This is a genomic window from Rothia sp. QJM3NY_36 (genome assembly GCF_056173115.1).
Window position 1 is genome coordinate 1313368 of the sequence record NZ_CM149658.1, and the last position, 451585, is coordinate 1764952.

At 72.2% G+C, this 451585-nt stretch carries 398 protein-coding genes, 15 tRNA genes, 2 other RNA genes and 5 pseudogenes (2 of these 420 running past the window's edge); 125 read left to right on the forward strand and 295 right to left on the reverse strand.

What is annotated here, in order from left to right; translation table 11 throughout:
* Window positions 1–262 carry the final stretch of a tripartite tricarboxylate transporter TctB family protein gene (locus AC0VXQ_RS05745; RefSeq protein ID WP_058743674.1) on the forward strand. The gene continues 587 nt to the left of window position 1, outside the view, so the window shows 262 of its 849 coding nt (coding positions 588–849); the start codon falls outside the window, past its left edge; the stop codon is at window positions 260–262.
* Between the two features lie 698 nt (window positions 263–960).
* On the opposite strand, the gene AC0VXQ_RS05750 is transcribed toward AC0VXQ_RS05745, so the two are convergent.
* Window positions 961–1662: a lipoate--protein ligase family protein gene (locus tag AC0VXQ_RS05750; protein WP_058730944.1), complete on the reverse strand. Its 702-nt coding sequence runs from the start codon at window positions 1660–1662 to the stop codon at window positions 961–963.
* 164 nt (window positions 1663–1826) lie between these two features.
* On the opposite strand from AC0VXQ_RS05750, the gene AC0VXQ_RS05755 reads away from it, so the two are divergent.
* The gene (locus tag AC0VXQ_RS05755) at window positions 1827–3053 is read left to right on the forward strand and encodes a SulP family inorganic anion transporter (protein ID WP_061225649.1); all 1227 of its coding nucleotides are present in this window, start codon (window positions 1827–1829) and stop codon (window positions 3051–3053) included.
* A gap of 40 nt (window positions 3054–3093) precedes the next feature.
* On the opposite strand, the gene AC0VXQ_RS05760 is transcribed toward AC0VXQ_RS05755, so the two are convergent.
* The 6 genes from AC0VXQ_RS05760 to AC0VXQ_RS05785 all read right to left on the reverse strand — a co-directional run bounded on the left by AC0VXQ_RS05760 (window position 3094) and on the right by AC0VXQ_RS05785 (window position 9304).
* Window positions 3094–3708: an SRPBCC domain-containing protein gene (locus AC0VXQ_RS05760; protein ID WP_165869961.1), complete on the reverse strand. Its 615-nt coding sequence runs from the start codon at window positions 3706–3708 to the stop codon at window positions 3094–3096.
* Between the two features lie 128 nt (window positions 3709–3836).
* Window positions 3837–4811 (reverse strand): class 1b ribonucleoside-diphosphate reductase subunit beta, encoded by a 975-nt coding sequence (nrdF, locus tag AC0VXQ_RS05765; protein ID WP_058730954.1) that lies wholly within the window; start codon window positions 4809–4811, stop codon window positions 3837–3839.
* A gap of 64 nt (window positions 4812–4875) precedes the next feature.
* Window positions 4876–7029: a class 1b ribonucleoside-diphosphate reductase subunit alpha gene (gene nrdE / locus AC0VXQ_RS05770; RefSeq protein ID WP_058730955.1), complete on the reverse strand. Its 2154-nt coding sequence runs from the start codon at window positions 7027–7029 to the stop codon at window positions 4876–4878.
* Window positions 7026–7520 (reverse strand): class Ib ribonucleoside-diphosphate reductase assembly flavoprotein NrdI, encoded by a 495-nt coding sequence (gene nrdI / locus AC0VXQ_RS05775; RefSeq protein ID WP_328798541.1) that lies wholly within the window; start codon window positions 7518–7520, stop codon window positions 7026–7028. Before nrdI ends, nrdE begins: the two co-directional genes overlap by 4 nt.
* A 133-nt stretch (window positions 7521–7653) precedes the next feature.
* Window positions 7654–7890 (reverse strand): glutaredoxin-like protein NrdH, encoded by a 237-nt coding sequence (gene nrdH / locus AC0VXQ_RS05780; protein ID WP_058730947.1) that lies wholly within the window; start codon window positions 7888–7890, stop codon window positions 7654–7656.
* 328 nt (window positions 7891–8218) lie between these two features.
* Window positions 8219–9304 (reverse strand): App1 family protein, encoded by a 1086-nt coding sequence (locus AC0VXQ_RS05785; RefSeq protein ID WP_196826316.1) that lies wholly within the window; start codon window positions 9302–9304, stop codon window positions 8219–8221.
* 194 nt (window positions 9305–9498) lie between these two features.
* Here AC0VXQ_RS05785 and AC0VXQ_RS05790 point away from each other — a divergent pair, with 194 nt between their 5' ends.
* On the forward strand, window positions 9499–10962 hold the full coding sequence (locus AC0VXQ_RS05790) for an anion permease (protein WP_196826317.1): 1464 nt from the start codon (window positions 9499–9501) through the stop codon (window positions 10960–10962).
* 96 nt (window positions 10963–11058) lie between these two features.
* On the opposite strand, the gene AC0VXQ_RS05795 is transcribed toward AC0VXQ_RS05790, so the two are convergent.
* Complete coding sequence (locus AC0VXQ_RS05795) at window positions 11059–11820, reverse strand: GNAT family N-acetyltransferase (protein ID WP_475527949.1); 762 nt, start codon at window positions 11818–11820, stop codon at window positions 11059–11061.
* A gap of 134 nt (window positions 11821–11954) precedes the next feature.
* Here AC0VXQ_RS05795 and AC0VXQ_RS05800 point away from each other — a divergent pair, with 134 nt between their 5' ends.
* Complete coding sequence (locus AC0VXQ_RS05800) at window positions 11955–12632, forward strand: LppP/LprE family lipoprotein (RefSeq protein ID WP_475527950.1); 678 nt, start codon at window positions 11955–11957, stop codon at window positions 12630–12632.
* Window positions 12633–12813: 181 nt separating this feature from the next.
* On the opposite strand, the gene AC0VXQ_RS05805 is transcribed toward AC0VXQ_RS05800, so the two are convergent.
* Entirely contained in the window at window positions 12814–13254 is a 441-nt protein-coding gene (locus AC0VXQ_RS05805) for an OsmC family protein (RefSeq protein WP_475527951.1), read from the reverse strand.
* A 73-nt stretch (window positions 13255–13327) separates the two neighbouring features.
* Window positions 13328–13400 (reverse strand) — tRNA-Ala (locus tag AC0VXQ_RS05810).
* 189 nt (window positions 13401–13589) lie between these two features.
* On the opposite strand from AC0VXQ_RS05810, the gene AC0VXQ_RS05815 reads away from it, so the two are divergent.
* From AC0VXQ_RS05815 to panD, 4 genes are all read left to right on the forward strand, one after another.
* Window positions 13590–14054, forward strand: coding sequence for a TspO/MBR family protein (locus AC0VXQ_RS05815; RefSeq protein WP_475527952.1), 465 nt, complete (start codon window positions 13590–13592; stop codon window positions 14052–14054).
* Between the two features lie 78 nt (window positions 14055–14132).
* Window positions 14133–14537, forward strand: a complete 405-nt coding sequence (locus AC0VXQ_RS05820; RefSeq protein ID WP_475527953.1) for a DMT family transporter — start codon at window positions 14133–14135, stop codon at window positions 14535–14537.
* Window positions 14538–14852 (forward strand): DMT family transporter, encoded by a 315-nt coding sequence (locus tag AC0VXQ_RS05825; protein ID WP_061225657.1) that lies wholly within the window; start codon window positions 14538–14540, stop codon window positions 14850–14852. It abuts the gene before it with no gap.
* Window positions 14853–14991: 139 nt separating this feature from the next.
* Complete coding sequence (gene panD / locus AC0VXQ_RS05830; protein ID WP_058730703.1) at window positions 14992–15417, forward strand: aspartate 1-decarboxylase; 426 nt, start codon at window positions 14992–14994, stop codon at window positions 15415–15417.
* A 211-nt stretch (window positions 15418–15628) separates the two neighbouring features.
* On the opposite strand, the gene AC0VXQ_RS05835 is transcribed toward panD, so the two are convergent.
* The 11 genes from AC0VXQ_RS05835 to AC0VXQ_RS05885 form a co-directional block, all read right to left on the reverse strand.
* Window positions 15629–15704: transfer RNA gene (locus AC0VXQ_RS05835), tRNA-Ala, on the reverse strand.
* 149 nt (window positions 15705–15853) lie between these two features.
* Window positions 15854–16279 (reverse strand): ribosome silencing factor, encoded by a 426-nt coding sequence (gene rsfS, locus AC0VXQ_RS05840; RefSeq protein WP_058730704.1) that lies wholly within the window; start codon window positions 16277–16279, stop codon window positions 15854–15856.
* Between the two features lie 90 nt (window positions 16280–16369).
* Window positions 16370–17212, reverse strand: coding sequence for a hypothetical protein (locus tag AC0VXQ_RS05845; protein ID WP_196826321.1), 843 nt, complete (start codon window positions 17210–17212; stop codon window positions 16370–16372).
* Window positions 17213–17262: 50 nt separating this feature from the next.
* Window positions 17263–18081 carry a nicotinate-nucleotide adenylyltransferase gene (gene nadD, locus AC0VXQ_RS05850; protein ID WP_081046251.1) on the reverse strand — a complete coding sequence of 273 codons (819 nt, stop codon included), beginning with the start codon at window positions 18079–18081 and terminating at the stop codon, window positions 17263–17265.
* A gap of 53 nt (window positions 18082–18134) precedes the next feature.
* Window positions 18135–18368, reverse strand: coding sequence for a hypothetical protein (locus AC0VXQ_RS05855; protein ID WP_058730706.1), 234 nt, complete (start codon window positions 18366–18368; stop codon window positions 18135–18137).
* A gap of 70 nt (window positions 18369–18438) precedes the next feature.
* On the reverse strand, window positions 18439–19746 hold the full coding sequence (locus AC0VXQ_RS05860; RefSeq protein WP_064725473.1) for a glutamate-5-semialdehyde dehydrogenase: 1308 nt from the start codon (window positions 19744–19746) through the stop codon (window positions 18439–18441).
* Between the two features lie 32 nt (window positions 19747–19778).
* Complete coding sequence (gene proB / locus AC0VXQ_RS05865) at window positions 19779–20981, reverse strand: glutamate 5-kinase (protein WP_058730708.1); 1203 nt, start codon at window positions 20979–20981, stop codon at window positions 19779–19781.
* Between the two features lie 88 nt (window positions 20982–21069).
* Complete coding sequence (gene obgE, locus AC0VXQ_RS05870) at window positions 21070–22656, reverse strand: GTPase ObgE (RefSeq protein WP_064725472.1); 1587 nt, start codon at window positions 22654–22656, stop codon at window positions 21070–21072.
* Between the two features lie 203 nt (window positions 22657–22859).
* On the reverse strand, window positions 22860–23117 hold the full coding sequence (gene rpmA / locus AC0VXQ_RS05875) for a 50S ribosomal protein L27 (RefSeq protein WP_058730710.1): 258 nt from the start codon (window positions 23115–23117) through the stop codon (window positions 22860–22862).
* Window positions 23118–23162: 45 nt separating this feature from the next.
* On the reverse strand, window positions 23163–23474 hold the full coding sequence (gene rplU / locus AC0VXQ_RS05880; protein ID WP_058730711.1) for a 50S ribosomal protein L21: 312 nt from the start codon (window positions 23472–23474) through the stop codon (window positions 23163–23165).
* Between the two features lie 215 nt (window positions 23475–23689).
* A complete protein-coding gene (locus AC0VXQ_RS05885) occupies window positions 23690–26827 on the reverse strand; it encodes an Rne/Rng family ribonuclease (RefSeq protein WP_328798533.1) in 3138 nt (1045 codons plus the stop codon).
* A 526-nt stretch (window positions 26828–27353) separates the two neighbouring features.
* On the opposite strand from AC0VXQ_RS05885, the gene AC0VXQ_RS05890 reads away from it, so the two are divergent.
* On the forward strand, window positions 27354–27989 hold the full coding sequence (locus tag AC0VXQ_RS05890; RefSeq protein ID WP_328798532.1) for a vitamin K epoxide reductase family protein: 636 nt from the start codon (window positions 27354–27356) through the stop codon (window positions 27987–27989).
* A 165-nt stretch (window positions 27990–28154) separates the two neighbouring features.
* Here the strand turns inward: AC0VXQ_RS05890 and ndk are convergent, their stop codons facing one another.
* From ndk to ileS, 5 genes are all read right to left on the reverse strand, one after another.
* Window positions 28155–28568 carry a nucleoside-diphosphate kinase gene (gene ndk / locus AC0VXQ_RS05895; RefSeq protein ID WP_058730713.1) on the reverse strand — a complete coding sequence of 138 codons (414 nt, stop codon included), beginning with the start codon at window positions 28566–28568 and terminating at the stop codon, window positions 28155–28157.
* An 83-nt stretch (window positions 28569–28651) separates the two neighbouring features.
* Window positions 28652–29911: a folylpolyglutamate synthase/dihydrofolate synthase family protein gene (locus tag AC0VXQ_RS05900; RefSeq protein WP_058730714.1), complete on the reverse strand. Its 1260-nt coding sequence runs from the start codon at window positions 29909–29911 to the stop codon at window positions 28652–28654.
* On the reverse strand, window positions 29908–30351 hold the full coding sequence (locus AC0VXQ_RS05905; RefSeq protein WP_058730715.1) for a DUF4233 domain-containing protein: 444 nt from the start codon (window positions 30349–30351) through the stop codon (window positions 29908–29910). The genes AC0VXQ_RS05900 and AC0VXQ_RS05905 overlap by 4 nt, the downstream gene beginning before the upstream one ends.
* On the reverse strand, window positions 30339–32024 hold the full coding sequence (locus tag AC0VXQ_RS05910; protein ID WP_475527954.1) for a bifunctional folylpolyglutamate synthase/dihydrofolate synthase: 1686 nt from the start codon (window positions 32022–32024) through the stop codon (window positions 30339–30341). Before AC0VXQ_RS05910 ends, AC0VXQ_RS05905 begins: the two co-directional genes overlap by 13 nt.
* Before the next feature lie 8 nt (window positions 32025–32032).
* Window positions 32033–35332 (reverse strand): isoleucine--tRNA ligase, encoded by a 3300-nt coding sequence (gene ileS / locus AC0VXQ_RS05915; RefSeq protein WP_475527955.1) that lies wholly within the window; start codon window positions 35330–35332, stop codon window positions 32033–32035.
* A gap of 392 nt (window positions 35333–35724) precedes the next feature.
* Here ileS and AC0VXQ_RS05920 point away from each other — a divergent pair, with 392 nt between their 5' ends.
* Window positions 35725–36129, forward strand: coding sequence for a DoxX family protein (locus AC0VXQ_RS05920; RefSeq protein ID WP_196826167.1), 405 nt, complete (start codon window positions 35725–35727; stop codon window positions 36127–36129).
* Window positions 36130–36193: 64 nt separating this feature from the next.
* Here AC0VXQ_RS05920 and cobA read toward each other — a convergent pair whose 3' ends face one another.
* The 4 genes from cobA to AC0VXQ_RS05940 all read right to left on the reverse strand — a co-directional run bounded on the left by cobA (window position 36194) and on the right by AC0VXQ_RS05940 (window position 40885).
* The gene (cobA, locus tag AC0VXQ_RS05925; protein WP_358292364.1) at window positions 36194–37411 is read right to left on the reverse strand and encodes a uroporphyrinogen-III C-methyltransferase; all 1218 of its coding nucleotides are present in this window, start codon (window positions 37409–37411) and stop codon (window positions 36194–36196) included.
* On the reverse strand, window positions 37408–39123 hold the full coding sequence (locus tag AC0VXQ_RS05930; protein WP_358292367.1) for a nitrite/sulfite reductase: 1716 nt from the start codon (window positions 39121–39123) through the stop codon (window positions 37408–37410). Before AC0VXQ_RS05930 ends, cobA begins: the two co-directional genes overlap by 4 nt.
* Before the next feature lie 173 nt (window positions 39124–39296).
* Window positions 39297–40112 carry a sirohydrochlorin chelatase gene (locus tag AC0VXQ_RS05935; protein WP_058730258.1) on the reverse strand — a complete coding sequence of 272 codons (816 nt, stop codon included), beginning with the start codon at window positions 40110–40112 and terminating at the stop codon, window positions 39297–39299.
* On the reverse strand, window positions 40109–40885 hold the full coding sequence (locus AC0VXQ_RS05940) for an SDR family oxidoreductase (protein WP_058730257.1): 777 nt from the start codon (window positions 40883–40885) through the stop codon (window positions 40109–40111). Before AC0VXQ_RS05940 ends, AC0VXQ_RS05935 begins: the two co-directional genes overlap by 4 nt.
* A gap of 81 nt (window positions 40886–40966) precedes the next feature.
* On the opposite strand from AC0VXQ_RS05940, the gene AC0VXQ_RS05945 reads away from it, so the two are divergent.
* The 3 genes from AC0VXQ_RS05945 to AC0VXQ_RS05955 all read left to right on the forward strand — a co-directional run bounded on the left by AC0VXQ_RS05945 (window position 40967) and on the right by AC0VXQ_RS05955 (window position 47204).
* Window positions 40967–42892, forward strand: coding sequence for a solute carrier family 23 protein (locus AC0VXQ_RS05945; protein ID WP_058730256.1), 1926 nt, complete (start codon window positions 40967–40969; stop codon window positions 42890–42892).
* An 84-nt stretch (window positions 42893–42976) separates the two neighbouring features.
* Window positions 42977–45622, forward strand: a complete 2646-nt coding sequence (gene valS, locus AC0VXQ_RS05950) for a valine--tRNA ligase (RefSeq protein WP_475527956.1) — start codon at window positions 42977–42979, stop codon at window positions 45620–45622.
* Window positions 45612–47204, forward strand: coding sequence for an LssY C-terminal domain-containing protein (locus tag AC0VXQ_RS05955; RefSeq protein WP_475527957.1), 1593 nt, complete (start codon window positions 45612–45614; stop codon window positions 47202–47204). The genes valS and AC0VXQ_RS05955 overlap by 11 nt, the downstream gene beginning before the upstream one ends.
* A gap of 114 nt (window positions 47205–47318) precedes the next feature.
* On the opposite strand, the gene AC0VXQ_RS05960 is transcribed toward AC0VXQ_RS05955, so the two are convergent.
* From AC0VXQ_RS05960 to AC0VXQ_RS06000, 9 genes are all read right to left on the reverse strand, one after another.
* Complete coding sequence (locus tag AC0VXQ_RS05960; RefSeq protein ID WP_058730255.1) at window positions 47319–47939, reverse strand: mycothiol-dependent nitroreductase Rv2466c family protein; 621 nt, start codon at window positions 47937–47939, stop codon at window positions 47319–47321.
* A 78-nt stretch (window positions 47940–48017) separates the two neighbouring features.
* A complete protein-coding gene (locus AC0VXQ_RS05965) occupies window positions 48018–48155 on the reverse strand; it encodes a hypothetical protein (RefSeq protein WP_165590099.1) in 138 nt (45 codons plus the stop codon).
* Between the two features lie 129 nt (window positions 48156–48284).
* A complete protein-coding gene (locus AC0VXQ_RS05970; protein ID WP_058730254.1) occupies window positions 48285–48476 on the reverse strand; it encodes a hypothetical protein in 192 nt (63 codons plus the stop codon).
* Between the two features lie 88 nt (window positions 48477–48564).
* A complete protein-coding gene (locus AC0VXQ_RS05975; protein ID WP_058730253.1) occupies window positions 48565–49023 on the reverse strand; it encodes a hypothetical protein in 459 nt (152 codons plus the stop codon).
* An 86-nt stretch (window positions 49024–49109) separates the two neighbouring features.
* Window positions 49110–50405 carry an ATP-dependent Clp protease ATP-binding subunit ClpX gene (clpX, locus tag AC0VXQ_RS05980; protein ID WP_196826173.1) on the reverse strand — a complete coding sequence of 432 codons (1296 nt, stop codon included), beginning with the start codon at window positions 50403–50405 and terminating at the stop codon, window positions 49110–49112.
* A gap of 190 nt (window positions 50406–50595) precedes the next feature.
* Window positions 50596–51270, reverse strand: a complete 675-nt coding sequence (locus tag AC0VXQ_RS05985; RefSeq protein ID WP_058730251.1) for an ATP-dependent Clp protease proteolytic subunit — start codon at window positions 51268–51270, stop codon at window positions 50596–50598.
* A gap of 55 nt (window positions 51271–51325) precedes the next feature.
* Window positions 51326–51961 (reverse strand): ATP-dependent Clp protease proteolytic subunit, encoded by a 636-nt coding sequence (locus AC0VXQ_RS05990; RefSeq protein WP_311197657.1) that lies wholly within the window; start codon window positions 51959–51961, stop codon window positions 51326–51328.
* A 258-nt stretch (window positions 51962–52219) separates the two neighbouring features.
* Window positions 52220–53545 (reverse strand): trigger factor, encoded by a 1326-nt coding sequence (gene tig / locus AC0VXQ_RS05995; protein ID WP_224799685.1) that lies wholly within the window; start codon window positions 53543–53545, stop codon window positions 52220–52222.
* Between the two features lie 163 nt (window positions 53546–53708).
* Window positions 53709–53781 (reverse strand) — tRNA-Pro (locus AC0VXQ_RS06000).
* 231 nt (window positions 53782–54012) lie between these two features.
* Here AC0VXQ_RS06000 and AC0VXQ_RS06005 point away from each other — a divergent pair.
* Window positions 54013–54083: transfer RNA gene (locus AC0VXQ_RS06005), tRNA-Gly, on the forward strand.
* Between the two features lie 190 nt (window positions 54084–54273).
* Here AC0VXQ_RS06005 and AC0VXQ_RS06010 read toward each other — a convergent pair.
* Both AC0VXQ_RS06010 and AC0VXQ_RS06015 read right to left on the reverse strand, forming a co-directional pair.
* Window positions 54274–55179 carry an Fpg/Nei family DNA glycosylase gene (locus AC0VXQ_RS06010; protein ID WP_061225668.1) on the reverse strand — a complete coding sequence of 302 codons (906 nt, stop codon included), beginning with the start codon at window positions 55177–55179 and terminating at the stop codon, window positions 54274–54276.
* On the reverse strand, window positions 55172–55666 hold the full coding sequence (locus tag AC0VXQ_RS06015) for a ribose-5-phosphate isomerase (RefSeq protein WP_061225669.1): 495 nt from the start codon (window positions 55664–55666) through the stop codon (window positions 55172–55174). The genes AC0VXQ_RS06010 and AC0VXQ_RS06015 overlap by 8 nt, the downstream gene beginning before the upstream one ends.
* A 166-nt stretch (window positions 55667–55832) precedes the next feature.
* Here AC0VXQ_RS06015 and pepN point away from each other — a divergent pair, with 166 nt between their 5' ends.
* Entirely contained in the window at window positions 55833–58379 is a 2547-nt protein-coding gene (gene pepN / locus AC0VXQ_RS06020; protein ID WP_279752519.1) for an aminopeptidase N, read from the forward strand.
* A gap of 6 nt (window positions 58380–58385) precedes the next feature.
* Window positions 58386–58766, forward strand: a complete 381-nt coding sequence (locus tag AC0VXQ_RS06025) for a globin (protein ID WP_129357474.1) — start codon at window positions 58386–58388, stop codon at window positions 58764–58766.
* A 4-nt stretch (window positions 58767–58770) separates the two neighbouring features.
* Here the strand turns inward: AC0VXQ_RS06025 and AC0VXQ_RS06030 are convergent, their stop codons facing one another.
* Window positions 58771–59466, reverse strand: a complete 696-nt coding sequence (locus AC0VXQ_RS06030; protein ID WP_328798525.1) for a DUF8185 domain-containing protein — start codon at window positions 59464–59466, stop codon at window positions 58771–58773.
* Between the two features lie 85 nt (window positions 59467–59551).
* On the opposite strand from AC0VXQ_RS06030, the gene AC0VXQ_RS06035 reads away from it, so the two are divergent.
* Window positions 59552–60457, forward strand: a complete 906-nt coding sequence (locus AC0VXQ_RS06035; RefSeq protein WP_475527959.1) for an acyl-CoA thioesterase — start codon at window positions 59552–59554, stop codon at window positions 60455–60457.
* 89 nt (window positions 60458–60546) lie between these two features.
* Here AC0VXQ_RS06035 and ettA read toward each other — a convergent pair whose 3' ends face one another.
* The 6 genes from ettA to mptB form a co-directional block, all read right to left on the reverse strand.
* A complete protein-coding gene (ettA, locus tag AC0VXQ_RS06040) occupies window positions 60547–62229 on the reverse strand; it encodes an energy-dependent translational throttle protein EttA (protein ID WP_058730319.1) in 1683 nt (560 codons plus the stop codon).
* Between the two features lie 44 nt (window positions 62230–62273).
* Window positions 62274–62714: a DUF6993 domain-containing protein gene (locus AC0VXQ_RS06045; RefSeq protein WP_058730320.1), complete on the reverse strand. Its 441-nt coding sequence runs from the start codon at window positions 62712–62714 to the stop codon at window positions 62274–62276.
* Window positions 62715–62831: 117 nt separating this feature from the next.
* Entirely contained in the window at window positions 62832–63491 is a 660-nt protein-coding gene (locus tag AC0VXQ_RS06050; RefSeq protein WP_475527962.1) for a single-stranded DNA-binding protein, read from the reverse strand.
* A 263-nt stretch (window positions 63492–63754) separates the two neighbouring features.
* Window positions 63755–64291 carry a hypothetical protein gene (locus AC0VXQ_RS06055; RefSeq protein ID WP_058730322.1) on the reverse strand — a complete coding sequence of 179 codons (537 nt, stop codon included), beginning with the start codon at window positions 64289–64291 and terminating at the stop codon, window positions 63755–63757.
* 49 nt (window positions 64292–64340) lie between these two features.
* Window positions 64341–64413, reverse strand: a tRNA-Arg gene (locus tag AC0VXQ_RS06060).
* 93 nt (window positions 64414–64506) lie between these two features.
* Window positions 64507–66036: a polyprenol phosphomannose-dependent alpha 1,6 mannosyltransferase MptB gene (gene mptB / locus AC0VXQ_RS06065; protein WP_058730323.1), complete on the reverse strand. Its 1530-nt coding sequence runs from the start codon at window positions 66034–66036 to the stop codon at window positions 64507–64509.
* A gap of 132 nt (window positions 66037–66168) precedes the next feature.
* On the opposite strand from mptB, the gene orn reads away from it, so the two are divergent.
* Together orn and AC0VXQ_RS06075 are read left to right on the forward strand one after the other, a co-directional pair.
* Window positions 66169–66777: an oligoribonuclease gene (gene orn, locus AC0VXQ_RS06070; RefSeq protein WP_328798522.1), complete on the forward strand. Its 609-nt coding sequence runs from the start codon at window positions 66169–66171 to the stop codon at window positions 66775–66777.
* A gap of 203 nt (window positions 66778–66980) precedes the next feature.
* Window positions 66981–67053, forward strand: a tRNA-His gene (locus AC0VXQ_RS06075).
* An 86-nt stretch (window positions 67054–67139) separates the two neighbouring features.
* On the opposite strand, the gene AC0VXQ_RS06080 is transcribed toward AC0VXQ_RS06075, so the two are convergent.
* The 5 genes from AC0VXQ_RS06080 to AC0VXQ_RS06100 form a co-directional block, all read right to left on the reverse strand.
* Window positions 67140–67739, reverse strand: a complete 600-nt coding sequence (locus AC0VXQ_RS06080) for an energy-coupling factor transporter transmembrane component T family protein (protein ID WP_328798521.1) — start codon at window positions 67737–67739, stop codon at window positions 67140–67142.
* Entirely contained in the window at window positions 67736–68437 is a 702-nt protein-coding gene (locus tag AC0VXQ_RS06085; protein ID WP_358292390.1) for an energy-coupling factor ABC transporter ATP-binding protein, read from the reverse strand. The genes AC0VXQ_RS06080 and AC0VXQ_RS06085 overlap by 4 nt, the downstream gene beginning before the upstream one ends.
* A 220-nt stretch (window positions 68438–68657) precedes the next feature.
* A complete protein-coding gene (locus AC0VXQ_RS06090) occupies window positions 68658–69884 on the reverse strand; it encodes a thiolase family protein (RefSeq protein WP_064725401.1) in 1227 nt (408 codons plus the stop codon).
* On the reverse strand, window positions 69877–71220 hold the full coding sequence (locus AC0VXQ_RS06095; protein WP_475527971.1) for an ANL family adenylate-forming protein: 1344 nt from the start codon (window positions 71218–71220) through the stop codon (window positions 69877–69879). The genes AC0VXQ_RS06090 and AC0VXQ_RS06095 overlap by 8 nt, the downstream gene beginning before the upstream one ends.
* Window positions 71217–71801, reverse strand: a complete 585-nt coding sequence (locus AC0VXQ_RS06100) for a biotin transporter BioY (RefSeq protein WP_058730328.1) — start codon at window positions 71799–71801, stop codon at window positions 71217–71219. The genes AC0VXQ_RS06095 and AC0VXQ_RS06100 overlap by 4 nt, the downstream gene beginning before the upstream one ends.
* 207 nt (window positions 71802–72008) lie before the next feature.
* Here AC0VXQ_RS06100 and def point away from each other — a divergent pair, with 207 nt between their 5' ends.
* The gene (def, locus tag AC0VXQ_RS06105; RefSeq protein WP_058730329.1) at window positions 72009–72578 is read left to right on the forward strand and encodes a peptide deformylase; all 570 of its coding nucleotides are present in this window, start codon (window positions 72009–72011) and stop codon (window positions 72576–72578) included.
* 18 nt (window positions 72579–72596) lie between these two features.
* Here def and AC0VXQ_RS06110 read toward each other — a convergent pair whose 3' ends face one another.
* Window positions 72597–73364, reverse strand: a complete 768-nt coding sequence (locus AC0VXQ_RS06110; RefSeq protein WP_475527973.1) for a YaaA family protein — start codon at window positions 73362–73364, stop codon at window positions 72597–72599.
* Between the two features lie 27 nt (window positions 73365–73391).
* On the opposite strand from AC0VXQ_RS06110, the gene rnpB reads away from it, so the two are divergent.
* Window positions 73392–73782, forward strand: an RNA gene (gene rnpB, locus AC0VXQ_RS06115) — RNase P RNA component class A.
* Between the two features lie 65 nt (window positions 73783–73847).
* Window positions 73848–74075: a hypothetical protein gene (locus tag AC0VXQ_RS06120; protein WP_475527975.1), complete on the forward strand. Its 228-nt coding sequence runs from the start codon at window positions 73848–73850 to the stop codon at window positions 74073–74075.
* Window positions 74076–74109: 34 nt separating this feature from the next.
* On the opposite strand, the gene AC0VXQ_RS06125 is transcribed toward AC0VXQ_RS06120, so the two are convergent.
* On the reverse strand, window positions 74110–75012 hold the full coding sequence (locus AC0VXQ_RS06125; protein ID WP_475527977.1) for a Nif3-like dinuclear metal center hexameric protein: 903 nt from the start codon (window positions 75010–75012) through the stop codon (window positions 74110–74112).
* 113 nt (window positions 75013–75125) lie between these two features.
* Between AC0VXQ_RS06125 and msrA the strand changes: the two genes are divergently transcribed.
* From msrA to epsC, 3 genes are all read left to right on the forward strand, one after another.
* Window positions 75126–75650, forward strand: a complete 525-nt coding sequence (gene msrA, locus AC0VXQ_RS06130) for a peptide-methionine (S)-S-oxide reductase MsrA (RefSeq protein WP_058730333.1) — start codon at window positions 75126–75128, stop codon at window positions 75648–75650.
* A 115-nt stretch (window positions 75651–75765) separates the two neighbouring features.
* Window positions 75766–76701, forward strand: coding sequence for a cysteine synthase A (gene cysK, locus AC0VXQ_RS06135; RefSeq protein ID WP_058730334.1), 936 nt, complete (start codon window positions 75766–75768; stop codon window positions 76699–76701).
* A 2-nt stretch (window positions 76702–76703) separates the two neighbouring features.
* Window positions 76704–77288, forward strand: a complete 585-nt coding sequence (epsC, locus tag AC0VXQ_RS06140; RefSeq protein WP_058730335.1) for a serine O-acetyltransferase EpsC — start codon at window positions 76704–76706, stop codon at window positions 77286–77288.
* A 113-nt stretch (window positions 77289–77401) separates the two neighbouring features.
* Here epsC and gndA read toward each other — a convergent pair whose 3' ends face one another.
* The 3 genes from gndA to AC0VXQ_RS06155 form a co-directional block, all read right to left on the reverse strand.
* Window positions 77402–78928 (reverse strand): NADP-dependent phosphogluconate dehydrogenase, encoded by a 1527-nt coding sequence (gene gndA, locus AC0VXQ_RS06145; protein WP_061224966.1) that lies wholly within the window; start codon window positions 78926–78928, stop codon window positions 77402–77404.
* A gap of 71 nt (window positions 78929–78999) precedes the next feature.
* Window positions 79000–79072, reverse strand: a tRNA-Val gene (locus tag AC0VXQ_RS06150).
* Between the two features lie 105 nt (window positions 79073–79177).
* Window positions 79178–79591 carry a DUF3052 domain-containing protein gene (locus tag AC0VXQ_RS06155; RefSeq protein ID WP_058731595.1) on the reverse strand — a complete coding sequence of 138 codons (414 nt, stop codon included), beginning with the start codon at window positions 79589–79591 and terminating at the stop codon, window positions 79178–79180.
* A gap of 364 nt (window positions 79592–79955) precedes the next feature.
* On the opposite strand from AC0VXQ_RS06155, the gene aceE reads away from it, so the two are divergent.
* The 4 genes from aceE to AC0VXQ_RS06175 all read left to right on the forward strand — a co-directional run bounded on the left by aceE (window position 79956) and on the right by AC0VXQ_RS06175 (window position 85522).
* A complete protein-coding gene (aceE, locus tag AC0VXQ_RS06160; protein WP_058731603.1) occupies window positions 79956–82649 on the forward strand; it encodes a pyruvate dehydrogenase (acetyl-transferring), homodimeric type in 2694 nt (897 codons plus the stop codon).
* A gap of 188 nt (window positions 82650–82837) precedes the next feature.
* The gene (locus tag AC0VXQ_RS06165; protein ID WP_058731596.1) at window positions 82838–83731 is read left to right on the forward strand and encodes an ACP S-malonyltransferase; all 894 of its coding nucleotides are present in this window, start codon (window positions 82838–82840) and stop codon (window positions 83729–83731) included.
* A 144-nt stretch (window positions 83732–83875) separates the two neighbouring features.
* The gene (locus tag AC0VXQ_RS06170) at window positions 83876–84121 is read left to right on the forward strand and encodes an acyl carrier protein (protein WP_058731597.1); all 246 of its coding nucleotides are present in this window, start codon (window positions 83876–83878) and stop codon (window positions 84119–84121) included.
* A gap of 132 nt (window positions 84122–84253) precedes the next feature.
* On the forward strand, window positions 84254–85522 hold the full coding sequence (locus AC0VXQ_RS06175; protein ID WP_475527983.1) for a beta-ketoacyl-[acyl-carrier-protein] synthase family protein: 1269 nt from the start codon (window positions 84254–84256) through the stop codon (window positions 85520–85522).
* Window positions 85523–85811: 289 nt separating this feature from the next.
* Here the strand turns inward: AC0VXQ_RS06175 and AC0VXQ_RS06180 are convergent, their stop codons facing one another.
* The 25 genes and pseudogenes from AC0VXQ_RS06180 to ftsY form a co-directional block, all read right to left on the reverse strand.
* A complete protein-coding gene (locus AC0VXQ_RS06180; RefSeq protein WP_058731599.1) occupies window positions 85812–86318 on the reverse strand; it encodes a DUF3145 family protein in 507 nt (168 codons plus the stop codon).
* Window positions 86319–86451: 133 nt separating this feature from the next.
* Window positions 86452–87504 carry a tyrosine-type recombinase/integrase gene (locus AC0VXQ_RS06185; protein ID WP_404434574.1) on the reverse strand — a complete coding sequence of 351 codons (1053 nt, stop codon included), beginning with the start codon at window positions 87502–87504 and terminating at the stop codon, window positions 86452–86454.
* A complete protein-coding gene (locus AC0VXQ_RS06190; RefSeq protein ID WP_058731601.1) occupies window positions 87501–88337 on the reverse strand; it encodes a uroporphyrinogen-III synthase in 837 nt (278 codons plus the stop codon). The genes AC0VXQ_RS06185 and AC0VXQ_RS06190 overlap by 4 nt, the downstream gene beginning before the upstream one ends.
* A 71-nt stretch (window positions 88338–88408) precedes the next feature.
* Window positions 88409–89767, reverse strand: a complete 1359-nt coding sequence (locus tag AC0VXQ_RS06195; protein WP_064725409.1) for a DNA-processing protein DprA — start codon at window positions 89765–89767, stop codon at window positions 88409–88411.
* A 55-nt stretch (window positions 89768–89822) separates the two neighbouring features.
* Complete coding sequence (locus tag AC0VXQ_RS06200) at window positions 89823–91364, reverse strand: YifB family Mg chelatase-like AAA ATPase (RefSeq protein WP_058731762.1); 1542 nt, start codon at window positions 91362–91364, stop codon at window positions 89823–89825.
* Window position 91365: 1 nt separating this feature from the next.
* Window positions 91366–91752, reverse strand: coding sequence for a YraN family protein (locus AC0VXQ_RS06205; RefSeq protein ID WP_058731763.1), 387 nt, complete (start codon window positions 91750–91752; stop codon window positions 91366–91368).
* A 306-nt stretch (window positions 91753–92058) separates the two neighbouring features.
* On the reverse strand, window positions 92059–92778 hold the full coding sequence (locus tag AC0VXQ_RS06210; protein WP_224799694.1) for a ribonuclease HII: 720 nt from the start codon (window positions 92776–92778) through the stop codon (window positions 92059–92061).
* Between the two features lie 56 nt (window positions 92779–92834).
* Window positions 92835–93614, reverse strand: a complete 780-nt coding sequence (gene lepB, locus AC0VXQ_RS06215; RefSeq protein ID WP_064725410.1) for a signal peptidase I — start codon at window positions 93612–93614, stop codon at window positions 92835–92837.
* Between the two features lie 62 nt (window positions 93615–93676).
* Window positions 93677–94270: a signal peptidase I gene (lepB, locus tag AC0VXQ_RS06220; protein WP_231377192.1), complete on the reverse strand. Its 594-nt coding sequence runs from the start codon at window positions 94268–94270 to the stop codon at window positions 93677–93679.
* A 74-nt stretch (window positions 94271–94344) separates the two neighbouring features.
* The gene (gene rplS / locus AC0VXQ_RS06225; protein ID WP_058731467.1) at window positions 94345–94695 is read right to left on the reverse strand and encodes a 50S ribosomal protein L19; all 351 of its coding nucleotides are present in this window, start codon (window positions 94693–94695) and stop codon (window positions 94345–94347) included.
* A gap of 187 nt (window positions 94696–94882) precedes the next feature.
* Window positions 94883–95695, reverse strand: a complete 813-nt coding sequence (gene trmD / locus AC0VXQ_RS06230) for a tRNA (guanosine(37)-N1)-methyltransferase TrmD (protein ID WP_196826189.1) — start codon at window positions 95693–95695, stop codon at window positions 94883–94885.
* Window positions 95692–96366, reverse strand: coding sequence for a ribosome maturation factor RimM (gene rimM, locus AC0VXQ_RS06235; protein WP_196826190.1), 675 nt, complete (start codon window positions 96364–96366; stop codon window positions 95692–95694). Before rimM ends, trmD begins: the two co-directional genes overlap by 4 nt.
* A gap of 140 nt (window positions 96367–96506) precedes the next feature.
* Window positions 96507–96746: an RNA-binding protein gene (locus AC0VXQ_RS06240; RefSeq protein ID WP_058731470.1), complete on the reverse strand. Its 240-nt coding sequence runs from the start codon at window positions 96744–96746 to the stop codon at window positions 96507–96509.
* A 2-nt stretch (window positions 96747–96748) separates the two neighbouring features.
* Window positions 96749–97159, reverse strand: coding sequence for a 30S ribosomal protein S16 (gene rpsP, locus AC0VXQ_RS06245; protein ID WP_058731471.1), 411 nt, complete (start codon window positions 97157–97159; stop codon window positions 96749–96751).
* A 205-nt stretch (window positions 97160–97364) separates the two neighbouring features.
* Entirely contained in the window at window positions 97365–98528 is a 1164-nt protein-coding gene (locus AC0VXQ_RS06250; protein WP_064725413.1) for an ABC transporter permease, read from the reverse strand.
* Window positions 98525–99442, reverse strand: a complete 918-nt coding sequence (locus tag AC0VXQ_RS06255) for an ABC transporter ATP-binding protein (protein WP_129357462.1) — start codon at window positions 99440–99442, stop codon at window positions 98525–98527. The genes AC0VXQ_RS06250 and AC0VXQ_RS06255 overlap by 4 nt, the downstream gene beginning before the upstream one ends.
* A 156-nt stretch (window positions 99443–99598) precedes the next feature.
* Window positions 99599–100399, reverse strand: a complete 801-nt coding sequence (locus AC0VXQ_RS06260) for a response regulator transcription factor (protein WP_232238448.1) — start codon at window positions 100397–100399, stop codon at window positions 99599–99601.
* On the reverse strand, window positions 100392–100826 hold the full coding sequence (locus AC0VXQ_RS06265; protein WP_475527995.1) for an ATP-binding protein: 435 nt from the start codon (window positions 100824–100826) through the stop codon (window positions 100392–100394). The genes AC0VXQ_RS06260 and AC0VXQ_RS06265 overlap by 8 nt, the downstream gene beginning before the upstream one ends.
* A gap of 79 nt (window positions 100827–100905) precedes the next feature.
* Window positions 100906–101703: pseudogene (locus tag AC0VXQ_RS06270) on the reverse strand (histidine kinase); the annotation flags it as partial.
* A gap of 125 nt (window positions 101704–101828) precedes the next feature.
* Window positions 101829–103124, reverse strand: a complete 1296-nt coding sequence (locus AC0VXQ_RS06275) for a hypothetical protein (RefSeq protein WP_475527997.1) — start codon at window positions 103122–103124, stop codon at window positions 101829–101831.
* 62 nt (window positions 103125–103186) lie between these two features.
* Window positions 103187–103678, reverse strand: a complete 492-nt coding sequence (locus AC0VXQ_RS06280; protein WP_058731511.1) for an NUDIX domain-containing protein — start codon at window positions 103676–103678, stop codon at window positions 103187–103189.
* 9 nt (window positions 103679–103687) lie between these two features.
* A complete protein-coding gene (ffh, locus tag AC0VXQ_RS06285; RefSeq protein ID WP_475527999.1) occupies window positions 103688–105271 on the reverse strand; it encodes a signal recognition particle protein in 1584 nt (527 codons plus the stop codon).
* A 167-nt stretch (window positions 105272–105438) separates the two neighbouring features.
* Window positions 105439–105789 carry a P-II family nitrogen regulator gene (locus tag AC0VXQ_RS06290; RefSeq protein ID WP_058731509.1) on the reverse strand — a complete coding sequence of 117 codons (351 nt, stop codon included), beginning with the start codon at window positions 105787–105789 and terminating at the stop codon, window positions 105439–105441.
* A 43-nt stretch (window positions 105790–105832) separates the two neighbouring features.
* Window positions 105833–107089, reverse strand: coding sequence for an ammonium transporter (locus AC0VXQ_RS06295; protein WP_475528004.1), 1257 nt, complete (start codon window positions 107087–107089; stop codon window positions 105833–105835).
* A 139-nt stretch (window positions 107090–107228) separates the two neighbouring features.
* Entirely contained in the window at window positions 107229–108332 is a 1104-nt protein-coding gene (gene ftsY / locus AC0VXQ_RS06300) for a signal recognition particle-docking protein FtsY (protein WP_196826194.1), read from the reverse strand.
* 53 nt (window positions 108333–108385) lie between these two features.
* On the opposite strand from ftsY, the gene AC0VXQ_RS06305 reads away from it, so the two are divergent.
* On the forward strand, window positions 108386–109615 hold the full coding sequence (locus tag AC0VXQ_RS06305) for an MFS transporter (RefSeq protein WP_279752503.1): 1230 nt from the start codon (window positions 108386–108388) through the stop codon (window positions 109613–109615).
* A gap of 125 nt (window positions 109616–109740) precedes the next feature.
* On the opposite strand, the gene smc is transcribed toward AC0VXQ_RS06305, so the two are convergent.
* Complete coding sequence (smc, locus tag AC0VXQ_RS06310) at window positions 109741–113349, reverse strand: chromosome segregation protein SMC (RefSeq protein ID WP_475528009.1); 3609 nt, start codon at window positions 113347–113349, stop codon at window positions 109741–109743.
* A gap of 272 nt (window positions 113350–113621) precedes the next feature.
* On the opposite strand from smc, the gene AC0VXQ_RS06315 reads away from it, so the two are divergent.
* From AC0VXQ_RS06315 to AC0VXQ_RS06325, 3 genes are read left to right on the forward strand one after another with little or no spacing between them, the layout of a single operon-like run.
* Entirely contained in the window at window positions 113622–114653 is a 1032-nt protein-coding gene (locus tag AC0VXQ_RS06315; RefSeq protein WP_475528011.1) for a 3-oxoacyl-ACP synthase III, read from the forward strand.
* 44 nt (window positions 114654–114697) lie between these two features.
* Window positions 114698–117457 carry an alpha/beta fold hydrolase gene (locus tag AC0VXQ_RS06320; RefSeq protein ID WP_475528013.1) on the forward strand — a complete coding sequence of 920 codons (2760 nt, stop codon included), beginning with the start codon at window positions 114698–114700 and terminating at the stop codon, window positions 117455–117457.
* A complete protein-coding gene (locus tag AC0VXQ_RS06325; protein WP_475528015.1) occupies window positions 117454–118593 on the forward strand; it encodes an NAD-dependent epimerase/dehydratase family protein in 1140 nt (379 codons plus the stop codon). Before AC0VXQ_RS06320 ends, AC0VXQ_RS06325 begins: the two co-directional genes overlap by 4 nt.
* 119 nt (window positions 118594–118712) lie before the next feature.
* On the opposite strand, the gene AC0VXQ_RS06330 is transcribed toward AC0VXQ_RS06325, so the two are convergent.
* The 6 genes from AC0VXQ_RS06330 to coaD form a co-directional block, all read right to left on the reverse strand.
* A complete protein-coding gene (locus AC0VXQ_RS06330; RefSeq protein ID WP_475528017.1) occupies window positions 118713–119645 on the reverse strand; it encodes a GIY-YIG nuclease family protein in 933 nt (310 codons plus the stop codon).
* A 165-nt stretch (window positions 119646–119810) separates the two neighbouring features.
* The gene (gene mutM / locus AC0VXQ_RS06335; RefSeq protein WP_058730893.1) at window positions 119811–120758 is read right to left on the reverse strand and encodes a bifunctional DNA-formamidopyrimidine glycosylase/DNA-(apurinic or apyrimidinic site) lyase; all 948 of its coding nucleotides are present in this window, start codon (window positions 120756–120758) and stop codon (window positions 119811–119813) included.
* A 1-nt stretch (window position 120759) separates the two neighbouring features.
* A complete protein-coding gene (gene rnc / locus AC0VXQ_RS06340; RefSeq protein ID WP_475528021.1) occupies window positions 120760–121458 on the reverse strand; it encodes a ribonuclease III in 699 nt (232 codons plus the stop codon).
* Between the two features lie 14 nt (window positions 121459–121472).
* On the reverse strand, window positions 121473–121676 hold the full coding sequence (rpmF, locus tag AC0VXQ_RS06345) for a 50S ribosomal protein L32 (RefSeq protein WP_058730891.1): 204 nt from the start codon (window positions 121674–121676) through the stop codon (window positions 121473–121475).
* A gap of 2 nt (window positions 121677–121678) precedes the next feature.
* Window positions 121679–122290, reverse strand: a complete 612-nt coding sequence (locus AC0VXQ_RS06350; protein ID WP_064725610.1) for a YceD family protein — start codon at window positions 122288–122290, stop codon at window positions 121679–121681.
* Window positions 122291–122356: 66 nt separating this feature from the next.
* Window positions 122357–122848 carry a pantetheine-phosphate adenylyltransferase gene (gene coaD / locus AC0VXQ_RS06355; RefSeq protein WP_058730889.1) on the reverse strand — a complete coding sequence of 164 codons (492 nt, stop codon included), beginning with the start codon at window positions 122846–122848 and terminating at the stop codon, window positions 122357–122359.
* Between the two features lie 41 nt (window positions 122849–122889).
* Here coaD and AC0VXQ_RS06360 point away from each other — a divergent pair, with 41 nt between their 5' ends.
* Window positions 122890–124152 (forward strand): aminotransferase class I/II-fold pyridoxal phosphate-dependent enzyme, encoded by a 1263-nt coding sequence (locus AC0VXQ_RS06360; protein ID WP_100462994.1) that lies wholly within the window; start codon window positions 122890–122892, stop codon window positions 124150–124152.
* A 64-nt stretch (window positions 124153–124216) separates the two neighbouring features.
* Here the strand turns inward: AC0VXQ_RS06360 and rsmD are convergent, their stop codons facing one another.
* The 5 genes from rsmD to AC0VXQ_RS06385 all read right to left on the reverse strand — a co-directional run bounded on the left by rsmD (window position 124217) and on the right by AC0VXQ_RS06385 (window position 130246).
* A complete protein-coding gene (gene rsmD / locus AC0VXQ_RS06365; protein ID WP_058730888.1) occupies window positions 124217–124789 on the reverse strand; it encodes a 16S rRNA (guanine(966)-N(2))-methyltransferase RsmD in 573 nt (190 codons plus the stop codon).
* 79 nt (window positions 124790–124868) lie between these two features.
* The gene (locus AC0VXQ_RS06370) at window positions 124869–127109 is read right to left on the reverse strand and encodes an ATP-dependent DNA helicase RecG (protein ID WP_133566080.1); all 2241 of its coding nucleotides are present in this window, start codon (window positions 127107–127109) and stop codon (window positions 124869–124871) included.
* Entirely contained in the window at window positions 127106–128098 is a 993-nt protein-coding gene (locus AC0VXQ_RS06375; RefSeq protein WP_404434632.1) for a DAK2 domain-containing protein, read from the reverse strand. The genes AC0VXQ_RS06370 and AC0VXQ_RS06375 overlap by 4 nt, the downstream gene beginning before the upstream one ends.
* Window positions 128088–129221: a thiamine-phosphate kinase gene (gene thiL, locus AC0VXQ_RS06380; protein ID WP_129357457.1), complete on the reverse strand. Its 1134-nt coding sequence runs from the start codon at window positions 129219–129221 to the stop codon at window positions 128088–128090. Before thiL ends, AC0VXQ_RS06375 begins: the two co-directional genes overlap by 11 nt.
* Window positions 129218–130246: a hypothetical protein gene (locus AC0VXQ_RS06385; protein ID WP_404434634.1), complete on the reverse strand. Its 1029-nt coding sequence runs from the start codon at window positions 130244–130246 to the stop codon at window positions 129218–129220. Before AC0VXQ_RS06385 ends, thiL begins: the two co-directional genes overlap by 4 nt.
* A 233-nt stretch (window positions 130247–130479) precedes the next feature.
* Between AC0VXQ_RS06385 and AC0VXQ_RS06390 the strand changes: the two genes are divergently transcribed.
* The gene (locus AC0VXQ_RS06390; protein ID WP_231377303.1) at window positions 130480–131019 is read left to right on the forward strand and encodes a DUF3515 family protein; all 540 of its coding nucleotides are present in this window, start codon (window positions 130480–130482) and stop codon (window positions 131017–131019) included.
* A gap of 18 nt (window positions 131020–131037) precedes the next feature.
* Here the strand turns inward: AC0VXQ_RS06390 and AC0VXQ_RS06395 are convergent, their stop codons facing one another.
* The 9 genes from AC0VXQ_RS06395 to leuC form a co-directional block, all read right to left on the reverse strand.
* Window positions 131038–132180, reverse strand: coding sequence for a D-alanine--D-alanine ligase family protein (locus AC0VXQ_RS06395; RefSeq protein WP_475528030.1), 1143 nt, complete (start codon window positions 132178–132180; stop codon window positions 131038–131040).
* 95 nt (window positions 132181–132275) lie between these two features.
* A complete protein-coding gene (locus AC0VXQ_RS06400) occupies window positions 132276–133028 on the reverse strand; it encodes a succinate dehydrogenase/fumarate reductase iron-sulfur subunit (protein ID WP_475528031.1) in 753 nt (250 codons plus the stop codon).
* Window positions 133025–134989: a fumarate reductase/succinate dehydrogenase flavoprotein subunit gene (locus AC0VXQ_RS06405; protein ID WP_196826298.1), complete on the reverse strand. Its 1965-nt coding sequence runs from the start codon at window positions 134987–134989 to the stop codon at window positions 133025–133027. Before AC0VXQ_RS06405 ends, AC0VXQ_RS06400 begins: the two co-directional genes overlap by 4 nt.
* The gene (locus AC0VXQ_RS06410; protein WP_475528034.1) at window positions 134986–135756 is read right to left on the reverse strand and encodes a succinate dehydrogenase cytochrome b subunit; all 771 of its coding nucleotides are present in this window, start codon (window positions 135754–135756) and stop codon (window positions 134986–134988) included. Before AC0VXQ_RS06410 ends, AC0VXQ_RS06405 begins: the two co-directional genes overlap by 4 nt.
* Window positions 135757–136006: 250 nt before the next feature.
* Window positions 136007–137134 (reverse strand): NAD(P)H-dependent glycerol-3-phosphate dehydrogenase, encoded by a 1128-nt coding sequence (locus tag AC0VXQ_RS06415; RefSeq protein ID WP_081046039.1) that lies wholly within the window; start codon window positions 137132–137134, stop codon window positions 136007–136009.
* 74 nt (window positions 137135–137208) lie between these two features.
* Window positions 137209–138015 carry a lysophospholipid acyltransferase family protein gene (locus AC0VXQ_RS06420; RefSeq protein WP_475528037.1) on the reverse strand — a complete coding sequence of 269 codons (807 nt, stop codon included), beginning with the start codon at window positions 138013–138015 and terminating at the stop codon, window positions 137209–137211.
* 5 nt (window positions 138016–138020) lie between these two features.
* A complete protein-coding gene (gene murA, locus AC0VXQ_RS06425) occupies window positions 138021–139352 on the reverse strand; it encodes a UDP-N-acetylglucosamine 1-carboxyvinyltransferase (RefSeq protein ID WP_058731252.1) in 1332 nt (443 codons plus the stop codon).
* A gap of 185 nt (window positions 139353–139537) precedes the next feature.
* Complete coding sequence (gene leuD, locus AC0VXQ_RS06430; protein WP_058731253.1) at window positions 139538–140137, reverse strand: 3-isopropylmalate dehydratase small subunit; 600 nt, start codon at window positions 140135–140137, stop codon at window positions 139538–139540.
* Window positions 140138–140199: 62 nt separating this feature from the next.
* Window positions 140200–141639 carry a 3-isopropylmalate dehydratase large subunit gene (gene leuC / locus AC0VXQ_RS06435; RefSeq protein ID WP_058731254.1) on the reverse strand — a complete coding sequence of 480 codons (1440 nt, stop codon included), beginning with the start codon at window positions 141637–141639 and terminating at the stop codon, window positions 140200–140202.
* A 236-nt stretch (window positions 141640–141875) separates the two neighbouring features.
* Here leuC and AC0VXQ_RS06440 point away from each other — a divergent pair, with 236 nt between their 5' ends.
* The gene (locus AC0VXQ_RS06440) at window positions 141876–142601 is read left to right on the forward strand and encodes an IclR family transcriptional regulator (protein ID WP_058731260.1); all 726 of its coding nucleotides are present in this window, start codon (window positions 141876–141878) and stop codon (window positions 142599–142601) included.
* Window positions 142602–142783: 182 nt separating this feature from the next.
* Here AC0VXQ_RS06440 and AC0VXQ_RS06445 read toward each other — a convergent pair.
* The 13 genes from AC0VXQ_RS06445 to AC0VXQ_RS06505 form a co-directional block, all read right to left on the reverse strand.
* Window positions 142784–142856: transfer RNA gene (locus AC0VXQ_RS06445), tRNA-Glu, on the reverse strand.
* A gap of 130 nt (window positions 142857–142986) precedes the next feature.
* Window positions 142987–143058 (reverse strand) — tRNA-Gln (locus tag AC0VXQ_RS06450).
* A 165-nt stretch (window positions 143059–143223) separates the two neighbouring features.
* Window positions 143224–144741 (reverse strand): glutamate--tRNA ligase, encoded by a 1518-nt coding sequence (gene gltX / locus AC0VXQ_RS06455; protein ID WP_058731255.1) that lies wholly within the window; start codon window positions 144739–144741, stop codon window positions 143224–143226.
* 94 nt (window positions 144742–144835) lie between these two features.
* Window positions 144836–145615: a fumarylacetoacetate hydrolase family protein gene (locus AC0VXQ_RS06460; protein ID WP_061224992.1), complete on the reverse strand. Its 780-nt coding sequence runs from the start codon at window positions 145613–145615 to the stop codon at window positions 144836–144838.
* Between the two features lie 78 nt (window positions 145616–145693).
* Window positions 145694–146803 carry a branched-chain amino acid aminotransferase gene (locus AC0VXQ_RS06465; protein ID WP_064725615.1) on the reverse strand — a complete coding sequence of 370 codons (1110 nt, stop codon included), beginning with the start codon at window positions 146801–146803 and terminating at the stop codon, window positions 145694–145696.
* Window positions 146804–146868: 65 nt separating this feature from the next.
* Window positions 146869–147945, reverse strand: coding sequence for a 3-isopropylmalate dehydrogenase (locus AC0VXQ_RS06470; protein WP_058730607.1), 1077 nt, complete (start codon window positions 147943–147945; stop codon window positions 146869–146871).
* 54 nt (window positions 147946–147999) lie between these two features.
* Window positions 148000–148542, reverse strand: coding sequence for a hypothetical protein (locus tag AC0VXQ_RS06475; protein ID WP_165590133.1), 543 nt, complete (start codon window positions 148540–148542; stop codon window positions 148000–148002).
* A gap of 62 nt (window positions 148543–148604) precedes the next feature.
* Window positions 148605–149327 carry a helix-turn-helix domain-containing protein gene (locus AC0VXQ_RS06480; protein ID WP_058730605.1) on the reverse strand — a complete coding sequence of 241 codons (723 nt, stop codon included), beginning with the start codon at window positions 149325–149327 and terminating at the stop codon, window positions 148605–148607.
* A gap of 62 nt (window positions 149328–149389) precedes the next feature.
* A complete protein-coding gene (metG, locus tag AC0VXQ_RS06485; protein ID WP_058730604.1) occupies window positions 149390–150940 on the reverse strand; it encodes a methionine--tRNA ligase in 1551 nt (516 codons plus the stop codon).
* Window positions 150941–150976: 36 nt separating this feature from the next.
* A complete protein-coding gene (gene serA / locus AC0VXQ_RS06490) occupies window positions 150977–152572 on the reverse strand; it encodes a phosphoglycerate dehydrogenase (protein WP_058730603.1) in 1596 nt (531 codons plus the stop codon).
* A 140-nt stretch (window positions 152573–152712) separates the two neighbouring features.
* The gene (ilvC, locus tag AC0VXQ_RS06495) at window positions 152713–153738 is read right to left on the reverse strand and encodes a ketol-acid reductoisomerase (protein ID WP_058730602.1); all 1026 of its coding nucleotides are present in this window, start codon (window positions 153736–153738) and stop codon (window positions 152713–152715) included.
* 84 nt (window positions 153739–153822) lie between these two features.
* Complete coding sequence (gene ilvN / locus AC0VXQ_RS06500) at window positions 153823–154332, reverse strand: acetolactate synthase small subunit (RefSeq protein WP_058730601.1); 510 nt, start codon at window positions 154330–154332, stop codon at window positions 153823–153825.
* Window positions 154333–154338: 6 nt separating this feature from the next.
* The gene (locus tag AC0VXQ_RS06505; protein WP_081101422.1) at window positions 154339–156153 is read right to left on the reverse strand and encodes an acetolactate synthase large subunit; all 1815 of its coding nucleotides are present in this window, start codon (window positions 156151–156153) and stop codon (window positions 154339–154341) included.
* Between the two features lie 424 nt (window positions 156154–156577).
* Here AC0VXQ_RS06505 and AC0VXQ_RS06510 point away from each other — a divergent pair, with 424 nt between their 5' ends.
* The 3 genes from AC0VXQ_RS06510 to AC0VXQ_RS06520 all read left to right on the forward strand — a co-directional run bounded on the left by AC0VXQ_RS06510 (window position 156578) and on the right by AC0VXQ_RS06520 (window position 157370).
* On the forward strand, window positions 156578–157039 hold the full coding sequence (locus tag AC0VXQ_RS06510; RefSeq protein WP_475528046.1) for a hypothetical protein: 462 nt from the start codon (window positions 156578–156580) through the stop codon (window positions 157037–157039).
* 138 nt (window positions 157040–157177) lie between these two features.
* A tRNA-Lys gene (locus AC0VXQ_RS06515) sits at window positions 157178–157253 on the forward strand.
* A 44-nt stretch (window positions 157254–157297) separates the two neighbouring features.
* Window positions 157298–157370, forward strand: a tRNA-Lys gene (locus AC0VXQ_RS06520).
* Between the two features lie 91 nt (window positions 157371–157461).
* Here the strand turns inward: AC0VXQ_RS06520 and AC0VXQ_RS06525 are convergent.
* On the reverse strand, window positions 157462–157962 hold the full coding sequence (locus AC0VXQ_RS06525) for a MarR family winged helix-turn-helix transcriptional regulator (protein ID WP_064725622.1): 501 nt from the start codon (window positions 157960–157962) through the stop codon (window positions 157462–157464).
* 60 nt (window positions 157963–158022) lie between these two features.
* Between AC0VXQ_RS06525 and bcp the strand changes: the two genes are divergently transcribed.
* The 8 genes from bcp to AC0VXQ_RS06565 all read left to right on the forward strand — a co-directional run bounded on the left by bcp (window position 158023) and on the right by AC0VXQ_RS06565 (window position 165941).
* Window positions 158023–158502 carry a thioredoxin-dependent thiol peroxidase gene (gene bcp / locus AC0VXQ_RS06530; protein WP_058730598.1) on the forward strand — a complete coding sequence of 160 codons (480 nt, stop codon included), beginning with the start codon at window positions 158023–158025 and terminating at the stop codon, window positions 158500–158502.
* 112 nt (window positions 158503–158614) lie between these two features.
* A tRNA-Leu gene (locus tag AC0VXQ_RS06535) sits at window positions 158615–158696 on the forward strand.
* A 34-nt stretch (window positions 158697–158730) separates the two neighbouring features.
* The gene (locus tag AC0VXQ_RS06540; RefSeq protein WP_058730597.1) at window positions 158731–160329 is read left to right on the forward strand and encodes an ABC transporter substrate-binding protein; all 1599 of its coding nucleotides are present in this window, start codon (window positions 158731–158733) and stop codon (window positions 160327–160329) included.
* 161 nt (window positions 160330–160490) lie between these two features.
* Entirely contained in the window at window positions 160491–162014 is a 1524-nt protein-coding gene (locus tag AC0VXQ_RS06545; RefSeq protein ID WP_260008890.1) for a malate:quinone oxidoreductase, read from the forward strand.
* Window positions 162015–162122: 108 nt separating this feature from the next.
* Window positions 162123–163205: a YihY/virulence factor BrkB family protein gene (locus AC0VXQ_RS06550; protein WP_058730596.1), complete on the forward strand. Its 1083-nt coding sequence runs from the start codon at window positions 162123–162125 to the stop codon at window positions 163203–163205.
* A gap of 1 nt (window position 163206) precedes the next feature.
* A complete protein-coding gene (locus tag AC0VXQ_RS06555; RefSeq protein ID WP_129357455.1) occupies window positions 163207–164097 on the forward strand; it encodes an alpha/beta hydrolase family protein in 891 nt (296 codons plus the stop codon).
* A gap of 90 nt (window positions 164098–164187) precedes the next feature.
* Window positions 164188–165294: an S-(hydroxymethyl)mycothiol dehydrogenase gene (locus AC0VXQ_RS06560; protein WP_061224998.1), complete on the forward strand. Its 1107-nt coding sequence runs from the start codon at window positions 164188–164190 to the stop codon at window positions 165292–165294.
* Window positions 165291–165941, forward strand: a complete 651-nt coding sequence (locus AC0VXQ_RS06565; RefSeq protein ID WP_061224999.1) for an MBL fold metallo-hydrolase — start codon at window positions 165291–165293, stop codon at window positions 165939–165941. The genes AC0VXQ_RS06560 and AC0VXQ_RS06565 overlap by 4 nt, the downstream gene beginning before the upstream one ends.
* Window positions 165942–166072: 131 nt before the next feature.
* Here the strand turns inward: AC0VXQ_RS06565 and AC0VXQ_RS06570 are convergent, their stop codons facing one another.
* Genes AC0VXQ_RS06570 through AC0VXQ_RS06580 form a run of 3 tightly spaced genes read right to left on the reverse strand, consistent with a single transcriptional unit; the run spans window position 166073 to window position 172031 of the window.
* Window positions 166073–167422 (reverse strand): MFS transporter, encoded by a 1350-nt coding sequence (locus AC0VXQ_RS06570; RefSeq protein ID WP_475528050.1) that lies wholly within the window; start codon window positions 167420–167422, stop codon window positions 166073–166075.
* Window positions 167419–170868, reverse strand: a complete 3450-nt coding sequence (locus AC0VXQ_RS06575) for an AAA family ATPase (RefSeq protein WP_061225001.1) — start codon at window positions 170866–170868, stop codon at window positions 167419–167421. The genes AC0VXQ_RS06570 and AC0VXQ_RS06575 overlap by 4 nt, the downstream gene beginning before the upstream one ends.
* Window positions 170865–172031 (reverse strand): metallophosphoesterase family protein, encoded by a 1167-nt coding sequence (locus tag AC0VXQ_RS06580; protein WP_358294224.1) that lies wholly within the window; start codon window positions 172029–172031, stop codon window positions 170865–170867. Before AC0VXQ_RS06580 ends, AC0VXQ_RS06575 begins: the two co-directional genes overlap by 4 nt.
* A gap of 39 nt (window positions 172032–172070) precedes the next feature.
* On the opposite strand from AC0VXQ_RS06580, the gene AC0VXQ_RS06585 reads away from it, so the two are divergent.
* On the forward strand, window positions 172071–173177 hold the full coding sequence (locus AC0VXQ_RS06585; protein ID WP_061225003.1) for an ADP-ribosylglycohydrolase family protein: 1107 nt from the start codon (window positions 172071–172073) through the stop codon (window positions 173175–173177).
* 16 nt (window positions 173178–173193) lie between these two features.
* Here the strand turns inward: AC0VXQ_RS06585 and AC0VXQ_RS06590 are convergent, their stop codons facing one another.
* From AC0VXQ_RS06590 to clpS, 7 genes are all read right to left on the reverse strand, one after another.
* On the reverse strand, window positions 173194–174042 hold the full coding sequence (locus AC0VXQ_RS06590; protein ID WP_061225004.1) for a phosphotransferase: 849 nt from the start codon (window positions 174040–174042) through the stop codon (window positions 173194–173196).
* Between the two features lie 15 nt (window positions 174043–174057).
* A complete protein-coding gene (gene rdgB / locus AC0VXQ_RS06595; RefSeq protein WP_064725648.1) occupies window positions 174058–174708 on the reverse strand; it encodes an RdgB/HAM1 family non-canonical purine NTP pyrophosphatase in 651 nt (216 codons plus the stop codon).
* On the reverse strand, window positions 174701–175462 hold the full coding sequence (rph, locus tag AC0VXQ_RS06600) for a ribonuclease PH (protein ID WP_075514412.1): 762 nt from the start codon (window positions 175460–175462) through the stop codon (window positions 174701–174703). The genes rdgB and rph overlap by 8 nt, the downstream gene beginning before the upstream one ends.
* Before the next feature lie 58 nt (window positions 175463–175520).
* Window positions 175521–176315 carry an MBL fold metallo-hydrolase gene (locus AC0VXQ_RS06605; RefSeq protein WP_358293153.1) on the reverse strand — a complete coding sequence of 265 codons (795 nt, stop codon included), beginning with the start codon at window positions 176313–176315 and terminating at the stop codon, window positions 175521–175523.
* The gene (murI, locus tag AC0VXQ_RS06610) at window positions 176306–177388 is read right to left on the reverse strand and encodes a glutamate racemase (RefSeq protein ID WP_475528054.1); all 1083 of its coding nucleotides are present in this window, start codon (window positions 177386–177388) and stop codon (window positions 176306–176308) included. The genes AC0VXQ_RS06605 and murI overlap by 10 nt, the downstream gene beginning before the upstream one ends.
* A 100-nt stretch (window positions 177389–177488) precedes the next feature.
* Window positions 177489–178040 carry a DUF2017 domain-containing protein gene (locus AC0VXQ_RS06615; RefSeq protein WP_058730925.1) on the reverse strand — a complete coding sequence of 184 codons (552 nt, stop codon included), beginning with the start codon at window positions 178038–178040 and terminating at the stop codon, window positions 177489–177491.
* 1 nt (window position 178041) lies between these two features.
* Window positions 178042–178383: an ATP-dependent Clp protease adapter ClpS gene (gene clpS / locus AC0VXQ_RS06620; protein WP_064725644.1), complete on the reverse strand. Its 342-nt coding sequence runs from the start codon at window positions 178381–178383 to the stop codon at window positions 178042–178044.
* Window positions 178384–178595: 212 nt separating this feature from the next.
* Here clpS and AC0VXQ_RS06625 point away from each other — a divergent pair, with 212 nt between their 5' ends.
* From AC0VXQ_RS06625 to AC0VXQ_RS06640, 4 genes are all read left to right on the forward strand, one after another.
* Entirely contained in the window at window positions 178596–179879 is a 1284-nt protein-coding gene (locus AC0VXQ_RS06625; protein ID WP_475529401.1) for a nicotinate phosphoribosyltransferase, read from the forward strand.
* Window positions 179880–179976: 97 nt separating this feature from the next.
* Window positions 179977–180612: an isochorismatase family protein gene (locus tag AC0VXQ_RS06630; protein ID WP_058730922.1), complete on the forward strand. Its 636-nt coding sequence runs from the start codon at window positions 179977–179979 to the stop codon at window positions 180610–180612.
* Window positions 180613–180691: 79 nt separating this feature from the next.
* Complete coding sequence (locus AC0VXQ_RS06635; protein WP_058730921.1) at window positions 180692–181093, forward strand: TetR/AcrR family transcriptional regulator; 402 nt, start codon at window positions 180692–180694, stop codon at window positions 181091–181093.
* Window positions 181090–181446 (forward strand): hypothetical protein, encoded by a 357-nt coding sequence (locus AC0VXQ_RS06640; protein ID WP_058730920.1) that lies wholly within the window; start codon window positions 181090–181092, stop codon window positions 181444–181446. The genes AC0VXQ_RS06635 and AC0VXQ_RS06640 overlap by 4 nt, the downstream gene beginning before the upstream one ends.
* A 72-nt stretch (window positions 181447–181518) precedes the next feature.
* Here the strand turns inward: AC0VXQ_RS06640 and AC0VXQ_RS06645 are convergent, their stop codons facing one another.
* From AC0VXQ_RS06645 to AC0VXQ_RS06665, 5 genes are all read right to left on the reverse strand, one after another.
* Window positions 181519–183312, reverse strand: a complete 1794-nt coding sequence (locus AC0VXQ_RS06645) for a DEAD/DEAH box helicase (protein ID WP_058730919.1) — start codon at window positions 183310–183312, stop codon at window positions 181519–181521.
* A gap of 68 nt (window positions 183313–183380) precedes the next feature.
* Complete coding sequence (locus AC0VXQ_RS06650) at window positions 183381–183707, reverse strand: DUF3039 domain-containing protein (RefSeq protein WP_081046080.1); 327 nt, start codon at window positions 183705–183707, stop codon at window positions 183381–183383.
* A gap of 46 nt (window positions 183708–183753) precedes the next feature.
* A complete protein-coding gene (locus AC0VXQ_RS06655) occupies window positions 183754–185340 on the reverse strand; it encodes a hypothetical protein (RefSeq protein ID WP_100463028.1) in 1587 nt (528 codons plus the stop codon).
* Complete coding sequence (locus AC0VXQ_RS06660; RefSeq protein ID WP_081046081.1) at window positions 185322–186137, reverse strand: ABC transporter ATP-binding protein; 816 nt, start codon at window positions 186135–186137, stop codon at window positions 185322–185324. Before AC0VXQ_RS06660 ends, AC0VXQ_RS06655 begins: the two co-directional genes overlap by 19 nt.
* A gap of 32 nt (window positions 186138–186169) precedes the next feature.
* Entirely contained in the window at window positions 186170–187141 is a 972-nt protein-coding gene (locus AC0VXQ_RS06665) for a co-chaperone YbbN (protein ID WP_100463030.1), read from the reverse strand.
* A 229-nt stretch (window positions 187142–187370) separates the two neighbouring features.
* Between AC0VXQ_RS06665 and AC0VXQ_RS06670 the strand changes: the two genes are divergently transcribed.
* Entirely contained in the window at window positions 187371–188720 is a 1350-nt protein-coding gene (locus AC0VXQ_RS06670) for an AI-2E family transporter (protein ID WP_475528060.1), read from the forward strand.
* Window positions 188721–188735: 15 nt separating this feature from the next.
* Here the strand turns inward: AC0VXQ_RS06670 and AC0VXQ_RS06675 are convergent, their stop codons facing one another.
* Entirely contained in the window at window positions 188736–189068 is a 333-nt protein-coding gene (locus AC0VXQ_RS06675) for a hypothetical protein (RefSeq protein ID WP_058730929.1), read from the reverse strand.
* Window positions 189069–189122: 54 nt separating this feature from the next.
* On the opposite strand from AC0VXQ_RS06675, the gene nucS reads away from it, so the two are divergent.
* Entirely contained in the window at window positions 189123–189818 is a 696-nt protein-coding gene (gene nucS / locus AC0VXQ_RS06680) for an endonuclease NucS (protein ID WP_061225011.1), read from the forward strand.
* Between the two features lie 177 nt (window positions 189819–189995).
* Here the strand turns inward: nucS and AC0VXQ_RS06685 are convergent, their stop codons facing one another.
* The 13 genes from AC0VXQ_RS06685 to AC0VXQ_RS06745 form a co-directional block, all read right to left on the reverse strand.
* Complete coding sequence (locus tag AC0VXQ_RS06685) at window positions 189996–190280, reverse strand: ATP synthase F0F1 subunit epsilon (RefSeq protein ID WP_058730914.1); 285 nt, start codon at window positions 190278–190280, stop codon at window positions 189996–189998.
* 2 nt (window positions 190281–190282) lie between these two features.
* Window positions 190283–191746, reverse strand: a complete 1464-nt coding sequence (atpD, locus tag AC0VXQ_RS06690) for a F0F1 ATP synthase subunit beta (RefSeq protein ID WP_058730913.1) — start codon at window positions 191744–191746, stop codon at window positions 190283–190285.
* Between the two features lie 45 nt (window positions 191747–191791).
* Window positions 191792–192718, reverse strand: coding sequence for a F0F1 ATP synthase subunit gamma (locus AC0VXQ_RS06695; RefSeq protein ID WP_058730912.1), 927 nt, complete (start codon window positions 192716–192718; stop codon window positions 191792–191794).
* A gap of 61 nt (window positions 192719–192779) precedes the next feature.
* Entirely contained in the window at window positions 192780–194414 is a 1635-nt protein-coding gene (gene atpA / locus AC0VXQ_RS06700; RefSeq protein WP_058730911.1) for a F0F1 ATP synthase subunit alpha, read from the reverse strand.
* 137 nt (window positions 194415–194551) lie between these two features.
* A complete protein-coding gene (locus AC0VXQ_RS06705; RefSeq protein ID WP_475528065.1) occupies window positions 194552–195370 on the reverse strand; it encodes a F0F1 ATP synthase subunit delta in 819 nt (272 codons plus the stop codon).
* A complete protein-coding gene (locus tag AC0VXQ_RS06710; protein WP_058730909.1) occupies window positions 195370–195921 on the reverse strand; it encodes a F0F1 ATP synthase subunit B in 552 nt (183 codons plus the stop codon). Before AC0VXQ_RS06710 ends, AC0VXQ_RS06705 begins: the two co-directional genes overlap by 1 nt.
* 51 nt (window positions 195922–195972) lie before the next feature.
* On the reverse strand, window positions 195973–196176 hold the full coding sequence (gene atpE / locus AC0VXQ_RS06715; RefSeq protein WP_058730908.1) for an ATP synthase F0 subunit C: 204 nt from the start codon (window positions 196174–196176) through the stop codon (window positions 195973–195975).
* Window positions 196177–196309: 133 nt separating this feature from the next.
* The gene (atpB, locus tag AC0VXQ_RS06720; protein WP_165590083.1) at window positions 196310–197044 is read right to left on the reverse strand and encodes a F0F1 ATP synthase subunit A; all 735 of its coding nucleotides are present in this window, start codon (window positions 197042–197044) and stop codon (window positions 196310–196312) included.
* Between the two features lie 139 nt (window positions 197045–197183).
* The gene (locus tag AC0VXQ_RS06725; protein WP_129357445.1) at window positions 197184–197483 is read right to left on the reverse strand and encodes an AtpZ/AtpI family protein; all 300 of its coding nucleotides are present in this window, start codon (window positions 197481–197483) and stop codon (window positions 197184–197186) included.
* Window positions 197480–197956: a hypothetical protein gene (locus tag AC0VXQ_RS06730; protein WP_129357444.1), complete on the reverse strand. Its 477-nt coding sequence runs from the start codon at window positions 197954–197956 to the stop codon at window positions 197480–197482. The genes AC0VXQ_RS06725 and AC0VXQ_RS06730 overlap by 4 nt, the downstream gene beginning before the upstream one ends.
* Window positions 197953–198978: an MraY family glycosyltransferase gene (locus AC0VXQ_RS06735; protein ID WP_058730928.1), complete on the reverse strand. Its 1026-nt coding sequence runs from the start codon at window positions 198976–198978 to the stop codon at window positions 197953–197955. The genes AC0VXQ_RS06730 and AC0VXQ_RS06735 overlap by 4 nt, the downstream gene beginning before the upstream one ends.
* A 5-nt stretch (window positions 198979–198983) precedes the next feature.
* Window positions 198984–200903 (reverse strand): nucleoside-diphosphate sugar epimerase/dehydratase, encoded by a 1920-nt coding sequence (locus AC0VXQ_RS06740; protein WP_129357443.1) that lies wholly within the window; start codon window positions 200901–200903, stop codon window positions 198984–198986.
* Entirely contained in the window at window positions 200900–202825 is a 1926-nt protein-coding gene (locus AC0VXQ_RS06745) for a glycosyltransferase (protein WP_058730904.1), read from the reverse strand. Before AC0VXQ_RS06745 ends, AC0VXQ_RS06740 begins: the two co-directional genes overlap by 4 nt.
* Before the next feature lie 247 nt (window positions 202826–203072).
* Between AC0VXQ_RS06745 and AC0VXQ_RS06750 the strand changes: the two genes are divergently transcribed.
* Entirely contained in the window at window positions 203073–204137 is a 1065-nt protein-coding gene (locus tag AC0VXQ_RS06750; RefSeq protein ID WP_058730903.1) for an NAD-dependent epimerase/dehydratase family protein, read from the forward strand.
* 7 nt (window positions 204138–204144) lie between these two features.
* Here AC0VXQ_RS06750 and AC0VXQ_RS06755 read toward each other — a convergent pair whose 3' ends face one another.
* The 8 genes from AC0VXQ_RS06755 to argS form a co-directional block, all read right to left on the reverse strand.
* Window positions 204145–205203, reverse strand: a complete 1059-nt coding sequence (locus AC0VXQ_RS06755) for an L-threonylcarbamoyladenylate synthase (protein WP_475528071.1) — start codon at window positions 205201–205203, stop codon at window positions 204145–204147.
* Window positions 205200–206273, reverse strand: coding sequence for a peptide chain release factor N(5)-glutamine methyltransferase (gene prmC, locus AC0VXQ_RS06760; protein ID WP_475528072.1), 1074 nt, complete (start codon window positions 206271–206273; stop codon window positions 205200–205202). The genes AC0VXQ_RS06755 and prmC overlap by 4 nt, the downstream gene beginning before the upstream one ends.
* 4 nt (window positions 206274–206277) lie before the next feature.
* Window positions 206278–207357: a peptide chain release factor 1 gene (gene prfA / locus AC0VXQ_RS06765; RefSeq protein ID WP_058730902.1), complete on the reverse strand. Its 1080-nt coding sequence runs from the start codon at window positions 207355–207357 to the stop codon at window positions 206278–206280.
* Window positions 207358–207541: 184 nt separating this feature from the next.
* Window positions 207542–209608 (reverse strand): transcription termination factor Rho, encoded by a 2067-nt coding sequence (gene rho, locus AC0VXQ_RS06770; protein WP_193553994.1) that lies wholly within the window; start codon window positions 209606–209608, stop codon window positions 207542–207544.
* A 398-nt stretch (window positions 209609–210006) separates the two neighbouring features.
* Window positions 210007–211068: a homoserine kinase gene (gene thrB / locus AC0VXQ_RS06775; protein ID WP_081046360.1), complete on the reverse strand. Its 1062-nt coding sequence runs from the start codon at window positions 211066–211068 to the stop codon at window positions 210007–210009.
* An 8-nt stretch (window positions 211069–211076) separates the two neighbouring features.
* Window positions 211077–212375 carry a homoserine dehydrogenase gene (locus AC0VXQ_RS06780; protein WP_058748449.1) on the reverse strand — a complete coding sequence of 433 codons (1299 nt, stop codon included), beginning with the start codon at window positions 212373–212375 and terminating at the stop codon, window positions 211077–211079.
* 66 nt (window positions 212376–212441) lie between these two features.
* On the reverse strand, window positions 212442–214010 hold the full coding sequence (locus tag AC0VXQ_RS06785; RefSeq protein WP_475528076.1) for a diaminopimelate decarboxylase family protein: 1569 nt from the start codon (window positions 214008–214010) through the stop codon (window positions 212442–212444).
* A complete protein-coding gene (gene argS, locus AC0VXQ_RS06790; protein WP_058730959.1) occupies window positions 214010–215668 on the reverse strand; it encodes an arginine--tRNA ligase in 1659 nt (552 codons plus the stop codon). The genes AC0VXQ_RS06785 and argS overlap by 1 nt, the downstream gene beginning before the upstream one ends.
* Before the next feature lie 77 nt (window positions 215669–215745).
* Here argS and AC0VXQ_RS06795 point away from each other — a divergent pair.
* Window positions 215746–215818 (forward strand) — tRNA-Arg (locus AC0VXQ_RS06795).
* Window positions 215819–215949: 131 nt separating this feature from the next.
* Here AC0VXQ_RS06795 and AC0VXQ_RS06800 read toward each other — a convergent pair.
* Window positions 215950–216423 carry a hypothetical protein gene (locus AC0VXQ_RS06800; RefSeq protein WP_058730958.1) on the reverse strand — a complete coding sequence of 158 codons (474 nt, stop codon included), beginning with the start codon at window positions 216421–216423 and terminating at the stop codon, window positions 215950–215952.
* A gap of 115 nt (window positions 216424–216538) precedes the next feature.
* Between AC0VXQ_RS06800 and AC0VXQ_RS06805 the strand changes: the two genes are divergently transcribed.
* On the forward strand, window positions 216539–220747 hold the full coding sequence (locus tag AC0VXQ_RS06805; RefSeq protein WP_375542922.1) for a DUF3418 domain-containing protein: 4209 nt from the start codon (window positions 216539–216541) through the stop codon (window positions 220745–220747).
* Between the two features lie 111 nt (window positions 220748–220858).
* Here AC0VXQ_RS06805 and AC0VXQ_RS06810 read toward each other — a convergent pair whose 3' ends face one another.
* Both AC0VXQ_RS06810 and AC0VXQ_RS06815 read right to left on the reverse strand, forming a co-directional pair.
* Complete coding sequence (locus AC0VXQ_RS06810; protein WP_061225019.1) at window positions 220859–221263, reverse strand: HIT family protein; 405 nt, start codon at window positions 221261–221263, stop codon at window positions 220859–220861.
* A 38-nt stretch (window positions 221264–221301) separates the two neighbouring features.
* Complete coding sequence (locus AC0VXQ_RS06815) at window positions 221302–221955, reverse strand: MBL fold metallo-hydrolase (protein WP_058731605.1); 654 nt, start codon at window positions 221953–221955, stop codon at window positions 221302–221304.
* Between the two features lie 240 nt (window positions 221956–222195).
* Here AC0VXQ_RS06815 and AC0VXQ_RS06820 point away from each other — a divergent pair, with 240 nt between their 5' ends.
* Entirely contained in the window at window positions 222196–222651 is a 456-nt protein-coding gene (locus AC0VXQ_RS06820; RefSeq protein WP_165590118.1) for a Fur family transcriptional regulator, read from the forward strand.
* A gap of 32 nt (window positions 222652–222683) precedes the next feature.
* Here the strand turns inward: AC0VXQ_RS06820 and AC0VXQ_RS06825 are convergent, their stop codons facing one another.
* From AC0VXQ_RS06825 to AC0VXQ_RS06850, 6 genes are all read right to left on the reverse strand, one after another.
* Complete coding sequence (locus tag AC0VXQ_RS06825) at window positions 222684–223658, reverse strand: metal ABC transporter permease (protein WP_081046324.1); 975 nt, start codon at window positions 223656–223658, stop codon at window positions 222684–222686.
* Window positions 223658–224527, reverse strand: a complete 870-nt coding sequence (locus AC0VXQ_RS06830; RefSeq protein WP_260007706.1) for a metal ABC transporter ATP-binding protein — start codon at window positions 224525–224527, stop codon at window positions 223658–223660. Before AC0VXQ_RS06830 ends, AC0VXQ_RS06825 begins: the two co-directional genes overlap by 1 nt.
* Before the next feature lie 82 nt (window positions 224528–224609).
* Window positions 224610–225557 (reverse strand): metal ABC transporter solute-binding protein, Zn/Mn family, encoded by a 948-nt coding sequence (locus AC0VXQ_RS06835; protein WP_061225021.1) that lies wholly within the window; start codon window positions 225555–225557, stop codon window positions 224610–224612.
* A 106-nt stretch (window positions 225558–225663) separates the two neighbouring features.
* Window positions 225664–226737, reverse strand: coding sequence for a hemolysin family protein (locus AC0VXQ_RS06840; protein WP_100463038.1), 1074 nt, complete (start codon window positions 226735–226737; stop codon window positions 225664–225666).
* Complete coding sequence (locus tag AC0VXQ_RS06845) at window positions 226734–228137, reverse strand: hemolysin family protein (RefSeq protein WP_064725206.1); 1404 nt, start codon at window positions 228135–228137, stop codon at window positions 226734–226736. The genes AC0VXQ_RS06840 and AC0VXQ_RS06845 overlap by 4 nt, the downstream gene beginning before the upstream one ends.
* A gap of 149 nt (window positions 228138–228286) precedes the next feature.
* Window positions 228287–229765: a GuaB1 family IMP dehydrogenase-related protein gene (locus AC0VXQ_RS06850; RefSeq protein ID WP_061225023.1), complete on the reverse strand. Its 1479-nt coding sequence runs from the start codon at window positions 229763–229765 to the stop codon at window positions 228287–228289.
* Window positions 229766–230069: 304 nt separating this feature from the next.
* On the opposite strand from AC0VXQ_RS06850, the gene AC0VXQ_RS06855 reads away from it, so the two are divergent.
* The 3 genes from AC0VXQ_RS06855 to AC0VXQ_RS06865 all read left to right on the forward strand — a co-directional run bounded on the left by AC0VXQ_RS06855 (window position 230070) and on the right by AC0VXQ_RS06865 (window position 234901).
* The gene (locus tag AC0VXQ_RS06855) at window positions 230070–233882 is read left to right on the forward strand and encodes a multifunctional oxoglutarate decarboxylase/oxoglutarate dehydrogenase thiamine pyrophosphate-binding subunit/dihydrolipoyllysine-residue succinyltransferase subunit (protein ID WP_061225024.1); all 3813 of its coding nucleotides are present in this window, start codon (window positions 230070–230072) and stop codon (window positions 233880–233882) included.
* A gap of 183 nt (window positions 233883–234065) precedes the next feature.
* Window positions 234066–234665 (forward strand): GDSL-type esterase/lipase family protein, encoded by a 600-nt coding sequence (locus AC0VXQ_RS06860; protein WP_058731525.1) that lies wholly within the window; start codon window positions 234066–234068, stop codon window positions 234663–234665.
* A 161-nt stretch (window positions 234666–234826) separates the two neighbouring features.
* Window positions 234827–234901 carry a 50S ribosomal protein bL37 gene (locus AC0VXQ_RS06865; protein ID WP_099049695.1) on the forward strand — a complete coding sequence of 25 codons (75 nt, stop codon included), beginning with the start codon at window positions 234827–234829 and terminating at the stop codon, window positions 234899–234901.
* A gap of 176 nt (window positions 234902–235077) precedes the next feature.
* On the opposite strand, the gene rsrA is transcribed toward AC0VXQ_RS06865, so the two are convergent.
* Complete coding sequence (gene rsrA, locus AC0VXQ_RS06870) at window positions 235078–235353, reverse strand: mycothiol system anti-sigma-R factor (RefSeq protein WP_100463040.1); 276 nt, start codon at window positions 235351–235353, stop codon at window positions 235078–235080.
* 22 nt (window positions 235354–235375) lie between these two features.
* Entirely contained in the window at window positions 235376–236062 is a 687-nt protein-coding gene (locus AC0VXQ_RS06875; RefSeq protein ID WP_058731284.1) for a sigma-70 family RNA polymerase sigma factor, read from the reverse strand.
* A gap of 341 nt (window positions 236063–236403) precedes the next feature.
* Between AC0VXQ_RS06875 and AC0VXQ_RS06880 the strand changes: the two genes are divergently transcribed.
* The 4 genes from AC0VXQ_RS06880 to hisN all read left to right on the forward strand — a co-directional run bounded on the left by AC0VXQ_RS06880 (window position 236404) and on the right by hisN (window position 240429).
* Window positions 236404–236904: a DoxX family protein gene (locus tag AC0VXQ_RS06880; protein ID WP_475528087.1), complete on the forward strand. Its 501-nt coding sequence runs from the start codon at window positions 236404–236406 to the stop codon at window positions 236902–236904.
* 129 nt (window positions 236905–237033) lie between these two features.
* A complete protein-coding gene (gene aroA / locus AC0VXQ_RS06885; protein ID WP_081046093.1) occupies window positions 237034–238440 on the forward strand; it encodes a 3-phosphoshikimate 1-carboxyvinyltransferase in 1407 nt (468 codons plus the stop codon).
* Window positions 238437–239609 carry a ribosome small subunit-dependent GTPase A gene (rsgA, locus tag AC0VXQ_RS06890; RefSeq protein WP_404435714.1) on the forward strand — a complete coding sequence of 391 codons (1173 nt, stop codon included), beginning with the start codon at window positions 238437–238439 and terminating at the stop codon, window positions 239607–239609. Before aroA ends, rsgA begins: the two co-directional genes overlap by 4 nt.
* A 10-nt stretch (window positions 239610–239619) precedes the next feature.
* Window positions 239620–240429 carry a histidinol-phosphatase gene (gene hisN / locus AC0VXQ_RS06895; RefSeq protein ID WP_058731281.1) on the forward strand — a complete coding sequence of 270 codons (810 nt, stop codon included), beginning with the start codon at window positions 239620–239622 and terminating at the stop codon, window positions 240427–240429.
* 178 nt (window positions 240430–240607) lie between these two features.
* Here the strand turns inward: hisN and AC0VXQ_RS06900 are convergent, their stop codons facing one another.
* The 15 genes from AC0VXQ_RS06900 to glf form a co-directional block, all read right to left on the reverse strand.
* Entirely contained in the window at window positions 240608–241408 is an 801-nt protein-coding gene (locus AC0VXQ_RS06900) for a DUF4190 domain-containing protein (protein WP_100463041.1), read from the reverse strand.
* A 117-nt stretch (window positions 241409–241525) separates the two neighbouring features.
* Window positions 241526–241898, reverse strand: a transfer-messenger RNA (tmRNA) gene (ssrA, locus tag AC0VXQ_RS06905).
* Window positions 241899–242002: 104 nt separating this feature from the next.
* A complete protein-coding gene (gene smpB / locus AC0VXQ_RS06910) occupies window positions 242003–242503 on the reverse strand; it encodes an SsrA-binding protein SmpB (RefSeq protein ID WP_061225028.1) in 501 nt (166 codons plus the stop codon).
* A 9-nt stretch (window positions 242504–242512) separates the two neighbouring features.
* Window positions 242513–243631, reverse strand: coding sequence for a peptide chain release factor 2 (gene prfB / locus AC0VXQ_RS06915; RefSeq protein ID WP_058731278.1), 1119 nt, complete (start codon window positions 243629–243631; stop codon window positions 242513–242515).
* Window positions 243632–243855: 224 nt separating this feature from the next.
* Entirely contained in the window at window positions 243856–244377 is a 522-nt protein-coding gene (locus AC0VXQ_RS06920) for a pilus assembly protein TadG-related protein (protein WP_058743449.1), read from the reverse strand.
* Window positions 244374–244808 carry a hypothetical protein gene (locus AC0VXQ_RS06925; RefSeq protein WP_058731276.1) on the reverse strand — a complete coding sequence of 145 codons (435 nt, stop codon included), beginning with the start codon at window positions 244806–244808 and terminating at the stop codon, window positions 244374–244376. The genes AC0VXQ_RS06920 and AC0VXQ_RS06925 overlap by 4 nt, the downstream gene beginning before the upstream one ends.
* On the reverse strand, window positions 244792–245262 hold the full coding sequence (locus AC0VXQ_RS06930; protein WP_081101431.1) for a TadE family protein: 471 nt from the start codon (window positions 245260–245262) through the stop codon (window positions 244792–244794). The genes AC0VXQ_RS06925 and AC0VXQ_RS06930 overlap by 17 nt, the downstream gene beginning before the upstream one ends.
* A 2-nt stretch (window positions 245263–245264) precedes the next feature.
* The gene (locus AC0VXQ_RS06935; protein WP_231377069.1) at window positions 245265–245483 is read right to left on the reverse strand and encodes a hypothetical protein; all 219 of its coding nucleotides are present in this window, start codon (window positions 245481–245483) and stop codon (window positions 245265–245267) included.
* Window positions 245484–245538: 55 nt separating this feature from the next.
* Window positions 245539–246489, reverse strand: a complete 951-nt coding sequence (locus tag AC0VXQ_RS06940; protein WP_174520359.1) for a type II secretion system F family protein — start codon at window positions 246487–246489, stop codon at window positions 245539–245541.
* Window positions 246486–247343, reverse strand: coding sequence for a type II secretion system F family protein (locus AC0VXQ_RS06945; RefSeq protein ID WP_058731274.1), 858 nt, complete (start codon window positions 247341–247343; stop codon window positions 246486–246488). The genes AC0VXQ_RS06940 and AC0VXQ_RS06945 overlap by 4 nt, the downstream gene beginning before the upstream one ends.
* A complete protein-coding gene (locus AC0VXQ_RS06950; RefSeq protein ID WP_058731273.1) occupies window positions 247340–248635 on the reverse strand; it encodes a TadA family conjugal transfer-associated ATPase in 1296 nt (431 codons plus the stop codon). Before AC0VXQ_RS06950 ends, AC0VXQ_RS06945 begins: the two co-directional genes overlap by 4 nt.
* A gap of 197 nt (window positions 248636–248832) precedes the next feature.
* On the reverse strand, window positions 248833–249612 hold the full coding sequence (locus tag AC0VXQ_RS06955) for an ABC transporter ATP-binding protein (protein WP_375542932.1): 780 nt from the start codon (window positions 249610–249612) through the stop codon (window positions 248833–248835).
* Between the two features lie 15 nt (window positions 249613–249627).
* Window positions 249628–250503, reverse strand: coding sequence for an ABC transporter permease (locus AC0VXQ_RS06960; protein ID WP_061225029.1), 876 nt, complete (start codon window positions 250501–250503; stop codon window positions 249628–249630).
* Window positions 250500–252545, reverse strand: a complete 2046-nt coding sequence (locus AC0VXQ_RS06965; protein ID WP_061225030.1) for a glycosyltransferase — start codon at window positions 252543–252545, stop codon at window positions 250500–250502. Before AC0VXQ_RS06965 ends, AC0VXQ_RS06960 begins: the two co-directional genes overlap by 4 nt.
* Window positions 252542–253729: a UDP-galactopyranose mutase gene (gene glf / locus AC0VXQ_RS06970; RefSeq protein ID WP_058731270.1), complete on the reverse strand. Its 1188-nt coding sequence runs from the start codon at window positions 253727–253729 to the stop codon at window positions 252542–252544. Before glf ends, AC0VXQ_RS06965 begins: the two co-directional genes overlap by 4 nt.
* Before the next feature lie 328 nt (window positions 253730–254057).
* On the opposite strand from glf, the gene AC0VXQ_RS06975 reads away from it, so the two are divergent.
* Complete coding sequence (locus tag AC0VXQ_RS06975) at window positions 254058–258008, forward strand: FtsK/SpoIIIE domain-containing protein (protein ID WP_061225031.1); 3951 nt, start codon at window positions 254058–254060, stop codon at window positions 258006–258008.
* Here the strand turns inward: AC0VXQ_RS06975 and AC0VXQ_RS06980 are convergent.
* On the reverse strand, window positions 257946–258398 hold the full coding sequence (locus AC0VXQ_RS06980) for a hypothetical protein (RefSeq protein ID WP_058731268.1): 453 nt from the start codon (window positions 258396–258398) through the stop codon (window positions 257946–257948). The two genes, AC0VXQ_RS06975 and AC0VXQ_RS06980, sit on opposite strands and share 63 nt — an antisense overlap.
* A gap of 280 nt (window positions 258399–258678) precedes the next feature.
* On the opposite strand from AC0VXQ_RS06980, the gene AC0VXQ_RS06985 reads away from it, so the two are divergent.
* Window positions 258679–258927: a WhiB family transcriptional regulator gene (locus AC0VXQ_RS06985; RefSeq protein ID WP_058731267.1), complete on the forward strand. Its 249-nt coding sequence runs from the start codon at window positions 258679–258681 to the stop codon at window positions 258925–258927.
* Between the two features lie 95 nt (window positions 258928–259022).
* On the opposite strand, the gene AC0VXQ_RS06990 is transcribed toward AC0VXQ_RS06985, so the two are convergent.
* The 3 genes from AC0VXQ_RS06990 to AC0VXQ_RS07000 form a co-directional block, all read right to left on the reverse strand.
* On the reverse strand, window positions 259023–260597 hold the full coding sequence (locus tag AC0VXQ_RS06990; RefSeq protein ID WP_058731266.1) for a sensor histidine kinase: 1575 nt from the start codon (window positions 260595–260597) through the stop codon (window positions 259023–259025).
* Between the two features lie 69 nt (window positions 260598–260666).
* Complete coding sequence (locus tag AC0VXQ_RS06995; RefSeq protein WP_061225032.1) at window positions 260667–262061, reverse strand: CpaE/TadZ family protein; 1395 nt, start codon at window positions 262059–262061, stop codon at window positions 260667–260669.
* Window positions 262058–262711, reverse strand: a complete 654-nt coding sequence (locus AC0VXQ_RS07000; protein WP_058731264.1) for an SAF domain-containing protein — start codon at window positions 262709–262711, stop codon at window positions 262058–262060. Before AC0VXQ_RS07000 ends, AC0VXQ_RS06995 begins: the two co-directional genes overlap by 4 nt.
* Before the next feature lie 279 nt (window positions 262712–262990).
* Here AC0VXQ_RS07000 and AC0VXQ_RS07005 point away from each other — a divergent pair, with 279 nt between their 5' ends.
* Window positions 262991–263212 (forward strand): helix-turn-helix domain-containing protein, encoded by a 222-nt coding sequence (locus AC0VXQ_RS07005; RefSeq protein WP_058731263.1) that lies wholly within the window; start codon window positions 262991–262993, stop codon window positions 263210–263212.
* Between the two features lie 43 nt (window positions 263213–263255).
* Here AC0VXQ_RS07005 and AC0VXQ_RS07010 read toward each other — a convergent pair whose 3' ends face one another.
* Complete coding sequence (locus AC0VXQ_RS07010) at window positions 263256–263825, reverse strand: hypothetical protein (protein WP_064725199.1); 570 nt, start codon at window positions 263823–263825, stop codon at window positions 263256–263258.
* Window positions 263826–263965: 140 nt separating this feature from the next.
* On the opposite strand from AC0VXQ_RS07010, the gene AC0VXQ_RS07015 reads away from it, so the two are divergent.
* Window positions 263966–265012, forward strand: a complete 1047-nt coding sequence (locus tag AC0VXQ_RS07015; RefSeq protein WP_064725198.1) for a hypothetical protein — start codon at window positions 263966–263968, stop codon at window positions 265010–265012.
* Between the two features lie 122 nt (window positions 265013–265134).
* Window positions 265135–265689 carry an Rv3235 family protein gene (locus tag AC0VXQ_RS07020; RefSeq protein ID WP_058743630.1) on the forward strand — a complete coding sequence of 185 codons (555 nt, stop codon included), beginning with the start codon at window positions 265135–265137 and terminating at the stop codon, window positions 265687–265689.
* A gap of 19 nt (window positions 265690–265708) precedes the next feature.
* Here the strand turns inward: AC0VXQ_RS07020 and secA are convergent, their stop codons facing one another.
* From secA to AC0VXQ_RS07070, 10 genes are all read right to left on the reverse strand, one after another.
* On the reverse strand, window positions 265709–268507 hold the full coding sequence (gene secA, locus AC0VXQ_RS07025; RefSeq protein WP_475528103.1) for a preprotein translocase subunit SecA: 2799 nt from the start codon (window positions 268505–268507) through the stop codon (window positions 265709–265711).
* A 259-nt stretch (window positions 268508–268766) separates the two neighbouring features.
* Window positions 268767–269462, reverse strand: a complete 696-nt coding sequence (gene hpf, locus AC0VXQ_RS07030) for a ribosome hibernation-promoting factor, HPF/YfiA family (RefSeq protein ID WP_475528105.1) — start codon at window positions 269460–269462, stop codon at window positions 268767–268769.
* Window positions 269463–269649: 187 nt separating this feature from the next.
* The gene (locus AC0VXQ_RS07035; RefSeq protein WP_058731374.1) at window positions 269650–270474 is read right to left on the reverse strand and encodes a ComF family protein; all 825 of its coding nucleotides are present in this window, start codon (window positions 270472–270474) and stop codon (window positions 269650–269652) included.
* Window positions 270475–270562: 88 nt separating this feature from the next.
* A complete protein-coding gene (locus AC0VXQ_RS07040) occupies window positions 270563–272269 on the reverse strand; it encodes an LpqB family beta-propeller domain-containing protein (RefSeq protein WP_100463053.1) in 1707 nt (568 codons plus the stop codon).
* Window positions 272266–274014 carry an MtrAB system histidine kinase MtrB gene (gene mtrB, locus AC0VXQ_RS07045; protein WP_358294174.1) on the reverse strand — a complete coding sequence of 583 codons (1749 nt, stop codon included), beginning with the start codon at window positions 274012–274014 and terminating at the stop codon, window positions 272266–272268. The genes AC0VXQ_RS07040 and mtrB overlap by 4 nt, the downstream gene beginning before the upstream one ends.
* 14 nt (window positions 274015–274028) lie before the next feature.
* The gene (gene mtrA / locus AC0VXQ_RS07050; RefSeq protein ID WP_100463056.1) at window positions 274029–274718 is read right to left on the reverse strand and encodes an MtrAB system response regulator MtrA; all 690 of its coding nucleotides are present in this window, start codon (window positions 274716–274718) and stop codon (window positions 274029–274031) included.
* Window positions 274719–274914: 196 nt separating this feature from the next.
* Window positions 274915–275985, reverse strand: coding sequence for a hypothetical protein (locus AC0VXQ_RS07055; RefSeq protein WP_133566068.1), 1071 nt, complete (start codon window positions 275983–275985; stop codon window positions 274915–274917).
* Complete coding sequence (locus AC0VXQ_RS07060; RefSeq protein WP_058731379.1) at window positions 275978–276370, reverse strand: chorismate mutase; 393 nt, start codon at window positions 276368–276370, stop codon at window positions 275978–275980. The genes AC0VXQ_RS07055 and AC0VXQ_RS07060 overlap by 8 nt, the downstream gene beginning before the upstream one ends.
* Before the next feature lie 10 nt (window positions 276371–276380).
* Window positions 276381–277568, reverse strand: a complete 1188-nt coding sequence (gene mnmA, locus AC0VXQ_RS07065; protein WP_100463059.1) for a tRNA 2-thiouridine(34) synthase MnmA — start codon at window positions 277566–277568, stop codon at window positions 276381–276383.
* Window positions 277569–277626: 58 nt separating this feature from the next.
* Window positions 277627–278832, reverse strand: a complete 1206-nt coding sequence (locus AC0VXQ_RS07070) for a cysteine desulfurase family protein (RefSeq protein WP_100463061.1) — start codon at window positions 278830–278832, stop codon at window positions 277627–277629.
* Window positions 278833–279016: 184 nt separating this feature from the next.
* On the opposite strand from AC0VXQ_RS07070, the gene AC0VXQ_RS07075 reads away from it, so the two are divergent.
* On the forward strand, window positions 279017–279481 hold the full coding sequence (locus tag AC0VXQ_RS07075) for a tRNA (cytidine(34)-2'-O)-methyltransferase (RefSeq protein WP_058731382.1): 465 nt from the start codon (window positions 279017–279019) through the stop codon (window positions 279479–279481).
* Between the two features lie 144 nt (window positions 279482–279625).
* Here AC0VXQ_RS07075 and AC0VXQ_RS07080 read toward each other — a convergent pair whose 3' ends face one another.
* The gene (locus tag AC0VXQ_RS07080) at window positions 279626–281272 is read right to left on the reverse strand and encodes a S1C family serine protease (protein ID WP_100463064.1); all 1647 of its coding nucleotides are present in this window, start codon (window positions 281270–281272) and stop codon (window positions 279626–279628) included.
* Window positions 281273–281490: 218 nt separating this feature from the next.
* Here AC0VXQ_RS07080 and AC0VXQ_RS07085 point away from each other — a divergent pair, with 218 nt between their 5' ends.
* From AC0VXQ_RS07085 to AC0VXQ_RS07105, 5 genes are all read left to right on the forward strand, one after another.
* The gene (locus tag AC0VXQ_RS07085) at window positions 281491–283578 is read left to right on the forward strand and encodes a TPM domain-containing protein (RefSeq protein ID WP_475528115.1); all 2088 of its coding nucleotides are present in this window, start codon (window positions 281491–281493) and stop codon (window positions 283576–283578) included.
* Between the two features lie 133 nt (window positions 283579–283711).
* Window positions 283712–284428, forward strand: coding sequence for a PspA/IM30 family protein (locus AC0VXQ_RS07090; protein ID WP_058731570.1), 717 nt, complete (start codon window positions 283712–283714; stop codon window positions 284426–284428).
* Window positions 284429–284507: 79 nt separating this feature from the next.
* Window positions 284508–285455 (forward strand): ABC transporter ATP-binding protein, encoded by a 948-nt coding sequence (locus AC0VXQ_RS07095; RefSeq protein ID WP_131797951.1) that lies wholly within the window; start codon window positions 284508–284510, stop codon window positions 285453–285455.
* Window positions 285452–286339 carry an ABC transporter permease gene (locus AC0VXQ_RS07100; RefSeq protein WP_058731569.1) on the forward strand — a complete coding sequence of 296 codons (888 nt, stop codon included), beginning with the start codon at window positions 285452–285454 and terminating at the stop codon, window positions 286337–286339. The genes AC0VXQ_RS07095 and AC0VXQ_RS07100 overlap by 4 nt, the downstream gene beginning before the upstream one ends.
* A complete protein-coding gene (locus AC0VXQ_RS07105; RefSeq protein ID WP_081046320.1) occupies window positions 286336–287247 on the forward strand; it encodes an ABC transporter permease in 912 nt (303 codons plus the stop codon). Before AC0VXQ_RS07100 ends, AC0VXQ_RS07105 begins: the two co-directional genes overlap by 4 nt.
* Window positions 287248–287435: 188 nt before the next feature.
* On the opposite strand, the gene AC0VXQ_RS07110 is transcribed toward AC0VXQ_RS07105, so the two are convergent.
* From AC0VXQ_RS07110 to AC0VXQ_RS07120, 3 genes are all read right to left on the reverse strand, one after another.
* Window positions 287436–287509: transfer RNA gene (locus tag AC0VXQ_RS07110), tRNA-Met, on the reverse strand.
* A gap of 162 nt (window positions 287510–287671) precedes the next feature.
* A complete protein-coding gene (locus AC0VXQ_RS07115) occupies window positions 287672–290653 on the reverse strand; it encodes a UPF0182 family membrane protein (RefSeq protein ID WP_475529405.1) in 2982 nt (993 codons plus the stop codon).
* Window positions 290654–290987: 334 nt separating this feature from the next.
* Window positions 290988–292130 (reverse strand): YlbL family protein, encoded by a 1143-nt coding sequence (locus tag AC0VXQ_RS07120; RefSeq protein WP_058731684.1) that lies wholly within the window; start codon window positions 292128–292130, stop codon window positions 290988–290990.
* 282 nt (window positions 292131–292412) lie between these two features.
* Between AC0VXQ_RS07120 and AC0VXQ_RS07125 the strand changes: the two genes are divergently transcribed.
* Window positions 292413–293834: a zinc-dependent metalloprotease gene (locus tag AC0VXQ_RS07125; RefSeq protein WP_058731685.1), complete on the forward strand. Its 1422-nt coding sequence runs from the start codon at window positions 292413–292415 to the stop codon at window positions 293832–293834.
* Here AC0VXQ_RS07125 and AC0VXQ_RS07130 read toward each other — a convergent pair.
* Window positions 293741–294412 (reverse strand): M48 metallopeptidase family protein, encoded by a 672-nt coding sequence (locus AC0VXQ_RS07130; RefSeq protein ID WP_081046319.1) that lies wholly within the window; start codon window positions 294410–294412, stop codon window positions 293741–293743. The genes AC0VXQ_RS07125 and AC0VXQ_RS07130 overlap by 94 nt on opposite strands.
* A 174-nt stretch (window positions 294413–294586) precedes the next feature.
* Between AC0VXQ_RS07130 and AC0VXQ_RS07135 the strand changes: the two genes are divergently transcribed.
* Entirely contained in the window at window positions 294587–295348 is a 762-nt protein-coding gene (locus AC0VXQ_RS07135; protein WP_475528119.1) for a hypothetical protein, read from the forward strand.
* A 117-nt stretch (window positions 295349–295465) separates the two neighbouring features.
* Here the strand turns inward: AC0VXQ_RS07135 and AC0VXQ_RS07140 are convergent, their stop codons facing one another.
* Window positions 295466–297274 (reverse strand): ATP-dependent helicase, encoded by a 1809-nt coding sequence (locus AC0VXQ_RS07140; RefSeq protein WP_279752465.1) that lies wholly within the window; start codon window positions 297272–297274, stop codon window positions 295466–295468.
* Complete coding sequence (gene nudC, locus AC0VXQ_RS07145) at window positions 297271–298350, reverse strand: NAD(+) diphosphatase (protein WP_279752464.1); 1080 nt, start codon at window positions 298348–298350, stop codon at window positions 297271–297273. Before nudC ends, AC0VXQ_RS07140 begins: the two co-directional genes overlap by 4 nt.
* Window positions 298351–298421: 71 nt before the next feature.
* Here nudC and AC0VXQ_RS07150 point away from each other — a divergent pair, with 71 nt between their 5' ends.
* Window positions 298422–299369: a phosphotransferase gene (locus AC0VXQ_RS07150; protein ID WP_058731687.1), complete on the forward strand. Its 948-nt coding sequence runs from the start codon at window positions 298422–298424 to the stop codon at window positions 299367–299369.
* Window positions 299370–299483: 114 nt separating this feature from the next.
* Here AC0VXQ_RS07150 and AC0VXQ_RS07155 read toward each other — a convergent pair whose 3' ends face one another.
* Together AC0VXQ_RS07155 and AC0VXQ_RS07160 are read right to left on the reverse strand one after the other, a co-directional pair.
* Entirely contained in the window at window positions 299484–303125 is a 3642-nt protein-coding gene (locus AC0VXQ_RS07155; protein ID WP_475528123.1) for an ATP-dependent helicase, read from the reverse strand.
* Window positions 303122–306592: an ATP-dependent helicase gene (locus AC0VXQ_RS07160; protein WP_475528126.1), complete on the reverse strand. Its 3471-nt coding sequence runs from the start codon at window positions 306590–306592 to the stop codon at window positions 303122–303124. Before AC0VXQ_RS07160 ends, AC0VXQ_RS07155 begins: the two co-directional genes overlap by 4 nt.
* A gap of 142 nt (window positions 306593–306734) precedes the next feature.
* On the opposite strand from AC0VXQ_RS07160, the gene AC0VXQ_RS07165 reads away from it, so the two are divergent.
* Window positions 306735–307457, forward strand: coding sequence for a 3'-5' exonuclease (locus AC0VXQ_RS07165; protein WP_196826290.1), 723 nt, complete (start codon window positions 306735–306737; stop codon window positions 307455–307457).
* A 110-nt stretch (window positions 307458–307567) separates the two neighbouring features.
* Here the strand turns inward: AC0VXQ_RS07165 and hemL are convergent, their stop codons facing one another.
* From hemL to hemE, 8 genes are all read right to left on the reverse strand, one after another.
* On the reverse strand, window positions 307568–308908 hold the full coding sequence (gene hemL / locus AC0VXQ_RS07170) for a glutamate-1-semialdehyde 2,1-aminomutase (RefSeq protein ID WP_061225052.1): 1341 nt from the start codon (window positions 308906–308908) through the stop codon (window positions 307568–307570).
* Between the two features lie 73 nt (window positions 308909–308981).
* A complete protein-coding gene (gene hemB, locus AC0VXQ_RS07175; protein WP_174544409.1) occupies window positions 308982–310022 on the reverse strand; it encodes a porphobilinogen synthase in 1041 nt (346 codons plus the stop codon).
* A 70-nt stretch (window positions 310023–310092) separates the two neighbouring features.
* Window positions 310093–310977 carry a uroporphyrinogen-III synthase gene (locus AC0VXQ_RS07180; protein WP_058731135.1) on the reverse strand — a complete coding sequence of 295 codons (885 nt, stop codon included), beginning with the start codon at window positions 310975–310977 and terminating at the stop codon, window positions 310093–310095.
* Window positions 310974–312131 carry a hydroxymethylbilane synthase gene (hemC, locus tag AC0VXQ_RS07185; RefSeq protein WP_475528132.1) on the reverse strand — a complete coding sequence of 386 codons (1158 nt, stop codon included), beginning with the start codon at window positions 312129–312131 and terminating at the stop codon, window positions 310974–310976. Before hemC ends, AC0VXQ_RS07180 begins: the two co-directional genes overlap by 4 nt.
* Complete coding sequence (locus tag AC0VXQ_RS07190; RefSeq protein ID WP_061225055.1) at window positions 312128–313459, reverse strand: ferrochelatase; 1332 nt, start codon at window positions 313457–313459, stop codon at window positions 312128–312130. The genes hemC and AC0VXQ_RS07190 overlap by 4 nt, the downstream gene beginning before the upstream one ends.
* Window positions 313456–314229: a hydrogen peroxide-dependent heme synthase gene (gene hemQ, locus AC0VXQ_RS07195; protein WP_061225056.1), complete on the reverse strand. Its 774-nt coding sequence runs from the start codon at window positions 314227–314229 to the stop codon at window positions 313456–313458. The genes AC0VXQ_RS07190 and hemQ overlap by 4 nt, the downstream gene beginning before the upstream one ends.
* Before the next feature lie 96 nt (window positions 314230–314325).
* On the reverse strand, window positions 314326–315777 hold the full coding sequence (locus tag AC0VXQ_RS07200; RefSeq protein WP_475528136.1) for a protoporphyrinogen/coproporphyrinogen oxidase: 1452 nt from the start codon (window positions 315775–315777) through the stop codon (window positions 314326–314328).
* The gene (gene hemE / locus AC0VXQ_RS07205; RefSeq protein ID WP_475528138.1) at window positions 315764–316936 is read right to left on the reverse strand and encodes a uroporphyrinogen decarboxylase; all 1173 of its coding nucleotides are present in this window, start codon (window positions 316934–316936) and stop codon (window positions 315764–315766) included. The genes AC0VXQ_RS07200 and hemE overlap by 14 nt, the downstream gene beginning before the upstream one ends.
* A 151-nt stretch (window positions 316937–317087) precedes the next feature.
* Here hemE and AC0VXQ_RS07210 point away from each other — a divergent pair, with 151 nt between their 5' ends.
* The 4 genes from AC0VXQ_RS07210 to AC0VXQ_RS07225 all read left to right on the forward strand — a co-directional run bounded on the left by AC0VXQ_RS07210 (window position 317088) and on the right by AC0VXQ_RS07225 (window position 321508).
* Window positions 317088–318395 carry a glutamyl-tRNA reductase gene (locus AC0VXQ_RS07210; RefSeq protein ID WP_196826286.1) on the forward strand — a complete coding sequence of 436 codons (1308 nt, stop codon included), beginning with the start codon at window positions 317088–317090 and terminating at the stop codon, window positions 318393–318395.
* A 171-nt stretch (window positions 318396–318566) separates the two neighbouring features.
* On the forward strand, window positions 318567–318800 hold the full coding sequence (locus tag AC0VXQ_RS07215; protein WP_055684453.1) for a DUF3107 domain-containing protein: 234 nt from the start codon (window positions 318567–318569) through the stop codon (window positions 318798–318800).
* A 177-nt stretch (window positions 318801–318977) separates the two neighbouring features.
* Window positions 318978–320618 carry a DEAD/DEAH box helicase gene (locus AC0VXQ_RS07220; RefSeq protein WP_129357413.1) on the forward strand — a complete coding sequence of 547 codons (1641 nt, stop codon included), beginning with the start codon at window positions 318978–318980 and terminating at the stop codon, window positions 320616–320618.
* A gap of 59 nt (window positions 320619–320677) precedes the next feature.
* The gene (locus AC0VXQ_RS07225) at window positions 320678–321508 is read left to right on the forward strand and encodes a DNA-methyltransferase (protein ID WP_055684639.1); all 831 of its coding nucleotides are present in this window, start codon (window positions 320678–320680) and stop codon (window positions 321506–321508) included.
* A 7-nt stretch (window positions 321509–321515) separates the two neighbouring features.
* Here the strand turns inward: AC0VXQ_RS07225 and AC0VXQ_RS07230 are convergent, their stop codons facing one another.
* Window positions 321516–322370 (reverse strand): PHP domain-containing protein, encoded by an 855-nt coding sequence (locus AC0VXQ_RS07230; protein ID WP_055684455.1) that lies wholly within the window; start codon window positions 322368–322370, stop codon window positions 321516–321518.
* 62 nt (window positions 322371–322432) lie between these two features.
* Between AC0VXQ_RS07230 and AC0VXQ_RS07235 the strand changes: the two genes are divergently transcribed.
* Window positions 322433–323995, forward strand: a complete 1563-nt coding sequence (locus AC0VXQ_RS07235) for an aminopeptidase P family protein (protein ID WP_475528145.1) — start codon at window positions 322433–322435, stop codon at window positions 323993–323995.
* 76 nt (window positions 323996–324071) lie between these two features.
* Here the strand turns inward: AC0VXQ_RS07235 and AC0VXQ_RS07240 are convergent, their stop codons facing one another.
* On the reverse strand, window positions 324072–324959 hold the full coding sequence (locus AC0VXQ_RS07240; protein WP_131800564.1) for a YflT domain-containing protein: 888 nt from the start codon (window positions 324957–324959) through the stop codon (window positions 324072–324074).
* Between the two features lie 125 nt (window positions 324960–325084).
* Here AC0VXQ_RS07240 and AC0VXQ_RS07245 point away from each other — a divergent pair, with 125 nt between their 5' ends.
* The 3 genes from AC0VXQ_RS07245 to AC0VXQ_RS07255 are packed head-to-tail and all read left to right on the forward strand — an operon-like array spanning window position 325085 to window position 328207.
* Window positions 325085–326377, forward strand: coding sequence for a magnesium transporter MgtE N-terminal domain-containing protein (locus AC0VXQ_RS07245; RefSeq protein WP_055684457.1), 1293 nt, complete (start codon window positions 325085–325087; stop codon window positions 326375–326377).
* Window positions 326370–327053: a DUF1003 domain-containing protein gene (locus tag AC0VXQ_RS07250; RefSeq protein ID WP_224799738.1), complete on the forward strand. Its 684-nt coding sequence runs from the start codon at window positions 326370–326372 to the stop codon at window positions 327051–327053. The genes AC0VXQ_RS07245 and AC0VXQ_RS07250 overlap by 8 nt, the downstream gene beginning before the upstream one ends.
* Window positions 327050–328207 (forward strand): Mrp/NBP35 family ATP-binding protein, encoded by a 1158-nt coding sequence (locus AC0VXQ_RS07255; protein WP_055684458.1) that lies wholly within the window; start codon window positions 327050–327052, stop codon window positions 328205–328207. The genes AC0VXQ_RS07250 and AC0VXQ_RS07255 overlap by 4 nt, the downstream gene beginning before the upstream one ends.
* Before the next feature lie 46 nt (window positions 328208–328253).
* Here AC0VXQ_RS07255 and AC0VXQ_RS07260 read toward each other — a convergent pair whose 3' ends face one another.
* The 4 genes from AC0VXQ_RS07260 to AC0VXQ_RS07275 all read right to left on the reverse strand — a co-directional run bounded on the left by AC0VXQ_RS07260 (window position 328254) and on the right by AC0VXQ_RS07275 (window position 330516).
* Window positions 328254–328613: a twin-arginine translocase TatA/TatE family subunit gene (locus AC0VXQ_RS07260; protein WP_055684459.1), complete on the reverse strand. Its 360-nt coding sequence runs from the start codon at window positions 328611–328613 to the stop codon at window positions 328254–328256.
* Window positions 328614–328709: 96 nt separating this feature from the next.
* Window positions 328710–328877 (reverse strand): DUF3117 domain-containing protein, encoded by a 168-nt coding sequence (locus AC0VXQ_RS07265; protein WP_064724935.1) that lies wholly within the window; start codon window positions 328875–328877, stop codon window positions 328710–328712.
* A 119-nt stretch (window positions 328878–328996) separates the two neighbouring features.
* Window positions 328997–330355, reverse strand: coding sequence for a hypothetical protein (locus AC0VXQ_RS07270; RefSeq protein WP_475528151.1), 1359 nt, complete (start codon window positions 330353–330355; stop codon window positions 328997–328999).
* On the reverse strand, window positions 330352–330516 hold the full coding sequence (locus AC0VXQ_RS07275) for a hypothetical protein (RefSeq protein WP_165590111.1): 165 nt from the start codon (window positions 330514–330516) through the stop codon (window positions 330352–330354). The genes AC0VXQ_RS07270 and AC0VXQ_RS07275 overlap by 4 nt, the downstream gene beginning before the upstream one ends.
* A gap of 104 nt (window positions 330517–330620) precedes the next feature.
* Between AC0VXQ_RS07275 and AC0VXQ_RS07280 the strand changes: the two genes are divergently transcribed.
* From AC0VXQ_RS07280 to AC0VXQ_RS07295, 4 genes are read left to right on the forward strand one after another with little or no spacing between them, the layout of a single operon-like run.
* The gene (locus AC0VXQ_RS07280; RefSeq protein ID WP_061225065.1) at window positions 330621–331403 is read left to right on the forward strand and encodes an amino acid ABC transporter ATP-binding protein; all 783 of its coding nucleotides are present in this window, start codon (window positions 330621–330623) and stop codon (window positions 331401–331403) included.
* Window positions 331404–331437: 34 nt separating this feature from the next.
* A complete protein-coding gene (locus AC0VXQ_RS07285; RefSeq protein ID WP_475528154.1) occupies window positions 331438–332274 on the forward strand; it encodes a glutamate ABC transporter substrate-binding protein in 837 nt (278 codons plus the stop codon).
* A gap of 13 nt (window positions 332275–332287) precedes the next feature.
* Entirely contained in the window at window positions 332288–332962 is a 675-nt protein-coding gene (locus tag AC0VXQ_RS07290; RefSeq protein WP_055684463.1) for an amino acid ABC transporter permease, read from the forward strand.
* Complete coding sequence (locus AC0VXQ_RS07295; RefSeq protein WP_055684464.1) at window positions 332959–333819, forward strand: amino acid ABC transporter permease; 861 nt, start codon at window positions 332959–332961, stop codon at window positions 333817–333819. The genes AC0VXQ_RS07290 and AC0VXQ_RS07295 overlap by 4 nt, the downstream gene beginning before the upstream one ends.
* 69 nt (window positions 333820–333888) lie before the next feature.
* Here AC0VXQ_RS07295 and dapE read toward each other — a convergent pair whose 3' ends face one another.
* Window positions 333889–335004 carry a succinyl-diaminopimelate desuccinylase gene (gene dapE / locus AC0VXQ_RS07300; RefSeq protein ID WP_061225067.1) on the reverse strand — a complete coding sequence of 372 codons (1116 nt, stop codon included), beginning with the start codon at window positions 335002–335004 and terminating at the stop codon, window positions 333889–333891.
* Window positions 335005–335083: 79 nt separating this feature from the next.
* Between dapE and dapD the strand changes: the two genes are divergently transcribed.
* A complete protein-coding gene (gene dapD, locus AC0VXQ_RS07305) occupies window positions 335084–336055 on the forward strand; it encodes a 2,3,4,5-tetrahydropyridine-2,6-dicarboxylate N-succinyltransferase (protein ID WP_061225068.1) in 972 nt (323 codons plus the stop codon).
* Window positions 336056–336100: 45 nt separating this feature from the next.
* The gene (galE, locus tag AC0VXQ_RS07310) at window positions 336101–337120 is read left to right on the forward strand and encodes a UDP-glucose 4-epimerase GalE (RefSeq protein WP_055684467.1); all 1020 of its coding nucleotides are present in this window, start codon (window positions 336101–336103) and stop codon (window positions 337118–337120) included.
* 149 nt (window positions 337121–337269) lie between these two features.
* On the opposite strand, the gene AC0VXQ_RS07315 is transcribed toward galE, so the two are convergent.
* The 5 genes from AC0VXQ_RS07315 to typA all read right to left on the reverse strand — a co-directional run bounded on the left by AC0VXQ_RS07315 (window position 337270) and on the right by typA (window position 343798).
* Window positions 337270–338550 (reverse strand): citrate synthase, encoded by a 1281-nt coding sequence (locus AC0VXQ_RS07315; RefSeq protein WP_058731120.1) that lies wholly within the window; start codon window positions 338548–338550, stop codon window positions 337270–337272.
* A 289-nt stretch (window positions 338551–338839) separates the two neighbouring features.
* A complete protein-coding gene (gene dapC / locus AC0VXQ_RS07320) occupies window positions 338840–339967 on the reverse strand; it encodes a succinyldiaminopimelate transaminase (RefSeq protein WP_055684469.1) in 1128 nt (375 codons plus the stop codon).
* Window positions 339968–339975: 8 nt separating this feature from the next.
* On the reverse strand, window positions 339976–340299 hold the full coding sequence (gene fdxA / locus AC0VXQ_RS07325) for a ferredoxin (protein ID WP_055684470.1): 324 nt from the start codon (window positions 340297–340299) through the stop codon (window positions 339976–339978).
* Between the two features lie 208 nt (window positions 340300–340507).
* Window positions 340508–341860 carry a PIG-L family deacetylase gene (locus tag AC0VXQ_RS07330; RefSeq protein WP_475528162.1) on the reverse strand — a complete coding sequence of 451 codons (1353 nt, stop codon included), beginning with the start codon at window positions 341858–341860 and terminating at the stop codon, window positions 340508–340510.
* Between the two features lie 21 nt (window positions 341861–341881).
* Entirely contained in the window at window positions 341882–343798 is a 1917-nt protein-coding gene (gene typA / locus AC0VXQ_RS07335) for a translational GTPase TypA (protein WP_055684472.1), read from the reverse strand.
* A gap of 288 nt (window positions 343799–344086) precedes the next feature.
* Here typA and AC0VXQ_RS07340 point away from each other — a divergent pair, with 288 nt between their 5' ends.
* Window positions 344087–345106: a hypothetical protein gene (locus tag AC0VXQ_RS07340; protein WP_129357411.1), complete on the forward strand. Its 1020-nt coding sequence runs from the start codon at window positions 344087–344089 to the stop codon at window positions 345104–345106.
* 33 nt (window positions 345107–345139) lie between these two features.
* On the opposite strand, the gene AC0VXQ_RS07345 is transcribed toward AC0VXQ_RS07340, so the two are convergent.
* Window positions 345140–347047 (reverse strand): ABC transporter ATP-binding protein, encoded by a 1908-nt coding sequence (locus tag AC0VXQ_RS07345; protein ID WP_224799742.1) that lies wholly within the window; start codon window positions 347045–347047, stop codon window positions 345140–345142.
* A gap of 75 nt (window positions 347048–347122) precedes the next feature.
* Here AC0VXQ_RS07345 and AC0VXQ_RS07350 point away from each other — a divergent pair, with 75 nt between their 5' ends.
* The gene (locus AC0VXQ_RS07350; protein ID WP_129357409.1) at window positions 347123–347746 is read left to right on the forward strand and encodes a PH domain-containing protein; all 624 of its coding nucleotides are present in this window, start codon (window positions 347123–347125) and stop codon (window positions 347744–347746) included.
* A 22-nt stretch (window positions 347747–347768) separates the two neighbouring features.
* Here AC0VXQ_RS07350 and AC0VXQ_RS07355 read toward each other — a convergent pair whose 3' ends face one another.
* The 4 genes from AC0VXQ_RS07355 to AC0VXQ_RS07370 form a co-directional block, all read right to left on the reverse strand.
* Window positions 347769–348899 carry an ABC transporter permease gene (locus tag AC0VXQ_RS07355; protein WP_404817463.1) on the reverse strand — a complete coding sequence of 377 codons (1131 nt, stop codon included), beginning with the start codon at window positions 348897–348899 and terminating at the stop codon, window positions 347769–347771.
* Entirely contained in the window at window positions 348896–350449 is a 1554-nt protein-coding gene (locus tag AC0VXQ_RS07360) for an ABC transporter permease (protein ID WP_224799743.1), read from the reverse strand. The genes AC0VXQ_RS07355 and AC0VXQ_RS07360 overlap by 4 nt, the downstream gene beginning before the upstream one ends.
* Window positions 350450–350612: 163 nt before the next feature.
* Window positions 350613–352346 carry an ABC transporter family substrate-binding protein gene (locus AC0VXQ_RS07365; protein WP_224799744.1) on the reverse strand — a complete coding sequence of 578 codons (1734 nt, stop codon included), beginning with the start codon at window positions 352344–352346 and terminating at the stop codon, window positions 350613–350615.
* A gap of 291 nt (window positions 352347–352637) precedes the next feature.
* Entirely contained in the window at window positions 352638–354464 is a 1827-nt protein-coding gene (locus tag AC0VXQ_RS07370) for a BCCT family transporter (RefSeq protein ID WP_224799745.1), read from the reverse strand.
* A 302-nt stretch (window positions 354465–354766) separates the two neighbouring features.
* Between AC0VXQ_RS07370 and pgi the strand changes: the two genes are divergently transcribed.
* Window positions 354767–356443, forward strand: a complete 1677-nt coding sequence (gene pgi, locus AC0VXQ_RS07375) for a glucose-6-phosphate isomerase (protein ID WP_061225076.1) — start codon at window positions 354767–354769, stop codon at window positions 356441–356443.
* 119 nt (window positions 356444–356562) lie between these two features.
* Window positions 356563–357177: a DUF805 domain-containing protein gene (locus AC0VXQ_RS07380; protein ID WP_058743725.1), complete on the forward strand. Its 615-nt coding sequence runs from the start codon at window positions 356563–356565 to the stop codon at window positions 357175–357177.
* Window positions 357178–357277: 100 nt separating this feature from the next.
* Here the strand turns inward: AC0VXQ_RS07380 and AC0VXQ_RS07385 are convergent, their stop codons facing one another.
* From AC0VXQ_RS07385 to AC0VXQ_RS07405, 5 genes are all read right to left on the reverse strand, one after another.
* Window positions 357278–357988, reverse strand: a complete 711-nt coding sequence (locus tag AC0VXQ_RS07385) for a pyroglutamyl-peptidase I (protein WP_061225759.1) — start codon at window positions 357986–357988, stop codon at window positions 357278–357280.
* Window positions 357985–359994: a S9 family peptidase gene (locus AC0VXQ_RS07390; protein ID WP_133566056.1), complete on the reverse strand. Its 2010-nt coding sequence runs from the start codon at window positions 359992–359994 to the stop codon at window positions 357985–357987. Before AC0VXQ_RS07390 ends, AC0VXQ_RS07385 begins: the two co-directional genes overlap by 4 nt.
* A 3-nt stretch (window positions 359995–359997) precedes the next feature.
* A complete protein-coding gene (locus AC0VXQ_RS07395; protein ID WP_064724936.1) occupies window positions 359998–360423 on the reverse strand; it encodes an NUDIX hydrolase in 426 nt (141 codons plus the stop codon).
* 47 nt (window positions 360424–360470) lie between these two features.
* A complete protein-coding gene (locus tag AC0VXQ_RS07400) occupies window positions 360471–360755 on the reverse strand; it encodes a hypothetical protein (RefSeq protein WP_129357405.1) in 285 nt (94 codons plus the stop codon).
* A 101-nt stretch (window positions 360756–360856) separates the two neighbouring features.
* Window positions 360857–361207: a DUF488 domain-containing protein gene (locus tag AC0VXQ_RS07405; RefSeq protein ID WP_061225762.1), complete on the reverse strand. Its 351-nt coding sequence runs from the start codon at window positions 361205–361207 to the stop codon at window positions 360857–360859.
* A gap of 171 nt (window positions 361208–361378) precedes the next feature.
* Between AC0VXQ_RS07405 and AC0VXQ_RS07410 the strand changes: the two genes are divergently transcribed.
* Window positions 361379–363604, forward strand: coding sequence for an NADP-dependent isocitrate dehydrogenase (locus AC0VXQ_RS07410; RefSeq protein ID WP_058731334.1), 2226 nt, complete (start codon window positions 361379–361381; stop codon window positions 363602–363604).
* Window positions 363605–363699: 95 nt separating this feature from the next.
* Entirely contained in the window at window positions 363700–363969 is a 270-nt protein-coding gene (locus AC0VXQ_RS07415) for a DUF3072 domain-containing protein (protein WP_061225763.1), read from the forward strand.
* Between the two features lie 43 nt (window positions 363970–364012).
* Here the strand turns inward: AC0VXQ_RS07415 and AC0VXQ_RS07420 are convergent, their stop codons facing one another.
* The 6 genes from AC0VXQ_RS07420 to AC0VXQ_RS07445 form a co-directional block, all read right to left on the reverse strand.
* Window positions 364013–365452: an MFS transporter gene (locus tag AC0VXQ_RS07420; RefSeq protein WP_224799859.1), complete on the reverse strand. Its 1440-nt coding sequence runs from the start codon at window positions 365450–365452 to the stop codon at window positions 364013–364015.
* Between the two features lie 137 nt (window positions 365453–365589).
* On the reverse strand, window positions 365590–366507 hold the full coding sequence (locus AC0VXQ_RS07425) for a DUF2382 domain-containing protein (protein WP_061225764.1): 918 nt from the start codon (window positions 366505–366507) through the stop codon (window positions 365590–365592).
* Window positions 366508–366736: 229 nt separating this feature from the next.
* Complete coding sequence (locus tag AC0VXQ_RS07430) at window positions 366737–368143, reverse strand: amino acid permease (protein ID WP_081101663.1); 1407 nt, start codon at window positions 368141–368143, stop codon at window positions 366737–366739.
* A gap of 220 nt (window positions 368144–368363) precedes the next feature.
* Window positions 368364–368810, reverse strand: a complete 447-nt coding sequence (locus tag AC0VXQ_RS07435; protein WP_058731359.1) for a SufE family protein — start codon at window positions 368808–368810, stop codon at window positions 368364–368366.
* An 8-nt stretch (window positions 368811–368818) separates the two neighbouring features.
* Window positions 368819–369715, reverse strand: coding sequence for a sulfurtransferase (locus tag AC0VXQ_RS07440; RefSeq protein WP_055684489.1), 897 nt, complete (start codon window positions 369713–369715; stop codon window positions 368819–368821).
* A gap of 195 nt (window positions 369716–369910) precedes the next feature.
* The gene (locus AC0VXQ_RS07445; RefSeq protein ID WP_058731336.1) at window positions 369911–370288 is read right to left on the reverse strand and encodes a hypothetical protein; all 378 of its coding nucleotides are present in this window, start codon (window positions 370286–370288) and stop codon (window positions 369911–369913) included.
* A gap of 221 nt (window positions 370289–370509) precedes the next feature.
* Between AC0VXQ_RS07445 and AC0VXQ_RS07450 the strand changes: the two genes are divergently transcribed.
* Window positions 370510–370998, forward strand: coding sequence for a MarR family winged helix-turn-helix transcriptional regulator (locus AC0VXQ_RS07450; RefSeq protein ID WP_058731337.1), 489 nt, complete (start codon window positions 370510–370512; stop codon window positions 370996–370998).
* Between the two features lie 22 nt (window positions 370999–371020).
* Here the strand turns inward: AC0VXQ_RS07450 and AC0VXQ_RS07455 are convergent, their stop codons facing one another.
* Complete coding sequence (locus AC0VXQ_RS07455; protein ID WP_058731338.1) at window positions 371021–371473, reverse strand: hypothetical protein; 453 nt, start codon at window positions 371471–371473, stop codon at window positions 371021–371023.
* Window positions 371474–371518: 45 nt separating this feature from the next.
* On the reverse strand, window positions 371519–372331 hold the full coding sequence (locus AC0VXQ_RS07460; protein ID WP_058731339.1) for an alpha/beta fold hydrolase: 813 nt from the start codon (window positions 372329–372331) through the stop codon (window positions 371519–371521).
* Window positions 372332–372368: 37 nt separating this feature from the next.
* Between AC0VXQ_RS07460 and AC0VXQ_RS07465 the strand changes: the two genes are divergently transcribed.
* On the forward strand, window positions 372369–372872 hold the full coding sequence (locus tag AC0VXQ_RS07465) for a phosphoribosyltransferase (RefSeq protein WP_058731340.1): 504 nt from the start codon (window positions 372369–372371) through the stop codon (window positions 372870–372872).
* A 33-nt stretch (window positions 372873–372905) separates the two neighbouring features.
* Here the strand turns inward: AC0VXQ_RS07465 and AC0VXQ_RS07470 are convergent, their stop codons facing one another.
* From AC0VXQ_RS07470 to AC0VXQ_RS07480, 3 genes are read right to left on the reverse strand one after another with little or no spacing between them, the layout of a single operon-like run.
* Window positions 372906–374300 carry an MFS transporter gene (locus AC0VXQ_RS07470; protein ID WP_100463115.1) on the reverse strand — a complete coding sequence of 465 codons (1395 nt, stop codon included), beginning with the start codon at window positions 374298–374300 and terminating at the stop codon, window positions 372906–372908.
* A 10-nt stretch (window positions 374301–374310) separates the two neighbouring features.
* On the reverse strand, window positions 374311–375711 hold the full coding sequence (locus AC0VXQ_RS07475; RefSeq protein WP_081046257.1) for an MFS transporter: 1401 nt from the start codon (window positions 375709–375711) through the stop codon (window positions 374311–374313).
* Window positions 375712–375742: 31 nt separating this feature from the next.
* Entirely contained in the window at window positions 375743–377050 is a 1308-nt protein-coding gene (locus tag AC0VXQ_RS07480) for a condensation domain-containing protein (protein WP_196825846.1), read from the reverse strand.
* Between the two features lie 92 nt (window positions 377051–377142).
* Between AC0VXQ_RS07480 and AC0VXQ_RS07485 the strand changes: the two genes are divergently transcribed.
* Together AC0VXQ_RS07485 and AC0VXQ_RS07490 are read left to right on the forward strand one after the other, a co-directional pair.
* Complete coding sequence (locus tag AC0VXQ_RS07485) at window positions 377143–377976, forward strand: alpha/beta fold hydrolase (RefSeq protein ID WP_058731342.1); 834 nt, start codon at window positions 377143–377145, stop codon at window positions 377974–377976.
* A 64-nt stretch (window positions 377977–378040) separates the two neighbouring features.
* On the forward strand, window positions 378041–378691 hold the full coding sequence (locus tag AC0VXQ_RS07490) for a mismatch-specific DNA-glycosylase (protein WP_058731343.1): 651 nt from the start codon (window positions 378041–378043) through the stop codon (window positions 378689–378691).
* Window positions 378692–378733: 42 nt separating this feature from the next.
* Here the strand turns inward: AC0VXQ_RS07490 and AC0VXQ_RS07495 are convergent, their stop codons facing one another.
* From AC0VXQ_RS07495 to AC0VXQ_RS07575, 17 genes and pseudogenes are all read right to left on the reverse strand, one after another.
* Window positions 378734–379720 carry a GIY-YIG nuclease family protein gene (locus AC0VXQ_RS07495; protein WP_133143338.1) on the reverse strand — a complete coding sequence of 329 codons (987 nt, stop codon included), beginning with the start codon at window positions 379718–379720 and terminating at the stop codon, window positions 378734–378736.
* Between the two features lie 20 nt (window positions 379721–379740).
* A complete protein-coding gene (locus AC0VXQ_RS07500; RefSeq protein ID WP_058731345.1) occupies window positions 379741–380739 on the reverse strand; it encodes a bile acid:sodium symporter in 999 nt (332 codons plus the stop codon).
* 156 nt (window positions 380740–380895) lie between these two features.
* A complete protein-coding gene (locus tag AC0VXQ_RS07505; RefSeq protein WP_058731360.1) occupies window positions 380896–381561 on the reverse strand; it encodes an alpha-ketoglutarate-dependent dioxygenase AlkB family protein in 666 nt (221 codons plus the stop codon).
* Between the two features lie 17 nt (window positions 381562–381578).
* A complete protein-coding gene (locus AC0VXQ_RS07510; protein ID WP_166637381.1) occupies window positions 381579–382130 on the reverse strand; it encodes a methylated-DNA--[protein]-cysteine S-methyltransferase in 552 nt (183 codons plus the stop codon).
* Between the two features lie 150 nt (window positions 382131–382280).
* A pseudogene (locus AC0VXQ_RS07515) lies at window positions 382281–382637 on the reverse strand (GNAT family N-acetyltransferase); the annotation flags it as partial.
* Between the two features lie 160 nt (window positions 382638–382797).
* A complete protein-coding gene (locus AC0VXQ_RS07520) occupies window positions 382798–383055 on the reverse strand; it encodes a type II toxin-antitoxin system RelE family toxin (RefSeq protein WP_058731347.1) in 258 nt (85 codons plus the stop codon).
* Between the two features lie 9 nt (window positions 383056–383064).
* Window positions 383065–383310 carry a type II toxin-antitoxin system Phd/YefM family antitoxin gene (locus AC0VXQ_RS07525; protein WP_061225772.1) on the reverse strand — a complete coding sequence of 82 codons (246 nt, stop codon included), beginning with the start codon at window positions 383308–383310 and terminating at the stop codon, window positions 383065–383067.
* A gap of 76 nt (window positions 383311–383386) precedes the next feature.
* Entirely contained in the window at window positions 383387–384394 is a 1008-nt protein-coding gene (locus AC0VXQ_RS07530; RefSeq protein WP_061225773.1) for an NAD-dependent epimerase/dehydratase family protein, read from the reverse strand.
* Window positions 384395–384423: 29 nt separating this feature from the next.
* Window positions 384424–384948 (reverse strand): annotated as a pseudogene (locus tag AC0VXQ_RS07535) (alpha/beta hydrolase fold domain-containing protein); the annotation flags it as partial.
* Between the two features lie 17 nt (window positions 384949–384965).
* A pseudogene (locus AC0VXQ_RS07540) lies at window positions 384966–385145 on the reverse strand (recombinase family protein); the annotation flags it as partial.
* A 50-nt stretch (window positions 385146–385195) separates the two neighbouring features.
* On the reverse strand, window positions 385196–386338 hold the full coding sequence (locus AC0VXQ_RS07545) for a hypothetical protein (RefSeq protein ID WP_081101665.1): 1143 nt from the start codon (window positions 386336–386338) through the stop codon (window positions 385196–385198).
* Window positions 386335–386994, reverse strand: a complete 660-nt coding sequence (locus AC0VXQ_RS07550; protein ID WP_475528193.1) for a TIGR02391 family protein — start codon at window positions 386992–386994, stop codon at window positions 386335–386337. Before AC0VXQ_RS07550 ends, AC0VXQ_RS07545 begins: the two co-directional genes overlap by 4 nt.
* Window positions 386995–387172: 178 nt before the next feature.
* A complete protein-coding gene (locus tag AC0VXQ_RS07555; RefSeq protein WP_099049761.1) occupies window positions 387173–388159 on the reverse strand; it encodes a restriction endonuclease subunit S in 987 nt (328 codons plus the stop codon).
* Window positions 388156–390012 (reverse strand): HsdM family class I SAM-dependent methyltransferase, encoded by a 1857-nt coding sequence (locus AC0VXQ_RS07560; RefSeq protein ID WP_061225776.1) that lies wholly within the window; start codon window positions 390010–390012, stop codon window positions 388156–388158. Before AC0VXQ_RS07560 ends, AC0VXQ_RS07555 begins: the two co-directional genes overlap by 4 nt.
* Window positions 390013–390018: 6 nt before the next feature.
* Window positions 390019–391125: a redox-regulated ATPase YchF gene (gene ychF / locus AC0VXQ_RS07565; protein ID WP_475528196.1), complete on the reverse strand. Its 1107-nt coding sequence runs from the start codon at window positions 391123–391125 to the stop codon at window positions 390019–390021.
* A gap of 87 nt (window positions 391126–391212) precedes the next feature.
* Window positions 391213–392274, reverse strand: coding sequence for a hypothetical protein (locus AC0VXQ_RS07570; protein ID WP_100463127.1), 1062 nt, complete (start codon window positions 392272–392274; stop codon window positions 391213–391215).
* A gap of 112 nt (window positions 392275–392386) precedes the next feature.
* On the reverse strand, window positions 392387–392911 hold the full coding sequence (locus AC0VXQ_RS07575; protein WP_224799853.1) for an OsmC family protein: 525 nt from the start codon (window positions 392909–392911) through the stop codon (window positions 392387–392389).
* Window positions 392912–393020: 109 nt separating this feature from the next.
* Here AC0VXQ_RS07575 and AC0VXQ_RS07580 point away from each other — a divergent pair, with 109 nt between their 5' ends.
* From AC0VXQ_RS07580 to AC0VXQ_RS07600, 5 genes are all read left to right on the forward strand, one after another.
* Window positions 393021–393959, forward strand: coding sequence for an ABC transporter ATP-binding protein (locus AC0VXQ_RS07580; protein ID WP_224799852.1), 939 nt, complete (start codon window positions 393021–393023; stop codon window positions 393957–393959).
* A gap of 3 nt (window positions 393960–393962) precedes the next feature.
* Window positions 393963–394727 carry an ABC transporter permease gene (locus AC0VXQ_RS07585; protein WP_224799851.1) on the forward strand — a complete coding sequence of 255 codons (765 nt, stop codon included), beginning with the start codon at window positions 393963–393965 and terminating at the stop codon, window positions 394725–394727.
* Window positions 394724–395965, forward strand: coding sequence for a sensor histidine kinase (locus tag AC0VXQ_RS07590; RefSeq protein WP_224799850.1), 1242 nt, complete (start codon window positions 394724–394726; stop codon window positions 395963–395965). The genes AC0VXQ_RS07585 and AC0VXQ_RS07590 overlap by 4 nt, the downstream gene beginning before the upstream one ends.
* Entirely contained in the window at window positions 395962–396570 is a 609-nt protein-coding gene (locus AC0VXQ_RS07595) for a response regulator transcription factor (RefSeq protein ID WP_224799849.1), read from the forward strand. Before AC0VXQ_RS07590 ends, AC0VXQ_RS07595 begins: the two co-directional genes overlap by 4 nt.
* 178 nt (window positions 396571–396748) lie before the next feature.
* Window positions 396749–397948 (forward strand): DNA recombination protein RmuC, encoded by a 1200-nt coding sequence (locus AC0VXQ_RS07600; protein WP_224799848.1) that lies wholly within the window; start codon window positions 396749–396751, stop codon window positions 397946–397948.
* Between the two features lie 39 nt (window positions 397949–397987).
* On the opposite strand, the gene AC0VXQ_RS07605 is transcribed toward AC0VXQ_RS07600, so the two are convergent.
* Complete coding sequence (locus AC0VXQ_RS07605) at window positions 397988–398920, reverse strand: hypothetical protein (protein WP_058730843.1); 933 nt, start codon at window positions 398918–398920, stop codon at window positions 397988–397990.
* Window positions 398921–399068: 148 nt separating this feature from the next.
* Here AC0VXQ_RS07605 and xseA point away from each other — a divergent pair, with 148 nt between their 5' ends.
* Window positions 399069–400577 (forward strand): exodeoxyribonuclease VII large subunit, encoded by a 1509-nt coding sequence (xseA, locus tag AC0VXQ_RS07610; protein WP_224799847.1) that lies wholly within the window; start codon window positions 399069–399071, stop codon window positions 400575–400577.
* Window positions 400574–400825: an exodeoxyribonuclease VII small subunit gene (locus AC0VXQ_RS07615; RefSeq protein WP_055684515.1), complete on the forward strand. Its 252-nt coding sequence runs from the start codon at window positions 400574–400576 to the stop codon at window positions 400823–400825. The genes xseA and AC0VXQ_RS07615 overlap by 4 nt, the downstream gene beginning before the upstream one ends.
* 20 nt (window positions 400826–400845) lie before the next feature.
* Here AC0VXQ_RS07615 and AC0VXQ_RS07620 read toward each other — a convergent pair whose 3' ends face one another.
* From AC0VXQ_RS07620 to AC0VXQ_RS07630, 3 genes are read right to left on the reverse strand one after another with little or no spacing between them, the layout of a single operon-like run.
* The gene (locus AC0VXQ_RS07620; RefSeq protein WP_058730844.1) at window positions 400846–402069 is read right to left on the reverse strand and encodes a pyridoxal phosphate-dependent aminotransferase; all 1224 of its coding nucleotides are present in this window, start codon (window positions 402067–402069) and stop codon (window positions 400846–400848) included.
* Window positions 402070–402112: 43 nt separating this feature from the next.
* Window positions 402113–403147 carry an ABC transporter substrate-binding protein gene (locus AC0VXQ_RS07625; RefSeq protein WP_224799846.1) on the reverse strand — a complete coding sequence of 345 codons (1035 nt, stop codon included), beginning with the start codon at window positions 403145–403147 and terminating at the stop codon, window positions 402113–402115.
* Window positions 403148–403164: 17 nt separating this feature from the next.
* Window positions 403165–403596: an NUDIX hydrolase gene (locus AC0VXQ_RS07630; protein ID WP_224799845.1), complete on the reverse strand. Its 432-nt coding sequence runs from the start codon at window positions 403594–403596 to the stop codon at window positions 403165–403167.
* A gap of 201 nt (window positions 403597–403797) precedes the next feature.
* On the opposite strand from AC0VXQ_RS07630, the gene AC0VXQ_RS07635 reads away from it, so the two are divergent.
* The gene (locus AC0VXQ_RS07635; RefSeq protein WP_061225783.1) at window positions 403798–404922 is read left to right on the forward strand and encodes a mechanosensitive ion channel family protein; all 1125 of its coding nucleotides are present in this window, start codon (window positions 403798–403800) and stop codon (window positions 404920–404922) included.
* Here AC0VXQ_RS07635 and AC0VXQ_RS07640 read toward each other — a convergent pair.
* Window positions 404816–405796 carry a LysR substrate-binding domain-containing protein gene (locus AC0VXQ_RS07640; protein WP_100463138.1) on the reverse strand — a complete coding sequence of 327 codons (981 nt, stop codon included), beginning with the start codon at window positions 405794–405796 and terminating at the stop codon, window positions 404816–404818. The genes AC0VXQ_RS07635 and AC0VXQ_RS07640 overlap by 107 nt on opposite strands.
* Window positions 405797–405885: 89 nt before the next feature.
* Between AC0VXQ_RS07640 and AC0VXQ_RS07645 the strand changes: the two genes are divergently transcribed.
* Window positions 405886–405958, forward strand: a tRNA-Ala gene (locus tag AC0VXQ_RS07645).
* A gap of 76 nt (window positions 405959–406034) precedes the next feature.
* Here AC0VXQ_RS07645 and AC0VXQ_RS07650 read toward each other — a convergent pair.
* The 4 genes from AC0VXQ_RS07650 to galU all read right to left on the reverse strand — a co-directional run bounded on the left by AC0VXQ_RS07650 (window position 406035) and on the right by galU (window position 410471).
* Window positions 406035–406493 carry an SNARE-associated domain-containing protein gene (locus AC0VXQ_RS07650; protein ID WP_058730848.1) on the reverse strand — a complete coding sequence of 153 codons (459 nt, stop codon included), beginning with the start codon at window positions 406491–406493 and terminating at the stop codon, window positions 406035–406037.
* Between the two features lie 381 nt (window positions 406494–406874).
* Complete coding sequence (locus AC0VXQ_RS07655) at window positions 406875–408425, reverse strand: CYTH and CHAD domain-containing protein (RefSeq protein ID WP_100463140.1); 1551 nt, start codon at window positions 408423–408425, stop codon at window positions 406875–406877.
* A 25-nt stretch (window positions 408426–408450) separates the two neighbouring features.
* Window positions 408451–409449, reverse strand: a complete 999-nt coding sequence (locus AC0VXQ_RS07660; RefSeq protein ID WP_058743679.1) for a hypothetical protein — start codon at window positions 409447–409449, stop codon at window positions 408451–408453.
* A gap of 107 nt (window positions 409450–409556) precedes the next feature.
* Window positions 409557–410471: a UTP--glucose-1-phosphate uridylyltransferase GalU gene (galU, locus tag AC0VXQ_RS07665; protein WP_058730850.1), complete on the reverse strand. Its 915-nt coding sequence runs from the start codon at window positions 410469–410471 to the stop codon at window positions 409557–409559.
* Window positions 410472–410604: 133 nt separating this feature from the next.
* On the opposite strand from galU, the gene AC0VXQ_RS07670 reads away from it, so the two are divergent.
* From AC0VXQ_RS07670 to AC0VXQ_RS07680, 3 genes are all read left to right on the forward strand, one after another.
* Window positions 410605–411282, forward strand: a complete 678-nt coding sequence (locus AC0VXQ_RS07670) for a 5-formyltetrahydrofolate cyclo-ligase (protein WP_058730851.1) — start codon at window positions 410605–410607, stop codon at window positions 411280–411282.
* A gap of 60 nt (window positions 411283–411342) precedes the next feature.
* Window positions 411343–411555: an FmdB family zinc ribbon protein gene (locus AC0VXQ_RS07675; RefSeq protein WP_058730852.1), complete on the forward strand. Its 213-nt coding sequence runs from the start codon at window positions 411343–411345 to the stop codon at window positions 411553–411555.
* 115 nt (window positions 411556–411670) lie between these two features.
* Window positions 411671–412402, forward strand: a complete 732-nt coding sequence (locus tag AC0VXQ_RS07680; RefSeq protein WP_055684527.1) for a CpaB family protein — start codon at window positions 411671–411673, stop codon at window positions 412400–412402.
* A gap of 119 nt (window positions 412403–412521) precedes the next feature.
* Here AC0VXQ_RS07680 and AC0VXQ_RS07685 read toward each other — a convergent pair whose 3' ends face one another.
* The 5 genes from AC0VXQ_RS07685 to AC0VXQ_RS07705 all read right to left on the reverse strand — a co-directional run bounded on the left by AC0VXQ_RS07685 (window position 412522) and on the right by AC0VXQ_RS07705 (window position 420345).
* A complete protein-coding gene (locus tag AC0VXQ_RS07685; protein ID WP_055684528.1) occupies window positions 412522–412749 on the reverse strand; it encodes a hypothetical protein in 228 nt (75 codons plus the stop codon).
* Window positions 412742–416860, reverse strand: a complete 4119-nt coding sequence (locus tag AC0VXQ_RS07690) for a DUF4011 domain-containing protein (RefSeq protein ID WP_224799844.1) — start codon at window positions 416858–416860, stop codon at window positions 412742–412744. The genes AC0VXQ_RS07685 and AC0VXQ_RS07690 overlap by 8 nt, the downstream gene beginning before the upstream one ends.
* A gap of 187 nt (window positions 416861–417047) precedes the next feature.
* Window positions 417048–418643, reverse strand: coding sequence for a glutamine-hydrolyzing GMP synthase (gene guaA / locus AC0VXQ_RS07695; protein WP_224799843.1), 1596 nt, complete (start codon window positions 418641–418643; stop codon window positions 417048–417050).
* A 171-nt stretch (window positions 418644–418814) separates the two neighbouring features.
* Complete coding sequence (locus tag AC0VXQ_RS07700) at window positions 418815–419390, reverse strand: DUF3817 domain-containing protein (RefSeq protein ID WP_055684530.1); 576 nt, start codon at window positions 419388–419390, stop codon at window positions 418815–418817.
* Window positions 419391–419394: 4 nt separating this feature from the next.
* Window positions 419395–420345 (reverse strand): SURF1 family cytochrome oxidase biogenesis protein, encoded by a 951-nt coding sequence (locus AC0VXQ_RS07705; RefSeq protein ID WP_224799842.1) that lies wholly within the window; start codon window positions 420343–420345, stop codon window positions 419395–419397.
* A gap of 120 nt (window positions 420346–420465) precedes the next feature.
* Between AC0VXQ_RS07705 and AC0VXQ_RS07710 the strand changes: the two genes are divergently transcribed.
* On the forward strand, window positions 420466–422445 hold the full coding sequence (locus AC0VXQ_RS07710) for a potassium transporter Kup (RefSeq protein ID WP_224799841.1): 1980 nt from the start codon (window positions 420466–420468) through the stop codon (window positions 422443–422445).
* Window positions 422446–422556: 111 nt separating this feature from the next.
* Here the strand turns inward: AC0VXQ_RS07710 and AC0VXQ_RS07715 are convergent, their stop codons facing one another.
* The 5 genes from AC0VXQ_RS07715 to groES form a co-directional block, all read right to left on the reverse strand.
* Window positions 422557–423687, reverse strand: coding sequence for a GuaB3 family IMP dehydrogenase-related protein (locus AC0VXQ_RS07715; RefSeq protein ID WP_055684532.1), 1131 nt, complete (start codon window positions 423685–423687; stop codon window positions 422557–422559).
* Between the two features lie 85 nt (window positions 423688–423772).
* Window positions 423773–425290, reverse strand: a complete 1518-nt coding sequence (gene guaB / locus AC0VXQ_RS07720) for an IMP dehydrogenase (protein WP_055684533.1) — start codon at window positions 425288–425290, stop codon at window positions 423773–423775.
* A gap of 173 nt (window positions 425291–425463) precedes the next feature.
* Complete coding sequence (locus AC0VXQ_RS07725; RefSeq protein WP_058730500.1) at window positions 425464–427593, reverse strand: acyltransferase family protein; 2130 nt, start codon at window positions 427591–427593, stop codon at window positions 425464–425466.
* A 294-nt stretch (window positions 427594–427887) separates the two neighbouring features.
* Window positions 427888–429477, reverse strand: coding sequence for a chaperonin GroEL (groL, locus tag AC0VXQ_RS07730; protein ID WP_058730501.1), 1590 nt, complete (start codon window positions 429475–429477; stop codon window positions 427888–427890).
* Between the two features lie 62 nt (window positions 429478–429539).
* On the reverse strand, window positions 429540–429836 hold the full coding sequence (groES, locus tag AC0VXQ_RS07735; protein WP_055684536.1) for a co-chaperone GroES: 297 nt from the start codon (window positions 429834–429836) through the stop codon (window positions 429540–429542).
* 226 nt (window positions 429837–430062) lie between these two features.
* Between groES and AC0VXQ_RS07740 the strand changes: the two genes are divergently transcribed.
* Window positions 430063–431343 carry a class I SAM-dependent methyltransferase gene (locus AC0VXQ_RS07740; protein WP_224799840.1) on the forward strand — a complete coding sequence of 427 codons (1281 nt, stop codon included), beginning with the start codon at window positions 430063–430065 and terminating at the stop codon, window positions 431341–431343.
* 79 nt (window positions 431344–431422) lie between these two features.
* Window positions 431423–432568 (forward strand): glutamate--cysteine ligase, encoded by a 1146-nt coding sequence (locus tag AC0VXQ_RS07745; protein ID WP_224799839.1) that lies wholly within the window; start codon window positions 431423–431425, stop codon window positions 432566–432568.
* Between the two features lie 51 nt (window positions 432569–432619).
* Here AC0VXQ_RS07745 and tsaD read toward each other — a convergent pair whose 3' ends face one another.
* The 5 genes from tsaD to alr are packed head-to-tail and all read right to left on the reverse strand — an operon-like array spanning window position 432620 to window position 437019.
* Window positions 432620–433714: a tRNA (adenosine(37)-N6)-threonylcarbamoyltransferase complex transferase subunit TsaD gene (tsaD, locus tag AC0VXQ_RS07750; RefSeq protein ID WP_058730503.1), complete on the reverse strand. Its 1095-nt coding sequence runs from the start codon at window positions 433712–433714 to the stop codon at window positions 432620–432622.
* Complete coding sequence (gene rimI / locus AC0VXQ_RS07755) at window positions 433711–434310, reverse strand: ribosomal protein S18-alanine N-acetyltransferase (RefSeq protein ID WP_081046246.1); 600 nt, start codon at window positions 434308–434310, stop codon at window positions 433711–433713. The genes tsaD and rimI overlap by 4 nt, the downstream gene beginning before the upstream one ends.
* Window positions 434307–435059: a tRNA (adenosine(37)-N6)-threonylcarbamoyltransferase complex dimerization subunit type 1 TsaB gene (gene tsaB / locus AC0VXQ_RS07760; protein ID WP_058730504.1), complete on the reverse strand. Its 753-nt coding sequence runs from the start codon at window positions 435057–435059 to the stop codon at window positions 434307–434309. The genes rimI and tsaB overlap by 4 nt, the downstream gene beginning before the upstream one ends.
* Window positions 435060–435103: 44 nt before the next feature.
* Window positions 435104–435700 (reverse strand): tRNA (adenosine(37)-N6)-threonylcarbamoyltransferase complex ATPase subunit type 1 TsaE, encoded by a 597-nt coding sequence (gene tsaE, locus AC0VXQ_RS07765; protein ID WP_081046245.1) that lies wholly within the window; start codon window positions 435698–435700, stop codon window positions 435104–435106.
* Window positions 435697–437019, reverse strand: coding sequence for an alanine racemase (alr, locus tag AC0VXQ_RS07770; RefSeq protein ID WP_058730505.1), 1323 nt, complete (start codon window positions 437017–437019; stop codon window positions 435697–435699). Before alr ends, tsaE begins: the two co-directional genes overlap by 4 nt.
* A 136-nt stretch (window positions 437020–437155) precedes the next feature.
* Between alr and AC0VXQ_RS07775 the strand changes: the two genes are divergently transcribed.
* The 3 genes and pseudogenes from AC0VXQ_RS07775 (at window position 437156) to AC0VXQ_RS07785 (ending at window position 441098) form a co-directional block, all read left to right on the forward strand.
* Window positions 437156–438553: a glycosyltransferase gene (locus AC0VXQ_RS07775; protein ID WP_058730506.1), complete on the forward strand. Its 1398-nt coding sequence runs from the start codon at window positions 437156–437158 to the stop codon at window positions 438551–438553.
* An 83-nt stretch (window positions 438554–438636) separates the two neighbouring features.
* Entirely contained in the window at window positions 438637–439425 is a 789-nt protein-coding gene (locus tag AC0VXQ_RS07780) for a phosphatase (RefSeq protein WP_224799838.1), read from the forward strand.
* Between the two features lie 1062 nt (window positions 439426–440487).
* Window positions 440488–441098 (forward strand): annotated as a pseudogene (locus AC0VXQ_RS07785) (sugar transferase).
* Here the strand turns inward: AC0VXQ_RS07785 and AC0VXQ_RS07790 are convergent.
* The 3 genes from AC0VXQ_RS07790 to glmS form a co-directional block, all read right to left on the reverse strand.
* Window positions 441092–442744 (reverse strand): NAD(P)H-hydrate epimerase, encoded by a 1653-nt coding sequence (locus AC0VXQ_RS07790; protein ID WP_475528223.1) that lies wholly within the window; start codon window positions 442742–442744, stop codon window positions 441092–441094. The pseudogene AC0VXQ_RS07785 and the gene AC0VXQ_RS07790 overlap by 7 nt on opposite strands.
* Window positions 442735–443139, reverse strand: a complete 405-nt coding sequence (locus AC0VXQ_RS07795; RefSeq protein ID WP_058730621.1) for a holo-ACP synthase — start codon at window positions 443137–443139, stop codon at window positions 442735–442737. Before AC0VXQ_RS07795 ends, AC0VXQ_RS07790 begins: the two co-directional genes overlap by 10 nt.
* 128 nt (window positions 443140–443267) lie before the next feature.
* A complete protein-coding gene (gene glmS / locus AC0VXQ_RS07800) occupies window positions 443268–445142 on the reverse strand; it encodes a glutamine--fructose-6-phosphate transaminase (isomerizing) (RefSeq protein ID WP_058730622.1) in 1875 nt (624 codons plus the stop codon).
* 81 nt (window positions 445143–445223) lie between these two features.
* Here glmS and coaA point away from each other — a divergent pair, with 81 nt between their 5' ends.
* The 3 genes from coaA to mscL all read left to right on the forward strand — a co-directional run bounded on the left by coaA (window position 445224) and on the right by mscL (window position 447488).
* On the forward strand, window positions 445224–446180 hold the full coding sequence (gene coaA, locus AC0VXQ_RS07805) for a type I pantothenate kinase (RefSeq protein ID WP_174520385.1): 957 nt from the start codon (window positions 445224–445226) through the stop codon (window positions 446178–446180).
* Window positions 446180–446959 (forward strand): M15 family metallopeptidase, encoded by a 780-nt coding sequence (locus tag AC0VXQ_RS07810; RefSeq protein ID WP_058730623.1) that lies wholly within the window; start codon window positions 446180–446182, stop codon window positions 446957–446959. Before coaA ends, AC0VXQ_RS07810 begins: the two co-directional genes overlap by 1 nt.
* Before the next feature lie 121 nt (window positions 446960–447080).
* On the forward strand, window positions 447081–447488 hold the full coding sequence (mscL, locus tag AC0VXQ_RS07815; protein ID WP_055684656.1) for a large conductance mechanosensitive channel protein MscL: 408 nt from the start codon (window positions 447081–447083) through the stop codon (window positions 447486–447488).
* A 184-nt stretch (window positions 447489–447672) separates the two neighbouring features.
* Here the strand turns inward: mscL and glmM are convergent, their stop codons facing one another.
* From glmM to AC0VXQ_RS07840, 5 genes are all read right to left on the reverse strand, one after another.
* The gene (gene glmM, locus AC0VXQ_RS07820; RefSeq protein WP_058730624.1) at window positions 447673–449031 is read right to left on the reverse strand and encodes a phosphoglucosamine mutase; all 1359 of its coding nucleotides are present in this window, start codon (window positions 449029–449031) and stop codon (window positions 447673–447675) included.
* Window positions 449032–449083: 52 nt separating this feature from the next.
* Window positions 449084–450154: a polyphosphate kinase 2 gene (ppk2, locus tag AC0VXQ_RS07825; protein WP_081046201.1), complete on the reverse strand. Its 1071-nt coding sequence runs from the start codon at window positions 450152–450154 to the stop codon at window positions 449084–449086.
* A 106-nt stretch (window positions 450155–450260) separates the two neighbouring features.
* On the reverse strand, window positions 450261–450761 hold the full coding sequence (rpsI, locus tag AC0VXQ_RS07830; protein WP_055684548.1) for a 30S ribosomal protein S9: 501 nt from the start codon (window positions 450759–450761) through the stop codon (window positions 450261–450263).
* A 35-nt stretch (window positions 450762–450796) separates the two neighbouring features.
* Complete coding sequence (rplM, locus tag AC0VXQ_RS07835) at window positions 450797–451240, reverse strand: 50S ribosomal protein L13 (RefSeq protein WP_055684549.1); 444 nt, start codon at window positions 451238–451240, stop codon at window positions 450797–450799.
* Between the two features lie 291 nt (window positions 451241–451531).
* Window positions 451532–451585, reverse strand: partial view of a tRNA pseudouridine synthase A gene (locus tag AC0VXQ_RS07840; protein ID WP_318247404.1) — the 3' portion only. Its footprint extends 960 nt past the window's final position; the window shows 54 of its 1014 coding nt (coding positions 961–1014); its start codon lies beyond the right edge, outside the window; the stop codon is at window positions 451532–451534.

Here is a 451585-nt window from a genome sequence, read left to right on the forward strand (position 1 = left end):
CACCATCACCGTGCACAACGGCACCGACAAGGCCATCGATGCCATGGGCATCAGCTCCACGGTCCAGTCGGGTGGAAAGCAGGCTGACTCCGTCTTCGATTCCGCGCAGAACATCGAGATTCCTTCTGGGAAGATCCAGCCCGGCAAGGATCTGACCTTCGACGTCGTCTACCAGGTGGCCGATCCGTCGGACATCAGCTTCGACCTGTCGATCATCGATCCGGACAGCTTGGACACCCATGAGGTGACCTTCGTTTCCTGATCGCCCTCGCGATCCGCCTCGGGCCCCGACATCCCAGCGATGCCGGGGCTCTTTGCGTCCATCCGGATTTTCCCTGCCGCGCAACATGGTCCTTCTTCCGCTCCCACGCGACGAAGACCCCTCCACGCCGTGTTCCGCGGGCTCGCGATGCCACGCCGACGTCGCCTCTCCCATACCGTGGGAGAACCCGGTAATGTCCTGTGCACCCTCATCCCGTCTCGCCCCGCGGGAGATGCCCCGTCTCCGAGACACCCCACGGTCCCCACCCGAGCTGGCAATCCGGTCCCGCGGGCCTACCCCTCCCGGGCGGCCACCCGCAGGTCCCCGACGGGACTCCCCCGTTCCCGCCGGGAAGGACCGGATCCAACGTCGTCGGCATCATCGCGCTGGTCTGCTCGATCCTCGGCACCGAGCTGATCTTCCTCCGTGTCCCCCTGCTGGGGCTGTTCGGCGTGATCCTGCTGCCGATCGCCTACTCCTGGGCATCATCGGCGTGTGTCAGAGACGGAAGGCCAAGTGGCAGGGCGCCACCGCGATCGTCGTGTCGGCGGCCGGCACGGTGGCCGGCTTCATCACGCTCACCCTGCTCATCGCGATCCCGATCTTCGGCCTCCACCTTAGACCTCCGACCCGATGCCATCCGCCGTGTGCACTTCGAGCTCACACGCCATCCGGGCGATGAGGCCGACCGCGCCCGCTCACCCGAGCCCGCCCCGGGCAGCCCGCTCCCACGCGGCGTAGCGTTCCAGCACGGCATCCTCGACGTCTTCGATCCTCGCCTCGGGGATCAGCTGCCGGACCGCTCCCACGGTGCCGGGATCCAGCTCGAGACCCAGGGCCGCATAGACCTCGGTGAGCACGGCGGCCAGCGGCTCCCGCCGGTCCACGACGACGGCGGCGGAGAACCACCAGGCGCCGGCCACCACCCGCTGCGCGGTGCCCACCAGCTTCGTCAGTCCGATGCCACCGGCCGCGCCGTGGACGCTGAACTCCCCGGGACAGTATTCGCCCGGCAGCTCCCCCACCCCGGCGTCGACCCCCAGGTCGGCCAGGGCCCGCGCCCACAGCGCCCCGAACTCGCGGTAGCGGCGCTGGTTGCCGCCGGTGGCATCGGCGTCAGGGCACAGGTGGTCCACGATCAGGCAGTCCCGGTGATAGGCCGCAGCCCGCCCGCCGACCTTGCGCACCCACGGTTCGAAGCCGTGAGCCGCGGCGGACGATGCCGCCCGGGCGAAGCCGGGGTTCAGCTCATCCCGACGCCCGAAGGCCACCACCGGCGCCGGACGGGACAGGCGCAGCACCTCCGGGTGCTCCCCGCGCCCGACGGCGCGCAGCAGCTCCAGGGTCCGCGCGTAGTCCGCGGCACCCGGGGCCGCGGCCTCGACCCGCTCGATGCGCACCGGCGCCTCCTTCTCCCGATTCCCGGCCAGCCTAGTCCAGCGCGGACGCTCGCTGTGGCCCCTATTCCGGTTCGGGGCACCGGGCAGGTGCCCGTCCCGGGCGCGGGGGTATCCTCGAACAGCGCCGCCCCCCTCATTCCCGTCTCGAACCGAGGTCTCCGCCCGTGCCCACCGCCACCCCGTCTTCCGGGCGCGATCAGACCGACCCGTCCGAAGGCGGCGCCGTCCTCAACGCGCTGCGTCACCCCCGGGTGCTGGGACGGGAGGTGACCGCCGGGTTCATGACCTCCCTGGCGCTGATCCCGGAGTCCACGGCCTTCGCGGTGGTGGCCGGGCTGGATCCGCGGATGGGGCTGTACGGCGCCGTCATCGTCGCGGTGGTGACCTCGGTGCTCGGCGGGCGCCCCGGCATGGTCTCGGCCGCGGCCGGCTCGGTCGCGCTGGTCGCCGCTCCCCTGGTCCGCTCCCACGGGGTGCAGGCCTACCTGCTGGCCGTCATCCTCTCCGGGGCGCTGCAGGTGGTGCTCGCGGTGTGCGGGGCGGCGAAGCTGATGCGGCTGATCCCGCCGGCGGTGATGCGCGGGTTCGTGGATGCCCTGGCCATCCTGATCTTCACCTCGCAGCTGCCGGAGCTGATCGGCGTCCCCTGGGCGGTGTACCCGCTGGTGGCCCTCGGGCTGCTCGTGGTCTTCCTGCTCCCCCGCCTGAGCACGGCCGTGCCGGGGCCGCTGGCCGCCGTCGTCGTGGTGACGGCCGCGGCGTGGCTGCTGGGGTGGACGGTGCCGACCGTCGGGGACCGCGGCGCGCTGCCCCACGGCCTGCCCAGCCTCGGGCTGCCGAGCCTGCCCACGGATGCGGGCGCGTGGACGGCGATCGTGCCGATCGCGGCCGCGATGGCCGTGGTCGGGCTGGTGGAGTCCCTGCTGACCGCCCGTCTGGTCGATGACATCACCGGCACGGGCTCGGATAAGACCCGGGAGGCCTGGGCGCTGGGCGCGGCGAACATCGCGGCGGGATGCTTCGGTGCGATGGGCGGGTGCGCGATGATCGGGCAGACCATGATCAACGTCCGGCACGGCCGGGCCCGGACCCGCCTGTCCACGCTGGCCGCGGCCGGCTCGGTGCTGCTGCTCGCCCTGGTGCTCGCGGACCTGCTGGCGGCGATGCCGATGGCGGCGCTGACCGCGGTGATGGTGTTCATCGCCGTGACCACCTTCGACTGGCGCTCGGTGGCCCCGCGGACCCTCAAGCGCTCCCCCTGGCCGGTCACCGTGGTGCTGGTGGCCACCGTCGGACTGACGGTGGCCACCCATGACCTAGCGATCGGCGTCATCGTCGGCACGGTGCTGGCCCGGCTGCTGCCGCGTGGGACCCGCCCGCAGGTCATCTGACCTCAGCGGGCGGGCCTCGACGGAGGGATGAGCGGGCGGCTCAGCCGAGCAGCCGCGCCGCGGCCTCGGAACGCTGCCGCGCGTCATCCTCCTCGGCGCCGGCGGCCACGTGCTCCTGACGCCAGGCCTCCACGAGCCGGCCGCGCAGGGCATCCTTGCCCTGTTCGGCGTGGATCTGCTCGAGGACTTCGCGGGTGTGCCCGATATTGCCGGACAGGTGCACGTCCAGGGCGGCCAGGGCCTCGTCCCACGCGACGCCGAGCTCGGCGGGACCGTACTGGCCCCACCGCTGGTCATCGGCCACGGTGTGCCGCACGGTCACTGAGGTCCCGGTGACCCCGGTGGTCACGGCGACGGCGACCTTGCCGGTGCGCTCGGCCTCGGTCCACTCCAGCTGCAGGGCGCGGTGGCGGTCGCAGTACTGGATGGTGCCGGTGACGCCGCGGTCCTCGACGGCGAAGCTCCCGCCGGTGCGCAGCTCCCCGGTGACGGTTCCGAACCAGTCGGCCAGGCGCTGCGGCTCGGTGAGGGAGTCCCAGACCTCGGCGATGGGGTTGGTGTAGTGGGTGGCCAGCATGACCACGTGGGTCTTCTCGTTGTCCTTGACGTGGCGGTCCACGCGCTCGAACTGCTCGGTGGGATCGGGAATGCTCATGATCTCCGTCATACAGGACCGCGGGCCCCGGCGCCACTCGTAAAGACCGGAGACGCCGAGGAGCCCGGTCTGCGCCCCCGGGTGGGGGCGGGCCGGGCTCCTCGGCGCCGGAGGATCCGCTCAGCGGATCAGAAGTCCCAGTCCTCGTCCTCGGTGTTCACGGCCTTGCCGATCACGTAGGAGGAGCCCGAGCCGGAGAAGAAGTCGTGGTTCTCGTCGGCGTTCGGGGACAGGGCGGAGAGGATCGCCGGGGAGACGTCGGTGACCGACGCCGGGAACATCGCCTCGTAGCCCAGGTTCATCAGGGCCTTGTTGGCGTTGTAGTGCAGGAACTTCTTCACGTCCTCGGACAGCCCGACGCCGTCGTAGAGGCTGTGGGTGTAGGCCACCTCGTTCTCGTACAGCTCGAACAGCAGCTCGAAGGTGTAGTCCTTGATCTCCTGCTGGCGCTCCGGGGACTCCTTCTCCAGGCCCCGCTGGAACTTGTACCCGATGTAGTAGCCGTGCACGGCCTCGTCGCGGATGATCAGGCGGATCAGGTCCGCGGTGTTGGTCAGCTTCGCGTGGGAGGACCAGTACATCGGCAGGTAGAACCCGGAGTAGAACAGGAAGGACTCCAGCAGGGTGGAGGCCACCTTCTTCTTCAGCGGGTCCTCGCCCTGGTAGTAGTCCATGACGATGTTGGCCTTCTTCTGCAGGTGCGGGTTCTCCCGGGACCAGCGGAACACCTCGTCGATCTCCTTCGTGGAGGCCAGGGTGGAGAAGATCGAGGAGTAGGACTTCGCGTGCACCGACTCCATGAACGCGATGTTCGTGTACACGGCCTCCTCGTGCGGGGTGAGCGCATCCGGCAGGAGGGAGACGGCCCCGACGGTGCCCTGGATGGTGTCCAGCAGCGTCAGGCCCGTGAAGACCCGCATGGTCAGCTGCTTCTCCTCCTCGTTCAGGGTGTTCCAGGACTGGACGTCGTTGGACAGCGGGACCTTCTCCGGCAGCCAGAAGTTCCCGACCAGCCGGTCCCAGACCTCCTGGTCCTTCTCATCCTGGAGGCGGTTCCAGTTGATCGCCTCGACCTGGTGGACCAGTTCGACCTTCTCGCTCATCATGGCGTTCTCGGTGCTCCTTGTGCGTGGTGGCGGATTCGACGACGGCGGCGGGCGGGGCCGCTCACAGCATGCAGGACACGCAGCCCTCGACCTCGGTGCCCTCCAGGGCCAGCTGGCGCAGCCGCGAGTAGTAGATCGTCTTGATCCCCTTGCGCCACGCGTAGATCTGGGCCTTGTTGATGTCCCGGGTGTTCGCGGTGTCCCGGAAGAACAGGGTCAGGGACAGGCCCTGGTCCACGTGCTGGGTGGCCGCGGCGTAGGTGTCGATGACCTTCTCGTACCCGATCTCGTAGGCGTCCTGGTAGTACTCCAGGTTGTCGTTGGTCAGGTACGGGGCGGGGTAGTAGACCCGGCCCAGCTTGCCCTCCTTGCGGATCTCGATCTTCGAGGCGATCGGGTGGATCGAGGAGGTGGAGCCGTTGATGTAGGAGATGGACCCGGTCGGCGGCACGGCCTGCAGGTTCTGGTTGTACATCCCATGGGCCTGCACCTGCTCGCGCAGCCGCTCCCAATCCTGCTGGGTGGGGATGTGCACGCCGTCGAACATCTCGCGCACCTTCTGCGTGGCCGGGGCCCACTCCCGCTGGATGTACTTGTCGAAGAACTCCCCGGAGGCGTACGCGGAGTCCTCGAAGCCCACGAAGGACTCCCCCCGCTCCTTGGCGATCAGGTTGGAGGCGCGGATCGCGTGGTAGAGCACCGTGTAGAAGTAGATGTTCGTGAAGTCGATGCCCTCCTCGGACCCGTAGTACACCTCCTCGCGGGCCAGGTAGCCGTGCAGGTTCATCTGCCCCAGCCCGATGGCGTGGCTCATCCGGTTGCCCCGCTCGATCGAGGGCACGGAGTCGATGTCGGACATGTCCGACACGGCGGTGAGCCCGCGGATCGCGGTCTCGATGGTCTTGCCGAAGTCCGGGGAGTCCATGGTGTGGGCGATGTTCAGGGAGCCCAGGTTGCAGGAGATGTCCTTGCCCACCTCGGCGTAGCCGAGGTCCGCGTCGTAGGCGGAGGGCTCGGAGACCTGCAGGATCTCGGAGCACAGGTTGGACATGATGACCTTGCCCTGGATGGGGTTGGCCCGGTTCACCGTGTCCTCGAACATCACGTACGGGTAGCCGGACTCGAACTGGATCTCCGCCAGCGTCTGGAAGAACTCCCGCGCGTTGATCTTCTTCTTCTGGATCCGGGAGTCATCGACCATCTCGTAGTACTTCTCCGTGACGGAGATGTCCGAGAACGGCATCCCGTAGACGCGCTCGACGTCGTACGGGGAGAACAGGTACATGTCCTCGTTGCGCTTGGCCAGCTGGAAGGTGATGTCCGGGATGACCACGCCCAGGGAGAGGGTCTTGATGCGGATCTTCTCGTCCGCGTTCTCCCGCTTGGTGTCCAGGAACTTGTAGATGTCCGGGTGGTGGGCGTGCAGGTACACCGCCCCGGCGCCCTGGCGGGCCCCGAGCTGGTTGGCGTAGGAGAAGGAGTCCTCCAGCAGCTTCATCACGGGGATGACCCCGGAGGACTGGTTCTGGATCTTCTTGATCGGGGCGCCGGACTCGCGCAGGTTGGTCAGGGCGAAGGCCACCCCGCCGCCGCGCTTGGACAGCTGCAGGGCGGAGTTGATGGAGCGCCCGATGGACTCCATGTTGTCCTCCACGCGCAGCAGGAAGCAGGAGACCAGCTCACCGCGCTGCTTCTTCCCGGCGTTGAGGAACGTGGGGGTGGCCGGCTGGAAGCGCCCGGAGATGATCTCCTCCACCAGCTCGGTGGCCAGCTGCTCGTCGCCGCGGGCCAGGGTCAGGGCGACCATGACCACCCGGTCCTCGAAGCGCTCCAGGTACCGCTGCCCGTCGAAGGTCTTCAGCGTGTAGGAGGTGTAGAACTTGAACGCGCCGAGGAAGGTCGGGAAGCGGAACTTCTTGGAGTAGGCCAGCTTGGACAGGCCCTTGATGAACTCGAAGCTGTACTGCTCCAGGACCTCCGGCTCGTAGTACTGGTTCTCCACCAGGTACTCCAGCTTCTCCTCCAGGTCGTGGAAGAACACGGTGTTGGTGTTCACGTGCTGGAGGAAGTACTGGCGGGCGGCCTGCCGGTCGGCGTCGAACTGGATCATGCCGTTCGCGTCGTAGAGGTTCAGCATGGCGTTGAGCTCGTGGTAGCCCAGGCCCTTGTACTTCTCGGGGATGGTCTTGTCGGCGGCGGGGGCCTCGTCGGTCATGCCGGCAGCGGCGGGCAGTTTCGTGTCCAAAACGCGGTGAGTCCTTCGTGTGCGCGGGTCACGTCCTCGGACGTGCCCATGAGTTCGAATTTGTAGAGTACGGGGACCTGGCACTTGGCGGCGATCTTGTCCGCGGCGATGCCGAAGTCCTCCCCGAAGTTGGTGTTGCCCGCGCCCATCACGCCGAGCATCAGCTCGCGGTTGCGGGGCTCGCGCAGGAACTTCATGACCTGCGGCGGGATGGTCTCCCCGGAGCGGGGACGCCCGTAGGTGGGCACGCACAGGACGAACGGCCGGTCCATGATCGGGGTGTCCTCCCCCGTGCGCAGCGGGATGCGCACGGTGGGGAAGCCCAGCTTCGCCACGAACTTGGCGGTGTTGCCGGAGATCGAGGAGAAGTAGACGACGAGGGGGTCCTGCGGTGCCGCAGCCCGGGGGTGCGGCGGGGTGTTCGGATCGATGGTGTGCGATGAGTCCGCGGCGGTGGACACTTCGACCTCATTCCTCACAGGGGTGGTGCGGTGGACGACGTCGGGCGGGCGCGTCCTGGGGTGCGTGCGCGGTCCGCGGGCGGCTCGTGGAGGAAGGCGACCGGCCCGGTGCCCGCGCGTGCAGGCGGGGGCTTCAGGAGACGAACGTGGCCTCCAGGGCGGCGATCTTGTCCGGGCGGAAGCCGGACCAGTGGTCGTCCTCGGTGATCACGACGGGGGCCTGCAGGTAGCCCAGTTCCTTGATCCGCTCGAGGGCGGCGGCGTCCTCGGTGACGTCGACGACGTCGTAGGAGATGCCCCGCTTGTCCAGGGCGCGGTAGGTCGCGTTGCACTGGACGCAGGCGGGCTTGGTGTACACGGTCACAGACATGGTGCTCCTCCGAAGACTGCTGGGATGGATCCGCTCGGAACGGGTGCGCGCGGGCCTGATGCGGCGGGTCGCGCTCGTGGGCGGCGGAACGGCTCCAATACTACATCTAGTGGCGACCCCCGCAAGGACCCCCAGATAGTGTGCTCAACACCCCTGTCCGGGGTTATCCCCAGGCGCGGCCGCGGGTTTCCGCGGGGCGGTCTCGGTTGTCCACAGCGGCGCCCCCGATGCCGCGCCGTCGGGAGGCCCGGCATGGAACATCTCACAGCCGGATCTGCCCGTCTGGACCCCCTCACGGGGGTAGTGGGAGCGTTCGGCGCGGGCCGGGTCAGAGCAGCCCGGCCGAGCCCAGCTTGTCCGACAGGCTCGCCCCGTCGTTGGCCTCCATCCACAGGGAGCCGGCGGCGATCTGCTTGGCCCGGTCATCGCTCCACACCCGCCCGGAGGCCAGCACGGACTCCCCCACCGTGAGGTTGCGGATCAGGATGGCGGCCACCCGGTCCGGGTAGCGCAGCGCGAAGCCGTTGTACACGTCCGGGTCCCGCTGCCCGTCGTCGCCGATGAGGATCCAGCGCACGTCCGGGAACTCCTCGGCCAGCCGGCGCAGGGAGCCGACCTTGTGCTCGGCCCCGGAGCGGAACCAGCGGGTGCGAGTAGGACCCCACTCGGTGAGCAGCAGGGTGCCCTCGGGGTAGGCGTTGCGGGACAGGAAGCGGCGCAGCGCCGGGGCCACGTTCCACGCCCCGGTGGACAGGTACATGATCGGCGCCTCGGGGTGGGCCCGGTGGATCCGCTCCAGCAGCACGGGCATGCCCGGGGTGGGCATGCGCGCGTGCTCGCTGAGCACGAAGGAGTTCCACGCCGCCAGCAGCGGGCGCGGCAGAGCGGTGACCATCACGGTGTCATCCACATCGCAGACCACCCCGATGCGCTGCCCGTCCGGGACCACGTACACCGTGGTCTCGGTGGGCTCGGCACCGGGCATGGTCAGGGTGACCCGGTGCTGGCCGGGGGCCAGCACGAGGGGCAGGCGCACGTCCAGCACCCCGCCCTCGTCGGCCCGCACTGGGAACTCCCGGCCCTCGATGCGCACCGTGATCGGCGCTTCGGAGATGGGCACGGAGGTGAAGGAGCGCCAGCCGCGGGCCGCGCTGGTGCGGCGGGGATTGCCGGTGAGCATCTCCGTGAGCTCGGTGAACAGCTGGGTCTTGTACAGCGTCCGGCACAGCACCCGCACCCAGGAGGTGGTGCCGTAGCCGACGAAGGGCACGATGACGGGTTCGTTGCCGGCCTCGCGGGCGGCCCTCTCCCGGTGCTCGTGCACCCGGTCCATGATGCGGTAGCCGAGGTTCAGGGCCTCGGCGCCGACGACGGAGGTCGAGGAGCCGCGGACGCGGCGGCGGGGCAGGCGCATGGGTTCCAGTCTGGCACAGGCGACCCGGTCGCGAATCCTTCGCCGCCCCCTCCACAGACGCACACGAACCCACGGAAACACAACAGAAAGCGGGTGCCGGCGGAGTAGCATCGGGGACGGGCTCGGTCCGCCGTCGGCCGAAGGCGCCGGGCCCGCGCACCGACGCCGAGATCGCCACGGGAGGGCCGCAACAGATGAGCGCCGAGAAGACCAGCACCACCGCCGCTTCGGAAGCCAGGCGACCGCCCACGGGAATGATCATCAAGATCGCGGCGATCCTCCTGGTCACCGTCGTCGTGTACTTCCTGCCCGTACCCGACGGCGTGGATCCGCGGGGCATGCACATGGCCGGGATCTTCGCCGGGACCATCCTCGGGCTCATCCTGCAGCCGCTGCCCACCGCCTCCGTGGCGCTGATCGGTCTGGCCGCGGCCATGATCACCGGCACCATGGACGCCTCCAAGGAGGCCCTGCAGGGCTTCGGCAACGCCTCGATCTGGCTGATCGTCGCGGCGTTCTTCATCGCCGACGGCTTCCTGATCACCGGGCTGGGCCGTCGCATCGCGCTGATGTTCGTCTCCGTGCTGGGCAGGTCCTCCCTGGGCCTGTCCTACGGGATGGCCCTGACCGACCTGATCCTCGCGCCCGCCACCCCGTCGAACACGGCGCGCGCCGGCGGCGTCGTCTACCCGATCATCAAGTCCCTGGCGGAGGTCAACGGCTCCCGCCCGGACGACGCCGAGTCGCGCCGTCGGCTGGGCTCCTACCTCTCCCTGACCTCCGTCCAGGTCAACACCATCACCTCGGCGATGTTCGTCACCGCCATGGCCGGCAACCCGCTGGCCGTGGGCTTCGCCGCGAAGCAGGGCGTGGAGATCTCCTGGGGCACCTGGGCCCTGGCCGCGATCGTACCGGGGCTGGTGGCGCTGGCGGTCATGCCCTGGCTGATGTCCAAGATCTACGCCCCGACCCTGAAGCAGACCCCCGAGGCCCCGTCCCGGGCGAAGCAGGAGCTGGCCGAGCTCGGGCCGATGTCCCGGGGCGAGTGGATCATGCTGGCCACCTTCATCCTCCTGCTGGTGCTGTGGGTCCTGGGAACCACCCTGCACGTCAACGCGACCGCGGCGGCCTTCCTGGGCATCGCGATCCTGCTGGTCACCAAGGTGCTGACCTGGAAGGACATGGCGAAGAACTCCGGGGCCTGGTCCACGCTGATCTTCTTCTCCGTGCTGGTGGGCATGGCGACCCAGCTGAACGACCTGGGCGTGATCGACTGGATCGGGCACGGCGTGGCCTCCCTGGTCGGCGGGCTGCCGTGGATCGCGGCCTTCGCGGTGCTGAGCCTGGTGTACTTCTACGTGCACTACCTGTTCGCCTCCAACACCGCCCAGATCGTCGCGATGTACTCGGTGTTCCTCGGGGCGGCGATCGCCACCGGCACCCCGCCGATGCTCGCGGCCCTGGCGCTGGGCTTCATCGGCAACCTCTTCGGCGGCATCAGCCACTACGCCTCCGGGCCGGCCGGGGTGATCTTCGGTTCCGGGTACGTGCCGACCAGCGAGTGGTTCCGGGTCTCGTTCATCGCCTCGGTGGCCAACATCCTCATCTGGTCCCTGGTCGGCGGCGGATGGATGTTCGTCCTGGGCATGTGGCACTGACCCTCCGTCCCCGCTCGAACTGACACCAGGGCCCCCGGCGCACCGCCGGGGGCCCTGGCCGTTTCCGTCCGGCCTGGCGTCAGTCGATCGATGGCGTCAGCCGATCCCGGCGTAGGCGGCGAACTCCCGGTGCCCGGTGACCCGCAGGTCCCAGGAAGGGCGCACGAACTCCTCGGCCGCCACCCGGTAGCGCACCTCCTCCTCGGCCTGCCGCCCGTGGGCGTCGGGCACCAGGTGGGTGCCGTTGGGTCGGTACCCCAGCTTCTCGGAGACCGCCCGGGAGGCGTCGTTCCAGGCGTAGGCGCCGCTGGATGCGGCCCGGGCGCCGAGGTGGTCGAAGGCCCACAGCAGCACGGCCTCGCGCATCTCCCGTCCCAGGCCCCTGCCCTGGTGGGCCCGGACCAGCCAGCTCGCCGTGCTCACCTGGTGCAGGAGGGTGAAGTCCCGGGCTCCCACGTCCTGCATCCCGATCAGCACCTCACCGGTGTCGGTCTTCAGGAACACGCCGAACAGCAGCATCAGGTCGGCCTGGTCCATCCGGGATCGGCATTCCCAGAGCCACGCGAAGCTGGCGTGCGCCTTCTGCTCCGGGGTCCCTTCGTTCCACGGGCTGCTGAAGGGATTGCTGCGGGTGTGGGCGATGGGCTCGGTGGTCGCGGCGAGGTAGGCCGGCAGGTCCGCGTCGCGCAGCAGCCGCAGCACCAGCCGCGGGGATTCCAGGCGCAGCCCGAACGGGGGCCACACCCGCTCCAGCGGCAGCGACGGGTCCCCGGCGGGGACGCGGAAGCCCGCGGGCTCCCCCTGCTCCTTCCCAGGCTGCGGTGACCGGTCACGGGGATCGGGTGTGGTGGTGCTCATCACCCTATTCCATCACAGGAGCCGAAGCTCGGATGCGGTGGGATGGCATTCTCGGCAGGTCACCTATGGTGTGATGTCATTCACCTCTGCTAACTTCAGGGGTGAAGAACCCCTCCTCCAGGAAGGTGCCGCAGATGCGCCCCTCGAGACTCTCGCCCCTGGCCCTGGCCGGACTGCTGCTGCTCAGCGGCTGCGGCACCTCCCCCGGGAGCGACGCCGATCCTTCGACGAGGAGCCCCGTGACGTCGTCGACGGCGTCGTCGTCGGTCGCCGCCCCCTCTCCCCCGGTGGCATCCCCTTCCGAGCCTGCGCCGGCGCCGAGCACCCTGGCCACCCTGGCCCCGGGACCGGGCCACACCGGGGACACCCTGCCCACGGATGATCCGACCGCGGCCGAGGCCTCCTGCGCCTCGGTGACCGCGCAGCAGGCGCTGGAGTCGGCCCTGCCCCAGGTCCCGCAGTTCGACGATGGCGAGCGGTGGGCGTGGGATGCGTCCACGGCGGACACCGGCGGCTTCAGCGACTGCGCGCAGCTGTCCTGGATCACGGTGGGCATCCAGGGTGCCACGGGGTCCTCCCCGTATCAGATCCTGCTGTTCCACCAGGGCGAGTTCATCGGGCCGGCCACCGAGCGGGCCTACGGCTTCGCCCCGCGGGTCCAGCGCATCGACGACGCCGCGATCCAGGTGACCTACCGCTGGGCCGGGCGCGGGGAGACCACCGCGGGGGCCTCCCGGACCGCGGTGTCGGTCTTCCGGTGGAATGAGCTGCGCGGCGCGGCGGACCGAGCCGGGGAGCTGCCACCGACCTGATCCTGACGCCCCGCGAGACCGTACATCGCCGCCCAGACCGTACGAACGTGCCGAGACCGCACCCGTCGGGTCCGGTCTCGGCACGTCTGTACGGTCTCGGCCGATCTGTACGGTATCAGCAGGGGTGCGCGCGGAGGAGAGGCTGCCCACGCGCCGTCGATCCCCTGGCGATCGGAGCCCCTCAGGTACCCGACTCCACCGCGGGTACCCGCACCGCGTCCTGGGCGGTGAGCAGCCGGGAGACCGGGCATCGCTGGTGGGCCCGCGCGGTCAACTCCCGCACCTCCTGATTGGGCAGCCCGGGAATGGCCACGACGGCGGTGGGTTCGAAGCGGTAGGAGCCGTCGGGATTCCGGTGCAGCTCGACCTCGACGCAGACCTCGGGCCGATGCTGCGCGGGATCGAGTCCCTGATCAGAGAGGACGGCTTCAAGGGTCGCGGCGAGACAGGTGGACCAGGCCATGCCCAGCAGCTGCTCGGGATTGGCGCCGGACGAGGTCCGCTCAGGCGGCCCGGTGCGCAGGCTGAGGCCGTCGTCCGCGGTGACGGTGTCCTGGATGCCGCCCCGGTTGGTCACGCGGGTGCGGTACAGGACAGGATCGGAGGATTGCGGCTGGCTCATGCCCCCACGGTAGACCCCGTACAACGCAGAAGATCCCGGGCCATCCGTGCGGATGATCCGGGATCTTCGATCGTGGAGCTGAGGGGACTCGAACCCCTGACCCTCTGCATGCCATGCAGATGCGCTACCAGCTGCGCCACAGCCCCAACGGATGAAGACTATACCAGCTGCGGGCCGCCTGTCCAACTCGGCGGATCCAGGGTGGTGCGCGCCGGCCGAGCCTCCGGGAGATCCGCACCGCGTCTACCCTCCGCGTCCGCCCTCCGGGACCGGGCGACGTCGACGGGCCGCCTGCGCGTCCTGCGGTGCGACCCGCGTCTGACATGCTGGAAGACATGAACCACGAGACCCCCGCACAGCAGCCCGCGAAGGCCACGTCCGTCATCGTGCTGGCGCTGATGATCATCATCCCGCTGGCCGTCGGCATGGTCGGCTCCCTGGCCAGCGCCTCCGCCGTGGACGGCTGGTACGCCGACGCCGACAAAGCCCCCTGGACTCCCCCGAACTCCGAGTTCGGCCCGGTGTGGACCGTGCTGTACGTGATCATCGGGGTGGCCGCATGGCTGGTGTGGCGCGAGCACGGGCGCCCCGGACGACGCCGTGCCCTGACCCTGTACGTCGTCCAGCTGGTGCTCAACAGCCTCTGGACCCCGCTGTTCTTCAACGGCTACACCCACTGGGGCACCACCGGGCTGATCCTGGCCGCCCTGGACATCCTCCTGCTGCTGGCCTGCGCCCTGGGCACCTTCGCCGCGTTCCGGCCAGTCCAGAGGCTTGCGGCCTGGCTGCTGGTGCCGTAGCTGCTGTGGATCGCGTACGCGACCACCCTGAACCTGTACATGGTCTTCACCAACTGACCCACGAGAGGAGGGCCCCGGATGAAGCGCGCGCTGCTGCTGGTCGCCGCGATCCTCGCGGAGGTCTCGGCCTCGCTGAGCCTGAAGGCCGCGATGAGCGCTCCGTGGCTGTACGCCTGGACGGTCGCGGGATACATGCTGGCCTTCGTGCTGCTGGGGCTGCTGCTGTGGGCCGGCATGGCGCTGGGCGTGGCCTACGGATTGTGGGGCGCCGGCGGCGTCGCGCTCACGGCCCTGGCGTCCGCGGCGATCTTCGGCGAGGCCCTCTCCCCCCGGATGGGTCTGGGACTCGTGCTGGTGATCGCCGGTGTGCTGTGCGTGGAGCTGGGCTCCCAGCGGGTGCGCCGCCGGGCCCTGCGCTCGGTCGACGTCGGGCGGGCCGACGTCGGCCCGGCCGGGGACGCTCGGTACGGGAGGGTGAGGTAGGTGGCGTGGACCGTGCTCATCCTGGCGGTGGTGTGCGAGGTCGCGGGCACCTCGAGCCTGCGCCTGGCCGTGGATCGGGGCCGGGCCTGGTACGCGCTCACCGCCCTGCTCTACATCGCGGCGTTCACCGCACTGAGCGCGACCCTGCACCTGGGTATGCCCCTGGGCATGGCCTACGGGATCTGGGCGGCCCTCGGCGTGGCCCTGACCGCGGTGGTCAGCCGCGTGGCGTTCAAGGAGCCGCTGGACGCAGTGATGGCCGCGGGCATCGCCCTGATCGTGGGTGGGGTGCTGCTGCTGGAGACCGGCTCCTGAGCCTGGGCCGCGGGGAGTAGAGTATTCGGGCGCGCCCCGCCCCGGCTTCTTCGGGAGGGCGCCATCGCCGGAGGCGACGTCGTGCCGAACGCCGACCGTCTCCTGCCCCCCGTACCCACACACTTCTCCAGGAGGAACCATGCTGCGCACCGTGCTGGGCGCGAAGATCCACCGCGCCACCGTCACGCAGGCGGATCTGCACTACGTCGGATCCATCACCATCGACGCCGACCTGCTGCAGGCCTCCGGGATCGTGGAGGGTGAGCAGGTGCAGGTGGTGGACGTGACCAACGGCTCCCGCCTGCAGACCTACGCGATCGCGGGACCCGCCGGCTCCGGGGTGATCGGCATCAACGGGGCGGCCGCCCACCTGGTGCATCCCGGGGATCTGGTCATCATCATGTCCTACGTGATGGTCGATGCCCGGGAGCTGACCGAGCACGAGCCGCAGGTGGTGCACGTGGACGGGGAGAACCGGGTGGTCGCCCTCGGTGCGGACCCGGCGCAGCCGGTGCCCGGGGCCGAGGACCAGATCGACCCGCGACGCGCCGCCGTCGACGCCTGACGCGGGTCGGGGCGCCGCCATCGTCCGGCGCCGAGACCGCACGCGGTCGCCGAAACCGCACAAAACTGCCGAGACCGCACCCGACGGGTGCGGTCTCGGCGCGTCTGTGCGGTCTCGGCACATCGGTGCGGTTTCGGCGGTGAACGCCGAGGACGCCCGGACACACGACGAGGGCCCCACCGGATTCCTCTGGCAGGGCCCTCGTCCTCACTGGTGGAGCTGAGGGGACTCGAACCCCTGACCCTCTGCATGCCATGCAGATGCGCTACCAGCTGCGCCACAGCCCCAAGATCACTCTCGCGATCCCGTGTCACCTCGCGGCGACTCATCTACTGTACTCAGACCGTCTCCCCCGCGCCAAATCCGCGAAGGGTGATCTGTCACACCCGCGCCGCCCCATGCCGCGGACCCCGCACCGCGGGCCCGGCGTCGCGGCTCAGGAAGCCGGATCCTGGGCCAGTTCGGGGCTGTCGGGCATCTGCTCGGGATCGGCCAGCTCCTCCTCCACGCCCAGGGGGATCCGCGGGGCGTCGCTCCACAGCCGGTCGAGGGCGTAGAAGACCCGTTCCTGCTCGTGCTGCACGTGCACCACGATGTCCCCGAAGTCCAGGAGCACCCAGCGGCCCTCGGCCTTGCCCTCCCGGCGCACCGGCTTGATCCCGGCCTGCTCGCGCAGCTGATCCTCCACCTCGTCCACGATCGCGTCCACCAGCCGCTCGTTGGCAGCCGAGGCGAGCAGGAAGCCGTCGATCAGGCCCATCGCCTCGGAGACGTCGTAGGCGTTGAGCTGGGTGGCGTGCTTGTCGGCGGCGGCCCGCGCGGCGATGCGCAGGGCCTGCACGGACTCGGGTGCTGCGGTCATGGGAGGTCCTTTCGGTGGGGACGGCGGCGGGTGGCCGTCCGCTGACGGTTCAGTGGGTGCGGGCCGGGTCGGTCGCGGTGAGCACCGGGGTTACGGGATCAGGAAGATTACGCCGAGCACGACGGCGGCCACCAGCACCAGCAGGATCAGGGTGATCAGCCAGGCCCGGCCGGTGCCGCCCGGGGCCTTCGCATCCAGCCCGGACAGGTCCAGTCCGTGGGCATCCACCGCCCGGACGGGGCGGGCATCCTCGGGCTGCGCGGCGCCCTCCGCGGTCTCATCCTGGGCGGCCTCCGCCGGGGAGGTCTCCCCCGGCGAGATCTCCTCCGGGGCGCCCGCCTCCTCCGGATTCAGGCCGACCGGTTCGGACGGGTCGGTCTGCGGTTCCGGGGCGGCCACGGCGTCGTCGGCATCCGCCGACGCCGGCGCCCCGGCCCCCGCATGGGAACCCTGCACTCTCGGGGTGCTCCCGGTGATCACCGGGATCCCCATGGTCTGCGGGCCCAGCAGGCGCTCGTCGTAGAGGGTGCCGGCGAAGTCGGTGTTGCCCAGCCCCGACAGGTGCGCCGGATTCACCGAGACGATCCCGCCGGAGACCGTCCCCGGGCCGGCCCCGAGGATCTGGCGCTGCACGTCCTCCAGCAGGGCCCGGTCCCGGTAGGTGGTGGCGGTGCGGTCCCCGACGATCGCCGCGAACTCCTCATCCGCGCTGAGCCGGACGAACTCGCCCTGCTCGCTGATCGCCTGGAACCGCCGCTGGAACTCCAGCAGCCGATCATCCGGCTCCATGACCGGCACCACCGGAACCCCCTGGGTCGCGGGGTCCGGGGCGTTGCCGCGCAGGCGGTCCAGGTACTGCTCGCGGTAGCGTCGCAGCCTCCGGGGTCCCAGATCCTCCGGGGCGGGCGGGACCTGCAGGCCGTCCTCGGCCACGAACGTCTTCTGCGGGTCCGCGGTGATGTCCGTGGTGGTGCGCTGCGCGTTCAGTGCTGACTCCTTGACGAGATGCTGCCCTCCGGGGCCTCGGGGGCTCCGGTTCTCCCCGCCCGTGCGGGGACGGCGTCGTTCGGCTGCGATTCTACCGGCCGGGCCGCCGGATCCGCCCGGCATCCCGGCAGCTCATCGGGGCCCTGCCCGGCCCGCTCGGGCACCGTGACGTCCTCGCGGTGGTAGAGCTCGTACTTGTTGATGTACTGCACCACGCCGTCCGGGACCAGGTACCATACGGGCTTGCCGTCCGCGGAGCGGCGCCGGACGTCGGTCGAGGAGATCGCCATCGCCGGCACCTCCAGCAGACCCACCCCGGCCGCACGCTCCGGGGCGGCCAGCTCGTGGCCGGGTCGGGTGACCCCGACGAAGTACGCCAGGTCCCACATCTGGGCGGCGTCCTTCCAGGACAGGATCTGCGCCATCGCATCCGCCCCGGTGATGAAGAACAGGTCCGCGTTCGGGCGCAGCTGGTGCAGGTCCCGCAGCGTGTCCACGGTGTAGGTGGGGCCGGGCCGGTCGATGTCCACCCGGGAGACCGTGAACCGGGGGTTCGACGCCGTGGCGATCACGGTCATCAGGTACCGGTGCTCCGCCTCGGTCACCCGCTGGTCGGCCTTCTGCCACGGCGTGCCGGTGGGCACGAAGACCACCTCGTCGAGGTCGAAGACCGCCGCGACCTCGCTGGCCGCGACCAGGTGCCCGTGGTGGATCGGGTCGAAGGTCCCGCCCATCACGCCCAGCCGGGTCCGCCGGGGGCGGCGCGGCGGGACGGTCAGGGTGGTGTGCCCGGAGGTCTCCAGCTGGGGGTTCATGCGCTCCTGCCCGCGACGGCGCCCCGCGCGGGCGGGACGCCGTCGATCATGACTCAGTGCCGGTGGTACTCGGCGTCGTACTTCTCGACGGACTCCCGCTCAACCTCGCTGAGCTCGGACGGCGCGGAATCCGGGCGCACGACGCCGCGGCCGCTGTAGGAGTGGCAGATCAGGGCCAGCGCGATGAAGCCGACCATGAACAGGATGGCGAACCAGTGCGGCGCCAAGGGCAGCTCGTTGACCACGTGCTCCTCGGCCACGGTGGAGGCCAGGACTGCGATGCTCATGGGCGCTTGCTCCTCTCCGGCGGCCGGCGCGGCCGCGGCGTTCGGTGTGCGATGGATGCTGAAGGCCAGTCTAGCCCCTGGTCTGCCCCTGACCCCGCACGACCCACTTGCTCGTGGTCAGCTCCGTCATGCCCATGGGCCCGCGGGCGTGCAGCTTCTGCGTGGAGATCCCCACCTCGGCGCCCAGCCCCAGCTGGCCGCCGTCGGTGAAGCGGGTGGAGGAGTTGACCATGACCGTGGCGGCATCCACCCGGGAGACGAACTCGTCGGCCTCAGCGAGGTCATTGGTGATGATCAGCTCGGTGTGCCCGGTGGAGTGCCGCTGGATGTGGCGCAGCGCCTCCTCCATGTCCAGGACCACCCGCACGGACATCTCCAGGGCCAGGGACTCATCCGCCCAGTCCCCGTCCTGCGCTGCCAGCACCTGCTCCGAGAGCCCGCCGGCCAGCCGGGCCGCGGCCTCGTCGGCGTGCAGGCGCACCCCGGCCTCCAGCAGCCCGCGCAGCACGGCCTCGGCGGCCGGGGCGCCCTCCTGGATCAGCAGGGTCTCCGCGGAGTTGCAGGCCGAGGGCTTGTCGGTCTTGGAGTCCACCACCAGGTCCACGGCCATCTGCTCCGGGGCCGAGGCGCCCAGGTAGATGTGCACGTTGCCCTCCCCGGTCTCGATCACCGGCACCCGGGCGTTCGCCACGACGGACTGGATCAGCCCGCGCCCGCCGCGCGGGACCAGCACGTCCACGCGGCCGCGGGCCAGCATCAGGGCGGTGGCCCCGTCTCGGCCGTACTCGTCCACGGACTGCACGGCATCCATCGGGAACCCGGCGGCATCCAGGGCGTCGCGCAGGATCCCGACCAGGGCGGTGTTGGTCTCCTGGGCGGCCGAGCCGCCGCGCAGCATCGCGGCGTTGCCGGATTTCACGGCCAGCCCCGCGATGTCCACGGTGACGTTGGGGCGGGCCTCGTAGATCGCGCCGACCACGCCCATCGGCACCCGGATCCGGGAGACCCGCAGCCCGTTGGGCAGGGTCTGCCCGTCGATGATCTGCCCGACCGGGTCGGTCTGCCCGGCCAGCTCGTGCAGAGCCCCGATCAGCGCGTCGATGCGCGCATCATCCAGGGCGAGCCGGTCCAGCAGGTTCTCCGCCATGCCCTTCTCGCGTCCGCGGGCCAGGTCCCGGGCGTTGGCCTCCAGGATCACGGATCGTCCGGCGTCGATCCCCTCGGCCATCCGGCGCAGGGCGGTGTCCTTGTGGGAGCGGTGCGCGGTGGCCAGCACCCGGGAGGCGGCGCGGGCGTCATCGGCCATGGCCTCGACGGCCTCCTGCACCTCACGGGGCACGGTCGGAACGGACGGAGTGCTGCGATCGGTGTCGGTCATGGACCCGATGATAACGAAGGTGCCCGGCGGATTCAGCGGCGGCGCAGCACGGCCAGGTTGTCCACGTGCACGACGACGCCGTCGAACCCGTCGCCCAGCTCCTCCTCCGCGGCCGCGCTGGCCAGCCCCGCGATCCGCTCGATGTCCTGGCTGGAGTAGGCGGCCAGCCCGTGGGCGAAGGTGCGCCCCTGCGGGTCCTTGATCGCGATGGGCTCGCCCGGGCGGAAGATGCCCTCCACCCCGGTGATCCCGGCGGCCAGCAGGGAGGTGCGCCGGCGCACGGCCCGCTCCGCCCCGGCGTCGACGGTCACCGCGCCCTTGGTCTTGGCCAGCTGGGACAGCCACACCAGCCGGATCGAGCGGCGCCCACCCGTGGGCTGGAACCACGTGCCCACATCCGCCCCGTCCAGGGCCGCGGCGGCGTTGGCGGCGGAGGTGACCAGCGCGGGGATGCCGGAGGAGGAGGCGATCTTCGCGGCCTCCACCTTGGTGACCATGCCCCCGGAGCCGACCCCCGCGCGTCCGATCGTGCCGATCTCCACGCCCTCCAGGTCCCGCTCCGGGTCCGTCACGGTGCTGATCCGCTCCCCGCCCTCGGCCGGGTGCTTGGTGTACAGCGCATCCACGTCGGACAGCAGCAGCAGCGCGTCCGCCTTGATCGTGTGTGCGACGAGTGCGGCGATCCGGTCGTTGTCCCCGAACTTGATCTCGTGGGTGGCCACGGCGTCGTTCTCGTTGACGATGGGCAGCACGTTCAGGTCCAGCAGCCTCTCCAGCTGACGGTGGACGTTGTGGTAGCGGCTGCGGTGCATCAGGTCCTCCGCGGTGACCAGCACCTGGGAGATCGTGACGTCGTAGCGGGAGAAGATCTCGGTGTAGCGGGTCATGATCAGGGACTGCCCGACGGCGGCCGCCGCCTGCTGGGTGGCCAGGTCCTTGGGCCGCTTGGTCAGCCCCAGCGGGGCCAGCCCGGCCGCGATCGCCCCGGAGGAGACGAACACGACCTCCACCCCGCGCCCGTGGGTCTTCGCCAGCACGTCCGCGATCGTCGCGACGGCCAGCTCGTCCAGGGAGTGGGCGATCGAGGTCAGGGAGGAGGAGCCGACCTTCACGACGATGCGCTTGGCCTTGGGCAGATCCTCCCGCCGCTCGATGGGGCTGATCCTGTTCTTCCCCCGGGACTCGGCCGAACGCTGGATCTCGGCGCGGGACAGGGACGCGGACGGGGTGAGCATGGGTTCTCCTCTTCTGCGTGGGCGGCGATCGCGGGTCGGTATCAGACGGACGGTGTCGAAGCGGCCCCGGTGGGGTCGTCGCCGGGGGTCAGTCGGTGCCCTCGGCGCGACGGCGGGCGCGCCGGTCGCGGGCGGCGTCCACGGACTCCGTCCACTTGCCGGCCAGGCGCTCGGCCTCCAGCTCCTCGCGCGCGGCGGCCTTCGCGTCCTTGCGCTGCTGGTAGTCCTCCCGCTTCTCGGCGCGGGTGGGGCGGATGATCTCCTCGAGCCTGGAGTCGGTGCCGCGCGGGCTGGACAGCAGCTCCGCGCCGCCGACCATCGTCGGCTCCCAGTCGAAGACCACGGCGTCGGCCTCCTCCCCGATCACCACGGCGTCCCCGGGGGTCGCGCCCTGGGCGAACAGCTCGTCCTCGACGCCGAGCTTGGCCAGGCGGTCCGCGAGGAAGCCCACGGCCTCGTCGTTGGCGAAGTCGGTCTGCTTGATCCACCGCTCGGGCTTCTCCCCGAGCACCCGGAACAGCGGCTCCAGGTTGCGCTCCTCCCGGCGGATGCTGAACTCCCCGCGCCCGCCGCGGCGGCGGGACACGGCCCGCGGGCGCAGCACGGCCGGGGCCTCCTGCGTCTCCTGCTCCTGATCCTCCTGCGCGGCCCGGGCCTCGGCCACCAGCTCGGCCATCGCGAAGCCCAGGGCGCGCAACCCCTCGTGGGAGGCGGTGGAAACCTCGAAGACCCGCAGCCCGCGGGCCTCCAGCTCGGGGCGCACGAGCTCCGCCAGCTCTCTGGCCTCCGGGACGTCCACCTTGTTCAGGACCACCAGGTGCGGGCGCTGCACCAGGGGCGTGGCGGTGCCGGCCGTGGGATCCACGGAATAGCCGGCCAGCTCCTTCTCGATGACCTCGAAGTCCGAGATCGGGTCCCGGCGCGGCTCCAGGGTCGCGCAGTCGATGACGTGCACGATCGCCGCACAGCGCTCCACGTGGCGCAGGAACTGGTGGCCCAGCCCCCGACCCTCGGAGGCGCCCTCGATCAGCCCGGGCACATCGGCCACGGTGAAGCGGGTGTCCCCGGCCTGCACGACCCCGAGGTTGGGCACCAGGGTCGTGAACGGGTAGTCCGCGATCTTCGGGCGCGCCGCGGACATCGCCGCGATCAGCGAGGACTTGCCGGCCGAGGGGTACCCGACCAGGGCGACATCGGCGATGGACTTCAGCTCCAGGACGAGGTCCCGCTCCTCGCCGTCGATGCCCAGCAGGGCGAAGCCGGGGGCCTTGCGCTTCGGGGAGGCCAGGGCCGCGTTGCCGGCCCCGCCCTGCCCGCCGTGGGCGGCGACGAACTCATCGCCCATCCGCACCAGGTCCGCCAGCACCTTCCCGTCCCGGGTCTTCACGACCGTTCCCTGCGGCACGGACAGGACCAGGTCCGCCCCGTGGGTGCCGTGGGAGAGCCCGCCGCGGCCGATGTCGCCCTTGGGCGCGGTCTGGTGCGGCGAGTGGTGGTATTCCAGCAGCGTGGTGGACTGCCCGTCCACCCGCAGGATCACGTCTCCCCCGTTGCCGCCGTTGCCGCCGTCGGGGCCGCCCAGGGGCTTGAACTTCTCGCGGCGCACGGACACGCAGCCGTTGCCGCCGGCGCCTCCGCGGGCGTGCAGGACCACCCGGTCCACGAAATCGGCCACGTGCAAAACCCCTTCGGTCAGCGGATGGGAGGGGCGCCGCGGGGTGCGGCGCCGGACTCCGGCGGGCCCTTCGATCCTATCGGCCGCGGAGGTGATGGACGAGAAGAGGGCCCGCTCTCCCGTCAGGGGAAGGCAGGCCCTCTTCTGCATGGTCACCGGCTGGTTGCGGCCCCCGGTGCGAGCCGTGCTCCTCGCGGGGAGAACTACTCCGCGGCGGCGAGGATGTTGACGACCTTGCGGCCGCGGCGACGACCGAACTCGACCTGGCCGGCGGCCAGGGCGAACAGGGTGTCGTCCCCGCCGCGCCCGACGTTCTCACCGGGGTGGAAGTGGGTGCCGCGCTGGCGGACGATGATCTCGCCGGCGTTGACGGACTGGCCGCCGAAGCGCTTCACGCCCAGGTACTGGGGGTTGGAGTCGCGGCCGTTGCGGGTGGAGCTTGCACCTTTTTTGTGTGCCATTACTGCCTGCCTTCGTAGGGGTGACGGGTGGGTGAGCGGAGCCGATCAGGCGTCGATCGCGGTGACCTTGACCTGGGTCAGCTCGGCGCGGAAGCCCTGGCGCTTCTTGTAGCCCGTCTTGTTCTTGTACTTCTGGATGACGATCTTCGGGCCGCGCAGGTCCTCGACCTTCTCGGCGGTGACCTTCGCGGAGGCGAGGGCCTTCGGGTCCGCCTGGACCTTCTCGCCGTCCACCAGCATCAGGACGGGCAGCTCGATGGTGCTGCCGGCCTCACCGGCGACGCGGTCGAGGGTAACGAGGTCTCCCACGGAGACCTTTTCCTGGCGGCCGCCAGCGCGGACAATCGCGTACACCACTTGGGAACTCACTTCTCTCGACATTCAACGTACTGGGGTTCTGCTCAGAGCACCGCAACCACCGGGGACGTGGCCGCCGGACGTGGGACGCACCCGGAGGACGGGTCCGTCGAGGAAGGTCGCAATGAGCACCGACAGTCAAGGATACGGCACAGCCCCGCGCCCGGGCAAGTGTTCGCCCGGGCACGGCGGCCGCGACGCCGCTCGGCCGCGGGTCACTCGGGCCGGCGGATGTCCTCGGCCTTCACGCCGACGCCGAGCATCATGACCTCCTCGGCCTGTGCGGCCGCGGCGGTGGTGCCGTCGGTGCTGGGGGCGGCCGCGGCCGTGGCGACCCGGACCCCCGAGGCCTCGCCCTGCTGACCGGCGACGATGCTCCCGCCCTGCCCGCCGTCGGAGCTGGCCCGACGAGAACGGCGCTTGGGGCGGGAGGCGGAGGCCGGCCGGGCCCGCTCCTCCTGCGCCGGGGCAGCTAGTGCGGCCTGGGCGGACTCCTGGGCCTGATCCGGCTGCTCGGAGCGGCGCGAGGCGCCCGGTGTGGCGACTCCGGTGACCGTGGGCCGCTGCTCGGCCGGGTCCTGCGCGGTCCGCGCCGGGGACTGGGCCCGCCGGGGGGTGCGGGAGGTCCCGGACCGGCGGCCCTGCTCCTGCCGGTCCTCGCCCCGGGTGCGCCCACCCCGCTCCTGAGCGGAACCGGACTGCCCGGCGTCGGACTTCCCGGTGCCGGACGTCGCGGAGCCGGAGTTCTCTGCGCCGGACTGTCCGCCGCGCTCGGTCTGCTCCGAGCGGCGCGAGCGCCGGCCGGGCTTCATGTCCTCGAGGGCCTCGAGTGCGGCCTGGCGCGCGGCGTCGGCGGCCTCGCGTCCGGCCCGGCGGCTGTCCTCCCGGCGCGTGCGCCCGGCGCGTGCGGAGCGGGTGGTCCCGGCCCGGCGCGGCGCCGGCAGCCCGGTCTCATCCTCGACCGACGACGCCGAGTCCTCCCGGGTCCGGCCCCGGCGGGACTCGCCGCGGGGCGCATCCTCGCGCGGGGAATCCTCGGCGGCGGAGGACTCGGTCCCGGCCCCCTCACGGGGCGCCTTGCGGTCGAAGGCCTCGCTCAGCGAATCCAGGTCCAGAGACGGCTCGGAGCCCTCCTGCTCCTGGGCGGGCTGCTTCTGCTCGCCGTGGGGCAGGGTGACGACCTCGCCGTGGATGGTCACGACCATATCCGGGTCCTCCGGCAGGCCGCGATCCCGGCCGTGATCGGCGCCGTGCTCGGCGTCGTCCTGGGCCGCCGCACCCTGCGCGGACTCGGTCTGCTGGTTCTCGGTCTGCTCCGCCCGGGCGCGCCCGCCGCGCCGGCGGCGCTTGCGCTTCTTGGCGGCCTTGGACTCCTCGCCCTCGCCGTGGTGCTCGGCGTGGTCCTGGGCCTCGGGACGATGCTGCGACTGTTCGGTGCCGTCGGCCTCCTCGTGCTTGGAGGAGGCCGCCGCGATGGTCGCGAAGGCCGTGCGGGCGGCCTCGGCGCGCGCGTCGTCCTGCGGGTTGCGGGGGGTCTCCTCGCGCTGCTGGCGGTTGCGGGACCGCTTGCGGTCGTGCCGGTCATGGCGGTGGTGGGTCTCGGAGCCGTGACCGCCCGAGCGGCCCTTCAGCGGCTCGTCGTGCACGACGACGCCGCGGCCGTCGCAGGCCTCGCAGGGCTCGGAGAAGACCTCCAGCAGACCCGTGCCCATGCGCTTGCGGGTCATCTGCACCAGACCCAGCGAGGTCACCTCGGCCACCTGGTGCTTGGTGCGGTCCCGCCCGAGGCACTCCACCAGACGCCGCAGCACCAGGTCCCGGTTGGACTCCAGGACCATGTCGATGAAGTCGACGACGATGATCCCGCCGATGTCGCGCAGGCGCAGCTGGCGCACGATCTCCTCGGCGGCCTCCAGGTTGTTCTTGGTGACGGTCTCCTCCAGGTTGCCCCCGGAGCCGGTGAACTTGCCGGTGTTCACGTCGATCACGGTCATCGCCTCGGTGCGGTCGATGACCAGGGAGCCGCCGGAGGGCAGGAACACCTTGCGATCCAGGGCCTTGGCCAGGCCCTCCTCGATCCGGTAGTGGTCGAAGACGTCCTCCTCCTCGGTCCACTGCCGCAGCCGCCCCACCAGATCCGGGGCCATGTAGGTCACGTACGCCTCGATGGAGTCCCAGGCCTCCTGACCCTGCACGACCATCGCGGAGAAGTCCTCGTTGAACACGTCGCGCACGGTCTTGATGGACAGGTCCGGCTCCTGGGACAGCAGCTCCGGGGCGGTGGTCTTGCGGGAGTTCGCCTTCTTCTGGATCTCCTCCCACTGCACCCGCAGTCGGTTGATGTCGTGGGCGAGGTCCTCCTCGCTGGCGCCCTCCGCGGCGGTGCGCACGATGACGCCGGCGCCGTCGGGCAGGTGGTCCTTGAGGATCTTCTTCAGCCGGGCCCGCTCCGTGTCCGGCAGCTTCCGGGAGATCCCGGTCATGGACCCGCCGGGGACGTAGACGAGGAAGCGCCCGGGCAGGGAGATCTGCGAGGTCAGCCGGGGGCCCTTGTGCCCGATCGGATCCTTGGTGACCTGCACCAGCACGGAGTCCCCGGACTTCAGGGCCCGCTCGATGCGCCGGGGCGCGCCGTCCAGGCCCGCGGCGTCCCAGTTGACCTCACCGGCGTAGAGCACCGCGTTGCGCCCGCGGCCGATGTCGATGAACGCCGCCTCCATGGAGGGCAGCACGTTCTGCACCTTCCCGAGGTAGACGTTGCCGATCAGGGAGTCCTGCTGGGTCTGGGACACGAAGTGCTCGGCCAGCACCCCGTCCTCCAGGACGCCGATCTGGATGCGCTCGTCCTTCTGGCGCACGATCATCTGCCGGTCCACGGACTCCCGACGAGCCAGGAACTCGGCCTCGGTGATTCCGTGCCGACGGCGCCCGGAGGCGCGGGATTCCCGACGGCGCTGGCGCTTGGCCTCCAGGCGCGTGGAGCCCTTCACGGAGGTCACGGCGTCGGCCGAGGTGGACTCGACGATGCGCGGGGTGCGGACCTTGGTGACGGTGTTGGGGTCCTCCTCCTCGTCCACCAGCTCCAGGTCCGTGTCTCCGCGGCGCCGCCGACGGCGCTTGCGGGCCACGACCTCGCCGTCGTCCTGCGGCTCGTCCTCGGCGGCCTCGAGCTCGGCCTTCTCCTGCTGCTTCTTCGCCAGGGCCGCGGCCTTCAGCTCCTCGATGTCCGGGGCCTTGAACAGCACGGAGGTCGCGCCGAACGGGTCGGCGGCGACCTCCGGGACGGAGGAGGCGGCGGGTGCGGTCTCGGCGTCCTCGCCCCGGGGGGCGGCGCCGTCGTTCTGGGTGCTCATCGTCTGCGGATGCTCCTGTGGTGCGGCCGCGGAGCCGTGCCGCACCCGGTCCGCCGCCGCGGATGGTGGCCGGTCGGCGCCCCGCCCTGAGGCGGGCGGGACGAGCCGGAAGTCGTCTGGCTGCCCAGCACCGTCTCTCCAGCCGTGGCATCGCCCGGCGATCAGGCCCCGCCGGGGATCATCTCCCCGCGGGCCGCGGTGGGTGGGCCGATGGTCGCGCCGAGCTCCGCAGTCTCACGGGAGTCTTGCCCGGGTGGTCTTTGCCCGGGCGCTCGCTGGAAGCGCTGCCAGGCGGTGCACGACACCCGTCGGCGGCACATCGGACCGGAGGAGACCGCGTGCGGCGCGGCCCTCGGCCTCCCCCAGTATCGCACACCCCCGCCGCGGGAGGGAGGGGCGGGGCCCCGGTGCGTGCAGGACACATCCAGGAGACGCACGGTCGACGCCGCTAAGATGACCGACGCACGCCCACCGGCGGCGCCCCGGCGCCACCGGATCATCCCCGACCCATGAAGAAGGTGCCCGCGTGAGCGCAGCAGTGACCGAACTCCCCGAGGATTCCGCGTCGGAGGGGACCGAGACGCTCCCCCAGCGTCGGCGCCTGGCCTGGCTGATGGTCGTGACCGGCGCCGTCGGCTTCTTCGCCGCGGCGATGCTGGTGTGGGAGCGGCTGCAGATCTACGTGGATGCCGGCCACGTCTCCAGCTGCGACCTGAACTCCCTGGTCAACTGCGGCACCGTCATGCGCACCAGCCAGGCCGCGGCCTTCGGCTTCCCGAATCCGCTGATCGGCATCGTCGCCTACGCGATCATCCTGACCATCGCGACGGCGATGCTCGCCGGGGCGCGCCTGGCCCGCTGGTACTGGTGGTGCGTGCAGATCGGGGTGACCCTGGGCTTCGTGTTCATCTGCTGGCTGTGGTACCAGACCACCTTCCGCATCGACGCGCTGTGCCTGTACTGCATGATCGTGTGGATCATGCAGACCACGCTGTTCGTGCATGTCACGGTGCACAACATGCGCACCGGGGTGATCCCCGTGCCGCGGCGGGTCGCCTCGGCGATGACCGGCTGGGCCTGGTTCCTCACCGTGATGATCCTGCTGGTGCTGTTCGGGATCATCTTCATCCGGTTCTTCTCGGTCATCATGGGCATGTTCTAGGCGCCGGGTGCGACCCGCGCGGGTCGCCCGCAGGCACGGACGGGGCCCGTCCCGACGCACCGCTTCACGCGGTGGTCGGGGCGGGCCCCGTCGTAGTTCACGACACCGAGCCAGCCGCGGGGTGCTGCCCCGGGCGGGGCGCAGCGGCGGCGCACAGGCGGCGGTTCAGCCGAACCAGATGCCGATCTCGCGCTGGGCGGATTCCGGGGAGTCCGAGCCGTGCACGAGGTTCTTCTGCACGTCCTCGCCCCAGTCGCGGCCGAGGTCCCCGCGGATCGTGCCGGCCGGGGCGGTGGTCGGCTCGGAGGGGCCCATGATGGTGCGCAGGCCCTCGATGCAGCGGTCCCCCTCGATCACCGCGGCCACGACGGGCCCGGAGCCCATGAAGCGCACCAGCGGCTCGAAGAACGGCTTGCCGGCGTGCTCGGCGTAGTGCTGCTCCAGGATCTCCCGGGAGGGGGTGAGCATCCGCAGCTCGGCGATGCGGTAGCCCTTGGTCTCGATGCGCGAGAGCACCGCGCCGATGAGGTTGCGTTCCACGCCGTCGGGCTTGACGAGGACGAGGGAGCGTTCGGTCATGGGATCCTCCTGATCCGGAAGACGTGCGGACGGTATGACCCCATCCTAGCCAGCCGCACCCGCGCCACGGCGGAGGCGGAGGGTCAGCCGCGCGGGGTCTCGAGGCTCCACAGCCGCCGCACCTGCACCCCCAGCTGCCGCAGCACGGCCGTGCCGAAGGAGATCGTGCCCAGCGCGAGCTCGACCCGCGTCGGATCGGAGGCGGCGTCTCGGCCCGGCCGAATCCGCTCCAGCAGCTGCGCCAGCCCGATCACCGGGACCCTCTCCGTCAGCTCACCGGGCAGCCGGTAGTCCAGGTGCCCGTCCCGCCCCAGGTCCACGAAGGCGTGCTCGACGCCGCGGTCATCCAGCAGATCGGCGATGGCCCGCCAGTCCTTGGTCATCGGCACGGACCACCACACCCGCTGCACCCGCCCCGCATCGGAGACGGCCCGCGCGGCCTCCAGCGCGTGGGCCGCCCCTGCCGCGTCGATTCCCGCGTCCACGACCAGCAGGCAGCCGTCCGGAAGGCGGTGGGCGCTGCCGCGCCCGGGCCGACGCACCGGGCTGGACCCGAAGCCTTCCGGCGGTTCGTCCACGCCCAGGGCGCGGGCCGCCGCGCGCGCCGCGGCCAGCGCGACCCGTTCGTTCTCCACGAGGAAGTCACCCGCGGGCACCACCACCAGGGGTGCTGCGTGGCGGGCGCAGGTCCGGCGCAGGAGCCGGTCCGGGCCGGGCGCCTGCGGGACGCTGGCCACGGGGGCTGGCCCGTGCACCAGGCCGATCTTCTCCTGGGCCACGTGCATCAGGCTCGGTCCGAACACGTCCAGGTGCTCCGGGAGAATCCGGGTCAGGGCCACGGCCACCGGGTCGAACAGGCTCACGGCGTCGTGGGCCCCGCCCATCCCGGCCTCGTGGACCACGACCTGCGCCCCGGCCGCGCGCAGCATCGCATGCCCCAGCACCGTGAACAGATCCGTGGGCGCCAGATACGCGCCGGGGGCCGGGGCCGCCTCGGGCAGGACGGCGGCCAGGCGGTGCAGGCCCGCGCGGTAGGCCGCGGCCGGCAGCACCTGCCCGTCCAGGACGAAGCGGTCCCGGTTGGAGATGATCCCCGGGGAGCTGACCAGCCCGACCCGCAGCCCGCAGGCCTGCAGCCGCCAGGCGATCTCCGCGGCCGTCTGCCCCTTGCCCTTGGAGCCGGTCACCACCACGCTCGGCGCGGGGTCCCCGCCGCGCAGCAGGCCTTCCAGGACCCGGCCGGCCCCGGCGACGTCGCGCACGGCGTCGGCGGGCCGAGCCGCCCAGCCGGCGAAGACCGTCCGGGATTCCAGGGCCCGCAGGCCCTCATCCGTCGCGCTCACGCGCGCCCGTGGGTGCGCTCCCACTCCTGCTCGGCCTCGAAGCGCTCGGCCTTCTCCCGGTCCAGGCGCGCGCCCACGACCATCGAATACCACCAGCAGGCCAGGAAGCACGCGCCGATGAAGAACATCGCCGGCACCAGGAACCCCGTGGCCACCAGCAGCACCTGCAGCACCCAGCCGGCGGTGTACCCCCAGGGCCTGCGCAGCAGGGCGCACAGGGCGACGAAGGCCGCCGCGAAGATCAGGCCCCCGATCATCACCGCCGTCTTCAGGCCCGCCCCCGCGTGGAAGACCGAGAGGCCGAAGAACGCCAGGGTCGCGAAGAACACCACGAGGGCCTCGAGGACCAGCACGGTGGAGGCGAACATCATCCGCACGGAGCTGGGCTTCTTGACCTGCCCGGGCCGCCATTCCCGCTGCGCGCGCGTCAGCCGAGCCACGGGCCCTCCTCCCCTCCGGTCGGCTCCCCGTCGGCTCCCGTCAGACCGGATTCCGGCAGCGGGCCCAGCAGCATCCGGGCCTCCCCGGCCACGGTCACCGACCCGGTGATCAGCACGGCGGCGTCCAGCTCCTCGCGCACGGCGGCATCGGAGACGGCCGCGGTGATCGCCTCGTCCAGGCCGGCGAAGGCCTGCACGGCGTCCTCGTCGAAGCCCTCCGCCACGGCCAGGCGCGCCAGCTCCTCCGGGTCGATGGCCCGCGGGGAGTGGGAGGCGCTGACGTACAGGCGGGCGTCGAAGCGCTCGGACTCGGCGTAGGACTCGCGCAGGATGCGCAGCATCTGCGCCGCATCCTTATCCGCCAGGATCCCCAGGACGATCTCCAGCTCCCGTGCGGGCACGGTCTCCTCGACGGCGCGCACCTGCGCACGCAGCCCGTGCGGGTTGTGCGCGGCGTCGATGATGACGGTCGGGGCGGTGCGCACCGTCTCCATGCGGCCCGGGGAGCGCACGGCCGCCAGGCCCGCCCGCACCAGCTCGACGTTCAGCTCGCGTTCTCCCCCGCCCAGGAAGGCCTCGACGGCGGCGATGGCCAGTGCGGCGTTGTCCGCCTGGTGCTCCCCCGCCAGGGGCAGCGCCAGGTCCTCGTAGACCCCGGCCAGCCCCTGCACCGCGAGCACCTGACCGCCGGTTCCCGGGACCCGGGAGCGCACCCCGAACTCCACGCCGCCGAAGCGGAACGGAACCCCGGCCTCGCGGGCGGCCTCCAGCAGGATCTCGGCGACGGCCGGAGACTGGGCGGAGGAGACCAGGAATCCCTCGGGCTTGATGATCCCGGCCTTCTCCCGGGCGATCTCCTCCACGGTGTCCCCGAGCATGCGGGTGTGGTCCAGGTCGATCGGGGTGAGCACGGAGACCGCGGCGTCGGCGACGTTGGTCGCATCCCAGCGCCCGCCCAGGCCCACCTCCAGGACCATCACGTCCACGGGTGCCTCGGCGAACACGGCGAAGGCCAGCACGGTCATCGCCTCGAACTCGGTCAGCGGGACCTCACCGCGCTCGGCCAGCCGCTGGTCGGCCAGGAGCACGAAGGGCCGGATCTCGTCCCAGGTGCGCACGAAGGTCGCGTCGTCGATCGGGGCGCCGTCCACGGCGATGCGTTCGGTGACGCGTTCCAGGTGCGGGGAGGTGTAGCGCCCGACCCGCAGATCGTGGGCCATCAGCAGGGCCTCGACCATCCGGGCCGTGGAGGTCTTGCCGTTGGTGCCGGTCAGGTGGATCACCGGGGCGGCGTGGGCCGGATCCCCCAGCAGGTCCATGGCCAGGCGCATCGCGTCCAGGCGAGGCGCCATCTGGGTCTCCGGGGCACGCCCGCGCAGCTCCGCGGCCACCGACTCCGCGGAGAACGCGTCCTCGCGCGGGTCCGGGGCCAGGTGCGGCAGATCCACCTCGAGGTCCTCCCCGATGCCGTGGGGCACCGGGGAGGCGGAGCCGGTGCGCTCCATCTCGGTCAGCTCGCGGGCGATCGCCTCGTCCTCATCCTCCACCTCCTCCTCCCCGCCGAAGTGCGGATCCAGCGGATCCAGCTCCGGGGGGAAAGGCGCGGGCTGCCGCCCGGCGCCGTCGTGGTCCTCGCGGGGATCCTGCTCCTCGCGGAAGGGCTGCTCGGTCATGCTCTGGCTCAGTCCTCGGTCGTCACGGTCACGTGCAGGCCCTCGCCCGGCTCCAGCACGAGGTCATCGGTGAGGGTCTCGGCGGCCACCAGCTCGGCGTGGGACTCCACGGCGGCGCGGGTCGCGGCGTCGGCGATCACCACGGTGCGGATCCGGTCCGAGACCATGAGGTCCTCGTCCTTGCGAGCCTGCTGGATCGCGCGGATGACGTCCCGGGCGGTGCCCTCGGCCTCCAGCTCCGGGGTCAGGTGCGTGTCCAGGACGAGGAAGCCGCCGTCGATCACCGCGACGACCCGCTCGGCCCCGGCGGACTCGTCCACCACGGTCTCCAGCTCGAACTCACCGGGCTGCAGGCCCAGGGGCTCCTCGAGGGTCTCGGAGCCCACCACGACCCCGTCGCCATCGGTCCGCCAGTCCCCCGCCTTCGCAGCGCGGATGGCCTGCTGCACGAGCCGACCCAGCCGGGGTCCGGCGGCCCGGGCGTTGACCTTCAGGCTGCGGGAGATGCCGTAGTCCTCGGCTGAGGTCTGCTCGGCGTCCAGCACGGTCACCGTCTTGATGTTCAGCTCTGAGGCGATGATGTCCGCGTAGGTCCCCGCCAGATCGGCCCCCCGCGGGGCGGCGACGGTGAGGGAGGCCAGGGGCTGGCGCACGCGCAGCCGGTGGGCCTTGCGCAGCGCCGAACCGGCCGAGCACACGGCCCGGGTGGTGTCCATGAGCTCGGACAGATCCGCCTCCTCGGCGAAGGCCCCGGCGTCCGGCCAGTCGGCCAGGTGCACCGAGCGGCGCCCGGTCAGCCCGCGCCACATCTCCTCGGCGGTCAGCGGCAGCAGGGGCGCTGCCACCCGGCACGCCGTCTCCAGGCAGGTCCACAGCACGTCGAAGGCGACGATGTCCTCGTCGAAGAAGCGCTGGCGGGAACGGCGCACGTACCAGTTGGTCAGGGCGTCGGCGTAGTGACGCAGGTGCTCGCAGGCGCTCCACACGTCGTAGGCGTCCATCGCCGCGGTGACGTCCGTGATCAGCTGGCGGGTGCGGGCCAGGATGAACCGGTCCATCACGTGGTCCGAGGTGTAGCGGGGCCGGGCCTCGTAGCCCTCCCCGTCGAAGGCCGCGTTCGTGTACAGGGTGAAGAAGTGGTACACGTTCCACAGCGGCAGCATCACCTGGCGCACGCCCTCGCGGATGCCGCGCTCGGTGACGATGAGGTTGCCCCCGCGCAGGATGGGGCTGGACATCAGGAACCAGCGCATCGCATCGGAGCCGTCCCGGTCCAGGACCTCGGAGACGTCCGGGTAGTTGCGCAGGGACTTGGACATCTTCTGCCCGTCCGAGCCCAGCACGATGCCGTGGGAGACCACGTTCTTGTACGCGGGCCGGTCGAACAGGGCCGTGGCCAGGATGTGCAGGGTGTAGAACCAGCCGCGGGTCTGCCCGATGTACTCCACGATGAAGTCCGCCGGGTAGTGGTGCTCGAACCACTCCTTGTTCTCGAAGGGGTAGTGCACCTGGGCGTAGGGCATGGACCCGGAGTCGAACCACACGTCCAGCACGTCCGGGACGCGGCGCATCGTGGACTTCCCCGTCGGGTCATCCGGGTTGGGCCGGGTCAGCTCGTCGATGAACGGCCGGTGCAGATCCGGCTCTCCGTCGTGGTTGAGCGGCAGGCGCCCGAAGGCCTCTTCCAGCTCCGCGAGCGAACCGTAGACCTCGGTTCGCGGGTAGTTCGGGTCATCCGAGACCCACACGGGGATCGGCGAGCCCCAGTAGCGGTTGCGGGAGATGGACCAGTCCCGGGCGTTCTCCAGCCACTTGCCGAACTGGCCGTGCTTGACGTTGCCGGGGATCCAGTTGATCTGCTCGTTGAGCTCGACCATGCGGTCCTTGAACTCGGTCACCGACACGTACCAGGAGGTGATGGCCCGGTAGATCAGGGGGTTGCGGCAGCGCCAGCAGTGCGGATACGAGTGCACGTAGGACTTCTCCCGGATCAGCGCGCCCTTGGCCTTCAGCGCGTTGATAACGGTGCGGTTGGCCTCGAAGACCTGCACCCCGGCGATCCCGGTCAGGGTGTCGTCCCCGGAGGCGGTGGGCTCGGCGAACAGCGGCAGGAACTTCGCGCCCTCGTCCACGGAGAGCACCACGGGGATGTCGTGGGCCTCGCAGACCTTCTGGTCGTCCTCACCGTAGGCGGGGGCCTGATGGACCAGCCCGGTGCCGTCGGTGGTGGTCACGTAGTCCGCGACCAGCACCTGCCAGGCGTTGCCAGTGCCGTAGGTCTCGGCGTCGACGAAGTGATCCCACAGCGGCGCGTAGCGCACCCCGGCCAGCTGGGCGCCGTCGTAGGTCCGCACGACGCCGGCCCGGGCCGCGGCGGCCGGATCCTCGGCGTCGGCGTACCCGAGGTCCTTCGCGTACTCGGCCAGCAGGTCCTCGGCGACCACGTAGCGGGCCCCGGCCCGCTCACCGGCACCCTCCACCAGCACGTAGCGGATGTCCGGGCCGACGGCGATCGCCTCGTTGGTCGGCAGGGTCCAGGGCGTGGTGGTCCAGGCCAGCAGGTGGGCACCGGCCAGCTGGCGGGCAACGTCGGGCTCGGCGGCCAGGGAGGTGTCCTCGGTGACCTCGAAGGCCACGGTCACCGTGGGGTCCTGCCGGTCCTGGTAGACGTCGTCGTCCATGCGCAGCTCGTGGTTGGACAGCGGGGTCTCGTCCTTCCAGCAGTACGGCAGCACGCGGAAGCCCTGGTAGGTCAGGCCCTTCTCGTGCAGCCGCTTGAAGGCCCAGATGACCGATTCCATGTACTCGACGTTGAGCGTCTTGTAGTCGTTCTCGAAGTCCACCCAGCGGGCCTGGCGGGTGACGTACTTCTGCCACTCGTCGGTGTACCTGAGCACGGAGGAGCGGCAGGCGTCGTTGAAGCGGTCGATGCCCATCTGTTCGATCTGCTTCTTGTCCGTCATGCCCAGCTGTTTCATGGCCTCCAGCTCGGCCGGCAGCCCGTGGGTGTCCCAGCCGAAGCGGCGGTCCACCTTGTGCCCGCGCATGGTCTGATAGCGAGCCACGAGGTCCTTGACGTAGCCGGTGAGCAGGTGGCCGTAGTGGGGCAGGCCGTTGGCGAAGGGCGGCCCGTCGTAGAACACGAACTCGTCGGTGGGTCCGTCCGGGTTCTCGCGCTGGTCGATGCTGGCCTGGAAGGTGCCGTCCTGCTCCCAGTGGGAGAGCACGGCCTCCTCGATCGCGGGGAAGGAGGGGGAGGCGGGGACGGCGTCGCCTGCGGCGGAGGACTTGGGGTAGTGGCTGCTCACGCGGACATCCTGAGGCTGGTCGGGTCTCTTGCTCGTCAGGACGCCCGCCGCCGCGGGACCGTTCGGGTCCCGGACCGCGCACGCGGTACCACCTCACTTGCCGGGGCCGAGGAGCCCGCGGCGGCGCACAGGGGCCGCCGCGGGAGGTTCTCGACGGTCCTCGACCGCTTCATTCGTCGGCTGTGACGGGCCTGCCCGTCCGGGTCTAATGAGGCTGTATCTGTTCCGCCTTCCCCCGCGCCGCAGCGCTTCGGTGGGGGTCGGCAGGTACCGCCCGTTCTTCCGGATTGCTCGCCGGTGATGGCCGGGTCATCGCACTGGCCCCAGTGTAGGCCCGCCCGCTCCGGGGTGTCTAACGCCGACCGCGCCCCCGCCGCGACTACGGTGGATGCATGGCCGATTCCCGCAAGACCCCGACCCCATCCGCCCACCCCCGCGCCGCACGGTCGGCCCGCCTCCAGGCCGGGGCGCTGACCGGGATGGGCCTGCTGCACTTCCTCCGCCCGGGTGCCTTCGACCCCCTGATTCCCCCGGCCCTTCCCGGCTCGGCCCGCGCCTGGACCTACGGCTCGGGGGCTGCGGAGCTCACCGTGGCCGCCCTGCTGGCCAGGCACCGCACGCGCCGGATCGGCGGGCGGGCGGCCGTCGGGCTCTACCTGGCGGTGTGGCCCGGCAACGTCCAGATGGCCTGGGATGCCCGGCACGACTCCCCCGCGCGCCGGATCATCACCCTGGCCCGCCTGCCGCTGCAGATCCCGATGATCCGCGCCGGCCTGCGGGTCGCGCGCGAGGCCTGAGGCACCCGCCCGCTGCCGCCCGGCTCGTCCCGCCCCGCCCGGCCCCTTCTGGTGTGGGCCGAGTTCAGTCGGTCGAGGCGCCCATCGCGGCCACGTCCCCGACGACGATCACCGCGGGGGCGCGCACCCCGCGCCGCCGAGCCAGCTGCGCGATGGTCTCCAGGGTGCCCACCGTGGTGCGCTGCTCGGGGGTCCAGCCGCGTTCGACGATCGCGACCGGGGTGAGCGGGTCGTGGCCCAGCTCGATCAGGTGCCGGGAGGTGTCGGCCAGTCGGCGCACGCCCATGAGCAGGATGAGAGTATGCGCCCTGTCGTGCGGGACCACCGGGAGCTCGGTGTGCGCGGTGACCACGCTGAAGCCGTGGGAGAGGTTCCGGTGGGTCACCGGGATGCCGGCCGCCGCCGGCACGGAGATGGCCGAGGTGATCCCGGGCACGACCTCCACGGGCACCCCGTGGGCCGCGCAGTATTCCTCCTCCTCGCCGCCGCGGCCGAAGACGAACGGGTCCCCGCCCTTCAGGCGGACGACCCGCAGGCCCTTCCGGGCCTCCTCCACGAGGGTCGCATTGATCCGGTCCTGGGTGACCTTGTGGTACCCGGCGCGTTTGCCGACGTCGATGATCCGGGCGTGCTCGGCCAGGCGCGGCAGCAGATCCACCGGACCGAGCCGATCGGCCACGACGACGTCGGCCTCGGCCAGCAGGTGCCGCCCGCGCACGGTGAGCAGCCCGGGGTCCCCCGGCCCGCCGCCGACCAGCGCCACGGTGCCGGGCGGCTGCCGCGCCTCATCCGGGGCTTCCCGCACCTGCGCCCGCCGGGCCCGGACCGGGGCCTCCCCCGTCTCCAGGCGCGCCTGGATCCAGGCGGCCACGGCCTTCGCACGGGCGGGGTCCGCGGCGGCGTTGACGCCCACGCTGACCCCGTGCGCCCGCGCCGCGGCCGCGGACCACGCGGTCGAGGCCTGGGGATCGCCGCCGATCACGGCGAAGATCCGACGGCTCTCGGCGGCCTCGGCCAGCTCCCGCTGGACCCGCGGGCTGCCCGTGTGGGCGAACAGGAGCCACACCCCGTCCAGATCCGCGGCCGCGGCCCGGCGCCGGTGCCACACCAGGTGGGGGTCCTGATCGGCCAGACGCGCCAGCTCCTCGGTGACCTCCGGGGCCACCAGCAGCACCCGGGCCCGCTCGATCAGCAGGGCCCGGACCCGCCGCTCGGCCACCGGGCCGCCGCCGGCAACGAGCACCGTCCGACCCGCCAGCCGCAGGCCGACGGGCAGGCTCACGCCACCAGCTCCTCGTCCGCGGTGCGCGCCCAGTCCGCGAAGCCCTGCTCGGGGTCCTCCCGGTGCTTCAGGTAGGAGCGCACGAGGCGCTCCACGTACTCGGCGATGCCCGTGGCCGGGACCTTCAGCCCGCGCACGGTGCGCCCGGTGACCCCGCCGTCGTTGGTGTGCCCGGACAGCTCCCCGCCGAGGTGCACCTGGAAGCCGGGCACCTGCTCCCCGGCGTCGTCGGTGATGATCTGGCCCTTCAGCCCGATGTCGGCGGTCTGGATCCGGGCGCAGGAGTTGGGGCAGCCGTTGATGTGCAGGGTCAGCTGCTCGGGCAGCCGATCGGCGACGTCGGTCAGGCGCTCATCCAGGTCCCGGATGACCCCCTCGGCGGTGTCCTTGGTGTCCACGATCGCCAGCTTGCAGAACTGGATGCCGGTGCAGGCCATCGTGGTGCGGCGGAACAGCGACGGCCGGGCCTCCAGGCCGATCTCCCGGGCCGCCGCGACGAAGGGCTCGACGTCCTCCTCTGGCAGGTCCAGGACCACGATCTTCTGGTAGGGGGTCAGCCGCAGCCGCCGCGAGCCGTGGGCCTGCATGAGCTCGGCCAGGCGGTTCAGCATCGTCCCGCCCACGCGCCCGACCATCGGGGACAGCCCGACGTAGTATCGGCCGTCCTTCTGCCGATGCACCCCGACGTGATCGCCGGTGCGGGTCGGGCGCTGGGGGGCGGGCCCGTCCGGCAGACGCCAGCCGAGGTACTCCTGCTCCAGGACCTCGCGGAAGCGCTCCGGACCCCAGTCGGCCATGAGGAACTTCAGCCGGGCCCGGTTGCGCAGGCGGCGGTAGCCGTAGTCCCGGAAGATGCTGGTCACCCCGTGCCAGACCTCGGCCGCGTGCTCCGGGGCGACGAAGGCGCCCAGGCGCTGGGCGAGATGGGCGTTGGTGGACAGCCCGCCGCCGACCCACAGGTCATAGCCGGCCCCCAGCTCGGGGTGGACCACCCCGACCAGCGAGATGTCGTTGATCTCGTGCACCACGTCCTGGCTGGGGTGACCGGTCACGGCGGTCTTGAACTTGCGCGGCAGGTTGGACAGCTCGGGGTCCCCGATGAAGCGCTCCTTGATCTCCCGGATGGTCGGGGTGGGATCCAGGATCTCCTCGGCGGCCACTCCGGCCACGGGCGAGCCGAGGATCACGCGGGAGACGTCCCCGCAGGCCTCCGTCGTGGACAGGCCCACGGACTCCAGACGCCGCCAGATCTCCGGGGCGTCCTCGATCTGCACCCAGTGCAGCTGGATGTTCTGCCGATCCGTGACGTCCGCGGTGCCGCGGCCGAACTCCTCGGAGATCCCCGCGATCACGCGCAGCTGCTCCAGGGTCAGCGCACCGCCGTCGATGCGCACCCGCATCATGAAGTACCGGTCCTCCAGCTCGGAGGTCTCCAGCTTGGCGGTGCGCCCGCCGTCGATGCCGGGGCGGCGCTGGGTGTACAGCCCCCACCACCGGAACCGGCCGTGCAGGTCGTCATCGGCGATCGCGTTGAATCCCTCGCGGGCGTAGACGGACTCGATGCGCTCCCGCACGTTGAGTCCGTCGTCCTCGAGCTTGAACTCCTCGTTGTGGTTCAGCGGGGCGCGTCCGTCGATCTTCCACTGGCCGTTCGGTTTGGCGGCGCGCTTGCGCTTCGGGGTGGGCTGCGCAGCCGGTGCGGTACCTGACATGGTTCGACCCTAGGGAACCCCCGCGGTGAGCGGAAAAATCGGCTCAACACGGAACAACGCGGGGACGCGCGGCGTCATCTGAGGTGATCCGAGCGAAACATGATGCCGCGCGAGCACCCCGGGGCGCGCGTCCGGCGAGGCGGGGGCCGCCCGGGGCGCCGTCGGTGCCGGGATCAGGTGGATTGGGTCTCGACCTCGACCTCGCCGCCCCCGGCGGCGGCCGCGGCCCGGCGCAGGGCCAGCAGGGCGACGGCGCGCAGCCCCGCCTCGTCCTCGGCCTCCACCAGGGGTCCGGCCAGGCGCTGCGGACCGGCGGCGGCCAGCCGGTCCTGGAAGGTCCCCGGGGTGAGCAGATAGGAGGAGCAGGCCACCGCATCCGCCTCGCTGCCGGCGGCGCGCACGACCTCGGCGATGCTGGGCCGGCCGGCGCCGTAGCCCAGGTGCACCGGCAGGCCCAGGGCATCGGCGAGCAGGTCCCGCTGCCGGGCGGCGGCCCGCCGGCCGGCGGTCACCGAGGAGCCGGCCGCCCCCATGACGACGGCGCCCGGCTCCACCTCGGGGCTCCACCCGGCCTCTCGCAGCCGCCGCACCTGCAGGGCCGCCAAAACCGGGTCCGGGCCCAGGGCCCGGGCCACGACCATGCCGTGTCCGCGGCGCAGTCCGGGATGCCGCCGGGCAGCGTTCTGCAGATCCACCCGCGTGTGGTAGCCGGTGGACAGCAGCAGCGGCTGGATGACCCCCGGGCGATCAGGGGGCAGGGCGCCGACCACCGCGTCGGCGGAGGGCTCCTGCACGTCCACCGAGGCGGCGTGCACCGGTCCGGGGGCGAGGGAGCGGATCGCATCCACCAGGGCGGCCATGGTCCGCTGGCCCAGCGCGCTGCGGGTGCCATGCCCGCACACCACCAGGTGCACCCCGGACAGGGCCCGCCGCTCGTCCGGGTCCAGCGGGTCCTGGGTGTCCGGCCGGGCCGGCCGGTGCCCGCTCACGAGGGGTCCCGGCGGATGACCTTGTGCTGGGCGGCCTGGGCCACCGGGCGCAGGGTCACGGTGTCCAGGGCGATGTGGTGCGGCAGGGTCACGGCCAGGACGTTGACGCGGGCGACGTCCTCGGCGGTCAGCGGCTGCTCGACCCCGCGGTACACGGCATCGGCGGCTTCCCGGGAGCCCAGCCGGTTCAGGGAGAACTCCTCGGTGCGCACCATCCCCGGGCGGATCTCGATCACGCGCACGTTGTGCTCGGCCTCCTCCAGGCGCAGCGCCTCGGTCAGGCCGCGCTCGGCGAACTTCGCGGCGTTGTAGCCGCCGCCGCCCTCGTAGCCGGCCTCCGCGGCGGTGGAGGTCAGATTCAGCACGGTGCCGCGCCCGTTGGCGCGCAGGTCCGGCAGGAAGGCGCGGACGGTGTTCAGGGTGCCCAGGACGTTGACCTCGTACATGGCCCGCCAGTCCTCGGGATCGCCGTCGGCCACGGCGTCCATGCCGATCGCGCCGCCGGAGATGTTCAGCAGCGCGTCCAGCGGTCCGTGCTCCCGCCGCACCCGCTCGGCCAGGGCCGCCACCGCCTCGGGATCGGTGACGTCCAGGGGGTGCGGGATCACCCCGGTCTGCTCGGCCAGCTCCTCCAGGCGCTCGGCGCGGCGGGCCGCGGCGTACACGGTCCAGCCCTCGGCGCGCAGCTGACGGGCTGTCTCCCGCCCGATCCCGGAAGACGCTCCGGTGACGACGGCGGTGCGGGTGGTGCTCGATGCGGTGGTCTCGCTCATGTCCCCCACCCTAGCGACGCCCGGATGACGATCGTGTGACCCGGACGATGGGAGGCTTTCTGCGGCGGTACCCTCGATGGGGTGAGCCTCCCTGCATCCGCGCCCGTGCGCCACCCGGTCGACCGCGTCCCTCCGTTCCCCCGCCTGGCGGCGCTGGGCGTCCAGCACGTCCTGGCATTCTACGCCGGCGCGGTGATCGTGCCGCTGCTGATCGCCCAGTCCCTGCACCTGGATGCGGCCACGACGATCCACCTGATCAACGCGGATCTGCTGACCTGCGGTCTGGCCACCCTGATCCAGTCGGTGGGTCTGGGTCGCCGGGTCGGGGTGCGCCTGCCCATCATCCAGGGCGTCACCACCACCGCCGTCGCCCCGATCATCGCGATCGGGCTGGGGGCCACGGACGGGCGCGGCGGCGTCGAGGGCCTGCCGATGATCTACGGGGCCGTGATCGTCTCCGGACTGTTCACGTTCTTCGCCGCCCCGGTCTTCTCCCGGCTGCTGCGCTTCTTCCCGCCGGTGGTCACCGGCTCGGTGCTGCTGTGCATGGGCACCTCGCTGCTGGCGGTCTCCGCGAACGACGTCGTGGACCACGCCCAGGACGCCCCGGACGCCAGGGCCATCGCCTACGCCGCGGGCACCCTGCTGGTGATCGTGCTGGTCCAGCGCTTCTTCCACGGGTTCCTGGGCACCCTCGCGGTGCTGATCGGGCTGGTGGCCGGCACCGCGGTCGCCCTGCTGCTGGGCGATGCCCACCTGGACGAGGTGGGTCGGGCCGATGCCCTGGGCATCACGACCCCCTTCTACTTCGGCATCCCGCAGTTCAGCGTCTCGGCGATCCTCATGATGGTCATCGTCATGATGATCACCATGGTGGAGACCACCGGGGACGTGTTCGCCACCGGGGAGATCGTGAAGAAGCGGATCCGGGCGAAGGACGTGACCGCGGCGATCCGGGCCGACGGCGTCTCCACGACCCTGGGCGGGGTGCTGAACTCCTTCCCGTACACCTGCTTCGCCCAGAACGTGGGCCTGGTGCGCATCACCGGGGTGAAATCCCGGTGGGTGGCCGCGGCCGCGGCGGTCCTGATGATCGTGCTCGGGCTGCTGCCCAAGGCCGGGGCCGTCGTCGCCTCGATCCCCTCGCCGGTGCTGGGTGCTGCCTCCCTGGCGCTGTTCGCCAACGTCGCGTGGGTGGGGATGCAGACCATCGGGCGGGCGGACATGTCCGACAACCGCAACGCGGTGATCGTCACGACCGCCCTGTCGCTGGCGATGCTGGTGACCTTCAAGCCGGAGATCGCCCAGGTGCTGCCCTCCTGGGCGCAGATCCTGCTCTCCTCCGGGATGATCGCCGGGTCCATCACGGCCATCGTGCTGAACCTGCTGTTCTTCCACGTGGGTCGCCAGAGCGGCGGGCTCATCGCTCGCTCCCCGGAGGGCGAGGGTCTGACCCTGGAGCAGATCAACGCCCTGGACCGGGAGGGCTTCGTGCGCGCCCTGGGTGAGCTGTTCAACCGCGAGACCTGGCCGCTGGAGCAGGCCTGGGAGTCCCGACCCTTCGCCGACGTCGCCGCGCTGCGCGAGGCGATTCAGGTGGCCGTGCTCACCGCGCCCCGCCAGCGGCGCGAGGCCCTGATCCACGACTACCCGGACATGGCCCAGCTGATCACCGCCCCCGAGGAGGAGCACGCCCGGATCTCCCGGGACCGCGGCTCCCTGGGGCTGGAGGACCTGGACGATGCGCAGCTGGCGGCCCTGCAGGAGCTGGCCGCCCAGTACCGCGAGCGCTTCGGGATGCCGTGGGTGGCGTACCTGTCCACCACGGATTCGGTGGATCGGGTGCTGCGCTCGGGGGTGCGGCGCCTGGCCAACTCGGCCGCGCAGGAGCACCGGGTGGCGCTGACACAGATCGTGGAGATCGCCAACGACCGCTTCGACGCGCTGCTGGCCGGGGCGAATCCGGTGCGGGCCTCCTGGGATCGGAAGTTCACCGAGCTGGACTGACCGGGCCGGAGCCGATCCGGACCGGGTGGAGCCGGGCCCGGTGGGCCGACGGCTCACGGTGGCGTGCGTGAGACAATGGGCGGCATGGCTGAGATCAACCAGGGCACAGACGCGCCCGCACGCACCACCGTCCCCGACAAGCCCGGACTGGAGGGCCTGGAGGAGAAGTACTCGCAGGCCTGGCGGAAGGCCGGGACCTATGCCTTCGACGCGCAGACCAGCCGCGAGCAGGTCTACTCCATCGACACTCCCCCGCCCACGGCGTCGGGCTCCCTGCACGTGGGACACATGTTCTCCTACACGCAGACGGATGTGATCGCCCGCTACCAGCGGATGCACGGGAAGAACGTGTTCTACCCGCTGGGCTGGGACGATAACGGCCTGCCGACCGAGCGGCGGGTGCAGAACTACTACGGGGTGCGCTGCGACCCGTCGAAGCCGTACGTGGAGGGGTATCGCCCGCCGGAGAAGCCGGCGCGCAACCAGCGGGACTGGGATGTGATCTCCCGGCAGAACTTCATCGAGCTGTGCGAGGAGCTGGCGGTCGAAGACGAGAAGGTCTTCGAGCACCTGTTCATGACCCTGGGCCTGTCCGTGGACTGGGATCGCACGTATCGGACCATCGACGCCCATTCCCGCCGGGTTTCCCAGCGGGCGTTCCTGCGGGATCTGGCGGCCGGCAACGCCTACATGGCCGAGGCCCCGACCATGTGGGACGTCACCTTCCGCACCGCGGTGGCCCAGGCGGAGCTGGAGGACAAGGAGCGCGAGGGCGCCTACCACCGGATCTCCTTCCACCGGCCCGACGGGCAGAAGGTGTGGATCGAGACCACCCGCCCGGAGCTGCTGCCCTCCTGTGTGGCCCTGGTGGCGCACCCGGAGGATGAGCGGTACCGAGAGCTGTTCGGCACCACCGTGACCTCGCCGCTGTTCGGCGTCGAGGTTCCGGTGAAGGCCCACGAGCTGGCGCAGCCGGACAAGGGCGCGGGGATCGCGATGATCTGCACCTTCGGCGACACCACGGACGTGACCTGGTGGCGGGAGCTGGATCTGCCGACCCGCGCGCTGATCGGCCGGGACGGGCGCTTCGCCCGGGAGGTCCCGGAATGGATCACCGACAAGGACGCCCGGGCCCGCTACGAGCGGATCGCCGGGGCCACCGTGTTCACCGCGCAGAAGACCGTGGTGGAGATGCTCGGGGAGAACGGGGAGATGGAGGGTGAGCCGCGGCGGATCACCCACCCGGTGAAGTTCTACGAGAAGGGGGACAAGCCCCTGGAGATCGTGACCTCCCGGCAGTGGTACCTGCGCAACGGCGGTCGCGACGAGGACCGGCGGAGGACGATGATCGAGCGGGGCCGGGAGATCTCCTGGCACCCCGCGTTCATGCGCAGCCGGTACGAGAACTGGGTGGAGGGCCTGAACGGGGACTGGCTGGTCTCCCGCCAGCGGTTCTTCGGCGTGCCCTTCCCCGTGTGGTACCCGGTGGATGAGCACGGGGAGCCGGACTACTCCTCCCCCGTCCTGCCCGCCGAAGAGCAGCTGCCGGTGGATCCGGCCGCGCAGGCTCCGGCCGGCTACGCCGAGGATCAGCGGGATCAGCCCGGCGGGTTCACCGCGGACCCGGATGTGCTGGACACCTGGGCCACCTCCTCCCTGACCCCGCAGATCGCGACCGGGTGGGGCGAGGACGACGGGCTGCACGCCAGCACGTTCCCGATGGATCTGCGTCCGCAGGGCCACGACATCATCCGCACCTGGCTGTTCTCCACCGCGGTGCGCGCGGATTCCCTGGAGGATTCCGTGCCGTGGCGGCACACGGCCCTGTCCGGGTGGATCCTGGATCCGGACCGGAAGAAGATGTCCAAGTCCAAGGGCAACGTGGTGGTGCCCCACGAGGTGCTGGACAAGTACGGGGCCGACGCCGTGCGCTACTGGGCCGCCTCGGCCCGCCTCGGGGCGGACACCGCCTACGACGAGGGGCAGATGAAGATCGGCCGGCGTCTGGCGATCAAGCTGCTCAACGCCTCCAAGTTCGTGCTCATGCAGGGGGTCACCGCGGATTCGGTGATCGGCCGCGGCGCGGACGCGACGGTGGTGGTCAACGGGCTGGATCGGGCCCTGCTGGCCCGGCTGGAGCAGGTGGTGCGGGAGGCCACGCAGGCCTTCGAGGACTACGAGTACGCCAAGGCCCTGCAGCTGACCGAGACCTTCTTCTGGACCTTCACGGATGACTACGTGGAGCTGGTCAAGGACCGGGCCTACGGCGGGCGCGGTGAGGCCGAGCAGGCCTCGGTGCACGCGGCGCTGGCCACGACCCTGGACGCGCTGCTGCGGCTGTTCGCCCCGTTCCTGCCCTTCGCCACGGAGGAGGTGTGGTCCTGGTGGCGCGGCGGCGTCGAGCAGGGCGCCTCGGTGCACCGGGCCGAGTGGCCGAGCACGCAGGCTTACGCGGGCGTGACCGGGCAGGCGGAGGTCCTCGACGTCGTCGGCCGCGCCCTGTCCGGGGTGCGCAAGGCCAAGTCCGAGGCGAAGGTCAAGCAGCGCACCGAGGTCCTCGAGGCCACCGTGCGCGCCGAGCAGGCCGTGCTGGACCTGCTGGCCGAGGGCGCGGAGGACCTGAAGGCCGCGGGCAACGTCCGCGAGCTGCGGCTGCTCGCGCAGACCGGAGCGGAGCTGGCCGTGGCCTCGGTGCACCTGGCCGCCGAGGACGCCGCCGATGCCCGCTGAGCGCTCCGAGACCGAGCAGCCGCGCCCGGCGGTCGAGGCGGAAGCCTCGCCCGCCGGGCGCGGCCCGTCCCGCTACGCCACCTCCGAGGGCCGCGGGCGGGACCCGCACTACCCCGAGTACCAGGGGGATACGGATCAGACTCAGCAGACCCGCTTGCAGCAGCAGCTGCAGGACGAGCGGCGCCTGATCGACGACTGGCCGGACAAGGTCTACTTCATCCTGGCCGGGCTCGCCTCGATCTGGCTGGCCGTGGTGGCCCTGACCCAGGCCGTGCACATGAGCTGGTGGTCGGTGCTGTTCATCCTGATCTTCTGGGGGCTGGCGGCGTACCTGGCCCTGCCGCGTTTCCACCGGATCATGACGACCATCTACGTCCCGGACTACTTCTTCGGCCGCACCCAGACCGGTGACGGCCTGCTCGGGGATCCGGTGAACCTGGCGTTCCTGGCGGAGGAGGACGACATCCACGAGGCGATGCGCCGGGCCGGGTGGACGATGGCGGAGCCGGTGACGCTGAAGAGCTCGTGGCAGATCATCATCTCCTCGCTGACCAAGCGCTCCTACCCGTCCGCGCCGGTCTCCCCGCTGCTGCTGTTCGGGCGCCGCCAGGATTTCGCGTACCAGCAGGAGGTGGACGGCAACCCGTCCAAGCGCCATCACGTGCGCTTCTGGAAGACCCCGGAGGACTGGATGCTGCCGGGCGGGCAGCGGGCGGACTGGGTCGCGGCCGCGACCTACGACAACGCCGTCGGGCTGTCCCTGTTCACCCTGCAGGTCACCCACAAGGTGGATGCGGCCACGGACCTGGAGCGGGATTACGTGGTCCAGACGCTTGGCTACACCAGCCCCGAGGCTTCGGTCCGGGTGCTGGAGGGGTTCATGAGCGGGTACAACTCCCGCAACGGCGGCGGGGACCAGATCCGCACGGACGGGAACCTGCCCATCGTGGACCTGGACGAGGTGGTGCCCGGGGACCACGAGGAGGATTCCGGGGAGCAGGCCCGCGGGCCGCGCGGACACCGGAACCTCTCCCAGCTGGCCGAGAAGGCGCCGCCGCAGGTCTGGCTGGCCGGGGCGCTGGTCTCGCTGGTGGCCCTGCTGCAGATGGGACGCAGCCTGTACCGGCTGTTCACCCCGGAGTTCACCCGGTCGGTGCGCGAGCAGCGGCTGATCGACGCGGCGGAGGCCTTCGCCGCGGACACGGGCAGCGACCTGTGGGATGTGACCCTTGCGCTGGTGACGGCGGCGATCGCCGTGATCGCGCTGGTGCAGGTGCTGCTGGCGATCAACGTGGTGCGCGGGCGGTACCGGGCCCGGCAGATCAGCCTGGCCCTGCTGCTGGTCAGCTTCGTGGCCACCGCGGTGGAGGTGTTCAACGGGACGGCGGACTCCTCGATCACCTACGCGGTGTTCGTGGTGATGGCCAGCCAGGTGTTCGCGATGATCGAGTACACCTCGGATGACGCGATCAACTACACGTGGGCGGCCCGCCAGACGCTGCGCCGGCGCAAGGCGCAGAAGCGGAAGGATCGGCGCGAGACCCGGAGCGCGGCGCGCGGCGGATCCTCCGACCGGGGGTGAGCCCCGGCGGGCACGAGGGCGCGGGAGCCGCCCCGATGCGCGCAGGCCCCGGCCGCCCTTCCCGGGATCGGGAATCGGCGGCCGGGGCCTTCGCTCGCGGCGGGGTCGGGCGGCTCAGTCGAACTGCGGTCCGCGGGTGCGGGAGCGCTTCAGCTCGAAGAACCCCTCGTAGGAGGCCAGGGCGAGCGCCCCGTCCCAGACCTTTCCGGCCTCCTCGCCCGTCGGCGCCGGGGACATGACGGGGCCGAAGAACGCCGCACCTTCCAACGCGATGATGGGCACGCCGACGTCGTCTCCGACCAGCTTCAGCGCGCGGGCGTTGGAGGCGCGCAGGGCGTCGTCGTAGGTGTCCTTCTCGGCCTCCTCGGCCAGCTCCGCCGGCAGCCCGGTCTGCTCCAGGGCCCGCTCGATGGCCTCGCGGAGGCGCTTGGTCTCGTCCTGCTCCCCGGTGTTCTCCGGGTGGATCGCGGTGCCGACGGCGTCGTAGAAGGCCTTGACCTTCTCCTGCCCCTGGGTCTCGCGCACGGCCATGGCCACGCGGGCCGGTCCCCGGGAGCGGTCCAGGTGGGCGCGGTAGTCGGCGGGGATGTCCTTGTCCTCGTTGAGGAGGCTCAGGCTGAAGGGATTCCAGGTGACCTCGACGTCGCGGATGCCCCCCACCTCGGTCATCCAGCGGGAGGTCATCCAGGCCCACGGGCAGATGGGATCGAACCAGTACTCGACCTTCTCGGTCATGGCGTGTGCTCCTTCTCGGGTCGCGTCGGGCCCCTTCCGGGGCCGCTGCCGTCCAGCACAGCCGCGCAGGAACCCCGATTATTCCCCGGCGGCGCTCCGACTGCGCAGCTGGCGCAGCTCCCAGCGGAAGCAGAGCGCCGCCGCGATCACCCCGACGGCCAGCTCCGCCCCGAGGATGATCCCGTCCACCGCGGTCACCGCCCCGCCGAGAAGCACGATGAGGCCGAACAGCGCCAGGCAGGCCAGCCAGGCGCCCAGCCCGCAGCCGATCCGCCAGCCGATCGCTTGCGGGCTGGTGCGGCGGTAGCGGGTTTAGGTGACCTCGGGGATCCATCGATTCATGGCTCACTCGATGAGGACGCCCACGACCACGGCCACGGCGAGGCCCAGCAGGGAGGACGGCGCGATCCACGGGTCATCCCCGCGGAACGCGGTCCACACCAGCACGGCCGCGACCACGCCGAGCGGCTGGGCGAGCCCGCGCAGCCCCAGCTTCCAGGGGGCCGGCGCCTCAGGTGCGGAGGGCGGGCTCATCATCAGGCCGTCTCCTCTCGGCGTGCTGTGATCTCCAGAACAACAGAGGTGGAACCGGAGAGTCAAGGCCGGTCCCGCCCCGGGCACGCGGCTAGAGGGAGGGCGACGCGTCGTCCCGCTCCCTCGCGATCTCCTCCATCCGGCGCACCCCGGCGAGGTAGGACACAGCGGAGAACACCGCCATGGCCGCGAGGACGATGATCATCAGGGTCGCGTTGCCGAAGATGCTGAAGCGGTAGGTCGCCGCGGTGCGGCTGACGATGAAGGCCGCTGCGATCCACGCGGTGACGAACAGGAACGGGACGAGGGCCCGCCAGAGGATCATCCGGCGGGAGGAGTACTTGGCCCGCTCCAGCTCGGGGTCCTTCGCATCGGCCAGCGTCCGCGGCAGCAGCGCCAGACCCGCCACGAAGCCGATCACGATCGGCACCAGCGCCCAGTTCTGGGAGCGCTCCTGCGGGATGCCCAGGACGACGCCGAGAAAGATCGCCGACGTCGTGAGAAACGGGGACCCGTATTCGCGGATCAGGACCTTGGGGATGCTGTGCACGATGCTGCGGACTCCTTGCGTTCATGGATGAGGTCTGACGACGGGATCGGCCGGAACAGTGTCCCGGTACCCTCGGACCGGGAAACTCAGGAGGCGCTCTTGCGCTGCGCCTCGAGCTCCTCCCGAGTGATGATCTCCGGCTCGCTCTGCCCGCGCACGGCCTCGGCGGTGACCACCACCTCGGCGACGTCCTCGCGGGAGGGGATCTCGAACATCACCGGCTGCAGCAGCTCCTCCATGATGGCGCGCAGACCGCGCGCCCCGGTGCCGCGGGAGATGGCCAGGCGGGCGATCTCCCGCACGGCGTCGTCCGTGAAGTGCAGGCGGACGTCGTCGAAGGAGAACATCCGCTGGTACTGCTTGGCCAGGGCGTTGCGCGGCTCGGTAAGCACCCGAGCCAGGTCCTCCTCCCCCAGCTCGGACAGGCTGGCCAGCACCGGCAGGCGCCCGATGAACTCCGGGATCAGCCCGAACTTCAGCAGATCCTCCGGCAGCAGCTTCTGCAGGATGTCCGTCTCCTGGGCTGCCTGCTCGATGGGAGCGCCGAAGCCGATGCCCTTCTTCCCGACGCGCGCCCCCACGATCTCCTCCAGGCCCGCGAAGGCACCGGCGACGATGAACAGGACGTTGGTGGTGTCGATCTGCACGAAGTCCTGCTGCGGGTGCTTGCGCCCGCCCTGGGGCGGCACGGCGGCGACGGTGCCCTCGAGGATCTTCAGCAGCGCCTGCTGCACCCCCTCCCCGGAGACGTCGCGGGTGATCGAGGGGTTCTCGGACTTGCGGGAGATCTTGTCGATCTCATCGATGTAGATGATCCCGGTCTCGGCCTTCTTCACGTCCCCGTCCGCGGCCTGGATCAGCTTGAGCAGGATGTTCTCCACGTCCTCGCCGACGTAGCCGGCCTCCGTCAGGCTCGTGGCATCGGCGACGGCGAAGGGCACGTTCAGCTTCTGCGCCAGCGTCTGGGCGAGGTAGGTCTTCCCGGAGCCGGTGGGCCCGACCAGCAGGATGTTGGACTTGGCGATGTCCACGTCCTCACCGCCGGAGGCCAGCAGCTGCTGACCGCTCACGGGGGTCGCGGAGTCCTTGGCCCGGATCCGCTTGTAGTGGTTGTACACCGCCACCGCGAGGGCCCGCTTGGCCGGGTCCTGGCCGATCACGTACTCCTGCAGGAACTCGTAGATCTCCCGCGGCTTGGGCAGCTCCGCGGAGGCCAGCTCCGTGACCTCGCTGAGCTCCTCCTCGATGATCTCGTTGCACAGCTCGATGCACTCATCGCAGATGTACACCCCGGGGCCGGCGATGAGCTTGCGGACCTGCTTCTGGGATTTGCCGCAGAAGTTGCACTTGAGCAGGTCGGCGGTCTCACCGAGACGGGACATGGTTCCTCACTTCACGCGGCGACGAGGGCGGGATGCGCGGGCGGTGGGCCCGCTCGCGCGCAGGGTCCGGGCCGCCGTCGGGCGGGCGCATCGGATACCAGGCTACCGGCTACGACGCCCCCGCGTCTGCCCTGTTGCGCAGGGTGTGGATATGACGCGGGGGCGCTGCGAGATGACGGATCCGAACGGATCAGTCCTGGGTGTTGATCTGCGGCTTGTTGATCTTGCGCGACTCCAGGACCTGGTCGATCAGGCCGTACTCCTGGGCGTCCTTGGCGGTGAGGATCTTGTCCCGCTCGATGTCCTTGTTGACCTGCTGGCTGGTCTTGTTCGAATGCAGGGCCAGGGTGTCCTCCAGCCAGGTGCGCATGCGCATGACCTCGTTGGCGTGGATCTCGATGTCCGAGGCCTGCCCGCCCTGCTGCCCGGCCAGGGCCGGCTGGTGGATGAGCACGCGGGCGTTGGGCAGGGCCAGGCGCTTGCCGGGGGTGCCGGCGGCCAGCAGGACCGACGCCGCGGAGGCCGCCTGCCCCAGGCACACGGTCTGGATCTCCGGGCGGATGTACTGCATCGTGTCGTAGATCGCGGTCATCGCGGTGAAGGAGCCACCCGGGGAGTTGATGTACATGACGATGTCCCGGTCCGGGTCCTGGGCCTCCAGGACCAGCAGCTGGGCCATGATGTCATCGGCCGAGGCGTCGTCGACCTGCACGCCGAGGAAGATGATGCGGTCCTCGAACAGCTTGGCGTAGGGGTCCTGGCGCTTGTAGCCGTACGGGGTGCGCTCCTCGAAGGAGGGCAGCACGTACCGGTCGGTGGGCATGGTCAGGCCGGAAGCCTGGGCCTGCGGGGAGGTGAAGTTCATGGAAGTCTCGTGTCTCCTGGGAAGAAGTGGGGTGTGCGTGGCGGACCGGGGAGGTTCAGGAGTCCTTCAGGGTCCCGCCGCCGCCGGAGACGGAGCCGGCGGACTGGGCGATGTGGTCGAAGAAGCCGTAGACCAGGGCCTCCTGGGCGGTGAACCAGTTGTCCCGGTCGTTGTCCTCGAGGATCTGCTCCACGGACTTGCCGGTCTGCTGCGCGGTCAGCTCGGCCATGCGCTTCTTCATGTCCAGGATCAGCTCGGCCTGGGTGCGAATGTCCGAGGCGGTGCCGCCGATGCCGCCGGAGGGCTGGTGCATCAGGATCCGGGCGTTGGGGGTCGCGTAACGCTTGCCCGGGGTCCCGGAGGAGAGCAGGAACTGCCCCATCGAGGCGGCCATGCCGGTGGCGATGGTCACGACGTCGTTGGGGATCAGCTGCATCGTGTCGTAGATGGCCATCCCGGCGGTGATGGATCCGCCCGGGGAGTTGATGTACAGGTAGATGTCCGCCTGCGGGTCCTCCGCGGAGAGCAGGAGCATCTGGGAGCAGATCAGGTTGGCGTTGTCATCGCGCACATCCGAGCCGAGCCAGATGATGCGCTCCTTGAGCAGGCGGTTGTAGACGTGGTCGTCCTGACCGCGGGGCTCGCGGCTCATCTGCGGGGCCGAACCGTGGGCGGAAAGCTGCTGTGCCATCGGTGGTGTGTCCTCTTCTCGTCGCTGAGCGGCAGGCCCCCGTCCACCCGGGACGGGGCGTCGGCGGGGGCCTTCTCCGCTGGTGTCTGTCTACGACAGTAGTAGGCCGACGCCCGCGCGCCCACGGGTGCCCGAGCCAGTTCGCTGTTGGCTTGCCGGGGGCTGGACGGCAGAACGACGCCGCCCCGAGCCCCTCCTCAAGGCGGGAGGGGGTCGGGGCAGCGTCGTCGCTCAGCGAGCGCGAAGGGGCGGAGGGGATCAGTCCTGCTGGGCGGTCTCCTCGGCGGTCTCCTGCTCGCCCTGCGGGTTGAGGTAGGAGCTCAGGTCCACGGCGTTGCCTGAGGCGTCCACGACCTCGGCCTGCTCCAGCACCTTGGCCAGAGCCTTGGAGCGGCGGACCTCGCCGACCATCATCCCGGCCTGCCCGGAGGAGTCCAGCATCTGGGCGAACTGGTTGGGGTCCATGCCGTACTGGGAGGACATCGTGATGATGTAGTCGATCAGCTCGGCCTGCTCGACGCCGATCTCCTCCTTCTCGGCGATCGCGTCGAGGATGACCTCGTTGCGGAAGGCCCGCTCGGTGTTCTCCCGGACCTCGGCGCGGTGCTCCTCGGAGTCGTGGTCGGCCTCGGCGTTGGGGTTGGAGAAGTGCTGCTCGACCTGCTCGTCGATGACCTTCTCCGGCACCGGGACCTCGACCAGCTCGACCAGGCGGTCCAGGGCCTTGTCCCGGGCCTCGGCGCCCTGCTCGGCGACCTTGGCCTGGGCGGCCTGCTTCTTCAGGTCCTCCTTCAGCTCGTCGATCGTGTCGAACTCGGAGGCCATCTGGGCGAAGTCGTCGTCGGCCTCGGGCAGCTCGCGCTCCTTGACGGCGCTCAGCTTGACCTTCACGGTGGCGTCCTCGCCGGAGTGCTCACCGCCGGCCAGCTGGGTCTCGAAGGTCGCATCCTCCCCGGCGGACAGGCCGGTGAGGGCCTCATCCAGGCCCTCGAGCATGGTGCCGGCACCCACCTGGTAGGACAGGTCGTTGGCCGCGTCGACCTCCTCGCCGTCGATCGTTGCCTGCAGGTCCAGGGTCACGAAGTCGTCCTCGGCGGCCGGGCGGTCCACGGCCTTCAGGGTGCCGAAGCGGGAGCGCAGCTCGTCCAGGGCCTTCTGCTCGTCCTCGGCGGTGACTTCGGCGTCGGCGACCTCGACCTTCAGCCCGGTGTACTCGGGAAGTTCGATCTCGGGGCGCACGGTGACCTCCAGGGAGACCTGGATGTCCTTCTCGCGCGCGTCAGACTCGGGCTTGGCTACGACGTCGACCTCGGGCTGGGCCAGCGGGGTCAGCTCGTTCTCGGCCAGGGCCTGCTGGTAGAAGCCGTTGAGGGCGTCGTTCAGGGCGTTCTCCACGACGAAGTCGTAGCCGACGCGCTGGTCGATCAGCGCCGCGGGGACCTTGCCCTTGCGGAAGCCGGGCAGCTGGATCTGGTTGGCCAGGTCCTTGTAGGTCTTGGTGAGAAACGGCTTGAACTCCTCGAAGGGCACATCGACCTGGATCTTGGCCAGGGTGGGGTTCTGCTTCTCGACGGTGGTCTTCACGTCCGTTGGTCTCCTACGGGTCGTCTTGGATGGAGCCCGCGCGGATGCCCGAGCGGGCGGGTTGCGGCGTGCTCGCCTACACGGCGGGATGCGCCGCGCACGTGTGATCGGAGAAGGGCCGCGCGAACGCCGCGTCGACGTCGCAGATCCGGCCCCTCCACCGTCGGGGTGACAGGACTCGAACCTGCGATCTCCTGCTCCCAAAGCAGGCGCGCTAGCCACTGCGCTACACCCCGTCAGCCTCAGGTCAGTTTAGCGTCTCGCCCTCGCATTGCGAATCATGCTCGCTCGGCCTCCTCACCGCATCCACCCGGAACGGCCACCGCAGGGCCCGCGCCCCGTCTCCTGTGGGTGGTGCTGGTGCCGCCCGGAGCGCGCCAGCGGATTTGACGCCCGGCGAGCCGGTGGTGTTCGATGAGGTGGTCCGCCGAGGCCCCCCGTTCCGGGGTCGGTTCCTCGCGCAGCGCGGGGATGTAGCTTAATGGTAAAGCCTCAGTCTTCCAAACTGATGACGCGGGTTCGATTCCCGTCATCCCCTCTCACGGCCCCGTCACCCTCCGGTGGCGGGGCTTCGTCGTCTCCTGACGCCGGTCGCGACGCCGCCGAGACCGTACGGTGCGGCCCAGACCGTACGACCGTGCCGAGACCGCACCCGTCGGGTCCGGTCTCGGCACCCTCGTACGGTCTCGGCGTGTGTGCGGTCTCGGGGTCCTCGCCTCCGGGGCCGCTCAGCGCGGGGCCTGGCAGACGGTGCACCAGTAGAGCTTGCGCCCACCCAGGTCCTCCACGACGATCGCGTCCTGTCCGCAGACCCGGCAGGGGCGTCCGTGGCGCAGGTAGACGTAGTTGGCGTGCTCGCGCCAGGCTCGCTCGGCCGGCACCCCGGGCCGGTGCTCCGGGGCGGTGGTCACGATCCGGCCCAGCCGCACGGCGGCCTCCATGAGGGTGACGTTGTCCCGCCACAGCAGCTCCAGCCGCTCCCGCGGGACCCGGGCTGCCGGGGTGTGCGGGTGCTGACCGGCCCGGAACAGGCTCTCCGCGCGGAAGATGTTCCCGATGCCGGCCACCGCCTTCTGATCCATCAGCACCGCGCCGATGGGTCGGGAGGTCGCAGCCGCCGCGGCGTAGAACGGCTCGGGGTCGGCCTGCGGGTCCAGGGGGTCCGGGCCCAGCTGGGCGTCCAGGGCCGCCACCCCGGCGGGTTCCAGGACCCGGCAGATCGTGGCCCCCACCAGGTCCGCGTAGCCGTGCTCCCCCACCAGGCGCACCCGGGTGGTGGGTCGCGGGGCCGGCGGCCCGGCGTAGGCGGCCGGGGCGTCGTCTGCCTCGGTGCCGGCGGTCTCCCGCTCGGCCATCCGTCGGGGCGCCCCGATCGAGGAGGCGGCGGCGAAGGTCTCATCCCCGCCGAAGGTCCACGCCCCGTACATCCCCAGGTGCACGTTGAGGGTGAGGTCGTTGTCGAAGCCGAGGAAGAAGTGCTTGCCGTGGGCCCGGGAGGTGATCGCCCGCGCCCCGTCCAGCAGGGCGGCTCCCTGGGCGAAGCGCCCCTGGGGGCTGGAGACCCGCAGGGTCTGGCCGAGGAAGCCCTCCGCGAAGCGGCGGGCGACCCGGTGGATCGAGTGGCCCTCAGGCATCCGCGTCCAGAACGCTGCCGGCGATCCCCCCGGTGCGCTCGTACTCGCCGATCTGGCCGATGCGGCGCACGTGCCGCTCGTCGCCGCTGAACGGGGTGGACAGGAAGACGCGGATGATCTGCAGGGCCTCCTCCTTCTGGTGCTGGCGTCCACCCACCGCGGCGATCTGCGCGTCGTTGTGCTCCCGGGCCAGTGCCGCGGTCGTCTCGCTCCAGATCAGGGCCGCGCGGATGCCGGGCACCTTGTTCGCGGCCATCTGCTCGCCGTTGCCGGAGCCCCCGAGCACGATCCCGAGGGCCTCGCGCCCGGCGTCGAGGTCCCGGCGCACGGCGATGGCGGCGTCGATGCAGAACGCCGGGTAGTCATCCTGCGGGTCATAGGTCTGCGGCCCGTGGTCGACCAGCTCGTGGCCGTCGGAGGTGAGGCTGTCCACCAGGTAGCGGCTGAGCTCCAGCCCGGCGTGGTCGGTGGCGATGTGGATGCGCAACGTCGCTGCTCGCTTCCTCGGTCGCGGCCTCCGCGAAGCGGCGGGGCCTGTGCGGTGCTAGGGGTGTGGGCCGCATGGGGCCCGGCCCCGCCCACACTACCCGGTGGGGTGTAATACCCTGAGAGTCAGGTTGAAACCGCTGTCCCCGATGAAAGGCCACGCGCCCATGCCCGGAATGAATCTGACGCGCCAGGAGGCGGCCGAGCGCGCCGACGTCGTCACCCGCGTGCACTCCTATGACATCCGCCTGGACCTGACCGGGTCCGCCCGGACCTTCGCCTCGACCACCACCGTCGTGTTCGACGCCGTGCCGGGTTCCTCCACGTTCATCGACGCGGTCACCGACTCGGTGCAGCGGGTGCGCCTGAACGGGCGGGACCTGGATCCCGCGGAGGTCTCCGACGGGGTGCGCATCCAGCTGCCGGAGCTGGCCGAGAGCAACGAGCTGACCGTCGAGGCCCAAGCCCTGTACACCAACACCGGCGAGGGCCTGCACCGCTTCGTGGACCCGGTGGACGACGAGGTCTACCTCTACACCCAGTTCGAGGTGCCCGATTCCCGGCGCATGTACGCCGTCTTCGAGCAGCCGGACCTGAAGGCCGAGTTCACCTTCACCGTCACCGCTCCGGCCGCCTGGACGGTGATCTCCAACCAGCCGGTGGACTCCCGCGAGGAGCAGGGCGAGCAGGCGGTGTGGCGCTTCCGCCCCACCCCCCGGATCTCCTCCTACATCACCGCCCTGGTGGCCGGGCCCTACGCCAAGGTCTCGGATTCCCTGACCAACGCCGAGGGCCGGGAGATCCCCCTGGACCTCTACGCCCGGCGCTCCCTGATCGAGCACCTGGACGCGGAGGACATCTTCACCCTGACCAAGCAGGGCTTCGCGTTCTACGAGGAGCAGTTCGGGGTCCCCTACCCCTTCGAGAAGTACGACCAGCTGTTCGTCCCCGAGTTCAACGCCGGGGCGATGGAGAACGCCGGGTGCGTGACCATGCTGGAGGACTACATCTTCCGCTCCAAGCCCACCGAGGCCATGGTGGAGCGCCGGGCCATCACCGTCCTGCACGAGCTGGCGCACATGTGGTTCGGGGACCTGGTGACCATGAAGTGGTGGAACGACCTGTGGCTCAACGAGTCCTTCGCCGAGTTCATGTCCCACCTGGCGGCCGTGTCCAACACCCGGTTCACCCACGCCTGGACCACCTTCGGCGCCTCGGAGAAGACCTGGGCCTACCGCCAGGACCAGCTGCCCTCGACCCACCCGATCGTCGCCCCGATCAACGACCTGCAGGATGTGCAGGTCAACTTCGACGGCATCACCTACGCCAAGGGCGCCTCCGTGCTGCGCCAGCTGGTGGCCTGGGTGGGCCAGGAGGAGTTCATGCGGGCGCTGCGCTCCTACTTCGAGAAGCACTCCTGGTCCAACGCGACCCTGGCGGATCTGCTCGCGGAGCTGGAGTCCACCAGCGGGCGCGAGCTGGATTCCTGGTCCAAGGTCTGGCTGGAGACGGCCGGGGTCAACACCCTGACCCCCTCCATCACCGCCGCCGAGGACGGCACCCTGGAGTCCGTGGAGGTCATCCAGACCGCCCCGAACGACTACCCGACCCTGCGTCCGCACCGGATGACCGCCGGGTTCTACGACCTGCGGGACGGGAAGCTGGTGCGCACCCACCGGGTGGAGTTCGACGTCGAGGGCGAGCGCACCGCGATCCCCGGCGTCGCCGGGCGGGCCCGCCCGGATCTGATCCTGCTCAACGACGAGGACCTCGCCTACGCCAAGGTCCGGCTGGATGAGCGCTCCTTCGATACGGCCGTGGCGCACCTGCGCGACTTCGAGGAGTCCCTGCCGCGCGCCGTCGTGTGGGGGGCGGCCTGGGACGGCACCCGGGACGGGCAGATCCCGGCCCGGCAGTTCGTGGACCTGGTGCTGAACAACATCGACGCGGAGACGGACTCCACCTCGATCATGACGCAGCTGCGCAACCTGGCTACGACCCTGAAGATGTACGTGCGCTCGGATGCCCAGGAGGCCACCCGGGAGAAGGCCGCACAGCGGCTGTGGGAGATCGCCCAGTCCGCCCCGGCCGGGTCGGACCGCCAGCTGCAGTTCGTGCAGGCCTTCGCCGCCCACGCCACCACGGAGGAGCAGAAGGACACCGTGCGCGCGCTGCTGGAGGGTCAGCAGCGGCTGGAGGGCCTGGAGATCGACCGAGACCTGGCCTGGCGTCTGCTGATCGCGCTGGCCGCGGCCGGGCGGGCCGACGAGGCGGAGATCGACGCCGCCGCGGCCGAGGACAACACCTCCACCGGCGCCCAGAAGGCCGCCCAGGCGAAGGCCGCGATCCCCACCGCGGAGGCCAAGAACCGGGTGTGGGAGCAGGTGGTGGAGCACCACGACCTGCCCAACGTCATCCAGCGCTCCGCGATCATGGGGTTCAACGCGACCACCAAGAGCTCCCTGCTGCGCCCGTTCATCCCCCGCTACTTCGCCGCGATCGAGCGGGTCTGGCAGGAGCTGTCCCACGAGATCTCCCAGCAGATCATCACCGGGCTGTTCCCCCAGGTGGTGGACCGGGACGTGCTGGAGGCCTCGGAGCAGTTCCTCAGCCAGCTCGGCGAGGGCCGGGACTCCCTGCGCCGCCAGGTGATCGAGGGGCGCGACGGCATCGAGCGGGCCCTGCGGGTGCAGGCCGCGGACGTCATCGGCTGACGAATCGTGAGCGCCCCGAGCCTATATGAGCAGATCGGCGGGCACGCGGCCTTCCAGCGGCTCACCCGGGAGTTCTACTCCCGGGTGGCCGCGGACCCGGAGTTCGCCGCGATGTACCCGGAGGAGGACCTGGAGCCGGCCCGGGTGCGCCTGGAGATGTTCCTGGAGCAGTACTTCGGCGGGCCCACCACCTACGGGCAGCTGCGCGGACACCCGCGGCTGCGGATGCGCCACGCCCCCTTCCGCATCGACTCCGCGGCCCGGCAGACCTGGCTGCGATTCATGCGCGAATCCCTGGACACCCTCGAGCTGCCGCAGATGCTGGACGGGCTGATGTGGGACTACTTCCAGCGGGCCGCCGTCGCGATGACGAACACCCCCGGATAGCCGGTCACAGGGAGGCGGCGGGGCGGGCCAGCAGGTGCCCAGCCCGGTTGGACAGGCGCCGCCACGGGCCCTGGGCGTGCACGACGACGTCGCCGCCGCCGAGGAAGCCCAGCGCCTTGGCCCCGAAGGCCGCACCGGCCACGAAGCCGCCGGGCTGCTCCACGGTGCCCCAGATCCGCGAGCGCACGGTGCTCAGCACCGCCGCCCCCGCCTGGGCCGGCAGGGCCTGCTCCACGGCCCGGCTGCCCTGCCGGGCGAGCTCCTCGAGCCGCTGAGCAGAGACCGTGCCGCACTCCTTCCAACCCGAGGTGCCGGGGATCGCCCCGGACCAGGCGGCCCGCACGGTGATCGGGGGCAGGGCCAGCGCCGTCCCGGCCCGGTCCACGCGGGCCATCCGATCCAGCACGGCCGCCGCCTGCACCGTGGCATCGGCTCGGGAGGGTTCGGACAGGTGCACGGCCCGCATGCCCAGGACCGTGGGCACCTGCTCCAAGAGGGTCTCCCCGCTCATCACGGGCACCCACACGGCCAGGACCGAGCCCACGGCCTGCAGGCGCACCGCGGCACCCTCGTCCAGGGCGCGGGCCCGGGAGATCAGAGTGGCCAGGTCCCTGGCCTGCCGGGGATCGGCCAGCCGCAGGACGGGGGCCGTGGACTGCTCGGGGGTGGGCCGGTCAGCGGCGGGGGCGTCGTCGTTCATCCTCCCCACCCTAGTCCGGACCCGCCGCGCGGGTGGAGCTGGGCGGTGGGGCTGGGTGACGAGGCGTCGCGGCTACGATGGGCGGATGAGCGAAGTCGATGACTCGGGTGCCCCCGCCGATCCCTCGGAGGCCACCGCGAAGCTGCTGAGCATGTTCCGCCTGGCTCCGGAGGAGCCGCTGCGCACCACGGAGGACGTCTTCGTTGGACGCACCGTGGGACCGGAGACCCCGCGGGTCTACGGCGGGCAGGTGCTGGCCCAGTCCGCGATCGCGGCCAGCCGCACCGTGGCCGAGGACCGGCCGATCCACTCCCTGCACGGGTACTTCCTGCGTCCCGGGGATGTCACCCAGCCCATCACCTTCGGCGTGGAGCGGATGCGCGATGGCCGCTCCTTCTCCGCCCGCCGGATCCACGCCTACCAGGAGGGGCGGGTGATCCTGTCCTGCCTGGCCTCCTTCCAGGTCCCCCAGCCGGGGCTGGAGCATCAGGAGCGGATGCCCGAGGGCGTGCCGGCCCCGGAACAGCTGCCCAGTCCGCGGCAGCTGCTGGCCGACGTCGACGATCCGCGGGCCCGGCGCATCGCCTTCGGGCGTCCCTTCGACCTGCGCTACGTCTCCGAGCCGATCTTCCTGGCCCCCGCCGGGGCCCGGGAGGCCTCCACCGCGGTGTGGTTCCGGACCTTCGGGCGGCTGCCGGATGATCCGGTGATCCACCGGGCCGCGATCGCCTACGCCTCGGACTACACGCCGATCGAGCCGATCCTGCGCCGGCACGGGAAGTCCTGGACCGAACCGGGCCTGGCCGCGGCCACCCTGGATCACGCGATCTGGTGGCATCGGGAGGCCAGGGCCGATGAGTGGCTGCTGTACACCCAGCATTCCACAAATGCCTCGGGTTCCCGGGGGCTGGCCTGCGGGAGGATCTTCGACTGCACCGGGCGCCTGATCGCCACGACGACGCAGGAGGCGATGATCCGACTGCCGGAGTGAGCCCCCGCCTGGCCTTATCCACCGAAGACGCCGATGGCGCCTGCCCCCGCGTGCTCGGGGACGGGCGCCATCGGCGTCTTCAGGTGCCGCTAGTCGCGGGTCAGGCGGCGGTGGGTGACCCGGTGCGGGCGGGCGGCGTCGGCGCCGAGGCGCTCGACCTTGTTCTCCTCGTAGGACTCGAAGTTGCCCTCGAACCAGTACCACCGGTCCGGGTGCTCCTCGGTGCCCTCCCAGGCGAGGATGTGGGTGGCGACCCGGTCCAGGAACCAGCGGTCGTGGGAGACGACCACGGCGCAGCCCGGGAACTTCAGCAGCGCATCCTCCAGGGAGGAGAGGGTCTCCACGTCCAGATCGTTGGTGGGCTCATCCAGCAGCAGCAGGTTCCCCCCCTGCTTCAGGGTCAGGGCCAGGTTCAGGCGGTTGCGCTCACCGCCGGAGAGCACCCCGGCCTTCTTCTGCTGGTCCGGGCCCTTGAAGCCGAATGCGGAGACGTAGGCGCGCGAGGGCATCTCCACCTGGCCGACCTTGATGAAGTCCAGCCCGTCGGAGACCACCTCCCACAGGGTCTTCTCCGGGTCGATGTTCTCCCGGTTCTGATCCACGTAGGAGATCTTCACGGACTCCCCGACCTTCAGCTCGCCGCCGTCCAGCGGCTCCAGGCCCACGATGGTCTTGAACAGGGTGGACTTGCCGACGCCGTTGGGGCCGATGACCCCGACGATGCCGTTGCGCGGCAGGGAGAAGGACAGGCCGCTGATCAGGCTGCGCTCGCCGAAGCCCTTCTGCAGGTTCTCCGCTTCGATGACCTGCGAGCCCAGGCGCGGTCCCGGCGGGATCTGGATCTCCTCGAAGTCCAGCTTGCGGGTCTTCTCCGCCTCGGCGGCCATCTCCTCGTAGCGGTTCAGGCGGGCCTTGGACTTGGTCTGGCGCCCCTTGGAGTTGGAGCGGACCCAGTCCAGCTCGTCCTTCAGGCGCTTGGCCATCTTGGCGTCCTTCTTGCCCTGCACCTCCAGGCGCTTCTGCTTGGTGTCCAGGTAGGTGGAGTAGTTGCCCTCGTAGCCGTGCAGGCGGCCGCGCTCCACCTCGCAGATCCACTCGGCCACGTGGTCCAGGAAGTAGCGGTCGTGGGTCACGGCCAGCACCGCACCGGGGTAGGACTGCAGGTGCTGCTCCAGCCACAGCACGGATTCGGCGTCCAGGTGGTTGGTGGGCTCATCCAGCAGCAGCAGGTCCGGCTTCTGCAGCAGCAGCTTGCACAGGGCGACCCGGCGTCGCTCGCCCCCGGAGAGGACCTTCACATCCGCGTCCCCGGGCGGGCAGCGCAGGGCGTCCATCGCCTGCTCCAGCTGGCTGTCCAGGTCCCAGGCGTTCGCGGCGTCGATCTCCTCCTGGAGCTTGCCCATCTCCTCCATCAGGGCGTCGAAGTCTGCGTCTGGGTTCGCCATCTCCTCGGAGATCTCGTTGTACCGGTCCAGCTTGGCCTTGATCTCGCCCACGCCCTCCTGGACGTTGCCCAGGACGGTTTTCTCCTCGTTCAGCGGGGGCTCCTGCAGGAGGATGCCGACGCTGTAGCCGGGGCTCAGCCGGGCCTCGCCGTTGGAGGGGGTGTCCAGCCCGGCCATGATCTTCAGGATCGTGGACTTGCCGGCGCCGTTGGGGCCGACGACGCCGATCTTCGCCCCGGGGTAGAAGGACATCGTGACATCGTCCAGGATGACCTTGTCGCCCACCTTCTTGCGGGCCTTGGACATCGTGTAGATAAATTCAGCCATGCCGTCCAGGCTACTATGCGCGCCAGCGGGCCGAATCGGGTGCCCTAGCCGGCGCGATGACCGGCGAAGCACCGGCCGTCGGACAGCGCGGGCCCGGTGCTCACGCTCACGGCACCGTCCGGTCGCACGTCGGCCAAGAGGCACTGATCCCGGGTCTTCACGGCCGCGTCCACGCTGTCCACGTCCAGCCCGGTGGGGGTGGTGTCCTGTCCGACCTCGACGTCCTGCCCGGACCAGCCGGCCTGCGCGATGCCGGAGCGCACCCGCTCGGCCGTGACCTCCTGGCCCTGCAGCGAACCGGTGAGCACCTCCTGCAGATGCCGGGCATCCTGCTGGAGCGGGTCATCCGAGGACGCCGCTGGAGCGGGGGTCTGCGCAGTCTGCGAGGACCCGGTGTCGGCGTCGGAGCATCCGGTCAGCGCCGTCGTCAGGGCCGTCACGGTGAGGACGGTCAGCACGGCGGCGCTGCGGCGGGTGACGGGCATCGGGGCTCCTGGGCGGGCGGCGTCGGGGACACGGACATTGTGCCACGCCCCGAGGCCTCCCGCCCCGCCCGGTCCTCTCGGACCGCATGGGCCGCATGATCCGCTCGGGTCGGAGCCTCAGCTCATGGCCGCCAGGGCCTCGTCCTCCTCGTCGGCCTCGGACATCCCGGTCGGCTCGGGGCCCGCCGCGCTGTCCGCGCCGGGGTCCTCGTCGGCGTCTCCGGTGGCGGTGCGGCCGGTCTCGGGGGTCGGGTCCGCGGGATCCGCCGGGTCCTCGAGGATCTGCCCGGTCCGGGCATCCACCCACTCCCCGGTCCCCGTCTCCACCTCGGAGGGCAGAGACCCGGCGGAGGCGGGACCGGTGTCCCAGCCGCTGCCGGACTCCCGGGGATCCTGGCGCCGCTCCCCGGGCTGGGGGCCGCTGCTGCGGGCGAAGCTGGCGGTGCCGAAGGCGAGGTCGTGGCCCACGCTGAGGGCCTCGATCTCCACCGTGGAGCGCTTGATGCCGCCGGATTCCCAGGTCTTCACGCGCAGCTTGCCCTGCACGATCACCGGCTGGCCCACCTTCACGGAGGCGGTCACGGTGCCGGCCAGGGCGCGGAAGGCGGTGACGGTGTACCAGTTGGTGTGGCCGTCCTTCCACTCCTTGGCTTGGGCGTCGTACCACCGCGGGGTGGAGGCCAGGCGGAAGGAGGCGACGGCGGTGCCGTTGCCGGGCATGGTCCGGGGGTCGGGCTTGGTGGCGACGAAGCCGCGGACGGTGATCAGGTCGGTCATGGCCGTGTCCTTTCGGGAGGGGCTGGTGCCGGCTCCCGCGGTGCTCGCGGGCGGTCCGGTACCGCTCATCCTGGACCCCTCGGGGTGCGTCCCATCCCCCGCTCCCCCGGATTCGCGGGGCTGCTGTGGATGCCGCCGGGAATCCCGCGGGAGATCCACCGATTCCGGAGCCGAAGGGATCCGGCCGGACGCGCCAGGCGCCGGCGATGACCGAGGGGGATGACCGGCCTCAAGGACGCCGCGCCGCGAAGAAACCGGATGATCTATCGCGTGCTCAGCTCCCGCGCCCAGTCGATGGCCTCCTGCACCAGCTCGTCTGTGAGCCCGGTGACCCGCCGCGGGTCGCGGTGATCCACCCAGGGTGCAGGCACCTCGATGACCCGGTGCGGCTGCGGGACCCGGGTGAGGTGCTCGCGGTCGGCCGGGGAGACGTCGTCGTCGAGCCAGACGAAGGGCCGTCCCGCGGCGACCTCCAGGATCCCGGGGACCTTGGCGGCGTCCACCCGGTCGATGTGGGCGACCGGCCAGGTGGTGGGCAGCCCGAGCTGCGGGGCGATCAGCCGGGGCGCGTCCTCTTCCCAGGTGGTGCCCCAGGCCATCTCGAAGTGGCGCGCCAAGCGCAGCACCCGGTCGCGATCGGCCGGGTCCAGGATCACGGTGAATTCCACGGGCAGGGACTGCGGCACGACGGTGATGCGGCGCAGCCCGCGGCGTTCGGCGAGGTCCGCGGAGACGAAGTGGTTCAGGACCCCGTCCACGTCGAGGAAGGCGAGGGGCCGGGCTGCCGCGGAAGCGCTCATGGCTGGAACCTCCTGCCCCGTCATGCGAACGGCCCGACCGCTGATCCGGTGCCCCAGGAGGGAGTCGAACCCCCGACCAAGAGATTAGAAGGCTCCTGCTCTATCCACTGAGCTACTGAGGCGCGTCCGCCGCGACGGCGGACTCCCCCACCATACCGCGGGTCCCGCCGCCCCGCATGCCGCCCGACCTCGGCCCTGTCCGGTGCCGGCCGGTGTCAGACGACGGCCGCGCCGCGGTGTCGGCGTCGGAAGACTCGCCGGGTGGAGGGGTCCAGGAACATCAGGTACACCGCGTAGACCAGGGCGACGACGATCGCCACGAGCCGCCCCATGTTCAGGTCCAGATCCAGGTAGGGGAACACGTCCAGCTGATCGGAGACGGCCCAGAGCATGAAGAACAGGGTGGTCAGGAAGTAGAAGTCCACGTGCCAGTCCGCCCGGATCCCGGTGGCCGCGAAGAAGGGGATCAGCCAGACCACGTACCAGGCCTGGATCATCGGGTTGAACATCACCACGAAGGCCAGGGCCAGGGTGAGGCGGCGGATGATCGTCTGATCCCGCCCGATCAGCGCCATGATGCCCGCCCCGAGCATGCCGAGCAGCTGCCCGATCTTCTGGATCGCGGACTGCACGTCCCCGCCGGGCCCACCCCACGAGTCCACGAGCACCTTGCCGAGGAAGCTCAGCGCCCCGATGGGCGCGTACCAGATCCACACCCCGCCGGTGGTCTTCAGGCCGTTGATCCAGTCGAAGCCGAACCCGTTCATCCGGCCCATGATCCACAGCTGCGCCAGGCACACCGCGAGGGTGAGAACCCAGAACAGGATCCGCCGCGGCCAGGAGGCGCCGCGCCCGGCCCACAGCAGGCCGATGAACGGCAGGGTGATGATCGCGATCGGCTTCACGGCGATGGCCAGGGTCACCAGGGTGATCCCCCCGATCCCGCCCGCCGTGGTGCGCCATCGGGCGCTGACCCACACCCCGGCCATCATCAGCCCGATCATCAGGGCGTCGTTGTGCGCGGAGATCACGAAGTGCACCAGGAACATGGGATTGGCCAGGCACAGCCAGCAGGCGCGCACCGGGTTGATCCCGTGCATCCGGGCCAGCTTGGGCAGGAAGATCGCGATCAGGGCGACCCCGATCAGGGCCACCAGCCTGAAGAGGTAGAAGGCGACGTCGGGCGAGGTTCCGGCCACCCGCACGACGAGGCCCTCGATCCACAGGAAGACCGCGCCGTAGGGCGGCGGGGACTGGCTCCACAGCGGGTCCGCCCCGGACTGGAAGAAGTTGTTGACCGAGGAGACCCCGGATTCGTACGGGTTCAGCCCGGACTCGTAGACCCGGCCCTGGGCGTAGTAGGAGTACACGTCCCGGCTGAACAGCGGGAAGGAGAACAGCATCGGGGTGACCCAGCACAGGATCGCCAGGGTCACCCACTTCTTCGCCGGGCGCCCCCAGTGGTCGATCTTCTGGCTCAGCCGCAGCCACTCGCGGGTCAGGGCCATCGCCCCGAGGGCGGTCATCACGATGCAGGCGACCACCGCGCCGTCGGTGTAGCGCAGCGCGATGATCACGGGGTCCTGGCGCAGCCGGGAGATGGGGGCCAGCCAGCCGATGCCGAAGGAGCCGACCATCATCAGCAGGGAGCCGATCGTGCCGATGACGATGGTGCGCATCGGGCTGCGCTGCACGAAGCGCGGCTCGGTTCTGGTCCGGGCTGCGGACGCGACGCTCTGGCTCACGTGCTCCCCTGGGTCGGTCTTGCTGGTGCGGTCGGTGCTGGTGCGGGAAAGATGCTCCCGCCCACTGTACCGATCCCCCGGCCTGCTCCGGTGTGTGGCGCCGTCGGGGTGGCGGGGCGATAGATTGGAGGGGTGTCTAAGAATCATGAGCGCATTGTGTGGATCGACTGCGAGATGACCGGCCTGGACCTGGAGAGGGACGCGCTGATCGAGGTCGCAGTGCTGATCACCGACGCGGAGCTGAACATCCTGGATGAGGGTCTGGACGTGCTGATCGCCCCGCCGGAGGGCGCCCTGGAGCAGATGGGCGACTTCGTGCGGCAGATGCACACCACCTCCGGGCTGCTGGAGGAGCTGCCCGGCGGGCTGAGCATGGCCGAGGCCACCCGGCAGGTGATGGAGCACGTCCGCCGCTACGTCCCGGAGCCCGGCAAGGCGCAACTGGGCGGGAACTCGGTGGGCACGGACAAGACCTTCCTGGCCCGGGACATGCCGGAGCTGATCGAGCACCTGCACTACCGGATCATCGACGTCTCCACGATCAAGGAGCTGGCCCGCCGGTGGTACCCGCGGGCCTACTACCAGGCGCCGGCCAAGACCGGGAACCACCGGGCCCTGGGCGACATCCGGGATTCGATCCAGGAGCTGCGCTACTACCGCGAGGCCGTGTTCGTCCCCCAGCCGGGCCCGGACTCCGAGACCGCGAAGGCGATCTCCACCAGAGTGTCCGAGGCGGACTGAATCCCGGCGTCTGCTGAGCACGACGCCGTCCGGGTACGGTGCCGTTCGAGCGCGCCTCCGACTGAGCCGCGTGCCGCTGTGCGCGGTCTCACGCCCGCCGCGGGCCGTGCTGATTCGCCGACGACGGGCGGGCTCGTGTAGTCTCTTGGATGTTGCCCAGCGGGCCGGAGCGATCCGGAACCCTCCGGGTAGCGATCTTGATGGTGGTCGTAGCTCAGTTGGCAGAGCGCCTGGTTGTGGTCCAGGAGGTCGCGGGTTCAACCCCCGTCGATCACCCCGAAGACAAGGCCCGGATCCTCACGGATCCGGGCCTTCGTCGTCCCCTGCCGCAGGTCTGCTCTCCGTGCCTGCTCGGCACCGACTCAGTCGGCGGCGCCGCGGGCCTGCAGAGCGTCCCCGACGTCGTCGGCGTGGCGCAGGGTCAGCACCAGCACCGGCATGACCCACGCCCACGGGGCCAGCCGAACACCCCGGCTGCGCTGGGCCTGGCGCACCTGAGTGACGATCCCGGCGACCTGCCCGATGGAGGTGATCGCCAGCGCCATCGCCAGGCCGACCGCCGTCGGGCTCACGCCCACCCGGCGCAGCGGACGCAGGCAGGTCTGGGCCACCTCCACCATCTCCTGCACCCGGGTGGTGCGGGTGAGCACCTGCGCCAGCAGCACCACCGCCAGCACCCGGGCCGTATTGCACACCGCGGCCAGGGGCGGGGAGAAGATCAGCTGGGTCCCCACCAGGAAGACCACCAGCACCAGCATCGCCCGCAGATCCCGCGCCATGATCCGTGCGCTCAGGCCCGCCGCGGCGTAGCCGAGGGCGGGCAGCAGGAAGGCCGCGGCGGCCAGCCCCCAGGAATTGGGCAGCAGGGAGAGCACGATGGCGCCGAGAGCCAGGACCAGCAGCTTCAGCCAGGCCGGGGCGCGGTGGATCGGGCTGGTGCCGGGCAGGTAGAGGCTGATCATCGGCCCGGTTCCTCGAGGCTGCGGTGGTAGCGGGCGATGACCTCATCCGGCGGCCCCTGGGCCTGAAGCTTCCCGTCGCGGATCAGCACGGCCTCATCGCAGCGGGCGGCCAGCTCCATGTCGTGGGTGACCAGCAGGACCTGGCGGGCGGCCGGGGCCAGCAGCCGGTCGGCGATGATCCTGCGGTGCCGGGCGTCCAGCATGCTGGTGGGCTCGTCCGCGATCACCAGGTCCGGGCCGCCCACCAGCACCGAGCACAGGGCCAGCCGCTGCATCTGCCCGCTGGAGAGGGACTGGCAGGCCCGATCGGCCAGATCACTCAGCCCGTGCTCGGCCAGCGCCGCATCCACGGTCCGCCGGATCTGCTCGGTGGTGAGATCCCGGCCGCGCAGGGTCAGGGCCACGTCCTCGCGCACCACGGGCATGATGGCCTGCGCGCCGGGATTGGCGAAGACGAAGCCGACGCACCGACGCAGCCGGCGGCGTTCGGCGACGGCGTCGATGCCGTGCACGGTGACGCTGCCCGCGGCAGGATCCATCAGCCCCGCGATGACGCGCACCAGGGTGGACTTGCCCGATCCGTTCTCCCCGATGACCGCGGTGCGCGCGGCCCCGAGCGTGCAGGTGAGCCCCTGCAGCAGCACCGACTCCCCCTCGGGTCCGTCCGCGGTGACGGTGAGGTCTTGCACCCGGATCACCGGGGGCTGGCCCTCCTCGGGGCGCGCCTGCCCGGATCGCGGGGCGGTGGCCTCCGGTGCCTCCGGATTCGGTCCGAGCGGTGCGCCGGTTTCCGGGGCGGGGGCAGTCCCACGGGTTGGGTGCCGGTCGGCCCGGCGGCGGCGCAGGAACCTGCTCATCAGGGCTCTCCTCTTCGGGTCATCAGGGGTCTTCTGCCGGGTAGTGCGGGACCGGTGCCGCTCAGTCGCCGCGCTGCAGCAGGACCGCGGCGGCCATCCCGCCGCCGATGGCGCAGGCCGCCGCTCCGAGCGTACCGGGAGGGCAGGCCAGCAGCCGGTGATGCAGCCGCACGAGCACGGCCGCCCCGGAGGCTCCCCACGGGTGCCCGAGGGCCAGCGCTCCCCCGGCGGCGTTGACCCGAGGATCGATCCGCTCCCCGTCGGCCAGGTCGAGATCGTCCAGGGTGGCCAGGACCTGGGCGGAGAAGGCCTCGACGATCTCCAGGGCGCCGAGCCGATCCAGCCCGATCCCTGCCCGGCGCAGCAGCCGCCGCAGGGCGCCGGTGGGTGCCGCCCCCGGCAGGGCCGGGTCCCCTCCGGCCAGGATGCCGGCCCGCACCAGGGTGTGCGGGCGCGCGGGCTGCCCGTCGACGCCGCGCGGGGCGGGGCCCAGCAGTAGCGCGGCCGCGCCGTCGGCGATGCGGGCGGTGTTCCCCGGGGTCACCGAGCCGAACCCGGGCCGAGACTGCGCCGGAGCACTCCTTCTTTCGACGGCGGCGGGACGCCCCGCGAGAGCATGCTCAGTCTGCGACCCGTCTCCCATCGGCTCCTCCGGGACGAGCGGGGCGAAGCGGGCCAGCAACCGGGCGGTCACCGCGCGGGGGCCGTCATCGGCGATGCCGCTGCCGTCGAGACGCTCGGCGGCCAGCAGGTCCGCGTGCTCCAGGGCCAGGCGGTGGCTGCGCTCGGCCAGGGCGTCCTGCCGCTGGCGGGTGATGCCCCGGACACGGGCCAGGTCCTCGGCGGCGTGCACCAGGTCAGGGTCCGGGAAGCCGCGCGGAACCATGGGCGCCTGGCGGTAGGCCACGCCGTCGATCCGGCGCTCCGGGGCGGTGGAGGGGCTCTCCACCCCGCCGGCGGCGATCAGTCCGCCGTCCAGACGGATGCGGTCCGCGGCCTGCTGCACCGCGAGCATCCCGGAGCCGCACTGGGCGTCCACGGACCAGCCGGGGCAGTCCAGACCGAATCCGGCGGCCAGGGCGGCCCGCCGCCCGACGTTCCCACCGGGACCGGTGCAGCTGCCGAGGATCACACCGTCCACCGCCCTCTCCGGCGAGGAGATGCCGGCCGCCGCGGTGAGGCCGGCGAGCAACGGGCCGGCCAGCTGGTCATCGGTGCGTCCGGCTTGGGCGCGGGAGCGCCCGGTGAAGGCGCTGCGGCCCGCAGCGAGCACGGCGACCTCAGGCATGGCCGGCCTCCTCTGCCCGTGATACTTCAACCTCTGGTTGAAGTGAAAGCGAATCATCTGAACCTTCACCTCCGCTTGAACCCTGCGACGGCGTCCAGGGCGGCAGGTCCGCCACCTCGGCCGGGCGCAGCCGCCGGGGTTTGCCACTGGGTGTGCGCGGCAGGGCTGCCGTGAACAGCCACCGGCGGGGGCGCTGGGCGGGATCCAGCCTGCGAGCGCACCACGCGCGCAGCTTCCGCCGGAGTCGCCGTTCGCTCAGCTCCGAAGCTGCCGAGCTCGGCTGGATGCAGGCGGCCACCAGCTGACCCAGCCGCGGGTGCGGCGCTCCGTAGACGAGAGCCCGGTCCACCAGGGGCGAGGCGAGCAGGACGGCCTCCACGGCCTCCGGGGTGACGGTGGCCCCGGCGGTGAGGATGGCCTGATCCTCCCGGCCGCACAGAGCCAGCACGCCGTCCTCGGACAGCCTCGCCCGGTCCCCGACGCTCAGCCAGACACCGTCCTCGGATTCCTCCCGGCGCAGGGTCGAGACGCCGCCGATCAGCTGGCGGGCCGCCTGCTCCGTGCGCACCCACAGCACCCCGCGGCGCACGCGCAGCCGGACGCCGGGGAAGGCCCGCAGACCCGAGCCGTCGTCCACGGCCACCAGGGAGAGCTCGGCCGCACCGTAGTAGCCGAGCACGGCGATGCCCCGCCGCTCGGCTTCCGCCCGCAGCGCGGGGTCCACCCGATCCCCGCCGATCACCGCGACCCGCAGCCGGTGGGAGAACGCACCCTGGGCGTCGAGCAGATCCAGGACCTCGCGCAGGTGCCACGGGGTGCCGTGCAGCAGATCCGCACCCGCGAGATCCTCGGCGGTGATGCGGACTCCGCGCGGCACGCGCAGGCGCATCCCGGAGTGGGCCGCGTGCACCGCGGCGAAGGGACCCATGGAGGAGACGGGATGCACGGGCAGCAGCAGGGTGCGACCGGCGGTCGTGGACCATCCGGCCACCCGGGCGATCAGCCGATCCAGCCCCGGGTAGGCGATCTCCCAGGAGGCCGGGGTGCGCAGCAGGATCTTCGGCGTCCCGGTGGAGCCGGAGGTGCACGCGGCCCAGCCGATGCCCTCCTTCGGGGATGCGGCGGCCGCGCGCTCCAGGATCTGCGCCCGCCGCTGTGGTGACCACCGCTCGTCGCCGATCAGCGGGATGCCGCCGTCGGCCCGCAGGCGCAGGGCCCGCTCGAGCACCTCGGCGTGATCCGCGCCGGTGATCAGGGTGATGCCGGAGGCGGTGGATTCCAGGTGCAGGCTCCCCCGCTCTCCCTCCCGCTGCGGCGCAGGATGGGTGGGCGTCATCGCAGGAACGCGCGCGGGTAGGCCTTCCACAGGCCCGTGGTGATCAGGGTGGTCAGCACCGCCTTGATGATGTCCCCGGGGAGGAAGGCGAAGGAGGCGTAGAGGGATTCGCGCAGGCCGATGCCCAGCCGCCAGGCCTGCACGGGCACCCCGAAGAGGTAGATCACCGCGATGCCGCCGATGAGGCTGGCCAGCAGCACCCGGATCCAGCTGGGCCTGCCGGCGCGGGGCAGGGCGATCAGCCCGACGACGAAGGCCCCCGCGATGTAGCCGATGAGGTACCCGCCGGAGACCCCGGCGAAGACGCCGATACCCCCGCGCCCGCCGGACAGCAGCGGCAGCCCGACGATCACGAGCAGCTCGAACAGCGTCACCGAAGCCGCGCCCCACACCGGTCCGAGCACCGCCCCGGCGAGCATCACGCCGAGGGTCTGGGCGGTGATGGGCACGGGGATGCCGGGCACCGGGATCGGGGCCATCAGACCGAGCACGGCGATGAGGGCGGCGAAGACGGCCACGCGGGCGATGATGTGCGCCGGAGAGAGGGTGCTGCGGCGCCGGGGCGCTGCGGGCTGGCTCATGGGGAGTCCTCCTGGAGTCCTGGCCGGGGGAAGCAACGATTGAACACCGTTCAACATAGCCCCTCCCCTGGTTGGAAGCACCTCCGGAAGGATCGGTGTGACGCAGCCGATACCCCGGGGCGGCCCGGCGGGTGGCAGCCCGCGCTGGGTTAGCCTGGTGGGATCGCACGCCCGTGCATCCGCCGTCGTCCCCTCAGGAGCGCCATCGTGACCATCCTGCCCATCGTCATCACCGGGGAGCCGGTGCTGCACCGACCCACCCGGCCCGTCACCGACTTCGGCCCGGACTTCCAGCGGCTGATCGAGGACATGTACGAGACGATGGACGCCGCCCACGGCGTCGGGCTGGCCGCGACCCAGGTGGGGTCGGGTCTGCGCGTGTTCGTCTACGAGTACGCCAACGACGACGCCGCGGACCGCGGCGTGATCGTGAACCCGCGGCTGAGCCTGGGGAAGATCTCCCAGGAGGACCCGGACCCCGAGGAGGAGTCCGAGGGGTGCCTGTCCGTGCCGGGACTGTCCTTCCCGCTGAAGCGGGCCGAGTGGGTGCGCGTGTCGGGTCAGGACGCCCAGGGCGCCCCGCTGGAGTTCGAGGCCCACGGCTGGTTCGCCCGGGTCATGCAGCACGAGACCCAGCACCTGGACGGGCAGCTGTACGTGGACCATCTGAACCGCCGCTGGTCCGCGAAGGCGCGCAAGGCCATCAAGCGCGAGGGCTGGGGCGTGCCCGGCAACACCTGGATGCCCGGCGTCGACGAGGATCCGTTCGGGCACTGACCATCCCCGGCGGACCCGCTAGCCGGCGGCGGGCACGATGACGCTCAGCTGCGCGGTGCCCCGGGTGTCCCGGGACAGCTCCACCCGGTGCTCCCGAGCGAGCAGGTCCGCCAGGGCCTCGGCGTCGGTGGGGTCCTGCCCGGAGAGCAGCAGGCTGCGGGTGATCAGGCCCCGGTAGTGCTTGGCCATGTGGGAGACGACCTTCCGGGTGCCGTCGGGACTCTCACGCTCAGCACGGATCAGCACGGTCTGCTCCGCCGGGGCGGGCCAGGCCGCCTGGTACCCGCCGGAGCGGCAGTCGATGATCAGCTCATCCGCCGCCCGCGACTCCAGGACCGGGCTCAGCTCCCCCTTCCACCAGGCGGCCAGGCTCCCCTTCGGGGCGATCTTCGCGCCCATGGACAGCCGGTAGGCGGGGATCCGGTCGGTCGCGGCGATCGCGCCCCACAGGGCCGAGGCGATGACGACGTCGCGCCCCGCCCGCTCCCGGGCGGCCGGGGTCAGGCTCGCGGCGTCCAGGGCGTCGTAGAGCACCCCGGTGTAGACCTGCAGGGCGGGCCCGGCCGGCAGCTCGCGCAGGTGCCGGTTGCGTTCGACCTCGGCGGCCAGGGAGGGCCCGACCTTCAGCAGCTGCCCGGCATCCTCCCGGGCGCTGACCTCCTCGAGTTGGGCCAGGAGGGTCTCGCGGGCCTCGGTGAGCTCGGGGAAGCTCAGGGCCCCGAGGTCCACGGGATCGCCGTCGGCGGGCTGGGTCTTGGTCTCGGAGGGCGGCAGCAGGATGAGCATGGGCCCCAGTGTAGAGTGGCCCCCGGACGGGTCGGCCAGACGATCGCGCGGCCCACGCTTCGTGGGTCTCGAGGAAAGTCCGGGCTCCGCAGGGCAGGATGGTGGATAACGTCCACTCGGGGCAACCCGCAGGCCAGTGCCACAGAGAACAGACCACCCGCCGTGCCGCGTGCAGCGGTCACGGCGGGCCAGGGTGAAAAGGCGGTGTAAGAGACCACCGGGCGCCTGGTGACAGGTGCCGCAGGGTAAACCCCATCCGGAGCAAGGCCAGACAGGATGCGTTCGAGGGCTGCCCGCCCGAGCATCCGGGTAGGCCGCTCGAGCCGCGGAGCGATCCGCGGCCTAGATGGATGATCGTCGCCGTGCGGCGGGTGACCGCCGCGCGGAACAGAACCCGGCTCATCGGCCGACCCGTCCACCGCTCCCTTCTCCTGCCGTGTACGCTCACAGGTGAGACACGACACAGCCAGACGAGGAGACCCCATGCACCACCACCGCGACGCCGAGAACCGATCCCCGGAGGACGACGCCGAGCAGCCGATCACCAGCCCCGGACCGGACACGGACCCGGAGGGCACCGAGCACGAGGTGAGCCCGGGGCCCGACAGCGACCCCGAGGGCACCGAGCACGAGCCCGGCATGGGCGCGGACAGCAACCGGGAGGCCACCGACTCCGAGCCCAGCCCCGGGCCGGATCTCGGCCAGCGCTGACCGATCCCCCGCCCCAGACCGCCCCGGAGCAGCCTCAGTACCGGGCAGCCTCGGCGTTCGTGGAGGCCGAGCCCGGGTGCCGCTCGGGGCGCACCGCGAAATCCCACGGATCGGTGTTCAGCTCGCTGAGCAGCATCTGCACCGCGAAGCCCTCCCGCGCCAGCTCCGCCTCCAGGGCCCGGGCGCCCTCGGTGAGCCACAGCTGCTCGGAGGCGAAGTGCGAGCAGTCGATCAGGTAGGGTCGGCCCCCGCTCAGCAGGGCCCGCTCGCGCGCCTCCGAGGCCGGGTGGTGGCGCAGGTCTGCGGTCACGTACACGTCCGCGTCCACGGCGCGCACGGCGTCGAACAGGGAATCCCCGGCCCCTCCGCACACGGCGACCCGCCGCACCAGCCCCTCCCGGGGCCCGGCCACCCGCACCCCGCCGGCCGTCGGGCGCATCGCCGAGGCCAGCCGCTGGGCCAGCGCCTCCAGGGTCACCGGCTCCGCCAGCTCCCCCACGCGCCCGATGCCGGTGCTGCCCCGCTCGGCGTCGGTCGGGTCCAGGGGCCGGGCGGCCTTCACCCCGCAGGCGCGGATCAGCGCATCCGAGACCCCGCCGTCGTAGGAGTCCGCGTTGGTGTGCGAAGCCAGCAGCCCGATGCCGTGCTCCACCAGCTCGTGCACCACCGCGCCCTTGTCCGTGTCCGCGGGCAGGAAGTGCGCCCCGCGCAGCAGCAGCGGGTGGTGGGTCAGCAGCAGCTGCGCGTCCCGGCGCACGGCCTCGGCGGCCACGGCCTGGACCGGGTCCACCGCCCAGAGGATGCGCCGCACCGGCGCGTCCGGGCGCCCGCACACCAGGCCGCTGGCGTCCCAGGACTCGGCCAGCTCCCGTGGCCACAGCCGGTGGGCGGCGGCGACGACGTCGGACAGGTGCGCGGTGGTGCCGGTGGTGCTCATGCCCGCCAGTCTAGGAGACCCGGTCGAGGAACCCGCGGCCCGGGCGGCGCCGCCTTCCCCCGCCAGCGAACCCCGCTGTCCTCCGACTGCCGGCCGGGTCCAGGATGGAGGACATGCGCGAACTGACTCTCGCGGCGGGGTGCTTCTGGTGCCTGGACGCCGTCTACCAGCGGACCCGCGGCGTGGAATCCTCCATCGCCGGATACACCGGGGGCGCCACCGAGCACCCCACCTACCGCGAGGTGTGCACCGGGCGGACCGGGCACGCCGAGGCCATCCGGGTGCGCTTCGACGAGGACGAGGTGCCCGCCGACGTCATCATGGACATGTTCTTCACGACCCACGACCCCACCAGCCTGAACCGGCAGGGCTACGACGTCGGCACCCAGTACCGCTCCGCGGTGTTCTACCGGGACGAGGAGGAGAAGCGGTTCTTCCAGGAGCAGATCGCCCGCGCCCAGCGGCTCTACGACCGCCCGATCGTCACCACCGTCGAACCACTGGGGACCTTCTGGGAGGCCGAGGCCGTGCACCAGGACTTCCAGCGCACCAACCCCGCCAACGGCTACTGCCAGGCGATCATCGACCCCAAGCTGGCGAAGGCCCGGGAATATTACCGCCCGTGGCTCGTTTCTTAAGCCAGGAAACGCCGCGTGGCTACGGTGGTCACGCATCCCACCCGGCCCGCTGCCCGAATCGTCCCCGCCGGGGACGACCAGCGGCCCCGGGCGCCACGACCCCAGGAAGGCTGACATGGCTAAGATCCTCGACAACGTCACCGAAGCGATCGGCGACACCCCGCTCGTGCGGCTGAACCAGCTGGACAAGGACCTGCCCGGCAACGTCGCCGTCAAGCTCGAGTTCTACAACCCCGCCAACTCCGTGAAGGACCGCATCGGCAAGGCGATCATCGACGCCGCGGAGGCCTCCGGGCAGCTCAAGCCCGGCGGCACCATCGTGGAGGGCACCTCCGGGAACACCGGCATCGCCCTGGCCATGGTCGGCGCGGCCCGCGGGTACCACGTCATCCTCACCATGCCGGAGACCATGTCCACCGAGCGCCGCGTGATGCTGCGGGCCTACGGCGCGAAGATCGTGCTGACCCCCGGTGCGGAGGGCATGCGCGGGGCCGTGGACAAGGCCGCCGAGATCGTGGAGAACACCGAGAACGCCGTGCTGGCCCGCCAGTTCGAGAACGAGGCCAACCCCAAGATCCACTACGAGACCACCGGCCGGGAGATCTGGGAGGCCACCGACGGCGCCGTGGACGTGTTCGTGGCCGGCGTCGGCACCGGCGGCACCGTCTCCGGCGTCGGCAAGTACCTCAAGGAGCGCAAGCCCGAGGTCAAGGTCATCGCGGTGGAGCCCTCCGACTCCCCGCTGCTCACCGAGGGCAAGGCCGGCCCCCACAAGATCCAGGGCCTGGGCGCCAACTTCGTCCCGGACACCCTGGACCGGGAGATCTACGACGCCGTCGCCGACGTCACCCTCGAGGACTCCGTGCGCGTCGCCCGCGAGCTGGGCGCCAAGGAGGGCATCCTCGGCGGGATCTCCTCCGGGTCCATCGTGTGGGCCGCACTGGAGGAGGCCAAGAAGTCCGAGAACGAGGGCAAGCTGATCGTCGCCGTCGTCACCGACTTCGGCGAGCGCTACGTCTCCACCGTCCTGTACGAAGACATCCGCGCCTGATCGTGGGCTTCCTCTCCCGCCTGCGCGAGGACCTGGACACGGCCCGGTCCCACGATCCGGCCGCGCGCGGCAGCCTCGAGATCATGATCAACTACTCGGGGCTGCACGCGATCTGGATGCACCGAGTCGCCCACCGCCTCTGGCAGCGGGACGCGACCAAGGCCACGGCGCGCACCCTCTCGCAGGTCTCCCGCTTCCTCACCGGGATCGAGATCCACCCGGGGGCGCAGATCGGCCGCCGGTTCTTCATCGACCACGGCATGGGCGTGGTCATCGGGGAGACCACGGAGATCGGCGATGACGTGATGCTCTACCACGGGGTGACCCTGGGTGGGCGCTCACTGGAGAAGGTCAAGCGGCACCCGACCATCGGGGACGGCACGACCGTGGGGGCCGGGGCCAAGGTGCTCGGGCCGATCACGATCGGCGCCGGCTCCGCGGTCGGGGCGAACGCCGTGGTGGTCCACGACGCCCCCGCGGATTCGATCGTCACCGGGATCCCGGCGGAGCACCGTCCGCGCACCCCGGAGAAGAAGCAGCCGCTGGTGGATCCGGCCACCTACATCGATCCCGCCATGTGGATCTGAGGTCCCCGCACGGGTGAGCCCGGCCCGAGGCCGTACGGTGCCCGCCCGCAGAAGACGACGCCCCGCCCTTCGCAGTGCGAAGGGCGGGGCGTCGTCGTGTTCCACGCTGGGACTTACTTGGAGGGCTCCTTGTTGACCCGCTCCGGGGTCGAGGGGGCGGTCTGCTCCTCGTCGGTGCGGATCTCGGTGCGGTCCCCGGACCACAGGGTGTGGAACGTGCCGGGGCGATCCACGCGCTGGTAGGTGTGCGCGCCGAAGAAGTCCCGCTGCCCCTGGATCAGGGCGGCGGGCAGGCGCTTGCGCCGCAGCGCGTCGTAATAGGACAGCGAGGAGGCGAACACCGGCACCGGCACGCCCAGCGCGGTGGCCTTGGCCACGACGCGGCGCCAGGAGGGAACCAGCTGCTCCATGACCTTCCGGAAGCCCGGGGCCAGCAGCATGTTCACGGGGGCGTCCTCCCCGCGGTAGGCCTGCATGATCTCCCCGAGCAGCTCGGCGCGGATGATGCACCCGGCCCGCCACAGGGAGGCGATGACGTCCAGCTTCAGGTCCCACCCGAACTCCGCGCCGGCCTTGGACAGCTCGTCCAGGCCCTGGGCATAGGAGACCAGCTTGGAGGCGTACAGCGCCCGGCGCACGTCCTCGATGAACTCCGGGTCCCCCTGGGCGACACCCGTGGTGGAGATCAGCCCGGCGGACAGATGCTCCTGGGCCTGGCGGCGGGCTTCCACATCCGAGGAGGACAGGGCGCGGGCGAACACCGACTCGGCGATACCGGAGACCGGGGCGCCCAGGTCCAGGGCGGACTGCACCGTCCAGCGTCCGGTGCCCTTCTGCCCCGCCTCGTCCTTGATGACGTCGATCAGGGCCTCACCGGTCTCGGCGTCCCGCTGGGAGAGGACCTCCGCGGTGATCTCGATAAGGTAGGAGTTCAGGTCCGTGGTGTTCCACTGCCGGAAGACCTCGGCCTGGGCCGCAGGCTCCAGGCCGACGACGGAGCGCAGCAGGTCGTGGGCCTCCCCGATGACCTGCATGTCGGCGTACTCGATGCCGTTGTGCACCATCTTGACGAAGTGCCCGGCCCCGTCGGTGTCGATCCAGGCGCAGCAGGGGGTGCCGTCGTCGGCCTTGGCGGCGATGGTCTCCAGCAGGGGTCCCACGGACTCGTAGGACTGCCGGGAGCCGCCGGGCATGATGGAGGGCCCGTTCAGGGCGCCCTCCTCACCGCCGGAGACTCCGACGCCGACGAAGTGCAGCCCGTTCGCGGCGCACTCCTGCTCGCGGCGGATGGTGTCCTTGAAGTAGGAGTTGCCGCCGTCGATGATGATGTCGTCCTCATCCAGCAGCGGGGTCAGCTGCTCGATGACGGCGTCCACGGGGGCGCCGGCCTTGACCATGACGAGGATGCGGCGGGGCTTCTCGAGGGAGTCCACCAGCTCCTGCAGGGTCTCGGTGCGCACGAAGTCGCCCTCGTCTCCGTGCTCGGCCAGCAGCTCGTCGGTCTTGGCGGTGGTGCGGTTGTGCAGGGCCACGGTGTACCCGTGCCGGGCGAGGTTCCTGGCCAGGTTGGCGCCCATCACGGCGAGTCCGGTGACGCCGATCTGCGCCCGTGCGGTGTTCTGGGAGTTCTCTTCTGCCATGCACCCCAGCCTACGCGGTGTGCGGCGGGTGCGGACAGTCCGGGCGGGCGCGCCCGCGGCGCGATCGTGGGTGGGTCCTACCGGGATCGAACCGATGACCTACTGGGTGTAAACCAGTCGCTCTGCCAGCTGAGCTAAAGACCCTGGCGAACGGGTGGGAGGCTTGCGCAGCCGCCGGCACCCGATCCGAGGGAACACCGTACCGGATGCACAGCCCGCAGGGGGAATCCGCCGCGGCCGCGAGGGCCTTCAGAACCGGGTGCCCACCAGTCGGGTCGCGGCCCACTCGGGGCAGGCGGCCTCGGTGGTGGTCACCCGCAGCCCGGCGGTGGGGGCGGCCTCCTGCAGGTCGGCCGGGGAGACGTAGCCGTCGCGCCCCGCCTTCGGGGTGAGCACCCAGACGACGCCGCCGTCGTCGAGGGTGGTCAGGGAGTCCACCAGCGCATCCACGAGGTCCCCGTCCCCGGCGCGCCACCAGAACAGCACCGCGTCAGCGACCTCCTGGGCGTCCTCGTCCAGCAGCTCCTCGCCCGTGAGGTCCTCGATGTCCTCGCGCAGGGCGAAGTCCACGTCCTCGTCGTAGCCGAACTCCTGGATGAGGTCGCCCTCCTTGAAACCGAGCAGGACTGCCGAGCGGTCCTCGGCGGTCGTGGTCTCGCTCACTGGTTCTTCCTCCTGAGGGGTCTGGGGATCGCCGCGGGGCCGATGCTCGCCGCGGGCGACGGCCGACGTCGCGGGGATGGCGCGCGCCGGCGTCGTCACACGTACCACCCAACACCGTCGACGCCGTCGGATCAAGTGTCGGCACCCGCCCGACGTGGCGCACGCCATGGGTCGGCGGGCTCGCCACGGAAGGGCCCGCACACCCCGGATATGACACCATGGAAGGTGACGCGGCGCGCCGACGAGGGCGCGCCGGGAGCGGCCTCTGACGGGGCGCATGCTCCCCACTGACACCGAGTGAAAGAGGTTCACCGTGGCTCCCTCAGCGACGAACGACCACATCCTCAGCCAGCTCACCGCCGGCATGGCCGACCAGGACCACGAGGAGACATCCGAGTGGATGGAGGCCTTCGACCAGCTCGTCGAGACCCAGGGCACCGAGCGGGCCCAGTTCATCGTCCGCCGCCTGCTGCAGCGGGCCGGGGCCAAGTCCGTTCAGGTCCCCACCGTGACCACCACCGACTACGTCAACACCATCCCCGTGGACCAGGAGCCGGAGTTCCCGGGCGATGAGGAGATCGAGCGCCGGTACCGCGCGCTGCTGCGCTGGAACGCCGCCGTCATGGTCCACCGCGCCCAGCGCCCCGAGATCGGGGTGGGCGGTCACATCTCCAGCTACGCCGGCGTGGCAACCCTCTACGAGGTGGGCCTGAACCACTTCTTCCGCGGCCAGGACCACCCCGGCGGCGGGGACCAGGTCTACTTCCAGGGCCACTCCTCCCCCGGCAACTACGCCCGCGCCTACCTCGAGGGCCGACTGACCGAGGAGGACCTGGACGCCTTCCGGCAGGAGAAGACCAAGCCCGGCCACGAGATGCCCTCCTACCCGCACCCCCGGTGCAAGCAGGACTTCTGGCAGTTCCCCACCGTGTCCATGGGTCTGGGCCCGCTCAACGCGATCCACCAGGCGCAGTTCAACAAGTACCTGCACAACCGCGGGATCAAGGACACCTCCGAGCAGCACGTCTGGGCCTTCCTCGGCGACGGCGAAATGGACGAGCCCGAGTCGCGCGGCGCCCTGCAGCTGGCGGCCAACGACAAGCTGGACAACCTCACCTTCGTCGTCAACTGCAACCTCCAGCGCCTGGACGGGCCGGTGCGCGGCAACGGCAAGATCATCCAGGAGCTGGAGGCGTTCTTCCGCGGCGCCGGCTGGCACGTCATCAAGGTCATCTGGGGCCGCGAGTGGGACGCGCTGCTGGAGAAGGACGAGGACGGCGAGCTCGTGAAGATCATGAACGAGACGCTGGACGGGGACTACCAGACCTACAAGGCGGAGAACGGCGGCTTCATCCGCGAGCACTTCTTCGGGCGCTCCCCCAAGACCAAGGAGATGGTCGCGGACATGTCCGACGACGAGATCTGGTCCCTCAAGCGCGGCGCCCACGACTACCGCAAGGTCTATGCGGCCTACAAGCAGGCCCTGGAGACCAAGGGCCGGCCCACCGTCATCCTGGCCCAGGGCATCAAGGGCTACGGGCTGGGCACCCACTTCGAGGGCCGCAACGCGACCCACCAGATGAAGAAGCTGACCCTGGAGGACCTCAAGGTCTTCCGGGATCGCCTGCGCATCCCCGTCTCCGACGAGGAGCTGGAGAAGGACCTCTACGGCGCCCCGTACTACCACCCGGGTCCGGACGCCCCGGAGATCAAGTACATGCTGGAACGGCGCAGGGAGCTCGGCGGGTTCATCCCGATCCGGGACGGACACCAGCGGCCCATCTCCCTGCCCCCGGAGAAGGCCTACGCCGGGGCCAAGAAGGGCTCGGGCAAGCAGATGGCGGCCACCACCATGGCCTTCGTGCGCCTGCTCAAGGACCTGATGCGGGACAAGGAGTTCGGCAAGCGGATCGTCCCGATCATCCCGGATGAGGCCCGCACCTTCGGCATGGACTCCTTCTTCCCCACGCAGAAGATCTACAACCCCAACGGCCAGAACTACCTGTCCGTGGATCGCGAGCTGATGCTGGCCTACAAGGAGGCCACGGACGGTCAGCTGCTGCACGTGGGCATCAACGAGGCCGGGGCCACCGCGGCGTTCACCGCCGTCGGCTCCTCCTACTCCACCCACGGCGTCCCGATGATCCCGGTGTACATCTTCTACTCGATGTTCGGCTTCCAGCGCACCGGCGACGGCTTCTGGGCCGCCGCGGACCAGCTCTCCCGCGGGTTCATCATCGGCGCGACGGCCGGGCGCACGACCCTGGCCGGCGAGGGCCTGCAGCACATGGACGGGCACTCCCCGATCCTGGCCTCGACCAACCCGGCGGTGCGCCACTACGACCCCGCCTACGGCTACGAGATCGCCCACATCGTCCAGCGCGGCCTGGAGCACATGTACGGCGAGGGCGACGAAGACCACGACGTCATGTACTACCTCACGGTGTACAACGAGCCGATCGTGCAGCCGGCCGAGCCGGAGGACGTGGACGTGGAGGGGATCCTCAAGGGCATCTACCTGCTCAAGCCCGCCGAGATCGACGGGCCGCGGGCCCAGCTGCTCGCCTCCGGCGTGGCGGTGCCGTGGGCCCTGGAGGCGCAGCGGATCCTGGCCGAGGACTGGAAGGTCTCCGCTGACGTGTGGTCCGTGACCTCCTGGAACGAGCTGCGCCGGGACGCCCGCAAGGCCGAGGAGCAGGCGATGCTGCACCCGGAGCAGGAGCAGCGGGTGCCGTTCGTGACCAGCCAGCTGGAAGGCGCCACCGGCCCGATCGTGGCCTCCTCGGACTTCACCTCCGACGTGCCCGATCAGATCCGCCAGTACGTGCCCAACGAGTTCGCGACCCTGGGTGCGGACGGCTTCGGCTTCTCCGACACCCGGGCCGGGGCCCGCCGGTTCTTCCACATCGACGCCCACTCGATGGTGGTGCGCGCCCTGGAGATGCTGGCGGCCCGCGGCGAGGTCGACGCCGACGCCCCGCGTCAGGCCATCGACCGGTACCACCTGCTGGATCCGGCCGCCGGGGTCTCCGGCAACTCCGGCGGGGAAGCCGCCTGAGCCCGACCCTGCTACCCGCGGGCCGGGACCGACGGGACCGTCAGTGCGACGGCCCCCGTCCGGACCCGGCCCGCGGGCGTCTGTGCGGGGGGTCTCCGCACGGGTCGCAGGGCGGGGCCGGGAAAACCGGAGCGCCCCACGGCCCGTACGGACATGATCTGCGCGCCGATTCGTGGAAAGCTGAGACCGTGATTGCCATACTCTGCCCTGGACAGGGCTCCCAGAAACCCGGATTCCTCTCGCCGTGGCTCGACGACGAAGCGCTGCGCACCCGCCTGGCGGGGCTGGGCGACGTCGTCGGACTGGACCTGGTGCGCTTGGGCACCGAGGCCGATGAGGAGACCATCAAGGACACCGCGATCGCCCAGCCGCTGATCGTGGCCGCGGGCATCGTGGCCGGCGAGCGGCTGAAGGAGGCCCTGACCGGCGAGGACCTGGTCTGGGCCGGGCACTCGGTCGGGGAGATCACCGCGGCCGCGCTGTCCGGCGTGCTCAGCGCGGAGGACGCGCTGCGCTTCATCAAGGTCCGCGCCGAGGGCATGGCCCGGGCCGCCGCGGCCGAACCCACCGGGATGGCCGCGGTGCTCGGCGGGGACGAGGAGCAGGTGCGCGCGGCCATCGAGGAGGCCGGACTGACGGCGGCCAACGCCAACGGCGGCGGTCAGATCGTCGCCGCGGGCACCGCCGCCCAGCTGGAGGCCTTCGCGGCCGCTCCCCCGGCCCGCACCCGCGTGATCCCGCTGAAGGTCGCCGGGGCCTTCCACACCCACCACATGCGCCCGGCCGTGGGACCTCTGCAGGAGCTGGCCCGCGGCCTGGAGCCCGCCGAGCCGGTCTCGACCCTGCTGTCCAACCGCGACGGCAAGCCCGTGACCTCCGGGGCCGCGGCCCTGCAGTCCCTGGTGGACCAGGTGACCCGCCCGGTGCGCTGGGACCTGTGCCAGCAGAAGCTGCTGGAGCTGGGCGTCGACTCCGCGTGGGAGCTGCCCCCGGCCGGCACCCTGACCGGGCTGGCCCGGCGCGCCATGAAGGGCGTGCCGGTCACGGCCCTGAGCTCCCCGGAGCAGCTGCCGCAGCCCTGATCCCCGACCCCCGCGGGGTGGCCGCTGACCGCGGGGAAGAAGCGGAGCGGCGCCGGGGCCGGTAGACTGGCCCCCGGCAGAGCGAAACCCATTCGGCCCGCGCGGCCCAAGCGCCGCCGGGAGACTGCAAGACAAGGAGAACCGATGGCTGACAAGAACGAGATCCTCGCCGGACTGGCCGAGATCGTCAACGAGGAGACCGGTGTGGAGACCGAGGAGGTCCAGCTGGAGAAGTCCTTCACCGAGGACCTGGACATCGACTCCATCTCCATGATGACCATCGTCGTCAACGCGGAGGAGAAGTTCGGGGTGACCATCCCGGACGAGGAGGTCAAGAACCTCAAGACCGTCGGCGACGCCGTCGACTTCATCGCCAACGCCTCCAACTGACGGCGGGCGGCGAAGCCGCCGCGTGGGGTGCGGCGCCCAGTCGGCGCCGTGCCCCGCGCGCTCTCGCCGCGAACCCCGGCCAGCACCATCCGCCCGCCCCGCGGGCTCCCCGCAACAGAAAGTTCTCGGCAGATGAGTCGCAAAGCAGTCGTGACCGGTCTCGGAGCCATCTCACCGATCGGCGCCAGCGCCCACCAGATGTGGGCCAACGCCCTGAAGGGAGTCTCCGGCGTCGTCCGTCTGGAGGACGAGTGGGTGCAGCAGCACCAGCTGCCCGTCTACATCGCCGGGCGGGTCAGCTCCCCCATCAGCGAGTCCGAGTACGTCTCCCGGGTGGAGACCAAGCGCCTGGACCCCTCGGGGCAGTTCGCCGTGCACTCGGCCCGTCAGGCCTGGGCCGACGCCGGGTTCACCGGTGAGGACGCCGAGGCCAGCGAGGAGCTGGATCCGGAGCGGGTGGCCGTGTCCTTCGGGACCGGGATCGGCGGGGTGTGGACCCTGCTGGACAGCTGGGACACGCTGCGCGAGCGCGGCCCCCGCCGGGTGCTGCCGATGACGGTGCCGATGCTGATGCCCAACGGGGCCGCGGCCGCCGTCTCCCTGAACCACAAGGCCCGCGCTGCGGCGCAGACCGTCGTCTCCGCGTGCGCCTCCGGCACGGAGGCCCTGCACGTGGCCCTGGACCTGATCCGCACCGGCAAGGCCGACGTCGTGGTCGCCGGCGGCACCGAGTCCGCGATCCACCCCCTGCCGCTGGCGGCCTTCGCGAAGATGCAGGCGCTGTCCACGCGCAACGACGAGCCGGAGCGGGCCTCCCGCCCCTACGACGTCGATCGGGACGGCTTCGTGATGGGCGAGGGCGCCGCAGCGCTGATCATCGAGTCGGAGGAGCACGCCAAGGCCCGCGGGGCGCGCATCTACGCGGAGCTGGCCGGCACCGGGGTCTCCTCGGACGCCTTCCACATCACCGCCCCCGACGCCGAGGGCCTCGGTGCCGCGCGCAGCCTGCGCGAGGCGATGGCCTCCGGGGACTTCACCGCCGCCGACGTCAAGCACGTCAACGCGCACGCGACCTCCACCCCCGTGGGGGACATCCCGGAGGCCACGGCCCTGCGGGCGGCCTTCGGCTCCGCGACCGATGACATGGCGGTCTCGGCCACGAAGTCCATGACCGGGCACCTGCTCGGCGCCGCCGGGGCGATCGAGGCCGTGATGACCGTGCTGGCGGTGCACGAGCACAAGGCCCCGGCGACCATCAACCTGGAGCACCAGGACCCGCAGATCGACCTGGATGTGGTCACCCAGGCCCGGGATCTGCCGGCCGGGGAGATCATCGCGGTCTCCAACTCCTTCGGCTTCGGCGGGCACAACTCGGTGGCCGCCTTCCGCTGGGTGAACTGACCCCCGCATCCCCCACGCGCACGACGGCGCCCCGGCTGGACAGATCCTGCCGGGGCGCCGTCGTCTCCCGTGGGTGCTTCTCTGGCTTTCCTCACGCCGCGGGTGCCATGCCGGGGGCCGCGGCGGGTTCCCGGCAGGCGGGTTTCGTGCTGAGATGCGCTGTTCGTGCTGAGATGCGTCCCGCCGTGCGGTATCTCAGCACGATCCCCGCATCTCAGCACGAACTCAGCATCTCAGCAGGGGGCGTTCCTGGGTGGTGCGGTGCCGCTGAGGCCGAGCAGGCTCGGGGTCAGCTCACCCGGTGCAGCACGCGCACGTTCTCCGGGGCGCTGACGCACTCGCGCAGGGGCTCCAGCTCCTCGTCCCACGCCTCCCCCAGCGCGAGGGAGAACTGGCGCAGCAGGGCCTGGGGATCACCCTGGGCGCTCTCGTATGCGCAGCGCACGCGGTCCTCGGTGATGACGGTGTTCCCGGCGGCATCCGTCATGGCCCAGAAGATGCCGAGGCCGGGGGTGTAGGCCCAGCGACCGGCGTCGGATCCGGGGCGGGCCTCCTCGTGGATCTCGAAGCGCAGATTCCCCAGCTGACGCAGGGCGGAGGCCAGCAGGGCACCGGTGCCGCAGGGGCCCTCCCATTCCAGGGTGGTGCGCACCTGTCCGGGCAGGGCGAACTGCGGGGACCACTGGGGCTCCGGGGTGCGTCCGACCACGGATTCCAGGGCCCACCGGATGTGCGGGCACAGCGAGGCGGGGGCTGCGTGGATGTGCAGCACCCCGTGGGTGCGGGGGGTGTTCACGTCGTCTCCTCGGGACACGGGACAGATGCGTCTTCCCCTACGATCTGTCGCCCCGACGGCGGACGTTGCGGGCCCTCGCCCGGGCACCATTGTGCCCCACCCGCAGCGATGGGCCAACCGCGACCCGGCGCGCTCAGGCCCGTGGGTGGGCCCCGCGGTAGGTGTCGGCCAGGCGCTGCACCGAGACGTGGGTGTAGATCTGGGTGGTCGCCAGGCTGGCGTGTCCCAGCAGCTCCTGGACCGCGCGGATGTCGGCCCCGCCGTCCACCAGGTGTGTGGCCGCGCTGTGGCGGAAGACGTGGGCGCCGGTCACCCCGGTGTCCGTGGCTCGGGTGAGGGCCGCGTTGATATCCTCCCGCAGCTGCCTCGGGTCCGCCCGTCCGCCGCGGGGCCCGAGGAACACCGCCGACGCGGCCGACCCCTCGGGGTGGGCACCGGCCCAGCGGGGGCGGCCCTGCTCCAGCCAGGCACGCAGGGCGGCGACGGCCGGGGCCCCCAGGGGGACGGTGCGCTGCCGGTTGCCCTTGCCGGTCAGGGTCAGGGTGCGCCGCTCCCAGGAGATGTCCCCCAGATCCAGGCCGGCCAGCTCCGCGATGCGCGCGCCGGTCGAATACAGCACCTCCACGACCGCCAGCGTCCGCAGCCGGCGGGTGCGGGCCGCGGGAGGCTCTGATCCTTCGCTGCCGGGGCCCGCGGACGCCCCGGACTCGGCCGCCGCAGCTTCGGCCGCGTCGGAACGGGCGCGCTCGGGCTCGCGCAGGTGGGCGATGACGGCCTCGACCTGCGCGGCGGAGAGCACCGGCGGCAGGCTGCGGGGGCGCTTGGGCGACTGCAGGCGCACGGAAGGGTCGACGGGAACCAGCCCCTCCCGCTGCGCCCAGCGGAAGAAGCCGCGCGCCGCGGAGGCCCGACGGGCGGAGCTGGTCCGGGCGGCACCGTCGTGCCCGGCCAGCCAGTCCCGCAGGTCCTCCAGGGTGATCTGCTCCGGGCTCTCGCGTCCGCGGCGCTGGGCGTGGCGCATCAGGTCCGCCAGATCCCCCAGATACGCGGCGATGGTGCGCGGGCTGCGATGCCGCTCCCACCGCAGGTGCTCCTCGTACTCGCCCAGGGCGCGGGCGTGGGCCTCCCCCAGCTCCGGCTCTCCCGACCGGTCCTCCCCGGGCCGGTCGGCCGTCGGGGCGCTCACGGCCGCTCCCGAGGTGATCGACTCTGCGCCCATGTACCGACCTGCCGCAGCATCGCCCCCAGCCGGAAGCGCTCGGGGTGCTGCACGGTGAAGCCGTGCTCCCGCAGGGGTGCGGCGGTGACCGCCCCGACGGCGAACAGGCCGAGGTCCCCCGAGGCGCTGCGCTCGGCCAGGCGGCACCGCTGCTCGGCGTCGGCCGCCTTCAGCCACGCCGCGGCGGCCCCCGCGGAGGTGAACAGCACGGCATCGGCCGATCCGTCGGCGGCTTCGCGCACGCTGCGCAGCACCGGCTCCGGATCCGCGGGCTGGGCATAGCGGTACAGGACCACCCCGTGCACCTGCGCACCCCGTTCGCGCAGGTCCCGGGCGTCGCGGCCGTCGTCCATCCCGTGGTGCTGGATCGCGACGGTGCGTCCGCTCAGCCCCTCGACGGTGAGGTGTTCGATCAGCTCGCTCGTGCTCTCCCCGGGTGCGACCCAGTCGGCCGTGAGCCCGGCTGCCCTGATGGCCCCGTGGGCCTTGGCCCCGCGGGCGAGCAGGCGGGTCTGACCGAGCAGGCGGCGCAGCGGCTCTCCGAGCTCGAGCGCATCGGCGGCCGCCAGCCACGCGCGCAGCCCCACCCCCGTGGTGATCAGCACCGCCTCGGGACGCGCGGCGAGGATCGCGCGGGTGTCCCGGGCGATCTGCTCGTCCCGCTCGGCCGGCACCACCACCAGGGCGGGGCAGTGGAAGACCTCCGCGCCGAGGCGGGTCAGGGCCTCGTCGATCTCCCGGGAGCGTCGCTGGGCCGTCAGGTGCACGCGCAGCGGCGCTCGGGCATCGGTGTCGCTCACGTCAGAGACCTCCTGGGTCGATGGGTGCGCCGTCGCCCCGGGTCGAGGGAACCGGGGCGACCTCCTGCCCTTCACACTGTATCCACCGGGGTGCCCGATCCCGCACGCTGCGCCGGACGGGAGTCCGGGTGCAGCCGCCAGGTGCCGTCCTCGCGCCGCTGGGCCAGCCCCCGGCCCTCCAGCACAGACAGGCTCGGCAGCACCTGGCGGATCGCCAGCCCGGCGACGGCGCACAGCCGATCCGCGGGCACGGCGCGGGCCACGGGCAGGGCATCCAGCACCAGCCGCTGCACCTCGTCCAACCCCTCCCGCGGATCCGGCTCCCCGGGACCGGCACCGGTTCCCGCGACGCCGCCGAGCCCGGAGCCTTCAGGCCCCGACGCCTCGGGTCCGGCCGCGCCGGCCCCCGACCCGGGCATCGGCAGGAGTCCCTGCCCCGCGCCGCTCAGGCCCGGCAGCTGCGGGGAGCCGATGAGCTCCCGCAGGTCCCGGGTGCTGGTGACCATGCTCACCGGCTCCTCCTGCAGCAGCCGGTGGCAGCCCGCCGACTGGGCGCTGAACACGCTGCCGGGGACCGCGGCCACCGTGCGCCCCCATTCCAGGCCGTGGTGGGCGGTGTTCAGCGCCCCGGAGCGCCACCCGGCCTCCACCACCACGATCACCTCCGCCAGCCCCGCGATCAGCCGGTTGCGCTGCAGGAAGCGGTGGCGCATCGGGGAGCACCCGGGAGGGACCTCGGTGAGCACCAGCCCGCGGTCGGCGATCTCGCGCAGCAGGTCCTCGTGCCGGCGGGGGTAGAAGCGGTCGATGCCGCAGGCCAGGAAGCACACCGTCGCCGGGTCCCGGACGGAGGTGGCCAGGGCGGCCCGGTGCGCGGCGGCGTCGATCCCGAAGGCCCCGCCGGACAGGATCCCGTAGCCTTCGGCCGCCAGATCGCCGGCCAGGTGGGAGGTGACGGCGGTGCCGTAGCCGGTCGCGTCCCGGGAGCCGACGAAGGCGATCTCCCCGACCCCGCACCGGGCCAGCCGCTCCCGCTGCCCCCGCCCCCACAGCCCCCACGGCTGGGCCGGGCCGAGGTCCAGGAAGGGCTCGGGCCAGTCCGGATCCTCCGGGCAGGCGAACCAGGCGCCGTGGTGGCGGGCGAGGGTCTCCTCGAGGGCCTCGACACGGCGCAGCCCGACCCGTGGCTGCCACCGTCGCACGGCCTGCTCCAGCGCCTCCTCGGTGAGGCTGCGGGCGTATTCGGGCCAGGCTTCGGCCGCTTCGCGCCGCTCGGCCGGGCTCGGTCGGTCGCGGCCCTCGGCGATGGCCAGGGCACGCTCCGGCCCGAAGGCCGCGACCAGGACGATGGCCACCGCGTCCTGGGGTTCGGCGATCTGCATCAGGCGCTGCCGGGCGGTGCGCACGGCGGCGGGGGCGAGGGAGGTCATGGCGGTCTCCTGGGGCTGGGGATTCGGTGTGCGGGACGTGAGGGTGGGGGTGGATTCAGGCGGGGGCCAGCTGGGAGGTCAGGCGCAGGCTGATGGCGGTGTCGATGTCCTGGCGCGCCGGGGAGGTGCGTCCCTCCAGGTCCGCGATGGTCCAGGCCAGGCGCTGCACGCGGTCGCAGCCGCGCAGGGTCAGCTCGCCGCGGTCCAACAGGCCCTGCAGCGGGGTGAGCACGCTGGGCTCCAGGCGCAGCGCCCCACGCAGGTGGGTGCCGCCGAGCTGGCCGTTGGTGGACAGGCCGAGTCCGGCCAGCCGCTCGGCGGCGATCGCGCGGGCCTGCCGGACCCGGGCGGCCACGGCGGCGCTGGTCTCGGCCTCGCCGCGGGTGCGCATCTGGGCGTAGGAGAGCTTGGGCACCGTGATGTGCAGGTCCACCCGGTCCAGCAGGGGCCCGGAGAGCTTGGCGAGGTAGCGACGCCGCTCCACCGGGCCGCAGGAGCAGCGTCCCCCGCCCATCTCCTGGGAGCGTCCGCAGGGACACGGGTTGGCGGCCAGCACGAGCTGGAAGCGAGCCGGGTACTGGGCGCTGGCCCGGGCCCGGTCGATGGTGATCAGCCCGGATTCCAGGGGCTGGCGCAGGGCATCCAGGACCCCGCGGCGGAATTCCGGGGCCTCGTCGAGGAAGAGCACGCCGCGGTGAGCCCGGGAGGCGGCACCGGGTCGCGGCAGCCCGCTGCCCCCGCCGACGATCGCCGCGGCCGAGGCCGTGTGGTGCGGTGCCTCCCACGGGGGATCCTCGATCAGCCGGGTCAGCGGGGCGGTGCGCTGGCCGATCGAATGCACCGCGGTCACCTCGTGGGCTTCGGCAGCACCCAGCCGCGGGAGGATGCCCGGCAGCCGTTCGGCGAGCATCGTCTTCCCGGAGCCGGGCGGCCCGACCATGGACAGGTGGTGGCCTCCGGCGGCGGCGATCTCCAGGGCCCAGCGGCCCTCCTCCTGCCCGACGACGTCGGCCAGGTCCTTGGGCGCCGCGGGGGCAGGTTCCGCTGCGACGGCGCGCGGGCGCTGCGGCGGGCGGATCAGCGTCTCGGTGCGGGCGCCGGCCCAGGCCAGGACATCGGCCAGGCAGGAGAATCCGTGCACGACGGCCCCCTGGACCAGCTGCGCCTCCGGCAGGTCCTCCTCCGCCACCACGACGTGCTCGTGTCCGGCGGCCACCGCCGCGGCGACGCTGGGGAAGACCCCGGGCACGGGACGCAGGCAGCCGTCCAGACCCAGCTCGGCCAGGTAGACGCACCCGCCGGTGGGCTCGGTGGCGCCGTCGGCCTGCACCGCGGCCATGACGATCGCGAGGTCGTAACCCGAGCCGGTCTTCGGCAGGGTCGCCGGGGTGAGGTTCACGGTGATGCGGCGCGGGGCCAGGGCGCGACCGCTGTTCTTGGCCGCCGAACGGATCCGCTCCCGGGACTCCATGAGCGTGGCGTCCGGCAGCCCCAGGAGCACGAAGGACGGCAGCGAGGCGCCGATGTCGGCTTCCACATCCACCAGGTGGCCCTCCAGGCCCAGCAGGGCGACGGTGTGCGTACGGGCGAAACCCATCTCAGCCCACCCCTTCCAGCTGCTCGTAGGTGAAGCCCGTCGGGGTGCCGGTGATGGCCACCGCGTCGATGCGCACCCGCCCCGGGCGCAGCCCGCAGCCGCGGGTCCACTCCCCCGTGAGCCGGCGCAGGCTGCGGATCTTCTGCTCGTCGATGGCTTCGAAGGGATGCCCGCAGTCTGCCGTGGTGCGGGTCTTGACCTCGCAGATCACGTATCCTTCCGGGGCACGGCAGATCAGGTCCAGCTCCCCGCGCGCGGGCTCGCCGCGCTCGGCCTGCGCGCCGGCGGGCGGCCGCCAGTTGCGCTCCAGCACCTCCCATCCGCGTCCGATCATCACGGCGGCGGCGATCTGCTCGCCCCACCGCCCGGTCTGTGCTCGCTCGTCCATGTCGGCACCTGCCTTTCCGTCGGCACCCATCGTGGGCGCAGCGCGGCAGGCGCGGACCGGAAACCGCGGATTCGAGGCGGCGAAAGTGGATGGGAAGCCCGGATCACGGCCGCGTCCACCGGTTCGGGAGACCGGTCCCCCATCGTCCCCGGGCACGGGCGCACGGACCGGACGGCCGGTCGAGGGGTTCGGCGGCGCAGGCGCGACGCGGGGAGGGGCGAGGAAGGGGCGGCGCAGGTGCGAAGCCGAGAGGCGTGTTGCGAGCGCGCGGACCTGGAAGGGAGGGCCCGACGTCGGCAGTGGGGGTCAGCCGCGGGCGGCCCGGGCCGCCTCGAGAGCCTCGGAGGCGGCACCGAGCTTCCAGCTGAGCCGATGCTGCGGCGTCGGGCCCAGGGCGGCGATGGCCCGCCGGTGGGCCGCGGCGCCGTAGCCCTTGTTCCCGGCCCACCCGTAGCCGGGGTGGGCTGCGTCCAGCTCGAGCATCAGGGCGTCCCGATGCACCTTCGCCCAGACGGAGGCCGCGGCCACGCTCGCGCAGGCCACGTCCGCCTTCACCCGGGTGCTCACCCTCCCGGTCCACGCGGGCAGGTCTTCGCCCTCCAGAGCCTGCGCCACGGGATCCGGCTCCGCGAACAGGTCCGGGGCAGGCGCGGTGAGCCAGTCATGGCTGCCGTCCAGCAGGACGGCGTCGGGCCGGTGCCCTGCCGCGCCCAGCTGGGCCAGCGCACGCTGCCCGGCCAGGCGCAGGGCCCCGGTGATGCCCAGCAGGTCGATCTCCCGGGGCGAGGCGCAGCCCACGGCCGCGGGGATCCAGGCCGCGATCTGCTCGGCCATCGACGTGCGTCGGGCCGGGGAGAGCAGCTTGGAATCCGTCAGGTCCGGGATGGTCAGCCGCGTGTGCGCGTCCACGACGGCGGCTCCGACCGCCACCGGCCCGGCCAGGGCGCCTCGGCCCACCTCGTCCATGCCGGCCACGGATCGGCACCGCGGGCCCAGCAGGCTGCGCTCCAGGTCCAGGTCCGCCATGGGGCGCACCGTGTGGGGCCTTCCGGTCGCGGGCCGGACGTGCTCGGCGTCGGGCATCAGGACTTCGAAGGGGCCGGCACGTCGGCGAAGACCTCGTGGTGGTCGTCCAGCAGGTGGAAGCGGTTCAGCGGCCACGCGGTGACGAAGGCCCGGCCGACGACGTCGTCCGCCTTCACGAACTCCGTCTTCTGCTCGATGTGGTACCGGGAATCCGCGGAGGCGTCCCGGTGGTCGCCCATCACGAAGAACTCGCCGTCGGGCACCGTCACGTCGAAAGGCATCCCGCAGGGGTGGGAGCCGGGGTACAGGTAGGAGGATTCGTCCAGGGTCCTGCCGTTGACGGTGACCTCGGAATCGGCGTCCTTGCACACCACGTGGTCCCCGCCGGTGCCGATGACGCGCTTGATGAGGTAGTTCTCCGAGGCATCCGGCATGACCCCGACGAAGGACAGCGCCTGGCGCACCGGGGAGACCTGGCCCTGCTCGGAGGCGGGGATCCATCCCTGGGTGTCCTCGAAGACGATGATGTCCCCGCGGGAGGGGTCGTGGAACCAGCTGCCGGCGACGTTCACGAAGATGCGGTCGTTCAGCTCGAGGGTGTTCTCCATCGAGCCGGAGGGGATGTAGAAGCCGCGCAGCAGGAAGGTCTTGACCAGGAAGGCGATGAGCACCGCGTAGAGGATGACCAGCAGGGTCTCCCGGATCTTCCCCCAGGCCCCCTGCGGCCGCTCCTCTCGCTTCCGACGCCGCAGAGCTCTCCGGGAGCGGTCCCCGGCCGCGGGGGTCGGGGCGGCGTCGTCGGGGTGGGAGGCCGCGGGCGTGGCCGGATCTGCCATGGGATTCCTTCATGGGCCGGGTCGGCGGGGTCCCGCCGGGTGGTGGATGGGGCTACCGCAGTCTAACGGTCCAGGCTGTGAATGCGGTGCAGCGGCCAGACGACGGCCACGGGGGTGCCGATGATCCGGTCCTCCCGGATCATCCCCCCGCCGGGGGCCCCGAGCAGCGCCCGGGAGTCCCGGGAACCGGAGCGGTGGTCCCCCATGACCCAGAGCCGCCCCGCGGGGACCCGCACGGAGAACTCCTGCTCGGAGGGCTTCTCCCCGGGAGGCAGGTACGGCTCGGTCAGGGGCTGGCCGTTGACCTCCAGGCGCCCGTCCGCGGAACAACAGCGCACCGTGTCCCCGCCGACGCCGATCACGCGCTTGACGAACACATCCTCGCGGGTGCGCAGGCCCGTCCAGGCGCCGGCGACTTCCAGGGTGTGGCCCAGCCACCCGCCCTCGGAGCGGTAGGGGGCCAGCGAGCCGGTGCCGTCGAAGACGATGATCTGCCCGCGCTCCGGGTGGTCCTGACCTACCCGCCAGACCGCGATCCGATCCCCGGGCATCAGGGTGTCCTCCATGGACCCGGAGGGCACGGTGAAGATCTCCAGCAGCAGGCAGCGCACGAGGATCATCAGCGTCAGGGCCAGGGCCGGGACCGCAACGACCAAGCGCCGACCCCCGAGCGGGAGTCGGCGCTTGGCCTCAGGGGCGGAAGCCTCCGCCCGAGATGAGGGTGACAACCCTACGCGTTGTCGCGCTTCTCGCGGATGCGCGCGGCCTTGCCGTGGCGCTCGCGCATGTAGTACAGCTTCGCGCGGCGCACGTCACCGCGGGTCAGCACCTCGATCTTGTCGATGATCGGGGAGTGCACCGGGAAGGTGCGCTCCACGCCGACGCCGAAGGAGACCTTGCGGACGGTGAAGGTTTCGCGCACCCCGGCACCCTGGCGCCCGACGACGTAGCCGCGGAACACCTGGACGCGGGAGCGGTTGCCCTCCACGATGTTGACGTGCACGTCCAGGGTGTCGCCGGGACCGAAGTCCGGGATGTCCTGGCGCAGGGACTTGCTGTCGATGAAATCGAGAGTCTGCATGACTGTTCGCTTCTCCTCGGCCGCCGCCGCAGGTCGCCGACCGATGCTCACGCCGCCCGTCTGCCCCGAAGATCCGGGGGTGGGCGGTGCTGCTGGGTATCCGAGGCAGGATCGGTGCCTCGGTGCCGTGTCCGTCAGGTCGCTCTTCCCCCTGCGGCAGGGGCGTGCCCGAACACGGCGCAATCGCCTATCCTAGCGGGTCGGCGTCCTCGCCGCCAGTGTCGCGGGCGGCTTCCTCGAGCACCGTGCGGTCGCGTGCGTCCAGGCGCTGCGGGGGCAGCGCCTGGATCAGGTCCGGGCGGCGCTCCAGCGTGCGGCGCAGCTGCCAGTCCCGGCGGGTCCGGGCGATCAGCGCGTGGTTGCCGGTCAGCAGCACCTGCGGCACCTCCCGGCCGCGCCAGTCGGCCGGCTTGGTGTACACGGGGTACTCCAGCAGTCCCTCCGCGTGGGATTCCTCGACCAGCGAGGCGGGGTTGCCGATGACCCCGGGCAGCAGCCGGGCCACGGCCTCGATCATCGCCATCACGGCGACCTCTCCCCCGTTGAGCACGTAGTCCCCGATGCTCACGGGGCGCACGCGGAAGCGCTCGGCGGCCCACTCCAGCACGCGCTCGTCGATGCCCTCGTAGCGCCCGCAGGCGAAGACCAGGTGCTCCTCCTGCGCCCAGGCCTCGGCGGTGCGCTGGGTGAAGACCTCCCCGGCCGGGGAGGGCACGATCAGCAGCGGGCGAGGATCCGGCTGCGCGGGATCGGTCGAATCGGCGGGTTCGTCGAGGATGGCCTCCAGGGCCTCGGCCCACGGCTCGGGCTTCATGACCATCCCGGCCCCGCCGCCGTAGGGGGTGTCGTCCACGGTGCGGTGGCGGTCGTGGGTGTGCTCGCGCAGGTCGTGCACGCGCAGATCCAGCAGACCGGCGCGGCGGGCCTTGCCGATCAGGGACAGCTCCAGGGGCGCGAGGTACTCCGTGAAGATGGAGACGACGTCGTAGCGGTGCCTCACGGCCGCGGCTCCCCGTCCTGAGCGCCGCCGGCCGGCGCGCCGCCGGCCTGAGCGTCCCCGTCCTGAGCGCCGTCCTCGGCCGCTAGTCGCGACGCGTCAGCGTCCTCCCGGTTCAGCTCCAGCAGCCCCGGCGGGGGCGTGATGACGATCCGCCCGGCCTCCAGGTCCACCTCCGGGACGATCTCGGCCACGAAGGGCACCAGGGACTCGGAGCCGTCCGCGAGGGTCACGGCCAGCAGGTCCTGGGTCGGCAGGGTCTGCAACCCGGTGACCGTCCCGACCGGCTCCCCCAGCCGGGCGCGCGCGGGGTCCTCACCGGCGCGGGCCCGCTCCTCGGGGTCCACGGCGTACACGGCCAGGCCCGTGAGCTCGTGTTCGTAGTACCCCTCGGTCTCCTCCGCCTCCTCGGTGTCGATGAGCAGGTGGTGGTTGCGCAGGGTCTCGGCGCCGTTGCGGTCGGAGACCTCCTCGAAACGCAGCACGAGGATGGACTTGTTCCACCGGGCGCCGGCCACCGTGAGGGTGCCTTCGGGGGCCAGCGGGCTGGCCGGGTCCAGAATCAGAACCTCCCCCCGGGCGAAGCGGGTCTCGGGGTCGTCGGTGAGCAGCTGGACGGTCACCTCCCCGCGGATGCCGTGGGGCTTGCCGATGCGGGCGGCCTGGACGCGCACTGGTCCTCCTGGGGATCGGGATGGGTGGGTGGGGACGGCAGAAGGCCCGCGGCCGCCGGAGTGCGGCGGCCGCGGGCCTTGGTTGCGTCGGCTCCCGCGGCGGTCGATGACGCGCGGGTGCGGTCCGACGACGGCGGGGATCAGCGGCGGTCGGTGTCGACGATGTCGACCTTGACCTGCTCATCCTCCGCCAGCGCGCCGATCACGGTGCGCACGGATTTCGCGGTGCGCCCGTTGCGCCCGATGACGCGGCCGAGGTCCTCGGGGTCCACTCGGACCTCGAGGGTCTGGCCGCGGCGGCCGCTGTGGGAGCGGACCTCGACCTCCTCGGGGTCATCCACGATGCCCTTGATGAGGTGCTCCAGCGCGTCGGCGAGCATGATTACTCCGCGGACTCCTCGGCCGGGGTCTCGGTCTCCTCGGCCTTCTGCTCACCCTTGGGGGTGACGGCCTCGGTGATGATCACGGAGCCCTTCTCCGGGACGGTGAACTCGGGCTTGGGCTCGACCGGCTTGACGGAGGACTCGGTGGAGCCCTCGCCGGTGAACTTGGCCCAGTCGCCGGTCAGCTTGAGAAGCTTCAGCACCTGCTCGGTCGGCTGGGCGCCGACAGACAGCCAGTGCTGGGCGCGCTCCGAGTCGATGCGCACGAGCGAGGGGTTCTCGGTCGGCTGGTAGATGCCGATCTCCTCGATCGCGCGGCCATCGCGCTTGGTGCGGGAATCCATGACCACCACGCGGTAGCGGGGGTCACGGATCTTGCCCATACGCTTCAGACGGATCTTCGTAGCCACTGTTGTGGACTCTCCTGTTTCTGTACATGGTGAGCCGGTCGCAGGCGGTACGCGCCGTGGGGTGGGCGGTGGTGCCTGGCGGCTCGATGCGGACACAATGAACACGCGGTGAGAGGGGCCGCGCGCATCGAGTACCCGTCAAGTATGCCAGATGGGTCAAGTCCTGGCCAGCACCGCGCGCAGCCGCCCTCTCCCCGCCCCGGTGTCAGGACCGGCCGGTGAGCACCTGCCCCCAGCGCAGCCGGGTCCCGGTGCGCAGCACCGCCCGCCGGTACACGCGCCCGGCCCACGCGGTGATCAGCACCAGGGCCAGCAGACCCAGGCCCAGGGAGGCCGCACCCTCGACGGGCCCGGCGGTGCCCTGCACCAGGCGCAGCGGCATCACCACCGAGGAGGCCAGCGGCACCCAGGACAGCACGGTCTGCACGGTGCCGGAGGCGAACAGCCCGGCGAAGTACAGGACCATGAGGATCGTGGTCAGCGGGGTGGAGGTCGCGGAGAGGTCCTCGGGGCGATCCGCCATCGCCCCGGCCACCGCCCACAGCGCCGCGAGGATCGAGAAGCCCACGAGGAAGAAGGCCAGGAACCACCCCGAGCCGCGCAGCACCCAGCCCATCTCCAGGCCGACGTCGAAGAGGTTCATCGCCAGCAGTCCGGCGGCCAGGTAGAGGACCAGCTGGCCCAGGGCCAGCCCGATGTTGGCCGCGAGCTTGCCGATGAGCACCTGGCGCACGGGTACGGCGGCCGCGATGATCTCCACGACGCGGTGGGACTTCTCCTCGAGGATGGACTGGGCGATGCCCATGCCGAAGACGATCGCGGCCAGGTAGAACAGGATCGCGAAGACGAAGCTGAGCACCCGACCGGCGGCCACCTGCTGGGAGGACTCCGTGCCCTCCAGGGACACCCGGGCCTCGGCGCGCAGGGCCGTGAGGTCCACTCCCTGTTCCGCGGCCGCCCGGGCCTCCAGATCCTCGGTGACGACCTCCGTCAGGATGCGGGAGTGCTGCGTGGCGGACCCGTCCGGGGTGATGATGCTCCAGCGATCCCCGCGCTGGATGAGGGCCAGGTCCGCCTCGTCCCGTTCGACGCGGTCGATGGCCTCCTGATCGCTCCCGACCCGCTCGGGGGTCAGGGAGTCCTGCGCCGAGCTCTCGTGCAGCGTCGTCTCGGCCTGCTCCACGTACTGCTGGGCCTGGGAGGAGGAGACCGCCACGGTGGTCTCGGTGCCGCGGTCGGAGAACCAGGAGTAGGCGGCGATGCCGCCGATGATGAGGACCAGCGTGACGACGAGGCTGGTCAGGAAGGATTTCGCGGTGGCGCGCACGGCGATCTCGCGCAGCGCCACGGTCTGCCAGGCGGTGGTCATCGGGTGGCCTTCCGGTAGATCTCGCTGAGGGTCGGGTAGATGCGGGTGAAGCCGGTGAGCCCGCGGGGCACGAGGTCGGCCAGCAGGCGCGAGCGCGTCCGATCGCTCTCCCCCGGGTCCTCCGGGAGCTCCACGAGCGCCTCTCGCCCGGCGACGTCGAGCACGTCCAGTTCGGGGACGTCCCGCAGCCAGCCCAGGTCCGCCTCGGCGGTGATCCGGTAGCGGGCCGGGCCGGTGCTGCGCAGGGTCTCGGCGCTCCCGGCGACGGCCACCGTCCCCTCGTGGAGGATGACGACGTCTTCGCACAGCCGCTCCACCAGGTCCAGCTGGTGGCTGGAGAACAGCACGGGCACCCCGCGGCGCAGCAGGCGACGCAGCATCTCGACCATGGAGTCCACGGCCGCGGGGTCCAGCCCGGAGAACGGCTCGTCCAGGATCAGGGCCTCCGGCTCGTGGATCAGGGCCGCCGCGATCTGCACGCGCTGCTGGTTGCCCAGGGAGAGGGATTCCAGCAGGTCGCGGCCCCGATCCGCGAGGCCGAACTCCTCCAGGAGCCGCCCGGCCCGGTCGCGGGCCTCGGCTCGGGCCACACCCTGCAGCTGGGCGAGGTAGACCAGCTGGTCGATGATCCGCTGCTTGGGCCACAGCCCGCGCTCCTCCGGCATGTACCCGAAGCGGCCGATCTGCTCCGCGCCCAGGGGCTCACCGCGCCACAGGACCTCCCCCGCCGTGGGTTCCAGGATCCCCATGATCATGCGCAGGGTGGTGGTCTTCCCGGCGCCGTTGGCGCCGAGGAACCCGGTCATCGTGCCGGGGCGCAGGGCGAAGTCCAGCCCGTCCACCACGGTCCGCTCGCCGAAGCGGCGAGTCAGGCCGTGCACGCGCAGCACGGGGTCATCGGGCATCGGGGGCATGGGGGTCTCCTCAGGGCTTCGGATGCGGCGGATGCGGACGCGCACGGCGGTGCGGGCCGCGTCATCCACGCTAGGCCGAGCGATTCCGGCCTCGCCTCCCCCCGGAGGATGAATCCGCCTCCGGCGCCCCTCCCCCGGCGGGGGGATCCACGCGGATCAGTCCCGGGCGCCGAGCCCGGCCCGGTGCGCGAGCACGACCGCCTGCACCCGGTCCCGGGAGCCCGTCTTGGCGAAGACGGCGGAGACGTGGGTCTTCACGGTGGCCTGCCCGAGCCACAGCTTCTCGGCGATCTCGCCGTTGGACAGGCCCTGGGCCATCAGCCCGAGGATCTGCGTCTCGCGCGGGGTCAGCGTGGCCAGGCGACGGCGGGCCTCCTCCCGTTCGGCCTCGCGCGCGGGGTCCGGTTCCGCCCCCGCCCCCGGCTCGACGGCGTCGGGCGAGGAAGCGCACCCACCGGCAGCCTTGCCGGTGCGGCCCTCCCCGGCCAGGCCGTGTTCGGGCGCCCCCTCCCTGGATTCCCCGGGCATCCCGGCCACCCGCCGGATCAGCGGGAGGGTGACCTCGGGGCTGAGCAGGGCCTGCCCGGATCCCACGGCGCGCACGGCCGCGACGAGCTCCTCCGGGGTGGCCGTCTTCAGCAGGAAGCCGCTGGCCCCGGCCCGCAGGGCGGCCATCAGGTGCTGGTCCTCACCGAAGGTGGTCAGCATCAGGACCCGGCCGAGCTGGCGTCGAGTCACCTCCCGGGTCGCCTCGATGCCGTTGACCCCGGGCATCTGGATGTCCATCAGCACGACGTCGGCGGGCCGCTCGGCCAGCAGCCGCAGAGCCTGACCGCCGTCGGCCGCCTCCCCGATGACCTCGATGTCCTCCTCCAGCTCCAGGACCAGGCGGAATCCGGCCCGGACCAGCGCCTGATCGTCCACCAGAAGCACCCGCAGAGTCTGCGCCTCAGCCACGGGAGACCCCCTGCGCCGCTTCGAGCTGCCCGTGCGCCTCCTCGGGCGGCAGGGGCAGGGCGAAGCGCACGAACCATCCGCGCCCGCCGACGCGCGGACCCCAGCAGGCGTGACCGCCGTGGGCCTCGGCCCGCTCCCGCAGACCGCGCAGCCCCCGGCCGCCGGTCCCGCCGATCACACCTCCCACGGGTGCGGGCCCGCCGCCGTCGTCGGTGACCTCGCCCTCCAGCAGACCTGCCTCGGCGCGCAGGCGCACGACGAAGGCCGCGGTCCCGGAACCGGCGTGCTTGGCGGCGTTGGTCAGGGACTCCTGGGCCATCCTCAGGAAGGCCAGCTGGGCGGGCAGGCCCATCGTGCGCAGAAGGGTCTCCCACGTCGCCTCGGGCACGGCCAGCTCCCAGCGCACCGTGAGCCCGGCCCGCTCCATCTCCCGGGGCAGGCGCAGGGTCCGGGCGAGTCCCGGTTCCTCCTCCGCGGACTCCGGGCCCTCGTGGGGGGTCGCGCAGGACGGCGAGGATCGTGCGCAGCTCCGCGACGCCCTCCCGGGTGGAGCCCTCCACGCGCAGGAGGGCCTCGCGCAGGGCGGAGGCCGTCGGGCCCGTCAGGTGAGCCTCGTCGGGGGCGCCGGCCTTCTCCAGGCGCCGGCGGGCACCGCCGGCGAGCATCCCGACCCCGGTGAAGTGGTGGCCGATCGCGTCGTGCAGCTCTCGGGCCAGGCGCACCCGCTCCTGCAGGACCGCCTGCTCGCTCAGCCGCTGGGACTGCGCCCGGATGGTCTCGGCCTGCTCGGCCAGCAGGGTCGTGCGCAGGGCGGCGCGCCAGGAGGCCCGCCCGAAGGCCGCGGCGCCGCCGAAGTAGGCCAGGTTCATCGCGGCGAAGACGAGGACGTAGGAGACCACCGGATCGAAGGGTCCGGCGCCGTCACGGGGCACGCGGTCCATGAGGATGGCCACGGACTGCCGCATGGACAGGTCCAGCAGGACCCACAGGATCATCACGAGGATCACCGCGAGCATCGCCGTCCACACCGCGGCCCGGTGCCGGGCCCAGGCCACCGCAGAGTAGATGGTCGTGAAGTAGGCGATCTGGAAGGTGACGGTCATGCTGCCGGCCGGACCCAGGTACGCCCCGCCGATGAACAGGGCTGTAGCCGCCAGCATCGTCGCGACCGGGTGGGAGCGACGCAGCGCCAGCAGTGCCGCCATGAGGAGCACGACGGCGTAGTCCCGCGGCCGCACCGCGTGATCGCCGTATTGGCCGACGGACTGCGAGGTCGCGATGTTCAACGCGCTCAGCGCGGCCATCCCCGCGGCGATCAGCGCATCCGCGCGCCGCTGCCGGGCCGTGGGGGCCGGTCTCACCCAGTCCGGGTGCTGGGGGTCATCCAGTCGGGCGCGGATCCGCTCGGTCCAGGGCGATGCCGCCGGGCTCACCGGTTCCGACGCCCCAGCCAGGTGCCCACGCCCCAGCCGAGGGCCGCGGCGGCGCTGACCGCGGCCCCGCGCACCAGGCGGGCGGGCAGGTGGTGCTCGGGCAGGGCGGGCCCGTGCGGGCCGATGCCCCCGGCCCGGGATCCGGCGCCGACGCCCGGGCTCATCGAATCCGGGTTCTGGTCCGTCCGGACACCGCGCACCCCGTCCAGCAGGGTCTGCGCGCCATCGCGCACGCGCTGGGCCACCGCGCCGACCGGGCCCTGCTCGGGGGCGATCACCTCGTGCTCCGGCAGGTCCTCCGGGGTGCGCCGCCCGTCCAGGATCTTCGCTGCGTCCTCCGGCAGGCCCAGCAGCTGGAGCACGGATTCGGGGGCGTAGCGCCCGGTGGCGTCCTCGGCGTATCCGGCCAGGCGCCGGGCGGAGGGAGCGTCCAGGCGGAAGCGCTCGGCCAGGGCGGCGACGGCGCCGCGGCGGGCGGCGTCGCGACGGGGCTGGGAGGCCAGCCCGGAGACCTGGGCCTGCAGCCGCCCCGCGGGGGAATCCTCGGGGTAGGTCGCCACGGAGGTGCGCACCGGGCCCCATTCCAGGGTCACCGGGTCCGCGTCCTGACCGAGCACGGTCAGGGCCCGGTGCTCCCCGTCCGTGTCCAGCAGAACCGCCGGGGCGTCGACCGCGTCCAGCAGCTCCACGAGGTCCTCGTAGTCGGTGCCGGCGGCCAGGGACCAGCCCGCGGCGGGGGCGGCGAGCTGGACGGGTCCGCGGCGTCGGGTGCGCAGCAGGCGTCGGCGCAGGGCGGGCACCGGGAGGCGGACCTCGGCGACGGCGGTGGGGGCGGCCTGCGGGGACGGGCCGGTCTGCCAGGAGGCGTATTCCAGCCCGGGGAAGGCCAGCAGCTCCTCCATGAAGTCCTCCAGGCCCGCACCCAGGGTGAGCCGCCCTTCCGCGTCGGCCCGGGCCACGCGCGGATCAGCACCGGGGCCGGTGACCGGCAGCATCAGGTCGATCGTGCGCTCGGCGGCGCTGTACACGGCCGGCACGGACTGCTCACGCAGCACCCGCAGGATGCTCTCCTGCTCGGCGGGACCGCCGCTGGGGTCCACGGACACGGCGCCGTCGGCCTGCTCGGTGAGGGGCCGGTGCAGGTCCAGGCGCACAGGCACCCACTGCCAGCCCGCCGCCGCGGGGTGCGGGGTCTGGGCCTGGGGCCGGTGCGGCGGCCGGGCGGATGCGGGATCCTGCGGGTCCACGACGACCTCCTCCTTCTCAGCGGTGGGCGGGCAGCCGGAGAGCATCGGCTCCGCTTCCTCGAGCGCCTCGGCGGCGTTCGGATCCTCGATCGGATCCTCCTGCGGGCTCAGCCCCAGCTGGTGGAGCTCAATTCTACGACCTCACCGGTCTTCCGGGCTTCCAGGGCACGACGCAGGCGCCCGGCGAATCCCGGACCCACGTACGCGTCCAGCTCAGCCGCGGGGACGAAGCGGTATTCCAGCAGCTCCTCGGCCTGCAGCCGGATCGGCGCGTCGGCAGGGATGGTGCCGCCGTCGTAGAGGAAATAGGCCGAATCCCCCCACTCGCCCATCGACAGGCCGTGGAAGATCAGCAGCAGCCGGCCGGGCTCCAGGCGCAGCCCGGTCTCCTCCACGACCTCCCGGAAGCAGCCCTCCTGCGGGGCCTCGCCGGCCTCCACCGTCCCACCGGGCAGGGTCCAACCGTCCTTGTAGTTGGGCTTGGCCACCAGCACCGACCCATTCGGATCGGTGATCAGGGCGCCTGCGGCCAGGCGACGGCGCGGCAGGGAGGCGACGAAGGCCCGGAAGTCCTCCGGGGAGAGGTAGGTATCAGCCATGCTTCCGGTCTACTGGTCCCCGAGGAACTTCTCAAACCCCTTGGGCAGGTTGGACAGGTCCAGGTCCTGCTTCTGCTGCTGACCGAAGGAGGACCCGCGGGCCGCGGCCGGCTGCTGCAGGCCCTTGCGCTGGGCCTCGCGCTTGGCCGGGTTGCCGGAGCCTTTGCGCTTGGCGTTCTTGCCCTTGGCCTTCTTCTTGGACCCGCCGCCGGGCCCGCCCATCCCGGGCATGCCCGGCATCCCCTGCATACCCGGCATTCCAGGCATGCCCTTGCCGCCGGCCATGCGCTTCATCAGCTTCTGCGCCTGGCCGAAGCGCTCCATGAGCTGGTTGACCTCGGAGACGGTGACGCCGGAACCGCGGGCGATGCGCGCGCGGCGGGAGCCGTTGATGATCTTCGGAGCCACCCGCTCGTGCGGGGTCATGGATCGGACGATGGCTTCGACGCGGTCGATCTCCTTCTCGTCGAAGTTCTCCAGCTGCTGGCGCATCTGGGCCGCACCCGGCATCATCATCAGCAGCTTCTTCATGGATCCCATCTTGCGGATCTGCTGCATCTGGGCCAGGAAGTCCTCGAAGGTGAAGTCCTCGCGATCCTGGAACTTCTTGGCCATCCGGTCGGCTTCGGCCTTGTCCCAGGAGGCCTCGGCCTGCTCGATGAGGGTCAGGACGTCGCCCATGTCCAGGATGCGGTCGGCCATCCGGTCCGGATGGAACTGCTCGAAGTCCTTCACGCCCTCGCCGGTGGAGGCGAACATGATGGGCTTGCCGGTCACGCTGGCCACGGACAGGGCCGCACCACCGCGGGCGTCGCCGTCGAGCTTGGACAGCACCACGCCCGTGAAGTCCACGCCCTCGTCGAAGGCCAGGGCGGTGTTCACGGCGTCCTGGCCGATCATCGCGTCGATGACGAACAGGACCTCGTTGGGCACGATCGCATCGCGGATGCCCCGGGCCTGCTTCATCAGCTCCTGGTCCACACCGAGCCGTCCGGCGGTGTCCACGATGACGACGTCGTGCAGCTTGGCGCGGGCCTCGGCCACTCCGTCCCGGGCCACCTGCACCGGGTCCCCCGTGGGGTCGTCGAACTCGCTGGTGGTGCCCGGGTGCGGGGCGAAGACGGGGACGCCGGCGCGCTGGCCGACCACCTGCAGCTGGGTCACGGCGTTGGGCCGCTGCAGATCCGAGGCGACCAGGATGGGCTTGTGCCCCTGAGTGGACAGCCAATGCGCGAGCTTCCCGGCCAGGGTGGTCTTGCCGGCACCCTGCAGACCGGCGAGCATGATGATGGTCGGACCGGTCTTGGCCATGCGGATGCGCCGGGTCTGCCCGCCGAGGATCTGCTTGAGCTCGTCGTTGACGATCTTCACGACCTGCTGGCCGGGGTTCAGGGCCTCGGAGACCTCAGCGCCCAGGGCGCGCTGCTTGACGGCGCCGGTGAACTCGCGGACCACGGGCACCGCGACGTCGGCGTCGAGCAGGGCGCGACGGATCTCGCGCACGGTGGCGTCGACGTCGGCTTCGCTCAGGCGGCCCTTGCCGCGCAGGTTCTTGAAGGTGGCCGCAAGACGGTCGGACAGGGAGTTGAACACGAGGCGTGGTCTGCTTTCGTCGGGTCCGGGCGGACGCCACCGGGATCGGGGCGGCGGAATCTACCGCAGCCGCCGGCGACGTCGTGGCAGTCAGCTTCCCAGAATAGCATCGGATCCCCCGGGCAGCCCGGGGGATCCGATGGGAGTGCGATCGTGTGTGGGTCCCGCTACTTCGAGTCGTACAGGGCCTTCTCGTCGGCCTCGCCGGTGCGCACGCGCTTGACCTCGTCCACCGGCTGCACCCAGACCTTGCCGTCGCCCTGGCTGCCGGTGTGGGCGGCCTTGACGATCACGTCCACGATCTCCCGGGCCCGCTCGTCGGTGGTGAGGATCTCCACGCGGATCTTCTGCAGCAGATCCACGGTGTACTTGGCGCCGCGGTACACCTCCCGGTGTCCGTGCTGGATGCCGTAACCGGCGGCGTCGGAGATGGTCATGCCGTGGATGCCGTACTCCTCCAGGGCCTCCTTGACGTCCGTGAACATCTCCGGTCGGACCACTGCGGTGATGAGCTTCATCTGTTCTCTCCTGAGGATCGAATGGGTCTGGAGGTGGGCGGGCTCAGCCCCGCACCGAGAACTGGCCGGAGGTGCCGGAGGCGAAGGAGTAGGCGGTCTCCGCGTGGGCGGCCAGGTCGATGCCCTGGATCTCCGAGCGCTCGGGGACCCGGAACCCGATGGTCTTGTGGATGGCCAGGCCGATCACGGCGGTGACGATCCCGCAGTACACGATGGTCACCAGAGCCGCGACCACCTGGGTCAGCAGCAGCTCGAAGCCGCCGCCGTAGAACAGCCCGGCGGTGCCGGTCTCCGGGGTGGCGATGAACCCCAGAGCCACGGTGCCGATGATCCCCGAGACCAGGTGCACCCCCACCACATCCAGGGAGTCGTCATAGCCCAGCCGGTACTTCAGGCCCACCGCGAAGGCGGAGCCGACGCCGGAGACCACGCCGAGCACCACGGCCCAGCCGGGATCCACGTTCGCACAGGCCGGGGTGATGGCCACCAGGCCGGCGACGACGCCGGAGGCCGCGCCGAGGCTCGTGGCGTGCTTGTCCCGGATGCGCTCCACCGCGATCCAGCCGAGCATCGCCGCGGCCGGGCACACCAGGGTGTTGATCCAGGTCAGCCCCGCCTGAGCGGGAGTCGCGGCGGCGCCGACGTTGAAGCCGAACCAGCCGAACCACAGCAGCGCGGCACCCAGCATCACGAAGGGCAGGTTGTGCGGACGCTGGTTGGCGTCCCGGCCGAAGCCGCGGCGGGCGCCGATGATCAGGCACAGCACCAGACCGGCCATACCGGCGTTGATGTGCACCACCGTGCCGCCGGCGAAGTCGATGGCCTCCCCCAGGGCCGAGCCGATCGCGCCGTCCTTGAGCAGGCCGCCGTCGGCCCACACCATGTACGCCACGGGGGCGTAGACCAGGGTGACCCACAGGGGCACGAAGATGCACCAGGCGCCGAACTTCGCGCGGTCCGCGATGGCTCCGGAGATCAGGGCCACGGCGATGATCGCGAAGGTCGAGGAGAAGGCGATGCCCAGCAGGGAGCCGTCGTGGGTGGCCGGCTCGGATCCGAAGTCCGTGAAGGGGTTGCCGAGGATCCCGGGGATCAGCTCATCCCCGCCGGCCACCGACGAGCCCCACAGCACCCAGACGACGCCGATGATGCCGATGGACACGAAGCTCATCATCATCATGTTCAGGGCGGCCTTGACGCGGGTCATGCCGCCGTAGAAGAAGGCGAGTCCGGGGGTCATCAGCAGCACGAGAGCGGCGGCAACGATCGTCCAGACGTCCTGGGCAGTCAGTTCTTGCATAGCCGGGGGTCCTTACGAGTGACGGATGCGGGGCAGGTGCCCCCACGATGCCGTCATCGTGTTTCGCTCTCCCGACCGCGCCGGTAACGGCCGTGTTTCGCAGACCACCCCGATGTTCCGGGGAGGTAAAACCGCCGGCTCAGTCCAGCAGTGCGTCCACGAAGCCCTCCGGATCGAAGGGCGCCAGATCATCCGGGCCCTCACCCAGGCCCACCAGCTTGACCGGCACGCCGAGCTCGTTCTGGATGGCCACCACGATGCCGCCCTTGGCCGTCCCGTCCAGCTTGGTCAGCACGATCCCCGTGATGTCCACGACCTCGGAGAACACCTTCGCCTGGACCATGCCGTTCTGCCCGGTGGTCGCATCGATCACCAGCAGCACCTCGGTCACCGGGGCCACCTTCTCCGTGACCCGCTTGACCTTGCCCAGCTGATCCATCAGCCCGGCCTTGTTCTGCAGGCGCCCCGCGGTATCGATCATGACGGTGTCCGCCCCGCGCCGCTTGGCCTCGGTGACGGCCTCGAAGGCCACCGAGGCCGGATCCGCGCCCTCCTTCTCCGAGCGCACCGTGTCCACCCCGACCCGGTTGCCCCAGGTCTGCAGCTGATCGGCCGCCGCGGCCCGGAAGGTGTCCGCGGCCCCCAGCACCAGGGACTTCTCCTCGGCGACCATGACCCGGGCGAGCTTGCCGACCGTCGTCGTCTTCCCGACGCCGTTGACCCCCACCACCAGCACGACGCCGGGATCCTCCCCCGCCCCGTCCAGGGCGAGGCTGCGGTCCATGGTGGGATCCACCAGCTTCAGCAGCTCCTCGCGCAGCATCGCCTTCACGTGCGCCGGATCCTCGGTGCCTTCGACCCGGACCCGGGTCTGCAGGGCCTCCACCAGCCGCTGGGAGGGCTCCGAGCCGAGGTCCGCCAGCAGCAGCGTCTCCTCGATCTCGTCCCAGACGTCCTGGTCGATCCTCTCTCGGGAGAGCAGGGTCAGCAGGCCCTTGCCCAGCATCGAGTTGGAGCGGGCCAGGCGCTCGCGCAGCCGCACCAGGCGCCCGGCCACCGGCGCCGGCTTCTCGTAGCGGGGACCGGCCGGGGCCTGCTCCTCGGCGGCGACGTCGTCCGGCTCCCGGGTCTCCGGATAGCCGCCCTTCGGGGCCTTGGGGCCCTTGAGCAGCACGAAGGCCAGGCCCCCCAGGACGATCACACCGAGAGCGATGAACAGGATGAGGATCAGGGAATCATTCACGTCCCCCAGCTTGCCACAGGGCGCCCCGCCCGGCGCGGGTACAGTGGGCGGCTGTGCCCCGACACCTCCCCTTCCGACGTCGACCTCCCGCCGAGGACCCGCAGACCGACCGCACCCCGGTGCCCCAGGACCTGAAGGTCATGATCGTCGCGGCGTTCGTGATCGCCGTCGGCTACGGACTCGTCGCGCCCGTGCTGCCGCAGTTCGCGGCCTCCTTCGGCGTGGGGGCGGCCGCCTCGGGTGCGGTGATCAGCGCCTTCGCCCTCATGCGGGTGGCCGGCGCTCCGGCGGCCGGGCCCCTGGTGAGCCGCTTCGGCGAGCGCGCCGTGTACCTGTGGGGCCTGGGGATCGTGGCCGGCTCCTCCCTGGCCACGGCCTTCGCCCCGAGCTACCCGCTGCTGCTGGTGCTGCGCGGGATCGGCGGGGTGGGCTCGGTGATGTTCACGGTGTCCGCGATGGGTCTGATCGCCCGATTGTCCCCGCCGGGCATCCGCGGGCGGGTCTCCGGGTACTACGCGACGGCCTTCCTGACCGGGAACATCATGGGGCCGGTGATCGGGGCGGCCGCGGCCGCGCTCGGCCTGCGGGCCCCGTTCGCGATCTACGCCGCGGCCCTGGCGGTGGCGATCGCGGTGGCCGCGTGGAAGCTGCGGCCCACGGCCCCGACCACGGACACCGGCTCGATCCCCCTACCGATGCGCATCCGGGAGGCCTGGGCGCGTCCGACCTACCGGGCCCTGCTGGTGTCCTCCTTCGCCAACGGCTGGACCAACCTCGGCGCACGCGTGGCGATCATCCCGCTGCTGGGCGCGGCGGTGGCCGGGGCCTACGGGGCATCGGTGGCCGGCATCGCCCTGGCGGTGCTGGCCGCGGGCGCTGCGATCTCCCAGATCTTCCTGGCCGGCACCTCGGATCGGATCGGCCGGCGACCGGTGATGCTCACCGGGCTGCTGGCCGCGGCCGGGCTGACGGCGCTGACCGGCGTCGTGCCCGGGCCGTGGGCGCTGTGGGGCGTGTGCCTGCTGACCGGGATCTGCACGGGCTTCTACGCCCCGGCGCAGCAGGCCGCGCTGGCCGACGTCGTGGGGACCCGACGCTCCGGAGGTGCGGTGATGGCGCTGTTCCAGGCCTCCAGCGACGTCGGGCAGATCCTCGCCCCGGTGCTGCTGGGTGCTGTGGTCGACGCCGCCGGGTTCGGCCCGGCCTTCCTGATCAGCGCGGCCCTGCTGGTGCTCGCCCTGCTGGCGTGGCTGCCGCGCACCGCGGAGCCCGCCCGCCCCTGACCGGGCCCCACCCTCCGCGCCCTCTACGGCTGTTTGGGAGGGATTTCGGTGTCTGGGAGCGTCCTCGTGGCTCCCAAACACCGAAACCCCTCCCGAACGCGGCGGATCGGGACCGGGGGCCCGCCTCAGCGGAGGTCGGCCAGGCGCTGGGAGATGACCTGGGTGATGCCGTCCCCGCGCATCGAGACCCCGTAGAGAGCGTCGGCGATCTCCATGGTGCGCTTCTGGTGGGTGATGATGATCAGCTGCGAGGACTCCTGCAGCTCCCGCAGGATGGTCAGCAGGCGCCCCAGGTTCCGGTCATCCAGGGCGGCCTCCACCTCGTCCATCACGTAGAACGGGGAGGGCCGGGCCTTGAAGATCGCCACGAGCATCGCGATCGCGGTCAGCGAGCGCTCCCCGCCGGAGAGCAGGGACAGCCGCTTGACCTTCTTGCCCGCGGGCTTGGCGTGCACCTCGATCCCCGTGGTGAGCAGGTCCTGCGGGTCGGTGAGCACCAGCTTCCCCTCCCCGCCGGGGAACAGGGTCCCGAACACGCGCACGAACTGCTCCTGGGTGTCCGCGAAGGCCTGGGCGAACACGGTGCGCACGTGCTCGTCCACATCCCGGATGATCTCCTCCAGGTCCGCCCGGGACCTCTTGAGGTCCTCCAGCTGCTGGGCCAGGTACGTGTGCCGCTCCTCCAGGGCGGCGAACTCCTCCAGAGCCAGCGGGTTGACCTTGCCCAGGGCCCTCAGCTCCCGGCGGGCCCGCTCCAGGCGCTTCTCCTGGGCCGCGCGCTCGAAGGGCTCCTGCCCCGCGGCTTCCCCGTCCTCATCCAGCACGGGGATGGGCAGGTGCGGCCCGTAGTCCGCCACGAGGGTCTCCACGGTCAGGGACAGCTCCTCGTGCACGGCCTCGCGCAGGGATTCCAGGCGGGCCTCGCGGGTGGCTCGCTCCAGCTCCCCGGAGTGGGTGGTGCGCCGCAGCTCGTCCAGCTGAGCGCGGTGCTCGCGTTCGGCGGAGCGGGCCTCGTGCAGGCGGGTCTCGACGGCGGCTCGGCGGGTCTGGGTCTGCTCCCGGATCCGGGAAGCCTCGGTGAGGGAGACCTCGATGCGCTCGGCGACCCGCGCGATCATCTCCCGCACGCCGCGTCGGGCGCGCAGCCGGGCGGCCTGCCGGGCCTCCTGACGCTGGACCTCGGCGCGGGCGGTGCGCTCGGCGGCCACGGCCCGGCGGGCGGCCTCCAAGCGCCGTTCGGCCGCGCGCAGCCCGGATTCGGCAGCGCGCACGCCCAGCAGGGCCTCGGTCTCGGCGGTGCGGGCCGCGGCCGCGGCGTCGGCGGTGCGGGTGCGCTCGGCCTCGGCGGCGTCCACGGCCTCGGTGCCCTCCTGGCGCTGCAGCTCCAGGGCGGCGGAAACCGCGCCCACCGCCTTCTTCAGGGTCGCGGCCAGCCCCGGCTCCCGGGCATCCAGCTCCTGCAGGTGCTCCCGGGCCGCGGCGAGCTCCTCCTCGGTGGTGCCCACCAGGGTGCGGGCCCGGGACAGGGCCGCCGCACTGGCAGTGGACTCCCGGCTGATGCGGGCGAACTCGGCGCGGGCGGTCTTGGCCTGCTCGCGGGCGCGGCGGTGCGCCGCGGAGGTCTCCTCGTGCCCGGCCCTGACCTGTTCGTGGGCCTGCTCCAGGTCGACGACGGCGGCGCGGGCCGCCTCCAGGCGGCTGCGGATCTCCAGCCCGGTGACGGCGTCGGCGGACCCGCCGCGGGCGGTGTGCGCCTCCAGCACGGTGCCGTCCGCGGCGGCGATCCGCCAGACCGGCCCGGCACCGGCGGGCAGGTGCCGGCGCAGGGCCTCGGCGGCGGCGGCGTCGGGCACCAGCGCCGTGCGGGCCAGGAGGCGCCGGATCCGCGGGGCGAGGTCCCCGCCGACGACGGCCCGCGGGGCCCAGTGCGCCGGTATCCCGGCGGCCGCGGCGGCGCGGGCGAGCGGGGCGGGCATCTCGCCGCCGTCGATGTCCCCGTCCTCGGCGGCATCCCCCAGGGCGTCATCGGTGAGCACGCTGACCACGCCGAGATCCCGCTGCCGAGCGGTCTGAAGGATCGGGGCGATCCCCTCCCGATCGGCGGATGAGCTCAGGGCCAGGCCCTCGGCCAGCGGCCCGAGGGCGGCGGCCACGGCCGCGGCGTGCTCGGGGGCGGTCTGCAGGTGCTCGGCCACGGCCACCAGCCGGTCGGGGAACGCGGCGAGCACGGCATCGGTGCCGTCGGCGGCCGGCATCGCGTCGGTCAATGCCGCGACGCGGGCCCGGGCGGCATCCAGCTCCCGGCGGGCGCTCGCGGCCTCGGCGGCGGCCTCGTCCAGCCGGCGCTGGGTGGTCTCGGTGCGGGCCTCGGCCTGCTCGGAGGCCTCCGCGGCCGCCCGATGGTCCTCCTCCGAGGGTCCCGCGGCGGCCGTGAGCTGCTCGAGCTGTTCCTGCTGCTCGGCCAGGCGCCGCTCCAGCTGGGCGATCCGCTCGCGCTGGTCCTCCCGGCGGGAGAGCAGCGCCTCATGTTCGGAGCGGGCGGTGGCCATCCGCCCGCGCAGGGCCGCGATGTCCTCGCGGCGGGAGGCGGCCTGAGCCACCAGGGCCGCGTGGTGCTCCTGGGCCTCGGCGGCGGCGGCCTCCGCCTCGGCGCGGGTGCGCCCGGCCCGCTCGTGGTCGGCTCGGGCCTGCTCCTGCCGTTCGGTCAGTCCCGTGAGCTCCTCCTCCAGCCGCCGCACGGCGGCCTCCAGCTGCTCCGGATCCCGCAGGTGCGCCCGGGCCACCGGCGCGGAGGCGGCGCGCACCCGCTCCTCGGCCAGCTGCGCCAGGGAGGCGAAGCGCTCCGTGGTCTGGGTCAGGGCGTAATAGGCATCCCGGCTCGCGGCGACCTCGGGGCCCAGCCGGGCGGCCTCGGCCTCCAGCTCGGTGATCCGCCCGGTGAGCTCCTCGTGCACGGCCTCGGCCCGGCGCAGCTTCTCCTGGGCTTCGGCCAGGGCCTCGGCGTCGGCCTCCAGGGCGGTGGAGGCCTGCACCCAGTCGTCGGCGAACAGCCGGGCCCGGGCGTCGCGCACCTCGTGCTGGATGCGCTGGGCGCGCCGGGCCACCTTCGCCTGGCGTCCCAGCGGGGTCAGCTGTCGGCCGATTTCCCCGGTCAGATCCTCCAGCCGGGAGACGTTGGCCTCCATCGAGGCCAGCTTGCGCAGGGTCTTCTCCTTGCGCCGCCGGTGCTTGAGCACCCCCGCGGCCTCTTCGATGAACCCGCGCCGCTCCTCCGGGGTCGCGTGCAGGATCCGGTCCAGCTGCCCCTGGCCCACGATCACGTGCATCTCCCGGCCCAGTCCGGAGTCGGAGAGCAGCTCCTGGATGTCCAGCAGCCGGCAGGAGGAGCCGTTGATCGCGTACTCGGAGCCGCCGCTGCGGAACAGGGTCCGGGAGATCGTCACCTCGGAGTACTCGATGGGCAGGGCGCCGTCGGCGTTGTCGATGGTCAGGGACACGTGCGCCCGGCCCAGCGCCTGGCGGGCGGAGGTCCCGGCGAAGATGACGTCCTCCATCTTCCCGCCGCGCAGGGACTTGGCCCCCTGCTCGCCCATGACCCACGCGAGGGCGTCCACCACGTTGGACTTGCCCGAGCCGTTGGGGCCGACGACGGCGGTGACCCCAGGTTCGAACTCGAAGGTCGTCGCGGAGGCGAAGGACTTGAAGCCGCGCACGGTCAGGGTCTTCAGATGCACGGTGCTCCTTCCACGGCTCACGGTTGCCTGCCCGACGCCGGGCGGCGGCCGAGCCTGCACCACTCTATCGACCCGCCCCCACCCCGCCGGCGACGGGTGGCCGCCCGCGGGAAATGACGGGAGCCCACTCCGGGGGCTGTAGAGTTGATCAGCGGACTGCCGCGCGTCCGTCTCGTCCCACCCCGAGGGGTGCGGCGGCAGGGTCGGGGCCGGTCCCCACGATCTTCGGCTCGCACCCGCATCACACCACTTCGTCGCGAAGGCACGATTCATTGACCTCTAACTCCTCGATCCGCCATCGGAACTCATCGCTGCTCTCGGTGACCAGAGTGGAAGCCGAGGAGGCCGTGCCGTCCTCCTGGTTCGATGACCAGCTGGCGGACACCTACCGCCGCCTGCGCATGCCCCGGGGCCTGCTGGAGCGCCTGGCCGGGATCCGGGAGCGGCGCGGATGGGCCGAGGGCTCCAGCTTCGACGACGGCGCGGCCCGCGCCGGACGCGCCGCCCTCGAGCAGGCCGGGGTGGCCCCGGAGCAGATCGGGCTGCTGATCAACGGCTCCGTGACCCGCGACAACTTCGAACCGGCCGTGGCCGTGGGCGTGCACCACGCCCTCGGGCTGCCGCGCCACGCGCTGAACTTCGACATGACCAACGCCTGCCTGGGCTTCGTCAACGGCATCACCGTGGCCTCCTCCATGATCGACGCCGGGGCCATCGACTACGCGCTGATCGTGTGCGGGGAGGACCCCTCCCCCTGGCACGAGACCGCGTTGCGCATGCTCAACCGCCCGGACTCCACCCGGGACGAGGTGCTCGCCCAGTTCGCGACCCTGACCCTGGGCTCCGGGGCGGCCGCGGCCGTCATCGGGCGCGCCGACCGCCACCCGGAGGGCCACCGCATCCTCGGCTCCGTCTCCCGCGCCGGCACCGAGCACAAGGACCTGTGCATCGGCGGGGACGCCGGGCAGGGCATGGCCACGGACGCCACCGGCCTGCTGACCCACGGGCTGAAGCTGGTCACCGACGCCTGGGAGGAGGCGCACCGGGAGGGCTGGGACTGGACGGACATGGACGCCTACGTCACCCACCAGATCTCCACCTCCCACACCAACGCCATCGTGGACGCCGTGGGCATCGACAGGGACCGGATCCCGCTGACCTTCCCGTACTGGGGCAACGTCGCCGCGGCGGCCCTGCCGATGACCCTGGCCCTGCAGGCCGAGACCCTGGAGCCCGGGCAGCGGGTGCTGTGCATGGGCGTGGGCTCCGGGCTGAACACGGGGCTGATGGAGATCGCCTGGTAGGGCCCGCAGACCCCACCACCCGAGCAGCGAAAGGCCAGGAGACGATGAGCACGCAGACCCCCGCCCGCCGGACCGCGCCCCAGCCGGGGCCCGTGCCGCTGAAGCCGTGGCCGGGGGTGCGCCGCGCGGACAGCCGCACCCTGCGCGTGGTCTCCTCGGCCGCCGTCGACGCCGGGACCGAGCGGACCTGGCACTACCTGGACAACGCCGCCGAGCTCGCCGAGCGCGGCCTCACCCCCGTGGGAACGCTGCTGTGCGTGCACGGCAACCCCACCTGGTCCTACCTGTGGCGGCGCCTGGTGCGCGCCGGGGCGGACTTCGCCCAGCCGTGGCGCGTGGTGGCCGTGGACCAGCTGGAGATGGGCTTCTCCGAGCGCACCGGACTGAGCCGCACCCTGGCCGATCGGGTCGCGGACCTCGGGGACTTCACCGCCGCCCTCGGACTGGAGGAGCAGGCCGGGGAGCACGGAGTGGTCACCGTGGCCCACGACTGGGGCGGGCTGATCTCCCAGGGCTGGGCGGCCGCCCACCCGCGGCTGCACGCCGGGCGGATCCTGACGAACACGGCCCTGTCCCAGCCGGACGATGCCGCGGTGCCCAGTGCCCTGCGCCTGGCCCTGCACCCGGCGGTGCACGGGTGGGGCACCCGCTCCACCACCGCCTTCCTGGACGTGACCCTCGCCCTGCACCGCGGGGACTGGGATCCGGCCGTGAAGGCCGCCTACCGCGCCCCCTACGGCGACGCCGAGAAGCGCGACGGGATCCGCGGCTTCGTCGAGGACATCCCGGCGGATCCCGGGCACCGCTCCCACGCGGCCATGCGCGGCATCGCCGAGGCCGTGGCGGGCGATGAGCTGCCGGGGCTGATCCTGTGGGGTCCGCACGATCCGGTCTTCCAGCAACGCTACTTCGACGACCTGCTGCACCGGATGCCCCACGCCCAGGTGCACCGCTTCGAGAAGGCCGGGCACCTGGTGGCCGAGGACGAGGACATCGTCCCCCTGGTGCGGACGTGGCTGGCCGAGACGTACGGTGAGGCGGAACCGGTCATCGCCCGGCACCGCCGGGTGCGCGCCGAGCGGGAGGCCCGCTCCCCGCTGGCCGCGGACTTCCGCCCCATGACCGCCGAGCTGGAGGCCCGCCGGGAGGACGACGCACCGGCCGTCGTGGACATGGGCCGGGTCCGACGCCGCGCGGGATCCGGGCGCCACGGGGCCGCCCCGGTCAAGCGGCGGCTGAGCTGGCGGGAGCTGAACGCCGAGGTGGATCGCACCGCCGCGGTGCTGCGCGGACTGGGCGTGCGCCGCGGGGCGCGGGTGAGCCTCATGGTCCCGCCCGGGGCGCGCCTGACCGTGCTGATCTACGCCTGCCTGCGCGTGGGCGCGGTGATCGTCGTCGCGGACACCGGGCTGGGGCTGAAGGGCCTGACCCGGGCGCTGCGCGGGGCCTCCCCCGAGTTCCTCATCGGCATCCCGCAGGCCCTGGCCGCCGCGCGCGCCGCAGGCTGGCCCGGGCGGCGGATCCTCGCCGGCTCCGCGGACTCGGTGAGCACCCGTGCGTTCGGGCTGATCGGAGCCACCGACGACGCCGCCCCGGCCGCCCCGGCCGGCACCCCCTGGGACGCGCCGCGCCCGGAGGATGAGGCCGCGATCCTCTACACCTCCGGGTCCACGGGGCCCGCCAAGGGGGTCTCCTACACCCAGCGGCAGCTCAGCGCGATGCGCGACGCGATCCAGCGGACCTACCGGCTTCAGCCGGGTTCGGGGCTGGTGGCCGGCTTCGCGCCCTTCGCCCTGCTGGGCCCGGCCTTGGGCGCCACCTCGGTGACCCCGGACATGGATGTCACCCGGCCCAAGACCCTCTCCGCCCGGGCCCTGGCCCAGGCTGCGCAGGCGATCGAGGCGACCATCGTCTTCGCCTCCCCCGCGGCCCTGATGAACGTCGTGGCCACGGCCGAGGACCTCGCCCCGGCCGAGGCCGAGGCCCTGGGCCGGGTGCGGCTGCTGCTCTCGGCCGGAGCGCCGCTGACCCTGCCGCTGCTGCGCCGGGTCTCCGCCCTGGTGCCACGCGCCCAGGTGCACACCCCCTACGGGATGACCGAGGCCCTGCCCGTGGCGGACATCTCCCTGACCCAGATCGAGCAGGCCGAGCGCGACGCCGCCTCGGGGATGCGCGGCGCGGGCGGCGGGGTGTGCGTGGGGGTTCCCGTGCACGGGGCCGAGCTGGCCCTGGGGCTGCTGGACGAGAAGGGGGTCCCGTCCCGGGAGCCCTCCCACGCGGAACGGCGCACCGGGGAGATCCTGGTCAGCGCCCGGCACATGAAGGACCACTACGACCGGCTGTGGTGGACGGAGCGGGACTCCTCGGCCATCCCCGGCTGGCACCGCACGGGTGACATCGGGCATTTCGACGCCGCGGGCCGGCTGTGGGTGGAGGGCCGCCTGGCCCACCTGCTGCGCATCCCCGAGGCTGTGGTGACCCCCGTGGCTGCGGAGGCCGCGGCCGAGACGCTGCCGGCGGTGCGCCGGGCCGCGCTGGTGGGGGTGGGCCCGGCCGGCACGCAGGCGCCCGTCGTCGTCGTGGAGCCCCAGCAGCCGCGCGGGGTCCGCCCGGGGCCGGCGCCGCTGGAGCTGGCCGACGCCGTGCGGGCCGTGGTGCGCGGACGCACCGGGGTGGTCCCGGTGGCCGTGCTGCAGGTGCCGGAGCAGCCCACGGACATCCGGCACAACTCGAAGATCGACCGCCCGCGCCTGGCCGCGTGGGCCGAGAGCACCCTGTCCGGGGGGAAGGTGGCCAAGCCGTGAACCAGCACCAGCACCGCCGCAACGGCCATGCCGGAGGTCCGGGTCGGGAGCAGAACCCCGGGTGGCGGGCCCCGGATCCGGATGAGCGCCGGGAGATCCTGCCCGATGCCCGGCTTCCCGAGCCGAATGGGCGCACGGTGCTGGTCACCGGGGCCTCCGGGATGCTCGGGGCCCGGACCGCGCTGGAGCTGATCCGCCGCGGCTGGAACGTGATCGCCCTGCAGCGCTCGGATGCGACCGGGGTGCGCAAGTCCCTGCAGGCCAAGGGCGCCGAGCGCTTCGAGCAGCGCCGCGGCTCGATCACCGACGCCGAGGCCGTGGCCCGGGCGATGGACGGGGCCGATGCGGTGGTGCACCTGGCCGCCAAGGTCAGCGTCTCCGGGCCGTGGGCCGAGTACGAGGAGGTCAACGTCCGGGGCACCCGGGTGATGGTGGAGATGGCCAAGCGGGCCGGGATCCGCGACTACGTGCAGATCTCCTCCCCGTCCGTCTCCCACGCGGGCTCCGCCTTTATGGGCCAGCCGAATCTGACCGCCGACCCCGACCACGCGCGCGGGAACTACGCCCGCTCCAAGGCCTACGGGGAGCTGCTGGCCCTGGAGGCCGACGGCGAGGACTTCCGGGTCGGGGTGATCCGCCCGCACCTGGTGTGGGGTCCCGGGGACACCCAGCTGGTGGAGCGGATCATGGAGCGGGCCTCCCGCGGCGGGATCCCCCTCCTGGATGCCGGAGCCGCGCTGATCGACACCACCTACGTGGACAACGCCGCCACCGCGATCGTCCGGTGCCTGGAGCGCCTGGAGACGGTGCACGGGCGTCCCCTGGTGGTGACCAACGGGGAGCCGCGCACGGTGGGCGAGCTGATGGCGGCGATGTGCCGGGCCGGCGGGGTGCCCGCCCCCACCCGGCGGGTCCCGGCGTCGCTGGCGAAGCTGGCCGGCCGGGTCATCGAGAAGGTCTGGGAGAAGCGCCCCGGCGAGGATGAGCCGCCGATGACGGAGTTCCTGGCCGAGCAGCTGTCCACCTCCCATTGGTTCGACCAGCGCCGGACGCGCGAGCTGCTGGACTGGGAGCCCGCGGTCTCCATCGACGAGGGGATGCGCCGCCTCCGCGAGTACTACGCCCCGCAGGCCTGACCCCCGCCGCCCCTTCTGCCGGTTTGGGAGGGGTTTCGGCGTTTGGGAGCGTCCTCGTGGCTCCCAAACACCGAAACCCCTCCCAGATTGCCCCTCCGGAGGCCCCGGCGCAGTGGTGGTCAGGCGAAGGCGCCGCTGTCCTTGAGGTCGCCCAGGCTGGTGCCTTCGGCATCCGCCCAGGAGCGGTTGCCGTTGCGGGGATTGCCGGATACGAAACTCGCGGCCGCGCTGGCCGAGGTGAAGGAGATCGCCGCGGTGGTCCTCTCCCCATCGACGGCGGCGGCATGGACCGATCGGATCCGGCCGATGCGCCGGTCGGTGCACTCGCCCTTGATCGTGCTGCCCGCCTTGAGCACCCAGCTTCCAGCCGAGTGCACCAGCACCGCCGGCTCGGTGCTGCCGCGCAGGCGCATGAACAGCTCCGTGCTGCTGGCCGCACGGGCGGGTTCGGTCGCTGCGCTCAAGGGGTCTATATCACTGCCGCTTTCGCTGCCAGCCAGCGGTGGTTCGAGGAAGAGCATGCGCATGGAGGCGATCATCAGACGGGCATCGGCGAGAACCGCCCTGAGGTCGTTGTAGACGTCGTCCTCCACGTCGCCCGCCGAGGGAGTATCGATGTTCTCCGGTGAATTGCGGCCCGCCTCGCGTGCCATGCGGATGAGATGAGACTCCAGGAACTTCAGCTCGGTGGCGGTGAAGTTCCTGGGCTCATCCACCAGAAGGACGGCGGTGTGGCACCACCGGTGGCGTCCTTGATCCCGGTGCTCGATCACGCGGCTCAGAGCGCCCTTGCCGTTGGCACGCAGATCCGCTTTGCCGATGTACAGACGCGGATTGTCCGCGCTCGGATCCTCCAGAAGCATGTACACACCCGGCTGATTCATCTTCTTGTCGCAACGCCAGGCGTCGAAGGAGCTGGCGGGGACCAGATACACGCTGTAGGTGCGACGAGGAAGCCGCACTCGCTGAGGACCATCGAAGCGACCTTCGAGCAGCGTCAGCTCGAGGCGGCGAGCATCGTGTTTTGCCATCGACAAGATCACCTCGGTCATCGGGATATTCAGCTGTGCCTCTCATCTTCGCGCGCATCGCGGCCGGCGACAGACCCTGAGCGCGGGGTTTGGGAGCGGTTTCGGTGTTTGGGAGCGTCCTCGTGGCTCCCACACGCTGAAACCCCTCCCAAGCGCGCTGCCGGGGCCGCGTGGGGGGGGGCGGAGTCAGAGCGCGCGGGGGGCGCGCTGGCAGCGCGGGCAGCGGTAGGAGGAGCGGTTCATGAACGGCTCCCGGCGGATCGGGCGCCCGCACCGGCGGCAGGCCAGACCCTCCCGGCCGTAGACGTTCAGCCCCCGCGCGAAGTAGCCGGACTCCCCGTTGACGTTCACGTACAGGGCGTCGAAGCTCGTCCCGCCCTCGGCCAGGGCCTCGGTCATCACCTCGGTCACCGCGCCCAGCAGGTCCCGGGTCTGCGCGGCCGTGAGGCTGCGGGCCGGTTTGGCGTAGTGCAGCCGGGCCCGCCACAGGGCCTCGTCGGCGTAGATGTTGCCGACCCCGGAGATCGCGGTCTGATCCAGCAGCACCCGCTTGATCCCGGAGTCCGTGCGCAGCAGCCGACGCCGGAAAGCGCGGGCGTCGAAGTGCGGGTCCAGCGGGTCCCGGGCGATGTGCGCCACCGACGCCGGGATGCTCGCCTCCCCGAGCTCGGAGGCGCCGGCCCCGGGCACCGGGGAACCGGCGGCGTCGTGCACCGGCAGCAGCCGGTCCAGGAACATGCCGCCGAAGATCCGCTGGTCGACGAAGCGCAGCTGGCCGCGCCCGCCCGGGAAGGACTCCCCCGCCTCCGCAAGATCGCAGCGCAGCCGCAGGTGCCGGGGATCCGGGGCGTCGGGCCGAGCCAGCAGGGCCTGCCCGCTCATGCCCAGGTGCACCACCAGGGCATCGTCCAGACGGTGCCCCTGCGGATCCGCGAGCAGCAGCCACAGGTACTTCCCGCGCCGGGCGACGTCGTCGATCCGCGCGCCACTGAGCCGGGCGCGGAAATCCCCCGGTCCGGCGTCGTGGCGGCGCAGGGATCGGGGATCCAGGACCTCGACGTCGGTGACGCGGGCGCCGAGCACGTGCGCGGCCAGTCCGGCGCGCACCACCTCGACCTCGGGCAGCTCCGGCACCTCAGGCGCCGGTGACCACGCCGTGCAGGGCGCGGAAGGCGACCTCCGCGGCCGCCCGCTCCGCCTGCTTCTTGGCCGGACCGGAGCCCTCCCCGTGGGCGGTCCCGCCCAGCAGGACGGTGGCCCGGTAGATCCGGGCGTGCTCGGGGCCCTCGCCCTGGACCTCGTAGCTGACCTCGCCCAGGCCGCGGGCGGCGGCCAGCTCCTGGATCTCGGTCTTCCAGTCTCGCCCGGCGCCGAGCACGAACTCGTCGTCCAGCAGGGGCGAGGTGAAGCGCAGCACCAGGTCTCGGGCGATCTCCGGACCGCAGGTGAGGAAGGCGGCGCCGAACAGGGCCTCCATCGTGTCGGCGAGGATCGAATCCTTGTCCCCGCCGTGGGAGATGGCCTCCCCCCGCCCCAGGCGGATGTGCTGCCCCAGGCCGATGCCGCGAGCCAGCACCGCCAGGGACCGCTCGGAGACGACGGCGGCGCGGCGCTTGGCCAGCTGCCCCTCGGGCAGGTGCGGGAAGCGGTGGTACAGCTCGGTGGTCACGGCCAGGCCGAGCACGGAGTCCCCGAGGAACTCGAGGCGCTCGTTGTCCGGGGTGCCGGGGTGCTCGTGGGCGTAGGAGCGGTGGGTCAGCGCAAGCAGCAGCGTCTCGGCGTCGATGTCGACGCCGAGACGCTGCAGAAGCTCTCCGTGGGACGCGGTGTCCATGGTGGGAACCTGGATCAGGCGTCGGCCACCTTGCGGCCCTTGTACTCGAAGTACAGCGGGGTGCCGGCGGAGTCGGTGACGACCTTGGCCTGGTGCGGGAGGCTGTAGGTCACCTTCCCGTTCTCCACGGTCTTGACCAGCTGAGGCGCGGTCGCCTTCCACTGGGAACGGCGTGCGCGGGTGTTGGCACGGGACATCTTCCTCTTGGGAACAGCCACTGCTATCTCTCTTCTCTCGTCGTTGTCGTCTCGTTCGCGGCATCCTCGGTGCCGAGCAGCCCCGACAGGGCGGACCAGCGCGGATCCACCACGTCGTGGTGATGCTCCGGATCCTCCTCCAGGCGCGCCCCGCAGACGGAGCACAGGCCCGGGCAGTCCTCCCGGCACACGGGCTGGAACGGAAGCTGCGTGATCACCGCGTCCCGCAGCACGGGCTCGAGGTCGATCGCATCGTCCTCGACGGCGTGCTGCTCGTCCTCCTCGTCCGCTGCGGGCTCGGGGTCCAGGACGTACAGCTCCTGGATGTCGGCCGTGACCGGAACCTCGAGAGGATCCAGGCAGCGGCTGCATTCACCGTGGGCCGTCACGGACGCGGTGCCAGAGACCAAGATACCATCATGCACGGATTCCAGGCGCAGATCCACGGTGATGTCGGAGCCGGCCGGCGCCCCGATCAGGGCGTTGCCGAAGTCCTCGGGGGCCGGCAGGGCCCGCCGAAGCGTCTCCATCGTCCCCGGCCGGGCGGCCAGGGCCTTCACGTCGACCACGAGGGCCGATGCCTTCTCACGCGTGATGATGCACTCCTGTTCGAGGTTGGACCGACGTCCCAGCATACTCGAGACGCCGAACCGGGACAACCCCCGCCGCGGCAGCCGTCGATCCCACCGGCCGGCGGAGCCTCAGCCGTGCCCCAGCAGCCCCTGCTCCAGCAGGTGCCGGTGCACGCTGCGCGGCAGGTAGTCGGAGACGTCCCCGCCCAGGGAGGCGACCTCCATGATCAGAGAGGAGGAGAGGTGCCCGTGCTTGGGGTCCCCGGCCAGGAAGACCGTCTCGACGCCGGCAAGGTTGCGGTTCATGGTCGCCATCGGGGCCTCGTACAGGTAGTCCCGGTCATCGCGCAGCCCCTTGACGACGGCCCCGGCCCCGCGGGAGCGGGCGAACTCGGCCAGCAGGCCGGCGCCCATCGGCTCCACCGTGATCCCGTCCAGCCAGGAGAAGACCTCCTGGACCATGGCCACCCGCTCCTCCAGGGGCAGGCGGAAGGTCTTCTGGGGGTTGTGCGCGACGGCGACGATGACCCCCTCGGAGAAGATCTTGGCGGCGCGGGCGATGATCTCGATATGGCCGTTGTGGATGGGGTCGAAGGATCCGGGGCACACAGCGAGGGTCATGTCTGCCAAGGTACCAGGGCCGGGCCCGTAGCATGGCAGGCATGTCTGCGAACACCGGCGCCTCGCGCCTGCCCGAGCCCGTGGATCCCGCCAGCCCATCCCCCGCACCCTGGCGGCGCCTGGCCGATGCGGCGGGTCTGACCGATGAGCGGGGACGACTGTCCTCCACGATCTTCGAGGAGATGAGCTTCCTGGCGGCCCGGCACGGGGCGATCAACCTCGGCCAGGGCTTCCCGGACACGGACGGCCCCGAGATCCTGCGCGAGGCCCTGGCCGAGGCGGTGGCCGGCGGCGGCAACCAGTACGCGACCATCGCGGGCGACCCGGACCTGCGCCGGGGCGTGGCCGAGGCCGAGGAGCGGGCCGGGCGGCGCCGTCCGGACCCGGAGACCGAGGTCACCGTGACCGCCGGGGCCACCGAGGCCCTGGCCGCGGCGATGCTGGCGCACCTGCGCCCGGGCGATGAGGTCGTGGTCTTCGAACCCTTCTACGACCTGTACCCGGCCGTGGCCGCGCTGGCCGGGGCCGCCGTGCGCACCGTGCCCCTGCGCCCGCCGCACTTCCGCCCGGACCCCGAGGACCTGGCGGCGGCCTTCACCGAGCGGACCCGCATGGTCGTGGTCAACGACCCGCACAACCCCACGGGCACGGTGCTGGGCGAGGAGACGGCGCGGCGCGTCGTGCAGCTCGCGGCGGCCCACGACGCGCTGATCCTCACGGACTCGGTGTACGAGCACCTGCACTACGACGCCGACCCCGTGGATTTGGCCGGGCTGCCCGGTGCCGCCGAGCGCACCATCCGGGTCTCGGCCGCCTCGAAGACCTTCTCCGTGACCGGCTGGCGGGTGGGCTGGGCCATCGCCCCGCAGCCCCTGACCCGCGCCCTGCGGGTGACCAAGGGCTACCTGTCGCATTCGGCGGCGGCCCCGCTGCAGGCGGCGGTGGCCCGGGCGCTGGCCTGGGCCGAGCAGGGCTCCTTCTACCCCGAGCTGCACGAGCGCTACCGTCGCCAGCGCGACGTGCTGCTGGAGGGCCTGTCCGCGACCCGCCTGGAGGTCTGCGCGCCGGAGGGCACGTTCTTCGCCGTGGCCCGGGTCGGCCGGGACGCCCCGGAATGGGCCGGCACCGGGGCGCAGCTGGCCCAGGCCCTGCCCGAGCGGGCCGGGGTCGCGGTGGTGCCGCTGAGCGCCTTCGCCACGCAGGCCAATGCCCACCTCTACGCGGACTGGGTGCGCTTCGCCTTCTGCAAGCGCCCCGAGGTGCTGCGCGAAGCCACGCGACGGATCGCCGCCGCCGGGCTGTGAGCCGGTCCCCGGGGAGTCTGGTGCGCGGGGATCCGGGCCCGAGGCACCCCGAGGCTGGGCCCGCTCAGGCCTCGGCCGGCTCCGCGAACCACAGGGCCGTCTCCCCGTAGGTCCGGTGGGAGAAGCGCTCCAGACCCGCCGGCCACACGGGCTCCTCGTCCCGGGCGGAGCGCTCCACGACGACGACGCCGCCGGCGTCCAGGCGGGGGGCCACCCGCATCAGCAGGTCCGCCAGCTCCTCCCGGCCCATCGCGTACGGCGGGTCCAGGAAGACCAGATCCCATCGGGGCTGCTCGGGGAGCCGCTCCAGCCAGGGGCGGGCCGCGGCGTCGTGCACCGTCACCCGCGCGGGGGCGCCGGCCCGGGTCAGGACCGCCAGGTTGGCCCGGCAGGCGCTCAGGGCCGCGCGGTCCCGGTCCACCAGGTCCACGCTGGAGGCGCCCCGGCTGGCCGCCTCCAGGCCCAGGGCCCCGGAGCCGGCGAACAGGTCCAGCACCCGGGCGCCGGCCAGCACGTCGTAGCCCTCCAGCCGGGAGAACAGGGATTCCTTGACCCGGTCCGTGGTGGGGCGGGTGTTCTGGCCTCGCACCGGCTGCAGCCGGGCGCCCCCGGCGATCCCGGCGATGATCCTGCTCATTCTGCGCTCCCTCCGCCGCCTCGCATCTTCTCCTTCCAGGCCCGCTGCGCCGTCACCGCTGCCCGACCCGCCGCGCGGCTCATCCGCGCTCCAGGTAGCGGCTGGCCTCATCCGAGTCCGCCCGCTCCACGGCGGCGGCCAGATCCGGCCACCGGGACAGCTCGGGGTCCTCGGCCACCAGCTCCCGGGCATCGGCGCGGGCCTGGGCGATGATCTGGGGGTGGCGCAGCACGGAGAGGGTCTTCAGGGTCGAGTGCGTGCCGGACTGGCTGGCGCCCAGGATGTCGCCTTCGCGGCGCTGCTCCAGATCGGCCAGGGACAGCGCGAAGCCGTCCCGCGTCGAGGCCACCGCGTGCAGGCGCTGCATCGAGGGCCCGTCCTCCTCCTGCTCCGTGACCAGCAGGCACGTGCCGGGCAGGCTCCCGCGCCCGATGCGCCCGCGCAGCTGGTGCAGGGTCGAGATGCCCAGCCGGTCCGCGTCCATGATGACCATCAGCGTGGCGTTGGGGACGTCCACCCCCACCTCGATCACCGTCGTCGCGACCAGCAGGTCGATCCGCCCGGCCGCCATCTCCTGCATGATGCGGGTCTTCTCCTCCCCCGGGACCCGGCCGTGCAGGATGCCGATGCGCACCCCGGCCAGCTCCGGCATCCCGGCCAGGCGGGCGGAGAGACCCTCCACGGACTGCAGGGGCGCGCCGGTGCCGGGGCGGGCGGGGCCGCCGTCCTCGATGGTCGGCACGACCACGAACACCTGGTGCCCGGCCTGGGCCTCCTCCCGAGCGCGCTGCCAGATCCGCTGCTCCCAGCCGGGGTGCGCGGCGAGGGAGACCACGTGGGTGGCGACCTCCCGGCGCCCGGCCGGCAGCTCGTCCAGCACGGAGGTCTCCAGGTCCCCGAACACCGTCATCGCGACCGAGCGCGGGATGGGGGTGGCCGTCATGACCAGCCGATGGGCCGGGGCCTGGTCGGAGCCGCTCAGGGCGTGGCGCTGGGCCACCCCGAAGCGGTGCTGCTCATCGACGACCACGAGCCCGAGGTTCTCGAAGATCACCTGCTCGCCGAGCAGCGCGTGGGTGCCGACGACGATCTGCGCGGCGCCGGTGGCGATGTCCAGCAGGGTCTGGCGCTTGGCGGCGGCCGGCTGGGAGGCGCTGAGCAGCGCCACGTGAACGGGCCCGGTCGGGGCGGCCAGGTCCCCGAGGGCGGCGGTGAGCGAGCGCAGGTGCTGCCCGGCCAGCACCTCGGTGGGCGCCAGCAGCGCCGCCTGCGCCCCGGCGTCGGCGACCTGCAGCATCGCCCGCAGGGCCACGAGGGTCTTCCCGGAGCCGACGTCGCCCTGCAGCAGCCGGTTCATGGGCCGGGTGCCGGCCAGGTCCGCGGCGATCTCCTCCCCGACCCGCACCTGCCCGTCGGTGCGGCGAAAGGGCAGGGCGGCGTCGAAGGCGGCGAGCAGCCCGTCCTCCCGGGCCGGGTGGGCGCTGGTGCGCCGGGACTCCCACCGGTGGGCGCGCCGGGCCAGCACGGTCTGCAGGATCAGCGCCTCCCGGTAGCGGAAGGTGCGCAGACCCCGGTGCGGCTGCTCCTCATCGTCGGGGCGGTGCGCCGCCTCGTAGGCCGCGGCGATCGGCATCAGCCGGTGACGGCGGCGCAGGGCCTCCGGGACGGGGTCCTCCAGCTGGGTCAGATCCGTGCCGTCCAGCACCGCGGCGACGGCGGCGGCGATCCGGTCCGTGGTGTATTTCGCGGTCGCGGGGTACACGGGGATCGGCGCCTGGGCGGCCTGCGGGTCCGCGGCGGCCGCGAGGTCCGTGAGCACCGCGTAGTGCGGGTTGGTCAGGGTGAGTCGGCCCCGGTACTCGGAGACCTTCCCGGAGAACATCACGTGATCCCCGGGGTGCAGGTCCTTGGCCGCGGTCCAGGCGTTGAAGAAGGACAGGGTCATGGTCTGTCCCGGGTCCGCCGGGGCCACGCCGATGTCGGTGCCCGCCAGGCCGTCCAGGCGCGCCGCCGCCGTGTCCGGGGCGGGTGCGGGGCCGGTGCCTGCGGGGTCCAGCTGGTCCGTGACGGTGACCTCGGCGATCGAGCCGCGGCGGGTGTGCAGGGAGCGGGTGTGCACGGAGAGCACCCGGGAGATCAGGGAGACCTCCTGGCCCTCCTGCAGCTCGGCGAAGCTGGTCAGCTCCCCGCGGGGCAGGTAGCGCCGCGGCAGGTGCTCCAGCAGGTCCCCGACGGTCTCCAGGCCCAGGTGCCGGCTCAGGGCCTTCGCGGTCTGCGGGTGCAGGACCTCGGTGAGGGGCCGGTCCTCCAGGCGGGTCACGAGCGCTCTCCCGGGGCGAGGGTCTCGGTGGTGATGCCGGTGGGTCGGCCGTGCCGGGTGAGCACGGCCATCGCCTCGGCGGCCGTGCCCACGTGCACGTGCACCTTCCAGCGCATCCTCGGCCCGGTGGGGTCGATGGCGGTCATGATCACGGAGTCGCCGATGCCGGTCAGCTCGTGGCGCACGGTCGCCGCGGCCAGCGGGTCCAGCGCGATCGTGCACATGAACTCGACGGCGTCGGGATCGGTCGCGGGCCCGCGCGAGGGATGGGCCGACGGGTTCCGGTCGGCGGGCTCGGGGGTGGTGAGCCACCTCCCGTAGGGGCGCTCGGGGGCCCCGGGGTAGGCCTTCCCGGCCACAGTGTGGCTCAGGCAGTCCAGGACGATGAGCACGCCGAGGGCCCCGGCGTCCACCCGTCCGGTGCCGCGCAGCACCTCCAGCTGCTCCCCGGAGGCGGCCACGGCCCGGCAGCCCTCCTCCACGAGGTGCTCGAGCAGGGCGACCAACCCCCGGTGGGAATCCGGTTCCTCGGTGGATCGGGCCACCCACTCCTCGGAGGCCTCGGCCACGGTGCGCACGAGGGTCCAGATGGTGCCCTCCACGGGGTCGTTCAGGGCGGAGGTGACGCGCACCCGCGCGTGGTCCAGGGCCGCGGCCAGCTCCGGTGCGCTCAGGCGCTTGGCGTCGGTCAGGGGCTCGGCCATCCCGGCGAGCATGACCGCCAGGAGGGTCCCGGAGTTGCCGCGGGCCTCCTCCAGGCAGTGCTGGGCGCAGATGCCCAGCAGCTCCCCGAGCAGGCTCGTGCCGACCAGCCGGGCGGCGTCGGCCCCGGCGCGCACGGTGGCGGCGAGGTTTCCGCCGGTGTCGGCGTCGGCCACGGGGAAGACGTTGAGGGCGTCCAGGGGTTCGCGGACCTCCTCCAGGGCCGCGGCGGCGGTGCTCAGCCAGTCGCGCAGCGCCTCCGCGCCGGTCGCCGTCCTACCCGCCAAAGTGATCCCATCCCAGGTGCTCGGGGACGCCTCCGTCCAGGGTCACGGGCGGGTCGTCCCTGTGCTCGTCGTCGCTGTGGTTCTTGCGGCACGAGCCTATCGCACGCACCCCGGGGGGCAGGGGCGCCTGTGGAGGCAGGCAGGCCAGCAGCCCGTGGTCCTCTCCCCCGGTCAGCACCCAGTCCATCGGGTCCCGTCCGAGGAGGCGCCCGGCCGGCTCCAGGTCCGCGCGCAGCCCGCTCAGGGCCGGGGAGTCCAGCCGCACCTGCACCCCGGAGGCCCGGGCCAGCCGCCCGGCGTCGCGCACCAGGCCGTCGGAGACGTCGATCATGGCCCGGGCCCCGGCACCCGCCAGGGCCGGGCCCGCGCCCAGGGGCGGGCAGGGGCGCAGCTGGGTGGCGGCCAGGTCCGCCAGGGCCCGCCGATCCGCATCCCGCGCACCCGGCCGGGCGTGCGCGGTGTCCTCCTCGGTGGGGATGTCCCCGGGGTCGAAGTCCTCGTGCAGCAGCAGGTCCAGCCCCGCCGCGGCGCGTCCGAGCGTCCCGGCCAGCACGACGACGTCCCCGGGCCGGGCCCCGTCCCGGCGCACCGGCATCCCGCGGCAGGCGCCCAGGGCGGCGACGGTCGCGGACAGCTCCCCGGCCCCGCCCAGGTCCCCTCCGTCCACCGAGCAGGCGTCGGCCCCCAGCGCGCGGATCGCGGCCACGTAGCCGCGGGCCATGTCCTCGAGGAAGTCCACCGCGGTGGTCCCGGGGAAGCTCAGGGAGATCACCAGGCTCAGCGGGTCCGCGCCCATCGCGGCGAGGTCGGCGAGGTTCTGCGCGGCGGACTTCCAGCCCAGCTCCGCACCGCGGGTGCGGTGCCCGCACGGCCACCGGAGCAGGTGGTCCTCCCCCTGGGTCTGGGTGTCGGTGCTGAGCACCGCGAGGCGTCCGGCCAGGTCGTAGACGGCCGCATCGTCCCCGGGGCCCTCCACGACGCGCGGGCCCTCCGGGGAGCGGCCCGCCGGCTGCGCGGCGAAGATCGGCAGGATCCGCCGCAGGATCCCCTCCTCCCCGGTCGCCGCGGCCGTGCCGGGGGCGGGCTCCCGCCCCTGCTGGGCCGCGTGGTGGGCCGGGGTCATCGGCGTCCGGCCCGACGGGGCCCGCCCAGCGTCCGGGAGGAGCGGTGGATGACCAGCACGATCCCCCCGAGGGCCAGGGCGGAGAACACGATGATCGGGATCGGTCCGCGCAGCGCGGAGAGGTCCGGGGTCCCCGCGCCGGCCTCGGTGCTCAGGCCCGCGTCCCCGGATTCCCCGCGCACGGCCTGCACGCCGGCGTTGTCATTGGAATCCACGGGGGCCCCGCCCGAGGTCCGGTCCGAGCGGGCGGAGCCGTCGTCGCGATCCAGGTAGTAGCTGACCCAGCCGGAGACTCCGGCCAAGGTCGGCTCTCCGCCGTGCTCGCGCAGCGGGGAGAACCCGCCGTGCTCATCGGCGCGTCCCCGCGCCTGGGGCCGAGTCGAGGAGCCGCCCGTACCCTCGACCCGCGCCTGCGACTCCCGGGTGCCGGGAGTGTAGGGGACGGCCGCCTCCTGACGTCCGGGCGCGACGTCGGAGGCCGCCGAGCCGCCGTCCGACCCGCCGGAGGACGGCGCGCCGCCCGCACCACCGGAACCGCCGGTGGCGCTGGGCTGGGGCGCCGGGGCGCGGGTGGGCTCCTGCGTGGGCTCGCGGGTCGGCTCACGGGTGGGCGTGGGCTGCGCGGAGCGGGTGGGCGAGGCCGACGGGGATCGGCTCGGCGCGGGGCTGGACGTGGGGGATGCGCTGGGCGCGGGGGTCGCGCTCGGAGCGGTGGGGGCCGGCGTCGGCTGCCCCGCCGGGGTGGCGCTGGGCGCGGTGGTGGGGACCGCAGGGGCCGTGGGCTCGACGCTCGCGCTGGGCGCGGGAGCGGTAGTGGGCTGCGCGGTGGGGGCAGGGGCGCCCGTGGGATCGGGGGCCGCGGAGGCGGATGCGCTCGAGGTGGCCTGCGGGGCGGGGGTGGGCTGTCCAGGCGCTTCCTGGGCCAGGGCGGCGCCTCCCACGCAGGTGCCCACGAGGCAGGTCAGCGCGCCGACGCCGAGGGCCCGCGCGCGGGCTGCCCGCCGGGGGTGGGCTCTGCGGTCCATGGAAGCTCCTTCCTGCGCACGGCACGGCGGTTCTCTCGGCGGCGACGGGCTCGGGCGCCGTCTCCCGGGGCCTGGTGCCGCCCCGGCGTCGGCCGCTGCGGTGGACTACCCTGGGGACCGTGTCATCCCCAGCCGCCGCCCTGCCCTCGCCGTCTGACAGTGTACGGACCGCCCCTCGGAAAAGACAGACCCGCCGGGTCCTGATCCTCACGGGCACCCTGGCGGGGGCGCTGCTGCTCAGCGGCTGCGCGGGGGCGGCCGTGACGCTGGATCCGGCCCCCGATGCCGCGGATCCCGCATGCGCGCCCGCGATGGTGGCCATGCCCACCCAGCTGACCGGTCTGGACCAGCGCGAGACCACCGCCCAGGCCACCACGGCCTGGGGGGATCCGGCGGCGATCGTGCTCAAGTGCGGGGTGCATGTGCAGGAGCCGGTCGCGGATCCGTGCGTGAGCGTCAACGGGGTGGATTGGATCCTGGCCCGGGAGGACGATCAGGCGGACCCGGCGTCGGCGGCCTCGGATTCCCCCACCCGCGCCACCTCCGGCAGTCCGAGCCCCGCGGCCTCCTCCGCGTCGGCAGGCGAACGGTCCGAGGACCCGACGGGCACGTGGACCGCGACCACCTTCGGGCGCACCCCTGCGATCCGGGTGACCTTCGACGCCTCGAAGGTGCCCTCCTCCTCCCTGCTCACCGAGCTGGACTCCGCGGTCTCCCAGATCCCGCAGACCAAGAGGTGCCAGTCCGTGCAGGATCTGCAGTACCACCGCTGAGCCCGCAGCGCGCCGGGCTCAGCGCAGTCCGACGGGGCGCTCCAGGGCCAGGCGCAGCAGCTCGTCGACCAGCTGGGCGTAGCCGATGCCGGTCTCCTCCCACATCAGCCGGTACATCGAGATCGGGGTGAACCCGGGCAGGGTGTTGATCTCGTTGATCACGACGCGCTCATCCGTGGTCCAGAAGAAGTCCGCCCGCGCCAGACCCTCGGCGTCCACGGCGAGGAACGCCCGCACGGCCTGCGCGCGGATGTCATCGCGCACGGGCTGCGGCAGGTCCGCGGGGCAGCGCAGCACGGAGTCCTCGGTCTGGACGTACTTGGTCTCGAAGTCGTACCAGGCGTCCTCCTGCCCGACGACGACCACCTCCCCCGGGTGCGAGGCCCGCGGGGTGTCGTGGTGGTGCCCGTCGAGCACGGCGCACTCGATCTCCCGGCCCTCGATCCCGGCCTCGACCACGACCTTGGGGTCGAACTCCTGGGCCTCGGCGACCGCTGCCTCCAGGTGGGCCCAGTCCTCGACCCGGGTGATCCCGCAGGAGGATCCGGCCCGGGCGGGCTTGACGAACACCGGCAGCCCCAGCTCCCGGACCCGCTCGATGCTCTCCTGCCGGGACCGCTCCCACTGCCGGGCGGTGATGACCCGGTAGGGGCCCACCTGCAGCCCGGCGGCCTCGAAGGCCATCTTCATGAAGTGCTTGTCCATCCCGACGGCCGAGGCCGTGACCCCGGAGCCGACGTAGGACAGCCCGGCCATCTCCAGCAGGCCCTGGAGGGTGCCGTCCTCTCCGAAGGGACCGTGCAGCAGGGGGAGGACCACGTCCAGGCGGGGGCCCTCGCGGAAGGATCCGTCGGCCTCGCGCAGCACCAGGTGCTCCCGGTGGGCGGTGGGCCCGCCCAGCGGCAGGTGCACCTCGGGGCCCTGCCCGGTGAACTCCGGGAGAGTGTCGGCCTCGCGGGTCGCGGTCAGCTCCCGCTCATCGGACAGGTGCCAGACCCCGTCGCGTGTGATCCCGATCAGCACGGGCTCGTAGGTGCCGCGATCCAGGGCCTGCAGCACCCCCGCGGCGGTGATCACCGAGATGGCGTGCTCGGAGGAGCGTCCGCCGAACAGGATCCCCACGGTCGTGCGGTCGGTGGCCTGGCTGGTCGCGATGGTCATGGATGCCCTTCGGGTTCACGGGTGCGGCGGACGTCCCCGATCCTACCGCGGGTGGCCCGCTCCGGACCCAGTCCCGGCCGCGACCGGGCCGCCGCTCAGCCGCGGGAGCGGCGATGCAGCGCCGCCCGGGCCCGCTCCCGGTTGACCGCGCTGATCGCGGACAGCGGGATCCCCGCCGGGCAGACCACCGCGCACTCCCCGTACACGGAGCACGGGCCGAACTCCTCCTCGATCTGCCCGACGACGCCGCGAGCGCGCTCGGTGCGCTCCGGGGCGCCCTGGGGCAGGGTGGCCAGGTGCTCGAGGATGGACCCGGCGTAGAGGTTCGCCGCCCCGTTGGGGCAGGCGGCGATGCAGGCCCCGCAGCCGATGCATGCGGCGAAGTCCAGGGCCCGCTCGGCCTGGTCGTGGCCGATCCGGTCGTCGTCGGCGTCGTGGGCGGTGCCGGCGTCCACGGCGACGAAGCCTCCGGCCTGCACGACCCGGTCCAGGGCCGAGCGGTCCACCACGAGGTCGCGCACGACGGGGAAGGCCCCGGAGCGGAACGGCTCCAGGCGCACCGTGTCCCCGTCGGAGAAGGAGCGCAGGTGCTGGCGGCAGGAGGGGGTGTTGGCCTCGGGGCCGTGCGGCTGGTCGTTGACCGTGATCCCGCAGGTCCCGCACACCCCTTCGCGGCAGTCGGAGTCGAAGGCCACCGGCTCCCGGCCCTCGGCCACCAGCTGGGCGTTGAGGTGGTCCAGCAGCTCCAGGAGGGACATCTCCTCGGCGGCGTCCTCGATGCTGTGGGTCTCGAAGCGCCCGGGTTCCTCGGGTCCGTCCTGGCGCCAGACTTCGATGGTCAGTCTCATGAGTAGTTCCTCGTCTGCAGGGGTACGGCGGTGAAGGTCAGCGGCTCGGCGCGGCGGATGTGCTGCCCGTCGGCTCCGCGCTGCCAGGCGGAGACGAAGCACCAGTGCTCGTCGTCGCGCAGGGCCTCGCCCTGCTCGGTGCGGTGCTCCTCGCGGAAGTGGGCCCCGGCGGATTCGTCCCGGTCCAGGGCGTCCACGCACATCAGCTCGGCCAGCTCCAGGTAGTCCTGCACGCGCCCGGCGTGTTCCAGCTCCTGGTTCAGCCGCTCGCCGGTGCCGACCACGCGCAGGTCCCGGTGGAAGCGCTCGGACAGCTCCCGGATCTCGGCGATGCCGCGGCGCAGCCCCTCGGCGGTGCGCGAGACCCCGCAGCGCCGGTAGAGGATCTCCCCCAGCTGCGCGTGGAAGCTCTCCGGGCTGGTGCTCCCGCCGATGCCCAGCAGGTGCTCGATGCGCTGACGCACGTCGTCGACGGCGGCGCGCACCGCGGGGTGGTCCCCGTCCAGCGGCTGCTCGCCGAGGTGCCCGGCGAGGTAGTTCGGCACGGAGTACGGGAGGGTGAACCAGCCGTCCACGCAGGCCGAGAGCAGGGAGTTGGCCCCGAGCCGGTTGGCCCCGTGGTAGGCCCAGCCGGCTTCCCCGGCCACGAACAGCCCCGGGATGCTGGACATCTGGTCGTAGTCGGTCCACAGCCCGCCCATCGAGAAGTGCGCGCCGGGGGCGATGCGCATGGGCACCTCGTGGGGGTCCTCCCCGGTGGCGTCGCGGTACATCGCGAAGAGGTTGCCGTAGCGCTCGTCGATGACCCTGGTGCCCAGGCGCTGCAGGGCGTCGCGGAAGTCCAGGTACACGGAGTTGCGCAGGGGCCCGACGCCGTGGCCGGCCTCGATCTGCTCCCGGGCGGCCCGGGAGGCGATGTCCCGCGGGGTGAGGTTGCCGTAGGCGGGGTACTTGCGCTCCAGATAGTAGTCCCGCTCCTGCTCGGGGATGTCCCCCGGGGCGCGCTCGTCCCCGGCCTCCTTCGGCACCCAGATCCGGCCGTCGTTGCGCAGGGATTCGGACATCAGCGTGGTCTTGGACTGCCACGAGGCGCTGACCGGCAGGGCGGTGGGGTGGAACTGGATGTAGCAGGGCGAGGCGAACAGGGCCCCGCGCCGGTGGGCCCGCCAGGCGGCGGTGGCGTTGGAGTTGCGGGCCAGGGTGGACTTGTGGAACACGTTGCCGTACCCGCCGGTGGCCAGGACCACGGCGTGGGCGGTGTGGGAGAAGACCTCCCCGGTGATCAGGTCCCGCAGCACGACGCCGCGGGCGACGCCGTCGTGGACGATCACGTCCAGCATCTCGCAGTGGGTGTGCAGGTCCACGGAGCCGGCGGCCACCTGGCGCTGCAGGGCGCGGGCCGCGGAGACCTGCAGCTGCTGCCCGGTCTGCCCGCGGGTGTAGTACGTGCGCGAGACCTGCACGCCGCCGAAGGATCGGGTGGCCAGCTGCCCGCCGTACTCCCGGGCGAAGGGCGCGCCGATGGCGTTCATGTGGTCGATCACGCGCACGGACTCCTCGGCCAGGCGGAAGGCGTCGGCCTCCCGGCCGCGGTAGTCCCCGCCCTTGACGGTGTCCTTGACGAAGCGGCGCAGGGAGTCGTTATCCACCTTGCGGGCCCGGGCGGCGTTGATCCCGCCCTGGGCGGCCACCGAGTGGGCGCGGCGGGCGGCGTCGTGGAAGGTGTAGGCCGTGACCCGGTAGCCCAGCTCCCCCAGGGCCGCGGCGCACCCGGCCCCGGCCAGGCCGGTGCCGATCACCACGACCTCGAACTTCCGGCGGTTCAGCGGGGAGACGAGCCGGTACTCGTCGCGCCGGCGGGCCCAGGCGGTGGCCGGGTCTCCCTCCGGGACCTTCCCGTCCACGGGCTCACCGTGCACGATCCGGGGGTCCACGGCGTCCACGTCGATCCTCTGGCTCATCGCACGACTCCTGTCAGTACGGCTAGGGGGATGGAGATGTTGCCGATCATCACGGCCAGCCCGTACGCCCCGCACAGCAGCATCACGGTGCCGCGCACGCGCTCGGCGACGGTGATCCCGACGTCGCACAGCGCGGACCACAGCCCGTGGGCCAGGTGCAGGAAGAGCATCACCATGGCCACGATGTACACCGCGGCGGCCCAGGGCCGGGAGAAGCTGGCGACGAGGTTGGCGTAGGCGTGGCTGGCCTCGGGGGTGGTGTGCTGGAAGCCCTCCGGGGCCACCCCGACCCCGGCGGTCAGATCCAGCAGGTGGAAGACGATGAACAGCAGCAGCACGATGCCGGTGACCGGCATGGTGCGCGCGGCGAAGGAGTCCATCCCGCGCAGGCCGCGCCGGCGGTGGGGGCCGCGGGCGATCCTGGCCCGCCGGGAGATCACCACCGCGCACCACACGTGCAGCACCAGGCAGATCAGCAGCACGGTGCGGAAGATCCACAGGAAGCCCTCATAGGGCAGCAGCGGCTCCAGGAGCGTGCGCAGCCACAGGGCATAGGCGTCGAAGTGCTCGGGCCCGGTGTAGACCTTCAGATTCCCGATCATATGGACCAGGACGAACAGCGCGAAGATCACCCCGGTGACGGCCATGATCCATTTCGCCAGGACCGTGGAGGGCCAGCCCGCGCGCAGCCGGCGGGAGCGCTCGGCGGCGGGCGTCGGTCTCGTGGCGCGGTCGGGCGGTGCGACGGTGCGGGTGCTGGGGCTCATCGCGGGCTCCTGGGCGAGGGCGGTCAGGGTGGGCGGCAGCGCGGGTCTCCGCGATCGCGGAAGCCCGGTCTCACCTGCTGTCGCAACCATTATCTGCATCATCGGCGCAATATTCGGGGATATCGGCGAAGATGACGGCGATGTGACGTCGCGGATATGCTCGGGAGAATTAGCGAAGAATGTTCTGACGCAATTCCCGCGCGGTGCGGATATCCGCCGTCGCCGGGCTCAGCGGCCCGGAGTGCGGGGATCAGTCCCGGTGCGGGGTCTCGGCCTTCAGGCGCCGGCCCAGCAGCATCGGCTGCAGCTGCTCCACCGCGACCCGCCCCTCCAGCACCGCCACGACCGCCTCGACGATCGGCATCTCCACCCCGTGGCGCCGGGCCAGCTCCAGGACCACCCGGGCGGACTTCATGCCCTCCGCGGTCTGGGTCATGCGCGCGGCGACCTCCGCTTCGCTCAGCCCCGCCCCGAGCAGGCGGCCCGCGGTGTGGTTGCGGGACAGCGGGGAGGAGCAGGTGGCTACCAGGTCCCCCATCCCGGCCAGTCCCGCCATGGTCTCCGGGCGCCCGCCCAGGGCCAGGGCCAGGCGCGTGGTCTCGGCCAGGCCGCGGGTCATCACGGAGGCCTTCGAGTTGTCTCCGTAGTCCCGGCCCTCGCAGATCCCCACGCACAGGGCGATGACGTTCTTGACCAGTCCGCCGATCTCCGCCCCCACCACATCCGCGGAGGTGTACGGGCGGAAGTACGGGGCGTTGCACGCGGCCGCGGCCCGCGCGGCTACGTCGGCGTGTCGGGCGGCCACCACGGAGGCGGTGGGCTGCTCCTGGATGATCTCCCGGGCGAGGTTCGGCCCGGAGAGCACGGCGACCCGCTCGATCGCCCCGGGCAGCACCTGGTCGACCACCTCGGACATCCGCAGGCCGGTGCCCCGCTCCAGGCCCTTGGCCAGGGAGATCAGCACGGCCTCGGGGGCCACCGCCTCGCGCACGGCCTCCAGCTGCGCGCGCAGGGCCTGGGCGGGCAGCCCCAGCACGACGACGTCGGCCCCGTCCAGCACGGCCGCGGCGTCGGAGGAGAACTCCAGCGCCTCGGGCAGGCGGGTGTGCGGGAAGTAGCGGTCGTTGGTGCGCAGGCGCTGGGCCTGTTCCATGGCCTGGGCGTCCCGGCCCCACACGGCCACCGGCCAGGGGCTTCGGGTCTGGGCTCCGGCGTCGGCGGTGATCTTGGCGAAGGCCGTGCCCCAGCTGCCCGCCCCCAGCACCGCCACCTTCCCCGGGAGCCCGCCCTGCGGGGCCGGGTCCGGGGCGAGGTCGGGGTGCGGTGCTGCGTCGACGTGGCGTGCGGCGTCGGGGTGCGGTGCGGGCTGTGCGGTCATCGTCGTCCTCCTCCATCCCGGACCGTGGGCCCGAGGATCAGCCGGGGCCCGGTCTGGCACCGGACTCCCGGGATTCAGCGCTCGGGGTGGCTCACGCGCCGGCCCTGTCGGGGATCCCAGCGCCCGGGCGGGGCGCTCTCCCCGCGCAGCTGCTCCAGCAGCTGCGTGATCGCGGACATCATCCGCTCGGTGGTCTCGGTCAGCACCGCGCGGTCCACGTGCTGGGTGCGATCCTCGCCCACCAGATCGGACAGCTCCAGCGGCGCCCCGATGAGGGTGCGCACGCTCTTGCGCGGCAACAGGCGGGGCCAACTCGCGTGCGGGGGCAGCAGCTCCTGGTCGCCCCAGTGGGCCACCGGGATCACCGGCGCCCCGGTGGCCAGGGCGAGCCGGGCCGCCCCGGTGCGCCCGGCCATGGGCCACAGGTCCGGGTCCCGGGTGAGGGTGCCCTCCGGGTAGATGATCACCGCTCCCCCGGCGTCCACCACGGCGCGGGCCGCCTTCAGGGACCTGCTGGCGTCCATGGACCCGCGGAAGACGGGGATCTGGGCGGTGGCCCGTAGCAGCGCGCCCAGCACCGGGACCCGGAACAGGGACTCCTTAGCCAGGAAGCGCGGGATCGTGCCGGAGCGGTAGACGGGGTAGGCCACGGTCAGCGGATCCACCTCGGTCACGTGGTTGGCCACGACGATGTAGCCGCCGTCGCGGCGCAGGTGCTCTTCACCCGACCAGGATTTGCGCAGCGCCAGGGAGTACACCGCGCGCACCACCGTGGCCGCCACGTGGAACAGGGCATCCCCGGCCCTAGTGGGGCCGTTGCCGGTGGCGCGGGCCGCCGCCGCGGTGCCGTGACCGCTCGGGCCGGGCTGCTGGGAGGCCATCCGGATCAGCGTCCCGCGGCGTCGTCGACGTCGAAGCGCGCGCCCAGGGCCTGCAGCTTGTCCACGAAGCGCTCGTAGCCGCGGTTGATCAGCTCCACCCCGGTGACCTTCGAGTCGCCCTCGGCCGCCAGGGCCGCGATGAGGTGGCTGAAGCCGCCGCGCAGGTCCGGGATGTTGATGTCCGCCCCGTGCAGCGGGGTCGGTCCGGAGATGACGGCCGAGTGCAGGAAGTTGCGCTGCCCGAAGCGGCAGGGCACCGAGCCCAGGCACTCGCGGTGCAGCTGGATGGAGGCGCCCATCCGGTTCAGGGCGGTGGTGAAGCCGAAGCGGTTCTCGTACACGGTCTCGTGCACGATGGACACGCCGTCGGCCTGGGTCAGGGCCACCACGAGCGGCTGCTGCCAGTCCGTCATGAACCCGGGGTGCACGTTGGTCTCCACGATCAGCGGGTTCAGCTTGCCCCCGGGGTGGAAGAACCGGATGCCCTCGTCGGTGATGTCCAGGCCGCCGCCGAGCTTCCGGAAGGTGTTCAGGTAGGCCATCATGTCCCCCTGGCGGGCCCCGCGCACGAAGATGTCCCCGCCGGTGGCCAGGGCCGCGGAGCCCCAGGAGGCCGCCTCGATGCGGTCCGGCAGCGCCTTGTGGTTGTACCCGGACAGCTCGGGCACGCCCTCGATGTGGATGACCCGGTCCGTCTGCACGGTGATGATCGCGCCCATCTTCTGCAGGATCGCGATCAGGTCCATGATCTCCGGCTCGGTCGCGGCGTTGCGCAGCTCGGTGTTGCCCTCCGCGCGGGTCGCGGTCAGCAGCACCTGCTCGGTCGCCCCCACGGAGGGGTAGGGCAGCTCGATCTTGGCGCCCTTCAGACCCTTGGGGGCGATCATGCGGATGCCGGAGGGCAGCTTGTCCACCTCGGCGCCGAAGTTGCGCAGCACCTGCAGGTGGTAGTCGATGGGCCGGTCCCCGATCTTGCATCCGCCCAGATCCGGGATGAAGGCCTCGCCGATGGCGTGCAGCAGCGGGCCGCACAGCAGGATCGGGATGCGGGAGTCCCCGGCGTGGGCGTCGATGTCCGCGTGCTGGGCCACGGAGACGTTGGTCGGGTCCAGGGTCAGGTCCCCGTTGTCCGGGTCCTTGGTGACGGTGACCCCGTGCAGGGACAGCAGGTCGGTGACGACCGTGACGTCCTTGATCTCCGGGACGCTGCGCAGGACCGAGGGGCTGGCGCCCAGCAGCGCCGCGACCATGGCCTTGGGGACGAGGTTCTTGGCCCCGCGCACGGCCACCTCACCGCGGAGGGGCTCACCGCCCTTGATGTTCAAAGCGCCGATCATAGCTGTCCAATCGTGAGGGGAACGCCGCGCGGTCTGGCCGCGGCCCGAGCAGCCCTCACCAGCGCCGATGGTCGCGGAAAGGACGTCCCCAGATTATTTCAGTTTCACGTCCAGGCCAATTCCCCGGACCGGCGACCGGGGTGGATTCGCCCCGCGCGCACCGGCTGCGGGGCCGGCGCGACCCCTCAGGTGCGCACCGGCAGGGTGCGGGGCTTGAAGCTGGCCCGCCGGGCTTCGAAGTCCTCGATCTCCTGCTCGTGGGAGAGGGTCAGGGAGACGTCGTCCAGCCCCTCCATCAGCCGCCAGCGCGTGTACTCGTCGATCCGGAAGGGCACCTGCAGCCCGCCGCAGACCACGGTGCGCTCGGTGAGGTCCACCGTGATCTGCCGGCCCGGCTCCTCCTCGATGGCCTTCCACAGCAGCTCGACGTCGGGCTGCTCGACCTGGGCGGCCACCAGTCCCTGCTTGCCGGCGTTGCCGCGGAAGATGTCGGCGAACCGGGCGGAGATGACCACGCGGAAGCCGTAGTCCTTCAGCGCCCAGACGGCGTGCTCCCGGGAGGAGCCGGTGCCGAAGTCCGGTCCGGCCACCAGCACGGAGGCGGCCCGGAAGGCCGGCTGGTTGAGCACGAAGTCGGGGTCCTTGCGCCAGCCGGCGAACAGGGCGTCGTCGAATCCGGTCTTGGTGATCCGCTTCAGGTAGACGGCGGGGATGATCTGATCGGTGTCCACGTTGCCCGCGCGCAGCGGGGCGGCGATGCCGGTGTGGCGGGTGATGGGTTCCATGACGGGGCCTTCTTCGACGAAAGGGGCGGGGATCGAGGATCCGCTCGGGAGCGCGGCGGGGCTCAGGCGGGCACCGGCTGTGCGGCGGGCAGGTCGGCCGGGGAGCTCAGGGTCCCGCGCACCGCGGTCGCCGCGGCGACCAGCGGGGAGACCAGGTGGGTGCGTCCGCCCTTGCCCTGGCGTCCCTCGAAGTTGCGGTTGGAGGTCGAGGCGCAGCGCTCCCCCGGGGCCAGCTGGTCCGGGTTCATGCCCAGGCACATCGAGCAGCCGGCGAAGCGCCATTCCGCGCCGAACTCGGTGAAGATCCGATCCAGGCCCTCCTCCTCGGCCTGCAGGCGCACCCGGGCGGAGCCGGGCACGACCATCATCCGCACCCCCTCGGCCTTGGTGCGCCCGCGCAGGATCTCGGAGGCCGCGCGCAGGTCCTCGATCCGGGAGTTGGTGCACGAGCCGAGGAACACGGTGTCCACCGGGATCTCCTTCATGGGGGTCCCGGGCCGCAGGTCCATGTACTGCAGGGCCTTGGCCGCGGAGGCCTGGGCGCTCTCCTCCGCGAAGCTGCCCGGATCCGGCACGGCCTCGGACAGCGGCACCCCCTGGCCGGGGTTGGTGCCCCAGGTGACGAAGGGCTCCAGGGCGTCGCCGTCGATGACGACCTCGGCGTCGAAGCCCGCGCCCTCGTCCGTGCGCAGGGAGCGCCAGTACTGCACCGCCCGCTCCCATTCCTGCCCCTGCGGGGCGTGCGGGCGGTCCTTGAGGTAGGCGAAGGTGGTCTCATCCGGGGCGACCATCCCGGCCCGGGCTCCGGCCTCGATCGACATGTTGCAGATGGTCATCCTGCCCTCCATGGACAGCTCCTCGATCGCGGATCCCCGGTACTCCAGGACGTATCCCTGCCCGCCGCCGGTGCCGATCTTCGCGATGACCGCCAGGATGATGTCCTTGGCGGTGACCCCGGGCTTCAGGTGCCCGTCCACGGTGATCGCCATGGTCTTGAACGGGGCCAGGGACAGCGTCTGGGTGGCCATCACGTGCTCGACCTCGCTGGTGCCGATGCCGAAGGCCAGGGCCCCGAAGGCCCCGTGGGTGGAGGTGTGCGAGTCCCCGCACACCACGGTCATGCCGGGCTGGGTCAGCCCCAGCTGGGGGCCGACGACGTGCACGATGCCCTGCTCGGCATCGCCCAGGGAGTGGATGCGCACCCCGAACTCGGCGGCGTTGGCCCGCAGCGTCTCGATCTGCTGGCGGGAGGTCTGGTCCGCGATGCGCCGGAAGATGTCCTGGGTGGGGGTGTTGTGGTCCTCGGTGGCGATGGTCAGGTCCGGGCGGCGCAGGCGCCGCCCGGCCAGGCGCAGCCCCTCGAAGGCCTGCGGGGAGGTGACCTCGTGGAGCAGGTGCAGGTCGATGTAGATGAGGTCCGGCGCGCCGTCCTGCCCGGTGACGACGCGGTGGTCCTCCCAGACCTTCTCGGCCAGGGTGCGGGGGCGGGATGCCTCGGCCATGTCCTTGCTCCTTCTCGATGCCGCGCCGCGAGGGGCGGCGCGAAGTGTGCTCGGTGACTCATTGTGCCGAGGGATCGGGTAGGCTTCCAGGAAATGGACCAGCCTTCCACCATTTGAGATCGGAGACGTCGACCATGAGCACCAGCACCACGCCGAGCGACCCCGAGGGGCCCACCGGGATCCACCCGGAGGAATCCGGGGAGCGCATCCTCGGAGGCCTGGGCACCGCGGATCCCATGAGCGTGGCCGTGCGGCCCAGCGGCGTCGGGGTTCTGGACAAGGCCACCCACATCCTGGACTGCCTGGAGGCCGGCCCGGCCTCCCTGGCGCAGCTGGTGGAGGCCACCGGGCTGGCCCGGCCCACCGCGCACCGCCTGGCCGTGGCCCTGACCCATCACCGCCTGGTGGCCCGGGACGTGCAGGGCCGCTTCGTGCTGGGCCCGCGCCTGGGAGAGCTGGCCGCCGCCTCCGGGGAGGATCGGCTCTTCGCCGCGGCCGGGCCGGTGCTGAACCAGCTGCGCAACGCCACGGGGGAATCCGCGCAGGTCTACCGCCGTCAGGGCGAATGGCGGATCTGCGTGGCCAGCGCAGAGCGCCCCATCGGGCTGCGGGACACGATCCCGGTGGGCACGCAGCTGTCCATGAAGGCCGGATCGGCCGCGCAGGTGCTCATCGCCTGGGAGGATCATCACCGGCTGCTGGAGGGGCTGCGCCAGGCGCGCTTCTCGGCCACGGTGCTGGCGGCGGTGCGCCGTCGGGGCTGGGCGCAGTCGGTGGGCGAGCGGGAGCGGGGCATCGCCTCGGTCTCGGCCCCGGTGCGCAACCCGGCCGGCAAGGTGATCGCCGCGGTGTCGATCTCCGGTCCCATCGAGCGGCTGTCCCGTCAGCCGGGGCGCCTGCACGCCGACGTCGTCTGCCAGGCCGCCCGCCAGCTCAGCGACGCCCTGCGCGCCCAAGCCTGAGCGGGGCGGGTGGGCGGCGGGCAGGCCCGGGCCGTCCGTTCGCAACCGGCGGCCCGGGCGCCCGCCCCCGAGACCACCGAGTCCATACCGGCGGCATGACGGAGGACGGACGGAAGAATCTGGGCGGAGACGAGAGAAGCCCGGCAGAACATCTGTTCTGCCGGGCTTCTCATCTTAGGCCGTGACCCCAACCGGATTCGAACCGGTGTTGCCGCCGTGAGAGGGCGGAGTACTAGGCCGCTATACGATGGGGCCGGAAGCATTTCCCCGGGGAATCCCCCGGCGTTCTGCGCCTCGAAGAACTCTACCGAATCCGTGAGATCCTGCAAAATCCATTCTCGGTGAAGCTTCTCACATCCGAGCTTTCAGATGCCTGAGCGCTTCGCTGGGATACCAGGACTCGAACCTAGAATGACGGTACCAGAAACCGTTGTGTTGCCAATTACACCATATCCCATCGCTGCCGGATGGCCGGCCTTTCGGCCCGCTTCCATCGCTGCAACGGACATTCACTCTACCGACACCCCGCGGGGCGCGCAACTCGAGGCCGCGTGTCCTCCCCCACAGAGCAGCGCCGCCGCGCCCTCCCCGCTGCGGGACGGGCGCGGCGGCGTCGGCCGGGTCAGTCCGCGGTCCCGCCGAGCTCGACGCGCAGCGCGTCGATGCGCGCCAGGGAGGAGTCCCGGCCCAGGATCTCCAGAGACTCGAACAGCGGCGGGGAGATCCGGGCCCCGGAGACCGCGATGCGCACGGGCCCGAAGGCCAGGCGCGGCTTGATCCCCAGACCCTCCACGATGGCGTCTCGCAGGGCCTGCTCGATCGGGGCGGCCTCCCAGGTCTGCAGGTCCCCCAGCGCGGCCCGTGCGGCGTCGAGCACCTGGGGGGCGGACTCCTTCAGCTGCTTGCGGGCGTCCTCGGCGATCTCGATCTGGTCGTCTGCGCGGAACAGGAACCCCAGCAGCCCCGGGGCCTCCCCCAGCAGCTGCATCCGCTCCTGCACCAGCGGCGCCGCCGCGTGCAGGATCTCCCGCTCCCGGTCGCTGAGGCTCTCGTGCACGATGCCGGCCTCGCGCAGATACGGGATCAGCCGCTCCTCGAACTCATCCCGGCCCAGCAGGCGGATGTGGGAGCCGTTGATCGCCTCGGCCTTCTTCACGTCGAAGCGCGCCGGGTTGGCCAGCACGTCGCGGACGTCGAAGTGCTCGACCATCTCCTGCAGGGAGAACACGTCCTGATCCGAGGACAGGGACCAGCCCAGCAGCGCCAGGTAGTTGACCAGGCCCTCCTTGATGAACCCTGCCTCGCGCAGCAGGAAGAGGTTGGACTCCGGGTCCCGCTTCGACAGCTTCTTGTTGCCCTGGCCCATCACGTAGGGCAGGTGGCCGAACTCCGGGATGAACTCGGCGACGCCGATCTGCACCAGCGCCCGGTACAGCGCGATCTGCCGCGGCGTCGAGGAGAGCAGGTCCTCTCCGCGCAGCACGTGGGTGATGCCCATCAGCGCGTCGTCCACGGGGTTGACCAGAGGGTACAGGGGCTTGCCGTTGGCCCGGACCACCACGTAGTCGGGCACGGAGCCGGCCTTGAAGGTGATCTCCCCGCGGACCAGGTCGTGGAAGGTGATGTCCTCATCCGGCATCCGCAGGCGCAGCACCGGCTGGCGGCCCTCGGCGCGGAACGCGGCCTTCTCCTCCTCGGTGAGGTTCCGGTCGTGGTTGTCGTAGCCGAGCTTGGGGTCCTCGCCGCGCTCGCGGTGGCGCTGCTCGACCTCCTCGGGGGTGGAGAAGTCCTCGTAGACCAGGCCCGCGGCCACGAGCTTGTCGATGACCTCGGCGTAGATCTCCCCGCGCTGGGACTGGCGGTACGGCTCGTGCGGCCCGCCGACGCCGACGCCCTCGTCCCAGTCGATGCCGAGCCAGTGCAGGGCCTCGATGACCTGCTGGAAGGACTCCTCGGAGTCCCGGGCGGCGTCGGTGTCCTCGATGCGGAACACCAGCGTGCCGCCGGTGTGCCGGGCGTAGGCCCAGTTGAACAGGGCCGTGCGGACCATGCCCACGTGCGGGGTGCCGGTGGGCGAAGGGCAGAAGCGCACGCGCACGGGGCGGTTTCCGCTCACGGTGGGGGTGATGGCGTCGGACATATCGGTGTTCAGCTCAGCTCTCTCGTGCGATGTTTCGGTGCGATGGTTCGTGTGATGGCGGGAGGGGGGCGCCCGGGAGGGGGTGCTCGGCGGCTCAGGCGTCCCGGAAGGTGTTCACCAGCGGCCCGCCGATCCCCTCGATCTCGATCTCGACCTCCTGCCCGTCCCGGACCAGGCCCACCCCGTCCGGGGTGCCGGTGAGGATCACGTCCCCGGGCAGCAGGGTGAAGGCCTCGGAGACGGCGGCCACCAGCTCAGGCACGGAGAAGACCATGTCCGCGGTGGTCCCGTCCTGCACGAGGTCCCCGTCCAGCCAGGTGCGGATGGACAGCTCCTCGGTGTTCAGCTCGGTCTGGATCCACGGGCCCAGCGGGCAGGCACCGTCGAAGCCCTTGGCGCGCGCCCACTGCAGGTCCGTGCGCTGCAGGTCCCGGGCGGTGAGGTCGTTGGCCGCGGTGTAGCCGAAGACCACCTCCGGCACCCGCTCGACCGGCACGGACTTGGCCATGCGCCCGATCACCACGGCAAGCTCGGCCTCGTAGGAGACCTCCTCGCTGGCTTCGGGCAGGGTAATGGGGTCCCCGGGCCCGGCCACCGCGGTATTGGGCTTAAGGAACAGCTGCGGGGTGCTCGGGGTCGCGTTTCCCAGCTCCTCGGCGTGCCCGCTCCAGTTGCGCGCGACCCCGACGATCTTGGAGCGCGGGATGATCGGGGAGACGAGGCGGACGTCGTCGATCGCGTAGGTCTGCCGGGTGGGCTGGATGCCGGTGTAGAAGGGATCGCCGGCCAGGACGGTCAGGATCTCCTCCCCCGGCCCACCGTCCACGCGGCCGAAGTGCAGTTCGTTCTCGGCGGTGAATCTCGCGATGCGCATGGCTCCCAGCCTAGCGCGTGGCCGCCCGGCCGACGCCGCGAGGGTGCGGCGCCGGCCGGGCGGGAGGCGGCCGTCAGGTCACAGGACCCGGTGCATCCACCCGTAGGGGTCCTCGACGGTGCCGTGCTGGATGCCCACCAGCTGATCGCGCAGCCAGGTGGTGATCTCCCCGTTGGTCTGCGCCGGGGCGGGGATCTCCCCGCGCTCGGAGAGCAGCCGGCCCATGGGGGCGATCACCGCGGCGGTGCCGCAGGCGAAGATCTCGGCGATCTGCCCGGAGGCGACGCCCTCACGCCACTCCCCCAGGGTCACGGTGCGCTCCTCGACCTCGATCCCGTGGTCCTGGGCCAGGTGGATCACGGAGTCGCGGGTGATGCCGGGCAGGATGGTGCCGGTCAGCTCCGGGGTCACCAGCTTCCCATCGCGGGTGACGAAGAACACGTTCATTCCGCCGAGCTCCTCAACGGCGTCCTCGCGGTTCCGGTCGGTGAAGATCACCTGCTTGCAGCCCTGCGCCTCGCCCTCCAGCTGGGGCAGCAGGCTGGCAGCGTAGTTGCCGCCGCACTTGGCGAATCCGGTGCCGCCGGCGTGGGTGCGCGCCCAGGTGGTGGACAGCCAGATGTCCACCGGCTCGGGGGTGCCGAAGTAGTTGCCCGCCGGGGAGGCGATGACCTCGTAGAGCACCTCCCGGGAGGGACGCACCCCGAGGAAGGGCTCGGTGGCGATCATGAAAGGCCGCAGGTACAGGGAGGTGCCCTCCCCGTCGGGGATCCAGCGGTGATCGCGGCGCACGAGCTCGTCCAGGGAGGCCAGGAACAGCTCCGGGGGCAGGGCGGGCAGGGCCAGGCGCTCGGCCGAGCGGTTCAGCCGAGCCGCGTTGGCCTCGGGGCGGAACAGCCACACGGAGCCGTCGGCGTGCCGGTAGGCCTTCAGGCCCTCGAAGACCTCCTGGCCGTAGTGGAACACGGCGCTGGCCGGGTCCAGCGGCAGCGGCGCGCGGGGTTCGATCCGCGGGTCGGTCCAGGTGCCCTCCTCCGGGCTGCGCCCGCTCCACCGGATCGCGGCGACGTAGTCCGTGGCGTGGTCCCCGAAGCCCGGATCGGCGAGGATCTCCCGACGCCGGGCATCGCTGACCGGATCGGTGTTCTCGACGAAGCGGAAGGAGGGCTGGGGCTGCTCGGTGGTCATGGGAGGGGTTCCTCGTTTCGGTGCTGGGATGGCGGGTTTCTCGGGGGCGGCGGGCGGTCGGGCGGTCACAGGCGGGTCAGGATGGCCTCCCCGATCTCGGCGGTGGAGCGTTCGGCTCCGGAGCGCTCCCGCAGGTCGGCTTCCACGGCCCGCTCGATGCCGGCGGCCGCCGCCTCCATCCCGCGGTGGCGCAGCAGGAGCGCGCCGGCCAGGATCGCCGCGGTGGGATCGGCGATCCCCCGTCCCGCGATGTCCGGGGCCGAGCCGTGCACGGGCTCGAACATCGAGGGGTGGGCCCCGGAGGCGTCGATGTTCCCGCACGCGGCGTATCCGATGCCTCCGGTGATCGCCCCGGCCTGGTCGGTGAGGATGTCCCCGAAGAGGTTGTCCGTGACGATCACGTCGAAGCGGGAGGGGTCCGTGGTCAGGAAGATCGTCGCCGCATCCACGTGCAGGTAGTCCACGGCGACGTCGGGATGCTCGGCGGCCAGCTCGTCGAGGATCCGGGAGTACAGCCGCCCCGCGTGCACGAGGACGTTGGTCTTGTGCACCAGGGTCAGGCGCCGGCGCCGGGTCTCGGCCAGCTCGAAGGCGTAGCGCACGAGGCGGCGGATCCCGTGGGCCGTGTTCACGGAGACCTCGGTGGCGATCTCGTGATCGGTGCCGGTGCGCAGGGAGCCGCCGCTGCCGGTGTAGGGCCCCTCGGTGCCCTCGCGCACGACGACGAAGTCGATCTCCCCCGGATCGCGCAGCGGCGAGACGGCCCCGGGCAGCAGCCGGGAGGGGCGCAGGTTGACGTAGTGGTCGAAGGCGAAGCGCAGGCGCAGGAGGATCTCCCGCTCCACGAGCCCGGAGGGCACCTCGGCCGAGCGCGGATCCGCCCCGACGGCGCCGAACAGGATCGCGTCGTGTTCGGCCAGCCGAGCGAGGGTGCCCTCGGTGAGGGTCTCCCCGGTGCGCAGCCAGTGCTCGGCGCCCAGGGCGTACTTGGTGGAGCGCACGGCGACGCCCTCGGTCTCGGCCGCGCGCACCAGCACGCGGTGGGCCTGCTCGGTCACCTCGGGGCCGATCCCGTCCCCGGGGATGACGGCCAGGTCCAGCGCGGCGGAGGAGGGGGCGGGGGGCTCAGACGTGGTGGGCATGACACCACGGTAGTCCTCGGGTCCTCGCGGAAACCGCATCCTGGACACCCCGTCTCACGATGTGAACCCCAGTGCCCCGTGGGCGGCCCCGCGCACGGCGAGCCAGGCCAGCCCGGCCCAGGCGGCCGCCCACAGCACCGAGGCGAAGGTGCCGACGATGAAGCGCTCGGCTCCCGCCCCGCCGCGCAGCTGCCCGAGGCGTCCCAGTCCCTTGATCGCCGCGATCACGCCGAGCCCGGCCGGCCAGCCCAGCAGCAGCGCGGCGAAGACCGCGGCCCGCTCCAGCAGCCCGATCCACTGTCCGCCGCGCAGCACGGGATCCCGCTCCGGATCCTGCGGCTCAGACGGGCCGGCCGAGCCGTCGGGAATCGTCGTGCGGTGGGCCAGCCCGAGCACGGCGGCGCTGACGACCGATCCGCCCGGGACCGCCGCTCCCGCGCACCCGAGCACGAGCAGCAGGACCTCGACGGCGCCGAGGCTGGGCGCCTGGCCTGCGAGCGTGCCGGGATCGGCGAGCAGCAGCACCGCGCATACCACCAGCAGGGCCAGCAGCACGGCGGCCCAGGCCATCCGCCACCGCGTGGAGGCCAGCGGCACGCGCAGGCAGGTGACGGCCCCGATGAAGGCGGCGGTCAGGGACAGGACGAGGGCGATGAAGGTTATGGTCTGCTCCCATCGGTCGGTGTGCCGGAGGTCCGAGGATTCGAGGCCCGGGCCTCGGAGCCCTCGCGCGCTTCGAGGGCCGCGGCCAGCGCGACGGCGTGGCCCATGACCTCCTCGAGTGGGCGGTACAGGGCGGTGTCCAGCCGCTCGGAGACGGCCTGCTGGGTGATGCCCAGCCGGGCCGCGGCCTCGGCCTGGGTCAGGCCGGTCAGCGCCAGGTCGTAGGCCTGCCGCGTGGTCTCGCGCTGCCGAGCGCGCACCCGCAGGATCAGGCGCAGCTGGGCCTGCACGGCGGCGGCCAGATCCGGTGCACCCGGCCGGGGTGCATCCGGGTCTGGTTCCGCGGAAGATGGCCCGGCAGGGTCGGCGTCGGCGGGGCCACCCTGGAAGCCCAGGTGCGAGGGGTCGGCCTTGGCCTGCTCGACGGCGGTGCGCGCCCGGAGGAAGGCGGGGCCGCGCCCGGCCCGGGAATCCGGCTGCCCCGCCGGGAGGCGGGCCGGGCCCTGCCCGATCCCGCAGTGCCACCGGCCGGTCAGGGCCAGCTCCACCGCGCAGCGCAGCGCGTCCCGGGCCTCATCGAACACCGCCTGGGCCTCATCCCCGGCGGTCCGGGCGAAGGGCAGGCGGGCGCGATCCGCCCAGGGGGCGCCGTCCAGCTCCGGGATGCGATCCGGGTGGTGGCGGGAGTCGATCTGATCGACCGTGAGAACGAACACCATGGAACGATCCTACAAGGCCATAGCCTTGTGTGCACCCCTCACAAGGCAGGAGCCTTGTCTGCTCAGGACTCGGGCAGCTCCACGCGGGGGAAGATCCCCTGCGGACTGGGCAGCTCGGTGCCGGGGCGGATGCGCTGCTCGACGGCGGAGAACATCCGCGCCGAGCCCTCCTCTTGGCCCAGCTGATCCAGGAGCCGGGCCATCGACGTCGGCATCACCGGCTGCACCAGCAGCGCCACGATCCGCAGGACCTCCAGCGTCGTGGCCAGCACGGCCGCCATCCGCTCCGGGTCCGCCTTGCGCAGCTTCCACGGCTCCTGGGCGGTGAAGTAGCGGTTGGCCTCGGCGATCACCCGCCAGATCCGATCCAGCGCGCGGTGGAAGTCCAGGACCTCCAGGTCCCGGCGCACCGCCGGCAGCAGCGCGTCGGCGGCCTGAAGCAGGGCGGCGTCCTCCGGGGTCGGCTCCCCGGCCTCCGGGACCTTTCCCCCGCAGTTCTTCGCGACCATGGACAGCGAGCGCTGGGCGAGGTTGCCCAGGTCGTTGGCCAGGTCCGAGTTGATCCGCGAGACGATCGCCGGGGCGCTGTAGGAGCCGTCCTGGCCGAAGGTGACCTCGCGCAGCAGGAAGAACCGCAGCGGGTCCACCCCGAAGGAGTCCACCAGCTGCGCCGGATCCAGCACGTTGCCCACGGACTTGGACATCTTGGCCCCGTCCACGAGCAGGAAGCCGTGGGCGAAGACGTTGCGGGGCAGCTCGATGCCGGCCGACCAGAGGAAGGCCGGCCAGTAGACCGTGTGGAAGCGGATGATGTCCTTGCCGATCACGTGGAAGTCCGCCGGCCAGTAGCGGCGGAACATCTCGCCGTCGACGTCCGGGAAGCCCAGGCCGGTGAGGTAGTTGGTGAGGGCGTCCACCCACACATACATGATGTGCTTCGGATCCCCCGGCACGGGGATGCCCCAGTCGAAGGTGGTCCGGGAGATGGACAGATCCCGCAGCCCCGAGGCCACGAAGGAGGCGACCTCGTTGCGCCGGTGCTCCGGCATGGCCAGGCCCTCGGTGCGGTACAGCTCCAGCAGGCGGTCCTGGTACTTGGAGAGGCGGAAGAAGTAGGACTCCTCCTCCGTCCACTCCACCTCGGTGTCGGTGGGGATCGCGTAGCGCACCCCGTCCGAGCGCAGCTCCGTCTCCTCCTCGGCGTAGAAGGCCTCATCGCGCACCGAATACCACCCGGCGTAGGTGTCCAGGTAGATGTCCCCGTTGGCCTCCATGCGCCGCCACATCTCCTGGCAAGCGGCCGCGTGGTCGGGATCCGTGGTGCGGATGAACCGGTCGTAGCTGATCCCCAGCAGATCGTCCATGGCCCGGATCTTCGCGGAGTTGGCGTCGGCCAGCTCCTTGGCGGTGATGCCCTGCTTGGCCGCGGAGGTCTGCATCTTCTGTCCGTGCTCATCCGTGCCGGTCTGGAATCGCACGTCGTAGCCGTCCAGGCGCTTGAACCGGGCCAACACGTCGCAGGCGATGTGCTCGTAGGCGTGGCCGATGTGCGGATCCCCGTTGGGGTAGACGATCGCGGTGGTGAGGTAGTACGGATCGGCGGGTGAAGTCATGGCTCCCACTGTATCGAGGTGGCGGATCCTGCGGGCTCAGTCCGTCAGGGACACGGCCGCGGCCAGGCCGGCGCGGATGGTGTCCCGGATGGAGGCGACCATCGCGGGGGCGGCCGGGGAGTCCAGGGCGAGCACGGAGAAGGCCCGCTCCTCGTTCTCGGCCCGCGAGACCTGCATGCCGGCGATGTTGACCCCGGCGGTGCCCAGCAGGGTCCCCATCGCGGCGATGATCCCCGGGCGATCCCGATAGTCCAGCAGGAGCATGTGGTCGGTGAGGTTGACCTCGAAGTCGAAGCCGTTGATCCCGGTGAGCTTCTCCACCAGCTTGGGGCCGGTGACCGTGCCGGAGACGGACAGCCGGGTGCCGTCGGCCAGGATCGCGCTGATCGTGGTCTCGTTGCGGAAGCCCTCGACCTCGGGGGTGGTCACCAGGGAGGTCTCCACCTGCCGCTGCTCGGCGATCATGGGGGCGTTGACGTAGGAGACCTTCTCCGAGACCACGTCGGTGAACACGCCTTTGAGGGCCGCCAGGCGCAGGGAGGAGACGTCCTTCTGCGCGATCTCCCCCGCGATGCGCACCTCGATGCTGGTCAGCGGCGAGTCCGTGCTCAGGGCGGTGAGCACCCGCCCGAGCTTCTCGGCCAGCGCGATGCCGGGGCGCACGTCGGCGTCGATGGGTCCGCCGGCGATGTTGACCGCGTCCGGGACGAGCTCGCCCTCCAGGGCCAGCTTCACGGAGCGGGCCACGGACACCCCGGCCTTCTCCTGGGCCTCGCGGGTGGAGGCGCCCAGGTGCGGGGTGGTCACCACCTGCGGCAGGTCCACCAGGTCCAGCCCGGTGTCCGGCTCCGTCTCGAAGACATCCAGCGCGGCCCCGGCGATCTGCCCCTCCTTCAGGGCCTGGGCCAGGGCACGCTCATCCACCAGTCCGCCGCGGGCGACGTTGACGACGACGGCCGTGTCCTTCATCGCGGCGAAGGCCTCGGCCCCGAGCATCCCGATGGTCTCGGGGGTCTTGGGCATGTGGATGGTGATCACGTCGGCCTCGGCCAGCAGGGTCTCCAGGTCCGTCAGGCGCACGCCCAGGGAGGCCGCGCGCGGGGCGGTGACGAAGGGGTCGTAGGCCAGCAGCTCGGTGCCGAAGGGCGCCAGGCGCTCGGCCACCAGCCCGCCGATGCGCCCGAGGCCGATGATGCCGACCTTCTTCTCGTACAGCTCGGTGCCGGTGTAGGCCGAGCGCTTCCACTCCCCGGCCCGCAGCGAGGCGTTGGCCTGGGAGATGTTGCGCAGCAGACCCAGGATGTGCCCGACGGTCAGCTCGGCGGCGGAGATGATGTTGGAGGTGGGGGCGTTGACCACCATGATCCCCGCGGCCGTGGCGGCGGGGATGTCCACGTTGTCCAGGCCGACCCCGGCGCGGGCGATGACCTTCAGGCGGTGGGCGGCGGCGATGGCCTCGGCGTCCAGGGTCGTGGCCGAGCGGATCAGGATCGCGTCGACCTCGGCGATGTCGGCCAGCAGCCGGGTGCGGTCCGCGCCGTCGGTGCGGCGGATCTCGAAGGCCGGGCCCAGGGCCTCGACGGTCGCGGGAGAGAGCTCTTCGGCGAGCAGGACGACGGGCTTGTCGCTCACGGGGGTTCCTTCGCTTGGGGTGCGGCGGGGTGTGGGTATCCGCGGATGCGGGGTGGAGTGGTGCGGCGCTGGGGGTGCCCCGCGAGGGCGGGGCGGCCGGGGCGGAGGAAGCTTCCTCCGCCCCGGCGCACCGGAGGGGATCAGCGGGCGGCGGAGCCGTCCGTGTAGTCCTCATCGGCGGACTTCCAGGAGAACAGCTTGCGCAGCTCCTGGCCGGTCTTCTCGATGGGGTGGGCGGCACCGCGCTCGCGCAGCCGGGTGAACTCGGGGGCGCCGGCCGCCTGGTCGTCCATGAACCGCTGGGCGAAGGAGCCGTTCTGGATGTCCGCCAGGACCTCCTTCATGTGCTCCTTGACGTCCGGGGTGATGACCCGCGGCCCGGAGACGTAGTCACCGAACTCGGCGGTGTCCGAGCAGGACCAGCGCTGCTTGGTGATCCCGCCCTCGTTCATCAGGTCCACGATGAGCTTCAGCTCGTGCAGCACCTCGAAGTAGGCGATCTGCGGCTGGTAGCCGGCCTCGGTCAGGGTCTCGAAGCCGTACTGGACCAGCTGGGACACGCCGCCGCACAGCACGGCCTGCTCGCCGAACAGGTCCGACTCGGTCTCCTCGGTGAAGGTGGTCTTGATGACCCCGGCGCGGGTGGCCCCCAGGGCCTTGGCGTAGGACAGGGCCAGGTCCATGGCCTTCCCGGAGGCGTCGACCTCCACGGCCACCAGCGCCGGCACGGCCCGGCCGGCCTCGAACTCGCGGCGCACCGTGTGCCCGGGGCCCTTGGGGGCGACCATCGCGACGTCGATGCCCTCGGGCACCTCGATGTAGCCGAAGCGGATGTTGAACCCGTGGGCGAAGAACAGGGCGTCCCCGGGCTGCAGGTGCGGCTGGATGGACTCGCGGTAGATCTGGGCCTGGACCTGATCCGGGGTGAGGATCATGATGACGTCGGCCTCGGCGGCCGCCTCGGCCACGCTGAGCACGCGCAGCCCCTCGGCCTCGGCCTTGGCCTTGGAGCGGGAGCCCTCGGCCAGTCCGATGCGCACGTCCACGCCGGAGTCGCGCAGGTTCAGGGCGTGGGCGTGGCCCTGGGAGCCGTAGCCGATGATGGCGACCTGGCGGTCCTGGATGATCGACAGGTCGGCGTCGTCGTCGTAGAAGATCTCGGTCATGGGGTCAGCTTCTCCTTGCTGGTCGGTGGGTGGGTCTGCGGACCCGGTATGCGCCCTGGCGGGCGGGCCGGGTGGTTCGGTGGGTCAGCGGCGCAGGGCCTTCTCGGACAGGGAGCGGGGACCGCGGGAGACGCCGAGGGTCCCGGCGCGCACGATCTCGCGGATGCCGAAGGGCTCCAGGACCTCCAGCAGGGCCTCGAGCTTGCCGGCCGGTCCGGTGGCCTCGATGACCACGGATTCGGTGGAGACGTCCACCACGCGGGCGCGGAACAGCTCGGCGGCCTGGGTGACCTGGGTGCGGGTCGCGGCGTCGGCGCGGACCTTGACCATCACGTGGTCCCGCTGCACCGAGGTCTCCGGGGGCAGCCGCACGACCTTCAGGACGTGGATGAGCTTGTTCAGCTGCTTGGTGACCTGCTCCAGGAGGACCTCGTCGGCCTCGACGACCACGGTGATCCGGGAGATCCCGGGCACCTCGGTGCCCCCGACGGCCAGCGAGTCGATGTTGAACTGTCGGCGGGCGAACAGCCCGGAGACCCGGGTCAGGACGCCGGGGGTGTCCTCCACGAGCACGGACAGGGTGTGGGCGGCCATGGGCGCTCAGTCCTCTCGGTTCCAGTCGGGTGAGGTGTCCTTGGCGATCTGGATCGCGTCGTTGGACACCCCGGCGGGCACCATCGGCCAGACCATCGCGTCCGGGCTGACGGTGAAGTCCACGACGACGGGGCGGTCGTTGATCTCCAGGGCCCGGGCGATCGCCTCGTCCACCTGGTCGTCGCCTTCGCATCGGAAGCTGGCGCAGCCGTAGGCCTCGGCGAGCTTGACGAAGTCCGGGATGCGCCGGGAGGCGTGGCCGGTGTTCAGGTGGGTGTTGGAGTAGCGGCCGTCGTAGAACAGCGTCTGCCACTGCCGGACCATCCCCAGCGAGGAGTTGTTGATCACCGCGACCTTGATGGGGATGTCGTTCAGGGCGCAGGTGGCCAGCTCCTGGTTGGTCATCTGGAAGCAGCCGTCGCCGTCGATGGCCCACACCACCCGGTCCGGGCAGCCGACCTTGGCGCCCATCGCCGAGGGCACGGCGTAGCCCATCGTGCCCAGGCCCGCGGAGTTGATCCACTGGTGCGGGCGCTGGTAGCCGATGAACTGCGCGGCCCACATCTGGTGCTGGCCCACCCCGGAGCAGTAGATGGCCTCGGGTCCGGTGAGCTCGCCGATGCGGCGGATGACGTGCTGGGGCGAGCCCAGCCCGTCCTCGGTGGGCACCCACCCCAGGGGGTACTCCTCCTTGAGCCGGTTCAGCACGGCCCACCAGTCCCCCAGGTCCGGGGTGCGCCCGGAGGTCTGCGCGCGGTAGGCCTCGATGAGGTCCGGCAGCACGGCCTTGAGGTCCCCCACGATGGGCACGTCCGCCCAGCGGATCTTGGAGATCTCCGCCGGGTCGATGTCCACGTGGATGACCTTGGCGTGCGGAGCGAAGGAGTCCAGCACGCCGGTGACCCGATCGTCGAAGCGCGCGCCGAGGGCCACCAGCAGATCGGCCTGCTGCATCGCGGTAACGGCGGGCACCGAGCCGTGCATCCCGGGCATGCCCAGATGGTGCGGGTCCGCGTCCGGGAAGGCCCCGCGGGCGGTGAGGGTGGTGACGACGGCGGCATCGGTGGCCGCAACGAGCTCGGCCAGCTCGGCCCCCGCATGCGAGCGCAGCATGCCTCCCCCGACGTACAGGACGGGGCGGCGGGCCTCGGCCAGCAGCTGCGCGGCCTCGCGGATCTGCTTGGCGTGGCCCTTGAGCACGGGGTGGTAGCCGCGCAGCTGCAGGGGCACGGGCCATTCGAAGTCCATCTGGCCCTGCTGGGCGTCCTTGGTGATGTCCACCAGCACCGGGCCCGGGCGCCCGGAGGCGGCAAGGTGGAACGCCTCGGCCAGCACCCGCGGGATGTCCTGGGCGCGGGTGGCCATGAAGGAGTGCTTGGTGATGGGCATGGTCATCCCGACGATGTCCGCCTCCTGGAAGGCGTCCGTGCCGAGCACCGCGGAGGAGACCTGCCCCGTGATCGCGACCATCGGCACGGAGTCCATGTGGGCGTCGGCCAGCGGGGTGATGAGGTTGGTGGCCCCCGGCCCGCTGGTGGCGATGCACACCCCGACCCGGCCGGTGGCCAGGGCGTAGCCCTGCGCGGCGTGTCCGGCCGCCTGCTCGTGGCGGACCAGGATGTGATTGATGGACTCGGAGTCCAGCAGCGGGTCGTAGGTCGGCAGGATGGCCCCGCCGGGCAGGCCGAAGACGTCGGTGACCCCGAGCTCCTCGAGGGTGCGGATCACGGCCTGGGAGCCGGTCATGCGCTCGGGCGGGCGGGTCCCGGTCGGAGCGGTCGGGGTGGGTGAGGAGGCGGTGCTCATTGCGTTCGTCCTCATTCTGTGGGTGGTCTTACCGGATGGTGCGTTCGGCCTTCGACCGCTGCTGTTCCTCGGCGGATGGGCCGGTGCGACGGGCGGATCGCGAAAGACCCCTCGGCCCGGGTGCGGGGCGAGGGGTCCGTGTCAGCTGTTCGGCCGCCGCCCGACTCGGTGCGGCGGTGGCGGCCGGCAGGCTGCCGTCCTCTAGCGGACGCCACGGACCCCGCGCTCCGCCGGAATGAGCGGAATGCGTGCGTCCGTGAGGGCTGAGGATGCGCGGCGTGCCATGTGCTCCATACAACGCCGGGGCATCCAGGAGATCAAAAACGTTTCATAATGTGAAACAGCCCTCCCGAGGCCCGCGCCGGGGGGGGGTGACTCCGGGCGTCACCGGGGCACGGACCCCTCCCCTGCAGGGGCCGGCCCGTCTAGACTCGCAGACATGTCTCTCAGCGGACCCTCGGTCGCCCTGCAGGATCGCCTGCGCAGCATCTTCGATGCCCAGGTGATGAACTACGGCGCTTACAACCTGGTATGCACCCCGGGAGACGCCGCCTCCGCGACGGGGGGATCCCCCGCCGAGGAGCACGCCGCCGCCGGGCACTTCCTGGTGGGCTATCGGCGCGGACCCGCGGAGCTGATCATCGCCCCCTTCGACCCGAAGACCCTCGAACCGCTCGCCCCACCGATCGCCGTGGACAACACCAACATGCTGCGCGGCGAAGCGCTCACCGACCGCTCCATCCTGCTGGAGACCACCTCCGGGGCTCGATTCCGACTGGAGATCTCGTCGCTGATCGAGGTTCCCACCGCCGCCGGGAACGAGGTGCTGGAGCAGGAGGCCGACGTCGCGGACCTGCTGGAGTTCCTCGCCCAGCTGTTCGGCCCGGCCCAGCGACCCTGAGGTCGGGCCCTCCAGAGCCCTTGATACGCCCGCGTCGGGACGGATTTGCCCGATGGCCGATCCCGGCGTAGAGTATCCATTCGTTGCCGCGCGGTGCGGATGCCGACCGACCGGGTCGGAGCCGTCGCGCAGCGGTGAGCGCCTCTAGCTCAATTGGCAGAGCAATTGACTCTTAATCAATGGGTTCCGGGTTCGAGTCCCGGGGGGCGCACCAGGCGGTGTCCGCGCGGACGCCGTCGACGATCGCCCTCAGGGCGAGCGCCTCTAGCTCAATTGGCAGAGCAATTGACTCTTAATCAATGGGTTCCGGGTTCGAGTCCCGGGGGGCGCACCGAGAAACGCGAGCAGGGGCCCGATCCGCCGAGGATCGGGCCCCTGCTCGTCGGGTGTCACCCCTGACGGCCGTGCCATCCGGCCGTCGGCTAGCCCCGCGGCTCCGACGATGCCGGGGAGATCCCGGACACCAGCCCGGAGCCCTCGGCGCGCACGACGTCCAGCGGCATGGTGTCGGTCTCGGACAGGTCGCGGATCACCTGCTCCAGCGCCTGGCGCAGCTCCTCGTGATCCAGCACGCCGGTGCCGGCCAGGTCGTGCTCGATCTCGGCGGCCTCCGCCAGCGCACGGCGACCTTTGTCCGTGAGAACCATCACGTAGCTGCGACGGTCCACCGCATTGCGCTCCCGAGCGATGTGCCCGTGCGCCTCCAGGCGCGTGAGGGTCTTGCCCATGGTCTGGGCCTGAACGCCGACCTTGTGCGCCACCTGCGCCTGGGTCAGCCCGCCCTCGCGGCTGATCACGTCCAGGGCCATGACCCCCGCGTGGGTCAGTCCCAGCGCCTGCAGCTTGCGGTTCCAGTTGTACTCGAACATGCGCGCGGCCGTGGACATCAGGCGCGAGATCGACCATTCCCGGATTTGTGGCATGCCCAGCAGTATAGACTGTCGCTTTCACGCCATCCGAGCCCCCAGGAGGACCCCGCCGTCATGACCGAGAGCCGTCGCCTGAGTCCCGGAGACCGGGCCCCCGAGTTCACCCTCCCCGACGCCGACGGGCACCCCGTGAGCCTGAGCGCACTGCGCGGGCAGCCCGTCGTCGTCTACTTCTACCCCCGCGCGGAGACCCCGGGGTGCACGACCCAGGCCTGCGATTTCCGCGACAGCCTCGCGGCACTGGGCGCGGCCGGCTACCGCGTCGTGGGCATCTCCCCCGATTCCCCGGCCAAGCTGCGCTCCTTCGCCGAGCACCACGACCTGGGATTCACCCTGCTCAGCGATGCCGACCACGCCGTGGCCGAGGCCTACGGCGCCTGGGGGGAGAAGACCAACTACGGACGCACCAGCGTGGGCCTGATCCGCTCCACCGTCGTCGTCGATGCCGAGGGCGCCGTGCGCCTGGCCCAGTACAACGTGCGGGCGAAAGGACACGTGGCCAGGCTGCGCCGCGAGCTCGGCCTGTCCGACTGAATACCCCGGGCGGGGGCCCTGCCGGACCGCGGCGAGGCCGAGCCGGTAGACTGCGAGGGCCGACCCCGGCCCCGCACCTCCCTCAACCGGGAGGACGCGCCGGGGCCAGCGAGCGCGAGTGGTGGAACTGGCAGACACGCAGGATTTAGGTTCCTGTGCCCTGCGGCGTGCGGGTTCGAGTCCCGTCTCGCGCACCGGCACCCCGGTACCCCTGAGGAAGGAGCCCCCGTGAGCACGAGCCGTCGAGGATTCCTGGGCGGCTGCCTCGCCGCCGGGCTGGCGCTGAGCGGGTGCTCCGGGGAGGAGCCCTCCCCGGCGGCCAGCGCCTCGGCGGATCCGACGCGGCTGACCTTCGCCGACGCCGCCCCGGCCCCCAGCCTGGACCCCTCCACCGACGGCCGGCTGGAGACGGCGCGGATCAGCGCGCAGGTGCTGGAGCCGCTGGTGCGGGCCAACCCGGACACCGGGGAGGCCATGGCCCATCTGGCCGAGTCGTGGAAGATCTCCGGGGACGGGCTGACCTACACCTTCCGCCTGCGCTCCTCCCCCCGATTCCACGACGGGCGGACCTTCGATGCCCAGGCCGTGCGGGCCAACGTCCTGCGCTGGGCGGAGGCGGCCCGCACCCAGCACCACCCGCCCACGGCCTTCCAGACCGTGTTCCGGATGCCCGGCACCGCCGAGGCACCGGCCCTGTTCGCCGAGTGCACCGCCCCCGACGCCCGCACCGTCGTCCTGCGGCTGAACCGCCGGCACCCGGCGCTGATCCGCGCCCTGACCCAGCCGGCCTTCGGCATCGCCTCCCCCGCCTCCTTCGCGGACGGGAAGGACCCCGGTGGGCACCCGGTGGGCACCGGGCCCTTCGTCTTCCAGCAGCGCGAGGACCAGACCGTGCGGCTGCGCCGCAACGAGGACTACTGGGGGGACGCCCCACAGGTGCAGGAGCTGGTGTTCCCCACGGTCATCGGGGCCCAGACCCGCTACTACCGGCTGCTCACCGGCGAAGCCGATGCGATCGACCTGGTGGGCACGTCGGATTTCGTCAGTCTCGCCCGACGCGGCTACCAGATCCAGCAGCGGGACCCGTACAACCTGGCGTTCCTGGCGATCAACCAGCGACACCCGGTCTTCGCCAGCGTCCAGCTGCGCCGGGCCGCCGCCCACGCGATCAACCGGTCGGACATCGTGCGCTCCTACTACCCCGAGGGCACCGAGACCGCCAACGACTTCACCCCCAAGCTCTTCGACGTCAGCGGCAGCGGCACCGGATCCGCCTACCGCTACGACCTCGGGCTGGCCCAGCGCCTCGTGCAGGCCTCGGACTATGACGGCCGATCCCTGCGCTTCTGCTATCCCACCGACGTGTCCCTGCCGTACCTGCAGAAGCCGGAGGCGATCTACGCGCGGATCGCCGAGGGGCTGACCAAGGCGGGCTTCACGATCGAACCGGTGCCGATCCCCTGGTCCGAGGACTATCCGGCGCGCATCCACGCCGAGGACCCGGATCGGGCCCTGGCCCTGACCGGGATCATGGGCACCTACCGGGATCCGGACGCCTTTCTGGCCCCGCTGTTCTCCCGTCGCACCGATCTGCTCGGCGCGCAGGAGTCCGAGCTGTTCGAGGCCGTCGAGGACGCGGCCGGCCAGCAGGACGGGGACACCCGCAAGGACGCCTACCGGCGGATCAACGAGATGGTCTCCGAGACCGTGCCGGCGGTGCCGCTGGCCTATCCGATCTCCGCGGTCGCGCTGAGCTCGCGGGTCACCGGGTACCCGCTGGCCGCCACCGGCGTCGCCGAATTCGACCGGGTCACCCTCAGCGATTGAGCCCGCGCACCCGGCCCAGGGCCGGGCGCGTTCGATTTCCGCCCGCGCGGAGGGCTACGCTGAGGGGAGCCGAGGCCGTCCCGGAGGCTTGAGCGGTGCGCCCCGCGCATCGCGCGTCCGCCCCGCGGACGGCCCGCAGGCGCGGTCGCCGTCGGCCCCGCCTGCCGCACCGTCGAGCACAGGAGAACAGGACTGCCGTGACCAAGACCCTGAAGACCGACGTCGCCCTGGTGGGCGGCGGAATCATGAGCGCGACCCTCGGGGTCCTGCTCCAGGAGCTCGAGCCGGACTGGGACATCACCCTGTTCGAGCGGCTGGACAAGGTCGGTGCGGAGAGCTCCAACCCGTGGAACAACGCCGGCACCGGGCACTCGGCCCTGTGCGAGCTGAACTACGCCCCGCTCGGGGCCGACGGCACGGTGGACCCGGCCAAGGCCCTGAACATCAACGAGCAGTTCCAGCTCAGCCGCCAGTTCTGGGCCACCCTGGTGGAGGAGGGCAAGCTCGCCGACGCCGGCTTCATCAACCCGGTGCCGCACATGTCCCTGGTCTTCGGGGACGCCCACAGCGACTACCTGAAGAAGCGCTGGGAGGCCCTGCACCCGCAGACCCTGTTCTCCTCGATGCGCTTCACCGAGGACCGCGACCAGATCCAGCAGTGGGCGCCGCTGACGGTGCGCGGACGCGACGCCTCCCAGCGCATCGCCGCCAACTGGTCCCCCGAGGGCACGGACGTGGACTTCGGCAACCTGACCCGCCAGCTCACCGAGCGCCTGACCGGGCAGGGCGCCTCCGTGCGCTACGGCCACCAGGTGCAGGACCTGCGCCAGGAGTCCGACGGCTCCTGGTCCCTGCGGGTGCGCAACCTGCTGGACTCCGATGACGACCTGCTGGTGCGGGCGAAGTTCGTCTTCCTCGGCGCCGGCGGCTACGCGCTGCCGCTGCTGCAGAAGTCCGGGATCCCCGAGGGCCGCGGCTTCGGCGGCTTCCCGGTCTCCGGGCTGTTCCTGCGCAACACCAACGAGGACACCGCCTCCCAGCACGACGCGAAGGTCTACGGCCAGGCCTCCGTCGGGGCCCCGCCCATGTCCGTGCCGCACCTGGACACCCGGTGGGTCGACGGCAAGCGGTCGCTGCTGTTCGGGCCCTATGCCGGATTCAAGACCAACTTCCTCAAGCACGGCTCCCTGCTGGACCTGTTCCGCTCGGTGCGCGCGGACAACGTCTACCCGATGGCCCGCGCCGGGCTGGACAACCTGGATCTCGTCAAGTACCTGCTCAGCGAGCTGGTCAAGACCCGCTCCTCCAAGATCGCCTCCCTGCGGGAGTACTACCCGGAGGCAGACGCGGATGAGTGGGAGCTGATCGAGGCCGGCCAGCGCGTGCAGGTCATGCGCAAGGACGCGAAGAAGGGCGGGGTGCTGCAGTTCGGCACCGAGCTGATTACCCATGGGGACGGCTCGATCGCGGCCCTGCTGGGCGCCTCCCCCGGCGCCTCCACGGCCGTGCCGATCATGCTCAACCTCATCAAGAAGTGCTTCCCGCAGCGCATCGACGCCTGGTCCTCGCGGCTGAGCGAGCTGGTGCCCACCTACGGTCACCGTCTCAACGACGACGCCCGACTGGCCGAGGAGACGATGTCGCGCACCGCGAAGGTCCTCGGCATCCACCACGAGACCCGCTGACAGAGCCCCGCTGCCCCGCGAGCCGATGCCGCCCGAGTCGTTCGGGCGGCATCGGCCCCGGCGACCACCCTGCGCGGTCCCCGCGCCGACCCCCGACTGGAGCCACCGGTGAACCTGCCCGAACAGACCATCGCCAAAGCCGAGATCGACGAGGAGCAGTCCTCCTCGCCGCATCGGCACAAGACCCGCAAGGTCACCAGCATCTCCAAGCCCGGCTGGGGCTACATCCTCAAGCGGACGCTGAACTCCTTCACCTCCAAGGGCTGCACGGACCTCGCGGCGACCCTGACCTACTTCACGGTGCTCTCGGTGTTCCCGGGGCTGCTGGCCGTCGTGTCCCTGCTGGGCGTGTTCGGCCAGGGTGAGCAGACCACCGAGACGATCCTGGACCTGATCCAGCCGTACGCCCCCAGTCAGCTGATGGACCTCATCGAGCAGCCCATCCGCCAGCTCACGGAGGGCAACGGCGCCGGCCTGGCCCTGATCACCGGTATCGTCGGCGCCCTGTGGACCGCCTCAGGGTACACCGGCGCTTTCGGTCGTGCCCTGAACCGGATCTACGGCGTCGTGGAGGGCCGGCCGATCTGGAAGCTGCGCCCCTGGAACCTGCTGGTGACCTTCACGATGGTCATCCTCGTGGTGCTGACCATGCTCACCGTGCTGCTCTCCGGCGGGGTCATCGAATTCTTCTCCGACCACCTGGGCATCGGCGACCAGATCACCCAGATCTGGAACTGGGTGCGCTGGCTGATCACCCTCGTGCTGGTCGTGGCCCTGATCGCGCTGCTGTACTACGCGACCCCCAACATCAAGCAGCCCAAGCTGCGCTGGATCAGTCCCGGCGCCGCCATCGCGCTGGTCATGATGGGGGTGGCCGGGGCGGCCTTCGGGTTCTACGTCTCCAACTTCTCCAACTACAACGCCACCTACGGCACCCTCGGTGGCGTGATCGTCATGCTGCTGCTGATCTGGATCATGAACAACGTCCTGCTGCTCGGGGCGGTGCTGGACTCCGAGCTGGAGCGGGCCCGCCAGCTGGAATCCGGCATCCGGGCCGAGGAGGACATCCAGCTGCCCCCGCGCGGCATCCGCCAGGCGGAGAAGATGCGCGACGCCCACGCCGATCTGGTCAAGCAGGGCCGGCAGCTGCGCCTGGACAACGACCACCTGGACTACTCCGAACAGGACTGAGGTGACCGGCCTGCGCTGGAGCCTGCACCGGGCCCGCCCCGCAGCCCCTTCCGGGGCGGCGGGGCGGGCCCTCTCGCCTGCCCAGCCGCCGGTGCTGCTGGTGCACGGGCTGGCGGTGACTGCCGCGCAGTGCTGGGTGCGCACGGGGTGGACCCGTATCCTGGCCCACCGGGACCTGGTGCTCATCCAGCTGCCCGGACACGGGGATCCCGCCCCCGCGGCCGGGGCCAGCGCTTCCGGTGAGATCCCCCTGGAGGAGGCCGACGGGGTGCCGGGGCTGCTGGCGGCCCTCCTGGAGGCCGGAGCCGAGGCCTGCGAGAGCCTCGGGGCGCCGGTGCTGCTGGACGGGCTGGGCTACTCCCTCGGTGCCCGGCTGCTGTGGCAGCTGGCCCGGGAGGAGCCGGAAGCCCTCCGCCGCCTGGTCCTGGGCGGGCTGCCCGCCCGCGATCTGCTGGCCGAGCTTCCCCCGGCGCGGACAGGCGGCCCCTCCCCCGCACCCGACCCCGGCACCGGTCCACGAGAGTCTGCGGGCCTCCTCGGGCCCACCGAATCGGGAGTCCTTCCGGGCCCGCGGGACCCGGATCCCGCACTGGCCGAGCTGGGCGGGGTCCTGGCCCGCTCCACGATCCCCCGCGATCGCATCGCCGCGCTGCTGCCGCTGGTCACCCACCCGCGGTTCGTCCCCGCCCCGGGACCAGGCCAGCCGCTCCTGCTGGCGGCCGGCGCGAATGACGCCATCGCCGGGCCCGACCTGGCGCGGCTGGCGGCGCTGGCACCGCGCTGCACCGCCCTGCCCCTGCCGCAGCGCACCCACGCCGACGCCCTGACCAGCGGAATCTTCCGCCGGGTCGGCGCGGCCCATCTGGGCGCGGCAGCGGCTTCTCGTGATTGACTGGTCATGGACCGCCGCCGTGCGCGCCCGCCGAGAGGCCGGGTCGATCGGGTGCGCGCACGAGGCCACCCCAACCGTTGAGGAGGAACCATGCAGCAGGTCAAGGCCGTCATCGTGCGGGAGAAGGACGCTCCCGCCGAGCTGACCACCATCACCGTCCCGGATCCGGGCCCGGGTGAGGCCCTCGTCAAGGTCCTCACCTGCGGGGTCTGCCAGACCGACATGCACTACCAGAAGGGCGGGGTCGGGGACGACTTCCCCTACCTGCTGGGCCACGAGGCCTCCGGGATCGTCGAGGCCGTGGGCGAGGACGTCACCGGCGTCGCCGTCGGCGACCACGTGATCCTCAACTGGCGGGCCGTGTGCGGCCAGTGCCGCGCCTGCCGCCGCGGGGAGCCCTGGTACTGCTTCGACACGCACAACGCGCACCAGAAGATGACCCTGCAGGACGGCACCGAGCTGGAGCCGGCCCTGGGGATCGGCGCCTTCGCGGAGAAGACCCTCGTGGCCGCCGGCCAGTGCACCAAGATCGAAGGGGACATGGACCGGGACCAGTACGCCGCCGTCGGGCTGCTGGGCTGCGGCATCACCGCCGGGATCGGGGCGGCGCTGAACACCGGGGCCGTGCGCCGCGGCGAATCCGTGGCCGTGATCGGCTGCGGCGGGGTCGGGGTGGCGGCCGTGGCGGGTGCCGCCCTGGCCGGGGCCACCACGATCATCGCGGTCGACGTGGACGGACAGAAGCTGGCCGCCGCCGAGCGCCTGGGCGCCACCCACACCGTGGACTCCTCCGAGCGCGACGCCGTGGAGGCGATCCGCGAGCTGACCGGCGGGCACGGCGCCGACGTCGTCATCGACGCCGTCGGGGTGGCCGAGACCTTCCGCCAGGCCTTCGAGGCCCGGGACCTGGCCGGTCGCCTGGTCCTGGTCGGCGTGCCGAACCCGGGCACCGAGCTCACCCTGGACCTGGCCGACGTCTTCTCCCACGGCGGTTCCGTGCGCCCCGCCTGGTACGGGGACTGCCTGCCCACCCGGGACTTCCCGATGCTCGTGGACCAGTACCGCCTGGGCCGGCTGGACCTGGATGCGTTCGTCACCGAGCGCACGGACCTGGAGCACATCAACGAGGCCTTCCAGAAGATGGCCGACGGGGCCGTGCTGCGCTCCGTGGTGGACCTGCCGGGAGGTGGCGCGTGAGCACCCGCATCGAGAACACCGTCACCGCGGGCACCTTCTCCCTGGACGGGGGGACCTGGGAGGTGGAGAACAACGTCTGGGTGATCGGCGATGACGAGCGCTGCGTGGTCATCGACCCGGCGCACGACCTGGAGGCCGTCGCCGGGCTGGTCGGGGATCGGGAGGTCACCGCGATCCTGCTGACCCACGCCCACGACGACCACGCCGGACTGGCTCCGGAGGCCTCCCTGCGCTTCGGCGCGCCGGTGCTGCTGCACCCGGAGGACCGCCCGCTGTGGCTGCTGGCCAACCCGGACACGGACGTGCAGCCGCAGCCGCTGTCCGAGGGGCAGCGGATCCCCGCCGGCGGGGCCACCCTGACCGTGCTGCACACCCCGGGCCACTCCCCCGGCTCCGTGTGCTTCCTGAGCGAGGACCTGTCCTGGGAGGGCTCCTCCCCGGTGGTGTTCTCCGGGGACACCCTGTTCCAGGGCGGACCCGGGGCCACGGGCCGCTCCTTCAGCGACTTCCCGACGATCATCGACTCGATCACGGAGAAGCTGCTGAGCCTGGACCCGGGCACCGCGGTGCTCACCGGTCACGGGGAGACGACGACGATCGGGGCGGAGGCCCCGCACCGACAGGAGTGGATCGACCGCGGCCACTGAGCCGGTCCTGCACCGCACGGGGCCGCCCCGCGGCGAGATCGGGCCGGAGCATCCCTCCCAGCTGAGGGGGGGCGCTCCGGCCCGCTCCGCGTCCTGGGCCAGCGTGCTCGGCCTGTCTCGACCCGCTGGGGTCACCGTCCGTCGCGGCGGGCGAGGTGCCGGGCCAGGCGCGCGTCGGTCTCCCGGCGCTCGAAGCGCTGGCGCCACAGGTACCCGTACAGGTGGGCCAGCAGCAGGTAGGCCCCGGCGGAGAGCACCGGGAGCATCAGCGCGGAGTTGTAGCCCAGGGAGTCCCCCAGCACCGCGCCCCAGGCCAGCCCCAGGGCGTTGCCGGCCAGCAGCGAGGCCAGCGCCGAAGTGAGCACGAGGTCCAGGCAGCGCACCGGGGTGATGGACATCACCACGGAGTCGGTGACGATCAGGGCGACCCCGACCACCGCCCCCTCCACGACCAGGCTCAGCGCCAGCGTGGCGTCCCCGGTGGGCATGGACACCGGCATCCCCACGAGGGTCAGCAGACACGCCCACAGCAGCCACGCCCCCCAGGTGTTGGTCCGGGCCCGCAGCCCGACGACGATGACCGCCGAGACCAGGCTGGATCCGCCGAGCACGGCGTAGAGCAGCCCCACGTACTGCACGGCGTCGAAGTTCATGGTGTAGCTGACCAGCGAGGACTGCATGGATCCGAGCAGCAGCCCCAGGGCGCCCATGCCCACCACCGGCAGCCACATCAGCGAGCGCCTGGCGGCGTCCTCGGCGGCCGCCTCCGGCTCCGGCGGCGGGCTGGTGGGGCCGAGGGCGTGGCGCAGCCGGAAGAACGCGAAGGCCAGCACTCCGACGACGTTGACCGGCACGACCATGAGCAGCCCCGTGTGCGGGCCGCCGATGACGCAGCTGAGCCCGGTCACCGCGGCCCCGAGCAGCAGGGCCAGCACGTCCGCGACGGATTCGAAGGCGAGGGAGGAGTTCAGCAGGCTGCGATCGGCCAGGCGCTGGGATTCCCCCGCCCAGCGGATCCGGGCCAGGGCCGCCACGGGAGCGCAGGTGGCCCCGGTGACCGCGCACGCGGCCAGCAGCAGCCCGATGCCGATCTCCGGGTGACGCTGGACCCGGTCGGCCTCGTGGATCAGCCACAGCAGCGCGGCCGTGTTGGCCACCGAGCAGAACAGCAGCACCACCCGCTGACCCACGCGCCGGGCGAGCATCCCGTACAGCGGGACCGAGACGGCCAGCGCCAGGGCCACCGCCCCGGCGGCGTATCCGGCCAGCAGCACCTGCCGGGTCCAGGAGGCGATCATCACCAGCGTGCCCAGCGGCAGCATCGCCACCGGCAGGCGAGCGAAGACGGTCACCCCCAGGTAGCCCAGCCCGACCAGGCGCGCCAGGACGCGCAGCCGGGCCCAGGCCGTACCGGCCCGGGCGGCCGGGGGGATGCGGAAGGACCCGGTGGACCCGGGTGCCGTGGCGGGTGGGGTTCTCATCCTGCGTCGCTTTCGATCAGGGATCCGGCCGGGGTGCGCCGGACGCGCAGGTGCTGCGGGATCCGGGCGCGCAGGTCCGCGACGTGGCTGATCAGCCCGATGACCCGCCCGTTCTCGCGCAGTCCGTCGATCGCGTCCATGACGTCCTCCAGCGTATCCTCGTCCAGGCTGCCGAAGCCCTCGTCGACGAACAGGGTGTCGATCTGCACCCCGCCGGCCCGGGCCTGCACGACGTCGGCCAGGCCCAGGGCCAGGCACAGCGAGGCCATGAAGGACTCCCCTCCGGACAGGGAGCTGGTCGGGCGGGCCACGGAGGACCAGGCGTCGAAGACCTCCAGGCCCAGCCCGGAGCGGCGCCCGTGCCCGGCCGCGGCGTCGGAGTGGCGCAGGGTGTAGCGCCCCGAGCTCATCTGCTGCAGCCGCAGGCTCGCGGCCTCGGCGATCTCCTCGAGCTGGGCGGCCAGCACGTAGGTGGTCAGGGACATCCGCTGCAGGTTCTCGGCCCCGTTGCCGGCGGCCACCTCCGCGAGGTCCCCGATGCGCCGGGCCCGCTCGGCCCGCCGCCCGGAGCGTCGGGCCCAGTCCCCCCAGCGGACGGCCAGCTCCCGCAGATCGGCCAGCAGCTGCTGGGCCCGCTCCCGGGTGAGCAGGACCCGCTCGTGCTCCTCCTGGGCGGCGGCCTCGCGCCGGGCGGCCTGCTCGACCAGCTCGCCGCGCCGCTGCGGATCGGTGATCGACGCCGCATCCAGCCCCTCGGCCTCGGCCCGCTGCGCCTCCTCCAGCAGCCTGCGATGGGCCGGGGCCTGCCAGGCCTCCTCCAGCCGGGCCCGCTCCTGCTCCTCGGCGGCCACGGTCCGGCGCAGCTGTCCGCGCCGCTGCGGATCCAGGGACCGCGCCAGCGCCTCGGGGACATCGGCGAAGCCGGCCTCCCGCGCGGCCTGCGCGCCCGCGCGGGCAGACCGGGTTCGACGCCGTGCGGTGCGGGAGCGGGCTTCCAGACCGCCGAGCACCCGCTCGAGCAGCCGCTCCAAGTCCTCCGCGGCGGCCAGTCGGGTGCGCAGCGTCGAGGAGTCGAGCAGGTCCCGGGGGTCGCCGCCGCGCCGGGCCCGAGCGGAGCGGGCCCGCTCCCGAGCCTGGGCGCCGCGGGTCTGCAGGTCGCGGTGCTCCAGCTCCTGTCCCCGCAGGCGCTCGCGCAGCCGGTCCAGCTCCTGCGCCAGGCGCTGGGCCCGGCCCCGGTGCTGCTCGGCCCGCCGCTCGGCCTGCTCGGCCGCGCGCACCCGCGCTGCCGCCGCGTCGAGGCCCTCCTGCGCCTGCTCGGGGGTGGGCGGGGTGCCCTCGGCGTCCAGGGCCTCGAGGGCGGCGTCGACCCGGGCCAGCGCCTCGAGGATCCGCTGGGCCTCGGCCAGGGCGGCGTCGCGGCGCCGCCGGGCCTCCTGCAGAGCCCTGGGACTCAGATCCGGGGGCGCGGCCTGCCCGCTGCCGTCCCACGCTCCCCGGTCGAGGCCCGCCTCGGTCTGCCCCGGCGCGGAATCGGCGCCGCCGGGGACAGACCCGGGCATGGCTCCGGCATGCGGGTCGGGATGCTCCCGGCTGCCGCAGACGGGGCACGGACGCCCCGGGACGAGGTCCTCGGCCAAGGTCGCCGCGGCATCGCGCAGGCGCGCGCTCTGCAGGCGCTCGTAGCGCTCCAGGGTCTCGGTGCGCTCGTGTTCGGCCCGTTCGTGGCGTTCGGCCAGCTCCCGCCGCTGCTCCAGGTGACGGATCCGCTCGGTGCTGCGCCGTCGAGCCCGGGTGGCCTCCTGCTCCTCCTGCCGGGCCGGCGCAGCATCTGCGGCGAGGTGCTCCTGGGCGGCGACGGCCTCGGCCTCCCGCTGCGCGGCGGCCTGGGTCCGGTCGATCTCCTCCCGGGTGGCCCCGACAGCCTCCTGCGCACGGCGGATCCGCTCCACCAGCCCGCGGGCCTGCTCCTCGGCCGCGGCCTGCTCCTCGGCGGCGCGCAGCTCGGCCTCCAGGGCTCGACGCCGCTCCCGCAGCCGCACCCGGTAGGGATGCTCCCCCTGAGCGGAGGCCTCCTGCCCCTCGGCTGTAACCGCATCCGAACCGGCCTGCGCGCCCTCGGGCGCGTTCTCGACCTCGGCCGCGTGCTCGCCGTCGGAGGCGAGACCGGAGGCGGCATCGTCCTCAGCATCCGGGTCGGCGTCGGGCTCGGCCCCGACCTGCTCCCAGAACCGCTCGTCCAGGGCCTGCTCCCGCGCATCCGGCGCGACGGCGTGCGGTCCGGACTGGCGCAGCCTGCGGGCCCGGCGGGTCAGGTCGGTGAGCTCCTGCTGGATCTGGTGCAGTTCCTCCTCTGCGGCGCGGCGCTGATCCTCGGCCGCGCGCACGGGCTCGGCCCGCTCGGCCGCGGCCAGGCGCTCGGTGCGCTGGCGGTGCTCGGCCTCCCGGGCGCGCAGGTCCTCGGCCCGCCGCTGCAGGACGGCGTGCTCCCGGGCGGCCTCCAGCGCGTCGCGCTGCCGGGCCGTCTCCTCCCGATGCCGGGTCCAGGCCGCGCGCGCGGAGCCGAGGGCCTCCTCCAGACCGGCTGCGGCCTCGGCCAGACGCCGCTGGGCCCGGTGGATCCGGCGGGCCGGCTCCTGCTCCCCCGAGTCCTCCTGTTCCCCCGGTTCTTCTCGTTCCTCCGGCGCCTCAGGCTCGGTTGTCTGCCGTCCGGGCGCGCCGAGCGCACCGGGGTGATCGCCGTGCTCCGGGGTCAGGAGGCCGCGCTCCCGCTCCTGCAGCCGAGCGAACTCGGCCAGCAGGTGCTCACGCTGCCGGGCGGCATCGGCCAGCTCCTCCCGGGCGGCCCGCGCCTGCTCCTGCAGCACCCGCTGCGTTTCCGCGTACAGGTCCGTTGGGAACAGCCGCCGCAGCAGCTCCTCGCGGTCCGAGGAGGAGGCCTGCAGGAACTGGGCGAAGCGACCCTGCGGGAGCATGACCACCTGGGCGAACTGCTGACGGGTCAGGCCGATGGCCTGGGCCAGGTGCTCACCGGCCTCATCCATCCGGGTGGAGACCACCTCCCACTCGGCCTCCGGATCCGCCTCGGGACGCCGGCGCACCAGCACCGTGGCGTGCTGCTCGACGTAGCCGGCCTTCGCCCGGGTCGAGGGCCGGTTCCAGGCGGGGCTGCGCTGCACGAGGTAGCGGTGCTCTCCGATGCTCACCTCCACCTCCACCGAGGGCTTGGCCGCGGCCTCGGCGAAATGCGATTTCAGGCCCTTGGCGTTCTCCGGGACGGTGGTCGTGCCGTACAGGGCGAAGGTGAGCGCCTCGAACACCGTGGATTTGCCGGCGCCCGTGGGCCCGGTGAGCAGGAAGAGCCCGGCCTCGTTCAGCGGCTCGAAGTCGATCTCCTGGGCCTGCCGGTACGGGCCGAAGGCCTCCAGTCGCAGCCGGTGGATCCTCATGCCCGCTTCCCTTCCGTCGCGTCCGTCGCCTCCGCCTCGTGCGCCTGCTCGTCCCGGGCCCGGTCCAGGGCCCCCTCCACCAGCCGCCGCTCCGGCTCATCCAGGGGGCGGCGGCGGACCTGCTCGTAGAACTCCGCGCACACCTGCTCCGGGGTGCGGGCCCGGGCCAGGCGCTGGGCGTAGAAGCCGGCCGGGCGGGTGCGCAGACCGTCGAAGAGCAGCTCCACGGTGTGCGGGAAGCGGGTGCGCAGCCGCTCCATCGGATGCGCCGGCCGCTCGGCGTCGGTCAGGGTGATCTGGCACATCCGCTCCCGGGCCCAGTCCAGCTCCGGGTCCTCCAGCAGCTCCTCCAGGCGCCCCCGCAGCCGGGCCAGCGGCACCTGGTGCTCCCAGGCCCCCGGGGTCGCCTCGATCCCGCCCTCCGTGCGCTCCAGCATCCAGTAGCCCTTGACCTGGTCCGTCTCGGAGAAGGAGAAGCGCAGGGGCGAGCCGCTGTAGCGCACCGTCGGCGTGATCTGCTGGCGCCCGTGCAGATGCCCCAGGGCGGCGTAGTCCAGGCCCCGGAACACCGACGCCGGCACGGCCCCGAGGCTGCCCGATTCGATGGCCCGCTCCGAATCCGTCGGCTCGGCCCCCACCGCGAAGCAGTGCGCCATGACGATGCCGCGCACCCCCGGGCGCCGGGCCAGATCCGCCCGGATGCGCTCGGCCACCGCCTCCAGCACCGCCGCGTGCGTGGGCTGCACCCCCAGGCTGGGGCCCGCGGCCCGCGGGTCCAGGTAGGGGATGCCGTACACCGCGGTGGACTCGTCCAGCAGCACCGGCCGCGCGGCGTCGGCCAGGCGGGTGCGCAGGTGCACCCCCGCCCCTTCCAGGATGGTGTCCCCGAAGCCCAGGCGGGCCGCGGAGTCGTGGTTGCCGGAGGTCAGCACCACCGTGGTGCCCTGGGCGTTGAGCTCGCCCAGCAGCCGGGAGAGCAGCTGGATGACCTCGATGCGCGGGGAGGCCTGATCGTAGACGTCCCCCGCGATCAGCACCGCATCCACCTGCTGCCGGGCGCAGACCCGCACCAGCTCGGCGCAGATGGCCTCCTGATCCGCCTGGAGGGAGCGGCCGTGGAAGCTGCGCCCCAGGTGCAGGTCCGAGGTGTGCAGGATCTTCATGGCTCCAACGTAACCCGGGCGACTGACAGAATGAGCACCATGGATTCCCTGCCCATCCCCTTCCCCGACGCCGCCGAGTACCCCGCACTGGTGCGCGCGGCGCTGCGCGCGCAGGCCCGGGCCCGCCCCGAGCTGCTGGGCGCGCTGGCCGCCGGCATCGAGGGGCTGCGCGAAGCCCTGGACTGGTCCGCGCAGGGGGTCGGCGCGGACGAGACGGCGTGCGTGTGGCTGGGCGATCTGCGGTGGGCCCGGGCGCTGGGTCTGAACCCCGAGGAGGCCGCCCCGATGCCGCCGAGGGCGTGGTGGGAGCCCGAGGCCGCCCGCCTGGCCCCCGCGGACTTCGCCGAGCGGCACCCGCTGCTGGCCCGGGCCCTGTGCGCCGGTAACATGCCGTATCCGGCGCGCACCCCCTTCACCGAGCTGGCCGATGACGCCTTCCTCCCCCGCCTGGCAGTGCTCCCCCTGCACCCGCGCGAGGGCCTGGAGCAGCTGGGCCAGCTGGCCGTGAACCTCACCGCCCTGACCCACGGTCACCCGGAGGCCCTGGCCGCAGGCCTGGTGATCGTGCTGCATCGGCGGGCCCTGCTCGGGCTGGACGCCGAGGCCGTCGGGGATGCCGGGAACGGCGCGGACCCGCGGCGTCGTGCTCCGGCGCAGCTGCGGGAGCGGGCCCGGCGCCGCGTGCTCGAGCTGCTCAGCCCTCGGGATCCGGGCGGATCCGCGCCGTCCGCCGGGCTGCTCGCCTCCTACGGGGCCACCGGCGCCACCCGCTCCGGTCTGGCCCGCGTCCTGGCGGCGGCACCGCTGAGCGCGGCCGTCCTGGCCGATCCCGACGCCGCGGGGACCGCGCAGGGGCGGGGCGGGGATCAGGTGCCCGGGTGCGTGCGGGCCCTGGCCCGCGAGCTCACCGGAGCGGGCATCGCGCGACCGGAAGCGGACGCGGCGGACGGCGGGGCCGCGGCCGACTCCGAGGCCCGGTCCGAGGCGGATTCCGACGAGGCCTCCGAGACGTCACAGTCGCCGATGGCGCGGGCCGGGCTGGCGCCGACATATCCCTCGGCCGAGCAGCTGGCCGATCGGCTGGCCGAACGCTGGGTCGAGACCGCGCGGCGGTGGTGGGGGGTCTGGGGCGCCTCGGGAGGGTGACCGGCCGCCCTGCCCCTCAGGCCTCCGCTTCGATCCAGCGGTCGGCCCGCTCCACGGCCTGACGCAGGGTCGCGCCACCGTAGCCGTGGATCATCGCATACCCCACGGCCTGCAGGGGCATCAGCCGCTGCAGCACGCGGCCGCGCTCGGCCCAGTCGCGTCCCACCACACGGGTCACCGCCTCCCAGCCGAACCAGTTCCCGGCCGCGGCGATGTCCCAGCCGGGATCCCCGACGCTGGCATGATCCCAGTCGATGACCCCCGAGATGCGCTCCCGGTTCCACAGGATGTTGTGCCCGGCGAAGTCGGAGTGGATGAACCGGGGGGTCACCGGGTCCAGGGCCAGGGCATCGTCCAGCAGGCGCTCGGCGCGCTCCCGGTTGCCGTGCAGTAGCTGGGGGATGATCCGCTCTCGGACGGTGCGCGGCCAGTGCGAGCCGCCCCAGTGGGACTGGGAGGGTTCGAGCATCGCGGACAGGGGCGCGGGGTCGATCGCGTCGATCGCGCGCAGCGCCCGGCCCAGGGCCCGCGCCGGGGCGGGGCCCACCTCGCGGGGCCGCCCGGGCACCCAGGTCAGCCCGACGGCGACGTGCCCGCCGCGTTCCAGCACCCGGGTCAGGGGGCGGGGCACCTCGAAGGGCAGGTCCGCAGGCAGGGCGCGCAGCAGGTCGGTGCGGCGCTGGACCTGCCGGCCCACCAGGTGGTTCTTCGCCACCCGCACGCTGACCCGCTGACCCGCGTTGACCACCAGGTGCGCGGACCCGTTGGAGTGCACGTCCCATTCGGTGGGCGCGCACCGTACCCCGGCCTGGTCGAGGACCGCCTGGATGAGGGGTCGGAAGCGCATCAGCGCGAACGGGGACATGCGGGCCACGGCGGGCTAGACCTTCTCTCCGCCGGCCCCGTCCAGCAGGGCGGCGATGTGCGGGATCAGCGCGGTGAAGGCCCGGGCGCGGTGGCTGATCGCGTTCTTCAGCTCCGGCGGGATCTCGGCGCAGCTGGCCCCCTCCCACGCGGCGGGAAGCTCCTCGGGCACGAGGATCGGGTCGTAGCCGAAGCCGTGCTCCCCGCGTGGCTCGGTGAGCAGCCGCCCGGTAAGGCGCCCGGTCTGCACGACCTCGGTGTCCGGGCCGACCAGGCTCGCGGCGCACTCGAAGGCGGCACCCCGATGCGGATCGGGGATGTCGGACAGCTGAGCCAGCAGCAGGCGCAGGTTGGCCGCATCGTCGCCGTGGCGCCCGGACCAGCGGGCGGAGAAGATCCCCGGCGCCCCGTGCAGCACGGCCACGGACAGCCCCGAGTCATCCGCGATGGCCGGCAGGCCGGTGGCCTCATAGACGGCGCGGGCCTTGAGCAGGGAGTTCTCGGCGAAGGTCGTGCCGGTCTCGGGCACGTCCGGGACGCCGAGGGAGCCGGCGTCGACCACCTCCGCGTCCACCTCCAGGCCCGGCACGGCATCGCGCAGGATCTCGCGCAGCTCCCGCAGCTTGCCGGAGTTGTGGGTGGCCAGGATCAGCCGCGGCTCACTCATGGGCACCGGCCAGCGTCTGCGACTGGATCCTGGACAGCTCGGCCGTGCCGATCAGGGCCAGGTCCAGCAGGCTGTCCAGCTCAGCCCGGTCGAAGGGCGCGCCCTCGGCGGTGCCCTGAACCTCCACGAAGCTGCCGGAGCCGGTGACCACCACGTTCATGTCCGTCTCGGCCCGCACGTCCTCGGTGTAGGGCAGATCCAGCATGGGCACCCCGTCGATGATGCCCACAGACACCGCGGCCACGGAGTCGGTCAGGGGCTGGGCGCCCCGGGGCAGGATCTTCTCCCGGCGCGCCCAGTCCAGGGCGTCGGCCAGGGCGACGTAGGCCCCGGTGATCGCGGCGGTGCGGGTGCCGCCGTCGGCCTGCAGGACGTCGCAGTCCAGGACCACGGTGTTCTCCCCGAGGGCCTTCAGGTCGATGATCGCGCGCAGGGAGCGCCCGATCAGCCGGGAGATCTCGTGCGTGCGTCCGCCGATCTTGCCTTTCACGGATTCGCGGGCGGAGCGGGTCGAGGTGGCCCGCGGCAGCATCGCGTACTCGGCGGTGACCCAGCCGCGGCCCTCGCCCTTGAGCCACCGGGGCACGCCCTCGGTCAGGGAGGCGGTGCACAGCACCCGGGTGTCCCCGCACTCGATGAGGGCCGAGCCCTCGGCGTTGCGGGACCACCCGCGGGTGATGGAGATCGGACGCAGCTGGTCGACGGCGCGCCCGTCCGCGCGCGTGAGGGTCTGGGGGGACTCGGTGCTCGTCATGTCCCTCACTGTACCCGGGCCGCCCCCGGCCGCGCCCCGCAGGAGCCCGGGGCGCGGCTCAGCGGGGCGGGATCGCGTAGGTGCGGGAATCCTCGGCCACGCAGATCGGCCCGGCGTAGGTGCGGGAGGCCTCGGCGCGGGCCACCTCCGGGTCGTTCCACACCGGCAGGTGGGTGAGCATCAGGTGTCCGACATCGGCCTCGGCCGCCACCCGCCCGGCCCGCACCCCGGTCAGGTGCACCCCGCGGATCGCGTCGTCGCGCCCCTCCTGGAAGGCGGCCTCGCACAGGAAGAAATCCGCCTCTCGGGCGGCCTCGACCAGCCCGGGGCACGCGTCCGAGTCCCCCGAGTAGGCCAGGACGCTGCGGCGCCCGGCCAGCTCGTGGGTCACCCGGATCGCGTAGGGCTCGGGGGCCGGATGCAGCACGGGGAAGGCCTGCACCGTGAACGGCCCCAGGCGCACCGGCTCCCCGGGGGCCCAGGGGTGGAAGCCGAAGGAGCCGGTGAGCCCGGGCTCCAGGCCGATCCCGTGGGTGCGGGCCAGGTACGGGTGGGTGTCCGCCGGTCCCCACAGCGGAATCGACGGCCCGGGCCAGCCGCGCGGATCCCAGCGCACCGCGATGTGCAGGCCGGCCAGGTCGATGCAGTGATCGGGGTGCAGGTGGGAGATGAAGATCCCGTCGATCTGCGGCAGGCTCAGGTGCCGCTGGATCGCCCCGAGCCCCCCGCTGCCCAGGTCCAGCAGGATGCGCCAGGTGCGCCCGGCCTCATCCTCGCCGCTGACCAGATAGCACGAGGCCGCGGAGTCGGGTCCGGCGAAGGAGCCGCTGCACCCGATGATGGTCAGCTCCATGCCCGTCCCTCCTGCGCCCCAGACTCGGCGTCCGGTTCCGGGGCCCCCGCGGAGCGGGGCCCGGGACCCGTCCCCGCGGCTCCGGCGACCTCGGCCGCTGCACCCGATGTCGCGGCCACGGCGCTCAGGTCCACGCTGGCGGTGCGGATCATCTCCGGGGTGACCACCGCCAGGGAGCCGGTGGGGTAGGACTCGGCGATGCTCGCGGAGTGGCGCACCCCGAGGACCTCCGGGCCCAGGAAGCGCCGGGCCAGGGCCTGGAAGCGCCCGGGGTCCCCGGTGGCCACGAATTCGTGGCGCGGGGCGGGGGCGTCGGCCGGGCGCTGCAGGTCCTGGGCCATCAGCGCCCGGAACAGGTCCTTGGCGGTCTCCTCGGAGGAGGTCACCAGCGTGACCTCCTCCCCCAGGACGTAGGAGATGACGCCCGTGAGCAGGGGGTAGTGGGTGCAGCCCAGCACGACGGTGTCCACCCCGGCCTCCTGCAGCGGGGCCAGGTGGGTGCGCACGGCCTCCAGGAGCTCGGGCCCTGAGGTGATGCCGCGCTCCACGAACTCCACGAACTCCGGGCAGGCCTCGGAGACGATCCGCAGCTGCGGGGCCGCGGCGAAGGTGTCCTCGTAGGCGCGGGAGGAGACCGTGGCCACCGTGCCCAGCACGCCGACGACGTCGTTGCGGGTCGCGGCCACGGCCCGGCGCACGGCCGGCTGGATCACCTCGACCACGGGGATCCCGTAGTGGCGGGTGTAGCGCTCGCGGGCGTCGCGCAGCACCGCGGAGGAGGCGGTGTTGCAGGCGATGACCAGGGCCTTGACCCCGGAGTCCACGAGGTCGTCCATGATGCGCAGGGCGTTGGCGCGCACCTGGGCGATGCTCAGCGGTCCGTAGGGGCCGTGGGCCGTGTCCCCGACGTAGAGGATCTGCTCGTGGGGCAGCTGGTCCATGATGGCCCGGGCCACGGTCAGTCCGCCGACGCCGGAGTCGAAGACCCCGATCGGGGCCCCGGGGGTGGGACGGGCGGGGGCGGCGCTGCCCCAGGCGGTCACGGCATCGGTCTGGTCGGGAAGCGAGTTCATGATGCCTTCGAGGATAGCCGCTGCGCGAGCGGGCCCCGGCACGAGCTCGACCACGTGGCCGGGGCGACGAGAGACCGACCACAGGGGGAAGGTCCGGGGATCACAGTCGCTGGAGCATGGCCTCCATCAGGGAGTCCTGCAGCCAGGAGACGAACTGGTACACCAGGGACATGTAGGACTCCACGTCCGTGGCCTGGTTCCAGTCGGTGTAGCCGGCCACGCGCTCGGCGTCCTGCTCGTCGCGGATCCCCAGGCGCGCAGCCAGGACCAGGCGCACGTCGTTCAGGGCCGCGGCGAAGGCCCGGGCGTGCTCGTCGTCCAGCTGCAGCTTCGGGGCCTCGCAGTCCATCGCGGCCATCCGCAGGCGCCCGATCTTCTCCTCGCGGATGCCGAGCTCGGTGAAGCGGCGGAATTCCGCGGCCTCGCCCTCATCGGCCGCGGCCTGCGGCAGCAGGCGGGCCAGGGCCGGATCCTCCGGCGCCTCGGCGTCCTCGGTGATCCCGAGCATCGCGGCCAGCGGGTCCTGATCCGGATCCTGCCGCGGCTCCAGGGTGGTCACGACGTCGCCGAACAGCTTGATCAGCAGCTCCCGCTCGGGCTGCTCCAGGTGCCCGGTGATGCCGCGCCGCCCGGCGCGGAAGGGACGAGCCATCTCACTCACCGTCCTTCTCGAAGGTGGCCCACAGCCCGTAGCCGTGCATCGCGGCGGTGTGCCGCTCGGCCTCCTCGCGGCTGCCGGTGAACACGACGGCGCGCCCGTCCTCGTGCACCTGGAGCATCAGCCGGTGGGCCTGCGCCTGGGAATGCCCGAAGTGGGTGCGGAACACCCAGGTCACGTAGCTCATGAGGTTCACGGGGTCGTTCCATACGAGCACCCGCCACGGGGTCTGCTCCTGGGGGCGCTCGAGCAGCCCGAGCCCGCCCTCCGGGGTGGTCTCGGGGGCCGTGGGGCCGGTGACGGCGGTGCGGGTCGGTTGGGTGCGCTGCTGGGCCATGACCCGCCCGAGTCTACCCGGCACGCGGGTCCCGGGGCGGGGCGGGTTCGCCGTCGGCGTCGCACCGGGTGGCGGCGCAGCGCTGGCCAGCCCGGGTGCGGGGAGCCCAGCGGAGGGCGCCGCAGTCCTTGGCCGGGCCAGGCGCGGTGGCTACAGTGGGAGGCGTGATCGAGACTACTCCCGCCCTGCTCACGGATCACTATGAGCTGACGATGATCGAAGCGGCCCTGCGGGCCGGAACCCACGAGCGCCGCAGCGTGTTCGAGACCTTCACCCGCCGCCTGCCGGCCGGACGCCGCTACGGGGTGCTGGCCGGGACCGGTCGGTTCCTGGAGGAGCTGGCGGACTTCCGCTTCACCCCGGAGCAGCTGGATTTCCTGGGCCGCACCCGGGTGGTCGGGGATGCGACCCTCGAGTACCTGGCGGACTTCCGCTTCACCGGCTCGGTGCGCGGCTACGCCGAGGGCGAGGCGTTCTTCCCCCACTCCCCCGTGCTGCAGGTGGAGGGCACCTTCGCGGAGGCCTGCGTCCTGGAGACCCTGATCCTCTCGATCCTCAACTACGACTCGGCCGTCGCCTCCGCGGCCTCGCGCATGGTCGGGGCGGCCGCGGGTCGGCCCTGCCTGGAGATGGGCTCGCGCCGGGCCCACGAGGCCGCCGCCGTCTCGGCGGCCCGCGCCGCGGTGGTGGCGGGATTCGCCGGGACCTCCAACCTGGAGGCGGGGATGCGCTACGGGATCCACACCATCGGCACCTCCGCGCACGCCTTCACCCTGCTGCACGACGACGAGCGCGCGGCCTTCGCGGCCCAGCTGGCGGCCCAGGGCGCGGGCACCACGCTGCTGGTGGACACCTACGACGTCGAGGCCGCGGTGCGCACCGCGGTGGAGCTGGCCGGTCCGCAGCTGGGCGCGGTGCGCCTGGACTCCGGGGACCTGGGCGCCCAGGCGGTGTGGGTGCGCGCCCTGCTGGATGAGCTCGGCGCGAAGGACACGAAGATCACCGTGACCTCGGATCTGGACGAGTACGCGATCGCCGGGCTGCGCTCCGCGCCCGTGGATTCCTACGGGGTGGGCACCCGGCTGGTCACCGGCTCCGGGGCGCCGACCACCTCCATGGTCTACAAGCTCGTGGCCCGGGAGGGCGCTTCCGGGCAGCTGGAGCCAGTGGCCAAGCGCTCGGCCGGCAAGGGCTCCACCGGCGGTCGCAAGCACGCCGTGCGCCAGCTGGGCGCGGACGGCCGGGCCGTCGCGGAGGTGGTGGCCTCCAGCGAGCAGGCCCTGGATCGGGCCAGCGGAGACCTCCCCGAGGGTGTGCGGACGCGGGAGCTGATGACGGACCTGGTGCGCGAGGGTGAGATCCTGCCCGGGGCGACCGGGGCCGAGGGGCTGAAGGCCGCCGCCGCGCGCCACGCCGCATCCTGGGCCGAGCTGCCCGCGGCCTCCCGGCGGCTGTCCGAGGGGGAGCCGGCCATCCCCACGCAGCTGCTGTCCTGACCTCCCGGGGACGCACCGCCTATCCTGGTGCCGAACCGGATACCGCAGGTGCGCGGCGCCGCGCCGCGCACCTGGACCATCGCTCCTGGAGGATTCCATGACCCGTGCCCTGATCATCGTGGACGTGCAGAACGACTTCTGCCCCGGCGGCAGTCTCGCCACCGAGCGGGGCGCGGAGGTTGCCGGCGGCATCTCCGAGTACCTGCTGACCCACGGTCCCCTCTACGACGCCGTCGTCGGCACCCAAGACTGGCACGTGGATCCGGGCGAGCACTTCTCCGAGACCCCGGATTTCCGCACCTCCTGGCCGGTGCACTGCGTGGCCCACTCCCGCGGCGCGGCGGTGCATGAGGACCTGGACGCCGACGCCGTGGATGCCTGGTTCCGCAAGGGCGCCTACGAGGCCGCATACTCGGGCTTCGAGGGCCTGCTGGTCCCGGAGGAGGCGGTGGCCACCGGCGAGCGGGAGCCCGGCGCGCAGACCGAGGATACGGTCAACGTGTCCCTGGACGACTGGCTGCAGGAGCAGGAGATCGACGCGGTGGACGTGGTCGGCATCGCCACGGACCACTGCGTGAGGGCCACCGCCCTGGACGCGGTGGACGCCGGATACGAGACCCGAGTGCTGCTGGACCTGACGGCCCCGGTGGCCCAGGAGACCGCCGAGGAGGCGGTCGCGGCCCTCCAGGAGGCCGGGGCCGAGGTCATCGACTCCTCGGAGATCCGCCGGTAACGGACCCTTCTCTGCCCCTCTCGGATCCGGGGTCGCCCCGATTATAGACGGATCGTTCTAGAACGTTTAGTATGGAACCATGGCGAGGCCCCGGGGATTCGACGAGCAGGAGGTGCTGCGGCAGGCGACGGCGCTGTTCGGGCACGAGGGATTCGACGCCGTCTCCGTGGACCGGCTGACCTCGGTCCTCGGACTCAGCCGCGCGAGCTTCTACAAGATCCACGGCTCGAAGCACGGACTGATGCGCGCCGCGCTCGAGCAGGTCTGCGACCGAGCCCGGGCGGGTGAGGTCACCCACGACGCCCAGGATCTCGTCCTGGTGGCCCTGTTGGAGCTGGCTCCGCACCACGACGGCCTGCGCGCCCTGACCGAACGCGCCGTCGGACTGTGCTTCGACGACGATCCCCGCCGCCTCGGCGAGCGCCTGCTGATCCGCGCCCGCCGCACCCCACCGCACCGAGAGGAAGGCGACCGAGCATGAGCAACGCCATCGAGCTGACCGAACGCGAGCTGATCATCACCCCGCGGGGCCTGGACAAACTCTGGTCCTTCACCCGGCGGGTGGCCGTGCCCTGGGCCCACGTGCGCGGGGCCACCCACGACCCCGGGATGCGCGATGAGCCGAAGGGGTGGCGCGGGCCCGGGCTGCGCGTAGGCGGCAAGCTCAGCGGCACCTTCCACCGCGACGGCCAGCGGCACTTCCTGAACGTGCGCGGCTACGAAGACGCCGTGGTCATCGAGCTGACCGACGAGCCGATCCAGCGGATCATCGTCTCCCTCGCCGATCCCGCCGCGCAGGTCGCCCGGATCAACGCCCGCGCCGCGGCCGCTTGATCCGCCGCCGACGGGCGCCGGATCCATCGGCTCCCACCCGTCTCGAGCGCCGCCGGGGCTGCGGGCCGGGGCCTACCGGCGCCCCACGAACCAGTTCTGCAGCTTGTCGATCCGGGCCTGGATCTGCTCGGCGGTGGCCTGGGCCACCGGCGGGCCGCCGCACTCCCGGCGCAGCGCGTTGTGCACCGAGCCGTGCGGCTGCCCGGTGCGCGCGGCCCAGGCGGAGACGTTCTTCGCCAGCTTGTTCCGCAGCTCCTTGAGCCGCCGGTGATCCGGCACCGCCGGGGACTGCCGCGGCGGCTGAGCCGGTGCCCCCGCCCGGGAGCCGCGCTGGCGCTCCTGCAGCAGCGTGCCCACCTGCTCGGCGTCCAGCAGCCCCGGGATCCCCAGGAAGTCCTGGTCCTCCGCGCCGATCTCGAAGCCCTGGTAGTCCTGCCCGTCGTAGAGCACCCCGTGGAAGGCCGCCTGGGAGCCGATCGCCTCGAACCTGCCCGCGGCCAGAGCCGAGCTGGCCTTCTCCTCGCGGTTGGCCTCCTCCAGGGCCTCATCGTCCAGACCCTCGTCGGCGGCGATGATCGCCTCCTCGTCGGGCCGGGTGCCCAGGTCCAGGGCGTGGTCCCGCTCGGCCTCCATCTCCTGGGCCAGGGCCATCAGCAGCGGCACCGAGGGCAGGAACACCGAGGCCGTCTCCCCGCGACGCCGGGCCCGCACGAAGCGCCCGATGGCCTGGGCGAAGAACAGCGGGGTCGAGGTGGAGGTCGCGTACACGCCCACGGCCAGGCGCGGGACGTCCACCCCCTCGGAGACCATGCGCACCGCGACCATCCAGCGCTCCTGCTCGGAGGCGGAGAAGCGGTCGATCCGCCCGGAGGCGGTCTTGTCATCGGAGAGGATCAGGGCCGGCTTCTGCCCGGTGATCCTCTCCAGCCGCGCGGCGTAGGCGCGGGCGTCCTCGTGGTTGGAGGCGATCACCAGCCCGCCGGCATCGGGCACGGTGCGGCGCACCTCCGAGAGCCGCTGGTCCGCGGCCTGCAGGACCGCCGGGATCCACTGGCCCCGCGGGTCCAGGGCGGTGCGCCAGGCCTGGGCGGTGATGTCCTTGGTGAACCCCTCCCCCAGCTCGGCGGCCATCTCCTCGCCCTCGGCGGTGCGCCAGCGCATCTGCCCGGAGTAGGCCATGAAGATCACGGGGCGCACCACGTGGTCCTTCAGGGCGGGCCCGTACCCGTAGGAGTAGTCCGCCTGCGAGCGCAGCAGCCCCTCCTGGTCCTGCTCGTAGCGCACGAAGGGGATCTGGGAGGAGTCCGAGCGGAAGGGGGTGCCGGTCAGGGCCAGGCGCCGCTGCGCGGGCTCGAAGGCCTCGCGCAGCCCGTCCCCCCAGGACAGGGCGTCCCCGGCGTGGTGGATCTCGTCGAGGATCACCAGGGTGCGGGCGTTCTCGGTGCGGGCCCGGTGCAGCAGGGGCTTGTTGGCCACCTGCGCGTAGGTCAGGGCCACCCCGGAGAAGCCGCGGGCGTGGTGCCCGTCGGCGTTCTTGAAGTTCGGGTCGATCGCGATGCCCACGCGCGCGGCGGCGTCGGCCCACTGGGACTTCAGGTGATCCGTGGGGGCGACGACGGTCAGCCGGGACACGGTGCCCCGGTCCATCAGCTCCTTGGCCACCCGCAGGGCGAAGGTGGTCTTGCCGGCCCCCGGGGTGGCCACGGCCATGAAGTCCCGGGGCTGCTCGGCGAAGTACTTCTCCAGGGCCTCCTGCTGCCAGGCGCGCAGCTTGGGGGCGGTGCCCCACGCGGCCCGGTCCGGGTAGGCCGGCGGCAGGTCCGCTCCGGCGGCGAACAGGGACGGCTGCTCCGGATCGTCGGTCACTGCGGGGTCATCACTCCTGGTCGGGCCTCGGTCGGTCGGTGCGCGGAAGGAAGGTCAAAGAGTGCGGGTCAGTCCTGGCCGCCGTCATCATCCTTGCCGCCGCGCATGGACTCGTAGATCTCCTTGCACAGCGGGCACACGGGGAAGCGCTGCGGGTCCCGGCCCGGCGTCCACACCTTACCGCACAGGGCGATCACGGGTTCGCCGGTCATCGCCGACTCCATGATCTTCTCCTTGCGCACGTAGTGGGCGAAGCGCTCGTGGTCCCCGGGCTCGATGAGCTGGCGCTGCTCCTCCCGCTCGATGGTCGCGGCCCCGCCGGTGCGGGTGCCCTCCAGGGGCTCGGCGGTGTCCAGGATCTCCGGGGCGGTGCGCAGGGTGCTGGTGCTGATCATGCCCAGCATTCTACGCGCCCCGCCTCGCTCGACGGCAGCCGCCCGGTCAGCGGAACACGGAGACCTGCGCCAGCAGCTCCGGGGCCCGGGCGTCGTAGCGGCGCGCCCCCAGGCGCACCCCCAGGCCGAGCACCGCCAGGCCCAGTCCGATCCCGACCGCCAGGGCCACCCAGCCCAGCCATCCCAGCCCCGGGACCAGGCTGACCAGGTACAGGATGATCGCGGGCAGGTTCAGCGCGAGGCAGACCAGGGCCGCCAGGAGCATCCCCATCTTGGCCCCGGAGCCGGCCCCGCCGCCGGCCCGCTTGAACGGGGAAGCCCCCGGCGGCGGCACCGGAGCGGCCCACAGCGCCGAGGCCACCGCCCCGACGCCGGTGCCGATCAGGCAGAACCCGAGGCTGACCCCGAGGTTGGCCGGCACCTGCTCGGGGAAGCCCGCCAGCACGGTGCACGCCGCGGAGACCACCAGCGTCGCCGGCAGGTACACCCCGAGAACCCCCAGGGCCCGGCCCCAGCGATCCTGGCGCCCGGTCAGCGGGGCGAGCAGGTGCAGACTGAACGCGGAGTTGTCGTAGGCGGTCAGATAGCAGGCGATCGTGCAGGCCGTGAGCCCAGCGAAGGGTCCGGCCATCAGGGCCTGGGCGCCGTCCTGCAGCGCGGACAGCCCGGTGAACAGCACCGCGATGCCCAGCACCCCCAGGAGGCTGAAGGACATGCGGGGATCGCGCAGCAGATCCAGGCCCGTGCGCACGGCCACCGCGCTCACCGGGCCGCGGGCAAGGGCCAGGCCCGTGCCCGGCGCGGCGTCGTCCGCCCGGCGGGTGCGCCCCCGCTGCGCACGACCCGACGAGCCCGCACTCACGGTGAGCAGCTCCCCGCGCAGCAGCGCGCTCAGCAGCCACAGGCCGATCCCGATGCCCAGCACCGGCAGGCCCAGGCGCACCGGGAGCAGCGTCGGGGTGCCCGCGGCGTCGGCGACGGCGAGGTACCCCGCGGACCAGGGGATCCAGCCGGCGATGCCGGCCGCGGCCTGCCGGGCACTCGGCCGCAGCAGGATCAGGCTCAGCAGACCGAACAGCAGACCGGAGAACATCAGCAGCACGTAGCCCAGGGCGGACAGCACCGTGGTCAGCCCCCGACGCCGGCGCAGTCGGCGCCCGCAGGCCGCCGCGATGCGCGCCCACACCACGAAGCAGACGAAGCCGAGGACCCCGGCCACCAGGGACAGCAGCGCCTGCCCGGGCCCGTGGGCGGACAGCACCGGGGTGAGCATGCCCAGCAGGCTCAGCGGACCCAGCACCCCCACGAGGCTCGAGGCCACCTGCGCCAGCACGATGTCGCGCAGCCGCAGCGGATAGGGGCTGAGCAACTCGGGGTCCAGGGTCTGGTCCTCGCTGGCCACCACCACCGGCACCAGGACCCAGACCAGGCCCAGCAGGGCACCCAGGCACGCGGCGATCTGCGCGGCGACCAGCGGACCCGCCTCCCGCAGGGCCAGGAACCCCGCGGCCGCGGCGAGCACCGCGCACCCGGCGATCACGAGGGAGACCACGGTTCCGGCCACGACCCAGCCGCTGCGGCGGAAGGAGGCGCGGAACAGGGCCCCCTTCAGGCTCAGGAGCCGCCCAACCATGAGATCCCCTCCGTCTGCGCGCGCCCGCCGACCAGCTCCACGAAGGTCTCCTCCAGGGAGCGCTCCCCGCGCACCTGATCCACGGTTCCGGCCGCCAGGATCCGCCCCTCGCCCATGATCGCGACGTGGTCGCATAGTCGCTGCACCAGGTCCATCACGTGGCTGGAGATCACCACGGTGCCGCCGCGCCGGACGAAGCCGGTGAGGATGTCCCGGATGTTGGCCGCCGAGACCGGGTCCACGGCCTCGAAGGGCTCATCCAGGACCAGCACCGAGGGGGCGTGCACCAGCGCCGAGGCCAGCGCGACCTTCTTGCGCATCCCCGCGGAGTAGTCCGCGACGGTGCGATCGGCGGCGTCGTGCAGGTCCAGGGCCACCAGCAGCTCCTGGGCCCGCTCGGCCACCAGGTCCCGGTCCAGGCCGTGCAGCAGCCCCGAGTAGGAGATCAGCTGGCGACCGCTGAGCCGGTCGAACAGGTGCACCCCGTCGGGCAGCACCCCCAGGGTGGCCTTGGCCCGCAGGGGCTCGGCCCACACGTCGGTGCCGCGCACCAGGGCGGTGCCGCCGTCCGGGCGTAGCAGGCCGGTGGCCATGGACAGGGTCGTGGTCTTCCCGGCGCCGTTGCGTCCGACGAGGCCGTACATGGATCCGGCCGGGATCTGCAGATCCACGCCGTGCACCACCTCGACGCCGTCGTAGACCTTGCGCAGGCCCCGCAGGGACAGGGCCGGGGCCGACGCCGCAGCGGCGGGGTCGGGGATGCCGGCGGCGGGCCCTGGAACCTCGGGTCCGGGAATGGGGGCTCGGGGTTCATCGGTCGGGACCTCCTCTAGAACAGCGCCCGCATCAGGGCGGCCCGGGCGGAGACCACGCGCGGGTCCTCCGCTCCGACGACGTCGAACAGCTCCAGCATCCGCTCGCGCACGCGGGACTTCTCCTCGGGGGACGCGGCGGTGAACAGCTTCAGCAGCCGGGCGAAGGCATCCTCGACGTGCCCGCCGGCCACGTCCAGGTCCGCCACGGCCAGCTGCGCGTCCACCTCCTGCGGAGCTTCGGCGGCCCGCTGACGCACGGCCTGGGCATCGGCGACGGCCACACGGGCCAGCAGCCCCACCCGGGCCAGGCCGAGCTTGGCCTCCCGATCCCCCGGCTGCTCGCTCAGCGCCTGCTCGTAGGCGGCCCGGGCTCCGTCGTAGTCCTGCTCGGCCAGGGCATCCTGGGCCTTCTGGTGCAGCGGCGGCAGCGGCTTCTCGGCCGGGGCGCCCTTGGTGCCCACCGGTTCGAAGGAGCCGGTCAGCTGCGCCTGCTGGGCCAGCTGCAGGACCTGGCCCAGCACGGACTGCATCTGCTCCGGGGAGACGGGCTGGTCGAACAGCGGCGCCGGGCGTCCGCCGAGCATCGCGATCGCGGTCAGGGAGGTGGCCGCCTGCAGCGCCTGGGCGATCTCCGGGGACTGCTCGATGTCCGCGGCGGCCAGCAGCAGCCGTCCCTGCGCGGAATCGATGAGCTGCTCCAGCTGCTCCACGTTGCGCACCGCCGCGGCGTCCGAGCCGCGGTACAGGGCGAAGATCACGGGGCCCTGCCCGGACAGCTGGGCGTACTGCTGGAACTGCTCGCCCGTGGTGATCTCCGCGCGGTAGCTCGGCTGGCCCTGCCCCTGCTCGGGGGCGGTGGCGCCGCCCTGGGTCCGCTGGGCCAGGTCCGGGGCGCGGCGGGCCGAGGCCGGGATCTGCGGTTCCTCGGCAGGGGCCGGTGTCCCGGGGCCGGAGGCCGCGGGGTGCGGCTCGGGGATGGTGGTCATCGAGGTGTCCTCTCTGCAGCGGGGGTGTCCCGCGGGGCACCGCGCTCGAACGGCCACGGCGCGCCCCGATCGGGATCCGGTGATCGGCGTTGCCGCCTCCAGTATGCCCACACCGGCGTCGGGCCGCTCCTCTCCCGGCCCCGCCCGTTCTCGGATCGCGCAATCGGCCGGGGTCGGCGCGGGTAGTCTCGAAGGATCACCGCCGTGCCGTCCGAAGAGGAGACGATCCGTGCCCGGTACCCCGCGTCCCGAGTCCCCGCGCCTGCGCCGCATCCTGGACCGGCTCCGCCTGGCCCACCGCTTCCAGGAGCCCGGGCACGCCGAGTTCCCCGCCATCCCCGGGGCCAAGCCCCGCCCGCGCTTCGACATCCCGGAGGATCCCCGACCGGAAGCCCAGGTCCGCACCGACGCCGCAACCCACCTGGACGAGGGGGTCCTGGGTGCCGCCGCGGCCCGCGACCGGCCCGCGGCCGACCCGGGCGCCGCTCCCTGGGCCACCGCGGGATCGACCCCGGAGCCTTCCGAGCCCGGCCTGTTCGCCCGCCCCGTGTACGCCGGATTCATGGCCACCGTGGGCGTCGGGATCGCCCTGCTGTGCTGGTACGTCGCGGTCAACGTCGGGGCGTTAGGCGGCTGGATCACCGGGGCCATGTTCATCGCCCTGGGCCTGGATCCGGCCGTGCGGGCCCTGGAGAAGCGGGGCCTGCCCCGCGGCGTCGGGGTCGCCGGGGTCCTCGTCGTGCTGGCGGGGCTGGTGGCCCTGCTGGCCACCGTCATCATCCCCGCGATCGCCGGGCAGGCGGTCTCCTTCGTCCAGTCCTTCCCGCAGAGCTTCCAGCGCTTCCTGGACTCGGACTTCGTGACCACCGTGGACCGGCAGTGGGGGGTGCGCGGGCGCGTGGAGGCCGAGGCGGAGCACATCGTGGACTCCGTGCTCAACGACCGCAACATCATCGGCGGGTTCCTCAACAGCCTGGTCAACGCCGGCTCCACGATCGCCCAGGTGATCACCGGGACGCTGGTCGTGCTCTTCCTGGCCCTGTACTTCCTCGCCTCCCTGCCGGTGATCAAGGCGTGGTTCGTGCGCCTGGCCCCGGCCTCCAAACGCGAGCGGGTGGGCGACCTGACCGAGCGGATCACCATCTCGGTGGGCAACTACGTGCTGGGGCAGGCCTGCGTGGCGATCCTCAACGCGAGCTTCGCCCTGGTGCTCATGCTGATCCTGGGCCTGCCCTTCCCGATGCTCAACGCCTTCGTGGTCCTGCTGCTGGCCTTCGTGCCCCTGGTCGGCGGGGTGAGCGCCGGGATCCTGATGAGCGTCATCGCGCTGATGCAGGGCTGGCAGACGGCCCTGGTCTACGCCATCTGCTACTTCGCCTACCTGCAGGTGGAGGCGTACTTCATCTCCCCGCGCATCATGAAGCGGGCCGTGGCCGTGCCCGCGGCGGTCGCGGTGATCGCCGTCGCCGGGGGCGGGGTCCTGTGGGGAGTGCTCGGGGCGATCATCGCGATCCCCGTGGCCGCCTCGGGCCTGCTGCTGGTCCGGGAGGTCTTCGTCCCGCGCCAGGACGCCCGGTAGCCGCCGACGACCGCCTCAGCGGGTCTCCCAGCAGCGCAGGTGCCAGTGCCGGCGCTCCTCGATGCCCCGCTCGTCGCCGAAAAGGTGGTCCGTGCGCCACACCACGCAGTGCGCCGTGCCCGGCGCGATGGGCCGGGTGCAGCCCGGGCAGGTGTAGGTCTTGCGCGCATTGACCGCCGGGATGAAGCGCACCGCCCAGGAGCCGAACCGATCCCGCTCCACCCGCGGGGCCGGCTCCAGGACCCGGGCGATGTCCCCGCCGCCCGGGGCGCTGCGCTGCCACTTGCTGGGTCCGGCCTTGCCGTGGCCCAGCTGGCGACGGGGGCGGGAGGAACGCGAGCGGGACATGGCCTCCATGGTGGCACATCCCCGAAGCCCCGCGCGCTTGTACAGTGGGAGACCGTGCGACTCGTCATTGCTGAATGCTCCGTGGACTACATCGGCCGGCTCAGGGCCCACCTGCCGCTGGCCCGGCGCCTGATCATGGTCAAGGCCGACGGCTCGGTGCTCATCCACTCCGACGGCGGCTCCTACAAACCCCTGAACTGGATGTCCCCGCCGGCCGCGGTGCACGTGCAGCACGCGGACGAGCACGAGTTCGACGACGATGCCGCGGAGGTCTGGACGGTCCAGGCCGCCAAGTCCGATGATCGCCTCATCATCCGGATCTACGCCAAGGAGCACGAGTCCTCCCACGAGCTCGGGGTGGACCCGGGACTGGTCAAAGACGGCGTGGAGGCGGACCTGCAGCGGCTGCTGGCCGAGCAGATCGACGTCTTGGGCCCCGGCTACGCGCTGATCCGCCGGGAGTACCCCACGGCGATCGGGCCCGTGGACATCCTCGCCCGGGACGGCGCCGGGCACACCGTGGCCGTGGAGCTCAAGCGGCGCGGGGACATCGACGGCGTCGAGCAGCTGAGCCGCTACCTCGAGCTGCTCAACCGCGATCCCCTGCTGGCCCCGGTGCGCGGGATCTACGCCGCCCAGCTGATCAAACCGCAAGCACGCACCCTGGCCGAGGACCGCGGCATCGGCTGCGTGACCCTGGACTACGACGCCCTGCGCGGGGTGGACGACGCCGAATCCCGGCTGTTCTGACCCGGCCCGTCCGCGCACCACACCGGCCGCCCGACCTCGTCCGCGCTGTCCCGGCCGGCCCATCCTCGAAGCGCTTCACCCCTCCCCGCGGCACGCATGAGGGCCCGGCGCCACTCCCCTTCCGGGGGTGGCGCCTGGCCCTCTGAACAGGGTCGGAACCGGGGCGGTGGCCCGGGCTCAGGCCGCGGAGCGCTCCTTCTCGGCGTCGGAGGAGGACTTCGCGGCGATGACCACGCGGTTCTGCGCGACCGTCAGGAAGCCCTCCTGCAGCCGGGAGGTGTGCCGCTGCCCGTCGACCGGGTCGATGACCAGCTCGCCGTCCTCGGCCAGCAGCGCCATCGTGGCCACGTGCCCGGGCAGGATGCCCAGCTGGCCCTCGGCGGTGCGGGCCCGCACGTACTTCGCCTCCCCGCGCCACACGACGGTCTCGCGGGTGACGACCTCGACGTTGAGCACTGCCATGGCTACTTGCTCCCGCCCTCGGCCTTGAGCTCGGCCCACTTCTTCTCGACGTCGTCCAGGCCGCCGACGTTGTAGAAGGCCTGCTCCGGCACGTGGTCCAGGTCGCCGTCGCAGATCGCGGTGAAACCCTCGATGGTGTCCTTGATGGACACGGTCGAGCCCTCCACGCCGGTGAACTGCTTGGCGGTGTAGGTGTTCTGGGACAGGAACTGCTCGATGCGCCGGGCCCGGGAGACCGTGACCTTCTGCTCCTCGGACAGCTCGTCCACGCCGAGGATCGCGATGATGTCCTGCAGGTCCTTGTTCTCCTGCAGGATCGACTTCACGCGCACCGCGGTGTCGTAGTGCTCCTGGCCGATGTACTGCGGGTCCAGGATGCGCGAGGTCGAGGACAGCGGATCCACGGCCGGGTACAGACCGCGCGAGGCGATGTCACGGGACAGCTCGGTGGTGGCGTCCAGGTGCGCGAAGGTCGTGGCCGGGGCCGGGTCGGTGTAGTCATCCGCCGGCACGTAGATCGCCTGCATCGAGGTGATGGAGTGCCCGCGGGTGGAGGTGATGCGCTCCTGCAGCAGACCCATCTCATCGGCCAGGTTCGGCTGGTAGCCCACCGCGGAGGGCATCCGGCCCAGCAGGGTGGAGACCTCGGAGCCGGCCTGGGTGAACCGGAAGATGTTGTCGATGAACAGCAGCACGTCCTGGTTCTGCACATCGCGGAAGTACTCCGCCATGGTCAGACCGGTCAGGGCCACGCGCAGACGGGTTCCCGGGGGCTCGTCCATCTGGCCGAACACCAGGGCGGTGTCCTTGAGCACCCCCGCCTCGGCCATCTCGACCCAGAGGTCGTTGCCCTCGCGGGTGCGCTCCCCGACGCCGGCGAACACCGAGGTGCCGCCGAAGTTGCGGGCCACGCGGGTGATCATCTCCTGGATGAGCACGGTCTTGCCCACGCCCGCGCCGCCGAACAGGCCGATCTTGCCGCCGGAGATGTACGGGGTCAGCAGGTCCAGGACCTTGATGCCGGTCTCCAGCATCTGGGTGGAGCCCTCGAGCTGGGCGAAGTTGGGGGCCTTGCGGTGGATCGGCCAGTGGTCCTCGGCCTTGATCTCGTCGTTGTCCACATCCAGGGCGTCGCCCAGGACGTTGAAGATGTGGCCCTTGACCGCATCGCCCACGGGCACGGAGATCGCGGCCCCGGTGTCCTGGACCGGGGTGCCGCGGACCAGGCCGTCGGTCTGCTGCAGGGAGATGGCCCGGACGAGGTTGTCGCCCAGGTGCAGGGCGACCTCGAAGGTCACCGTGCGGGTCTTCCCGCCGATGGTCAGCTCGGCGGTCAGGGCGTTGTAGATGTCCGGGATCTGGTTGGCGGGGAACTCGACGTCGACGACGGGCCCGATGACTCGGGCGACGCGACCGACGCCGCCCTGGGTCGATCCGCTGACCGACTCGGTGATGGTGGCAGTCATGTGATCACTTACCTCTTGGAACGTGCTGGGACGAAAAAACGGTGGTTAGGACGCGAGGGAATCCGCGCCGGCGACGATCTCGGACAGCTCCTGGGTGATCTCCGCCTGGCGGGCGTTGTTCATCAGGCGCGTGTACTTCTTGACCAGCTCGTCGGCGTTGTCCCCGGCGGACTTCATGGCCCGCTGGCGCGAGGCCAGCTCGGAGGCGGCGGCCTCCAGGAGGCAGGAGAAGATCCGGGTGGCGATGTAGCGGGGCAGCAGGGCGTCCAGGACCTCCTGGGCGCTGGGCTCGAAGTCGAAGCTGGGGGTCTGGGAGAAGTCCGCGTCGGCGGCGTCGGCGCCGGGCAGGATCTCCTCGCCCAGCTCCTGGGCGTCGACGACCTTCAGCGGAAGCAGCCGCAGGATGCGGGCCTGCTGGGAGACCATGGACTCGAACTCGGTGTAGACGATGTGCAGGTCGTCCACCCCGCCCTCGGCCGAGTCGGCGTCGAAGCGCTCCAGGAGCGCGTCGCGGATCTGCACGGCGGTCTCCACGTCCGGGTTGTCGGTGTTGCCCGACCACACCTTCTCGTAGGGCCGCTCGCGGAAGTCGAAGTACTGCTTGGCCTTGCGACCCACGAGGTACAGCTCCACCTCGCGCCCATCCCGACGCAGCCGCTCGATCAGGCCCTCCGCCTTCTTCAGCACGTTGACGGAGTAGGACCCGGCCAGGCCGCGGTCGCTGGTCATGATGACCACGGCCGAGCGGCGCGAGGGCTTGTCGTCGTTGATCAGCGGGTGGCTGATCGAGGTCTGCGAGGCCACCGCGGCGACCGCGCGGGTCAGGGCGTCGGCGTAGGGGCCGGCCTTGTCCGAGCGGGTGCGGGCGCGGTTGATCCGCGAAGTCGCGATCATCTCCATCGCCTTGAAGATCTTCTTCATCGACGACGTCGAGGAGATCTTCTGGCGGTAGACCCTGATCTGGGCTCCCATAGAGCTTCCTTTCAGCCCCGAGGCGGGGCGGGCCGTCCAGCGGCCCGCTCCGCGTCAGGTCTCATCGCTTGACGATCTCTTCCTGGTCCACCTCGGAGCGCTCCACCGGGGCGTGCTCCTCGTGGCCGGGCTGGATCCCGCCCCCGTGGGGGCCCTCGGCTGCGAAGTCGCGCTTGACCTCGGCCACCGCGGACTTCAGCGCCTCCACCGTGGCGTCCTCGAGCTTGCCGCTGGAGGCGATGTCGGTGAGCACGGAGGTGTTCCGACGCAGGTGCTCCAGGAACCGCTGCTCGAACTCCAGGACGTCGGAGACCTCCAGGTCATCCAGGTGGCCGTTGGTGCCAGCCCAGATGGCGGCGACCTGGTCCTCGACGTTGTACGGGGTGTACTGCGGCTGGCGCAGCAGCTCCGTCAGGCGGGCGCCGCGGGTCAGCTGGCGGCGGGAGGCCTCATCCAGGTCCGAGGCGAACATCGCGAAGGCCTGCATGGACCGGTACTGGGCCAGGTCCAGCTTCAGCGTTCCGGAGACCTTCTTCATCGCCTTGATCTGCGCCGCACCGCCCACGCGGGACACGGACACGCCCACGTCCACGGCGGGACGCTGGTTGGCGTTGAACAGGTCCGACTGCAGGAAGATCTGCCCGTCGGTGATGGAGATGACGTTGGTCGGGATGAACGCGGAGACGTCGTTGGCCTTGGTCTCGATGATCGGCAGGCCGGTCATCGAGCCCGCGCCGAGCTCGTCGGAGAGCTTGGCGCAGCGCTCCAGCAGGCGGGAGTGCAGGTAGAACACATCGCCCGGGTACGCCTCGCGTCCCGGCGGACGGCGCAGCAGCAGGGACACGGCGCGGTAGGCCTCGGCCTGCTTGGACAGGTCGTCGAAGATGATCAGGACGTGCTTGCCGCCGTACATCCAGTGCTGCCCGATCGCGGACCCGGCGTAGGGGGCCAGGTACTTGAAGCCCGCGGCGTCGGAGGCCGGGGAGGCCACGATCGTGGTGTACTCCAGGGCGCCGTTGTCCTCCAGGGTCTGGCGCACCGAGGCGATCGTGGAGGCCTTCTGACCCACGGCCACGTAGATGCAGCGCACCTGCTTCTCCGGGTCCCCGGTCTCCCAGTTCTCCTTCTGGTTCAGGATCGTGTCGATCCCGATGGCGGTCTTGCCGGTCTGGCGGTCGCCGATGATCAGCTGGCGCTGGCCGCGCCCGATCGGGATCATCGCGTCGATGGCCTTCAGCCCGGTCTGCAGCGGCTCATGCACCGACTTGCGCTGGGTCACGCCCGGGGCCTGCAGCTCCAGGGCGCGGCGGCCCTCGGACTCGATGGGCCCGAGGTCGTCGATCGGGTGGCCCAGGGGGTCCACCACGCGGCCGAGGAAGGCGTCGCCGACCGGCACGGAGAGGACTTCCCCGGTGCGGTGCACCTCCTGGCCCTCCTCGACGCCGGTGAAGTCGCCCAGCACGATCGCGCCGATGTCGCGGGTGTCCAGGTTCTGCGCCAGGCCGAGGGTGCCGTCCTCGAAGCGCAGCAGCTCGTTGGCCATGACGGAGGGAAGCCCCTCCACTCGGGCGATGCCGTCGCCCGCGCTGGTCACGCGCCCGACCTCGACCCGGTCGGTCTCACCGGGCTCGTAGGACGCCGCGAATTCGTTCAGCGCGCTGCGGACATCATCGGCATTGATGGTCAGATCCGCCATCTCGTGTCCCTGCTCTCCTGTAGTCGTGGATCGATCCGCCGCGGCGGAGGATCCGTGTGGTCTGTCGGGTGGGGGCCGGTGCGGCCCGCCTCAGCGGCGGGTCCGCGGGCCTCCCGTGTCGGAAGGTGGTCGATGCGTCAGGACGCGGTCACGGTGCGATCCAGGTCCGCCAGCCGAGCCGTCATCGACCCGTCGATGACCTCGTCCCCGACCTGGACCTTGAGTCCGCCCAGGATCTGCGGGTCCACGACGACGTCGAGGGTCAGCTCCCGGCCGTAGACCCGAGACAGGGCCCGGGCCAGGCGCTGGCGCCGCGACTCATCCAGGGGGTGGCTGACGGTGACCTTGGCGATGGAGCGGCGCATCAGATGCACGAGGGCATCGGCGAAGCGCTGGGCCACCGCGTCCGGGGCCTGCCCGCGCGGGTGAGCCACGGCCTGGTCGATCAGCAGCCGCGCCTCCTCCGAGCGCACCGGGCAGATCCGCTCGGCCAGGCGGCGTCGAGCCTCCTCGCCCGCGCGGGCATCCGTCAGCGCGGACTGGATCCGCGGATCCTCCTGCGCGACGGCGACGAAGCGCAGCAGATCCTCGACGACCTCGGTGACGGCCTCCTGACCACCGCGGCGCGCGGCCACGGCGGCCGCGGCGACGGCCCCTAGGTGCTCGAGCGCATCGGCGAGATCGCGTTCGGCGCTCCAGCGCAGCCGGGCGGCGTAGGCCACCAGCTCGCGCACCACCGGGTAGACCCTGCCCTCCAGGACGGTCGCGGCGATGCTGCGGCGCTGCTCGGGCTGACGCGAGGGATCCGTCAGACCCCGGCGCAGGGCTCCGTCGGCGTCCAGGACGCCGACCACGGAGAACAGCTCCTCCGCCGTCGTGGTGCTAGCATCCGCGGCCCAGCGCTGGTCGAAGGCCTCGACCAGATCCCGCAGGGACTGCCCCGATGCGCCGGCCATCAGCGGCTCACTCCCGCGTTGCGCTGCTGAGAGGCCTCCAGATCAGCCAGGAAGCGGTCGACCACCCGGTTGGAGCGGGCGTCGTCCTCGAGGGACTCCCCGACGATCTTGCCCGCAAGATCCGTGGCCAGGCTGCCGACCTCGGTGCGCAGGGAGACCATGGCGGCCGAGCGCTCGGCCTCGATGGTCCGCTGCGCGCTCTCGGTGATGCGCGCGGCCTCGGCGTTGGCGCGCTCCTTGAACTCGGCGAGGATCTTCTCGCCCTCCTCGCGGGCGTCCTCGCGGATCTTCTGGGCCTCCAGGCGCGCGGACTCCAGCTGCTGGCTGTACTCCTCGCGGGCGGCGGCCGCCTCGGCCTGGGCCTTCTCGGCCTTCTTCAGACCGCCCTCGATGGCCTCGGTGCGGTCCTGGTAGATCTTCTCGAAGGCCGGGACGATGTACTTCCAGACGATGTACAGCAGGATGAAGAACCCGAGCAGCGCGACGACGATCTCCCAGACGTCCGGGAGGAGGATGTTGTTGCCCTCCTCCGCGGCCATGAGATCAGACATGTGGGTGTCTCCTGTTCTTAGACGGTTCGGCTCTGAAGCGCAGCCGGAGGGCTACTTGATCAGGGCCAGAACGAAGCCCAGGATGGCCAGGGCCTCGACCACGGCGAAGCCGAGGAACAGCATGGGCTGCAGCACGCGCTGGGACTCCGGCTGGCGAGCCACGGAGGTCATGTACGCGGCGAAGATCAGGCCGACGCCGATGCCGCCGCCGATCGCTGCCAGACCGAAGCCGATGACGCTGAGCGAACCTACCATGGGATGTTTCCTTTCATCGTGCCCGGGAACGGGTGCCGGGCGCTGGTGCCGCAAGCGGCGGGTACGTAGGGGCGGGAAGACCGGATCCGCTCCGGCGGATTCCCGCAGACCGGCGCGCGAAGCGCCGGAAGTCTTAGTGGGCCTCGGCCACGGAGCCCTGGATGTACACGGCGAACAGCAGGGTGAAGACGTAGGCCTGGATCACCTGGATCATCAGCTCCAGGAAGTACAGGAACAGCCCGAACACCGCCGCGAAGGGGGCCGTCAGCCAGCCGCCGACCCCGCCCTCGGTGAGCAGGAAGCCCAGCATGTACGCGGCGATCATCAGCGCCAGGTGCCCGGCGAACATCGTTGCGAACAGACGCAGGGAGTGGGTCATCGGCCGGATGATCAGGTTGGAGAGGAACTCCAGCGGGATCAGGATGATGTAGAAGGGCCACGGCACGCCGGAGGGCATGGTCATGGACTTGAAGAACCCGCCCAGGCCCTTGTTCCTGATGCCCACGGCCACCCAGAAGATGTAGGCGAAGCCGGCCATCGCGTAGGCCGCGCCGATGTGGGAGAAGGCCGGCAGCTGGATGAAGGGGATCGAGCCCCAGAGGTTGTTCACCAGGATGAAGAAGAAGGAGGTGAACAGCACCGGCACGAAGGGCTTGAACTGGTGGGCCCCGATCAGGTCCCGGCCGAGGGAGTTGCGCACGAAGCCATAGCCGGCCTCCCCCACGAACTGCATCCGCCCCGGGACCATCGCGTGCTTGCGGGCCGCGGCCAGGAAGAACGCGGCGACGACGACGACCGAGAGGAGCACCAGCAGGGTCTGCTTGCCGAAGTCGAAGCTGCCGACGTGGAAGAACGGGGCGAGATGCATGTCCTCGACCGTGGGCGGTTCGAAGGCCGCGAGAACGAGCCCGGTATCCAGCACTGCGGATCCTTTCAGCAGGTACGGCGTGGTGTCAGGGCACGCGACGGCGAGGACCTCGACACTTGATTGATGTTCACCACTGCGGTCACGGCTGGCGCCCGGGGGCGTCGTCGTCCGTGGGCCGCATGTGCAGGTAGACCAGGTAGATGCCGGCGCAGGCTCCCACGCCGACGCCGAGCCACACGATCCAACGCGTGCCCAGCAGGTGGTCCGCTCCCCAGCCTACCAAACTCCAGAACCCGGTGCCGATCACCAGGTAGATCAGCGTCATGAAGGCCCCGGCGATCCCGCCCTGGCGCACCAGGTCCCCGGCGCTGCGCAGATCCTCCGAGCTGCGCGGCACCAGCGGCGGCTCCTGCGGCTCCGACTGCGATGCGTTCCTCATGCTCGACCCTCCCGTTCCGGATCACCACGATATCCCCGAGGGGTGCCCGCCGGTGCGAAGTACGGGATCCGCAGCCGCCGCACAGCAATCACCTCGGCCGCCAGCATCAGCACCACCCCGAGCACCGCACCGGCCAGGAACCAGCCGCGGGATCCCTCCTGCGGCCACGGGACGACCAGCAGCAGCGCCCCGGCCAGCAGGACCTTGACGGGGTAGGCGATCAGCAGGGCGGCCGCGGCCCGACTGCGCTGCTCGCCCACCAGCCGCACCAGCGCCCAGCTCGCGGCGACGGCCAGCAGCACGATTCCCCCGCCCGCGAGGGCGGAGACCGCGGCCTCGCTGCCGCCGAGCAGCAGCCCCGCCGCGGCCAGGACCAGGCTGCCCGCGGCGACGTCGCCCAGGGCCGCCAGGGCGGCGTCGGCCAGCGGGGTGCGGCTCTGGCGGGGTGTGCGGTGCCAGATCGGCGCCCTCACGCGGATTCCCCGCGGGCGCGCGCCGGGCGCAGCCTGGTCAGCAGCGTCGGCAGGCTCAGGTACAGCCCCAGGATGGCCACGGCCCCCGCTCCGGTTGCGGCGGCCGCGGGCCGGCTCAGATCCAGGGACCAGATGCTCAGCGCGGACACGGCCGCGGTCGCGGCGGTCACAACCGCCGCCGAGCCCAGGTGGGACAGCCCCAGATCCGTCAGCCGCTGGTAGACGTGCTGCCGGTGGGGGCGATACCACGGCTCCCCGCGGCGGATCCGCCGCAGCAGCGTGGTGCCGGTGTCGGCGAGATAGACCAGCAGCGGGCCCAGCAGGTACTCCACGTAGACCCCAGACAGGAAGGCCCCGACGGCGCAGCAGGCCAGGGAGCCGCCGAGGAAGTAGGAGCCGGTGTCCCCCAGGAAGACCCGCGAGCCCCAGAGGTTCCAGGGCAGGAAGGCCAGGTAGGCCCCGGCGATCGCGCTGGCCGCGACCACCAGCCAGGGGTGGTCCGTGACCCACCCGGCGTAGGCGTAGAAGACCCCCGCGGTCAGCCCGTGCAGACCGGAGATCCCGTTGATCCCATCCATGAAGTTCGCGACGTTGATGTAGCCGGCCACCGCGAGCACCCCCACCGGGATCCACCAGTAGCCGGTGCCCAGCACGAGGGTCAGGCCCAGCGTGACCGCCAGGCCGATCAGCAGCTGGGCGGCCGCCCGGACCCGCACCGAGACCCCGGCGGAGTCCTCCCGCCAGCCCAGCACTCCGCACGCGACCATCCCGGTCAGCACCACGAGCATCACCGAGCGGTCCACCGGCACCAGGCCCAGGACCAGGCCGGCCAGCGCCCCCAGCAGGGCGGCCGCGGCGGTGGCAAGACCCATCCCGCGCAGGGTCGGCACCGCGTGGGAGGAGCGCTCCCCCGGCATGTCCAGCACGCCCAGGCGGCGCAGCAGCGGCAGGACGGCCAGGGGCAGCACGGCCCCCAGCACCAGCCCGAGGCCGCCGGGCAGCAGGATCAGCGATGGCTGCATCGGGATCACCGCCGCGGCGCGTCCGCGGCCGGAGCCCCCGGGCCCGGAGGCTCCGTGTCCGGCCCGGAGGCGGCGTCGTCGACCTCGGTGCGCGGGGCGGGCGGATCCAGCACGGGCAGCTCCTGGGTCACGGGCATGTTGCCGCGCAGCTTCCACTCGTGGCGATCCAGGCGCCGCGGGTCCAGCTGCGGGGAGTCCGTGTGGGAGATCTGCGGGTGGCCGCGGTGCACGCCGCGCTCCCCGTCCCCGATCAGCTCCTCGTGCAGCTTCTCCCCCGGACGCAGGCCGGTGATCTCGATGCTCACATCGTGGCGCCCGCTCATCTCGATCAGGTGCCGGGCGATGTCGTAGATGCGCACCGGCTGGCCCATGTCCAGGATCAGCACCTCCCCGGGCTGACCGATCGCCCCGGCCTGGATGACCAGCTGGCAGGCCTCCGGGATGGTCATGAAGTAGCGGGTGGCCTCCCGGTCCGTGACGGTCACCGGGCCCCCGCGGCGGATCTGCTCGGTGAACAGCGGGAGCATGGACCCGCGGGAGCCGAAGACGTTGCCGAAGCGCACCGAGGTGTAGCGTCCGTCGGCGTGCCGGGACATCCAGGCGGTCATCTTCTCGGCCATCCGCTTGGAGTGGCCCAGCACCGTGGTGGGGTTGGCCGCCTTGTCCGTGGAGACGTTCACGAAGACCTCCACGCCCACCTCCGCGGCGGCCTGCAGGACGTTGCGCGAGCCCAGGACGTTGGTCTTCCACGCCTCGTCCGGGTACTGCTCCAGCAGCGAGACGTGCTTCAGGGCCGCGGCGTGGAAGACCACCTGGGGGCGGCGCTGGCGGAAGATCCGGCGCAGCGCCTCCTCGTCGCGGATGTCGGCCAGCACCGTGTCCGGCCCGTCCAGCAGGCCCCGGCCGGTGATGGAGATCTGGGTGGCCTGCACGTTGGACTCGTCGCGGTCGAGCATGATCAGCTCCCGCGGGGCGAAGTGGGTGATCTGCCGACACAGCTCCGAGCCGATCGACCCGCCCGCGCCGGTGACCAGCACGCGCTTGTCCGTGAGGTAGCGGGCGATGCCCTCCACGTTGATGTCCACGGGTCGGTGCCCGACGATGTCCTCCAGGCGGATGTCGCGCAGATCCAGCGCCCGCCGCGCGGAGGCGCCGAACATGTCCTTCAGCGGCGGGGCGGTGAGGATGCGCACCTGGGCATCACCGAGCTCCTCGCGGATCCGGTGCATCAGCTCGGGGTCCGGGTCGGCCATCGCGATGATGAGCACCTGGGCCCGCTCCCGGCGCAGCACCGCCGGCAGATCGGTGAGGTTCCCGGCCACCGGCACGGAGCTGATGCGCAGGTGCTTCTTGGCCGGGTCGTCGTCGATGATCGCGACCGGCAGGTACGGGGAGTCCTTGTCCTGCAGCATCTGGGTGACCAGGGTGTTGCCGAGGAAGCCGGCCCCGTACACGACGGCGTGCGGAGCGTGCTCGCTGGGCTTGGACTTGGATTCGACGTACATGCGCTTGAGGTAGCGCACCGCCGCCATGAACAGCCAGGCGAAGGGGAAGGCGATCAGGCCGATGGAGCGGGGCATGTGCAGCCACACCCCGAGGATCAGCAGGAAGGCCTGCACCACGATCGTGACCACGAGGGTGACCAGGATGAGGGCCTTGGCCTCGTCGAAGCTGCCGAAGCTGTAGCGCCCCCGATACAGGCCGAACAGGGCGCCGGCGATCATCTGCGCGACCACCGCGAGCACCACCACGGCGATCAGACCGGGCACGTGCACGAGACCGTAATCCATCTCGTAGCGCAGGAACAGCCCCAGCAGCACCGCCACGATCCACGCGGCGGAGTCCAGGAGCATCTGCGTCCACAGCCACGCCCGGGGCCGCTCGTAGGCGACCGTCGCCTCCGATGACGTTCCCGTCCCGGTCATGCCGGCTGCTCCCTTCCCTCGGTGGCCGGCCCCTGACCGCCGCGCAGTCCGCGCCGCGTGCGACCGGAGCCGATGAGGGCGCGGAAGGCGCGGATGCGCCATGCCCTCGGAATGACACGGTACCCGCCGCGCACGACGACGTTGCGCAGCGCGGTCGCCGGGCCGATGTGCCCGGCCTCGCGCAGATGCCGCTGCAGCAGCAGCTCCCGGCGCAGCGCCCCCATTCCCCCGCGGCGATCCCAGGCCGCGGCCCCGGCGCGGTAGACCACGAGCGGCTCGGGCAGGTTGCCCAGCCGGTCTCCGCGGGCCAGCAGACGCATCCACAGGGCGTAGTCCTCGGCCCCCGGGACCTCCTCGTAGCCGCCGACCTCGCGCACCGCCTCGGCGTCGAAGACCACGGTCGGGTGCGCGAGGGGGTTGCGCAGCCGCGCAGCGCGCCGGATCCGCCGGGGATCGGTCTCCATGCGCCGCTCGGCCTCGATCCGGGTCAGGCTCGCATCGGCCTCGCGCAGGCCGGCCCCGAGCACCGTGTACCGCCCCTCGACCACCGGCGGCACCTGACGGGCGAAGCGCTCGGGCAGCGAGACGTCATCGGCATCGGCCCGGGCGACCACCCGATGGGTGCACGCTGACAGCCCCTCGTTGAGCGTGCTCGGCAGACCGCGGTGCTCGGTCCGCTGCAGGACGACGACGTCGATCCCCGCCTCCCGCGCCCGGGCCGTGACCTCGCGGATGACCGCATGCAGGTCCTCGGGCAGCGCGCCGTCCTCGGCCAGGACCAGCTGGGAGGGGCGCAGGCGCTGCTCGAAGAGGTTGGACTCCAGGGCCCGGCGCAGACCCTCCGCGGTGTCTCCGCGGTAGACCGGCATCAGCACCGAGAAAACCTCATCCTCCACCTGAGCTTGTGGGTCAACCTCGGGTTCACGTTCGCCGGGCACCGCGTGTCGGCGCAGGTCGTAGCAGCCGCGCAGGACCTCGTCGGTCGGGCGCGGGGCCCGCAGCGCGTCGCGCACGCCCCGCAGCAGGCGCCCCGCCACGACGCGCCGATCCGAGGCCCCGCGGAAGGTGCGCAGCCACAGCCGCAGCGTCGCCCCGAAGTACAGGACCTTCTCCCACGGCGCCAGCGAGGCGCTGCGGGTGAACACCCACAGCTTGTTGCGCACGTCGAAGTAGAACCGCGGGCCCGGATCCGCATCCGTGGTCCCGAAGGTCTTGGTCCGGTGCACGGCCACGGAGGCGGGGGCCTGCACCGCGTCGCGGAAGCGGGCCAGGCGCGTGGAGTACTCGAAGTCGTCGTTCCAGATGAAGTACTCGGCCAGGGGCAGCCCGGTGCGGCGCATCGGCGTCGCGTCCATGAGCAGGGAGACGAAGGAGCCCGAGCGGATCGTGCGCGCCCCCACCCGCGCGGCCCGGCGGCGCCGGGCCGCGCCGGGCAGGATCCGCTCCCGCATGGAGTTCATCGGGTGCTCGCGCCCATCCGTCCAGACCACGCGGCTGGCCACGAAGGCCGGGCGGCGGGTCGGGTCCTCGGCGTAGTCCCGCCAGGTGCGCACCAGCTCGGCCAGCGTGTCCGGCTGGGGCTCGGTGTCATCGTCCATGACCCACACCAGCTCGGCGTCGTGCCGGTGCAGGGCCCGATCGATGCCCGCGGCGAAGCCTCCCGCTCCGCCGAGGTTCCGCTCCAGGCGCACCACGTCCAGGGGGACGCTCCCCCGGTGCTCGGCCAGCACGCGGGCGGTCTGCGGACCGGAGGCGTTGTCCACCACCACGACGGCCGCCGGCCTCATCCGCGCCCCGTCGATGCCCGCCAGCGTCAGGCGCAGCAGATCGGGGCGGTCGTAGGTGACCACCACCGCCACCACCCGGGGCTCCTGGCCCTCGGGGCGGGGTCGCGCGGGATGCTCTTGCGCGGCAGCTGGCACGTCGGATTCCTCTCCCCTCGGCCCGCCCGTGCGCGGGCTCGGACTGCCCCTGCTGGGCCGGCGCGCGAACCCCGGACCAAGGGCGCCCGAAGAGGCGTGTACGTCAGTAAGGTGGTCACAGGGCGTTCCGGCCGCGCCGGCTGAGCCGCCGGCACAGCGCGGACCCCCGCTGCAGATCACCAGTTTAGCGTGACCTCACCCGGCAGCCCCCCGGGTCGAGGCCCGCATATGAGGAGAGCGAGACCACATGAACCAGAGCACCTGGCGCGTCCTGGGGGCCACGGGCTTCGTCGGATCGGCCACCATGACCCGCCTGCAGCAGCTGGGCATCGGGGCCGCCCCGGTCGCAGCACCCCGCCTGGCGACCTCGGCCACCGGGGCCGGGCAGGTCATCGCCGAAGCCCGTCGCCTGGAGTCGGTGATCGACTACCTCGCGGATTCCTTCGCCGGCGCCGAGGTCGTGGTCAACGCCGCCGGCTTGGCGGCGCCGGGACAGCAGGAGCTGCCGCCCTTGGTCGGGGCGAACGCCTTGCTGCCTGCCGTCGTCGCCGTGGCCGCTCAGCGCACCGGGGTCACTCGGGTGCTGCACCTGAGCTCGGCCGCGGTGCAGGGCGCCCGGCCGCGCCTGGACGCCTCCCCCGACACCTCACCCTTCTCCGCCTACTCCTTCTCCAAGGCCCTGGGAGAGGACTGCCTGTTGCGGCTGCGCGAGTTCATCACGGCCACCGCCAAGGTGGGGGCCGCTCCGGGCTCGGCCGGCTCGGACTACCCGGCCGCCCCGAGCTCGCGTCCGGCCCAGGTGGCCGGGGACCACGCCGCGCAGCTGTGCATCATCCGCGCCACCTCCGTACAGGGATCCGGGCGGGACACCACGACGGCGCTGGCCCGCTTCGCCGGGTCCTTCCTGGCCTCGGTGGCGGGCTCCGGCACCCAGCACACCCCGGTCACCTCGGTGCAGGCGCTGGCCGAGTTCATCGTGGCCGCGGGACTGCGGGAGGAGCCGCTGCCGGAGATCCTGCTGCAGCCGTGGGAGGGTGCCACCACCGCCTCGGTGATCCGGGACGCCGGACGGCGCGAACCGCATCGCATCCCCGCTCCCCTGGCCCGGCTGCTGGTGCGCGCCGGTTACGCAGCCTCGGGGCTGTCCGGGGACCGCCTGCGCGCGGCGGTGCGCCGCGTCGAGCTGGCCTGGTTCGGCCAGGACCAGGACGACACCTGGGCCGAACGGCACGGTCTGCTGCCCGAGCGGCACGTGGGGTCCGTGCTGCGCCAGGCCCACCAGGCCGCGGGCGTCAGCCGACGCGGCCGGTGAGGCCGCGTCAGTCCCGGGCGGGCGGATCGAAGAACAGCGCGCGGGCCCGCTGCACCGAGACGGGGTCCACGCGCTGCCCGGCCGGGGCGGACCCGGCTCCCGGCCCCGCCGCGGCGGCCTCCCGGGTGCGCAGCTGATCCACCGCGGCACCCGAGCTCGGGCCTCCCGTGCCGAGCAGGCTCTGGGTGAGGCTGCCCGGCTCCGGGGCTTCCGCCCGCGGACCGTCGCCGGGCCCGCGGGTGCTCGTCGCGGCGTCGGCCCCGCCGCTCTCGGGGTCATCCGGGCCCTGCTCGTCGCTCGCGGCCCCGGAAGGGGTACCCTCGGCCGGATCCGGTGAGCCGCTCGCACACTGCGCCGGGTCCTCCGCCCGCAGGATCCTCTCGTGCTCCTCGCGGGTCAGCAGATCCGGGGCGGTCTCCCGCAGCAGGGCGAGGTCCAGGGCCCCGGTGCGCACCACCACGGGCCGATCGCCCGTGACGTCGATGATCGTGGAGGGGGCGACCTCCGTGCTGGGCGTCTGCTCGTCGCGGCCCAGCGGGCGTCGGCCGCCGTCCAGGATGGCCTCGACCCGCTCGCCCAGCTGGGCCATGGCCTCGACGGTGTCGGTCGCGGCCGTCTGCCCGGTCCGGTTCGCGCTGGAGACGGCCAGCGGCCCGGTAGCGCGCAGCAGCTCGCGGGTCAGCTCATCCGCGGGCACGCGCAGAGCCACGGTGCCCCGGGTCTCCCCCAGGTCCCAGTTCAGCGAGGGCTGGGCGCGCACGATCAGGGTCAGCGCGCCCGGCCAGAAGCGCTCGGCCAGGGCCCGGCCGGTGGCCGGGACGGTCTCGGCCAGGGCGTCGAGCACCCCGGGGTCCGCGATGAGCACCGGCGGGGGCATGGTGCGTGAACGGCCCTTGGCGGCCAGCAGCTGGGAGACGGCCCCCGGGGAGAACGCGTCCGCGGCGATCCCGTAGACGGTGTCGGTGGGGATCACCACGGTGCGGCCCCCGGCCAGCAGGTCCCTGATCCTCTCCAGGGCGCGGGTGCGGTCCTCGGCGGTGTCGGTGGTGTACACGGTGGCGCTCACGGTGCAGATGCTCTTTCGTCTCGGGGGTGCGCGGACTCCGCGCGCTCTCCAGGGTATCCCGGGGCCAGCCCGGCGGTGGCCCGGTCCCGTCCGGTCAGGTCCCGCACGGTGCGCACCCGGGAGAATCCGCGGTCGCGGAACAGGGCGGCCACGGCCGCGGCCTGGACCTCCGCGTGCTCCATGACCAGCAGCCCGCCGGGACGCAGCAGCCGCGCGGCGCGCTCCAGGAACGCCGTCGGGATCGCCAGGCCGTCCGGGGAGCCGCCGTAGAGGGCTTCGGGGGGATCGTAGCGGGCGACCTCGGGGTCCCGCGGCACGGCGTCCTCGGGGATGTAGGGCGGGTTGGTCACGATCGCCTCCACCGTGCCCTCCGCCTCCGGCAGGGCATCACGCGCATCCTCCCGACGCAGTTCGATGCGCACCCCGTGCTCCCGGGCGACGCGCCGGGCGTTGCGCTCGGCCCAGGCCAGGGCGGCCTCGGAGCGCTCGACGCCGATCACGCGGGCCCCGGGGCTCTCCTGGGCCACGGCCAGGGCCAGCGCCCCTGAGCCGGTGGCCAGGTCCACCACCAGCGGGGCGGGCTCGGATGCGGGCTCGGAGCCGGGGGTCTCAGAGCCCGGGGCCTCGGCGCGGCGGGCGGCCAGGTGCGCGCTGACCTCATCGACCAGCACCTCGGTCTCCGGCCGCGGCACGAACACACCGGGCCCGACGAGCAGCTCGAGCCGGCGGAACGGGGCGCGCCCGGTCAGGTGCTGCAGGGGCTCCCGGGCAGCACGTCGGCGGATCAGCTCGGCGTAGCCCGCGGGCACCGCCAGCCGCCCGGTGATCGCCCCGGCGGCCACCTCCCCGCGCCCCGGCGCGCGGCCCTCGGCATCGGCGAGCAGGTGCGCGGCCAGCAGCTCGGCGTCGGCCCGGGCCGAGGCGATCCCGGCCTCGGCCAGCAGCCGCTGCGCACACCGCAGCCCCGCGGACAGCGGGGCCCCGGGGGCCAGGGCCGGCTCCGGGTCCGGGCTCGCCGGTGCGGCGTCGAGCCCGGGGGCGGCCTCGGGGTGCGGGTGCTCGGGGCCCACGGGATCAGTCCTCGTGGCCCAGGGCCGCCAGCCGGTGCTCCTCGTCCATCTGGATCGCGGACTGGATGACCGGCTCCAGCTCCCCGTTCATCACCGTGTCCAGGTTGTAGGCCTTGTAGCCGGTGCGGTGGTCCGCGATCCGGTTCTCCGGGAAGTTGTAGGTGCGGATCCGCTCGGAGCGGTCCATGGTCTTGACCTGGGAGCGGCGGTGCTCGGAGGCTTCGGCGTCCAGCTGCTCCTGCTGCCAGGCCAGCAGCCGCGCGCGCAGCACGCGCATGGCCGCCTCCCGGTTCTGCAGCTGGGACTTCTCGTTCTGCATCGCCACGACGATCCCGGTGGGCAGGTGGGTGATGCGCACGGCGGAGTCCGTGGTGTTCACGGACTGCCCGCCGGGCCCGGAGGAGCGGTAGACGTCGATCTTCAGGTCGTTCTGGTGGATCTCGATCTCCTCGGGCTCATCCACCTCGGGGAACACCAGGACCCCGGCGGCCGAGGTGTGGATGCGGCCCTGGGACTCGGTGACGGGCACCCGCTGCACGCGGTGAACCCCGCCCTCGTACTTCAGGTGCGCCCACACGCCCTCGGCCGGATCGCTGGAGCGGCCCTTGACGGCCATCTGCACGTCCTTGTACCCGCCCAGGTCGGACTCGTTGGCGGAGATGATCTCCGTCTTCCACCCCTTCGACTCGGCGTAGCGGGCGTACATGCGCAGCAGGTCGGCGGCGAACAGCGCGGCCTCGGCCCCGCCCTCCCCGCCCTTGACCTCGAGGATGACGTCGCGCCCGTCGTCGGGGTCCCGGGGGATCAGCAGGCGGCGCAGGCGCTCCTGGGCCTCGGGCAGCCGCGCCTCCAGCTCCTTGAGCTCCGCGGCCATCTCCGCGTCCTCCTGGGCCATCTCCCGGGCGGCCTCGATGTCCTCCTCCAGGCCCTGCACCCGGCGGTGGGCCTCGACGATCCCGTTCAGCTCGGCGTAGCGCCGTCCCAGCTTGCGCGCCTTGGCCTGATCCGCGTGCACGGCCGGATCGGCCAGCTGGCGCTGCAGCTGCTGGTGCTCATCGAGCAGGGTCTGGATGGATTCGAACATGGCTTCCTCGGACGGATCGGGGGGTGGGTCGTCGGGCGGGTCCAGTATCGCACCGGATGAACCCGGCAGGGGCTCGGTCGGCTCCGCGCCCGAAGGCTGCGCTCTGCGGACGCGAGGACGCCGACGCCGCGATCTCGTCCGCGCGGAAGGGGACGGGATGCGGCGCCGGCGTCATCGGGTGGTGCTAGTCGTCGGACTTGGAGCCCAGCGTGGTCTTCTGCACCTGCATGAGGAACTGCACGTTGGTGGGCGTGTCGCGCAGCTTGGAGGTGAGCACCTCCAGGGCCTGCTGCTGATCCAGCCCGGCCAGCACGCGGCGCAGGCGCCACATGATCTTGACCTCGTCCGGGGAGAGCAGGTTCTCCTCCCGGCGGGTACCGGACTCGTTGACGTCCACGGCCGGGAAGATCCGCTTGTCCGCCAGGTGGCGGGACAGGCGCAGCTCCATGTTGCCGGTGCCCTTGAACTCCTCGAAGATCACCTCGTCCATGCGCGATCCGGTCTCCACCAGGGCGGTGGCCAGGATGGTCAGCGAGCCGCCGTTCTCGATGTTGCGGGCCGCGCCGAAGAACCGCTTGGGCGGGTACAGCGCCGCGGAGTCCACACCACCGGAGAGGATCCGGCCGGAAGCAGGGGCGGCGAGGTTGTAGGCCCGGCCCAGGCGGGTCATCGAGTCCAGCAGCACGACGACGTCGTGGCCCAGCTCCACCAGGCGCTTGGCGCGCTCGATGGCCAGCTCCGCGACGGTCGTGTGGTCATCGGCGGGGCGGTCGAAGGTCGAGGCGATGACCTCGCCGTTGACCGTGCGCTGCATGTCCGTGACCTCTTCGGGACGCTCGTCCACGAGGACCATCATCAGGTGCACCTCGGGGTTGTTCTCCTTGATCGCGTTGGCGATCGACTGGAGCATCAGCGTCTTGCCGGCCTTCGGCGGGGAGACGATCAGGCCGCGCTGGCCCTTCCCGATCGGGGAGACCAGGTCCACCACGCGGGGGCCGATCTTCTTCGGGTCGGTCTCCAGGCGCAGCCGCTCGTTCGGGTACAGCGGCGTGAGCTTGGTGAACTCGACGCGCTCGGTGAGCTCCTCGGGCTTCTTGCCGTTGACGCTGGTCAGCTGCACCAGCGCGTTGAACTTCTGCCGGGAGCTGTTCTGCTGCTCGCCGTCGCGGGGGGCGCGGATCGCGCCGACGACGGCGTCGCCCTTGCGCAGGTGGTGCTTCTTGACCTGGGCGAGGGAGACGTAGACGTCGTTGGGTCCGGGCAGGTACCCGGAGGTGCGCACGAAGGCGTAGTTGTCCAGGACGTCGAGGATGCCGGCCACGGGCAGCAGCACGTCGTCCTCGGTCAGCTCGGTGTCATCCACCTCGGGCCCGCTGTTGCGGCCCCGACGCCGGTCCCGACGGTCGTTGCGGTTGCGGTTGCGGCGGTTGCGCCCGCCCCGGCGGTTGTCATCATCCTCGGGGCCGTTGTTGCCGTTGTTGCCGCGGCGGTTGCCGCGCGAGCCCTTGGACTCGCCGTTCCGGCCGCCGCCGTGCTGGCCCTCGCCCTTGTCCCCGTGGTTCTTCTCGGAGCCGGACTTCTCGGAGTGCTTCTCCCCGCCCTTGTCCCCGGAGCCGCGCTCGGCGCTGCGCTCCTGGCGGGAGCGGCGGTTCTGCCCGCGCTCGCCCTTGGACTCGCGCTGGTCCTGCCCGCCGTCGTGGTCCTCGCCGCGGGAGCCGCGGCCGTTCTGGCCCTTGGCCTTCTCCTGCTTGTCCTGGGAGCCGTCCTGCTCCCCGGAGCGCTCATCTCCCCCGCGTCCGCGGCGGGAGGAGCCCTTCTGCTCGGCGTTCTTCTGCTCGGGGCTCTTCTGCTCGCCGCCCTGCTCGGCGCCGGATCCGGACTGCTCGGTCTCCGGGGCGGAGTCGGCCCGGCGGGAGCGGGTGCGCCGCGCCGGCTTCTGCTCGGCCGGGGCGTCCTGGCCGGTGACCTCGGCGGCCGCGGCGGCGGCCTGCTCGGCCTTCTTCTCCCGGTCGGCGACCGCGGAGCCGCGCTGGTGCGCGGAGATGGCGTCCACCAGCGCGGACTTGCGCATGCGGCGCGCGCCGGTGATCCCCAGCTGGGAGGCCAGGGACTGCAGCTGAGCCAGCTTCAGGGCGGACAGTCCGCCCTGGCCCTTCTGGCTCTGCTCGGCTCCCGCGGCGGCGCGGGAGTCCTGGGCCGGGGTCTCGCCCGGCTGGTCCGTACCCGTGGACAGGTCGGTCGTTTCGGTCACGAAGGATCCTTCCCCCTCGACATGGCCGGGGCTGTTTCGATGATGGCGCCCCAAGCCGAAGTTCATGGTGGCGTGCCCGCGGCGCAGGCGGCGTCGGGGCATCGGTCCCGCACGGCTCCCGCGGGCTGCGGGACGGTCGGTGCGGGTGGGTGGGCCTGGCGTCGGGCCGGGATGGACCTCAGCAGCGGCGACGATGGGAGCGCGTGCTCGTGGGGAGGACGCGGTGTCCGCGGAGATGACGCGAGGGGTCTCGCGACACGGTCGACGACCGGATGGGTGAGGGTCCGACAGCTCGACGTGCGACTCTCCCAGACGGGGAGAGGAGCCAGCCTCGGCAGGCCACGGGGTCAGGGGCTGACCGGGCCGTGCCGTCGAGGAGCGGGGCTGATCTCGAGCCTCTACCGGCGCCGGATCGGGCGCTCCTCGTCCACCAGTGTAACACCGGAGGCGTCGATGGCCAGCCCCTCGATCCGCCAGTGCGGCGCGGCCGGGTCCTGCCCGGCGGCCTCGGCACCCAGGTGCCGCATCTCGCGGGCGGCCTGCTCGGCCCGATCGGCGGACTCGGCCAGCACCAGCACGCTCGGCCCGGCCCCGGAGACCACGGCCGCGAAGCCCCGATCGCGCAGGGCCCGAACCATCCGCGCCGTCGGGACCATGGCCTCGCAGCGGTGCTCCTGGTGCAGGTAGTCCCGGGTCGCGGCCGGCAGCAGCTCGGGGGCCCCGCTCAGGGCCCGCACCAGCAGCGCGGCCCGGCCGGCGTCGGCCGCGGCCAGCGCGTGGGGCACCTGCGCGGGGATCAGCTCCCGGGCCAGCCGGGTGGAGACCTCGTAGTCCGGCACCGCGACCACGGGATGCACGCGCGGATCCACGGGCACCCGGGCGCTGCGCCAGCGCGGCCCCTCGGGGTGCTCCTCGCCCCAGGAGATCGCCAGTCCCCCGAACAGGGACGGGGCCACGTTGTCCGGGTGGCCCTCCAGGTCGGAGCAGACCTGCAGCAGAGCCTGCTCGCTCAGCCGCAGATCCTCCGGCAGCAGGGCGCTGCCGGCCACGACCCCGGCGACGATCGCGGAGGCGGAGGAGCCCAGCCCCCGCGAGTGCGGGATGCGCCCGCGAGCGCGGATGCCCAGCCCCGGCAGCTCACCCGTCAGCCCCGCCGCGGCCCAGGCGGCCCGGATCGCGCGCACGATGAGGTGCTCGGGGGTGCGGGGCACGGTCTGAGCGCCCTCGCCCTCCAGCTCGAAGGCGAGGCCCTCGGCGGTGCGGGTCACCGTGAGCTCGTCGTACAGGCCCAGGGCCAGGCCCATCGTGTCGTAGCCGGGGCCCAGATTCGCCGAGGAGGCCGGGACCCGGAGACTGACCCGCGCGCCGACGGGCACCGCCTCACCGGGGCTGGTCCCGGTGACGGGCCGGCCCGCGAAGGCAGCCGGAGAGGGAGACGGGGTCTGGTCCGAGCGGTGCATGGCCGGCCTCAGTCCTCCACCCGGATCACCGAGGTGATCGCATCCACGGCGTCCAGCCCGCGCAGCTTCTCGATGGTGGCCCGCACCCGCCGGTCCGCGGCCCGGTGGGTGACCACCCGGATCGTGGTCTCCGGCTGCCCGGCCCCGCGGTGGGGGCCGTGCTTGGTCTGATGCATGGTCCGGATGGAGACCCCCTCCTCGGCGAAGACCTGGGCCATCCCGGCCAGCACCCCGAGGCGGTCCTTCACCTGCAGCCCCATCGTGTAGCTGGAGACCACATCCTCCGGCCCGACGGCCGGCAGCTGGGCGTAGGAGAAATCCGGGACGGCCGGGCCGCCCAGCACCACCCGTCGGGCCAGGGAGACCAGGTCCCCCATGACCGCCGAGGCCGTGGGTGCCCCGCCCGCGCCGGGCCCGTAGAACATCAGCTGGCCGGCGTCGCGGGAGTGGACGAACACGGCGTTGAAGGCCCCGCGCACGCTGGCCAGGGGGTGCTCGTTCGGCACCAGGGTGGGGTGCACGCGGATGCTCACGCCCTCCTCCAGCCGCTCGCACACCGCCAGCAGCTTGATCACGCAGCCTTCGGCCTGCGCGGCGGCGACGTCGGCGGCGGTGATCCCGGTGATGCCCTCGCAGTGCACGTCCTCGAGGGTGAACTCGGCGTGGAAGGCCAGGGAGGCGACGATCGCGGCCTTCGCGGCGGCGTCGTGACCCTCGACGTCGGCGGTCGGATCCGCCTCCGCGTAGCCCAGGCGCTGGGCCTCGGCCAGGGCGTCGTCGAAGTCCGCCCCGGTGGTGTGCATCGCGTCGAGGATGAAGTTGGTGGTGCCGTTCATGATCCCGAGCACCCGCTCGACCTGATCCCCGGCCAGGGAGTCGCGCAGGGGCCGCAGGATCGGGATGGCCCCGGCCACCGCGGCGTCGTAGGACAGCTGCGCCCCGGAGGCGTCCGCCGCGCGCTGCAGCGCGGCACCCTCGCGGGCGAGCAGGGCCTTGTTCCCGGAGACCACGTGCTTGCCGGCGCGCAGGGCCCGCAGGATGCGGGTGCGGGCCGGTTCGATGCCGCCGGTCAGCTCCACGACGACGTCCGCGGCGTCGATCAGCGCGTCCGCGTCGGTCGTGTACAGCCCGGCCGGGGCGGCGTAGTCCCGGGGCGCCTGCGGATCCCGCACCGCGATGCCGATCAGGCGCAGGGGCGCACCGACGCGCTGGGTCAGCTCCTCGGCGTCCTCCAGGAGGATCCGGGCGACCTGGGAGCCGACGGTGCCGGATCCCAGCAGGGCGACGGACAGGGGCGTGTCGTTCATGGGCTCTCCTCGGGAGGGGTGCGGGGCGGGGGCTCGGTCGGGATTGGGGACGTCGGGCGGGGCGGCTTACAGCTCGGCGTCGCGGTCCAGCAGGTCCTGGATGCTCTGTCCGTGCACGATGACCCGGGGTTCGCGCCCGGCAGCGACGGCCACCACCGGGGGGCGAGTCAGGAAGTTGTAGTTGGAGGACAGGGACCAGCAGTAGGCGCCGGTGGCGGGCACGGCCAGCAGGTCCCCGGGGGCGAGGTCCGCCGGGAGCAGGCAGTCGCGCACCAGGATGTCCCCGGATTCGCAGTGCTTGCCGACCACCCGGGAGAGCACCTGCTCCCCCGCCGGGGGGCGATCCGCGCGGGTCACGGTGTACTCGGAGCCGTAGAGGATCGGGCGGGCGTTGTCCGACATGCCGCCGTCCACCGCGACGTAGCGGCGCACCGCCGGCTGACCGGCGTCGGCGGCGACGTCGGAGTCGGCCGCGGCCTCCAGAGCGACGTCCTTGATCGTGCCCACGGTGTAGAGGGTGACCCCGGCGGGCCCGGTGATCGCCCGGCCGGGTTCGAAGGACAGGTGCGGCAGGGGCAGCTCCAGCCGCGCGCAGGCCTCGGCCACCGAGGTCGCGATGGCCCGAGCCAGGTCCTCGATGGGCCTCGGGGAGTCCCCGGCGACGTAGCCGATGCCGTATCCCCCGCCCAGATCAGCTTCAGGCAGGACCCGGCCCAAGCGATCCCGCAGCCGCGCCATCGTCGCGAGCACGCGGCGGGCGGCCAGATCGAAGCCCTCCGGGGCGAAGACCTGGGAGCCGATGTGGCAGTGCAGCCCCCGCAGGTCCAGGTGCGGCAGGTGCTCGGCCAGCTCCGCGGCCAGCTCGGCCACGGAATCCTGGGGAGCCTCCTGCCGGCCCGGCCAGGCCTCGGCGCGCACCGCGGCCGGGATCTGCGCCCAGGCCAGGCGGGCCGTGTCCGGGGCGAGGGAGAGGCCGAACTTCTGGTCCTCGTGGGCGGTGGCGATGAACTCGTGGGTCTCGGCGTGCACCCCGGGAGTCACCCGGATCATCACCGGCGCGGTGACTCCCAGCTGCCCGGCGATCCGCTCGATCAGCAGCAGCTCCGGCACGGAGTCGGCGACGATGCGGCCCACCCCGGCCTCCAGGGCCTGCCGGATCTCCCGGGTGGACTTGTTGTTCCCGTGCAGGGCGATGCGGGCGGGCTCCATCCCGGCGGCCAGCCCCAGGGCCAGCTCGCCCCCGGAGGCGGTGTCCAGGTTCAGCCCCTCCTCGCGGGCCCAGCGCACGATGGCGGCGCACAGGAAGGCCTTGCCGGCGTAGTAGACGCTCACCTGCGCCCCGTGCTCGGCGAAGGCTCGCTCGAAGGCCGTGCGGAAGGCCGCGGCGCGGGCGCGGAAGACCTCCTCGGACTCCACGTACAGCGGGGTGCCGAAGCGCTCGGCGAGCGCACGGGCGCCGTGCCCGTCCAGAGTCAGCTCACCGTCGGCGGCGCGCCGGAAGGAGTCCGGCCAGATCACGGGGTCCAGGGCCGCCGGGTCCGGGGTCACTGCATCCGGGGTCAGTGCATCCGGGCTCGGCGGGTCCGTCCGCGCGGCGGGCGCGGAGGGGACGCTCGGGTCGGGCTGCCCGGGCATCACATGCGCTCCGGGGCGGACACGCCGAGCAGACCCAGCCCGTTGGCCAGGACCTGGGCGGTGGCGTCGTTCAGGGCCAGGCGGGTGCGGTGCACCTCGGAGACCTCGTCATCGCCCTGGGGCACGACGCGGCAGGAGTCGTACCAGCGGTGGTAGGCCCCGGCCAGGGCCTCCAGGTAGCGGGCCACCCGGTGGGGTTCGCGGAAGTGCTGGGCCTCGGCCACCGCGCCGGGGAACTGCCCGAGGGCGGCCAGCAGCTCCTCGTCCGCCGGACCGGAGAGCAGGGCGGCGTCGAAGGTGCCGGCATCGCGCATCACCCCGGCGTCGGCGGCGTTGCGGGCCACGGCCCGGGTGCGGGCGTGGGCGTACTGGACGTAGAAGACCGGGTTCTCGTTGGAGCGCTTGGTCAGCACGTCCAGGTCCACGTCGATGTTGGAGTCCACGGAGTAGCGGGTCAGCTCGTAGCGGGCGGCGTCCACCCCCACGGCTTCCACGAGGTCCTCCAGGGTCACCACGGTCCCGGCCCGCTTGGACATGCGCACGGCCTGACCATCCTTCACGAGGTTGACCATCTGCCCGATCATGACCTCCACGGCGTCCGGGTCGTCCCCGATGGCCGCGGCGGCGGCCTTCAGCCGGGCGATGTACCCGTGGTGATCCGCGCCGAGCATGTACACGGCCAGGTCCGCCCCGCGGGCGCGCTTATCCGCGATGTAGGCGATGTCCCCGGCGATGTAGGCGGCGTTGCCGTCGGACTTGATGACCACCCGGTCCTTGTCGTCGCCGTAGTCGGTGGAGCGCAGCCACCAGGCGCCGTCGGCGAAGTAGAGCTTGTCGCTGGTCTTCAGCTGTTCCAGGGTGCGTTCCACGGCCCCGGAGTCGAACAGGGAGTTCTCGTGGAAGAAGACGTCGAAGTCCACGCCGAACTCGTGCAGGGAGGCCTTGATCTGGGCGAACATCAGCTCGACGCCGTGGGAGCGGAAGACCTCCTGCGGGTCGGCGGCCTCCAGGGCGTCGGGGGCCTCGCGCAGCACGTCGGCGGCGATGTCGTGGATGTACTGCCCGCCGTATCCGTCCTCGGGGGTGGCCTCCCCGCGGGCGGCGGCCAGCAGGGACTTGGCGAAGCGGTCGATCTGGGTGCCGTGGTCGTTGAAGTAGTACTCACGGGTCACGGTGGCCCCGGAGGCCTCGAGGATCCGGGCCAGGGAGTCCCCGACGGCGGCCCAGCGGGTCCCGCCCAGGTGGATGGGTCCGGTGGGGTTGGCGGAGACGAACTCCAGGTTGATGTGGGTGCCGGACAGGTCCCGGCTGCGCCCGTAGGCCTCCCCCTGCTCGAGGATCGTCGCGGCCAGCGCGCCGGCGGCGGCGGCGTCGAGCCGGATGTTGAGGAAGCCGGGACCGGCGATGTCCACGGCGGCCACGCCGTCGATCGCCTCGAGGCGGGTAGCGAGGATCTGGGCGACCTCCCGGGGGTTGCGGCCCACCCGCTTGCCCAGCTGCAGGGCGATGTTGGTGGCCCAGTCCCCGTGCTCGCGGCTCTTGGGCCGCTCGATGCGCACCTCGGGGCGGGCGGCGCCCTCGGAAAGCGTCAGCTCCTGGGCCTGCAGGGCCTCGTCGAGGGCGGCGGATACGGCGCGGGTCAGTTCTTCGGGAGTCACGGTGTGCCAGTCTACCGAAGGCCGCGCCCGCCCCGTGGTGCGCGGCGCCCGGTTTTCCTGGTACGCTGTTCTGCGTTGCCCTCGTAGCTCAGTGGATAGAGCGCCTGCCTCCGGAGCAGGAAGTCGTAGGTTCGAATCCTATCGAGGGCACTTTCCATGCCCGGATGCGGCCGCGGCGACGCCGTCTCGCGGACCGGATCGTGCTTCGCGCGCCGGATCATCCGGTCCACGTCGCACGATCCGGCTCGCGAGTCGCTCGATGCCGCATCGGCGTCCGCGCCTCACTCCACCGTCCAGAGGCCGACGCTGGCCAGCACCGCGAACAGCGTGCCCCACAGGATGATGGACACGCACTGCCAGGCGATGATCTTCGTGCGGTTCGCACCCATGCCGGCCATCATCGCGGAGGTGATCTGGCTGGGCAGCACCGTCTGCCCCAGCAGGGACACCCCGGCCACGCCGTACTTGTCGAAGAGCCGGTCGAAGCGCTGCCGCCGTCGGCTCGGCGTGCGAGGCTCGCGCCGGGCGGTCACCGCGCCGCGCACCCGCCCGGCGCCCAGCACCAGCACGATCATGCAGATCATGTTGCCCAGCGAGGCCGCGGCGACCGCCAGCACCGGGTTGACCCCGGCGAGCACACCGACCGCGGAGCCGAAATAGGACTCCACGAAGGGGATGGCCCCGAGGCCCGCGAGCGCGAGGATCCTGAGGATCGCAGGGATGGTCTCGACGACGTGCTGGAGGTTCTCGATCATGGTCTCGAGGCTAGGAAGAACCCCGCGCCGCCCACATCCGCCCGAGGGATGAACTCTCCCTCCGCCTCCGGGAGGAGGCCGCCCCGCGGGCGGGATCAGTAGGATGGCAGGAAGTATGTCGAACAGCTCCCCCTCCCCCGCCGCGGGCGCGCCCGCGCCCTCCGATTCCGCGCCCTCCCGCCCCGAGATCGCCTATCCGGAGGCCCTGCCGGTCTCCGCGCGCCGCGAGGAGATCATGAACGCGGTCCGGGAGCACCAGGTCGTGATCATCGCCGGGGAGACCGGCTCCGGGAAGACCACCCAGATCCCCAAGATGCTGCTGGAGCTGGGCCTGGGCGAACGCGGGAGCATCGGGCACACCCAGCCGCGGCGCCTGGCCGCCCGCTCCGTGGCCGAGCGGATCGCCGAGGAGCTGGGCGAGCCGATCGGGCAGACCGTGGGCTACCAGGTGCGCTTCACCGCGCAGACCTCCCAGGCCACCCGGATCAAGCTGATGACCGACGGCATCCTGCTCGCGGAGATCCCGCACGATCCGCTGCTCAAGCGCTACTCGGCGATCATCATCGACGAGGCGCACGAGCGCTCCCTGAACATCGACTTCATCCTGGGCTACCTCAAGCGCATCCTCCCTCAGCGCCCGGATCTGAAGGTCGTCATCACCTCGGCGACCATCGACCCGCAGCGCTTCGCCCGGCACTTCGCGCCCAGCTTCGACCCGGTGGCCGAGCACCCCGAGGACGAGCCGATGCCGGCCGACGCCGCCCCGATCATCGAGGTCTCCGGGCGCACCTACCCCGTGGAGATACGGTACCGTCCGCTGACCGAGGACCCCGCGCTGCCGGATGAGGAGGACGACGTCGCCGGGGAGGACCGAGACCCGCTGGAGGCGGTGTGCGACGCCGTGCTGGAGCTGGCCGACGAGGCCCCCGGGGACCTCCTGATCTTCTTCGCCGGGGAGCGGGAGATCCGCGACGCCGAGGACGCCCTGACGGATCTGGTAGCCAAGGACCGCAGGCTCACCGGCACGGAGATCCTGCCGCTGTTCGCCCGGCTGTCCATGGCCGAGCAGCACCGGGTCTTCCGCCCCACCGGGGCTCGGCGGCGGATCGTGCTGGCCACCAACGTCGCCGAGACCTCGCTGACCGTTCCCGGGATCAAGTACGTGATCGACCCGGGGACCGCCCGGATCTCCCGGTACTCCACGCGCACCAAGGTCCAGCGCCTGCCCATCGAGCGGATCTCCCAGGCCAGCGCGGCCCAGCGCTCCGGGCGCTGCGGGCGCGTCTCGGACGGCATCGCGATCCGGCTGTACTCGCAGGAGGACTTCGACTCCCGGCCGGCCTTCACGGACCCGGAGATCCTGCGCACCAACCTGGCCGCGGTGATCCTGCACACCATGAGCATCGGGGTGGTGCGCTCCCCGCGGGATATGGAGCGCTTCCCCTTCGTCCAGCCCCCGGCCCGCCGGGCCATCGGCGACGGCGTCGCGGTGCTGCGCGAGCTCGGGGCGCTGAAGGAGAGGATCGAGGACACCCCCGGGGACGACGCCGCCCAGGCCCCCCGGCGCGGCGCCGGGAAGGGCAGGCGAGGCGGCCGGGGCCGGACCCGCGGCGGGCGCGGCGCGGGGGCCTCGCCCCTGACCGCGATCGGCCGGCGCCTGGCGGCCTTCCCCGTGGACCCGCGCCTGGGCCGGATGATCGTGGCCGCCCAGGAGCTGGGCGTGGCCAAGGAGGTCATGGTGCTGGCCGCGGCCCTCACCATCCAGGATCCCCGCGAGCGCCCCGCGGACAAGCGCCAGCAGGCCGATGAGCTGCATGCCCGGTTCCGGGATGACCGCTCGGACTTCTCCAGCTTCCTGCTGCTGTGGCAGCACCTGCAGGAGAAGCAGCGGGAGCTGTCCTCCAGCCAATTCCGGAAGCTGTGCCGCCGCGAGTTCATCAACTACGTGCGGGTCCGAGAGTGGCAGGACCTCTATGAGCAGCTGCGCCAGCTGGGCCAGCAGGCCGAGGTGCGCGTCGGGAAGGGCCGGGACATCGACCCCGGCGTCAACGAGGAGGCCGTGCACCGGGCCCTGCTGACCGGGCTGCTCAGCCACGTCGGGCTGCGCGATGAGCGCAAGCGCGACTACCAGGGGGCCCGCGGCACCCGCTTCGCGATCTTCCCCGGCTCGGGTCTGTTCAAGAGGAACCCGGACTGGGTGGTGGCCGCGGAGCTGGTGGAGACCTCCCGGCTGTGGGCCCGCACGGTCGCGGCCGTGCGCCCGGAGTGGATCGAGCAGGCGGCCGGGAACCTGCTCAAGCGCACCCACTCGGAGCCGCACTGGTCCGCCCAGCGCGGCTCGGTCATGGCCTACGAGAAGGCGACCCTGTACGGCGTGCCGGTCTACGCCGAACGTCCCGTGGACTACTGGCGGATCGACCCGGAGCTGTCCCGGGAGCTGTTCATCCGCAAGGCCCTGGTGGAGGGCGATTGGCGCACCCGGCACCGCTTCTTCCGGCGCAACCAGCAGCGCCTGGCCGAGGTCGAGGCGCTGGAGGCCCGGCTGCGGCGTCGGGACCTGCGGGTCGACGACGACGCCCTGTACGCGTTCTACGACGCCCGGATCCCGGCCGAGGTGGTCTCCGAGCGGCACTTCGACCGCTGGTGGAAGCGGGCCCGGCAGGAGGATGAGCACCTGCTGGATCTGGATCCGGAGCGGCTGGTGGACGCCGAGGCCGCCGAGTACGACGAGTCCGCCTTCCCCCGGGTGTGGGAGGTGGACACGGAAGACTCCACGCTGCGCCTGGACCTGCGCTACGAGTTCGCCCCCTCCGCCCCCGGCTCGGCGCAGACCAGCGCGGACGGGGTGTTCGTGCAGGTGCCCGTGGTGTTCCTGAACCAGCTGCGCCAGCGGCCCTTCGAGTGGATGATCCCGGGGCTGCGCACCGAGCTGGTCACGGCCCTGATCCGCTCCCTGCCCAAGGCCGTGCGCAAGTCCTTCGTGCCCGCCCCGGACGTCGCGGCCGCCGCCGTGCAGCGCCTGACGGAGGAGTTCGACCCCCAGACCGATGATCTGCTGAGCTCCCTGGAGCTGGCCCTGCGCCGGATCCGGGGCGTGGTGATCCCGCCGGGGTCCTGGGACTGGTCCAAGGTCCCCGAGCACCTGCGAGTCACCTTCCAGGTCCGGGATCCGCGCAACCGGGTGCTCGGCGAGGGCCGGGACCTGGAGGCCCTGCAGGAGCGGCTGGCCCCGCAGGTGCGCGAGGCCCTGGCGGCCTCGCTGGGCGCCTCGGCGGACGCGCTGCAGCGCATCGCCGCCGCGTCGGGCCCCGGTGGTCGAAACGGTGCCGGGCAGAAAGGCGCGGGTCGGTCCGCGGGCGCCGGTCACGACGGCGCGCCCGGCACGCGCGCTGACCGGAGGCCGCAGCCGGGTTCGGGGGCGGACCGGGCGTCGTCGGCCGGGGGGCCTGCGGTGCGGGAGGTCGGCGGTCTGCGCGACTGGCCCGAGCAGGAGGTGCCCACCCGCATCACCCGGGAGGTGGCCGGCCAGGTCATCGAGGGCTTCCCCGCCCTGGTGGATGAGGGGCAGACGGTGGCCGTGCGCGTGCTGGCCACCGAGGCTCAGCGGGCCCGGGCCCAGCGGGCCGGGGTGATCCGGCTGCTGGCCCTGAAGGTGCCGAGCCCGCAGAAGTACGTCTCGGATCATCTGCGCAACGACGAGAAGATCGTGTTCACCCAGAATCCGCACGGCTCGGTGGAGGCGCTGATCGCGGACTGCACGGTCGCGGCCCTGGACAAGCTGACCCCGGATCCGGCGCCGGTGCGCCGCGAGCAGTTCCAGCGGCTGTTCGAGCACGTCCGGGCGGAGCTGATCGACACGGTCTTCGAGCTGACCTCCCTGGTGGCCTCGATCCTGAAGGAGGCCACCGCGGTGCGCCGAATGCTCAAGTCCGGGGCCTCGCTGGCGGTGGTGACCGCGTACAACGACGTCAAGGCGCAGCTGGAGCACCTGATCTACCCCGGGTTCGTGGCGGCCACCGGGTATGCGCACCTGGTGCACCTGCCGCGGTATCTGCGGGCCATGCGGGTGCGCCTGGAGAAGATCGGCGAGCGGGTGAACCGCGACAACCAGCTGATGCTGCAGGTGCAGGAGCTGGAGGACGCCTACGACGCCGCGGCCCAGCGGCACGCCGTCGACGGCGCGGTGCCCCCGGAGCTGGCGGAGGTGGGCTGGATGCTGGAGGAGCTGCGGGTCAGCTTCTTCGCCCAGGAGCTGGGCACGGCACGGCCCGTCTCGGTCCAGCGGATCCAGAAGGCGCAGAAGGCGGCCCTGGCCGGGCTGTGAGCGCCTTCGGGCCCGGCAGCGGCCCGGCGGTGAGCGCTCCTCAGGCCGATGCCCGCCCGACCGTGCGGCGGGGCGGGCATCGTCAGAGGGGGTGGGTCGAGCCCGGGGCGCTCAGTCCTGCTCGGCCAGCGCCCGGCGGATGCGGACCTGGGCGCGGTCCATGGACTCCTCGGCGGGGTCCTGGTCCACGTTGGCGAAGTCGAACTCCTCGATGGAGTCCGTGGGCCACACGTGCAGGTGGGTGTGCGGGACCTCGAAGCCCTGGATCATCAGGCCCACCCGGCGCGGGGAGTACGCGGTGCGGATCGCCCGGCCGATGCGCCGGGCCACGTCCATCAGGTGCTCGGCCAGCTCCTCGGGCAGGTCGATCCAGTGGTCCACCTCCTCGCGCGGGACCACCAGCACGTGCCCCTCGGACAGGGGCTGGATGGACAGGAAGGCCACGCAGCGCTCGTCCTCGTAGACGAAGCGCCCGGGCAGCTCGCCCTGGATGATCTTGGTGAACACGGTGCTCATGGACGGCTCCTCGAAGGGGTCGGAACAGCGGGTGGGGGTCAGGCCTCGACGCTTTCGCGCGGGTCCAGGTGCCGGTAGGCGGTGCCGTAGCGGCCGCCGAAGTTCTGCACGTGCCCCTCGATCATGCTCCGGCCGTTCTCGGCCAGCAGGGCGTCGTGGATCGGGTAGGCGTGCTCGGCGCCGACGGCGATGACGAAGTCGATGACCTCCTGGATCTTGTTCCAGGGCGCGTGGATCGGCACCAGCAGGGTGCGCACCTCGGCGTCGTCGGGCACCACGAAGCTGTCGCCGGGGTGGTAGAGGGTCCCGTCGATGAGGTAGCCGACGTTGGCCACCACGGGGACCAGCGGGTGGATCAGCGCGTGCTGTCCGCCCACCCCGCGGATCTGGAAGGGCCCGGCCTCGAAGCTCTCCCCCGCCACGGCCTCATGGATGCGCGCCGGATCCGCCACGGCCTCGCGCAGCTCCTCGACCACGGCGCCCGGGGCCCAGACCTGCACCTCGGGGTGCTCGGCCAGGAAGGCGTGCACGGGCTCGCGGTCGTAGTGATCCGGGTGCTCGTGGGTGATCAGCAGGAACGAGGCGCCGTTCAGGGCCTCGGGCAGCTCGGAGAAGGTGCCGGGATCCAGCACGAGCACGGTCCCGTCCTTCTCCAGCCGGATGCACGCGTGGGAGTACTTGGTCAGCTTCATGCCTCCCACCCTAGCCCCGATCAGCACAGCCCCGAACAGCTCAGCACCGACCGAACCGACCCCGACGCCGATCCCCGCCCAGGCTGCTCGCGGATCCGGGACCGCGGGCACGCCGAGGACGAACGCCGATGGCGTCGCGGTGCTCTCACGCGGCACAATGGCGGGAAGCGCCCGGAACCGGCCGAGAGCGGTCGGGCCGACGGACGCGCAGCTCAAGGCACGAAGGTACAGGGGGAGCACGTGAGCACGGCGCAGCGAGGCGGGACGGCGACGGACCGGGAGCACCGGGGCCAGGGGCAGCCGGTGCGGGCCACACCCCAGCGCCGGGCCGTCACGAGCAGTCTCGCCGAGCTGGACGGCTTCCACTCCGCCCAGGACCTGCACCGGCTGATCACCGAATCCGGGAAGAAGGTCTCCCTGGCCACGGTCTACCGGATCCTGCAGTCCCTCGAGGAGGCCGGCGAGGTGGACGTGCTGCCCGGGGAGGGTGGGCAGGCCCTGTACCGCCAGTGCGCGGCCGAGGAGCACCACCACCACCTGCGCTGCCGCTCCTGCGGCCGGGCCGAGGACATCGGCGCCGACGTCGTGGAGGCCTGGGCCGAGCAGATCGCCGGGCGCTACGGCTACACCGACATCCGCCACGTCGTGGAGGTCTCCGGGATCTGCGCCCAGTGCGCCGCCGCCCAGCGGCACTGAGACGAACCCGATCCGAGCGAGGCCGGTGGGGCTCAGGAGGCCCGGTGCCCGCGGTCGGCCACCGCCTTCTCCGCGGTCGTCTCCTCCGCCGGGGTGCGGCGTCCCGAGGCGCTGTGCCGACGCCGGATCGCCTGGATCCCCGTGCAGACCAGGAAGATCGCGAAGGAGATCGTCGTGACGTAGGGGCTGATCGGCAGGGAGCCTGCCAGGGCCAGCAGGATCCCGCCCACCATGGCCACCTCAGCGAACAGCACCGAGAGCAGCACCGAGCGCACCGGGGAGGCCGTGAGCCGGTTGGCCGCCGCCGCCGGGGTGATCAGCAGGGCCAGCACCAGCAGCGCCCCCACCACCTGCACGGACAGTGCCACCGCGACCCCCAGCAGCAGCATGTACACCAGGGACAGCGCCCGCAGCGGCACGCCCTTGGCCGCGGCCACCTGCGGGTCCACGCTGGCGAAGGTCAGCGGCCGCCACAGCAGCAGCAGTCCCCCCACCACGACGACGGCGCCCAGAGCCATCTCCCCGATCTGGGCGGCGTCCACGGAGACGATCTGGCCGGTCAGCAGCGAGAAGCGGTTGGCCGAGCGCCCCTGGTACAGGGACAGGAACAGGATGCCCAGGCCCAGCCCGAAGGGCATCAGCGTGCCGATCACCGACTGCTGGCGGCTGGTGCGCGAGCCCAGCAGCCCGATCAGCAGGGCCGCGGCCACCGAGCCGACCAGGGATCCGGTGACCACATCCGCGCCGATCAGCAGGGCCAGGGCCGCCCCGGCGAAGGAGAGCTCGGCGATCCCGTGCACCGCGAAGGCGGAGTCCCGCAGGGTCACGAACACCCCGGTGACCCCGCCGATCACCGCGAGGATGGCCCCGGCGATGATCGAGGGGTACAGCAGCTGCAGCAGCTCGCCGTAGTCCTCGAAGACGAAGACCCGCTGCCAGAAGCCGGTCTCCTGGCCCAGCAGGACGGACCCCGGGTGCGCCAGCGCGGCGAGGATGGCCGGTGACATCAGCGCATCCCCTCCGCATCGAGCTCCCGGGGTGCTGAGCCTGCGCAGTGCGGGGTGGCGGCGTCGTGCTCGGGCCCGCCGACCACGATGTAGCGCCCGCCGGAGCGCAGCACCTGCACGGGCGTGTCGTACAGGGCGGAGAGCACCTGCCCGCGCATCACCTCCGGCACGGTCCCCACGGTGAACCGGCCGTTGGCCAGGTACAGCACCCGGTCGACGTCGTCGATGATCGGGTTGATCTCGTGCGTCACGAAGACCACGGTGGCACCCTCGCTCCTGCGGTAGTCCTCGATCAGTCCGCTGACGGCCTCCTGGTGGCGCAGGTCCAGGGAGAGCAGGGCCTCATCGCACAGCAGCAGCCGCGGCCGGGCGGCCAGCGCCTGGGCGACGCGCAGCCGCTGCTGCTCCCCGCCGGAGAGCAGCCCCACGGGCACGTCCGCGTAGTCGGCGGCCCCCACCTGCTCCAGCAGCTCCTGCACCCGGGCGCGGCGGGCCCGCGAGGGCCACCCGGTGCCCCAGCGGTGCCCGTCCAGGCCGAGGCGGACCATGTCCTGGGCGCGCAGCGGGGTGTCCTGCGGCAGGATCCGCTGCTGCGGGATGTAGCCGATGCCGGGATCCCCGCGGTGCGGGGCGTGCCCGAGGACCCGGACCCGCCCCTCGGACAGGCGCAGCAGGCCCAGGATGGTCTGCAGCAGGGTGGACTTGCCGGAGCCGTTGGGCCCGAGCACTGCGAAGTACTCCCCCGGCGCGATCTCCAGGTTCAGGCCGCTCCACAGGGTGCGCTGGCCGAAGGAGAGCCGGGCGTCCCGGAAGGAGACGGCGGCCGGCTGGGTTCCGGGGGCTGGGGCGGGACGGGCGACGGCGTTCACGACGGGGGTCGGTGCTCCTCACGGGGGTCGGGGCTGGGGTGTCGGGCAGGGATGGACGCCTGGACTGCGGGGCGCGCTCCGCTCAGGCGAGGGCCTTGCGCAGGTTCTCGATGTTGCCGCGCATCCAGCTCAGGTAGTCCCTGCCCTCGGGAAGGGTCTCCGTGAAGTCTACGACCGGCACGCGCGCGGACTCGGCGGCGGAGCGCAGCTGCCGGGTCTGGGCCGTCTCGGTCTGCGGGTTGAAGGCCAGCAGGTCCAGCGATCCGCCGTCGATGATCCGGTGGACCTCGTTCAGCGTCGCCGCCGGCACATCCGACTCGGCCTCGACCGCCGAGGAGAAGGCCTCCGGGGTCTCGTTCTTCATCCCCGCGGCATCCAGCAGCCGGTCCGGGACGGGTTCGGTGGCCAGGTAGGTGCGTCCGGAGGCGCCGATGCCCTTGAGGTCGGAGCTCAGCTCATCGAGCTTCTGCTCGTAGGCCTGGGCGCGGTCGTGGTAGTCCTGCCGGTGCTGCTCGTCGATGCTCCCGAGGTCCTCGGAGATGGCGTGGGTGAGGTTCTTCATCGCGGAGACGTCGTACCAGACGTGCTCGTTGAAGTCCCCGTGATCGTGGTCGTCGTGCTCGTGGTCGTGATCGTGCTCCTGGGTCTCGGCGGCCTCCTCGGCCCCGGGCAGCCCGGAGACGGCCACGGCGTCGATGACCTTACCGTCGGCGCCCTCGGCGGCCTCGGACATGAAGGGGTCGTAGCCGCCGCCGTTGAGCACCACGAGGTCCGCCCGGCTGATCTTCAGCTTGTCCTGGGCGGTGGCCTCATAGGAGTGGGGGTCCTGGCTGGTGGAGTCCACGATCGCGGTGACCTGCGCGTCGTCGCCGGCCACCTGGCGGGCGATGTCGGCGTAGACGGAGGTGGTGGCCACGATGGTGGGCTTGCCCGTGTCCTGCCCCGCGTCCTCCTGCTGCGACGAGCAGCCGGACAGCGCGAGCACCGCGCAGCCCAGCCCCGCGACGATCCCCGCGGCGATCTTCCTCATGGCCTCCCCCTCGACGACGGACCGGACGGTCGGCGCCCGGCTTTGTTGTGAACGATTCGCAGCAAGCATCGCACTTGCTGCGAACCGTTCGCAAATCAGGAGGGGCTCACGAGCCCTCGGGGGCCCGCACGCTGCGGCGGCGGCCCATCGTCTGCGTCGAGTCCCGCACCTCTCCGATCAGCTCCTCCAGGACGTCCTCCAGGAACAGCACCCCGATGGTCTCCCCGCCCCGGGCCACCACGCGCGCCACGTGCCCGTGCGTGCGCTGCATCGTGGCCAGGGCGTCCTCCACGGTGGTCTCCGGGCGCAGGTTGATCAGCGAGCGCACCCGGGTCAGCGGGGTGGGGTCACGGTAGCGCTCATCCGGGATGGACAGCACGTCCTTGACGTGCAGGTAGCCCAGATAGGTTCCGTCCTCGGATTCCAGCACGAAGCGGGAGAAGCCGGTGCGGCCCACGGCCCGCTCCAGATCGTGCGGGGAGCTGTCCGAGGGCAGGCACAGCACCTGGTCCACCGGAACCATGACGTCGCTGACGGTCTTCTCGGAGAACTCCAGGGCGCCCGAGAGCATCCCGTCCGCGTCCGTGACCAGGCCCTCCGCGGTGGACTCCTCGAGGATCGTCTGCAGCTCGTCGGCGGTGAAGGTCGAGGAGACCTCGTCCTTCGGCTCGATGCGCATCAGGCGCAGCGCCGCGTTCGCGATCCAGTTCATGAACCAGATGATCGGGCGCACCAGCCGGGAGATGACCACCAGCACCGGGGCCAGCCACAGGGCGGCGCGGTCCGCGGTGGACACGGAGATGTTCTTGGGCACCATCTCCCCGAAGATCACGTGGGCGAAGGTGACCACCAGCAGCGCGATGAGGAAGCCCGTGAGGTCCGCGGCGGATTCGGCCAGCCCGAGGTGCATCAGCGGCTCGGCCACGAGGTGGTGCACGGCGGGTTCGGCGACGTTGAGGATCACCAGCGAGCACACGGTGATGCCCAGCTGGGAGCAGGCGAGCATGAGGGAGACGTGCTCCATGGCGCGCAGCGCGGTCTGGGCGCGCTTGTTCCCGGCTTCGGCCAGGGGCTCGATCTGCGAGCGCCGGGCGGACATGATCGCGAACTCGCTGGCCACGAAGAAGGCGTTGCCGATCAGCAGCACCACGAACCAGATCAGGGCGGTCCACTCGCTCATGCCGCACCTCCTTCGCGTCGGGGCTCGGGGGCGGCCGGCAGGCCCCCGGGGGTCGTGATGGCCCGCTCGGGCCCGAGGTCATCGCCCACGGTCTCCTCCGGCTCCTGCCGGGCCGGGGTGAACAGGATGCGGTCCACCCGGCGGTGGTCCATCCGCTCGACCTCCAGGATCCCGGTGTCGATGGCGACTTGGTCCCCGACCTGCGGGATCCGGCCCAGCCGGTCCATCATGAACCCGCCCATCGTCTCGTAAGCGGGGTCCTCGTCGATGTCCAGCGGGGTGACCCGCTCGGTCACCTCGTCCGGGCGCAGCAGGCCCGGGAAGTGCCAGCGCCCGTCGGCGGTCTCCAGCACCCCGGGCACGACGCGGTCGTGCTCGTCGGCGACCTCCCCGACGATCTCCTCCACGAGGTCCTCCAGGGTCGCGATGCCCGCGGTGCCGCCGTACTCGTCCAGCACGACGGCGACCTGCAGGTTCCCGGCGCGCAGCTCGCGCAGCAGGGCGTCCAGGTGCATGGTCTCGGGAACCCGCAGCACCTCGTCCATCAGGGCCCCGGCCTCGACCTCCTCGCGCTTGGCCGGGGGCACGCCGACGGCGCGCTTGATGTGCACGACCCCGCGCACGTCGTCCTGGTTCTCCTCGAACAGGGGAAAGCGGGAGTGCCCGGTGGCGCGGGCCTCGTCGATGATCTCCTGCACGCTGGCGGTGGTGGGCAGCATGTCCACCTGGCGCCGGGCGGTCATCACGTCCGAGGCCGTGCGCTCGGAGAACAGCAGGGTGCGGGCCACGAAGTTGGCGGTCCCGGCGTCCAGGGTCCCGAGGTCCGCGGAGCGGCGGACCATCGAGGACAGCTCCTCCGGCGAGCGGGCCCCGGACAGCTCCTCCTTCGGCTCGATGCCCAGCCCGTGCAGCACCGCGTTGGCGGTGCCGTTCATCAGCACCACCAGCGGCTTCATCACGGCGGTGAACATCAGCTGGGGGCGGGCGATGGCCCGGCCGACGGGGTAGCCCACGGAGATCGCGAGGTTCTTGGGGATCAGCTCGCCCATGGCCATGGAGAGCATGGTCGCCACGGTCATGGACAGCACGAAGGTCAGCGGGCGGGTCAGGGAGGGCTCCAGGCCGAGCGCCGCGATCGGCTCGGCCAGCAGCCCCTGGATGCCGGCGTCGAGGGTGTAGCCGGTGAGCAGGGTCGTGATGGTGATGCCCAGCTGGCAGCTGGACAGCTGGGTGGACAGGGACTTCAGGCACCGCAGCAGCGGCTCCGCCTTGGCGTCCCCCTCCTCGATCTTCCGGACCACCGTGGACTGGTCCAGGGCCACCAGGGAGAACTCGACGCAGACGAAGAAGCCGTTGCCGAGGATGAGGATCAGTCCGGCGAGGACGAGCAGCCATTCCACGGGCTCAGCGTCCTCCCTCGGCGGGGCCCCGTCCCGAGGGACTCGGGTGCAGGAGGGGCGCGGGCGGGTGGGAGACGGGACTCAGCGGGTCATCCATAGTGCGCCCAGTCTAACCGCACGCGGCCGGCTTCGGGCTCGGTCTCGGGCGCTCAGACCGTCCAGGAGCGCTCCCGGGGCCGGCCCTCGTCGTAGCCGGCGGCGGACTGGATGCCGAACACGGCCCGCTCCCGGAACTGCGCGAGGTCCGCGGCCCCGGCGTAGGTCATCGACGAGCGCACCCCGGCGGTGATCGCATCCAGCACGTCCTCCGCGCCGGGCCGCTCGGGGTCCAGGTACATCACGGAGGAGGAGATGCCCTCCTCGAACATCGCCTTGCGCGCCCGCTGGAAGGCCTCCTCCGCGCGGGTGCGGTGGGAGACGGCGCGGGTCGAGGCCATCCCGAAGCTCTCCTTGTACCGACGTCCTTGCTCATCCGTGAGCAGGTCCCCGGGGGACTCGTAGGTCCCGGCCAGCCACGATCCGACCATGACCTGGCTGGCCCCGGCGGCCAGGGCCAGGGCCGCATCGCGCGGGTGCTTGATCCCGCCGTCGGCCCACACGCGGGCCCCCAGCCGCCGGGCCTCGGCGGCGCATTCCAGCACGGCCGACAGCTGCGGGCGGCCCACGCCGGTCATCATGCGGGTCGTGCACATCGCCCCGGGGCCCACCCCGACCTTGACGATGTCCGCCCCGGCCTCCACGAGGTCGCGGGTGCCGGCCGCGGAGACCACGTTCCCGGCGGCGATCGGCACCTGCGGATCCAGGGCCCGCACGGCGCGCAGGGCACGCAACATCTTCTCCTGGTGCCCGTGGGCGGTGTCCACGACGAGCACGTCGGCCCCGGCCGCCAGCAGCCCCTGCGCCCGCTCGGCGACGTCGCCGTTGATGCCCACCGCGGCCCCGACCAGCAGTCGGCCGCGGGCATCCAGGGCGGGTTCGTAGATGCTCGCGCGCACTGCCCCGGCCCCGGAGAGCACGCCCCGGTAGACGCCGTCGGCGACCACGACCAGCGGCTGGTCCCCGGTCTCCTGGCTCAGCGCGTGCAGGCGCTGCAGCAGCCCGGTGCGTCGGGCCGGATCCTGTTCGCGCAGCGCGTCCAGCTCGCGGTGCTCGATCGTGTGGGCGACCGGGCGCATCACGGTCTGGACGTAGCCGAACCGGTCCTGGGCGCGGCAGTCCGCGGGCGCCAGCAGCCCCATCGGGCGCCGCTGGGCATCCAGCACGACGGCGGCGGCCTGGTTGCGCTTGCCGAACAGGTGCTGGGCCTCGTTGATGGTCGTCTCGGGGCTCAGGGTCACGGCCGACTCCACGAAGGGGTCCCGCCCCTTGACCCAGCGCAGCACGTCCGCGGCGACGTCGGCGGGGACGTCTTGGGGCAGGATGCCGATCGCACCGCGTCGGGCCAGGGTCTCCAGCATCCGCCGGCCGGTCACGGCGGTCATGTTCGCCGCGATGACCGGCACCGTGGTGCCCACGGCATCATCCGGTCGCAGGTCCACGGCGAAGCGGGAGGGCACCTCCGAGCGGGAGGGCACCAGGAAGACGTCGTTGTAGGTCAGATCGGAGGTGGGCTGGTTCAGGAATCGCACCCCCGCAGTCTACGGGACCCCGCTATGCCTGCCGTCACACCGGGCCCGGGGCTCGCATCCTGAGGCCCCGGGGCCCGGGAGTGGCCGGGAACGCGTCGGGCTCATAGACTGGAACGGTGATTCCGGCCGCACCGGGGCAGTGTCGCCCGATGCCGGCCGCTGCAGGAACCGCGTCCGATGTCGCCCCCGCGCGCGGCACACGCGGGCATCCCTGCTGCGGGATCCGCCCCGCGGTGCGCGACACCGGCTGCCCGAGAGCCGGCGCGCCGCAGAAGCATCCAGCCAACGGAAGAGGCGTGACCAAGTGCCAGATCAGCCACAGCACCAGATCCCCGAGGAGTTCGCCGGCAACGAATGGCTCGTGGACGAGCTGTTCGAGAAGTACCAGCAGGACCGGAACGCCGTGGACGAGAAGTGGTGGCCCATCTTCGAGCAGATGCAGGCCGCGGAGTCCGGCAAGCGCGGTGTCGACGCCGCAGCCCCCGCCGCGAAGACCTCCTCCGCGAAGGCCCCCGCTGAGAAGGCCTCCCCCGATCGCGCCCCGCAGCGCTCGTCGGGTGCGGCGGCGAAGGCGTCGGCCCCCGCCGAGCAGCCGGAGGCCCGCACCGGGGCGGGCAAGAAGGAGACCGAGGCGCCGAAGCAGGCCGGGACCCGGGAGAAGCGCTCCGGGCAGAAGCCGATCCCGGCCCAGCTGCCGCACAGCGAGCGCGAGGAGCAGGAGGAGTCCCAGGACCGGGTCACCGCCCTGCGCGGACCGGCCAAGGCGATCGCGTCGAACATGGAGGAGTCCCTCCAGGTGCCCACCGCGACCACGGTGCGCGCCGTGCCGGCGAAGGTGCTCATCGACAACCGCACCATGATCAACGACTACCTGCGCCGCTCCCGGGGCGGGAAGATCTCCTTCACCCACCTCATCGGCTACGCCGTGATCAAGGCGCTGAAGGAGTTCCCCTCCCAGAACGTCACCTACGGCCAGGACGAGAAGGGCCGCCCCGCCGTCGTGCAGCACGCGCACGTGAACTTCGGGCTGGCCATCGACATGCCCCGCCCGGACGGCTCCCGCAACCTCGTGGTGCCGAACATCAAGGCCGCCGAGACCCTGAACTTCGCCGAGTTCTGGGCCGCCTACGACGAGATGGTCGCCAAGGCCCGGGAGAACAAGCTCTCCGTGGAGGACTTCAAGGGCACCACCGCCTCCCTGACCAACCCGGGCGGCATCGGCACGGTGCACTCGGTGCCGAGGCTGTCGGCCGGGCAGGCCTGCATCATCGGTGTCGGGGCCCTGGACTACCCGGCCGAGCGCCGCGGCTCCTCCCCCAAGGTGCTGGCCCGGGAGGGCGTGTCCAAGATCCTGACGCTGACCTCCACCTACGACCACCGCGTGATCCAGGGGGCCGGCTCCGGGGAGTTCCTGAAGCTGGTGGACCAGTACCTGCAGGGCGAGCACGGGTTCTACGACGAGATCTTCGAGGTCCTGCGCATCCCCTACGAGCCGGTGCGCTGGGCCGTGGACAACCAGGTCAACCCGGAGACGGAGATCAACAAGGTCGCCCGGATCCAGCAGCTGATCCACGCCTACCGGGTGCGCGGCCACCTCATCGCGGAGACCAACCCGCTCGAGTACGTGATGCGCAAGCACCCGGACCTGAACATCGCCACCTACGGGCTGACCCTGTGGGATCTGGACCGGGAGTGGCCCACCGGCGGGTTCGGGGACGCCTCCCGGCTGCCGCTGCGCACCATCCTGCAGCTGCTGCGCGACGCCTACTGCGGCACGCTGGCCGTGGAGTACATGCACATCGAGTCCCCGCAGGAGCGGGAGTGGTTCCAGCAGCAGCTGGAGCACGGCTACACCAAGCCCAGCCGCGAGGAGCAGCTGCGGGTGCTGGGCAAGCTCAACGCCGCGGAGGCCTTCGAGACCTTCCTGCAGACCAAGTTCATCGGGCAGAAGCGCTTCTCCCTGGAGGGCGGGGAGTCCCTGATCCCGCTGCTGGACTCCATCATCTCGGGGGCCGCGGACAGCGCCCTGGCCGGGGTCGGCATCGGGATGGCCCACCGCGGGCGCCTGAACGTGCTGAGCAACATCGCCGGGAAGTCCTACGCGCAGATCTTCCGCGAGTTCGAGGGCGAGCAGGACCCGCGCCTGGTCGGCGGCTCCGGGGACGTGAAGTACCACCTGGGCACCGAGGGCGTGTTCACCTCGGATTCCGGGAACGAGACCCAGGTGTACCTGGCCGCGAACCCCTCCCACCTGGAGGCCGTGGATCCGGTGCTGGAGGGGATCGTGCGGGCCAAGCAGGACCTGCTGGACCAGGGTGCGGAGGGCGAGGCCGCCTACGGCGTGCTGCCCATCCTGGTGCACGGGGACGCGGCGATGGCCGGGCAGGGCATCGTCGCCGAGACCATGCAGATGTCCCAGCTGCGCGGGTTCACGGTGGGCGGCACGGTGCACATCGTGGTCAACAACCAGGTCGGCTTCACCACGACCCCCGGTGAGGGCCGCTCCTCGACCTACGCCACCGACGTCGCCCGGATGGTCCAGGCCCCCGTCTTCCACGTCAACGCGGATGACCCGGAGGCCGTGGTGCGCGTGGGCCGGCTGGCCTTCGAGTACCGCCAGCGCTTCCACCGCGACGTCGTCATCGACCTGCTGTGCTACCGGCGCCGCGGACACAACGAGGCCGACGACCCCTCGATGACCCAGCCGCAGATGTACCAGCTGATCGAGGCCAAGCGCTCGACCCGCAAGCTGTACACCGAGTCCCTGGTGGGCCGCGGGGACATCACCCAGGAGGAGGCGGACCGGGCGCTGAAGGACTACCAGGAGCGCCTGGAGCGGGTCTTCAAGGAGACCCACGAGGCCCAGCAGTCCAAGGCGCCCCTGGTCACCGGGGACGCGGCCGCGGTGTCGAACATCGAGCGTCCGGCGGCCCAGCAGATCGAGGACTCCGTGTACACCCCGGAGACCACGGCGATCCCGGCCGAGGCCGTGGCCCGCGTCGGGCAGGCCCACGGGCAGGCCCCTGAGGGCTTCCAGGTGCACAAGAAGCTGGGTCAGCTGCTGAAGAAGCGCCAGCAGATGGCCGAGCAGGGCGGGATCGACTGGGGCATGGGCGAGCTGATCGCCTTCGGCTCGCTGCTGATGGACGGCTTCCAGATCCGCATGTCCGGGCAGGACGTGCAGCGCGGGACGTTCACCCAGCGCCACTCGGTCCTGCACGACACCCGCTCCAACGCCGAGTGGGTGCCGCTGACGCACCTGTCCGAGGACCAGGGCAAGTTCATGATCTACAACTCCCTGCTCTCCGAGTACGGGGTGCTGGGCTTCGAGTACGGCTACTCCGTGGAGCGCCCGGACTCGCTGGTGGTGTGGGAGGCGCAGTTCGGCGACTTCTTCAACGGCGCCCAGACGATCATCGACGAGTTCATCTCCTCGGCCGAGCAGAAGTGGGCCCAGCGCTCCTCGCTGGTGCTGATGCTGCCGCACGGCTACGAGGGGATGGGTCCGGATCACTCCTCGGCGCGCATGGAGCGGTTCCTGCAGCTGTGCGCGGAGTCGAACATGACCGTCGCGGTGCCCTCGACCCCGGCCAACCACGCGCACCTGCTGCGCCGGCAGGCCTACTCCCGCCCGCACCGTCCGCTGGTGATCATGACGCCGAAGCAGCTGCTGCGCCTGAAGGCCGCGACCTCCTCGGTCGAGGACTTCACCCAGGGTGAGTTCCAGGAGGTCATCCCGGATCAGGGCGGGCTGACCGACGCCGCGGTGAAGAAGGTCGTGCTGGTCTCCGGGCGGCTGTACTACGACCTGGCCGCCCGCCGGGAGAAGCTGGGCCGCCAGGATGTGGCGATCGTGCGGGTCGAGCAGCTGTACCCGCTGCCGGCGGATCAGATCAAGGAGCAGCTGGCCCGCTACGCCGGGGCCGAGGTGATCTGGGCCCAGGATGAGCCCGCCAACCAGGGTCAGTGGCCCTTCATGGTGGTCAACCTGCTGCCGCTGCTGGATCGGCAGGTGCGGCTCATCTCCCGTCCGGCCTCGGCCTCCCCCGCCACCGGGGTGGGCAAGCGCCACCAGGCCGAGCTGGAGCACCTGGTCGCCCAGATCTTCGAGAGCTGACCCGAGGCACCTCCCGGCGCGCCCGTCCCCGCGGGGGCGGCGTGCCGGGAGGTGAGCCTGTGCCGCAAACCGTCTATCGTGGGGTCCTGAAGACCCGGCCCGCACGCTGTCCGTCGGGGCCGCCTCCTTCGGGGCGGCCCCCGTCCGGGTCAGCGGGACGTCCAAGACGACAGAAAGAGACTCGTGGAGCAACGAAACATCCGCATCGTGGCAGTCGGCGATGACCTCCTGGCCGGGATCGGCGATCCCCGCGCGCTGGGCTGGTTCGGCCGGGTCATGGCCCGCACCCCGCGGAACGTCGCGCCCCTGGTGTCCTACACCCTGGCCGCTCCCGGCGAGGGCAGCGAGGCGCTGAACGAGCGCTGGTTCGAGGAGGCGAGCCGCCGCTTCGCCGCGGGGGCGGATAACCGCTTGGTCATCGCACCCTCGGCCTTCGACATCGACACCGGGATCACCTCGGCCCGCAGCCGCCTGAACCTGGCCAACATGGTGGATCTGGCCTCCCAGAACAGCATCAAGGTGCTCGTCGTCGGCCCCCCGCCCACGCTGGATGCTGAGCGCAACCGGCGCATCGCGGACCTGAACGCCGCCTACGCGGACGTGACCACCCGGCGCCGCCACGTGTACGTGGACACCTTCAACCCGCTGCAGCACCACGAGCAGTGGCGCCAGGACCTGGCGGCCAACGACGGTCGGCCCGGTCAGGCCGGCTACGGGCTGATGGCCTGGCTGGTGCTGCACCGCGGCTGGTACTCCTGGCTGCAGCTGCCCGAGCAGCACTAGCCCAACGACGCCGCCGCGGTGCCGACCGAGCACTCCCGGGTGCACCGGGTGCCGCGGGTGTGCCAGAATGGTGGGAGGTGCCCGCGGTGCGCGGGCGAACACAGACCCCGCTTCCGCCCACCCCCGGGCCGGGCGGAGCATGCTATGAAGGAGGCCCGCTGATGAGCAAGCGCGGACGCAAGCGCAAGGATCGCCGCAAGAACGCCGCCAACCACGGCAAGCGGCCCAACGCCTGAGGACGCCGCGGCGGTCGATGACCGCAGCGGCACGCGAAGGGGCCGGGAGGATCAGTTGATCCTCCCGGTCCCTTCGCGTCTCTGCCCTTCCGTGTCTCTGCGGCTTCGGGCCCCCGCCCCGCCGCTCCCCCGCCTCCCGGGACACCGGGTCTCGACGGGGCGCGGCGCGGGATCAGTCAGTGGCCGTGGTCGGCGGTCTGGGGGCTGGCCCGCACGGCGTCGATCTTGGCCAGGATGGACTCCTTCAGCGCCTCCGGGGCGGGTTCGGCGCACGAGCGGCGCACGGCCGAGCGGATCAGCCGCTCGAGGTCGTACTCCCGGGAACAGGTCTCGCATTCCTCCAGGTGCGCACGGATCTCCACGATGTCCTCGGCGGACAGGGCCCCGTCGAGGTACTCGTAGATGCGGTGCATCTGCTCCTCACGGCACTGCGCGTCCTTGCACTCGGACATGGTCCTCACTTCCTTCGGGTTCTCACTGCCGGGCCCCGTCCGGGGCGCCGTCGGCAGCCGGTGTGCTCTCGGTGCCGCGCGATCGGCCGGAACGGCCGCCACGGCGAGTCGAGGTCTTGGGTGTGGTGTCGAAGCCGCGCTCGGCGGCGTAGTCGGAGAGCTTCTCGCGCAGCAGCCGACGCCCCCGGTGCAGCCGCGACATCACGGTGCCGATCGGGATGTCCAGGATCTCGGCGATCTCCTTGTACGCGAAGCCCTCGACGTCCGAGTAGTACACGGCCATGCGGAAGTCCTCCGGGATCGCCTGCAGGGCCTCCTTCACGTCCGTGTCCGGCAGGTGATCCAGGGCTTCGCTCTCCGCGGACTTCAGCCCCGTGGAGGTGTGGGCCGAGGCCTGCGCGAGCTGCCAGTCCTCCACGGTGTCCGTGTTGGCCTGGTGCGGCTCCCGCTGGCGCTTGCGGTAGAGGTTGATGTACGTGTTCGTCAGGATCCGGTACAGCCAGGCCTTCAGATTCGTGCCGGGCTTGTACTGGTGGAAGGCGGAGAAGGCCTTGGTGTAGGCCTCCTGGACGAGATCCTGCGCGTCGGCCGGGTTGCGGGTCATCCGCAGGGCGGCAGCGTAGAGCTGGTCCAGGTATTGCATCGCGTCCCGCTCGAACCGGAGCTTGCGCTCCTGGGCCGATTCCTGGGACAGGTCGATCGTGTCCACGGATTCCCTTCGCCTCGCCGTCGGTGTGCTCGTCGCTCCAGTCTACGAGACCGGGAGGGTTCGCTCCCCTGCTCGCCCGCATCGCCGGGCACCTCCTTTCCGTGGGCGCTGGCCGCGCGCCGACGCCATCGGCTTCGGCGCGTCTCGTGCAGTCCAACAACCGGGATCCCGGGGCGTATTCCGCCGGGAGCCCGAGGCGATCCCGACACCGAGACCCGGCGTCGGCCCCGCTGCGGCACCCGTGGATCCGATCACATAGACTGGGCAGGGAAACCACGCGGGTGCGCCGCGACCCGGCCCGAAGACGCCGGTGTCCGCGAGCGCCCCACCGAGGAGGAACCATGTCCCTGATCCGCAAGTTCGCCCGGCCCCTCCTGGCCTCGACCTTCGTCTACGACGGCCTGCAGCGGCTGCGCGCCCCCGAGGGGCAGGAGTACCTGAAGCCCCTGGTGGACACCGCCGCCACCGCCGTGCCCCAGCTGCGTCCGCTGAAGGGCCAGGAGCAGCTGATCGGCCAGGCCGCGGCCGGCGCGCAGATCGGGGCCGCCGCCCTGTTCGGGCTGGGTCGCTTCCCCCGCCTGTCCTCCACCGTGCTGCTGGCCGCCGGCGCCCTGAACGCCTACACGGACTTCCGCCGCGACCAGGCCCGCCACGAGGACGCCCTCGTCGCCGGCACCCTGAAGAACGTCTCCCTGGTGGGTGCGGTGGCCCTGACCGCCGTGGACACCGAGGGCAGCCCCTCCCTGAAGTGGCGGGCCGAGAAGCTCGGTCACGACGTCGCCAAGAAGACCGACAAGATCACCAAGGACGTGAAGAAGAAGTCCGAGGACCTGCTGAGCTGAGCCCGGCAAGACGCCGCCCGCAGCAGGAAGAGCGCAGGGCCCCGCCGGGCACGGCGGGGCCCTGCCGCGCACCATCCCCACCGCAGCCGGGTCGAGCCCGGCGCCGACCCAGGAGGATCCCGCCCGATCGTGAGCCCCCGTCACCCCGCCTCCGACCCGCAGCCGCATCACCCCGACCCCGCCGGGGCGACCGAGCACACGACTTCCGCCTCCGCCGATCCGATCCCCGATCCCTGGCCGGCCCCGCACCGCGGGACCGAGGGCCCGGTGCGCGCCGTCGTGGCGGTTCCCGGCTCCAAGTCCCTGACCAACCGCCACCTGCTGCTGGCCGCCATAGCCGACGCCCCGATGCGCATCCGCGGCGCTCTGGACTCGCGGGACTCCCGGCTGATGATCGACGCTCTGCGGGCCCTGGGCGCGCGCATCGAGCAGGAGGGGCGGGACCTGCTGATCACCCCGGTGCCCGAGGAGCCCTCGGGTCAGCCCGCCGTGATCGACGCCGGGCTGGCCGGCACGGTCATGCGCTTCATCCCCCCGCTGGCCGCGGCGCTGGGCCGCGGCCTCGTGCTGGACGGGGACGCGGCGGCCCGCAAGCGCCCGATGGGCCCGGTCCTGGAGGCCGTGCGCCAGCTGGGTGCCCGGGTGCACGAGGACGGCGAGGCGGGGGCCCTGCCGGTGCGGATCGTGCCCGGGACCGGCCCGGCCGCGTCCGAGCTGCGCATCGATGCCAGCGGATCCAGCCAGTTCCTCTCCGGGGTGCTGCTGGCGGCCGCCCTGCTGCCGGGGGGTCTCACGGTCCGCCACGTGGGTGAGCAGCTGCCCTCGGTGCCGCACGTGCGGATGACGGTGCAGGTGCTCGCCGAGTACGGCATCGACGTCGCCCACCCGGACCCGACCACGTGGGTGGTGCCCGCCGGGCGTCCGCGGGCCCACGACGCGGTGATCGAACCCGACCTGTCCAACGCCGGCCCGTTCCTGGCCGCCGCGGTGGTCACCGGCGGCGACGTCGAGATCCCCGACTGGCCGCAGCGCACCACGCAGGGCGGAGACGCCTGGCGGGAGCTGCTGCCCCGCTTCGGGGCGAGCGTGCGGCGCACGCCCGACGGCGGCCTGCGGGTCACCGGGCCCGCGGGCGGGGCGCGCGCGCTCACCGCACCGGGTGAGATCGACCTGCGCGCCGCCGGGGAGATCGCTCCGACCGTCGCGGCGATCGCGGCCCTGTGCCCGGGGACCACGCGCCTGAGCGGCATCGCGCACCTGCGCGGACACGAGACCGATCGGCTCGCCGCCCTGGCCGCGGAGCTGACCCGCCTCGGGGCCGGCACCGAGGAGACGGCCGACGGGCTGGTCATCACCGGGCCCGCGCACCGGGCGGCCCGGATGCGCACCTACGAGGACCACCGGATGGCCACCGCCGCGGCCGTGCTCGGCCTCATCGTGCCCGGGGTGCTCGTGGAGAACGTCGCCACCACCGGCAAGACCCTGCCGGACTTCCCGGGCCTGTGGCGCCGGATGCTCGGGGAGGAGCGGGCATGAGCCGGGGCATCCGCGGCTGGGACGAGTCCGATGTGCGCGTCCGCGCCAACAAGCGCGGCTCGCGCCCGCGCACCAAGGAGCGTCCGGCCCACGAGGACGCCGTCATCGGCCGGGTCGTGACCGTGGACCGCGGCCGCTACACCGCACGGATCGGCGAGGGCTCGACCGCTCGCGAGGTCACCGCCGTGCGGGCGAAGGACCTGCGGCGCACCCCCGTGGTCACCGGGGATCTGGTCGGGCTGGTCGGGGACGTCACGGGGGATCCGGGGAGTCTGGCGCGGCTGGTGCGCGTCCAGCCGCGGGAGACCGTGCTGCGGCGCAGCGCGGATGACACGGACCCGGTGGAGCGGGTGGTCGTCGCCAACGCGCAGATCCTGGTGATCGTCACCGCGGCCGCGGATCCGCAGCCGCGCACGGGCTTCGTCGATCGCTCCATCGTCGCGGCCGTGCACGCCGGGCTGCGCCCGGTGCTGTGCGTGACCAAGACCGATCTGGCCGACCCCGCGCCGCTGCTGTCCTACTACGCCGGCACCGACCTGCCCATCCTGCTCAGCCGCCGGGACGAGGCGCCCGAGGCGGCGCCGGAGACACCGGCGGCTCCGGCGAAAGCGACCGACGACGCAGCTGCTATCGACGAGGCACAGAGCCGGAGCCTGCCCCTGGACGGGCGGCTGCTGGCGGATCTGCGGGCGCTGCTGGATGGCCGGGTCTCCGTGCTGCTGGGTCACTCCGGCGTCGGCAAGTCCACGCTGGTCAACGCCCTGACCGGGGCGCGCCGCTCGACCGGCGGGGTCAACGCCGTGACCGGCCGGGGACGCCACACCTCCTCCTCCGCCCTGGCGCTGCAGCCGGCCTGGGGCGAGCCCGGCACGTGGATCATCGACACCCCGGGCATCCGCTCCTTCGGCCTGGCCCACGTGCCCGCCGAGGGCATCGTCGCCGCCTTCGAGGACCTGGCCCCCGGAGCGGCGGCCTGTCCCAAGGGCTGCACCCATGCCGCGGACGCGATCGGCTGCGGCATCGCCGAGCGGGTGGCCTCGAGGGCGGCGGGCCCTGCCGGTGCGGCCCGGCTGGACTCCCTGCGCCGGCTGCTCGGGGTGGAGGCGCCCGACGGCGTGGCGGGGACCAAGCGCTTGGGGGCCGGGGCCGACGAGGATCCCGTGCGATAGCCTGGTGGCCATGACTGCGACCAGCCCCTACAACGACGATCTGCGCCTGGCGCACGTCATCGCCGATGCCGTGGACCGCTACACCCTCGCGCGGTTCCAGGCCCAGGACTTCACCGTGGAGACCAAACCGGATCTGACCCCGGTGACGGAGGCGGACCGCGAGGCCGAGCAGCTGATCCGCTCGCATCTGGCCCGGGCCCGCACCCGGGATGCGGTGCTGGGCGAGGAGTTCGGCGCCAGCGGCTCCTCCCCCCGCCAGTGGGTCATCGACCCGATCGACGGGACGAAGAACTACGTCCGCGGGGTCCCGGTGTGGGCGACGCTGATCGCGCTGCTGGATCAGGGCGAGCCCGTGGTCGGTCTGGTCTCCGCCCCGGCCCTGCAGCGGCGCTGGTGGGCCGCATCGGGTTCGGGCGCGTACACCGGCCGGTCTCTGGCGAAGGCCCAGCGCATCCGGGTCTCGGAGGTCACCGACCTCGCCGACGCCTCGCTATCCTTCTCCTCGCTGAGCGGCTGGCGCCAGCTGGGGCTGCGGGAGCGGTTCCTGGAGCTGACGGATGCGGTGTGGCGGGTGCGCGGCTTCGGGGATTTCTGGTCGCACTGCCTGGTGGCCGAAGGCAGCGCGGACCTCTCCGCCGAGCCCGAGCTGAACCTGCACGATATGGCCGCCCTGGTGCCGATCGTCACCGAGGCCGGCGGGCGCTTCACCGCCCTGGACGGCACCCCCGGCCCGCACGGGGGCAGCGCGCTGGTCAGCAACGGCGCCCTGCACGAGGCGGCCCTGGATCTGCTGGGCACCCGGGCCGAGTCCCGGGACTGACCCCCTGAGATACCGGATGCGTGAGAAGCCGGGGATCGTGCTGAGATACCGCACGGCGGGACGCATCTGAAGCACCAACAGCGCATCTCAACAGGAACCCGCCCGCTCCCGAGTGTGCAGCGACCCCCGCGCCCCTCACGGGGCGCGGGGGTCGCTGCGGTTCCCGGGCCGAACCGGGTCAGATGCCGATACCGTCCTGGACGCACTGCTCGTAGCCGTACGAATCCGGGGAGCCGCACTCCTCGGAGACCTCGGCGTACAGGGCCGCGACGAGGACGATCATGAGGATCCCGAGGATCAGCCCCAGGCCGCCGGTGCACAGACCGATGATGCCCATGACCTTCCCTGAGCCGCCGCGGGTCCCGGAGCGACCCACCGCGCGCAGGGCGAGGATGCCCAGGACGATCGCGGCGATCGCGGCCAGCATCGGCAGGTAGAGCCAGAAGAAGACGAGGCTGACCCCGCCGCAGATCAGCGAAGCCAATCCGAGCCCCCAGCCGGCCGGGCGTCCACCGACGGAGCCCGGCACCCCATAGGAGGCCCCGTACGGGGCGTAGGCGGCGGGGTATCCGGAGGATGAGGATTCGCCGTAGCCCTGCGGGGCGGAGGTCGCGCCGACGCCGGGACCGGTCTGGGAGGGCTGCCCGTAGCCGTACGGGGCGTAGGAGGACTGGCCGTCGTTCTGTCCGTAGCCGTTCGAGGCGTAGCCGTTCTGCCCATAGCTGTTCTGCCCGTAGCCGCTCTGGCCGTAGGAAGGCTGACCAGAGGAGGGCTGCTGCCCGTAGCCGTACGGGGCGTAGGGCGGCTGGCCGCCGCCGGCTTGTCCGGAGGGGCCCTGTCCGTAGGGAGTCTGGCCGGAGCTCGCCTGCTCCTCGCCGGTGCGCTCGGAGGCGGCCTGGCCGTATCGGGGTGGGGTCGAGGCGCTCTCGCCGGGGGTCCCGGCGGCGTCGTTCTGGGAATCGCGGGGGTTCTCGGTCATGGCTCCTCCTGGAAGGTGGTCGCGGGATGGTGTGGGTACGGGGCGAAAGGGTGCCTTAACGACCGTGAGGCGCGGCATCGATCCCTCACGGGAACGACGCCGCGCCTCACGGCGACGGGGTGGAGATGCGGGGAATCGAACCCCGGTCCGATGCAGGATTGGCAGGGTTTCTCCGGGCGCAGTGTGCGTCACGGTGTTCTCGGCTCCGGCACTCCCGCACACGGGTTGCCGCCGAACCTATCCGCATGAGTGTTCCCCAGCCCCCTGCGGAGAGGGACTGGAGCAGTGGCTTCCTCAGCTGATGCTAGGAACCGGGGCGGAAGCGACCCCGGGCTAGCAGACTGCTCAGGCTACTTACGCAGCGAGAGCGAAGTCAGTGCGCTTTTCAGATTTGGCACTTATTGGTGTGCAGAGGACATTAACGAGATGACTCTGCGTTCTCGGCCCGCTTCACCTGCCGCAGCTGGCATCGTCGAAACCGATCATCCCCGTATGCGATTCTCAATCAGCATCCGCACCGCGACGGGACCGGAGGGCCCGTCGGTGATGCGGTTCCTCCTACTCTACCGCCTCGACGCGCGGAGGGGAAGGGGCTCAGCCGAGGTTCCGGTAGCGCATCGCCCGCTGGGCCTCACGCTTGTCCTGCGCCTCGCGCAGGGCGTGGCGCTTGTCGTACTCCCGCCTGCCCTGGGCCAGGGCGATCTCCACCTTGGCCCGCCCGTCCCGGAAGTACAGCTGCAGCGGGATGATCGTGTAGCCGGTCTCCTTGCCCTTCTGCTCCAGGCGCCGCAGCTCGGTGCGGTGCAGCAGCAGCTTGCGGCGGCGTCGGGCGGCGTGATTGGTCCAGGAGCCGTGCCCGTACTCGGCGATGTGGATGTTCTCCAGCCACAGCTCGCCACCGGTGAACTGGCAGAAGCCGTCCACGATGGAGGCCCCGCCGTCGCGCAGGGACTTCACCTCGGTGCCCAGCAGGACGACGCCGGCCTCGTAGGTGTCGATGAGGTTGTAGTCGTGCCGGGCCCGGCGGTTCGTCGCGATGACCTGGCGCCCGTCGGCCGTCTCGCGCAGGCCCTTCTTCTTCTTGGTCGCTGCCATTCCTCGGTCTCAGTCGTTCTGTTCGTGGCGGGTCCCGGCCCGCCAGCGGATCCCGGCGTCGATGAAGTCCTCGATGTTCCCGTCGAACACGGCCGCCGGGTTGCCCTGCTCGTGATTGGTCCGCAGGTCCTTGACCATCTGGTACGGATTGAGCACGTAGGAGCGCATCTGATCCCCCCAGGAGGCCTTGACGTCCCCGGCCAGCTCCTTCTTCTTGGCGTTCTCCTCCTCCCGCCGCTGCAGCAGCAGGCGGGACTGGAGCACGCGCAGGGCGGCGGCGCGGTTCTGGATCTGGGACTTCTCGTTCTGCATGGACACCACGATGCCGGTGGGGATGTGGGTCATGCGCACCGCGGAGTCCGTGGTGTTCACGGACTGCCCGCCGGGCCCGGAGGAGCGGAACACATCCACCTTGATCTCGTTCTCCGGGATCTCGATGGAGTCGGTCTGCTCGATCAGCGGGATGACCTCCACCGCGGCGAAGGAGGTCTGGCGCCGGCCCTGGTTGTCGAAGGGGCTGATGCGCACCAGCCGGTGCGTGCCGGCCTCCACGGACAGCCGCCCGAAGGAGTAGGGGGCCTTGACCTCGAAGGTCGCGGACTTCAGCCCGGCCTCCTCGGCGTAGGAGGTGTCCAGGACCTTGGTGGGGTACCCGTTCTTCTCCGCCCAGCGCAGGTACATGCGCATGAGCATCTCCGCGAAGTCCGCGGCGTCCACTCCCCCGGCCCCGGCGCGGATGGTCACCACGGCCTCACGGGGGTCGTACTCCCCGGAGAGCAGGGTGACGACCTCCAGGTCCGTCAGCGCCTTGGAGATCGAGGCCAGCTCGGTCTCGGCCTCGGCGAGCATCTCCGGGGCGTCCTCCTCCGCGGCCAGCTCCACCATGGTCTCCAGGTCCTCGATGCGCCCGCCCAGTCGGGTCAGCCGCTCCAGTTCGGACTGCTTGTGCGAGAGCTGGGAGGTGACCGCCTGGGCGGCGTCGGGATCATCCCAGAGATCCGGGGCCGCGGCGGCTTCCGAGAGCCGGGCGATGTCCTCGCGCAGGGCCGGGACGTCGCTGACCTGCTCGATCTGGGAGTACGTGTCCCGCAGCTGCTGGATCTCGGCGGTGAAGTCGGTGGAAGCCATAGGGCCCCATTCTAGCCGATGCCGACTGGGCGGGCCCCGAAGACTCCGGGGTCTCGTGGGCGGCCGAGGCGATCAGCACGCTCGTCGAGTCCCCGGCGGGGATCTTTCCGAAGGCGTCATTCACCACCGCCCGTCACCGTCACTGCGAACCGGGATCTGGCGTCGGCGCGCCGGGACGAGCTCACCCGATCCGCTCAGCTGGCCCCTTGCTCCGGAACGACGACTCAGCGGGTGAGCACCACTCGGGCGCTGCTCTCGGCCCGGATCCGCACCCCGTCGGGCACGACCCACCCGACCAGCGGCGGGTGGGCTCGCGCCGTGAGCTCGACCCTCGCGGTGCTCGCGTCCACGGCCCCGGTGCCCGGGGCGATGGCCACGGCATCCACCCCGTGGCCGACTCCTCCGATCACCTCCTGCGTGGCCGTGGTCACCTGTCCCGGATCCAGCATGACCCCGGATTGAGCTCCGTCCGCATCGAAGCCGGCGACCCGAGTGGTGGCGGCGTCCGCGCACTGGTCCGCCAGCAGCTGCAGCTTGCGCTGCTCGATGTACACGGAGCTGACGGCCATGACGGTGACGCTGAGCAGCAGCAGAATCACGCACAGCCCGAGGGCCAGGACCCCGACGGCTCCGCGCTCCGCCTCCTCGCCCCGGGTGCCGGCTCGCCGCCGACTCACCGTGCCTGGCGCCCGCGGTGCTCCGGCACGGCGGCCTCCGGCGGGCGTCATGCGGTCGGTGATGCTCATTCGTACTTCCCTCCCCAGGAGGCCAGCTCCGAGGTCATGGTCATGACACCGCGATCCGAGACCCAGCCGAGCAGCGGGGCATCCACCCCGACGCTGACCCGGACCCGGATGCTGCGCTGGCCCGAGCAGTCTCCGACGCAGGACAGCTCGGCGCTCACCTGCTGCGGGTCCACGCCGTAGTCGCGGGCCGCGAAGCGGGCGGCCTCCTGCGCCGCGGCACCGGAGACCTCCGAGCGATCCCCGGCCTCGATGACCTGCAGGGACTGCTGGGCCGCGGCGACCGCCGCGTAGGCCCCCGACTGGGCGTGGGAGATGGCCAGCAGGGCGTAGACCGTCGGGATCATCAGCATGACGGCGAGGAAGACGAACTCGATGATCGCGTTGCCCCGCTCGGCCGCGTGCCGGCCCCGCGGCTCAGGGGAGGATCGCATGGCCGCTGACCTCGATCCCCTCCGCCGGTCCCCACGGTCCCAGGACGGGCAGGGGCGTGGCGACCGTGATCTGCAGGACGCGCTGCGCGCCGTCGGAGGTCACCGAGGCCCGCACATCCTGGGCGTATCGCTGCGGCAGGGAGGCGCTCAGGATCTCCCGGGTCCGCTCCGCGCCGTCCTGGGGAGTCCGGTCGCGCAGGGCCCCATAGCGCGCGCCCGTCGAGCTGGCGTCCTGCACTGTGTTGCGCACGTGCAGGGCGAAGCCGATCTGCAGGCAGGCCATGAACAGCAGCATCAGCACGGCGCTGACCATGACGAACTCGGCCACGGCCGAGCCGCGCTGCGGGTCACCCGCCGCATCCGCCCCCGGCCCTCCCACACCGCGGCCTGCACGGGGCCGCTGCCCGACGCCGCGGATCCCGCGGGAGGCGGCGCCGGGGCCGCCGCGGACCATGCTCAGCCCACCTTGCTCATGGCGTTGTTGAACATGCCGGTCAGCGCGGGGATGGCGATGGCCAGCAGGGCGGCGACGAGCAGGGCGCTCATCATCGTGATCATCACCCAGCCCGGCACGTCCCCGCGGTCCCGGGATTCCCCGGGCTGGGGACGCAGCCGCAGGCTCAGCGCGTGCACGGCGGCCAGCAGGGTCAGGGTGAGGGTGCGGAGGGTTCTCATGATGTCGTCCTTTCCGGGACAGTCGGGTGATGGATGGGGAAGCTCTGAAGGGGTCTCACAGGCCGATGTCGATCGCTGCGAGACCGGGGAAGACGGCGAAGACCACGGTCAGCGGGAGGATGAGGAAGACGACGGGGGCCATCATCGCGATCTCCTTCTTGCCGGCGACCTCCATGAGGTCGCGCTTGGCCTGATCGCGGACGTCCTGGGCCTGGGAGCGCAGCACATCGGCCAGGGGCGTGCCGCGTTCGATCGCGACGGTGATCCCGTCGACGAAGCGGGACAGGGAGGGCAGGTCGATGCGCTGGGCGAAGGCCTGCATCGCCTCGACCACACCGACCCCCGCCCGGGCGTCGGCCAGCACGCTGCGGAACTCCTCGCTGAGCTCGCCGTCCGAGCTGCGGCAGATCCGCTCCAGGGCCGCCAGCGCGGACTCCCCCGCCGTGACGGACAGGGCCATCAGCTCCGCGATGACCGGGAACTCCCCGAGCATCCGCTTCTCGCGGGCGGTGATCCGGCGGGAGAGCAGGTAATCGCGGATCATGAACCCGCACACCGCGCACACCCCGACCAGGACGAGACCGGGCAGCGCGCCGATCACGTGGTTCGCCCACCCCAGGGCCACCAGGAGCAGCCCGACCCCCGCTGCGGCCGCGGCGCACATCAGCTGCTCTCCGCGGAACTCGACCGGGGAGATCCGCGCCCCGGCCTTGATCAGCCGCCGCTGCAGCGCTCGGGTCTCGGCCGGTCCTCCGCGCAGCAGCCGGCCCGCCGCCAGCCGCTGCACCAGGGGTCGCAGCACCCGGACGAAGGCGTTTCCCAGATCGGAGGCGTCGGGAGCCTCGCTGAGCAGGGAGGAGCGCAGGCCCGCGGAGCGCAGCTGCGGAGCGACGCGCTCCGCGAAGGTGATCCGGCGCCGCTGCGGCAGCCCGGCCCAGATCAGCCCCAGCCCCAGGGCCAGCATCAGCCCCAGCAGGATCAGCGCGGACAGCGGTGTGCTCGTCATCGCAGCACCCTCCGATCCGGGGGCAGCGCTCCGATGCGGAGCATGAGGCGGTAGGCCAGCACGGAGATCCCAGCCCCGCCGAGCATCACCACGTACCCGGTCAGGGAGTTGTAGGCCTGCAGGGCGGCCGGCTGCGTGGTCATGAGCAGCAGCACGATCCAGGGGGCGGCGATGGCCAGTCGGGCGGCGTTGACCGTCCACGATTGGCGGGCCTCCAGCTCGGCCCGGGTGCGGCTGTTCTCCCGCAGGAAACCCGCCAGCGTGCCCAGGAGTCTGCCCAGATCGGTGCCGCCGACCTCGCGGGTGACGCGCAGGGCCTCGACGATGTTATCCGCGATGGGATCCGACATCCGCTCCTTGAAGCGGTTGATGCACCCGTTGAAGTCCCCCGTCGCCCGGTAATCCGTGGCGAAGGCCGCGAACGCCGGCTTCAGCTGCTCCGGACCGCGGTACTGCAGCTGGATCATCGCCTCCGGCAGCGACAGCCCGGCCCGGATCGCGGAGCGCAGATGATCCACCACATCCGGCCAGAGCCGGCGCACCCGGGCATCGCGCTGCCGCGCCTGCCAGGCCACCAGCCCCCACGGGGCCCATGCCCCCAGCACCGCCGCGCAGGCACCCAGGGCATAGATCTGGGTCAGCGCCAGCGCGCCCAGCCCACATACCAGACAGCTTGCGGCGCACAGCCCCAGGAAGCCGCGCACCGAGACCCGATCCACCCCCGCGTGGCGCAGGGCCACGAGGATCCGGGAGGTGCGCACCGGGCGGATCCGCGTCGTCGTCGGGCGCGTCCAGCAGGCGCTCCACACCAGCAGCAGCCCGATGCCCAGCAGCAGGCCGACGGCGGCGCTCATCGGGCCGCCTCCTCGGACAGATCCGCCGCGGGCAGCAGTCCCTCCGTGCCGATCCCGCGGGTCTCGAACTTCAGGGAGCTGGGCACCTCGGCGGCGGTGCACACCAGCTCCGCGGCCATCCCGCCGATCCTGCGGAACATCGGCGAGGTCTCGATGACGCCGTTCTCCACCCGCTGCCCGATCGCCAGGATCTCCTGGACCCGTCGGGTCCCACCCGGTTCCCGCCCGCAGTGCACGACGAGATCGAAGCAGGAGGCGACGGTGGGCACCACGAACTGGCTGCTGATGTTCTCCCCGGCCAGCAGGGGCAGGGTGCAGATCTTGGTCACCGCGTCCCGGGCGGAGTTCGCGTGGATCGTGCACAGCCCCGGCAGCCCCGAGTTCAAGGCGATGAGCATGTCCAGGGCCTCCGCCTCGCGCACCTCCCCCACGATCAGCCGGTCCGGGCGCATCCGCAGCGCCTCCTTGACCAGACGCCGCAGGGGGATCTCCCCGTGGCCCTCCAGATTGGGCTGGCGACACTGCATGTTCACGACGTCGCGCAGCGGGACCTTCAGCTCGAAGATCTCCTCCACCGTGACCACCCGCTCCCGGGCGCCGATGCTGGCCGTGAGGCAGTTGAGCATGGTCGTCTTCCCGGCCTGAGTCGCCCCGGAGACCAGGATGTTCAGCCCCGCCCGCACCGCCGCGTCCAGGAAGCGGGCGGCCTCCGGAGACAGGGAGCCCAGGCCCACCAGATCCTGCAGCCGGCGGGCGCGGGCCACGAACTTGCGGATGTTCACGGACCAGTGCGTGCGGGTGATGTCCGGGATGGCCACGTGCAGCCGGGAGCCGTCCGGCAGGGAGGCGTCCACGAAGGGGCTGGACAGGTCCAGGCGCCGTCCCGAGCTGTTGAGCATCCGCTCCACCAGGTGCCGGATGCCCTCCGGGCTCAGCTGCATCCCGGTCAGCTGCGAATCCCCACCCCGGGAGACGAAGACCGAATCCGGCGCGTTGATCCAGATCTCCTCGACCGTCGGGTCATCCAGGTAGGGCTGCAGCGGCCCGAACCCCGTGATCGCGTCGTTGAGCCGGCGCTGGGCCTCCTCCGCCTCGCCCAGCGGCGGCAAGGTGCTCATCGCCGCCTTCTCCTCGTACTCGCGCACGGCCGTGCGGATCAGCTCCCGCACCCGCTCGGCGTCGCCGAGGGGATCCAGCCCCTGACGGCGCACCATCTCCCGGACATCGGCCTCGACGAGGCCCAGGGCCTCACCCGAGCCCCGGCTCTGAGCTCTGACGGCGGCAGCGACCATGACCTCCCCCTTGTGTCGCCTGGATCACTTGTAGAGAGAAGATACAGGAGATCCGCCGACATTCAAGGGGCCGGTCTCATACCTGTGGACAGTGATCCGGGCTCGACCTCCCCCGTGAGACGGCATCGGGCCCGGCCCCTCCAGCGGGAAGGGGCCGGGCCCGAGAGGCCGTGGCGGCAGCGAAAGGCGCGGGAGGATCAGCCGCGCAGGTGCTTCACCGCCTCCTCGATGGCGCCGTCCTTGACCACGTGGCCTTTCTCCAGGACCACGCCGCGCTCGCACAGCCGGGAGACCATGTCCAGGTCGTGGGAGACCACCACCAGCGTCTTCCCCCGCTCGGAGAGCTCCTTGATCTTGCGGATGCACTTCTTCTGGAAGGGCTCATCGCCCACCGCGAGGATCTCATCCACCAGGAAGATCTCCGGATCCGTGTGCACCGCGACCGCGAAGGCCAGGCGCAGGTACATGCCGGAGGAGTAGAACTTCACCTCGGTGTCGATGAAGTCCGCGATCTCGGAGAACTCCACGATCGAGTCGAAGTTCGCGTCGATCTCCTCCTTGGTCATCCCGAGGATCGCCCCGTTCAGGTACACGTTGTCCCGCCCGGTCAGGTCCGGATGGAATCCGGCGCCTACCTCGATCAGCCCCGCGATGCGCCCGCGGGTGCGGATGTCCCCCTCATCGGGATGCATGACCCCGGAGATCAGCTTCAGCAGGGTGGATTTCCCGGAGCCGTTCAGGCCCAGCAGCGCGACCCGCTCCCCCTGGTGGATCTCCAGGGAGACCCCGTCCAGGGCGCGGAACTTCTCCGAGAGGTCCCCCTTGCGGCCCTTGATCAGCCACACGAAGGCCTCCTTCATCGACCGGGTGTGGCGCAGCACGAACTTCTTGACCACGTGCTCGATGCGGATGACCACCGGCTCGGTGGAGGGGGAATAGGGCTCCCGGGGCGCGGACAGCTCCGGGTCGTCGTCGATCCAAGACACAGCGAATCAGAGCTCCTGGGCGAAGTTGCCCTCGAAGGCCCGGAAGAGCAGGTCCCCCAGGAACACGAAGGCGAAGGCGATCACGAAGGCCACCGGCGTCCAGACGCTGAGCAGGTGCGGATACACGTACCACGACGCCGGATCCGGCCCGTGCAGGGTCGCGCTCCAGAAGGCGTAGTGGAACAGCTCCACCGAGATCGTGATCGGGTTGACCATGTACAGGTGCAGCAGCCAGGCGCTGGCCTTCTCCTGGACCATCGTCCAGGAGTACATGATCGGGGACAGCCAGGTCAGCATCATCACCAGCAGATCCACGATGTTCTCCGAATCCCGGAAGAACACGTTGGCCACCCCGAAGATCAGCCCCAGCCCGTAGGAGAACACGGAGATCAGCACGATGCCGGCCAGCGCCGCGCCGATCTGCTTGGGGCCCGGGTGCCAGCCCACCGCGAAGCAGGCGATGAGCAGGACCAGCAGCTGCGGGACGAAGTGGATCAGCCCCACCCAGATGGTGGAGACCGAGAACAGCTCCCGCGGCAGGTAGATCTTCTTGATCAGCGCCCCGTTGCCCACGAAGCAGCGCGCCCCGTTGCCGAAGGCCTCACCGAAGAAGTTGATGAGGATGATCCCGGAGAACAGGTAGACGGCGTAGTTCTCCAGTCCCTTGTTCAGGCCCAGGAACACCCCCAGCGCCAGGTAGAACACCAGGAACTGGACCCCGGGCTTGATGTAGGACCACACGATCCCCAGCACCGAGCCGCGATAGCGGACCTGGATCTCCTTGTCCACCAGGAGCTTGAGCAGGAATCTGTTCTTGAACACGTCCATCAGCCCCCGGCCGCGGCCGGGGGTCTGGAACTCGCGCGCGCTGATCTCGGTCATCGGGTGATCTCGGAGTCCGTATGCTCGTCGAAGGTCTTCTTCCACGCCTCGAAGGAAGTGATCCGGGGCGCGGCCTCGCGGTACTGCTCGCGCAGCCGGGGCCACTGGCACAGGATCTGGGCGTGCAGGCGGGTGGCCTCGGTCAGCTTGGTGCGCAGCTGCTCCGGCCGACGCCGATACCAGGACACGGCGGTGCCCTCCGCGTTGGAGACCAGCGCGGAGTCGTACTGGGACATCCGCCACCAGCGGTTGTCCTGGTGGGCCACGTGCGCCTGCGGGTGCTCCCGGGTCTCCGGGTCCACCGGCTTGATCAGCTGCTTGGCCACGGTCTTGAGTGCCCACGGCACCAGCGTCTTGTAGGACGGCGCGGAGAAGCCGCGGCCGTTGCGCGGGGGCTTGGCCATGCGCGGCTCGGGGAAGGAATCGATGTCCTCGCTGAACTGCGCGTCCGAATACTCCTTCATCACCGCGCGGATCTGCGGCAGCCGCTGCGGCTGGATCTCGTGCAGCCGATCCGGTCCGGCCAGCACGTCGCGCAGGGCCATGATGCGGCCCTCCTCCGTGAAGTACTGCATGGAGATCAGGTGCTTGACGTCCTGATAGGAAGACTCGCGCAGCAGGCGTCCGCCCCGCTCGTAGGGCGAGTGCAGCAGCGCCGCGATGATGCGGTTGCGGATGTGGAAGTACGCCTGCCAGCCGACGAGGTCGTCCTTGTCGATCCAGGACACGTGCCACACCGCGGCACCCGGCAGGGAGACCGTGTGGTAGCCGGCCTCCTTGGCGCGCACGCCGTATTCGGCGTCGTCCCACTTGATGAACACCGGCAGGGACAACCCGATCTCCCGGATCACCTGGGTGGGGATCAGGTCCATCCACCAGCCGTTGTAGTCCACGTCCACCCGCCGGTGCAGCCACGGCGTCGAGCGCAGGTTCGCGTGCAGGAAGTCATGGCCCAGGACCTGCTCGGCCACCGGCTGATCCGGCTGGAACCGGTACTTGTTCACGATCTCGCCGAAGGTGTGCAGCACCGTGCGGTTGTACAGGTCGAACATGTGCCCACCCACGATGGTGGGCTTGCGGCACAGGTCGGCGAAGGTCAGCATCCGGATGATCGACTCGGGCTCCACCACGACGTCGTCATCCAGCAGCAGCGCGTAGTCCGAGCCGTTCTCCACGGCTTCGTACATGCCGCGGGCGAACCCGCCGGAGCCGCCCAGGTTGGCCTGGTTGATGATGCGCAGCTTCCCCTGCAGGGCGGCCGCGACCTCTTCGAACTCCGCCTGGTCCTGCACCTTGCGGGTGCCCTGATCCACGATGAGGATCTCCTGCAGGTGCTCCAGGATCTGGGGGTTGCTCCCCAGCGAGCGCAGGTTGTTCAGGCAGTAGTCGGGTTTGTTCAGGGTCGTGATCTCCAGGGTGATCCGCCCCGGTGCGCGCCCGATGCTCTGCGCCGTCTGCCATTCCGCCCCGCGCAGGGTCAGCGGCTGCGCCCCGGCCGCGAGGTCGAACCAGTACCAGCCGCCGTCGCCGAAGGGCTTCAGCGGCAGGTCGAAGGTGGACGACGCCGTGCCGGAGACCCGCCGTGAGGCGACCCGCTGCAGCGAGCCGCGGGCGTTGGACTTGTACACGATGATGGTGCCCTGGCCCTCCGTCTCCACGGCCAGGCGCACGTCGGTGACCGTGGTCCACCGCTTCCAGTAGGAGGCGGGGAAGGCGTTGAAGTACGTGGCGAAGGACAGCCGGGTACCCGGTCGCACCAGGGTGGAGCGGCGGTCGATGAAGTCCTCGGCGTGGGCATCCGAGCCCGACCCGGCGGCGGGTGCCGACCCGGAGGACGCCGGAGCCTGCTTGCCGGCGGACTCCGTGCTGCCGAGAGAACCGTTCATCGTGGACAGCTGCACGCCGGCGGTCTGCCCGGAATCCACATACAGGGCGACGGTGTCCATCTGCTCCGGAGCGGGGAAGATGACCCGCTGCAGAGTCGTCATCGGCTGTGCTGCGCGGCGCTTGTGAGCCGCGCCGGACGTGGTTGACTCGCTCATGCCTCGATCCCTCCGCTGACCAGCTTCTGCCCGCCCGAGAAGTGCGGGCGGATCTTGTTGTCGAACATGGACAGGGCCGAGCCGATGGCCATGTGCATGTCCAGGTACTTGTAGGTGCCCAGCCGCCCACCGAACAGCACGTCGGACTCGCCGGCGGCCAGATCCCGGTACTTCAGGAGCTTCTGCCGGTCCACCGAGGTGTTGATCGGGTAGTACGGCTCATCGCCCTTCTCGGCGAAGCGGGAGAACTCCCGCATGATCACCGTGGCGTCCTTGGTGTAATCCCGCTCCGGGTGGAAGTGGCGGAACTCGTGGATGCGGGTGAAGGGCACGTCCGGGTCCGGGTAGTTCATGACGGCGCAGCCCTGGAAGTCCTGCATCTCCAGGACCTCCTCCTCCAGGTCGATGGTCCGCCAGGACAGGTCGCCTTCGGCGTAGTCGAAGTACCGGTCCACCGGGCCGGTGTAGACCACGGGCACCTGGCCGAGCACCTTGGTCCGGGAGAACTCGTGGTCCTCATCGAAGAAGTCGGTGTCCAGGCGCACCTCGATGTTCGGGTGGCTGGCCATGCGCTCCAGCCACGCGGTGTACCCGTCCACGGGCAGGCCCTCGTGGGTGTCGTTGAAGTAGCGGTTGTCGTAGGTGTAGCGCACCGGCAGCCGCGAGATGATCGAGGCCGGCAGATCCTTGGGGTCGGTCTGCCACTGCTTGCCGGTGTAGTGCTTGATGAAGGCCTCGTACAGGGGGCGCCCGATCAGCTGGATGCCCTTGTCGTTGAGGTTCTGCGGGTCCGTGCCCGCCAGCTCCCCGGCCTGCTCCTGGATCAGGGCGCGTGCCTCGGCGGGCCCGTAGGCCGCGCGGAAGAACTGGTTGATGGTGCCCAGGTTGATGGGCATCGGGAAGACCTCATCGTTGTGGCGGGTGTAGACCCGGTGCACGTAGTCGGTGAACTTGGTGAAGCGGTTGACGTACTCCCAGACCCGCTCGTTGGAGGTGTGGAACAGGTGCGCGCCGTAGCGGTGCACCTCGATGCCGGTGCGCTCCTCCTTCTCGCTGTAGGCGTTGCCCCCGATGTGGGAGCGGCGGTCGAGGATGACCACCTTCAGCCCCAGTTCGGAGGCGGCCTGCTCGGCGATGGTCAGGCCGAACAGGCCGGACCCCACGACCACTAGATCTGCGTTCACGCGAAACTCCTGTCGCTCTGGCTGCTCCGGGCACGTCCCCCGCCCGCGAAGAGGTGGGAACCCGCCGGAGGCCGGTGTCTTCCGTCCCTGTCCCGTCCGACCGCGCACCGGGGCGCGGAGCAGGACAGCACTCCTACACGACTCTAATGGACCGGGCCGCGTGGGTCTTCCCGGGCGCCTGCGCCCCGCAGTTATCTCCCATCCCGGATGCCGGGCGTCATCGCAGCCGGTGGAGGAGGACACCTGTCAGCACGGGTCATCCACACCGGGCCCGGGCGCCCACCGACAGCCTGCCTCTCGGGGCCGCGCGGTGTGCTCCCCTGGTCCCATGCAGCTGCATCTGACGACCTTCGATCCCGTCTCCGCCCGCTCGGTGCGCCTGCGGGTGCAGGCCCCGCCCGCCTGCTCGGGCGCCGCGCTGGCCGAGGCCCTCGACGCCCATTTCGGCACGACCGGGGACTGGTCGGCCGACGGACGGATGCTGCGGCACCTGCAGGTGGGGACGGAGCCGCTGGTGGACGGGGCCGTGGTGACCCGCGGCCCGGCCGAGACCCTCCCGGGGGACGGACTGCTGGCGGTGGTCACGGAGGGCCCGGCCACGGGGGCCCACGCGACGCTGAGACGCGGCGTCCTGGAGATCGGCAAGGACGCCGCCCGGCTGTGCCTCGAGGACCCCTCGCTGCGTCCCGTGGAGGGCAGGCTGCGGGTGGATCCGGACGGTGTGGCCTGGGAGGACGCCGACGGCCGACGCCGCGTCCTGACCCCGAAGGACTCCTGCCCGATCGGCCGCTCCCGCCTCACGCTGACGGATCCCCGCGCGCCCGCTCCCCAGCGCACCCGCCGGGGCCCGATGCCGGTGCGCCCGGTCGAGCTACACCCGCCCGGCTCCGGATGGCGCACCCTCGCCGTGACGATGGCCCTCCCCCTGCTGATCGGGGGTCTCATGGCGTGGCTGCTGGACCTGTGGATAATCCTGATCTTCTGCGTGATGAGCTCCGCCATGGCCGCGGCGCACTGGCTGAGCCGGGGCAGCTCGACGGCGAAGAACCGACGTCTGTTGGAGCGGGCGTGCGCACGGGACCTCGGCGACTGCGCCGCGGCCGCCCCGCCGTGGGGCGCCCGCCTGTTGCCGGGCGTCCCGGCACAGCCGCCCGAGGAGGGTCCTCCCTGGGTGCGCTGGGGTCGCGGGCGCCGCGCCGCGCACCTGCGCCCCGAGGGACAGCGCCACCAGCAGGTGCCCCTGATGGAGGCCGTGCCCATCCTCTCCCGCCTGGACCGACCTCACGTGCTGCTGGGCCCGCCGGCGGTGCAGGACGCCCTGATCGCGCAGATCCTGCTGGCCGGCTGGGAGATCCAGATCCGCACGCGCCACCCGATGCCCTCCTCCCACCCGCTGCTGCGGTGGAGCGCGCACCCCGGCGTCGCGGTGGTCCACGCCGAGGCCCCCGAGCCGTCGAGCCCCCGGACGGTCCTGGTCCTCCTGGAGGCGGCCCCGGCCCCGAGCACGGCGCTGCCGCGCGTGCGCATCGCCGACCCGGCCCGCGGGGTCAGGCTGCCTCCGGAGCCCGAGGCCATCACCGTGCGCCAGGAGGAGGCCGGGCTGCGACTGAGCGGACCCGAGGCCGCGGCGGAGAGCCTGCCCGGGCTGCTCGGGGAGCACCCCGTCCTGTGTACCCGCCCCGATGGCCTGGCCCGCAGCGCCCGAGCCGAGCTGATCCGGCGAGCCCGCGGGCGAGGACTGGCGGGATCCGAAGGCTCGGCGCTGCTGTCCGCGCGGGAGGACCTGTGCCTGGAGGCCACCGCCGACCGGTGGCAGAGGAACCTGGACAGCTGGGCACTGGTGGCCGAGCTGGGCCGACGCACCGATGCGGCGCCCGGGGATGATCCTGCCCTGCGGGTGGATCTGAACGAGCACGGCCCGCACTGCGTGATCGCCGGCACCACCGGCTCCGGGAAATCCGAGTTCTTCCGGGCCCTGCTGGCCGGTCTCGCCCTGCGCTACAGCCCCGAGCGGCTGAGCATGGTCCTCATCGACTTCAAGGGCGGGGCCAGCTTCGGGGAGCTGGCCCGCCTGCCCCACGTGCACGGCCTGCTGACCGATCTGGAGGAGGCCACCGTGACCCGGGACCTGACCTACCTGCGCGCGGAGCTGCGCCGCCGCGAGCAGCTGTTCCGGGAACTCGGGGTCGGGTCCTGGATGGAGTTCGTGCGCGGTCCCGCGCACCGGGATCTGAGCGAGCCGCTGCCGGAGCTGCTGATCTGCGTGGACGAGTTCCGCATGCTCGTGGAATCCCTGCCGGAGGCGATGCAGCAGCTGCTGCGCATCGCGACCGTGGGTCGCTCCCTGGGGGTGCATCTGGTCATGTCCACCCAGCGCCCGCAGGGGGCGATCTCCGCGGACATCCGGGCCAACGTCGGCATCGACGTGTGCCTGCGCGTGGCCTCGGAGGCGGATTCGATGAACGTCATCGGCTCCGGGGAGGCCGCGCGCATCCCGAGCACCCGGCCGGGTGCCGGATTCCTGCGCGCCGACGGCGCGCTCTCCGCCTTCACCAGCCTGTTCGTCGATGCCTTCCCGCGGCGCCGTCTGGACACCGGCCTGCGGATCCTGCCCGAGCAGATCCTCGAGCCGGCGCAGCCGGAGTCCCCGGGCCGCGGAGAGCCGGGGACGGGTCTGCGCGAGGACATCCGGCGGCTGCGCCGGCTGCATCCCGGCACACCCCCGGTGGTGCCTCCCGCGCTGGGCGAGATCCAGCTACCCCCGGATCCCGACGGCGGGCTGGCCCTGGGCCCGGCCGAGGTGCCCTCCCTCGGGTGGCAGGGCCATCTGTCCTGGCGGCCCGAGCGCCACGGACCGATCGACGTGCGCGCCGGCCTGCCGGAGCAGCGTCGGTGGATCCAGCACCTCGTGGATGAGGCGCGGGCCAGCGGCCTCCCGGTCTACGCGCTGGTCGCGGATCGCTCGGCGCTCGAGGATCTCGTGCGGGCTCAAGCGCAGGGCCTGGATCTGCGCGGGCTGGCCGGTGCCCCGCATCGGGAGTTCAGCGCCGAGCTGATCACCGGGCTGCTGGCCGTGCTGCGTCGGAACCAGCAGGAGGCCGGGCCCCTGCCCCCGGCCCTGCTGATCGTGCAGGGCACGGAGAAGATCGTCGAGGACCTGGCCCGCTCGGGGGCGGCCCCGGAGGCGGCGGTGGAGGAGCTGCTGGCCCTGGCGGGTCGGTCCTGGCACCTCTGCCTGCTCGGCGCCAAGGCTCCTCCGCGCACCCTGCAGGGGCTGTGCCCCAATCGGGTACACCTGGGCGACGGTCCCCGCGCCGAGTTCCTGCTGTCCCATCCCCGTCAGGCCAGAGACCTGGTCGGCGGACTGGCGATCGTGGAGGGCCCGCTGGCCCCGGGCAGCGAACCCGCCGGACTGCTGCCCCCGGGAGTCGGCCCCGATCGATCGACGTCGGACCTTCCGCGACCGGGCTCGGCTCTGCCCTCCCCAGGAGCCGCACGGCGCCGGCGCCCGGTCGACGGCCTGCCGCGATTCGTCGATCTGCCGTCACGGCTGCAGTGGCCGGTCGGCGAGGCCGCGGATGGGCATCAGCGCCAGATCCGGCCCTCGCGCCACGTGCTGACCCGGCGCGACCGCTGGTTCGCGGTGCTGGGCGTGCAGGCCCCCTCGGGGGCCGAGGCTGGACTCGAGATGCGCCCGGGCGACGTCGTGGGGATCTCCTCGCGCTCCGCGGCCGAGTCCGAGGCGGCGCTGGCCGCCCTGCTCTCCTTCAACCCCCACCTGGGCTTCCGTGTGCACCGGCCCCCGGGCCCGGGTGATCCGACGGCAGCGCCCCGCGGCCCACGCTCCCGCCCATCGGCCTCCCCCGACCCGCACAGGCCGGAGATCGCCGTCGTGTGCGATGCCCACCTGTGGCCGAGCTCGCTGTGGCCGGCGCTGGAGGAGACGGTGGACGCGGCCGACGCCGCGGTGCTGCTGTTCGATCCGGGGCGCTTCTCGGCCTCGCGCACCCCGTGGGCTGCCCGGCTGCGGGCGGCGCCCTGCGGCGTCGTGCTCGGCCCGCGCAGCGGCTTGGAGGCGGACTTCCGCGCCGAGGTCTGTCCGCCGCACCCTGGCACACCCCCGGCGCTGACGGGGCTGCTGCTGCGACCCGACGGGGTCGTGCGCCTGCGCCTGGCCCAGCCGGTGCCCGCGGAGCGGGAGCCCGCGGGGGCAGGATCAGTCGCGCTCGGCCTCGGCGTCGCCGCCGATGCCGGCCAGCAGGTGGCGCTGGACCGGTGAGGAGAACAGCAGCATGAGGATCACCGCCCCCAGCACCCCGAGGAGCACCGCCAGGAGGCGGGAGGACGGGAAGATCAGCTGGATGGACACGAGGATCAGGAAGACCTGGGTGAGCAGGATCAGCGCGCGGGACCACAGCCTGCCGGCCCGCAGGCCGCGCGCGGCCGCCATCAGCCACACCCCGTAGCCCAGGTAGAGCAGCCCCATCAGCACGATGGCCCCGGCGGGCATCACGTGCGGGGAGAGGAAGGCCTGCACCGCCTGGATCAGGCCGACGACGATCAGCGCCGCCGCCTCCAGGGCCACCAGCGCGCACAGCAGCAGCACGGTCCGCGGCGGTCGGACTCGGGGGGCGTCGGCGGCTGAGGGGGTCGGGGGCGAGGTGTTCATGGATCCAGCCTAATCAGCCCGCCCCGACCGCCGACGACCCCCCGCTCCGACGAGCCTCGGCGCCGCTTTGCTTGTGCTGTCAAGGAAAAACCGATGTGAGATAAAACATCCGAGCGCATCGCCCGACCCTGGGCACACCCCTTGTTCACGCACTGTTTACGTGCGAACCTGTAACGAGTCACCGCACGAGGCCCCCGACCTGGCTTGGGGGCACTTCTGTCTGCCCTCCCGCCGCGCATCGCCTCCGTCGGGACGGCGTCTTCACACAAGGAGCGTTCATATGGATTGGCGCAGTCGCGCAGCCTGCCTCGACAAGGATCCCGAGCTGTTCTTCCCGGTGGGCAACACCGGACCCGCCCTCCTGCAGATCGAAGAGGCCAAGACCGTCTGCCGCAGCTGCACCGTCATGGACACCTGCCTGCAGTGGGCTCTGGAGACCGGCCAGGACTCCGGGGTGTGGGGTGGGATGAGCGAAGACGAGCGCCGCGCCCTCAAGCGCCGCGCAGCCCGCGCCCGCCGCGCCTCCTGAGATCCGCCCACCTGCATCGGGCAGTCTGAGGGCCGCCGACGGTCACCGCAACCGTCGGCGGCCCTTCGCGTCCGTCCGGGCCCTGCCCGGGCGGCTCAGGTCCCAGCCTCCCCCGGCACCTGCGCCGTGATGGTCACCGTCGTGCCGCCCCCGGGACGCGGCTGCCAGCGGATCGACCCGCGCAGCTCGCTGGCCACCAGGGTGCGCACGATCTGCATCCCCAGCCCCTCCCCGCGCTGCGGCGGGCGGTAGGCCGAGACCCCGGATTCCTCGATGGGCGCCTCGCCCATTCCCACGCCGTCGTCGCTGACGGTCACCACCAGCTCGGCCTCCTCCCCGGGGAGCTCCCGACGTCGGCCGTTCAGGGTGACGGTGCCGGACTCCCCGTCCAGACCGTGCTCCACCGCATTGGCCACGATCTCGTTGATGATCAGCGCCAACGGCGTCGCCAGCTCGCTGGGCAGCTGGCCGAAGCGGCCCTCCTTGCGCGTCGTCACGCTCTGCCCCGGGGAGGCCACCTCCGCGGCCAGGCGGAACTGTCGGGCGATCAGTTCGTCGAAGTCCACATCCTGGCTCAGCCCCTGGGAGAGCACCTCGTGCACCATGGCGATCGTGGCGACCCGCCGCATGGCCTGCTCGAGGCCCTCCCGGGCTTCCGTGGAGGTCATCCGCCGCGCCTGCAGGCGCAGCAGCGCGGAGACCGTCTGCAGATTGTTCTTGACCCGGTGGTGGATCTCGCGGATCGTCGCGTCCTTGGTCATCAGCTCCAGCTCGCGACGCCGGATCTCCGTGACGTCCCGGCACAGCAGCAGCGCTCCGAAGCGCTCCTCCCCGCGGCGGGTCTGCCTTTTCAGCGGGATCGAGCGGAAGGTGATGCTGACCTTGGCCGTGGCCAGCTCGCTGCGCCACGGCATCCGCCCGGTCAGCACCAGAGGCATGACCTCATCGGCTTTGTCGGTCTCCGGCAGCAGCCCCCGGGTCATCTCCGCCAGCGCGGCCCCGATCAGCGGGCCGGAGTATCCCAAGCGGCGGTACACGGACACGGCGTTGGGGCTGGCGAAGGTCACCCGCCCCTCGGCGTCCAGGCGGATGACGCCGTCGGAGACCCGCGGGTTGCCGTGCGTGGCGCCCACGGGCGCTGCGAATTCTGGCCAGGCTCCGCGCGAGACCATGCTCAGCAGCTCCCGCGCGGTCTCCCGGAACACCGAATCCAGCCGTCCGTACATGCGGGAGGCGAAATCTCCGCTGTGCAGGGTCAGCACGGCGATCGTGCGCCCGTGGCGCACCAGCGGATACACCACGACCTTCTGCAGGAACTCCCCGCCCCATTGGATCTCCTCCAGGGACTGCACGGTCTGGTCGAACCAGCACCGCAGCGCCGCCTCGCCGATCTGCGGGTCCATGGGTCGGCCCACCATGTCCCGGTCGAAGACGGTCTGGGCGCTGGAGGGCCGCACGTGGGCCAAGCCCTGGAATCCGCTCAACGGAGCCGGCCCGCCCTGGGCATGACCCGACAGGTCCACCGAGACGAAGTCCTCCGGGAACCACAGCACCAGGTCCCCGCGTGCCAGATCGGCCACCAGCTGCCAGTCCCCGACCAGCAGATGCAGCCACTCGGAGTCCCCGGGGCCGAATTCGCCGGTCTTCAGAAGCGGTTCTGCAAGCGTCATGGGAGCCTCGCTGACGGTGGTCTCGTGGCGATGGGGTGGGCCCTCCCATCGTAGGCACGGCCGGTGCGCTCAGCGCCGATGCCGCCGCGGCCTGCGTTGCCCGGCGCCGCGACGACCCCCGGAAGCCCTCGACTGCTCGGCGGCCTCGGATGGGGTCTGGCCACCGGTACCCTCCGGCAGCGGGCGGACCAGGGCCGCCAGATCGCGCAGGTCCGCCGTCAGCGGCGAGCGCGGGGCCTCCTCCGTGAGGGTCCTGCCGCGCATCAGGGCCCGGTCACAGGCCGGAGGGTCCCACCGCAGGAACGCAGCGATCGGCTCCCCCGGTCCGAAGCGCGCCCAGGCCCGGCCGATCTCCTCCGCGGCGCGCTCCTCCGCGGCACCGGCGGCCTCGGCGCGCAGCTTGTTGACCACGACGGTCGGGGACGGCATGCTCGGCTCGAGCTCACGCAGCCGCTGCAGGTCCTCGACGCCGCGCACCAGCCGGGGCAGGCCGATCGGATCCGCCTGCCCGACGGCCAGGATGCGATCCGCATCGGCCAAAGCAGTCAGCGTCGCGGTGCTGCGCTGCGGCGCCCCGGGGTCCAGGACCCAGGACTCCTCCTGCTCCAGGCTGTAGCCGACGTCGACGATCACCGCGTCGTACTCCTGCCGGGCCAGGCGCAGCACCTTCAGCAGGGGTGCCCGGCGCACCTCGATCCAGCGTTCGGGCCGGGTGATCCCGGTGAGCACCTCCAGCCGACGTCGGCCGATCCGCACGACGTCGACGCATTCGGTCAGGCTCCCCGCGTCCAGCACGTCGCGTTCGGCGGCCCGGCAGGCCCGGGAGAGTCCGGAGCTCTCCTCGAGCAGGCCGAGGAAGGCCGCGATGCCGGCGCCGAAGGTGTCCGCGTCCACGAGCAGGGTGCGGTGCCCGGCCGCGGCCAGCTCGGCCGCGATCCCGACGGCCGCCGTCGTCGTGCCCGGGGCCCCGAGCGGCCCCCACACCACGGTGCTCTCGCCCCGGGCAGGGCTCTCCCGCTCCGCCGCGGGCATCTCGGTCGAGGAGCTCGCCGCGGCCGGCTCGGACGGGAGCAGATCCTCGGAGCCGAGGTCCTCGGGCACCGCGGGCTCGGCCGTGGCCGAGGCGATCTCCGGCACCGGGGTCTCCAGGGCTTGGCGGATCACTTCGGCGGAGGCGGAGGCGGGGATCGTGACCAGCCCCCAGTCCCCTTCCCCGGCGTCGGCTCCCATGAGCACGACGGCGGCCCCGGCAGAGCGCAGGGTCTGGACCAGGGAGAGGGTCAGATCCGGGGTGGGGCCCACGATCAGCACGGCATCGGCCAGGCCGCCGGAGACCGTGGCCAGGACCTCCGAGAGCTCGAAGCAGCTGCGCACCACGGTCAGCCCGGAGCGGCTGTCCTCGATGCGCGCGAGCACCTCGCCCTCGTCGTCACCGAGCAGGACCACCGACCATCGGGCGCTCACGGCAGGCTCCGGTACGTGGGCACGAGGGTCACCCGGGCATCCGAGGCGGAGGCCCGGATCAGCGAGGGCAGGTCCTCCTCCTCGACCAGGACCTGCACGGTGACCTGGTCGGATCCGCCGATCGCGGTGTCATCTCGGGTGATGCGCGCGATCTCCGATCCGGTGACCGCCCGGGCGGGATCGGGGGTGTCCTGGCCGGCCTGCGCCTGATCGGTCACCCACACATCCACGCTCTGCCCGACCTCCAGACCGCCGGTCTGGTCCCGGGGCAGCGTCAGGGACATGGGTTTGCGGTGCAGGGCGTCGGCGGCACCGATGCTGCTGCGCGGGATGAGCTGGCCGGTGAAGATCGGCTGCGTGGCCACCGCCCCCTCGGCCAGCTGGGCATCCCGGGGCAGATAGCCCTCACCGGCGTCGGCGAGGCTGACGTCCACGGTGCGCAGATCCTCCGGTTTGACGGTCTCACCGACCCGGATGTCGTGCGCGGCGGCCAGATAGGCTTCGGTCCGATCCCCGGCCCGCACGATGCCGACGACCGCGATGACGGAGACGAGCACGAGCAGGATGCCCACGAGGAGGCGGGGATCCCGCCAGGTGGGTCGCTGCAGGCGCGGGGAGAGGGCGGCGGTGGGAGTCGGGTGATCGGGCACGGGATGGTCCTTCGCTCGGTCGGTGCCGGACAGGGGCGCCCGGACTCACCCGGGCGGCGCGGGGTGTGTCCCCTTGCCCGGCATCCTAGCGGGTATGTGAGACCGGACACCGTTTTCGTCCACAGGCTGGGTCGGTCCGCTCCTGGCGCCTCCGGTCCTTCCGGTCCGGCCCAGTCCAGCGCCCGGGCTGTGGATGGACGGCGACTAGACTGGGGAGCCGTGCGATGATGGGGCCCAACCCGGGCCCGACCGGAGACCGGTGAGAAAGGACTGCCAGCCGTGAGCGCTCCTCGCTTCCTGACGCTGACCGACGTCGCGGAGACCCTGAACATCTCGATGTCCCAGGCCCGCGCGATGGTGCGCTCCGGAGAGCTGCCCGCGATCCAGGTGGGCGGGCGCGGTCAGTGGCGGGTGGAGAAGTCCGTGCTGGAGGATTACATCGAGCAGGCCTACCGTCGCACCGCGGCGAGCATCCGCGAACACCAGGACACGCAGGGCTGACGCGGCAGACGACGCCGCCGGCTCGGCATCTCCTCTGCCGGGCTCAGCGCCCATCGGCCTCGGTGCCGCGAGCGGGCACCGCGAGCGCAGCGATCGCGCGGAAGGGATAGACCCGCCGACCCCGATCTGACCGGGTCGCGCCAGCGTGCTCGGCGCTGAGCCTGAGGATCAGGTGATCGGCGCCGACCCGCTCGATCACGCCCTCGCATTCGACCTCCTCGGCCCCGCGCAGGCTCAGCAGCCGCACCGGCTCCCGGTGCGCGGCCAGCGCCCGCAACGCCGTCGTGAAGCGCAGCGTGCCACCCGAGGCGCCGCGCCGGGGCGGTGAGGCGGGCTCCCACCAGGTGATCGCGCGGATCGGGACCAGATGCTCCTCCCCGCGCTGCAGGACCAGCACCCAGTCCGCCCCGACGCTCTCCAGCGCCCCCGCGACCGTGCGGCCGGAGGCAGTCATGAGCCGCAGCGCCGCACCCTGATGGGCGCCCAGCAGCTCCGTCATGGTGGTGCGCGCGGCGATGAGCCGGGATTCCTCCGCCGCATCCTCCTCGATGCCGCGCTGGCGCTGCGCGGCCCATCGGCTCTCGAAGTCCTCGAACAGGCGCTGCCATCTCATGCACCGATCCTAGGGCCCTCCGCCCCGTCCGGGCCGCCTCGAGACCCGACGACGGAATCGGGACAGCCGACCCCTTGACAGCCTCTCGACCCCGGGAGAGACTTCCAAACATCACCAAACGTCATCAAATGGAAGCATCGGTGATCATCATGGAACGACTTCAGGGTTCTGGGCCCCGTGGGTTCTGGCGCGTCGGGACGCTGCTGTGCCTGTTCGGGGCCATAGCAGTCGCGTCCTCGGCCGGGCTGGTGAGCCTGCTGGGAAGCCTCTCCTGGGCCGAGCTGACCTCCCCCGCCGCGGATCCGGAGCGCCTTCTGGTGCGATTCCTGCTCCTGGCGGCGCTGGGCCTGGTGCTGTGGTGGTCCTGCGGCGCTGCGGTCCTGGCGGTGCGCAGCCTGCTCGCCCGGGATCCGGGAAGCCCGCGGCTGCGCCCGGCCCACCACCGCCTCCCGCGCCCCGTCGCCCTGCCGGGGCCGGTGTACCGGGTCGTGCTGCTAGCCCTGGGGATCAACGCCGCGCTGCTGCCGGCGGCCCACGCCCAGCAGAACGAGGCGAGCCCCTCACCGACCCCGCAGCCCTCCGGGGCCGCGGAGACCTCCGCGTCGGCGGATCCGGTCGAGACCCCCGACGGCGAGACCTCCGCTCCGAGCACCTCCGCCGATGCCGCCGCGCAGACCGCCGCGGATGCGCCCGCCTCGACCCCGTCCGAGGGCCCGGAGACGCAGCTGAGCCCGCTGTTCCCGGCCACCGCCGCGATCCTGCCGGCGGCTCAGGCCGAACGGCTCGCGGCCCCGAGCACGGCCTCCCCCGTCGCCGTACGCGAGGCCGCCGAGCTCACGCCCCTATTCGGCGCCGCCCGCGCCGATACACAGTCCAGCAGCACCGACGTCGAATCCCCTGCGGACCAGGCGCCCCCGAGCTCACCGGACCGGACGGCGGCCGAAGCCGCCGACGAGGCTCTTACAGTCTCCGACTCCTCGGTCTCCGGTGACGCGTCCACGTGGGTGGTGCTGCGCGGACACACGCTCTGGCAGATCGCCGCGACCTGCACCGGAGACCAGGACGATGCCCGCACGGCCCGCGCCGTGCAGCGGATCTACGCCGCCAACGAGCACATCCTCCGGGACGGACCCGACTTCCTGCTGCCCGGCCTGGTCCTCACGATTCCACCGGAGGTCGCCGGCTGAACCGCCGAACGCCCCCGCCTCCCCGCTCCCGACCGAATGCTCAGCGGAGCCGACCGCCGCCGTGACGGATCCGGTCGGGCTCCCCACCCCGACGACGACCACCCATCGAAAGGACTCCCGCCATGTCCGCCACCCAGCTGCCCGCCCCGACCATCAGCCCGCGCACCACCGCCCCGATGCCGGGGGTGCCGCGCACCGGCACGGTCCTGTCCATCCGCTCCGTGCCCGGGACTCCCGGGGCACATCCTGCCGGGCCGCCCCCGTACTACCAGTGGCGGCGTCGGACCGTGGATCCCGAGGAGGAGCTGCGTCGCGTGCACGCGATCGCCGGCGCGGTCGGGGCCGCCATCGCGGAGGTCGTCGCCGGGCGGCGCCAGCTGCACCAGCTCTCCCGCTGGGTGCATCCCATGATCATGCATCGGATCAGGGAACGGCGCGACCTGGAGGCTGGGACCCCGGTGGCCCCCAGCCCCACGATCGTGGCGCTGGAGCAGGCCCCGCGCGGGTCCCGCTTCGCCTCCCCCGCCCGTCCCCAGCGGGTCCGGGCGGTGTGCGCGGCCCCCGACGAGTACGAGGCCGCCGTGGTCGTTCGGGTGGAGGATCGCTGCCGGGCCCTGGCCCTGCGCATCCACCGAGTCCGCGGTCAGTGGCAGATCGTGGCCGCGGAGATCGGCTGAGGCGCGGGGCCTCCGGCACTCACCGGCGTCGTGTGGAGCGTGCCGAACCGCGGCGGGCCCGGCGGGCCGCGCGGTTGCCGGTCGGCTGGCCCTCGCTGGCCTCCCCGTCGGCGGATCCGGCAGACCCGGAGGCATCCGCCCCGGCACCGGCGCCCTCCGACGCGGCGCGGTCGGCACCCGCAGCCTTGCCCGCCTGCTCCTCGGCAGAGCTCTCGCCGGTCGCCTCGACGCGGCTGAGCTGCTCCCCGGACTCCCCCGGGGCGGTGAAGCGCAGGAACTTCGGCTGCTGCGGCACCTCTAAGGCCTGGGAGGACATGCGCGTGCGCTGCTTGGACAGGTCCAGCTTGAACAGGTAGGCGACGGTCTCCTCGCGGATCGCGCCCATCATCTCCTGGAACATCGCGTAGCCCTCGCGCTGGTACTCCACCAGGGGGTCGCGCTGGGCCATCGCCCGCAGCCCGATGCCCTCCTTGAGGTAGTCCATCTCGTACAGGTGCTCGGGCCAGTGCCGCCCGATCACCGAGAGCACGACGCGCCGCTCGATGGTGCGCATCGTCTCCGAGCCGACCTGCTCCTCGCGCTGCTCGTAGATCACGCGGGCATCGGAGAGCACCTCGTCGATGATCATCTGCTGGGTGATCTTCCCGCGCCCACCGGCGGCCTCCTCGAGGTCCGCGACGGTGATGCTGATCGGGTAGATCCCGGCCAGCAGCTCCCACAGCTGCTCCAGATCCCAGTCCTCGGCGTGGCCATGGGAGGTCTTGTCCTCGATCGCGGAGGTCAGCACCTCGGTGACGAACTTCTGGATGTTCTCCGCGATGTCGTCGTCCTCGAGGATCCGGGCCCGATCGGCGTACATGGCCTCGCGCTGGCGGTTCAGGACGTCGTCGTACTTGAGGATGTTCTTGCGCTGTTCGGCGTTGCGCGCCTCCACCTGGTTCTGCGCCGATGCGATCACCCGGGAGACGATCCGGTGCTCCAGGGCGGTGTCGTCCGGGGCACCCGCCATCAGTCGGGCAGCCGCCGCGCCGTTGAACAGGCGCATCAGGTCATCCGAGAGGGACAGGTAGAACCGGGATTCCCCCGGGTCCCCCTGGCGCCCGGAGCGTCCGCGCAGCTGGTTGTCGATGCGCCGGGACTCGTGCCGCTCCGTGCCCAGCACGTACAGCCCCCCGAGCTCCTTGACCTCCTCGTGCTCCTTCTTCGTGGCCTCCTCGCAGGCGGCCAGGACCTCGGGCCACTTCGCCTCGTACTCCTCGGGCTTCTCGGCCGGATCCAGACCGAGCTCGGCCATCCTCTCCACGGCGTCGAACTCGGCGTTGCCGCCGAGCATGATGTCGGTGCCGCGCCCGGCCATGTTGGTCGCCACGGTCACCGCGCCCTTGCGCCCGGCCTGGGCGACGATGGCGGCCTCCCGGGCGTGGTTCTTGGCGTTGAGCACCTCGTGGCGCACGCCCTGCTTGGCCAGCAGCTTGGAGAGGTACTCGGACTTCTCCACGGAGGTGGTGCCCACCAGCACGGGCTGGCCCTTCTCGTGGCGCTTCGCGATGTCCTTGACCACTGCGGCGAACTTGGCGACCTCGTTCTTGTAGACCAGGTCCGGCTGGTCGATCCGCTGCAGCGGCTTGTTCGGGTCGATCACGGCGATGCCGAGGTCGTAGGTGTTCACGAACTCGGCCGCCTCGGTCTCGGCGGTGCCGGTCATCCCGGAGAGCTTGTCGTAGAGGCGGAAGTAGTTCTGCAGGGTCACGGTGGCCATGGTCTGGTTCTCCGCCTTGACCTCCACCTTCTCCTTGGCCTCGATGGACTGATGCACGCCCTCGTTGTAGCGGCGCCCGGGCAGGATGCGCCCGGTGTGCTCGTCGACGATGAGCACCTCGCCCTTGAGCACCACGTAGTCCTTGTTGTTCGCGAACAGCTCCTTGGCCTTGATCGCGTTGTTGAGGAACCCGATCAGGGGGGTGTTCTCCGACTCGTAGAGGTTGTCGATGCCGAGGTGGTCCTCGACCTTCTCGATGCCGGGCTCCAGCACGCCCACGGTCTTCTTCTTCTCATCGACCTCGTAGTCGCGGTCGCGCACCAGGTCGCGGGCGACCCGGGCGAACTCCCCGTACCAGCGGTTGGCCTCCCCCGCGGCAGGACCGGAGATGATCAGCGGGGTCCGGGCCTCATCGATGAGGATCGAGTCGACCTCGTCGACGATGGCGAAGTGGTGTCCGCGCTGCACCCGCTCGTCCACGGACCAGGCCATGTTGTCGCGCAGGTAGTCGAAGCCGAACTCGTTGTTGGTGCCGTAGGTGATGTCCGCGGCGTACTGCTTGCGTCGCTGCTCGGGGGTCTGCTGGGAGAGGATGACCCCCGGCTCCATGCCCAGGAAGCGGTACACCCGCCCCATCAGGTTGGCCTGGTATTCGGCGAGGTAGTCGTTGACGGTGACCACGTGCACGCCCTTGCCGGTCAGGGCGTTGAGATAGGCCGGCAACGTGGCCACCAGGGTCTTGCCCTCGCCGGTCTTCATCTCGGCGATGTTGCCCAGGTGCAGGGCGGCCCCGCCCATCAGCTGCACGTCGTAGTGGCGCTGGCCGAGGGTGCGGGCGGAGGCCTCGCGCACCGCGGCGAAGGCCTCGGGCAGCAGTCGATCCAGCTGCTCGCCGTCCTCCAGACGGGCCTTGAACGCGTCGGTCTCGGCACGCAGCTCGGCGTCCGTGTAGGCCTTGAAATCCTCTTCGAGGGAGTTGATCGCCTCGGCGTAGACCCGCAGCTTCTTGAGCAGCCGCTTGTCTCCGGTGCGAAGGATCTTTTCCAGGAAGGATGCCACGAGCGATGAACTCCTAGTCACGACGGCGGATGAGGGCGCCGGGAGGCACCCGTGCGGCGGGCGCTCGCCCGCAGTCCCGGGTCCGTGCGCGGCGTCGGCCGCCGCGGGGCGGGTGTGCCGGGCGGACCCATCAGCGCAGTCTACGCGATGCGCCGCACCGCGTCCGGTTCTCGCGCATGGGAATCCGCTGGGAGCGCGCGAACGGGGCCCGGGGAGGCGCCAGCCGCACCCCGGGCCCCGCCAACACGGTGACGGGTCCTCAGGAGGCCTGGTAGACCCGAGTCTCGGTGGTGCCCTCCTCGGGCGTGTCCTCCCCGAGGGTGATGACCCCATAGGTCCAGCCCTTGCGACGGTAGACGGCGGCCGGGCGGCCCAGCTCCTCGTCGATGAACAGGTAGAAGTCGTGGCCGACCAGCTCCATCCGGTCCACGGCCTGGTCCACGCTCAGCTGCTCCGCCGGGAAGGTCTTGCGCCGGATCTGCACCGGGGAGATCTCCGCGGTCAGCGGGTAGTCCTGGTCGAAGGCCGCCTCCTCCAAGGGGACCTCCTCGGCGGAAGCCTCCTCCGCGGGCAGCTCGATGCGGGCCTGCTGCTGCCCCGCCTCGATCACGGGCAGGGCGCCGGTGGCCTCGGAGACCGACTGGGGGCGGGCATGCCCGCGGCGGATCTTGCGCCGGTCACGGGCGCGGCGCAGGCGCTCCAGCAGCTTGCCGTAGGCATCGTCGAACACGGCGAACTTGTCCGCGCCGGTGGCCTCGGCCCGCAGCACCGGGCCGGGCCCGTGCACGGTGATCTCGACGGTGATGGACTGGGGCCCGCTGCCGACCTTCGCGACCTTCACGTCGATGGATTCCACCCGGTCGTTGAGCTTCTCGAACTTCTCGACCTTCTCCTCGACGTATTCGCGCATGCGCTCGGGGACCTTGACGTTGCGGCCGTAGACGGTGAGTTCCACGATGACCTCCCTGAGGGAAGAGGCGGGGTGCGGTCGGCCTGCCAGGGGCCGTCACGCCGGACCCGACAAGGGCCGCCGCACGAGGAGCGGATCTGACCGACTCCCTGTCCCCACCCTACCCGGGCGACGTCGGGCAGGTCACACCATGACGCCGCGAGATCCACCGCCCCGAGCCGCAGGAGGCGCCTCAATCGGGCAGACGGACCGCCGCGACGACGGCCGCCCCGAGCACCACGCCCCCGGCCTCGAGGATCGCCCGGCGGGCTTCCTCCAGGCTGGCCCCGGTGGTCAGCACGTCGTCGACCAGCACGCAGCGGGCACCGTCCAGCCGCACCGAGAAGCCGCACCAGGACCACGGCGGGCTGACGGCGGCGACCATGGAGTGATGGACCCGGGCCCGACGCTGCCCGGCCCCCAGACCCTTCTGCCCGCCGCGGGCGGCACCCCATGCGAGCTTCCCCGGGAGCCGCCCCCGACGGCGCAGGCACGGGACCAGTCGCAGGCGCACCCCGTCGGGACCGCCGCCGCGCCGCAGCTCGGCCAGCGCACCCCGCGCGAGGGCCTGTGCCGGGACGAAGCCGCGGCGGCGGAACGCCGCGGCGGAGGAGGGCACGGGCACGATCAGGACCTCGCGCGTTCCCGGCGCATCCGCCAGGGCCTCGGCCAGGGTCGCGGCCAGCGCCCGGGCCAGGGCCCGGGCGAGCACCGGCTGGGCGTCCGTGCGCCCGCCGTTCTTCCACGCCAGCAGCAGCCGTGCGGCCTCGTGGCGGTAGGCCCCGGCGGCCGCACAGGGCAGCGCATCCGGCCACCGCGGGGCCCAGGCCGCGGCATCGCACGGACGGGCCGTGAACCGGTGGAACAGCGCCGAGCACACCGGACACAGTCCCCGGATCCCCACGCCGCAGCAGGCGCAGGAGCGGGGCAGCAGCGCCTCCAGCGTCTGCCCGACCCAGTCCCCCGCCCGCAGGGCCCAGGCATCCAGGCGGCGCGAGACCGCAGCGTCATCGTCCATGCACCGAGACTGTGCCGCATCGACGCACCCCGGACAAGCCCTGCCGGCTCGCCTGTGGATGACCCCGCGGATCCCACCGGGGGCGGGCTCAGCCGGGGTAGGCCAGGTCTCGCACCGCCGTCTCGACGCGGGACCACGAGGCGCCGGAGAGACGATAGACGTCGGAGGAGGTCTGGGCGTAGACGCTCTGCACCCCGTCCCCGCCGCTGATCGCCTCGATCCCGGACAGCCCGTCCAGCTGATCCGAGCGGCCGGTCAGGTGCATGACCTCCACCCCGTCTCCGGCCGTGTCGGCGATGACCGCGGCCGAATCCGAGATCCACCGGGCTTGGGCGGGGTGCACCGTCGTGGAGACCCGCAGCGGATCGAGCAGGCGGGTGGGCGCCCCATTCTCCTCTCGCACGACGCCGGCCACCCACAGCCGGGCGGCAGAACCCTCCCCTGTGACCACCAGGGCCCGGGTGCCGTCCCGGGAGATCCGCAGGGAGGAGACGCTCTGACCCCGCAGCCAGTCGGCGGTGACGGTGCGCGGCTGCTGCTCATCCCGATCCCCCAGCACCGCGTGCACGGTGCCGTCGGCGGAGGCGGTCCAGACCCACCGTCGGAAGTCGATGCTGGGGCGGGTCAGCCGCCCCGGCAGGTCCAGGTCCAGGGCAGTGCCGTTCTTGGCGCGCACCCCGAGGTGGCCGCGGTTCTCATCCAGGTAGGCGTAGACCGAGCGGCTCGGATCCGTCCCCGGCTGGCGCGGTGCGCTCAGCGGCGCCTGCAGGTCGGAGATGGCGCGGACCTGGTCCGGCGCGTAGGAGACCAGCTCGTCCTCGCGCACCCCCACCTGCTGCTCGCCGACCTGGGGATCCTTCTGGGGCTCGCGGTAGTCGGAGACCTGGCCGACGTCGATCTTCTTGTCGTCGATGCTGATCGCCGCGTCCGAGATCGCCGTGATCCCGGAGAGGGTCTGGCGCAGCTGGGAGTGCATCCGCTCCAGGGTCAGCTGCCCGGCCTTCGAGATCTCACCTCCGGTCAGCCCCACCTGGGCCACACCCCCATCGACCGGCACCGAGGCTCGCTGCAGGGAGGTCCCCGCCGGGATCGGGGAGACCACGGCCCCGGTCAGGTAGGGGGCGGGACCCTGCAGCAGAACCCGCACCAGGGAGGTCGCCACGGTGGGCCGGCTGACGAACCAGCGGATGTCGGGCACCGCGTAGGTGTAGGTGGGGTCGTAGAAGTAGAGGGAGAAGGAGCGGAACAGCCGCTCGAACTGCGTGCGCGTCAGGGCCGTGCCGTTCGGGATGCTGCTGATCCGCCACTGCCCGTCCACCCGGGTGAAGCCCACGTGCAGGGTGCGGGTGTCCGGCTCGTCATAGGAGGTCGCGATGCCGCGGTCATCCACATGGGTGGCCACCGGGATCTCGGCTCGGAGCCGGTCCTGACCGCCGTCGCCCTCCACGGTGATCCCGTCCCGATACACCCAGGTCTCGTCCTCCGGGGACCAGCTGGCCGCCAGGTCCCGGGTCAGGAAGGAGCGTGCTACGGCGTAGTCGTCCTCCACGCCGGTGCCTGCTTCGAAGAAGCCGCGCAGGATCTGCTCCGGATCGTCTCCCTCTCGGGGCCCGGCGGGACTGTAGGCCGGGGTCGGGGTGGCGCTGGAGGTCTCGCCTTCCGCGTAGTGGTAGACCTGCCCGTCCGTGGGGATGCGGCCGCAGGCGGTCAGTCCCAGGATCAGGGCCAGCAGGGCCAGCAGGATCCTCCGGACACGCGGACGGCGTCCTGTCGGGATCGGGCGGGCGGTGATCATGCTCGGTCCTCCGTTCCGGGGTCGACGGGGCTGGAGTCGACGGGGCTGGAGTCGACGGGGCTGGGATCGTGAGCGGCCCCGCTCGCGGCGTCGGCCTGCGCATCTGCTGGGTCCGCCGTAGCCGACGGCGCAGGGTCCGGGATCCCATCCGGGGGCAGGCCCAGCGGGGAGTCGCCGGCCGTCTCGCCCTGGTGCAGCGGCAGGGTGAGGCGGAAGCAGGCGCCCTGACCCGGCTCTCCCCAGGCTTCCAGCCGGCCGCCGTGCAGGCGCACGTCCTCGGCCGCGATGGACAGCCCCAGTCCGGTGCCGCCCAGCGTGCGCTTGCGCGAGGGGTCGGCCCGCCAGAAGCGGTCGAAGACCCGCTGGGACTGCTCCGCGGTCATTCCGATGCCGTGGTCGCGCACCGCCACGGCGGCGTCGTGGGTCCCGGCGGCCAGCCAGATGTCCAGGGGCCGGCCCTCGGAGTGCTCGATCGCGTTGACCAGGAGGTTGCGCAGCACCCGCTCGATCCGCCGGGGATCCATCTGCACCGCGCAGCGCAGCTGCTCCCCGTGCAGGCGCACCGTCAGACCGGCGCGGTCCAGGTGCGGGCGCACGGATTCGATGGTGTCCTCCACGAGATCGGCCAGGTCCACCGTGGACACGTCCAGGGTCGCGGAGCCTGCGTCGAAGCGGGAGATCTCCAGCAGATCAGCCAGGAGGGATTCGAAGCGGTCCACCTGGTGGTACATCAGCTCGGTAGAGCGCTGGAAGGACGGCTCCATCCGCTCGCGCCCGTCGTAGAGTAGCTCCGCGGCCATCTTCACGGTCGTCAGCGGGGTGCGCAGCTCGTGGGAGACGTCGGAGACGAAGCGCTGCTGCATCTTGGACAGGGTCTCCAGCTGCTCGATCTGGTGCTGGATGGAGTCGGCCATCTCGTTGAACGACGCGCCGAGCACGGCCGCCTCGTTCTCCCCGCGGATGACGACGCGATCGTCCAGGTCCCCGTCGGCCAGACGCTCGGCGGCCGCCGCGGTCTGGGAGATGGGGCGGATCACGGAGCGGGTCACCCACCAGACGATCGTGGCGACGAAGACCAGCAGGATCGCGAAGCCCACGGTGATGACGAACTGGATGTAGTCCAGGGTCTGCTGGGAGGAGGAGAGGTCGTAGACCAGGTACAGCGCATACCGATCCCCCTGGTTCAGGTGCACCGTGGACCCGACGATCAGCACCGGCACCGGGGTGCCGTGCTCATCCACCGGCAGCGAGGCGGACTTCCAGAACACCCCGTCGCCTCCGGTGACCTCCTCCTGCAGGTCCTGCGGCACGCTGGAGGGGCTCATCCACCGGTTCTGCGCCTGGGCGCCCACACCGGCCTGATCCGAGCCTGCGCCGACGGGGATGAGGATCCATTGGCGCTTGGCGTCGGCCCCGTGGGTCTCGAGGATGGTCAGGGAGCTCTGGATGAGCTTCTGGATCTCCGCCTGGCTGGAAGCGTCCGAGCTGTTGAGGATGCCCTGCACATCGGAGAAGCCCTTGGAGGACTCCTCCAGCGCCTGGCTCTGCGACTCCCGGAACAGGCTGCTGGCGATCTGCGTGGACAGGAAGGAGCCGGCGAACAGGAAGGCGAGCAGGGACAGGGAGGTGGCCACCACGACCGCGGAGAACTGCAGGGAGGTGCGCCAGCGCTGGCGCAGGGCGCGCCAGAGTGCGGGCACGACGCCGAGGACGCGGCGCAGCGGGCGGGTGAGGTGACGGGCCATGGGGCGGGCGGCGGCTAGCGGCGGACCTGGTGGGCGTTGGCTTTGTAGCCCACCCCGCGCACGGTCTGGATCAGCTCCGGATTCTCCGGGTCCTTCTCGATCTTGGCGCGCAGACGCTGGATGTGGACATTGACCAGGCGGCGGTCGGCATCGGAGTCCATGCCCCAGATCCGATCCAGGAGCGTGTCCCGGGAGAGCACCTGCCCGGGCTCCTGGGCGAGGTTGACCAGCAGGTCGAACTCCAGGGGGGTCAGGCGCACGGTCTGCCCCTCGCGGGTCACGGCGCGTCCGGCCAGGTCCACGTGCAGGTCCCCGATCTCCAGGCGGTCCGCGGACCGGGTTTCCCCGATGCGCAGCCGGGTGCGGATGCGGGCCAGCAGCTCGGCCGGTTTGAAGGGCTTGGCGATGTAGTCATCGGCGCCTGCCTCCAGCCCCCGCACCACGTCCTCGGTGTCGGACTTGGCGGTGAGCATGATGATCGGCACATCCGAGGTCTCCCGGATCTTCTCGCACACCTGGATCCCGGTCATCCCGGGCAGCATGAGATCCAGCAGGATCAGGTCCGGGTCGTAGCTTTCGAAGGCGGAGACGGCGCGGCCCCCGGTCTCGCAGAAGGTCGGCTCGAAGCCCTCGTTGGACAGCACGATCCCGACCATCTCGGCCAGAGCCTCGTCGTCGTCGACCACCAGAATCCGCGCTTTCACTCGCGCCCCTTTCCCGCTCGATGCCGCTGTCGCCTCCCGGCCGCGGCCTGGCCCGGTTCCGCGGCGCACGGGAGCACTCCAACCCTACGTGATCCGCAGGGCTGACTCGGTACGATGCCGTGCCGAGACCGCTGCGGCGACGGCGCTCAGATGACGGCATGCGATAGCGACGCGAGAACCGCTGGCTGCGGAGGGCCTACGCGGCGTCCTCGGCGGCCAGCTCCGCCAGGATCTGCGCGGTGCGCGCCCCCACGCCCAGCAGCGACGCGACCCGTTCCGGGGCCACGGGATCCAGATCCGCCCGCTCCTCCAGCGCGATCCCCCGCAGGTGCTCCTGCCCCAGGCCCAGGCTGCGCCAGGTGCGCCACAGGGCTGCGGCCTCGCGCCCCGGGTCCGGCAGCCGTCCCCGGGTGTCCGGACCGGTGAGCACCCCCAGGCGCAGACCGAGACCGGTATCGTGCGCGGCGGCCGCGGCTTCCCAGTCCCGCGGGTCGGTGCTCGCCGGACGCACGGCCACCGCATCGAATTCCGCCCGCAGGTCCGGATCGGGTATGGGCCCGCCCTGATCGAGGATCGTGCCCAGGCCCAGCGACCGGGCCGCCAGGGCCAGCTCGCTCAGGGCCGCGCGGGCCTCCCCGCGGGGCACGGCGCGCAGGGTGCGCAGACCGGAGGCGGTGGGCACCCGGCCCGCCAGCACCTGCTCGGCGCGGAGCTCGCGCACCCGCAGGACCAGGTCCTCCCCCTCCACCGCGGTGCGCAGGGCCCGGACGTACTCGGCCAGACCGGCCCGCTGGGCCTCCCGCAGATCCCGGCGCGCCCCGTGATCGGCCAGGACGGCCCGCCCCTCCCCGAGGTGCAGCTCCGCGGCCAGGCTCAGCGGCCCGATGAGGTCCACCACGGTGGTGCCGCGGTGCCCGGCGGATTCCGCGCCGATCGCGTCGGCCAGTGCCTGCACATCCGAGCTCAGCCGCGCAGCGGCGGTGCGGGCCTCCCGGCCCGGGCTCTCCCGCAGCCGCCACCCGGCAGCCTGCAGGTCAGCGGACAGGCCGCCCAGGGTGGCCACCGTGCGCGCCAGGCGGGTTCCGGCCCAGCCGGTCTCCGGCAGCACGGGCAGCGCCCCCTGGTGCGGGTCACCCAGCTCCCCGCGCAGCATCCGCAGGGACTCGGGCATGTCGGTGCCCGGCAGGGATCCCCGGGTGCCCGCGCTCAGCCGCGCCGCGCCCAGCCGAGGCAGCGGGTCGGTCTCGGTCGGACCGGGTTCAGTCATTCCGGGCGCGCTCCTTCTCGTGCTGCTCCGCGATGCGCTCGTGGTGGCGGATCACCTCGCTGACGATGAAGCTCAGGAACTTCTCGGCGAAGGCCGGGTCCAGGTGGGAGTCCTCGGCCAGGGCCCGCAGGCGCCGGATCTGGGCGGCCTCCCGGTCCGGGTCCCCCGGAGGCAGGCGATGCTCGGCCTTCAGATGCCCCACCCGCTGGGTCGCGCGGAAGCGCTCGGCGAGCAGGTGGATCAGGGCGGCGTCGATGTTGTCGATCGTGCCGCGCATGGCCAGCAGCTCCTCGAAGACCTCGGGATCGATGTCGCTCAGGGAGCTGGCCCGCTCGTCGAAGGCGGGGGCGGCGGGGGTCTCGTCCTCGGTGTGGTGCGCGTTCATGCAGGGCAGTCTACGGGGCCGGAACCACGTCGGGCCGGTCCAGGGAGTAGGCGCGGTGGATCGTCGCCTGACCCAGCACCCGGGTGCCCTGGTAGATCACCAGGGTCTGCCCGGGGGCCACCCCGCGCAGCGGGCCGCGCAGGCGCACCACCAGCTGCACGGCCGTGCGCCCGTCCACCTCGGCCTCGCGCAGCCGGGCCGTGGCCGGCACCGGATCCGCGTGGGCGCGCACCTGCGCCATGACCTCGAAGGCCTCGGAGGCCTCCGGGGCCTCCCCGCGCGCACGGGCCTGCAGGAAGGCCTGCGCCTCGGGCACGGGGCGTCCGGCCCAGCTCTGCCGGATCCCGAGGATCTCCTCCACGGCCAGCATCTCCTTCGGCCCGACGACGACCTCGTTGGTCTTCGGGTGGATCTCCAGGACGAAGCGGGGCTTCCCGTCCGGGGCGGGCCGCCCGATCGCCAGGCCCTTGCGCTGGCCCACGGTGAAGGCCCGCGCCCCACGGTGGGTGCCCAGCACCTGCCCGGAGGTGTCCTTGATCGGCCCTTCCTGCAGGTCGATGCGCTCCTCGAGCCAGCCGCGGGTGTCCCCGTCGGGGATGAAGCAGATGTCGTGGGAATCGGCCTTCTTCGCGATCGCGAAGCCGCGCTCGGCGGCCTCGGCGCGCACCTCGGCCTTGGTGGGGGTCTCGGCCAGGGGGAACATCGCGTGCTCCAGCTGGGCCTCGGTGAGCACGCCGAGCACGTAGGACTGGTCCTTGGCCCAGTCCGCGGCCCGGTGCAGCTCGGGGCGTCCGTCGGGATCGCGCACGATCCTGGCGTAGTGCCCGGTGCACACGGCGTCGAATCCCAGCGCGAGAGCCTTCTCCAGCAGGGCCGCGAACTTGATCTTCTCGTTGCAGCGCATGCAGGGGTTGGGGGTGCGTCCGGCGGCGTACTCGCCGATGAAGTCATCCACCACGTCCTGCTTGAACCGCTCGGAGAAGTCCCAGACATAGAAGGGGATGCCGAGCTTGTCGCAGATGCGCCGGGCGTCCATCGAGTCCTCGATGGTGCAGCACCCGCGCGAGCCGGTGCGCAAGGTCCCGGGCATCCGGGACAGGGCCAGGTGCACCCCGACGACGTCGTGCCCGGCATCCACCGCGCGCGCGGCCGCCACCGCGGAGTCCACTCCCCCGCTCATCGCCGCCAGGACCTTCATGCTCCGCTCCTCCTCATGCTCGTCCGTCCGTTCCGCTGCCTATCTCTCAGACCCGGCCTCACCAGGCGCCACCCGGGACATGATCGGCCATCCCGGCGGCACTGGCCTGCCGATACGCCTGGGGCAGGGCCTCCAGGAGGGCCCGCACGTCCTGCTCGGTGCTGGTGCGGCCCAGGGTGAACCGCTGGGCCCCGCGCGCCTCGGCCTCCGTCAGGCCCATGGCCAGCAGGACCTCGGAGGGGCGGGGGACCCCGGCGTTGCACGCGGAGCCCGTGGAGGTGCGCACCCCGGCCATGTCCAGCAGGAACAGCAGGGAGTCCCCCTCGCAGCCGGGGAAGGTGAACAGGGCGTTGCCGGGCAGGCGGGAGTCCGCCCCGAGGTCCGCGGGTCCGCGCAGCACGGCCTGCGGGACGCGCTCGCGCACCCCGGCCACCAGGCGATCGCGCAGGCCGCGGATCCTCGCGGCCTCGGCCTCCAGATCCGCCAGCCCGGCCGCGGCGGCCCCGAAGCCCGCGGCACCGGGGGCATCCACCGTCCCCGAGCGCACGCCCCGCTCCTGCCCGCCGCCGTGGATCAGGGCCTGCAGCGGCGCGGTGCGCACGGCCACCAGGGCCCCGACACCGAAGGGCGCACCGATCTTGTGCCCGGAGACCGCCATGGTGGTCGCGCCCGAAGCGTGGAAGTCCACGGGCAGGCTGCCGTAGGCCTGCACGGCGTCGGTGTGGAAGGGCACGCCCGCCTCGGCGGCGATCTGCGCGAGCTCGGCGACGGGCTGGATGGTGCCGACCTCGCTGTTGGCCCACATCACCGCGACCAGCGCGTGCTGTCCCGGGTGGGCGGCCAGGGCCTCGCGCAGGGTCTGCGGGTGGACCCGACCCTCGGCGTCGACCTCCAGCCAGTCCAGTGCGGCACCCTGGTGCTCGGCCAGCCATTCCACGGTCTCGCGCACCGCCTGGTGCTCCACCGCGGAGACCGCGATGCGGGTGCGGCGGGGGTCCTGCTCGCGCCGGGCCCAGTACATGCCCTTGACGGCGAGGTTGTCGGCCTCCGTGCCGCCGCCGGTGAGGATGACCTCGGCCGGATCCGCCCCGAGGCTGGCGGCGATCTGCTCCCGCGCGGTCTCCACGGCGGAGCGGGCCGATCGCCCGGCCCCGTGCAGGGCGGAGGCGTTGCCGCCGGCGCGCAGCTGGGCGAGCATGGCCTCCAGGGCGCGCGGGTCCACAGGCGTGGTGGCGGCGTGGTCGAGGTAGGCCTCCCGGACCATGGCGGGCTCCTTCCCGGCGGATGCGGCGTGTGCGGCGGGTGCCGTGGATGCGGCTGGTGCGGTGGATGCGACGGATGCTTCGGCGACGCCGGGGGCGCCGCGGCGGACACCCCATGCTACGCGCGCCGTGCGCGTCCCGGGCAAGAGCCCTGCGTCACCGGGCGGGGGCCTAGACTGTGGGACCGTGTTCGACATCCTCTTCCACACCCCGGAGATCCCCGGCAACACCGGCAACGCGATCCGCCTGGCCGCGGTGACCGGGGCGCACCTGCACCTGGTGGAGCCGCTGGGCTTCGACCTCTCGGATGCGCACCTGCGCCGCGCCGGCCTGGACTACCACGACCTCGCGGTGATGACGGTGCACCCGGACCTGGATTCCGCGTGGGCGGTGCTGGCCGGGCGCCGGATCTTCGCCTTCTCCACCACGGCCCGGGTCAGCTACGCGGACATCGCCTATGAGGAGGGGGATGTGCTGATGTTCGGTCGGGAGTCCGTGGGCCTGCCGCGGCAGGTGCAGGAGGATCCGCACGTCACCGAGCGGGTGCGCATCCCCATGCTGCCCGGGCGCCGCTCCCTGAACCTGGCCAACTCCGCCTCCATCGCGATCTACGAGGCCTGGCGCCAGCACGACTTCGGCGGGGTGCTCTAGCGCCCAGCCCCGCGGTCCCGCACCCCTCGGGGTGGCTTCACACGGGGTCGCCCGCGCAGGGTTCGGCCGCGCACGCGAGACGACGCCGCGCCGGCCCCGGAAGGATCGGGGTCGGCGCGGCGTCGTCGACGCGGTTCAGCCGCCTCAGCGACCGGAGGAGGAGCTGTCCGAGGCGCTGCCCAGGGTGACCTCCGCGGTCTTCTCGCTGCCGTTGCGCTGGTACTTCACCGTGACCTTCTGCCCGGCCGCGGCCTCGCGCACGCTGGCGGTCAGGGATTCGGCGTCGGTGATCTGGCGCCCGTCCAGCTCGGTGATGACGTCGCCGGTGGACAGCCCCGCCTGCTGGGCCGGGCCGTCGGAGCTCAGCCGCTTGATGACGGCGCCGTCGCTGAAGGTCTGGGACTTGTCCCCATCCGCGGGGCTGGAGGCCACCGAGGCCCCCAGCAGCCCGTGGGTCGCGTGCCCGTCGTCGATGATCTCCTGGGCCACCCGCTTGGCGTAGTCCACGGGGATGGAGAAGCCGACGCCGATGTTGCCGGTGGAGCCGCTGGATTCGGAGCCGCTGCTGGACCCGGCCGAGGCGATCGCCACGTTGATGCCGATGACCTCGCCGTCCTTGTTGACCAGGGCCCCGCCGGAGTTGCCGGGGTTGATCGCGGCGTCGGTCTGCAGCACCGCCAGGGAGATCGTGGAGTTGGACTGGGTGGTCTGGGTGCGCCCGTTCTTATCCGGGAACTGGAACTGGAAGGGCGAGCCCTGGGAGGAGTCCTCGGTGTCCCCGCCCTCAGGGGCCGCGGAGGAGGCCACGGAGATCGTGCGGTTGAGGTTGGAGACGATGCCGTCCGTGACGGTGCCGCTCAGGCCCAGCGGGGAGCCGATGGCCACGGCCGTGTCCCCGACGTTGAGCTTGCTGGAGTCGCCCAGGGTGGCCGGGGTGAGGTCCAGGCCGTTCGCGTCGATCTTCAGCACGGCCAGATCCGAGGTGGGATCCGTGCCCACCACCTGGGCGGAGCGCACGGAGCCGTCGGACAGCTGCACCTCGGCGGTCGCGTTCGCGGTGGCCCCGTCCAGGGTGACCACGTGGGTGTTGGTGAGGATGTGGCCCTGTTTGTCCAGGATCACCCCGGAGCCGGTGCCGGACTCCCCGCTGCCGGTGACGGCGATGGTCACCACGGAGGGCGAGGCCTTCTGCGCCGCGGCGGTGACCTCGTTGACCGAGCTGTGGTCGTTGACGATGGTCGTGCCGCCGCTGCCGGAGGAGGAGCTCGTGGAGGCGGAGTTCGCCTCGATCAGCCCCGTGGTCCCTGCAGCAGCACCCCCGCCGATCAGCGCGGCCACCGCCATCCCGGCGATCAGGGTGCCGGCGCCGAACCGGCGGCGATCCCGCCGCGGTGAGGCGGGCTGGTAGATGGGCTGGCCCGCGGTGCCCCAGCCGCCGTCGCCGCCGCCGTATCCGCCCTCGCCGTAGCCGTATCCGTAGGCCGCGGTCTGGGTGGCCTGGGTGGGCTGCTCGGCGGTGGCGGCCGCCTGCTCCTGGGTCCTCGCCCCGGAGGCCTGCCCGGCCCAGGTGGGGTAGGCCGCGGTGCTCTCCTGCGCAGTGCCCTCCTGCCCGGAGCCTGCCGGGCGGGTGCCTTCCTGTGCGGTGCCTGCGGGGCGGGTGCCCTCGATGCGCTGGGCGCCGGCGTCGGCGCCGATCGGGCGGGTGGACGGCTCCTGTTCGGCCCACGGGTGGGGCCGGGTCCGGTCCTCGTGACCGTCGGGCTGGTGGGGGTCCTGGGGCGGGGTGGTCATCCTCGAGCCTTTCATGCCGGGTCCTGCTGATGGGGGGCGGTGCGACCGCGCCGGTGCGCACGGCGCCCCGATGCTCGCTTCCACTGTGCTCCGCTCGGCTGTGCCCCCTGTGTGCGGATTCTGGACGTTTCCTGATCGTCACCTTGCCGCGTCGGCCTCGTCTGCGCCGACGGTGGACAACCCGTGATCCCCGCGCCGCCGTGGCCTAGTCTGGTGCCATGGAGCATCCAACCCGCCCCACCGCCGAGAGCCGAGGACGCCACCGGTCCGCCCTGCTGGTGCTGGCCGCCGTCGGCGCGAGCACCGCGCTCGGCGCCGCGCCCGCTCTGGCGCAGGCCCCGATGGATGTCTCCCCCGGACAGCGCGTGGTCGACGAAGCCGGGGTCCTGGGCTCAACCCAGACGCTGGATTCATCGATCGACCGGCTGGCCGAGGACCAGCACCTGACCCTCTACGTCATCACGGTGGATGAGTTCACCGACCCCTCCGGTGCCGATGCCTGGGTGAGCCGCTTCTCCGAGCTGAACGACCTCGGCGCCACCGACGCCGTGCTGGTCATCGCCACCCAGGCCCGCCAGGCCAAGTTCGAGGCCAGCTCCTCGGGCCCGATCACCCAGGAGCAGCAGCAGCGGATCTACCAGGATCGGATCTTCCCGAAGCTGCGCGACACCGACTGGACGGGTGCCGCCGAAGCCGCGGTGGACGGGATGCGCGAAGCCGCGCAGTCCTCGCGCACCTCCAGCGGCGGGGGCGGCGGCAGCCAGGGACTGATCAGCGGCGGCTGGCTGCTGGCCGCCGGCGGCGCGGGGGCCGTGGGTGTGTGGGCGTGGCGGCGGCGGCGTCGGCGCGCCAACGGAACGAGCGCCGGCACCCCCGGCACGCCGTCTCAGGCCGCGGGTGCCCCCGGTGCCGCCCGGGTCCCGGGCGCTGCCCCCGCGGATCCGCTGGACGCGATGGACCTCGCGCAGCTGCGCGCCGAGGCCGGGCCCCTGCTGGTGGCCGCGGACGACGCCGTCGCCCGCAGCGCCGAGGAGCTGGAGTTCGCCCGCGCCCAGTACGGCGACGAGGCTGTGCGACCCTTCGAGACCGCCCTCGCCCAGGCCCGGGAGAGCCTGACCCGCAGCTTCCAGCTGCAGCAGCAGCTGGACGACGACATCCCCGACACAGAGCAGCAGCAGCGCTCCTGGCTCACCGAGATCATCCGCGGGTGCCGCGCCGCCCAGGCGAGCCTGACGGCCAAGCAGGAGGAGTTCGCCCGGCTGCGCCGACTGGAGGACTCCCCCGCCGAGGCGATCTCCGCGGCCGGGAGCGGCGTCGAGCAGGAGCGCGCCCGGCTGGAGCGCACCCGCCCGAGGATCCGCGAGCTGACCGGACGGTTCGCCGTCGGCGCGGTGGAGCCGATCCTGGACTCCCTGGACGAGGCCGAGCGGCGGCTGGAGCTGGCCGCGGAGACCGTGGGTCAGGCCCGCACCCACCTGGAGGCCGGGGAGGTCTCCGCCGCCGCGCTCGCGGTGCGCGGCGCGGAGGAGGCCACCGGGCAGGTCCGCTCCGTGATCGCCGCGGCCGAGCGCTCGGCCGGCGAGCTGGAGCAGGCCCGGGCCTCCCTGGAGGAGGCGCTGGAGCAGGCCGAGGCCGACGTCGCCGAGGCGCAGGCCCTGCTGGGCCGGGGCGGCTACGCGGATCTGAGCGGGGCGGCGGCCCGCGTGCGCCAGGCGGTCTCCGCGATCCGCGCTGAGCTGGCCGCAGGCCCCGTGGATCCGCAGGCCCAGGCCCGGCGCCTGCGCGAGGCCCGCGTGCAGCTGGATGAGGGCCTGGCCAGCGTGCGCGATGCCCACGCCCGGGATCGCTCGGCCCGCCAGACCCTCGCCCACACCCTGATCTCCGCGCAGACGGCCGTCGCTGCGGCCACCGACTACGTGGCGGCCCGCCGCGGCGGCGTCGGCCAGCAGGCCCGCACCGCCCTGCACGAGGCGCAGCGGCACCTGGCCGAAGCGCAGCGGCTGCGCGACGCCGAACCCACCGCGGCCCTCACCGAGGCCAACCAGGCGCTGCTGCGGGCCCAGCAGGCCCAGTCCGGGGCTGATGCGGACGTGCGCAGCTTCCGCACCGGCCCCGGGGCCGGCGGATCGAACCGGAACTCCGCCCTGCTGGGCGGGCTGCTGCTGGGCACCCTGCTCGGCGGCGGGAACCACGGCGGCTTCGGCGGCGGTGGCTCGGGGGGCTTCGGCGGCGGCGGCTTCGGCGGCGGCGGCTTCGGCGGCGGCGGGGGCGGCTTCGGCTCCGGCGGGGCCGGAGGAAACTTCTGACACCAGCTCCTGAGCCGAGCTCCGGACCCGAAGGGACTCTCGACCGAGGACCCGCCGCGGAAAGCACCGGGGTTCCGCCCCACAGACCAGCACACAGAACACAGCCACCCACCACGACCAGGAGGAACATCCCATGGTGAAGCAGTCCATCTTCGGCCGGATCGCGCAGCTGGCGAAGGCCAACGTGAACGCGATGATCGACGCGGCCGAGGACCCGCAGAAGATGCTGGACCAGATGGTCCGGGACTACCGGAACAACATCGCCGAGGCGGAGCAGGCGGTGGCCCAGACCATCGGCAACCTGCGCCTGCTGGAGGAGGACCACGCCGAGGACCTGAAGGAGGCCCAGGAGTGGGGCCGCAAGGCCCTGGCCGCCTCCCAGACGGCGGACCGGCACCGGGAGCAGGGCGATGCCGCGAGCGCGGACAAGTTCGACGGCCTGGCGAAGATCGCGCTGCAGCGCCAGCTGGCCGCGGAGCAGGAGGCTCAGGCCGCCGAGCCGCAGATCGCCGCGCAGACGGAGGCGGTGGACAAGCTCAAGGACGGGCTGAACCGGATGCGCTCCAAGCTGGATGAGCTGACCCGCAAGAGGGATGAGCTCTCGGCCCGGCAGAAGTCCGCGGCCGCGCAGAACCAGGTCAACGACGCCCTCAAGGCCTTCGACGTCATGGACCCGACCAGCGAGGTCAGCCGCTTCGAGGAGAAGGTGCGCCGGGAGGAGGCCCGGGTGCGCGGGGCGCAGGAGCTGTCCGCTTCCTCCCTGGACGCGCAGTTCGAGTCCCTGGAGGATCTGTCCCGGGAGTCCGAGGTGGAGGCGCGCCTGGCCGCGCTGAAGAAGTCCCAGGGCTGAGCGGCGGGGCCGGCGTCGCGGCCGACGGCCTCCAGCGCGTGCCTCCGGGCGGGTGACGCCGGGATCATGGTCGGCTATGATGTGGATCATGCCTGCCCCCGCCCCTGCCGCCGTCGCCTCCGGTCTGACCAAGGCCTTCGGGCGGTTCACGGCGGTGGACGGCATCGACTTCCGGATCGAGGCCGGGGAGGCCTTCGGGCTGCTGGGCCCCAACGGGGCGGGCAAGTCCACGACCATGAAGATGCTCGGGGCCACCTCCCGGCGCACGGGCGGGCACCTGGAGGTGCTCGGCGCGGACCCGGACGTTCAGGGGCCCAGCATCCGGGCGCGCATCGGCGTCGTCCCGCAGGAGGACCGGCTGGACCTGGACCTGACGGTGGCCAAGAACATGGCCGTGTACGGCCGGTACTTCGGTCTGCCCCGCTGGTATCTGCGGGAGAAGATCCCCGAGCTGCTGGACTTCGCGCAGCTGACCGACAAGCGCGACGTGCGCGCCGATGACCTCTCCGGCGGGATGAAGCGGCGCCTGACCATCGCCCGGGCGCTGATCAACGAGCCCCGGCTGCTGATGCTGGATGAGCCGACCACGGGCCTGGATCCGCAGGCCCGGCACCTGCTGTGGGAGAAGCTGTTCCGACTGCGCGAGAGCGGGACCACCCTGCTGCTGACCACGCACTACATGGACGAGGCCGAGCAGCTGTGCGATCGGATCGTGGTGATCGACCACGGCCGGATCATGGCCGAAGGCTCCCCCGCCGCCCTGATCCGGGAGCACGTGAGCCGGGAGGTGCTGGAGCTGCGCCTGGATCGAATGGTCCTGGACGAGCAGGCCGCGCTGCTGCGCGAGCGCGGCGGGTTCCGGCGGGTCGAGCGGCTGCCGGACCGGCTGCTGATCCACGCCGAGGACGCCGATGCGGCCCTGACCCGCAGCCACGACCTCGGGGTCCCCGTGCGCTCCAGCCTGGTCCGGCGCGCCTCCCTGGAGGATGTGTTCCTGACCCTGACCGGACGGAGCCTGATCGAATGAAGGACGCCGTCGCGGATCCGCAGCCCACCGCGCAGTCGTACTCCCCGGCGGCCCGACGAGCCGGCCTGGACGATCCGCAGGTCGCGGCCCGACGCCGCCGCACCGCCTTCTGGGGGGTGACCGAGCACATGCTGTGGGTGTACTGGCGCTACCGGCTGACCCTGCTGACCTCCGCGCTGGGTGAGCCGGTCCTGTACCTGCTGGGCATGGGGCTGGGACTGGGCGCCCTGATCAGCCACGGCACGGGGGCGGACACCTACGGGGTGTCCTACGTGGTGTTCGTCGCCCCGGCCTTGCTGGTCTCGGCGGCCGTGATGGTGGGCGTGGAGGAATCCACCTACCAGGTGCTCGGCGGCACGCAGTGGGACGCCAAGACCTACTACACGATCTACCAGGCCGCCGTCTCCCCCGGGCAGCTGACCCTCGGGGTGCTGCTGGCGATCCAGGTGAGGGTCGCCGCGGTGGCGGGGCTGTACTGGATCGCGATGCTCGTCTTCGGGGTGCTCCCGCAGCCGGGCACGGGGCTGGCGATCCCGCTGGTCGCGATGCTCGGGGCCCTGGCCTTCGGGGCGCCGGTGGCCGGGTACTTCGCCGGTCTGGACCGGGAGGGCGGCAGATCCACCATGGTGCGCCGCTTCGTGCTGATGCCGCTGGTGCTGTTCTCCGGGGTGTACTACCCGCTGAGCGTGCTGCCGTGGGGCATCCAGTGGATCGGATGGATCTCCCCCGTGTGGCACGCCGCCGAGCTCTCCCGCGGACTGGCCTTCGGCCATGCCGAGCCGGCGTGGCTGGTGGCCGCGCACCTGCTGGTGCTCCTCGGACTGTCGGTCCTGGGGATCCTGTGGCTGCGCCGGTCCCTGACCCGGAAGCTGGAGGACCGATGAGCCGCCCGCCCGCCCACATCCCCGGCATACGCTCCCGCGCCGGTTCCCGCTCCCACGGTGCGACGTCGGCCCCCGCCCGGCCCGCAGCGGGAGCTCAGACGCTGCTGGCCCACCGGCGTCCGGCGCCCTTCGCCCAGACCGTCTACTCCGGCAACGCCCGCTCGGTCTTCGAGCACGGGCTGGCCACCTCCTACGGGTCCAACTGGCTGATCATGGTCTCCGGCGTGCTCGAGCCGATGCTGTACCTGCTGTCCATGGGCATCGGCGTCGGCGCCCTGGTGGGGGCGGTGCAGTACCAGGGGCAGGACCTGCCGTACCCGGCGTACATCGCCCCGGCCCTGCTGGCCACCTCCGCGATGAACGGGGCGATCTACGACTCCACGTGGAACGTGTTCTTCAAGCTGCGCTTCTCCAAGGTGTACCAGTCCATGCTGGCCACGCCGCTGGGGCCGCTGGACGTGGCCCTGGGCGAGATCTCCTCGGCCCTGTTCCGCGGGATGCTCTACTCCTGCGCCTTCATGGCGCTGATGAGCGTGCTGGGCTACAGCCTGGCCTGGACGGCGGTGCTGGCGATCCCGGCGTGCCTGCTGATCGCCTTCGGCTTCGCGGCCCTGGGCATGGCCGTGACCTCGTACTGTCGCACCTTCGTGCACATGGACTGGATCATGGTGGTGCTGCTGCCGATGTTCCTGCTTTCCGCGACCTTCTTCCCGATCACGGTGTACCCGCCGGCCCTGCAGTGGGTCATCATGGCGTTCCCGCTGTGGCATGCGGTGGAGATGGTGCGGATGCTCAGCACCGGGCTGCTCACCCCGGTCTTCGCGGTGCACGTCGGCTACTTCGCGGTGCTGGCCGGCGTCGGCATCGTGCTGGTGACCCGGCGGCTGAGTGCCCTGTTCCTGCGCTGACCCGGCCCGTCCCTCGGCCGCGGCCAGCCGCGGCACGGCCGGCTTTGGGAGGGGTTTCGGTGTGTGGGTGTGTCTTCGGGGCTCCCAAACGCCGAAACCCCTCCCAAACCGGCCGGGGGCGGGGCGAGGCCGCACATGCGACGAGGCCCGGTTCCTGGTGATCCAGGAACCGGGCCTCGTGCTTCTCGTTGCGGGGGCAAGATTTGAACTTGCGACCTCCGGGTTATGAGCCCGGCGAGCTACCGAACTGCTCCACCCCGCGGCGACCTGTTCAACTATACGGACCCGCCCCACCCTGCGCAACTCCGATCGGGCATCTGTGGCGCAGAACATAGAATGACGCCGCGGCCGCCCCTCCGCGAGGGAGGGTGCGTCCGCGGCGTCGGCCAATCACGCGGCCCGGACGATCAGCGCCCTGGCCGGCTCACCGGTCCGCCGAGGCGCTGGCGGACGGCGACGGGCTGGCCGAAGCCGTCGCGCCCTCGGCTTCCATGGCCTCGTCCAGGGCCTTCTGCAGGCGGTCCTGGGCCTCGCCGTACTTGGCCCAGTCGCCGTCCTTGCGGGCCTGGTCCGCGTCCTTCATGGCCTGGCTGGCCTTCTCCAGCGCGGAGCCCAGATCCCCGGAGGCGCTGCTCCCGGAGCCCTGCTGGCCGCTCTCGCCGTCCTGGGCGTCGGCCTCCTGGGCGTCCACCCCGGCGTCCTGGGTGGTCTGCGCTCCGGAATCGCCGCCGAACACCTGGTTCAGCGCCTCGTCGAGGGTCGGGGCGTAGCCGACCTTCTCGCCGAAGCCCACGAGCACGCGGCGCAGGGTCGGGTAGGCGGAATCCCCGCTGGACTGCACGTAGACGGGCTGGACGTAGAGGATGCCGTCACCGACGGGCAGGGTCAGCAGGTTGCCCTTGACCACCCGGGAGCCGCCCTGGCTGAGCAGGTTCAGCTCGGAGGAGACCTCGGTGTCCGAGTTGAAGTTGTTCTGCGCCTGACCGGGACCGGGCACCACGGAGGAGCGCGGCAGCTCCAGCAGCCGCAGCTTCCCGTAGTCCGGAGAGCGCTCCCCGTCCTTGCCGGTGCCGGCATCCCCGTTGGCCGCCAGATACCCGTACATCACGTTGCGGGTCGAGCTGTCCGACTGCTGCGGGATGAAGGAGCTGGTCAGGGAGAAGGAGGCCTTGTCCTCCCCCGGCATCTGCAGGGAGAGGTAGTACGGGGGCAGCTCCGTGTCCGAATCCGTCGTGGGGTCGTTCGGGACCTTCCAGACGTCGTCCCCGGCGTAGAAGCTGTTGGCATCCGTCACGTGGTAGCGGTTCAGCAGCTCCCGCTGCACCTTGAACAGGTCCTCCGGGTAGCGCACGTGCGCCATCAGGGCCGCGGACATGTCCTTGTAGGACTTCACGGTGTTCGGGAAGACCTTCTGCCAGGACTTCAGCACCGGGTCGTCCTCGTCCCACGCGTACAGCTGCACCGAGCCGTCGTAGGCGTTCACGGTGGCCTTGACCGAGTTGCGGATGTAGTTGACCTTCTCATCCGGCAGGGCCTGGGCCTGCCCGTTCTGGGTGCGCGAGTCCTGCGTGGCGCTGCCCAGGGAGGTGGGCGCGGAGTACGGGTAGGAGGACGACGTCGTGTACGCGTCCACGATCCACTGCACCTTGCCGTCGATGATCGCCGGGTACGGGTTGCCGTCCACCGTCAGGTACGGGGCGACCTTGCGCACCCGCTCGGCCGGGTCCCGGTCGTAGAGGATCTGGGACTCCGGGCGCACCCCGTCGGAGAGCAGCAGGTCGGAGGACTGGTACTTGATGGAGTAGGCCAGGCGGTTGAACCAGTTGCCGACGTTGGGCCCGCCGTTCCCGCTGAAGGTGGTCTTGGCGTCGTTGGAGTCGGAGTCGTCCGTGGTCTGCGGGCGGTCCAGCTCCAGGTGCTCGTCGCCTTCCGAGCCGCCGACGATCGAGTACTCGGGGGAGGACTGGCCGAAGTAGATCCGCGGCTCGTAGTTCTCCGAGATCTCGCCGGTGGCGTTGATGCCGGACTGCATGAACTTGGGCTTGCCGTCGGCCTCCACCTGGTTGCCGTAGGCGGCGACGACGCCGTAGCCGTGGGTGTAGACCACGTGCTGGTTGTACCAGCCCTGGTCCTGGTTCTGCCCCGGGTTCAGCTCGCGCGCGGAGATCACGGTGTCCTGGGTGGTGCCGTCGATGTCGTAGCGGTCCACGGACAGGGTCTTGCCGAACTGGTAGTAGGGACGGAACTGCTGCAGCTGGGCGAAGGCGGAGGAGACCACGTTCGGGTCCAGCAGGCGGATGTTGGAGATGGACTGCGAGTCGTTGCGCAGCGCGCCCTTCGCGGAGTCCACCGTGGCGTCGTAGTTGGTGGATTCCAGGTCCGAGAGCCCGTAGGCGTCCCGGGTCATGTCGATGTTGCGCTGGATGTACGGGTTCTCCATGGACTGCTCGGTGGGCTGGACCTGGAACCGCTGCACGATCCACGGGTACAGCCCGCCGGCCACGAGGGAGACCACCAGCAGCATCGCGGTGCCGATCATCGGCAGGCGCCACCGGCCCACCACCGCGCCTACGATGCACATCACCGCGACCAGCACGGCCGCGATGGCCAGGATCGCCTTGGTGGGGATCACGGCGTTGACGTCGGTGTACATCGCTCCGGTCCAGTCCCCGGAGTCGTTCTGCAGCGTCGCGTAGCGGCCCAGCCAGAAGTTCGCGCCCACGACCAGGAGGATCGCGGCGGCTGTGATGCCCATCTGCACGGTGAAGGCGCGCGAGACCCGCAGGCCCCGCTCCCCCACCGAGATCCCGCCGTACAGGTAGTGCACGACCAGCGCGGCCAGGCCCGCGAAGATCAGGGTGGTCAGCACGAAGCCGGTGACCAGGCGCAGGAACGGCAGGGTGAACATGAAGAAGGACAGGTCCAGGCCGAACTGCGGATCGGTGCGCCCGGAGGGCTCCTGGGCGAAGAACAGCACGACGGTGTCCCAGCGGGTGAGGAACGTGGCCGCGCCGAACAGCCCGATGACCAGGGGCACCGCGATCAGCAGCACCCGGCGCATCGGCTCCAGGGCCTGCTGGTAGCGGGCCATGTTCTGTTCGAAGGCCGCGCGCAGATCCGCCATCGGATCCTGTCCGGCCCCCTCCCGGCGGGCCTGCTCCCGGGCGGGGTCGCGCCCGGCCCGCGAGCGCCCGGCGGCCGGACGCGCGGGACGGTGGCGCCAGGCCAGGCGCATGCTCAGCCACACGACGAAGGCCATGAGCACCGCGGCGGCGAGGAAGACCCCGACCTTGATGCCGTTCTCCCGCAGGAACACGGTGAGGTAGCCGACCTGGTCGTACCAGAGCACCTCGGTGTACACCTGGGTCGCGGCCACGAAGGCGATGATCAGGGCGATGACGATGATCGCGGTGATGATCAGGGGCCGACGCCGCGAGGAGGCGGGGCCGCGCGCGGCACGGTCGGGGCGGGAGGATCCTCCCGCATCGGGCTGGTGGGGTCCTTGGCTAACGGATGTCCTCGAGGTCGCAGGCGGTGGATGCGTCCCCCCGCCGCCCCGGGGCCGATCACCCGCGTTGCCGAGGCGGCTGCGCGGGTGCTCCCGATGCGGATCAGGGGCCGTGGACGCCGCGCGAGCAAGCCCGGCCCGGCGTCGTGCCTCCCATTGTGCCCGGAAAGGGGTGCCGCGGACCATTCCGGTCAGGGATGCGAAGCGCCTGCGGCCCCCGGACCCGGAGACCTCAGGAGCCGCACTGCGGGTAGGAGGCGGGGTCCTTGCCCTCGCCGACGCCGCGCACGGCCTCCACGGCCTCGTCCAGCGTGGAGACCTTGACCACCGACAGCCCGTCGGGGATGTGCCCGGTGACCTCGTCGCAGTTGTCCGCCGGGGCCAGGAAGAGGGTGGCCCCGGCCTGCCGGGCCCCGATCATCTTCTGCCGGATCCCGCCGATGGCCCCGACCTTCCCCTGGGCGTCGATCGTGCCGGTGCCGGCCACGTGCTTGCCGCCGGTCAGGGAGCCGGGGGTCAGCTCGTCGATGATCCCCAGGGCGAACATGGTGCCCGCGCTCGGCCCGCCGACGTCCTGCAGCCCGTAGTCCACGGTGAACGGGAAGTGGTAGTCCGGCTTCAGGTACAGCCCCAGCACCCACCGACCCGAGGCGTCGTCGCGCCGCGGGGTCAGCCGCACGGTGCGCTGCTCGTCCTTGCCCCCGGGGCGGTAGACGACGTCGACGGCCTTGCCCTCGGTGCGCTGCAGGGCGTCGGTGAGGTCCTGGTAGGTCTTCAGCCGGGTGCCGCCCACGGCCACCAGCACGTCGCCCTCCGCCAGGGGCCCGGCCGCGCTCTGCGGGGCCCGCCCGGCGACCCGCAGGGTCACGGAGTAGTCGATGCCCAGGTGCTCGGCGGCTGCGGCCTGGGCGGCGGACTGGGAGTCGGTCATGTCCGCGCTGTTGCGCGCGGCGACCTGCGCCGAGCTGGTGCCGGGGGCGTAGAGGGCGTCCGCGGGCAGCGCCGTGCGCCCGGGGTCCAGGAACGCGCCGAGCACGGCCAGCGGGTTGGTCTGGGAGTTGGGCCCGCCTGCGACGGAGACGGTGGTCATGTCCAAGCTGCCGCTGACGGGATAGGTCTTCGCGCCGTCGATGCGGATCAGCTGGTGCCCGTTCCACTCGCCGATCGTGTTGAAGGTGGGGCCGGGCGCCTCGGTGACGAACGGCGGGGCCAGCAGCGCCCCCGCGGCCAGGATCCCGACGGTGGCCGCACCGCACAGGCCGGTCAGGCGGGCCCGACGCCGCTGGGCGCGGCGAGGCCGCAGCGTGAGGGTGCGCGGGGCGGACCCGGTCTGCCCCGCGGAGTCGGGGTCGTGCTGCTGCGGAGTCTCGGGCATCGTGCGGGGCTTCCTGCTCGGGCGTGGCCCGCGCGGGGCTGCTGGCGACGCGCGGGGGCGGGGGCAGCCGGGCCGGGACGGCTCACGGGCGTGGCCCATCCTAGCCCACAGCGGCCTGGGCGGATCCGGCGCTGATCCGGCGTCGGTCCGGCGTCGGCCCGGCGGGTGGGACTGTGCCAGGAGCGGACACGGGCTGACGGGCGGGCCTGGGCTGGCCTTTAATGGGGGCTGAGCCCGCGCGGCGGATCGCACCGTCGCCTCCGACCGACCCTTCGAGGTGCCATGAATCCCCAGAACCCCGACGACCGCGAGTCCCACGGCGAGGGGGACGGCAACCCCTTCGAGGAGCTGTTCCGCCGCCTGTCCTCCGGGCAGGGGCTGAACCCCGAGGATCTGCGGGGGATGTCCGTGCCCATGGACCCGGCGATGATGTCCGGGCTGTTCTCCCAGATCCAGGCCATGATGTCCGGGATGAGCCGGGACGGCTCCGTGAACTGGGAGGCGGCCCGGGATCACGCCCGCCAGCTGGCCGCCGCCGAATCCGACCCCTCCCTGACCGGCAGCCGCAAGGCCGCCGTGCGCGATGCGATGCAGCTGGCCGGGCTGTGGCTGGACGCGCAGACCCAGTTCTCCCGTCCGGCCGTGCCGGAGGATGCCTGGGTGCGCGTGGAGTGGGTGGACCACTGCTTCGACACGTTCCGCCAGATCGCCGAGCCCGTGGCGGCGTCGGTCTCGGAGGCCATGGGCCAGGCGATGACCCAGCAGATCCCGCAGGAGCTGCAGGCCATCCTGGGGCAGGGCGCGTCCATGCTCAGCGGGATCAGCGGGATGATGTTCGCGATGCAGCTGGGTCAGGCCGTCGGGCAGCTGTCCCGCGAGGCCGTCTCCTCCACGGACATCGGCATCCCCCTGGCCCCGGAGCGCTGCGCCCTGGTACCCACCAACATCGCCGCCTTCGGTGAGGGCCTGGACCTGCCGGAGCAGGAGATCATGCTGTTCCTGGCCCTGCGCGAGGCCGCCCACCAGCGGCTGTTCCACGCCACCCCGTGGCTGCGTCAGGACATCCTGGAGCTGATCCGCCGCTACTCCCGCGGCATCCACGTGGACATGGACCGGATCGAGGAGGCCACCCGCAGCCTGGATCCCACCGACCCCGAGTCGATGCGCACCATTCTGTCCGGGGATCTGTTCACCCCGCAGCTGACGGAGGACCAGGAGGTCACCCTGCGGCGCCTGGAGACCCTGCTGGCCCTGGTGGAGGGCTGGGTGGACGACGTCTGCGCACGGGCCGCCGGCAACCTGCCTTCCGCACCCGCGCTGACCGAGACCCTGCGGCGTCGTCGCGCCGCGGGCGGACCTGCGGAGAAGACCTTCGGGTCGCTGATCGGCCTGGAGCTGCGGCCGCGGCGCCTGCGCGAGGCCTCCGAGTTCTGGCGCGCCTACGGCGAGCAGCACGGGGCCGAGGCCAGGGACGCCCTGTGGGAGGCCCCGGAGAACCTGCCCACGGACGAGGACCTGGATCACCCGGAGCAGTTCGAGTCCACCCACGACCTGCTCCACGCCACGGATGAGGAGATGGACGCCGCCCTGGAGAAGCTGCTCTCCGGCGGCTACGAGGACGGGGCGGACTCGGAGGATCCGTCCTCCGGGGAGGACGGGGAGGATTCCTCCGGGGAGTCCTCGAACGGCTCCTCCGGGTCCTGACCCCTGCCGTGGGCGTACCCGGCCAGGTACGCCCGGGCCGTCTCGGCGTGGGGGTAGCGGGCCTCCAGGCGCCGGAAGCGGGGGCCGTGGGAGGCCTCGATGAGGTGGCACAGCTCGTGATGGATCACGTAGTCCAGCACGTAGTCCGGCACCTCCCACAGCTGGTGTGAGATCCGCACGCTGCCGCGGGCGGGGGTGGTGGATCCCCAGCGGGTGCGCTGGTTGGTGACCCAGCGGATCGAGACGGGCCGCACCCGGTCCCCCAGCAGCTCCCGGGCCAGGCGTCGGGCCCGCTCGGCGAGGAACCCATCCGAGCGGCGCCGGGAGGTCGGGTCCCCCTCCCCCGCCCCCTGGCGGGCCCGGGCCCGCAGCAGGCGCGGCAGGAGCTCCTCGGCGTGGCGCAGCGCCCGATCCGTGCCCATGCTCGCCGGGATCTGCAGCAGCACCCGGTCCCCGTCCCAGCGGGCGGAGACGGTCTTGCGGCGACGCGCCGAGCGGCGGATCACCAGCGCGGGCCGATCCCCCTCGACGCGCAGATGCTCATCGGGGAAGGACGGGGCGGGGCCGGGACGGGGCATGAGAGGATCCTAGCCCGACGACGCCGCGCCGGGGCGCCTGCCCGCCGCACGAACCAGCGCGCCGCACGATCCTCCCCGCCGTCGCTCGCGTCGAGGACCTGCCTGCACCGTCCGGGACGAGGGGCCTGTGGATGAGCGGGGATCCGCGCCCACGCATCTGCCAGGGTGGGTGGCATGGACCACTCCTCCGCCGTCGCCCCGCCCATCGTCTCCGTCGAGCACGTGCTCGCCGGCATCCCCCGCGGCGCCCGGGTGCTGTGCCTGGGGCTGGCCGGTCCCGCCGCCCTGATCTGCCGCGGGCTGACCGAGCGGACCGGGGACGAGCTGCCGTGGCTGCTGGACCGGCACCCGGTGACCTCCCGGGATGTCGAGCAGCGGGGGTACCGGAAGCAGGACGTCGGCCTGGCCCGGGATCGGGCCCTGTGCGCGGACATCGCCCGACGCACCGGGCGCGCGCTGCCGCTGGGGCAGGGCAGCCACCCGGAGTCGGAGCTGGTGCACCGGGTGTGCCGTGAGCGGCGGCGCCGGGAGCAGGTGATCACCGAGCTGCTCGGCCGGGACGGGCAGCCGTTCTGGCCCGGTCAGGTTCCGGCGGAGCTGGACCCGACGACGACGCCGGGCGCCCCGCGGCGCACCGCCCGGGACCCCGGGTGGCTTTCCGGCCTCGTGGCCCGCTTCGACCGGGTGGTGCAGACCGTGGACGCACACGAGGAGGAGCACTGGGAGCCTCCGCTGGCCCCCGGGACCCCGGTGCTGCAGCTGGTCCTGGATGTCGCCGGGGACCTGCGCGCGGTGGAGGGGGCGAAGAGGACCGTGCCGTGGTGGGCGCGGCGGTGCCGGGACTGCCAGCTGGCGGCGATCCGCGTCGAGGCTGACCCGGACTGCCTGTGCCGCCTCGCCCTGCACCCGGAGATCCGCGAGATCCGCGCCGGCTGAGACCGGACGCGGCGGGCGCAAGCCCGAGCTGCGGGACCCTCAGGACGCTCCACGCCCGCGGGGACGGCGAGTTCCGCGGGGCCGGGCGGTGGCGACGTCGGGGGCTCGACTCAGGGCTCAGCCCAGGTGCGCCGAGCGCGGGGCGAGCCCCTCGAGGAAGCGGGAGCGGCGCCGGTGGGCCCGCCCGCCCGGGGTGCGGGCCAGGGACCAGGACAGGAACAGCCGCTGCCGGGCCCGGGTGATCCCCACGTACAACAGGCGCCGCTCCTCGTCCAGCTCATCCCCGGTCTCGGCGAAGCCGATGGGCATCAGCCCCTCGGACAATCCGCACAGGAACACCGCGTCCCATTCCAGGCCCTTCGCCGAGTGCAGCGAGGCCAGGGTGACCCCGGACATGACCGGCGCGTCCTGATGGGCGACCCGGCGGGCCAGCTCCTCCACCAGATCCGGCAGGGTCAGCTCCCCCTGCTCCTCGGTCCGCGCCGCGGCCAGCCGATCCGTGAGCGAGACCAGGGCCGCCAGGGACTCCCACGTCGCGCGCACCGCCCCGGTGGAGGCCGGGGGCCGGTCACGGTAGCCGAGGGAGGAGAGCAGGTCCCGCACCAGGCGCGGGGCCGGGGTCTCGGCGTCGGCGCGGGCGGCCGCGCGGATCTGGGCGATGGCGTTCTTGACCTCGGGGCGGTTGAAGAACTGCTCCGTCCCGCGCAGCCGGTACCCGATCCCGGCATCGGCCAGCGCCTGCTCGATGACCTGGGACTGTCCGTTGGTGCGGAACAGCACGGCGATCTGCGCGGGGTCCATCCCGTCCTTGTCGATCAGGTCCCGGATGTCCTCGGCGATGCCGGCGGCCTCCTGCTCGTCATCGGCGTACTCGAACCACTCCGGCTCGGGTCCCTTGGGTCGCTGGGCGCGCAGCTCCAGGGGTGTGGCCCAGGCCCCGGGGGTGGAGTCCTTGGCGGGGCGGCGGGCGGCCAGCAGGCGGTTGGCCAGGGCCACCACCTGCGGGGTGGAGCGGTAGTCGCGCACCAGCCGCACGACCTTGCCCTGCGGGTGACGGGAGGGGAACTCCAGCAGGTGCCGGGAGGCCGCCCCGGTGAAGGAGTAGATGGTCTGGGAGGCGTCGCCCACCACGCACAGCTCCTCGCGTCCACCCAGCCAGTTGTCCAGGAGGCGCTGCTGCAACGGGGAGACGTCCTGGTACTCGTCCACCACGAAGTGCCGGTACTGCTGGCGCACGGCCGCGGCGACGGCGTCGTCCTCCTCCAGGATGGCGACGGTGGCCAGCAGCACGTCCTCGAAGTCGATGGCGTTGCGCTCGGTCTTCAGGTCCTCGTAGGCCCGGGCCACCCGCGCTAAGCCCTGGGGGGTGAATCCGGTGGGCAGCTCCTTGTTCCCCAGGTTCTCCTCGAGGGTGTCCGGGGTGAGCATGGAGACCTTGGACCACTCGATGATCGCGGCCAGGTCCCGCAGGATCGCCCGGTCCGTGGTGAAGCGCAGCCGGGAGGCGGCCTCGGCGAGGTACTGGGCCTTCCCGGACAACAGCTGCGGCGGGGTCCCGCCGACGGCCTGGGGCCAGAAGTACTGCAGCTGGCGCAGGGCCGCGGCGTGGAAGGTGCGGGTCTGCACCCCGGCCGCGCCGAGCCCGTGCAGGCGGGCGCGCATCTCGTTGGCCGCGCGCGCGGTGAAGGTCAGGGCCAGCACCTGCTGGGGCACGTAGACCCCCGCGGCGATGCCGTAGGCGATGCGGTGGGTGATCGCGCGGGTCTTGCCCGTCCCGGCCCCGGCCAGCACGCACACGGGCCCGGTCAGGCTCGTGGCGACCTCCCGCTGCTCCGGGTCCAGGCCCTCCAGGATCCGGTCCGGGCTCGGGGCGGGCTCCTGCGGGCGCGCTGCTTCGGCGGCGGATCCGCTCCGGGCGGGGGTCATCGTGTGCTCTCGTCCTCCGGGTTCTGGGGCAGGGTCTCGGGCGCCTTCTCGGGCAGGGTGCCACCGTACCAGTCGGCGATCAGGTGGTGGGCGATCGAGACGGGTCCGGGCAGGCGCACCCGTCCGGCGCGGACCTCCCCGGCCAGCTCTCGACGGGTGAACCAGCGGACCCGGGCGATCTCCGTGCCGTCCGGGCGGGCCGCGCCCGGTTCGGCGACGACGGCGCGGAAGCCGAGCATCAGCGAGCGCGGGAAGGGCCAGGGCTGGGAGCCGCGGTATTCGGCGCGCACCACCCTGACTCCCGCCTCCTCGCCGACCTCCCGGGCGACGGCGGCTTCCAGGCTCTCCCCGGCCTCCACGAAGCCGGCGAAGGTCGAGTAGCGGTCCGCGGGCCACCGGGCGGAGCGGCCCAACAGGATCCGCTCCTCCCCGTGTTCGTCGGTGTGCACGACGGCGGCGATGATCGCCGGATCGGTGCGGGGGAACAGCTCGGTGCCCTCGGCGGTGCAGGTGCGCGCCCAGCCGGCCCGGGCGGGCTCGGTGGGGGCACCGCACCGGGGGCAGTGCCGGGCCTGCTCGTGCCAGCGGTACAGGGCCAGCCCGGCGGTGAACCACCCGGTCTGCTCCGGGTCCAGCATCTCCGCGGCCTCGCGCAACCCGAGCCGCCGCGATGGTGCCCCGGCCGCGGTTCCGGACGTGGTGGCGGTGGAGGCCTCGCCGGGTGTCTGTGCGGTGGGCAGGGCCAGCAGGACGGGGGCGCCGTCGGCGGTGAGCCCCAGGTGGGCCAGGGGGCCGGAGACCTGCGCGGTCCCGGCCCAGGCGATCTCGGCGCGAGCAGGGGCGGCGTCGTGAGCGGGGGCGGCGTCGGCCGTCGCAGCGTCGGCGGGATCCGGCAGGCACCGGATGGGCGCCCGACCCTCGGCGTCCAGAGTAAGCACGCGGGTGCGCGGGTCCCGGAGCGCGGCGGGCAGCAGCGCGGAGGTGTCGGCTTCCAGGTCGTTGCGGCGCAGCGGGTGGGTCCCCAGCAGCAGCGCCCCCAGGGGCGGGAGGATCCCGGGGTTCTCGGCGGTGCTCATGCGCTCAGCGTGCTCCCGGGGGTCTCTTGTAGTCTGTGGGGGTGACTTCCACACCGCTAACGTTAGCCGCTATGGCCTCGGCCGGGGTGCCCGGGCTCTTCCCCGTGGCCGTCGACGCGTATGAAGTCGAGAACCCCGAGTACGTCGGCGCGGTGGTCCTCGACTCCGCGCGCCAGCGGTGGATCGTGCGCTGCCCGCGCACCCAGGAGGCCAGCGTCCGGCTGGAATCCGAGCACGTCATCCTGCATTCCTTCACCCCGGGGCTGCGGGCTCGCCTGCCCTTCCAGCTGCCCACCGTCGTCGGCTCGGCGGACCGGGACGGGCTGCGGACGTTCGTGTACCCGGAGATCCCGGGTGAGGTGGTGGACATCGAGGAGCTGGTGCGCCGCTCCCACGTGGTCTCCCCGGAGCGGGAGCCGCTGAGCACCCAGCTGGGCAAGGCCCTGGCCACGATCCACACCCTGCCGATCGAGATCGTGCGGGAAGGGGATCTGCCGACCTACACGGCCCAGCGCTGCCGGGACCGGATGCTGGCGGAGCTGGACCGGGCGGCAGGCACCGGCAAGGTCCCGGCGCCGCTGCTGCGCCGGTGGGAATCCCGCCTGGAGGACCCCCGGCTGTGGCGCTTCCGCCCGACCGTGATCCACGGGGACCTCTCCGAGGAGAACCTGGTGCTGGACGGCACCCGCCTGGCCGCGGTGCGCGGCTGGCACGACATGCAGGTCGCGGATCCCGCGGCGGATTTCGCGTGGCTGATGAGCTGCCCGGACCAGGACTTCGCGGACGCGATCGTGGAGGTCTACACGGTGCAGCTGCCGCACACCCCGGATCCCCACCTGCTGCGCCGGGCCTACCTGCACGCCGAGTTCGCGCTGGCCCAGTGGCTGGTGCGCGGCACCGAGCAGGGGGACGAGGCCACGGTCAGCGAGGCCCAGGCGATGCTGCGCACCCTGGAGCGGGACCTGCGCGAATCCGGCGCCCTCGACGAGCCCCGGGATGCCGACGCACCCGCCGACTGACGCCCGCTCCCTCGACTGAACCGCGCTCCCGACGACGGGCGAGCTCCACTCAGTCTGTCCGCCTCGGGTGCGCCGAACCGACCGATCCGCCGTCAACCCCCGGGCGCCCTGTGCTCACCGCGGGGCGTGTCCCAGCCAGGCCAGCAGCGCGCTCAGCTCCTCCTCCCCCGGCAGGTGCTCCGGGGTGATCTCCCGGTTCTGGGCGATGTAGTGGAAGCTGGCGCGCACCGTCGCCGGGTCCAGATCCCGCAGGCGGGCGAAGGCCAGCCGGTACACGGCCAGCTGCACGGACCGGTCCGCCAGCTCCCTCCCGGTGGGCACCCGGCCGGTCTTCCAGTCCACCAGCTCCCATTCCGGTTCCCCCGGGGCCGGGTCCGGGGTGCGGAACACGGCGTCGATCCGCCCGCGCACCGTGATCCCGCCGAGGCTGGTCTCCAGGGGCAGCTCCACGGCCCACGGCTGACGATCCGCCCACCGGGAGGCCAGGAACTTCTCCTGCAGGGTGCTCAGCTCCTGCGGGGTCTCCTCCTCCGGGTCCGCCAGCCGCACGCCCAGATCCAGCATGGCCGGGGCCCCGTAGCGGTGCTCGAGCCACTCGTGGAAGCGGGTCCCGGCCCGCGCCTGGGCCGAGGGCCGCCGCGGCATGGGGCGACGGACGGCGCGCAGCACCGCCTCCGGGTCCTCGGCCAGGCCCACCACCAGGGAGGCGCTGACGTGGCGGGGGATCTCGGTGCGCTGGGCGGCGCGGGCCCGGGTCCGACGCAGGGCCAGCAGCAGCTCGGTCTCCTCCTCCCAGGCCAGGGTCTCGGGAGTGCTCTCCCCCGGCGCCTCACCCGCTCGGGCTGCGGCGTCGGCGGCAGGCCCGCCGGTGCGCTGAGCGATCCGCTGGCGCACCAGGGCGGCCGCCCGCTCCACCTCGGCCCGGCGGCTGCGCACCGGACCGGGGTCCAGCGCGGCGTCGGCCTGCGCGGTCCCGGTGAGCCCGTCCAGGGTCTCGAGATCCTCCCATCGGGTCACCGCCGGCTGGGTCAGGGGATCAAAGGGCCACAGGGCCACCAGGACGCTGCTGCGCTGGGGGTTCTGTTCCCCGGCCTCCAGCGGCGCGGCCTCGTGCACGATCCGCACCGACTCCTCGGGCAGGTCCGCCAGGAACCGGGAGGGCACCCGGGGCTTGGCGCGGGTGCCGGTCCAACGGCTGGATCCGATGCTCACCAGCTCCCGGGCGCGGGTGATGGCCACGTACGCCAGGCGCCGCTCCTCGGCGACCACCCGCTCGTCGTTGTCCTCCAGGAAGGCCGTCCAGCTCTCCTGCAGCCCCGTGGTGCCGGTCTGGTCCGTGTCCCACTGGGGCAGGTGCCCGCGGTCCCCGCGCAACGGCCAGGGCAGGGCGCCGAGGCTGTTGAGCCAGTGCTCGCGCTGATCCGTGGGGAAGACCCCCTCGGCCATGCCGAACAGGTGCACCTCATCCCATTCCAGCCCCTTGGACCCGTGCACGGTCAGCAGCTGCACGGCCCCCGGGACGGCGGGTCCGGCGGGCAGCGGCAGGCCGCTCTCCTCCCGGGCGGCGGTCTCCAGCCAGGCGAGGAAGGCGGTGACCCCGGCGGCGGAGGACGTCACGGTGTAGCGGTGCTCCTGCGGGGTGGCCTGCTCCGCCGCGTCCGAGTCGGCGCCCGCCGGGGCGAACAGCTCCGGGTGGGTCCCGGCGTCCAGGGTCGCCGCCATGCGCGGGGCGGTGGCGCAGTACTGGGCGGCGGCCTGGTGGAAGGCGTCCAGGTGCATCCGCGCCTCGTGCACGGAGCGCCCCGGGTGGGAGGCCAGCTCGATGTCCAGCAGGCTCAGCCGCTCGATGTGGTGCAGCAGCGTGGTGAGGTCCTCGCCGAGGTAGCCGCGCAGCTCCTCCAGCTCCCGCGCGCACCGTTCCAGCCGCTGCCGGGCCTCCGGACTCAGGGCGCGCCCGGTCGCGGAGGTCCAGGCCGGTCCGGGCAGGGTCTCGATGCCCTCGATGAGGCTGGCCCCGTCCGTCTCGTCCCCGCCGCCGGTGCGCAGCAGCTCCTGCACGGCTTCCCGGGCCTGGGCCTCGGCCTGCTCCGGATCCGGGGCCTCGCCCCGCCCGGCGCGCAGCCCCTCCTCTCCGGGAACCTGACCTTCGGGGGTGGTGAGGTCCTCGGCGATCCCGCGCTCCACCGCCCGGCGGCGGCGTCGGGCGAGGAAGCGAGCCCAGTCGTTCAGGGCCATCAGGTCTCGGGCGCCGAGCCGCCAGCGGGCCCCGGCCAGCAGCCGCATCAGGGCATCGGCGCGGGACGGGTCGGAGAGCACGCGCAGGGTCGCGACCATGTCCACGACCTCCGGGGTCTGCAGCAGCCCGCCCAGACCCAGGACCTCGGCGGGCACCCCCTGCCGCTCGCATTCGGCCCGCACGGTCTCCAGCTGGGCCCGGGCCCGGCACAGCACCGCGGCGGTGGCCGGCTCCCGGCCCTCGGCCCGCGCCTGCTCGGCCCGCTCCCGGATGCCGCGCACCAGGTCTGCGGCTTCCTCCTCCTCGCTGACCCAGGTGCCGGTGAGCACCTGGCCCGCGGTGGGCTCGGGACGGGGCACGAGGTCCGGGACGGGGAAGCGCCGCTCCCCCGGCGCCCAGGGTGCCGGCCGTCCCAGGGGGGCGGCGACGGCGTTGGCGGCGTCGAGGATGCGGGTGCCGTTGCGCCAGGCCGCGGTCAGGTAGGACGGTGCGGCGTCCTCGGCCGGGAAGTAGGCGGGGAAGTCGAACAGCTGACCCTCGGAGGCGCCCCGGAAGCCGTAGATGGACTGCTTGGGATCCCCCACCGCCATGACGCTGTGGCCGTCCCCGAACAGCGTGGAGAACAGCACCATCTGGGCGTGGGAGGTGTCCTGGAACTCGTCCAGCAGCACCACCTTGTACAGCTCCCGCTGCTCCCGGGCGACGGCGGGCACCTCGCGGGCCATGCGGGCGGCATCGAGCAGGAGGTCCCCGAAGTCCATGACCTGCATGGTCTGCTTCAGCCGCTGGTAGCGCACCGCCAGGCGGGCGACCAGCAGCTTCTGCTCCAGCTTGGTCACGGCGGCGTTACGGGCGGCTTCGGCCTTCTTCAGCTGCTTGGGGTGGTCGTTGGGCAGGACCCGCAGGCGCGCCAGCTCGGTCTCGCAGGTCGCCGCGACATCGGCGGGGTCCACGAGGTGCTCGGCGCACTCCCCGCTGAGCTGCAGCACGGCGGTGACCAGGGTGGAGGCGGCCGGCACCTGCTCGGGCAGAGGCCCCTCCCAGTGGGCCACGAGCTGAGCGGCCAGCTGGTGGCTCTGGGCCGCGCCCAACTGGGCGGCGTCGCGCTCGACGCCGATGCGCAGCCCGTACTCGCTGACCAGCGCCTTGGCGTAGGAGTGGTAGGTGGACACGGTCGGGTCCAGTTCCGGGGCCTGCGGATCCTCTCCCGGGGGGCGCAGGCCGTGCTCGGCCAGGGTCGCCAGCCGGGAGACCATGCGCTGGCGCAGCTCCGCGGCGGCCTTGGTGGTGAAGGTGACACCGAGGATCTCCTCGGGCCGGGCGAAGCCGTTGACGACGAGCCACACGACCCGGTCCACCATGGTCGCGGTCTTCCCGGACCCGGCCCCGGCCACGACCAGGCGCGGGGCGAGGTCGGCGCTGATGATGCGCGACTGCTCCGCGGTGGGGGCGGGACGCCCGAGGATGCGGGCGATCTCCTCGGGGGTGTGGCGGGCCTGGGCGGCGAGGGGGGTGCTCATGGTTGGGTGACCTGCCTTCCGGAGGCGCACAGGGGACAGATCTCGGGCAGGGCGCAGCCGAGTCCGTGGGCGCCGGTGTTCTGCTCGGTGTGCCGGGCTTGGAAGTGCTCGTGGGCGATCAGCTCGGCGCAGCGCTGCACGAGGTCCACTGCCCACTGATCCTCCGGGCCCAGGGCCTCCTGCTGCTGGTTCCCGTAGGAGGCGGTGCCGGTGCCCAGCTGCACGAGGGCCGCCCCGCCGGAGAGCTCGGTCAGCCGGGCCCCGCGCAGCTCGAGGACCTCGGGCTCGGCGTCCTGCCGCCCGGAGACCTGCTGCGAGGCGGTGGCATCGAGCGAGTCCCCCGGGTCGGCGGCGTCCGACGGTCCGGCATCCGCCCCGTCTCGGGCTTCCGCCCCGTCCCGCGCAGCCTGGGCGGCCATCGCCTGGCCGGCCCCGGCGGCCAAGGCCACCTGGTACCCGGCCAGCTGGGGGTGGTGGGCCATCTGCGCTTTGGTGGGCGTGTGGCGCCCGGTCTTCAGGTCGATCACCACGTACCGGCCGAGCTGGTCCACCTCGAGGCGATCCACGCGCCCGGTGAGCAGGGCGTCGCGGGCGGGCCCGGGCACGAGCACCTGGAAGGAGCCTTCGATGCCGGCCAGCCGGCGGCCCTCCTTCAAACGGGAGTCCACGGCGTACTGGGCGAATTTGCGGATCATGGTCTCGGCGCGCTGCCAGGTCTGCTCGGTCTCCCAGGTTTCAGGCAGGCGCAGGGCCTCGAAGCGGCGGCGCAGCTCCGCGACGAGCTCGTGCCCGGGGGCTTCGGGCAGGTCCTGGGCCACCTCGTGGATGAGGGTGCCGAGGGAGCGGGACAGGTCCGTGCCGGCCTGCCCGCCGGAGACGGCGACGAACCAGTCCAGCGGGGAGCGCACGATCCCCTCCATCCGCGAGGGGGTCACCGGCACGGGCTTCTCGGCCGGCAGGGCGGGCTCGGTGCTGGACAGCGGGGCCAGACCCCACCAGTCCTGCGGGTGCGCCCCGGGCACCGGCGGCAGCGGGGCCCGCGGCGCACCATCCTCCGCGGCGGCCCGCGCGGCGTCGTCGGCCGGACCGCCCTCACCCGGGGCGTCAGCATCCGGGGCGCCGTCATCCAGGGCGAGGCGGGCCAGGCAGTCCGCGGCGCGCAGGGCCCGATCCGGGTCCTGAGGGTCCTGGGCGGCCCGACGCAGCTCGGCGACCAGCCCGCGTAGGGTCATCGGCCGGCGCACCGGGGTCAGGGCGGGCTGCTGCATCTGGTCCGGGGCGAGCATGGCCAGCAGCTCGCTGGGCTCGGTCTCGGCGTCGGCGACGGCGGTGACCACCAGGCGCCGCGAGGCCCGGGAGATGGCCGCGGCGAACATGCGCAGCTCATCCACCCGGGTCTCGCGCACCCGCATCCCGTGGGTGACGCGGGCGGCCTGCTCGGGACCGAGGAACACGGCGTCGGCCAGCTGCGGGGCGGCCAGCAGTCCGCCGCGCACGGTGAGGTTGGGCCAGACCCCGTCCTGCACGCCGGAAACGATCACCACGGGCCATTCGCGCCCGGCCGCGGAGGCCGGGGTCAGCAGGCTCACGGCCGCACTGGGGCCGCCGACCGGTGCGAGGGTGTCCATGGGCAGGTCCTGGCTGTCCAGGTAGTCCAGGAACTGCTCGACGCCGGCGCCGGTCTGCTGCTCGGCGAAGCGCTCGGCGGATTTGAACAGCTCGACCATCGCGTCCAGGTCCCGGTGGGCCCGCTGGGCTGCCGGACCGGCGCCGCGGGAGGCTTCTTCCCAGGTCTTCGCCAGGCCGCTGGCCTCCCACAGGGCCCACAGCACGGTCTCGGCCGAGGGCTCGGGCGCAGCCATGGCGGCCCGCCCCGCGGACAGCACCGCCCCGACCCGGCGCAGCCCGGCGGTGCCGGGGCCGCTGCCGCCCAGATCGGGGCCCTGCTCCCCGTCGACGGAGGCCTCGGTCCCGTCGATCTGGCGCAGGGCGGCCAGCAGCAGCTCGTCCCCGGAGCGCCGTCCCCCGGCCCGCAGCTCGCGGGCGCGCAGGGTCTGGCGCAGCCGACGCAGCCCGGAGGGGCTGGTGCCGCCCAGGCGGGAGGTGAGCAGGTCCAGGGCGCGCGCCCCGGCCTCCTCCTCCCGGTCGGTGAGGATCCACAGGGCGTCCAGGAAGGGCCGCACGGCCGGCTCCTCGCGCAGCGGGGTCTCCGCCACCGGCACGGTCGCGGCGATGCCGTCGGCGTCCAGGTGCCGCTGGATCCGCGCCAGGGAGGAGCCGTTGCGCACGATCACGGCCATCTCCTCCAGCCCCCGGCCGCCCAGCACGTGCTCCTCCAGGATCAGCTGGGACAGCAGCCGCAGCTCCTCCTGCTCGGAGCCCACGAGCAGCACCTCGGGGGCGTCGTCGCCCTGTCCCGCCACTCGCCTCCGCTGGTGCACGGCTCTTTCCGGAGCCACGTCATCGGGCTGCCCCTCGGTGGATTCGGCGGGCTGGGCGGGAGTGCGCTGGGTCAGGGCTCCGGCGACCACGGGGATCCGGTGGGCGATCCGCTCGAAGGCCGGGACCAGGCCCGCGGGCATCCGGTGACTGGTGGCGAGGCTGATGCTACGCAGGCCGTCCAGGGCGGGCAGGCGGCGCTCCAGGCTGGTGAGCAGTTCGGGTCGGGCGCCGCGGAAGCCCTGGACCACGGTGTCCGGGCAGGCGGTGAGCACCAGCTCGGCCGGGTCCGCCAGCCCCGCGGGATACAGAGCGCCGAGCAGCCGCACGACGGCGGGGCTGGCCTCCTGCAGGTCATCGGCGAGGATCAGGCGCAGGCGGGTGTGCTCCTGCTTCACGAACTCCGGGTGGGTCTCCAGGAAGGCCGCGGCCTCGTGGATCAGGGCGGAGGGGTCGTAGGCGTGGGGCATGCTCAGCCGGCGCAGCTGCTCGTACTCCACCCGGAAGTCCGCGGCGGCCACCCACTCGGGGTGCGCCGTGGACCGTCCGAGCTCGCGCACCTGATCGGGGCTGAGGTCGAACTCCGCGCAGCGGTCCAGGAACTCGCGGATCTCCCGGCGGAAGCCGCGGGTGCGCAGGGCCTCCCCCAGATCCGTCGGCCAGGCGGGCGGCCGGCCGATGCCGCGCCGGTGGGTCTCGATCATCTGGCCGATGAGCACGTCCTGCTCCGGGCCGGAGAGCAGCCGCGGCTCGAAGGCCACCCCCGGCAGCTGCCCGGCGGCGTGGGCCCGACGCAGCACGTCGAAGGCGTAGGAGTGCCAGGCGCGGGCCGGCGGGGAGGAGACGGTGGCCCCGATGCGCTCGGAGAACTCCTGGCGCAGCCGGTCCGCGGCCAGGCGGCCGGGAGCCAGCAGGAGCACCGAGGCGGCGTCGTTCCCGGCGCGCACGAAGTCCAGGGCGCGGCGGATCAGGGCGGTGGAGCGCCCCGTCCCGGGGGATCCCAGCAGCAGGGTTCCGGTGCCCGCCATGTGCTCCTCCTCGTCTCGCCTCTCACACCCGGCGCCCTCGTCGGGGTGTCTGTCCGCTCTCCATGAGACCACGGGCGACTGACAGATCGAAGCACCCCCGCGACGTCGGGCCCGGCGGGCCGGACCGGGTACGGTGATTCCCATGAGCACCGACGGCGCGACCGAGCAGCGGCCCTGGACCGAGCTTCCCCGGGCCACCTTCGACCTGGAGACCACCGGCCCCAACCCCATGACCGCGCGGATCGTCACCGCGTCACTGATCCTGGTGGCCCCGGACGGCGAGGTGCTGCGCCACGGGGAGTGGCTGGCGGATCCGGGAGTGCCGATCCCGGAGGAGGCCGCGGCGGTGCACGGCATCACCACGGAGCACGCCCGGGAGCACGGCGCCCCGGTGCGGCAGGTGACCTACGAGCTGGCCTCTGCCCTGGGCGGGCTGTTCGCCGACGGGGTGCCGGTGTTCGCCTTCAACGCCTCCTATGACTTCACGGTGCTGGCCCGGGAGCTGGAGCGCCACGAGCTGCCGCCGCTGGAGCCGTTCCCGGTGGTGGATCCGCTGGTGCTGAACAAGCAGGCGGATAAGTACCACAAGGGCAAGCGGACCCTGGGCGTGCTCACCGAGGAGTACGGCGTGGAGCTGAAGAACGCGCACACCTCGGCCGCGGACTGCCTGGCCACCGAGCGGCTGGGAGCGGCGATGGCCCGGAAGTTCCCCCAGCTGGCGATGCCGGCCGGGCGGCTGCACGAGCAGCAGGTGCAGTGGGCGAAGGAGCAGGCCGCGGATCTGCAGGCCTACTTCCAGCGGATCGGCAAGCAGGCCACCGTGAACGGGGACTGGCCGGTGCGGCCGGGTCGCTCGGAGCGGTAGCCGACGACGCCGCCGGGCCCCTTGACGTTTCCCATGACAGAAACATGTGTTTCTGTTGATGACGACGTCGGCGTCACCGCTCGGGGCGGACGTTCGGCTCTGTGCCCCCCCTACTCCCCCGGCCGTTGCGCCTCGGCCGCCGCGCGGACGGCGTCGGGCAGGGCGGAGAGGATGCGGTCCATCGCGGCGTCGTCGTGCGCGGCGGAGAGGAACCACGCCTCGAAGGGCGAGGGCGCCAGGTACACCCCGGCGTCGAGCATCGCGTGGAAGAAGGCCGGGTAGCGCCAGGACTCCGAGGCCTTGATGTCCGCGTAGTTGCGCACCCCGTGCTCCCCGGTGCCGAAGGCCAGGGAGAAGATGTTCCCCGCGGTCTGGATGGAGTGGTCCACTCCGGCGGCCGTCAGCGCCTCGGTCAGGGCCTGGCGCAGCTGCTGCGAGCGGGCGTCCACCGTCCGGTACACCTGCGCGTCCGCGTGGTCCAGGGTCGCGATCCCGGCGGCCACGGACAGCGGGTTCCCGGACAGGGTGCCGGCCTGGTAGACCGGGCCGGTCGGGGCCAGCTGCTCCATGACCTCGCGACGTCCGGCCAGAGCGGCGATGGGCATGCCCCCGCCGATCACCTTGCCGAAGGTGAAGATGTCCGGGGCCCAGCCGCCCTGCTCGGGGCTGGTCAGCCCCCAGAACCCGGCCGAGGAGGCGCGGAACCCGGTGAGCACCTCGTCGAAGATCATCAGGGCGCCGTTCTCCCGGGTGATCTCCCGCAGCCCCTCGTTGAACCCGGGCCCCGGAGTCACCACGCCCATGTTGCAGGGGGCGGCCTCGGTGATCACTGCGGCGATCTGCCCCGCGTGCTCAGCGAAGGCCTTCCGCACCGCGTCCAGGTCGTTGTACGGCAGCACGATGGTCTCCGCGGCGGTGGCCGCCGTGACCCCGGCCGAGCCCGGCATCGCCAGGGTCGCCACCCCGGAGCCGGCCTCGGACAGCAGCGCGTCCACGTGCCCGTGGTAGCAGCCGGCGAACTTGATGATCAGGTCCCGCCCGGTGATCCCGCGGGCCAGGCGGATCGCCGTCATCGTGGCCTCGGTGCCGGTGGAGACCAGCCGGACCTGCTCGATCGCGGGCTCACCGGCGGCCGCGGCGTTGATCCGCTCCACCACGGTCTCCGCCAGCTCCGTCTCCCCGGCCGTGGAGGCGCCGAAGGACAGCCCGTTCTCCGCCGCCGCGTGCACCGCGTCGATCACGGCCGGGTGGCGGTGGCCCAGCAGCGCCGGACCCCAGGAGCCCACCAGGTCCACGTACTCGAAGCCGTCCGCGTCCGTGACGTACGGGCCCTGCGCCTCCACGATGAACGGCGGCACCCCGCCCACGGAGTTGAAGGCCCGCACGGGCGAGTTGACCCCGCCGGGGATGACGCGGCGGGACCGGGTGAACAGATCCTCGGAGATGCTCATGACGACTCCTTCGAGACGATGACGATGGTGCGGACGCGCCGGGACCTCCCCGGCGCGCGGAAACGACGGGAGATCAGCGGCGGCCGGCGCGCAGCCAGCCGGCGACCTCCGTGGCGTAGTAGGTGAAGATCAGGTCCGCCCCGGCCCGGCGGATCCCGGTCAGGGCCTCCAGGACGATCCGCTCGCGGTCCACCCACCCGTTGGCGGCCGCGGCCTCGATCATCGCGTACTCCCCGGAGACCTGGTAGGCCGCCACCGGCACGGACGAGAAGTCCGCGACCTCCCGCAGCACGTCCAGGTAGGCCATAGCCGGCTTGACCATCACCATATCGGCTCCCTCCTCCAGATCCAGCTGGGTCTCCAGGAGGGACTCGCGGCGGTTGGCCGGATCCTGCTGGTAGGTCTTGCGGTCCCCCTGCAGGGAGGAGCCGACGGCGTCGCGGAACGGGCCGAAGAAGGCCGAGGCGTACTTCGCGGAGTACGCCATGATCGAGACCTCCTCGAAGCCCTCCTCGTCCAGGGCCTGCCGGATCGCGGCGATCTGCCCGTCCATCATGCCCGACGGGCTGACCACGTGCGCCCCGGCCCGGGCCTGGGAGACGGCCATCCGGCAGTAGGCGGCCACGCTGGCGTCGTTGTCCACGACGGTGGTGCCGAAGCGGTTCTGCGTCAGCGGCCCGCAGTGCCCGTGGGAGGTGAACTCGTCCAGGCAGGTGTCGGCCATGATCACGACGTCGTCGCCGAACTCGTCGTGCACGGCGCGGATGCCGCGGTTCAGGATGCCGTCCTCGGCCCAGGCGGCCGAGCCCTCGGCGTCCTTGTCCGCGTCGAGGGGCACCCCGAACAGGTCGATGCAGCGCACGCCCGCGGCCACGGCCTCGCCGACGGCGCGCACCAGGGATTCCACGGTGTGCTGGTGCTGACCGGGCATCGAGGGGATCTCCTGCGGGGCGTCGATGCCGTCGCGCACGAACAGCACCTGGATCATGTCCTCCGGGTGCAGGCGGGTCTCGGCGACGATGTCGCGCATCGCGGGGTTGGTGCGCAGGCGCCGGGGCCTGCGGATCAGGTCCAGGCGGGTGCGGGCGGGGGTCTGGGGGTTCTGCTCGGTCATGGGGTGGGTCTCCTCCCGGGTAGTTCGGATGGGTTCGGATGCATTCGGAAGCGTTCGGGGTGGCGGCGACTCAGCCGGAGCGGGCGCGCAGCGCGGCTTCGGCCAGGTCCTCCGGGGCGGGGCTCACGGCGGTCACGGCGGCCAGGCCGAGCTCCCGGGCCCGGGCGGCGGTGGTGGACCCGAGGCAGACCACGGGCTCGGGCAGCGGGCCCAGAAAGTGCAGGGCCTCCAGCTGCCGGGGGGAGGTGACCAGCACGACGTCGGCGGCACGCTCGTGCAGGACCTCGGCGGTGGCCTGCCGATCCAGCGCCGGGGCGGCGGACTCGGCGGGACGCTCCTCCCCCGCGCCGCCCGGGGCCTGCCCGCCCAGGGGTTCCGGGGCCGGCCAGTCGGCCATGGCGTAGGCGACGGCCTCGGTGACCTCCGCCCCGAGCTCGCGCAGACCGTCGGCCAGCTCCGGCCGGTGCGGCCGACCGTGCACGCACAGCACGCTGCCCGGCGCCCCGGCGCGGCCCAGCCGGGTCAGCAGCCCGCGAGCGCTCTGCTCCTCCTCGCCGGCCGCGGTCTCGGCGGCAGGCGTCAGCCCCTGGGCGCGGGCCTCCTCGGCGGTGGCCCGGCCCACGCAGTGCACTTGCGTGCCGGCCAGCAGCGCGGCGGGCTCGGCGTGGACTGACCGGCCCGCTGCGTGCAGCCGGGCGAGCCCGGCGCGCAGCCCGCGCAGCCCGTTGACGCTGGTGAAGGTCGCGGCCTCCCAGGGACCGCCGCCCAGGGCCGAGTCCAGCGCGTCCAGCTCGGGCTCGGTCAGAGCACGCGGGGCCCGCAGCGGGCTGAGGATCAGGCGCAGCCGGCGCTTGCGCAGGGCCTCGGCCAGGGCGCGCGCCCGGTCCGGGGTGCGGGTGGCCAGCACGACGCCGTCCCGACCCGCGCTCGTGCGCCCCGCGTCGGTGCGGTTCACGCCCGGCCCGCCTCCGCCCCCGTGTACCGGTCGGCGCCGCGGCCCAGCAGGGTCTCGGCCAGCTCCGTGCCCAGCCGGGCGGCGGCCCGCTCGGCCTGCTCCAGCGGCTCCGGCCCGGGAACCCGACCGGAGACCTCCCCGGACCTCGCGCCGGGGGTCTCGGTCGCGGCGTCGACCCCGGGGAAGCCCGCCGGCAGCGGGGTGCGGGCGGTCTCCCTCAGGATCTCGGGACCCTGCTTCCCGGAGCTGTGCCCCTCGGAGCTCTGCAACCCAGATTCCCGCGGATCCGCCACGACGGCCTCCAGGACGAGCACGGGCGCCCCGGCCTCGTCGGTCTCCAGCTGGGCGTAGGCTCCGACCGGTGCCGCGCAGCCGGCTTCCAGGCGCAGCAGCAGGGCCCGCTCGGCCCGCACGGCCACGCGGGTGGTCGAGTCCTCCAGGGCGCGCAGGGCGGTGAGCACCTCGGGGGCGGTGTCCTCGGTGCGGTACTCCACGGCCAGGCACCCCTGGCCCGCGGCCGGCAGCACCCGGTGCGGGTCCAGGAAGTCCGTGACCACGGCGGATAAGCCCAGGCGGGCCAGCCCGGAGGCGGCCAGCACGACGGCGTCCAGGTCTCCGCGGGTCTCCCGCCCGACGCCGATGTCCGTGACCCCGTGGTGCTCCAGCCCCCGGACCCGGGACAGCCGGGTGCCCACGTTGCCGCGCACGTCCGCGATCGCGCACTCCGGGCGCAGCGCCCGGATCTGGGCGGCCCGGCGCGGGGATCCGGTGCCGATCACCGCCCCGGCCGGCAGCTGCTCCAGGGTGAGCCCGTCCCGGGCCACCAGCGCGTCCCGCGGATCCTCCCGCGGGGGGTGGGCCAGGGCCAGGGCGCCGTCGAAGGCGTCCTGGGTGGGCAGGTCCTTCAGGGAGTGCACCGCCAGATCCACCCCGCCGGTCAGCAGCTCCTGGCGCAGGGCCGCGGCGAACACCCCGGTGCCGCCCATCTGGGCCAGCGGCCCGGAGGTCACGTCCCCGGTGGTGGTGACGATGGACAGCTGCGCCGGGACCCCGTGGGCCGCCAGGAGGTCGGCGACCTGCTGGGACTGGGTGGTGGCCAGCTTCGAGCCGCGAGTGCCCACCCGCAGCGGCGTTCCCGCACCCTCGGGGCTCATACGTCCTCCGCGGGGGCGATCCGCTCGGCGTCGTCCCCGGTGTACTCGGCGATCACGGGCTTGACCCGCGCGGCCCGGGCCGGCTTGCAGCACTCCGGGTTGCAGGCGTCGAACCAGCCCTTGCCGCCGCAGGCGCTGACCCGGGCGGCCTGCACCCCGTCGGCGTCCTCGGCGGGGGCGGTCTGGGCCACCCGCTCGGCGATCAGGTCCCGCAGGCTGGCCACGTAGGCCGGGTGGGTGCCGGGGGTGGGGGTGCGCACCGCCTGGATGCCCAGCTTCTGGCAGGTCTCCATCGCCTCGGTGTCCAGGTCCCATTTGACCTCCATGTGGTCTGAGACGAAGCCCAGCGGCACCATCACGACGCCGTCCACGCGCCCTTCGAGCTTCTCCAGGGCGTCGTTGACGTCCGGCTCCAGCCACGGGGTGGACGGGGAGCCGGAGCGGGACTGGTAGACCAGCTCCCAGTCGCACTCGGCCAGCTCCGCCGGGTCCAGGGAGCCCAGCACGGCCCGGGCGGCCTGCAGGTGCTTCTCCACGTAGGCGGAGCCGCCCTCGTAGTCCGCGGCCCGCGGCCCGGCCTCGTCGGCCGCGGTGGTGGGCACCGAGTGGGTGCAGAACACGATGCGGATGCGCCCGTTGCCGGCGGCGGGATGCTCGGCGGCGGCGATCTTCTCGCGCACCTCGCGCAGGCCCGCGGACAGGCCCTCCGCGAAGGAGGCGATGAATCCGGGGGCGTCGTAGTGCTGGCGCAGCTTGTCGATGCGCAGCTTCCCCTCCAGGCCCAGCTCCTCCAGGGCCATCCCGTAGTCCTCGCGGTACTGGCGGCAGGAGGAGTACCCGGGGTAGGCGCTGGTGGCCAGCACCAGCAGCCGCCGGTGCCCGGCGTCGTAGGCCTGCTGCACGACGTCGTTGACGTACGGCTCCCAGTTGCGGTTGGCCCAGTACACGGGCAGGTCGGGTCCGCGCTCGGCCAGCTCCCGACGCAGGGCGGCCAGCAGCTCCCGGTTCTGCTGGTTGATGGGGCTGATCCCGCCGTTGGCGCGGTAGTGGGTGGCGACCTCCTCCAGGCGCTCATCCGGGATGCCGCGCCCGCGGGTCACGTTGCGCAGGAACGGGATGACGTCCTCCTGGCCCTCGGGTCCGCCGAAGGAGGAGAGGATCACGGCGTCGTAGGCCGCCGGCGCCTCGGCGCGGGGCCGGATCAGGCGCTGCTCGGAGACGAACTGCTCGCCCGCGCGCAGCTCGGCGGGGCCGTGGCTGGCGGTGTTGTCCGGATCGGTGCGGTTGGGGATCGGGTCGGCGGGGATGTCGGCGGCGGTCAGGGTCATCGCAGCACCTCCACGGCCTCGACGGCATCGATCCGCCGGCCGGCGTAGAACGGGGTCTCCTTGCGCACGTACAGGCGGGCCTCGGTGTTGCGGAAGTGGCGCATCATGTCCACCAGGTCCACCAGCTCCGGGGCCTCCAGGGCCAGCACCCACTCGTAGTCGTTCAGCCCGAAGGTCGCGATGGTGTTGGGCAGCACCTGCGGGAAGTCCCGGCCCTTCAGCCCGTGGTTCTTCATCATGTCCGCCCGGTGCCCGGGGTTGCGGTAGTACCAGTCCCAGCTGCGCACGAACGGGTAGACGGTCACCCACTGCTCCGGGGGGATCCCCTTGGCGAAGCTGGGGGCGTGGCGGCGGGTGAACTCGGCGTCGCGGTGCACGCCCATCGTGGACCACACGATCTTCGTCCCGGCGAAGGCGGCGGTGCGCCGGTAGCGGCGGATCGCGGCCTGCAGGGCCTCGGGGGCCTCGCCGTGGATCCAGACCATCACGTCCGCGTCATCGCGCATCGCGGAGACGTCGTAGAGTCCGCGCACGGTGACCCCGTCCGCGGCCAGCTCGGCCTCCAACGCTTCCAGCTCCTCGGCGGCCTCGTCCCCGGGGGCCGGGGCACCCAGGTGCGGGTCGCGGGCGAAGACGGTGTACAGGGCGTAGTACAGGCGGTCATCGCCCTCCGCGGCGCCGTGGGCAGTGTGGGCCTGCGGGGCGTGCCCGGAGGCGTGCTGTTCGGAGCCGTTCTGCTCGGTGCTGTGGTGTTCGGTGTGCTCGGTCATGGCGGGTGCTCGACCTTCCTTTCCTTACGTTCCGTGCGGGCGCGCCGGTGATGCGGGCGGCGCGCCGGCGATCTTCGCGGCGGGGTGCGCTGGGCCTCATCCCCCGCGGGGTGCGGGCAGATCCAGGGCGGCGACGGCGCGGCGGGCGTCCGGGACCACCGAGGCCAGGCCGGTGCCGGCCAGCCACGCGCCGACGGCGCCGGCCCCGTCGACCTCGGCCAGGGCGCTGCGGAACCGCTCGGCCCGCGCCCGGTGTCCCGCCGGGACGCTGGGCATGGCCCCGTCCCAGCGGACGACGTCCGCGCCGAGGACGTCCTCCCGGCTCAGGGGCACCCCCAGGATCCGGGCGGCGTCGTGCAGGGCGAGGGCGGCCAGCTTCCCGTCGGGCAGCCGCACCTCCTCCCCCGCGGCTCCTCCGGCCCGCCCGTAGGACAGGCGCAGCACGTGCTGGTACTCCCCGAGGCGCTCGTCGATCCAGGCCCATTTGGCGTTGGCGTGGGTCAGCGCCTTGGCGCGCACGTCCCGGGCGGCCTCGGAGACCAGGACGCCGGTGCCGCGGGGCGCGTCGTCCAGAGCGGGGGCGCGCACCACGAGGGTGGCCAGCGCCAGCCGCGGCCCCGGCGCCAGCCCCGGCACGGCCTCCGGCGGCAGGTGGGGCCCCAGCAGCCGCACCGCGGTGGGGCCGTCGGCGGCCACCACGACGACGTCGGCGCGCAGGGCCGAGCGGTCCCCGGCCCCGCGCTGGCGGCGGATGGCCATCCAGGGCCCGTGTCCGGCGTCCCGGTCCAGGGCCAGCACCTCGCAGGCATCCACCAGGCGCACCCCGCGCCGGGTCAGATCGGCCACCAGGGCCTCGGAAAGCTGGTTCATCCCGCCCTCGATCCCGGCGACCTGGCTGCCGGCCGGGGAGGCGGCGCGCAGGGCGGCGGCGGAGGCGGCGAGGCTGCCGTGCTCGCGGATCCCGGCGCGCAGACCGGGGGCCACGGTGTCCGCGTCCAGCTCATCCGGATCGGTGGAGTGGATGCCGGTGGTCACCGGGGCGACGAGGTTCTCGGCCACGGCCCGGCCCATCCGGGCGCGCACCAGTCCGCCGAGGGTGCGCTCCTGGGCGCCGACGCGGGCGGGCAGGAGGCGATCCAGACCCGCCCGGTACTGCCCGGACCGGCCGAGGGCGGGGGTCAGGGCGGGGTCCAGCGGGTTGCCGGGGATCCCGAGGATCCCGGAGGCGGGCATCGACACGGAGCCTGCGGGCAGGTGCAGCCAGGATCCGGTGGGGCGGGGGCGCACGATGCGCTCGGCCAGGCCCAGCTCGCCCAGCAGGGCGGGCACGGCGTCGTTGCGGGTGGCGAAGGACTCCGCGCCGGAGTCCAGCACCAGTCCGGCCAGCTCGTGGGCGGCCACCACGCCGCCGAAGTGCTCGCGCCGCTCCAGCACGGTGGTGCGCAACCCGCGCGCGGCCAGCTCCCGGGCCGCCACCAGCCCGGCGATGCCGCCGCCGATGACGAGGGCGGTGCGGGGACGGCGGGCGCGGGACTCAGCGGCGGGCATCCGCGTCTCCCTCGGGCCGGTCCTGCTCGGGGCCGTGGGCCGGCTGGGCGTGGATGAGCCGGACCAGGCGGGTGAGCACCTCCGGCTCGGTCTCCGGGGGCACGCCGTGGCCGAGGTTGACCACGTGGGTGCGGGCGGCGCGTCCGCGGCGCAGCACGTCCAGGGTGTGCTCGCGCAGCGGCTCCCACCCGGCGCCCAGCAGCGCGGGGTCGATGTTGCCCTGCAGCACCGGGTCCCCGCCCAGCCGGGCCGCGGCCTCGTCCAGGTCCAGGCGGTGGTCCACCCCGACGACGTCGGCCCCGGCCTCGCGCATGGCCCCCAGCAGCTCGGAGGTCCCGGTGCCGAAGTGCACGCGCGGCACCCCGTAGGCCTCGACCGCCGCCAGCGCCGCGGCCGAGTGCTCCTGGACGTGCTCGCGGTACTCGCGCAGCGGCAGGGAGCCGGCCCAGGAGTCGAACAGCTGCACCGCGGAGGCCCCGGCTTCCACCTGGGCGCGCAGGAACCGCCCGGACAGCTCGGCGGTCCAGGCGGCCAGCTCCCGCCAGGCGGCGGGGTCCGCGTGCATCGTGGTGCGCGGGGCCAGGTGGTCTCGGGAGGCCGCCCCCTCGACCATGTAGGCGGCCACGGTGAAGGGGGCGCCGGCGAAGCCGATCAGCGGGGTGTCCCCCAGCTGCTCGACGGTGCGGGTCACGGCCTCGCGCACGGGGTCGAAGGCGGAGTCGGGCACCTCGGGCAGGGTCCGGATCGCGGCGGCGTCCCGGTACGGGGTGCCCATCACGGGCCCGCGACCGGGCACGATGTCCACGTCCAGCCCGGCCACCTTCAGCGGCACGACGATGTCGGAGAAGAAGATCGCGGCGTCCACCCCGTGTCGGCGCACCGGCTGCAGGGTGATCTCCGCGGCCAGCTCGGGGGTCAGGCAGGCCTCGAGCATCGAGGTGCCCTCGCGGGCCCGGCGGTACTCGGGCAGGGAGCGTCCGGCCTGGCGCATGAACCACACGGGCGGGTGCCCGGGGCGCCGTCCGGTCATGGCCCGGATCATGGGGGATTCCGCGGCGCCGCGGCTGCGCAGGGGGTGCTCGGCGGGCAGCAGCGCCAGCTGCTCCTCGCCGAGCAGGGTCCGGCCCGCCGTCGGGCGCGGTGAAGAGGTCTCAGGCATGGTGCCTCCCATTGTGCCAACCAGCGCCCCCGCTTTTGTCGACAGGGTGTCATCCCCGGGCGGGTTCGCGGGTGGGATCCGACACCCCGGCGTGTCGTCGGTCTCCGCGCACCCTCCGACCGCGGAGCGGCGTGGTTATTATGAGCGAGTCGTGGTTACCTTCTCTCTCGTCGCATCGCACAGGACCGTGGACCTGAACACCGTCGCCCGCCTCTCGGCCGGCGTCGGCGCGTTGCCCCCTGCCCTGGTGCAGGGCGGCGGCCTGCAGGGCATGGTCGCCCTGTCCACCTGCAACCGCCTCGAGCTGTACGCCGAGGCCTCCGGCTCCGAGCAGGAGCTGGAGGAGTCCCTGGCCCACATCACCCGCAGCATCGCCGCCACCTCGGGGCTGGACCCGGAGTTCGTGGCCGATTCCTTCCAGCTGCACACCGGCCAGGAGGTCCCCCAGCACCTGTTCACCGTGGTCTCCGGGCTGGAGTCCGCCGTGGTCGGGGAGCGGGAGATCGCCGGGCAGGTCCGCCGCGCCCTGGGTACGGCCCGGGAGCAGCACACCGCCTCCGGCGAGCTGATCCGGCTCTTCGAGGCCGCCGCGCGCACCGCCCGCGCGGTGGGCACACAGACCTCCCTCGGCGAGCGGGGCCGCTCGATCGTCTCGGTGGCCCTGGACCTGGCCGAGGACGTGGCCACCGAGGACTGGGCGGACACCCGCGCGCTGGTCTTCGGCACCGGCGCCTACGCCGGGGCCGCGATGGCGGCCCTGACGGCCCGCGGATGCCGGGAGATCCGGGTCTACTCCGCCTCCGGGCGCGCCGCGGAGTTCACCGCCAAGCGCGGGGGCACGCCCATCACCCGCGAGCAGCTGCCCGAGGCGATGGCCGCGGCGGATCTGGTCGTCGGCTGCAGCGGCGGCTCCGCCCCGCTGTCCGCGGCCGTCATGCCGGAGGGCCCGCGCGTGGTCGTGGACTTGGCGCTGACCCGGGACTTCGACCCATCCGTCGCGGATGTGCCGGGGGTCGAGCTGATCACCCTGGAGTCGGTGCGCCTGGCCGCCCCGGAGGAGACCGTGGAATCCGTGCAGGCGGCCCGCCGGATCGTCGAGGATTCCGTGCGGGAGTTCGCCGAGCAGCGCAGCGAGCGCTCCGTGGACGGCGCGATCGTCGCGCTGCGCCAGCACACCATGGCCGTGCTGGAGCAGGAGATGGCCAAGGTCCGCCACCAGTACGGCTGCGGGGCGCAGGCCGACCAGCTGGAGTTCGCGATGCGCCGGATGATGCGCTCCCTGCTGCACCAGCCCATGGTCAACGCCCGCCGCCTGGCCGCGCAGGGCCGGGCCGGGGAGTTCGTGGCCGCCGTCGAGGCGATGTACGACCTCGAGGTCCCGGCCGCCCCGGCGTCGCAGGACGACGCCGAGGCGTCCTGCCCGGTCACCGGCCGGCTGCCGGAGTCCAAGGCCTCCTGAGGCGGCCCGCCGCTGAACGCACTGGGACAGCGCGCCCCTGACGCGCACAGCGAAATCCCGCGGGACCCCGGCCGGGCAACGGTGCGGGCCTCGGTATCCTGGGCCGGGAGAGCAGTCACGGGCGGTTGCCCTGCGGTGCCAGCCGCCCGCCATCGAGCTACTGGAGGAGACATGGAGATCAAGATCGGCATCAAGGATGTGGCCCGCGAGGTCGTCCTGGAGAGCTCCGAGAACGCCGGGGAGATCTCCCGGCAGGTGGCCGAGGCCATCGAGAACAAGACCCTGTTGAAGCTGACCGACGCCAAGGGCAACGTGACCCTGGTGCCCGGGGAGGCCCTGGGCTACGTGGAGATCGGCGCGGACACCAAGCGCCACATCGGCTTCGGCCCGTTCTCCGAGGCCTGAGCAACCCGCAGCCGAAACCACCCGCACGGGGACCCGCGCACTGACGGTGCGGGTCCCCGTGCGCGCATCCACGCCCCCGCCACCGACGCCGCCCGCCCCTTCCCGAAGGCGAAGGCCCGCGCGCGGCGCGCGGTACAGTGGAGGCGATCACGAGACCCTGGGAGACCCCTTTCATCCATGAGCCAGAACACCGCTGAGCACCCTAGCCCCGAGGGCTCCGCCGCCGAGGCCGCGCCGAGCACGGACGCGAGCATCGAGCAGGCCCTGACCGACACCACCCCCGCCCCGGAGCCGGAGAAGACCTTCGCGGACTTCGGCGTGCGCCAGGACATCTGCGAGGCCCTCGCCGCCGAGGGCATCACCCACCCCTTCCCCATCCAGTCCCTGACCCTGCCGGTGGCCCTGTCCGGGCAGGACATCATCGGGCAGGCCAAGACCGGCACCGGCAAGACCCTCGGCTTCGGCCTGCCCGTGCTGCAGCGGGTCGTCGGTCGGGACGACGCCGGCTGGGACAAGCTCACCTGCCCCGGCGCCCCGCAGGCCCTGATCGTGGTGCCCACCCGGGAGCTGGCCGTGCAGGTCGGGTCGGACCTGACCGCCGCGGCCCGCACCCGCAACGCCCGCGTGGCCACGATCTACGGCGGGCGGGCCTACGAGCCGCAGATCGAGGAGCTCGAGCGCGGCGTCGAGGTGGTCGTGGGCACCCCCGGGCGCCTGATCGACCTGCACCGGCAGAAGATCCTCAACCTCTCCCAGGTGCACGCCGTCGTGCTGGATGAGGCCGACGAGATGCTGGATCTGGGATTCCTGCCGGATGTGGAGCGGATCCTCTCCGCCGTGCCGGACAAGCGTCAGACCATGCTGTTCTCCGCGACGATGCCGGGCCCGGTGATCGGCATGGCCCGGCGGTACATGTCCCATCCGATGCACATCCGCGCCTCCTCCCCGGATGATGAGGGGGCGACGAAGAAGGACATCACCCAGGTGATCTACCGGGCGCACCCGATGGACAAGGACGAGCTGATCGCCCGGGCCCTGCAGGCCGAGGGCCGGGGCCGCACCATCATCTTCACCCGCACCAAGCGGGCCGCGGACCGGCTGGCCCGGGAGCTGGTGGACCGCGGATTCGCGGCCGGGGCCATCCACGGGGACCTGTCCCAGGGTGCCCGGGAGCAGGCCCTGCGCGCCTTCCGCAACGACAAGGTGGACATCCTGGTGGCCACCGACGTGGCTGCCCGCGGCATCGACGTCACGGACGTGACCCACGTGGTCAACTTCCAGGCCCCGGAGGATGAGAAGACCTACCTGCACCGGATCGGGCGCACCGGCCGGGCCGGCAAGCGGGGCACCGCGATCACCCTGGTGGACTGGGAGGATGTGCCGCGCTGGTCCCTGATCGACAAGGCCCTGGACCTGGGGGTCCCGGAGCCGGTGGAGACCTACTCATCCTCCCCGCACCTGTACGCGGATCTGGGCATCCCGAAGGGCACCAAGGGGCGCCTGCCGAAGGACAAGCGCACCCACGCCGGGCTCGAGGCGGAGCGCCTGGAGGACCTGGGCGGACCCGAGTCCCGCTCCGGGAAGGGCGGGTCCTCCCGGGGACGCCGCTCCGGCGGTTCCCGGTCCGACGGCGGGCGCTCCCACGGCCCCCGCTCGGGTGGTTCCGGCCGGTCCCGGCGCTCCGAGGATCGCCCCGGCCGTCAGTCGCGCGAGCAGCGCGGCGGCGACAACACGGCGGGCTCGGGCGAGTCCGGCGAGGGCCGCCCGCGGCGTCGTCGTCGGCGCACCGGGGGCTCCGGGTCCGCGCAGGGCGCCTGATCCGATCGCGCGTGCTCCTCGAGGCTGACGGCCCGGACCTGGTGGTCCGGGCCGAGAACATGGATGTGCTGCCGCAGCTGCCGCGCGGCGCCTTCTCGATGATCTACGTGGATCCGCCGTTCAACACGGGGCGGGCGCAGGTGCGGCGCACCCTGACGACGGCCCCGGCCCGAGACGGGCAGGCCGCGGACCGCACGGGGTTCAAGGGACGCGGCTACGCCTCGGTGCTGCAGCGGCTGACCCGCTACGACGACGCCTTCGAGGACTATTGGGGGTTCCTGCTGCCCCGGCTGGAGCAGGCCTGGGAGCTGCTGGCCCCGGACGGCACCCTGTACCTGCACCTGGATTACCGGGAGGTGCACTACGCGAAGGTCATGTGCGACATGGTCTTCGGCCGGGAGTGCTTCCTGAACGAGATCATCTGGGCCTACGACTACGGGGCGAAGGCCCGACGCCGCTGGCCCACCAAGCACGACAACATCCTGGTGTACGTCAAGGACCCGAAGGCGTACCACTTCGACGCCGCGGAGGTGGATCGGGAGCCGTACATGGCCCCGGGGCTGGTGACCCCGGAGAAGGCGCGGCGCGGCAAGATGCCCACCGACGTGTGGTGGCACACCATCGTCTCCCCCACGGGGAAGGAGAAGACGGGGTATCCCACACAGAAGCCGGTAGGGCTGGTGCGCCGCATGGTCGCGGCCTCCTCCCGTCCCGGGGACTGGGTGCTGGACTTCTTCGCCGGCTCCGGCACGCTCGGGGCGGCGGCCGCGTCGCTGGGGCGCCGCTACGTGTGCATCGACAGCAGCGAGGAGGCCGTGCGCGTCATGACCGAGCGCCTGCCCGCCGCGCGGGTCCTCGACCAGCCCGATTCCGCCCGACTCGGCCCGTGACCACGGCTCAGCCTCCTGACGGGTTCAGCGGTTTCCGTCCCGCCATCTCCCGGATGGCCGCCAGCACCTCCGGATCCGTGGTGTTCTCCCCCAGCCGGTTGGGTTTGCCCTCCCCGTGGTAATCGGAGGAGCCGGTGACCAGCAGGTCGTGACGGGCCGCTAAGTCCAGCAGCCAGCGCCGTCCCGCCTCCGGGTTGTCCCGGTGGTGCACCTCCACCCCGGCCAGCCCCTCCTCGACCATCGCCTCGAAGGTCTCCTCCCCCACCACGCGGCCGCGGGCGCTGGCCACCGGGTGGGCGAAGACCGGCACCCCGCCGGCCGCGCGCACCAGCCGCACCGCGCGCACCGCGTCGATGGCCCGGTGCGGCACGTAGTACGGGGAACCGCCGCCTAAGATCGTGGCGAACACGGCCGAGCGGTTCGGGGCGACACCTGCGGCCACCAGGGCGTCGGCGATGTGCGGGCGGCCCACCGTGGCGTCCCGGCCCGCCTGGGCCAGCACGTCATCCCAGGTGATCGGGTAGTCCTCGGCCAGCAGCTCCACCATGAGCCGGGCCCGGACCCGGCGGGCCCGGCGGGTCCGCTCGATCTCCCCCAGCAGCGCCTCATCCCGGGGGTCCTGGAGGTAGCTGAGCAGGTGCACGGAGATCCCGCGCGGATCCTGGCAGGTCACCTCCATGCCCGGAACCAGCTCGATGCCGCAGCGCTCGGCCTGCTCTGTGGCCTCGGCCCAGCCGGCGGTGGAGTCGTGGTCGGTCAGGGCGACGGCGTCCAGGCCGGCGGCCGCCGCGGCGCGCACCAGCTCGGCCGGGCTCTCGGTGCCGTCCGAGACGGTGGAGTGGGTATGCAGATCGATGCGCACAGCCACAGGCTACCGCCGACCCGCCGCTGACCGGCGCGTGCGCCCCGCGTTATCGTGGGCACATGACTTCCCAGAACCAGACCCCCGCAGAGACCCCCCTGCCCGAGGGGGAGAACCAGCCGCTGGGCGAGCGGGTCACCAACCGCTCCCAGCCCCCGCGCTCGGCCGCCTTCAAGGAGTTCATCGGCTCCCAGTGGGCCCCCCGCTCCGAGCAGCTGCCGGCCCGCGCCGAGGTGGCCGAGGCCGCCGCGCGCCGTCGAGCCGCGATCTCGGCGAAATTCCCCGGCGAGCGCCTGGTCATCCCGGCCGGCCCGCTGAAGGTTCGCTCCAACGACGTCGACTACCGCTTCCGCCCGCACTCCGCCTTCGCGCATCTGACCGGGTTGGGCGTGGACCACGAGCCGGACGCGGTGCTGGTCATGGAGCCGCTGGCCGAACCCGCCGCGGACGGCTCCGGGCACGAGGCCACCCTGTACTTCCGGCCCCTGGCCGGGCGGGACACGGACCAGTTCTACTCCGACCCCCGCTACGGGGAGTTCTGGGTCGGCCCCCAGCCCACGCTGGAGGAGATCCACGCGGAGTACGGCATCGCCACAGCGGACCTGTCCGAGCTGGAGGTCGCGGTGACCAAGAACGCCGGGAACCGGGCCCTGGGCGGGGTGCAGGTGCGCCTGGTGCGCGAGGTGGATCTGAACGTGGACGCCCTGGTGGACACCTCCCGGTACAACACGGGGGTGGACCTGGAGCAGGCGGACACCCAGGACGCGGCCCTGACCGAGGCCCTGTCCGAGCTGCGCCTGATCAAGGACGAGGTGGAGGTCGCGAACCTGCGCCGGGCGATCGCCGCGACCGTCACCGGCTTCGAGAACATCATCCGCGCCCTGCCCGCCGCGAAGGCCCACCGGCGCGGGGAGCGGGTCGTGGAGACGGCGTTCTTCTCCGCCGCGCGCACCGAGGGCAACGACGTCGGCTACGAGACCATCGCCGCGTGCGGGAACAACGCGACCGTGCTGCACTGGATCCGCAACGACGGCACGGTGCGCGACGGCGAGCTGATGCTCGTGGACGCCGGCGTCGAGGATGACACCCTGTACACCGCGGACATCACCCGCACCTTCCCCGTGGACGGCACCTACACCCCGGTGCAGAAGCGCATCTACGACGCCGTGCTCACGGCCTCGGAGGCGGCCTTCGCCGCCGCGAAGCCCGGCAACCGCTTCCGGGACGTGCACGCCGCGGTCATGCGCTCCCTGGCCGAGTCTCTGGATTCCTGGGGGCTGCTGCCGGTCTCCGTGGAGGAGGCCGTCTCCGATGAGGGCGGGCAGCACCGCCGCTGGATGCCGCACGGCACCAGCCACCACCTGGGTCTGGATGTGCACGACTGCGCGCAGGCGAAGCGGGAGCTGTACATCGACGGGATCATCGAGGAGGGCATGGTCTTCACCATCGAGCCCGGCCTGTACTTCAAGGAGGATGACCTCGCGGTGCCCGAGGAGTACCGGGGCATCGGGGTGCGCCTGGAGGATGACGTGCTGATCACCGCGGACGGGGCGCAGAACCTCACCGCGGCCCTGCCGCGCACCACCGAGGAGATCGAGGCCTGGATGGCCGAGCTGGCCGGCTAGTCGCCCTCTGCGCTCCCGAGGGAGGTGAGATGAGGGTTCCGTGTTGAGATGCGAGGATCCGGCATCTCAGCGGGGCCTAGCGGTGGTCCTCGTCGCGGATGCCGTAGCGGGGACGCCCGTCGGGCAGGTCCTGGTAGTCCGCGGCCTGGGTGCGCCGGGGGTTCTGCCCGCCGGTCTGCCCCGCCTGCTCCTGGCCGGTCTGGTGCTCCTGGCCGGGCTGGGAGCTCGACTCCGCGGCGTCGGCTTCAGGGGTCCCCGGCTGGGCGGCCGGTCCGGCCTGTCCGGGTCCGGCCTGCGGCGCCTGCCCCCACCCAGGCTGCCCCCCGGACGGCTGTCCCCCACCGGAGCGGGGATCGCCCTGCGGGCCGGGGGCCCCGTATCCGCCCTGGCCGTAGCCCGGTCCCTGCTGGGGAGCACCCGGGCCGTACCCGCCGGGGGCACCCGGCTGCTGGCCCGGGGCCGGGCGGAAGGGGCTGGGCGCGGCGCCGCCGCCGAGCAGACGCCGGGCCTCCTGCGCCTCCTGCGGGGAGCAGACCAGCTCGTAGCTGCCGGCCACGATCTGCCCGACCGCCGTGTAGTTGCGGGCCCCGCCGTTGCGGGAGTAGCTGATCACCGCCAGGATCATCCAGAAGAAGATGCCCAGCGGCACCGCGGTGGTGAACGCGACGGCGGGGCTGTCCTGGGCGAAGGCGATCATCAGGAAGGCCATGACCACCCCGAAGAACGCCCCCTGCAGGGCCCCGGAGAGGGCGACCTTGGCGTAGGAGAGGGTGCCCACCACGTGCTCCACCTGGCGCAGGTCGGTGCCCACGATGCTCAGATGCTGCACCGGGAACTCCCGTTCGGCCAGCAGATCCACCGCCGCCTGGGCGTCCTCGTGCCGCGAGTACCGCCCCACCGGCACGGTGGAGGACAGCTGCAGCGAGCGCTGGTCGGCGAGCCTGTTCTTCCCGGAAGTAGCCATGTCCACCATTGTCCACAACCCCGCCCCCGCGCGCGGGAGGGCCCGCGGATGATCGCCACCGGTGAACCGCGCGCGGACCTGCGAGGGCCCGGGATCCCGCCCCGGGCGCCGGGTAGGCTGGATGGGTGAGCAACCAACCGAGCAGAATCTTCATCGCCAGACTCCTGGGCCTGGACGTCTTCGACCCGCTCGGCGACCGGCTGGGACGCCTGCGCGACGTCGTCGTCCTGAACCGGGACAATCTGCCCAAGCACCCCCGCCCCCTGGTCGTGGGCATCGTCGTGGAGGTGCTGGGCAAGAAGCGCGTCTTCGTGCCGATGACGCGGGTGACCAGCATCGACTCCACCCAGCTGATCGTCACCGGCCTGGTGAACCTGCGCCGCTTCGAGCAGCGCGGCGCCGAGGAGCTGGTGATCGGGCAGATCTTCGACCGTCGGGTGGAGTTCGTGGACGGCTCCGGGACCGCGACCATCGAGGACTGCGCGATGGAGCAGTCCAAGAACGGGGACTGGTCCATCTCGGAGCTGTTCGTGCGCCGGGTGGGCGCCGGGGGCGGGCTGATGCGCCGCAACCGCAACCAGGCCCTGGTGGTGGACTGGGACGAGGTCACCTCCGGGCGCAGCGCGGACCCGCAGGGGGCCGAGCACTTCCTGGCCACCCACGAGGACTCCCAGCCGGCGGACCTGGCCGACGCCCTGCAGGATCTCAACGAGAAGCGGATGCTGGAGGTCGCCGAGGAGCTGCAGGATGAGCTGCTGGCGGACGTGCTGCAGGAGCTGCCGGAGGATGACCAGGTGCAGATCCTGTCCAACCTGGACCTGCAGCGCGCCGCGGAGATCCTCGAGGAGATGGAGCCGGACGATGCCGCGGACCTGCTCGGGCTGTTCACCGACGCCCAACGGGAGACCCTGCTGGAGCGGATGGAGCCGGATGAGGCCGACGACGTCCGGCGTCTGCTGGAGTACGAGGAGGGCACCGCGGGCTCGCTGATGACCCCCGTGCCGATCATCCTGCCGCCGGAGGCCACCGTGGCCGAGGCGCTGGCGCAGATCCGGCAGGAGGAGATCAGCCCGGCGGTGGCCGCAGCGGTGCTGGTGTGCCGCCCGCCGCTGGAGACCCCCACGGGCCGGTACATCGGGATGGTGCACATGCAGCAGCTGCTGCGCTTCCCGCCGCCGGAGCCGGTGGGCAACATCATCGACCGCAGCATCGAGCCGGTCCGGGACATGGCCTCCCTGGAGGAGGTCTCCCGGGTGCTGGCCACCTACGATCTGACGATCATCCCGGTGGTCAACGGCCACGACCGGCTGGTCGGGGCCATCACCATCGACGACGTCCTGGACGCGCTGCTGCCGGATGACTGGCGGACCAACGACGACGGCACCCCGGTGCGGAAGGCAGGTCGGAAGTTTGAGTGAGGCATCGAAGTCCCGGCGCGCCCGCGAGGTGCGCCCGGCCGGTCTGGATACGCCCCTGGAGTCCAAGCCGCGCTGGTACCGCCGCTACCGGCCCAACCCGGAGGCCTTCGGCGTGGTCTCCGAGGGGATCGCCCGGTGGATGGGCACCCCGCAGTTCCTGGTGTGGATGACGGTGTTCGTGGCCGTGTGGCTGGGCTGGAACACGTTCATGCCGGAGAACCTGCAGTTCGATCCCCGGGCCCTGAACTACACCCTGCTGACCCTGATGCTGTCCCTGCAGGCCTCCTACGCCGCTCCCCTGCTGCTGCTGGCCGACAACCGCCAGGCGGACCGGGACCGGGTCCAGGCCGAGCAGGACCGGCAGCGGGCCGAGCAGAACCTGGCCGACACCGAGTACCTCACCCGGGAGATCGCCTCGCTGCGGATCGTGCTACGGGAGGTCGCGACCCGAGACTTCGTGCGCTCGGAGCTGCGGGATCTGCTGGAGGAGCTGACCGAGGACGAGGACGACGCCGAGGAGTCCGGCGGCGAGCGGCCCGGGCGGCGCAAGCGGGTCAAGTCCAATCCGGAGACCAAGACCTCGATCCTGGATCTGGCCCAGGCCGATGAGACGGGGCCCGGCACCTCGCTCGGGGCCGCGGGCGAGCCCGGGAGGTCCCGCGGGGCCGGCTCGTGAGCCCCGCGGTCGAGGATCTCGACGCCGCCCTGGGCCGTGCCCTGGCCCGGGTGATCGACCCCGAGCTGCGTCGGCCCATCACGGAGCTGGGCATGGTGGACTCCGCCGTCGTGCGGGAGGGCCGCGCGGAGGTCTCCGTGCTGCTGACCGTGCAGGGCTGCCCCCTGCGCGGCACCATCGAGCAGGACGTGCGGGAGGCGGCCCTGACGGTCGCGGGGATCGACGACGTCGCGGTGAGCGTGGGCTACATGAGCCCCGAGCAGCGGCAGCGGCTGCGCGAGCGCCTAGGCCACACCCGGACCAATCCCTTCGCCCAGCCGGATTCCCTGACCCAGGTCTACGCGGTGGCCTCCGGCAAGGGCGGGGTCGGCAAGTCCACGGTCACGGTCAATCTGGCCGCGGCCCTGGCCTCCCAGGGCCGCTCCGTGGGCATCGTGGACGCGGATGTGCACGGCTTCTCCGTGCCGGGGCTGCTGGGGATCACCCAGGCCCCGACCAAGCTGGAGGACATGATCCTGCCGCCCGTGGTGGAGGTGCCCCACCGGACCCGGGAGGATCCCAGCGCGGGATCCGTGCGGGTGATCTCCATCGGGATGTTCGTGGACGGCAACCGGCCCATCGCCTGGCGCGGCCCGATGCTGCACCGGGCGCTGGAGCAGTTCCTCACGGACGTGCACTTCGGGGACCTGGACGTGCTGCTGCTGGATCTGCCCCCGGGCACCGGGGACATCGCGATCTCGATGGCGCAGCTGCTGCCCACCGCGCGCCTGCTGCTGGTCTCCACCCCGCAGCAGGCGGCCGTGGAGGTGGCCGAGCGGGCCGGGACGCTGTCCCTGCAGACCGGCCAGGAGGTGATCGGCGTCGTGGAGAACATGGCGGCCATGCTCCTGCCGGACGGGTCCACGATGGAGCTGTTCGGGGCCGGCGGCGGGCAGCGGCTGGCGGGGCGACTCACCGAGGATCTCGGCTACGACGTCCCGCTGCTGGGCTCGGTGCCCCTGGATCTGGCCCTGCGCGAGGGCGGGGACGCAGGCACCCCGGTGGTGTGGTCGGCTCCCGAGTCCCCGGCCGGCTGCGCGCTGCGGCGGATCGGACAGGCCCTGGGCTCCCGGGGCCGGGATCTGCCCGGGCGGTCCCTGCCGCTGAATCTCTGAAGCGGTGGGTCGGGGGTCACCGCCGCGCTGATCGGGTGAGCCGGGCTCAGGTGGCCTCGGTGTCGAAGGGGGCCAGCTCCCCCGGCGCCAGGCGCACCAGGTTCTCCTGCGGCGGCCGGTTGGCCCAGGCCCGCTCGCGGCGCTGCTCTTCCTCGTCCTCGCGCAGCGCGTCGCGCACGATGCGGCGCGGATCATACTGGCGGGGGTCGTAGGCTCGCCAGTTGAAGCCCTCCAGGTCCGGCCCCAAGGTCTCCTTGACCCCGTCCTTCGCCTCCATCGCGGTGCGCCGCAGGGACTTCACGAGATCCCGCAGCTGCGCCGCGTACTCGGGCATGCGCTCGGGCCCGATGACGAAGAAGACGATGACCGCGAGCACGAGGAACTCGCCGCCGTTGATACCAAACACAGTTGGCAGAGTATCAGTCGAGACCCGCGCGATCCCCGCCCGCGGCGGGTGATGCTCCCGACGTCGGGGCCGGGGCGGCGGGGAGCGCGCGACGGATCAGTCGGTGATGGGCTCCAGGCACTCCTTGAGCGTCTGGGCCTCCTCCTTGGTGATCTCCAGGACCATGCGCCCGCCGCCTTCCAGCGGGATGCGCATGATGAGGGATCGCCCCTCCTTGACCACCTGCATGGGGCCTTCGCCGGTCCGGGGCTTCATCGCGGCCATCGTCGCTCCTTCACAGATCTCTGGACGGTTCCTGATGGACGGTCCCCCGAGTGGTCCGGGCCGCACACCTTCTCCCATGATAGCCCGGTCACGTCCGGATGCGTCAGCCCGGGAGACGATCACGGCGGGAAGTCCCCGCCGCTGGGCAGCTTCTTCCAGTGCCACAGCCACCCGACCCACAGCAGCTGGCCCAGCCCCGCCCCCACCAGCAGCAGCACGCGGTAGGCGCGGGACCGGGGGACCTCCACCAGAGGTGCGGCCAACGGGAAGGCCGGCAGCAGCAGCCGGAAGGTCGAGGACTGCGGGAAGAGGAACACCAGCAGATAGACCGCGTAGCAGCCCAGCCACATCCGCACCGCGCCGGGCAGGCTCCCCCGCACGGCCCGGGAGCCCAGCAGGGCCCAAGCGCCCAGCAGCAGCAGGGCCAGCGCGAGCCACCCGGCGTCACCGAAGAAGACCCGGGCCTGCTGGAACCACGGCTGCACGGGCAGCAGGTGCTCCCCGCGCCAGGCGGTCTCCGTGGCGGTGTAGGCGTCGGGCCGCCCGGTCACGGCCCAGGCGATGCCGGGCCAGATCAGGGCGCAGGCGCAGGCGAACAGGGCCAGGGTCAGCTCGGCGCGGGTGCGTCGAAGCGCCAGCAGCGTCGCCCGCCCCGCCGAGGCGGAGGCGGCCCCGGACTCGGACCGCACCTGACGCACGGTGCGCAGCCAGCCCACCAGCCACCACAGGCCCAGGGCGGCGCCCAGGGGCACCCCGACGGGCCGGGACAGGCAGGTGGGCACCAGGAGCACCGCGCAGATACCCCACCGCCGGGCCGTCAGAGCCCAGAGCACCGCGACCAGGAACATCAGGTTCATGGACTCCGCGTACGGCACCTGCAGGATCGGGGCGATGGGGTTGAGCAGGACCAGGGCCGTGGCCAGGGCCGGGCCGGCGTCGATCGTGCGGGCCGGCGAGGTGAGCCCGGCGGAGCGTCCGTCGCGGCGGCAGGCCCGGAAGAAGCCGTAGAGCAGCACCGCGGTGACCGCCCCGCAGGCCAGGGAGATCGCCGCGCCCGCCGGCACGAAACCCAGGCCGGTGATCCGCATCAGGGCGCGGGTGGCCAGCGGGAACAGCGGGTAGAAGGCCCACGGGTTCTGCCGCACGTGCCCGTCGAGATCGGTGGGCAGCTGCTGCGGGTAGCCGGTCGCGGCGATCTGCCGGTACCAGTCCGCATCCCAGATTCCGATGAACCTGCCGTAGTCCATCGGCCCGTCCACCCAGGGGTTGGTCCCCTGCTGGCGGGCGACGAGGCTGAAGACGATCCAGCCCCAGACCCGGGTCAGCAGGTAGATGCCCAGGAGCACGACCCACACGGGCAGGCGCCCGAGCGTCGGGGCGACGGTGCGCGCGAGGCGGCGGCTGAGCCGGCCGGCGGGCCCGGCGCCCGGTGCGGGCCCGGGGCCCGGCGCGGCGGTCGCGGCGTCGGACTGGGTCACCGCTCGAGGGGGCCGCGGGCCGGGCCGGGGGTGTCCAGGCCGTCCTCGGACAGGCGCTCGGCGGCGCTGATGCGATCGGTGCCCAGCACAGCACAGGAGATGATGACCACGGCCATGACGATCAGCGTCAGGCCCACGAGCACGTAGTTCATGCTCCTCATCCTCCCATCCCGTCGGGGGCCGCGACGCCGTCGCGTAACGTGCGTGACATCACCTGTTCCTATAATCTGATTCACATCATGTCCGCATCACCGAACGGGGTCCCATGCCCAGCACCGCTCCGCTGACCGAGACCGCCCTGATCTCCCAGGCCGGCGCCGAAGTGCGCCTGTCCGGGGTGCAGAAGCACTTCGGGGACCTGCACGTGCTCAAGGACATCGAGCTGACCGTCGCCCCCGGCGAGGTCGTCGTGCTCATCGGCCCCTCCGGCTCGGGCAAGTCCACGCTGTGCCGCACGATCAACCGCCTGGAGACCATCGACGGCGGGGAGATCACCGTGGACGGCCAACCGCTGCCGGCCGAGGGCCATCAGCTGGCCCGGCTGCGCTCCGACGTCGGCATGGTCTTCCAGACTTTCAACCTCTTCGCCCACAAATCCGTGCTGGACAACGTGACCCTGGGACCCATCAAGGTCCGCGGCAAGTCCCGCAAGGAGGCCGAAGCCACGGCCCGAGCGCTGCTGGAGAAGGTCGGAGTGGCCGATCAGGCCCACAAGCTGCCCGCGCAGCTGTCCGGCGGTCAGCAGCAGCGCGTGGCCATCGCCCGCGCGCTGGCGATGAAGCCGCGGGTCATGCTCTTCGACGAGCCCACCTCCGCCCTGGACCCGGAGATGATCACCGAGGTCCTGGAGACCATGGAGTCCCTGGCCCGGGAGGGCATGACGATGATCGTGGTCACCCACGAGATGGGCTTCGCCCGCAAGGCCGCGGACCGGGTGGTCTTCCTGGCCGACGGGCGCATCCTCGAGCAGAACACCCCCGAGGAGTTCTTCACCCACCCGCAGACCGAGCGGGCCCGGGACTTCCTCGGCAAGATCCTCAACCACTGACGCCCTCGCAGCACCGCACCCGAAGGAGCACACCATGACCCGCCGCACCCTCCTCCGCCGCCTGAGCACCGCCGCCGCCCTCGGCGCCGTCGCGACCCTCGCCCTGACCGGGTGCGGGGACTCCGGCTCCGACGGCGACACCGTGCGCATCGGCATCAAGTTCGACCAGCCCGGCCTGGGCTACCAGGACGGCGACACCTACACGGGCTTCGACGTCGACGTCGCGAAGTACGTCGCCAAGGAGCTCGGCTACGACGAGGACCAGATCGAATGGGTCGAGGCGCCCTCGGCCAACCGGGAGAACATGCTGGCCAACGACCAGGTGGACATGATCTTCGCGACCTACTCCATCACCGACACCCGCAAGAAGACCGTGGACTTCGCGGGCCCCTACTTCGTGGCCGGCCAGGACCTGCTCGTGAAGGCGGACAACACCTCCATCACGGGCCCGGATGACCTCAACGGCAAGAACCTCTGCTCCGTCAAGGGCTCCACCTCCGCCCAGAAGATCAAGGACTCCTACGCCCAGGGCACCAACCTGGTGGAGCAGTCCGGCTACGCCGACTGCCTCGGGGCCCTGGAGGCCGGGACGGTAGATGCCGTGACCACGGACGACATCATCCTGGCGGGTCTGGCCTCCACGGACGCCAACAAGGGCAAGTTCAAGGTGGTCGGCAACACCTTCACGGAGGAGAAGTACGGCGTCGGGCTGCCCAAGGGCTCGGACAAGTGCCAGAAGATCAACGAGGCCATCACCAAGATGGAGGACGACGGCACCTGGAAGAAGGACCTGGACGAGGCCACCAGGGGCGCGAACTTCCACTACAACGAGAAGCTCAACCCGCCCAAGCCGGATTCCTCCTGCGCCTAGGGGCCCGCCCGCCGTGGATCAGTTCCTCTCCCTCTTCCGCCAGTACGACGTCCTCGGGGCGTTCTGGGCGAACCTGCAGCTGACCTTCTGGGGCGCGATCGGCGCCTTCATCCTGGGGACGCTGCTGGCCCTGATGCGCATCTCTCCGGTGCCCTCCCTGCGCTGGCTCGGCACCGGCTACGTGCACCTGCTGCGCAACACGCCGCTGACCATCCTCATGGCCGTGGCCGTGCTGGGCTTCTGGACCCAGCTGAAGATCACCCTCTCGGATGACTTCAATCGGAACTTCTTCGCCTGGGCCGTGGTCATGCTGGTGGTCTACCACGCGGCGTTCGTGTGCGAGGCGATCCGCTCCGGGGTCAACACGGTGCCCCTGGGGCAGGCGGAAGCGGCCCGCGCCATCGGCCTGGGGTTCCTGCCGGCTGCGCGGATCGTGATCCTGCCGCAGGCGCTGCGCGGGGCCATCACCCCGCTGGGCAACACGCTGATCGCGCTGACCAAGAACACCACGGTGGCCTCGGTGGCCTCGGTCGCGGAGGCCTCCGGGCTGATGAAGACCATGATCGAATTCGACTCCGACGTGATCCTGGCGATCTTCTTCACCTTCGCCATGGGCTTCGTGATGATCGTGATCCCGATGGGCCTGATCACCACGTGGGCGTCCCGGAAGTGGGCGGTGAGACGATGAGCGCGCAGCGCAGCGTCCTGTTCGACGCGCAGGGGCCCCGGGCCCAGCGGATCACCCTGGGGTTCAACGTGCTGGGTCTGGTCCTGGTCGCCGGCATCTGCTGGTGGATCCTGGCCGGGCTCGCCGCCAAGGGTCAGCTCGACGCCGAGCACTGGGACTTCCTGTTCACCTCCCGGGCCTGGCGCAACTTCTTCCTGCCCGGCCTGGAATCCACGCTGAAGGCCGCGGGCCTGGCGATCGTCACCTCGGTGGTCTTCGGCCTGGTCTTCGGCATGGGCCGGCTCTCCGGGCTGGCCCCGGTGCGGTGGGTGTGCACCGTGATCGTCGAGTTCTTCCGCGCCGTGCCGGTGCTGCTGATGATGATCTTCTTCTATCTGTGGCTGGGCGGGCTGGGGGTGGTCAGCCCCCGGCAGCTGCCGCTGTACGCGGTGGTGCTGGGCCTGACCCTGTACAACGGCTCGGTGATCGCGGAGCTGGTGCGCTCCGGGGTGCAGCAGCTGCCGCGCGGGCAGGGCGAGGCCGGTCTGGCCCTGGGTCTTTCCCGGGCGCAGGTGATGCGGATCGTGCAGCTGCCGCAGGCGCTGGTGGCGATGCTGCCGTCCCTGCTCAGCCAGTTCGTGGTGATCCTCAAGGACACCGCGCTGGGCTACATCATCACCTACCCCGAGCTGCTGGCCGCGGCCCGGCGGCTGGGCTCGGCGCACTCGATGCTGCAGGCCCTGCTGATGGCGGCGGCGCTGTTCATCGTCATCAACGTCCTGCTCACGGCCCTGGCCGGGTGGGTCTCCCGGTGGCTGAGCAGCCGCACCTCCGGGCGCACCCGCCCGGATGCGACCGCCGCGGTGGACCCGGTCTGACCCGCCCGCCCAGGTTCGAGCCCGGTCCGATCCGCGCCGCGGTGTTCCCCGCGGCGCCGTCCGGGTCAGTCAGTCAGTGAGCCAGCCGTGCAGGGCCGAGAAGCAGTCCCGCACCGCCTGGGCGCTGACGTGCTCGTCGTCGGTGTGGGCCAGCAGGGCGTCCCCGGGACCGAAGTTCACGGCGGGGATCCCCGCGGCGGAGAAGCGGGCGACGTCGGTCCACCCGTACTTGGGCTTCGGCTCCCGGCCCACCGCGGCGACCAGCTCCCGGGCCAGCGGGGCATCCAGCCCGGGCCGGGCCGCGGCGGAGAGGTCCGCGAACTCCAGGGCGTACCCGGCGAACAGCTCCCGCACGTGCTCCTGAGCCTGCTCCAGGGTCTTGTCCGGGGCGAAGCGGTAGTTGACGTGCATCCGGGCGGCATCCGGGATGACGTTGCCGGCCACCCCGCCCTCGATCTGCACGGCGTTGAGACCCTCGCGGTAGTCCAGGTCCTCCACGGTCACGGTGGCCGGGCGGTACTCCTCCAGGATCCGCAGGGCCGGGCCCAGCCGGTGGATCGCGTTCACGCCCTTCCAGGCGCGCCCGGAGTGGGCGGCCACGCCCTCGGTGCTCAGCCAGAACCGCAGGGTCCCGTTGCACCCGCCCTCGATGGTCCCGTCGGTGGGCTCCAGCAGCACCGCGAAGTCCGCGTCATCCACCAGCCCGGGCTCCTCCCGCAGCAGCCGGCCCAGGCCGGAGGCCTCCGCGGCCACCTCCTCGTGGTCGTAGAACACGTAGGTGACGTCCCGGCGCGGCGCGGTCAGGGCGGCAGCCAGGGCCAGCTGCACCGCGACCCCGCCCTTCATGTCCGTGGCCCCGCGCCCGTACAGGATCCGCTGCCCGTCGGCCTGCTCCCACCGGGAGGGCACGGTGCCGCGGGCCCCGGGGGTCGTGGGCAGCGGGACGGTGTCCAGGTGCCCGGCCAGCACCACCCGCTCGGCCCGGCCCAGCTCGGTGCGGGCCACGATCGCATCATCGTTGCGATGCACCCGCAGGTGGCCCAGCGGCGTGAGGGCCGCGTGGACCGCGTCGGCGATCGACGTCTCCTGCCCGGAGACGGAGGGGATGTCCAGCAGGGCGCGGGTCAGTTCGGCGACGTCGCCGGTCAGGTCCAGGGCGGGGGGTGCGCAGGGGGAATCGTGCATGGTTCCACCCTAGGCGGCACAGCCGGCGGACAGGGGCGGCTGACGGGACTGACATGCCCGCATCCGTAGACTGGTGCCCATGACTGAGACCACCCCTGAGAACACCTCCGCCGAGCGCCGGGTCGCCGCCCTGGGTCTGGCCACGACGGTCGCCGCGGGCGAGCGCGCCGGCACCGTCCTGGACGTCTGGTACCCTTCCCCCCGCCTGGGCGGGAACCCCGAGGAGTCCGTGCGCGCGGGCCTGGAGGAGGCCGCGGCCGATGACCCGGCCCGCAACGTGATCCAGCGGGTCGTGGAGACGGTCGCGGATCTGGACGCCGCCCCGGCCGACGCCGCCGACGCCTGGCTGCGCCTGCACGCCCTGTCCCACCGACTGGTCCGCCCCAACGGGCTGAACCTGGACGGGATCTTCGGGCACCTGGCCAACGTGGCCTGGACCAGCGCCGGACCGGTGCTGGCCGCCGAGCTGGAGGGTCTGCGCCTGGGCCTGCGCGCCCGCGGGCCCCTGACCGTGTACGCCGTGGACAAGTTCCCCCGTATGGTGGACTACGTCGTGCCCTCCGGGGTGCGCATCGGGGACGCGGATCGGGTGCGCCTAGGCGCGCACCTGGCCGAGGGCTCCACCGTGATGCACGAGGGCTTCGTGAACTTCAACGCCGGGACCCTGGGGGCCGCGATGGTCGAGGGCCGGATCAGCCAGGGCGTGGTCATCGGGGACCACACCGACGTCGGCGGCGGCGCCTCGATCATGGGCACCCTCTCCGGCGGCGGGACCCAGCGGATCACCCTGGGCGAGCGGGTGCTGCTGGGCGCCAACGCGGGGGTCGGGATCTCCCTGGGCGATGACTGCGTGGTGGAGGCCGGACTGTACGTGACCGCCGGGACCCGGGTCACGGTGCGCACCGAGGCCGGGGCCGACGTCGTCAAGGCGGTGGACCTCTCCGGCACCCCGGGGCTGCTGTTCCGCCGCAACTCCCAGACCGGCACCGTGGAGGCCATCGCCCGCTCCGGCGGTCAGGTGGAGCTGAACACCGCGCTGCACCAGAACTGAGCGGCGCCGCCCGCGCCGCACCACCATCAGAAAGGGACCCCTCAGATGAAGATCATGGTCACCGGCGGAGCCGGGTACATCGGCTCCCACACCGTCCTGGCCCTCCTGGAGGCCGGGCACGACGTCGCCGTGCTGGACAACCTGGCCAACTCCTCCCGCGTCTCCCTGGACCGGGTCTCGGAGCTGGCCGGGGGACGGCGGATCGCCTTCCACGAGACCGACATCCTGGATGCCCGCGCGACCACCGAGGTCTTCCAGCGCGAGCGCCCGGACGCCGTCATCCACTTCGCCGGTCTCAAGGCCGTCGGCGAGTCGGCCGAGAAGCCGCTGTGGTACTACCGCACCAACGTCACCGGCACCCTGAACCTGCTGGCCGCGATGGAGGCCAGCGGCTGCCGGTCCCTGGTCTTCTCCTCCTCCGCGACCGTCTACGGGGCGCCTGAGGAGATGCCGCTGACGGAGAAGCTGCCGCTGGACGCCCAGTCCTGCTACGGGCGGACCAAGGAGCACGTGGAGGACATGCTCGTGGATCTGGCGGCCGCAGACTCGTCCTGGAACATCGCCCTGCTGCGCTACTTCAACCCGGTGGGCGCGCACCCGTCGGGTCGCATCGGCGAGGACCCCACCGGGGTGCCGAACAACCTGCTGCCCTTCATCGCGCAGGTCGCGGTGGGCCGGCGGGAGAAGCTCAAGGTCTTCGGCGATGACTACCCCACCCCGGACGGCACCGGCGTGCGGGACTACATCCACGTGATGGACCTGGCCGACGGCCACGTCAAGGCGCTGGCCGCGATCGCCGAGCGGGGCGGGCTGCACACCTGGAACCTGGGCACCGGCAACGGCTACTCGGTGCTGGAGGTGCGCCGGGCCTTCGAGGAGGCCTCCGGACGGGAGATCCCCTACGAGATCGTGGACCGGCGTCCGGGCGACGTCGCCGTGTCCTACGCGGATCCTTCGGCGGCCCTGGCCGATCTGGGCTGGTCCGCCGAGCGGGACCTGGCGCAGATGTGCGCGGACCACTGGAACTGGCAGAAGACCAACCCGGAGGGCTACCCCGCCGCCTGAGCAGGGGGCGGGGCCGCGATCCGGCGGCCCCGCCCCCCATCTCCGCCTCCCGTCTCCGGGCAGACGACGACGCCGCGGCCCGCTCCCCTCTCGTTGAGAGAGGGGAGTGGGCCGCGGCGTCGTCGTGCGGGCGGGGCGGAGGAACCGGGCTACTTGGCCGGGTACTCGCGGTGGGTGGGCCCGGTGTAGACCTGGCGCGGGCGGCCGATCTTGGTGGCCGGATCCTCGACCATCTCCCGCCACTGCGCGATCCAGCCGGGCAGGCGCCCGATCGCGAACAGCACGGTGAACATCTGCTCCGGGAAGCCCATCGCCTTGTAGATCAGGCCGGTGTAGAAATCCACGTTGGGGTAGAGCTTGCGCTCGACGAAGTAGTCATCGGCCAGCGCCTTCTCCTCCAGGCGCATCGCGATGTCCAGCAGCTCGTCGTCCCCGCCGATCTTGTGCAGGATCTTGTCCGCGGTGGACTTCACGATCCGGGCCCGGGGGTCGTAGTTCTTGTAGACGCGGTGCCCGAAGCCCATCAGGCGCACCCCGTCCTCCTTGTTCTTGACCTTCTCCATGTAGTCCTCGGGCTTGATGCCCTCGGACTGGATGCGGCGCAGCATGTTCAGCACGGCCTCGTTGGCCCCGCCGTGCTTGGGCCCGTACAGGGCGTTGATGCCGGCGGAGACGGAGGCGAACATGTTGGCGTCCGCGGAGCCGACCAGACGCACCGTGGAGGTGGAGCAGTTCTGCTCGTGGTCGGCGTGCAGGATGAACAGCTGGTCCAGGGCCTTGGCGATCTCCGGGTCGATCTCGTAGTCCTCGGCCGGCACCCCGAAGCACATCCGCAGGAAGTTCTCCGCGTAGTTCAGGTCGTTCTGCGGGTAGAGCATCGGCTCCCCGCGCTGCTTCTTGAACGCGTAGGCGGCCAGGGTCGGGACCTTGGAGAGCAGGCGGATGGTGGAGACCTCCACCTCGTGCTCGTCGTGGATGTCCAGGGAGTCCGGGTAGAAGGTGGACAGCGCGGAGACCGCGGAGGCCAGCACCGGCATGGGGTGGGCGGTGCGGGGGAAGCCGGAGAAGAAGATCTTCAGGTCCTCGTGGACCATGGTGTGGCGGCGGACGAGGGTGTCGAAGTCCTCGAGCTGCTCGGCGGTGGGCAGCTCCCCGTAGATCAGCAGGTAGGCGACCTCCACGAAGCTGGACTTCTCGGCGAGGTCCTCGATGGAGTAGCCGCGGTAGCGCAGGATGCCCTCATCGCCGTCGATGTAGGTGATCGCGGACTGGGTGTTGGCGGTGTTCATGAACCCGGGGTCGTAGGTCACGTGTCCCCCGGTGGCGCTGCGCAGCTTCGCGATGTCGAAGGCGGAGTTGCCTTCGGAGGGCTCCACCGCGGGGAACTCGACGCTGGAGTCCCCGATGGTGAGCGTGGCGTTGTCGGACATGATTCCTCCCGTGTGGTGGCGTGGCGTCCTCGCGGGCGTCATCGGCCCGGAATCCACCGGGGACGACGTCGATGCGGCGGCGGGCCCGCGCCGTCCTCGGCGTCGTACCCATCCCGGCACCCGCCCGCAGGCGTGCGCGAGGACACACTTCAACTCTCCCCCAGCCTACTCGGTCCGAGGTTCGGCTCACGAATCGGGGAGGGGCCCGCCACAGGCGCGGCCGACGTCGCGTCGGCGCCATCGGCGGCGCCTGCGGAGCGTCGGCGGGTCGAGGTCGGGTCTGGGCGCCTCAGCCGCGCAGGCGACGGGCCGCGGCGGCCACCCGCTCATCCGTGGCCGTCAGGGCGATGCGCACGTAGCCGCTCCCGGCCTCGCCGTAGAAGGTCCCGGAGCCGGGCACGATGCCCAGATCCGCCAGGCGCCCGATGGTCTCCCAGGTGTCCTCCCCCGCGGTGCACCACAGGTACAGCCCGGCCGCGGAGTCCTCCACGCGCAGCCCGAAGGCCTCCACCGCGGGCTTGAGCAGCTCGCGGCGGGCCCGGTAGCGGTCCTTCTGCTCGGCCACGTGCGCGTCATCGGTCAGCGCGGCGATCATGGCCGCCTGGATCGGGGCGGGCACGATCATCCCGGCGTGCTTGCGGGTGTTGATCAGGTTGGCCACCAGCTCCCGGTCCCCGGCGACGAAGGCCGCCCGGTATCCGGCGAGATTCGACTGCTTGGACAGGGAGTAGACGGACAGCAGCCCGGTATGGTCCCCGTCGGTGACCTGCGGGTCAAGCACCGAGGGCACGCGGGCCCCGCCCCGGGCCTCGTCCCAGGCCCCCCAGCCCAGCTCCGCGTAGCACTCGTCCGAGGCGACGACGGCGCCGATCCGCCGGGCCTGCTCGACGATGCGGCGCAGGGAGGCGGCGTCGCGCACCGCACCGGTGGGGTTGCCCGGGGAGTTGACCCACACCAGGCGCACACGGTCCCGCACCTGCGGATCCAGCTCCTCGAGGTCCTCCGCGGCCACGGCGCGCGCCCCGGCCAGGCGGGCCCCGATGTCGTAGGTCGGGTAGGCGACGCGGGGCCGCACGACGACGTCCTCGGGACCCAGGCCCAGCAGGGTTGGCAGCCAGGCCACCAGCTCCTTGGACCCCACGGTGGGCATCACCGCGGCCGGGTCCAGGCAGGTCACCCCGCGGCGTCGGGCGTACCAGGCGGCCACGGCCTCGCGCAGGGCCTGCGTACCCTGGGTCGTGGGGTAGCCGGGGGCGTCCGCGGCGGCGGCCAGGGCCTCACGCACCAGCTGCGGTGTGGGATCCACCGGGGTGCCGATGGAGAGGTCCACCGTGCCGTCCGGGTGTTGCGCGGCGCGCTCCCGGTACGGGGCCATCTGGTTCCAGGGGTAGTCCGGCAGCTGCAGTCCGAGGCTCATGGGTGCGGCTACTCCTCGCCCTGCGGGGGCAGGGACTGGATGAACGGGTGGTCCGCCTCGATCTTGCCCATGCGCGCGGCCCCGCCCGGGGAGCCGATCTCATCGAAGAACTCGGCGTTGGCGGTGAGGTACTCCTCCCACTCCTCGGGCAGGTCATCCTCGTAGTAGATGGCCTCCACGGGGCACACGGGCTCGCAGGCGCCGCAGTCCACGCACTCGTCGGGGTGGATGTAGAGGGTGCGCTCCCCCTCGTAGATGCAGTCGACCGGGCACTCCTCCACGCAGGCCCGGTCCTTGACGTCGACACACGGCTGGGCGATCACATACGTCATGGGGACCCTTTCACTGTGCCCGCCGGGGTGATGCCTCCGACGGCGCGGCGGCGGCGCGCGATTTCCGCCTCAGGGGCGGAAAAGGCCCCGCCTTCTTCCTGGCTGATCAGTCTAGCCCGGCCAGTCTGGCACACCCAGGGCCGGGCCGGGGACTGTCGGCGGGATCACTGCGGCCGATGACGCCCGGTGACGGCAGGCGTCAGCGTCGTCAGCGCCGTCGGCGGCGCCCTCGCCCGGAGCGCCCGATGCCGCGCAGCACGGTGCGGTCCGCGACCACCACGCCCACGGCGGTGGCCAGCACCGTGCCCAGGGTCCAGATGATCCCGGCCACCCCGATCGGGGCCTCCAGGGTCGGGATGACCAGCCGAGAGTCGGAGCGGGCGAGGGTGAAGAAGCCGACGACGGCGAAGGCCGCGAGCCCGGGCACCAGGGTCATCCCCCGGCGTCGGGTGTATCCGGCGGTCCACACGGTCCCGGTGAACACGCCGAGCACGGCGAGGATCGCGCCCCACGGCAGATACCAGCCGTCGAAGTAGGCCACCGAGGCGTGCAGCATCGTGCCGAGGAAGCCCAGCAGCAGCCCCACCACGACCGCGGTGATCGCGGAGGAGATCGGACCCGCGGGCTCCTGCTCGGGATCCACGGCGTCGGGACTGAGGGCATCCTCGCCACGGTCGCTGGTGCTGAGCGCGCCGGCGGGTCGGGCATCCGCCCGGGCGGCCAGCAGCCGGTAGGTCTCCACCGGGCTGATCGGCTGCACGACGTCGTTGGAGTAGCGGAAGGTGTGCCCGGGGTCCACCCGGATCTGGGTGGCGTGGGCGGCCATGGCCCGCTCCTTGGCGGGCAGTTCCCCGTGGATCACGGCCTGGCGGCGGGTGTCTCCCGCGTCGGCCTCGCCCTCCTCGCCCCAGACCAGGCGCGGCAGGGCGCCGTCGGGCAGCAGGGGCAGGGCCGCCATCACGGCCTCGTGGGTGCGCCGGTGGTCCGGGTGCCCGTAGCCGCCGTCGGCGTCGTAGGTCACCACGACCTCCGGGCGCAGCCGACGGATCTCGGCGGCCACCGCCTCGGCGGCCTGGGACAGCTCCGCGCGCATCAGGCAGTCGGGGGCCGCGTTCGGATCCGGGGCGGCGGTGCCGTCGGCGGCCCAGGACATCCCGGAGTCGCGGAAGGCCCCGCCCTTCGGGCGCTCAGCGAAGCGGTGCCCGGTGACCCCCAGGGCGTTCAGGGCGGCACTCAGCTCGGTCTCGCGCAGGGCCCCGAGGGCGTCCCCGGGATCCTGCGGGTCCCGGGTGCGCACATCCAGCTCGGCGTGCTCGGGGCCGATGACCTCGCCCATCTCCCCGCGGGACATGGTCAGCAGGTGCACGGCCGCGCCCTCCCGGGCCAGCCGGGCCATGGTGGCCCCGGTCGAGGAGGATTCGTCATCCGGGTGGGCGTGGACGAACAGCACCGTGGCCGCCGACGCCGCGAGGCCCTCCGGCAGGAGGGTCGTCACGGCGTCGGCGTCCCGGTGGGCGCCCTGCTGCGGATAGCGCGGGCGGGCGGCGTCGGCCTCGGTCATCGGCGTGGCGAGCCCGGGGCGCTAGTTCGCGCGGGTGCGGGCGCGGAACGCGCGCACGCGGTCGTGGGAGTCGAGGATGACCTTGCGGATGCGGATGGCCTCCGGGGTGATCTCCACGCACTCGTCCTCGCGGGCGAACTCCAGGGACTCCTCCAGGGTCAGCTTCTTGGGCGGGGTGAGGTTCTCGAAGGTGTCCGCCGTGGAGGAGCGCATGTTGGTCAGCTTCTTCTCCTTGGTGATGTTCACCTCCATGTCATCGGCCCGGGAGTTCTCCCCGACGATCATGCCCTCGTAGACCTCGGAGGTCGGCTCCACGAAAAACGTGCCGCGCTCCTGCAGGTTGATCATCGCGTAGGGGGTGACCACCCCGGCGCGGTCGGCGATCAGGGAGCCGTTGGTGCGGTACTCGATGTCCCCGGCCCACGGCTCGTAGCCGTCGGCGTAGGAGGAGGAGATCCCGGCCCCGCGGGTCTCGGTGAGGAACTGGGTGCGGAAGCCGATCAGGCCGCGGGCCGGCACCCGGAACTCCATGCGCACCCAGCCGGTGCCGTTGTTAGTCATGGTCTCCATGCGGCCCTTGCGGGCGGCCATCAGCTGGGTCACCGCGCCCATGAACTCGTCCGGGACGTCGATGATCATGTACTCGATCGGCTCGTGGACCTTGCCGTCGATGGTCTTGGTGACCACCTGCGGCTTGCCCGCGGTCAGCTCGAAGCCCTCGCGGCGCATCTGCTCCACGAGGATCGCCAGGGCCAGCTCGCCGCGGCCCTGGACCTCCCAGGCGTCGGGGCGCTGGGTCGGCAGGACCTTGATCGAGACGTTGCCGATCAGCTCCTTGTCCAGCCGGTCCTTGACCTGCCGGGCGGTGACCTTGGCGCCCTTGACGCGCCCGGCCAGCGGGGAGGTGTTGATGCCGATGGTCATGGAGATCGCCGGATCGTCCACGGTGATCAGCGGCAGGGGCTTCGGGTTCTCCGGGTCGGTGAGGGTCTCGCCGATGGTGATGTCCTCGATCCCGGCCACCGCGACGATGTCGCCCGGCCCGGCCTCGTCGGCCGGCACCCGGTCCAGGGCCTGGGTCTTCAGCAGCTCGGAGATCCGCACATTCTTGATCTGCCCGTCCTGCCGGGCCCAGGCGACGGTCTGGCCCTTCCTCAGGGTGCCGTGGAAGATGCGCAGCAATGCGAGGCGGCCGAGGAACGGCGAGGAGTCCAGGTTGGTCACGTGGGCCTGCAGCACGCCGTCGGGGTCGTAGGTCGGGGCCGGGACGTGCTCCAGGATGGCCTGGAACAGCGGCTCGAGGTCCTCGTTCTCGGGCAGGGCGCCGTCGGCCGGCTGCTCCATCGAGGCGCGTCCGGCCTTGCCGGAGGCGTAGACGACGGGCACATCCAGCACCGCGTCCAGATCCAGGTCCGGGACCTCGTCGGCCAGGTCCGAGGCCAGGCCCAGCAGCAGGTCCATGGACTCGGAGACGACCTCGTCGATGCGGGCGTCGGGCCGGTCCACCTTGTTGACCACCAGGATCACGGGCAGCTTGGCCGCCAGGGCCTTGCGCAGCACGAAGCGGGTCTGCGGCAGCGGACCCTCGGAGGCGTCCACCAGCAGCACGACGCCGTCGACCATGGACAGGCCGCGCTCGACCTCGCCGCCGAAGTCGGCGTGGCCGGGAGTGTCGATGACGTTGATGGTCACCTTCTCGCCGTGGGAGGCCGGACCCGCGTAGGTCACGGTGGTGTTCTTGGCGAGGATGGTGATGCCCTTCTCCCGCTCCAGGTCACCGGAGTCCATGACGCGGTCCTCGACGTCGGCGTGGTCGGAGAAGGCGTGGGTCTGCTTGAGCATGGCGTCGACGATGGTCGTCTTGCCGTGGTCCACGTGGGCGACGATGGCGACGTTGCGCAGATCGGAGCGCGTGGCGGTGCTGGAGGTTTCTGACATACGGGGAGTGAGCCTTCGATCGAGGATGCGTGCGGGGCGGGCCCGCGCACGCGGACTGCCGTCCCATCATACGCCCGCGCGCAACCCCTCCCCTCCCGCCGCCGCATCCCCTCAACCTCACCTCCCCCTCCCACTCATTCCCCTTCCCCAGCGCCGAGTCATCGATCTCGACCGAAAATCGCCGAATTTCCGGTCGGAAGTGATGACTCGGCGCGCGGGGTGCGGGGGCTGTCCACAGGTGGAGGCTCGGGGGTGGCGGCCCGGCAGGGGGTCGGGGACAGTGTGGGCATGGCAGCGATCCCCTCCCCCGAGCCACCCCGGGCCGACGTCGACGCCCTGACTCGCGCCGAAGCCCGCCTGCGCGGCGTCCCGGAGGCGCTGCTGCGTCGGCGCTCGACGGTGCGCCGGGATCCGGGGATCTACGCCCCGCCCGGCCACGAGATCACCGCGTGGGACGTGGTCGCCGCTTTGGCCCGGGCCATCCCGGGATCCGCGATCAACGGGCTCAGCGCGGCCCGGCATCACGGCTTCCGATTGCCGCGGCACCTGCAGGAGGATGAGACCCCGCACCTGAACACCCCGCCGCTGCGCTCCCCCGTCCGACGCCGCGGCCTGCGCAGCACCCAGTACGCCTACGCCGCCTCGGATCTCACCCGCACCCCGGAGGGCCTGGCCGTCACGACGCCGGAGCGCACCCTCTACGAGATGAGCCTGCGCCTGGGCCATGAGGATCTGGTGGCCGCCGGGGACGGGATCCTGAACACCCACGCGGACGGGTACGACGCCGGCCGCCCGCCGCTGTGCACCCCGGAGGATCTGCGTCGGTACCTGCGGGCCCACCGGGGCGCGCGGGGCATCCGCGCCTTCGACCGGGCCGTGGCGAGGATGCGCCCGGGATCGGATTCCCGCCCGGAGACCTTCCTGCGCCTGGCCTGCGAGGATCACGGCATCGACGGACTGGTCCCGGGATTCGCCGTGCGCAACACCCGGGGGATGCTGCTCTTCCAGGCCGATCTCGCCCTGCCGAGGCTGCGGCTGAGCATCCAGTACGAAGGCGCCCACCACGACCGGCCCGAGCAGGTGCGCCGCGACGTCGAGCGGGCCCGGCGCACGGCCGAGGCCGGATGGGTCGAGGTGCGCATCACCGCCGCCGACCTGCGCGAGGCGGTGTGGTGCGCGGGATCGCGGATGCCGCGCGCCGTCGCCATCATCCTCCGCGCGATCCGCGACCACGACGCCGCAGCCACCCCCAACGACGCCGAGTCATCGATCTCGACCGAAAATCGACGGATTTCCGGTCGGAAGTGACGACTCGGCGCGGGGAGCGGGGTGATGCGGGGGTCAGCTGACCTCGGCCAGCAGCTTGGCGCGCAGCTCGCGGCGCTCGCGCTGCTGATCCGGGTCCGGCAGGGGCACCGCGGCCAGCAGGCGCTGGGTGTACGCCTCGCGGGGGTGGCGCAGGATCTGGTCCCGCGGCCCCTGCTCCACGATCTTCCCGTGCTGCATCACGCAGATGTGGTCCGCCAGGGCGTCGATCACTGCGAGGTCGTGGGTCACGAACAGGCAGGCGAAGCCCATCTGCTCCTGCAGCTCCTTGAACAGCTCCAGCACGCGCGCCTGCACGGAGACGTCCAGGGCCGAGGTCGGCTCGTCGGCCACCAGCAGCTTGGGCTTCAGGGACAGGGCGCGGGCGATGCCCACGCGCTGCTTCTGCCCACCCGAGAGCTCGTGCGGGTACCGGTTGCGGTAGGAGCGGGGCAGCTCCACCTGATCCAGCAGGGTCTCGATGCGGTGCTGCAGCTCAGCACCCTTGGCGACCCCGGCCAGGTACATCGGCTCGCCGATGGACTCGCCGATCGGCAGGCGCGGGTTCAGGGAGGAGGAGGGATCCTGGAAGACCATGCCGACGTCCTTGCGGACCTGGTTGATGACCCGGCGCCCGGCGCCCTTCAGCTCCTGGCCGGCCACCACCAGCGACCCCTCGGCCACATCCAGCAGCCCCACGGAGGCCCGCCCGATCGTGGACTTTCCGGAGCCGGACTCCCCCACCAGACCCACGACCTCCCCGGCGTGGATGCGCAGATTCGCGCCCTCCACCGCCCGGAAGGCCGGGACCCGGCCCTGCTTGGGGTACTCCAGGGCCACGTCCTTCAGCTCCAGGACGGTCTCGCCCTCGCGGGGCGAGGCCACCTGCTGCAGCTCCACGGTGGCCGGGCGGGTGCCCTCCGCCGCGTCGTCCAGGGCTGCGTTGACGTCGACCTCCTCGCCCTCGCCTTCGCCCAGGTGCAGCACGGCCGCCAGCAGGGCCTTGGTGTACTCGTGCTGGGGGTTGCCGAAGACCTCGTGGATCTCCCCGGTCTCCACGATCCGCCCGCGGCGCATCACCGCGACGCGATCGGCCAGGTCCGCGACGACGCCCATATCGTGGGTGATCAGGATGATCGCGGAACCCAGCTTCTTCTGCAGGTTGCGCATCAGGTCCAGGATCTCCGCCTGCACGGTCACATCCAGCGCGGTGGTCGGCTCATCGGCGATCAGCAGCTTGGGGTCGGTGGACAGGGACTGCGCGATCATCGCGCGCTGGCGCTGACCGCCGGAGAGCTGGTGCGGGAAGGAGTCGAAGGCCTTGACCGGGTCCGGCAGCTCGACGAGCTGGAGCATCTCCAGGGCGCGCTCCTTGGCCTGGGCCGGGGAGATCTCCCGGTGCAGGCGCAGCGTCTCCACGATCTGGTCCCCCACCGTGTACACGGGGTTCAGCGCGGTCATCGGCTCCTGGAAGATCACGGCGACGTCGTCGCCGCGCACCTTCAGCAGCTCGCTGTTGGACTGCCCGATCAGCTCCTCGCCGTTGAGCTTCACGGAGCCGGTGACCTTCGCATTGGAGGGCAGCAGCCCGATCATGCCCATCGAGGAGACGGACTTGCCGGAGCCGGATTCCCCGACGATGGCGAGCACCTCTCCGGCGTCGACGTGGTAGCTGATGTCCGTGGCGGCCGGCACCCACTGGCGGTCGACGCCGAAGGCCACGGACAGGTCCTTCACCTCCAGGACGCGCCCGGTGGGGTTGCCGACGACGGGCTGGGACCCGGTCTTGGTGCGGCGCCACGGGATGGCTCCGGTGCGGGGCCCGGAGCGGCGGGCGGCCCGTTCGGCGGCGCGCCGCTCGGTGCGGGTGGCGGGCCGCTGGGCGGCGGCGTCCTGGGCGGAGTCCTCGGCGGGGGTTCCGCTGGGGGTGTTCTCGGTGGTCATGGGAGCTCTCTCCTACGGGTGGAGCCGACCGGCGCGGCGGTGGCCGGGGCGGGTCGGGTCTGGGACGATGTGGGCATGGCGACGAGATATCTGCGGGAGGAGGGGGCGACCCTGCGCTCCCGTCCCATGCTGGTCCTGGTGGTGCTGGTGGAGCTGGTGCTGGCGGGGCTGCTGATCAGCGTGACGGTGCACGACGGCGCCGCGGCCGGGCTGCGGGCCTTCGGGCCGTGCGCGTTCCTGGGCTACCTGATCTGGTGGTTCCTGGCCTGGCCGTGCGTGCGGCTGAGCCAGGAGGAGATCACCGTGGTCAACCCGGTGCGCACGCACCGACTGGGCTACTCGGACCTGATCGACGTGCAGACCCGGTACGGGCTGCACCTGGTGACCCGGCACCGGCGCATCCAGGCAGTAGGCGCACCCGCCGGCGGGGCGGCCACCGCGGTGTGGGGGCAGCGCACCGCCCACATGCCGGATGATCCGCACCTGGGCTTCCGCGGCGAGGGCGCGAGCCTCATGCCCAGCGACCTGCGCTCCACCGCCTCCGGCCGGGCCGCGGAGGTCATCCGCGGCCACTGGCAGGAGCAGGTGGAGGCGGGGACCCTGCGGGAGGAGGCGGAGCCGGTCAGCACCGCCAACACCACCCAGCTGGTGATCCTGGCGGTGCTCGCCGCGGCGGCCGCGGCGGGCCTGCTGCTGTGAACGCATCGACGCTCTCCGGTTCCTAGGCGTTCTTGCCCGGTCCGGCGTCGCGCACCGGCTGCTCGCTCTGCAGATCCACGTCCACGCGCCCGTCCGGGTCCAGCCCGTTCTCCGCGGAGTGGGCGGTCACGGTCTTGGCGCGGCGCGGGTTGAACTTCTTCTGCCGCGGATCGAAGGCGTCGCGCAGGCCGTCGCCGATGAAGTTGATGCACAGGCAGATCACGACGATGAACAGGCCCGGGTACCAGAACAGCCAGGAGCGGGTCGAGAACGCGGACTCGTTGGCGCTGATCAGGGAGCCCAGGGACACGTCCGGGGACTGCACGCCGTAGCCGATGTAGGACAGCGAGGTCTCGATGAGGATCGCCGAGGCCATCAGCAGGGTCACGTTCACGATGATCACCCCAACCGCGTTGGGCAGGATGTGCTTGAAGATGATCCGCGGGGCGGAGGCCCCGGCCAGGCGGGCGGCGTCGACGAACTCCCGCTCGCGCAGGGTCAGGAACTCTCCGCGCACCAGGCGGGCCAGGCCCGTCCAGGCCGCCAGGCCGATCAGCAGCGCCAGCGCGGTGATGCGCTGCGGGCCCTGCGGCAGGTGGCTGATGACCATCTGCCCGAGGACCGCGGTGAGCACCAGCAGCGGGATGATGATGACGATGTCGGTCAGACGCATCAGCACGGCCTCGACCCAGCCGCGGAAGTACCCGGAGACGCCGCCGATGACGACGCCGATCACCCCGGCGACCAGGCCGACGATGACCATCACGAACAGCGAGGTCTGCGTTCCGCGCATGACCATGGCGAACAGGTCGCGCCCGGTGGTGTCCTGCCCGAAGGGGTGCTCACCGAGATGGAAGAGCCCGATGGTGGGCTTGCCGCCGTTGGTGACGGGCATCATCTCGGAGTAGTCGTACTTCCACCAGCCGGGGATCGGGCCGAAGCCGATCGAGGAGTACGCCAGGACGATGATCAGGAACAGGATCACCAGGGAGGCGATGGCCCCGCTGTTGCCCATGAAGCGCTTGCGGACGATCTGGCCCTGGCTGAGCCCCTTGGTCTCCGCGTCGGGCTGGACCTCCTCCAGGCGCATCTCGCGGGTCTCGGTGGTCGGCTCCTTCGGCTCCGGAGCCTGCGATGCATTCGTGGCGCTCATGCTTTCACCCTCACGCGCGGGTCGAGGACCGAGTAGAGCAGGTCCGCGACGAGATTGAAGACCATGGCGGTGATGCCGGTGATCAGGAAGAAGCCCATGATCGGGTAGATGTCCAGCTGGCCCAGGGAGTCGTTGAACAGGTTCCCCATGCCCGAGAAGCCGAACACCTTCTCCGTGATGACCGCGCCGCCGATGATGCCGCCGATGTCGAAGGCCACGAGGGTGGCCAGCGGGATCAGCGCGTTGCGGAAGGCGTGCTTGACCACCACGGAGCGCTCCGAGACGCCCTTAGCCCGGGCGGTGCGGATGTAGTCCTGGGACATGATCTCCAGCATCGAGGCTCGGGAGTACCGGGAGTAGGAGGCCAGGGCCAGCAGGGTCAGGGCGATGGTCGGCAAGATGAGGTGGGTGTAGCTGTCGATCCCGGTGATCCAGAAGTCCCCGGACATGCCGGGAGTCGCGGAGTTGGCGGTGGCGATGGGCCGTCCGGAGATCCGGCCGTCGCGCATGTACGCGGGCCAGGACTGCATGAACCGGTCCAGCACGACCAGGCCCGCGACGATGAAGGCGGTCCACATGGCCACCTTGACGGACTGGCCGAGGTCGTAGGTCTTGCGCAGGCGTCCGACGACCCAGCCGATGCCCGCCCCGATGAGCAGGGTGAGGATGCCCAGCAGGAGCATCATCAGCCAGGTCGCGCGGTTCAGCAGCGGCTGGATCGGGAAGTAGAGGGCCAGACCGACGATCACCGAGGCCAGCCCGGCGTAAAGAGCTGTGCGGTTGCGCAGCCCGGCTAGGAGGAAGGTGAAGGCGACCGCGGTGAGCACCCCGAGGATCGCGATTAGCGGCAGCCCCAGGGAGGGCCGGGCGAACCAGCGGGTCACGCTGAGGAAGATCAGGATTCCGAAGGTCAGCGCGAAGCCGAAGATCCCCAGCAGGATCCTGGTGCGCATCCTGCCGTAGGAGGCGAGGAACCAGATGATCCCGGCGACGAGCCCCACGGCCGCCGCGCTGGCCACTCCGATGGTGGGGTTGCGCAGGAAGTTGTTGAAGCCGATGGCCCCGTACTGCTTGAGCAGCACCGCGATCCAGAAGGAGGGCAGGGAGTAGCAGACGAAGGCGAGGAAGGTGATGCCGTAGTCCAGAGTGGAGTACTGCCGCAGCGCGGCGACCACACCGAGGGCCACGCCGATGATGATCGCCAGGATCGTGGCGGCGGTGATCAGGGTCAGGGTCTGCGCGATCGCGCCCTTGAGGGCGTCGGTCACGGCCTGACCCTGGAAGGTGGTGCCCAGGTCGCAGGTGGTGCCCAGCGGGTTGAGGCAACCCAGGGCCCCGCCGAGCCACATGAAGTAGCGCGGGATCAGGGGAACGTCCAGATGCAGGGCCTTCTCACGGGCGAGCATCTGGGACTGGGCGGTGGGCGAGGGGTTCTCGCGGAACTCCTGGAGGGGGTCACCGGCGTAGGTGACCAGAACGTAGACGAGGAACGTGGCGGCGAACAGGATCAGTACCGCGGCCACGAGCCTTCGGACGGTGTACATCAGCATGGCGGCATCCGTGGGGTGGGAGGGAAGCGGGCATCGCAAGCGCGATGGCGGGCGTCAGCGGCGGCTTCTCGCCGGTGACGCCCGCCCGGTGCGGCCGGGCTCCCTGGGGTGCCGGCCGGTTCGTCACGTGCTCGCGACGGTGCGAGGTGGGTTCAGGACGGGATCAGTTTTTGATGTCCCACTTCTCGACGTTCCACCACACCTGGGTGCTTCCGGGGTTGAAGGTCACGTTCTCCACGTTGTCCTTCACTCCCACGACGCCGGCCTGCTGGAACAGGGGGAGGCCGTAGGAATCATCGAACAGATCCTTGTCGATGCCGATGGCGAGGTCCTTGACCTTGGCATCGTCCCCGACGGTGGTGCGGATCTCGTCGGCCTTCTTGTTGACGTCCTCGTTGTCGTAGCCGTTGTAGTTGCCGCCACCGCCGGCCGCGAAGATCTGCCCGTAGGAGGAGTGGCCCACACCCGGGGAGGTCCAGCCGAACAGGGAGGCGTCGTAGTCACCGCCCGGCAGCTTCTTCGACCAGTCCGCAGCACCCAGGTCCTCCACGTTGAACCCGGCCTTCTTGGCGGACTCCTGGATCATCTGGAAGATGTCCGCGCGAGCCTTGTTGCCGGAGTTGTACAGCAGGCGCACGGTCGGGGTCTTGCCGCCGAGCAGCTCCTTGGCCTGGCTGATGTTGGCGTCCATGTCCGAGGAGGGGAACTCGCTGGAGTCGTTCTTCTCCACCGCGTCCTTGTACTCGTCCTGGGAGCTCACGTAGACCTGGGAGTCCAGGACCTCGGCGTCGGAGTTCATCGGCTTCATCAGCTTGTCCACGATGGACTGGCGCGGGATGGTCAGCAGGAAGGCCTTGCGGGTGTTCTCATCCTTGAACACGTCGGAGTTGAAGTTCAGGTCCACGTGGTCGTAGAGCAGCTGATCCCCGGTGAGGGTCTTGACGCCGTCGGCGTCCTTGAGCTGCTGGATCGTGTCCACGTTCGCCTGCGGGGAGATGACCTGCACCTCGCCGTTATTCAGGGCCTGGAGCTGGCCGTTGGCGTCGCCGATGGAGCGCATGGTGATCTCGTCGATCTTGGGCGCATCCCCGGTGTACTTGTCGTTCTTCTCCAGGGTCACGGACTGGTTCTCGACGATGTCCTTGATCTTGTAGGGGCCGCTGGCGACCAGCAGGTCCTTGTCATCGGGCATCTTGGTGGTGTCGAAGCCGGTGTTCCAGGCATCCGCGATCTTGGACAGCTGCTCGTTCTTCTCGCCCGGCTTGGCGGAGGTCAGGGTGTTCACGAGGTCGTCCTCGCTCATCCCGGCCTTCTTGGCGACCACGTGGGCGGGCAGGCGGACGTCGAAGGCGGTCTCCCAGTCGATGTACGGCTTGGAGTAGGTCAGGGTCATGGTGCGCCCGTCATCGCTGAACTCCGGCATGCCGGTCAGGCCCAGGCCCTCGCTGTCCCCGGCGTAGTCGAAGAACTGCTCGCCGTTCTCGCCCTCGCCGTTGAAGTGCCCGGACTGGGAGGCCCAGGCCAGCAGCAGGTCGCCCTTGTCGATCTTGTTGCCGTCGGACCACTGCTGGTCCTCGTTGACCGTGTACTTGACCTTCAGGGGGTTGTCGGAGATCTTCTCGAAGCTGCCGAAGTCGTCGTTGTGCTTGACCTCGAGCTGGTCCGTGATCGAGTAGAAGCCGTTGTGGGTGGCCGTGGCGATCTTGCTGTTGATGTCCGTGTTGCCGGACGAGGAGTCGGTGTTCAGGGACGAGAAGGTGTTCAGCTCGGCCACCGAGATGGACTTGGTGGAGCCGCTGTCCCCGTCGCCGCCGTTGTCGGTCGATGCGCAGGCGGAGAGGGCGAGGGCGGAGACCGCCGCGACGCCGAGGGCCTTGGAAATGCGGGAGAAGCGCATTTCGCCTCCTAGAGGGGTCGTACGAAGTGACTCGTGGTGGGTGTGCCGCATCCGCCGTCGGCGGTCCATCCCGTGGCTCGGCGGTGGCCGATGCCATATGAAGGGCAACACATGTGTGAGTATCGTAAACCAACTTCGTTGCCGGCGTGTAACCGGCGACGTTCGCATGTCGCCTCGGCGTCATCCGACGTCCCCGGCGACGCCGAAGGGCCCGCCGGCGCCCTCCCCCGCTGGGGTGGGCGACGGCGGACCCTTCGGACTCACCGGCGGATCAGGCGCGTCGGGGTCGGATCAGGAGTCCGATCCCTGCTCACGCTGCTGACGGCGACGCCGGGTCCGCTCCCCCGGGCACGCCACCTGGGTGCGCCGGGCGAAGGTGGAGGTCCAGTCGTGATCCACGGAGGGATCGTCGGGGCTGGCCGCCACCGTCGCGTTGCGCTCGCCCAGCTGCTCCTCCAGCTGCGCGAGGTTCTCCACCATGCGCCCGTTCACGGTCTCCGAGATCTCCTCGGTGAGCTCCTGGCGCACCTGACGCCGCTGGGCGCGCACGTACAGGTTGTGCTCCTCGCTCAGCGACTTGAACAGGGAGATGCACATCAGGCAGATCACCACGGAGAACGGCAGGGCCGTGAGGATGGAGACCGTCTGGATGGCGTTCAGCGAATCCGTGCCGCCCGCCCACAGCAGGGCGGTGGCGGTGCCGCCGGCCACGAACACCCAGAACACCCGCACCCAGGTCTTGGGGTTGGGTGAACCGGAGGAGGAGATCATGCCCAGCACCAGCGCACCGGAGTCCGCCGAGGTCACGAAGAACACGATGATCAGGATCACGCAGCCGATGATCAGGGCGGTGGAGGCCGGCAGGTCCTGGAGCATGGTGAACAGCACCGAGTCGCTGGACAGGTCGGCCAGGCCGCCCTCGCCGAACAGCTCCTGGTGCAGGGCGGTCCCGCCCATCACGGCGAACCAGAAGAAGGACATCGCGGCCGGCACCAGCAGCACCGCGAAGACGAACTCGCGCACGGTGCGCCCGCGGGAGACGCGGGCGATGAACATGCCCACGAAGGCGGACCAGGAGATCCACCAGCCCCAGTAGAACGTGGTCCAGGCGCCGACGAAGTCCTCGCCCGCCTGCCCGTCCAGGGCGAAGGTGGAGAAGGTCATCTGGATGACGTTCTGCAGGTACGCGCCGATGGACTGGACGAACTCGCGCAGCAGGAAGATGGTGGGGCCCATGATCAGCACGAACAGCACGATCACGGCGGCCAGGATGAGGTTGCCGTTGGACAGCCACTTCATGCCCTTCTCCAGGCCGGTGACCACGGAGAACAGGGTCACGGCGGAGAGCACCACGATGATGAGGGTGTAGCCCCAGTTGCTGGTCAGGTCCACGTGCAGGAAGCCCATGCCGGAGGCGATCTGCATGACGCCCAGGCCCATGGAGGTGGCCACGCCGAACAGCACGCCCACCAGGGCCACGACGTCGATGACGTCACCCCACACGCCGTTGATGCGCTTGCCCAGCAGCGGCTTCAGGGCGAAGCGGATGGACAGGGGCATCTTCTTCCGGTGCGCGGCGTAGGCGATGGCCATGCCGACGATCACGTAGATGGCCCACGGGTGCAGGCCCCAGTGCAGGAAGGAGTAGGACATGCCCGCCTGGGCCACCTGCTCCCGGGTGCCGGTGACCTCGGGGGCCGGGTCCAGGTAGTGCGCCAACGGCTCGGAGGCGCCGTAGAACACCAGGCCGATGCCCATGCCGGCGGCGAACAGGAAGGCCAGCCAGGTCATGAAGGAGTAGTCCGGGGTGGAATCATCCGGGCCGAGCTTGATGTCGCCCAGCCGGGAGAAGCCCAGGTACAGCGCGAAGATCACGAACACGGCGACGATGGCGGTGTAGTACCAGCCGAAGTAGCCGATGACGTCGGTCTGCAGGGCGGAGAAGACCTCGTTGGCCTGCTCGGGGAACGCCAGGGTGATGCCGATGAACAGGGCCATGAGCACGGCCGCCGGGATGAACACGCGCTTGTCGATGTTGCCGCGCTTCATCTTCTCGGCCAGCCGGTCGGGCACGTCGCCCACGCTCAGGTCGGGTTTGCGGGTGAGGAAATTAGCCATGGAGCACCTGTATTCGCACCTCGAGGTTCAGGATCGATGGAGGATGGACTGCCGCACCCGCCCCGCGGGGCGCGCGAGCGCCCCTCGCGGACGCAGACGGCGCGCCGATGCCCTGCGGGCACGGGCGACGACCGCCCGATACGCGGGTGGGTACCGAACTACGGTAGCCAACCATCAGCAGGCTTCCAAACGTCCGCCGGAAAGGGTGAGCAAACTCGCCCCGCTCCCGCGCCTCGCCCGAGACACGTCATATCCGGCACCGGATCCGTGCGTCGGGGCCTCCGCGGGAGGACAATGGCCCCATGAGCGATAACCTTCCCGACATCACCCAGTCCTCCGCCTGGCAGGCCCTGGCCGAGCACCACCGCGAGCTGACCCCGGACCTGCGGGGCTGGTTCGCCGAGGATCCCGAGCGCGCCGAGAAGCTCACCGTCACCGCCGGGGACCTCTACGCGGACCTGTCCAAGAACCTCATCACCGAGCGGACCCGGGACCTGCTGCTCCAGCTGGCCCGCACCGCCGACGTCGAGGGCCGGCGCGATGCCATGTTCTCCGGTGAGCACATCAACGTCACCGAGGACCGCGCGGTGCTGCACACCGCGCTGCGGCGCCCCGAGGGCGCCTCCCCCGCCCTGGAGGTGGACGGGCAGAACGTGGACGAGGACGTGCACGCGGTGCTCGCCCGCATCTATGACTTCGCGGACCGGGTGCGCTCCGGGGAGTGGACCGGGATCAGCGGCAAGCGCATCGAGACCGTGGTGAACATCGGCATCGGCGGCTCGGACCTGGGCCCGGTCATGGTCTACGAGGCCCTGAAGCCCCTGGCCCAGGATGGCCTGTCCGCCCGCTTCATCTCCAACATCGACCCGACCGACGCCGCGGAGACCGTGGCGGACCTGGACCCGGAGACCACGCTGTTCATCGTGGCCTCCAAGACCTTCGGCACCCTGGAGACCCTGACCAACGCCCGGGTGTGCCGCACCTGGCTGCTGGAGCGCCTGCGCGAGTCCGGCGCCCTTGACGGCCAGGACGACGCCGCGGCGGTCGCCAAGCACTTCGTGGCCGTGTCCACCGCCCTGGACAAGGTGGAGGCCTTCGGCATCGACCCCGCCAACGCCTTCGGCTTCTGGAGCTGGGTGGGCGGGCGCTACTCCGTGGACTCCGCGATCGGCACCATCCTGGCCGTGGTGCTGGGTCCGGACGTCTTCGAGGAGCTGCTGGCCGGCTTCCACACGATGGACGAGCACTTCCGCACCGCAGCACCCGAGGCCAACCTGCCGCTGCTGATGGGCCTGATCAACGTCTGGTACGTCAACTTCTGCGGCGCGGACTCCCACGCGGTGCTGCCCTATGACCAGCACCTGCACCGCTTCCCCGCCTACCTGCAGCAGCTGACCATGGAGTCCAACGGCAAGTCCGTGCGCTGGGACGGCTCCCCGGTGACCACCGAGACCGGGGAGATCTTCTGGGGCGAGCCCGGCACCAACGGCCAGCACGCCTTCTACCAGCTGATCCACCAGGGCACCCGCCTGATCCCCGCGGACTTCCTGGCCTTCGCCGAGCCCGCGCACCCCACCCGCGACGGCGACGCCGACGTGCACGAGGTGTTCCTGGCGAACTTCTTCGCTCAGACCAAGGCCCTGGCCTTCGGCAAGACCGCCGAGGAGGTGCGCGCCGAGGGCACCGAGGAGTCCGTGGTGTCGGCCCGGGTGTTCTCCGGCAACCGCCCGACCACCTCGATCATGGCCCCGAAGCTGACCCCGTCCGTGCTGGGCCAGCTGATCGCCCTGTACGAGCACATCACCTTCGTGGAGGGCACCATCTGGGGCATCGACTCCTTCGACCAGTGGGGCGTGGAGCTGGGCAAGCAGCTGGCTCAGCAGCTCACCCCGGCCGTGGCCGGAGACCGGGAGGTCCTGGCCGAACAGGACGCCTCCACCCGCGGGCTGATCGACTACTATCTGAACCACCGCAAGTAATCCCGGTCACCCCCGGTGGACGACGGCGGCCGGTCTCGCAGCAGCGCGGGACCGGCCGCCGGCGTCTGCCGGAGGAGGCGCAGAGAAGGCCCCGCGACCACGAGCACCGAGGACCCACCATGACCGAGAACCCCCAGCACGGCCGCCCCTCTCCTGATGCCCGGCAGCCGTCCGCACCCTCCGGCGCCCCCGCGCCATCCCCGCAGCAGGGGGCCTACCAGACGGCCCCCGCCGGATACGGCGGCCCCCAAGTCCAGGGCGCAGGTCCCCGCCCCGGGGTCGGCATGGGCCGGGCCCTAAAGAACTGGTGGGGCTACAAGTTCCAGGGGCACGGCCGGGCCTCGCGCTCCGAGTACTGGTGGGTGGCCCTGGCCCTCGCCCTCCTCAGCGCGGTGCTGCTGATCCTCATGATGGTCATCACCTCCGCGACCGCGGAGCAGATCACCAGCTACAGCCAGCACAGCCAGTACGGCTACTACTCCGGGACCGACGTCCGGCTCAGCGGCGTCGGCATCGCCACGACGCTGATCACCACCGTGATCCTGCTGGTGCTCGGCCTGCTGACCATCCCCCTGCAGGTGCGCCGTCTGCACGATGCGAACATGAGCGGCGGCTTCTGGTTCCTCAGCCTGGTCCCCTTCTTCGGTGGGATCATCCTGCTGGTCCTGATGTGCCTGCCGTCGAATCCGCAGGGGCAGCGCTTCGACACCCCGGAGGACATCGGCCGGCCCTAACAGCAGCCGTCCCCCCCCGGCCGGCCGCCTGCCGCGTCCACGCCGAGGCCGCCCGCCCCCGGAAGCGCGTCTTCCGGGTGCGGGCGGCCTCGGCGTATCCTCAGTCCTCCAGCAGGCTGCCTACGGCCAGGCGCACCCCGTGGTCGATCCGATCCTGGGGCATCTGGCGGGTGTCCGGGACGTGCAGGAAGCCGGCCCGGGACACGCCCAGCCGCTCGGCGCGGGCCAGGGCCTCGAACATCACGCGGTTGCACACATAGGTTCCGGCCGTCTCCGAGATCCGGGCGGGCAGGCCCGCCTCCTGCCAGGTGCGGAGGATCCGCCGGATCGGCAGGGAGGAGAACAGGGCCGCGGGCGCGGCCGGGTCGATCCACTCATCCCGCGGCTGCGCCCCGGTGTTGTCCGGGATGCGCGCATCGGCGCAGTTGAGGGCGACCCGCTCCACGCACAGCTGCTCCCGCCCCACGGCCACCCCGAGGCACACCACCGTCTCCGGGCGGACTTCCCGGATCGCCTCGACGAGGGCCCGCGGGGCCGCCCGGTACTCCACCGGCAGGATCCGGGCGCGCACCCGCGGCAGGGCCTCCGCCGCGGCCAGGGCCGCACTGCGGCTGGGGTTCTCGCTCAGCCCGCCGAAGGGCTCGAAGCCGGTGACCAGTACGGTCCCGCCGCCATCGCGCTCCGGTCCCCCGGCGGGACCGAACCGGTGCGGGCACGAGTGCCCGTCGGCGCCCGCTCCTGCGGTGAACCCGCTCGCGTCGTCGGCTCGGCTCGCGTCGTCGGCGCCGCTCCACCCCCGAGCCGGACTCATCCGAGCAGCTCCGGGCGCACCCATTCCGCCCCGCGCACGTGGCGGTCCGCGAAGGCCAGCACGGTCTGGTACCACAGCCGGGAGTTGCCGGGCTTGAGCACCCAGTGGTTCTCATCCGGGAAGTACAGGAAGCGGTGCCCCAGCCCGGGGTCGGTGCGTCGGCGCAGGTCGGCCCACAGCAGGTGCGCCTGGGAGACGGGCACCCGGTAGTCCAGGTCCCCGTGGATGACCAGCATCGGCACCTGGATCCGATCGACGAAGCGGCTCGGGTCGTTCTCGGGCCCCTGGGCGCCGTCGCGATCGAACAGCCACTCCTGCCACAAGCCGTTGTCCGTGGTCCGGGCCATCACGTCGGTGTCCCACAGGGAGGCGTGGGTGACGATGCACCGGAACCGGGTCCCGGTGTGCCCGGCCAGCCAGTTGGCCATGTACCCGCCGTAGGAGCCGCCCAGAGCCGCGGTGCGCTCGGCGTCGACGTCCTCCCGTTCCTGCGCCGCATCGGTCAGGGCCAGGACGTCGCGGTAGGGCTGCCCGCCGAGGGCGTCCGTGCCGCGGTCGATCATGTCCTGGCCGTAGCCGGTGGACAGCGCCGGATCCGGCAGCAGCACCGCGTAGCCCGCGGCCACGAAGGGCCAGGGGTTCCACCGCCAGGTCCAGGAGTTCCACGAGCCCCAGGGGCCGCCGTGCACGAAGACCAGCAGCGGATGCGGCCCCTGCCCCTGCGGCAGGGCCAGCCAGGCCCGGATCGTCGCGCCGTCGTCGGCCCGGGTGCTCACCTCCTCCAGGCGCCCGACGCCACGGGTCACCGGGGCCGCTGCCGGCAGGGCGGTGACCTCGGCAGGTCCCTCCTCCGGCACGTCCAGGGCCACGGCCTCGGCCGAATGGTCCACGGCGTCGCGCAGGGCCGCCAGGCGTCCCGGCCCGGTCACGGTCAGCGCGGAGAAGTGCGCCTGCTCCTCGGTCAGCCGCCGGGCGCAGGGCTGCCCCACGCGCGTGGCCCATACCGCCCCGCGCCCGCGATCATCCGAGGTGAACACGAGGGTCTGCTCGTCCAGCCAGAGCGGGTTCTCGGGCCAGCGGTCCAGCTGCGGGGCCACCGGGGTGCGCTCGCCCGTGTCCAGCTCCAGGACCTCGGCCGAGACCTTCAGGGACTGCCCCGGCAGAGACTCCCGGTACCGCAGCAGCACCAGCCGGGACCCGTCCGGGCTGAACGGGCCCGGGGCGAAGGAGGTGGATTCCGCCTCGGTCTCGGCCTCCGGGTCCGCGGGCAGCGCCAGCGGGCGCGGGGCGGATTCGTGCTCCAGGTCCACCAGCCACACCCCGGTGCGCACGTGGATGCCGCGGCGCACCGCGGACACGGCCACCGCGGCGGTGCGGCCCTGCGGGTCGGGTTCGAAATCCTCGAGGCGGCCCTCGGGCATCCGGATCCTCCGCGCCGCGTAGTCGGGGGCGTCGGCGGTGAACAGGTCGGGCTCGCCCGGGCCCAGGTCGTGGTCCCAGGAGCGCACCGGGAAGGACTCGTGCAGCACCCCGGAGACCTTCTGCTTCCGACGGCGGGCGCTGAGCTCGTCGTGGGCGCCCTCATCCGGCGCCGAGGGCAGCACCGGGGCGGAGAACACGAGACGACCGCCCCGCACCCGCAGCTTCCCGATGCCGCCGGCGCGGCGCAGCACCGGTCGGGCCTCCCCGCGCGGGGGCAGGGCCCACAGGGTCTGTTGGGAATCGTCCTCGGCGGCCTCGTCCTCGCGCTCCAGGCTCAGCCACGCGGTGCCGTCCTCGCCGACCTCGTGCAGGCGTGCCCGGGCGCCTGGCTGGGTCAGCGCCTGCGGCAGGTCCTCGGCGGGGACTCCCGGTGCGGCCAGCAGGCGCACCGCGGTGCGCCAGGAGGCGCCGTCGGGATCCAGGGACTGCACGGTGGCCAGCACGGTGCCGTGGCGGTTGGCGGCCAGCCCGGTCAGGCGGTCCGCGGCGAACAGGTCATCCAGGGAGGTGATCGGCTGGGTCATGGCTCACACTCTAGTTCCGGGCAGCCCCGGCAGGACGCAGTCGCGGGTCAGCGGCGCCACGTCCGGGCGGGTCATCGCCTCCTGCGGGCTCAGCCACAGCAGCTCCTCGATCTCCGCGTGCGGCTTCAGCCGGGCGAGCTGACCGACGTGCCGGGTGGATTCGGTCCAGGCGAAGACCTCCCCGATCAGCCGGTGTCCAGCCTCGTTGGCCGCGGCGGTCTCATAGCGACCCAGCGGGGCGAGCTCACCGAGCGGGATCCTCAGCCCCAGCTCCTCGCGGATCTCGCGGGCCGCGGTGGCCTCCGGTGCCTCGTCCCGCTCCGGTTTGCCGCCCGGGAGCATGAACGCGGCGGTCCCGCGCTTGCGCACGGACAGGAAGCGGCCGTCGCGGTCGGTGATCAGCACGGCGGAGACGGTGATGGTCGGCATGGGCTCCACCCTAGTCATCCGACTCCGCTCCGGGAGGCCCTGCGGCGTCAATCCCGGGGGCGCCCGGTCGAGGCCGCGGAGGACTCCGTGGTGGTGGTGGCGGTGGTGACGACGCTGTAGTTGGCCTGCTTCACGTGGGCCTGGCTCGCCTCGGCGGGGCTGAGCGCACCGACCCCGCCCACGGCGAGCAGGGCGATGGCCCCGACGCCGCTCAGGCGGCGCAGCAGCGAGGTCCGCCGCCGGCCGGTGGTGATCCGGGTCTTCGAGGCGCCGAAGTCGGGCTCCTCGCGGCGGGTGGTCGAAACGGGGGTGGTGGATGCGGTGGTGTTCATGTCCTCCACGATCCTCAGGAAGGCTGTGCTCGGGCTGTGCCGCGGTGCTCCGCTTCCCTGTGCGTCCCCGCCCGCCTCGGAGCGGCGGCGAGGAGGCGGGCTCAGCGCCGGTGGCGGCAGAAGTCCCGCAGCACCACGGCCTGGTTGTGCTCCTCATCCTTCGCGGCGTAGACGAAGGTGACCGTCTCCTCTTCGGGCAGCCCGTCCAGGGCAGCCTGCTGCTCCGCCCCGCGCAGCTCCTCCCGGTAGCGGCGGGAGAACTCCTCGAAGCGCTCGGGGTCGTGCCCGAACCACTCGCGCAGCTCGGTGGAGGGCGCCAGGTCCTTGGCCCACTGGCGCAGCCGCGCGGCGTCCTTGGCGATCCCGCGCGGCCAGATCCGGTCCACCAGGACCCGGGCGCCGTCGCTCTGACTCGGCTCGTCGTAGATCCTCTTGATGCGATAGCTCGTCATACCTCCACGCTAGGCCCGCGGGTCTCGACGCGCGGGTTCCGTGACGCGAGCCCGAAACGCGGCGTCAGAAGCGCGGCGCCCGGAGCGCACCGACCCCGGGTGAGCGGCCGCACATCCGGTATATTGGCCGGCGGAACCGAACCTCCATCGACGCAGGGAGCATGTCGCCTCATGGCAAAGATCATCTACACCCAGACCGACGAAGCGCCGCTGCTGGCCACGTACTCGTTCAAGCCGATCGTGGAGGCCTTCGCCTCCACCGCCGGCGTCGAGGTGGAGACCCGCGACATCTCCCTCGCCGGGCGCATCCTGGCCCAGTTCGCGGACCGGCTGCCCGCCGAGCAGCGCGTGGACGACGCCCTGGCCGAGCTGGGTCAGCTCGCCCAGACCCCCGAGGCCAACATCATCAAGCTGCCGAACATCTCCGCCTCCCTGCCGCAGCTGAAGGCCGCGATCGCGGAGCTGCAGCAGAAGGGCTACGACCTCCCGGACTACCCGGAGGAGCCCGGCACCGAGGAGGAGACCGAGATCCGCGAGCGCTACGACCGGGTCAAGGGCTCGGCCGTGAACCCGGTGCTGCGCGAGGGCAACTCGGATCGGCGCGCCCCGCAGTCGGTGAAGAGCTACGCCCGCAAGAACCCGCACCGCATGGGAGCCTGGTCCCCGGAATCCAAGACCAACGTGGCCACGATGGGCCACGACGACTTCAAGTCCAACGAGCAGTCCGTGGTGCTGCCCGCCGATGATCGACTGACCATCCGCTTCACCGGTCAGGACGGCACCCAGCGGGTCCTCAAGGAGGGTCTGAAGGTCCTGGAGGGCGAGATCGTGGACGCCACGGTGCTGCGCGCGGCGGCCCTGGACGAGTTCCTCCGGGAGCAGGTGGCCCGCGCGGCCGAGAAGGACGTGCTGTTCTCCGTGCACCTGAAGGCCACGATGATGAAGGTCTCCGACCCGATCATCTTCGGCCACGTGGTCCGGGCCTTCTTCGCGGAGGTCTTCGAGACCTACGGCGAGCAGCTGGCCGCCGCGGGCCTGTCCCCCAACAACGGCCTGGCTGCGATCCTCAACGGCCTGGATGCCCTGGATGAGGACACCGCCCGCGGGGTGCGCGAGGGCATCGAGCGCCGCCTCGAGGAGGGCCCGGCGCTGGCCTACGTGGACTCCCGCAAGGGCATCACCAACCTGCACGTGCCCTCGGACGTCATCGTGGACGCCTCGATGCCGGCGATGATCCGCACCTCGGGGCACATGTGGGGGGCGGACGACGCCGAGCACGACACCCTGGCCGTCATCCCGGACTCCTCCTACGCCGGGGTCTACCAGACCGTCATCGAGGACTGCCGTCGCAACGGCGCCTTCGATCCCACCACCATGGGCTCGGTGCCCAACGTGGGCCTGATGGCCCAGAAGGCCGAGGAGTACGGCTCCCACGATAAGACCTTCGAGATCCAGGGCGAGGGCACCGTGGAGGTGCTCGACGCCGCCGGGAACGTGCTGATGAGCCACGAGGTGCATCCCGGGGACATCTGGCGGGCCTGCCAGACCAAGGACGTGCCCGTGCGCGACTGGGTCAAGCTGGCCGTGCGCCGGGCCCGGGAGTCGGACACCCCGGCCGTGTTCTGGCTGGACCCGCAGCGCGCCCACGACGCCAACCTCATCGCCAAGGTGGACGAGTACCTGAAGGAGGAGGACACCGAGGGGCTGGATCTGCGCATCCTCTCCCCGGAGGAGGCCACCCAGTTCTCCCTGGACCGCATCCGCGAGGGTCAGGACACCATCTCGGTGACCGGCAACGTGCTGCGCGACTACCTGACGGACCTGTTCCCGATCCTCGAGCTGGGCACCTCCGCGAAGATGCTGTCCATCGTCCCGCTGATCAACGGCGGCGGGCTGTTCGAGACCGGGGCCGGCGGCTCGGCGCCCAAGCACGTGCAGCAGCTGCTGGAGGAGAACCACCTGCGCTGGGACTCCCTCGGCGAGTTCCTGGCCCTGGCCGCCTCCTTCGAGCACCTGGCCTCCAGCACGGACAACGCCCGGGCGAAGGTCCTGGCGGACACCCTGGATGCGGCGACCGGCCGTTTCCTGGAGGAGAACAAGTCCCCGTCCCGGAAGGTCGGGGAGATTGACAACCGCGGCAGCCACTACTGGCTGGCCCGCTACTGGGCCGAGGAGCTGGCCCACCAGCAGGCCGACGCCGAGCTGGCCCGCGGCTTCGAGCGGATCGCCCGGGAGCTGGTGGAGAACCAGGAGAGCATCGAGCAGGAGCTGCTGCAGGTGCAGGGGCGGCCGGTGGAGCTCGGCGGGTACTACCGGCCGGAGGATGAGCAGGCCGAGCCGGTGATGCGTCCCTCCGCGACGCTGAACGCGATCATGGATCGGCTCACGGCCGCCTGATCGACCGAGCACCGCATCTGAAAAGACCGGGGGAGGTGGTTCGCCGAGGGGTGAGCCCCTCCGCCGGCCGCGTGCGGGCCCGTATTCTGGGAGGCATGAGCGAGACGAACCACGAGAACCAGAATGCCGCCGGGAACGGCCCGGAGCAGGAGACCATCGGCGCGGGCTCCGCGCAGAACACCAGCCTGGAGCGGGATCCGCAGGAGTGGACCACCGGGGATGAGCCGATGACCGACGCCCAGCGCAGCTACCTGGACACCCTGGCCAAGGAGGCCGGTGAGGAGCTGCCCGCGGATCTCACCAAGGCCCAGGCCTCCGAGCACATCGACCGCCTCCAGAAGACCAACCCCCGCGCCCAGGGCTGATCGCCCGACACCGAGCCCGGCGGCCTCGACGGCCGGCACCCGCTCACAGACGGGTGCCGGCCGTCTCGCGTGCCAGCAGGTAGGTCAGCCCGCCCAGGCCCAGCAGCGCCCCCATGATCGTGAAGGCCGGAGTGATCGCGGCCTGCGTGGCCGCCGGGCTGACGAGGTTCCCGGAGCCGGAGACCAGGGCCAGCAGCATCGGCCCCACGACCTTCCCGCAGGCGCCCAGCCCGTAGCCCAGGCCCAAGCCGCTGGCGCGCACCGGGGTCGGGAACAGCTCCGCCCCGTACGCGTTGAGGATGCCGAAGGCGCCGTCGCCGAACAGCATGATCGCCGCCATCGCCAGATAGAACACCCCCACCGGGCCCAGCTGAGCGGACCCGGCGTGCGCGGCCCACAGGCTCGCCGCGGCCCCGCCCAGCCCGCACACCAGCAGCACCGGGCGCCGGCCGACGACGTCGGCCAGGCGCGCCGCGGCGAGCCGGCCCACGAGGGAGGCCAGGGAGATCCCGATGAACCACCGGGCCGCCTGGGCGGGGGTGATCCCCTGGACCTGCACCAGCAGGGTCTGGCCCCAGGACTGCACGGTCACCGACCCGGTGACGAAGCAGAAGGTGCCCACCGCGACGATCGCCAGGACCCAGCGATGACGGGTGAGGATCTCGCGATACGGCGCGGGACGCTCGGGCTCGGGCTCACCGGCCGGCACGGGTGCCACCTGCTCCACCGGCAGGCGCAGGGCCCAGGCGACGGCGGCCCGGGCCTGGTCCTGCCGACCCCGGGCGGCCAGGAAGCGCGGGGACTCCGGCACCCGCAGGATCCACACCACCAGCAGGATCGGCGTCGCCCCCAGCGCCATGAGCCCGCGCCAGGTCAGCGGCTCCAGCAGCAGCCACGTGCTCACCGAGCCCAGCAGCAGCCCCACCGGGATGAACACCGAGGCCAGTCCGGACAGCCACCCGCGCCGGGAAGCCGGCACGAACTCCTGGATCCACGGGATCGAGACGATGTTCAGCCCGCCCACCCCGATGCCCACCAGCAGGCGCAGCCCGACCAGCAGGGCCCACCCGCCGTCCGGGGTGAGCACGGACAGCCCGGTGAACACCGTGAAGATCAGCACCGTGGCCACCAGGGTGCGCCGGCGCCCGATGACGTCGGAGACCCTCCCCCACAGGATCGCGCCGATCATCGTGCCGATCCCGGAGGCCAGCAGCACCAGCGCAGACTGCCAGAAGGTCAGCCCCCAGGGCTTGGTCAGGTCCGAGACGATGAACCCGATGAGGAACATGTCGAAGAACTCGGCCGTATTGGCCAGCACGGCCAGGAGGATCAGGGATCGCTGCCTCCCGGTGAGGGCGGCGGCGTCGATCTGGGCGAAGGCATCGATCTCCCGGGATCCTGCGGGGCCGCGGCTTGCGGGCCGGAGGGGTTCCGGGTCCGCAGGCTGGCCGGGATGGTCGCTGCTGCTCGGGGTGGAGGGCACGGTGAGTTTCTCCCGGGATGGGGTGCGGTGCTGGTGGGATGCGGACAGGCGCAGACCCCGCCGGACCTGTGCGGTCCGACGGGGTCTGGGCCTGGGGCCGCCCGCGCCGCGGGAAGCGGGGCGGGCGGCCGGAGGGCTCAGCGGCGGGGACGGCCGTCCTCGTCCACCTCGATCTCCTCCTTGCGCACCTCGCCGGAGACGCGCTCGGTGGACTCGGTGGCCTCCTTGTTCAGGCTCACCCGCTCGGTGGCGACGGTCTCGGTGGACACCACGGGGCGCTCCTCGTAGGTGGTCACCACGGTCTCCTCACCGTCGCCGGTGAAGGCGTCCTCGGCGCCGACCTTGGCCTCGGGGGAATCGGGGTCGATGCTCTCGCGCTGGATGTGCAGCTCCTCGCGGCGCACGGGGACCTCGACGGTCTCGGTCTCGGTGACCACGTGCTTGCGCAGACGGGCCCGCCCGGTCTCGCGGCGCTCGGCCTGCCCGGTGGCCCGCAGCCGCTCCTCGTGGGCGACGACGTCCTGCGTCCCCGCCGTCTGCCCGCCGCGGGTGTCGGCGGCGACGCCGTCGGTGCCGTTCTGCACCGCGGTGCCGCGCTGCTGGGCCGCACGCTCCTCGGCCGGGGTGTGCCCGTCGTGGGCTGCGGCGGCGCGGTCATCGGTCGCGGTGCCCGCCGTGCCGGTGTGATCGCGTCCGCGGGTCTGCGCCTGCGTCTCGGCGGCGGCGTCGTCGCGGCGCGTCCCGGAGTCCATGGAGTAGTACTCGTAGAGGCGCTGCTCCTCCTCGGGGCTCAGCGAGCCATCGTCGTCGATGGTCGGGGCGCCCTTGATGAAGTCCTTCTCGTAGGGCACCGTGATGCCCTCGTCGGTGGTCTGGGCCCGGTCCAGGGGGACGAAGGTCTCCTTGGTGCCGAACAGGCCGGTGTGCACGGTGGCGAAGGTGGGCTGGTCGGTCTGGTCGTCCAGGTAGATCTCCCCGACCCGGCCGATCTTCTCGCCGTCGCTGCCGTAGACGGTGGCGCTGCGCAGGGATTCGATGCTGCTGTGGTTCGTCATCTCATGACCCTCTCGTCATTCGCGGCGCGGACCGGACGGTCCGCGACGGTCGGGTCCCCAGATGGGTCCGGGCAACGCCTACCGTGCCCTCAACCTATGCCCGGGCGGTGACCCGGTCAACACCCGGGCAGCACCTCAGGGCGAACGCGCAGGATGACCGGAAGAGCGATCTGACGTGGTAAGAGACCACCGCACCGGGACGGCGGCGCCGGCATGGCAGCCGGACGGGTCAGCGTTTGGCGAGGTCCTCGGCCCCGGAGATGTCCACCTGGTCCAGGGGCACCAACCGGTCCCGGGTCAGCACCTTGTGTCCCAGCCAGACGGCCAGGAAGATCGGCAGGCCGATGTAGGAGCTGGCGACCTTCAGCAGCTCGCCGTCGAAGACCGCCTCGTAGTTCTGCCCCAGGATCACCACGATGCACAGCGTGAAGGCCACCAGCGGGCCCAGCGGGAACAGCGGCGCCCGGTAGGGCAGGTCCGAGAGCTTCCCGCCCTGGGCGAGGTAGGCCCGGCGGAATCGGAAGTGGCACACCGCCACCCCCACCCAGACGATGAACCCGGACAGCCCGGAGATGTTCACCAGCCACGTGTAGGCCTCGCCCTGTCCGAACAGGGAGGCGATGAAGCCGATCAGGCCCACCGCGGAGGTGGCCATCAGGGCGCGCATCGGCACGCCGCGGTCGTTGACCTTGGCGAAGAACCGGGGTGCCTGGCCGTCCCGGGCCAGGCTCAGCAGCATGCGGGTGGAGGCGTACAGCCCCGAGTTGCCGGCGGAGAGGATCGCCACCAGGATGACGGCGTTCATCAGCGAGGCGGCGAAGGCGATCCCCGCCCGCTCGAAGACCAGCGTGAACGGGGAGGAGGCCACCTCGGAGGCGTCCGAGGCCAGCAGGTTCGGGTCGGTGTACGGCAGCAGGAAGCCGATGACCACGATCGCCCCGATGTAGAAGAGCATGATGCGCCAGAACACCGTGCGCAGGGCCCGGGGCACGTCCCGGCGGGGGTTCTCCGCCTCACCGGCGGCCACCCCGATCATCTCGGTTCCCTGGAAGGAGAACCCGGCGATCATGAACACCGAGATGATGCTGAGCACCCCGCCCTTGAACGGGGCCTCCCCCGTCGTCCAGTTGGCGAAGCCCGGGGAGGTCCCACCCAGCACGCCGAAGATCATCAGCACCCCGGCGATCAGGAACACGATCACCGCGACCACCTTGATCCCGGCCAGCCAGAACTCGGACTCCCCGTATCCGCGGGCCGAGAGGGCGTTCAGCCCGGTCAGCAGCACCAGGAAGGCCGCCGCCCACACCCAGCCCGGCACCTGCGGGAACCAGAAGGCCATGACGATGCCGGCGGCCACCAGCTCCGCGGCCACGGTGATCGCCCAGTTGAACCAGTAGTTCCAGCCCATCGCGAAGCCGAAGGACGGGGAGACGTAGCGGTGGGCGAAGGTCTGGAAGGAGCCGGCCACCGGCAGGTGCGCGGCCAGCTCGCCGAGGGACTGCATGAGCAGCAGCACCATCAGTCCGATGACGGCGTAGGCCACCAGCGCACCACCGGGCCCGGCCTGGGCGATCGTGCCGCCGGAGGCCACGAACAGGCCGGTGCCGATCGCCCCGCCGATCGCGATCATCTGCATGTGCCGGGAGTGCAGGCCTCGCTTGAGGCCCTCCTCCGTGCGCGCCTCGGAAACCGGCTGCGTCTGTGTGGCCACGGTGTCTCCCCGATCGGTCAGGCCTGAGATGTCAGTTCAGGCTACCACCGTGAAGGAGCGCACTCCGGCCTCGGGAGACCGCCTGCCGACGCCGCGGCCCGTCGCAGGCTCGCCGGTCCGGATGCGGCAGCCCTCGGCCCGCGGCTCAGCCCTGGGACTTCTCCCTGACCTGCCGCTGGATGCGGGTCAGCATCCCGCTCATCCCGTTCAGCCGCAGGGGGCTGACCGCCTCGGTCAGGGACAGCCGCAGCGCCAGATCCCCCGGAACCGACAGCACGGTCTGCACATCCGCCCCGTCCAGACCCTCCTGCAGGATCCCCGCGAAGCCGCGGGTGGTGGGAGCCTCCGGCGGCGCGGAGAAGAACAGGTGGACCACCCCGTCTTCCACCTCGGTGAGCAGGAAGATCGGCGACTGGCATTCCGGCACAGGCTCGAGCAGCTCGGGATGATCCGCCAGGCGCTCCGGCAGGGCGGGCAGCCCGTTGCTGAACTCCAGCAGCAGCTGCAGCCGATCCTGCGGGGCCAGTTCGGCGAAGTCCCGGACGATCTCGGCCAGGGCCGGCGGCAGGGAATCGGTGTTCGGCTGGGTCATGCCCGCGCTCACGCGGCCTCTCCGGGCTGCTCGCCCTTGACGATCGGCACCCGGACCACGTTGCCCCACTCGGTCCAGGAGCCGTCGTAGTTGCGCACGGTGGGGAAGCCCAGCAGGTGCTGGAGCACGAACCACGTGTGCGAGGAGCGCTCCCCGATCCGGCAGTAGGCGATGATGTCCTGATCCGGGCTGAGCCCGAGCTCCTCCTGGTAGATCCGGCGCAGCTGCTCGGCGGTCTTGAAGGTGCCGTCCTCGTTGGCCGCCCGGGCCCAGGGCACGGACCGGGCGGTGGGGATGTGCCCGCCGCGCAGGGCCCCCTCCTCGGGGTAGTCGGGCATGTGGGTGCGCTCCCCGGTGTACTCCTGGGGACTGCGCACGTCGATCAGCGGCAGCGTACCGATGGCCTCGCGCACCTGCGGCAGGTAGGCCCGCACGGGGGCGTCCTCGCGCTGCACCACGGGGTAGTCGGTTTCCTGCGGCCGCGGGGTCTCGGTGGTCATCTCCCGACCCTCCTCCTGCCACTTGGCGCGGCCGCCGTCCATCAGGCGCACGTCTTCGTGGCCGAAGAGGGTGAACACCCACAGGGCATAGGCCGCCCACCAGTTGGACTTGTCCCCGTAGATGACCACGGTCGTGTCCCGGGTGATGCCCTTGCGCGACATCAGGGCGGCGAAGCCCTCGCCGTCCACGTAGTCGCGGGTGACGGGGTCGTTGAGCTCGGTGTGCCAGTCGATCTTCACGGCACCCGGGATGTGCCCGGTCTCATAGAGCAGCACGTCCTCGTCGGATTCGACGACGACGACGCCGTCGTCGCCGCCGTGCTCGGCCACCCACGCGGTGCTGACCAGCCGCTCCGGGTGCGCGTACTCGGCGAACTTCTCGTTCTTCTCGATGGGCGCTGTCACAGTAATTCCTCCGTTGCCTTGGGCTGTGCGGACGGGCCGTTCACCTCCTGGAACGGCCGACTCTCCGACCATTATTCCCCCGGCGCGTGCTCGAGCGTCTGCCCGGTGACCTCCGGAGTCCGCCGATCCCCCGGCTTCGGGCGATCGGGCAGATCAGCGCCCGGGAGTCAGCGGAGGTCCGAGGAGGGGTCGCGCTCAGGCGGCGAGCAGCCCGGTCCCCGCCCCGGAGCCGATGCGCGAGAGATCCGCTGACGCATCCGGGAGCGTCTCCCGAGTGTAGTGGACGTCCGCGCTGAGGAACGGCTCGCCGAGGATGGCCTCCAGCGCTGGGATGATCTCCTCGCGGGCCTCCCGCAGGATCCGTTCGCGGTCCTCTCCGGGAGCCAGGAGCAGCTCGATGACCACGCGCTCTGCGCCGGGGCGCCCGGTGAAGGAGACCTCGGCCCGGTGCACGGCCGGGCGCACGGAGATCCCGCGGGCGGCTGCCCGGGACAGCAGCAGGAGCAGGTCCTCCCGGGAGAGCTCGTGGGGGCGGGGTTCGGCGGCGAGCTCCTCGCGGATGGTCTCGGTCATGCTGGGCTCCCTGGGGTCGCGGTGCGGCTTCCACACCGCGGAGGGCTTCCGAAGGCGGCGACGCCCGGCCGTGGCCGCGACGTCTGCTTGGTATCGTATCCTAACTGTTGGTTATCCTAACAGTCTCGCGGGGCGGCACCCGGCGAGGACCCCCGGGGCGGAGTGCTCCGCGGGGATCACGCAGATTCCGGGTGAGGCTCGGCGCGAGAGGAGGCGGAGGCATGCAGGGCAGCGCGGATGAGGCCGACCCCAGCGGGTACTGGTACCGCGAGCCGGGCCAGATCACCGCCGTCGAGGTCCTGAACCTGCTGCGCACCTACCGCCGCCACGAGACCGCCATGCGCACCCGCGTGCGCGGGGACATGGGCATGGGCGAGCGCGACATCGAGGCCCTGCGCCACCTGCTGGCGGCCCAGTCCCGCGGCGCGAGCCTGCGCCAGAAGGACATCGCGGTGGCCCTGGGGATCACGGCCGCCTCGACCAGCGCGCTGGTGGATCGGCTGATCCGGGACGGCTACGCCGAGCGCGTGCCGCACCCGGAGGACCGCCGCTCCGTGGCGGTGGTGCCCACCGAGCGCGGGGACCGCGAGGTGCGCGCCACACTGGCGCGGATGCACGAGCAGATGCTCGCCGCCGCCGAGCGGCTCACCGAGGAGCAGCGCCGCGTCGTCGCCGGATTCCTCCGGGAGGTCACCGCGGCCTTCGGCTGAGCATCGGGCGAGGTCGGCGGTCTCAGTCCCGGCCCAGCCCCGTCAGCTGCGCGCGCACCCCGCGGGTGCGCTCCAGCAGCCGGGCCAGCCCGCGCAGGGCCCGCCTGGCCCCGTCCGCGTCCGTGCGCCGCGGCACCCGCAGGATCATCTGCACCCGTCCCCGCTCCGAGCCCTCGCCGAGAGCGACGTACTCGATGCTCGCCCCGGGCTGCTCCGGGACCGGGTAGACGTAGCGGCGCACCCCCACCCGCACCGTGAGATCCGCGGCCTGCTCCGCCGGGGCCCAGTTCTGCTCGGTCAGCAGGGCGGTGGCCTCCTCCGAGCGCAGCGCGATCAGCAGGGACTCCGGGCTCGGGGCCGGCTTCGGCTCGGCGAAGGGATCCTCCGGCATCTCCGGGTCCGCAGGCTCCGCCGGGACGGGCTCCTGCGGCAGGTCGACGGTCAGGGACATGCGGGGTGAGGCGAACAGGGCCACGGGGATGCTCCTTCGGGGTGGGACGGGACGGTCGGGGGATGCGGGTCAGGTCAGGAAGACGCGCAGGGCGGAGAGCACCTCGGCCGGGCGATCCGCGTGCACCCAGTGCCCGGCGCCCTTGATGACCACCCGGCGCACCCGCGGGAACAGGGCCGCCATCGGCTCCCGGTCCTCGGCGGTGACGTAGTCGGAGCGCTCCCCCGTGATCCACAGGACCGGACCCGGATACGGCTCGGCGTCGGTGTCGGGCCAGCCCATGAGCACCGGCAGCCGCTCGCGCAGGCCGCGCAGGTCCGGCTGCCACGCCCAGCCCTCGGCCCCGCGCCGCAGGTTCTGCAGGAGGAAGGAGCGCACGCCGTCGGCCGGGATCGCCGCTTGCAGGGCGGCGTCGGCCTCGGCCCGGGAGCCCAGGGTCTGCAGGTCCAGGCCCAGCAGCGCGTCCAGCAGCTCGGCGGAGTTCCCGCGGGTCTCGCGCGGCTGGACCGGGGCGATGTCCATGACCACCAGGCGCTGCACGAGATCCGGGTGGCGCAGCGCCAGCTGCATCGCGGTCTTCCCGCCCATGGAGTGCCCGACGACGTCCACGGGGCCATCGGCGGCGAAGTCGGCCCGCAGGTGTGCCGCCACGGCGTCGGCCATCAGGGGGTAGGAGATCTCCGGGACCCAGTCCGAGGCGCCGTGATCCGGCAGGTCCACCAGCAGGCTCGTGCACTCCTGGCCCAGCTGCCGGGCGATGCTCGTGAAGTTGCGGCCGCGCCCGAACAGCCCGTGCAGGAACACCACGCGCCGCGGCCCGGAGCCCACCCGGGTGGAGGCCAGGTGCACGGCGGCGGGGTCGACGGCGGCGGAGGTGCTCATGGCTCCAGGGTACCGACCCGGCGTCTACACTCTTCCCATGGCTTATCACGCAGACTCCGCAGAGCTGACCGAGAAGGAGATCCTCACCTGGGAGGCCTTCGGCACCTTCTCCCGGCAGATGGCGCAGACCATCGCCGACTCCGACTTCGTCCCGGACATCATCATCGCGGTGGCCCGCGGCGGGCTGCTGCCGGCCGGGGCGCTGTCCTATTCGCTGGGCGTGAAGCTCTCGGACGCGATCAACGTGGAGTTCTACACGGACGTCGCCGAGACCCTGCCGGACCCGGTGCTGCTGGCCCCGATGCTGGACACCGAGTCCATCGCGGGGAAGAGGCTGCTGGTGGTGGACGACGTCGCGGATTCCGGGCGCACCCTGGCCCTGGTGGTCCAGCTGCTGCAGCGCTACGACGCCGAGGTCCGCTCCGCGGTGATCTATTCCAAGCCCCGCTCGGTGGTCTCCCCCGACTACGTGTGGAAGCGCACCGACCAGTGGATCGTGTTCCCCTGGTCCGCCGAGCCCCCGGTCACCGCCCGCTCCTGACCCCGCCCGCTCCTGCCCGGTCCCGTCCGGTGCTCAGCGGGCCCGGTGCAGCCGCTTCAGGTGCTCCCGGCGGGCCTTGGGTCGCTCGATGAGCATCATCGTCAGGCCCAGCAGCCACACCGGCACCTGCACGGCCATCGCCCAGCGGAAGGCCGCGGAGGAGTAGGTCTCCGGGGTCCCGGCGCCCTGCGCATCCAGCAGGACCCCCACCAGCAGGACCGTGGTCAGCGCGGCCGTGAACCCTCCCATGTTGGTCAGGCCCGTGGCCACCCCGAGCTGGCGCACCGGGGCGTGGGTGCGCACGACGTCGAAGGCGATCATCGACAGCGGCCCGCCCAGGCCCGTGCACACCACGGCCAGGCTCATCACCGGCACCGGGGCGGAGCACGGCCAGGCGAGCACCAGCACCCAGGACAGCAGGATCGCCGTCGTCCCGCCGACCGCGATCCACACCCGGTGGGCCGAGAACCGGGAGATCACCGGCCCCAGCAGCACCGCCCCGGCCATCGACGCCGCCACGGTCAGGCTCAGCACCAGGTGGGAGGTCGCCTCGGGGTAGCCCAGGCCGCCGGTCATGAACGGGGTGCCCCACAGCAGCATGAAGCTGTGCATCGCGAAGACCGTGGAGAAGTGGATCCAGAAGGCCAGGCGCACCCCGGGCCGGCGCACCAGCGAGCGCATGGCCGGCAGCACCCCGGTGGATTCCGGGCCGATCACCGGGAGCACGTCCGTGACCACCGAGTCGGTGCGCTGCCCCGCCCGGGCCGCGGCCACGTCCCGCCCGGTGGTGCGGTTGGCCCCGGTGATCCGCTCGAGGATGGTGCCGGCCCCGGGGGCGTCGCGCAGGACCAGCAGCACCAGCACCAGCACCGCGGCCCCCACCGCGGCCAGGGCGGCGAAGCCGGCGAACCAGCCCAGCCCCGCGACCAGCGCGGCCAGCGGGGCGACGGCCAGCAGCTGACCGACCTGCCCGGATAAGCCCGTGAGCTGGTTGACCACGGGCATCTGCCCGAGCGTGAACCAGTCCTGGACCAGGCGCACCACGGCGGTGAAGATGCAGGCGTCCCCGGAGCCGACGAGGATGCGGGCGAGGATCGCCAGGGGGATGCTGTCCGTCGCCCCCAGCAGCAGCTGCCCCACCGCCATTACTGCGGTACCCGCGGCGATCACCGTGCTGATCCCGAAGCGATCCAGCAGGATGCCTACGGGGATCTGCCAGCCGGCGTAGACCACCAGCTGCACGACCACGAACACGGACAGGGCCGTGGCCTCCGCGGAGAAGTGCTCCTGGGCGGCCGGGCCCAGCGCGGAGAAGGAGCTGCGGTTGATCACCGCGACGAGGTAGGCGGCCAGGCCCACCGACCAGATGATCCACTTCCTGGACGGGGGCTGGGCGGCGATGCCGGAGGCGGGGACGGACTCGTGCATGGGCTCCACCCTACGGGGCGGGACGAGGCTGCGGCGCCTCGGGCGGGCGGGATCCGCGGCGATGCCGCTGCAGGTCCCGCAGCGCCCGCGGGCGCTCCACGGCGATCATGATCCCGCCGAGCAGCCACAGCGGCAGCTGCACCGCCATGGCCACGCGGAAGGCCTGCAGGGAGTAGGTCTGCGGGGTCCCGGCCCCCTGCGCGTCCAACAGCAGGCCGACCCCCAGGACCGTGATCAGCGCGGCCGTGAACCCGCCCATGTTCACCAGTCCGGTGGCGACCCCGCGCTGGCGGGCCGGGGCGTGGGAGCGCACGACGTCGAAGGCGATCATGGACAGCGGGATGCCCATGGCCATCACGACGGCGACCAGCGCGGTCAGCGCGAAGGGCGCGGGCCCGGGCCAGGCCAGCAGCGCGATCCAGGACCCGGCCATCAGCCCGACCCCGCCCAGGGCCAGCTGCACCCGGTGCCCGGAGAAGCGGGAGATCACCGGGCCGAAGGCCAGCGCCCCGACCATCGAGGCGATCACGGCGATGTTCAGCACCGCGTGCGCGGCCGCATCGGAGTAGCCCAGGCCACCGGTCAGGAACGGGGTGCCCCACAGCAGCAGGAACGCGTCCGGGGAGAACATCGTGGCGAAGTGGATCCAGAAGGCCAGCCGGATGCCCGGGCGCCGGATCAGCGAGCGCACCGCGGGCAGCACCCCGGAGGAGCCGGGCCCCACCACCGGCAGGACCTCGGTGATGATCAGCGCCCCGGTGTCGGTGGGCACCGGCGCCGGGGTGGTCAGGATCTCCCGGCCGCGCCCGGTGATGCGCTCGGCGATGGTCGCGGCCCCCGGGCCCTCCCGCAGGAACAGCACCACCAGCACCAGGACCACCGCGCCGAGGGCGGCCAGCCCGGCGAAGCCGGCGAACCAGCCGAAGGCCCCCACGGCCAGGGCCAGGGGTGCCACGGCCAGCAGCTGCCCCACCTGCCCGGCCAGCCCCGTGATCTGGTTGACCACCGGCATCTGGCGCGGGGTGAACCACTCCGCGACCAGGCGCACCACCGAGGTGAAGATGCAGGCGTCACCGGCACCCAGCAGGATGCGGGCCAGCACCGCCACCGGGACGGCGTCGGCGGCGGCCAGCAGCAGCTGGGCCGCGGACATCACGAGCATCCCGGTGGCCACCACCCAGGAGACGCCGAAGCGGTCCAGGCACACCCCCACCGGGATCTGGCACACGGCGTAGACCACCAGCTGCAGGAACACGAAGGAGGACAGGGCGGTGGCCTCGGCCCCGAAGTGTTCCTGGGCCACCGGCCCCAGCGCGGAGAAGGAGCTGCGGTTGATCAGGGCGAGCAGGTAGGCGGCGACCCCGACGGCCCAGATGGCCCATTTGACGTGGAGGCGGCGGGTGAAGGACATGGGGCCCACCGTATCGCGGCGCCGCGGGGTCTCAGGCGGCCAGCTCCTGCATGCCCGCCACCAGAGCGTCCAGCCACCCGCCCACCGACTCCCGGGCCTGCGGGGAGTCCGGGTAGCGGCAGCGCAGGTGCGCCCCGTCCTCGCTGAGGATGAACCAGATCATCACCCCGTCCGTGCGGATCGCGGCGGAGACGTACTGGGCCTCCAGGCTCGCCGCGTTCTCCACCTGCACCGGCAGGCGGCGCAGGTCCAGCCAGGAGATCGCGAACATCCCCGGGGTCTCCGGCATCCCGCCCCACGGGGCCAGGATGGGCCGCAGCGGCCAGGAGCCCAGGCGCACCGCCTCCTTCACGGCCGCCGCACACGCCGCGGGTTCCGGATCCGGGGATTCCAGGACGGAGTTGGTGATGAACCAGCCGACCGAATCGTGCCAGGTCTCGTCGTAGCGGGAGTGCACGGGGAACACCGCGCGCAGCGGGATCCCCGCCAGCTCCCGGGTGATGCGGGTCATCACCGAGACGGTCTGCGCCAGGGAGGAGACTCCGGCCTCCCGGGCGTGGGCGGCATAGGCGGCCAGCCCCGCGACGTCGAGGATCTCCCGCACCTCCACCCGCTCCGGCTGGTGCCGGGGATCCCCCAGCGGCAGGGGGAAGCGCGGCATGGACTGGTTGGCGTGCCCCAGGATCTCGGCCCACCGCTGGGCGATCTCCGGCGGGGCGGGCGGCATCCGCTCCAGGGCCGCGGTGTGCTCCGGGAAGCCGAGCACGGCGGGTCGCGGCCCGGTCCGCGCCGCGTCGGACGCGGAGGCCTCCGCATCCCGCAGGGCCGCCAGGAAGTCCCGCAGGATCACCAGCATGGACCACATGTCCACGTGGGCGTGGTCCGCGGCGATGGCCACCGTGAGCCCGGCGGCGGTCTCCACCACGCACAGCCGGTGCGAGGGCCGGGCGTATGGGGTGCACGCGGCGTCGAAGACCTCCCCGAGGGCGGCGTTGACCTCCTGCCCGGGGGCGATCTCGTGCTCGCGCCAGGCGCCGGGACCCACCTCCACGGCGTGCAGATGGGGGCCCTCCCCCGGCTCGCCGGGCAGGAAGACGGTGCGCAGGGTCTGGTGTCGGGCGATGACCGCGAGCCAGGCGTCGCTGAGCCGCTCCCGCGGCACCGGGCCCGGCAGGGTGAAGGTCAGGGCCATCCAGGACCCGGGACGCTCCCCCGCCCCGACGTGGCGCTGCTGGTCGAAGGAGATCGGCAGCTGACGGCCCGGCGCGGAGACCGCGACGTCGTAGCCCATGAGGCGCCCGAAGGGCAGCCGCAGGCGGGTGATGTTGGTCAAGCGCATGGGGGTAACTTAACCAGAAGCATCGGGCGGGCGCGCGAGCGCATCCCGAACGGTGGACGGACGGACCGGGTGAGAGCGGGAGATGAGGCGCGATGGACGCTGACCAGGAACGACGCGGTGCCACGGTGATCACGGAGGGCGGGTTCCCCGTCCCCGGGGCGCGGCTGGCGTGGGAGCTCAGCGACGAGGGCGGGCACCCGGTGGTCCAGCTGCACGGCCTGACCTCCTCCCGCGCCCGGGACCGCACCCTCGGCCTGGATCTGGGTCGGGGCCTGAGCGGGACCCGGCTGCTGCGCTACGACGCCCGCGGGCACGGGCGATCCACCGGGCGCCCCATGCCCAGCGACTACCGCTGGCCCGTGCTGGCCGATGACCTGCTGCGGCTGCTGGAGGGGATCTTCCCCGGGGAGGCGGTGCACGGCGTCGGGCAGTCCATGGGTGCTGCGACCCTGCTGTACGCGGCGATCCGGGACCCCGAGCGCTTCACCGGCCTGACCCTGATGCTGCCGCCCACCGCGTGGGCCACCCGCGCCCGCAAGGCCGAGGAGTATCGGGCGGCCGGGGAGCTGGTGCGCCGCCACGGGGTCGAGGCCTTCGTGACCGCGGGGCTGGACGGGCCGCAGCCCCCGGCCAAGCCCGAGGCCCCCCGCACCGTCCCGGACGTGGACCCCGCGCTGCTGCCCTACGTCTTCGAGGGCGCCGGGACCTCCGATCTGCCGTCCCTGGCGGACATCGCCCAGGTGCACGTGCCCGTGACCGTGCTGGCCTGGGTGCGGGACCGGGCCCACCCGGTCTCCACGGCGCAGATTCTCGCCGAGACCCTCCCGACGGTGGACCTGAAGGTAGCCGCGACCCGTGAGGAGGTCAGCGCCTGGCCGGAGGTGCTGTGCGCCGACGTCGCCCGGAACGACGAGGCCGCTGTGTAGCCGACCTGCCGGGTGGGGGCCGGGCGCCCGGCGTCGTGCGGCGGCGTCGCTCTAGGGTGGGAGGATGAGCACCGAGTTCCGATCCCGCCGCCGGCCCTCCCCGATGGGCGGGGCCAAGCCCACCCGCGCGGACCTGGAGCGCTTCGCCACGGATGACCCGCACGCCCGCGATGACGTGCTGCCCTACGGGCCCTACGCGGGGCGGCGGATGCGGATGCTGATCGTCGGGGTGAACCCCAGTCTGTGGACCGCCGCCGTCAACGCGCCCTTCGCCCGGCCGGGCAACCGCTTCTGGCCCTCGCTGCACGAGGCCGGGGTGACCGAGTATCGCCTGGACACCTCGCGGGGACTGAGCGAGCAGGACGAGGAGTATCTGCTGCGCCGGGGGTTGGGCATGACCAACCTGGTGGGTCGGGCCAGCGTCCGTGCAGATGAGCTGAGCCGCGAGGAGCTGCGCGACGGTGCGGCCGAGCTGGTGCGGCTGGTGCGCGAGTACCGCCCGGAGCGGGTCGCGGTCGCCGGGATCACCGCCTTCCGCACGGCCTTCCGCCGCCCGAAGGCCGCCCTGGGCCGCCAGGACGTCGCCGAGATCGAGGACTGGCCGGAGGACGTGGCCCTGTGGGTGGTGCCCCAGCCCAGCGGCCTGAACGCCCACGAGACCGTGCACACCCTGGCCGAGAAGTGGCGGGCCGTCTGGGAGGCGGACCTGGCCTGACGGACGGAGTTCCCGCTGACAGGCGGCCCGCCGTACGGTATCTCAGCGGTGGACGCCGGGGTCCGGGGACTCCTCGAGCTGCTCGGCGATGGAACAGAAGACGTCATCGGCGAGATGGTCGTTGTGGAACCGGGCGAACATGCTCGGTCCCTTGCGCAGCAGCCCCATCGCCAGCCGCGCCGCTCCCCCGGCGAGCTCAGGAGCAGCCAGCACTGCGACCAGCTCGTCCGGGGTATCCGTGAAGATCTGCCGCACTGCTCCGACGGGTCCGTAGGAGACCTCCTGATGAACGCCGGGGTCCAGGACGGCGACGTCGGTGTCCGCAGCGACGTTGATGAATCCCTCGATCCGTGATCGGCCATTCCCGAGGGCCTCCCCGATCACCAGAGTCTCCACGTTGTTCACGCTGATCGCCGCCAGCCGCCGCCAGTCCGGACGGCGCCCCGTAGAGGGCAGAGCGGTCATCACCCAGAAGCGACCCTCTGTCACATGGGGCCAGGGCAGGCAGCGCCGAACGTAGCAGGCAAGCATCGCGACGACGTCGTCGAAAGCATCCTGCCGACGCAGCCGCTCATACCCCGAGCGAGCGCGGCGGCGACGCCCCGCGGACGCTGCGCGGTCCCCGATCACGCATGGCTCCGTCCGTCCATCCAGCCACTCGGCCTGCTCCTGCCGATCCACCAGCACGTCGAGGGCATCCGAGCGCAGAGGGAGGCTGACCAGATCGATGTTGCGCAGCGACACCCCCTGCGCGGCGAGTCGGGAGATCACGTCTCTCTCGATCTGGTTGAGCCGTTCCCGCTCTGCGGGCAGGAAGCTCACCGCGACGATCTCCCCCGGCCAGCGACGTCGGTGGGAGGCGAAACGCGACAGCAGATCCACGGTCTGTCCGACGTAGCGCTCTCCATCGGAGAACTCGAGGATGTAGATGCCCATCCTGGGTCTGTCCGGCTCCAGGATCGCAGCGAGTGCTGTTGCGTCGTCGAGGACCCACCGGGTGAAGCGGGATGACGGGCTCCTGGATTCCATGCCGCCCATTCTCGCCCATGTCAGCGGGGAGGCGTCGGGGCGGGGGCCCGGGTACCCGCGGGCAGCAGGCCGGGAGCCGCGCGCAGCAGCAGGAGCAGGAATGGCAGCTCCACCAGGGTCTGCACCACCACCGCGGGGGCGGCAGCGGACAGCTCGGCGGGCAGGGCCAGCACCAGGGGCAGCACCACCAGGGAGTTGCGGGCCACCCCGCTGAAGACCACCGCCCGCGCACCCGCGGCATCCAGGCGCAGCACCCGGCACGCCAGCGTTCCCAGCAGCGTCATCACCACGGCGAACAGCAGATACACCGGCACCAGCCCCAGCAGACGACCCAGCATCGGCAGCACCTGCCCGATCTGGGAGAGCACCGCCGCGGCCAGCACCAGGGCGGTGGTCGGCACCATCCCGGCCTCCACCACCTCGACCGCACGGGCCCCGGACCGGCGTCGGGCCGCCCACGTCTGAGCGGCGACGGCGGCCAGCAACGGCAGGAGGATCAGCACCGCGAAGGCCTCCGCGAAGGGCCCGGCCCGCACCGTTCCCGCGGCCTGCGGGCCGGCCAGGAGGGCGAGGGCCGGGGGCAGCAGGAGCATCTGGCCGGACAGCAGCAGCGGGGTCGCGGCCAGCAGTCGGGCCCGATCCCCGCCGGCCATCCCCGCGAAGACCAGCACCCAGTCCACGCACGGCGCCAGGAGCACGAACAGCACCCCGACGCGCAGCGCCGGATCCGGGACCAGCACGAGGGCCAGCAGCACCGCGAGGGCCGGGGCGATCACGGCTTTCACGAGGGCCAACCCCAGCAGGAATCGCCGGTCCCGCAGCCCAGCGCTCAGGCGCGCGACCGGCACGCCGAGGAAGGTCTGGAACAGCAGCAGACCGAGCAGGGGCGTCAGGGCCGCTTCCGCCGGACCCGCGGCGTCGGGCACTAAGACTCCAATGCCCGCCGCGAGCGCGACGGCCGCCAGGTACACCCACACCTGGTGCCGCTGCGCCCACTGCCCCGCCGTCATGACACCCATGGTGACACGCTCCGCGGCATGCAGGGGGATCGGTTGAGGTGCGGGGTTCTTGCTGAGGTGCGGGGTTCGTGCTGAGATGCGGCCCGCCGTGCGGCATCTCAACACAAACGCCGCATCTCAGCACAGCACCGACACCTCGACGGCGGGCGGCCCCGGTCAGCCCTCGGACAGGCCGGTGACGCGCAGGGTGATGTTGATGCGCCCGGTCTCCAGGCCGCAGTCGGCAGGTGCCGTGCCGGGGAAGATGCGCGGCACCCCGTGGAAGGCGAAGCGGGAGGGGCCACCGAAGACGAACAGGTCCCCGGAGGCCAGCCGCAGGTCCGTGTACGGGCGGGAGCGGGTCTCGGTGTTGCCGAAGCGGAACAGACAGGTGTCCCCGATGGATACGGAGACCACCGGGGCGGAGGAGCGCTCGTCCTTGTCCTGGTGCATGCCCATGCGCGCGGCGTCGTCGTAGTAGTTGACCAGGGCGGTGTCCGGCACATAGGCGCGGGCCGCGGCGTCGTCCCCGGTGACGGCTGCGATGCCCTGCTGGCCCATGCTCACCATCCAGTCCGGCACGGGCAGCACCCGCCGACCGTTCACGTCCACGGCCTCGCGGGTGTAGCCCTCGGGACGCCAGTGCCAGCCCAGGCACACGGTGCGCACGCTCATCTCGTGTCCGCGGATGCTGGCCGCGCGCGGCGGAACGGGGCCCGCGGCCCAGTCGCGGAATCGGGCGACCAGCCACCGCTGCTGAGCCGGGGTCAGCCACCCGGGGACGTGGTGGGCGCCCTCGGGCAGCTCGACGGCGGGGCGGGCCAGCGCGTCGTCGCCGAACAGGCCGGGGCTGGTCGAGTTCACGCGTCCGTGCCTTCGAGGGTGAGCAGGGTGCGTTTGGCCTCCAGTCCGCCGACGTAGCCGCCGAGTCCGCCGTCGCTGCGCACGACCCGGTGACACGGCACGATGACCGGCAGCGGGTTGGAGGCGCACGCTGTGCCGACGGCGCGCACAGCCTTCGGGTTGCCCGTCCTCTCAGCGAGCTGGCGATAGGTGCGGGTGACGCCGAAGGGGATGCGCTGAAGGCCCCGGCGCACCCGCTCGGCGAAGCCGGTGGAGAGGCTGCGGTCCAGGGGCAGGTGGAAGTCCCGGCGCCGCCCGGTGAAATACTCCCCGAGCTGAGTCGCAGCTGAGTCCAGATGGTCCCGGGCCTGCGGGGCGGTCTCGGCGGCGTCGGTGGCTCCCTCGAGGTGTCGAGTCAGCTGCTCCACCACGTCGTCGAATCCCTGCTGCTCGAAGGCGACCCGCACCAGCCCGCGGGGTGTGGCCGCCAGCAGCAGCAGACCGAGCGGAGTGTCCAGGGTGCGGTGGGCGAGCAGAGAATCAGCTTTCCACGGGCCCTCGTCGACCATCGAGATCCCGGAGCCTCCCGGGATCTCGCCGCCGCCAGACGGCAGAGGCCTCGGGGAGGATGCCAGGGTGCAACGGGCCGGTAGCTCGCAGCGATAGCGACGACTGGTCGGCCACCGTGGATCCGCCGCCGCAGCGGAGATGCGAAAACCGCGGCGACGGTAGAAGTCCACGGCGTCGTCATCCGTGTGGGCGACGAACTGTACGCCCCCGTGGGCTTCTCGCAGGCGACTGACCAGTCCTGAGCCGATGCCATCACCGGTCGCGTCCTGCGCTACAGCGAGGTATTCCAGCTCGATCTGCTGGGGCCGGATGCTGGCGGCGGCGAACCCCACGAGCTCATCCCGTCTGCGCGCGGCAAGGAGCTCCATCCCGGGAAGCTCTTCATCGCGGATTCGCTGAAGCTCGGCTTCCGGCAGCTCAGCCGCCCGGTGCAGGAGGGCGAGGAAATTCGGGGAGTGCAGGTCCCGCCAGGTCAGTGCGCCGAGGATGCATGGAGGGCCAGTCATGGATCTACGGTACGCCCCAGCGCATGGGTTTTTCAGAGCAAAGCGCGGCACTCGTCCTCATCAGCGCTTGCGCCGACGTCGGCCACCAGGGGCCGACGGGCATCGGCAGGAGCGGGAAGGAGTGGGCCGTCTCCTCGCCGGTGTGCCGGCACGGAGTCGTTCATCGGTACACCTCTCGGCGGTGCCCGACCTTGAGTACGAGGATCACGAGTTCTTCGTCGTAGATGTCATAGATGATGCGATAGTCACCCACGCGTATGCGGAACGCACCGCCTCCACCCTTCAGCTGGATGCACCCGAGAGGACGTGGGTCATCGGCCAAGGAGTCGATCGCCGCGAGCACCCGGCGAACCGCCGGCCGATCGAGCTTCCGGATCGATTTCGCCGCTGATGGTACGTAGTTGATCGCGTAGGCCATCGAAGAGATTCAGAGATCGAGCTCACGCAGGAGCTCCTCGTGGGAGATGCGCGCCGTCTCCTTTCGCGCCTGCGCTGCGGCACGGATGTCCGCCTGATCCTCCAGGGCCCGTATCGCGCGGTCATAGAACTCCGGGGAGACGACCACCGCGCGGCGCCCTGCCCCGCGGGAGGTGATCTCGACAGGCTCACGCTGAGCCGCGGCGATGTAGTCACTCTGCTGACTCCGGAACTGAGACAAGGTCACTGACGTCATAATCAGAATCGTACAACTTGTACATGTTGCACTCCAGGGGTCGGAAGGACGACGTCGTGCCCCTCCGCGAAGGTCGCTACCCCACCAGCCCGTGGTCCAGGAGGTAGTCGGCGGCGTCGAAGACGGTGTCCTCCACGGGGCGGGGCTGCCACCCGAGGAGGCGGGATGCCTTGGTCGCGTCGTAGGTCGGCTGCGGGCCGATCAGCGTGTTCATCACCGCCATGGTCGGGCTGAGGCGGGCGCCGAGCCGGATGACGACGTCGGGGATCGTCATCGTCCTGACCCTCCGGCCCTGCTCGCCGAGACTGTCCTTGAGTAGGCGGGCCATCCGCGGCATCGTGATCCGCCCGGGCTGGGCGAGGAACCGCTGCCCGTCGGCCTGCTCGTCGGCCATGGCCAAGAGGTGCAGGGCGGCGAGGTCGCGGACGTCGACGGCGTGGTAGGTGGCCTTGGGGCTGGGTGCCCCGCGCAGGATGCTGGTGAACAGCCGGTCCGTGCTCGATCCGCGCCCGCCCATGAACGGCCCGAGGATCGCCCCCGGCAGGATCGTGGTGAGGGTCGTCGTCGACTGCCGTGCGATGATCTGCCAGGCCGACTTCTCGGCGACGACCTTCGATCGCATGTACTGGGTGATGCGCCGGTCCTGCGGGTCGGTCCAGTAGGTCTCGTCGATGGTCCGCCCGAGGTCGGCGCGGCTGGGGTAGGCCGCCGCGGCCGAGGAGGTCATGACGACCTTGTCCACCCCGGCGGCGATCGCGGCGTCCAGGACGTGGCGGGTTCCGGCCTCGGCCATCGGCACGAGGCTCGGGTCCTGGTGATTCTCGCCGCTCAGCGGGGAGGCGGTGTGCAGGACGACGTCGGCCCCCTCGACGGCTTCGGCCCAGCCGGCGGCCGACCCGAGATCCGCGGTGGCGAAGGAGAGCTTCTCCGTGCTCATCCCTTCCTCGGCCAGCATCTTCACCACGGCCTGCCCCTTGGCCTCCTGCCGGACGGTCGCGCGGACGGTGTGGCCCTGGTCGAGCAGCAGGCGGATGGTCCATCCGGCGAGGAAGCCGGTGCCTCCGGTGACGACGACGACGCTCATGGTGCGGTTCTCCTGACGTTAGGGGGTTCTCAGCGCTCGGACGCCGGGGTCTGGAGGTGCCGGGCGAGCCAGGTCTCAGCCGCGGCGAGGTAGGCCTTGGCGACCGGGGTCCGGCCGAGGAAAGACTCGAAGGCGTGCGGGGCGCCGGGGACGACCTCGAGGACGGTCGGCACGCCCGCGTCGACCAGCCGCTCGGCGTAGCGGCGGTCCTCCTCGTAGAACAGCTCGATGTCCCCGACGCCGATCCAGGTGGGCGGCAGACCCGTCAAGTCCTCCCGGCGGGCGGGCACCGCGTAATCGGGCCCGGACTCCCCGCCGGGTTCCCGCCCGAGGTAGGCCGACCAGCCGACGGCGTTGGAGGTGTTGTTCCACAGGTAGTGCCGGATGGCGTCGAGGGAGCGGTCCGCGGCGGTGCGGTCATCGAGCATCGGGCAAAACAGCCACTGCGCCGCGGGCTGCTGGCCGCCGTCGTCGTGGATGCGCTGCACCAGCGCTGCGGCCAGTCCCCCGCCGGCGCTCTGCCCGGCGACGGCCAGACGGGTCGGGTCGACGTCGGACCGCGCTGCTTGGAGGCCGACTCACCGTCGTCGAAGTATTCGTCGTACACGTTCCACCCGCGACGCTTGGCGAGCTCACGAAGGCGCGGGAGCTGCCGGTCGATGCCCCTCGGATCGGCCTTGGACTGGCGGGCGTAGAGAGCGACAGACCGCGGTCCCTGATCGGCGTCGAGCTGAGAGATGAGCATCCACATGAGCGTACGTCAGATGGTGGTTCAAGGCCCGGGGGCTGAGCTTCGCCAGCTCACGACTCAGGTCGAGGAGCTCTCCCCTTGTCGTAGTGCCCTGTGGGAAGGCGGTCGGCGTAGCCAATGAGACTGGTCACGAGCATGAGGACCTGAACACAATTGCGCTTGCTGAACTGTCGCGGTGAGACCCCGTGAACGCTCGCATGACGCGAGTAGTAGTTGGGCACCCTGTCGCCGTTCTGCGCCCAGAACTGTTCGTGGGCGTTCCAGATCGGAAGCCACACGAATGCGTCACGTACGTTCATCTCGTCGATCGCGTCTGGGACCTCGGCTCCCTTCTTGCGATTGGTGATCGCTCGCCGGATCCTGACATCAGGGTGGAAGCGAGGGATGAGCGAGTCCAGCGTCACGGTGAAGAGCGCTTGGGCAGAACGGTGATGTCCGGCTCTCATCGCCCCGATTCCATCCAGGACGAAGGCCACCTCGGCGGTCACCGTCTCAGAGGTCACGCCTTCCAACACGGTGGCGCAGTCCTCGACGATCGTCCAGTAGCACTCGCCGAGGACGCGCCGACGTGCGGCGCGATCTTCGGCCCGGAGCAGTCGCAGTGCCGTTCGTCCCCGTGGGACGAGGTACAGGGCGATGCCTTCCTCCTCGAGGAAGGTTCTCACCTGACTGACGCTGATCTGGCCCGTGTAGTCACGCAGGTTCGGGGGTAGGAGGAAGCGGCTGAACCCACGCAGCAGATTGGAGTCCAGTGGTCCTAGCGAGATCCTCAGCCCGGTGAGGAGGGCACGCTGCTGCTCCTGAACGGCTTTGAATGTGGACGCGAACCCGGAGTTAGACCAGAGCCCCCCGTCGATGGTGAACCGAGGAAGCGATTCATAGATCGCCGCCATGTGGGCACGCCACGTGGCGTTGAACGGCTCCAAGATCCGAGACATTGAGGTGCCCAAGTCAAGCACCTGCCCCCGCATCGACTCGCGTAGTGACTCGAGAGTCCGAGCCAAGGGGCTGTTCGCGCCGGTCAACGACCCTGTGAAACCGGTCGGCAACCCGGTACCCAGACGCTCCGTGAGGCGTTCCCAGTCCAGCGGAGCAACGTCCTCAGGGGTCGGCTCGCTCGACGCGTCCTCGTCTACCGGTTCGTCGTCAGGTGTGTCGTCGGGCTCCGCACCACCCTCTCCACCGTCCGTCATGGTGTCCTCGCACCTCTTTGCGCCTGGTCCAGACGACGGTGGACCATCGAGATCATGGTCAGCACTTCGAGCAGCTCAGCCTCGCTGATCAAGCGGTTCAAGCGGGGGTCATGCGCTGTCGGATTCCGGTACAGCCCGTTGAGTTCCTTGATGAGGTTGGCGAGCCCAGTCTGCTCATCGCGCTCGGTCTGGGTCGTCAGCGAGTTGATCGCCAGCAACGGGACGCCTGACCTCCCTAGTGCCAGCGCCGTGTCCACGAGCGACGCACCGTCGCCTTGAGCCCCGGTGAGAGTCCGCAGGCGGTCGAAGACGCTCTTGGTCGCTTCGAGGCAGGCATGGAAGTGGTCCTTCTTGAGCACCTCGACCGAGCAGTACCGCAGGACGTCGGGGTGGGTGTTGCGCCGGCGCAGCTCATCGCGGATCGACGTGGCGACGCGTGACGCCTCATCGAGCGTCTGAGCCGTCGCCCCCTTGGCGACCTTCCCCGCGTCGTTGACACGCAACCCGACGAACGCCAGATGCTCATTGAGCCGGTCCTGGCGCAAAGTGAAGAGCTCAGGACGCTCCCGATAGCGCACCGGCTCCATAGCGTGGACGATGAAGGTGATGATGCGCTTCGGGCTCTGGTCGAGGTTCTGGCGGTCGACGAAGGCCACGGTCAGGCGGTTCCTCTTGGACGCCAACGGGGTCGGGTCCGCCATCCTCAACCGGGCCGAGCAGGGCACCGATCTCGGTACCCGTGAGGCCGGTCGTGGTGTCACCGAGCACGCCAGCAACGGCTTCGAGAGCGGCGTACGACCAGGGAGGCAACGGCGAGGCAGTCATGGCAAGCCGTCAGGGGGTCTCGATGACTTGCTCAGCTGTCACCGCCGCTGAGAATGGCAGCCCCCGCATGAACTGGTCCATATAGACCCAGTCCGGCTCACCGGACGTTGTTGCTGGAAGCCGAATTTCCGTCTCCTTCATATGGGCAATGCTCCACTTTCGTCCATAGGAGTAACGGAACCTTTCCAGCATGACAACTGCGCACACGAACAACCCTTCAGTCGTGGATAGCGACCCCTTCTTAGCCGACCAGACACGGACGTCATCTGTCGCGAAGTATGGCGACGGCTGGTAGAAAGCGGTACCAACGGATCCGTTACGTGCCACCGAGATCGTGCCACCCGGGAAGTTGGGCTGAAGGTCAAGGTAACGAGAAATCCCATTGTTCTTCGCGGATGACGTCACTTGGGGTGTTGATCCCGACACCTTCTGCGCTGTAGGGACGTACTTACCGGCCGCGATATCGAAGATGTCTCGAACTCTATACACGCGCCACGCGTCGGTGCCACCGAGTGCTACCTCAGGACCTGCGGGACGTGCTAGGCCGTCGTGTGTCGGAATCTGCGTAGTCGCGACCCAATCAGGCACCCGGTCCGGTACGATGATCGACCCTAAAGTCCGGTTCGCTTCTCGCCCGAAGGCGCTGTATCGAAAGGCATTCGCCCGGATACACATGGCGTAATAGAGCCGGTGATTCAATGACATGGTGGGATCTCGTGGTGCCAGCACCGCGACGTTCTGCGCCGTGTAGAACGGCAGTTGCTGAACATACGAGGACAGCAGGCGGGAGCCACCGAGCGCCACCGTGATTAGGCCCGCGGGATACGGATCGATGCCGGAGACCCGTTCCACGTAGCCAGCCACACCAGAGCGGCCGTTCAAGCCACCGATACGGCCGACAAAAGCGACACCCTTCAAGCGATGTGTGCTCACCATCTTGTTCATGTCAAGCTTGTTGCCGTAGGCAACAGCGAACAAGTCGTTGAGCGTAGTCACTCCTCGCCTCCCTCTCCGCTACTAGAAGTCAAAGAGAACACCGCGTAATCGAGGAGTACCCGCTCGAAGTCTGCCCTACCCAAGGTGGAGTAGTCGGTCTCCATGTAGGCCTCAGCAACCCATTCATCATCGCTGGTGACCTTGTGCATGACGGCCTCGCCCGCCTTCACCTCACGGTTGCGGAACATCTCGACCCAGTGGTCACGTGTCTGCGGCCACGTGTGGTCACGATCAACTCGCCCCAAGTTCTTGACCTTCACGAACGTGTCGTCGCGCCAGTAACCGAACCAGGTCTTCCTGTCTGACTTGGCATGGGGAACACCCGCGGTGAAGACCATGATGCAGGTGATGACGCCGACCGGGTAGAAGACCTCCGGCGGCATTGACATGACCGCCTCGAGCGTGTGCTTCTTGAGCAGGTTGTTCTTGTGAGCACTCGGTGCGGTCGCGCAGGAGACAGGGACGATGGCGATGCCGGTGCCTCCCTGCTGGAGGCTGTCGAGCATCTGCTCGACGAATCGGAGCTCGTGCAGGTCCTCCTTGGACTTGGCGTACGGCGGGTTGATCATCCCGATGTTCGCCCGGTGCTTCTTGGCCTCCTTAGCGATGGCTGTGTCGAAGCAGGATCCTTGGTAGAGATTCGCCTTCCCATCACCACGGAGGATCATGTTCGACGCCCCGAGCGCGTACATGCTGGGGTTCTGCTCGACACCGATCAGCCGATGCTTCTTGATGTCCTCGACCTGACCGGCAGTCACGGCCGTCTTGATCATCTGGGACATGGCGGATACCAGGAATCCACCGGTGCCCGCGCAGATGTCCAAGACCTTGTCGTCCTTGGAGACGTTGGCGATCAGGCTGAACAGCTCTGTCACGTGGCGAGGAGTGAGGACAATCCCCAGCCCCTTTCCGTCGCCACCGGTGTACTTCAGGAACTCGCCGTAGAACGCGCCCACGACGTCGAAGTCGTGGTACACGGTCAGGAACGGCATGACTTTCTCAGCAAGCATCTTGACGATCTCGTGCAGCAGGCCCTTGGGATATCCCTTGGTCGGCTTGCGCAGCTCCGGGTGCACCTGGATACCGGTGAACGGCTGGGTCATGTTCTCGAGCTTCGCGACCGGCAACTGCGCCTCGTCGATGACCCGCTTGATCGAACGGATCCAGAACTCGGGCAGCTCGGTCGCGAGGTAGAAGCCATAGGTCTGCGCGAAGATCGGGTCCTTGAGTGCGATCAGCGTCCCGGCGACTGCCAGCGGCTTCTCCTTCTCCTCCAGCTCCGCCTCATCGCGCATGAACTCGTGCATCTCCATCGAGAACGCGATGAGGTCGTGCTCACGCTGTCGCTGAACCTGGGGATCGAAGGATGCCGCAGCGATGAGATCGTCGAGCCCGACCATCGAGGTGATCGGGGCTCCTGTTGGCGAGACGAGGGGCTTCTCCTCGGTAGAGCCCTTCGGGGTCACGAAGAACGACCACTCGTTAGCCCGCGCCGTACCGGAGACGGCGATGGAGATCACCGTGTAGGAGGGCGCGAGGAACCGTGCGTAGTGAAGAACCCCATCGACCGCATAGTCCCTGGGCACGTCGCGATTGGGCGACTCGTGGTGCCTGACGTCCGCCTTGCACTCGACGAGGACGACCATGTCCGGGGTATCGGGTGAGGTGATGATGAACTCGGGATAACCGGCAGCCTTGCCCTTCCCGGACTTCGAGGCCTTGGAAAGACCCTTCCGGATCTCCTGCACGACCGACTGCTGCTTCTCGACGATGATGGCGTCGGGGTCGGCGTAGTAGTCCAGGGCCCGCAGGCACTCGTCAACGAGATCTTCGGTGATCCGCTCATTAGCCATGACGCGCTACTTCTTGGTCGCGGTAGACGTTGGTGCAAACCTGAACTCCACCACGTCCCCATCCGCCATCACGTAGTCCTTCCCCTCCATGCGGACCTTGCCGGCGGCCTTGGCTTCGGCCATGGAGCCCAGCTGGTCCAGGTCGGAGAAGGAGACGATCTCGGCCTTGATGAAGCCGCGTTCGAAGTCGGAGTGGATGACGCCGGCGGCCTGCGGGGCGGTGTCCCCCTGGCGGATGGTCCAGGCGCGGGCCTCCTTGGGGCCTGCGGTCAGGTAGGTCTGCAGCCCGAGGGTGGAGAAGCCGACGCGGGCCAGCTTATCCAGGCCGGATTCCTCCTGCCCGGACATCTCCAGCATCTCGCGGGCCTCCTCCTCGTCCAGCTCCACCATGTCCGCCTCGAGCTTGGCGTCCAGGAACACGGCCTCGGCCGGGGCCACCAGCTCGCGCAGCTGCGCCTGCCGCTCCTCGGAGGCCAGCACGGCGTCGTCGGCGTTGAACACGTAGATGAAGGGCTTGGCGGTCAGCAGGTTCAGCTCCCGCAGCTGGGCGGTGTCCAGCTTGGCGGAGGCCGCCCCCCGGAAGATGGTCTCCCCGGCCTCCAGCACCTTCTGAGCGGTCTGGTACGCCTCGAGCTGGGCGGGGACGCCCTTCTTGATCTTGACCTGCTTCTCCAGGCGCGGGATCGCGTTCTCCAGGGTCTGCAGGTCCGCGAGGATCAGCTCGGTGTTGATGGTCTCCATGTCGCTGGCCGGGTCGATCTTCCCGTCCACGTGCACCACGTCCGGGTCCTCGAAGGCGCGCACCACCTGGGCGATCGCATCGGCCTCGCGGATGTTCGCCAGGAACTGGTTGCCCAGCCCCTCCCCCTCGGAGGCGCCCTTGACGATCCCGGCGATGTCCACGAAGGACACGGTGGCCGGCAGGATCCGCTCCGAGTGGAAGATCTCCGCCAGACGCCCCAGCCGCTCATCCGGCAGGTTCACCACGCCCACGTTCGGCTCGATCGTCGCGAACGGGTAGTTCGCGGCGAGCACGGTGTTGCGGGTCAGTGCGTTGAAGAGGGTCGACTTGCCGACGTTGGGCAGTCCCACGATTCCGATAGTCAGTGCCACGTCAGCCCACTCTACCGGCTCGCCCGGCCCCGCACCGCCGCCCCTCCCGGCGCGTGCCGGCCGGCCCCGGACGACGACGCCGCGCCGTCACAGCTCGAAGAGCGGAACATCCTGGAAACCCGCGGGATGGTCTGCGGCGCGCTCCGCCGCGCCCCGTCTCCCCGCACTCCGGTCCTGCGAGCGCCCCCGCCGCGAGGCCGAGCCCGCCCTACCCGACCCGTCCGCGGCGTCGGCATCGGCATCCGGGGTGCGCAGCAGCCGACCCAGCTGCTCCACCCGCCCGCCGGCGTTCTCGACGTCGTTCACAGCCCGGGCGATCAGCTCCAGGGAGATCTCCGGCATCGGCTCCAGCCCGTGCACCACCCGCTCGTGCAGCTGACTCGGGGTGTACGGCAGGCCCAGGCGCCGAGCCACCAGCCACGTCACGGACTCGGCCTCGGTCTCCGCGCCGGCGTCACTGACCCACTCCCGGCGCGCACCGGCCGCCCGGCCCGACGACACCCTGGCGCCGGTCTGAGCGTCATCCTCCGCGGGGTGGCGCACGTGCCCCAGGCACACCACCGCGAGGCCCTTGACCAGGGTCAGGAAGGTCGCGGTGGGATCCGGGCCGGGCACCAGCCGCGCCTCCCACCACACGGTGCTGCCCGGCCTGGCCGCGACCTCGCCCTGACCGGGCGGACCGAACTCGGCGTGTGGCAGCGGGACCATGCGCACCGACGGGGCGGAGGCCTGCTCGGCGAGGTCCGGGGTCACGTTCAGCGCCCCCAGGCGCAGCAGGAACCGGCGCAGCCCCTCCCGCGTCACGGCGCCCTCCCCCGGGAAGGGACGGTGGAAGCTCTCCGGCGGGGTGGGACCCTCGGTGTCCGTGACGTCGTAGAGAAACTCCACCGGGCCGAAGGGCTGCAACGTGATCAGCCGCTGCGCCCCGGGACGGATGCGCCGCCCGACCCTCCGCCACCGCTCCTGGGTGGCCACCCGGCGGGCCTCCGGACGCTGCACCTGCACCAGCCACGCGTTGTACCCGCCGATCCGCGGCATCCCGGCCACGGCCTCCTCGAAGCGGCGCAGCTGGGCGCCGGTGCGCGGGGCGCGGGCGGCATCCAGCTGATCGGTCTGAAAGAGATCGCCCTGCTGCTCCCGCGCTGTCATGGCACCATCCTACGGAAGCGCTTCCCGCGCACAGTCGCCGGGGCCGCACGCACCTCCGGGGCCGACGAGGCCGCCCAGCAGGCCGACGTCGCCGCCCCGGGCCCGCCGGAGCTCACTCCACCCGGGAGGTCACCGACGTCGGGTGCTCCACGGTGCGCGAGACCGTGCAGTCCTTGTCATGGGACAGCGCCACCAGCCGCGGCACCATGCGCTCGGCCTGCCGACCGGGCCCGTCGTCCGGGAAGCGCACCCGGAAGCTCAGCTCCACATCGTTCAATCGGGCTCCGCCGGTCTCGTCCGTGCCCTTGATCGCCGAGGCCTCCACCGCGAAGCTCTCCGGTTCGGTGCGCCGGGAGGTCACCACGTCCACGTCCACCGCGGAGCAGCCGGCGGTCGCGGCCAGCAGCAGCTCCACCGGGGAGAGCAGGCCCTCCCCCTGCCCGAAGTCCAGGGTGGCACCGGCGGCGTTGACCGCGCGGTAGCGCTTCTGCCCGATCCGCTCGATGGTCACCGACCGGTAGCCGGGGTCCTCGGTGCGGGCTGCACTGGCGGCGTCCTCCGAGGAGGGAGCGGTGGAGGCGGCGACGTCGGCCGCGGCGTCGGGCTGGGCGGGCTGGGGCTGCGTGTTCTCACTCATGCCCGGCACAACCGGGAGGCTGCGGCAGGGTATTCCCCTGACGGATGTCACGGGCAGGTCATGACACCGGCGATCCGCCCCGACCCCGCCCCGGCGGGAGGCTGGAGGCATGACAGACAACGCCATCCGGGCTCGCAGCCTGGCCAAGACCTTCCCCGCCCGCCGCGGCGCCGGACCCGTGCACGCCGTGCGCGGGGTGGACCTCGACGTCTCCCCGGGGGAGGTGATCGGACTCCTCGGACCCAACGGCGCCGGCAAATCCACGCTGATCGACATGATCCTGGGGCTGACCACCCCCACCGGCGGTGAGCTGCGGGTCTTCGGCGCCTCGCCGCGGGCCGCCGTGCGCGCCGGACGGGTCGGGGCCATGCTGCAGTCCGGCGGACTCCTGCCGGACCTGCGCGTGAAGGACACGGTGCGCATGATCGCCGCGACCCACCCCCACCCGCTGCCGGTGGACCGGGTGCTCGCCGAGGCGGACCTGACCGGGATCGCCGATCGGCGCGTGGGCTCCTGCTCCGGCGGGCAGCAGCAGCGGCTGCGCTTCGCCCTGGCGGTGCTGGCGGACCCGGACCTGCTGATCCTGGATGAGCCGACCGCCGGCATGGACGCCGCCGCCCGGCACGACTTCTGGCGCGCCATGCACGCCCAGGCCGAGCGGGGCCGCACCATCCTGTTCGCAACCCACTACATCGAGGAGGCCCAGGACTTCGCCGATCGCATCGTCATGATCGGCGCCGGGCGCATCCTCGCGGACGGACCCACCGACGTCGTGCGCCGCCAGGTGGCCGGCGCCGCCGTCTCCGCGGTGCTGCCTCCGGGCCTGGACCCGTACAGCCTGCCCGGGGTGCTGGCCGTGGACCGGGACGGGGCGCGCACCCGCCTGTCCACCGCGGATTCCGACGCGCTGGCCCGCCACCTGCTCACCGCGACCGACGCCCGGGAGCTGACCATCGCCCCCGCCTCCCTGGAGGAGGCCTTCCTCGCTCTGACGGACGCCGAGCATCCGTCGGATCCCCACGACGCCGCCACCCCCGGAAAGGCCTGAGCCATGTCCCTGACCACCTACACCCTGCTGGACCTGCGCCGCGTGCTCACGGATCGCGCCGGCCTGTTCTTCTCCGTGGCCCTGCCCGTGCTGTTCTACCTGATCTTCGGCGCCGTCCAGGACTACTCGGACACCCCGATCGGTGACGGCAACACCGCCGCCTACGTGATGATCGGCATGGCCGTGTACGGCGGCGTCACCGCGGCGGCCGGCAGCGCCGGGTCCACCGTCGTCGAGCAGTCCACCGGCTGGGGCCGCCAGCTGGCCCTGACCCCGCTGAGCACCGGGAGCTTCCTGTTCTCCAAGACCATGGTGATTCTGGTGCGCTCCGTGCTGCCGGTGCTGGCCGTGAACCTCGCCGGACTGTTCACCCCGGCGCAGATGCCCGCGGGGCAGTGGATCGGCGCCGCCGCGCTGTCCGTGCTGGTCTCGCTGCCCTTCGGGTTCTACGGGATCCTCTTCGGTCAGCTGTTCCGCACCGAATCGGCCGTGTCCATCTCCTCCACCGCCCTGGTGATCTTCAGCTTCCTCGGCAACGTCTTCTCCCCGCTGCCGCAGTCCCTGCTGGAGGTCGGGCGGTTCACGCCGCTGTACGGTCCGGCCGCGCTGGCCCGGTATCCGCTGGCCGACGGCATCCAGGGCATCAGCGACGCCCCCTACTCCGTCACGGACCCGCTGTGGTATGCCATCATCAACACCGTGGCCTGGGCCGTGATCTTCGCGGCGGTCTGCGCCGGGCTGCTGACGAGGGAGAGAGGACGCGGATGAGCCCGACGACGCCGCGCACCCCCTCCGCGTCCGGCACGTCCGCCGGCTCCCTCGCAGGCTCTCCCGCCCGGGACCGCGGCCGCGGGGTGCGCGGCGGCCTGGCCTGGGGGAACATGCTGCAGGCCGGCATCTGGCTGATCTTCCTGGCCTACCCCGCCAACCTCATCCTGCGCGAGGATCTGACCGGCGGCGAGCGCCTCCTGGCCGTCGCGACCCTGGTCCTGTTCGCGCTCGCCTACCTGCTGGGCTTCGGGCGCATCCCGCTGACCGTGGACGAGGGAGCCGAGAGGGCCGCGTGGCGGATGCTGGTGGCGTGGTGGGCGCTGCTCATCGGGTGCGGCCTGGTGCTGGCCGCGGTGCTGGGCGGACAGGCCCTGGCCGGACTCACCCCGTACTACGTCGCCACCGTCATGTTCACGACGACGCCGCGGCTGGGCCTGCCCCTGTCCGCGGTCATCGTGCTGGGGGCCACCGGGGCGGCCGCGCTCAGCGCCGGCCCCCAGGGGGTGCTCTACCTCAGCGGGGCCCTGTACATCGGCTCGGGCATGGTGATCGTGTCATCGCTGATGGAGCATCGGGAGCGCGGCCGACGCCGGACCGCCGAGGCCCTGCAGGCCGCCCGCGAGCGCGAGCAGGTGGCCCGCGACGTCCACGATCTGCTGGGGCACTCCCTGACGGTGATCAATCTGAAGGCGGAGGTGGCTTCGCGGCTTCTGGCTTCCGATCCGGAGGCGGCGCGGGCCGAGCTGGAGCAGATCTCCCGGACCTCCCGCACGGCCCTGGCCGAGGTCCGCTCCACCGTGACCCGGCTGCGTCAGCCGGATTTCGCCGGTCAGATCCGGGCCGCGGCCCGCGCCCTGGAGACCGCCGGGGTGCGCGCCGAGCTGCCGGACCCGCAGGCCGCGCAGGACGCGGCGGGGACGGATGCGACGGTGTTCTCCTGGGCGCTGCGCGAGGCCGTGACCAACGTGGTGCGCCACGCCCGGGCGGGCACCTGCCGGGTCACGGTAACCCGGGGGCTGCTGGAGGTCGCCGACGACGGCGTCGGCTGGTCCGGACGCTGCGGCGACGGTCTGCAGGGACTGTCCCGGCGCATCGCGGAGGCCGCCGGCGGCCGGCTGGAGATCCTCGCGGCGGAGCCGGAGACCGGCACGGTGGTGCGGGTGCACACGACGTCGCGGGCCGCAGCAAACGCCGACAGGCCCGCGGGCCGGACCACGGGAAGGGAGAGCAGATGAGCATCCGCGTGCTGATCGCCGATGACCAGGACCTCGTGCGCGGGGCGCTGGCCGCGCTGCTGGGCATGGAGCCGGATCTGGAGGTCGTGGCGCAGGTGGGCCGCGGCGACGAGGTCGCGGCCGCGGCCCGGGAGTCCGGGGCCCAGGTGGCGCTGCTGGACATCGAGATGCCCGGGGCCACCGGCATCGAGGCGTGTGCGGCCCTGGGTCGGGAGGTGCCCGGATGCGTTCCGGTCATCGTGACCACCTTCGGGCGTCCCGGGTACCTGAAGCGGGCCCTGGCGGCCGGGGCCCGCGGCTTCGTCGTGAAGGACACCCCGCCGGATCGTCTGGCCGAGGCGGTGCGCCGGGTGCACGCCGGGCTGCGGGTGATCGACCCGACCCTGGCCGAGGAGTCCCTGTTCACCCCGGAGAATCCGCTGACCGAGCGGGAGGCGGAGGTCTGCCGGGCCGCGGAGGACGGCGCCCGGCTGCGCGAGGTGGCCGCCCGGGTGCACCTGAGCCCGGGGACGGTGCGCAACCACCTGTCCGCGGTGATCGGCAAGACCGGGACGGACACCCGCTACGAGGCCGTGCGCCAGGCCCGGGACAACGGCTGGCTCTGAGCCGATCCCGACGAGCCGCACCGGGGCTGCGACGCCGGGCCGCGATCCTTGGGCCCGATCTGGCGCTCCGATCCCGACCTTCCGGGTCTGCGGGCTCGGTGCTCCGGTCTTCCGGGGCGGGCGGGGCTCGGCGGGCCCAGCGTTCGATCTGTCAGTCGGGGCTGGCACAGTGGAGGCCATGGACCCTCTCTCGCTCATCGTCGTCGCCATGCTGGCCCTGCTCCTGGGGATCGCGCTCGGGTATCTCCTGGCCGGCCGGTCCCGATCCTCGGATGCCGGGCTCGCGGAGCAGAACTCCCGGCTGCGCGCGGAGCTGGCCGGCGCCGCGTCCACCGCGGATCAGCTGCGCGAGCGCGTGGACGCCCTGGAGGCCCGCTCCGCACGGGATCAGGACGTGCTGCAGGCCCTGGCCCCGGTGCGCACCCAGCTGGCCACGGTGGAGCAGCAGGTGCGGCTGATGGAGCGGGAGCGGGCGGACCAGTTCGGCGCGGTGCGCGAGGCCCTGGAGGGGGCCCGGCGGGGGCAGGAGGAGCTGCGCGAGACCACCCACGGGCTGTCATCGGCGCTGCGCTCCACCAGTGCCCGCGGCTCCTGGGGCGAGGTGCAGCTGCGCCGGGTCGTGGAGGCCGCGGGGATGACCTCACACGTGGATTTCGCCGAGCAGGTCCACGGCCGGGGTGCTGACCGGGACGGCGCGGACCGCGCGGTGCGCCCGGACATGGTGGTCGCCCTGCCCGGGGGCAAGGAGATCGTGCTGGACGCCAAGGCGCCGCTGAGCTCGTACCTGGAATCCCAGGAGGCCCAGGAGGAGTCCGAGAAGGCCGCCTGGGAGGCCAAGCACGCCAAGGCCGTGCGGGCCCACGTGGACGCCCTGGCGCAGAAGCGGTACTGGGAATCCCGCCAGGTCAGCCCGGAGATCGTGCTGTGCTTCCTGCCGGTGGAGTCCGCGCTCTCGGCGGCGCTGCGAGCGGACGGCACCCTGTTGGATCACGCCGCGGCCCGCGGCATCGCCCTGGTCTCCCCCGTCTCCCTGCTGGCGGCGCTGAAGGCCGTGGCCCTGTCCTGGCGGCAGGAGAGCGTCTCCGAGAATGCCCGCGAGCTGCTGGCCCTGTCCCGCCAGCTCTACGACAGGCTCTCCACCGTGGGCGGGCACCTGCAGGACATGGGGCGGGCCCTGACCCGTTCCGTGGAGTCCTACAACAAGATGCTCGGCTCCCTGGAATCCCGGGTGCTGGTCACCGCCCGGCGCATCAGCGACCTGGACCCGGCGGCCACCGCGGATCCGCGCCTGGAGGTGCCCGGGGTGCAGGCCGCGGCCAAGCCGATCACGGCCCCGGAGCTGCTCCGGGAGCAGTCGCCGACCACGCCCCCGCGGTGAGCGCCCCGGCCGTCGCCTCGTCGGGGTCTCAGCGTCTGGTCACAGCACCTCGGCGTTGCCCCGGCGGGCGGCGAGCACCACGTGCGCGATGATCAGCAGGACGGCGGCCCCCAGCCCCACGCCCAGGCTCGTCAGGCCCCAGCTCGGCTGGTTCTGCGTCAGCGCGGAGACCAGGTGCCGGGCCACAACCCCGCCGGCGCCCTCGGCTCCGGCCACGGCCTCCTGCATCCGCTGGTGCAGCAGCAGGAACGCCCCCCAGGTGGCAAGCCCGGAGGCCGCGCACACCGCGCCCAGGGTCAGGGCCCACCAGCGTCCGGCCAGCACCGCCGCGGCCAGAGCGGCCACCGCCGCCAGGGTGATGAGCACCGGCAGGCGCCCGGTCCACTCCTGGCCGACCCGGATGAAGGCCGCTCCGGGCGCCTCCTGGGCGCCGTCGGGAACCTGCTCCACCGCCACGAGGTGGTCGCCGTCCTCCAGGCCCAGGTCCACCCCGATCGCCGAGCGGACCCGCTCGTCCACGGCCCGGTACAGCGGGGAGGCGTCCACCACCAGGGTCTTCCGGTCCGAGCCGTCGAAGTCGGCCTGGTGGGTCTGGCGCGCCGTCTGCTCCCAGACGCTGCGGAACTCCTCCGAGTCCGCGGCCTTCTGGGCGGCGTCGTGCATGATGCCCTCGGCCTTGTCGTGGAACCAGTTGCTCAGCCCGCTGAACAGGTGCCCCTGGGAGTTCCCGTCCCCGAGGTACTGGGTGACGACCTCGGAGGACATCACATCCTGCACGGAGGCGTCCACCAGCTGATCCCGGAACTGCTGATCCGAGGAGAGCGAGCTCGTGGTGGCCACGAAGCGGTCCTCGTTCTGCAGGTCCTGCTGGAACCAGCACAGGGCCACGCTGAGGGCGGCGAGCGCGACGGCGACCAGCCCGAGCAGCACGGCCAGGACGCCGCGGATCGCGGAGGAGAGGGAGTGGGACATGGGCACCAGCGTAGCCGCTGCCGCCGGTGGGCGAGCCTGGGGACTGCCCCGGCCCGGGCCCCGTCCGTCCACAGCGGGAGCGGCCGAGGCGGCGCACAGGGGCCCGGCGAGTCCCGATCTGTCAGTCGCACCTGGTAGGGATGGACCCATGACCTCCACCTCCGATCCCTCCGCGGCCGCCGGGCACCAGAGCGCGGCCGCGCCGCGCCGCGCCGGTGCGGACCCCGCCGGGGCCCAGGGGTCCGCCCCTCCGCCGGCCCGCGCCAGCCAGACCACCCCGGAGAACCCCTGGCCCCTGCACGTGCTGTCCCGGAAGATGCACGAGTACATCGCCCGGTGCGCTCCCACCTGGGTCGAGGGGCAGATCATCGAGCTGAACCGCCGCGCCCGGGTCACCTACCTGACCCTGCGGGATCTCAGCGAGGAGGTCTCGGTGCCGGTGACGCTGTTCGCCCAGGAGACCGCCCGCCTGGGTGCGGATCTGGAGCGCGGCATGCGGGTGGTGGTGCGGGTCAGCCCGGACTTCTGGCAGAAGACCGGGCGGCTGTCCATGATCGGCTCCGGCATCCGCCAGGTGGGCCTGGGAGACATGCTCGAGCGCATCGAGCGGCTGCGCCGCAAGCTCGACGCCGAGGGCCTGTTCCGTCCCGAACGCAAGCGCCGCCTGCCCGTGCTGCCCCACCGGGTCGGGCTGATCACCGGGCGGGATTCGGATGCGGAGAAGGACGTCATCCGCAACGCCCGGCTGCGCTGGCCGGCCGTGGAGTTCGCCGTCCGGGAGGTCGCCGTCCAGGGGGTGCACGCGGTGCGCCAGGTCGGGGCGGCCCTGGCCGAGCTGGACGCGGACCCGGAGGTGGACGTCATCGTCATCGCCCGCGGCGGCGGCGCCCTGGAGGACCTGCTGCCCTTCAGCGAGGAGGAGCTGATCCGGGCGGTGGCCGCGGCCGGAACCCCCGTGGTCTCGGCCATCGGGCACGAGGCGGACCAGCCGCTGCTGGATCACGTGGCCGATGTGCGGGCCTCGACGCCCACGGACGCCGGCAAGCGGGTGGTCCCGGACGTGGAGGAGGAGCATCTGCGCATCGGGCAGGCCCGGTCCGGGATCCGCCGGGCCGTGGAGCTGTTCCTGGATCGGGAGTCCGCCGGCCTGGCGCAGTTCCGCTCCCGGCCCGTGCTCTCCCGCCCGGAGACCATGCTCCTGGCGCGCGAGGAGGAGACCGACGCCGCCCGGTCCCGGTCCCAGCGGGCCGTGGAGATCGCGGTGGATCGGCACCGGGAGCGCATCGAGGCCCTCCGTTCGCGCGTCGTGGCCCTGTCCCCGCAGCGCACCCTGGACCGCGGCTACGCCGTGGTCCAGACCGAGGGTGGCGCGGTGATCCGCGACGCCGACACCCTGGCCGCCGGGGCCGAGGTGCGGGTGCGCGTGGCCGCCGGCGCCTTCGACGCCGCGGTCACCGCGGTGCACCCCGCAGGCGCCGAACCCCCAGCGCCCGAGGAACCGGTCCCCGAGAAGCCAGCGCCCGGCGAGCCAGCCGCCGACGCCGGAGGCGCCGTCGAAGACCGAGAGACCCCGGAGCCTCCCGAGGCGGCGGATCCCGCCGCGGACCAGAACCCATCACCCGAATCAGCATCCGAGAACGAGGAGCACCGATCATGACCGACCAGCAACAGCAGCAGGACGCCGAGGGCTTCGCCCCCGTGGAGCGGCTGAGCTACGAACAGGCCCGCGAGGAGCTGATGGGCATCGTCTCCCGGCTGGAGTCCGGGGCATCGAGCCTGGAGGAGTCCCTGCGCCTGTGGGAGCGCGGGGAGGCCCTGGCCCAGCGCTGCGAGCAGTGGCTGGACGGGGCCCGCGAGCGCCTGGACGCCGCCAAGGCCCGCCGGGCCGACGCCGCCCGGGACTGAAGCCCCGCACGCGCCCCGGCTCAGCCCTCCTGGTGGTAGCCGTCCAGGAACTCCCCCAGCCGGTCCAGGGCCGTGTCCAGGGTGGAGACGTCCGGGAGGGTCACCAGGCGGAAGTGGTCCGGGGCCACCCAGTTGAAGGCCGTGCCGTGGCTGATGAGGATCTTCTGCTCCTTGAGCAGGTCCAGTGCGAAACGCTCGTCGTCGACGATCCCGAAGCGCTCCACGTCCAGCTTGGGGAACAGGTACAGGGCGCCGTCGGCCTGCCGGCAGCTCACCCCGTCGATCGCGTTGAGCTTGCGGTGGGCCAGGTCGCGCTGCTCCTTCAGCCGCCCGCCGGGCAGGATGAGGTCGTTGATGGACTGGTAGCCGCCCAAGGCGGTCTGGATCGCGTGCTGGGCCGGGACGTTGGCGCACATGCGCATGTTGGCCAGCAGCTTGATGCCCTCCAGATAGTCCCGCGCCTTCCACAGCGGCCCGGTGACGGCCAGCCACCCGGCCCGGTACCCGGCCACCCGGTAGGCCTTGGACAGCCCGGAGAAGGTCAGGCACAACACGTCGTCCTCGGCCAGCACCGCGGTGTGGACCATCTCGGCGCCGTCGTAGGTGATCTTCTCGTAGATCTCATCGGAGAACAGCACGAGCTCGTGCTCGCGGGCCAGGTCCACGATGGCCTGCAGGGTCTCGCGGGAGTACACCGCCCCGGTGGGGTTGTTGGGGTTGATCACGACGATGCCCTTGGTGCGCGGGGTGATCTTGGCCCGCAGGTCCTCGATGTCCGGGTTCCACCCGTCGGCCTCGTCGCACAGGTAGTGCACCGGGGTGCCGCCGGACAGGGCGACGGAGGCCGTCCACAGCGGGTAGTCCGGGGCGGGCACGAGGATCTCGTCCCCGGGATCGCAGAAGGCCTGCAGGGACAGGGTGATCATCTCCGAGACCCCGTTGCCCAGGAACACCTCGTCCGGCTGCAGATCCAGGATGCCCTGGGTCTGGTAGTACTGCACGACGGCGGTGCGCGCGGAGTAGATGCCCCGAGAGTCCGAGTAGCCCTGGGCGTGCGGCAGGTGCCGGATCATGTCCATCATCACCGCGTCCGGGGCTTCGAAGCCGAAGGGCGCGGGGTTGCCGATGTTCAGCCGCAGGATCCGATGCCCCTGGGCCTCCATCCGCTCGGCCTCCTCCAGCACCGGGCCGCGGATGTCGTAGAGGACGTCATGGAGCTTGTGGGACTGCCGGAATTGAGCCATGTGATCCAGCGTATACCGATCCGGTCTCAGAACCGGACCCGGCTCAGTCGGTGCCCTCCTGGACCCAGAACGCGGCGGCATCCTGCGCGGAGACCGCATCCGGCCCGCTCATCAGCTGATCCAGGAACGTCAGGTCCGAGGTGCTGAGCTTCCCTGACACGGTGTTCAGGGCGTCCACGGCGGAGGAGGGCAGGGTGTCCGCGCGCACCACGGGCACCACCTGCTGGGCGATGAAGTCGGCCTGGGGGTCCTCCAGGACCACGAACCCGTTCTGTCCGATCGCGGCCGACGCCGTGGGGATGTCCGCCACGTCCACGGTGGCATCGGCCAGCTCATCGACCAGCCGGGAGGGATCGGACTGCTCCACGTAACGTCCCGGGGAGCAGTCGTAGAGACGGCGCAGCCCGGCCGTGCCGTAGGAGCGCTCCGCGAACACCGGCGGGGTGCCGAAGCGCAGCTGCCCGCAGTGCGCGGCCAGGTCCGAGATGCTGGACAGCTCGTACTTCGCGGCGGTCGCGCGGGTGACCACGAGGGCGTCGCGGTTCTCCGCGGAGGCGGGATCCAGGGTGCTCAGCTGCCGCGGCAGGACCCGATCCACGGTGGAGGAGATGTCCCCCGGGGACATTCCCTGCACGTTCAGCCCGGTCGGGGTCGGGGTGGGTCCCCCCGAGGCCGAGGCCGCCCCCGACGCCGCCGCGGAGACGCTCGGGGTGGGGGCCTCGGTCACGCTGGGGTTGCGGGCGCCGTCGTCGGTCAGGTGCAGCAGCAGGGCCCCGGTGTAGTCGGGGGTGATCAGGGGCGCCTGGTCCCCGCCCTCGGCCATGGCGCTGAGGTACTCCTGCCGGGTCCCGCCGTCCACGACCTCCACGGTGTAGCCGGCATCGCGCAGGGTGCGGGCGTAGATCTCCGCGATGACGCCGGTCTCGGCGCTGGTGCCCCGCCCGATGCGCACGGTGCCGAAGGCCGAGGCGGAAGGGTCCGGGGTGATCTCGTCGGTGCCGCCGCACCCGGTGAGCAGGAGCAGCAGGGCCCCGGCGAGGCAGAGCAGGCGCACGATCCGGCGGGACACGGAGCTCATGGTCTTCGTCCCCTGCTTCAGTGCTTCAGGCCGTAGTAGCGGGCGGCGACCTCCACGAGGGAGACCTTGCGCAGGGAAGGCAGCTCCTCCAGCGGCACCCACCGGACCCCGTCGGTGGAGTCATCGTGCGCGGTCACGCCCTCGGAGCCGCCCACGATGTACCCGCGGTAGAGGATGCGCAGGGCGTGGAAGGTGCGGGCGTGGCCCTCCTCGTAGTACTTGCTGTCCACCCCGAGCAGCCCGTCCAGGGCCACCCGGTACCCGGATTCCTCGTAGGCCTCGCGGATCGCGGCCTGCTCGGCGGTCTCCCCGACCTCCATGCCCCCGCCCGGCAGGGTCCACGCGGCCCGCTCCGGGTGGCGCTCGCCGGTCCAGTGCGTGAGCAGCATCCTGCCCTGCTCGATGATCACCACGTAGGCGGCCGGTCGCGTGTCCATCACAAGTGCCATGCCCTCCAGTCTAGAGAATCGCCGTCGACGATCGCCGGGGTCCGATCCCTCCGGCCAGGCCCCACTCCGTCCATCCGCCGCGGCCCGGCACCCGGGTGGCGCCACGGCCTGGCACCCGGTGCCACCCCGACGCCGGAAGGTCCACCGGGCGTCCAGGCGGCGCTGAGCGGCGGCGCAGGCGGCGCGGATAGGATCGCGTGCATGAGCACCACCAGCGCGCCCCTGCTGAACGCCGTCACCGCCGCCTCCGTGTGGGACGAGGTCTCCACCCCCTCCTTCTGGCTGGACGCCCCGCTGCGGATCGTGCTGATCCTGCTGATCGCGGGTGTGGCGAACATCCTGGCCCGCTTCCTCATCCGCAAGGTCACCGACGGGGTGGCCCGGGGCACCAAGGCCCGCATCATCTCCCGGCGTACGGAGAAGGGGCTGCGCTGGGTCGAGGACACGGGGCTGTCCAACGAGCGCCAGTACCAGCGGGCCAAGACGGTCGGGTCCGTGCTGCGCTCGGTCGCGAACCTCACCATCTGGACGATCGCGGTGCTGATGATCATCTCCGAGCTGGGATTCAACATCGCCCCGGTCATCGCCTCCGCCGGTATCGCCGGTGTGGCCCTGTCCTTCGGCGCGCAGTCCCTGGTCAAGGACTACCTGGCGGGGGTGTCCATGGTTGCGGAGGATCAGCTGGGCATCGGCGACGTCGTGGACCTCGGGGAGGCCAGCGGCACCGTGGAGTCCGTGGGTCTGCGGGTCACGCAGGTGCGCGACGTCGAGGGCACCCTGTGGCACGTGCGCAACGGGGCCGTGGTCCGGGTGGGCAACCAGTCCCAGGGCTGGGCCCGGACCGTGCTGGACATCCCGGTGGCCTACAACAGCGACCTGGATGCCGTGACCGAGCTGCTGCTGGAGACGGCCCGGCGGGTGCGGGAGACGACGGAGGAGGGCAAGTCCATCCTGGATGAGCCGGAGGTGTGGGGCGTGGAGCAGATGAGCGGCGAGTCCCTGACGCTGCGCCTGGCGGTGAAGACGGCACCGCTGCAGCAGTGGGCGGTGGCCCGGGTGCTGCGCGCCCAGATCAAGCGGGCCCTGGACCGGGAGGGGTACCGGATGCCGCTGGCCAACCAGTCGATCATCCACCAGACCTCCAGCTTCGCCCGGATCACCCCGGAGCAGGCGGCACAGGGCGCGCAGGGGGCGACCTCGGCCGGCACGGCCGCGGCGGTCAGCGCGGAGACCTCCGACCCCTCCGTGGGGTCTTCCTCCCGCGGTGGGGGGCACTCGACGGGGAGCGGGTCCGCCGGGAACCGGCAGAAGTCCGGTCGCCGCTGACCCGGCCCCGTTTCCCCGCTGGTGCGGGCCGCTCCTGCGCGGCCTCGCCCCGGGAGCTTCCCGCCCGGCGGCCCCGGGTGATGCCCACGAACTCCTGGATCACGGCCTCCTCCGCGGCCGCCTGCTCACCGGAGGCCTGCGGTTCCGGCAGACGCGGCCACACCAGGTGCACCTCGGTCTCGGGCAGGTCCGGGACGGGGCGGTGCACCAGATCCTTCCGGTGGTGAAGCCGCGCCAGGGACATCGGCACCACGAGCAGCCCCAGCCCCGCCGCGACCAGCTCGACGGCGTCGCCCGTGTGCCGCATCGCCGGGAGCTCCCGCTCGATCTGCCCCGCGGCCTGAAGGTGCTCGGCGCGCAGCCGCGCCCACGCGGGGACCTCGGCCAGGTCCTGGAGCAGCCGCTCGGAGGCCAGCTCGGCCACGGGCACCTCATCCAGGAGGGTCAGCACGTGGTCGGCCGGCAGCACGACGACGGGCCGCTCCCGGTACAGCGGCACGGCGTGCCAGCGGTCCCGGTCCCGGCTGCCCGGGGCGGCCTCGGGGCGCAGGAGCGCGGCGTGAGCCTCTCGACGCTGGAGCACCGCCAGCGGATCCCCATCCTCTTCCAGGGGCACGGGGTCCAGCGGGATCCGGTCGCCGAAGCGCTCCTGCCACCGCCCGAACCACTTGCTCGGCATGATTCCGGGGACGAAGGCGACGCTCAGGCCCCCGGTGGCGGGCCGCACGGTGGGTCGGTGCGCCGACGCGCTGGTGCCGGGCTCGTCATCGGTGCCATGGACGTCGGAGGCCTCGACGCAGACGGCCTCGACGTCGGCGGTGGGGTGCTCCGGAGCGGCGTCGCCGGGCAGCGGGTGGGGCGGCTGGTGGGACATGGGGACAACCTAGCAGGCGCCCGTCCGGTGACCGGCCTCCGGTTTTGACGCGCGCGGACACAGGCCATACGATGGGGTGGTTGCCGCACGGGGCTATAGCTCAGTTGGTAGAGCGTTTCGTTCGCAATGAAAAGGTCAGGGGTTCGATTCCCCTTAGCTCCACTGCCAGGAAGGCCGCGGATCCGCCAGCACGGCGGATCCGCGGCCTTCCGCCGTTTCCGGGCCCGCCCCGGCCCGGTCAGCCGCGCAGGCGGTGCGCGCGACGGCGCGCCAGCAGCACCAGGATCAGCGCGAGCGCCGCGGCGAGGCCGAGCACCCACGGCCGCTCCAGCCAGGCCCAGACCACGGCCATCCCGACGGTGCCGTAGATGCAGCCCCAGATCAGGGTGCCCAGCAGCATCGCGGGGATCCACCGCGTCAGGGGCATGCGGGTGATGCCGGTGGTCAGGATGACGGCGGTCTGGAAGCCGACCGTCACGAAGCAGACCGGCACGGCCAGCGCTCCCCACCGATTCACGAAGGCCGCGGCCCGGCGGTACAGGGGCGTGCGCAGCGCCGCGCGGACCCGGTGCACGCGCCGTCCTCCGGCGGCCGCACCCCGGCCGAGGGCGTACACGATGCTGGTGCGCAGGATCCCGACGGCCCAGAAGAAGAGGATGGCCAGCCCCCAGTGCAGCCCTTCGATCCACTCCTGCATGCGCTCCACCTTAGCCCAGCCTGACCTGACTCGACGCCGAATCGACGGTTTTGCCGACGCTGCGTCAGCAAGAAATTCCGGGGAATCCGTCCGTCGGGGTGGCGCCCCGCCCGGGATTAGGATATGTTTTCATTACCAAATAGTCGGGAGGCACCTGCGGGGACGGTCAGCTGGGAAGCTCGCCGGATGAAGCGCAGGCGGCAGCCTCCATGTGAGTGAAGACCTTCTTCCTGTGTGTGATGCAGAATGGCCCCGGGGTTCGCCCCGGGGCCATTCGTCTGCCCGGCCCCCTCTCCCGCCCACCGCGCCGGCATCGAACGGGAGCCGCTCCGACGCCGGGCGGCGTCGGGGCGGCAGATCAGCAGATCGCGGGCCGGTGGGTCAGCGGGTCAGGCTGGAGAATCCCTCGGCCAGCTTCCAGGACAGCGCGGTGCGCAACTCCCCGGCCAGCAGGCCCGCACCGTAGCGGTCCAGCCCTCGGCGGCGCATCACCCGGGCCGCCCGATCCAGCCACTGCACCGCGGCGCGCAGGTCCAGGAGGCGCCCGACCTCGGACTGCACGGACTTCGCCTCCTCGCGGGCCTCCCCGGCGTCCTCGCGCTGCTTCTTGCGGATCAGGTCCGCCTCGTCCAGGGATTCGATGACGTAGCGCAGGCCCTTGGCCGCCTTGCGGACCTCGTGCAGGCTCTCCGCGGCTTCCTCGGGCTCGGCCTCCTCCACGGCGCGGCGGGCCGGCTCGATGCGCTTGCGGTAGCGCTCATCCAGGGTCTCCATCATGTGGGTCCCCAGCTTCTTGGCAGAGAGGTCCTCCGCCCACCCGCACAGCTGCGGGCGGCGCACCAGGGACTCCAGGGCGGCCAGCACGTCGCGGTAGCCCTCGGAGTCCAGGACCGCGTACCCGCCGCGCAGAGCGGCCTCCCGGTCCTCCTCGAGCAGCTGGCTCAGCTGGCGGCGGGCCTTGCGGGTCAGCTCCGCCCACTGCTCCGCGCGCATCAGCACCTCCCCGACGACCTCCAGGTCCCGGGCCGCGCCCAGCGCCTCGCCGGCCTCCTTCAGCCCCTGCGAGACGGTCTCGTCGAACTCCGGGTCCAGGCCGCCGCGCAGGGCCCGCAGGATCGAGCGCATGGTGCGCAGGCGGATGCGCATCTGGTGCACCGAGTCCTCCACGCCCGCGCGCACCGCGACGTCGAGGATCCGCAGATCCGCGAGCACCGGGCCGGCCAGCTCCGCCACGAGCCGCTGGCCCCCGGTGAGCTGCTGCTCCTCCGGCTCCGACTCCGACTGCTCCGGAGCGGAGGCGATCCCCGCCTTCTCGTCGAAGGCCGCGTCCTGACCGAGCGCGCGGGCGATCTTGGCGACCGCGGTGGACCTGCTCGCTCCGGCCTCCTTCAGGACCTTGCGCACCCGCTTGAAGATCTTCTCCTGGCGCTTCTCCGAGAGCTCGGGATCGGTCAGCTCGACCTCCCACTCCCGCCAGGTGCGCTCCTGCCCGGTGCGGTGATCCACGGAGCGCACGACGTCGTCGGCGAACTCGGCCACCTCCCGCCCGTCCTCGTCCAGCACCGCGGTGCGGGTGCGGCGGGTGGCCAGGTGCGCGATCGGCTCCAGCTCCCGGCCCAGGGTCAGGGCGCTGACCAGGTCCCGGGCCGCTGCGGGCATGCTCGTGCGGTCCTTGAGCAGCGGCACGTGGATCTCGTGGCGGCGCCCGTCCAGGGTGAACTTGACGTGCCAGCCCTCGTCCGGGCCACCCCGGCGACGGCGCAGCACGGTGCTCGCGGCGGCGAGATCCCGCGCAGCGGTGTCGTAGTAGGTCGCGTCCAGCTCGTCCACCGCGGTGGTTCCCGGGCGCAGCCGCTTCAGGGCGGACCAGTCCGGGTGCGCCTCGGCGGGTGCTTCGTACTTGCGTTCGATCTCCACGTGCGAGGTGCTCATGGCTGAGGGCTCAACTCCTGGGGTCTCAGGCGCGGCGACGGGTCAGCACATCGTCCAGGTCCAGGGCGCCGCGGCCCTTGGCCTCGGCCTCGGCGAGGCTGCGGGTGGTGCTGCGCGGGGCGGCGGGCTGGCTCAGCGGCGCCGGAGCGGGCCGCTGAGCCTCAGGGGCGTCCATGTAGGTCGGCCGCGGCACCGCGACCGGCTCCCAGGTGGCATCGCGAGGCACGAAGTCCCCGTGGCCGGCGGCGACGCGGCGGGCCTGCTCCCGCAGCATCTCCCGCTGCGCGCGGGCGTCCTCGGCGGACGAGGCCGCGGCGCCGGAGGGCGTCGGACCGGAAGCGGTCTCCCGGGTCGCCTCGGCGGGCGCGGCGCTTCGGGCCTCACCGGACTGCAGGTCGAAGGGCTCGGCCGCGGTACGCGCGGACGGACGCGAGGCCCCGGCGTCGGAGGCGGTGCCGGTCGGCAGATCCTCGACCTCGCGCACCGGGCGGGTGCGCACGGTGGTCCTGGTCCGCTCGGTCAGCGCGAGCCAGCGCAACCCCGCCAGGCACCCGAGGCCGAGGATCAGCAGGAACGCCGGCAGCGGCCAGGTCAGGGCGGTGAACGGCGCGAGGACCAGGCCGATCAGGCCGAGGGCCAGGCAGGCCAGGGCACCCAGGGCGACCCCGACGCGCCCGCGGCGCAGCCCGGAGCCGGTCGCGGGGGCGGAGGAGGCGGCGGAACGGGTCCGCCGCGGCACGGTGACGCCGTCGCGACGGGGCTGCTCGGCCTCGTCGGCCTCAGGCGTGAGCACGGCGCCTTCTGGGGCGGGGGACGGGGTACTGATCATGTCGTTCCTTTGACGCAGTAGCACGGGGTCCCGGGGGAAGGCGGGGTCCGGTCTCTCCTCGAGCACGTCCCGGGCGAGCACCTGCGCGACGACGTCGGGACGCCGTCGGCGGTCGAAGCCGTAGGCCCACTTCAGGAGCAGGGCGACGGCCAGGACCAGCAGCACGCCGGAGGCGGAGAACACGGAGGATGACACATCCGGGAGTCTACCGTCTGAGGCGCGCGGTTTCGCGCTCATCCACAGCGGCGGTCCTCGCGGAAGGGCGAGGGCCGCCGTCGGCGTGCGACGGCGGCCCTGAGCCTTCAGTCCTGGGGCAGCTCGGCCACGAAGTCCTTGAGCCAGGAGCGCAGCCCGGGCCCGAGGTCCTCGCGCTCGGAGGCGAGGATGACGTTGGCCTTGAGGTAGGAGAGCTTGTCCCCGGTGTCGAAGCGGCGGCCCTTGAACACGACGCCGTACATCCCGGCGCCCTCCCCCTCGGCCTGGCCGAGGGTCTGCATCGCGTCGGTCAGCTGGATCTCCCCGCCGCGCCCGGGAGGGGTCTGCTCCAGGACCTCGAAGATCCGCGGGTGCAGCACGTAGCGGCCGATCACCGCGAGGTTGGACGGCGCCTCCTCCGGGGAGGGCTTCTCCACCAGGCCGGTGACCCGCACGTACTCCTCGCCTTCCACGGGCTCCACGGCGGCCGCACCGTAGGCGCTGATCTGCTCGCGGGGGACCTCCATGAGGGCGACGACGCTGCCGCCGGTCTTCTGCTGGGCCGCGATCATCCGCGTCAGCAGATCTTCCTTCTCATCGATGAGGTCATCGCCGAGCAGCACGGCGAAGGGGTGATCGCCCACGTGGGTCTTGGCCCGCAGCACCGCGTGGCCCAGGCCCTTGGGGTCCCCCTGGCGCAGGTAGTGCAGCTCGCCCAGGGCGGTGGCCTGCTGAACGGAGGCCAGCAGGTCGTCCTTGCCGGACTCCTTCAGGGAGGCCTCCAGGTCCGGGACGCGGTCGAAGTGGTCCTCCAGGGCGCGCTTGGAGCGCCCGGTGATCATGAGGATGTCGTCCAGCCCAGCGGAGACCGCCTCCTGCACGACGTACTGGATGGCCGGACGATCCACGACCGGCAGCATCTCCTTGGGGCTGGCCTTGGTGGCCGGCAGGAATCGCGTGCCCAGACCGGCCGCCGGGATGACGGCCTTGGTCACGGGCTTCGGTGAAGTATTTTCGGTCATATCGTTACCTTAGCCGAGTCCACCCGCGCGAACCCGTGGATGACCTGGGCGCCCGGCCAGCATCCGCTGTGCCTGCCCGCCCCCGTTTCCGGTTCCGCTCCCGGACCGGCCCCGACCGAGGATGGAGGACCCGATGGCACCGAGCGGCCCCGAGGCGCAGTCCCCTGACCCCGAGGCGCAGCTGGCCCGGGCCAAGCAGGACCTGCGCGCGGAGCTGGTGCGCCGGCGTCGGCGGCGCGGAGCCGGTCCGGATGCCGCGGTGCGACGCCGAGAGCTGGGCCTGCGCTGGGCCGAACACCTGGAGGCGCTGCTGCGCCGCCTGCCCGACGGGGCGCTGATCGCGGCGTATCTGCCCACCGACACCGAGCCTCCCCTGCTGCCCGCCCTGGCGGGCGCCCACGCGGCCGGGCACCGGGTGATCGCCCCGGTGAGCCTGCCGGGACGGCGCCTGGACTGGGTGCGGTGGGAGCCGCAGACGCCGGTGCGCACCTCGGCGTTCGGGGTGGCCGAGCCGGTGGGGCAGCGGCTCGGCCCGGAGGCCTTCGCGGCGACCGACGTGCGCCTGATCCCCGCCCTGGCCGTGGATGGGCGGGGCGTGCGCCTGGGTTGGGGCGGGGGCTTCTACGACGCGGCCCTGGCCGCCGCCCGGGCCCGCGATGCGCAGGCCCTGGAGATCGGCGTCGTGTTCCACGACGAGCTGCTGCCGGCCGGGGCCGTGCCCGCGGGACCGCACGACGTCGCGGTGCCGCTGGTGTGCACCGAGCGCGGCCTGCTGCGCCGCACGGATCGCGGGTGGGTCCCGGCGGGCTAGAATCGTGCGCGGCCACCGCGCCGTGTCACCGCTGATCGCCTCGTCAGGAGTCCCGTTCCCGTGCCCGTCTACGCCTACGAATGCAAGAGCTGCCACCACGCCTTCGACATCCGCCAGTCCTTCGACGACGAGGCCCTGACCCGGTGCCCCGCCTGCGGTGAGCAGACCCTGCGCAAGAAGTTCGGCACCGTCGGGGTCACCTTCCGCGGCAGCGGCTTCTACAGCACCGACTCCCGCGGCTCCTCCTCGTCCTCCGGCTCCTCGCAGGACTGACCGGGCCGCCGGACCTGGGGACCGGGAGGCAGCACCCCGTTCCCGCTCCACAGCCGCCCCGTGTCCCCGCGCCCGCGACGCCGGATCGGCGGGCCCGGTGGGCCAGGCTGGGGGCATGTCACCGCTGAGTCTGCCGCGCCGAACCTCCTCCCGCGCCCGGGTCGTGCCCTGGGGCATCCGCTGGCGCTCCCGCATCACCCGCCGGGCCCGCACCCTCGGGGTGCTCCTGCTGATCGCCGGGGCGCTGAGCACCCTGCTGCTGCCGCGCGGCCCCGCAGCCGAGGGCGGTGCGCAGGTGCTGGTGGCCGCCGGGGATCGGCCGGTGGGGCACGTGCTCACCGCCGAGGACCTGCGGATCGTGGACGCCGCCGGGGGCTTCGCCGAGTCCGCGGATGCCCCGGATGCGCGGGGCCTGCGGGAGGAGCTGGAGGGCGCCGCACTCGCCGTGCCGGTGCGCTCCGGCCAGCAGCTGGCCTCCGGGATGGTGCTCGGTCCCGATCTGGCCGAGCACCTGCCCGAGGGTCTGGTGGCGACGTCGGTGCGGGCCAGAGATCCCCAGGCCCTGTCCCTGCTGCGCGTCGGCGGTCCCGTCACGGTCATCGGCGCGAGCGCCGAGGGCGCCGGAGTGGAGGTCTCGGGAACGCTTCTGTGGGCTCCGCGCGGCGCGGCCGAATCAGCCGGCGGGCTCGGCGGCGGCGAGGACCCGGCATCGCGACTCGCGCTCGTGGCCGTCACCCCGCAGGATGCCCGGCGCCTGGCCGGGCTCAGCGGCGAGGCCACGGTGGTCATGGGTGCCGCGGACGAGCCGAGTCCGGAAGCCCCGGAGACCTCCGCCGAGGCGCCCTGAGCGCGCGCCGTCCAAGACCGAGACGACGGAGCACCGGCCCGAGGGGCACCGGAAAGCAGAGAGACGCCGCGGCGCCCTGCCCGTCGGGCGTCGCAGGGGTCACCCCCGGGGAAGGCGCTTCAGCCCCAGTGCGGCGGGCGCTGCTCGCGCAGCCACCGCCCCCGGGCGTCCTCCGAGCCCTCCCGATTCTCCCCCGACACGCCGGTCCCCCGGCTCGAACCCGCCTCGGTCTGCCGGGCCGAGAACCCGGCCAGGCGCTGCGGCTCCCCCTGGCTCACGGTGGTGCCGCCGGTGGCCCGGCGCGGACCCCGATGCCGGATCCGGCGGGGCCCGCGGGGGTCACTCATCGTCCTGCTCCCCGTCGTCGACCGCCGGCTCCAGGCCGAGCAGGCCGAGGATCCGATCGGCCACCCGCTGGGGATCGGCGAACACGTCCACGGCCCAGACGGGTGCGGGATTCCAGCCGGTGGACTCCATCCGCTCCGGGCGCAGCCGGGAGCGCTCCCGCACGGACAGCGCCGCGTAGTCCCGGGTGCCGTCCGAGATCAGCCCGACCGGGAAGCGCAGGTCCTCGGCCCGCAGGCCGCCGCGGGTGCCCTGCCCCGCGGTGCGCTGGCGGGGGCTGGGCACCGCCCCAGCGGAGAGGGACTCCCGCCCGGAGGTCGCGACGGCGTCGACCTCCTCCCCCGGGCTCACGCGCACCTGCGCCCCGCCGACCCGCAGACGCCGGGCCAGATCCGCCAGCAGCCAGTCCGCGGCCTGCTCCTCCTCCCGCGGATCCACCACGGACAGGAACGCGCTGGAGGAGGCGGCCGGGCCCTCCTCCGGGCGTCCTTGCGTCTCGCGGGCCCGCTCGGCCTCCTCCTCGCGGCGACGGCGCACCCGCCGCATCAGCTCGAGGAGATCGGGCATGCCCCCGCGCAGCGCCGAGGCCTCCAGGCGCTCGACGTCGAAGGAGGTGACGATCCGGGTGTGGAAGCGGGCCGCGGTCACGGCCATGACGAAGCGCTGGGGCCCGTGCTCCTGGGCCAGCTGCCCGAAGTGCTCGGGTCGGGATCCGGCCTCCGGAGCCACCCCGAGGCTGAAGATCACCCGGTCCCGGCGCAGCCCGGCGGCCCGGGCCAGGTCCAGCACCCGGAAGGGCTCGCGCCCGGGCCGGAAGAACCCGGCCAGCTCCGGGTGGCGGCCCAGGCCGTAGCGGACCCCCTCGGCGATGCGCGCGGCGTGCCGGGGGCTGGCGGTGATCACCGCGAGGGACTGGCGCGGGTTGCGGGCGGCGTGGTCGAAGACCATCTCCACCACGGCGCGCACCTCCGCGGCCGGGGAGTCGATCAGCGGGGCCCCGAGCCGGTCATCGGCCCGGTCCGGGTGCACCACGTCCACCCGCAGGGACCGGACGGGACCCACCAGCTCCTCGCCGTAGGGCAGGGCCCGCAGGGCGCCGTCGTAGCGGGTCTCGTTCAGGTGCTCCAGCAGCGCGGGGTCCCGGCAGTCCTGCACCCGGGTCAGGGTGCGCTGCGGGAGGATCCGGGAGAGCACCTCCAACGCGGATTCCACGGGCTGATCCGTGGGCTCCTGCTCCGCACCCAGGGTCGGGGAGACGACGAAGGGCTGCGGGTACCCGGCGTGCACGTCGCCGAAGGCGATCACCTGCTCGGTGCGCGCCAGAGCCGCCAGGCAGGCGCCCAGCGGGGTGGACTCGGCATCCAGGATCACCACGGCGTCCACCGCGGCCTCCGGCGGCAGGGTCCTCCCGACGGCGAAGGGACTGGCGCACCACACGGGCTTGAGCCCCGCCAGCACCTCCGGGGTGCGCTGCAGGTAGGTGCCCAGCGGGGCCGGGGCGCCCTTGAGCAGGCGGCGCAGCTCCCGGGCCTGCACGGGGCGCCGGTTGATCCGGCGCTGCCAGCCGCGGGCGATGCCGTGGCGCACCCGCGCCGGCCCGGAGGCCACGTGCGCCAGGTCCGCGCGGCGGAAGGCGGACTCCCAGGCCGCCAGCCGCTCGCCGGTGACCAGGGCCGTGTCCGGGTGGTCGAGCATGATCTCGAAGGCGGACTGCCACCAGGCCAGCTCCAGCTCGTCCGCGACGCGCCGGCCCGGGACCTCGCGCCGCTCCAGGTCGGCCAGCAGCTCCTGCAGCCCCTTGCCGCGCAGGACCGCCAGCAGCCGCTCCCGCTCGGGCAGGGTGTCCAGCAGAAAGCGGTCCCCGGCCATCTCCTCCAGCACGCCGACCAGCTGCTCCACGGGCAGCTCGGGGTAGTCCCGGCGAGCGGGGCTGTCCTCCATGACGATCTCCAGGCCCGCCAGCTCCTCGCCCAGGTGGCGCTGGGTCGCGACGAGCCCGTCCAGCTCCTCCGGCACGCTGACCTGGCGATCGTCGACGGCGTCGGCGCGCCACTGCTCGCGCCGCTCCTGGACCTTCACCAGCGCCCGGTGCAGGTCCGCGATGTGCACCTGGGCCAGGATGTGCTCCTTGGCGGCCCGGCGCAGCCGGGAGCGCTGCATCGCGGACATGTCGATGCCGCGTTCCCGCCGCCACCCGGCCGAGGCCGTGGCCGCGATGAGGTCCGTGACGGGCTCGGCGAAGACCTCCGGGCGGAAGCGGGTCAGGGACTCCCGGATGCCCTGCAGCAGCTGCAGCTGCTCCTCCCACCGGCGCAGGCTGGCGCCCGGGCGCAGGCCGACGGACTCGAAGGCGGCCGCCACGGCCCGGGAGTGATCCCGCGTGGTCTGCAGCAGGTGGCGCACCAGGGCCCGGGCCTGCTGGGTGTCCTCGGCGCTGACCAGGCGAGCCCCGTACCAGGGGGCCTTGCGGGTGGCCGGGGAGAAGGCCCGCAGCTCCGCGGCCCGCTCCAGCTGGGCCACCGTCTCCCGGCGGTCCACGGTCGCATCCAGGACGGCGCGGGTGAAACGCACGCGCGTGGCCGGGGCCGGATCCTTGGCGGTCAGCGCCGCGAGGGTCTGCATGGCCTGATACGGGGTGATGTCCCAGCGCTCCTCGCGCCGGTGCAGGGAGCGGACATGGCGGCGCAGGTTCTCCCGGGTGCGCACCAGCTGCTCCCGGTGCTCCTCCAGGCGCGGCGCCTCGCTGCGCTCCACCTCCACGAGGGTGCGCACCAGGTCCGCGCTCAGCTGCTCCGGCTCGACCTGCGCCTCCAGCTCCAGCAGGTGCTGCCCCAACCCCAGCTCCCGGAGGCGGGCGACGGCGCTGGCGAGGCTCTCGCGCCGCTCGGCCAGGACCAGCACGGAGCGGCCCTGTTCGGTGAGGGCGGCCACGGTGTTCACGGCCGCGCGCAGGGCCCCGGTGCCGGCGGGGGCGGTCACCGCGAGGGACTCCCCGGCCCGGGCCAGCTGCAGGATCTCGGAGACGTCGTCGTCGGCGTCCTCGACCAGCACCTCCTCGGCGGGGTCCAGCTCATCCGGGTCGACGACGCGGTGGCGCAGGGCCCGGGGCTGACGCGGGGCGTCCACCTGGGCGCGGTTGAGATCGGACAGCTCCCGCAGCAGCCCCGAGGCCCCCCGCTCGGGCAGGGGCCCGACCGTGTCGGAGAGATCCGCGAAGGTGGAGACCACGGTGGTCGCCTCCACGTGCATTCCGGGCACCCCGGCGGCCACGGCGCGCAGCGCCTCGAAGACCGGCTCCGGGGTCAGGCGGGAGCCGGAGGTGGCCTTGGCGGGCAGGCCCGCGGCCTCCAGGTCCACGCCGTGGTCCCGGCGCAGCACGCGCACCAGGGCGGGATTCAGCCGGGCGCCGCCGCTGATGCGCAGGTCGAAGTCCTCGCCGTCGGGGTGCGGGGTGATGCTCACCGGGGCCAGCACGACGGGGGCGATGTGCCGGCGCTGGGCGCCGGTGCGGGCATCCCGGGTGATCCAGGAGGCGGTGCCGGCGGCGAGGAATCCCGCGGAGAGCCCGTGCTGGGCGTCCAGCTCGACGGTCTTGGCGCGGATCGCCTGGGCCGAGCGCATGCCGGCGGACAGGGCCGTGCGCTCGCGCAGGATGGTGGACAGACGCGTGCGGCGCCCGGCCAGCAGCTGGGCGTAGCCGGAGGGGTTGGAGGTCGTGAGGTCGATGTGGACGTTGTCCACCAGGTTGAAGTCCAGCAGCGCATCCGGGCCGGTGTAGGCGTCCACCTGCCGCAGCCACGGGTCCAGGATCAGGCGGTCGTCCTCGGCCGCGGCCGACGACGACGCGGGCTCGGTCTCTGCGTCCTCCGCGGCCTCCTGCCCGGGGGCGGACGTCGGCTCCGGGGCCGATGCCGCCTCGACGTCGGGTCTCTGCTCGGTCCCCTCCCCGGCGACGTCGGTCTCCGGGGCCTGCGGGGCCGGGCGGGCGTCGGCGGCCCGGTCCGGTGCCTCGGCGGTGGCCGGGGGCGCGCCCCACGGCAGGGGATGGCCCGCGGGGGTGGTCTCCGGCTCCCGGGCGGATGCGGCGTCTCCGGTGGCTGGCGGCTGGGTCACGGTGCCTCGGTCTCCCGTCGGTGGATGGGGCGGTGCTCGCGGGCGCGTGGGCGTCCGCACACCGATTCTAGGCGCTGGGCCCGCGGGTGCGCGCGGTGGGCGCGGTGGGCGCGGAAACGCGCACGGGCCCCGGGGCCGCCGTCGAAGGCGGCCTCGGGGCCCGCACCGTCCGAGCCTGGCCGCAGGCTCATTCCCACTCGATGGTTCCCGGGGGCTTGGAGGTCACATCCAGCACCACCCGGTTGACCTCCTCGACCTCGTTGGTGATCCGGTTGGAGATCCGCGCCAGCAGGTCGTAGGGCAGGCGCGACCAGTCCGCGGTCATCGCGTCCTCGGAGGAGACCGGGCGCAGCACGATCGGGTGACCGTAGGTGCGCCCGTCGCCCTGCACCCCCACCGAGCGGACCTGGGAGAGCAGGACCACCGGCATCTGCCAGACCTCCTCGTCCAGCCCGGCCCGGGTCAGCTCGGCGCGCGCGATCGCGTCCGCGGCGCGCAGGATCCGCAGGTTCTCCCGGGTGACCTCCCCGATCACCCGGATCCCCAGGCCCGGGCCCGGGAAGGGCTGGCGGGCCACGATCTTCTCCGGCACGCCCAGCTGCCGCCCGATCGCGCGCACCTCGTCCTTGAACAGGGTGCGCAGCGGCTCCACGAGCTCGAACTGCAGGTCCTCCGGCAGCCCGCCCACGTTGTGGTGGGACTTGATGTTCGCAGCACCCTCGCCGCCGCCGGATTCGACGACGTCGGGGTACAGGGTGCCCTGGACGAGGAAGCGGATGTCCTCGGCCGGGCCCTCGATCTCGGCGACCAGCTTGCGCTGGGCGTCCTCGAAGGAGCGGATGAACTCCCGGCCGATCGTCTTGCGCTTGGTCTCCGGGTCGGTGACCCCCTCCAGGGCGGAGAAGAAGCGCTCGGACTCGTCGATGGTCACCACGCGGATGCCCATGGTCTCGGCGTAGTCCTGCTCGACCTGCTCCCGCTCGCCCTCGCGCAGCAGGCCGTGGTCGATGAAGAAGCAGGTCAGCTGGTCCCCGACCGCCCGGTGCACCAGGGCCGCGGCCACGGAGGAGTCCACCCCGCCGGACAGCGCGCAGATGACCTTCGCGTCCCCGACCTGGGCGCGGATGCGCTCCACCTGCTCCTCGATGACGTTGCCGGTGGTCCAGGTGGGCTCCAGCCCGGCCACCTCGAACAGGAAGCTCTCCAGGACCTGCTGGCCGTAGTCGGAGTGCCGCACCTCCGGGTGCCACTGCACCCCGGCCAGGCGCCGGTCCGCATCCACGAACGCGGCCACGGGGGCCCCGTCGGTGGTGGCCAGGACCTCGAAGCCTGCGGGGGCCTCGGTCACGGAGTCGCCGTGGCTCATCCACACGTTCTGGGTCACCGGGGTGCCGGCCAGGAAGGAGGCGCCGCCGCTGAGCGTGGCCTGGGTGGCCCCGTACTCGCGCAGCCCGGTGCGCGCGACCGTCCCGCCCAGCGCCCGGGCCATGACCTGGAAGCCGTAGCAGATGCCGAACACCGGCACGCCGGCCTCGAACAGGGCCGGGTCCCCCGCGGGGGCCTCGGGGGCGTAGACGCTGGCGGGCCCGCCGGAGAGGATGATCGCCGCGGGGTTCTTCGCGAGCATGTCCTGCGCGGACATCGTGTGCGGCACGATCTCCGAGTAGACGCGGGCATCGCGCACGCGGCGGGCGATCAGCTGGGCGTACTGGGCGCCGTAGTCCACGACGAGGACCGGGCGGTCCTCCAGATCACCGGCGGCTGGGGTCTCGGTGGGGGTCACACTCGTCCCTTCGGAAGGTCTTCGGGGTCTGCTTCCGACCCGGGCGGGCGCACGCGTGCGGCCGCGGGGTCGGCTCCGATCCCCCAGTCTAGGACACCCCGCCCGTGGGCCGGGGCGGGCTCGCGCGGCGGCGTCGCGGGCGGTGTCCGAGACGGATGAGCGGCGGGCGGGTCAGTAGCGGCGAGTCGCCTGCGGGTTCTCCCGCAGCTGCGCCAGGGTCTCCCGGTGGATGCGCCGCTCCACGATGAAGGACAGGAACGGCACGACCCCGCCCAGGGCCATCACGATCAGCTGGGGCAGCGGCCAGCGCATCAGCAGCCACACCCGGAAGCAGGCCAGCAGGTAAACGACGTAGAACCAGCCGTGCACGATGAGCACCCCGGTGGAGACGTTCACTCCGCCGGTGAGGTTCCCGGTCTCCCGGTTCAGCCACCCCAGGGCCACGTGCTCCCCGGTCTGGGCGTTCTGCGCGGAGGCCAGCAGATCGTAGCCGAAGCCGTAGCGGGTGATCATCTCCGCCACCAGCAGCAGCAGGAAGGTCCCGGAGATCCACGCGCAGTACTTGTAGAAGGTCAGGGCCCCGCGGATCTGGGCCTCGGTGCCGCCGAACTTGCGTCGGCCCACCCGCAGGTTCGCGGCCTGCTCGGGGCTGGCGCCGGGCGGCAGCGGCACGGTCTTGCCGTCGGTGCGCTCCACCGGGCGGGGCGCCTCGGCGGGCTGGGACGGGTCGGCGGGATGCTGGGTCATTCGGTCACCTCGTGGGGTCGGGGGACGCGGCGGCGTCGTCGAAGTAGTAGTACTGGCCGGCCTCGGCATCGTAGTAGAAGTACCGGCCGGTGGACTGCTCGTAGTAGATCCGGCCCTCCTCCCCCGCGGCCGGCGCGGGGTCGAAGAACTCCTCGGGATGCTGCCGACGCCGGTGGGAGTCCGCGAGCATCCGCCACCACAGGAACAGGGCGAAGCCGGCGAAGACCACCCATTCCGCGGCGTAGAAGATGTTGAGCCAGTTCAGGGAATCGCTGGTGTACTGCTGGGCGCGGATCGGCACCAGACCCTCATCCGGGGCGGACAGCCGGGCCGCATCCGTGAGGTGGTCCGCGCCGTCCAGGGGCAGCGACTGCCCGGCCGGCACCTCCGCATCCGCGGTCACCGGCGCCGCGTACAGGGGGGCCTGCCAGGTGTTGGTCAGCTCGGCCGTGGCCGCGCTGCCCAGGATCCGCGGGTTCCGGGAGCCTTCCGAGGAGACCGGCCCCTCGTTGGCCACCAGCCGCCCGATGACGGTCAGCTCCCCGTCCGGCTCGGCCGGGATCCGCGCCGGGTCCGCCTCGGTGGTGAAGCCGCGGGCGACGGCGACCGAGAAGGTCCCCTGCGCCCGATCCGGCTGCTCATCGGGGATGAAGCGGGACACCACCCAGTAGCCGTGCTCCCCGTCCTTGACCCGGGAGCCCACCAGCACGGAGGATCCGTGCTCGTAGTGCCCGCTGGTGCGCACCATGGCGTCCGCCTCGGAGGCGAGCACCGGCTGCAGCGGGGCGGCCACGGAGGCCAGCGGGACCACGGCCTCCTTGGCGGGGTCCGCGGAGACCTCGTGGGCCGAGGCCGAGCCGAGCTGCCACCGGCTGAGCAACATGAACCCGGTCGCGAAGACCAGGGCCAGCAGCAGCCCCGCCAGCCAGCGGGGCGTCAGAGCGAGTTTCAGCACCCCACCACCCTATCCCGCCGTCGGCGAGCCCGCCCCTGAGCCCAGCGCCCGCGGGGCCCGTGAGACCCGGGCGCGCCATCCGCTTGCCACGCCGGGAGCGTGGTGGCAGGATGACGCTTCGTGAACGCACCCGCGGGCCCTGCACCACTGCATCCGTCGGCTCCCGCCGACTCCTCCTCCGCACCCTTCGACACCGTCTCCCTGGAGCTGCCCCACGGTCACCCCGGACCGGTGCTGCCGCTGGTCATCGCCGCCCTCGGCGTCGTCTTCGGGGACATCGGCACCTCCCCGCTCTACGCCGTGCAGACGGTGTTCACCCTGCACGACCGGTTCATCGCCCCCACCGAGGAGGACGTACTCGGCGTCGTCTCGATGCTGCTGTGGTGCCTGTTCCTCATCGTCACCCTGGCCTACATCACCTTCATCATGAAGGCCGACAACCAGGGCGAAGGGGGCATCCTGTCCCTGGCGGCCCTGATCCGGCGCAAGCTCGGCCTGCGCTCCCGACGCGCCGGCGCCGCGCTGGTGCTGGCGATCATCGGCGCCGCCCTGTTCTACGGCGATTCGCTGATCACCCCCGCGGTGTCCGTGCTCTCGGCCGTGGAGGGCCTCAGCGTCGCGGACCCGGGGCTGGAGGAGGCCGTGGTGCCGATCGCGCTGGTGATCCTCACCGTGCTGTTCCTCGTCCAGCGCTGGGGCACCGGGACCATCGGGAAGGCCTTCGGGCCGGTCATGGTCGCGTGGTTCGCGGTGCTGATCCTGCTCGGCCTGCCCCACCTCGTGCAGAACCCCGCGATCCTGCGGGCGCTGTCCCCCACCTACGCGCTGTCCTTCGCCGCGGACCGCCCGATCGTCGCCTTCGTGGCGCTGGGCGCGGTGGTCCTGGCGGTGACCGGCGTGGAGGCGCTGTACGCGGACATGGGCCACTTCGGGCGCCGGCCGATCCTGCTGGGCTGGCTGTGCCTGGTGCTGCCGGGCCTGGCGATCAACTACCTCGGGCAGGGGGCGCTGATCCTCTCCGACCCGGCGGCCATCGCCAACCCCTTCTACCTGCTGGCGCCTTCCTGGGCGCAGCTGCCGCTGGTGGTCCTGGCCACCTGCGCGACCGTCATCGCCTCCCAGGCGGTGATCTCCGGGGCCTTCTCCGTGTCCCGGCAGGCCACGCGCCTCTCGCTGCTGCCGCGGCTGAAGGTCGTGCAGACCTCCCGGGAGCAGGGCGGGCAGATCTACATGCCCACCGTGAACTTCCTGCTGTTCCTCGGGGTCCTGGCCCTGGTGCTGATCTTCCGCTCCTCCTCCTCGCTGGCCGCCGCCTACGGGCTGTCCGTGACCGGCACCCTGCTGCTGGAGTTCTCGCTGTTCCTGCTGCTGGCCCAGGCCGTGTGGGGCTGGTCCTGGCCGCGGCTGATCGCGCTGGGCGCGGTGATCGGCGGGCTGGAGCTGCTGCTGTTCGGGGCCAACGTGCTCAAGGTCCTCTCCGGCGGGTGGCTGCCGCTGCTGATCGCCTCGATCGCCGCGACCCTGATGCTCACCTGGCGGCGCGGCTCGCGGATCATGTTCGGCCGGCGCGCCGAGATGGAGGGGCCGATCGAGCAGTTCGTCGCCTATGTCAAGGAGCACCGCGTGCCCCGGGTGCCCGGAGTGGCCGTGTATCCCCACGGGGATCCCAGCACGGCGCCGCTGGCCCTGCACTCCAACGTGCAGTTCAACCACGTGCTGCACGAGCACGTGGTGATCATGACGATGAAGAACATCGGGGTCCCGCACGTGCGCCACGAGGACCGGCTGGTGGTCACGGAGCTGGGCGATCCCGGGGACGGCATCGTGCACGTGCTGTGCCGGGTCGGGTTCAACGACTCCCAGGACCTCCCGGACGCCCTGCGCCTGGCCGTGGGCCGCGCCCCGGAACTGGAGTTCGACCCGCGGGAGGCCACCTACATGCTGTCCGTGTTCCGCATCGAGCGGGGCCAGGACCGCTGCATGCCGCGCTGGCAGAAGGCCGTGTTCCGGCTGCTGGAGAAGTTCTCCGCCAACAAGACCCAGGTCTTCCACCTGCCCCCGGACTCCACCACGGTCATGGGCGCGCAGGCCGAGCTGTAGGCGCCGCCCGGTCCGGCGCCGGCGTCCCAGCTCCGGCGCGCCGACGTCGACGGCCCCGCACCCGTCCCGCCCTCGGGCGGTCGGGATGCGGGGCCGTCGCAGCGGGGTCGCTCAGTAGCGCTGACGGTGGGTCAGCACGACGTCGGAGCGCTGGAACTCCTTCAGATCCGAGTACCCGGTGGTGGCCATCGCCCGGCGCACCGCGCCCATGAGGTTCGAGGTGCCGTCCACGTGGTGGCTGGGCCCGTACAGGACCTCCTGCAGGGAGCCGACCTGCTCCATCGGGGTGCGGGTCCCGCGCGGGAACTCCGGGTGGTGGGCCTCCGGGCCCCAGTGGTACCCGCGCCCGGGGGCCTCCGCGGCCCGGGCCAGGGGCGCGCCGATCATCACGGCGTCAGCCCCCATGGCCATGGCCTTGACCATGTCCCCGGACAGGCCCATCCCGCCGTCGGCGATCACGTGCACGTACCGGCCGCCGGACTCATCCAGGTAGTCCGAGCGCGCCTGGGCGGCGTCGGAGATGGCCGAAGCCATCGCGGCGTGGATGCCCAGGGCGCGGCGGGTGGTGCTGGCCGCTCCCCCGCCGAAGCCCACCAGGACCCCGGCCGCACCGGTGCGCATCAGGTGCAGGGCCGGGGCGTAGCCGGCGGCCCCGCCCACGATCACCGGGACGTCCAGCTCGTAGATGAAGCGCTTGAGGTCCAGGGGCTCCTGATTCTGGGACACGTGCTCCGCGGAGACGGTGGTCCCACGGATCACGAACAGGTCCACCCCGGCCTTCACCACGGTCTCGTAGTGCTCCTGGGTGCGCTGCGGGGTCAGGGCCCCCGCCACCACGACCCCGGCCTCGCGGATCTGGGCCAGGCGGGCGGTGATCAACTCCGGCTTGATCGGCTCGGCGTAGATCTTCTGCATCCGGGAGGTCACCCGCGGCATGTCGTCCCGGGGCAGCAGGGAGATCTCCTCCAGGTACGGCTCCGGGTCCTCGTAGCGGGTCCACAGCCCCTCCAGGTTCAGCACCCCGAGCCCGCCCAGGCGCCCCAGGGCGATGGCCGTCTCCGGGGACATCACGGAGTCCATGGGCGCCCCGAGGATCGGGGTCGGGAAGGAGAAGGCATCGATCTGCCAGTCCGTGCTCACGTCCCGGGGATCGCGGGTGCGCCGGGAGGGGACCAGGGCGACGTCGTCCAGGGAGTAGGTGCGGCGGGCGCGCTTCCAGCGCCCGATCTCGATGTCGTTCACGGGTGTTCTCGTCCTTTCGGGCTCCGACGCCGGGCGCGGCACACCACCCGGGAAGGGGCGTGAGCGGGCCGGGTCGGAGCGGGCCTCAGCGGCGGTAGTTGGGGGCCTCGACGGTCATCATGATGTCGTGCGGGTGGGATTCCTTCAGCCCCGCCGGGGTGATGCGCACGAAGCGGCCCTTGTGCTTGAGCTCGTCGATGTCGTGGGAGCCGACGTAGAACATGGTCTGGCGCAAGCCCCCCTCCAGCTGGTGCAGCACCGCGGCCAGCGGCCCGCGGTAGGCCACCTGGCCCTCGATGCCCTCCGGGATCAGCTTGTCCTCGCCCTTCACGTCCGCCTGGAAGTAGCGGTCCTTGGAGTAGGAGACGTTCTTGCCGCGGGTCTGCATGGCCCCCAGCGACCCCATGCCGCGGTAGGCCTTGAACTGCTTGCCGTTGACGAAGATCAGGTCCCCGGGGGACTCGTCGCACCCGGCGAGCATGGACCCGAGCATCACGGAGTCCGCCCCGGCCACCAGAGCCTTGCCGATCTCCCCGGAGTGCTGCAGCCCGCCGTCGGCGATCAGCGGGACGCCTGCGGGGATGGTGGCCTTGGCGGATTCGTTGATCGCGGTGATCTGGGGGACGCCGACGCCGGCGATGATGCGGGTGGTGCAGATCGAGCCCGGCCCCACCCCGACCTTCACGGCGTCGGCCCCGGCGTCGACGATGGCCTGGGCGCCCTCGCGGGTGGCGGCCTGCCCGCCGATGATGTCCACGTGGTCCGCGGCCGGGTCCTTCTTCAGCCGCGCGATCATGTCCAGCACGCCCTGGGAATGGCCGTTGGCGGTGTCGATGAACAGCGCGTCCACCCCGGCCTCGATCAGGGCCATGGCCCGGTCGTAGCCGTCGCCGAAGAAGCCGACGGCCGCGCCCACGCGCAGGCGGTCCTCCTCGTCCTTGGTGGCGTGGGGGTACTGCTCGGTCTTGGTGAAGTCCTTGACGGTGATCAGCCCCGTGAGCTTCCCGGCGTCGTCCACCAGCGGCAGCTTCTCGATCTTGTGGGAGGACAGCAGGGCGAAGGCCTCGTCCTTGCTCATCCCCTCGTGCCCGGTGACCAGGGGCATCGGGGTCATCACCTCGCGCACGGTGCGCACGGGGAACTCGGATTCCGGCAGGTAGCGGGTGTCCCGGTTGGTGATGATCCCGACCAGCGTGCCGTCCTCGTCCACGACGGGCAGCCCGGAGACCTTGTAGTGCCCGCACAGCTGGTCCAGCTCCTCGAGGGTGGCCTCGGGGCCGACGGTCACCGGCTTGGTGATCATCCCGGATTCGCTGCGCTTGACCCGATCCACGTGCTCGGCCTGGTCCTGGATGGACAGGTTGCGGTGGATCACGCCCATCCCGCCGAGGCGGGCCATGGCGATGGCCATGCGGGAGTCCGTGACGGTGTCCATGGCCGCGGAGATGATGGGGGTTTTCAGGGTGATGCGCCGGGACAGGCGGGTGCGGGTGTCCGCCTCTGAGGGGATCACGCTGGTGTTGCCGGGCAGCAGCAGGACGTCGTCGTAGGTCAGGCCGGTCAGGCCGAACGGGTCCTCGGACAGTGCGGTGGGCTGGGTCACGGGTGCTGAGCCTTTCGCTGGGCGCGGGCCGCGTCCGGGCGGGCCGAGGGGCCCGACGGCGCCCGGACGGGCACTGTGGTGTCGGTAGCCATCCTAGTCACCGAGTCCAGTCGCATGAGCCCCCGTCACGACTGCGGCGGCCGCCCCCTCCCCCAGCGCAGACGGTCGGGACGTCACTCGGCCCCGTCCTCTGCGGCCGCCCTCTCCGCGGCATCGACCCGCTCGTCGAAAGCATCCTGCATACTCCGGATGTACGTCGCCGTGAGATGGTTGTCGTCCCGGTAGGTGTAGACGTTGCCGATCACGGGCGGACACCCGCCATCGGGGCAGATCAGATCATCCATGTCCACCGCGCCGTAGCCGCCGATGCTCTGCTGCCACCCGCGCGTCGGATCCGCGGTACGGGCGGTGACATGGTCGAACACGCATTCCGACAGCCCCTGCTCGCGCTCGCACTGCGCGTGGGATCGAGCGAAGCGGGCATTGTCCCGGATGCCGATCACCTGCACACCGCGCCCGGTCCAGCGACGCACCTGCTCCTCGGTCCCGGCGCGGATGCTCTCCCCGCCCCCGCCGTATGCGGTGAAGGTCGATTGGATGAACAGCTGGTCCGGGGAGATCTCCTGGATGAGCGCCTCGGCGCGGGGCAGCCACTCCTGGCACTCCTCTGCGAACCAGTTGTCGGCGACGGTGGTGAAGAAGCATCCCACCTGACGGATGAAGATCAGATCTTCGTTGCGCTCCTGCGCCCGATGGATGAGGGAGACCATCCACTGCTCGGTGTGGGAGTTGCCCACGGCCACCACGGTCCGAGACGGATGCTCCTGGCGCACGGAGTAGAAGCACTGGTCCCGGGCCAAGCCGTGCAGCGACCATGATCCGGACTTCGCGCACGACTCCCCCAGCAGGGGCTTCGCGGTGTCCTCATTGCGCTTGGCGCTGACCGGGATCGGCGAGGCGTCAGACGCCTCCGCCCCCGCGTACAGGACGCGAGCTCCCGGATAATCCTCGATGCCCCGGGACACGAGACGCTGCTCCTGCCGGTCGATATGCGCCCACCACGCCCCCGCCGACCCCAGCCCCAGGCACAGGCACAGGCCGATGACCGCCAGGGAGCGCCAGCGCCCGGCCTCGGCCCACCGCCAGGAGCGCAGCGGCGCATCCACCCAGCGGGTCAGAGCGACGGCGCCGGCCAGCGACAGGGCCAGCAGGCCGACCCCGGAGACGAACCCGGCCTTCTCCTGGCCGACGTGGGAGAGATAGAAGACCAGCAGCGGCCAGTGCAGCAGGTACAGGGCGTAGGAGTATCCGCCCAGACGCACCAGAGGACCCCAGGACAGCAGACGGTCCGCACCCCAGCGGGTGCCGGTCTGCCCCGCGAAGATCACGAGGCTGGCCGCCAGCGTCGGCCACAGGGCGATCCATCCGGGGAACGCTCCCTGCACGTCCAGGACCGCTCCGCACAGGAGGATCGCCGCGACCCCGATCCACCCCAGCCCGGCCCGCACCCGGGCCGGGGCGCGCAGCAGCGGCAGCAGGATCGCCAGCAGGGAGCCCAGGGCGAACTCCCACAGCCGAGCGAAGGTGTTGAAGTACGCGGACTGCTGATCCGCACTGGTGAGGATCACCGAGAAAGCCAGCGACGCCGCGAAGACCAGACCGAACAGCGTCCCCAGCACGGCACGGGCCGGTAGGCGCAGGCCCCGGATGATGAGGGCCCCGAGCGCGAACAGCAGGGGCCAGGTCAGGAAGATCTGCCCCTGCACGGACAGCGACCAGAAGTGGCGCAGCGGGGAGGCCGCACCGGAGTCCGCGGCGTAGTAATCCACCGCGTGGGCGATCGAGTACCAGTTCTCCCAGTACGTCAGCACCGAGACGGACTCCCGCAGGATCGGCAGCCAGCGCTCCGGACCCAGCAGCGCCCGCGTGCCGACCAGCACCAGCAGCACCGTGAGCACCGCCAGGGGCAGGATCCGTTTGAACACGTGCACCCAGTACGTGCTCAACCGCCGCCACCCGATCCGCTCCCCGCGTTCGATCCGGCGGGTGAAGGACAGCGTCATCAGGAACGCGGAGATGAACAGGAACACATCCACCCCGCCGGAGACCCGACCGAACCAGATGTGGTACGCGGCGACCAGCAGCACGGCCAGCGAGCGCAGCCCCTGGATCTCCGGCCGGAATGCCGGGGCGGGGGCAGGGGCCCGACCCGTGCCCAGCCCCACGGCGTCGCGGACGGTGGACGGCGGCTGCGTGCCCGGGGCCGCGGCGGGGGCTGAGGGGATCGATGATGGCGGGGTCATGCGGAGAAAGGGGGATCCTCGACGGGGCGGCGACTGCGGAAGTGAGCGTCCCCGCTCCGAGCGGGGGCAAACCCTCACATCCTAGCCGAATCGGGGCTTCCGGCTCGGCAGCCCCGTCCCCCTCCCCACGGGGTTCCGACCTGAGCGCACCGGCTCCGCGGCCCTCGCCTCCGGTCTGATGCGGCGGACGGAACGCGCGATCCCCGCCGCCGGAGGCCCCGGTTGGACGGGGCATCGGGCGACGGGGATCGCGCGGAGACGGGCCCGCGCATCACGGGACCCGGAGGGAAGAGGCTAGTCCTCGTCCTCCTCCTCGGGCTGATCCACCACCAGGGTCTCGGTGGTCAGCACCAGGGAGGCGATGGAGGCGGCGTTCTCCAGGGCGGAGCGGGTGACCTTGACGGGGTCGATGACCCCGGCCGCCACCAGATCCTCGTACTGCCCGGTCGCGGCGTTGTAGCCGTGGCCGACCTCCTGCTCCGCGACCCGGGCGGCGACGACGAATCCGTCGGCCCCGGCGTTCTCCGCGATCCAGCGCAGCGGCTGGTTCAGGGAGCGGCGCACGATGTCCACCGCGGTGCGGGCGTCCTCGGTGCTCAGGCCGAGGTCCTCATCCAGGGCCTTCGCGGCGTGGACCAGGGCGGAGCCGCCGCCGGCGACGATGCCCTCCTCCAGCGCGGCGCGGGTGGAGGAGACAGCGTCCTCGATGCGGTGCTTGCGCTCCTTGGCCTCGACCTCCGTCGCGGCGCCGACCTTGATGACGGACACGCCGCCGGCCAGCTTCGCCAGGCGCTCCTTGAGCTTCTCGCGGTCCCACTCGGAGTCCACGCGCTCGACCTCGGCGCGCAGCTGGGCCACGCGCTCGGCCAGGGCCTGCTCGGAGCCGCCGCCGTCCACGACGGTGGTCTCGTCCTTGGTCACGGTGACCCGCCGGGCGGTGCCCAGCTGGTCCAGGGTGACCGAGTCCAGGGTGATGCCCAGCTCGGAGGTGATGACCTCGCCGCCGGTGAGGATCGCCAGGTCCTGCATGATCGCCTTGCGGCGGTCCCCGAAGCCGGGGGCCTTCAGGGCGACGACGTCGAGGTTGCCGCGCAGCTTGTTCACCACCAGGGTGGACAGAGCCTCGCCCTCGACGTCCTCGGCGATGATGGTCAGCGGCTTCTTGGCCTGCACGACCTTCTCCAGGACCGGCATGAGGTCCTGCACGGAGGAGATCTTGCCCTGGTGGATCAGCACCAGGGAGTCCTCCAGCACGGCCTCCTGCCGCTCGGCGTCGGTCACGAAGGACGGGGACAGGTAGCCCTTGTCGAACTGCATGCCCTCGGTCACGGACAGCTCGATCTCCGTGGAGGAGCCGTCCTCGATGGTGATCACACCGTCCTTGCCGACCTTCTCGAAGGCCTCGGCCAGCAGCTGGCCGATCTGCTCGGACTGGGCGGAGATGGCCGCGACGTGCGCGACCTCCTGACCCTCGACCTCGCGGGCGTTGGCCCGCAGGCGCTCGGAGACGGCCTGCACGGCCGCCTCGATGCCGCGGCGGATCTCGTTGGGCGCGGCACCGGCGGCCACGTTGCGCAGCCCCTCGGTGACCAGCGCCTGGGCGAGCACCGTCGCGGTGGTGGTGCCGTCGCCGGCGACGTCGTTGGTCTTGGTGGCGACCTCCTTGGCCAGCTGGGCACCGAGGTTCTCGTAGGGGTCGTCCAGCTCGACCTCGCGGGCGATGGTCACGCCGTCGTTGGTGATGATCGGCGCTCCCCACTGCTTGTCCAGCACCACGTTGCGCCCGCGGGGGCCGAGGGTCACCTTGACGGTGTCGGCGAGCTTGTCCACACCGGCCATGAGGGCCTTGCGGGCGGCGTCATCGAATCGCAGCTGCTTTGCCATGGAACGTCATGACTCCTTGTCGTGAAGGGTGGATGCGGGTCTCGTGCGCGGTGCGCGCGAGACTACTTCTCGACGACGGCCAGCACGTCCCGCGCGGAGAGCACGAGGTACTCCTGGCCGGAGTACTTGACCTCGGTCCCGCCGTACTTGGAGTAGATGACGACGTCGCCCTCGGCGACGTCCACGGGCACGCGGTTGCCCTTGTCGTCCACGCGGCCGGGGCCCACGGCCACGACCTTGCCCTCCTGGGGCTTCTCCTTGGCGGTGTCCGGGATGACCAGCCCGGAGGCGGTGGTCTGCTCGGCCTCGACGGGCTGGACGACGATGCGGTCTTCCAGGGGCTTGATGGAGACGGACATGGTGGACCTTCTTCCTTGGGTTGTCGGTACGCGGCATGAGCCTGTGGGTGAGGCGAGCCAACCGTCGTCGCGGTGCCGATTGAGCGCCAGGCCCAGTTAGCACCCTGAGTGCCAGAGTGCTAAAGCCGACTCTATTCCGGGCGTTAGCAGAGGGTCAAGGCGAGTGCCAGCCTCCGCCGAGGGCGGAACCGACGCCGCCGTCCGGGGCCCGGTTAGGGTGGAGCGCGTGAGCCTCCCCGACCTCTCCCCCGCCCCGCCAGCACCCTTCGACGAGCAGGAGCTGACGCTGCTGGCCGGCCTGGACTACCGCGAGCAGGACGCCCTGGCCGCCTCCACCCGGCTGCGCGCGGCCGGACTGGACGCGGACCGGGCCGCCGCCGTGCTGACCCAGGCCAAGCTGCGCGGCGAGGCCGCGGCCAAGTTCGGACCCGAGGCCGAGCACCTGCTGCTGACCCGGCCGGGGCTGGAGCAGGCCACCCGCCGGGCCGTGGCCGAGCACCACGCCGCCCGGTTGCGCGCGGCCGGACTGGGCTCGGTGGCGGACCTAGGCTGCGGGCTGGGCGCGGACACCCTGGCCTTCGCCCGGGCCGGGCTCTGCGTGCTGGCCGTGGAGATCGACCCGCACACGGCTGCCTGCGCGGCCGCGAACCTCCGGTCCTTCCCCGACGCCCGGGTGCTGGTCGGCGACGTCGAGCAGCTGGAGCCGGGGCAGCTGAGGTGCCCGGACGGCGGCGCGATGACGGCCCTGTGGCTGGATCCGGCCCGCCGGGAATCCGGCCGCGGGCGCACCCGGCAGCGGATCTTCGACCCCGAGGCCTTCTCCCCGCCGTTCTCCGTCATCCGCCGCCTGGCCGCGACCGGCGTGCCGATGGGGGTCAAGATGGGCCCGGGCATGGACCGGGCCGCGATCCCCCCGGAGGCCACCGCCGAATGGGTCAGCCACGGCGGGGACGTGGTGGAGGTCGTCCTGTGGTTCAACGCCCTGGCCACCCCCGGGGTGCGCCGGCGCGCCACCGTGCTGGGACCGGACCCGCTGGTCCCGCGGGCTCTGCACGTGCTGGACTCCCCCGTGGCCGCCGAGCAGGAGCCCGCGGCCCCCGTCGGCCCGCCCGGGGCGTACCTGTACGAACCCGACGGCGCCGTGATCCGCTCCGGTCAGGTGCGAGCCCTGGCCGAGGCCGTCGACGGGCACCTGCTGGATGAGCGCATCGCCTACGTGACCTCCGATGACGCCCGAGAGCTGGACTGGGCCCGGTGCTGGCGGATCGCGGCGCGCCTGCCCCTGCACGAGAAGACCCTGCGGCGCTGGGTGCGCGAGCACGGCGTCACGTCCCTGACCGTGAAGAAGCGGGGGGTCGACGTCGTGCCGGAGCGGCTGCGCAGGCGCCTGCTGGCCGGTGCGTCCCGGGGACCGGGGTCAGGCGGGAGGCACGCGACGCTGCTCGCGACCCGCTGGGACGAGCCCGGCGGGGAGCAGCGGGCCTGCTTCGTCGTCGAACCCGTCTGAGCCCGCTCACCTGCTGGGATGCCGCCATCGGCCGGTGACCGGCGCGGATAGGATGAAGCGATCACGTCTGGAGGCCCTCATGCTCGAATTCGCCAGCTCCACCCAGTCCACCCTCGGCATCGAATGGGAGGTCGCCCTGGTGGACCGCGCCAGCGGCGCGATGATCGGGGCCGCGCCCGAGCTGTTCGAGGTGCTCACCGCACCTCACCGGGACCTCATCCACCCGGAGGGGCTGACCCCGCACCTGACCCGGGAGTTCCTGGCCAACACCATCGAGATGGTCACCGGCGTGAATGAGCGGGTCGGCGAGGCCGTCGAGCAGCTGGCCGGGATGGTCGAGAAGATCCGCCGCCACACCGACCCCCTGGGCGTGGAGATCTTCTCCGCCGGGACCCACCCCCTGGCCCGGTGGGAGGAGCAGGTCATCTCGGACAAGGAGCGCTACCGCAAGGTCCTGGAGCGCACGCAGTACTGGGGCTACCAGATGATGATCTACGGGGTGCACGTGCACGTGGGCGTGGATTCCCGGGACAAGGCCCTGCCCACCGTGAACCACCTGGTCAACCACTACGGGCACCTGCTGGCGCTGTCCGCGAACTCCCCGTTCTGGCAGGGCCACGACACCGGCTACGCCTCGCAGCGGGCCATGATCTTCCAGCAGATCCCGACCTCCGGGATGCCGTACCTGTTCCAGCGGTGGGAGGAGTTCGAGCAGTACACCCGGGATCTGATGGACACCGGCGTCATCGAGGAGGACTCGGAGAACCGCTGGGACGTGCGCCCGGTGCCGCGCTACGGCACCGTGGAGATGCGCATCTGCGACGGCGCCTCGACCCTGCAGGAGATCGGGGCCATGGCGGCCCTGACCCAGTGCCTGGCGGAGGAGGCCTCCCGCACCGTGGAGGCCGGCGGCACCATCCCGGTGCTGCGCCGCTGGAGCGCGGAGGAGAACAAGTGGCGTGCGGCCCGCTACGGGCTGGATGCCGAGGTGATCCTGGATCCGAGCAACCGGGAGGCGCCGCTGCGCGAGGAGATCCCGCGGATGCTGGATCGACTGGCCCCGCTGGCCGATGACCTGGGCTGCGCCGAGGAGCTGGCGGAGATCGAGCGGATCCTGGAGCGCGGCACCGGAGCCGAGCGGCAGCGGCGGGTGGCCGCCCGGCACGACGGCGACCTGCGCGCCGTCGTGCGGGACCTGACCCGCCTGACCCGCACCGGGTACTGACCGGCGTCGGCCCGGGCCGGGTCTCAGGGCAGGCGGCTCACGAAAGGAGAATCAGGGCAGGCAGATCGAGGTGACCGGCAGGGACGGGTCCGGGGTGAAGCCCAGCCCCGTGGGGGCCGTGCCCGCCGCGACCAGGCGCGAGCCCAGGGCCGCGACCATCGCGCCGTTGTCCGTGCACAGGCTCAGCGGGGGCACCACCAGGCGCACCCCGTGCTGCCCGCAGCGCTGCTCGGCCAGGGCCCGCAGCCGCGAGTTGGCGGCCACGCCCCCGCCCAGCAGCAGCGTGCCGATGCCCTGCTCCGCGCAGGCCAGCATGGCCTTGGCGGTGATGACGTCGGCCACGGCCTCCTGGAAGGAGACGGCGACGTCGGCCACCGGCACCGGCTCCCCGCGCGCCTCGAAGCCCTCCACCACCCGCGCCACGGCGGTCTTCAGCCCGGAGAACGAGAAGTCGTAGCGGTGCGGCCCGGGCGCCTCGGCGCTGCCGAGGTACTTGGGCGCACTGAGCCCCCGGGGGAAGCGGAAGGCCCGAGGGTCCCCCTCGCGGGCGACCCGATCGATCGCGGGACCCCCGGGGTAGGGCAGCCCGAGGATGCGGGCCACCTTGTCGTAGGCCTCCCCGGCCGCGTCATCCAGGGTCGCCCCGAGCAGGCGGACGTCCCCGGCGATGTCGTGCACTCGCAGGATCTCCGTGTGCCCCCCGGAGACCAGCAGCGCCCCGAGATCCTCCGGCAGCCTCCCGTCCGGGCCGGTGACCGCGCCGGACTGCCCCTCCAGCAGGCCCACCCCCACGTGCGCGACGAGGTGGTTGATCGCATACAGCGGCTTGCCGGTGGCCGCGGCCAGCGCCTTGGCCGCGGCCACCCCGACCATGAGCGCCCCGGCCAGGCCCGGGCCGCCGGTCACTGCGAGCGCGTCCACCTGCCCCAGCTCGACGTCGGCCTCGGTCAGGGCCGCGTCCAGCGCGGGGATCATGGCCTCCAGGTGCGCGCGGGAGGCGATCTCCGGGATCACCCCGCCGAAGCGCACGTGCTCGGCCATCGAGGAGGAGACGGTGTTGGTCAGCAGCCGGTTCCCGGCCACGATCCCGATCCCGGTCTCATCGCACGAGGACTCGATGCCCAGCACGATCGGCTCGCGGTTCATTCCTGCTCCTCCTCGGTCTGCGGGTTCCCGGCCAGCGCCTCGGCGCCGACGGCCCCGATCGACGCCGTCCCGGTGAGGGCGGCACCGGTCGGGCCGGCCCCGGTCAGCACCGCCCCGTCCCGTCCGGGCTGCGGGGCCAGGTCCTTCTGCATGATCACGGCGTCGGCTCCGTCCCGGTAGTAGCGGGGCCGGATGTGCACGGCGCGGTAGCCGAGCCCCTCGTACAGGGCGCGCGCCCGGCCGTTGTCCTGGCGGACCTCGAGCATCATCCGCTGCGCCCCGGCGGTGCGGGCCTGCTCGTGCATCCGGTGCAGCAGCCAGCGCCCGATGCCGCGGCCCTCGTGTTCGGGAGCCACGGCCACGGTCTGCACGTCGGCGATCTCGGCGACGGCCATCATCCCGGCGTAGGCGATGACCTGTTCGGCCTCGTCCAGGACCGCGGTGTAGGCGCGGGTCGGGTGGGCGATCTCGGCGCGGAACATCTCGACCGGCCAGGCGTCGTGCGGGAAGAGGCGGGTCTCCAGCGCGTGGACCGCGGGGATGTCCGCCGCGCTCATCGGGCGGTGGCGGCAGTCTGAGGGCAGGCCGGGGCTCATCGGGTGGCCTTCTTGCGGGCGGCGGGCACGACGGCGTCGGATTCGCGCAGGTACAGGGGGCTGGTGCCCGCATCCAGGCTGTTCAGGCCCCGGCGCACCCCGGCCCGGGCGAGGTCCGCGGCCTGCGGGTGCGCCTGCTCCCACCCGGGCAGGGCGGGCAGCTGCTCGGGGTACAGTCCGGCGCCGCGCCCGACGACGGGCGGCAGCCGGTCCTGCCCGGTCAGGGCGGGGCCCAGCAGGTCCCGGATCCCCTCGGCCTTCCCGACCGCGGGGCCGGCCTCGCGCGCCCAGCCCCGGGCGGGGTCGGTGCGGTAGGCCGCGGCGTAGACCTCTCTGCGGCGGGCGTCGGCGGCGGCCAGGAAGGGCGCGCCGTGGACGGGCAGGTCCCGGTGGGCCGCCTCGGCCAGGGCGTCCAGGCTCATGACCCCGCGCACGGGCACCCCCCAGGCCCAGCCCAGGGCCCGGGCGGTCATGATCCCGGCGCGCAGTCCGGTGAAGGGGCCGGGGCCGATGCCGACCAGGATGAGCCCCAGCGCCGTGCCGGGCACCCCGGCCTGCTCCAGGAGCCGACGCAGCCCCGGCGCGGTGGCCTCCGCGTGGGAGCGGGTGTCCTCGGTGGCGAAGGAGCCCAGCACCTCGGCGCGGCCGACGAGGTCGGGGCCCGTGGCCTCGGGGGCGCCGGCGTCGTCCGGCACGCGCAGCAGGGCGCCGCTGGCGATGGAGGAGGTGTCGCAGCTGAGGATGAGCACCCGCCTAAGTGTAGTTCCCCCTCCCGACGCACCCCCGGGGCGCGTCAGCCGCGCAGGGCGGCCTCCAGGCGCCGGGCCAGGTCCCGCCCGGCCTGCCCGGTCCAGCGGGGCCCGAACGCCGCCAGCCGGGCCCGACGCGGGTCCTCGTCGTCCTCGTCGCCCTCCACCACCGGGGCGGCCTCCCCCGTGGCCCGCTCCAGGGTCAGCTCCAGGCGAGACTCGGCCAGGTGCTCCACCAGCCCGCGCCCCCATTCCACGACGGTCACGGCCCGGTCCTGGGTGGCCTCCAGATCCAGGTCGTCCACCTCCTCGACCGAGCCCAGCCGGTAGGCGTCCACGTGCACCAGGTCCGGTCCGCCGGGCCGGGGGCCGTCGGGGTCGTTGGGGTGGATGCGGGCCAGGACGAAGGTCGGGGAGATCACGGAGCCGCGCACCCCGAGGGCCTTCCCCAGGGCGCGGGTGAAGGTGGTCTTCCCGGCGCCGAGCTCACCGGTGAGCACCAGGAGGTCCCCGGCGCGCAGCGCGGCGGCCAGCGCCCGGGCCAGACGGCCGGTCGCGGCGAGGTCGGGCAGGGCCACCTCGGTCAGCGGTTTGGGCAGTGTCTCCTCTTCCCCGGGACCGGGGGCGGCGGGCCGGCTCATGCCGACTCCCCCGCCGCGGCCTCGCCCTGCCCGCGCGCCCCATCGGCGGCCTCGGTCTCACCTTCGGCTTCGGAGCGGGGCGTGAGGTAGACCCGGTCCACGCGCGGGGAGATGCGGGTGACGATCTCGTAGTTGATGGTCCCGGCGGCCTGCGCCCACTCCTCCACCGCGGGGTTCTCCCCGGTGCCGAACAGCACGGCGGGGGCGTGCAGGTAGCCCAGGGCGGGGTCGCTCAGCCCGGGCTCGCCGAGGTCCACGACCATCTGGTCCATCGCGACCCGCCCCACGACCCGGAAGGTCCGGGCGGGCGCCCCGGCCGGGTGGATGCGCACCGGGCCGTGTTCGGCCACGCGGGGGACGCCGTCGGCGTAGCCGACCGGGATCAGGGCGAGGGTGGTGGGGGTCTCGGTTCGGTAGCGCAGCCCGTAGGAGACGCCCTGCCCGGCCGGGACCTCCTTGACGGAGTCCACGAAGGTCTGCAGGGTCATCGCCGGGCGCAGCCCCAGCTCCTCCGACGGGATGCCTGGGAACGGGGACAGGCCGTAGAGAGCCAGGCCCACGCGCACGGCGTCGCGCAGGATCTCCCGGTGCTGGGCGTCGTCGCCGTCGGCCAGGGCCCCGGGGGTGTTGGCCAGGTGGCAGGTCCGCGGGTTCAGGCCCACTTCCCGGGCCTGGGCGACGGCGGCGTCGAAGCGGGCCAGCTGCTCGCGGGTCTCCGGGCGGGTCGGCTCATCGGCCACGGCCAGGTGGGAGAAGATGCCCACCACCTGCACGAGGCCCTCCTGCTCCAGGGTCCTGGCCCGGGCGGCGAAGCCGGGCCAGCCGCGGGCGGTGGCGCCGTTGCGGCCCAGGCCAGTGTCGATCTTCAGGTGCACGCGCGCGGTGCTCCCGGTCTGCCGGGCGGCCTCGGCGGCGGCCTCCAGATCCCAGCCGGAGACCCCGAGCTCGACGTCGCGGGCCACAGCCGCGGCGAAGTCCGTGGCGCGGGTGTGCAGCCAGGCCAGCACGGGCGCGTCGATCCCGGCCTCGCGCAGCTCGAGGGCCTCGCGCACGTGGGCCACCCCCAGCATGTCGGCACCTGCGCGCAGGGCGGCCCGGGCCACGGGCACCGCACCGTGCCCGTAGGCGTCGGCCTTCACGACGGCGATCAGCCGGGCGGGGGCGCAGCGGCGACGCAGCACCCGGACGTTGTGCTCGACGGCGCCCAGGTCGATCAGCGCGGCCCGCTCCGGGGGGAGCTGGGCGGAATCGGCCGTGGGGAGCGTGCTGGATGAATCGGGATCGGCGGAGGGGTCGGGGCGCTGTTCGGGCTTGCTCATGCGGCCATTGTCCCACCGGTCCCCGCGCCCGCGCGCCGCACCCGGCGGGCGGTGCGCTGGACGGCGGGCAAGCGGACGCCGGGGTGTCGGTGAGCGCACCGCAGCGGCGCGCGGGCATGGCCTAGACTCGGGTGCTGTGACTGCGCCCCCGGATGCCCCACCACCCGCCGCCCAGCGCACCGTCGCCGCCGACGAGCGCGCCCCGGGATCCCGGGGGCTGGTCCTGCACGTGCTGAGCATGCACACCTCTCCCCTGGCCCAGCCCGGCGACGGGGACGCCGGGGGCATGAACGTCTACATCGCGCACCTGTGCGCCGCCCTGGCCCGCGCCGGGCATCGCGTGGAGGTCTTCACCCTGGACACCTCGCCCGACGCCGCGAGCGCCCCGTCCGTGCGCACCGCGAGCCCCGCGCCGGGACTGCGGGTGCACACCCTGGCCCTGCCCGCGGCCGCCGGGGCCGGCAAGGCGGATCTCGCCCGACTGACCGGGGCCTTCGGGCGCGCCTGCGCCGAGGTGGCGCAGCGGCTGCCGGCCCCGGATGCGCTGCACGCGCACTACTGGCTGTCCGGGCAGGCCGCCCTGAGCCTGCGCGAGCAGCTGGGGCGCACGGCGGAGCGGCTGCCGCTGGTGCTGACCCTGCACACCACGGCCCGGATCAAGAACCGCCACGCCGGGGCCGGGGAGCCGCCGGAACCGCAGGAGCGGGCCGCGGCCGAAGAGGAGCTGCTGCGCGCTACCCAGGCCGTGATCGCCAACACCGACACCGAAGCGCGGGAGCTCGTGCAGCTGTACGGGGCGGATCCGCGGCGGCTGCACACGGTGCCCCCGGGGGTGGACGCCGCGGTCTTCCACCCGGACCCCGAGCGACCCACCTCCCCAGCGCCCGCCTCGCAGGAACCCGGATCGCAGACACTCGCCTCTCCGGAGTCCGCGCCGGAGGATGCCGCACCATCCGCGCGGGAGACGAGCGAGGACCCCGCGCCGTTCCGCATCCTGTTCGCAGGGCGCCCCCAGCCGCTGAAGGGCCCCGAGATCCTGATCCGGGCCCTGCCGGAGCTGATCCGCCGGGTCCCGGAGGCGCGGCTGGAGATCCGCGGCAGCGCCTCCCCGCAGTACCTGACGCGGCTGCGCGCGCTGGCCCGGGACGAGGGCGTCCTGGCGCGCTGCCGGTTCACCCCGGCCTGCCCCGCGCCCCAGCTCGCGTCCGCGATGCGCGCGGCCGACGTCGTGGCCTGCCCCTCCTCCTCCGAGACCTTCGGTCTGGTGGCCCTGGAGGCCCAGGCCTGCGGCACCCCGGTGGCAGCCTCCGACGTCGGCGGGCTGCGCACCGCCCTGAAGGACGGGCGCGCCGGGCTGCTGGTGCCCGAGCGTACCCCGCGGGCCTGGGCCCGGTCCCTGGCGCTGCTGGCCGAGGATCCGGCGCTGCGCGCCCGGCTGCGCGCCCGCGGCCTGGCCCACGCCCGCACCCTGACCTGGGACGACGCCGCACGACGCACCGCCGCGGTCTACGCCGCCGTGGTGGGCGCCCGCTGACCCGCGGGCCTCGTGCCTCGGTCCGCCCCCCCACACCCGATCTGACCTGACCCCCACCCCGATCCCCGACCCGAGAGGACCTCGTGAACACCGCCGCCTCGACCCCGACGAGCCCCGATGCCGAGGCCGCGCTGCGTGAGCACCTGGACCGCGCCCGCATCACCGGCCGGGTGGCCACCCCGCGGGAGGACAACCTCGCCCACATCCAGGGCTTCCTGGACGGCGTCGAGCACCTGGGCTTCGGCGTGGTCCAGGACCACCCGTGGACCTGGGAGGAGGTGTTCGCGCTGATGGTGGAGAAGGTCGGGATCGACCCGGACCCGCGGCATCGAGAAGGCCAGGACACGATCGGCGCCCGGCAGTGCGTCACCGCCCTGCGCACCTACCGGCGCCTGCTGCACGAGGCCGTGGACCGCGGCGCGCGCCTGCTGTTCGCCACCGGGCACCCGGCCGGGCTCTACCCGATCTACCGGGAGCTGGCCGCGTGGGCCGAGTCCCGCGGGGCCGAGGTGGTGGGCATCGAGGAGGGCATCGCCTTCGACGGCGGGGACCTGCGCCAGATCGAGGGCGTGGTGATGTTCCAGCAGTACGGCTCCCTGGCCCATACCCACCTGCCGCAGCCGATGGACCTGGTCCTGGAGCAGCTGCGCCGCAGCCCGTCCGGTCTGCCGGATCTGGTGATCGCCGATCACGGCTGGGCCGGGGCCGCCGCCCAGGCGGGGCTGGCGACCCTGGGCATCGCCGACTGCAACGACCCGGGCCTGTTCGTCTCCGAGGCCCAGGGTCAGCTGCTGGTGGCGGTGCCGATGGATGACAACGTCCTGCCGCACCTGTACGAGCCGGTGATCCGCTACCTGACCGCACGGGACTGACGCCCGCATCACCCGGGTCCCGGGCGGGCGGGCCCCAGCGGCTCCCTATACAGAGGGGCGGGGGACGGAATCAGCGCGACCCCGCGGGGACCCCGCGGGCCGCGCGATACGGGGCGGTCGGGGACCGCCCGCGTTCCGTCCCGATCGATCACATCAGACTTCTTGGGGGAAGAGGTTCCGAAGACCGTGGCACCACGCGCGCACCGGCCGCCGCTGACCGACGGCGACGTCCATCGCATGACCTGGCCGACCAAGGCCGTCCGAGTCCTGGCGGTCACCGACGCCCTGTGCATCATCCTGGCGGTGGTCGTGGCCCAGGCAGTGCGCTTCACGGACGACGGCGCCCACCTGCCCACCACCACCGGGGACTCCTCGGTCTCCTACACGCTGCTCTCGGCCTGCCTGGTGCTGGCCTGGTGGGGTGCCCTGTGGCTCGGGGGCGCGAGGAACTCCCGGATCCTGGGGGCCGGCAACGCCGAGTACATCGCGGTGGTGCGCTCATCGCTGTGGCTGTTCGCCGCGATCGCGATCGTCTCCTACGCCTTCGCGGTGCCGCTGGCCCGCGGATACGTGCTCATCGCGCTGCCGGTGGGACTGGTCCTGCTGATGCTGGCCCGGTGGGCCTTCCGCGTGTGGCTGGTGCGCCGACGCAGCAGCGGACGCGCCCTGATCCGGGTGCTCATCATCGGCGACGCCCCGTCCTCGGCGCACCTGGCCAACGTGCTGCACGGGGCCCCGGCCTACGGATACAGGCCGGTCGCGGCGTACCTGGCCGGGTCCGCGCCGGGCAGCGTGCTGGAGGAGCACCCCGAGCTGCCCATCCTGGGCTACGCCCCGGACCCGGAGCAGATCATGGCGGCGGTGCAGGAGCTGGCGATCGACGTCGTGGCCGTGTCCACCGGTCACCGGATCAAGCCCCGGCGGATGCGCCGCCTGGGCTGGCTGCTGGCCGATGAGCACGTGGGCCTGATGATGGCCCCGGCCCTGACCGACATCGCCGGGCCCCGCTTCCACACCCAGCCCCTGAACGGGCTGCCGCTGATCCACGTGGGCACCCCGCGCATGCGCGGGCCCGCAGCCGCCGTCAAGCGCCTCATCGACGTCGTGGCCTCCGCCGTCGGCCTGCTGCTGCTCTCGCCCGTGCTGCTGGTGCTGGCCCTGCTGGTCAAGGCGGACTCCCCCGGCGGGCCGGTGCTGTTCCGCCAGGAGCGGGTCGGCTACCAGGGCGAGCCCTTCCGGATGCTGAAGTTCCGCTCCATGGTCCCGAACGCGGAGCAGCTCAAAGCCCAGCTGATGGAGCGCAACGAGGGCAACGGCGTGCTGTTCAAGATGGCCGACGACCCGCGGATCACCGGGTGGGCCGGTTCATGCGCCGGTACTCCCTGGACGAGCTGCCGCAGCTGTTCAACGTGCTGCGCGGGGACATGTCCCTGGTGGGTCCGCGCCCGCCGCTGCGCGAGGAGGTCGAGCACTACGAGCAGGACGTGCACCGGCGGCTGCTCGTCAAGCCCGGCATCACCGGGCTGTGGCAGGTCTCCGGGCGCTCGGACCTCTCCTGGGAGGAATCCACCCGCCTGGACCTGTACTACGTGGAGAACTGGTCCGTGCTCTCGGATCCGCTGATCCTGCTGAAGACCGTGCGCGCGGTGGTCGGCAAGGACGGCGCCTACTGACCATCGGCCAGCCGGCCCAGCACCTCCGGGATCCGCTCGGCGGCCACCGTCGGCGGCACGGGCCCGGGGGCGGCGGTGGAGATCCCGCGCTGCACCAGCAGCCCGGCCGCCGCAACGCCGGCCCACTCGCCGTCGGCGCCCTCGGCCCGGCCCGCCTCGACCCGCGCCCAGTGCGCGGCCAGTCCCGCGCCGAGGATCCCGGAGAGGGTGTCCCCGGAGCCCGCGGTGGACAGCCACGCGCTGTTGCCGCGGTGGGCCCACACGGTGCCGTCCGGGGCCGCGACCAGCGTCGTGGTGCCCTTGAGCAGCAGGGTCCCGCCGAGCGCCTCCCGCGCCGCGCGCACCCACACGAAGGGCGCCGCCTCGATCTGGGCGCGGCTCGGGGAGGTCTGCACCTCCTCGTCCTCGGGAAGCCCGGCCTCCCGGGCGGCGCGCACCAGCCGTTCCCCGCGCTCCGGGGCGAGCCGGGCCACCCATTCGAGGGCCTGGGCCAGCTCCCCGGCGTGCGGGGTGAGCAGCACGTGCGCGGGGGCCGGGTCGCCGTCGGCGGCGCGGTGGGCCAGCATCTCGATCGCCGCGGCGTCGGCCAGCACCGGCACCCCGGCGTCCAGGGCCTGCTCGACCTGGGCCTGCTGGGCGCGGTCGGTGGCCCCGGAGCCCACGGCCCAGGCCTGCACCCGGTGGGCCCCGACGTGCTCGCTGCGCACGGCCTCGGGGGTGCTCACCGCGAGCGCCGAGGCCAGGGCGTCCCCGCCGACGAAGCGGACCATCCCGGCCCCGGCCCGCACCGCCGCGTGCACGCACATCAGCCCGGCCCCGGGGTACTGGTCCGAGCCCGCCACGGTGCCCAGCACCCCGCGGGAGTACTTCTGATCCCCCTCCACCGGCAAGGACCAGTACCGGGGGAAGTCCTCCTCCTCGGCCTCGCGCAGCGCGGGCGCGGGCAGGTCCGCGCCGATCCCGAGGTCGGCACAGCGGATCCGGCCCACCAGGGAGGGCTTGGGCGTGGCCAACAGGCCGCTCTTGATGCCGATGAAGGTCACGGTGGCGTCCGCGGCCAGCACCGGCCCGGCGACGGCGCCGGTGGTGGCATCCAGCCCGGAGGGCACGTCGCAGGCCAGCACCAGCGGGCGGGCCCAGCCCCCGGTGCTCCGATGCCCGGTGCTCCGATGCTCGGTGTTCCGCCCGGTGCTCTCCTGGATCCGCCGGACGAGCTCGGCCGGGGCCTCGCGCAGGCCGCCGCGACCGCCGGTGCCGAGCATCCCGTCGATGATCAGGTCCGCGCAGGCGGCGGCCCGGGCGCAGGCCGGCGCGCCGGCCTCCCCCAGCCCCAGGACGAAGCCGCCGGCCCCGCGCAGGGCGGCCAGGCCCTCCTCGTGGGCCTTGGAGCCGGTGAGCACCGCGGTGACGCGGGCGCCGCGGGCGCGCAGCAGGGCCCCGGCGTGCAGCGCGTCCCCGCCGTTGTTCCCGGCCCCGGCCAGAACCACGACGTCGGCGCCGTAGGCCCCGGAGGGCCGGTGCCGCAGCATCCGGGCTGCCTCCACGGCCAGGGCGTGGGCGGCGCGGGCCATCAGGGGCGCCCCGGCGGCCAGGTGGGGCTTCTCGGTGGCGGTGATCTGCGCGGCGGTGTAGGCGTTCAGGACCATGTGGACTCCTCCCAGCGGCGGGCCAGCTCCAGCTCGTCGGGGCTCAGGTGCTCGGCGATCACGGTGGCGACCGCGACCCCGGCGTCGTGGGTGATGGACAGGTGCCAGCGGTTGATGCCCAGCCGCTGGGCGGTCTCCTGCACGGTGCCGGTGACCACCAGGCGCGGTGCGCCGTCGGCGTTCTTGCGCACCCAGCAGTGCTTCCAGATCATCCCGGGCGGGGCGTGCAGGGTCTTGGCGACGGCCTCGCGCACCGCGAAGCGCCCGGCCAGGGTGTGGGCGGGCAGCTCGTGCTCCTCGGGGGTGAACAGTCGATCCAGCAGGCGGGGGGTGCGCTCGATGATGCGGCGGAACCGCTCGATGTCCACCACATCCACGCCGGTGCCCATGATCATCGGTGCCCTCCTTGCGGGGTCGGTGCCGTCCCGGGTCCCGCCCGGGTGCTGCTGCGGATGCGACGGCGCCCGCCGCACGGGTCTCGCGCGGCGGGCGCCGTCGGGGGTGTCGCCTCGTGGGGGTCCGGCTACTCCACGGTCACGGACTTGGCGAGGTTGCGCGGCTGGTCCACGTCGTAGCCTTTGGCCGCGGCCATCGCGCAGGCGAAGATCTGCAGGGGCACGGTGGCCAGCAGCGGCTGCATGAGGGTCGGGGCTTGGGGGATGCGGATCACGTGGTTGGCGAACTGCTCCACCGCGTCGTCGCCCTCCTCGGCGATGACGATGGTGATGGCGCCGCGGGCGCGGATCTCCTGGATGTTGGAGACCACCTTGGCGTGCAGGGAGTCCCGGCCGCGCGGGGAGGGCACGATGACGAAGACCGGCTGGCCCTCCTCGACCAGCGCGATCGGCCCGTGCTTGAGCTCCCCGGCGGCGAAGCCCTCCGCGTGGATGTAGGCGATCTCCTTGAGCTTCAGCGCCCCCTCCAGGGCCACGGGGAAGCCGACGTGGCGGCCCAGGAACAGCACGGAGCCGGCGTCGACCATGTCGGTGCCGAGCTTCTTGACCTGCTCCTCGGCGTCGATGACGGCCTGGACCTTCTCCGGCATGGCCTGCAGCTCCTCGAGCACGTCCTTGATCTCGTCGGAGTACATGTTCCCGCGCAGCTGGGCGAGGTAGAGCCCGAGGAGGTAGGCCGCGGTGATCTGGGCGAGGAAGGCCTTGGTGGAGGCCACCGCGATCTCCGGTCCGGCGTGGGTGTACAGGGAGGCGTCGGATTCGCGCGGGATGGAGGAGCCGTTGGTGTTGCAGATCGCGATGACCTTGGCGCCCTGCTCCCGGGCGTGGCGCACGGCCATGATGGTGTCCATGGTCTCCCCGGACTGGGACAGGGCCACCACCAGGGTCTTCTCGTTGACGATGGGGTCCCGGTAGCGGAACTCGTGGGCCAGCTCCACCTCGGTGGGGATGCGGCACCAGTGCTCGATGGCGTAGCGGGCGACCTGCCCGGCGTAGGCGGCGGTGCCGCAGGCGATGACCACGATCTTGTCCACGCTGCGCAGCACGGACTCGTCGATGCGCAGCTCGTCCAGGGTCAGGCGGCCCTTCTCGTCCAGGCGGCCCAGCAGGGTGTCGCGCACGGCGGCGGGCTGGTCGTGGATCTCCTTGTCCATGAAGGAGTCGTAGCCGTCCTTCTCGGCGGCGGCGGCGTCCCACTTGACCTCGAAGGGCTTGCCCTCGGCGGGCTTGCCGTGGAAGTCGGTGATCTCGTAGGAGTCGGGGGTGATGGTGACGATCTGGTCGTTGTCCATCTCCACCGCCTGCTTGGTGTAGTCGATGAACCCGGAGACGTCCGAGCCGAGGAAGTTCTCCCCCTCCCCCAGACCGATGACCAGCGGGGAGTTGCGCCGGGCGGCGACGATGCGGTCCTCGTGGTCGGCGTGGATGGCCAGCAGGGTGAAGGCGCCCTCCAGGCGCTGGCAGGTCAGCTGCATCGCCCGGGTGAGGTCCTCCTCGGCCTCGTGGGCGTAGATCTCGGCCAGCAGGGTCGCGGCGACCTCGGTGTCCGTCTCGGAGACGAACTCGTAGCCCTTGCCGGTCAGTTCGGTGCGCAGCTCGGAGAAGTTCTCGATGATGCCGTTGTGCACCACGGCCAGGCGTCCGTCCGCGACCACGTGCGGGTGGGCGTTGACGTCGGTGGGGCCGCCGTGGGTGGCCCAGCGGGTGTGCCCGATGCCGTTGACCGCGTCCGGCAGGGGGTGAGCCGCAAGCTCGGCGTCGAGCTGGGAGACCTTCCCGGCCTTCTTCCGGGCCTCGATCCGGCCGTCCGCGATGACGGCGACGCCGGCGGAGTCGTAGCCGCGGTATTCCAGGCGGCGCAGGCCCTCGAGGATCACGTCGAGGGCGGTGTACTCACGATCGGCTGCCGCAGGGGTGCCCACATATCCAACGATTCCACACATGCGGGCCAGTTTATCCCACCGGTGTCATCCTGGGAGTTCGCTGGCAGCTGTACCGCGGGCCGGGAGCTAGACTGGTGCCCCGTGACTTCCGTCCCGGCCCCACCGCGCACCACGCCGTTCGTGTCCCTGGACCGGGACACCTGGTCTCGGCTCTCGGATGAGATCGAGGTGCCGCTGACCTCCGCGGAGATCGAGCGGCTGCGCGGGATGGGCGATGTGCTGGACGTGGAGGAGGTTCGGCAGGTCTATCTGCCGCTGTCCCGGCTGCTGAACCTGTACGCGAACGCCGCCGGCTCCCTGAACGAGGCGACCAACGACTTCCTCGGCGGGCACCACCAGCGCACCCCGTTCGTCATCGGCGTGGCCGGTTCCGTGGCCGCCGGCAAGTCCACGACGGCGCGGCTGCTGCGGGCCCTGATGAGCCGCTGGCCCACCACCCCGGACGTGCAGCTGGTGACCACCGACGGCTTCCTGCACCCCAACGCGGTGCTGCGCGAGCGGGGGCTCATGGAGCGCAAGGGCTTCCCGGAGTCCTACGACCGGCGGGCCCTGCTGCGCTTCGTCGCCGAGATCAAATCCGGCGCGCCCCGGGTCACCGCGCCGAAGTACTCTCACGTCACCTACGACATCCTCCCGGACGAGGAGGTGGTGGTCACACGCCCGGACGTGCTCATCGTGGAGGGGCTGAATGTGCTGGCCCCCGCCCAGCTGTCCGCCGACGACAAGGGGGCGCTGGCCCTGTCGGACTTCTTCGACTTCTCCGTGTACGTGGACGCGCGCACCCAGGACATCGAACGGTGGTACGTCAACCGCTTCCTGTCCCTGCGCGACTCCGCCTTCCGGGACCCCCGCTCCTACTTCCGCAAGTACGCTGGCCTGACCGACGCCGAGGCTTCCGCGACCGCCCTGGACATCTGGCGGCGCATCAACGAGCCCAACCTCGTGCAGAACGTGCGCCCCACCCGGGGCCGGGCCAAGCTCATCCTGTCCAAGGACGCCGACCACACCATCCGCCGCGTGCTGCTGAGGAAGACCTGATGCCCCGACTGCGCCTGATCGCCGCACCCGCCGTCCTGCTGCTCGGGCTGACCGGCTGCGCCGCCGGATCCTACGACGACGCCGGATCCCCCGCCCCGACGGCCTCGGCCGGGACCGCGACGACCGCGACCGAGCCGTCCGCGGCAGCCAGCGACACCGCGAGCGCTCCCGCCGCCTCTGCCTCGGCCGCACCCGGGGAGCACCTGGACATCTCCTCCCCGGACTCCCCCACGGTGCTGGTGAACAAGACCCACCCGATGGACCCGATCGACTGGGCCCCGCAGGACCTGCAGACCGTGGGCTCGGTGCAGCTGCGAGCCGACGCCGCCGCGGCCGCCCGCCGGATGATCGAGGCCGCGGCTCGGGACGGGGTGAGCCTGAGCCCCATCTCCGGCTACCGCTCCCACCAGACCCAGGAGGCCACCTACCGGCAGTGGGTGAGCACCTACGGGCAGGAGCGGGCCGACGTCGCCTCCGCCCGGCCCGGGTACTCGGAGCACCAGACGGGGCTGGCCGTGGACTTCGGCGGGTCCGGGGCGTGCGATCTGCAGCCGTGCTTCCGGGACACCCCGGCGGCGCACTGGCTCGCCGAGCACGGCGCAGAGTACGGGTTCATCCTGCGTTTTCCCTGGCAGCAGCAGGACACCACCGGGTACTGGTACGAGTCCTGGCACCTGCGCTGGATCGGGCAGGAGCAGGCCCAGCGGTACCGGGATTCCGGGGTCCACAGCTACGAGGAGTTCGTGGGGGCGGGGCCGGCCCCGAGCTACCGGGACTGATCCGGACGGTGCCCGCGGTGCGCCAACGGTGCCGACCATCACGGTGAATACTGCGTGATCTGTCCGTCATTCGCCGCACAAAGCCTCCGCTGAGAGCGAAACCTGCCGTACGATGGCGATCATGCTCAGTGGATTCAAAGACTTCATCTCCAAAGGCAACGTCATCGACCTGGCCGTCGGTGTGATCATCGGCGGTGCCTTCAGCACGGTGGTCAACGCCCTCGTCGAGTCGGTGCTCATGCCCCTCATCTCCATGCTGATCGGCTCCCCGAACTTCGACTCCTTCCTGGTCTTCGGCCAGGTCAAGGTCGGCGTGTTCCTGACCGCCGTCGTCAACTTCCTCATCATCGCCGCGGCGCTGTACTTCTGCATCGTCATGCCGATCAACAAGATGAACGAGGCCCGCGCCCGCAAGCTGGGCCTGGAGGACGAGGAGCCGGCCGTGGATCCGCAGGTCGCCCTGCTGACCGAGATCCGCGACTCCCTGGTGGCCGGCAAGAACGCCACCGGCGCCACCCCGGAGAAGTAAGGCTTCCCCACCCATCATCATCCGCACGCCGAAGGGCCCCGCACCACCACGGTGCGGGGCCCTTCGAGGTTCCGGGAGCTCCCCTGTTCCCCTGCCTCCCCGAGTCATCACTTCCGACCGAATAATCGGCGATTTCCGGCCGGAAGTGATGACTCGGCGCGGGGGTCTCGGGAGGGGAAGGGTGTCAGAGGGCGAGTTCGCGGGCGACGACCTCGGCCAGGCGCCGGGCGTGGCGGTCCACGGTCTCCTGATCCGGGCCCTCCACCATCACCCGCACCAGCGGCTCCGTGCCGGAGGGACGCAGTAGCACCCGGCCGTCCGCACCCAGCTCGCGCTCGACGGCGGCCACCTCGGCCTGCACCGCCTCGTCCGCGTCCGCGGCGGCCTTGTCCACCCCGGGCACGTTGATCATGGTCTGCGGCACCGGCTCGAAGCGGTGCGCCAGGGAGGACAGGGTCTCTCCCGTCCGGTTGACCTCGGCCGCCAGGTGCAGGCCGGTGAGGATCCCGTCCCCGGTGGTCGCGTAGTCGGACATGATCACGTGCCCGGACTGCTCCCCGCCCAGGCTGAACCCGTCCCGGTTCATCGCCTCCAGCACGTAGCGGTCCCCCACCTGGGTGCGCACCAGGGTGATCCCCTCGGATTCCAGGTACTTCTCCATGCCCAGGTTGGTCATCACGGTGGCCACCAGGGTGTTGTGGGCGAGCTGGCCGGCGTCGCGCCGGGCCGTGGCCAGGATGGACATGATCGTGTCCCCGTCCACCACGTCGCCCGTCTCATCCACGGCCAGGCACCGGTCGGCGTCTCCGTCGTGGGCGATGCCCAGGTCCGCGCCCAGCTCCCGCACCTTGGCCTGCAGGCCCTCCAGGTGGGTGGAGCCGACGCCGTCGTTGATGTTGGTGCCGTTGGGGTCCGCGGCCATGACGTGCACCTGCGCCCCGGCGATGCGGAAGGCGTCCGGGGAGCACCCGGAGGAGGCGCCGTGCGCGCAGTCCAGCACCACGGACAGCCCCGCCAGGGCCGACGGCGCCGGCAGCGTGGAGATCAGGTGCGTGACGTACCGGTCCTCCGCGTCCGCGAAGCGGGAGATGCGCCCGACGTCCGGGCCCTCCGGGTACCGGAAGTCCTGCGCCCGGTAGACCTCCTCGATGCGGTCCTCCACCGCGTCCGGCAGCTTCTTGCCCCCGCGGGCCAGGAACTTGATGCCGTTGTCCGGGTACGGGTTGTGGGAGGCGGAGATCATGACGCCGAAGTCCGCGTCCAGATCCGCCACCAGGTACGCCGCCGCAGGGGTCGGCAGCATCCCGGCGTCGTACACGTCCACCCCGGAGGCCGCCAGGCCCGCGGAGATCGCCGCGCCGATGAACTGGCCGCTGATCCGCGAGTCGTGGGCGATCACGGCCTTGGGGCGCTGCCCCTCGGCCACCTGGTCGAAGCCCAGCACCACCGCGGCGGCCTGGGCCAGCTGCAGGGAGGACAGCGCACTCATCGTCTCGCTGTTGGCGCGCGCACGCACCCCGTCGGTTCCAAATAATCTAGCCATCGTTCCTCAGTCTACGCGGGCGGGTTCTCGGTGCTCGGGCGGTGGGGTCGCCTCAGGGGCGCTCGGGGGTGACCACCGGGAACTGCTCGGTCGTGGCCGGCTGGTCCTCCTCGAAGGTCTTGGACACGGGGCCCACGATCAGCGGGTCCGGGCGCCCCACCACGGAGTGGTCCTTGTCCGGGTACTCGTAGAGGGACAGCACGTGGCGCATCGCCTCCAGGCGGGCGCGCTTCTTGTCGTTGGACTTCACGATGGTCCAGGGGGCGTCGCCGGTGTCCGTGTAGAAGAACATCGCCTCCTTGGCCTCGGTGTAGTCGTCCCACTTGTCCAGGGAGGCCAGGTCCGTGGGCGAGAGCTTCCACTGGCGCACCGGGTCCGTGCGGCGGGCCTCGAAGCGGGCCAGCTGCTCCGCTCGGGTCACCGAGAACCAGAACTTCACCAGCCGGATCCCCGAGTTGACCAGCATCCGCTCCAGCTCGGGGGCCTGGCGCATGAACTCGTAGTACTGGTGCGGGGTGCAGTAGCCCATGACCCGCTCCACCCCGGCCCGGTTGTACCAGGAGCGGTCCATCAGCACGATCTCCCCGCCGGAGGGCAGGTGCTCGATGTAGCGCTGGAAGTACCACTGGGTCTGCTCGATGTCGGTGGGCTTCTCCAGGGCCACCACCCGGGAGCCGCGCGGGTTCAGGTGCTCGGTGAAGCGCTTGATGGACCCGCCCTTGCCCGCGGCGTCCCTGCCCTCGAAGATCAGCAGCAGCTTCTGCCCGGTCTCCTTGAACCACAGCTGCAGCTTCAGCAGCTCGATCTGCAGGGTGCGCTTGGTGCGCTCATAGTCCTTGCGCTTGAGCTTCTCGTCGTACGGGTACCCGATCCGCCAGGCGTCGGAGACGTCGTGACGGCCCTCCAGGGAGCGGGTCAGGGAGCCGATCTCATCCAGCTCCGCGGCGTAGTCCTGGACCACGGAGACCCGGCGGGACCGCTTCTTCAGGGCCTCCTGCACGGCGGCCCGGCGGGTCTCCTCCTGGGCCTCCTCCCCCAGCTGCTCCAGACGCTCCGCATCGGAGAGGTGGGACTTGTCGGGTCGGGCGCTCACGGCATCGTCGTCGTGGTTGTCACTGTTCATGGGCACCAGCTTAGCCAGGGGACGCGGAAGAACCCGCCCTCCCACACCGGAGAGGACGGGTTCTTCGCGTGAACAGCTCAGCGCGCCGCCGGGCGGCGCGAGCGCATCAGCGCTTGGAGAACTGCGAGGCCTTGCGGGCCTTCTTCAGGCCGGCCTTCTTGCGCTCGATGACGCGGGCATCGCGGGTCAGGAACCCGGCCTTCTTCAGCTGCGGACGGTTGTTCTCCGCGTCGATCTCGTTCAGCGCGCGGGCCACGCCCAGGCGCAGGGCACCGGCCTGGCCGGAGGGGCCGCCGCCGTGGATGCGGGCGATGACGTCGTAGGAGCCCTCCAGCTCCAGCAGCTTGAAGGGGTCGTTGACCTCCTGCTGGTGCAGCTTGTTGGGGAAGTAGACGTCCAGGGCGCGCCCGTTGAGGGACCACTGCCCGGTCCCGGGGACCACGCGCACGCGGGCCACGGCCTGCTTGCGCCGCCCGACGGCGGAGCCGCCGACGGTCAGGGCCGGGCGCTGGGCGGCGGCCTCGCCGGCCACGGGGGCGGTGGACTCGGAGGTGTAGCTGGTCAGCTGCTCCTCGGTGATGGTCTGCTCGTCAGTAGTCTGAGCCACGATTTCTCCTTTGAGTGCTGTTGTCGCAGGCCCGATTACTGGGCGATCTGGGTGAACTCGTAGGTCTTCGGCTGCTGAGCGGTGTGCGGGTGCTCGGCGCCGGCGTAGACCTTGAGGTGCTTCATCTGCTGCGCGGCCAGCTTGTTCTTGGGCAGCATGCCCTTGACGGCCTTCTCCACGGCGCGCACCGGGTTCTTCTCCAGCAGCTCCTCGTAGGAGACGGAGCGCAGGCCGCCGGGGTAGCCGGTGTGGCGGTAGGCCCGCTTCTTCTCCAGCTTGGCGCCGGTCAGGGCCACCTTCTCGGCGTTGACGATGATGACGAAGTCACCGCCGTCCACGTTCGGGGCAAAGGTCGGCTTGTGCTTGCCGCGCAGCAGCGTTGCGGTCTGGCTGGCCAGGCGACCCAGCACGACGTCGGTGGCGTCGATGACGTGCCACTGGCGATCGATGTCGCCGGGCTTCGGGGTGTACGTACGCACGTTTCTTGAACCTTCGTGTCGGTATTTTCTGTGTCGGCGCTAGTTGGGTGTCACGCCGTTCTGCGATGCGTTCGAAGGGGTCTGGGTGAGGGCCAGACGCATCCGTTCGTCCCGATGTCTCGACGCCGCGCCGTCTCCTCGCCCTGCAACTGGGCCGACGGTCGCTGGCGGGTGAACCGAGGTGGGACACGCACAACAGCACCCCACTATAGCCGAGGGACCCGCACTTAATCCAGGATCCTCCCTGCTGATCCGGGGCGAAATCCTTCACACCCGGACTGATCCGCCTCCTCAGGAGCCCGGTGCCTCCGACGGCGCGGCCCGGCGGTCCCGGGCCCGCTCGGC

Bases quoted from the DNA above. Each gene is read 5' to 3' on its own strand.
- AC0VXQ_RS05760 (WP_165869961.1), bottom strand. From the start codon at position 3,708: ATGAGCATTCCCGATCCCACCGAGCAGTTCGAGCGCGTGGACCGCCAC.
- nrdF (WP_058730954.1), bottom strand. From the start codon at position 4,811: ATGAGCGAGAAGGTCGAACTGGTCCACCAGGTCGAGGCGATCAACTGG.
- nrdE (WP_058730955.1), bottom strand. From the start codon at position 7,029: ATGACCGACGAGGCCCCCGCCGCCGACAAGACCATCCCCGAGAAGTAC.
- nrdH (WP_058730947.1), bottom strand. From the start codon at position 7,890: ATGTCTGTGACCGTGTACACCAAGCCCGCCTGCGTCCAGTGCAACGCG.
- AC0VXQ_RS05785 (WP_196826316.1), bottom strand. From the start codon at position 9,304: ATGCGCCTGCCCCGCCGCCGCGTCCGCGGCTCCTCGACCTCCGTCGTC.
- AC0VXQ_RS05790 (WP_196826317.1), top strand. From the start codon at position 9,499: ATGAGCGCCGAGAAGACCAGCACCACCGCCGCTTCGGAAGCCAGGCGA.
- AC0VXQ_RS05795 (WP_475527949.1), bottom strand. From the start codon at position 11,820: ATGAGCACCACCACACCCGATCCCCGTGACCGGTCACCGCAGCCTGGG.
- AC0VXQ_RS05800 (WP_475527950.1), top strand. From the start codon at position 11,955: ATGCGCCCCTCGAGACTCTCGCCCCTGGCCCTGGCCGGACTGCTGCTG.
- AC0VXQ_RS05805 (WP_475527951.1), bottom strand. From the start codon at position 13,254: ATGAGCCAGCCGCAATCCTCCGATCCTGTCCTGTACCGCACCCGCGTG.
- AC0VXQ_RS05815 (WP_475527952.1), top strand. From the start codon at position 13,590: ATGAACCACGAGACCCCCGCACAGCAGCCCGCGAAGGCCACGTCCGTC.
- AC0VXQ_RS05820 (WP_475527953.1), top strand. From the start codon at position 14,133: ATGAAGCGCGCGCTGCTGCTGGTCGCCGCGATCCTCGCGGAGGTCTCG.
- panD (WP_058730703.1), top strand. From the start codon at position 14,992: ATGCTGCGCACCGTGCTGGGCGCGAAGATCCACCGCGCCACCGTCACG.
- rsfS (WP_058730704.1), bottom strand. From the start codon at position 16,279: ATGACCGCAGCACCCGAGTCCGTGCAGGCCCTGCGCATCGCCGCGCGG.
- nadD (WP_081046251.1), bottom strand. From the start codon at position 18,081: ATGAACCCCCAGCTGGAGACCTCCGGGCACACCACCCTGACCGTCCCG.
- AC0VXQ_RS05855 (WP_058730706.1), bottom strand. From the start codon at position 18,368: ATGAGCATCGCAGTCCTGGCCTCCACCGTGGCCGAGGAGCACGTGGTC.
- AC0VXQ_RS05860 (WP_064725473.1), bottom strand. From the start codon at position 19,746: ATGACCGACACCGATCGCAGCACTCCGTCCGTTCCGACCGTGCCCCGT.
- proB (WP_058730708.1), bottom strand. From the start codon at position 20,981: ATGCTCACCCCGTCCGCGTCCCTGTCCCGCGCCGAGATCCAGCGTTCG.
- rpmA (WP_058730710.1), bottom strand. From the start codon at position 23,117: ATGGCACACAAAAAAGGTGCAAGCTCCACCCGCAACGGCCGCGACTCC.
- AC0VXQ_RS05885 (WP_328798533.1), bottom strand. From the start codon at position 26,827: ATGAGCACCCAGAACGACGGCGCCGCCCCCCGGGGCGAGGACGCCGAG.
- ndk (WP_058730713.1), bottom strand. From the start codon at position 28,568: ATGACCGAACGCTCCCTCGTCCTCGTCAAGCCCGACGGCGTGGAACGC.
- AC0VXQ_RS05910 (WP_475527954.1), bottom strand. From the start codon at position 32,024: ATGACCGAGCAGCCCTTCCGCGAGGAGCAGGATCCCCGCGAGGACCAC.
- AC0VXQ_RS05920 (WP_196826167.1), top strand. From the start codon at position 35,725: ATGGCCGATTCCCGCAAGACCCCGACCCCATCCGCCCACCCCCGCGCC.
- AC0VXQ_RS05930 (WP_358292367.1), bottom strand. From the start codon at position 39,123: ATGTCAGGTACCGCACCGGCTGCGCAGCCCACCCCGAAGCGCAAGCGC.
- AC0VXQ_RS05940 (WP_058730257.1), bottom strand. From the start codon at position 40,885: ATGAGCGAGACCACCGCATCGAGCACCACCCGCACCGCCGTCGTCACC.
- valS (WP_475527956.1), top strand. From the start codon at position 42,977: ATGGCTGAGATCAACCAGGGCACAGACGCGCCCGCACGCACCACCGTC.
- AC0VXQ_RS05955 (WP_475527957.1), top strand. From the start codon at position 45,612: ATGCCCGCTGAGCGCTCCGAGACCGAGCAGCCGCGCCCGGCGGTCGAG.
- AC0VXQ_RS05960 (WP_058730255.1), bottom strand. From the start codon at position 47,939: ATGACCGAGAAGGTCGAGTACTGGTTCGATCCCATCTGCCCGTGGGCC.
- AC0VXQ_RS05970 (WP_058730254.1), bottom strand. From the start codon at position 48,476: ATGATGAGCCCGCCCTCCGCACCTGAGGCGCCGGCCCCCTGGAAGCTG.
- clpX (WP_196826173.1), bottom strand. From the start codon at position 50,405: ATGTCCCGTCTCGGTGAGACCGCCGACCTGCTCAAGTGCAACTTCTGC.
- AC0VXQ_RS05985 (WP_058730251.1), bottom strand. From the start codon at position 51,270: ATGAACTTCACCTCCCCGCAGGCCCAGGCTTCCGGCCTGACCATGCCC.
- AC0VXQ_RS05990 (WP_311197657.1), bottom strand. From the start codon at position 51,961: ATGGCACAGCAGCTTTCCGCCCACGGTTCGGCCCCGCAGATGAGCCGC.
- AC0VXQ_RS06010 (WP_061225668.1), bottom strand. From the start codon at position 55,179: ATGCCTGAGGGCCACTCGATCCACCGGGTCGCCCGCCGCTTCGCGGAG.
- pepN (WP_279752519.1), top strand. From the start codon at position 55,833: ATGCCCGGAATGAATCTGACGCGCCAGGAGGCGGCCGAGCGCGCCGAC.
- AC0VXQ_RS06030 (WP_328798525.1), bottom strand. From the start codon at position 59,466: ATGAACGACGACGCCCCCGCCGCTGACCGGCCCACCCCCGAGCAGTCC.
- AC0VXQ_RS06035 (WP_475527959.1), top strand. From the start codon at position 59,552: ATGAGCGAAGTCGATGACTCGGGTGCCCCCGCCGATCCCTCGGAGGCC.
- ettA (WP_058730319.1), bottom strand. From the start codon at position 62,229: ATGGCTGAATTTATCTACACGATGTCCAAGGCCCGCAAGAAGGTGGGC.
- AC0VXQ_RS06045 (WP_058730320.1), bottom strand. From the start codon at position 62,714: ATGCCCGTCACCCGCCGCAGCGCCGCCGTGCTGACCGTCCTCACCGTG.
- AC0VXQ_RS06050 (WP_475527962.1), bottom strand. From the start codon at position 63,491: ATGACCGACCTGATCACCGTCCGCGGCTTCGTCGCCACCAAGCCCGAC.
- AC0VXQ_RS06055 (WP_058730322.1), bottom strand. From the start codon at position 64,291: ATGAGCGCTTCCGCGGCAGCCCGGCCCCTCGCCTTCCTCGACGTGGAC.
- AC0VXQ_RS06080 (WP_328798521.1), bottom strand. From the start codon at position 67,739: ATGATCAGCCTCTACCTGCCCGGCACCAGCCCGATCCACCGCGCCCCG.
- AC0VXQ_RS06090 (WP_064725401.1), bottom strand. From the start codon at position 69,884: ATGCCTGAGGTCGCCGTGCTCGCTGCGGGCCGCAGCGCCTTCACCGGG.
- AC0VXQ_RS06095 (WP_475527971.1), bottom strand. From the start codon at position 71,220: ATGACGCCCACCCATCCTGCGCCGCAGCGGGAGGGAGAGCGGGGGAGC.
- AC0VXQ_RS06100 (WP_058730328.1), bottom strand. From the start codon at position 71,801: ATGAGCCAGCCCGCAGCGCCCCGGCGCCGCAGCACCCTCTCTCCGGCG.
- AC0VXQ_RS06110 (WP_475527973.1), bottom strand. From the start codon at position 73,364: ATGCTCATCCTGCTGCCGCCCTCCGAGACCAAGACCCAGCCCGCCGAC.
- AC0VXQ_RS06120 (WP_475527975.1), top strand. From the start codon at position 73,848: ATGCACCACCACCGCGACGCCGAGAACCGATCCCCGGAGGACGACGCC.
- AC0VXQ_RS06125 (WP_475527977.1), bottom strand. From the start codon at position 75,012: ATGAGCACCACCGGCACCACCGCGCACCTGTCCGACGTCGTCGCCGCC.
- msrA (WP_058730333.1), top strand. From the start codon at position 75,126: ATGCGCGAACTGACTCTCGCGGCGGGGTGCTTCTGGTGCCTGGACGCC.
- cysK (WP_058730334.1), top strand. From the start codon at position 75,766: ATGGCTAAGATCCTCGACAACGTCACCGAAGCGATCGGCGACACCCCG.
- gndA (WP_061224966.1), bottom strand. From the start codon at position 78,928: ATGGCAGAAGAGAACTCCCAGAACACCGCACGGGCGCAGATCGGCGTC.
- aceE (WP_058731603.1), top strand. From the start codon at position 79,956: ATGGCCGACCAGGACCACGAGGAGACATCCGAGTGGATGGAGGCCTTC.
- AC0VXQ_RS06170 (WP_058731597.1), top strand. From the start codon at position 83,876: ATGGCTGACAAGAACGAGATCCTCGCCGGACTGGCCGAGATCGTCAAC.
- AC0VXQ_RS06175 (WP_475527983.1), top strand. From the start codon at position 84,254: ATGAGTCGCAAAGCAGTCGTGACCGGTCTCGGAGCCATCTCACCGATC.
- AC0VXQ_RS06195 (WP_064725409.1), bottom strand. From the start codon at position 89,767: ATGACCTCCCTCGCCCCCGCCGCCGTGCGCACCGCCCGGCAGCGCCTG.
- AC0VXQ_RS06200 (WP_058731762.1), bottom strand. From the start codon at position 91,364: ATGGGTTTCGCCCGTACGCACACCGTCGCCCTGCTGGGCCTGGAGGGC.
- AC0VXQ_RS06205 (WP_058731763.1), bottom strand. From the start codon at position 91,752: ATGGACGAGCGAGCACAGACCGGGCGGTGGGGCGAGCAGATCGCCGCC.
- AC0VXQ_RS06210 (WP_224799694.1), bottom strand. From the start codon at position 92,778: ATGGCGGACCTGGACCTGGAGCGCAGCCTGCTGGGCCCGCGGTGCCGA.
- lepB (WP_064725410.1), bottom strand. From the start codon at position 93,614: ATGGCAGATCCGGCCACGCCCGCGGCCTCCCACCCCGACGACGCCGCC.
- rplS (WP_058731467.1), bottom strand. From the start codon at position 94,695: ATGCAGACTCTCGATTTCATCGACAGCAAGTCCCTGCGCCAGGACATC.
- AC0VXQ_RS06240 (WP_058731470.1), bottom strand. From the start codon at position 96,746: ATGCTCGCCGACGCGCTGGAGCACCTCATCAAGGGCATCGTGGATGAC.
- AC0VXQ_RS06250 (WP_064725413.1), bottom strand. From the start codon at position 98,528: ATGACCACCGCCTGGCAGACCGTGGCGCTGCGCGAGATCGCCGTGCGC.
- AC0VXQ_RS06255 (WP_129357462.1), bottom strand. From the start codon at position 99,442: ATGCCCCCGATGCCCGATGACCCCGTGCTGCGCGTGCACGGCCTGACT.
- AC0VXQ_RS06265 (WP_475527995.1), bottom strand. From the start codon at position 100,826: ATGGAGCGGGCCGGGCTCACGGTGCGCTGGGAGCTGGCCGTGCCCGAG.
- AC0VXQ_RS06275 (WP_475527997.1), bottom strand. From the start codon at position 103,124: ATGCTCTCCGGCTGCCCGCCCACCGCTGAGAAGGAGGAGGTCGTCGTG.
- AC0VXQ_RS06280 (WP_058731511.1), bottom strand. From the start codon at position 103,678: ATGGCTGATACCTACCTCTCCCCGGAGGACTTCCGGGCCTTCGTCGCC.
- AC0VXQ_RS06290 (WP_058731509.1), bottom strand. From the start codon at position 105,789: ATGAAGCTCATCACCGCAGTGGTCCGACCGGAGATGTTCACGGACGTC.
- AC0VXQ_RS06295 (WP_475528004.1), bottom strand. From the start codon at position 107,089: ATGCAAGAACTGACTGCCCAGGACGTCTGGACGATCGTTGCCGCCGCT.
- AC0VXQ_RS06320 (WP_475528013.1), top strand. From the start codon at position 114,698: ATGAGCACGCAGACCCCCGCCCGCCGGACCGCGCCCCAGCCGGGGCCC.
- AC0VXQ_RS06330 (WP_475528017.1), bottom strand. From the start codon at position 119,645: ATGACCGAGGTGATCTTGTCGATGGCAAAACACGATGCTCGCCGCCTC.
- rnc (WP_475528021.1), bottom strand. From the start codon at position 121,458: ATGGACACCGCGTCCCACGGAGAGCTTCTGCAGCGTCTCGGCGTCGAC.
- AC0VXQ_RS06350 (WP_064725610.1), bottom strand. From the start codon at position 122,290: ATGCTGGGACGTCGGTCCAACCTCGAACAGGAGTGCATCATCACGCGT.
- coaD (WP_058730889.1), bottom strand. From the start codon at position 122,848: ATGACCCTCGCTGTGTGCCCCGGATCCTTCGACCCCATCCACAACGGC.
- AC0VXQ_RS06360 (WP_100462994.1), top strand. From the start codon at position 122,890: ATGTCTGCGAACACCGGCGCCTCGCGCCTGCCCGAGCCCGTGGATCCC.
- rsmD (WP_058730888.1), bottom strand. From the start codon at position 124,789: ATGAGCAGGATCATCGCCGGGATCGCCGGGGGCGCCCGGCTGCAGCCG.
- thiL (WP_129357457.1), bottom strand. From the start codon at position 129,221: ATGACCCCGGCCCACCACGCGGCCCAGCAGGGGCGGGAGCCCGCCCCC.
- AC0VXQ_RS06385 (WP_404434634.1), bottom strand. From the start codon at position 130,246: ATGGACCGCAGAGCCCACCCCCGGCGGGCAGCCCGCGCGCGGGCCCTC.
- AC0VXQ_RS06395 (WP_475528030.1), bottom strand. From the start codon at position 132,180: ATGACCATCGCGACCAGCCAGGCCACCGACCGCACGACCGTGGGGATC.
- AC0VXQ_RS06400 (WP_475528031.1), bottom strand. From the start codon at position 133,028: ATGAGACTGACCATCGAAGTCTGGCGCCAGGACGGACCCGAGGAACCC.
- AC0VXQ_RS06405 (WP_196826298.1), bottom strand. From the start codon at position 134,989: ATGAGCCAGAGGATCGACGTGGACGCCGTGGACCCCCGGATCGTGCAC.
- AC0VXQ_RS06410 (WP_475528034.1), bottom strand. From the start codon at position 135,756: ATGAGCCCCAGCACCCGCACCGTCGCACCGCCCGACCGCGCCACGAGA.
- AC0VXQ_RS06415 (WP_081046039.1), bottom strand. From the start codon at position 137,134: ATGACCGCACAGCCCGCACCGCACCCCGACGCCGCACGCCACGTCGAC.
- AC0VXQ_RS06420 (WP_475528037.1), bottom strand. From the start codon at position 138,015: ATGGCCTCCCAGCAGCCCGGCCCGAGCGGTCACGGCACCGCGGCGGCG.
- murA (WP_058731252.1), bottom strand. From the start codon at position 139,352: ATGATCGGCGCTTTGAACATCAAGGGCGGTGAGCCCCTCCGCGGTGAG.
- leuD (WP_058731253.1), bottom strand. From the start codon at position 140,137: ATGGAACCCATCACCCGCCACACCGGCATCGCCGCCCCGCTGCGCGCG.
- leuC (WP_058731254.1), bottom strand. From the start codon at position 141,639: ATGGCCGAGGCATCCCGCCCCCGCACCCTGGCCGAGAAGGTCTGGGAG.
- AC0VXQ_RS06440 (WP_058731260.1), top strand. From the start codon at position 141,876: ATGAGCGTGGCCGTGCGGCCCAGCGGCGTCGGGGTTCTGGACAAGGCC.
- gltX (WP_058731255.1), bottom strand. From the start codon at position 144,741: ATGTCCGACGCCATCACCCCCACCGTGAGCGGAAACCGCCCCGTGCGC.
- AC0VXQ_RS06460 (WP_061224992.1), bottom strand. From the start codon at position 145,615: ATGCGCATCGCGAGATTCACCGCCGAGAACGAACTGCACTTCGGCCGC.
- AC0VXQ_RS06465 (WP_064725615.1), bottom strand. From the start codon at position 146,803: ATGACCACCGAGCAGCCCCAGCCCTCCTTCCGCTTCGTCGAGAACACC.
- AC0VXQ_RS06470 (WP_058730607.1), bottom strand. From the start codon at position 147,945: ATGCCCACCACGTCTGAGCCCCCCGCCCCCTCCTCCGCCGCGCTGGAC.
- AC0VXQ_RS06480 (WP_058730605.1), bottom strand. From the start codon at position 149,327: ATGGTGTTCGTTCTCACGGTCGATCAGATCGACTCCCGCCACCACCCG.
- metG (WP_058730604.1), bottom strand. From the start codon at position 150,940: ATGACTTCACCCGCCGATCCGTACTACCTCACCACCGCGATCGTCTAC.
- ilvC (WP_058730602.1), bottom strand. From the start codon at position 153,738: ATGACCGAGATCTTCTACGACGACGACGCCGACCTGTCGATCATCCAG.
- ilvN (WP_058730601.1), bottom strand. From the start codon at position 154,332: ATGGCCGCCCACACCCTGTCCGTGCTCGTGGAGGACACCCCCGGCGTC.
- AC0VXQ_RS06505 (WP_081101422.1), bottom strand. From the start codon at position 156,153: ATGAGGACGAACGCAATGAGCACCGCCTCCTCACCCACCCCGACCGCT.
- AC0VXQ_RS06510 (WP_475528046.1), top strand. From the start codon at position 156,578: ATGTCTCTCAGCGGACCCTCGGTCGCCCTGCAGGATCGCCTGCGCAGC.
- AC0VXQ_RS06525 (WP_064725622.1), bottom strand. From the start codon at position 157,962: ATGCCACAAATCCGGGAATGGTCGATCTCGCGCCTGATGTCCACGGCC.
- bcp (WP_058730598.1), top strand. From the start codon at position 158,023: ATGACCGAGAGCCGTCGCCTGAGTCCCGGAGACCGGGCCCCCGAGTTC.
- AC0VXQ_RS06560 (WP_061224998.1), top strand. From the start codon at position 164,188: ATGCAGCAGGTCAAGGCCGTCATCGTGCGGGAGAAGGACGCTCCCGCC.
- AC0VXQ_RS06570 (WP_475528050.1), bottom strand. From the start codon at position 167,422: ATGAGAACCCCACCCGCCACGGCACCCGGGTCCACCGGGTCCTTCCGC.
- AC0VXQ_RS06575 (WP_061225001.1), bottom strand. From the start codon at position 170,868: ATGAGGATCCACCGGCTGCGACTGGAGGCCTTCGGCCCGTACCGGCAG.
- AC0VXQ_RS06580 (WP_358294224.1), bottom strand. From the start codon at position 172,031: ATGAAGATCCTGCACACCTCGGACCTGCACCTGGGGCGCAGCTTCCAC.
- AC0VXQ_RS06585 (WP_061225003.1), top strand. From the start codon at position 172,071: ATGGATTCCCTGCCCATCCCCTTCCCCGACGCCGCCGAGTACCCCGCA.
- AC0VXQ_RS06590 (WP_061225004.1), bottom strand. From the start codon at position 174,042: ATGTCCCCGTTCGCGCTGATGCGCTTCCGACCCCTCATCCAGGCGGTC.
- rdgB (WP_064725648.1), bottom strand. From the start codon at position 174,708: ATGAGTGAGCCGCGGCTGATCCTGGCCACCCACAACTCCGGCAAGCTG.
- rph (WP_075514412.1), bottom strand. From the start codon at position 175,462: ATGACGAGCACCGAGTCCCCCCAGACCCTCACGCGCGCGGACGGGCGC.
- AC0VXQ_RS06605 (WP_358293153.1), bottom strand. From the start codon at position 176,315: ATGGAGCTGACCATCATCGGGTGCAGCGGCTCCTTCGCCGGACCCGAC.
- murI (WP_475528054.1), bottom strand. From the start codon at position 177,388: ATGAACTCGCTTCCCGACCAGACCGATGCCGTGACCGCCTGGGGCAGC.
- AC0VXQ_RS06615 (WP_058730925.1), bottom strand. From the start codon at position 178,040: ATGGCTCGTCCCTTCCGCGCCGGGCGGCGCGGCATCACCGGGCACCTG.
- clpS (WP_064725644.1), bottom strand. From the start codon at position 178,383: ATGGCCCAGCAGCGCACCCAACCGACCCGCACCGCCGTCACCGGCCCC.
- AC0VXQ_RS06625 (WP_475529401.1), top strand. From the start codon at position 178,596: ATGATCGAAGCGGCCCTGCGGGCCGGAACCCACGAGCGCCGCAGCGTG.
- AC0VXQ_RS06630 (WP_058730922.1), top strand. From the start codon at position 179,977: ATGACCCGTGCCCTGATCATCGTGGACGTGCAGAACGACTTCTGCCCC.
- AC0VXQ_RS06635 (WP_058730921.1), top strand. From the start codon at position 180,692: ATGGCGAGGCCCCGGGGATTCGACGAGCAGGAGGTGCTGCGGCAGGCG.
- AC0VXQ_RS06640 (WP_058730920.1), top strand. From the start codon at position 181,090: ATGAGCAACGCCATCGAGCTGACCGAACGCGAGCTGATCATCACCCCG.
- AC0VXQ_RS06650 (WP_081046080.1), bottom strand. From the start codon at position 183,707: ATGATCAGCACCAGCACCCTGCGCACCGCCCCGGAGATCCTGGACACC.
- AC0VXQ_RS06655 (WP_100463028.1), bottom strand. From the start codon at position 185,340: ATGGTTGGGCGGCTCCTGAGCCTGAAGGGGGCCCTGTTCCGCGCCTCC.
- AC0VXQ_RS06665 (WP_100463030.1), bottom strand. From the start codon at position 187,141: ATGACCACCATCCCCGAGCCGCACCCCGCGGCCTCCGGCCCCGGGACA.
- AC0VXQ_RS06675 (WP_058730929.1), bottom strand. From the start codon at position 189,068: ATGTCCCGCTCGCGTTCCTCCCGCCCCCGTCGCCAGCTGGGCCACGGC.
- AC0VXQ_RS06685 (WP_058730914.1), bottom strand. From the start codon at position 190,280: ATGGCAGTGCTCAACGTCGAGGTCGTCACCCGCGAGACCGTCGTGTGG.
- atpD (WP_058730913.1), bottom strand. From the start codon at position 191,746: ATGACTGCCACCATCACCGAGTCGGTCAGCGGATCGACCCAGGGCGGC.
- AC0VXQ_RS06695 (WP_058730912.1), bottom strand. From the start codon at position 192,718: ATGGGAGCCCAGATCAGGGTCTACCGCCAGAAGATCTCCTCGACGTCG.
- atpA (WP_058730911.1), bottom strand. From the start codon at position 194,414: ATGGCGGATCTGACCATCAATGCCGATGATGTCCGCAGCGCGCTGAAC.
- AC0VXQ_RS06705 (WP_475528065.1), bottom strand. From the start codon at position 195,370: ATGGCCGGCGCATCGGGGCAGTCCCTGCGGGATCTGGTCGAGGCCTTC.
- AC0VXQ_RS06710 (WP_058730909.1), bottom strand. From the start codon at position 195,921: ATGTCTGATCTCATGGCCGCGGAGGAGGGCAACAACATCCTCCTCCCG.
- atpE (WP_058730908.1), bottom strand. From the start codon at position 196,176: ATGGTAGGTTCGCTCAGCGTCATCGGCTTCGGTCTGGCAGCGATCGGC.
- atpB (WP_165590083.1), bottom strand. From the start codon at position 197,044: ATGCATCTCGCCCCGTTCTTCCACGTCGGCAGCTTCGACTTCGGCAAG.
- AC0VXQ_RS06725 (WP_129357445.1), bottom strand. From the start codon at position 197,483: ATGAGGAACGCATCGCAGTCGGAGCCGCAGGAGCCGCCGCTGGTGCCG.
- AC0VXQ_RS06735 (WP_058730928.1), bottom strand. From the start codon at position 198,978: ATGCAGCCATCGCTGATCCTGCTGCCCGGCGGCCTCGGGCTGGTGCTG.
- AC0VXQ_RS06740 (WP_129357443.1), bottom strand. From the start codon at position 200,903: ATGACCGGGACGGGAACGTCATCGGAGGCGACGGTCGCCTACGAGCGG.
- AC0VXQ_RS06750 (WP_058730903.1), top strand. From the start codon at position 203,073: ATGAACCAGAGCACCTGGCGCGTCCTGGGGGCCACGGGCTTCGTCGGA.
- prfA (WP_058730902.1), bottom strand. From the start codon at position 207,357: ATGTTCGAATCCATCCAGACCCTGCTCGATGAGCACCAGCAGCTGCAG.
- thrB (WP_081046360.1), bottom strand. From the start codon at position 211,068: ATGCACCGCTCGGACCAGACCCCGTCTCCCTCTCCGGCTGCCTTCGCG.
- AC0VXQ_RS06780 (WP_058748449.1), bottom strand. From the start codon at position 212,375: ATGAACGACACGCCCCTGTCCGTCGCCCTGCTGGGATCCGGCACCGTC.
- AC0VXQ_RS06785 (WP_475528076.1), bottom strand. From the start codon at position 214,010: ATGCCCGGGCAGCCCGACCCGAGCGTCCCCTCCGCGCCCGCCGCGCGG.
- AC0VXQ_RS06800 (WP_058730958.1), bottom strand. From the start codon at position 216,423: ATGATCGAGAACCTCCAGCACGTCGTCGAGACCATCCCTGCGATCCTC.
- AC0VXQ_RS06805 (WP_375542922.1), top strand. From the start codon at position 216,539: ATGTCGAACAGCTCCCCCTCCCCCGCCGCGGGCGCGCCCGCGCCCTCC.
- AC0VXQ_RS06810 (WP_061225019.1), bottom strand. From the start codon at position 221,263: ATGAGCACCGTGTTCACCAAGATCATCCAGGGCGAGCTGCCCGGGCGC.
- AC0VXQ_RS06815 (WP_058731605.1), bottom strand. From the start codon at position 221,955: ATGAAGCTGACCAAGTACTCCCACGCGTGCATCCGGCTGGAGAAGGAC.
- AC0VXQ_RS06825 (WP_081046324.1), bottom strand. From the start codon at position 223,658: ATGTCACCGGCCATCCTCGCCGCGCTGGCGCACCCGGGGTCCGTCCTG.
- AC0VXQ_RS06835 (WP_061225021.1), bottom strand. From the start codon at position 225,557: ATGAGGAAGATCGCCGCGGGGATCGTCGCGGGGCTGGGCTGCGCGGTG.
- AC0VXQ_RS06840 (WP_100463038.1), bottom strand. From the start codon at position 226,737: ATGAGCGAGTGGACCGCCCTGATCTGGTTCGTGGTGCTGCTGATCGGC.
- rsrA (WP_100463040.1), bottom strand. From the start codon at position 235,353: ATGTCCGAGTGCAAGGACGCGCAGTGCCGTGAGGAGCAGATGCACCGC.
- AC0VXQ_RS06880 (WP_475528087.1), top strand. From the start codon at position 236,404: ATGTCCCTGATCCGCAAGTTCGCCCGGCCCCTCCTGGCCTCGACCTTC.
- rsgA (WP_404435714.1), top strand. From the start codon at position 238,437: ATGAGCCGGGGCATCCGCGGCTGGGACGAGTCCGATGTGCGCGTCCGC.
- hisN (WP_058731281.1), top strand. From the start codon at position 239,620: ATGACTGCGACCAGCCCCTACAACGACGATCTGCGCCTGGCGCACGTC.
- AC0VXQ_RS06900 (WP_100463041.1), bottom strand. From the start codon at position 241,408: ATGACCGAGAACCCCCGCGATTCCCAGAACGACGCCGCCGGGACCCCC.
- smpB (WP_061225028.1), bottom strand. From the start codon at position 242,503: ATGGCAGCGACCAAGAAGAAGAAGGGCCTGCGCGAGACGGCCGACGGG.
- prfB (WP_058731278.1), bottom strand. From the start codon at position 243,631: ATGGCTTCCACCGACTTCACCGCCGAGATCCAGCAGCTGCGGGACACG.
- AC0VXQ_RS06920 (WP_058743449.1), bottom strand. From the start codon at position 244,377: ATGAGCATCACCGACCGCATGACGCCCGCCGGAGGCCGCCGTGCCGGA.
- AC0VXQ_RS06925 (WP_058731276.1), bottom strand. From the start codon at position 244,808: ATGCGATCCTCCCCTGAGCCGCGGGGCCGGCACGCGGCCGAGCGGGGC.
- AC0VXQ_RS06930 (WP_081101431.1), bottom strand. From the start codon at position 245,262: ATGGTCCGCGGCGGCCCCGGCGCCGCCTCCCGCGGGATCCGCGGCGTC.
- AC0VXQ_RS06935 (WP_231377069.1), bottom strand. From the start codon at position 245,483: ATGAGAACCCTCCGCACCCTCACCCTGACCCTGCTGGCCGCCGTGCAC.
- AC0VXQ_RS06940 (WP_174520359.1), bottom strand. From the start codon at position 246,489: ATGACGAGCACACCGCTGTCCGCGCTGATCCTGCTGGGGCTGATGCTG.
- AC0VXQ_RS06945 (WP_058731274.1), bottom strand. From the start codon at position 247,343: ATGAGCGCCGCCGTCGGCCTGCTGCTGGGCATCGGGCTGCTGCTGGTG.
- AC0VXQ_RS06950 (WP_058731273.1), bottom strand. From the start codon at position 248,635: ATGGTCGCTGCCGCCGTCAGAGCTCAGAGCCGGGGCTCGGGTGAGGCC.
- AC0VXQ_RS06960 (WP_061225029.1), bottom strand. From the start codon at position 250,503: ATGACCGAGATCAGCGCGCGCGAGTTCCAGACCCCCGGCCGCGGCCGG.
- AC0VXQ_RS06965 (WP_061225030.1), bottom strand. From the start codon at position 252,545: ATGAGCGAGTCAACCACGTCCGGCGCGGCTCACAAGCGCCGCGCAGCA.
- AC0VXQ_RS06975 (WP_061225031.1), top strand. From the start codon at position 254,058: ATGCAGCTGCATCTGACGACCTTCGATCCCGTCTCCGCCCGCTCGGTG.
- AC0VXQ_RS06980 (WP_058731268.1), bottom strand. From the start codon at position 258,398: ATGAACACCTCGCCCCCGACCCCCTCAGCCGCCGACGCCCCCCGAGTC.
- AC0VXQ_RS06985 (WP_058731267.1), top strand. From the start codon at position 258,679: ATGGATTGGCGCAGTCGCGCAGCCTGCCTCGACAAGGATCCCGAGCTG.
- AC0VXQ_RS06990 (WP_058731266.1), bottom strand. From the start codon at position 260,597: ATGACGCTTGCAGAACCGCTTCTGAAGACCGGCGAATTCGGCCCCGGG.
- AC0VXQ_RS07010 (WP_064725199.1), bottom strand. From the start codon at position 263,825: ATGAGATGGCAGCGCCTGTTCGAGGACTTCGAGAGCCGATGGGCCGCG.
- AC0VXQ_RS07020 (WP_058743630.1), top strand. From the start codon at position 265,135: ATGTCCGCCACCCAGCTGCCCGCCCCGACCATCAGCCCGCGCACCACC.
- AC0VXQ_RS07035 (WP_058731374.1), bottom strand. From the start codon at position 270,474: ATGGACGATGACGCTGCGGTCTCGCGCCGCCTGGATGCCTGGGCCCTG.
- AC0VXQ_RS07040 (WP_100463053.1), bottom strand. From the start codon at position 272,269: ATGATCACCGCCCGCCCGATCCCGACAGGACGCCGTCCGCGTGTCCGG.
- mtrB (WP_358294174.1), bottom strand. From the start codon at position 274,014: ATGGCCCGTCACCTCACCCGCCCGCTGCGCCGCGTCCTCGGCGTCGTG.
- AC0VXQ_RS07055 (WP_133566068.1), bottom strand. From the start codon at position 275,985: ATGACTGAACCCGGTCCGACCGAGACCGACCCGCTGCCTCGGCTGGGC.
- AC0VXQ_RS07060 (WP_058731379.1), bottom strand. From the start codon at position 276,370: ATGAACGCGCACCACACCGAGGACGAGACCCCCGCCGCCCCCGCCTTC.
- mnmA (WP_100463059.1), bottom strand. From the start codon at position 277,568: ATGAAGGTCCTGGCGGCGATGAGCGGGGGAGTGGACTCCGCGGTGGCG.
- AC0VXQ_RS07070 (WP_100463061.1), bottom strand. From the start codon at position 278,832: ATGGTCCGGGAGGCCTACCTCGACCACGCCGCCACCACGCCTGTGGAC.
- AC0VXQ_RS07080 (WP_100463064.1), bottom strand. From the start codon at position 281,272: ATGACCACCCCGCCCCAGGACCCCCACCAGCCCGACGGTCACGAGGAC.
- AC0VXQ_RS07085 (WP_475528115.1), top strand. From the start codon at position 281,491: ATGGAGCATCCAACCCGCCCCACCGCCGAGAGCCGAGGACGCCACCGG.
- AC0VXQ_RS07090 (WP_058731570.1), top strand. From the start codon at position 283,712: ATGGTGAAGCAGTCCATCTTCGGCCGGATCGCGCAGCTGGCGAAGGCC.
- AC0VXQ_RS07095 (WP_131797951.1), top strand. From the start codon at position 284,508: ATGTGGATCATGCCTGCCCCCGCCCCTGCCGCCGTCGCCTCCGGTCTG.
- AC0VXQ_RS07100 (WP_058731569.1), top strand. From the start codon at position 285,452: ATGAAGGACGCCGTCGCGGATCCGCAGCCCACCGCGCAGTCGTACTCC.
- AC0VXQ_RS07105 (WP_081046320.1), top strand. From the start codon at position 286,336: ATGAGCCGCCCGCCCGCCCACATCCCCGGCATACGCTCCCGCGCCGGT.
- AC0VXQ_RS07120 (WP_058731684.1), bottom strand. From the start codon at position 292,130: ATGCCCGAGACTCCGCAGCAGCACGACCCCGACTCCGCGGGGCAGACC.
- AC0VXQ_RS07125 (WP_058731685.1), top strand. From the start codon at position 292,413: ATGAATCCCCAGAACCCCGACGACCGCGAGTCCCACGGCGAGGGGGAC.
- AC0VXQ_RS07130 (WP_081046319.1), bottom strand. From the start codon at position 294,412: ATGCCCCGTCCCGGCCCCGCCCCGTCCTTCCCCGATGAGCATCTGCGC.
- AC0VXQ_RS07135 (WP_475528119.1), top strand. From the start codon at position 294,587: ATGGACCACTCCTCCGCCGTCGCCCCGCCCATCGTCTCCGTCGAGCAC.
- AC0VXQ_RS07140 (WP_279752465.1), bottom strand. From the start codon at position 297,274: ATGACCCCCGCCCGGAGCGGATCCGCCGCCGAAGCAGCGCGCCCGCAG.
- nudC (WP_279752464.1), bottom strand. From the start codon at position 298,350: ATGAGCACCGCCGAGAACCCCGGGATCCTCCCGCCCCTGGGGGCGCTG.
- AC0VXQ_RS07150 (WP_058731687.1), top strand. From the start codon at position 298,422: ATGGCCTCGGCCGGGGTGCCCGGGCTCTTCCCCGTGGCCGTCGACGCG.
- AC0VXQ_RS07155 (WP_475528123.1), bottom strand. From the start codon at position 303,125: ATGAGCACCCCCCTCGCCGCCCAGGCCCGCCACACCCCCGAGGAGATC.
- AC0VXQ_RS07160 (WP_475528126.1), bottom strand. From the start codon at position 306,592: ATGGCGGGCACCGGAACCCTGCTGCTGGGATCCCCCGGGACGGGGCGC.
- AC0VXQ_RS07165 (WP_196826290.1), top strand. From the start codon at position 306,735: ATGAGCACCGACGGCGCGACCGAGCAGCGGCCCTGGACCGAGCTTCCC.
- hemL (WP_061225052.1), bottom strand. From the start codon at position 308,908: ATGAGCATCTCCGAGGATCTGTTCACCCGGTCCCGCCGCGTCATCCCC.
- hemB (WP_174544409.1), bottom strand. From the start codon at position 310,022: ATGACCGAGCAGAACCCCCAGACCCCCGCCCGCACCCGCCTGGACCTG.
- hemC (WP_475528132.1), bottom strand. From the start codon at position 312,131: ATGAGCCCCGAGGGTGCGGGAACGCCGCTGCGGGTGGGCACTCGCGGC.
- AC0VXQ_RS07190 (WP_061225055.1), bottom strand. From the start codon at position 313,459: ATGACCCTGACCGCCGCCGACATCCCCGCCGACCCGATCCCCAACCGC.
- hemQ (WP_061225056.1), bottom strand. From the start codon at position 314,229: ATGACCGAGCACACCGAACACCACAGCACCGAGCAGAACGGCTCCGAA.
- AC0VXQ_RS07200 (WP_475528136.1), bottom strand. From the start codon at position 315,777: ATGCCCGCCGCTGAGTCCCGCGCCCGCCGTCCCCGCACCGCCCTCGTC.
- hemE (WP_475528138.1), bottom strand. From the start codon at position 316,936: ATGCCTGAGACCTCTTCACCGCGCCCGACGGCGGGCCGGACCCTGCTC.
- AC0VXQ_RS07215 (WP_055684453.1), top strand. From the start codon at position 318,567: ATGGAGATCAAGATCGGCATCAAGGATGTGGCCCGCGAGGTCGTCCTG.
- AC0VXQ_RS07220 (WP_129357413.1), top strand. From the start codon at position 318,978: ATGAGCCAGAACACCGCTGAGCACCCTAGCCCCGAGGGCTCCGCCGCC.
- AC0VXQ_RS07225 (WP_055684639.1), top strand. From the start codon at position 320,678: ATGGATGTGCTGCCGCAGCTGCCGCGCGGCGCCTTCTCGATGATCTAC.
- AC0VXQ_RS07235 (WP_475528145.1), top strand. From the start codon at position 322,433: ATGACTTCCCAGAACCAGACCCCCGCAGAGACCCCCCTGCCCGAGGGG.
- AC0VXQ_RS07240 (WP_131800564.1), bottom strand. From the start codon at position 324,959: ATGGCTACTTCCGGGAAGAACAGGCTCGCCGACCAGCGCTCGCTGCAG.
- AC0VXQ_RS07265 (WP_064724935.1), bottom strand. From the start codon at position 328,877: ATGGCCGCGATGAAGCCCCGGACCGGCGAAGGCCCCATGCAGGTGGTC.
- AC0VXQ_RS07275 (WP_165590111.1), bottom strand. From the start codon at position 330,516: ATGAGGAGCATGAACTACGTGCTCGTGGGCCTGACGCTGATCGTCATG.
- AC0VXQ_RS07280 (WP_061225065.1), top strand. From the start codon at position 330,621: ATGCCCAGCACCGCTCCGCTGACCGAGACCGCCCTGATCTCCCAGGCC.
- AC0VXQ_RS07285 (WP_475528154.1), top strand. From the start codon at position 331,438: ATGACCCGCCGCACCCTCCTCCGCCGCCTGAGCACCGCCGCCGCCCTC.
- AC0VXQ_RS07295 (WP_055684464.1), top strand. From the start codon at position 332,959: ATGAGCGCGCAGCGCAGCGTCCTGTTCGACGCGCAGGGGCCCCGGGCC.
- dapE (WP_061225067.1), bottom strand. From the start codon at position 335,004: ATGCACGATTCCCCCTGCGCACCCCCCGCCCTGGACCTGACCGGCGAC.
- dapD (WP_061225068.1), top strand. From the start codon at position 335,084: ATGACTGAGACCACCCCTGAGAACACCTCCGCCGAGCGCCGGGTCGCC.
- galE (WP_055684467.1), top strand. From the start codon at position 336,101: ATGAAGATCATGGTCACCGGCGGAGCCGGGTACATCGGCTCCCACACC.
- AC0VXQ_RS07315 (WP_058731120.1), bottom strand. From the start codon at position 338,550: ATGTCCGACAACGCCACGCTCACCATCGGGGACTCCAGCGTCGAGTTC.
- dapC (WP_055684469.1), bottom strand. From the start codon at position 339,967: ATGAGCCTCGGACTGCAGCTGCCGGACTACCCCTGGAACCAGATGGCC.
- fdxA (WP_055684470.1), bottom strand. From the start codon at position 340,299: ATGACGTATGTGATCGCCCAGCCGTGTGTCGACGTCAAGGACCGGGCC.
- AC0VXQ_RS07330 (WP_475528162.1), bottom strand. From the start codon at position 341,860: ATGACCGAGGCCGACGCCGCCCGCCCGCGCTATCCGCAGCAGGGCGCC.
- typA (WP_055684472.1), bottom strand. From the start codon at position 343,798: ATGTCAGAAACCTCCAGCACCGCCACGCGCTCCGATCTGCGCAACGTC.
- AC0VXQ_RS07340 (WP_129357411.1), top strand. From the start codon at position 344,087: ATGGCAGCGATCCCCTCCCCCGAGCCACCCCGGGCCGACGTCGACGCC.
- AC0VXQ_RS07345 (WP_224799742.1), bottom strand. From the start codon at position 347,047: ATGACCACCGAGAACACCCCCAGCGGAACCCCCGCCGAGGACTCCGCC.
- AC0VXQ_RS07350 (WP_129357409.1), top strand. From the start codon at position 347,123: ATGGCGACGAGATATCTGCGGGAGGAGGGGGCGACCCTGCGCTCCCGT.
- AC0VXQ_RS07355 (WP_404817463.1), bottom strand. From the start codon at position 348,899: ATGAGCGCCACGAATGCATCGCAGGCTCCGGAGCCGAAGGAGCCGACC.
- AC0VXQ_RS07360 (WP_224799743.1), bottom strand. From the start codon at position 350,449: ATGCTGATGTACACCGTCCGAAGGCTCGTGGCCGCGGTACTGATCCTG.
- AC0VXQ_RS07365 (WP_224799744.1), bottom strand. From the start codon at position 352,346: ATGCGCTTCTCCCGCATTTCCAAGGCCCTCGGCGTCGCGGCGGTCTCC.
- AC0VXQ_RS07370 (WP_224799745.1), bottom strand. From the start codon at position 354,464: ATGGCTAATTTCCTCACCCGCAAACCCGACCTGAGCGTGGGCGACGTG.
- pgi (WP_061225076.1), top strand. From the start codon at position 354,767: ATGAGCGATAACCTTCCCGACATCACCCAGTCCTCCGCCTGGCAGGCC.
- AC0VXQ_RS07380 (WP_058743725.1), top strand. From the start codon at position 356,563: ATGACCGAGAACCCCCAGCACGGCCGCCCCTCTCCTGATGCCCGGCAG.
- AC0VXQ_RS07385 (WP_061225759.1), bottom strand. From the start codon at position 357,988: ATGAGTCCGGCTCGGGGGTGGAGCGGCGCCGACGACGCGAGCCGAGCC.
- AC0VXQ_RS07390 (WP_133566056.1), bottom strand. From the start codon at position 359,994: ATGACCCAGCCGATCACCTCCCTGGATGACCTGTTCGCCGCGGACCGC.
- AC0VXQ_RS07395 (WP_064724936.1), bottom strand. From the start codon at position 360,423: ATGCCGACCATCACCGTCTCCGCCGTGCTGATCACCGACCGCGACGGC.
- AC0VXQ_RS07400 (WP_129357405.1), bottom strand. From the start codon at position 360,755: ATGAACACCACCGCATCCACCACCCCCGTTTCGACCACCCGCCGCGAG.
- AC0VXQ_RS07405 (WP_061225762.1), bottom strand. From the start codon at position 361,207: ATGACGAGCTATCGCATCAAGAGGATCTACGACGAGCCGAGTCAGAGC.
- AC0VXQ_RS07410 (WP_058731334.1), top strand. From the start codon at position 361,379: ATGGCAAAGATCATCTACACCCAGACCGACGAAGCGCCGCTGCTGGCC.
- AC0VXQ_RS07415 (WP_061225763.1), top strand. From the start codon at position 363,700: ATGAGCGAGACGAACCACGAGAACCAGAATGCCGCCGGGAACGGCCCG.
- AC0VXQ_RS07425 (WP_061225764.1), bottom strand. From the start codon at position 366,507: ATGACGAACCACAGCAGCATCGAATCCCTGCGCAGCGCCACCGTCTAC.
- AC0VXQ_RS07430 (WP_081101663.1), bottom strand. From the start codon at position 368,143: ATGCAGATGATCGCGATCGGCGGGGCGATCGGCACCGGCCTGTTCGTG.
- AC0VXQ_RS07435 (WP_058731359.1), bottom strand. From the start codon at position 368,810: ATGACCCAGCCGAACACCGATTCCCTGCCGCCGGCCCTGGCCGAGATC.
- AC0VXQ_RS07445 (WP_058731336.1), bottom strand. From the start codon at position 370,288: ATGACCGAGACCATCCGCGAGGAGCTCGCCGCCGAACCCCGCCCCCAC.
- AC0VXQ_RS07450 (WP_058731337.1), top strand. From the start codon at position 370,510: ATGCAGGGCAGCGCGGATGAGGCCGACCCCAGCGGGTACTGGTACCGC.
- AC0VXQ_RS07460 (WP_058731339.1), bottom strand. From the start codon at position 372,331: ATGAGCACCTCCGCCGCCGTCGACCCCGCCGCCGTGCACCTGGCCTCC.
- AC0VXQ_RS07465 (WP_058731340.1), top strand. From the start codon at position 372,369: ATGGCTTATCACGCAGACTCCGCAGAGCTGACCGAGAAGGAGATCCTC.
- AC0VXQ_RS07470 (WP_100463115.1), bottom strand. From the start codon at position 374,300: ATGCACGAGTCCGTCCCCGCCTCCGGCATCGCCGCCCAGCCCCCGTCC.
- AC0VXQ_RS07475 (WP_081046257.1), bottom strand. From the start codon at position 375,711: ATGTCCTTCACCCGCCGCCTCCACGTCAAATGGGCCATCTGGGCCGTC.
- AC0VXQ_RS07480 (WP_196825846.1), bottom strand. From the start codon at position 377,050: ATGCGCTTGACCAACATCACCCGCCTGCGGCTGCCCTTCGGGCGCCTC.
- AC0VXQ_RS07485 (WP_058731342.1), top strand. From the start codon at position 377,143: ATGGACGCTGACCAGGAACGACGCGGTGCCACGGTGATCACGGAGGGC.
- AC0VXQ_RS07490 (WP_058731343.1), top strand. From the start codon at position 378,041: ATGAGCACCGAGTTCCGATCCCGCCGCCGGCCCTCCCCGATGGGCGGG.
- AC0VXQ_RS07495 (WP_133143338.1), bottom strand. From the start codon at position 379,720: ATGGAATCCAGGAGCCCGTCATCCCGCTTCACCCGGTGGGTCCTCGAC.
- AC0VXQ_RS07500 (WP_058731345.1), bottom strand. From the start codon at position 380,739: ATGGGTGTCATGACGGCGGGGCAGTGGGCGCAGCGGCACCAGGTGTGG.
- AC0VXQ_RS07510 (WP_166637381.1), bottom strand. From the start codon at position 382,130: ATGGTCGACGAGGGCCCGTGGAAAGCTGATTCTCTGCTCGCCCACCGC.
- AC0VXQ_RS07520 (WP_058731347.1), bottom strand. From the start codon at position 383,055: ATGGCCTACGCGATCAACTACGTACCATCAGCGGCGAAATCGATCCGG.
- AC0VXQ_RS07525 (WP_061225772.1), bottom strand. From the start codon at position 383,310: ATGACGTCAGTGACCTTGTCTCAGTTCCGGAGTCAGCAGAGTGACTAC.
- AC0VXQ_RS07530 (WP_061225773.1), bottom strand. From the start codon at position 384,394: ATGAGCGTCGTCGTCGTCACCGGAGGCACCGGCTTCCTCGCCGGATGG.
- AC0VXQ_RS07545 (WP_081101665.1), bottom strand. From the start codon at position 386,338: ATGACGGACGGTGGAGAGGGTGGTGCGGAGCCCGACGACACACCTGAC.
- AC0VXQ_RS07560 (WP_061225776.1), bottom strand. From the start codon at position 390,012: ATGGCTAATGAGCGGATCACCGAAGATCTCGTTGACGAGTGCCTGCGG.
- AC0VXQ_RS07570 (WP_100463127.1), bottom strand. From the start codon at position 392,274: ATGACAGCGCGGGAGCAGCAGGGCGATCTCTTTCAGACCGATCAGCTG.
- AC0VXQ_RS07575 (WP_224799853.1), bottom strand. From the start codon at position 392,911: ATGAGTGAGAACACGCAGCCCCAGCCCGCCCAGCCCGACGCCGCGGCC.
- AC0VXQ_RS07580 (WP_224799852.1), top strand. From the start codon at position 393,021: ATGACAGACAACGCCATCCGGGCTCGCAGCCTGGCCAAGACCTTCCCC.
- AC0VXQ_RS07585 (WP_224799851.1), top strand. From the start codon at position 393,963: ATGTCCCTGACCACCTACACCCTGCTGGACCTGCGCCGCGTGCTCACG.
- AC0VXQ_RS07590 (WP_224799850.1), top strand. From the start codon at position 394,724: ATGAGCCCGACGACGCCGCGCACCCCCTCCGCGTCCGGCACGTCCGCC.
- AC0VXQ_RS07595 (WP_224799849.1), top strand. From the start codon at position 395,962: ATGAGCATCCGCGTGCTGATCGCCGATGACCAGGACCTCGTGCGCGGG.
- AC0VXQ_RS07600 (WP_224799848.1), top strand. From the start codon at position 396,749: ATGGACCCTCTCTCGCTCATCGTCGTCGCCATGCTGGCCCTGCTCCTG.
- AC0VXQ_RS07605 (WP_058730843.1), bottom strand. From the start codon at position 398,920: ATGTCCCACTCCCTCTCCTCCGCGATCCGCGGCGTCCTGGCCGTGCTG.
- xseA (WP_224799847.1), top strand. From the start codon at position 399,069: ATGACCTCCACCTCCGATCCCTCCGCGGCCGCCGGGCACCAGAGCGCG.
- AC0VXQ_RS07615 (WP_055684515.1), top strand. From the start codon at position 400,574: ATGACCGACCAGCAACAGCAGCAGGACGCCGAGGGCTTCGCCCCCGTG.
- AC0VXQ_RS07620 (WP_058730844.1), bottom strand. From the start codon at position 402,069: ATGGCTCAATTCCGGCAGTCCCACAAGCTCCATGACGTCCTCTACGAC.
- AC0VXQ_RS07625 (WP_224799846.1), bottom strand. From the start codon at position 403,147: ATGAGCTCCGTGTCCCGCCGGATCGTGCGCCTGCTCTGCCTCGCCGGG.
- AC0VXQ_RS07630 (WP_224799845.1), bottom strand. From the start codon at position 403,596: ATGGCACTTGTGATGGACACGCGACCGGCCGCCTACGTGGTGATCATC.
- AC0VXQ_RS07635 (WP_061225783.1), top strand. From the start codon at position 403,798: ATGAGCACCACCAGCGCGCCCCTGCTGAACGCCGTCACCGCCGCCTCC.
- AC0VXQ_RS07640 (WP_100463138.1), bottom strand. From the start codon at position 405,796: ATGTCCCACCAGCCGCCCCACCCGCTGCCCGGCGACGCCGCTCCGGAG.
- AC0VXQ_RS07650 (WP_058730848.1), bottom strand. From the start codon at position 406,493: ATGCAGGAGTGGATCGAAGGGCTGCACTGGGGGCTGGCCATCCTCTTC.
- AC0VXQ_RS07655 (WP_100463140.1), bottom strand. From the start codon at position 408,425: ATGAGCACCTCGCACGTGGAGATCGAACGCAAGTACGAAGCACCCGCC.
- galU (WP_058730850.1), bottom strand. From the start codon at position 410,471: ATGACCGAAAATACTTCACCGAAGCCCGTGACCAAGGCCGTCATCCCG.
- AC0VXQ_RS07670 (WP_058730851.1), top strand. From the start codon at position 410,605: ATGGCACCGAGCGGCCCCGAGGCGCAGTCCCCTGACCCCGAGGCGCAG.
- AC0VXQ_RS07680 (WP_055684527.1), top strand. From the start codon at position 411,671: ATGTCACCGCTGAGTCTGCCGCGCCGAACCTCCTCCCGCGCCCGGGTC.
- AC0VXQ_RS07685 (WP_055684528.1), bottom strand. From the start codon at position 412,749: ATGAGTGACCCCCGCGGGCCCCGCCGGATCCGGCATCGGGGTCCGCGC.
- AC0VXQ_RS07700 (WP_055684530.1), bottom strand. From the start codon at position 419,390: ATGACCCAGCATCCCGCCGACCCGTCCCAGCCCGCCGAGGCGCCCCGC.
- AC0VXQ_RS07725 (WP_058730500.1), bottom strand. From the start codon at position 427,593: ATGACCCCGCCATCATCGATCCCCTCAGCCCCCGCCGCGGCCCCGGGC.
- groL (WP_058730501.1), bottom strand. From the start codon at position 429,477: ATGGCAAAGCAGCTGCGATTCGATGACGCCGCCCGCAAGGCCCTCATG.
- groES (WP_055684536.1), bottom strand. From the start codon at position 429,836: ATGTCCGTCTCCATCAAGCCCCTGGAAGACCGCATCGTCGTCCAGCCC.
- AC0VXQ_RS07745 (WP_224799839.1), top strand. From the start codon at position 431,423: ATGCTCGAATTCGCCAGCTCCACCCAGTCCACCCTCGGCATCGAATGG.
- tsaD (WP_058730503.1), bottom strand. From the start codon at position 433,714: ATGAACCGCGAGCCGATCGTGCTGGGCATCGAGTCCTCGTGCGATGAG.
- rimI (WP_081046246.1), bottom strand. From the start codon at position 434,310: ATGAGCCCCGGCCTGCCCTCAGACTGCCGCCACCGCCCGATGAGCGCG.
- tsaE (WP_081046245.1), bottom strand. From the start codon at position 435,700: ATGAGCCGGCCCGCCGCCCCCGGTCCCGGGGAAGAGGAGACACTGCCC.
- alr (WP_058730505.1), bottom strand. From the start codon at position 437,019: ATGAGCAAGCCCGAACAGCGCCCCGACCCCTCCGCCGATCCCGATTCA.
- AC0VXQ_RS07790 (WP_475528223.1), bottom strand. From the start codon at position 442,744: ATGGTCCTGAACGCCTACACCGCCGCGCAGATCACCGCCACCGAGAAG.
- AC0VXQ_RS07795 (WP_058730621.1), bottom strand. From the start codon at position 443,139: ATGATCATGGGCACCGGCGTGGATGTGGTGGACATCGAGCGGTTCCGC.
- glmS (WP_058730622.1), bottom strand. From the start codon at position 445,142: ATGTGTGGAATCGTTGGATATGTGGGCACCCCTGCGGCAGCCGATCGT.
- AC0VXQ_RS07810 (WP_058730623.1), top strand. From the start codon at position 446,180: ATGCCCCGACTGCGCCTGATCGCCGCACCCGCCGTCCTGCTGCTCGGG.
- mscL (WP_055684656.1), top strand. From the start codon at position 447,081: ATGCTCAGTGGATTCAAAGACTTCATCTCCAAAGGCAACGTCATCGAC.
- glmM (WP_058730624.1), bottom strand. From the start codon at position 449,031: ATGGCTAGATTATTTGGAACCGACGGGGTGCGTGCGCGCGCCAACAGC.
- ppk2 (WP_081046201.1), bottom strand. From the start codon at position 450,154: ATGAACAGTGACAACCACGACGACGATGCCGTGAGCGCCCGACCCGAC.